354 protein-coding genes, 5 tRNA genes and 5 pseudogenes are annotated in these 420,623 nt (G+C 35.3%); 152 read left to right on the top strand and 212 right to left on the bottom strand.

Going from position 1 to position 420,623, the window contains the following annotated elements:
- Nucleotides 1-48: 48 nt before the first annotated feature.
- The 7 genes from H033_RS0105160 to H033_RS0105130 all read right to left on the bottom strand — a co-directional run bounded on the left by H033_RS0105160 (nucleotide 49) and on the right by H033_RS0105130 (nucleotide 8,298).
- Nucleotides 49-300 (bottom strand): Arm DNA-binding domain-containing protein, encoded by a 252-nt coding sequence (locus H033_RS0105160; RefSeq protein WP_034886115.1) that lies wholly within the window; start codon nucleotides 298-300, stop codon nucleotides 49-51.
- Between the two features lie 253 nt (nucleotides 301-553).
- Nucleotides 554-627 (bottom strand) — tRNA-Asp (locus H033_RS0105155).
- An 83-nt stretch (nucleotides 628-710) separates the two neighbouring features.
- Nucleotides 711-1,640: a DUF58 domain-containing protein gene (locus tag H033_RS0105150; RefSeq protein ID WP_026837332.1), complete on the bottom strand. Its 930-nt coding sequence runs from the start codon at nucleotides 1,638-1,640 to the stop codon at nucleotides 711-713.
- A 232-nt stretch (nucleotides 1,641-1,872) separates the two neighbouring features.
- Nucleotides 1,873-2,190 carry a thioredoxin gene (gene trxA / locus H033_RS0105145; RefSeq protein WP_026837331.1) on the bottom strand — a complete coding sequence of 106 codons (318 nt, stop codon included), beginning with the start codon at nucleotides 2,188-2,190 and terminating at the stop codon, nucleotides 1,873-1,875.
- Nucleotides 2,191-2,548: 358 nt separating this feature from the next.
- Complete coding sequence (gene dnaE / locus H033_RS0105140) at nucleotides 2,549-6,937, bottom strand: DNA polymerase III subunit alpha (protein ID WP_026837330.1); 4,389 nt, start codon at nucleotides 6,935-6,937, stop codon at nucleotides 2,549-2,551.
- A 179-nt stretch (nucleotides 6,938-7,116) separates the two neighbouring features.
- Nucleotides 7,117-7,491 (bottom strand): PA2169 family four-helix-bundle protein, encoded by a 375-nt coding sequence (locus tag H033_RS19610; RefSeq protein ID WP_316928645.1) that lies wholly within the window; start codon nucleotides 7,489-7,491, stop codon nucleotides 7,117-7,119.
- Between the two features lie 360 nt (nucleotides 7,492-7,851).
- Nucleotides 7,852-8,298 carry a ferritin-like domain-containing protein gene (locus tag H033_RS0105130; RefSeq protein ID WP_026837329.1) on the bottom strand — a complete coding sequence of 149 codons (447 nt, stop codon included), beginning with the start codon at nucleotides 8,296-8,298 and terminating at the stop codon, nucleotides 7,852-7,854.
- Nucleotides 8,299-8,615: 317 nt separating this feature from the next.
- Here H033_RS0105130 and H033_RS0105125 point away from each other — a divergent pair, with 317 nt between their 5' ends.
- From H033_RS0105125 to H033_RS19605, 8 genes are all read left to right on the top strand, one after another.
- The gene (locus H033_RS0105125; RefSeq protein ID WP_026837328.1) at nucleotides 8,616-9,218 is read left to right on the top strand and encodes a 30S ribosomal protein S16; all 603 of its coding nucleotides are present in this window, start codon (nucleotides 8,616-8,618) and stop codon (nucleotides 9,216-9,218) included.
- Nucleotides 9,219-9,230: 12 nt separating this feature from the next.
- Entirely contained in the window at nucleotides 9,231-9,758 is a 528-nt protein-coding gene (gene rimM / locus H033_RS0105120) for a ribosome maturation factor RimM (protein WP_026837327.1), read from the top strand.
- Between the two features lie 60 nt (nucleotides 9,759-9,818).
- On the top strand, nucleotides 9,819-10,484 hold the full coding sequence (locus H033_RS0105115) for a tRNA1(Val) (adenine(37)-N6)-methyltransferase (RefSeq protein ID WP_051227933.1): 666 nt from the start codon (nucleotides 9,819-9,821) through the stop codon (nucleotides 10,482-10,484).
- 59 nt (nucleotides 10,485-10,543) lie between these two features.
- A complete protein-coding gene (locus H033_RS0105110; RefSeq protein ID WP_026837325.1) occupies nucleotides 10,544-11,722 on the top strand; it encodes an acyl-CoA dehydrogenase family protein in 1,179 nt (392 codons plus the stop codon).
- A 480-nt stretch (nucleotides 11,723-12,202) separates the two neighbouring features.
- A complete protein-coding gene (locus H033_RS0105100; protein WP_026837324.1) occupies nucleotides 12,203-12,979 on the top strand; it encodes a DUF3050 domain-containing protein in 777 nt (258 codons plus the stop codon).
- Between the two features lie 182 nt (nucleotides 12,980-13,161).
- The gene (locus H033_RS0105095) at nucleotides 13,162-13,479 is read left to right on the top strand and encodes a hypothetical protein (RefSeq protein WP_026837323.1); all 318 of its coding nucleotides are present in this window, start codon (nucleotides 13,162-13,164) and stop codon (nucleotides 13,477-13,479) included.
- Between the two features lie 11 nt (nucleotides 13,480-13,490).
- Nucleotides 13,491-14,426, top strand: coding sequence for a TOTE conflict system archaeo-eukaryotic primase domain-containing protein (locus H033_RS22000; RefSeq protein ID WP_410503516.1), 936 nt, complete (start codon nucleotides 13,491-13,493; stop codon nucleotides 14,424-14,426).
- Nucleotides 14,427-14,561: 135 nt separating this feature from the next.
- Nucleotides 14,562-16,454 (top strand): DEAD/DEAH box helicase, encoded by a 1,893-nt coding sequence (locus H033_RS19605; RefSeq protein ID WP_231367553.1) that lies wholly within the window; start codon nucleotides 14,562-14,564, stop codon nucleotides 16,452-16,454.
- Here the strand turns inward: H033_RS19605 and H033_RS22455 are convergent.
- The 22 genes and pseudogenes from H033_RS22455 to trmB all read right to left on the bottom strand — a co-directional run bounded on the left by H033_RS22455 (nucleotide 16,419) and on the right by trmB (nucleotide 41,241).
- The gene (locus tag H033_RS22455) at nucleotides 16,419-16,595 is read right to left on the bottom strand and encodes a sugar-binding domain-containing protein (RefSeq protein ID WP_081661858.1); all 177 of its coding nucleotides are present in this window, start codon (nucleotides 16,593-16,595) and stop codon (nucleotides 16,419-16,421) included. The two genes, H033_RS19605 and H033_RS22455, sit on opposite strands and share 36 nt — an antisense overlap.
- On the bottom strand, nucleotides 16,592-16,864 hold the full coding sequence (locus tag H033_RS0105085; RefSeq protein ID WP_026837322.1) for a hypothetical protein: 273 nt from the start codon (nucleotides 16,862-16,864) through the stop codon (nucleotides 16,592-16,594). The genes H033_RS22455 and H033_RS0105085 overlap by 4 nt, the downstream gene beginning before the upstream one ends.
- Nucleotides 16,865-16,945: 81 nt before the next feature.
- A complete protein-coding gene (locus H033_RS19600; RefSeq protein ID WP_231367552.1) occupies nucleotides 16,946-17,689 on the bottom strand; it encodes an endonuclease/exonuclease/phosphatase family protein in 744 nt (247 codons plus the stop codon).
- A 19-nt stretch (nucleotides 17,690-17,708) separates the two neighbouring features.
- Nucleotides 17,709-17,906, bottom strand: a pseudogene (locus tag H033_RS22450) (fibronectin type III domain-containing protein); the annotation flags it as partial.
- Nucleotides 17,831-18,097 carry a hypothetical protein gene (locus tag H033_RS20860; RefSeq protein ID WP_026837321.1) on the bottom strand — a complete coding sequence of 89 codons (267 nt, stop codon included), beginning with the start codon at nucleotides 18,095-18,097 and terminating at the stop codon, nucleotides 17,831-17,833. The pseudogene H033_RS22450 and the gene H033_RS20860, both read right to left, overlap by 76 nt.
- A complete protein-coding gene (locus H033_RS21555; RefSeq protein ID WP_155827725.1) occupies nucleotides 18,090-18,236 on the bottom strand; it encodes a hypothetical protein in 147 nt (48 codons plus the stop codon). Before H033_RS21555 ends, H033_RS20860 begins: the two co-directional genes overlap by 8 nt.
- A gap of 667 nt (nucleotides 18,237-18,903) precedes the next feature.
- Complete coding sequence (gene bglX / locus H033_RS0105055) at nucleotides 18,904-21,171, bottom strand: beta-glucosidase BglX (protein ID WP_026837320.1); 2,268 nt, start codon at nucleotides 21,169-21,171, stop codon at nucleotides 18,904-18,906.
- A 39-nt stretch (nucleotides 21,172-21,210) separates the two neighbouring features.
- Nucleotides 21,211-23,016, bottom strand: a complete 1,806-nt coding sequence (locus H033_RS0105050; RefSeq protein ID WP_026837319.1) for a family 43 glycosylhydrolase — start codon at nucleotides 23,014-23,016, stop codon at nucleotides 21,211-21,213.
- A gap of 49 nt (nucleotides 23,017-23,065) precedes the next feature.
- The gene (locus H033_RS0105045) at nucleotides 23,066-23,863 is read right to left on the bottom strand and encodes a prolyl oligopeptidase family serine peptidase (protein WP_026837318.1); all 798 of its coding nucleotides are present in this window, start codon (nucleotides 23,861-23,863) and stop codon (nucleotides 23,066-23,068) included.
- 219 nt (nucleotides 23,864-24,082) lie between these two features.
- Entirely contained in the window at nucleotides 24,083-25,459 is a 1,377-nt protein-coding gene (locus tag H033_RS0105040; protein WP_026837317.1) for a glucoamylase family protein, read from the bottom strand.
- Nucleotides 25,460-25,589: 130 nt separating this feature from the next.
- Nucleotides 25,590-27,566 carry a hypothetical protein gene (locus H033_RS0105035; protein ID WP_026837316.1) on the bottom strand — a complete coding sequence of 659 codons (1,977 nt, stop codon included), beginning with the start codon at nucleotides 27,564-27,566 and terminating at the stop codon, nucleotides 25,590-25,592.
- Between the two features lie 87 nt (nucleotides 27,567-27,653).
- Complete coding sequence (locus tag H033_RS0105030) at nucleotides 27,654-29,027, bottom strand: glucoamylase family protein (RefSeq protein WP_051227795.1); 1,374 nt, start codon at nucleotides 29,025-29,027, stop codon at nucleotides 27,654-27,656.
- Nucleotides 29,028-29,071: 44 nt separating this feature from the next.
- Nucleotides 29,072-30,517 carry a RagB/SusD family nutrient uptake outer membrane protein gene (locus H033_RS0105025; protein WP_026837314.1) on the bottom strand — a complete coding sequence of 482 codons (1,446 nt, stop codon included), beginning with the start codon at nucleotides 30,515-30,517 and terminating at the stop codon, nucleotides 29,072-29,074.
- Nucleotides 30,518-30,529: 12 nt separating this feature from the next.
- Nucleotides 30,530-33,505: a SusC/RagA family TonB-linked outer membrane protein gene (locus H033_RS0105020; RefSeq protein WP_026837313.1), complete on the bottom strand. Its 2,976-nt coding sequence runs from the start codon at nucleotides 33,503-33,505 to the stop codon at nucleotides 30,530-30,532.
- A 271-nt stretch (nucleotides 33,506-33,776) separates the two neighbouring features.
- Nucleotides 33,777-36,542 carry a triple tyrosine motif-containing protein gene (locus H033_RS0105015; RefSeq protein WP_231367551.1) on the bottom strand — a complete coding sequence of 922 codons (2,766 nt, stop codon included), beginning with the start codon at nucleotides 36,540-36,542 and terminating at the stop codon, nucleotides 33,777-33,779.
- 74 nt (nucleotides 36,543-36,616) lie between these two features.
- The gene (locus H033_RS0105010; RefSeq protein ID WP_026837311.1) at nucleotides 36,617-36,952 is read right to left on the bottom strand and encodes a 2Fe-2S iron-sulfur cluster-binding protein; all 336 of its coding nucleotides are present in this window, start codon (nucleotides 36,950-36,952) and stop codon (nucleotides 36,617-36,619) included.
- A 22-nt stretch (nucleotides 36,953-36,974) separates the two neighbouring features.
- The gene (locus tag H033_RS0105005) at nucleotides 36,975-38,036 is read right to left on the bottom strand and encodes an NAD(P)/FAD-dependent oxidoreductase (protein WP_026837310.1); all 1,062 of its coding nucleotides are present in this window, start codon (nucleotides 38,034-38,036) and stop codon (nucleotides 36,975-36,977) included.
- Nucleotides 38,037-38,079: 43 nt separating this feature from the next.
- Complete coding sequence (locus H033_RS0105000) at nucleotides 38,080-38,322, bottom strand: NifU family protein (protein ID WP_026837309.1); 243 nt, start codon at nucleotides 38,320-38,322, stop codon at nucleotides 38,080-38,082.
- A complete protein-coding gene (locus tag H033_RS0104995; protein WP_026837308.1) occupies nucleotides 38,323-39,453 on the bottom strand; it encodes an Mrp/NBP35 family ATP-binding protein in 1,131 nt (376 codons plus the stop codon). It abuts the gene before it with no gap.
- Between the two features lie 142 nt (nucleotides 39,454-39,595).
- On the bottom strand, nucleotides 39,596-39,937 hold the full coding sequence (locus H033_RS0104990; protein ID WP_026837307.1) for an MGMT family protein: 342 nt from the start codon (nucleotides 39,935-39,937) through the stop codon (nucleotides 39,596-39,598).
- A 1-nt stretch (nucleotide 39,938) separates the two neighbouring features.
- Entirely contained in the window at nucleotides 39,939-40,562 is a 624-nt protein-coding gene (locus H033_RS0104985) for a LysE family translocator (RefSeq protein WP_026837306.1), read from the bottom strand.
- Between the two features lie 4 nt (nucleotides 40,563-40,566).
- Nucleotides 40,567-41,241: a tRNA (guanosine(46)-N7)-methyltransferase TrmB gene (trmB, locus tag H033_RS0104980; protein ID WP_026837305.1), complete on the bottom strand. Its 675-nt coding sequence runs from the start codon at nucleotides 41,239-41,241 to the stop codon at nucleotides 40,567-40,569.
- A gap of 1,967 nt (nucleotides 41,242-43,208) precedes the next feature.
- On the opposite strand from trmB, the gene H033_RS0104970 reads away from it, so the two are divergent.
- The gene (locus H033_RS0104970; RefSeq protein WP_034886109.1) at nucleotides 43,209-44,267 is read left to right on the top strand and encodes a glycosyltransferase; all 1,059 of its coding nucleotides are present in this window, start codon (nucleotides 43,209-43,211) and stop codon (nucleotides 44,265-44,267) included.
- Here H033_RS0104970 and H033_RS0104965 read toward each other — a convergent pair.
- On the bottom strand, nucleotides 44,205-45,284 hold the full coding sequence (locus tag H033_RS0104965) for a sensor histidine kinase (RefSeq protein ID WP_026837303.1): 1,080 nt from the start codon (nucleotides 45,282-45,284) through the stop codon (nucleotides 44,205-44,207). The two genes, H033_RS0104970 and H033_RS0104965, sit on opposite strands and share 63 nt — an antisense overlap.
- Nucleotides 45,284-45,967 (bottom strand): response regulator transcription factor, encoded by a 684-nt coding sequence (locus H033_RS0104960; RefSeq protein WP_026837302.1) that lies wholly within the window; start codon nucleotides 45,965-45,967, stop codon nucleotides 45,284-45,286. The genes H033_RS0104965 and H033_RS0104960 overlap by 1 nt, the downstream gene beginning before the upstream one ends.
- A gap of 307 nt (nucleotides 45,968-46,274) precedes the next feature.
- Here H033_RS0104960 and H033_RS0104955 point away from each other — a divergent pair, with 307 nt between their 5' ends.
- The 4 genes from H033_RS0104955 to H033_RS0104940 all read left to right on the top strand — a co-directional run bounded on the left by H033_RS0104955 (nucleotide 46,275) and on the right by H033_RS0104940 (nucleotide 52,655).
- A complete protein-coding gene (locus H033_RS0104955; RefSeq protein WP_026837301.1) occupies nucleotides 46,275-49,061 on the top strand; it encodes a TonB-dependent receptor in 2,787 nt (928 codons plus the stop codon).
- 42 nt (nucleotides 49,062-49,103) lie between these two features.
- The gene (locus tag H033_RS0104950) at nucleotides 49,104-51,059 is read left to right on the top strand and encodes a hypothetical protein (RefSeq protein WP_026837300.1); all 1,956 of its coding nucleotides are present in this window, start codon (nucleotides 49,104-49,106) and stop codon (nucleotides 51,057-51,059) included.
- Nucleotides 51,060-51,253: 194 nt separating this feature from the next.
- A complete protein-coding gene (locus H033_RS0104945) occupies nucleotides 51,254-51,592 on the top strand; it encodes a T9SS type A sorting domain-containing protein (RefSeq protein ID WP_026837299.1) in 339 nt (112 codons plus the stop codon).
- 85 nt (nucleotides 51,593-51,677) lie between these two features.
- Nucleotides 51,678-52,655, top strand: a complete 978-nt coding sequence (locus H033_RS0104940) for an acyltransferase (RefSeq protein ID WP_026837298.1) — start codon at nucleotides 51,678-51,680, stop codon at nucleotides 52,653-52,655.
- Nucleotides 52,656-52,861: 206 nt separating this feature from the next.
- Here the strand turns inward: H033_RS0104940 and tyrS are convergent, their stop codons facing one another.
- A complete protein-coding gene (gene tyrS, locus H033_RS0104935) occupies nucleotides 52,862-54,151 on the bottom strand; it encodes a tyrosine--tRNA ligase (RefSeq protein WP_034886107.1) in 1,290 nt (429 codons plus the stop codon).
- 158 nt (nucleotides 54,152-54,309) lie between these two features.
- Between tyrS and H033_RS0104930 the strand changes: the two genes are divergently transcribed.
- Nucleotides 54,310-55,341, top strand: coding sequence for an NAD-dependent epimerase/dehydratase family protein (locus H033_RS0104930; RefSeq protein ID WP_026837296.1), 1,032 nt, complete (start codon nucleotides 54,310-54,312; stop codon nucleotides 55,339-55,341).
- 397 nt (nucleotides 55,342-55,738) lie between these two features.
- A complete protein-coding gene (locus H033_RS0104925; protein ID WP_026836997.1) occupies nucleotides 55,739-56,749 on the top strand; it encodes a DDE-type integrase/transposase/recombinase in 1,011 nt (336 codons plus the stop codon).
- 33 nt (nucleotides 56,750-56,782) lie between these two features.
- Here H033_RS0104925 and H033_RS0104920 read toward each other — a convergent pair whose 3' ends face one another.
- The 3 genes from H033_RS0104920 to H033_RS0104910 are packed head-to-tail and all read right to left on the bottom strand — an operon-like array spanning nucleotide 56,783 to nucleotide 59,345.
- Nucleotides 56,783-57,262 (bottom strand): DUF4296 domain-containing protein, encoded by a 480-nt coding sequence (locus H033_RS0104920; RefSeq protein ID WP_026837295.1) that lies wholly within the window; start codon nucleotides 57,260-57,262, stop codon nucleotides 56,783-56,785.
- Nucleotides 57,263-57,270: 8 nt separating this feature from the next.
- Complete coding sequence (locus H033_RS0104915) at nucleotides 57,271-58,614, bottom strand: dihydroorotase (protein ID WP_026837294.1); 1,344 nt, start codon at nucleotides 58,612-58,614, stop codon at nucleotides 57,271-57,273.
- Complete coding sequence (locus tag H033_RS0104910) at nucleotides 58,614-59,345, bottom strand: polyprenol monophosphomannose synthase (RefSeq protein ID WP_026837293.1); 732 nt, start codon at nucleotides 59,343-59,345, stop codon at nucleotides 58,614-58,616. The genes H033_RS0104915 and H033_RS0104910 overlap by 1 nt, the downstream gene beginning before the upstream one ends.
- Before the next feature lie 100 nt (nucleotides 59,346-59,445).
- On the opposite strand from H033_RS0104910, the gene H033_RS0104905 reads away from it, so the two are divergent.
- Both H033_RS0104905 and H033_RS0104900 read left to right on the top strand, forming a co-directional pair.
- Nucleotides 59,446-60,105, top strand: a complete 660-nt coding sequence (locus H033_RS0104905; RefSeq protein WP_026837292.1) for a DUF4271 domain-containing protein — start codon at nucleotides 59,446-59,448, stop codon at nucleotides 60,103-60,105.
- Between the two features lie 22 nt (nucleotides 60,106-60,127).
- Nucleotides 60,128-60,874 carry a uroporphyrinogen-III synthase gene (locus tag H033_RS0104900; protein WP_026837291.1) on the top strand — a complete coding sequence of 249 codons (747 nt, stop codon included), beginning with the start codon at nucleotides 60,128-60,130 and terminating at the stop codon, nucleotides 60,872-60,874.
- A gap of 158 nt (nucleotides 60,875-61,032) precedes the next feature.
- On the opposite strand, the gene pckA is transcribed toward H033_RS0104900, so the two are convergent.
- The gene (pckA, locus tag H033_RS0104895; RefSeq protein WP_026837290.1) at nucleotides 61,033-62,631 is read right to left on the bottom strand and encodes a phosphoenolpyruvate carboxykinase (ATP); all 1,599 of its coding nucleotides are present in this window, start codon (nucleotides 62,629-62,631) and stop codon (nucleotides 61,033-61,035) included.
- Between the two features lie 78 nt (nucleotides 62,632-62,709).
- Nucleotides 62,710-63,099: a DUF423 domain-containing protein gene (locus H033_RS0104890; RefSeq protein ID WP_026837289.1), complete on the bottom strand. Its 390-nt coding sequence runs from the start codon at nucleotides 63,097-63,099 to the stop codon at nucleotides 62,710-62,712.
- A gap of 75 nt (nucleotides 63,100-63,174) precedes the next feature.
- Here H033_RS0104890 and H033_RS0104885 point away from each other — a divergent pair, with 75 nt between their 5' ends.
- Nucleotides 63,175-64,548, top strand: coding sequence for a saccharopine dehydrogenase family protein (locus H033_RS0104885; protein ID WP_026837288.1), 1,374 nt, complete (start codon nucleotides 63,175-63,177; stop codon nucleotides 64,546-64,548).
- Between the two features lie 49 nt (nucleotides 64,549-64,597).
- Complete coding sequence (locus H033_RS0104880; RefSeq protein ID WP_026837287.1) at nucleotides 64,598-65,068, top strand: Lrp/AsnC ligand binding domain-containing protein; 471 nt, start codon at nucleotides 64,598-64,600, stop codon at nucleotides 65,066-65,068.
- Nucleotides 65,069-65,333: 265 nt separating this feature from the next.
- Here H033_RS0104880 and H033_RS0104875 read toward each other — a convergent pair whose 3' ends face one another.
- On the bottom strand, nucleotides 65,334-66,020 hold the full coding sequence (locus H033_RS0104875) for a zinc metallopeptidase (RefSeq protein ID WP_026837286.1): 687 nt from the start codon (nucleotides 66,018-66,020) through the stop codon (nucleotides 65,334-65,336).
- Nucleotides 66,021-66,249: 229 nt separating this feature from the next.
- Between H033_RS0104875 and pyrH the strand changes: the two genes are divergently transcribed.
- From pyrH to H033_RS0104835, 8 genes are all read left to right on the top strand, one after another.
- A complete protein-coding gene (gene pyrH / locus H033_RS0104870) occupies nucleotides 66,250-66,957 on the top strand; it encodes a UMP kinase (RefSeq protein ID WP_026837285.1) in 708 nt (235 codons plus the stop codon).
- Nucleotides 66,958-67,182: 225 nt separating this feature from the next.
- Nucleotides 67,183-67,737, top strand: coding sequence for a ribosome recycling factor (gene frr, locus H033_RS0104865; protein ID WP_026837284.1), 555 nt, complete (start codon nucleotides 67,183-67,185; stop codon nucleotides 67,735-67,737).
- 124 nt (nucleotides 67,738-67,861) lie between these two features.
- The gene (locus H033_RS0104860; RefSeq protein ID WP_026837283.1) at nucleotides 67,862-70,330 is read left to right on the top strand and encodes a DUF5686 family protein; all 2,469 of its coding nucleotides are present in this window, start codon (nucleotides 67,862-67,864) and stop codon (nucleotides 70,328-70,330) included.
- A 219-nt stretch (nucleotides 70,331-70,549) separates the two neighbouring features.
- Complete coding sequence (locus tag H033_RS0104855; protein WP_026837282.1) at nucleotides 70,550-72,973, top strand: efflux RND transporter permease subunit; 2,424 nt, start codon at nucleotides 70,550-70,552, stop codon at nucleotides 72,971-72,973.
- 158 nt (nucleotides 72,974-73,131) lie between these two features.
- Complete coding sequence (gene asnS, locus H033_RS0104850; protein ID WP_026837281.1) at nucleotides 73,132-74,574, top strand: asparagine--tRNA ligase; 1,443 nt, start codon at nucleotides 73,132-73,134, stop codon at nucleotides 74,572-74,574.
- A gap of 10 nt (nucleotides 74,575-74,584) precedes the next feature.
- Complete coding sequence (locus H033_RS0104845) at nucleotides 74,585-75,439, top strand: RluA family pseudouridine synthase (RefSeq protein ID WP_026837280.1); 855 nt, start codon at nucleotides 74,585-74,587, stop codon at nucleotides 75,437-75,439.
- Nucleotides 75,440-75,545: 106 nt separating this feature from the next.
- Entirely contained in the window at nucleotides 75,546-77,003 is a 1,458-nt protein-coding gene (rpoN, locus tag H033_RS0104840; RefSeq protein ID WP_026837279.1) for an RNA polymerase factor sigma-54, read from the top strand.
- 47 nt (nucleotides 77,004-77,050) lie between these two features.
- The gene (locus tag H033_RS0104835) at nucleotides 77,051-77,608 is read left to right on the top strand and encodes a hypothetical protein (protein ID WP_231367550.1); all 558 of its coding nucleotides are present in this window, start codon (nucleotides 77,051-77,053) and stop codon (nucleotides 77,606-77,608) included.
- Here H033_RS0104835 and H033_RS0104830 read toward each other — a convergent pair.
- The 9 genes from H033_RS0104830 to H033_RS0104790 form a co-directional block, all read right to left on the bottom strand.
- Nucleotides 77,603-78,307 (bottom strand): porin family protein, encoded by a 705-nt coding sequence (locus tag H033_RS0104830; protein WP_026837277.1) that lies wholly within the window; start codon nucleotides 78,305-78,307, stop codon nucleotides 77,603-77,605. The genes H033_RS0104835 and H033_RS0104830 overlap by 6 nt on opposite strands.
- Nucleotides 78,308-78,413: 106 nt before the next feature.
- Nucleotides 78,414-78,893 (bottom strand): ExbD/TolR family protein, encoded by a 480-nt coding sequence (locus H033_RS0104825; RefSeq protein ID WP_026837276.1) that lies wholly within the window; start codon nucleotides 78,891-78,893, stop codon nucleotides 78,414-78,416.
- Nucleotides 78,894-78,921: 28 nt separating this feature from the next.
- A complete protein-coding gene (locus H033_RS0104820) occupies nucleotides 78,922-79,533 on the bottom strand; it encodes an ExbD/TolR family protein (protein ID WP_026837275.1) in 612 nt (203 codons plus the stop codon).
- Nucleotides 79,534-79,536: 3 nt separating this feature from the next.
- Complete coding sequence (locus H033_RS0104815) at nucleotides 79,537-79,974, bottom strand: hypothetical protein (protein ID WP_026837274.1); 438 nt, start codon at nucleotides 79,972-79,974, stop codon at nucleotides 79,537-79,539.
- Between the two features lie 13 nt (nucleotides 79,975-79,987).
- Nucleotides 79,988-80,782, bottom strand: a complete 795-nt coding sequence (locus H033_RS0104810; protein WP_026837273.1) for a MotA/TolQ/ExbB proton channel family protein — start codon at nucleotides 80,780-80,782, stop codon at nucleotides 79,988-79,990.
- Nucleotides 80,783-80,853: 71 nt separating this feature from the next.
- Nucleotides 80,854-80,941, bottom strand: a tRNA-Ser gene (locus tag H033_RS0104805).
- A 73-nt stretch (nucleotides 80,942-81,014) separates the two neighbouring features.
- Nucleotides 81,015-82,043 carry an asparaginase gene (locus tag H033_RS0104800; RefSeq protein ID WP_026837272.1) on the bottom strand — a complete coding sequence of 343 codons (1,029 nt, stop codon included), beginning with the start codon at nucleotides 82,041-82,043 and terminating at the stop codon, nucleotides 81,015-81,017.
- The gene (locus H033_RS0104795; RefSeq protein ID WP_026837271.1) at nucleotides 82,027-83,169 is read right to left on the bottom strand and encodes a 1-acyl-sn-glycerol-3-phosphate acyltransferase; all 1,143 of its coding nucleotides are present in this window, start codon (nucleotides 83,167-83,169) and stop codon (nucleotides 82,027-82,029) included. Before H033_RS0104795 ends, H033_RS0104800 begins: the two co-directional genes overlap by 17 nt.
- A gap of 55 nt (nucleotides 83,170-83,224) precedes the next feature.
- Entirely contained in the window at nucleotides 83,225-83,992 is a 768-nt protein-coding gene (locus H033_RS0104790) for a TatD family hydrolase (protein ID WP_026837270.1), read from the bottom strand.
- A 51-nt stretch (nucleotides 83,993-84,043) separates the two neighbouring features.
- Here H033_RS0104790 and H033_RS0104785 point away from each other — a divergent pair, with 51 nt between their 5' ends.
- Nucleotides 84,044-84,481: a TIGR02281 family clan AA aspartic protease gene (locus tag H033_RS0104785; RefSeq protein ID WP_026837269.1), complete on the top strand. Its 438-nt coding sequence runs from the start codon at nucleotides 84,044-84,046 to the stop codon at nucleotides 84,479-84,481.
- A gap of 260 nt (nucleotides 84,482-84,741) precedes the next feature.
- On the opposite strand, the gene odhB is transcribed toward H033_RS0104785, so the two are convergent.
- A complete protein-coding gene (gene odhB / locus H033_RS0104775) occupies nucleotides 84,742-86,055 on the bottom strand; it encodes a 2-oxoglutarate dehydrogenase complex dihydrolipoyllysine-residue succinyltransferase (RefSeq protein ID WP_026837268.1) in 1,314 nt (437 codons plus the stop codon).
- A gap of 75 nt (nucleotides 86,056-86,130) precedes the next feature.
- Nucleotides 86,131-88,908: a 2-oxoglutarate dehydrogenase E1 component gene (locus H033_RS0104770; protein ID WP_026837267.1), complete on the bottom strand. Its 2,778-nt coding sequence runs from the start codon at nucleotides 88,906-88,908 to the stop codon at nucleotides 86,131-86,133.
- 110 nt (nucleotides 88,909-89,018) lie between these two features.
- On the opposite strand from H033_RS0104770, the gene H033_RS0104765 reads away from it, so the two are divergent.
- On the top strand, nucleotides 89,019-89,567 hold the full coding sequence (locus H033_RS0104765) for a hypothetical protein (protein ID WP_026837266.1): 549 nt from the start codon (nucleotides 89,019-89,021) through the stop codon (nucleotides 89,565-89,567).
- Here the strand turns inward: H033_RS0104765 and H033_RS0104760 are convergent.
- Nucleotides 89,564-90,538: a polyprenyl synthetase family protein gene (locus H033_RS0104760; protein WP_026837265.1), complete on the bottom strand. Its 975-nt coding sequence runs from the start codon at nucleotides 90,536-90,538 to the stop codon at nucleotides 89,564-89,566. The two genes, H033_RS0104765 and H033_RS0104760, sit on opposite strands and share 4 nt — an antisense overlap.
- A 624-nt stretch (nucleotides 90,539-91,162) precedes the next feature.
- Here H033_RS0104760 and H033_RS21995 point away from each other — a divergent pair.
- The 8 genes from H033_RS21995 (at nucleotide 91,163) to H033_RS0104720 (ending at nucleotide 103,674) form a co-directional block, all read left to right on the top strand.
- Nucleotides 91,163-93,475, top strand: a complete 2,313-nt coding sequence (locus H033_RS21995; RefSeq protein WP_231367549.1) for a spondin domain-containing protein — start codon at nucleotides 91,163-91,165, stop codon at nucleotides 93,473-93,475.
- A 621-nt stretch (nucleotides 93,476-94,096) separates the two neighbouring features.
- Nucleotides 94,097-96,526: a PQQ-dependent sugar dehydrogenase gene (locus H033_RS20855; protein WP_051227789.1), complete on the top strand. Its 2,430-nt coding sequence runs from the start codon at nucleotides 94,097-94,099 to the stop codon at nucleotides 96,524-96,526.
- A gap of 457 nt (nucleotides 96,527-96,983) precedes the next feature.
- Nucleotides 96,984-97,868: an EboA domain-containing protein gene (locus tag H033_RS0104745; RefSeq protein ID WP_034886106.1), complete on the top strand. Its 885-nt coding sequence runs from the start codon at nucleotides 96,984-96,986 to the stop codon at nucleotides 97,866-97,868.
- A 136-nt stretch (nucleotides 97,869-98,004) separates the two neighbouring features.
- The gene (locus tag H033_RS0104740; RefSeq protein ID WP_026837263.1) at nucleotides 98,005-98,916 is read left to right on the top strand and encodes a TatD family hydrolase; all 912 of its coding nucleotides are present in this window, start codon (nucleotides 98,005-98,007) and stop codon (nucleotides 98,914-98,916) included.
- Between the two features lie 16 nt (nucleotides 98,917-98,932).
- The gene (gene eboC / locus H033_RS0104735; RefSeq protein WP_026837262.1) at nucleotides 98,933-99,841 is read left to right on the top strand and encodes a UbiA-like protein EboC; all 909 of its coding nucleotides are present in this window, start codon (nucleotides 98,933-98,935) and stop codon (nucleotides 99,839-99,841) included.
- 33 nt (nucleotides 99,842-99,874) lie between these two features.
- Nucleotides 99,875-101,002 (top strand): 3-dehydroquinate synthase, encoded by a 1,128-nt coding sequence (locus H033_RS0104730; RefSeq protein WP_026837261.1) that lies wholly within the window; start codon nucleotides 99,875-99,877, stop codon nucleotides 101,000-101,002.
- Nucleotides 101,003-101,086: 84 nt separating this feature from the next.
- Nucleotides 101,087-102,292, top strand: coding sequence for a metabolite traffic protein EboE (eboE, locus tag H033_RS0104725; protein WP_026837260.1), 1,206 nt, complete (start codon nucleotides 101,087-101,089; stop codon nucleotides 102,290-102,292).
- Between the two features lie 2 nt (nucleotides 102,293-102,294).
- On the top strand, nucleotides 102,295-103,674 hold the full coding sequence (locus H033_RS0104720) for an alkaline phosphatase family protein (RefSeq protein ID WP_026837259.1): 1,380 nt from the start codon (nucleotides 102,295-102,297) through the stop codon (nucleotides 103,672-103,674).
- Nucleotides 103,675-103,773: 99 nt separating this feature from the next.
- Here the strand turns inward: H033_RS0104720 and H033_RS0104715 are convergent, their stop codons facing one another.
- Complete coding sequence (locus tag H033_RS0104715) at nucleotides 103,774-104,250, bottom strand: GAF domain-containing protein (protein WP_081661808.1); 477 nt, start codon at nucleotides 104,248-104,250, stop codon at nucleotides 103,774-103,776.
- Between the two features lie 1,177 nt (nucleotides 104,251-105,427).
- Here H033_RS0104715 and H033_RS0104710 point away from each other — a divergent pair.
- Together H033_RS0104710 and H033_RS0104705 are read left to right on the top strand one after the other, a co-directional pair.
- Nucleotides 105,428-106,948, top strand: coding sequence for a PQQ-dependent sugar dehydrogenase (locus tag H033_RS0104710; RefSeq protein ID WP_155827722.1), 1,521 nt, complete (start codon nucleotides 105,428-105,430; stop codon nucleotides 106,946-106,948).
- Between the two features lie 114 nt (nucleotides 106,949-107,062).
- Nucleotides 107,063-107,980, top strand: coding sequence for an IS1595 family transposase (locus H033_RS0104705; protein WP_026837256.1), 918 nt, complete (start codon nucleotides 107,063-107,065; stop codon nucleotides 107,978-107,980).
- A gap of 295 nt (nucleotides 107,981-108,275) precedes the next feature.
- Here H033_RS0104705 and H033_RS21990 read toward each other — a convergent pair.
- Nucleotides 108,276-108,485: pseudogene (locus tag H033_RS21990) on the bottom strand (IS1595 family transposase); the annotation flags it as partial.
- A gap of 142 nt (nucleotides 108,486-108,627) precedes the next feature.
- Between H033_RS21990 and H033_RS0104695 the strand changes: the two are divergent.
- The 8 genes from H033_RS0104695 to H033_RS0104660 all read left to right on the top strand — a co-directional run bounded on the left by H033_RS0104695 (nucleotide 108,628) and on the right by H033_RS0104660 (nucleotide 119,666).
- Nucleotides 108,628-109,239 carry a TetR/AcrR family transcriptional regulator gene (locus H033_RS0104695; RefSeq protein WP_026837254.1) on the top strand — a complete coding sequence of 204 codons (612 nt, stop codon included), beginning with the start codon at nucleotides 108,628-108,630 and terminating at the stop codon, nucleotides 109,237-109,239.
- Nucleotides 109,239-110,603: a TolC family protein gene (locus H033_RS0104690; RefSeq protein ID WP_026837253.1), complete on the top strand. Its 1,365-nt coding sequence runs from the start codon at nucleotides 109,239-109,241 to the stop codon at nucleotides 110,601-110,603. The genes H033_RS0104695 and H033_RS0104690 overlap by 1 nt, the downstream gene beginning before the upstream one ends.
- Before the next feature lie 22 nt (nucleotides 110,604-110,625).
- A complete protein-coding gene (locus tag H033_RS0104685; RefSeq protein WP_026837252.1) occupies nucleotides 110,626-111,786 on the top strand; it encodes an efflux RND transporter periplasmic adaptor subunit in 1,161 nt (386 codons plus the stop codon).
- Between the two features lie 13 nt (nucleotides 111,787-111,799).
- Nucleotides 111,800-115,291 (top strand): efflux RND transporter permease subunit, encoded by a 3,492-nt coding sequence (locus H033_RS0104680; protein ID WP_026837251.1) that lies wholly within the window; start codon nucleotides 111,800-111,802, stop codon nucleotides 115,289-115,291.
- A gap of 162 nt (nucleotides 115,292-115,453) precedes the next feature.
- The gene (gene aspS, locus H033_RS0104675; protein WP_026837250.1) at nucleotides 115,454-117,202 is read left to right on the top strand and encodes an aspartate--tRNA ligase; all 1,749 of its coding nucleotides are present in this window, start codon (nucleotides 115,454-115,456) and stop codon (nucleotides 117,200-117,202) included.
- A 133-nt stretch (nucleotides 117,203-117,335) separates the two neighbouring features.
- The gene (locus H033_RS0104670) at nucleotides 117,336-119,126 is read left to right on the top strand and encodes a chloride channel protein (RefSeq protein WP_026837249.1); all 1,791 of its coding nucleotides are present in this window, start codon (nucleotides 117,336-117,338) and stop codon (nucleotides 119,124-119,126) included.
- Nucleotides 119,127-119,129: 3 nt separating this feature from the next.
- A complete protein-coding gene (locus tag H033_RS0104665) occupies nucleotides 119,130-119,369 on the top strand; it encodes a hypothetical protein (protein ID WP_026837248.1) in 240 nt (79 codons plus the stop codon).
- A 99-nt stretch (nucleotides 119,370-119,468) separates the two neighbouring features.
- Nucleotides 119,469-119,666: a cold-shock protein gene (locus H033_RS0104660; RefSeq protein ID WP_026837247.1), complete on the top strand. Its 198-nt coding sequence runs from the start codon at nucleotides 119,469-119,471 to the stop codon at nucleotides 119,664-119,666.
- Nucleotides 119,667-119,732: 66 nt separating this feature from the next.
- Here H033_RS0104660 and H033_RS19580 read toward each other — a convergent pair whose 3' ends face one another.
- Nucleotides 119,733-120,695, bottom strand: a complete 963-nt coding sequence (locus tag H033_RS19580; protein ID WP_155827838.1) for an NAD-dependent epimerase/dehydratase family protein — start codon at nucleotides 120,693-120,695, stop codon at nucleotides 119,733-119,735.
- A gap of 147 nt (nucleotides 120,696-120,842) precedes the next feature.
- Here H033_RS19580 and H033_RS0104650 point away from each other — a divergent pair, with 147 nt between their 5' ends.
- The 3 genes from H033_RS0104650 (at nucleotide 120,843) to H033_RS0104640 (ending at nucleotide 124,312) form a co-directional block, all read left to right on the top strand.
- Nucleotides 120,843-121,448, top strand: a complete 606-nt coding sequence (locus H033_RS0104650) for a hypothetical protein (RefSeq protein WP_026837246.1) — start codon at nucleotides 120,843-120,845, stop codon at nucleotides 121,446-121,448.
- Nucleotides 121,449-121,479: 31 nt separating this feature from the next.
- On the top strand, nucleotides 121,480-122,034 hold the full coding sequence (locus tag H033_RS0104645; RefSeq protein ID WP_026837245.1) for a nuclear transport factor 2 family protein: 555 nt from the start codon (nucleotides 121,480-121,482) through the stop codon (nucleotides 122,032-122,034).
- 205 nt (nucleotides 122,035-122,239) lie between these two features.
- Nucleotides 122,240-124,312 (top strand): M13 family metallopeptidase, encoded by a 2,073-nt coding sequence (locus tag H033_RS0104640; RefSeq protein ID WP_026837244.1) that lies wholly within the window; start codon nucleotides 122,240-122,242, stop codon nucleotides 124,310-124,312.
- A gap of 1,082 nt (nucleotides 124,313-125,394) precedes the next feature.
- On the opposite strand, the gene H033_RS19575 is transcribed toward H033_RS0104640, so the two are convergent.
- The 5 genes from H033_RS19575 to H033_RS0104620 form a co-directional block, all read right to left on the bottom strand.
- Complete coding sequence (locus H033_RS19575; RefSeq protein ID WP_231367548.1) at nucleotides 125,395-126,483, bottom strand: M28 family metallopeptidase; 1,089 nt, start codon at nucleotides 126,481-126,483, stop codon at nucleotides 125,395-125,397.
- A 78-nt stretch (nucleotides 126,484-126,561) separates the two neighbouring features.
- On the bottom strand, nucleotides 126,562-127,029 hold the full coding sequence (locus tag H033_RS21985; protein ID WP_231367547.1) for a hypothetical protein: 468 nt from the start codon (nucleotides 127,027-127,029) through the stop codon (nucleotides 126,562-126,564).
- A gap of 321 nt (nucleotides 127,030-127,350) precedes the next feature.
- Nucleotides 127,351-128,394 (bottom strand): acetamidase/formamidase family protein, encoded by a 1,044-nt coding sequence (locus tag H033_RS0104630; RefSeq protein WP_034886103.1) that lies wholly within the window; start codon nucleotides 128,392-128,394, stop codon nucleotides 127,351-127,353.
- Between the two features lie 106 nt (nucleotides 128,395-128,500).
- Nucleotides 128,501-129,307 carry an epimerase gene (locus H033_RS0104625; RefSeq protein ID WP_026837242.1) on the bottom strand — a complete coding sequence of 269 codons (807 nt, stop codon included), beginning with the start codon at nucleotides 129,305-129,307 and terminating at the stop codon, nucleotides 128,501-128,503.
- 241 nt (nucleotides 129,308-129,548) lie between these two features.
- Nucleotides 129,549-131,876 (bottom strand): M28 family peptidase, encoded by a 2,328-nt coding sequence (locus H033_RS0104620; RefSeq protein WP_026837241.1) that lies wholly within the window; start codon nucleotides 131,874-131,876, stop codon nucleotides 129,549-129,551.
- A 127-nt stretch (nucleotides 131,877-132,003) separates the two neighbouring features.
- Here H033_RS0104620 and H033_RS0104615 point away from each other — a divergent pair, with 127 nt between their 5' ends.
- Entirely contained in the window at nucleotides 132,004-132,471 is a 468-nt protein-coding gene (locus tag H033_RS0104615; RefSeq protein ID WP_026837240.1) for a CBS domain-containing protein, read from the top strand.
- On the opposite strand, the gene H033_RS0104610 is transcribed toward H033_RS0104615, so the two are convergent.
- Nucleotides 132,468-132,815 carry a hypothetical protein gene (locus H033_RS0104610; protein ID WP_026837239.1) on the bottom strand — a complete coding sequence of 116 codons (348 nt, stop codon included), beginning with the start codon at nucleotides 132,813-132,815 and terminating at the stop codon, nucleotides 132,468-132,470. The two genes, H033_RS0104615 and H033_RS0104610, sit on opposite strands and share 4 nt — an antisense overlap.
- A gap of 319 nt (nucleotides 132,816-133,134) precedes the next feature.
- Between H033_RS0104610 and H033_RS20850 the strand changes: the two genes are divergently transcribed.
- Nucleotides 133,135-133,827, top strand: a complete 693-nt coding sequence (locus tag H033_RS20850) for an antibiotic biosynthesis monooxygenase (protein WP_196809420.1) — start codon at nucleotides 133,135-133,137, stop codon at nucleotides 133,825-133,827.
- Between the two features lie 369 nt (nucleotides 133,828-134,196).
- Here H033_RS20850 and H033_RS0104600 read toward each other — a convergent pair whose 3' ends face one another.
- The 5 genes from H033_RS0104600 to H033_RS19565 all read right to left on the bottom strand — a co-directional run bounded on the left by H033_RS0104600 (nucleotide 134,197) and on the right by H033_RS19565 (nucleotide 140,691).
- Nucleotides 134,197-135,078 (bottom strand): MBL fold metallo-hydrolase, encoded by an 882-nt coding sequence (locus H033_RS0104600; RefSeq protein WP_026837238.1) that lies wholly within the window; start codon nucleotides 135,076-135,078, stop codon nucleotides 134,197-134,199.
- A gap of 92 nt (nucleotides 135,079-135,170) precedes the next feature.
- A complete protein-coding gene (locus tag H033_RS0104595) occupies nucleotides 135,171-135,608 on the bottom strand; it encodes a PaaI family thioesterase (RefSeq protein WP_026837237.1) in 438 nt (145 codons plus the stop codon).
- Between the two features lie 21 nt (nucleotides 135,609-135,629).
- Nucleotides 135,630-137,810, bottom strand: a complete 2,181-nt coding sequence (locus tag H033_RS0104590) for a S9 family peptidase (RefSeq protein ID WP_026837236.1) — start codon at nucleotides 137,808-137,810, stop codon at nucleotides 135,630-135,632.
- A gap of 62 nt (nucleotides 137,811-137,872) precedes the next feature.
- Nucleotides 137,873-138,451, bottom strand: coding sequence for a pentapeptide repeat-containing protein (locus H033_RS0104585; protein ID WP_026837235.1), 579 nt, complete (start codon nucleotides 138,449-138,451; stop codon nucleotides 137,873-137,875).
- 89 nt (nucleotides 138,452-138,540) lie between these two features.
- Nucleotides 138,541-140,691 carry a cation:proton antiporter gene (locus H033_RS19565; RefSeq protein ID WP_034886102.1) on the bottom strand — a complete coding sequence of 717 codons (2,151 nt, stop codon included), beginning with the start codon at nucleotides 140,689-140,691 and terminating at the stop codon, nucleotides 138,541-138,543.
- Nucleotides 140,692-140,927: 236 nt separating this feature from the next.
- Here H033_RS19565 and H033_RS0104575 point away from each other — a divergent pair, with 236 nt between their 5' ends.
- Nucleotides 140,928-141,260 carry a single-stranded DNA-binding protein gene (locus H033_RS0104575; RefSeq protein WP_026837234.1) on the top strand — a complete coding sequence of 111 codons (333 nt, stop codon included), beginning with the start codon at nucleotides 140,928-140,930 and terminating at the stop codon, nucleotides 141,258-141,260.
- 97 nt (nucleotides 141,261-141,357) lie between these two features.
- On the opposite strand, the gene acs is transcribed toward H033_RS0104575, so the two are convergent.
- The gene (acs, locus tag H033_RS0104570) at nucleotides 141,358-143,265 is read right to left on the bottom strand and encodes an acetate--CoA ligase (protein WP_026837233.1); all 1,908 of its coding nucleotides are present in this window, start codon (nucleotides 143,263-143,265) and stop codon (nucleotides 141,358-141,360) included.
- Between the two features lie 129 nt (nucleotides 143,266-143,394).
- Nucleotides 143,395-144,297, bottom strand: coding sequence for a histone deacetylase (locus H033_RS0104565; RefSeq protein ID WP_026837232.1), 903 nt, complete (start codon nucleotides 144,295-144,297; stop codon nucleotides 143,395-143,397).
- A gap of 104 nt (nucleotides 144,298-144,401) precedes the next feature.
- Here H033_RS0104565 and H033_RS0104560 point away from each other — a divergent pair, with 104 nt between their 5' ends.
- Nucleotides 144,402-145,574 (top strand): IS4 family transposase, encoded by a 1,173-nt coding sequence (locus H033_RS0104560; RefSeq protein WP_196809446.1) that lies wholly within the window; start codon nucleotides 144,402-144,404, stop codon nucleotides 145,572-145,574.
- Between the two features lie 86 nt (nucleotides 145,575-145,660).
- Here the strand turns inward: H033_RS0104560 and H033_RS0104555 are convergent, their stop codons facing one another.
- Complete coding sequence (locus H033_RS0104555; RefSeq protein ID WP_026837230.1) at nucleotides 145,661-147,052, bottom strand: hypothetical protein; 1,392 nt, start codon at nucleotides 147,050-147,052, stop codon at nucleotides 145,661-145,663.
- A gap of 11 nt (nucleotides 147,053-147,063) precedes the next feature.
- Entirely contained in the window at nucleotides 147,064-149,133 is a 2,070-nt protein-coding gene (gene metG, locus H033_RS0104550) for a methionine--tRNA ligase (protein WP_026837229.1), read from the bottom strand.
- A gap of 121 nt (nucleotides 149,134-149,254) precedes the next feature.
- Between metG and H033_RS0104545 the strand changes: the two genes are divergently transcribed.
- From H033_RS0104545 to H033_RS0104535, 3 genes are all read left to right on the top strand, one after another.
- A complete protein-coding gene (locus tag H033_RS0104545; protein WP_026837228.1) occupies nucleotides 149,255-149,830 on the top strand; it encodes a hypothetical protein in 576 nt (191 codons plus the stop codon).
- Nucleotides 149,831-149,891: 61 nt separating this feature from the next.
- The gene (locus H033_RS0104540; RefSeq protein WP_026837227.1) at nucleotides 149,892-150,254 is read left to right on the top strand and encodes a YraN family protein; all 363 of its coding nucleotides are present in this window, start codon (nucleotides 149,892-149,894) and stop codon (nucleotides 150,252-150,254) included.
- Nucleotides 150,255-150,331: 77 nt separating this feature from the next.
- Nucleotides 150,332-150,691, top strand: coding sequence for an endonuclease domain-containing protein (locus H033_RS0104535; RefSeq protein ID WP_026837226.1), 360 nt, complete (start codon nucleotides 150,332-150,334; stop codon nucleotides 150,689-150,691).
- 174 nt (nucleotides 150,692-150,865) lie between these two features.
- Here the strand turns inward: H033_RS0104535 and mfd are convergent, their stop codons facing one another.
- The 3 genes from mfd to H033_RS0104520 all read right to left on the bottom strand — a co-directional run bounded on the left by mfd (nucleotide 150,866) and on the right by H033_RS0104520 (nucleotide 155,640).
- Entirely contained in the window at nucleotides 150,866-154,276 is a 3,411-nt protein-coding gene (mfd, locus tag H033_RS0104530; protein ID WP_026837225.1) for a transcription-repair coupling factor, read from the bottom strand.
- 378 nt (nucleotides 154,277-154,654) lie between these two features.
- Entirely contained in the window at nucleotides 154,655-155,128 is a 474-nt protein-coding gene (locus H033_RS0104525) for an RES family NAD+ phosphorylase (RefSeq protein WP_026837224.1), read from the bottom strand.
- The gene (locus H033_RS0104520; RefSeq protein WP_026837223.1) at nucleotides 155,128-155,640 is read right to left on the bottom strand and encodes an antitoxin Xre/MbcA/ParS toxin-binding domain-containing protein; all 513 of its coding nucleotides are present in this window, start codon (nucleotides 155,638-155,640) and stop codon (nucleotides 155,128-155,130) included. Before H033_RS0104520 ends, H033_RS0104525 begins: the two co-directional genes overlap by 1 nt.
- Nucleotides 155,641-155,850: 210 nt before the next feature.
- Here H033_RS0104520 and H033_RS0104515 point away from each other — a divergent pair, with 210 nt between their 5' ends.
- The gene (locus H033_RS0104515) at nucleotides 155,851-157,209 is read left to right on the top strand and encodes a dihydrolipoyl dehydrogenase family protein (RefSeq protein WP_026837222.1); all 1,359 of its coding nucleotides are present in this window, start codon (nucleotides 155,851-155,853) and stop codon (nucleotides 157,207-157,209) included.
- Here H033_RS0104515 and H033_RS0104510 read toward each other — a convergent pair.
- Genes H033_RS0104510 through H033_RS0104490 form a run of 5 tightly spaced genes read right to left on the bottom strand, consistent with a single transcriptional unit; the run spans nucleotide 157,206 to nucleotide 163,859 of the window.
- A complete protein-coding gene (locus H033_RS0104510; RefSeq protein ID WP_026837221.1) occupies nucleotides 157,206-158,000 on the bottom strand; it encodes a hypothetical protein in 795 nt (264 codons plus the stop codon). The two genes, H033_RS0104515 and H033_RS0104510, sit on opposite strands and share 4 nt — an antisense overlap.
- Nucleotides 158,001-158,012: 12 nt before the next feature.
- Nucleotides 158,013-158,648, bottom strand: coding sequence for a ligase-associated DNA damage response endonuclease PdeM (pdeM, locus tag H033_RS0104505; protein WP_026837220.1), 636 nt, complete (start codon nucleotides 158,646-158,648; stop codon nucleotides 158,013-158,015).
- A gap of 13 nt (nucleotides 158,649-158,661) precedes the next feature.
- Nucleotides 158,662-161,169 carry a ligase-associated DNA damage response DEXH box helicase gene (locus tag H033_RS0104500; RefSeq protein ID WP_231367546.1) on the bottom strand — a complete coding sequence of 836 codons (2,508 nt, stop codon included), beginning with the start codon at nucleotides 161,167-161,169 and terminating at the stop codon, nucleotides 158,662-158,664.
- A 45-nt stretch (nucleotides 161,170-161,214) separates the two neighbouring features.
- On the bottom strand, nucleotides 161,215-162,807 hold the full coding sequence (locus H033_RS0104495) for an ATP-dependent DNA ligase (RefSeq protein ID WP_026837218.1): 1,593 nt from the start codon (nucleotides 162,805-162,807) through the stop codon (nucleotides 161,215-161,217).
- Nucleotides 162,804-163,859, bottom strand: a complete 1,056-nt coding sequence (locus tag H033_RS0104490) for a ligase-associated DNA damage response exonuclease (RefSeq protein ID WP_026837217.1) — start codon at nucleotides 163,857-163,859, stop codon at nucleotides 162,804-162,806. Before H033_RS0104490 ends, H033_RS0104495 begins: the two co-directional genes overlap by 4 nt.
- 165 nt (nucleotides 163,860-164,024) lie before the next feature.
- Here H033_RS0104490 and H033_RS0104485 point away from each other — a divergent pair, with 165 nt between their 5' ends.
- On the top strand, nucleotides 164,025-164,450 hold the full coding sequence (locus H033_RS0104485) for a TerB family tellurite resistance protein (RefSeq protein WP_026837216.1): 426 nt from the start codon (nucleotides 164,025-164,027) through the stop codon (nucleotides 164,448-164,450).
- A 1-nt stretch (nucleotide 164,451) separates the two neighbouring features.
- Here the strand turns inward: H033_RS0104485 and fbp are convergent, their stop codons facing one another.
- The gene (fbp, locus tag H033_RS0104480; protein WP_026837215.1) at nucleotides 164,452-165,462 is read right to left on the bottom strand and encodes a class 1 fructose-bisphosphatase; all 1,011 of its coding nucleotides are present in this window, start codon (nucleotides 165,460-165,462) and stop codon (nucleotides 164,452-164,454) included.
- Nucleotides 165,463-165,577: 115 nt separating this feature from the next.
- On the opposite strand from fbp, the gene H033_RS0104475 reads away from it, so the two are divergent.
- The 6 genes from H033_RS0104475 to H033_RS0104450 all read left to right on the top strand — a co-directional run bounded on the left by H033_RS0104475 (nucleotide 165,578) and on the right by H033_RS0104450 (nucleotide 172,022).
- Entirely contained in the window at nucleotides 165,578-166,054 is a 477-nt protein-coding gene (locus tag H033_RS0104475; protein WP_026837214.1) for a GNAT family N-acetyltransferase, read from the top strand.
- Between the two features lie 75 nt (nucleotides 166,055-166,129).
- Nucleotides 166,130-166,603, top strand: a complete 474-nt coding sequence (locus H033_RS0104470) for a GNAT family N-acetyltransferase (protein ID WP_026837213.1) — start codon at nucleotides 166,130-166,132, stop codon at nucleotides 166,601-166,603.
- Nucleotides 166,604-166,605: 2 nt separating this feature from the next.
- Nucleotides 166,606-167,859: an aspartate kinase gene (locus H033_RS0104465; RefSeq protein ID WP_026837212.1), complete on the top strand. Its 1,254-nt coding sequence runs from the start codon at nucleotides 166,606-166,608 to the stop codon at nucleotides 167,857-167,859.
- A gap of 53 nt (nucleotides 167,860-167,912) precedes the next feature.
- A complete protein-coding gene (locus H033_RS0104460; protein ID WP_026837211.1) occupies nucleotides 167,913-169,712 on the top strand; it encodes a GNAT family N-acyltransferase in 1,800 nt (599 codons plus the stop codon).
- 102 nt (nucleotides 169,713-169,814) lie between these two features.
- On the top strand, nucleotides 169,815-170,459 hold the full coding sequence (locus tag H033_RS0104455; protein ID WP_026837210.1) for an SDR family oxidoreductase: 645 nt from the start codon (nucleotides 169,815-169,817) through the stop codon (nucleotides 170,457-170,459).
- Between the two features lie 423 nt (nucleotides 170,460-170,882).
- Nucleotides 170,883-172,022: an alpha/beta hydrolase gene (locus tag H033_RS0104450; RefSeq protein WP_231367545.1), complete on the top strand. Its 1,140-nt coding sequence runs from the start codon at nucleotides 170,883-170,885 to the stop codon at nucleotides 172,020-172,022.
- A gap of 897 nt (nucleotides 172,023-172,919) precedes the next feature.
- On the opposite strand, the gene H033_RS0104445 is transcribed toward H033_RS0104450, so the two are convergent.
- The 12 genes from H033_RS0104445 to H033_RS0104390 all read right to left on the bottom strand — a co-directional run bounded on the left by H033_RS0104445 (nucleotide 172,920) and on the right by H033_RS0104390 (nucleotide 185,379).
- Complete coding sequence (locus tag H033_RS0104445; protein ID WP_026837208.1) at nucleotides 172,920-173,867, bottom strand: NAD(P)-dependent oxidoreductase; 948 nt, start codon at nucleotides 173,865-173,867, stop codon at nucleotides 172,920-172,922.
- 5 nt (nucleotides 173,868-173,872) lie between these two features.
- On the bottom strand, nucleotides 173,873-174,238 hold the full coding sequence (locus H033_RS0104440) for a cupin domain-containing protein (RefSeq protein WP_026837207.1): 366 nt from the start codon (nucleotides 174,236-174,238) through the stop codon (nucleotides 173,873-173,875).
- A gap of 72 nt (nucleotides 174,239-174,310) precedes the next feature.
- Nucleotides 174,311-175,663 carry a magnesium transporter gene (gene mgtE, locus H033_RS0104435; protein WP_026837206.1) on the bottom strand — a complete coding sequence of 451 codons (1,353 nt, stop codon included), beginning with the start codon at nucleotides 175,661-175,663 and terminating at the stop codon, nucleotides 174,311-174,313.
- Nucleotides 175,653-176,525 (bottom strand): 16S rRNA (adenine(1518)-N(6)/adenine(1519)-N(6))-dimethyltransferase RsmA, encoded by an 873-nt coding sequence (rsmA, locus tag H033_RS0104430; protein ID WP_026837205.1) that lies wholly within the window; start codon nucleotides 176,523-176,525, stop codon nucleotides 175,653-175,655. The genes mgtE and rsmA overlap by 11 nt, the downstream gene beginning before the upstream one ends.
- A gap of 41 nt (nucleotides 176,526-176,566) precedes the next feature.
- Nucleotides 176,567-176,875 carry a DUF4286 family protein gene (locus H033_RS0104425; RefSeq protein WP_026837204.1) on the bottom strand — a complete coding sequence of 103 codons (309 nt, stop codon included), beginning with the start codon at nucleotides 176,873-176,875 and terminating at the stop codon, nucleotides 176,567-176,569.
- Nucleotides 176,876-177,200: 325 nt separating this feature from the next.
- Nucleotides 177,201-178,985 (bottom strand): tetratricopeptide repeat protein, encoded by a 1,785-nt coding sequence (locus H033_RS0104420; protein WP_026837203.1) that lies wholly within the window; start codon nucleotides 178,983-178,985, stop codon nucleotides 177,201-177,203.
- A 316-nt stretch (nucleotides 178,986-179,301) separates the two neighbouring features.
- Complete coding sequence (serS, locus tag H033_RS0104415) at nucleotides 179,302-180,573, bottom strand: serine--tRNA ligase (RefSeq protein ID WP_026837202.1); 1,272 nt, start codon at nucleotides 180,571-180,573, stop codon at nucleotides 179,302-179,304.
- 53 nt (nucleotides 180,574-180,626) lie between these two features.
- On the bottom strand, nucleotides 180,627-181,946 hold the full coding sequence (locus H033_RS0104410) for an HTTM domain-containing protein (RefSeq protein WP_026837201.1): 1,320 nt from the start codon (nucleotides 181,944-181,946) through the stop codon (nucleotides 180,627-180,629).
- A complete protein-coding gene (locus H033_RS0104405) occupies nucleotides 181,936-182,874 on the bottom strand; it encodes a bifunctional riboflavin kinase/FAD synthetase (RefSeq protein WP_026837200.1) in 939 nt (312 codons plus the stop codon). The genes H033_RS0104410 and H033_RS0104405 overlap by 11 nt, the downstream gene beginning before the upstream one ends.
- Before the next feature lie 8 nt (nucleotides 182,875-182,882).
- The gene (pth, locus tag H033_RS0104400) at nucleotides 182,883-183,509 is read right to left on the bottom strand and encodes an aminoacyl-tRNA hydrolase (protein WP_026837199.1); all 627 of its coding nucleotides are present in this window, start codon (nucleotides 183,507-183,509) and stop codon (nucleotides 182,883-182,885) included.
- A 184-nt stretch (nucleotides 183,510-183,693) separates the two neighbouring features.
- Nucleotides 183,694-184,326 (bottom strand): 50S ribosomal protein L25/general stress protein Ctc, encoded by a 633-nt coding sequence (locus H033_RS0104395; RefSeq protein ID WP_026837198.1) that lies wholly within the window; start codon nucleotides 184,324-184,326, stop codon nucleotides 183,694-183,696.
- A gap of 111 nt (nucleotides 184,327-184,437) precedes the next feature.
- Entirely contained in the window at nucleotides 184,438-185,379 is a 942-nt protein-coding gene (locus H033_RS0104390) for a ribose-phosphate pyrophosphokinase (protein WP_026837197.1), read from the bottom strand.
- Between the two features lie 529 nt (nucleotides 185,380-185,908).
- Between H033_RS0104390 and H033_RS0104385 the strand changes: the two genes are divergently transcribed.
- From H033_RS0104385 to H033_RS21175, 21 genes and pseudogenes are all read left to right on the top strand, one after another.
- The gene (locus H033_RS0104385; RefSeq protein WP_026837196.1) at nucleotides 185,909-186,709 is read left to right on the top strand and encodes a 2Fe-2S iron-sulfur cluster-binding protein; all 801 of its coding nucleotides are present in this window, start codon (nucleotides 185,909-185,911) and stop codon (nucleotides 186,707-186,709) included.
- 64 nt (nucleotides 186,710-186,773) lie between these two features.
- Complete coding sequence (locus tag H033_RS0104380; RefSeq protein WP_026837195.1) at nucleotides 186,774-187,760, top strand: FAD binding domain-containing protein; 987 nt, start codon at nucleotides 186,774-186,776, stop codon at nucleotides 187,758-187,760.
- Between the two features lie 22 nt (nucleotides 187,761-187,782).
- A complete protein-coding gene (locus H033_RS0104375; protein WP_026837194.1) occupies nucleotides 187,783-189,963 on the top strand; it encodes a xanthine dehydrogenase family protein molybdopterin-binding subunit in 2,181 nt (726 codons plus the stop codon).
- Between the two features lie 222 nt (nucleotides 189,964-190,185).
- A complete protein-coding gene (locus tag H033_RS0104370) occupies nucleotides 190,186-190,650 on the top strand; it encodes a (2Fe-2S)-binding protein (RefSeq protein WP_026837193.1) in 465 nt (154 codons plus the stop codon).
- Nucleotides 190,651-190,677: 27 nt separating this feature from the next.
- Entirely contained in the window at nucleotides 190,678-192,945 is a 2,268-nt protein-coding gene (locus tag H033_RS0104365; RefSeq protein WP_026837192.1) for a xanthine dehydrogenase family protein molybdopterin-binding subunit, read from the top strand.
- A 14-nt stretch (nucleotides 192,946-192,959) separates the two neighbouring features.
- Complete coding sequence (locus H033_RS0104360) at nucleotides 192,960-193,301, top strand: winged helix-turn-helix domain-containing protein (protein WP_026837191.1); 342 nt, start codon at nucleotides 192,960-192,962, stop codon at nucleotides 193,299-193,301.
- A gap of 182 nt (nucleotides 193,302-193,483) precedes the next feature.
- Nucleotides 193,484-194,638, top strand: a complete 1,155-nt coding sequence (locus H033_RS0104355) for a cysteine desulfurase family protein (RefSeq protein WP_026837190.1) — start codon at nucleotides 193,484-193,486, stop codon at nucleotides 194,636-194,638.
- Nucleotides 194,635-195,789, top strand: coding sequence for an XdhC family protein (locus H033_RS0104350; RefSeq protein WP_026837189.1), 1,155 nt, complete (start codon nucleotides 194,635-194,637; stop codon nucleotides 195,787-195,789). Before H033_RS0104355 ends, H033_RS0104350 begins: the two co-directional genes overlap by 4 nt.
- The gene (locus H033_RS0104345) at nucleotides 195,786-196,394 is read left to right on the top strand and encodes an NTP transferase domain-containing protein (RefSeq protein ID WP_026837188.1); all 609 of its coding nucleotides are present in this window, start codon (nucleotides 195,786-195,788) and stop codon (nucleotides 196,392-196,394) included. Before H033_RS0104350 ends, H033_RS0104345 begins: the two co-directional genes overlap by 4 nt.
- The gene (locus H033_RS0104340; RefSeq protein WP_026837187.1) at nucleotides 196,391-196,627 is read left to right on the top strand and encodes a MoaD/ThiS family protein; all 237 of its coding nucleotides are present in this window, start codon (nucleotides 196,391-196,393) and stop codon (nucleotides 196,625-196,627) included. The genes H033_RS0104345 and H033_RS0104340 overlap by 4 nt, the downstream gene beginning before the upstream one ends.
- Complete coding sequence (locus tag H033_RS0104335; RefSeq protein WP_034886099.1) at nucleotides 196,627-197,637, top strand: HesA/MoeB/ThiF family protein; 1,011 nt, start codon at nucleotides 196,627-196,629, stop codon at nucleotides 197,635-197,637. Before H033_RS0104340 ends, H033_RS0104335 begins: the two co-directional genes overlap by 1 nt.
- Complete coding sequence (locus tag H033_RS0104330) at nucleotides 197,630-198,073, top strand: molybdenum cofactor biosynthesis protein MoaE (protein WP_026837185.1); 444 nt, start codon at nucleotides 197,630-197,632, stop codon at nucleotides 198,071-198,073. The genes H033_RS0104335 and H033_RS0104330 overlap by 8 nt, the downstream gene beginning before the upstream one ends.
- Before the next feature lies 1 nt (nucleotide 198,074).
- On the top strand, nucleotides 198,075-198,971 hold the full coding sequence (moaCB, locus tag H033_RS0104325) for a bifunctional molybdenum cofactor biosynthesis protein MoaC/MoaB (RefSeq protein WP_026837184.1): 897 nt from the start codon (nucleotides 198,075-198,077) through the stop codon (nucleotides 198,969-198,971).
- Nucleotides 198,964-199,956 carry a GTP 3',8-cyclase MoaA gene (gene moaA / locus H033_RS0104320; RefSeq protein ID WP_026837183.1) on the top strand — a complete coding sequence of 331 codons (993 nt, stop codon included), beginning with the start codon at nucleotides 198,964-198,966 and terminating at the stop codon, nucleotides 199,954-199,956. Before moaCB ends, moaA begins: the two co-directional genes overlap by 8 nt.
- Nucleotides 199,956-201,122 carry a gephyrin-like molybdotransferase Glp gene (gene glp, locus H033_RS0104315; protein ID WP_026837182.1) on the top strand — a complete coding sequence of 389 codons (1,167 nt, stop codon included), beginning with the start codon at nucleotides 199,956-199,958 and terminating at the stop codon, nucleotides 201,120-201,122. Before moaA ends, glp begins: the two co-directional genes overlap by 1 nt.
- A gap of 1 nt (nucleotide 201,123) precedes the next feature.
- Nucleotides 201,124-201,879, top strand: a complete 756-nt coding sequence (locus H033_RS0104310) for a sulfite exporter TauE/SafE family protein (protein WP_026837181.1) — start codon at nucleotides 201,124-201,126, stop codon at nucleotides 201,877-201,879.
- A 729-nt stretch (nucleotides 201,880-202,608) separates the two neighbouring features.
- Nucleotides 202,609-202,773 (top strand): helix-turn-helix domain-containing protein, encoded by a 165-nt coding sequence (locus H033_RS21975; RefSeq protein WP_231367544.1) that lies wholly within the window; start codon nucleotides 202,609-202,611, stop codon nucleotides 202,771-202,773.
- Nucleotides 202,774-202,785: 12 nt separating this feature from the next.
- Nucleotides 202,786-203,016 (top strand): annotated as a pseudogene (locus H033_RS21970) (RNA-binding domain-containing protein); the annotation flags it as partial.
- A 12-nt stretch (nucleotides 203,017-203,028) separates the two neighbouring features.
- Nucleotides 203,029-204,060: an ATP-binding protein gene (locus H033_RS19560; RefSeq protein ID WP_231367543.1), complete on the top strand. Its 1,032-nt coding sequence runs from the start codon at nucleotides 203,029-203,031 to the stop codon at nucleotides 204,058-204,060.
- 423 nt (nucleotides 204,061-204,483) lie between these two features.
- Nucleotides 204,484-204,783, top strand: coding sequence for a nucleotidyltransferase family protein (locus H033_RS0104300; protein WP_026837180.1), 300 nt, complete (start codon nucleotides 204,484-204,486; stop codon nucleotides 204,781-204,783).
- Nucleotides 204,784-204,858: 75 nt separating this feature from the next.
- Nucleotides 204,859-205,113, top strand: coding sequence for a DUF86 domain-containing protein (locus H033_RS21175; protein ID WP_316928643.1), 255 nt, complete (start codon nucleotides 204,859-204,861; stop codon nucleotides 205,111-205,113).
- Between the two features lie 125 nt (nucleotides 205,114-205,238).
- On the opposite strand, the gene H033_RS0104295 is transcribed toward H033_RS21175, so the two are convergent.
- The 23 genes from H033_RS0104295 to H033_RS0104170 all read right to left on the bottom strand — a co-directional run bounded on the left by H033_RS0104295 (nucleotide 205,239) and on the right by H033_RS0104170 (nucleotide 229,783).
- The gene (locus H033_RS0104295) at nucleotides 205,239-205,628 is read right to left on the bottom strand and encodes a hypothetical protein (RefSeq protein WP_026837179.1); all 390 of its coding nucleotides are present in this window, start codon (nucleotides 205,626-205,628) and stop codon (nucleotides 205,239-205,241) included.
- 781 nt (nucleotides 205,629-206,409) lie between these two features.
- The gene (locus tag H033_RS0104285; RefSeq protein WP_026837177.1) at nucleotides 206,410-207,768 is read right to left on the bottom strand and encodes a capsule assembly Wzi family protein; all 1,359 of its coding nucleotides are present in this window, start codon (nucleotides 207,766-207,768) and stop codon (nucleotides 206,410-206,412) included.
- A gap of 233 nt (nucleotides 207,769-208,001) precedes the next feature.
- Nucleotides 208,002-210,392: a GumC family protein gene (locus H033_RS0104280; protein WP_026837176.1), complete on the bottom strand. Its 2,391-nt coding sequence runs from the start codon at nucleotides 210,390-210,392 to the stop codon at nucleotides 208,002-208,004.
- A gap of 2 nt (nucleotides 210,393-210,394) precedes the next feature.
- Nucleotides 210,395-211,186, bottom strand: a complete 792-nt coding sequence (locus tag H033_RS0104275; protein ID WP_026837175.1) for a polysaccharide biosynthesis/export family protein — start codon at nucleotides 211,184-211,186, stop codon at nucleotides 210,395-210,397.
- Nucleotides 211,187-211,582: 396 nt separating this feature from the next.
- Nucleotides 211,583-212,713, bottom strand: coding sequence for a glycosyltransferase family 4 protein (locus H033_RS19555; RefSeq protein ID WP_081661807.1), 1,131 nt, complete (start codon nucleotides 212,711-212,713; stop codon nucleotides 211,583-211,585).
- A gap of 265 nt (nucleotides 212,714-212,978) precedes the next feature.
- Entirely contained in the window at nucleotides 212,979-213,728 is a 750-nt protein-coding gene (locus H033_RS0104260; RefSeq protein WP_026837173.1) for a glycosyltransferase family 2 protein, read from the bottom strand.
- Nucleotides 213,725-214,273 (bottom strand): WcaF family extracellular polysaccharide biosynthesis acetyltransferase, encoded by a 549-nt coding sequence (locus H033_RS0104255; RefSeq protein ID WP_026837172.1) that lies wholly within the window; start codon nucleotides 214,271-214,273, stop codon nucleotides 213,725-213,727. Before H033_RS0104255 ends, H033_RS0104260 begins: the two co-directional genes overlap by 4 nt.
- Nucleotides 214,274-215,296: a hypothetical protein gene (locus H033_RS0104250; protein WP_026837171.1), complete on the bottom strand. Its 1,023-nt coding sequence runs from the start codon at nucleotides 215,294-215,296 to the stop codon at nucleotides 214,274-214,276.
- Complete coding sequence (locus H033_RS22445; RefSeq protein ID WP_410503522.1) at nucleotides 215,296-216,282, bottom strand: EpsG family protein; 987 nt, start codon at nucleotides 216,280-216,282, stop codon at nucleotides 215,296-215,298. The genes H033_RS0104250 and H033_RS22445 overlap by 1 nt, the downstream gene beginning before the upstream one ends.
- Nucleotides 216,283-216,424: 142 nt before the next feature.
- A complete protein-coding gene (locus H033_RS0104240; RefSeq protein ID WP_026837169.1) occupies nucleotides 216,425-217,591 on the bottom strand; it encodes a glycosyltransferase in 1,167 nt (388 codons plus the stop codon).
- Nucleotides 217,584-218,120, bottom strand: a complete 537-nt coding sequence (locus H033_RS0104235) for an acyltransferase (protein ID WP_196809419.1) — start codon at nucleotides 218,118-218,120, stop codon at nucleotides 217,584-217,586. The genes H033_RS0104240 and H033_RS0104235 overlap by 8 nt, the downstream gene beginning before the upstream one ends.
- Nucleotides 218,121-218,196: 76 nt before the next feature.
- Nucleotides 218,197-218,892 (bottom strand): CatB-related O-acetyltransferase, encoded by a 696-nt coding sequence (locus H033_RS19550; protein WP_051227784.1) that lies wholly within the window; start codon nucleotides 218,890-218,892, stop codon nucleotides 218,197-218,199.
- A gap of 45 nt (nucleotides 218,893-218,937) precedes the next feature.
- Nucleotides 218,938-220,092: a glycosyltransferase gene (locus H033_RS0104225; protein WP_026837167.1), complete on the bottom strand. Its 1,155-nt coding sequence runs from the start codon at nucleotides 220,090-220,092 to the stop codon at nucleotides 218,938-218,940.
- A 187-nt stretch (nucleotides 220,093-220,279) separates the two neighbouring features.
- Complete coding sequence (locus H033_RS20845; protein WP_051227782.1) at nucleotides 220,280-220,951, bottom strand: CatB-related O-acetyltransferase; 672 nt, start codon at nucleotides 220,949-220,951, stop codon at nucleotides 220,280-220,282.
- Nucleotides 220,917-222,155: an oligosaccharide flippase family protein gene (locus tag H033_RS0104215; protein WP_026837166.1), complete on the bottom strand. Its 1,239-nt coding sequence runs from the start codon at nucleotides 222,153-222,155 to the stop codon at nucleotides 220,917-220,919. Before H033_RS0104215 ends, H033_RS20845 begins: the two co-directional genes overlap by 35 nt.
- A 76-nt stretch (nucleotides 222,156-222,231) precedes the next feature.
- Nucleotides 222,232-223,806 carry a hypothetical protein gene (locus H033_RS0104210; protein WP_026837165.1) on the bottom strand — a complete coding sequence of 525 codons (1,575 nt, stop codon included), beginning with the start codon at nucleotides 223,804-223,806 and terminating at the stop codon, nucleotides 222,232-222,234.
- Nucleotides 223,807-223,978: 172 nt separating this feature from the next.
- Nucleotides 223,979-225,001 carry a UDP-N-acetylglucosamine 4,6-dehydratase (inverting) gene (gene pseB, locus H033_RS0104200; protein WP_034886098.1) on the bottom strand — a complete coding sequence of 341 codons (1,023 nt, stop codon included), beginning with the start codon at nucleotides 224,999-225,001 and terminating at the stop codon, nucleotides 223,979-223,981.
- A gap of 83 nt (nucleotides 225,002-225,084) precedes the next feature.
- Entirely contained in the window at nucleotides 225,085-226,032 is a 948-nt protein-coding gene (locus tag H033_RS0104195) for a GDP-L-fucose synthase family protein (protein ID WP_026837163.1), read from the bottom strand.
- Between the two features lie 45 nt (nucleotides 226,033-226,077).
- Nucleotides 226,078-226,464, bottom strand: a complete 387-nt coding sequence (locus H033_RS0104190) for a GxxExxY protein (protein WP_026837162.1) — start codon at nucleotides 226,462-226,464, stop codon at nucleotides 226,078-226,080.
- Nucleotides 226,465-226,503: 39 nt separating this feature from the next.
- Nucleotides 226,504-227,619 (bottom strand): GDP-mannose 4,6-dehydratase, encoded by a 1,116-nt coding sequence (gmd, locus tag H033_RS0104185; protein ID WP_026837161.1) that lies wholly within the window; start codon nucleotides 227,617-227,619, stop codon nucleotides 226,504-226,506.
- Between the two features lie 44 nt (nucleotides 227,620-227,663).
- Nucleotides 227,664-228,005, bottom strand: coding sequence for a phosphomannose isomerase type II C-terminal cupin domain (locus tag H033_RS0104180; protein ID WP_026837160.1), 342 nt, complete (start codon nucleotides 228,003-228,005; stop codon nucleotides 227,664-227,666).
- Between the two features lie 3 nt (nucleotides 228,006-228,008).
- Nucleotides 228,009-229,010, bottom strand: a complete 1,002-nt coding sequence (locus H033_RS0104175) for a mannose-1-phosphate guanylyltransferase (RefSeq protein WP_026837159.1) — start codon at nucleotides 229,008-229,010, stop codon at nucleotides 228,009-228,011.
- Nucleotides 229,011-229,309: 299 nt separating this feature from the next.
- Nucleotides 229,310-229,783: a UpxY family transcription antiterminator gene (locus tag H033_RS0104170; RefSeq protein ID WP_026837158.1), complete on the bottom strand. Its 474-nt coding sequence runs from the start codon at nucleotides 229,781-229,783 to the stop codon at nucleotides 229,310-229,312.
- A gap of 324 nt (nucleotides 229,784-230,107) precedes the next feature.
- Between H033_RS0104170 and H033_RS0104165 the strand changes: the two genes are divergently transcribed.
- Nucleotides 230,108-230,443, top strand: a complete 336-nt coding sequence (locus H033_RS0104165; protein ID WP_026837157.1) for a nucleotidyltransferase family protein — start codon at nucleotides 230,108-230,110, stop codon at nucleotides 230,441-230,443.
- A complete protein-coding gene (locus H033_RS0104160) occupies nucleotides 230,412-230,744 on the top strand; it encodes a DUF86 domain-containing protein (protein WP_026837156.1) in 333 nt (110 codons plus the stop codon). Before H033_RS0104165 ends, H033_RS0104160 begins: the two co-directional genes overlap by 32 nt.
- A 1,009-nt stretch (nucleotides 230,745-231,753) precedes the next feature.
- Here H033_RS0104160 and H033_RS0104150 read toward each other — a convergent pair.
- From H033_RS0104150 to H033_RS0104085, 12 genes are all read right to left on the bottom strand, one after another.
- Nucleotides 231,754-232,440, bottom strand: coding sequence for an outer membrane beta-barrel protein (locus H033_RS0104150; protein ID WP_196809418.1), 687 nt, complete (start codon nucleotides 232,438-232,440; stop codon nucleotides 231,754-231,756).
- Nucleotides 232,441-233,411: 971 nt separating this feature from the next.
- On the bottom strand, nucleotides 233,412-233,639 hold the full coding sequence (locus H033_RS0104140; protein ID WP_026837153.1) for a helix-turn-helix transcriptional regulator: 228 nt from the start codon (nucleotides 233,637-233,639) through the stop codon (nucleotides 233,412-233,414).
- 287 nt (nucleotides 233,640-233,926) lie between these two features.
- The gene (locus H033_RS0104135; RefSeq protein WP_026837152.1) at nucleotides 233,927-235,183 is read right to left on the bottom strand and encodes a type II toxin-antitoxin system HipA family toxin; all 1,257 of its coding nucleotides are present in this window, start codon (nucleotides 235,181-235,183) and stop codon (nucleotides 233,927-233,929) included.
- A 3-nt stretch (nucleotides 235,184-235,186) separates the two neighbouring features.
- Nucleotides 235,187-235,474 carry a helix-turn-helix domain-containing protein gene (locus H033_RS0104130; RefSeq protein ID WP_026837151.1) on the bottom strand — a complete coding sequence of 96 codons (288 nt, stop codon included), beginning with the start codon at nucleotides 235,472-235,474 and terminating at the stop codon, nucleotides 235,187-235,189.
- A 373-nt stretch (nucleotides 235,475-235,847) separates the two neighbouring features.
- A complete protein-coding gene (locus H033_RS0104125) occupies nucleotides 235,848-236,297 on the bottom strand; it encodes a DUF6730 family protein (RefSeq protein ID WP_026837150.1) in 450 nt (149 codons plus the stop codon).
- A gap of 12 nt (nucleotides 236,298-236,309) precedes the next feature.
- Nucleotides 236,310-237,176 (bottom strand): relaxase/mobilization nuclease domain-containing protein, encoded by an 867-nt coding sequence (locus H033_RS0104120; RefSeq protein ID WP_026837149.1) that lies wholly within the window; start codon nucleotides 237,174-237,176, stop codon nucleotides 236,310-236,312.
- On the bottom strand, nucleotides 237,173-237,469 hold the full coding sequence (gene mbpA / locus H033_RS0104115) for a mobilization protein MbpA (protein ID WP_026837148.1): 297 nt from the start codon (nucleotides 237,467-237,469) through the stop codon (nucleotides 237,173-237,175). Before mbpA (H033_RS0104115) ends, H033_RS0104120 begins: the two co-directional genes overlap by 4 nt.
- Before the next feature lie 113 nt (nucleotides 237,470-237,582).
- The gene (locus H033_RS19540) at nucleotides 237,583-238,473 is read right to left on the bottom strand and encodes a toprim domain-containing protein (RefSeq protein ID WP_051227780.1); all 891 of its coding nucleotides are present in this window, start codon (nucleotides 238,471-238,473) and stop codon (nucleotides 237,583-237,585) included.
- Between the two features lie 396 nt (nucleotides 238,474-238,869).
- Entirely contained in the window at nucleotides 238,870-240,072 is a 1,203-nt protein-coding gene (locus H033_RS0104100; protein WP_026837147.1) for a primase-helicase family protein, read from the bottom strand.
- A gap of 421 nt (nucleotides 240,073-240,493) precedes the next feature.
- On the bottom strand, nucleotides 240,494-241,720 hold the full coding sequence (locus H033_RS0104095) for a site-specific integrase (RefSeq protein WP_026837146.1): 1,227 nt from the start codon (nucleotides 241,718-241,720) through the stop codon (nucleotides 240,494-240,496).
- A 239-nt stretch (nucleotides 241,721-241,959) separates the two neighbouring features.
- Nucleotides 241,960-242,041: transfer RNA gene (locus H033_RS0104090), tRNA-Leu, on the bottom strand.
- A gap of 478 nt (nucleotides 242,042-242,519) precedes the next feature.
- Nucleotides 242,520-243,530 (bottom strand): DDE-type integrase/transposase/recombinase, encoded by a 1,011-nt coding sequence (locus H033_RS0104085; protein ID WP_026836997.1) that lies wholly within the window; start codon nucleotides 243,528-243,530, stop codon nucleotides 242,520-242,522.
- 536 nt (nucleotides 243,531-244,066) lie between these two features.
- Between H033_RS0104085 and H033_RS0104080 the strand changes: the two genes are divergently transcribed.
- The 5 genes from H033_RS0104080 to H033_RS21965 all read left to right on the top strand — a co-directional run bounded on the left by H033_RS0104080 (nucleotide 244,067) and on the right by H033_RS21965 (nucleotide 247,762).
- Entirely contained in the window at nucleotides 244,067-244,531 is a 465-nt protein-coding gene (locus H033_RS0104080) for a GNAT family N-acetyltransferase (protein ID WP_026837145.1), read from the top strand.
- A 189-nt stretch (nucleotides 244,532-244,720) separates the two neighbouring features.
- Nucleotides 244,721-245,311, top strand: coding sequence for a HupE/UreJ family protein (locus tag H033_RS0104075; RefSeq protein ID WP_026837144.1), 591 nt, complete (start codon nucleotides 244,721-244,723; stop codon nucleotides 245,309-245,311).
- A gap of 105 nt (nucleotides 245,312-245,416) precedes the next feature.
- Entirely contained in the window at nucleotides 245,417-245,848 is a 432-nt protein-coding gene (locus H033_RS0104070) for a deoxycytidylate deaminase (RefSeq protein WP_026837143.1), read from the top strand.
- Nucleotides 245,845-247,434: a S41 family peptidase gene (locus H033_RS0104065; protein WP_026837142.1), complete on the top strand. Its 1,590-nt coding sequence runs from the start codon at nucleotides 245,845-245,847 to the stop codon at nucleotides 247,432-247,434. The genes H033_RS0104070 and H033_RS0104065 overlap by 4 nt, the downstream gene beginning before the upstream one ends.
- Before the next feature lie 139 nt (nucleotides 247,435-247,573).
- Nucleotides 247,574-247,762 carry a hypothetical protein gene (locus tag H033_RS21965; RefSeq protein WP_231367542.1) on the top strand — a complete coding sequence of 63 codons (189 nt, stop codon included), beginning with the start codon at nucleotides 247,574-247,576 and terminating at the stop codon, nucleotides 247,760-247,762.
- Between the two features lie 331 nt (nucleotides 247,763-248,093).
- Here H033_RS21965 and H033_RS0104055 read toward each other — a convergent pair whose 3' ends face one another.
- Nucleotides 248,094-248,297 carry a hypothetical protein gene (locus H033_RS0104055; RefSeq protein ID WP_026837140.1) on the bottom strand — a complete coding sequence of 68 codons (204 nt, stop codon included), beginning with the start codon at nucleotides 248,295-248,297 and terminating at the stop codon, nucleotides 248,094-248,096.
- Nucleotides 248,294-248,869: a MarC family protein gene (locus H033_RS0104050; protein WP_034886262.1), complete on the bottom strand. Its 576-nt coding sequence runs from the start codon at nucleotides 248,867-248,869 to the stop codon at nucleotides 248,294-248,296. Before H033_RS0104050 ends, H033_RS0104055 begins: the two co-directional genes overlap by 4 nt.
- Before the next feature lie 145 nt (nucleotides 248,870-249,014).
- On the opposite strand from H033_RS0104050, the gene H033_RS0104045 reads away from it, so the two are divergent.
- The 6 genes and pseudogenes from H033_RS0104045 to H033_RS0104015 all read left to right on the top strand — a co-directional run bounded on the left by H033_RS0104045 (nucleotide 249,015) and on the right by H033_RS0104015 (nucleotide 257,805).
- Nucleotides 249,015-249,584: a DUF3109 family protein gene (locus tag H033_RS0104045; RefSeq protein WP_026837138.1), complete on the top strand. Its 570-nt coding sequence runs from the start codon at nucleotides 249,015-249,017 to the stop codon at nucleotides 249,582-249,584.
- Between the two features lie 893 nt (nucleotides 249,585-250,477).
- The gene (locus tag H033_RS0104040) at nucleotides 250,478-251,455 is read left to right on the top strand and encodes a ribonucleotide-diphosphate reductase subunit beta (protein WP_026837137.1); all 978 of its coding nucleotides are present in this window, start codon (nucleotides 250,478-250,480) and stop codon (nucleotides 251,453-251,455) included.
- 189 nt (nucleotides 251,456-251,644) lie between these two features.
- Nucleotides 251,645-254,122 (top strand): ribonucleoside-diphosphate reductase subunit alpha, encoded by a 2,478-nt coding sequence (locus tag H033_RS0104035; RefSeq protein WP_026837136.1) that lies wholly within the window; start codon nucleotides 251,645-251,647, stop codon nucleotides 254,120-254,122.
- Nucleotides 254,123-254,876: 754 nt separating this feature from the next.
- Nucleotides 254,877-255,253 (top strand): annotated as a pseudogene (locus H033_RS19535) (GxxExxY protein).
- Nucleotides 255,254-255,291: 38 nt separating this feature from the next.
- Complete coding sequence (gene dgt / locus H033_RS0104020; protein ID WP_034886260.1) at nucleotides 255,292-256,638, top strand: dGTP triphosphohydrolase; 1,347 nt, start codon at nucleotides 255,292-255,294, stop codon at nucleotides 256,636-256,638.
- Between the two features lie 27 nt (nucleotides 256,639-256,665).
- Complete coding sequence (locus H033_RS0104015) at nucleotides 256,666-257,805, top strand: sensor histidine kinase (protein WP_026837134.1); 1,140 nt, start codon at nucleotides 256,666-256,668, stop codon at nucleotides 257,803-257,805.
- Here H033_RS0104015 and H033_RS0104010 read toward each other — a convergent pair whose 3' ends face one another.
- Nucleotides 257,806-258,822 (bottom strand): DUF3078 domain-containing protein, encoded by a 1,017-nt coding sequence (locus tag H033_RS0104010; protein WP_026837133.1) that lies wholly within the window; start codon nucleotides 258,820-258,822, stop codon nucleotides 257,806-257,808.
- A 17-nt stretch (nucleotides 258,823-258,839) separates the two neighbouring features.
- A complete protein-coding gene (gene dxs, locus H033_RS0104005) occupies nucleotides 258,840-260,615 on the bottom strand; it encodes a 1-deoxy-D-xylulose-5-phosphate synthase (protein WP_026837132.1) in 1,776 nt (591 codons plus the stop codon).
- Between the two features lie 38 nt (nucleotides 260,616-260,653).
- On the opposite strand from dxs, the gene H033_RS0104000 reads away from it, so the two are divergent.
- Nucleotides 260,654-261,103: a nucleoside deaminase gene (locus H033_RS0104000; RefSeq protein WP_026837131.1), complete on the top strand. Its 450-nt coding sequence runs from the start codon at nucleotides 260,654-260,656 to the stop codon at nucleotides 261,101-261,103.
- Nucleotides 261,104-261,818: 715 nt separating this feature from the next.
- Here H033_RS0104000 and H033_RS0103995 read toward each other — a convergent pair.
- From H033_RS0103995 to H033_RS0103960, 8 genes are all read right to left on the bottom strand, one after another.
- Nucleotides 261,819-263,222, bottom strand: coding sequence for a sugar porter family MFS transporter (locus tag H033_RS0103995; protein ID WP_026837130.1), 1,404 nt, complete (start codon nucleotides 263,220-263,222; stop codon nucleotides 261,819-261,821).
- Between the two features lie 32 nt (nucleotides 263,223-263,254).
- Complete coding sequence (locus H033_RS0103990) at nucleotides 263,255-264,010, bottom strand: family 16 glycosylhydrolase (protein WP_026837129.1); 756 nt, start codon at nucleotides 264,008-264,010, stop codon at nucleotides 263,255-263,257.
- 16 nt (nucleotides 264,011-264,026) lie between these two features.
- Nucleotides 264,027-266,306, bottom strand: a complete 2,280-nt coding sequence (gene bglX / locus H033_RS19530) for a beta-glucosidase BglX (RefSeq protein ID WP_034886095.1) — start codon at nucleotides 266,304-266,306, stop codon at nucleotides 264,027-264,029.
- A 64-nt stretch (nucleotides 266,307-266,370) separates the two neighbouring features.
- Entirely contained in the window at nucleotides 266,371-268,014 is a 1,644-nt protein-coding gene (locus H033_RS0103980; RefSeq protein WP_026837128.1) for a family 16 glycosylhydrolase, read from the bottom strand.
- Nucleotides 268,015-268,028: 14 nt separating this feature from the next.
- Entirely contained in the window at nucleotides 268,029-270,740 is a 2,712-nt protein-coding gene (locus H033_RS20840) for a PKD domain-containing protein (RefSeq protein WP_051227778.1), read from the bottom strand.
- Nucleotides 270,741-270,762: 22 nt separating this feature from the next.
- On the bottom strand, nucleotides 270,763-272,232 hold the full coding sequence (locus H033_RS0103970; RefSeq protein ID WP_034886094.1) for a RagB/SusD family nutrient uptake outer membrane protein: 1,470 nt from the start codon (nucleotides 272,230-272,232) through the stop codon (nucleotides 270,763-270,765).
- A 4-nt stretch (nucleotides 272,233-272,236) separates the two neighbouring features.
- Nucleotides 272,237-275,269, bottom strand: a complete 3,033-nt coding sequence (locus H033_RS0103965) for a SusC/RagA family TonB-linked outer membrane protein (RefSeq protein ID WP_026837126.1) — start codon at nucleotides 275,267-275,269, stop codon at nucleotides 272,237-272,239.
- Between the two features lie 241 nt (nucleotides 275,270-275,510).
- Entirely contained in the window at nucleotides 275,511-278,291 is a 2,781-nt protein-coding gene (locus tag H033_RS0103960) for a triple tyrosine motif-containing protein (RefSeq protein ID WP_026837125.1), read from the bottom strand.
- A gap of 317 nt (nucleotides 278,292-278,608) precedes the next feature.
- Between H033_RS0103960 and H033_RS0103955 the strand changes: the two genes are divergently transcribed.
- The 3 genes from H033_RS0103955 to H033_RS0103940 all read left to right on the top strand — a co-directional run bounded on the left by H033_RS0103955 (nucleotide 278,609) and on the right by H033_RS0103940 (nucleotide 284,315).
- Entirely contained in the window at nucleotides 278,609-282,217 is a 3,609-nt protein-coding gene (locus H033_RS0103955; protein WP_026837124.1) for a metallophosphatase, read from the top strand.
- A gap of 158 nt (nucleotides 282,218-282,375) precedes the next feature.
- Nucleotides 282,376-282,936, top strand: coding sequence for a peroxidase-related enzyme (locus H033_RS0103945; protein ID WP_026837123.1), 561 nt, complete (start codon nucleotides 282,376-282,378; stop codon nucleotides 282,934-282,936).
- A gap of 2 nt (nucleotides 282,937-282,938) precedes the next feature.
- Entirely contained in the window at nucleotides 282,939-284,315 is a 1,377-nt protein-coding gene (locus tag H033_RS0103940) for an FAD-containing oxidoreductase (protein ID WP_026837122.1), read from the top strand.
- 20 nt (nucleotides 284,316-284,335) lie between these two features.
- Here the strand turns inward: H033_RS0103940 and H033_RS0103935 are convergent, their stop codons facing one another.
- The 8 genes from H033_RS0103935 to H033_RS0103900 form a co-directional block, all read right to left on the bottom strand.
- Nucleotides 284,336-285,259: a DUF3179 domain-containing protein gene (locus H033_RS0103935; protein WP_026837121.1), complete on the bottom strand. Its 924-nt coding sequence runs from the start codon at nucleotides 285,257-285,259 to the stop codon at nucleotides 284,336-284,338.
- A 278-nt stretch (nucleotides 285,260-285,537) separates the two neighbouring features.
- The gene (locus H033_RS0103930) at nucleotides 285,538-286,209 is read right to left on the bottom strand and encodes a haloacid dehalogenase type II (protein WP_026837120.1); all 672 of its coding nucleotides are present in this window, start codon (nucleotides 286,207-286,209) and stop codon (nucleotides 285,538-285,540) included.
- 34 nt (nucleotides 286,210-286,243) lie between these two features.
- Nucleotides 286,244-286,918 (bottom strand): TIGR04283 family arsenosugar biosynthesis glycosyltransferase, encoded by a 675-nt coding sequence (locus H033_RS0103925; protein ID WP_026837119.1) that lies wholly within the window; start codon nucleotides 286,916-286,918, stop codon nucleotides 286,244-286,246.
- Nucleotides 286,919-286,921: 3 nt separating this feature from the next.
- Nucleotides 286,922-288,355, bottom strand: a complete 1,434-nt coding sequence (locus H033_RS0103920) for a dihydrolipoyl dehydrogenase family protein (protein ID WP_051227776.1) — start codon at nucleotides 288,353-288,355, stop codon at nucleotides 286,922-286,924.
- Between the two features lie 79 nt (nucleotides 288,356-288,434).
- Nucleotides 288,435-288,983, bottom strand: a complete 549-nt coding sequence (locus H033_RS0103915; protein WP_026837117.1) for a YSC84-related protein — start codon at nucleotides 288,981-288,983, stop codon at nucleotides 288,435-288,437.
- Nucleotides 288,984-289,139: 156 nt separating this feature from the next.
- Nucleotides 289,140-290,156, bottom strand: coding sequence for a LacI family DNA-binding transcriptional regulator (locus H033_RS0103910; RefSeq protein ID WP_026837116.1), 1,017 nt, complete (start codon nucleotides 290,154-290,156; stop codon nucleotides 289,140-289,142).
- A 157-nt stretch (nucleotides 290,157-290,313) separates the two neighbouring features.
- Nucleotides 290,314-290,910: a YSC84-related protein gene (locus H033_RS0103905; RefSeq protein ID WP_026837115.1), complete on the bottom strand. Its 597-nt coding sequence runs from the start codon at nucleotides 290,908-290,910 to the stop codon at nucleotides 290,314-290,316.
- Nucleotides 290,911-291,039: 129 nt separating this feature from the next.
- Nucleotides 291,040-291,111, bottom strand: a tRNA-Arg gene (locus tag H033_RS0103900).
- 475 nt (nucleotides 291,112-291,586) lie between these two features.
- Between H033_RS0103900 and H033_RS0103895 the strand changes: the two genes are divergently transcribed.
- Nucleotides 291,587-291,775 (top strand): hypothetical protein, encoded by a 189-nt coding sequence (locus tag H033_RS0103895; protein ID WP_026837114.1) that lies wholly within the window; start codon nucleotides 291,587-291,589, stop codon nucleotides 291,773-291,775.
- A gap of 41 nt (nucleotides 291,776-291,816) precedes the next feature.
- Here the strand turns inward: H033_RS0103895 and H033_RS0103890 are convergent, their stop codons facing one another.
- The 5 genes from H033_RS0103890 to H033_RS0103870 all read right to left on the bottom strand — a co-directional run bounded on the left by H033_RS0103890 (nucleotide 291,817) and on the right by H033_RS0103870 (nucleotide 298,447).
- Nucleotides 291,817-292,509 (bottom strand): potassium channel family protein, encoded by a 693-nt coding sequence (locus tag H033_RS0103890; protein ID WP_026837113.1) that lies wholly within the window; start codon nucleotides 292,507-292,509, stop codon nucleotides 291,817-291,819.
- A 12-nt stretch (nucleotides 292,510-292,521) separates the two neighbouring features.
- Nucleotides 292,522-294,270 carry a TrkH family potassium uptake protein gene (locus tag H033_RS0103885; protein WP_026837112.1) on the bottom strand — a complete coding sequence of 583 codons (1,749 nt, stop codon included), beginning with the start codon at nucleotides 294,268-294,270 and terminating at the stop codon, nucleotides 292,522-292,524.
- Between the two features lie 92 nt (nucleotides 294,271-294,362).
- Nucleotides 294,363-296,501: a cation:proton antiporter gene (locus H033_RS0103880; protein ID WP_231367541.1), complete on the bottom strand. Its 2,139-nt coding sequence runs from the start codon at nucleotides 296,499-296,501 to the stop codon at nucleotides 294,363-294,365.
- Between the two features lie 199 nt (nucleotides 296,502-296,700).
- Nucleotides 296,701-297,378: a response regulator gene (locus H033_RS0103875; RefSeq protein WP_026837110.1), complete on the bottom strand. Its 678-nt coding sequence runs from the start codon at nucleotides 297,376-297,378 to the stop codon at nucleotides 296,701-296,703.
- Nucleotides 297,371-298,447 (bottom strand): ATP-binding protein, encoded by a 1,077-nt coding sequence (locus H033_RS0103870; RefSeq protein WP_026837109.1) that lies wholly within the window; start codon nucleotides 298,445-298,447, stop codon nucleotides 297,371-297,373. Before H033_RS0103870 ends, H033_RS0103875 begins: the two co-directional genes overlap by 8 nt.
- Nucleotides 298,448-298,630: 183 nt before the next feature.
- Between H033_RS0103870 and H033_RS0103865 the strand changes: the two genes are divergently transcribed.
- The 4 genes from H033_RS0103865 (at nucleotide 298,631) to H033_RS0103845 (ending at nucleotide 303,579) form a co-directional block, all read left to right on the top strand.
- A complete protein-coding gene (locus H033_RS0103865) occupies nucleotides 298,631-300,397 on the top strand; it encodes an SLC13 family permease (RefSeq protein ID WP_026837108.1) in 1,767 nt (588 codons plus the stop codon).
- A 522-nt stretch (nucleotides 300,398-300,919) separates the two neighbouring features.
- Nucleotides 300,920-301,918 carry a DUF1028 domain-containing protein gene (locus tag H033_RS0103855; protein WP_026837107.1) on the top strand — a complete coding sequence of 333 codons (999 nt, stop codon included), beginning with the start codon at nucleotides 300,920-300,922 and terminating at the stop codon, nucleotides 301,916-301,918.
- A 40-nt stretch (nucleotides 301,919-301,958) separates the two neighbouring features.
- Complete coding sequence (locus H033_RS0103850; RefSeq protein ID WP_026837106.1) at nucleotides 301,959-302,324, top strand: hypothetical protein; 366 nt, start codon at nucleotides 301,959-301,961, stop codon at nucleotides 302,322-302,324.
- Between the two features lie 100 nt (nucleotides 302,325-302,424).
- A complete protein-coding gene (locus H033_RS0103845; protein ID WP_026837105.1) occupies nucleotides 302,425-303,579 on the top strand; it encodes a DUF3095 family protein in 1,155 nt (384 codons plus the stop codon).
- A 39-nt stretch (nucleotides 303,580-303,618) separates the two neighbouring features.
- On the opposite strand, the gene H033_RS0103840 is transcribed toward H033_RS0103845, so the two are convergent.
- On the bottom strand, nucleotides 303,619-305,166 hold the full coding sequence (locus H033_RS0103840; RefSeq protein ID WP_026837104.1) for a M20/M25/M40 family metallo-hydrolase: 1,548 nt from the start codon (nucleotides 305,164-305,166) through the stop codon (nucleotides 303,619-303,621).
- Between the two features lie 162 nt (nucleotides 305,167-305,328).
- Between H033_RS0103840 and H033_RS0103835 the strand changes: the two genes are divergently transcribed.
- The gene (locus H033_RS0103835; protein WP_026837103.1) at nucleotides 305,329-306,552 is read left to right on the top strand and encodes a cysteine desulfurase-like protein; all 1,224 of its coding nucleotides are present in this window, start codon (nucleotides 305,329-305,331) and stop codon (nucleotides 306,550-306,552) included.
- 92 nt (nucleotides 306,553-306,644) lie between these two features.
- Here H033_RS0103835 and pncA read toward each other — a convergent pair whose 3' ends face one another.
- Together pncA and H033_RS0103825 are read right to left on the bottom strand one after the other, a co-directional pair.
- On the bottom strand, nucleotides 306,645-307,253 hold the full coding sequence (gene pncA, locus H033_RS0103830) for a bifunctional nicotinamidase/pyrazinamidase (protein WP_026837102.1): 609 nt from the start codon (nucleotides 307,251-307,253) through the stop codon (nucleotides 306,645-306,647).
- A 1-nt stretch (nucleotide 307,254) separates the two neighbouring features.
- Nucleotides 307,255-308,658: a nicotinate phosphoribosyltransferase gene (locus tag H033_RS0103825; RefSeq protein WP_026837101.1), complete on the bottom strand. Its 1,404-nt coding sequence runs from the start codon at nucleotides 308,656-308,658 to the stop codon at nucleotides 307,255-307,257.
- Nucleotides 308,659-309,203: 545 nt separating this feature from the next.
- On the opposite strand from H033_RS0103825, the gene H033_RS19520 reads away from it, so the two are divergent.
- From H033_RS19520 to H033_RS0103805, 4 genes and pseudogenes are all read left to right on the top strand, one after another.
- Nucleotides 309,204-310,610 (top strand): reprolysin-like metallopeptidase, encoded by a 1,407-nt coding sequence (locus tag H033_RS19520; RefSeq protein ID WP_196809417.1) that lies wholly within the window; start codon nucleotides 309,204-309,206, stop codon nucleotides 310,608-310,610.
- Nucleotides 310,611-310,720: 110 nt separating this feature from the next.
- Nucleotides 310,721-311,414: pseudogene (locus tag H033_RS19515) on the top strand (VIT family protein).
- A gap of 83 nt (nucleotides 311,415-311,497) precedes the next feature.
- Nucleotides 311,498-312,079, top strand: a complete 582-nt coding sequence (locus H033_RS0103810) for a tRNA-(ms[2]io[6]A)-hydroxylase (protein WP_026837100.1) — start codon at nucleotides 311,498-311,500, stop codon at nucleotides 312,077-312,079.
- Between the two features lie 592 nt (nucleotides 312,080-312,671).
- Nucleotides 312,672-313,880, top strand: a complete 1,209-nt coding sequence (locus tag H033_RS0103805; RefSeq protein ID WP_026837099.1) for a site-specific integrase — start codon at nucleotides 312,672-312,674, stop codon at nucleotides 313,878-313,880.
- A 52-nt stretch (nucleotides 313,881-313,932) separates the two neighbouring features.
- On the opposite strand, the gene H033_RS0103800 is transcribed toward H033_RS0103805, so the two are convergent.
- Genes H033_RS0103800 through H033_RS0103790 form a run of 3 tightly spaced genes read right to left on the bottom strand, consistent with a single transcriptional unit; the run spans nucleotide 313,933 to nucleotide 315,420 of the window.
- The gene (locus H033_RS0103800) at nucleotides 313,933-314,370 is read right to left on the bottom strand and encodes a hypothetical protein (RefSeq protein WP_026837098.1); all 438 of its coding nucleotides are present in this window, start codon (nucleotides 314,368-314,370) and stop codon (nucleotides 313,933-313,935) included.
- 5 nt (nucleotides 314,371-314,375) lie between these two features.
- A complete protein-coding gene (locus H033_RS20835; protein ID WP_051227770.1) occupies nucleotides 314,376-314,849 on the bottom strand; it encodes a transcriptional regulator in 474 nt (157 codons plus the stop codon).
- A gap of 1 nt (nucleotide 314,850) precedes the next feature.
- Complete coding sequence (locus tag H033_RS0103790; RefSeq protein ID WP_026837097.1) at nucleotides 314,851-315,420, bottom strand: hypothetical protein; 570 nt, start codon at nucleotides 315,418-315,420, stop codon at nucleotides 314,851-314,853.
- 378 nt (nucleotides 315,421-315,798) lie between these two features.
- On the opposite strand from H033_RS0103790, the gene H033_RS21550 reads away from it, so the two are divergent.
- Nucleotides 315,799-315,951, top strand: coding sequence for a hypothetical protein (locus H033_RS21550; protein WP_155827713.1), 153 nt, complete (start codon nucleotides 315,799-315,801; stop codon nucleotides 315,949-315,951).
- Nucleotides 315,952-316,191: 240 nt separating this feature from the next.
- Here the strand turns inward: H033_RS21550 and H033_RS0103775 are convergent, their stop codons facing one another.
- Together H033_RS0103775 and H033_RS21170 are read right to left on the bottom strand one after the other, a co-directional pair.
- Nucleotides 316,192-317,712, bottom strand: coding sequence for a reverse transcriptase/maturase family protein (locus tag H033_RS0103775; RefSeq protein ID WP_026837095.1), 1,521 nt, complete (start codon nucleotides 317,710-317,712; stop codon nucleotides 316,192-316,194).
- A 372-nt stretch (nucleotides 317,713-318,084) separates the two neighbouring features.
- Nucleotides 318,085-318,477, bottom strand: a complete 393-nt coding sequence (locus tag H033_RS21170; protein WP_081661804.1) for an IS30 family transposase — start codon at nucleotides 318,475-318,477, stop codon at nucleotides 318,085-318,087.
- 65 nt (nucleotides 318,478-318,542) lie between these two features.
- Between H033_RS21170 and H033_RS21785 the strand changes: the two genes are divergently transcribed.
- Both H033_RS21785 and H033_RS21780 read left to right on the top strand, forming a co-directional pair.
- Nucleotides 318,543-318,884, top strand: coding sequence for a hypothetical protein (locus H033_RS21785; RefSeq protein ID WP_026837094.1), 342 nt, complete (start codon nucleotides 318,543-318,545; stop codon nucleotides 318,882-318,884).
- Between the two features lie 148 nt (nucleotides 318,885-319,032).
- Complete coding sequence (locus H033_RS21780; RefSeq protein ID WP_051227768.1) at nucleotides 319,033-319,863, top strand: transposase; 831 nt, start codon at nucleotides 319,033-319,035, stop codon at nucleotides 319,861-319,863.
- 4 nt (nucleotides 319,864-319,867) lie between these two features.
- On the opposite strand, the gene H033_RS19495 is transcribed toward H033_RS21780, so the two are convergent.
- The 17 genes from H033_RS19495 to H033_RS0103670 form a co-directional block, all read right to left on the bottom strand.
- Nucleotides 319,868-320,515 (bottom strand): IS30 family transposase, encoded by a 648-nt coding sequence (locus tag H033_RS19495; protein WP_051227766.1) that lies wholly within the window; start codon nucleotides 320,513-320,515, stop codon nucleotides 319,868-319,870.
- 133 nt (nucleotides 320,516-320,648) lie between these two features.
- Nucleotides 320,649-321,827: a PD-(D/E)XK nuclease family protein gene (locus tag H033_RS0103745; RefSeq protein ID WP_026837093.1), complete on the bottom strand. Its 1,179-nt coding sequence runs from the start codon at nucleotides 321,825-321,827 to the stop codon at nucleotides 320,649-320,651.
- 3 nt (nucleotides 321,828-321,830) lie between these two features.
- Complete coding sequence (locus H033_RS20825; protein ID WP_051227764.1) at nucleotides 321,831-323,057, bottom strand: restriction endonuclease subunit S; 1,227 nt, start codon at nucleotides 323,055-323,057, stop codon at nucleotides 321,831-321,833.
- The gene (locus tag H033_RS0103735) at nucleotides 323,050-324,549 is read right to left on the bottom strand and encodes a class I SAM-dependent DNA methyltransferase (RefSeq protein ID WP_026837091.1); all 1,500 of its coding nucleotides are present in this window, start codon (nucleotides 324,547-324,549) and stop codon (nucleotides 323,050-323,052) included. Before H033_RS0103735 ends, H033_RS20825 begins: the two co-directional genes overlap by 8 nt.
- A gap of 28 nt (nucleotides 324,550-324,577) precedes the next feature.
- Nucleotides 324,578-326,893, bottom strand: coding sequence for an EcoAI/FtnUII family type I restriction enzme subunit R (gene hsdR / locus H033_RS0103730; RefSeq protein ID WP_081661803.1), 2,316 nt, complete (start codon nucleotides 326,891-326,893; stop codon nucleotides 324,578-324,580).
- 9 nt (nucleotides 326,894-326,902) lie between these two features.
- Nucleotides 326,903-328,018: an ATP-binding protein gene (locus H033_RS0103725; protein ID WP_026837089.1), complete on the bottom strand. Its 1,116-nt coding sequence runs from the start codon at nucleotides 328,016-328,018 to the stop codon at nucleotides 326,903-326,905.
- A gap of 268 nt (nucleotides 328,019-328,286) precedes the next feature.
- Nucleotides 328,287-329,363 (bottom strand): hypothetical protein, encoded by a 1,077-nt coding sequence (locus tag H033_RS0103720; RefSeq protein ID WP_026837088.1) that lies wholly within the window; start codon nucleotides 329,361-329,363, stop codon nucleotides 328,287-328,289.
- Nucleotides 329,364-329,697: 334 nt separating this feature from the next.
- Complete coding sequence (locus H033_RS0103715; protein ID WP_026837087.1) at nucleotides 329,698-330,147, bottom strand: DUF6730 family protein; 450 nt, start codon at nucleotides 330,145-330,147, stop codon at nucleotides 329,698-329,700.
- A 13-nt stretch (nucleotides 330,148-330,160) separates the two neighbouring features.
- Complete coding sequence (locus H033_RS0103710; RefSeq protein ID WP_026837086.1) at nucleotides 330,161-331,027, bottom strand: relaxase/mobilization nuclease domain-containing protein; 867 nt, start codon at nucleotides 331,025-331,027, stop codon at nucleotides 330,161-330,163.
- On the bottom strand, nucleotides 331,024-331,320 hold the full coding sequence (gene mbpA / locus H033_RS0103705; RefSeq protein WP_026837085.1) for a mobilization protein MbpA: 297 nt from the start codon (nucleotides 331,318-331,320) through the stop codon (nucleotides 331,024-331,026). The genes H033_RS0103710 and mbpA (H033_RS0103705) overlap by 4 nt, the downstream gene beginning before the upstream one ends.
- A 47-nt stretch (nucleotides 331,321-331,367) precedes the next feature.
- Entirely contained in the window at nucleotides 331,368-332,324 is a 957-nt protein-coding gene (locus H033_RS19485; protein ID WP_081661802.1) for a toprim domain-containing protein, read from the bottom strand.
- Nucleotides 332,325-332,564: 240 nt separating this feature from the next.
- Complete coding sequence (locus H033_RS0103695) at nucleotides 332,565-333,776, bottom strand: primase-helicase family protein (protein ID WP_026837084.1); 1,212 nt, start codon at nucleotides 333,774-333,776, stop codon at nucleotides 332,565-332,567.
- Nucleotides 333,777-333,793: 17 nt separating this feature from the next.
- Entirely contained in the window at nucleotides 333,794-334,084 is a 291-nt protein-coding gene (locus H033_RS19480) for a helix-turn-helix transcriptional regulator (protein ID WP_051227763.1), read from the bottom strand.
- A 124-nt stretch (nucleotides 334,085-334,208) separates the two neighbouring features.
- The gene (locus tag H033_RS0103685) at nucleotides 334,209-334,883 is read right to left on the bottom strand and encodes a hypothetical protein (protein WP_026837083.1); all 675 of its coding nucleotides are present in this window, start codon (nucleotides 334,881-334,883) and stop codon (nucleotides 334,209-334,211) included.
- Nucleotides 334,884-335,279: 396 nt separating this feature from the next.
- Nucleotides 335,280-335,705 carry a hypothetical protein gene (locus H033_RS0103680; protein WP_026837082.1) on the bottom strand — a complete coding sequence of 142 codons (426 nt, stop codon included), beginning with the start codon at nucleotides 335,703-335,705 and terminating at the stop codon, nucleotides 335,280-335,282.
- Between the two features lie 170 nt (nucleotides 335,706-335,875).
- Nucleotides 335,876-336,145, bottom strand: coding sequence for a hypothetical protein (locus tag H033_RS0103675; RefSeq protein WP_026837081.1), 270 nt, complete (start codon nucleotides 336,143-336,145; stop codon nucleotides 335,876-335,878).
- Between the two features lie 61 nt (nucleotides 336,146-336,206).
- Nucleotides 336,207-336,464 (bottom strand): hypothetical protein, encoded by a 258-nt coding sequence (locus tag H033_RS0103670; RefSeq protein WP_026837080.1) that lies wholly within the window; start codon nucleotides 336,462-336,464, stop codon nucleotides 336,207-336,209.
- Nucleotides 336,465-336,576: 112 nt separating this feature from the next.
- Between H033_RS0103670 and H033_RS0103665 the strand changes: the two genes are divergently transcribed.
- The gene (locus H033_RS0103665; protein ID WP_026837079.1) at nucleotides 336,577-336,792 is read left to right on the top strand and encodes a helix-turn-helix domain-containing protein; all 216 of its coding nucleotides are present in this window, start codon (nucleotides 336,577-336,579) and stop codon (nucleotides 336,790-336,792) included.
- Here the strand turns inward: H033_RS0103665 and H033_RS21775 are convergent, their stop codons facing one another.
- The 3 genes from H033_RS21775 to H033_RS19475 all read right to left on the bottom strand — a co-directional run bounded on the left by H033_RS21775 (nucleotide 336,793) and on the right by H033_RS19475 (nucleotide 338,264).
- Nucleotides 336,793-337,266: a hypothetical protein gene (locus tag H033_RS21775; RefSeq protein WP_026837078.1), complete on the bottom strand. Its 474-nt coding sequence runs from the start codon at nucleotides 337,264-337,266 to the stop codon at nucleotides 336,793-336,795. It abuts the gene before it with no gap.
- Nucleotides 337,267-337,354: 88 nt separating this feature from the next.
- On the bottom strand, nucleotides 337,355-337,804 hold the full coding sequence (locus H033_RS0103655) for a RadC family protein (protein WP_026837077.1): 450 nt from the start codon (nucleotides 337,802-337,804) through the stop codon (nucleotides 337,355-337,357).
- 61 nt (nucleotides 337,805-337,865) lie between these two features.
- Nucleotides 337,866-338,264: a hypothetical protein gene (locus tag H033_RS19475; RefSeq protein ID WP_034886091.1), complete on the bottom strand. Its 399-nt coding sequence runs from the start codon at nucleotides 338,262-338,264 to the stop codon at nucleotides 337,866-337,868.
- 459 nt (nucleotides 338,265-338,723) lie between these two features.
- Here H033_RS19475 and H033_RS0103645 point away from each other — a divergent pair, with 459 nt between their 5' ends.
- The 9 genes from H033_RS0103645 (at nucleotide 338,724) to H033_RS0103600 (ending at nucleotide 351,171) form a co-directional block, all read left to right on the top strand.
- The gene (locus H033_RS0103645) at nucleotides 338,724-339,083 is read left to right on the top strand and encodes a KTSC domain-containing protein (protein WP_196809415.1); all 360 of its coding nucleotides are present in this window, start codon (nucleotides 338,724-338,726) and stop codon (nucleotides 339,081-339,083) included.
- Between the two features lie 26 nt (nucleotides 339,084-339,109).
- Nucleotides 339,110-341,431, top strand: a complete 2,322-nt coding sequence (locus H033_RS0103640) for a toxin-antitoxin system YwqK family antitoxin (protein WP_026837075.1) — start codon at nucleotides 339,110-339,112, stop codon at nucleotides 341,429-341,431.
- Nucleotides 341,432-341,440: 9 nt separating this feature from the next.
- On the top strand, nucleotides 341,441-341,947 hold the full coding sequence (locus tag H033_RS0103635; protein ID WP_026837074.1) for a hypothetical protein: 507 nt from the start codon (nucleotides 341,441-341,443) through the stop codon (nucleotides 341,945-341,947).
- A gap of 215 nt (nucleotides 341,948-342,162) precedes the next feature.
- The gene (locus tag H033_RS0103630; RefSeq protein ID WP_026837073.1) at nucleotides 342,163-345,081 is read left to right on the top strand and encodes an Eco57I restriction-modification methylase domain-containing protein; all 2,919 of its coding nucleotides are present in this window, start codon (nucleotides 342,163-342,165) and stop codon (nucleotides 345,079-345,081) included.
- Nucleotides 345,082-348,300: a helicase-related protein gene (locus H033_RS0103625; protein WP_026837072.1), complete on the top strand. Its 3,219-nt coding sequence runs from the start codon at nucleotides 345,082-345,084 to the stop codon at nucleotides 348,298-348,300.
- Between the two features lie 548 nt (nucleotides 348,301-348,848).
- The gene (locus H033_RS0103615; RefSeq protein ID WP_034886089.1) at nucleotides 348,849-349,307 is read left to right on the top strand and encodes a hypothetical protein; all 459 of its coding nucleotides are present in this window, start codon (nucleotides 348,849-348,851) and stop codon (nucleotides 349,305-349,307) included.
- A gap of 56 nt (nucleotides 349,308-349,363) precedes the next feature.
- Nucleotides 349,364-349,801: a hypothetical protein gene (locus H033_RS0103610; RefSeq protein ID WP_026837070.1), complete on the top strand. Its 438-nt coding sequence runs from the start codon at nucleotides 349,364-349,366 to the stop codon at nucleotides 349,799-349,801.
- Between the two features lie 162 nt (nucleotides 349,802-349,963).
- Complete coding sequence (locus tag H033_RS0103605) at nucleotides 349,964-350,521, top strand: hypothetical protein (RefSeq protein WP_155827709.1); 558 nt, start codon at nucleotides 349,964-349,966, stop codon at nucleotides 350,519-350,521.
- Nucleotides 350,522-350,691: 170 nt separating this feature from the next.
- Nucleotides 350,692-351,171, top strand: a complete 480-nt coding sequence (locus H033_RS0103600; protein ID WP_026837068.1) for a hypothetical protein — start codon at nucleotides 350,692-350,694, stop codon at nucleotides 351,169-351,171.
- A gap of 48 nt (nucleotides 351,172-351,219) precedes the next feature.
- On the opposite strand, the gene H033_RS0103595 is transcribed toward H033_RS0103600, so the two are convergent.
- The 9 genes from H033_RS0103595 to rseP all read right to left on the bottom strand — a co-directional run bounded on the left by H033_RS0103595 (nucleotide 351,220) and on the right by rseP (nucleotide 359,079).
- On the bottom strand, nucleotides 351,220-351,624 hold the full coding sequence (locus H033_RS0103595) for a tetratricopeptide repeat protein (protein ID WP_026837067.1): 405 nt from the start codon (nucleotides 351,622-351,624) through the stop codon (nucleotides 351,220-351,222).
- Between the two features lie 139 nt (nucleotides 351,625-351,763).
- On the bottom strand, nucleotides 351,764-352,786 hold the full coding sequence (locus H033_RS0103590; RefSeq protein WP_026837066.1) for a DUF3871 family protein: 1,023 nt from the start codon (nucleotides 352,784-352,786) through the stop codon (nucleotides 351,764-351,766).
- Nucleotides 352,764-353,624 (bottom strand): ATP-binding protein, encoded by an 861-nt coding sequence (locus H033_RS0103585; protein WP_026837065.1) that lies wholly within the window; start codon nucleotides 353,622-353,624, stop codon nucleotides 352,764-352,766. The genes H033_RS0103590 and H033_RS0103585 overlap by 23 nt, the downstream gene beginning before the upstream one ends.
- 61 nt (nucleotides 353,625-353,685) lie before the next feature.
- Nucleotides 353,686-354,879, bottom strand: a complete 1,194-nt coding sequence (locus H033_RS0103580) for a tyrosine-type recombinase/integrase (protein ID WP_026837064.1) — start codon at nucleotides 354,877-354,879, stop codon at nucleotides 353,686-353,688.
- A gap of 71 nt (nucleotides 354,880-354,950) precedes the next feature.
- Nucleotides 354,951-356,225 (bottom strand): DUF3987 domain-containing protein, encoded by a 1,275-nt coding sequence (locus H033_RS0103575; RefSeq protein ID WP_026837063.1) that lies wholly within the window; start codon nucleotides 356,223-356,225, stop codon nucleotides 354,951-354,953.
- 27 nt (nucleotides 356,226-356,252) lie between these two features.
- Entirely contained in the window at nucleotides 356,253-356,495 is a 243-nt protein-coding gene (locus H033_RS19470) for a helix-turn-helix domain-containing protein (protein WP_034886087.1), read from the bottom strand.
- A 111-nt stretch (nucleotides 356,496-356,606) separates the two neighbouring features.
- Nucleotides 356,607-357,398 (bottom strand): hypothetical protein, encoded by a 792-nt coding sequence (locus H033_RS0103565; protein WP_026837062.1) that lies wholly within the window; start codon nucleotides 357,396-357,398, stop codon nucleotides 356,607-356,609.
- A 92-nt stretch (nucleotides 357,399-357,490) separates the two neighbouring features.
- Nucleotides 357,491-357,564 (bottom strand) — tRNA-Asn (locus H033_RS0103560).
- Between the two features lie 198 nt (nucleotides 357,565-357,762).
- Nucleotides 357,763-359,079 carry an RIP metalloprotease RseP gene (rseP, locus tag H033_RS0103555; protein WP_026837061.1) on the bottom strand — a complete coding sequence of 439 codons (1,317 nt, stop codon included), beginning with the start codon at nucleotides 359,077-359,079 and terminating at the stop codon, nucleotides 357,763-357,765.
- A 155-nt stretch (nucleotides 359,080-359,234) separates the two neighbouring features.
- On the opposite strand from rseP, the gene H033_RS0103550 reads away from it, so the two are divergent.
- The 4 genes from H033_RS0103550 to H033_RS21770 all read left to right on the top strand — a co-directional run bounded on the left by H033_RS0103550 (nucleotide 359,235) and on the right by H033_RS21770 (nucleotide 362,505).
- The gene (locus tag H033_RS0103550; protein WP_026837060.1) at nucleotides 359,235-359,903 is read left to right on the top strand and encodes an SCO family protein; all 669 of its coding nucleotides are present in this window, start codon (nucleotides 359,235-359,237) and stop codon (nucleotides 359,901-359,903) included.
- Nucleotides 359,904-359,985: 82 nt separating this feature from the next.
- Entirely contained in the window at nucleotides 359,986-360,213 is a 228-nt protein-coding gene (locus H033_RS0103545; protein ID WP_026837059.1) for a ferrous iron transport protein A, read from the top strand.
- Nucleotides 360,214-360,217: 4 nt separating this feature from the next.
- Nucleotides 360,218-362,317: a ferrous iron transport protein B gene (gene feoB / locus H033_RS0103540; protein WP_026837058.1), complete on the top strand. Its 2,100-nt coding sequence runs from the start codon at nucleotides 360,218-360,220 to the stop codon at nucleotides 362,315-362,317.
- 38 nt (nucleotides 362,318-362,355) lie between these two features.
- Nucleotides 362,356-362,505: a hypothetical protein gene (locus tag H033_RS21770; RefSeq protein WP_196809414.1), complete on the top strand. Its 150-nt coding sequence runs from the start codon at nucleotides 362,356-362,358 to the stop codon at nucleotides 362,503-362,505.
- A gap of 8 nt (nucleotides 362,506-362,513) precedes the next feature.
- Here H033_RS21770 and H033_RS19465 read toward each other — a convergent pair whose 3' ends face one another.
- From H033_RS19465 to H033_RS0103525, 3 genes are read right to left on the bottom strand one after another with little or no spacing between them, the layout of a single operon-like run.
- Nucleotides 362,514-362,930 carry a hypothetical protein gene (locus H033_RS19465; RefSeq protein WP_155827706.1) on the bottom strand — a complete coding sequence of 139 codons (417 nt, stop codon included), beginning with the start codon at nucleotides 362,928-362,930 and terminating at the stop codon, nucleotides 362,514-362,516.
- A gap of 48 nt (nucleotides 362,931-362,978) precedes the next feature.
- Nucleotides 362,979-363,800 (bottom strand): ZIP family metal transporter, encoded by an 822-nt coding sequence (locus H033_RS0103530; RefSeq protein ID WP_026837057.1) that lies wholly within the window; start codon nucleotides 363,798-363,800, stop codon nucleotides 362,979-362,981.
- Nucleotides 363,801-363,806: 6 nt separating this feature from the next.
- A complete protein-coding gene (locus H033_RS0103525; RefSeq protein WP_026837056.1) occupies nucleotides 363,807-364,463 on the bottom strand; it encodes a metal-dependent transcriptional regulator in 657 nt (218 codons plus the stop codon).
- Between the two features lie 101 nt (nucleotides 364,464-364,564).
- On the opposite strand from H033_RS0103525, the gene H033_RS0103520 reads away from it, so the two are divergent.
- Together H033_RS0103520 and H033_RS0103515 are read left to right on the top strand one after the other, a co-directional pair.
- Nucleotides 364,565-366,919, top strand: a complete 2,355-nt coding sequence (locus tag H033_RS0103520; protein WP_026837055.1) for a TonB-dependent receptor — start codon at nucleotides 364,565-364,567, stop codon at nucleotides 366,917-366,919.
- Nucleotides 366,920-366,932: 13 nt separating this feature from the next.
- Nucleotides 366,933-367,406, top strand: a complete 474-nt coding sequence (locus tag H033_RS0103515; protein WP_026837054.1) for a thioredoxin family protein — start codon at nucleotides 366,933-366,935, stop codon at nucleotides 367,404-367,406.
- 17 nt (nucleotides 367,407-367,423) lie between these two features.
- Here the strand turns inward: H033_RS0103515 and H033_RS0103510 are convergent, their stop codons facing one another.
- Complete coding sequence (locus H033_RS0103510; protein ID WP_026837053.1) at nucleotides 367,424-368,155, bottom strand: TerB family tellurite resistance protein; 732 nt, start codon at nucleotides 368,153-368,155, stop codon at nucleotides 367,424-367,426.
- Between the two features lie 181 nt (nucleotides 368,156-368,336).
- On the opposite strand from H033_RS0103510, the gene H033_RS0103505 reads away from it, so the two are divergent.
- The 4 genes from H033_RS0103505 to H033_RS0103490 all read left to right on the top strand — a co-directional run bounded on the left by H033_RS0103505 (nucleotide 368,337) and on the right by H033_RS0103490 (nucleotide 370,857).
- Nucleotides 368,337-368,747, top strand: coding sequence for a BrxA/BrxB family bacilliredoxin (locus H033_RS0103505; RefSeq protein WP_026837052.1), 411 nt, complete (start codon nucleotides 368,337-368,339; stop codon nucleotides 368,745-368,747).
- Between the two features lie 254 nt (nucleotides 368,748-369,001).
- Nucleotides 369,002-369,379, top strand: a complete 378-nt coding sequence (locus tag H033_RS0103500) for a hypothetical protein (protein ID WP_026837051.1) — start codon at nucleotides 369,002-369,004, stop codon at nucleotides 369,377-369,379.
- Nucleotides 369,380-369,436: 57 nt separating this feature from the next.
- Nucleotides 369,437-370,168, top strand: a complete 732-nt coding sequence (locus H033_RS0103495; protein WP_026837050.1) for a lysophospholipid acyltransferase family protein — start codon at nucleotides 369,437-369,439, stop codon at nucleotides 370,166-370,168.
- Between the two features lie 35 nt (nucleotides 370,169-370,203).
- Nucleotides 370,204-370,857, top strand: a complete 654-nt coding sequence (locus H033_RS0103490; RefSeq protein WP_026837049.1) for an HD domain-containing protein — start codon at nucleotides 370,204-370,206, stop codon at nucleotides 370,855-370,857.
- 495 nt (nucleotides 370,858-371,352) lie between these two features.
- Here the strand turns inward: H033_RS0103490 and H033_RS0103485 are convergent, their stop codons facing one another.
- The 15 genes from H033_RS0103485 to uvrC form a co-directional block, all read right to left on the bottom strand.
- Nucleotides 371,353-371,790: a hypothetical protein gene (locus tag H033_RS0103485; RefSeq protein WP_026837048.1), complete on the bottom strand. Its 438-nt coding sequence runs from the start codon at nucleotides 371,788-371,790 to the stop codon at nucleotides 371,353-371,355.
- Between the two features lie 124 nt (nucleotides 371,791-371,914).
- The gene (locus tag H033_RS0103480; protein WP_026837047.1) at nucleotides 371,915-374,647 is read right to left on the bottom strand and encodes a TonB-dependent receptor; all 2,733 of its coding nucleotides are present in this window, start codon (nucleotides 374,645-374,647) and stop codon (nucleotides 371,915-371,917) included.
- 186 nt (nucleotides 374,648-374,833) lie between these two features.
- Nucleotides 374,834-376,468, bottom strand: coding sequence for a glucose-6-phosphate isomerase (gene pgi / locus H033_RS0103475; protein ID WP_026837046.1), 1,635 nt, complete (start codon nucleotides 376,466-376,468; stop codon nucleotides 374,834-374,836).
- Between the two features lie 2 nt (nucleotides 376,469-376,470).
- Nucleotides 376,471-377,709 (bottom strand): peptidoglycan DD-metalloendopeptidase family protein, encoded by a 1,239-nt coding sequence (locus tag H033_RS0103470; RefSeq protein WP_026837045.1) that lies wholly within the window; start codon nucleotides 377,707-377,709, stop codon nucleotides 376,471-376,473.
- 2 nt (nucleotides 377,710-377,711) lie between these two features.
- Nucleotides 377,712-378,680, bottom strand: a complete 969-nt coding sequence (locus tag H033_RS0103465) for a tryptophan 2,3-dioxygenase family protein (protein ID WP_026837044.1) — start codon at nucleotides 378,678-378,680, stop codon at nucleotides 377,712-377,714.
- 4 nt (nucleotides 378,681-378,684) lie between these two features.
- Nucleotides 378,685-379,461, bottom strand: a complete 777-nt coding sequence (locus H033_RS0103460; RefSeq protein ID WP_026837043.1) for a DUF3108 domain-containing protein — start codon at nucleotides 379,459-379,461, stop codon at nucleotides 378,685-378,687.
- A 313-nt stretch (nucleotides 379,462-379,774) separates the two neighbouring features.
- Nucleotides 379,775-380,935, bottom strand: coding sequence for a 4-hydroxyphenylpyruvate dioxygenase (gene hppD, locus H033_RS0103455; RefSeq protein WP_026837042.1), 1,161 nt, complete (start codon nucleotides 380,933-380,935; stop codon nucleotides 379,775-379,777).
- A gap of 105 nt (nucleotides 380,936-381,040) precedes the next feature.
- Nucleotides 381,041-382,201, bottom strand: a complete 1,161-nt coding sequence (locus H033_RS0103450) for a homogentisate 1,2-dioxygenase (protein ID WP_026837041.1) — start codon at nucleotides 382,199-382,201, stop codon at nucleotides 381,041-381,043.
- A gap of 198 nt (nucleotides 382,202-382,399) precedes the next feature.
- Nucleotides 382,400-384,337, bottom strand: coding sequence for a heavy metal translocating P-type ATPase (locus tag H033_RS0103440; protein ID WP_026837040.1), 1,938 nt, complete (start codon nucleotides 384,335-384,337; stop codon nucleotides 382,400-382,402).
- A 57-nt stretch (nucleotides 384,338-384,394) separates the two neighbouring features.
- A complete protein-coding gene (locus H033_RS0103435) occupies nucleotides 384,395-384,814 on the bottom strand; it encodes a Fur family transcriptional regulator (protein ID WP_051227761.1) in 420 nt (139 codons plus the stop codon).
- Nucleotides 384,815-384,960: 146 nt separating this feature from the next.
- On the bottom strand, nucleotides 384,961-386,163 hold the full coding sequence (locus H033_RS0103430; RefSeq protein ID WP_026837038.1) for an efflux RND transporter periplasmic adaptor subunit: 1,203 nt from the start codon (nucleotides 386,161-386,163) through the stop codon (nucleotides 384,961-384,963).
- Nucleotides 386,164-386,173: 10 nt separating this feature from the next.
- Nucleotides 386,174-390,553 (bottom strand): CusA/CzcA family heavy metal efflux RND transporter, encoded by a 4,380-nt coding sequence (locus H033_RS0103425; RefSeq protein ID WP_026837037.1) that lies wholly within the window; start codon nucleotides 390,551-390,553, stop codon nucleotides 386,174-386,176.
- 117 nt (nucleotides 390,554-390,670) lie between these two features.
- Complete coding sequence (locus H033_RS20820) at nucleotides 390,671-391,096, bottom strand: hypothetical protein (RefSeq protein ID WP_155827703.1); 426 nt, start codon at nucleotides 391,094-391,096, stop codon at nucleotides 390,671-390,673.
- Nucleotides 391,097-391,107: 11 nt separating this feature from the next.
- A complete protein-coding gene (locus H033_RS0103415; RefSeq protein ID WP_026837036.1) occupies nucleotides 391,108-393,333 on the bottom strand; it encodes a patatin-like phospholipase family protein in 2,226 nt (741 codons plus the stop codon).
- Nucleotides 393,334-395,127, bottom strand: coding sequence for an excinuclease ABC subunit UvrC (gene uvrC / locus H033_RS0103410; RefSeq protein WP_026837035.1), 1,794 nt, complete (start codon nucleotides 395,125-395,127; stop codon nucleotides 393,334-393,336).
- Nucleotides 395,128-395,347: 220 nt separating this feature from the next.
- On the opposite strand from uvrC, the gene H033_RS0103405 reads away from it, so the two are divergent.
- From H033_RS0103405 to H033_RS0103380, 6 genes are all read left to right on the top strand, one after another.
- On the top strand, nucleotides 395,348-395,773 hold the full coding sequence (locus H033_RS0103405; protein WP_026837034.1) for an ATP-dependent zinc protease: 426 nt from the start codon (nucleotides 395,348-395,350) through the stop codon (nucleotides 395,771-395,773).
- Nucleotides 395,770-396,642 (top strand): 30S ribosomal protein S6--L-glutamate ligase, encoded by an 873-nt coding sequence (gene rimK / locus H033_RS0103400; RefSeq protein WP_026837033.1) that lies wholly within the window; start codon nucleotides 395,770-395,772, stop codon nucleotides 396,640-396,642. Before H033_RS0103405 ends, rimK begins: the two co-directional genes overlap by 4 nt.
- A 2-nt stretch (nucleotides 396,643-396,644) precedes the next feature.
- Nucleotides 396,645-397,634 carry a succinylglutamate desuccinylase/aspartoacylase family protein gene (locus H033_RS0103395; protein ID WP_026837032.1) on the top strand — a complete coding sequence of 330 codons (990 nt, stop codon included), beginning with the start codon at nucleotides 396,645-396,647 and terminating at the stop codon, nucleotides 397,632-397,634.
- On the top strand, nucleotides 397,624-398,190 hold the full coding sequence (locus H033_RS0103390) for a 5-formyltetrahydrofolate cyclo-ligase (RefSeq protein WP_026837031.1): 567 nt from the start codon (nucleotides 397,624-397,626) through the stop codon (nucleotides 398,188-398,190). Before H033_RS0103395 ends, H033_RS0103390 begins: the two co-directional genes overlap by 11 nt.
- A 61-nt stretch (nucleotides 398,191-398,251) precedes the next feature.
- A complete protein-coding gene (locus H033_RS0103385) occupies nucleotides 398,252-399,703 on the top strand; it encodes a sensor histidine kinase (protein WP_026837030.1) in 1,452 nt (483 codons plus the stop codon).
- Nucleotides 399,704-399,709: 6 nt separating this feature from the next.
- Nucleotides 399,710-400,129: a response regulator gene (locus H033_RS0103380; RefSeq protein WP_026837029.1), complete on the top strand. Its 420-nt coding sequence runs from the start codon at nucleotides 399,710-399,712 to the stop codon at nucleotides 400,127-400,129.
- On the opposite strand, the gene H033_RS0103375 is transcribed toward H033_RS0103380, so the two are convergent.
- The 4 genes from H033_RS0103375 to ileS form a co-directional block, all read right to left on the bottom strand.
- A complete protein-coding gene (locus H033_RS0103375; protein ID WP_026837028.1) occupies nucleotides 400,126-400,755 on the bottom strand; it encodes a lipoprotein signal peptidase in 630 nt (209 codons plus the stop codon). The two genes, H033_RS0103380 and H033_RS0103375, sit on opposite strands and share 4 nt — an antisense overlap.
- Nucleotides 400,756-400,796: 41 nt before the next feature.
- A complete protein-coding gene (locus H033_RS19455; protein ID WP_231367540.1) occupies nucleotides 400,797-401,387 on the bottom strand; it encodes a hypothetical protein in 591 nt (196 codons plus the stop codon).
- Between the two features lie 110 nt (nucleotides 401,388-401,497).
- Nucleotides 401,498-401,881, bottom strand: a complete 384-nt coding sequence (locus tag H033_RS0103365; protein WP_026837027.1) for a TraR/DksA family transcriptional regulator — start codon at nucleotides 401,879-401,881, stop codon at nucleotides 401,498-401,500.
- Between the two features lie 4 nt (nucleotides 401,882-401,885).
- Nucleotides 401,886-405,314: an isoleucine--tRNA ligase gene (gene ileS / locus H033_RS0103360; RefSeq protein WP_026837026.1), complete on the bottom strand. Its 3,429-nt coding sequence runs from the start codon at nucleotides 405,312-405,314 to the stop codon at nucleotides 401,886-401,888.
- Between the two features lie 738 nt (nucleotides 405,315-406,052).
- Here ileS and H033_RS0103355 point away from each other — a divergent pair.
- The 10 genes from H033_RS0103355 to H033_RS0103310 all read left to right on the top strand — a co-directional run bounded on the left by H033_RS0103355 (nucleotide 406,053) and on the right by H033_RS0103310 (nucleotide 416,312).
- Nucleotides 406,053-406,370: a helix-turn-helix domain-containing protein gene (locus tag H033_RS0103355; RefSeq protein ID WP_026837025.1), complete on the top strand. Its 318-nt coding sequence runs from the start codon at nucleotides 406,053-406,055 to the stop codon at nucleotides 406,368-406,370.
- Nucleotides 406,370-409,084, top strand: a complete 2,715-nt coding sequence (locus H033_RS0103350) for a DEAD/DEAH box helicase family protein (protein WP_026837024.1) — start codon at nucleotides 406,370-406,372, stop codon at nucleotides 409,082-409,084. Before H033_RS0103355 ends, H033_RS0103350 begins: the two co-directional genes overlap by 1 nt.
- On the top strand, nucleotides 409,081-409,920 hold the full coding sequence (gene dinD / locus H033_RS0103345; protein ID WP_026837023.1) for a DNA damage-inducible protein D: 840 nt from the start codon (nucleotides 409,081-409,083) through the stop codon (nucleotides 409,918-409,920). The genes H033_RS0103350 and dinD overlap by 4 nt, the downstream gene beginning before the upstream one ends.
- 4 nt (nucleotides 409,921-409,924) lie before the next feature.
- Entirely contained in the window at nucleotides 409,925-411,199 is a 1,275-nt protein-coding gene (locus H033_RS19450) for a site-specific DNA-methyltransferase (protein ID WP_051227757.1), read from the top strand.
- 73 nt (nucleotides 411,200-411,272) lie between these two features.
- Nucleotides 411,273-412,283, top strand: a complete 1,011-nt coding sequence (locus H033_RS0103335; RefSeq protein WP_026836997.1) for a DDE-type integrase/transposase/recombinase — start codon at nucleotides 411,273-411,275, stop codon at nucleotides 412,281-412,283.
- A 130-nt stretch (nucleotides 412,284-412,413) separates the two neighbouring features.
- The gene (locus H033_RS0103330) at nucleotides 412,414-413,019 is read left to right on the top strand and encodes a hypothetical protein (RefSeq protein WP_026837022.1); all 606 of its coding nucleotides are present in this window, start codon (nucleotides 412,414-412,416) and stop codon (nucleotides 413,017-413,019) included.
- Nucleotides 413,020-413,028: 9 nt separating this feature from the next.
- Nucleotides 413,029-413,244 (top strand): hypothetical protein, encoded by a 216-nt coding sequence (locus tag H033_RS0103325; protein WP_026837021.1) that lies wholly within the window; start codon nucleotides 413,029-413,031, stop codon nucleotides 413,242-413,244.
- Nucleotides 413,237-413,707 carry a hypothetical protein gene (locus H033_RS0103320; RefSeq protein ID WP_026837020.1) on the top strand — a complete coding sequence of 157 codons (471 nt, stop codon included), beginning with the start codon at nucleotides 413,237-413,239 and terminating at the stop codon, nucleotides 413,705-413,707. Before H033_RS0103325 ends, H033_RS0103320 begins: the two co-directional genes overlap by 8 nt.
- A 6-nt stretch (nucleotides 413,708-413,713) precedes the next feature.
- Nucleotides 413,714-413,896 carry a hypothetical protein gene (locus tag H033_RS0103315; protein ID WP_026837019.1) on the top strand — a complete coding sequence of 61 codons (183 nt, stop codon included), beginning with the start codon at nucleotides 413,714-413,716 and terminating at the stop codon, nucleotides 413,894-413,896.
- Nucleotides 413,880-416,312: an AAA family ATPase gene (locus H033_RS0103310; RefSeq protein WP_026837018.1), complete on the top strand. Its 2,433-nt coding sequence runs from the start codon at nucleotides 413,880-413,882 to the stop codon at nucleotides 416,310-416,312. The genes H033_RS0103315 and H033_RS0103310 overlap by 17 nt, the downstream gene beginning before the upstream one ends.
- A 100-nt stretch (nucleotides 416,313-416,412) precedes the next feature.
- On the opposite strand, the gene H033_RS0103305 is transcribed toward H033_RS0103310, so the two are convergent.
- The 3 genes from H033_RS0103305 to gdhA form a co-directional block, all read right to left on the bottom strand.
- Nucleotides 416,413-418,818: a TonB-dependent receptor plug domain-containing protein gene (locus H033_RS0103305; RefSeq protein ID WP_026837017.1), complete on the bottom strand. Its 2,406-nt coding sequence runs from the start codon at nucleotides 418,816-418,818 to the stop codon at nucleotides 416,413-416,415.
- Nucleotides 418,819-419,538, bottom strand: coding sequence for a DNA repair protein RecO (recO, locus tag H033_RS0103300; protein ID WP_026837016.1), 720 nt, complete (start codon nucleotides 419,536-419,538; stop codon nucleotides 418,819-418,821).
- Between the two features lie 74 nt (nucleotides 419,539-419,612).
- Nucleotides 419,613-420,623, bottom strand: a 1,011-nt coding sequence (gdhA, locus tag H033_RS0103295; protein ID WP_026837015.1) for an NADP-specific glutamate dehydrogenase, incomplete at its 5' end; no start/stop codon positions are given.

Genomic DNA, 420,623 nt, shown 5'->3' with positions numbered 1-420,623 from the left:
TTTAGAGGTGTCAGAGATGTGAAATTCTTCCTCTATAGACTAACTAAATTATATGCATAATTTTTGAGCTCCCCAATAATATGGTTTGATCCCTAGATACCTATTTATAGACTTGGATTCATCTGAATTACCTTTGGCATTACCGCTTCCAGAACTCCATTTTCTCAACTCAATTTGTCTGCCTGTGCTAAACTCAGACCGCTTCCCGTTAATAGTAATTCGGGTGTAAATTACTGAAATGTCATCAGGTGTTGATCTTCCCCGTTTAAGGTAAAAAAGAATGTTTAGTAAAGTTGCCATAGGTGCGTCTTTTAAATTGCTCACTAGAAAGATACGAAATGATAGAGTTCAAAAGTGTTAAAGAAAACGCGTAAGCCTTTTATTAACAGTACGTTATGAGCTTCGAGGTGAGTCTTTTTAAAGTAAAAAAAGACGCACCGAATTGAGCACCAATTACTTAGGTTTATTTGATATCAAATGAGATTAATTGAATTAAAAAAGCCTCTAAATCGTTGATTTAGAGGCTTTTAGTGTTATTTTGAAGTGTAATAAGCGGTCTGGACGAGACTCGAACTCGCGACCTCCTGCGTGACAGGCAGGCATTCTAACCAACTGAACTACCAGACCGTTGCTTTATTGCGATGGCAAATATACACCTGTTTTTAGATTCCACAAACGTTTTTTAAAATAATTTTTGATTAATTTTTGCACTAGCCCGCAAATTTTTGTCTCTCAATAAGATAGGTGGTTAAAAATTTTTCAAAACTTTCTTCAATATCAGCCTGCACGTACTTTATTCGGTATTTTCCACATTGTAGTTTGAGCGTATTGAAGTATTTTTCGACTGAATTTTGATAAGATTCCTTGAAATTTTCAGCATAAAGATCCAAATGAACACCCGATTCTACATCTGTAAATCGTTTTGGAATATTATCAAAGTTGAAATTGAGCTCTTTTTTCTTATCAATGACATGAAAAAGCACCACTTCGTGTTTATTATATTTTAGATGCTTTAAAGCTTCAAATAATTCCTCCTCCTTTTTATCCTCTTGGAACATATCTGTAAAAAGGAAGACTAAAGATCTTCTTTTTAATTTTTCAGCGATCTGGTGTAGGTATGTGTAACTATCTGTTGTTCTATTTTTCACTGGATTGGCAACCATCCTATCCAATTCATTCAATAACATATGATGATGGCGCTCACTTCCCTTCTCTGGCGCATAAAATTCATATTTGTCACTATAAACACTTAAACCAACAGCGTCTCTCTGACGCTTTAAAATTTGCATTAGCGAAGCTGCTGCTAGAGCAGAAAAAGCAATTTTATTTAAAGAGACCCTATTGAAGGTTTTCATAATAGGAAAATGCATAGAAGAAGAGTTGTCTATAATCAAATGACACCTCAAATTGGTTTCTTCTTCATACCGCTTTGTATACAACTTATCGGTTTTTGCATAAAGCTTCCAATCTATATGCTTTGTGCTTTCTCCATTGTTATAGATCTTATGTTCGGCAAATTCTGCAGAAAATCCATGAAACGGACTTTTATGGATCCCAGAAATAAAACCTTCTACCACCTGCCTGGCTAATAAATCTAAGTTGATGAAACCACCCGATCTATGGACTTCCTGTTCTAACATTTTTTAATTCTAAAATTACCTAAGAAAGGTACGGAATATAATTTTTTTGTAGTCAAGAAGTTCGGGGCAAGCTCACGAGCTATGTCCCCGATGGTTGGGGAGGAAGATAATTTTAAAATTCGAGGCATCTCGATAGAGCCGTCGGGACGGGCAATAAACCCCTCATTGAGGTATAAAAAAAGCCCCGCTAATTTCAATTTAGCGAGGCTTATATCTTAAAATTTGAAGTTCTCTATAAAAGAGCATCTAATGCTTCAGCATAGGTGGCTTTTGGAGCAACTCCAACTTGACGTCCAACTACTTCTCCTCCTTTGAAAATAAGCACTGTTGGAATATTTCTCACACCATATTTAGCAGCGAATTCCTGGTTGGCATCTACATCTAGTTTTCCTACAACAGCTTTCCCGTCGTAATCTTTACTGATGTCTTCTATAATTGGTCCAACCATTCTACATGGTCCACACCAAGCTGCCCAGAAATCAACCATTACTGGTTTCTCACTTTTTAATACTGTTTCTTCAAAATTAGCATCTGTTATCTCTAAAGCCATAATTTTATTTATTTCAATTAATATGTAAAAATAGTCTATTATTTAGCTAAACCTTACTGCGCTTGTATAGGATTTGGCTATTCATATATCAGATGGTCTTATATATCTTCGTTTTACCTATGCTTATCATTATGTTTTATATAAAGTCCTCTCCTTTGGGGAGGATTTAGGAGGGGATGAGTGATTAATTTTCTCATCCCATCCCCAGCCCTTCTCAAAGGGAACTGTGAATATTTTCTTATTATTTAAGCTTCGATAAATTAACAAAAACTGTTTGCGAAGCTCTTTGTATTAAAGTCCTCCCTTCTGGGGAGGATTTAGGAGGGGATGAGTGTCTAATTAAATAAAAGCAATGCCTTTAATTCAACTTATATTTCACATGTTCCTCTTCCAAAGCATTCAATAACTCTTGTGAGATCTTCACTTTTTGCTTTCTGCTTGTCAAATTCAGTTTTATAAGCTCTTTCATTTCATAAATTATGAAATGCAAATTGTGATCTCCCTTATGAGTCCTGAAAATATCTTTTAAAGAATCTATATTTTCTTCTTTCAATTCATTTATATCCAGCTGAATAGTAAGTTTTCTTGCATAAATATCCATAATATCATGCAACAGCTGAAAATTATTGAACTGAATTCTAGGCTCACTTTTACTACCTGTTTCCTTATTGGTCCATCCTTCTTTCACAAATGCCTTAATGTACACAAATGCGTTAGGCACCAAAAAATGCTGATATTTTAAATACTCTTCTCCAAATATTCTGAATTCATAAGAATCCCAGTAATCTTCTATGGAAAATGCAGCCCAACCTTTCCCCATTTTTGAAGTTCTATGTTGCACCTCAGAGATCACTCCTCCAAAAGAAAGCTCACTGTTTACATATTTCTCCTGCTCCCTAAAGTCGGAAACCTTCGAATTACAGAAATAATGAATTTCTGCTTTGAAATCGTCTAAGGGATGACCCGAAATATAGATTCCCACTACTTCCTTCTCTCTTTTCAACTTTCCTATGCCTCCCCATTCTTCACAAGGTGGCACCACAGGTTCCGGGATCTGCACATCACTGGCTTCTCCAAATAAACTTACCTGCGAAGAGTTTTCATTCTCCTGAAATTTCACTGCATATTTAATCACTTTTTCTAAAAAAGTGATCCCGTCTCCTTCATCATAAAAATACTGTGCTCTATGATTTCCGAAGCCATCAAAACCTCCCGCTAAAGCCAAATTTTCCAAGGCTTTTTTATTTGCAGCTCGAAGATCTAAACGTTTAGCCATATCAAAAATAGACTTATAGGGTCCTTTCTCGGTTTTTCGATTTTCTACAATAGTTGCAACGGCCCCAGAACCAACTCCTTTCACAGCACCCATTCCAAATCGGACGGCGTTCTCCTTATTTACAGAGAATTTATAAAAGGATTCATTAACATCTGGCCCAAGTACATTAAGCTTCATTCGTTTACATTCTTCCATAAAGAAAGTAACCTGCTTGATATCGCTCATGTTATTAGACAATACCGCAGCCATATATTCCGCAGGATAATGCGCCTTTAAGTAAGCGGTTTGATAAGCGATCCACGCATAACAGGTAGAGTGAGATTTGTTAAAGGCGTATGCTGCGAAGGCTTCCCAATCTTTCCACACTTTTTCTAAAACCTCTCTAGGATGTCCTTTGGCTTCTCCACCATCTAGGAATTTCGGCTTCAATTGCTCCAGTAAAGCAAATATCTTTTTACCCATCGCTTTTCTCAAAACATCGGCTTCACCTTTGGTAAACCCAGCAAGTTTTTGAGAAAGCAGCATCACCTGCTCTTGGTATACTGTAATTCCGTAGGTTTCCTTAAGGTATTCATCCATACCCGGAAGGTCATAAGCTATTTCCTCATTCCCATGTTTTCTAGCAATGAAACTCGGAATATATTCCATTGGTCCTGGTCTATATAGCGCATTCATCGCAATAAGATCTCCAAACACTGTAGGCTTTAAATCCTTCATGTGTTTTTGCATTCCCGGAGATTCATATTGAAAGATCCCTACAGTTTCTCCGCGCTGGAATAATTCATAGGTCTTTTCATCATCTAACGGAAAAGCATCTGGATCCAGGATTATATCATGTCTTCCCTTTACAATTTTAACCGTGTCTTTTATTAAGGTAAGGGTCTTCAACCCCAAGAAGTCCATTTTTAGTAGACCGGCACTTTCTACCACCGAGTTATCAAACTGAGTTACATATAGATCTGAATCTTTTGCAAGGGCAACCGGAACAAAATTGGTAATATCACTTGGCGTGATGATTACTCCACATGCATGGATACCGGTATTTCTAACAGAGCCTTCTAAAATTCGCGCCTGATTTAAGGTTTGTGCTTGTAGATCGTCTCCATCTGCAATATTCAACAGCTCGTTAACTTTTTCCAGATCTTCACTTCGGAAAGATTTTTTAAGCTCCTTAGCATCCATTCCAAAGATCTTCCCCAATTTAGACATGGTAGGAATCAGTTTTGCAATTCTGTCAGATTCATGCAGCGGCAGATCCAAAACTCTGGCAGTATCGCGAATAGAAGACTTTGCAGCCATGGTACCATAGGTAATAATTTGAGCCACCTGATTAGAACCATATTTCTTGATCACATAATCCATTACCCTGCTTCGACCCTCATCATCAAAATCGATATCGATATCGGGCATACTTACACGATCCGGATTCAAAAATCTCTCAAAAAGCAGATCGTACTTAATGGGGTCTATATTGGTAATCTTTAAACAATAAGCAACAGCACTTCCCGCTGCAGATCCCCTACCCGGCCCAACCGAAACATCCATTGCTCGCGCTGCCCGTATAAAATCTTCAGTAATCAAAAAATATCCAGGATATCCTGTGTTTTGAATTACCGAGAGTTCAAAGTCTAATCTTGTTTTTATATCTTCTGAAAGATCTCCATAACGCTCCTTAGCCCCTACATAAGTTAGATGTTTTAAATAGGCATTTTCTCCACGCTTCCCGCCGTCATCCACATCTTCTGGGTTCAAAAACTCTTCGGGAATATCGAAGGCAGGTAATAATACATCTCTGGCAAGTTCAAAAGGCTCTATTTTATCTACCACTTTTTGAATATTGGAAATAGCTTCAGGAAGATCCTTGAACAAGCTTTTCATTTCAGAATCGGACTTGAAATAGAACTCGTTATTTGGCAATCCATATCTATATCCGCGCCCCCTTCCTATTGGAGTAGCCTGTTTTTCTCCCTCTTTAACACACAATAAAATATCGTGAGCATTCGCATCTTCCTTTGCGCAGTAATACGTGTTATTTGTTGCAACAGTTTTTACCTGATGCTTCTTTGCTAATTTTATCAATACATCATTCACCCGATTTTCCTCCTCGAGATCATGACGCATCAGTTCTATATAAAGGTCTTCTCCAAAAGTTTCTTTCCACCAGAGCAAAGCTTCCTCCGCTTGGTTTTCTCCAACATTAAGGATCTTTCCAGGAACTTCCCCATACAGGTTTCCAGTTAATACAATAAGGTCTTCTTTGTATTGTTCTATAACTTTTCTATCTATTCTAGGTAAATAATAAAACCCATTTACATATGCGATAGAAGCCATTTTAGCCAGATTATGATACCCATTCTTGTTCTTGGCAAGGATCACTATCTGATATCCATTATCTTTTCTTGTTTTATCTAAATGATCTTCACATACAAAGAATTCGCAACCAATGATGGCTTTTAATTCTTTTCCAGTTGCCGGTTCTCCTTTTTCTAAGGAAGCTGCATTTAGAGATTTTATAGATTTATTATAGTTCCCAACTTCTTTTACAAAATGGAAAGCTCCCATCATATTTCCATGATCTGTAAGTGCAACAGCCGGCATACTCTCCTTGGTGGCAGCTTCTATTAGATTTGGAATACTAATAGTAGATTGTAATATTGAAAATTGAGAGTGATTATGAAGATGTGAAAAACGCACTTCATCAAGTTTCTCGAGGTTTTCCTCAATCTCCTCGGTACTAACCTCATCCACTTTTTCAAGCTTCTGAAGCTCTTCCCTTATTTTAGCCGAAGCCTTTTTAAGGTTGATATGTTTTAAACCTATAAGCTTTAATGGCTCAGGGTTCTCTTCTTTATAATTTTCGAAATAGTCTTCAGAGACCTGAAGCTGTTCTTTTGTAAAATTCTCTTTTCGTATTAATTCTAGAAAACAACGCGTAGTCGCTTCTACATCGGCTGTAGCATTATGCGCTTCAGAAAAAGGTTGATCAAATAATTGCTGATGTAGCTCTGTAAGTGTTGGAAGTTTAAATCTACCATATCTACCTCCGGCAAGTTTACATAATTCTGCCGTTTTTTCTGTACAAGTATCTAAGACAGGAAATGCCTCCATAGGATTTTCCAATCCTTCTCTTAAAAACTCGGCACCCATGATATTAAGGTCGAAGCCAACATTTTGTCCCACAATAAATTTGGATCGCCCTAAGGCTGCTTGAAATTTCTCTAGTACTTCTTGAAGTGGCAAACCATCTTGCTGTGCCAGTTCAGTAGAAATCCCATGTATTTTTTCTGCATCAAAAGGAATATTGAAGCCTTCGGGCTGCACCAAGTAATCCTGATGCTCCACCAAATTACCCATCTCGTCGTGTAATTGCCAAGCTATTTGAATACAGCGCGGCCAATTGTCGAAATCTGTTAATGGGGCATCCCATTTTTTGGGTAATCCAGTAGTTTCGGTATCGAAAATTAAATACATGTATTAATTTTAGTGCTGTTAAAACTTCGCAAATGCATTTGCAAAGAAAAGGGACTTCTAATAGAAAGAAGCACTAAAATTACAGATTATTCACCCTTTTTAAAAACGAAAGTTATAAACATTTTAAACAAAAAAAACGCAAGCCTAAGGTTGCGTTTTAATATTTATCAAGCAATTTTCTAAGCTACTGCTTCTTCCATTTTTGGAACATTATTTATAACGTTCTTAATTGAATTTCTATGAGAAACCAAAACAGTCTTTATATTTTCTGGGATATCTGTTTCAGAGATTATCTCATTGTAGTCCTCTAAACTGGCTTTTTCACCTCTAATTATTTCTTCCAAAATAACTTTTTCATCATTAGACGTGAATAAAGTTTTAAATTCCATCCCGTTTCTATGCATTGTTCCAGTAAAACTACCTGATTCTTTTGGGGTTTCACCGAACCTTAGGATCTGGGTTCTCATTTGGCTGGCAAATCTACCTCTATCTTCCGAGCGTTCTGTAAAAAATGATTTTAAGCTATCGTTCTCTACATTATGAATTACCTTAATATAACCTTATTCGGCATCGTAATTCTTGATTAATAATTCATTTACCTTATTTGAAATTTTTTCAAAATTCTTCATAATATCTATCTTCATTTTAAATTTCAATAAATTCTTTTAAGATGTGTATTGTCTCACATCCAAATATAGCACAAGGCTTAAAGGCACTAATAGCAAGTATATTAACGTATTTCACATAAGTTTAACAGGAATTAACACTTATAGCATATAATCAAGAAAAATGTTTGAGTTTAGAAGGATAGCTATTTTAGTTTAAAACGTTTTTATAAAAAATCTCCCGGAATATGCTAATTGAAGCATACCCCGGGAGGAAATATTTTTTATTATTCTATGAAATTAAGCTTTCTAATGCTTATCCTCCATAGACTTCACTTTATTTAAAGATGCCGTCATAGAATCTCTCTGCTTCTTCAAAATACTTACAGTAGATGCAGGAAGGTTTGTGTCTTTTAAAACATCATTATATTCCTCTATAGCTGATTTTTCACCTCGTACGGTCTCTTCCAAAAACGCTTCTTCATTATCTGAAGAAAGACTGGTTTTTAAATTCATCCAAGTGCGGTGAGCATCACCTGCCAAACTAGATCCTTTTTCTGGAGCCTCTCCAAAATTTCTGATCTCAGACTTTAATTCATGTCCAAAATCATATCTCTCTTTTGCTCTTTCACTAAAAAATGATTGCAGTTGAGGATTCTTCACTTTTTCAGCAGCGAATTTATATCCTTTCTCTGCATCATAATTTTTCTCTAATAAGTCGTTTAATTTTTTTGCAACATCTTCAGAATACTTCATATTATGTTTTTTTTGATTAGTAAATTTATTTTCAACGGTATAAAAATACAAGATTAAAGAGCTCACTTCAAGCTCTTTAACAGGCTTTGGCATAGTTTAACTGCTTTTAACATGGGGCCATAATAATGGATAAAGATTCTTAATTATTAGCTAAACCACTTATCCATAGTCTATTTTAATTAAATGATTTTTAGCTAAATAAGCTTGGTGCTTTTATTAAAATTGTGTTGCTGAATTATGTTCAGGAAAACAAATAATATAGTATCTTTGCAGACTTATTAATAATAGAGGTCGTGAACCTCACTAATTAATTTAATATGCCTGTAAAAATAAGATTACAAAGACACGGTAAAAAAGGGAAACCATTTTACTGGATTATTGCTGCGGATAACCGTGCAAAAAGAGATGGAAAATACCTTGAGAAAATTGGTATCTACAATCCAAATACAAACCCTGCAACTATTGAGTTAGATGTAGATGGTGCTGTAAAATGGTTACAAAATGGTGCACAACCAACAGATACGGCTCGTGCAATTCTTTCTTACAAAGGAGCCCTTCTTAAAACTCACCTTGCTGGTGGTGTTAGAAAAGGAGCTTTAACTGAAGAACAAGCTGAGGAGAAATTCAAAACTTGGTTAGATGAAAAAGAAGGATCTGTTTCTTCTAAGGAAGAGTCTTTAACAAAAGCACAAGAAGATGCTAAGAATAAGGCTCTAGATGCTGAAAAAGAAGTGAATGCTAAGCGTATGGCAGCATCAGCTGAGGCTGAAACTGCAGCCACAGAAGCTTCTGAAGAAGTAAATGAGGCTGGAAAAGCTGAAGGTGAAAGTGAAAATGCAGAATTGGAAGCGCAGGCCGAAAAAGATGTAGATTCAAAAACTGCTGAAGAAGCAAAAGCACAAGAGAAAAAAGACGCCTAAAATTAAATAGCGATGCTTAAAGAAGAATGTTTCTATTTAGGAAAGATCGTTAGTAAATTCAGTTTTAAAGGCGAGGTATTAATTAAACTTGATACCGATGAACCTGAAGAATACACAGGAATGGAATCGGTTTTCGTTGAATACAACGAAAACTTGGTTCCATTTTTTATTGAAAGAAGCGGACTTCACCGAAGTACTTTACTTCGTGTAAAATTTGAAGACGTAGATACGGAAGAGGGTGCAGAAGATATTATGAAATGTGCTGTATATCTTCCACTTAATAAACTTCCAGAATTAGATGGCGACAAATTCTACTTCCACGAGATCATAGGTTTCACTGTAGAAGACGTAAATTATGGTACCGTTGGAAAGATCACTGCTATAAATGACAGTACCTCACAATCATTGTTTGAGATAGATAAGGATGGTAAACAAGTACTCATCCCCTTGAATGATGAATTCATAGAAAAACTAGACAAAAAGAATAAGATCATTTTTGTTAAAACTCCAGAAGGTCTTATAGATCTTTATTTAGACTAATCCATTTTGGAAACCCCTTTTCGTTTTAAAGAATTTAGTATAGCTCAAGACAAATGCGCCATGAAAATTGGTACAGATGCTGTCTTGCTTGGTGCTTGGACTCCGATTTCTTCTGAAGTCAATTCCATTCTAGACATTGGCACAGGAACAGGAATAATCGCATTAATGCTCGCACAACGCAGTTTTGCAGAAACCCTTGATGCTTTAGAGATTGATGAAGATGCCTATGAGCAAGCTGTAGATAATTTTGAGAACAGCCCATGGGGAGACAGATTGTTTTGTTACCATGCTGCCTTCGACGAATTTATTGAAGAAATGAAGGACGAAAAGTATGATCTAATAGTAAGCAATCCACCTTTCTTTCCTACCACCTCAACTTCAGAAATTGCAACTTCCAGAGAAACGGCAAGATCTCAAGCCTCACTTCCATTTGAAGAATTGCTTCATGGAGTTTCCCTATTACTTTCAGAAAATGGCACTTTCAGCCTTGTTGTCCCGAAAGAAGAAGAATCTACTATTTTAGAAATCGCTGCTTCAAACAAACTTTATCCAAATAAAATTACTGAAGTAAAAGGGACTAAAACCGCGAAAGTGAAACGCAGCTTGATCACTTTTCAATTTCTTCAGAAGGAAATAGAAAGAGATATATTGATCTTAGAAGAGAGCAGACACATTTACACCCCAGAATATAAAAAAATGGTCGCTCCGTTTTACCTTAAATTATAAGCTTTTTAAATTGCTTGCTACTAGCAGGTTGGTTATTTTTGTGTACAAAATCATAACCAATGAAACCAGATTTATTCCAGGCTCCAGATTATTACAATCTAGACGATCTTTTAACCGAAGAACATAAAATGGTACGTGACGCTGCTCGAGAATGGGTGAAGCGAGATGTATCTCCTATTATAGAACAAGCAGCTCAAGACGCAAAATTCCCGAAATCCATCATTAAAGGCCTTGCCGAAATTGGTGCTTTTGGTCCTTACATTCCTGAAGAATATGGTGGAGCAGGTCTAGACCAGATCGCCTACGGACTTATCATGCAAGAAATTGAACGTGGAGATAGTGGAGTGAGATCTACTGCATCTGTTCAATCTTCTTTAGTGATGTATCCTATCTACAAATACGGAAGTGAAGAGCAAAAGAAAAAATATTTACCAAAATTAGCTTCAGGAGAATTCATGGGTTGTTTTGGACTTACTGAACCAGATCATGGATCTAATCCTAGTGGAATGGTTACTAATTTTAAAGATAAAGGAGATCATTATTTATTGAACGGAGCCAAGCTTTGGATCTCCAACTCTCCTTTTGCAGATATCGCTGTAGTTTGGGCAAAAAATGAAGAAGGAAGAATCCACGGACTAATTGTAGAACGCGGAATGGAAGGCTTCTCTACGCCAGAGACACATAACAAATGGTCTCTTCGTGCAAGTGCAACTGGAGAACTAATCTTCGATAATGTGAAAATCCCTAAAGAAAACTTGCTTCCAAATAAATCTGGGTTGGGAGCGCCACTTGGTTGTTTAGATTCTGCACGATTTGGAATTGCATGGGGCGCGATTGGAGCTGCAATGGATTGTTACGATACCGCACTTAGATATTCCAAAGAGCGTGTACAGTTTGGAAAACCTATTGCAGGATTTCAGCTTCAACAAAAGAAATTAGCAGAAATGATCACAGAGATCACTAAAGCACAGTTATTAGCTTGGAGATTGGGAGTGCTTAGAAATGAAGGAAAAGCTACCTCTGCTCAAATCTCTATGGCTAAAAGGAATAATGTAGATATGGCTCTAAAAATTGCCCGTGAAGCCAGACAAGTGCTAGGTGCAATGGGAATTACCGGAGATTATAGTATTATGAGACACATGATGAACCTTGAAAGTGTGATCACTTATGAAGGGACTCATGATATCCACTTGTTAATTACTGGTATGGATATTACAGGTATCTCAGCTTTTAGTTAATCCTCATTGAGGGTTTAATTCCCCGAGGCCTGCCCGATACGTTCAGGCGGGCTTGCCTCGAGGTTCTTGATTATAAAAGAGATTTTTTGAAAAGGGCAGCTTCATTGAAGCTGCCCTTTTTTATTTATAGAATTGTCACATTGAACTTGTCGAAATGTGAACATTAAAATTTCAAAAACTATGACAAGCTACCATTGAAGAATTTTTAAAGTTACTCCGAATAAGAGACCCTGAAACTCCCGATGCTTCGGGACAGGTTGACGATACTGGTCTTAACTTCCATCATGCTGAACTCGTTTCAGCATCTTTCTTACGTCAATTTCCTCAGCTAGATAATTTTTTATAACGGGTCTCAGTTTTACAATCGAAAATTCACTTTCAACTAGCATATTATACAATCGTTAAAATTTTGAAAAAGCCTTTTAAAGGCTTTAAAATTCAAACTCTTAAGTTTATTTTTGCACAAATGTTAGCCTGAAAATGATACAAGAAATTAATGCTGCCCTTAAGCCTCAAACCGACGAATTACTAAGCCATCCACTTTATAGCAAAATAAAGACTCCAGAACATTTAAGATGTTTTATGGAACATCATGTTTTTGCAGTTTGGGATTTTATGTCTTTACTAAAAGCGCTTCAAGTAAACTTGACAAGAACCACTACTCCGTGGGTCCCCGTTGGAAACCCTGAACTACGTTACCTGATAAACGAGATCGTTCTTGCGGAAGAAACCGACTTGAATGCATTTGGAAAAAGACAAAGTCATTTTGAAATGTACCTCGATGCTATGAGTAAAAGCGGAGCGAGTAGAGTAAAAATTGAAGATTTTATATCTCAAGTTACTCATGGAACAGATATCTATTTGGTTATCGCTGCCAGTGATCTCCCAAGAAGTATCAAGCAGTTTTTAAAATTTACTTTCGAAATTATTTCTGAAGGACAACCTCATAAAATAGCCGCTGCCTTTACCTTTGGAAGAGAAGGCTTAATTCCAGCTATGTTCACTTCGATCATAAAAAACATTCAGCAGCAATTTCCAGAAGAAGATCTTAAACTATTTAAATATTATTTTGACAGGCACATAGAATTAGATGCAGATGAGCATGGACCTATGGCATTCCAAATGGTAGAAGAATTATGTGAGAAAGATCCAACTAAAATAGCCGAAGTAAGGGAAGTTGCACAAAAAGCTCTTGAAAGCAGAATTGAATTATGGAACGGGATTTTGGAGGAAATTGAAACTGGAGTTCTGGTATAATTCTGAAAAGAATAAAGGGAAAGAAGTGATTTATATCAACACAAAGTTGTATGAATTACTCAAAAAAGGGATGTAAAAACGTGAGTAAGATTTACACATGTTTTAAGAACGTGGCTATAAAAAAATAAAAATTGGACACGTTTTGATGATATGGGACATTTTGGGACATAACAATTAATACTATGGATACAGACGATTTATCAATACCCACCTATAATGGCATTCTCACGGAAGCAGAAAAATTCAATCACGATTTAACTTTGCAGTTTGGTGTGTTAGCATCTCAATGCAAGAATGATGACGATTATTTGGCCAAGGCGGAGCTTATAATCAAAGAATGGCTTAATGAGGAGGATTTTGATGACATAAAAGATGATATTTTTTATGGAGAATCTGTGGACTTTACAGAGTTCAAAAAAATATTGGCGAAAATCATAACCAACATTGCTGAAATAAGAAAAACTCCAATGGACAAGCGAGAATATGAAAATTGGGGTTAATTCAATAAACAGTGGAAAATGCTCCTAACAATATCAACCGCTTCCGCTCCCTCTTCAAAGGACGCGAAGATGTGTTTGCTCTTCGTTGGGAGAAAGGAAACAAAAGGGGATATATGCCTGCTTATTTTTATGACCCTTACCGATTTCGGGCACATAAAATGAGAGGAGGAACATTTCAGGATTTTACTGAAAAGTCTTATTTAAAACTTACTGATGAGCAAATTCAAAAGCATTTGGATGAATTTCATCAGATTGGAGTTTATCCACTTTTACAAGACAATACAACTTGGTTTCTAGCAGCAGATTTTGATAAAGCCAAATGGCAGGATGAAGCCATAAGTTTTCTTAAAGCTTGTAAGGAAAAAGGGGTTCCAGCATACTTGGAGCGTTCTCGTTCAGGGAACGGAGGACACGTTTGGATATTTTTTGACAAGCCATATCCTGCTGTAAGAAGTCGAAAAATATTCATTTCCATTTTAGAACAATCGGGTGCATTTTCAATGTTTGACAAAAGTTCCAGTTTTGACAGATTGTTTCCGAATCAGGATTTCCTCTCGGGAAAAGGTTTTGGAAACCTTATAGCTCTGCCATTTTATAAGCCAACCTTTGATAAAGGAAATAGTTGCTTTGTTGACCCCGAAACTTTTAAGCCGAAAACTGACCAATGGAAGTTTCTGAAAAATATTAAAAAGGTTTCCATAGATTATTTAGACAAACTTTATAAAGGATTAACGCCTGATGTTCAGACAATAAAATCGAAACCAACAAGTGGAAAGCTATGCATTGCTTTAAGCAATAATGTAATATTAAGCAGAATTGGATTACCTCCAACCCTTACTAATTTTTTGAAAGAAGAATTGAATTTCGCCAACTCTGAATTTTTCATCAAAAAGAAATCAGGAAGAAATACATTTGAAACAGCCCGTTATTTTAAGTTGATTGAGTAAACGGGAAGTGGAATTTTCATTCCAAGGGGATTTATCGGAAAGCTTTTACGATTTTGCAAGGAATCACAAATCGAATTTGAATTTGTTGATGAAAGAAAATTAAAGCCATTAATCCCTTTAGTGTTTATTGCAACTTTGAGAAATCATCAATTAGGAGTAATAGAAACTGTTTCTAAAAAGGATTACGGAGCAATTGTAGCCCCTCCAGGTTCAGGAAAAACAGTTATTGGGCTAAAAATAATTGCAGACAAAAGACAACCTACGCTTATCATTGTTCACCGAAAACAATTATTGGAGCAATGGACAGAACGGATAGAAGCGTTTTTGAGTATTTCGAAAAAAGATATTGGCGTTATTGGGCAAGGAAAGTCTAAAATCGGCAAACAAATTACTGTTGCAACTATTCAAAGTTTACCAAAACAAATTGAATCTGTTCAAAATCAATTTGGAACTATCATTGTGGACGAATGCCACCACGTTCCTGCCAAAACTTTCAGAAATACGATTGAAAAATTACAAGCATATTATCTGTATGGATTAACTGCTACCCCTTTTAGAAAATACAGTGATGGTAAAATGATTTTCACACATTTGGGAGAAATTATTGCCAATATTCAACCCAATGAAATTGAAAATTATAAACAAGCACAAATCATTATCCGAAACACAAAATTAGATGTCCCATACAATTCAAAAACAGACAATTTTGAAACTTTATCAAAAATTTTGGTTCACGATAGTACTCGAAATAAACTGATACTGGAAGATGTAAAAACTGAATTGAATCAAGGTAAAAAAGCGGTTATCATCACCGAACGAAAGGAGCATATTGATACACTGTGTTTGTTTTTAAAACAATTGTATGAAGTCATTACGCTAACTGGAGAAGATTCCGAAATTTCCAAAAAATATAAATGGAAAATATTACACGAAGGGAATTTTCAGGTTTTAATAACCACTGGACAATATTTTGGCGAAGGAACAGACCTACATAACATTAACTGTTTATTTTTGGTCTATCCATTTTCTTTTGAAGGAAAATTGATCCAATATATTGGCAGAGTGCAACGCTCTGAAATCAATCCAATAATTTACGATTATCGGGACTATAAAATTGATTATCTGAATAAACTTTTTCTTAAGCATAATACCTACTACCGAAAAATTTACAAGCAAGCAACTTTGTTTGATGAACCACAAGAAATTACCACTCCTCTGAATAATGTGTTTTCTTTTGAAAAGAAAATCAAGGTTCCAATTAAGAAATTAGACTTTCACTATGGAAGTGTAGCGTTCAAATATCCAGTTGTTGAGATGAACACCGAACTTCAATTTCAGGTTGAAAATATTGAAATAAGACCAGAATTTGAGGCGCTAAAAACATATTTCATTAGAACTTTAAAATCAAAGACTATTATAGTAGAATTATTTGCCGAGTTTGAAAATGGAAAATTGGTTTCTCAACAGGCTTTATCATCAGATATTGAACATATCAATAAAGAGGTGATTGAGGGAGTGAAATTTCAGTTTTTGAATAAAGGATTGCTTAAGCAATTCAGTCCAAATATTAAAAACATCCTGACCTCAGATGAATTGCAAGGACAGGATAAAATTTATCCGACCGCAGAAGAGTTGTTAAATGAAATTCTTAAGAATAAGCAATACAAGCACTCTCAGCATATTCAATATTTGGCAGAAAGGCACGAAAATCAGATGATGAAGATTCGTTTTGTGTTAAATCCATTTTCCTTTGTATTCCTTTTAGCAGGGAATAAGAAATATTATATAATTTTGGAAACATTGGACACTGAAGAAGCTACCTATATGTGGCAATCACCTAATAATAGAGTATCTCTAATTGAAGAGGTAAAACAAATTGACAACCAACTAAGCATTATTAGAGAAAAAGGAAGACTGGCTTTTTTAGCAAACACCCCTGAAAATTTCACTAGAATTATACACGATTATTCAGATAACAAAAAAGGATTTATACTATGGAAATCTACATTGGATGAAATAATATATTAAGCCAACCCACAGGTGTAAGCACATTTTTAATTCGCACACAGTGATGGTATTATTCCCCTTAATAATGTATGGCGTAATATCAACATCAAAAGCTGTATATCCTCCTTTATGTGTACCCGCTTCTCGATTGTTAACTTTTATTTAGCTACCTGATTAACCCCATTAAAGTGCAAATAATATGTTTTATTAAGGTTTGTAATCGTTGTTTGTGTAGTGTAATATCCGGTTCCTCTCCAATAGCCCGGGGTATCATCAAACGCATCCAGGAGATTCCAGGTGTGCGGGGTTTCAACAAATTGCTCAACAGTATCTTTTTCTGAATGGAATTGCCAATTTTTTAGTTCTATTTCCTGAGCATAGACTATGGCATTGCTAAAAACACCTATAATAAAGATTAATATCTTATTCATTTTTTAAGTTTAGTTCAACATACACCGGGAAATGGTCTGAAGGGTAGCGACAATCTTTTGAATCACTCAAAATACCACTTTTCAATGCTTCCAGTTTTTTGAAGTGAATACAAAATCAATCCTTCTTGTTACTGGTTTATCGAAATGAAATCCATTAAAAGTTCCTGTTGGTCCAAAGGAAGTTTTTGCCGTTAGATGGGAGTCATCAAATTGCTTCAATATATTCTGAACGCCTTGGCTATCTTGTTCTAAGTTAAAATCACCCATAATAATAACTGGGAGATTATCCCTGTTTATTTCTGCCGCTTTTTTAAGAATAAGAAGTGCGCTCTCAGCCCTTGCCTGTTCACCTATATGGTCAAAATGGGTATTGAAGACTAACAGTCGTTTTTTAGAGTTTTGAATTTCAAAAATTCCGTAGGTGCAAATTCTGTTTAACGCGGCATCCCATCCTTTAGAAGGTTTGTCAGGGGTTTCTGAAAGCCAAAAAGCACTTTCTTCTAACAGTCTTACTCTCTTAGTGTTATAGAATATGGCCGTATATTCTCCTCTTTTGTCTCCAAAGTCTCTTCCTAACCCAAAAAATTCATATTCATCCAGGCCTTTTTTTATATCGGTAAGCTGATTGTACATTCCTTCTTGAGTTCCAATAATATCCGGTTGATTATAATTGATTTGTGAAATCAGAAAATCCTTTCTGACATTCCAACTATTAATAGTGTCTGTAGGTTCGTCATACTTAATATTATATGTCATAACCGAAATTTCCTGTGCACTTATTATGAGAGTAAATAGAAGAATGAATGTTGAAACAATTTTTTTCATGACAGATTTAGTTTAATAATTACTTTGTATTTACAATGGCACCCTTAGCAGAAATTCCATTCTCATTGAGAGCTTCTACTTGGTAGAAATAATTTTGGTCTGTATTCAAAGCTCTTAATTCATAATTTGGGTGATCGTACATTAATACTGATAAATTGAGGTGCTCTTCTGAAATTCCCCAGTAAATATCATATCCGGTAGCTCCTTCAACTTTATCCCAGGAAAGCTCTGTATTTCTTCTGTCTTTTTGACGTTCTGCTTTAAAATGTGTTGGCGTAGCAGGTTTTGCTTCTTCCCCCTTACCAAAACTCTCAACTCAGAAATAGCTAAATATTCATTATAGCAATACACATGATCATATCTTATAAATCGCGCATATACTCGGTTTTCTAATTCTAGATTACGCATGTGGCATGTCCTTTTCATTTTTAGAATAATCAGCTATGATTTCCCAATTTTTCCCATCTAAAGAACCATTGAGAACAAACTTTTTTTTGATGCCATCTGGTCTTCCAAAAATGCATGCATTAAAATCTTGGAAATTCATTTAAATTTGTACATAAATAGAATCTTTATTTGCTTCTGAAACTCAATAGGAACAAATTTCTTCATCATTTGTTTTGTTAATAATCAAGAACCTCGGGGCAAGCCCACGAGGTATGAATTGGAAAATACTTTTAAAAATTCGAGGCAAGCCCGCCTGAACGTATCAGGCAGGCCTCGGGGAATTAAACCCTCAATGAGGGATTAAAGTCCTTAATTTATTCCTGTATATAGCCACCTTCACTTTCGTCGACCAAATTAATGTCTTTTTCCACCAAACCTGAATTTTATAATTACGGGCTTTTTATAAGTTAAAGACATCCAGCCTGTAAAGCGTTCTTTCTGATTTTAAAATTCAGTATCTGGCAAATATTGTGGATAATCCCCATAGGCCGCAGTATTCACATACATTTGCCCAATATCTTCAAAACTTGCTGGGTACACAACTAAACGTCTTTCAAATTTACAATAATGCGAAATCGCAATGGTCTCTGTGCTTCATGTTTTTCATCAGCCAAAAATTCTTCCTGCGCCTTATTTTCTTTACAACTAAGGACGAGGAAAGGAACAACAAGAAAAAAATCCAGGTTTTATTCATTTTCCAAAAGTATAAATGCTCCTTCAAAAAAAAATGGGTTTTGTGAGAGGAGCATACTAATGAATTTTACTATCTACTCTACGGTAAAACTTCCGATAAATTTATTGTCTGAGCTGCCACCTACAAAAAATTTAAACTCTCCGGGTTCAAAGATGAATTCCTCCTCATTGTTATAGAATTTAAGGTCTTCTGTAGTGATCTCAAATGTCACGCTTTGAGAAGCCCCTTTTTCAAGAAAGATCTTTTTAAAACCTTTTAATTCTTTCATTGGTGGAGTAATAGACCTCACTTTGTCATGCAGGTAAAGTTGCACGACTTCTTCGCCGTTATAATCTCCGGAATTGGTTACAGTTGCTGAGATGGTAATACTTCCATTTTCAGAAAGTGTAGGATTACTCACTTTTCCATTGGAATAATCAAATTCTGTATAGCTCAACCCATATCCAAAGGGAAATAGAGGGGCGTTTGGAGCGTCAAGATAATTGGACTTAAATTTCTCGAACTCCTCTGAAGTTGCAGGTCTCCCTGTGGTCCTCATTCCATAGTAGACAGGGATCTGCCCCACATTCACAGGCCAGGTAGATGTAAGTTTTCCCGAAGGATTATAATCTCCAAAAACTACATCGGCTACAGCATTTCCTGCTTCCACCCCGGGATGCCATACCTGTAATATACTCACCGGTAATTCCATTTCTTCCGGAATGGTAAGCGGGCGACCACTCATTAAGACCAGAACCACGGGCTTTCCGCTTGCGGCAAGTTCCCTTATCAGTTTCTTCTGACTTTCAGGAATAGAAATGTCAGTTCGGCTGGCGGCTTCCCCACTCATTTCTGATGCTTCCCCAACCACTGCAACAACCACATCGGCATTGGCAACCACAGCCATAGCTTCCTTCAGCAATTGTTCCGGAGATTCTTCTGAGATTTCAATACGGGGCCCAAAGACATTCACCTTTTTTGCAAAGGTGGTGTCATCGCTTATGTTGGCTCCTTTTGCATAGGTAATACTTGCATTGGGCGCCACATTTTTAAAACCTTCCAGTATTGGGATTGAAAGCTGTTGATCGCCTGTAGGTGCCCAGGTTCCCAACATATTGTTCTTGTTATTTGCCAGCGGTCCAATAAGTGCAATCTTTGCATTTTTTGAAATTGGCAGGGTGTTGTTATGTTTTTTAAGAAGCACGAAAGATTTGGTGGCTGCTTCCCTGGCTTTCGCCCGATTAGCTGCTGTAAGTATATCGGTTTCCGGCCTGCTTTCATCAGAGTACCTGTAAGGATCATCAAATAATCCAAGTTTGTGTTTAGCTTCAAGGATCCTTCTGGCGGCAGTGGTAATAGTTTCTTCAGTAACTTTTCCTTCTTCAACAGATTTTTTTAGGGTGGTAAGAAAACCTTCTCCAACCATATCCATATCCAGCCCGGCATTGATCGCCAGTGCCGAAACGGCCTGCAGGTCTCCCATGCCGTGAGCGATCATTTCGTTTACTGAAGTATAATCTGATACCACAAACCCGTCAAATCCCCAGCGCTCACGTAAAACATCGGTAAGCAGCCATTTATTTCCTGAAGCGGGAACCCCGTCTATGTCATTAAAGGAGGTCATTACACTCCATACTCCGGCATCTACTGCGGCTTTATAAGGTGGCAGGTATTCATTAAACATCTTTGCACGACTCATATCTACACGATTATAATCGCGACCACCTTCAGCAGCTCCGTAGAGCGCCATATGCTTTACAGTAGAGATCATTGTTTCTGGCTTTGAAAGATCATCTCCCTGGTAACCCTCAACCATTGCTTTAGCAACCTGCGAGCCCAGGTATGGGTCTTCTCCTGCACCTTCAGCTACCCGGCCCCAACGAGGGTCGCGCGAAATATCCACCATTGGAGAGAAATTCCAGTTAATCCCATCGGCTGTGGCTTCTTTGGCTGCTATTTGGGCGGTTTCCTTTATAAGTTTCATATCCCAGCTGGCCGAAAGTCCCAGCGGAATAGGAAACGTGGTTTTATACCCATGGATCACATCACTACCTATAAGCAGCGGAATTTTAAGTCGTGAATTTTTTACTGCAAGGTCCTGTGCCTGCCTAACCCGCTCTGGGCTGGAAACACCAAACACTCCTCCTACATTTCCCGCTTTGATCTTGGCCTCTACATCTTCACTCACCACAGATCCTGTAGCAACACCACCGCCAGGAGTTAGTAAGTTTAGCTGACCGATCTTTTCTTCCAGGGTCATCTTTGAGAGGAGTTCCTCTACTTCAGGAATTTGAGTTTGTGCCTGAAGCGCAAAGCTGCCCGCAAGAAGCAACATACTAATTGACAGATAAATTTTTCTCATTGTAAAATCTTTATTTATTAAATTAGGCTTTTGTTTCAATTATTTCACCCTGATAATCTCAGACCTTTCAGAAATTCCATTCTCATTGAATGACTCAACACTGAAGTAATATTCTGTATCACGGTCCAGGTTGCGCATAAAATGTTCATTTTCATCGTAAATCAACCAGGATTGATATAATTTATCTGAAGCAATGCCCCAGCGGATATTGTATCCCTGAGCTCCTTTCACCGGATTCCAAGTAAAGGAGGCATCTCTTCGATCTTCCTCGCGGGAAACTTCGAATCCCTTAACCTTTGCAGGCTTCTTACCTAAACCTTTACCAAATACCCTTATTTCGGATAATGCCAGGTTATTCCCCGGCACCTCGATATTATTATAGCGTACGTATTTTCCTTGTACAGGTTGATTAAGGGTGATGTAGGCATTTGGCGCATCTTTATAACTTTTACTTCTGTCTACAACCGTTTCCCAATGTTCACCATCTTCTGACACTTCCACGGTGAATCTGTGGCGCAAGCCTTCGGTACGGGTATAAATGCCCGACTCCTCATCGTGAAAATTTAACTGAAAAGCATAAATATTTCCGGGGGAAAGCATTTCGATCTTAACCCATTGCTTATCATCATTGGCTTCAGCAACCCAAAAGGATTTCGGGCTTTCATCGGTCAACAACTTCGAAATAATTTCACCCTCGTTGTTTTTTTCCACAGGCATCTCAGTGATATCGAAATCCCCGTCAGTAGAAGTACTTTTCCTCACCTGCATTTGAGAAGATGAAACTGTTGCCTTTCCTTTGAAAGAAAGCAACATCCAGTCGCTATGCTGTCCCGCCTTTGTTGGATGATTAGGCCCGAATAAGGGATAATCCCCATAGCTGGTGTTGGAATACATTAATCCTTCATCATCAAAATAGGTGGGGAACATGGATAGCCTGCGTTCCCAATGAGAATTTGAGGCCAGGGCCACAGTGGCAAAATGCCAGTATTGTCCGTTGGTTTGTTTTACCGTAATACCGTGGCCGGCACCGTTGGCAAAACCGCCTGGCTTGAAACTCATGGGATTATTTTTCATGTAAGTAAAAGGACCAAGCGGGGTTTCACCTATATAAGCAGCATCTGCATACACATTAAATTGTGTGCCCGGTGCAGCATACTGTAAATAGTATTTTCCATCGTGTTTGGTCATCGAGGCACCTTCCATATATCCTTCTTTTAAGGTTGGATGGTAATTATTTTCGCCAAAACGTTCCCAACCGTGTTCTTCTTCCACCAGGTTGAAAAGTTCTTTTTCAACCCCGGTTTCCAGAAAACGATCGTCTTTGTTCAGCATTTTCACCCGAAGCGGATGTACATTTGACGAGCCCCAATACAAATAGGTTTTCCCGTCATCGTCAATAAATAATTCCGAATCCTGAATATTTTTGGTAATTGATGCGGTTGGTGTCCACTTACCACTTTTTGGGTCATCGGTGTAAAGAATACTCCCGTAACCTGCGGGATCGCCTGCAAAATATACCAGCGAATCTTTATAATTGAATGCCGTTGGTGCATTGGAACCCTCGAAAAACCATTGTTCTGGTCTAATAAATTCCCAATTGATTAAATTGGTGGAATGCCAATAACCAAAAGAACGTGTGACAAACATGTAGTATTCGCCACGAAATTCAATAACCGCAGGATCTGCTCCGGAACGGTAGGAAATATTCTTATTTGAATTATAAACCATATAGGTATAATCAATATCCAGAGGGTTTATATAAGTTTCCGGAACTACTTCCTGTGCATATATAATAACACCAAATAATAAGGCCGTTGCTGTAAGTATGTTATTATAACTTTTCATTTCTTTCCGTCTTAAACAGTTTAATAATTGTCAAATTCTTTTCTCGTCCCTATTCAGTTCGTTTTCGTGAAAACAACCAGGGTAATAAATTAGGCTCAGCAAAAGCCGAATCCCAGCTGTTGTGATTATCTTCCGGATATAATGAAAGTTTAGCGTTTCCGCCATAATGGTTAATGGCCCTGGCCATCGCTTCAGAATATTTTGGAAGTACTACATCATCTTTTTTTCCGTGGAAAAGCCAAATATTGAAGCCTTGCGGATATTCCTTAGCAATTTCTGGATTTGCCCCACCGCAAATAGCGAAAGCTGCGGCAAACATTTCGGGTTTTTTGTAAATGAGGTCGAAAGTTCCCATTCCTCCCATCGATAGTCCGCCCACGTAAATTCGTTCTTTATTTACAAAGTTTTTCGCAGCCATTTCATCCATCAAATCCATCACCAACTCCAATGAAGTAGTGGCGGGCTGCTCATTTTTAAAATCGAACTGAAAAGGAATAGTGTCCCGATTAACCTCCACTTTTGCCCAATAGTCATCTTCTGGTGCCTGCGGAAAGATAACAATAGCAGGAAAATTTTCTCTGTTCTCAAGAAAAAGAGAGCTGCCGTGGTTTAGTTGAGATTCATTATCATTTCCTCTCTCCCCGGCTCCATGTAGGAACAGGACTACCGGATATTTTTTGTCTTCTGAAAAATCTTCTGGAAAAAGGATTCTATAATTCAGTGTATCACCATTTTTTATAAAATGTTCTTTTCTAAAGTCCATTTTAGATTGTGCATCTGCTGAGCTAAAAGGTGCTATTAGAAAAGATACAATCAAAATTCCTATATATAAAACGCTGTTTTTCATAAGTAGATAGTTATTGTTTTTTAATCCCTCATTGAGGGATTAATTCCCCGCCCCGATACCAATTGGGTCATACCTCATGGGCCTGAACGAACCCCGAGGTTCTCGATTTGGTTTCCCGAGCTATCGGGAGTAATTCGCTTATCTTCATCTGTGTTAGTATCGTATTCGCTTTACGCGCATTTCATAATTCAATAATCAAAAACTATAAACCTTAAGTTATTACTGAATACTGAATCCTAATTTATCCAATCCTTGTTTCACTTCTTCTGCTCCCATAAAAAGATCCCAAATCAATCCAGATCTATAATTTTCTATCATAACAACCATAGGTCCTTGATCTATAGCTAAATATTTTGCTGCTACCCAATCTTCATCTTCTAAACTAAAAGCATCATAAAAACCAGCAGGTCCCCAGGTTAGGTCATGAAGATCATTATAGAAATAAGACATCGCCCTTAGAGATTCTTCAGGAGTATATGGAATAGAACTTATTGCAGCAGTAGGAGAGATTACACCGGTATCATTCGTAGGGGAATGAGCGGTGTAACCAATACTACCATCATTGTTCTTAGTATAACTGGCAGTTAAGCCCCATACATTTTTACCATAACCTTCAAAATCTTTAGGATTTTTTACGCAGTACAAATAGTCTATTTTCGAATGATTCACATTTAAATCCCAATAATTTGCATATTGATCGGAGAGGCCTTTGGGATTTAATCCTAAATAAGAATAATGGGCCCAAAATAAGGGACCTCCAAATTCTTCTGCGCCATTGTGCTTTAGAATAAGTGGCAGATCATATTTTGTATTAGAGCTTTTAATATTTCCATTACGGGCCCAACCTTTATGATATGCCTCCGCAGATATGCTGTGTGTAGGAGATGCAGCAGCCATTATGTAAGTGATCAAGGTTTCGTTGTAACCTTCCAATGGGAAATTTATTTCCCAATTATAATCTGGAGACCAATGCCAATACAACACCTCTTTATTGTTGGTATACCATTTCCAATCTATACCTTTCCAAAGTTCATCGTACTTTGCTGCCAGAGCTTTTTCTTCTTCGTTCCCATTTTTGAGATATTCTCTTACCACAATAAAACCTTGAGCTAAAAAAGATGTCTCCACAAGATCGCCTCCATTGTCCTTTTTTCCAAAAGGCTGAGTTTTGCCGGTTTCACCATTTATCCAATGCGACCAAACTCCGTGATATCTATCGGCCTTAGCGAGAAAATCTGCAATTTTTTCTAATCGTTTAACCCCTTCCTCTCTAGGAATAAAGTTTCTGTCGATTCCCGCAATTAAAGCCATCAATCCAAATCCAGATCCACCTGTAGTGACAATATGTTTGTCATTTTGAGGATATTCCCCATCTGGATGATAACGTTCTCTGGCCATTCCCGAATTCGGTTCGGCATAATCCCAGAAATATTTTAAAGTTTGACTTTGAACAGTATCCAATAATGCTTCGCCTTCTAATCTTTCAATTTTCTCATTTTCATCATTTACGGCCAAATCAACATTATCTTTCTCATTGTTTTTACAAGAGATGCTAAGGATTATTGTTGCCGTTAAAAAGAGTTTGTAAATTTTCATGGATCTGGTTTATTTCAATTAGTTTAAAATATGTTGCCCTTCCAATTTGGAAGTGCAACATATTTAACTAATTCAAAAAAGTGTTATTAATCTAGTGATGTAAGAAATTGGTATTTCCAGAAGAATCTGTTTATTCCCATTTTATATCATCTATGAAATAAATATCTGCAGCGGTACCATCATTTTCCCCAGCATTGAAGAATAACACCAGTTTTTGATGGTTGGCATCAGCCTGATCACTAAAATCGACCGTATATTCTGTCCATTCGCCCACTACATCTATACTAATGAAAATCTCTTTTACAGGAGAAGTACCCCCTTCAAGTTTTACCAATAAAGGCACTGCTCTACTTGAAAGAATCTTGATCTTCAATTGATTTTTAGTTGAAAGACCAATAACTCCACCTCTGTCAAAAACTAAGGCATCAAAAGCTTCTAATCCGTTGTCTGTTACTTTTAACACCTTACTGCTAGTGTTTATTCCACTGGCATCAGGATTATCTACTATTTCTGTTGTCACGCAACAAGTTATCTCATAATTCTGTTGACATTCAAAATCATTCACTATATCCATATTTGCAGCAACACCATCACAAGGATCAAAAGCTGCGAATCTTAGATCGTCTATATAATATTTATCGGTGGGAGTTCCATCACTTTGAGCTCCGTTAAAGAACACTACCAGTTTTTTATGATCTGCACCAGCCTGATCTGTAAAGTCGACAGTGTATTCTGCCCATTCCCCTACTACATCTAAATCTATAAATACTTCTTTTGCTGGAGAAGTACCACCTTCAAGTTTCACTAATAAAGGCACCGCTCTTTCAGCAAGTATCTTGATCTTAAAGAAATTTTTAGTTGAAAGATCAAAAGATCGAGAAGATTCAAAGATTAATGCATCAAATGCTTGAGTTCCATCATCTATTACCTCAAGAACCATATCGCTTGGGTTTGCATCTCCTGTCATAGGATTTTCAACTATAGAATTAGGAATGAATCCTGGAATAGTAGTGTTTTGCTGACAGTTAAAATCGTTTATAACACTTAGATCTGGAGTTACACCGTTACAAGTATCAGAAAGTTCTTCAAACTTAATATCATCTATAAAGTATACCTGAGTCCCATCGGTTTCTACTCCCGCATTGAAAAATAAAACTATCTTGTTATGATTCTCCATGGCCTGATCGCTGAAATCATAAGAATACTCTACCCATTCTCCTGTTTTGGTTATAGATGCATCTTTTTCTATAGGTGCAGAAGTTCCTCCTTCTAATTTTACTTTTAAAATCCCTTCTACAGGAGCCAACACTTTTATTTTAAAAACATTATTTGTTGAAAGATTAATAGGCTCCCCGTAATCAATTATTACAGCATCGAATGATCCCATTTCATCTATATACTTCCCAACAAATTTACTGTTGTTAATATCAGATTTTAGAGGGTTTGCAATAAGTTCAACTTCCGGAACATCTTGATTTTTCTGACAATCGAAATCATTTACCACATTAAGGTTTGCTGCAACTCCGGCGCAAGGATCTGGGGTAGTTACCCATTTAAGATCATCTATAAAATAAACATCTGAACCATCAGTTTCCACTCCAGCATTAAAGAATAATACTAATTTGGTGTGATCCTGATTGAATTGATCGCTGAAATCAAAAGTATATTCTACCCAACTAGAAGTGTTGGTAATATTGGCATCTACCTCTTTTCCTGAAGAAGAACCGCCCTCAAGCTTTGCCTTTAAAGTTCCGGCAACATTTGTTTTAACTTTTATTTTAAATGTATTGAATGTTGAAAGATCTATGGAAGAACCATAATCTATAATTAAAGCATCAAACGGACCTGTTGGATCAATGTATTTTCCTACAAACCGGCTCGTATTTGCTCCAGATTCATCTGGGTTCAATACAGTTTCTACCCCATCAAGAGTAACATTCGCCTGACATTGAAAATCTGATATTATATTTGGGTCTGGTACCACATTAGATTGCTCGCAAGGAATAGATGTTAACGAAGGAAAAAATTGCTCTTCTTCAGTACAAGAGGAAAAAATCGTCAATAACCCTATAGATATATAACTTAGGAATAGTTTAATTGTTTTCATTATTCAACACGATTTAAGTTAGTTATATTTTATAATTCTTTATATTTTATTTGACTTCAAGGCTACTTTTACTTAGCCATAGCAGACTTAAATATTTGGACTTGTGAAACCTAGTTTTGTTAAGCCTTGTTTTACCTCAGGACAAGACATAAAAAGATCCCATAACAATCCGGTTCTATAATTTTCTATCATTACTATTATTGGACCTTGATCTATCGCCAGATATTGATCTGAATACCAACTAGTAGACTTATTAAAGGCATCATAAAATCCATATTGACCCCATAATTTTCCATCAAAATTATAATAGAAATTTCTAAGGGCTTTCAAAGATTCATCTGGGGTAAAGGGCATGGATGACAAAGCTGCTGTTGGAGTTATAGTACCATTATCGTTGGTAGGGCTATGTGCCGAATACCCCTCATGATCGTCACTGGCAGTCAATCCCCAAGAAGTTGCTCCATAACCTAAAAATCCTTTAGGGTTTCTTGTACAATACTCTCTATTAATAAGGGTATGATTCACATTTTGATCCCAGTAATTAGCATATCTATCTGCCAATCCTTCAGGATTTAATCCTAAAAAAGAATAGTGAGCAAAAAACAGTGGACCGCCAAAATCTGGTCCTAATGGAAGTTGCCATTTCTGGTAATACAATTTTCCATTTATAAAGCCGTTGCCAGAGGCCCATCCATCATGATAGACATCAGGCTCTATAGCGTGAGTTCTGGAAGATGCCGCTAACACATAGGTAATAAGCGCCTCATTTTGTCCCTTAATTTGAAGATTGATAATGAAACCATTTTCTGGAGACCAGTGCCAGGTTAGCGATTTTCTATTATTGGTATACCAATCCCATTCTACCTGATCCCAAATTAGATTAATTTTATCCCTCAATCCTTTTTCTTCTGAATTGTCCTTATCAAAATATTGTCTGGCAGTAAGTAATCCTTGTATCATAAAGGAAGTCTCCACAAGATCTCCACCATTATCTTGAGTAGAAAAAGGTATTACTTTCCCAGTATTCCCATTATACCAATGTGGTAAGGCTCCATGAAACCTGTCTCCGTTTAAAATAAAGTTGGTAATGGTGTTTAACCTCTTTATAGCTTCTTCTCTGGAAATATAGTTTCTTTCTACCCCCACAATAATCGCCATGACGCCAAATCCACTCCCTCCTGAAGTAACAATATTTGGACTTTGTCCACCATAGGCGTTTGCATCAGATCTTTCACGGGCCATTCCACTATCGGGGTGTCCAAAATCCCAAAAATATTTAAAGGTTTGTTCCTGCACCTTATCCATTAGCTCATTATCTGAGAGTTGCGGAGGCAATCCTGAATCTGGCTCTGTTGGAATTGGTTTATCTACTTTACTATCTTCATTGCTGGAACACGATAAAAATCCAGAACTTATAATTCCTATAATTAAGAGTATGTAGATAAATCGTGATTGTTTCATGAAAAAATAATTTTGAATATTGAGATGCCTCAGATTTATAATTTTTAGTAACCAGGATTTTGCATTAATTGACCTTTACTAAGGTCAATTTGAGCTTGTGGAATTGGGAATAGCTCATGCTTACCATCTACAAAATTCTTACCATGAGCGCGTAATACTACTCCTGCTCTCCCTTGACGAACTAGATCGAAATATCTGTCATGCTCAAAGGCCAGTTCCGCTCTACGTTCTCTCCAAACATCCATGAGCGTTACAGTTTCCAAACTTTCAAGTCCTGCTCTATTTCTCACCAAGTTCAATGGCGTTTTTGCATCGCCTCCTACATTTATAGCTGCTTCTGCATTCATTAAAAGCACCTCTGCATATCTTAAAATTCTAACATTCTTATTAGTTTCCCAATCCCCACCGTTGAAGGTTTCAGTAGTCCTACTTACATAAGCCTTTTGATTATACCTAGGATTAAAGACCGTTTCTGCGACTAAAAACCCATCGAAAAGAGTTTCTCCCCTAAATATGATGGTAGCATCTCTTCTTTCATCCCCTTCTTCATAAAAATTAGTAAGATCTTCTGTTGGGGTATTAAAACCCCAACCCCAACCTCCGGCACCTCTGGCACCTTGGACAACGAAATACCCTTGTACACCTTTATTTGGAGTTTCTCCTCTGGCTTGGATTTCAAAGATAGATTCAGAATTATTTTCTCCAATTTCTCTCCAAATATCTTCATATTCTGGAGTTAAACTGTAACCCAGACCCATCACCTCATTAGTAAGGCTTAAAACTTCTTGCCAGTTGCCCTGATACATATTTACTTTTGCCAATAATGTTAAGGCGGCCCCTTTGGTTGCTCTTCCTAGATCAATACCGGTATAAGAAACGGGTAGACCCGCTATAGCATCATTTAAATCTGAAGTTATGAATGCGTAGATACCTTCTTTTGAAACCCTTGTATTTGCTGCATTGATATCATCTTGATTTTGAATATTAGGCACCCCTTCTATTAATGGAACACCTCCAAACATTCTAACCAATCTAAAATAAAATTCAGCTCTCAAAAACTTGCTCTCCCCAATTAATCTTGTTCTAAGACCTTCTTCAATATCTAGATTTGGAAGATAGTTTAATGCCTGATTTGCTCTTGCAATACCCTGATAGTTGGATTCCCAAACTTCATTAAAAGAAATAGAAGTAGAAGTAAATGTGAGTTCATCCAAAAGATTTTTATCCGTTCCTGTATCACCCGGGTCACTTCCTTTATTGGCATCATCAGATGTAATACTACTTACTCCAATCCATGAAAAAGAACTTTGATTAAATTCCAAAAATTTATTGTAGATGGCATTTACCAGTTCCGTAGCAGCTGTTGGGCTGGAAAGAGCTTGTTCCGTAGTTTCTTTAGATGGTTGTACATCCAGAAATTCGTTATCATCACAGCCTGTAAATGTTAGGAACATTAAACCTGTAATAATTATGTTAAAAGTATTTTTCATAACTAGATCTTTTTAAAAATTTAAATTCACCCCTACAATATAGGACTTCACAGATGGGTATGCATTCAATTCTATCCCCGAGGAGTTACTAAGTGGGTCTCCATTTCCAGGTAATTCTGGTGTAAAGCCAGTGAATTTCTTGAAGATAAAAGGGTTTTGTGCCAAGGCATAGATCCGTATCTTTTTAACGCCCACAATTACATCTGGCAGCGTATATCCTACCGTGACGTTATTTATTCTGAAGTAATCTCCACTTTCTAAAAAGTAAGTAGATGATAATAGAACTTCGTTGGAGGGTGCAGGGTTCATGTTAGACGCATTATCAAAATTGAAGATATTATTAGCAACGCTTGCCTCTACATTCTCCCCACCAAAACGTTGGGCCTTTTTACCATTGTATACCATGCTTCCCGCACTTCCATAACCTTGGATGTTAAAATCCCAGCTTTTATATTCAAAGCCTCCATTTATACCAAAATAGAAATCCGGCTGAATTGAACCGAAGAACTGACGGTCATCATTATCAATTTCCCCATCATTGTTCAAATCTCTATAAACAAAATCTCCTCTTTCATCAAATCCTTCTACTTCCTGTAAAAAGAAACTTCCCAAAGGCTGACCTTCTCTTAAAATCTTTGTTACTTGTCCATTATCTATGCTTCCTCCCTGTTGTTCAAAAGCAAAGGGATTGGTGATCTCTTCCAAATTATTATCATTTGTAGTAATGTTTCCACTGATATTATATTTGAAATCGTCGTTGATTTGATCATTCCAATTCAATGCAAATTCTAAACCTTTGTTTCTAATCTTACCAGCATGAGTTAAAGTAATTCCCGAAGCTCCAAATGCATCTGGTAAGCTAATTGGCAAGATCGCATTCCTGTTCAATCTATTGTAGTAATCAAATTCTCCTGAAAGTCTGTTGTTAAGAAAGGCAAATTCTAGCCCAATGTCATATTCTTCGGTAACTTCCCATCCCACGTTCTCATCTATGATGGCAGTAATTGTAGAACCAGGCACTAATACCTGATCGGGCCCAAAAACATAACCTAAATCTGAGTTAAAGGTTAGTACATTCAAAGGAATATTTTGATTCCCTAATTCCCCATAACTTGCTCTTATCTTAAGAGTATTTACAAAATTAGATTCTTTAAGGAAATCTTCGTTGGAAATTAACCACCCTATACCAACAGAGGGGAAATAACCCCATTGATCTGCATTGTTTGCAAACACACTGGATCCATCACGTCTTATAGTAGCCGTTAATAAGTATTTACTATCAAAATCGTAATTAAGTCTTGCAAAATAAGAACGCAACCTTCTTTTATCTGAAAATCCACCACTAACTACATCTGATCCTACTTCCCCGTTATTTAATGAGAAAAGGCTTGAATCATCAGGTACGTTATTTCTTATACCCTCTAAAAATTCATTTTGTTCCTCTTCTGCAGTGGTACCTAAAGTTAACTTGACAGCGTGTTTTTCAGCAAAGGTTTTATCATAATTTAGAAAAGCATCAAATACCCAGTGATAAAAATCATCCTTTCTAACTCTTAAGGTATTTCTATTGGGTGAATCAAAATCTGAAATTTCTCTTGTAGGATCACCTGCAAGGAATTGTTCTAAATTTGGATTAAATGCGTAAGATTTTCCATAACCACTCTCAATCCCGAATCTTGTCGTGGCCGATAAATAATCTGTAATATCATAGGTTGCTGAAACGTTTCCTTGCAAAATTAAGTTTTTCCTTTTTTCGTCATTTAAAGCAAGGTCGGCAACCGGGTTACCTACATTGTTGAAGCGGGCTCCTGAACTATCAAATGGAACTCCAAATCTTCCATTAAAAGTGCCGCCTATATATCTGGCTGGTACAATTGGAGCTTGTTTATAGGCATTTGTAAATGCCGAAAATGGTTTTGGAACCGAGCGGTTAAGAGACAAGGAGATATTATGATCGAATTTTAATTTTGAAGTTAAATTATAACTGGCTTTGCCTCTTAAATTAAGCCTACGATAATCATTACCAATTAAGATCCCTTCTTCCTCAAAGTAGTTGGCACTAAAATAAGAAGTCATTTTTTCGCTACCCCCACTTATAGATACATAGTGATTGGTAACTGTACCTGTTCGGGTTATCTCATCAAAAAAATCTGTGTCGTATTGTTGATCCAGTTCAAATCTCTGATTTCCAAATGCCAGATTAGAATAATTAACAAAACCGCGAGCATTTGCCATATCTACTTTACTCAGAACCTCTTTTATTCCAAAATAAGAAGATACATCAATCTGCATCTTCCCAATCTTCCCAGATTTAGTAGTTACAATAATAACTCCATTAGCAGCTCTAGTACCATAAATTGCCAACGAAGAAGCATCTTTAAGAATATCTATAGTGGTAATATCTTCACTACTAATATTGTCTATCCTATCAGTAATAATACCATCCACTACATAAATAGGTTCTCTCCCGGCTTGCACCGTACCTGTACCACGAATACGAACTATAGGCGAACTACCTGGTGCACCAGAACTAATAATTTGAACTCCGGCGGCCTTACCTTGTATAGATTGTGTGGGAGTTAAGGCTGGTTGTTTTACTAATTCTTCTGCTTTTATTCTAGTAATGGACCCTGTAACATCCTGCTTTCTTGAACTACCGTACCCCACAAGTACAACTTCTCCTAAAGCAGAAGCACTCTCCTTCATTAGTATATTAATAATATTTTGATTAGCAACACTAACTTCGTTGGTTTCAAAACCTAAAAAACTGAACACCAAGATGTCATCGTTGTTAGCACTAATGGAGTATTTACCGTCAAAATCGGTTATAGTTCCGGTCGAAGTACCTTTAACAACAACATTTACACCAGGGAGAGTAATCCCATCTGGCTCCGATGTTACCGTACCAGTAATTATTCGGTCCTGAGCTTGTAATTGAAAATAAAACATATTGAGCAGCACAAATAATAAAGTGAATTTTGTTTTCATAAGCACAACTATTTTTGGAAGAATTAATGTTTTCAGATTTATATATCATAGCACATTAAAATGCACCGAGATTATTTCAAAGCTAACACTAGGAAAGGAGCTGTTAATGTTTACATAATATAAGTAAACACATCAAGTTTAAAGATAAACCTAAATCTTTGTTTTACAAGGAATTAGGAATATAAAATAAAGTAGTTAAAGATTCAAAGATTAATTTTGATGTGGAAAAGATGAGGTGATTAAGCCAAAACTATAACGTTTTCGAAAGAAATTACACTACTCTATGCAAAAACTTAACAAGGTTTTGGTTTTTGGGAATATTAAATTTCTTCCTTAATCTATATCGATGTAATTCTACACTTCTATAGGTAATTCCAACTAGGGGTGCTATTTCTTTAGAACTCAAATTCATTATAAGATAGGCACACATTTTTAAATCTTTTGGGGTAAGATCAATGTATTTTACCTGTAATTTTTTAAAGAAATCATCATGTACTTCATTGAAATTTCTGTCGAAAAGCGCCCAATCATTTTGAGAATTTGATTGTTGCTCCTTAATATTCATTAGTTTTGAATAGAGTGCTTTATTCTCCTTTTTTATATTCGATTTTACTATTTCCTTTTCCATTTCATTCAACATGTCCTCTTTTTTTGCCATTAAGGCCGCATAGGAGGCCAGCTCTTTACTTTTAGACTTCAGTTGGGTTTTTAATTTTTCTTGTTCTAATAGGGTTATTTTGTTATTGGTCTCGAAATTTTGCTTTTGTAATATGAGTTTTTGCTTATAATGGAGTTCCCTTTCCAATAAGTTTTTCTTTCTTTTAAATTTATTTTTATTGTAATAATGGACTAAAAAAAGAATCAAAATTAATAGGAGGGTATAGGCAAACCAAGCCCAAATATTAAAATACCAAGGCTGAAGGACACTAAACGAAAAAAGCGTCTTTTCTGAATTAGTATCTAAATTGCTTTTTCTCACTTTAAATTCATAATCTCCAGGTTGTAGATTTTGATAAGCCACATGTGAGGTGATATTAGGTATAGACCATTTTTTATCATAACCCTCCAACTTGTAGGAATAAAGAGGTAAAGACAAAGCTCCTGGAGCATGGCTGGAAAACTTTAAACTAAGGGTATTCTTCTTGAATGGAATATCTATAGAAGCATTAAGTGGTACCGAATTACCATTTACTTTAACCATTTCCAAAGACACGTTTGTTGAGTCTATGTTATTCTGAGATATAGAAGGCTTAACTTTTAAAAAACCATCATCCAAAAATAAAAACAACGACTTATCTATTTTTTTAGCGCTAGGAGCACTCTTAACGATCCTACTATTAATTAGTTCCTCATTAAAATTATATAAATTATCACCTGCTTGGGAAGTAATTCTGAGCGAATTTGCGTTTTTAATTACCAGTAATTCTTTATTAATACCTGATATACTTGTAAATGGGTATATTCTTTTTTCTAATATGGAATCCCTAACTAAAATATCATGAATTGGATCATACCTATAGATTTCATTCTTTCTTGTCAGAAATATTTGTGAGCCTAGCGCAAACATTTCGTAAGGGACATTAGAACCATTAAAACTTTTTTGAAGTTTTAATTCCTTAAAGTCATCAGAAATTTTATATTTAAACACCCCTTTATGTGCAGCATCAACCCACAAATTTTGGTCTTGATCAAAATATATACCTCTAACGGGGAAGTCTAATTCTTTAAATCTAAATGATTCCCAGACTCCTTTTATTTTATGATATCTGGTAATACCATTATAGTTGGGTTGCAAATAATATTTTGTCCCAGAAATATTAACGAAATCCATACCACCGGTTGCAGTGCTTATAAGTTTAAATTCCTTATTTTTAATACTGTAGGTGCCATTGTTATGTCCACAGATAACTTCATTACCTACTTTAGTTAGATTCCATACCTGTCCATTGGATGCTTCTAAAAACTCCAATTGAGTTCCTTTTAACGTGAATACCCCATGATTAGAGCCAACTAAAATATCTTCACCTTGGTCAACTATACTATATACAGTTCCTAATAAGCCCGATTTATCATTATAAGCATACACGTTTTTAGTAAGGAATATCTTAGACAAGCCGTTATCCAGTGCAAGCCATAAATTATTTTGTCTATCTAAAAACTGCCTTAATATGGTATTGTTGGCTAGTCCATTTTTCTTATTATAAACATATTTAAGCAAACCTTCAGAGTTATAGACCATGAGTCCATTGTTAATGGTGCCCACACATACAAGGTTGTTCACTATTTTTAAATTATTGATTTCAGGATATTTTATTTCATCAAAAGAAGAAAAAGACCATTTCTTTAATACAAAATCATTGTAATAATAAAGACCATTAATTTGGGTCGCTATCAATAATCCACCTTTATAATCAACAATACTTTGGATGGTATAATTATTTAGCGGTTTACTCCAATTTAATTGGGAAACACTATCATTTTCTATTTGGTAAATCCCATTATTTTTGGTGCCTACATATAATTTATTATGAATTAGGTAAGTATATACCGCTGAAATATTTCCAAAAGGAAGTACTTTAATTTTCTTGGTTTTTGTACTAAACCTGTAAACCTTATTGAAGGACTGAAACAAAATTTCCTCACCAAACGAAATTATTTTCCAGATTTCATCATTATTGAAATTTTTTTGGTCGATGGAATCACTTATGGAATTGTATTCTAATTCATTCTTATCATTTTTAATCCAATAGCCAAATTGATGATAAGAACCCGAATATAAAGTATCGTTTATAACGCTTACAGATCTTATTATTCCTTTGGAAGGCAAAGTATACTTAGCCCAAAAATCTCCGTTAAAAGCTAGGAGATTTTTATTATTAGCAACATATACTGTCCCATCTGTGTGTTGAGTAATATCCCAATTAGAATTCTCCCCTTTATAATCGGTTTTTAAATAATTGGTGAAGTAGGGAGCTATTTCTTGCCCCTGTAGAGTAAAACAAGCAGTTAGAAGCAAGCCAATTAAAACTACTCTCATTTCGTTTATTATATCCATTAACTGCAAGATATAATAAAATTAGAATTAGTGCTTAGCGTAAAACATTAAGATATTTACGTAGACTGCGGTGCTAGTTTAACTTCTAGTCCTTCTAGTTCTTGAGTTATATGTATCTGGCAACCTAATCTACTATTGTCTTTTACAAAAAATGCCTGATCTAACATGTCTTCTTCTTCATAACTTTTTTCTGGCATTAAATGTTCATGACTTAAAACATAACATTGACAAGAAGCACACATAGCCATTCCGCCACATATACCAATAGTACCTTCTGGAGCCAATTCATGCATCCGCACTATCTCCATCAGGTTCATATTCATATCTGTGGGAGCATCAACATTATGAGCTTCACCTTCTCTATCTATTATGGTAATTTTAATATCAGACATATCTCAGAAAAAAATGGAATCCTTAATTTATACTTTTAACGACTTCTCGTTTAGCTTCTTTTTTTGAACCATCAAAACCGTTTACTCCACTTACAGTAGTATATTTCATAACATACTTCTTATCTGGGTTAATTCTTTGGTACGCACTTTGACACATTATAGCAGCTTCATGAAAGCCACAAAGTATCAGTTTTAATTTTCCCGGATAGGTATTTACATCTCCAATGGCGTAAACTCCAGGTATATTGGTTTGATAATCGTACGTATTATCAACCTTGATAGCATTTTTTTCAATTTCTAATCCCCAATCGCCTATTGGACCTAATTTTGGAGAAAGACCGAATAATGGAATGAAATGATCTGTAGGTTTTACTTCTTCCTCTTCCACATTATCCTTGTGTCTAATCACTACAGCCTCTAGGTGGTTTTCTCCTTTAAGATCTACAACTTCAGCATCGGTGATCAAGTTGATCTTCCCGATCTTAGATAATTCTTCTACTTTTTCTACGGAATCCAAAGCTCCTCTAAAATCTTTCCTTCTATGAACTAATGAAACTTCCTTTGCAATATTGGAAAGAAAAATGGACCAGTCCAAAGCTGAATCTCCTCCACCGGCAATTACTACAGATTTATCTCTATAAACTTCAGGATCTCTAATGATATAGGAAACTCCTTTGTCTTCAAAATTAGATATTGAAGGGATAGGCGGTTTTCTAGGTTCGAAACTTCCTAAGCCACCTGCAATTACAACAACAGGTGCGTTGTGTTTAACCCCTCTGGAAGTAGTAACCAAAAATGTTCCGTCTTCTAATTTATTTAAAGTTTCTGCCCGATCTCCTAGAGTGAACCCAGGGCTAAAAGGCTTTATTTGTTCCAGAAGATTAGTTACCAGATCACCAGCTAATACTTCTGGAAATCCAGGAATATCATAAATTGGTTTTTTTGGATAGATCTCGGCACATTGCCCTCCTGGAATTGGTAGTGCATCTATCAAATGACATTTAAGTTTAAGCAATCCGGCCTCAAACACGGTAAACAAACCTGTGGGTCCGGCACCGATTATAATAATATCTGTTTTGATCATTCTTTTTCAATTTGCAATAAAAGATAAGTAGCTAAAAACCAGCTTACCTTTCAATATTTACCACTTCCTCTATTTGTGGTGCATATTTTTTGATGGTCATTTCTACACCAGATTTCAATGTCATCTGGTTAACGTGACAACCTACACAAGCCCCTTCTAACTGAACCTTTACTAGGCGATCATCTTCAATTGATACTAAAGAAATATCTCCCCCGTCGCTTTGCAAAAAAGGTCTAATTTCTTGCAAGGCTTTTTCTACATTAATTCTAATTTCTTCAGTCGTCATTTATTTTCCTTTAACAGCACTACATCCAGCCATGGTAGTTATTTTAATAGCTTCGGTTGGAGGCAAGCTTGTATTTCTATTCACAGTTTCCTGAACTATATTTCTGGTTAATTCTTCAAAAGAATTTTCCAATGCTGTTCCGGTTTGTAAAGCTGCAGGTCTACCTAAATCTCCCGCTTCACGAATGCTTTGCACCAATGGAATCTCACCTAAAAACGGAACTCCAAGATCGGTTGCAAGATTTCTTGCTCCTTCTTTGCCGAAAATATAATATTTATTCTCTGGCAACTCATCTGGAGTGAAATAAGCCATGTTTTCTATAATTCCTAATACTGGAACGTTGATGCTTTCTTGTTGAAACATTGCCACTCCTTTTTTAGCATCGGCAAGTGCCACATTTTGTGGGGTACTTACTATAACTGCTCCTGTAATTGGAAGCGATTGCATGATAGATAAGTGAATATCACCAGTTCCTGGTGGAAGATCTATCAGCATAAAATCCAATTCTCCCCAAGCTGCATCAAAAATCATTTGGTTTAACGCTTTTGCTGCCATAGGGCCTCTCCAAACTACCGCCTGATCTGGTTTTGTAAAGAAACCTATCGATAATAATTTAACTCCGTAGCTCTCCACTGGTTTCATTTTAGACTTTCCATCTACATTTGTAGATAAAGGTCTTTCAGCTTCTACATCTAGCATGATAGGCATAGAAGGCCCATAAATATCGGCATCTAATAACCCTACTTTAAATCCCATTTTAGCCAACGAAACCGCTAAGTTAGCAGTGACTGTAGATTTCCCAACTCCACCTTTTCCAGAGGCAACAGCAATAATATTTTTAATTCCAGGAATAGCCTTTCCTTTGATGGTAGGTTTTTCCGGAGCTTCAACCTTAATATTGACCTTTACGATAGCTTTATCGAAGACCTTTTCTTGAATAACTTTAATTATATCTGCTTCTGCCCTCTTTTTAATATGCATTGCAGGAGTAGTCATTAATAAATCTACCACTACCTCATCTCCAAAGGTCATTACGTTTTTTATAGCACCACTTTCTACCATATTACTTCCCTCACCAGAAAGAGAAATGGTTTCAAGAGCTGCTAGTATATCTTTTCTTTCTAATTTCATCTGAATTTATTTCATTTTCAACCTCTTATATAGATTGATTCTAAAATGCAAATATAAAGGCTTTCCCCAAGAAAACGAAGTATTCCGCTATAATTGATTGATTATAGAATAAGCGAAAATTATAGATACTGTTTTAAGTGTTTTAAAGCGGTCTTTCCAATTCCTTATTTGGATCCCAAAACACTTTTTCGAAATTTTGAATTTGGTTACCTTTAATAATTACGCCTTCACTTTCCAACAATTGCTGCATCGCATTGGTGCCTCCAAAATGATGTTTTCCTGTGAGTAATCCCAATCTATTTACCACTCTTTGAGCAGGCACTTCTTCCAGATCATGTGCCTTGTTCATTGCCCAACCTACCATTCTGGCACTTCTAGCAGCTCCTAAATATCTGGCTATAGCGCCATAGGATGAAACTCTACCTAAAGGGATAAGTTTCACAACTTCATAAACTCGCTCAAAAAAGTTGGGTTCTTCGGCCATGTTAATAACAGAAAATCCTGATTAATGTTATAATTATCAGAACAAGCATTAAAGCTGCCATAAAATAATTTGAATATTTGGCAAAGACTTCGGTCTTATCTTCAATTTTCCAGAAAGAAAAAACATAGAAATATAAGGTAGTAAAGCTTCCTAAGGAAGCAGCAAGAACAAAAACCAGTATATATGACCAATGATAATTAACCTCTCCACTAACATTTAAAGCGGCGGCAATGGCAACAAAGAAGGGAATTGGAAAAACATTTAGAACCGCCACCAACATTCCTTTAAAAAAACTATTGGAGTTCGCCTTTTTAGAATGCTTTTTCAAATGTGAATCACTTCTTGCTTTCAAATAGAAATAAATCATTAAAAATATGAATATAACAAGCCCAGTTCTAAGAAGAATATTGCGAACAAAAGGATTATCGAAAATATACTTAGCTAAAAGAATAGCAACCAAGGCCTGAAAAAAGACAATTATAGATGCCCCAATTGCAACATAAATTCCATTTTTCTTACCATACTCTACGCAAGTTTTGGCAACTGTCATGTTTACTAATCCCGGGGGCACTACTCCTAATAGAGCTGCAAAATATGTGATCAGGAAAATTTTTGTTTCCTCCAAATTGCTATTTTATCTTAAATTGAATATAGGTAATTGGCTTTCCTTGCTCAAGGTACTGTTTTTCATAGAAAGTTTGTATCCCTACAACTTCTTTTGGGGAATATACATTTTTATAGACATCATGGTTGGCATGCAAAATTTCATGACCCTCGCCATGTAGCAAGCCCAATGTATATCCATGCATAAATTCGCTATCGGTCTTTATGTTTACCAAGCCCGCTGGCTTTAAGATGTGCTTGTATTTTTTAAGGAAGTCTGAATTTGTTAATCTATGCTTGGTACGCTTGTATTTTATCTGAGGATCTGGAAAGGTGATCCAGATCTCATCTACTTCATTTTCTGCAAAAATAAGATCTATCAATTCGATTTGGGTTCTCATGAAGCCAACATTAAGCATCTCCTCTTCTATGGCTGTCTTGGCGCCTCTCCAAAATCTTGCTCCCTTAATATCTATCCCAATAAAATTTTTATCTGGATTTGCTTGAGCCATTGCAACGCTATACTCTCCTTTTCCGCATCCTAGCTCTAGAACGATCGGGTTGTTGTTTTTAAAGAATTGCTCGTTCCAGTTCCCTTTAAGAGCATATTGAGTGTCTACAATTTCCTCTCTGGAAGGCTGAACTACATTATCAAAACTTTCGTTTTCCCTAAATCTCTTGAGTTTATTCTTACTGCCCACGTGCTGTTAAATATTTTGGCAAAATTAGCTAAAATAGCTTAGACAGTCATTATCTGGATCTAAGGCATTTTCTAAATTTTCAGTATTTAAATTCTGGTTGTTCATTTTTGTTCCAGTGAGTAGTTTTCAATTTATTCATACAAGGTGGTTTTTGTGATTCTGTTCCAATTGCCATTCTATGTTTATACCAAACTTCGACAAGCTACCATTGACGTATTTTCTGAGTTGCCCAAAATAAGAGACCCTGAACTCCCGAAGTATCGGGACAGGGTGACGATACTATTTTAATTGCCGTCATGCTGAACTCGTTTCAGCATCTTTCATACGTCAATATCCTACGCTAGATATTTTTTTTATCACGGGTCTCAGCCTTACAATTACTTTCACTTGTCATTCTGAAAGTAGCGTAGCGGATTGAAGAATCTCAATGAAATAGGATTAAGGTTCAAAAGAGATCCCTCCTCACGTCGGGATGACAATACGTTGAGACTTAGCTTGCCGAAGTATGATATAATATCTTAGAGGCTTCGACCTCAGCCTTACAATTACTTTCACTTGTCATTCTGAAAGTAGCGTAGCGGATTGAAGAATCTCAATAAAATAGGATTAAGGTTCAAAAGAGATCCCTCCTCACGTCGGGATGACAATACGTTGAGACTTAGCTTACCGAAGTATGATATAATACCTAAAAGGCTTCGACCTCAGCCTTACAATTACTTTCACTTGTCATTCTGAAAGTAGCGTAGCGGATTGAAGAATCTCAATGAAATAGGATCAAGGTTTAAAAGATATCCCCCCACACGTTGGGATGACAATACGTTGAGACTAAGCTTACCGAAATATGATAAAATACCTAAGAGGCTTAGACCTCAGCCTGACAATTACTTTCACTTGTCAGGCTGAAAGTAGCGTAGCGGATTGAAGAATCTCAATGAAATAGGATTAAGGTTCAAAAGAGATCCCTCCTCACTGCGGGATGACAATACGTTGAGACTTAGCTTGCCGAAGTATGATATAATACCTTATAGGCTTCGACCTCAGCCTGACAATTACTTTCACTTGTCATTCTGAAAGCAGCGTAGCGGATTGAAGAATCTCAATAAAGTAGGATTAAGGTTCGAAAGAGATCCCTCCTATCGTCAGGATGACAAGACGTTGAGACTAAGCTTGCCGAAATATGATATAAAACCTAAGAGGTTTCGACATGCTACCATTGACGTATTTTCAAAGTTACTCCGAATAAGAGACCCTGAACTCCCGAAGTATCGTGACAGGGTTACGATACTGTTTTAACTGCCTTCATACTGAAATCGGTTCAGCATCTTTCATACGTCAATTTACTACGCTCGATAATTTTTTTATCACGGGTCTACCATTGACTTATTATATAAGTTACTGATTTATAGATAATTGAAGCGCCTAATTCTTTGCAAGTTTTTAATACGCTTTTTGTTATCATTGAGGTGATTTCAAGATTTTGGAAAACACTCCTTTTAGTCGGTAATGATTTGTTTAATTTTAAGATTGTTCATTTTTTTATCTGTCCAAAAAAACGAACCAAAAAAAGGACACTTTTTTGTAGGTGTTTCCAATTATGCTCCCGCATAATTGGAACCGTACTTCCCCAGCTAAATTTTCTCCTAGGCTTCGAAAATTTTACGCTGGGGAAGCACTACACTGCAAAAAAGAAGTTCTTAAAACAATAAATCTGCTGAGAACCATCATACGTCAATATCATACGCTAGATAATTTTTTTAACACGGGTCTCAGCCTTACAATTACTTTCACTTGTCATTCTGAAAGCAGTGTAGCGGATTGAAGAATCTCAATGAAATAGGATTAAGGTTCAAAAGAGATCCCTCCACACGTCGGGATGACAAATAAATATGTTATTTCTTATATCTTATAAAAATCGATAATAAATTTAATTTACAACTCTTTAATTATTGGGTTACTTATATTTGATCATGCAAAAAAAACAAATTTTAGTTGCTCCCTTAAATTGGGGTTTAGGCCATGCCACTAGATGCATCCCAATAATCAACGAACTAATTCGTCAAAATTTTGAGCCCGTAATCGCCTCAGATGGAGCTGCACTAAAATTACTTCAGAAGGAATTTCCAGATTTAGAATATTATGCTTTACCAGAATATAATATCAGTTATTCAAAGAAGGAAGTTTTTTTTAAGTGGAAGCTACTCCTTCAAACTCCAAAAATAATAGCTGCAATTAAGAAGGAAAAAGAAGCCACCCGAAAACTTGTTAGCGCTCAAAATATCTCCGGAATAATATCTGACAACAGATGGGGAGTGAGACACAAAAAAATTCCTTCTGTATTTATAACTCATCAGTTGAAGGTGCTTTCTGGTTCTTCAACCTTTTTCAGCAGTAAACTTCAGCAAAAATTGATTTCAAAATTCACAGAATGCTGGGTGCCAGATTTTGGAAACACGCCTAATTTAAGCGGTGAAATGGGCCATTTAGTTAAAACACCATTTCCAGTAAAATATATTGGCCCATTAAGCAGGTTTTCGAAACTGCAACTTCCTATTAAATACAAATATGCCATCGTACTATCCGGGCCCGAACCTCAGCGAGGAATTTTAGAAAAGTTACTACTTAAGGAATTCAAAGATCATTCTTCTCCTATTTTATTTATTAGAGGAGTATTGGAAAAGGAATCAAAAACTGAAACAATTGGGAATATTAGGATTTATAACTATCTGCTTGGAAAAGAATTGGAAGAAGCATTAAATAGTAGCGAACATATAATTTGCCGATCTGGCTATACAAGCATTATGGATATTGCAAAACTGGAGAAAAAAGCATTTTTAATTCCCACTCCAGGACAACCAGAACAGGAATACTTAGCAAAAAAACTTTCTGAAAATACTTTAGTTGGAAGTTGTACTCAAAATAAGTTCTCTCTTAAGAAATTAGAAAATCTAAAAAACACTAAAGGATTAAGATTTGATTTTCTTACGACCAGTTTTAGTTCTGTTTTTGCTCTTTTCCAGAGTGAATGAGAACTCACTACCTACCCCATACACACTTTCTACATAGACCTTCTCATTATGTGCTTCCAGAATATGCTTTACTATAGAAAGACCCAAGCCTGAACCGCCTTCTTTTCGCGATCCACTTTTATCTACTCTGAAAAAACGTTCGAAAAGACGTGGAATATTAGCTTTCTCTATTCCTTCTCCATTGTCTGAAACCCTAATTATCACTTTGTTCTTAATTAGGTTCTCGATACTAATTTCGGTAGTCCCTCCCTTTTTGCCATATTTAATAGAGTTCACAACCAAATTAGAGATTACTTGCTGCATTCTATCCATATCGGCATTTACCATTATAGGCTCCTTATAGAGTAAATCGAAGGCAAGAGAGATGTTCTTTTTAGCAGCTTTCATCTCTAAAAGATCAAAGACATTCTGGATTAATTCAACAACATCAAAATTCTCCTTATTTAAATGAAGGTCACCGGCTTCTAATTTTGTGATCATATCCAGATCCTTCACAATATAAACGAGCCGTTCTACTCCTTTACTTGCCCTTTGAAGATATTTTTTGCGCACTGCTTTATCCTTCATCGCGCCATCCAGCAAAGTAAGAATGTAGCCTTGAACAGTAAATAGCGGAGTTTTAAGTTCATGAGAAACATTGCCCATAAACTCTTTTCTATAGGTCTCTCTAACCTGTAAAGTTTCAATCTCTAACTTTTTACCTTTGGCAAATCTTTCTACTTCTTTGGTAAGCGTTGCCATATCTGTGGTGATCTGACTTGGATTTAAAGTGCTGGCATCCAAAAGTGTAACATTATCGTAAATATTCTTAATTCTCTTGTAAATAAAATGCTCTACCCTATATTGGATTATTATAAAAGAAATCAAATAACTAACAAGAAAAAAACCAATTACCGGAAAAAGCTGGAACCCTGAAGTTAATAATGAAAATATACTCACGACTAAGGTTAGAAACACTGAAATAAATAACGAAGTCTTAAGTGAAAATTTATATGATTTTCTGAAATTTTTAGCCATTAAATAACAAACTTATAACCTACTCCTTTTACAGTCTTAAAACTGTCATCCCCAATTTTCTCTCTCAGTTTCCTGATGTGGACATCTATGGTTCTACCTCCAACAACTACTTCATTCCCCCAAACACTATCTAGGATCTCTTCTCTTTTGAAGACTTTCCCAGGCTTAGATGCTAGTAGTGAAAGTAACTCAAATTCTTTTCTTGGCAATATAATTTCCTCATCGTTATTGATGATTTTATACTCGTCCCTGTTGATGATTAAATTTCCAACTTGAACTATGTTAGAAGCAGTTTCATTCTCACGAAACCTTCTTAACAAAGCATTTACTTTACTAACCAAAACCTTCGGCTTAATTGGTTTGGTTATGTAATCGTCCGCTCCGGCATCAAATCCTGCCATTTGAGAGTAATCTTCTCCCCTTGCAGTAAAAAAAGTGATCATGGTATCTTCCAATTCTGGGATCTTTCTTATTTGTTCACAGGTTTCAATCCCATCCATTTCTGGCATCATTACATCTAGAATAATAAGTTGCGGCTTTTTCTTCTTCGCAATTTTTATTGCTTCTTTCCCATCTTCGGCAGTTATAACATTATAGCCTTCCGCAGAAAGATTATAACCTACTATTTCTAGGATATCTGGCTCATCATCGACCAAAAGGATTGTAATATTCTTTTTCTTCATATAAATCAGATTAATTTATTGCAAATAAATCTATGTAAAGATAAAATTAATACTGAAGTATCTTAAAGCCTCTATACTTGGTAACACTTACTTAACACAGAAGATCCTTTGTAATCCCCGAAAAGGGCGTCAACCATAGAAAATAAAGAAAACTTGTTATCTCATTATTACCAATCTCCAAGAACCTCTAGATCCCGAAACCATTTCATAACATTAGAATAGTCCCAATTAACCTAAGCGTAAAGTTAAGTTAAGCTACTTCAAGAGTTCTCATCGTTAATTTGTCCTGTCGATAAAAAACAAAATAATGAAGAAGATTTTTTTACTATTAACGCTATTTTTTATAAGCATTTCTTACGCTCAGGAAAATACTAAAGGTACCATTGCGGGCAAGCTTATGGATAAGGAAATAAGCGGCGAAACACTGCCTTTTGCAAATGTCATTATTAAAGGCACTTCTACAGGTACTACTACAGATATTGATGGATTATATGCAATTGAAAATTTAACCGCAGGGACTTATACCGTGATTTTTAGTTTCGTGGGATACGAAACTTTGGAAGTTCCCAATGTAACAGTGGTTGCCGGAAAAGTTACAGTAATAAACACTGCATTAGGATCTAATGCTGCTTCTCTAGATGAAGTAGTTATTAAAACCGTTGCAAGAAGAGATTCTCAAGTTGCTCTTTTAATTGAACAAAAAAAGGCAATAGAGATTAAAGAAAGTATAGGTGCCCAAGAATTAGCCAAAATGGGAGTTTCTGATGCTGCTACTGCTACTACAAAGATTTCTGGAGTGAGCAGTAGTGAGGCTTCAGGAGATATTTTTGTGCGAGGCCTTGGAGATCGTTATTTAAACACCACCATGAACGGTTTGCCAGTCCCATCAGACGATGTAGAGCGCAAGAATATAGATCTGGAATTGTATTCTACCAACATTTTACAAAATGTGAGCATTAGCAAAACATATTCGGCTCAAAATTCGGCAGATCAAGCTTCGGGAACTATAGATATTAGCACTAGGGAACTACTTGGGACCCAGGAATTAGCAGCTGGCGTAAAAGTAGGTTTTAACACCAATGCTATAAGAAATGGCGTTGGAGATAATTTCAAAACATCACCAAATTCAGAAAATGTGACTTTTGGATTTTATTCCAGAGACCTTAGAACACGGGAAGCATTAACACAACAAACCTGGAATACGCAACAGGCAGAACTTCCTCTTGATTATAAATACACCTTAACTGCAGGGAAGAAATTTGGTGAAAAGCTTAAAGTATTATTTACTGGTTCACAGGATATTTCTTTTGAACATAGACAAGGAGAGTTTAGAGAATTTAGAGCAAATTTTATAAATGACTCTATTACAGATGTTGAAACGTTTTCGAAATCTATCAATACTACCGGCTTACTTAGTTCCTCTTATAATTTCAATGAGAATAACGAAGTTAAATTTACCAGCCTTTTCATCAATAAATTAACCGATGAAGTTTTTGAAGGTGGAAGAAATGGAGAAGCTACCATTTTTGAAGAAACCGAACCAGTAGAAGATCTCTCTCAGTTTATTAGAGATCAAAATATCAAACAAACCCAATTATGGGTGAATCAGCTAACAGGGAATCATCAACTAAATAAAAAAAACGAATTGGATTGGGCCATTGGTTATAATACTGTAGATGCAGATGAACCAAACAGAATTCGGAATGAAGTTAATTTTAGAGATGGCTTTGTACAACTGGGGAGAACCGGTGGGTTTCAACAAAGAAAATCTGCTCAAATAATCAATGACCAGGAATTCAATGGACTTATCAAAGATGAATTAACATTAATAGATTCTGAAGAAAAAAGTTTGAGACTGAGCTTCGGTGCTAATTATAGAAATAAAGAACGTGATTTTGGATCTCAATTTTTGGGCTTAGAGGAAAGCACTATAAATACACTTAATCCAACGTCTATAAACAACTTATCTAGAGTCTTTACTCCAGAAAATCTTCAGAACGGTTTACTTACTTTAAATATTCTCGCTCCAGACAGGTATTTGGCAACATTGGAATCTACTGCAGGCTTTGTTTCTGCAAACTACAATTTAAATAAATTCAATTTTAATCTTGGGCTGCGTTATCAAAAAGATGATCTAAATGTAAAATATGATGTTGGAAACATCCCGGGAAGGTTTGGTGTTTCAGACAAATCTTACAACAATTTTTATCCAAGCATCAACTTAAAATATGCTGCCAATGAGCGCAATAATTTTAGAGTTGCAGCTAGTAAAACCATCACCTTACCTGAATTTAAAGAAATAGCACCTTTCGAGTATGTGTCTCCAGTTGGGCAAGTAACTCGTGGAAACCCCGATTTAGAAGCCTCTACCAATTATAATTTTGATGTTAAATGGGAATTCTTTCCAACTGCAAATCAGCTAGTGTCACTTACTGGATTTTTCAAAAAAATAGAAGACCCTATAAATAAAGTCCAAGATCGAGGTTCTGCGGGAGTTTTCTCTTTCTTCAATTCTGCTGAAAAAGCTGAAATATACGGATTGGAAATTGAAACCAAACTAAACCTGATTAAAGCAGAAGACGAATCAGGGATCAATTTAGATCTCAACTTGAATGCTTCAAGAATGTGGCACTCTCAGGACTTAAAAGAACTAAGAGATGCTCAAGGAGTCTTTCTAAAAACCTTTAGATATAAAGGTTTAACAGAAACAGATCTTCAAGGAGCTTCTGATTGGATCTTTAATGGTTCGCTTAATTTTTCAACAAATTCTCCAAACCCATTTTTGGCTACTGTAACTGCCAATTATGCTTCAGACAAGATCTTTGCTTTAGGCGCACCAGAAATCCAGACTCAAAGTGAAACTTTTTACAACGATGCTATTATAGAAAAGGGATTTGTAACGCTAAATACTGTAATAAGTAAAGATTTTGGCAAACACTGGGGAGTCCAACTATCAGGAAAAAACTTATTAAACCCCGAAATAAAAAGAACCCAAAATGTTAGACCAAGCACCACTGGAATAGAATCCACAGAGACCGTGAGATCTTACACACGTGGGGCAACAATAAGCCTAGGCTTAAATTATAATTTTTAAATAATGAAAACTACGAATAAACCAATTTTAAAATCTAAAAAAATGAAAACAAGCTTTAAAAGTATTGCAGTATTAGTAACACTTCTTTCTTCTCTTTTCTTGGGAAGTTGTAGTAGTGATGATGGCTTTTTCGACAACGGAGAACAAGGTGAAACACCGGTAACACCAATAGACAATAATCTAAATGGAACATTAACTTCTAATTTAACTTTAGACCCAAATGTATCTTACCAATTAACAGGTTCATTTAGTGTAGAACCAGGGGTTAAATTAACGATACCTGCTGGAACAAATATCACTGCGAGTGTTGGTCAGGAAGTGTATATCGTAGTAAAAAAAGGAGCACAAATTGATGTTCAGGGAACTCAAAGCAACCCTGTGAGAATGTCCTCTGAAAATTCAAGTCCAGGAGAATGGGGAGGTTTGGTGATCTTAGGAGATGCTAAAACTACTGAAGGTGTAAATGCAACTGCTGAAGTTGGTGGATTTATCTACGGAGGAAATAACGATCAGGATGATTCAGGGTCTATTAGATACATGATCATTGAAGGAGCCGGGGCACAGATACAGGCAAATTCTCAATACAACGGATTAACTTTATATTCTGTTGGTTCTGGAACTACCATAGAGAACATCGCTTTAATTAATGGAGCAGATGATGGAGTTGAGTTTTTTGGAGGAACTGTTTCTATTAAGAACATCTATTTAGAAAATAATGAAGATGATGCTATCGACTGGACAGAAGGCTGGAACGGAACTGTTACCAACGCATACGTATTACATACTAAAGCTGGTTTTTCTACAGCTGTAGAGGCAGATGGTTTAAACAACAATCCTAAGATTATCAACTTAACGGCCGTGTCTTCTAAAGGTGGAACTGCATTACAGTTCAAAAAAGAATCTGGAGCTACTATTTCTGGATTGTCATTAACAGGATACGATACATCTATAGACATGAAAGATAATGGGCCAATTGCAAATATTCTTATTGAAGATGTGGTAGCCGATCCGGGAAAATCTTATACAGATGTTGCAAGCGTAGATATTGCTCTTTTTAACTGGATAAATAATAGAGGGTCAGTTGAAGCTACAGTATTACAAGGTATTGTTGAGGGTGAACTTAGTTTAAATGCATCTGTATCTTATGAGCTAACTTCTTCCTTGATCGTGAAAGATGGAGGAAAATTAACCATCCCAGCAGGAACAAAAATCAGTGCTAGAAATGGAGGAACAGGTGTATACATTGCCGTTCTACAAGGTGGGGAAATAGATATTCAGGGAACTCCGACTAACCCAGTGGTGATTTCTTCTGAAGATGCACAACCAGGAGATTGGGGCGGATTAACCCTAGTTGGAAAAGCAACTACTACAGAGGGTGTAAATGCAACCGCAGAAGTTGGCGGATTTGTATACGGAGGTAATGAAGATGCAGACAGTTCTGGAAGTATTAAAAACTTAGTGATCCTTGGAACTGGAGCGCAAATTAATGCTGAATCTCAATATAATGGAGTTTCATTTTACTCGGTTGGATCGGGAACAGTTATAGAAAATATAGCTGTAATAAATGGAGCAGATGATGGAGTAGAGTTCTTTGGAGGAACTGTTTCTGCAACCAACATTTACTTAGAAAATAACGAAGATGATGCTCTAGACTGGACAGAAGGCTGGAATGGAACGGTAACAAATACTTACGTTTCTCATACTGTTTCAGGATTTTCTACCGCCTTAGAAGCAGATGGGTTGAACAAGAATCCGAAGCTTGTTAACTTCACTGCGATCTCCACAACTGGAGGGACAGCTCTACAGTTTAAGAAAGAATCTGGGGCAACTATCAACAACATTTATTTAGAGGGTTACCAAACTAATCTGGACATGAAAGATATTGGACCGGTAGCTAACATAAAGGTGGATGGAGCAAATGCTAGTTTAACAGGCACTTATAATGCAGGAACTAAAGTAGATGTTTCTGGTTGGTCTTGGAGAAATGCAAGATTATAAAATTAAATTTCAATTTGGTATACCCTTTATTAGTTAAGGTTAGCATTGGAGTTGAAAAATAGATGAGGTGTAACTACCTCATCTATTTTGTTTTAGGAGTAAAATAATAATAATTAATTATATCTTTAAGCATGAATTAATGGTATCATTTTTGAATTATTTATTGTAGATTTACAATTACCAACGTAACAAATATGAAAAAATTCTACATCTTAAGTTTATTATTGGTTAGTTTTCTGCTGTTCACCCCTCGGGCTATAGCTCAAAACACAGCGATTCCTGCGTTTGCTACAGAAAAACCAATAGAAGGTCTCTCTATTTACCCTAACCCTGTGGTTGGTAGTAAAGTGTATATTACCTCCAATAAAAATCAAACTAAAGAAGTAGAAATTTATAATGTATTAGGTAAAAAAATTCTAAACGCCCGAATTACAGGTAAAGAATTAGATGTTTCAGAACTTACTCCTGGAATATATATCTTAAAAATTAAAGAAGGAACTACTCAAGCTACCAGAAAATTGGTGGTCAGGTAATTTTAAAACACATAAATAAAAAGCTTCTATTCTTAGAAGCTTTTTTTATTTCTACCTTTACTTTCATTTTCTTCAAAACACATAAATGAATCCTGAAAAGATTTTTTCTATTTCTTCTGAACAAGATTTCAATGAAGCTGCACTAGAAATTTTCAGATTTCAATATGCTAACAATTCGGTATACCGAAAGTTTTCGGATTTATTAAAAAAAGATCCGAAGCAGATAAATAAGATTGAAAACATTCCCTTTTTACCAATAGATCTTTTTAAGTCTCATACTATATTATCTTCTGAAGAAAATATTCAGAAAATATTCACAAGCAGTGGCACTAACGGTAGTAAAACCAGCAAACATCACGTAACAGATCTTGCTATTTACGAACATAGTTTTAATCTGGGTTTTAAACAGTTTTATGGAAAAATCGAAGATTACGTTATCCTAGCGCTCTTACCTTCTTATCTGGAACGGGATGGTTCTTCTTTAATTTACATGGCGCAGCAGTTAATTGAAAAAAGTAAGCATCCAGATAGCGGATTCTACCTTAATAATCTTTCTGAATTAAAAGAGACATTAATCTCTTTGGATAGCAAGGGCCAAAAAGTCTTACTTATTGGTGTGTCCTTTGCCTTATTAGATCTTGTAGAAGACTTTCAGTTTAAACTGAAGAATACCATAGTTATGGAAACTGGCGGCATGAAAGGGAGACGTAAAGAGATGATCCGGGAAGAACTGCATAGTATCCTTAAAAAAGGTTTTGGGGTAGCTGCCATCCATAGCGAATACGGAATGACCGAGTTGTTATCTCAAGCATATTCGTCAGGAAATGGAGTTTTTGATTGCCCACCTTGGATGAAGATCTTAATTCGGGATCCGGAAGATGCACAGTCCTACCTCCAAAATAATAGTACCGGCGGAATTAATGTAATAGACCTTGCCAATATAAATTCCTGCTCTTTTATCGCCACTCAAGATCTTGGAAAAAAGAGCGAAAAAAATTCTATAGAAATTATGGGTAGGTTTGATAACAGTGATATTCGCGGCTGTAATTTAATGGTGCTTTAGCACACACACTTATCTTCAATCTTGCCGAAAAAATCAAAAAATTTTTTTATAAAACTGTAATGAACTAGTTTTTTTTCGAACTAATACTTGTAAACATAATTTTTGGTTAGGTTTTTGTTTACAATAAGCTATATGAGTTTTTTCATATTAGATTGGTTAGTTAGTTGCAAAGCCCTTAAACAGTATAATGTTTAGGGGCTTTTGCATTATACCACTCTTAAAATATAGGTGTTTCTTTTCCCTTTATTTAGAATAACAAATTTGTTATTTATAAGATCCGATTCAGAAATTAGATAATCCTCCCCTACTCTTTCTTTATTCACAGAGATCGAGTTTTCTTTTAAAGCTCTTCTTGCCTCTCCATTAGAATTTAAAAATCCTGTTTTTGCGGCTAAAGCAGCAATCATATCTAAACCAGCATCAACATCTGCACGCTCAATTTCTGCCTGAGGAACTCCTTCAAAAATATCTAAAAATGTAGCTTCATTTAAACTTCTAAAATCACTTGCAGTACTTTTTCCGAAGAGCACATTAGAAGCTTTCACTGCATTCTCAAAATCTTCTTTTCCATGTACAGTTATTGTAACCTCTTCAGCTAAACGTTTTTGAAGCAACCTTAAATGCGGCTCTTTTCCATGTTCTGTAATAAGTTCTTCAATAGTTTTTTGATCTAAAAACGTAAAGATCTTAATATATTTTTCGGCATCCTCATCACTGGTATTTAACCAATACTGGTAGAATTTATAAGGAGAGGTTCTATTTGGATCCAACCAAATATTACCGCCTTCACTCTTCCCGAACTTACTACCATCACTTTTGGTGATTAAAGGACAGGTAAGTGCATAACCTTTCCCATTCCCAATTCTTCTAATAAGCTCTGTCCCGGTAGTGATATTTCCCCACTGGTCACTTCCTCCCATTTGTAAGGTACAAGCTTGATTTCTATATAAATGAACAAAGTCATATCCCTGCACTAACTGATAGGTAAATTCAGTAAAAGACATTCCTTCGGTATCTTCTCCAGAAATTCTATTTTTCACAGAATCCTTAGACATCATATAGTTTACCGTAATATGCTTACCAACGTCTCTTATAAAATCCAGAAAAGAAAATTCTTTCATCCAATCGTAGTTATTCACAAGAATAGCATCATTCTTTTCTCCTGAAGAAAAATCCAGAAATTGAGAAAGTTGTTTTCGTACACATTCCTGATTATGTCTTAAAGTAGCTTCATCTAAAAGATTTCTTTCGCTAGATTTTCCTGAAGGATCTCCAATCATCCCCGTTGCTCCACCTACTAATGCCACCGGCTTATGACCACTGCGCTGAAAATGTGCTAAGAGCATAATAGGCACCAAATTTCCAATATGCAAGGAGTCTGCAGTAGGGTCGAAACCAATATAAGCAGCACGCATTTCTTCCATTAAGTGCTCTTCAGTTCCAGGCATCACATCGTGCATCATGCCTCTCCAGGTAATTTCCTTAACAAAATTCATAGGTATCTTATTTTCAATATTAATGCTTCAAACTTCTTTGTTTTTGTCCTATTCTAAATTCATTGGTTTACTAATGAACTCTAATATCTAATAGAAAACAGCGGTAAAGATACCAATAACTGCCATTTTTCCTAAGTTGAAATAGCTATATTTACCTTATGATATTAGTTACAGGAGGCACAGGACTAGTGGGCTCACATTTACTTTTAGATTTAGTTAGATCTGGAAAAAAAGTTAGGGCGATCTATAGATCAGAAGGCAAACTTTCTGAGGTGAAAAAGGTGTTTTTATATTATGTTTCAGCTAAAGAAACCGCATTTTTATTCGATTCTATAGATTGGGTTCAAGCAGATATCTTAGACATCCCTTCTCTCAATGAAGTATTCACGGATATTGATTATGTATATCACTGCGCTGCAATAGTATCTTTTGATGCTAAAAACGCCGAAAACCTTAGGGCTACAAATATTGAAGGAACTGCCAATATTGTAAACTCTTGTATAATATTCAAGGTTAAAAAACTTTGCCATATCAGCTCTATAGCTACTATGGATATCGCTTTGGGAGATGAATACATTTCTGAAAATTTTACTTGGCATCCCGAAAAAGCACATAGCGATTATGCCATTTCGAAACATGGAGCTGAAATTGAAGTTTGGAGAGGCACTCAGGAAGGTCTTTCAGCAGTAATTGTAAATCCCGGAGTAATCATTGGGCCTGGATTTTGGGATTCTGGCAGTGGGCAGTTATTCAAAAAAATAGATGAAGGTTTAAAGTTTCATTTCCCGAAGACAACAGGTTTTGTCGGGGTGCAAGATGTATCTAAAGCATCTATACTTCTAATGGATTCTTCCATAGAAAATGAACAATATATAGTTGTGTCAGAAAACTTGAGTTTTAAAACCATCTTGGAGTGGGTTGCGGAGAGCCTTCAGAAAAAAGGACCACATACCCCTTTAAAACCTTGGATGGTCTTTATTGGTTGGATCTATCAAAGTATTGCCAATATATTATGGGGAGCAAAGAAAGAACTTTCAAGAAACGATTATAGGTCCCTTTTTGAACATTCTTATTATAGCAATGAAAAAATTAGGGAGAAAACAAGTTTTTCTTTTACTCCAGTAAAAAGTGTGGTAATGGAAACAGGAGTGTTATTTAGAAAAGAAAAAGATAATATCGCGTCATCCTGAGACCTGTGATAAAAAATTATCTAGCGTAGGTTTTTGACGTATGAAAGATGCTGAAACGAGTTCAGCATGACGAAAGTTAAAACCAGTATCGTCAACCTATCCCGATACTTCGGGAGTTCAGGGTCGCTTATTTGGAGTAACTTTGGAATTACGTCAATGGTAATTTATTTCAGGGTTTTCTCACTATATTCTGAGATGCTAAATCTCCCGAAGTTTCGGGATAGAATAACGTCCATTTTCTGTTTATGATAGTTTCTATGTGTAAAGTTTCACTACAATGTTGATGGCATTTCATCCCTTTCGGGGTTTTCTTTGAAGGCGTAGCCGAAAAAGAAAACCCCGAAAGGGTCAGATAAAAAAGTTGATTATTTTTGTTTTACCACAAATAAAAATAATTATGCAACAAATCTATCATTTCAATGCCACTACGAATATAAATATTCGTACCCAAATTCAAACCAATTCTGCTACAAATTCCGAATTGGCATCAAGGTTCAACGTTTCCAAACAAACTATTTCAAAATGGAAAAACAGGGATTTCGTCCAAGATGTTTCCTGTGCGCCCCATAACATTATATATGCTTTGACCGATTTGGAAAAAGCGCTTGCCATAAGTTTGAGGAGTTCCACGTGGCTACCCATTGATGAGGTCTGGGAATCTTTGTTGGAGGGTAACCCGGCAATTTCAAGAAGTTCTGTCTACCGTTGTTTTGTGAAGGAAAACATCAATAAAGTACCTCAGGAAAAGAGGGATATTGCCAAAAAATTCAAAGCCTACAAACCAGGGTACCTACACATAGATGTAACCTATTTGCCCAAATTCGAGGGGCAGTCATATTATTTATTTGTGGCAATAGATAGGGCCACCAGGACTATGTTCTATGAGGTCTATGAAAACAAAAAGGCTGAGAGCACAGAAGATTTCATGGACAAATGCCTGGATTTCTTTCCGGTCCATATCAGTCATATCTTAACCGACAATGGACTTGAATTCACCAACAGGCTTATTATGTCCAAAAAAGGAAAACTTTGTGACAAGCCTTCTAAAATGGATGTGAAATGCATGAAGAACAACATTGAACATAGGCTTACAAAACCAGCAACACCAAAAACGAACGGTATGGTGGAAAGAGCCAACGGAACGATTAAAAACAATACCATCCTAAAAATAAAATATCAAAACAAACAGCAGATGGGGAAGGATATGATGGAGTTCCTGTGCTACTATAATTTGTACAGGAGGCATGGTTCTTTGAGAAAAGAACTTAATGTGAAAACTCCTTTTCAAGCAGTTGAAAAATGGTACAAAATAGAACCTGAATTATTTAAAACAACACCCAATGAATTTAAAAATAAAATCCTAAGTTTACAATCTGATCTTAATCAACTTCCATCAACAACCTTGTGAAACTCGACATCTATGTATTAAGAAGAAAAAAAATTAATTAGAGATATTTTTACTTTGAGGTTTCGAACCAAGACTATCAATTAAAATAGCTTTTGGAATCTTAAGGCTGTCTATATCCAAGGTGTCCTTGGTATCCAATGCTCTTATAGAATCTTCAATTCGTTGTTCTTCGTCACGAATCACTTCAAACTTCGCCTTCATCACTTCCAGGTTTTGCTTCACTTTCTGGTAGATGCCATCGAATTTATCATACTTTTTAGCATAATAAGTCGTGCTTTCTGCCAATTGCAAACTGTCTATCTTATATTTTGAGTATAAATAAGTGTCCGGCTGAAGACCTGTTTCTTCAAGAGTTCGTTTATTTTTGTTCTTCGCAGAATTTAATAAGGACAATTCTGTAAGAACATCTACCATCTTATCTTCAGATATTAAATTATCGGGCTTCTTGACCTCCTCTATATTTTGGCAAGAACTCAAGAAACAAGCAATTATAAATACCTTTAAAAATCTCATACAATTTATTATCTATCGAATGTTAACTGCTCTGCCACCTGAGTAAAAGGCATGAATTTGAAGTTTTTATAAACCAATTGGCCATTTACAAAGGTATGTGTAACTCTAGATTTAAAAGTAACTCCATCAAACGGAGACCAACCACATTTGTAGACTGTATTACTTGGCTGTACAGCCCATGGAGCATTAAGATCTATTAGAACAAGATCTGCTTTGTAACCCACTCTAATGAATCCTCGTTTTTCAATTTGAAATAGAATCGCAGGATTATGGCACATTTTTTCTACAATCTGCTCAAGACTTATCTTTTCCTGGTGATGCATTTGTAACATTGCAGGAAGCGCATGTTGTACCAAAGGACCTCCGCTAGGAGCTTTAGTGTACACGTTTTTCTTTTCCTCTTTTGTATGAGGTGCATGATCTGTAGCAATTACATCTATACGTCCATCTAACAATGCTTTCAACAAAGCATCTTGATCTTTCTTGGTTTTAATTGCAGGATTCCATTTTATAAAAGTTCCTTTCTTTTGATAATCTGAATCGTTGAACCACAGGTGATGTACACAAACCTCAGCAGTGATCTTCTTATCTTTTAAAGGCAATTTATTGTCGAATAATTTTAATTCCTTTTCCGTAGAAATATGAAAAACATGCAATCTTGCTCCGGTCTTTTTTGCTAGCGCAACCGCTCTTGAAGAGGATATATAACATGCTTCTTCACTTCGGATTTTTGAATGTAATTCAATAGGAATATCATCCCCATAACGTTCAACACATTCAGCTAAATTCTTCTGAATAGTAGCTTCATCTTCACAATGCACCGCGATCATTAAAGGAGATTTCAAAAAGATCTGCTCCAAAACTTTTGCATCATCTACCAACATATCCCCTGTAGAAGAACCTAAGAATAATTTTAGGGCAGCGGTAGTTTTAGGATCTACCTTTAAAATTTCATCCAGATTATCATTGGTACCACCAAACATAAAAGAGTAGTTGGCATAAGAGGAATTCTTTGCCAAATCAAATTTCTCCTGCAATTTTTCTATAGTTGTGGTCTGCGGATTGGTATTTGGCATTTCTATAAAAGAAGTGATCCCTCCCGCAATAGCGGCACGAGAACCTGTTTCTATAGTATCTTTATGAGTTAAACCTGGTTCCCTAAAATGCACCTGATCGTCTATTATTCCAGGAATAAGATAATTCCCTTCCGCATCGATCATCGTTAGGTCTGGAGATTTTGCACTTATACTATCGGCTATTTCAACAATAATTCCATTTTCGATAAATACATCTCCCTCCATAATTGTCCCTTCATTGACAATTCGTGCGTTTTTGATTAAAACCTTCTTCATTATTTTGATGTCTTATTAAAAAGACTTTTTAATTTCATATTAATTACTCCAAAAACTGCTTCAGAAATAATCCCTCCACTCATTTTAGAACTTCCCTTTGTTCTGTCGGTAAAAATTACCGGAATTTCTTTAATGTCGAACTTTTGTAGATATGCTTTAAATTTCATCTCTATCTGAAATGCATAACCCACAAACCGTATCTTATCTAAGTTTATATTTTCTAAAACCGTTCTCTTATAACAAACAAAACCTGCAGTTGTATCATGAATATCCATTCCTGTGACAAATCGAACATATTTTGAAGCAAGCCACGAAAGCAACACTCTACTCATAGGCCAGTTAATCACATTTACTCCTGTTACATATCTGGAACCAATAGCCAGATCGGCCCCGTTTTTCTCACAAGTATTGTACAACCGGATAAGATCATTAGGATTATGAGAAAAATCGGCATCCATTTCAAAAACATATTCATATTTATGAGCTAATGCCCATCTAAAACCGTGAATATATGCTGTCCCTAAACCCAACTTCCCTTTTCGTTCCTCTATAAATAACGAACCAAAATACTCTGCCTGAAGTTCTTTTACCTTAGCAGCAGTCTGGTCTGGAGAATTATCATCTACCACCAAGATATGAAATTTACGCTGCAAGGAAAATATGTTCCTAATCAAGCGTTCAATATTTTCAATTTCGTTAAAGGTGGGTATAATAATTATCCCATTCGACATGCTAGAAATTTTGGGCAAATGTAACCATTTTTGTCCTTTTCAGGTTTAATTTTACTTTCATCTTTCCCGCTAATAATTATACATTTGTAAAAATTTATAATTGGAAGCAATAGAACGATATATAACCTCAAACGACCTACTTACCATTATTATTCTATTGGTACTATTGTTATTAGCCGTTGCCAAGACTCTATTTAGTAATCGGTTCGAAGATTTCATCTCTCTAGCTGCATCAGGAAAATACTTAATTATAAAATCTAAAGAGTATAAACTCCTATTTGGTTTTAACGTTTTAATGCTCACTGCACATATTTTAATTGTCTCTTTATTCGTTTTTTTAACATTTAGGCTTTTAACAACACAAACTTTAGACAGTTCTGGAAATTTATTATTGAGAATAATTACAGCTTATAGTTTTATTGCTTTACTGAAGATTACCGTAGAAAAAATTATTGCTAACGTTTTTGACATAGATGAAATTATGGATACTTATATTTTTCAAAAACAAACCTATCTTAATTTTATATCTCTGATTATCTTTGGATTATCATTGTTTCTGGTATATAGTGATATCCCGAGTTTACCTCTTTTCTATCTGATTATTGCGCTTATACTTATCGCACTTTTATATATCCTGTATGCAATTGTCAAAAAGAACCTTAGATTAATCTCTCGCTTTTGGTTCTATTTTATTTTGTATCTTTGCGCACTCGAAATCGCCCCCTATGTTGTTTTGTATAAGTTAATTACTAAATACTAAAAATTCAAATAACTACAACTATATGAAAGTGAAAACAATTTTAATATCTCAACCAGAGCCTAAAATAGAAAATTCACCCTATTTTGAGTTGGAAGAAAAGCAACGAGTAAAAATTGATTTCATACCATTTATTCACGTTGAAGGAGTTAACTCCAAGGATATTAGGCAACAAAAAATAGATCTTACTAATTATACTGCTATTATTCTAACAAGTAGAAATGCAGTAGATCACTTTTTTAGAATAGCCGAGGAAATGCGATATAAAGTGCCAGACACACTTAAATATTTCTGCTTAAGTGAAGCTGTCGCGTATTATTTGCAAAAGTATGTAGTCTACAGAAAACGAAAGATATATGTTGGGAAACGCACATTCTCAGAATTATCTCCATTTATCAAAAAATATAAGAACGAAAAATTTCTTTTGCCAGCTTCAGACATGCTAAAACCAGATGTGCCTAAAATACTTAACAAATTAGGTGTAGAATGGAAAGAAGCAGTGTTTTATAAAACAGTGGTAAGTGATCTTTCACATTTAAGAAATGTCACTTATGATATTCTTGTGTTCTTTAGCCCAAGTGGAATAAAATCCCTGTTTGAAAACTTCCCAGATTTCGAACAAAAAGAAACAAAAATAGCCGTTTTTGGAAACACCACCATAAAGGCAGCAAAAGAACATGGATTGGTATGTAATATAAAAGCACCAACTCCAGAAACTCCATCTATGACGATGGCGCTTCAGAAATATATAAAAGAAGTTAACAAGAAATAGTTAGTTTTTTTTACAACTAATAAAGCCAGATAAATTTAAATTTATCTGGCTTTTGTTTTTCAAATTACCCGCTATTGCACTTGCCTTATAATCTATAAATAAAAAACCCGATAAACTCTTAGGATTTATCGGGTTTCTGACTTGTTATATACTATTAACTACACAATGGGTCCTCCAGAAAGGATCTCCTTATTAGAATTATCTTCATATTTTTTGAAGTTATTTTTGAATGAATTAGCAAGTTCCATTGCCTTCTCATCGTAAGATTTTTTATCACTCCAAGTTTCTTTTGGATTCAAGATCCCACTAGGAACATTATCGCATTCTACTGGCATATTAAGACCAAATATAGGATGCTGTGTAAATTCTACTTCTTCTAATTTACCATCTAAAGCAGCTTCTATCATTGCTCTGGTATATTTCAATTTCATTCTGTTTCCTGTACCGTATGCTCCACCAGTCCAACCGGTGTTTACCAACCATACATTAACATTAGCATCTTTCATCTTCTTACTTAACATTTCAGCATATTCTGCAGGATGTAATGGCATGAAAGGCGCTCCAAAACACGCAGAGAAGTTTGGTTGTGGCTCATCTACTCCAGCTTCCGTTCCTGCTACTTTTGCAGTATATCCGCTCATAAAGTGATATGCAGCTTGCGCAGGAGTAAGTTTGCTTATGGGAGGCAATACCCCAAAGGCATCTGCAGTTAAGAAGAATATGTTCTTAGGATTTTCACCTATTGAAGGCATTGCAATATTGTTAATATGATCTAAAGGATAACTCACACGGGTGTTTGGAGTAATAGAAGTATTTTCAAAATCTATACTCCCATCATCATTCAATATCACATTTTCCAAGATCGCTCCTGGCTTAATAGCATTAAATATGTCTGGTTCATTTTCTTCTGAAAGGTTGATCACTTTCGCGTAACATCCTCCTTCAAAATTGAAAATAGTGTTTTCATTAGTCCATCCGTGCTCATCGTCTCCAATAAGTTTACGTTTAGGATCTGCAGATAAAGTTGTTTTTCCAGTTCCCGAAAGTCCGAAGAAAACAGCAGTATCTCCTTCTTCTCCTATGTTTGCTGAACAATGCATAGGAAGTGCATTTTTATGTACCGGAAGTATAAAATTTAATGCTGAAAAAATTCCTTTTTTGATCTCTCCTGTATAGCCACTACCACCTATTAAGGCGATTTTCTTCGAAAAATTTAAAATAGAAAAGTTTGCTTGACGAGTTCCATCTACAGAAGGATCTGCTTTAAAACCAGGAGCATTAACTACGATCCAGTCTTCTTTAAAATTTTCAAGCTCAGACTCCTCTGGTCTTAAAAACATGTTATAAGCAAATAGATTAGACCAAGGATATTCGTTGATCACACGGATGTTTAGACGATAATTATCATCTGCACAAGCATAAGAATCACGAACGTAAATTTCTTTCTCTGAAAGGTAATCTACTACCTTGTCGTATAGCTTATCAAATTTATCAGTATCAAATGGAATATTGATATCTCCCCACCAAACTTTGTCTTTGGTCTCTTCATCTTTTACCAAAAAGCGATCTTTAGGAGATCTTCCGGTAAATTCTCCTGTGTTAACGGCTAAAGCGCCAGTCGCTGACTCAACCCCTTGGTTGTTATCCAAAGTTATCTGGTGTAATTTTTCAGGAGATAGTTGATAGTGAGCAGTAGCCTTATTAATTCCGTATTTTTCTAACGATAACGATTTCGTAATTTGCTTATTTGCCAACATAAAAGTTTAAGTTGTGTGTTTGTTTAGGCTGGCAAAAGTAAAGAAACTTATTTTGATACTTAATAAAAAGGTTCTACTTTATTTCTTTTTTAACTTTATAAAATGAACCAATAACCAGGCCCAGCCTATAATTAATAAACTGCCTCCCAAAGGGGTAGCCAAGGCAATTACTTTAAAATCAATGCTTGTTAAATCATTTGTCGCCAGTAAATAAATAGATCCGCTAAACAAAATCACTCCAAAAATCAGTAAATAAAAGATTCCTTTGCAAAGCTTATACCCAGATGTTATTATTAATCCTAATATTAGTAATAATAAAGAATGATAGATCTGGTATTTTATTCCTGTTTCCATTGAAATAAAAGCGTCTGGAGATAATACTGGTTTTAATCCGTGAGTTCCAAAGGCGCCAATTACAATTCCTAAAAGTCCAAACACAAAGCCTGCGATATAATATTTTCTCTCCATCCTATAATTTTATTAGTCTAAACATTTAAGTACATTCGTCCTTTAACTTTACAAAACTAATTAAGAAAATTTAATATGCGACAAATATTAATAATTGGTGCCGGTAAGTCTACCTCGGTATTAATTTCCTATTTACTTGATAAATCTGAAACCGAAAATTTATTCCTAACCATTGGGGATCTAGATATAGAAAATGCAAAAAAACTTAGCCAGAATCATGAAAGATGCAAGGCTATTGTGTTAGATGTTTTTAATAAAGAAAGTCGGGAATCAGCAATCAAAGATGCCGATATCGTTATTTCTATGTTGCCTGCAAGATTTCATATAGAGGCAGCTAAAGATTGTATTAAATATAAAAAATCACTTGTTACAGCTTCGTATGTGAGCAAGGAGATGAAAGCCTTAGATCAAGAAGTCAAAGAAAACGGATTGGTCTTTATGAATGAGATTGGCGTAGATCCTGGAATAGATCATATGAGTGCCATGAAGGTGATAGACAACATTCGTGAAAAAGGTGGAAAAATGATCCTCTTTGAATCTTTCACCGGCGGACTTGTAGCTCCAGAAAGCGATACAAATCTTTGGAACTATAAATTTACTTGGAACCCAAGAAATGTTGTTGTAGCAGGTCAAGGTGGTGTAGCTGAATTCATCCAGGAAGGAAAATATAAATATATCCCTTACCACCGCTTATTCCGAAGAACAGAATTCTTAGAAATAGAAGGTCATGGCAGATTTGAAGGATATGCCAATAGAAACTCGTTAGATTACCGAAGTATTTATGGCTTGGAAGATATTCTTACTTTATATAGAGGAACTATAAGACGGGTAGGTTTTAGTAAGGCTTGGAATATGTTTGTTCAGCTAGGTTTAACAGATGACACTTATACTATGCAGGATACTATGAATATGAGCTATAGGGATTTCATCAATTCATTTCTACCTTATTCTCCAACGAATACTGTAGAGCTAAAACTTAGACATAATCTTAAAATAGACCAGGATGATATTATGTGGAATAAGCTGGAAGAATTAGATCTTTTCAATAAAGACAAGAAAATTGGATTAGAGAATGCCACTCCAGCACAAGCACTTCAAAAAATATTATCAGATAAATGGACACTTGCAGAAGATGATAAGGATATGATCGTGATGTATCATAAATTTGGATATGAGCTTAATGGAGAGAAAAAGCAAATAGATTCTACCATGGTACTAATTGGGGAAGATCAAACCCGAACTGCGATGGCTAAAACTGTAGGCTTACCAGTTGCCATAGCAACCTTAGCTATTTTAAATAAAAAGATAACTACTCCTGGGGTTCAAGTTCCAATCACAAAAGAAGTTTACACCCCTATACTAGAGGAGTTAGAATCTCATGGAATTTTATTTAAGGAGCAGGAAAATAAATATTTAGGTTATAATCCGTCTGGAGGAGTAGGGAATTGATTAAAATAACAGTAATTTTTAAGCCCCAAACTTAACAACCTATAACCAAATGAAATTTGTAGATGACCAAGTAACTATTGATGGTATTGATAAAACCATCCTTAATTATCTTATGGAAGATGCGCGAAAGCCTATACTAGAAATAGCCAGAAGTATTGGCATAAGTGGTGCTGCAATCCATCAAAGATTGAGAAAACTAGAAAAAGCTGGATTAATTGAAGGCTCGAAACTCATGATCAACCCAAGGGTTTTAGGTTATAAAACTTTAGCCTTTGTGGGTGTTTATTTGGATAAAGCGGTGAGCAATCCTCAAGCTGTAAAAAGATTAAGTGAAATTCCGGAAGTATTGGAATGCCATTACACAACAGGGAACTGGTCTATATTTTTAAAAATCCTCTGCAGAGATAATGAGCATCTTATGAAAGTCCTTAATAAGAACATTCAAGCCATTGATGGCGTTTCAAGAACAGAAACCTTTATTTCTCTGGATCAGCAAATAAAAAGACAGATTAAAGTATAGTTCCTTGTTCTAGGAATTAGTATCATACAAATGAACTTGTATCCCTGAGCCCTTTGACTAGCGCTCAGGATAGACCAAAGGCGAAGGTCCTATAAACATCTCGAATACTACGCTTCATTTGAAATTTTATAATATCTAGTTAGAAAACAGAAATATCCAAAAATAAAAGGAGGCGTTGTAATTTACAACGCCTCCTTTTATTTATAAATTTCGACTAGTCCTGTAGTTATTGGAATGATTCAGGATTTTATTCTATCCTAATATTTTAATCTCTTCCTAAGTAAATACTCACAAAATAAAGCAAGGTTGCTAAAGAACCTATTGCCGCAACTACATAAGTTCTAGCGGCCCATTTCAAAGAATCTTCTGCTGCATCGTGTTCTACTGCGGTTAACATATTTTCTGTTTCCAACCACACCAAAGCTCTTTTACTTGCATCGTATTCTACAGGTAAGGTTACAAAACTAAATAAGGTTCCCATCCCAAAAAGAATGATTCCAATTAACAACACAGTACTTCCTAAAGAAGTCATTGCCATTAACACCAGTCCGCCCATGATCACCCACGTAGAAAGTTTAGACGCTACACTTACAATTGGCACAAGCTGGCTACGCATTCCTAACCAGCTATATGCCTGCGCGTGCTGTATCGCGTGTCCACATTCGTGAGCTGCAACTGCTGCGGCCGCTGCATTTCTTTGCGTATATACGCCTTCACTTAAATTGACGGTTTTTTTCTGGGGATTGTAATGATCTGATAACATTCCAGGAGTAGAAATTACTTTCACATCGGTTATTCCATTATCAGAAAGCATTTTTTCAGCGATCTCTTTTCCACTCATCCCGTTTTGAAGATGAACCTTCGAGTACTTTTTAAATTTGCTTTTTAATTTGTTGCTCACATACCAACTCACGGCAAATATGAGTCCTGCAATTATATAATATCCTATCATTTCTTTTTAATTTGTTGTTTTTTACAAAACAAATATAACAAAAACCCGGCCATTTTCAAGTGTGTCAGTTCTTAAGGAGAAATGGCTCGAAGCCCAATATTATAGACTTCAGCAAGATTACAAACTTAAAATTACACTAAATATTAAAGCTTAATTACAATAGGGCGCCAGAGATTCTTTGCAATTTAAGATATTGTCTATATTTGCATCATTCATCTATAAACAGGATATGCACTACAAAAGAATTCTTCTTAAACTATCAGGCGAATCATTAATGGGCGAAAGACAGTATGGGATAGATCCTGACCGTTTGGCCGAATATGCACAGGAAATAAAAACTGTGATAGATAAAGGTGTTGAGATTGCCATTGTTATAGGAGGTGGGAATATTTTTAGAGGTGTTGCCGGCGCAAGTAAAGGAATGGACAGAGTACAAGGAGACCATATGGGAATGCTTGCAACTGTTATTAATGGACTTGCATTACAAGGATCCTTGGAAGATGCAGGAATACAAACAAGATTACAATCTGCCATTCAAATAAATGAAGTTGCAGAACCATTTATAAGAAGAAGAGCAATTCGTCACCTAGAAAAAGGGCGTGTTGTGATTTTTGGTGGAGGTACAGGAAATCCATATTTCACTACAGATTCTGCTGCTGTTCTTAGAGCTATCGAGATCCATGCAGATGTTATATTGAAAGGAACCAGAGTAGATGGTATTTATACCGCAGACCCTGAAAAAGATAAAGAAGCTACAAAATTCGATTTTATCACTTTCGATGACGTAATTCGCAAAGGTTTAAAAGTGATGGATACAACAGCATTTACACTTAGCCAAGAGAATGAATTACCAATAATTGTATTCGATATGAATACCAAGGGAAACCTGTTAAAAGTGGTTACAGGTGAGACTATTGGAACCAAAGTAAATTTATAGGTAAAATCAATAACCTCGAGGCAAGTCCGCCTGAATGTTTCGGGCAGGCCTCAGGGAATTAAACCCTCAATGAGGGATTAAAAAATACAAACTTTTTTAAGTGAAGTATTGTTGCCAAGTGCACAAGACAAGAAGTTTGAAAACTAATTTTTAAAAATCGAGTCATCCCGATAACTATCGGGTTGGAGAATTAAACACTTATTGAGGTATTAAAGTTTAAATAATATGAACGAAGATTTAAAATTTATTCTAGAGAGTACAGAAGAGAACATGCACAATGCTATTAAGCATTTAGAGAAACAGTTTCTTAATATTCGTGCTGGAAAAGCAACTCCTGCCATGCTTGGAAGTGTAATGGTAGAATATTATGGTAGCATGACTCCTTTAGCACAAGTTGCAAACATCAACACGCCAGATGCGAGAACACTTACTATCCAGCCATACGAGAAAAGCTCGATAACTGCCATTGAAAAAGGGATCATGTTCGCTAATCTTGGCTTTAATCCTATGAACAATGGTGAAAGTGTTATCATTAGCGTTCCGCCTTTAACTGAAGAAAGACGTAAAGAACTGGTTAAGCAAGCAAAAGCTGAAGCTGAAGAAGCTAAGATCGGGATTAGAAATGACAGGAAAGTTGCTAATAACGATATCAAGAAATTAGAGATCTCTGAAGATGAAACTAAAATTGCTGAAGAAAATATTCAGACTTTAACAGACACTCATATTAAAAAAGTAGATGCTAGTTTAGATGTTAAAGAAAAAGAAATCATGACGATCTAAACCTAAGATCCTCTTAAAATATATCAAAATCGGCTTTAGAATATTATATTTGGTTTAACCTAAGTATTATAAATATTTTAAAGCCGATTTTTTTAGGTCAACTAGCCTGAGGAATGATAAATCTATGCGAACACTACTTACCCTAGCTTTATTTATTATTTCATATTCTAGCCTTATCGGTCAAAACACTATTAATGGCCAGGTAATAAATTCTGTAAATGGTGATCCTCTAGCCTACGCTACCATAAAGATTTCAGAAAAAAAACAAACTCTTACCAATATAGACGGAAGCTTTAGTTTACAATTAACTGCACAAGACTCTATTTTGAAAGTTTCTTACATTGGTTTTTCCAGTAAAGAAATTGAAGTCACTAAGTTTTCAGATTTCTACATTATAAAACTGCAGCCATTTACTGAAGACCTTTCGGCTGTGATGTTGTATTCTGAAGAAAGCCCTACAGATAAAATTATTCGTAAAGCGATAGAAAGAAAAGATGACAATGACCCGGAGAAGGCTTTGAATAGCTTTCAATATAAAAGCTACAACAAATTTATTATAGATAATGATGCTTCAGGTATTAGTACCCAAACTGATACTTCTAATATCGAAATTAGGACGATCATCAATCAAGGTCGAGCCTATCTTTCAGAAAAAACTGCAACTCACTTATTTATTAAACCCAATAAGAGAAAAGAATTAGTAGAAGGCATTAAGACGGCAGGTTTTAACAAGCCAGTTTACGATGTATTGGCTTTAAAAGCAGAACCTCTTTCTCTTTACAAGAACAACTATCAATTATTTGATACAGATTATGCAGGCCCTCTTGCAAATGGGGCATTCAATAATTATTCTTATAAAATATTAGACACTACAAGCGTAGAAGGAAGACCTTCTTATATGATCTACTTTAAACCGAAAAGGGAAAAGAAAGTCGCAGGATTAGAAGGTGTTTTATACATAGACACCACGAGCTATGCTATTCAAAAAGCAACCGCACAACTGCTTGGTGCGGTAAATTTAGTGATAGATCATAACTATAATTATTATGATGACCAAGATTTGTGGTTCCCCAGCGGTCAAACCATCACATTAAAACCTGGTACAGGAGGTAAAGATATTTCTGTATTTGGCGGAAGTATTTCTTTAGGAACAGTGCAGCGTAAAAAATCTATTTTAAATACGGTTATTGGATCTGGAGAAGTGGAATCGGGTTTGTTTTTGGAATCCACTACAGTGAATTACGATGTTCAGTTCAACCAAGAAGTTTCCTTTCCAAAATATGCAGCCACTATAAATGTATTAAAAGATGCAAATGAAAAGTCTGTTAATTACTGGGAAGCCAATCGACAAATTCCATTTTCTATAAAAGATGAGCTTACTTCTCAAAAAGTAGACAGTATAATAAGAACTCGAAACATAGAGTCTAAGATCAGATTTAAAAAAGCGATTTCCAATGGTAGTTTACCTGCCGGAGTGTGGGATTTTGATATCAGTAAATTTTTTAAATTCAACAATTACGAAGGGATTCGGCTAGGAGCTGGAGGAACAACAAATGCTGATTTTTCTGAAAAAATAAGGCTACATGGCTATCTAGTTTATGGTTTTAAAGATGCAAAGTTCAAATATGGAATTGGTGCAGGAAAGTTGCTAAGAAAACGCAGCGACACTTGGTTAGATATTGAATATAGCGATGATATTAGTGAAGTAGGAGCCTATAAATATTTGAAAAGTGTCAATGATTTCTCCATCTTAGAACCCCGATTTGCAAACATTACTTTTTACTACAAATATAAAGCACTACAAGCTGGACTCACCCATAGGTTCACTCCAAAACTAGCGACAGAATGGGTGATTAATAAAAGTGATATCTCACAAATAGGAGATTATGGTTTTGTAAATAGTAATCAACTATATACAGATTACACCATTACAGAAGCCACACTCGGTTTCTTATATCGTCCTTTTAGTACATTTTTGAATACCCCAGAAAGCAACCAGGTAATTAACAAAGGATATCCACAGTTCACAGGGCAGGTATCAAAAAGTTTTTCGAATATTTTAGGGGGAGATTTTGATTTCACCAAAGTTGGATTAAAAGTAGAATATCAAATAAATAGGCTGGATCTTTCTAACACTCAATTTACATTAGAGGGAAATTATGCTTTTGGAGATATCCCGCTTACACATGCATTTCACGCCTTCCCGAACAATCCTAATAAAGCAGAAATCTTAAATAGATTCTCCATAGCAGGAAAGATCAGTTTTGAAACGATGTACTTTAATGAGTTTTTTAGTGATCGCCAAGCTGCGCTGCACATTAGACATCAGTTTCGTCCAATAAGAATTACCGATACTTACAAACCCGAACTGGCTCTTCTTAATAGATTTATAATTGGAAACTTTAATAATATTGAGGCGCATCAAAATATCGAATTCAATTCCTTAAAGCACGGTTATTCTGAAGCCGGCTTAGAACTCAACAAATTGCTTGGTGGTTTTGGGCTTAGTTTCGCCTATAGGTACGGCGCCTATCACCTACCAACCTTCAAAGAAAATTTCTCCTTTAAGTTTACCCTGAACCTAAAAATTTAGAAAGAAGATTACTTTACTCAAAACCAAATCAAGAACCGCAGGACAAGCCAGTCCGAAGGTTGAGGTAAGGCTCATAAGCGATATCTTGATAATTATCAGGATGGAAAATTCTATTGAAAATTAGAGGCTTCACCACAGCTATCTGGACGAGAATTAAACCCTCAATAAGTGTTTAATACCAAGGCTTTTCTTAACTTTGCCCGCGCTCAAAAAACAGGCATGTCAAAAATTTTTAGTTTTGGATTTTGGAATTCCATCGCTCGGGTTATTCTTAGGAATAGGCTCGTTATTATTGCTATTATTATTGGTATTACCATATTTCTTGCCTTACAATGGCAAAATATGCGATTTTCTTATACCGAGGCAAATCTTTTGCCAGACGATCACGAGATCAACATTACCTATAATAGTTTTCTAGACAAATTTGGGGAAGAAGGGAACATTATAGTTCTTGCGGTAAACGATTCCACCCTTTTTACTCCTGAAAAATTCAATGCCTGGAATAAACTTTCAGAAAAATTACAAACTTATCCCGAATTAGAAAGTGTAATTTCTCTTGGCAACTTAAAGAAATTACAAAAATTCGATGACCCTAAGAGGTTGGAGATGGTTCCGTTACTCAAAAAGGGGAAATTGGATAGTACTCAAGTTGCTGGGTATAAAGATGAGATTTTTAATAAACTGCCTTTCTACGACAATCTGGTTTATAGCAATAATACCAATACCGTACAAACAGCACTTTATATTAAAGAAGAAATAGTTAACTCCAAAGAACGAAAGATCTTTGTTATAGAGGAGTTGGGGCCGCTTATTAAGCAATTCGAGCTAGATAATGACATCAATGTATACGTGTCTGGGATGCCATACATAAGAACATTGAACTCACAAAACATCATAGACGAAATAGGTTTATTTATTGGGGGAGCATTACTTGTAACCTCTTTGATCTTCTTCTTTTTCTTCAGATCTGTTAGAGCAACCTTAATCTCAATGGTTACCGTTCTTATTGGCGTAATGTGGGCCTTTGGAGTAATTGGTTTATTGCATTATGAGATCACTGTACTTACGGCGCTTATACCTCCTCTTATCATTGTAATTGGAGTCCCCAATTGTATTTTCCTGATCAATAAATATCAGCTGGAGATCAAAAACCACGGAAATAAGGCAAAGTCCTTACAACGAGTTATCACCAAGGTCGGAAATGCAACCTTACTTACCAATCTAACAACTGCCTCTGGCTTTGCAACCTTTATCCTTACAGACAGTAAGCTATTAAAGGAATTTGGTATTGTCGCCTCCATTAACATTATTGCCATTTTTATTTTAAGCTTGGTGATCATCCCGATTATCTATAGCTATATGTCTTTACCAAAAGACAAGCACCTAAAGCATCTCAACAAAAAATGGATCGGCGGATTTGTAGATTGGGTGGAACGTATGGTTCGTGATCATAGGATTGCTATCTATATTGCTTCCATTTCGTTATTAGTATTAAGCATTATAGGTATTTATACCATTAAGACCTCAGGAAGTTTGTTGGAGGATATGCCACAGGATGCAGCTTTTTTCAAAGATATCGAATTTTTTGAAGAAGAATTCAACGGAGTAATGCCATTGGAGATCTTAATAGACACTAAGAAGCCTAAAGGTGCACTAAAACTTTCCACTTTAAAGAAAATGGAAAGATTGGAGAATACTATAGATGAGGTTCCAGAATTATCTTCTCCCCTATCCCTGGTAAGACTCGCTAAATATTCTAAGCAGGCTTATTATAATGGGAATCCAAAGTATTACCAATTACCCACTTCTCAGGAACAAAACTTCATCGCTCCTTATTTAAAAGGAATTTCTTCTGAAGGTAATCTGTTAAATTCATATGTAGACACCACAGGGCGGTATGCCAGAATGACTACATTTATGAAGGATATTGGCACAGAAGAAATGGAGCGAATTGAAGCCGGTTTATGGCCTCAGATCAATAAAATATTTCCTCCAGATAGATATGATATCTCCCTTACCGGGAAAGCACTGATTTTCCAAAAAGGAACCACCTATTTAGTGAAAAACCTTATCATTTCACTTTCACTTGCTATATTATTGATTGCATTGTTAATGGCATGGATGTTCAGATCTTTTAGAATGATCCTCATCTCGCTAATACCTAACTTGTTACCATTAATTATAACCGCAGGAATGATGGGCTTCTTAGGAATACCTATTAAACCGTCTACAATTCTAGTATTTAGTATTGCTTTCGGAATCTCGGTTGACGACACCATACATTTTCTGGCAAAATATAGGCAGGAATTAAAAGCAAACAACTGGAAGATCAAAAGATCTGTGTATGCTTCTTTAAGAGAAACTACAGTAAGTATGTTTTATACTTCTATAGTCTTGTTCTTCGGATTTTCAGTATTTATGATCAGTAGTTTCGGAGGTACCGTAGCATTAGGAGGATTGGTTTCAGCAACTCTTTTATTTGCCATGTTATCTAATTTGTTGTTATTGCCATCGCTGTTGCTTTCTTTAGAAAAGAGTATTGCCAATAAAGAGATCTTAAAGGAACCTTCTATGCAGATTATCGAGAATGAGGACGATGATTTATCAGATGACGAAAATGATGATCAGATACCTCGAGCTTAGCTTAAGAATCAATGTTCGAAACATAATTAAAATTTCGAGTCATCCCGATAGCTATTTGGATGGAGAATAAAACCCTCAATGAGGGAAAATAAATATGGGGTTCTTGTTAAGCTAGCTAGGAAAAATTATCTTTGAATCCCTATAAAAATATATGTAAAATGATAAAAGCAAAAATTGCTGATTTATTAAACAGCGATCAATTCTTACAGGAAGTTGAAGTAAAAGGATGGGTACGATCTTTTAGAAGTAATAGATTTATAGCCGTAAATGATGGTTCTACCATAAATAACTTACAATGTGTTATTGATTTTGAAAACACTCCAGAAGATGTTTTAAAACGAATTACTGTAGGAGCTGCTTTAATGATCAAAGGGACTTTAAAAGAAAGTTTGGGGAGCCAGCAAAGTGTTGAAGTAGAGGTAACTTCTTTAGAGATTCTTGGTGATGCCAATCCAGAAGAGGTGAAATTAACGATCTTGTCTCCAAAAAAACATAGCCTTGAAAAATTACGGGAACAAGCACATTTAAGGATTCGTACCAATACCTTTGGAGCGGTGATGCGTGTTCGTAGCAAGCTGTCTTTTGCGGTACATAGTTATTTTCAGCAGAATAATTTCCATTACGTGAACACCCCAATAATTACAGGTAGTGATGCCGAAGGTGCTGGAGAGATGTTCAAGGTAACTGGAATGGACTTGAATAATCCTGAAAGAGACGAAAAAGGGAATATAAATTATAAAGAAGATTTCTTCGGAAAAGAAACAAATCTTACGGTTTCTGGTCAATTAGAAGCTGAAACTTATGCAATGGGACTTGGCCAGGTATATACTTTTGGACCAACTTTTAGAGCAGAAAATTCTAATACTTCCAGGCATTTAGCAGAATTTTGGATGATAGAGCCAGAAGTTGCTTTTTGTGACCTGGATGGAAACATGGATCTTGCAGAAGATTTTATAAAATATGTGGTTTCTTACGTTCTGGAGAATTGTAAAGATGATCTTGAATTTCTTGAAAACAGATTGAAGGACGATGAAAAGACAAAACCAGCTGCAGAGCGAAGTGAACTAGATCTACTAGAGAAATTAAAATTCGTAACAGAGAATAATTTCAAAAGAGTAAGTTATACTGAAGCGATAGATATCTTAAAAAATTCTAAGCCGAACAAAAAGAAAAAATTCCAATACCCAATCGAAGAATGGGGAGCAGATCTTCAAAGTGAGCATGAACGCTTTTTAGTTGAAAAACACTTTAAATGCCCTGTGATCCTTTTTGATTATCCTGCAAATATCAAGGCTTTTTATATGCGTCTTAATGAAGATGGAAAAACAGTAAGAGCCATGGACATCTTGTTTCCTGGGATTGGAGAGATTGTTGGAGGCTCTCAAAGAGAAGAACGTTTAGATGTTCTTAAAGAGAAAATGAAAGCCCTGGATATCGACGAGAAAGAACTTTGGTGGTATTTAGATACCCGTAAATTTGGAACTTGTGTTCACAGTGGTTTCGGACTTGGTTTCGAAAGGTTAGTTCTATTTGTAACAGGAATGACAAACATAAGAGATGTCATCCCTTTCCCTAGAACACCTCAAAATGCAGAATTTTAAAATTATATAATTGAAAATTATCGAATCGCATATTGTTCCTGCAGTCGCTTCCAAAATACGACTGCAGGAATACGCGGTTGGAATATTTAGAATGCTACCTTCCAAAAGCGGACTTAAAAAAGCCATCAAAAAAGAAGAAATTCTTTTAAATGGAAAGATTGCTCAAACTTCAGATTGGATAGAGGAGCACCAGCAAATAGATTATATTCAGAAAGAAGAAAAACAACTTAAAATCTTCCAACTTAAATTGGAAGTGGTTTTTGAAGATGAGTATTTGGCAATTATCAATAAGCCATCCGGATATCCAACAAGCGGAAATTATTTTAAAACAATAGAACACGCTCTCCCCTTCAACCTAAAACTCTCATCTCTTCCTGATGCTTTGCCCTACCCCGTTCCTGTTCACAGACTCGATAATCCCACAAGTGGCCTATTGATCATTGCAAAAACAAAGTCGGCGCAACTGCAGTTGCATCAGGATTTCGAGGAAAAGAAGATCCATAAGACATATTTAGCATTGGTTACTGGCGAAACTCCTATACAAGCATCTATTCAAACCAGTATAGAGGGAAAAGAGGCTTTTACTACTTATAAAACGCTGAAATCCTTTCAACATCAAGAGCGTATTTATTCCTTACTAGAAGTTGCTCCAAAAACAGGGAGAACCCATCAAATAAGAATTCATCTCTCCACTTCTGGCTTTCCTATAGTAGACGATAAATTATACGGTTCTGGCGAGAATCCCTTCAGAAAAAAAGGACTTTATCTTGCGGCAATAGGTTTAGAACTCGAACATCCTATATACAAAACTCCTCTAAAATTAGAATTAGAGTTTCCTTCAAAATTCAGCAAGGCAGTTAGTTAGCTTCTCGAGAGCCATTCTTAACAAAATTTTACGAAAGCAATATGGATGCCAAAGCTACAATAGCATGCTTTTTGCTTATTTTTGTGTAAAGCGCAATTTATCACCTATGCTAAAGCAGCAATTAAATTTTAAATTATCTCAAAAGCTCTCCCCTCAGCAAATACAGTTGATGAAGCTTATCCAGTTGCCTACGCAGGCTTTCGAGCAGCGTATCAAGGAGGAACTAGAGGAAAATCCTGCGCTGGAAGATGGGAAAGAAGACTTAGATGCAGAATTCGATGATGAGTTTTCCAACGACGAATATGATAATGATGATAGCGACACTATAGATACCGATATTAATGTAGACGATTATCTAAGTGATGATGAGACACCAAATTACAGGCTTCAGGCAAATAACTATAGTGCAGATGATGAAGAAAAAAATGTGCCTTATGCTTCTGGCACTTCCTTCGCACAACATTTAAAGAGTCAATTAAGCACTTTCAGACTAACGGACCTCGAAAGAGAGATCTCAGATTTTCTTGTGGGTAGTGTAGATGAAAGTGGCTATATAAGAAGGACCTTACAAGATATAGTAGATGATCTTGCCTTTACCCAGAACGTTTATACCGATGAAGAATCGGTTGAAAAAGTTTTAAAGAAAGTTCAGGAATTAGATCCTGCAGGGGTTGGAGCACGTTCGCTTCAGGAGTGTTTACTAATACAATTGAAGCGCAAGCAAGCAACTAAAGAGGTTTCATTGGCGACAGACCTGCTTGATAAATCTTTCGATCACTTCAGCAAAAAGCATTATAACAAATTACTTGCAAAGCATGATATTTCTGAAGATGAACTTAGAGATGCGATAGATGTAATCGAGCATTTGAATCCGAAGCCGGGTGGTGCTTTTTCTGGTAACTTAAGAATGGTGGAGCATGTTATTCCAGATTTTGCCATTAAAATTATTGATGGAGAATTGGAATTGACCTTGAATGGTAGAAATGCTCCAGAAATGCATATTTCTAATGATTACAGCAATATGCTTAAAGGTTATAAAGAGTCTAAAGAAAAAACAAAATCGCAAAAGGACGCGGTAATGTTTATAAAACAGAAGCTGGATTCTGCAAAGTGGTTTATAGATGCAATTAAGCAGCGCCAGCAGACTCTGATGGTTACAATGAGTTCTATCATGAATTATCAAAAAGAATTCTTCCTGAGTGGAGATGAGCGTAATTTACGCCCTATGATCTTAAAGGATATTGCAGATGAGATTGGAATGGATGTTTCCACTGTATCTCGGGTTGCAAACAGTAAGTATGTAGACACTCCTTACGGAACCAAGCTTATTAAGGAATTCTTTTCTGAATCTATGACGAACGACCAAGGAGAAGAGGTTTCTACCAGAGAGATCAAAAAGATCTTGGAAATATCTATTGATGAAGAAGATAAGCGCAAGCCTTTAACCGATGATAAACTTGCAAAGTTATTGCTAGAAAAAGGATACCCTATTGCAAGGAGAACAGTTGCAAAATATAGAGAACAACTGGATATTCCGGTAGCTCGAATGAGAAAAGAGATTTAATGAAGTTCCTGATTAAAAGCGCTTCCTATATTTTTCATCCATTATGGATGCCTTTTGCTGGAAGTTTATTTTACTTTGTAGTTACTCCAAGATTTTTTCCTTTTTCACTGATTCAAGCCAAATTATTGGCTATTGCAATTACCACTCTGTTCATTCCAGTTGTCTTTTACTTTCTTCTGAAAAATTTAGGCAAGGCAGAGTCTGTTTTTCTCAAAGATGTTAGACAACGCCGTTGGCCCCTATTTTTTTATAGTTTACTTATTGGCCTAAACCTCTATCAGATCTTAAACATTTACAATTACCCAGCATTATATTATTTTTTTGTGGGTATCTTGTTTTCAATAATAACAGCATTTATTTTGGCATGGCTCAAATTAAAAATAAGCCTACATATGTTAGGCCTCTCGGGGATTTTTATGTTCGTATTAGCTCTTAGTATTTACTATAGACTAAATCTAATATACGTTATAGCCTTTTTAATAGCTGCCTTGGGGCTAACCGCAACTTCCAGATTACATTATAAAGCCCATACTTGGTTAGAATTATTACTTGGGTTTTTTATTGGCTTTTTACCTCAATTAATAGTACTTAATTATTGGTTATAAAATATAGAACATCAAGCCAAGTTTAAAAGTAGTTATTCCCACTGGCGTGTTATTGAGTTGAGCATCCTTAAAGAAGGGATTTAAGCTATAATACACGTGAAAATTGAAGGTATTGTAACCAAAGGTAAAAGTAGTTCCTAACCGCAATCTATCCAGTTCCGGGACATCGGTTTGAATGACTTGATTAGAGTCTTGTCTATAATTAGACTTAAAATAATAAATATACCCCAATCTAAATCCTGTATATATTCTCCAGAACTTATAAGAGTCTGGAGTAGAAGTTCGCCATCTAAATTCTAGGGGTACCTCCAAAAGTTGAGTAGAAAATCTATTAAAGTCATAATTTACTTCTGGATCACTTAGATTTCTGAAGATCGTATTATTATTTTCATCTTCCCCAATAAACATTTCTTGGCCATAGGAATTTAAGGACCAACCCAATCCAGCACCTAAAGCTATATTCCGGCGTTTATTGAGAGGAAAATCCCTAATAAAACCAAGATGAACCCCCCCAGAAAATCCAGACTGGGCAACAGATTCTGGAAGATCTGTCAAAAGGTGAAAAGTTAACCCCACATACAATTGATCTTCTCTATATAGACTATCTATAGGTTTCAAAAGCGTATCTACTGCAGTAGCCTGGGAAAATGTAGGGAACATTGTAAAAAGACCAAATGCAAAAAATAGAAGTTTTTTCATTTTCAAAGGGTTAATTCCTGTGCACATTCAGAAAGTTAAATATAAAAAAAACATCCCATCTGGTAGATCCAGATGGGATGTTTTATAAACAGTAATGTAACAGATCTTAATTATTCTTAGCTACTTCTCCTATTCGGGTTGTGTAGTTAATTTTAAGCGCTTCTGCCTTTCTTAATTCTTGTTTGATATCTGATACCAACCCCATATTAGTGTCAACATCTACCTTTAAAGCTGTTGTTAAATAAGGAATCAACTCTTCACGTTTAGTCTCTCTTTCTGCATAAATAAATTTTTGGACATCACTTACCGACGCAAATTTATCGTTTAACTGAATTCGAGCTTCACTACCAAATTTCTGAGTATATCTAGAACTTGGTTTTCCTGCATAAATATACATCACCAATTCCTTTCTATCCAACTTTTCCACTTGATCTGCGAAGGGTAACTTATTTTCAATCATCAAAGTGTTTTGACGCATTACCGTAGCCACCATAAAAAAGAAAAGCAACATAAAAACGATATCTGGCAACGATGCCGTATTTACCGCTGGTAATTCACCACTCTTTTTCTTTTTAAATTTAGACATAACTAGATTGAATTAAATTTTTTTAAATCTAAGAGCTTTTTGGCTCTGCTTCAGACAATAACTGAGGGTACATTTCTTTTACTTGATCTATCTGCTCTTCCATCTTATCCTTATTACCTTTAAAATTAGGATCGTTGTATTTAGCTTCCATTTCAGTAAAATCCATACTGTAAAGTCTTTGCGATTCCCTGTTTCTTAGTTCATTGTAAGCAGCAACCAATTCGTTTTGTACAGAGATATAAGTTCTATACTCAGTTTGACGGTCATTTACCAATGAGATAATAGCTTTTTTAGGATTATCTGATGCTTGTGGATCTCTAGCTCCTTTACAGTAAGTACATCCATCTTCACCAACTCCTCCTCCATTATCAAGAAAATCTTTCGCAGCTTGACGTAGTTCACTCAGTTGCATTACTTGATCTTCAACTAATAAATCGTTATTTCTATTAACGATTACAGTAAAGATGTTTTTCTGCTTAATTACTGGCGGCACAACGTCCTCATCTTGAATAGGGGGCAATTTACGGCTGATTCCCCTATCGGTCTCAATTGTTGTAGTTACCAAGAAGAAAATTAATAGCAAAAATGCTATATCGGCCATAGAGCCCGCATTAACCTCTGGTGCTGATCTTTTAGCCATAATTTATTTTATTAATTTTCTTACTCCGGAAAGTACCATCGCTCCCACTGCTATTGCAGCTAGAATGTAAAACATTACCAAGCCGGCACCAACCCAATGATCTGCACTTGCAGATAAAGTATCACCGTCTTTAAGTTGAACTTCTGTACCATCAGTTAATACGTAAGCTATAACTATAACTAATAAAAATGCTCCTACTGAAATAAGTGTGTTCTTCACATTACCAGAGAACAATCCTTTAATTACAAAGAAACATACTATTAATATACAAATAGCTAATACAATATAGCCAACCCACATCATAGGTTCAAGTAAACTATTTTGATCTGCCGCTGAGGCGGAAATAGCATCATCACCAGCTATAATAATTCTACCCAGAAGGATAAGACCTATTACACCAATAACAAGTGCTAAATATTTTAAAACTTTGTGTATGGTCATGATTTATTATTTCTTAGATTCTTTTTTTGTTTTTGTAATCAACCAACATGTCGATTAATAGGATAGAAGCATCTTCCATATCATTTACAATACTATCAATCTTAGCGATGATATAATTATAAAAAATTTGAAGAATAATCGCTACGATCAAACCAAATACAGTTGTAAGAAGTGCTACTTTAATACCACCCGCTACCAATGAAGGTTGCATATCTCCAGCTGCTTCAATTTTATCGAAGGCTTGAATCATCCCAATTACCGTTCCCATGAATCCTAACATCGGAGCCAAAGCGATAAATAAAGATACCCAAGAAACATTCTTCTCAAGTTGTCCCATTTGCACACCACCGTAAGCAACAACAGCTTTCTCAGCAGCTTCAATACTTTCGTCTGCACGATCTAAACCTTGGTAATAGATAGAGGCAACTGGTCCGCTTGTGTTTCTACAAATTTCTTTAGCAGCTTCTACTCCGCCATTATTCAATGCATCTTCAACATCTTGAGCTAATTTCTTAGTATTTGTTGTAGATAAATTTAAAAAGATAATTCTCTCAATGGCTATGGCCAAACCAAGAATTAAACATAAAAGTACGATACCCATAAATCCGGCACCACCTTCTATAAAACGCTTTTTAAGTTCTTGGTGAAAACCTAAATCTTCCTCTTCTGTGTCGAGGCTTGCTTCGTCATCCTGAACAATCGTCTGGATATTATCAGGTAAGATGTTTACATTAATTGTCGCATTAGCTTGTGCTGCTCCAAATAACATAATCGAAGCGATTACCAAAGTTGAAAATAATCTTTTCATTACTGTTTGTCTTAAATTAATTAGTTAAAGGGTTAAAGATATAAAAATAAACTTTTAATAAAAATAAATTGCAGAGAGGAAGGGATTCGAACCCTCGATACGCTTTTGGCGTATACACGCTTTCCAGGCGTGCGCCTTCGACCACTCGGCCACCTCTCTAATTTGTTTATTTTAATTAGTGTGCCAAATAACAAAAAAAAAAAATTACCATCAAAATAAGAATCGTTAATATTTATAACATTTCCCCACGTAAGGAAGTCTCATAGATGGTTTTGAATACTTTAGGTGATAATTTTTTTCCTAAAAGGTACATTAATTTTGCTATTGCGGCTTCTGTAGTAATGTCTTTACCAGACACCACTCCTATTTTCTTTAATTGCGTACTTGTCTCGTAATTGCCCATGGCCACACTGCCCGCAACACACTGAGTGACATTAATGACCACTAAACCTTTAGAAATATGCTTTTTTAGTAAATTAATAAACCACGCATCTGTTGGTGCATTTCCGCTACCAAATGTCTCTAATATGACGCCTCGCAGATTTTTCTTCGCCAAAATATGCGCAACTGTACTTTCCGTTATTCCCGGAAATATCTTTAAAATAAGCACATCTGAGTTGAAATCTTTATGCAATTTCACCCTTTTTCTTCTATTTGTTGACCAAAGAGCCGAATGATTTACAGATAAATATACTCCAGACTCTGCTAAAGGTGGATAATTTGAAGATGAAAATGCCTGAAAATGTTCTGCATTTATCTTCGTAGTTCTATTGGCTCTATATAATTTATATTCAAAATAAAGACAAACTTCGGAAATAACAGGCCTTCCTTGTTTTTGCAATCCTGCAATTTGAATACTTGTAATTAGATTTTCTTTGGCATCTGTTCTTAAATCACCAATAGGTAATTGAGAACCCGTAAAAACAACTGGTTTTGTAAGATTCTCAAACATGAAGCTTAAGGCAGAAGCAGTATAAGACATGGTATCGCTCCCATGTAGGACCACAAATCCGTCATAATCCTCGTATCTCTCTTCAATGATCTCTGCAATTCGAATCCAATTCCCTGGGTTCATATTAGAAGAGTCTATGGGCTCCTTAAAACTCACGGTATCTATGGAATGTTCCAGTAGCTTTAACTCAGGAATATTTTGAAGCAATTCACTAAAATTAAAGGCCTTTAGAGCCCCGGTTTCAAAATCTTTAATCATACCAATGGTTCCACCGGTATAGATCAATAAAATATTAGATTTTGTTTTCATTCAGGGCTTCATGATTTATCACAGGATTAGCATACATTAAAAGGTAACTATTAACTTCAAGTGCATTTTTAACGTCCACCCGGCGAGATAACCTTCTCTCGAACTGCCTTTTCTCCTTGTCTGTATATCTGCTGGCGTGAACTTCAGAATTATTTAGAAGGTCGCAGGCTACATAATTTGCAGGCCAAAGTTTGTAATTTTTATAGATCTTAGAATCAATAGCTCCAGCAATAGTTTTTAGTTGATCATTAACAGAGTTTTCTGTTTTCTCTAATTCATTAAACCAATTTTCATCTAGGATTTCTCCCGCAGTAATATGGATCCTTCCCTTATTACCCAAAGCACCCTTCAGAATAGAGTTGAAATCCTCGTGCTCAGATTTTTTATAAATCACTTCATTTCTTTTAGCCATCAATTCTGGCATTTTAAGAACATCTGTAGGGTCAAACTCGTATGAGATGGAAACTGGAACAATTTTAATTTTTGAAAAATATTCAGAAATACTCATATCGCCTTTAGCCATAGCAATCATTTTAAGAACTCCTTGTTGAGTAACATCATTGCCGTCTTTGGTACGACCTTCTCGTTGTGCCATCCAAACAGATCTATTCTCTTCTAGCAATAAATGCCGAATATACTCTGAAAGGTTCAATGAACTGCGAAGCATCTCCCTAGGAGTAAGTCCACGTTGAACAAGAAAATTTCTATTGAGTCTGGATAATAATAATAAAAATGGTTTTTGCACTAGATTATCTCCAATCGCTGAAGCAGTCATCACTAAATCTTGCTCATATAAAGCATAATTAATTAGGCTGGTATCTAATATGATATCCCTATGATTAGAAATAAACATATAAGATTCATCTTTTTTTAGATTTTCAAAGCCACTATAAGAAAGCCCCTCAGAGCTTTTTTCTAATACTTTTCTTACGGAATGATAAATGACTTTTCCTTGAAAATCTCGGATAGAATGGCAATCGTCTAAGATTTGTTTAATCTCCTCGAATGACATTTCAGGAAATGTAAATTGTAACAAGGTTTTAACCATTGGGTGATTAGCATACTTATTTAGAGCAGCTTGCACCTCATTATCATTATAAAATCTTATTTCTTCGAAGTTGGACACGTACAATATTTGGTTAGCTTCACAAAAGAACAAAATAATATGTTAATTCCCCACATTACACACCGAATATATCTTTGGAGTTTTTCGTGGTAATAGCAGCAACCTCCTCTAGATCGAGCTCGTAAAGAGCTGCGATTTTTTCTGCTATTATCTGAATGTAAGCACTTTCATTTCTTTTCCCTCTGTGTGGCGCAGGAGCTAAATAGGGTGAATCTGTCTCTAAAACTATATACTCAATAGGTATTTCAGCTAAAAATTTATCTAAACCCCCATTTTTAAACGTGACAACACCACCTATTCCCAGTTTCATATTATAAGAAAGCGCTTTTAAAGCCTGTTCTTTATTACCGGTAAAACAATGAAAAATCCCAAAAAGATCATTTCCTTTTTCAGACTCCAACACTTCAAAAACCTCATCGAATGCATCCCTACAATGAATTACAATTGGCAGATTCTTAGATTTGGCCAATTGAATTTGGCGCTTAAAGGCAATTTGCTGTTCTTTAAGCAGTGTTCTATCCCAGTAAAGATCTATCCCTATTTCACCTACAGCATAAAAACTCCTTTTTTTAAATTGCTCTTCAATATGTTGTAATTCCTTTTCAAAATCGCCTTTAACAGAGGTTGGGTGTAATCCCATCATTAGAAAAACATTGTCTGGAAATTGATTTTCTAGAGCATACATGCTTATTGTATGAGAAGAATCTATAGCCGGGATAAAAAAGCGGCTGATTCCCTTTTCAATAGCCTTATTGATAGCTTCTTCCCTATCGGAATCAAAATCCTTACTATATAAATGCGTGTGAGTATCTGTTAAAATCATAATTGCAAAAATAATTTATTTTGAAGACCTATCTTTGTCAAAACATAACGAATGTCATCCCTTAGGAAATTATTAGAACGCAAAGGCTATTATCGCATTAAATTAAAATATACTGAAACCAATCACTTTGAATTGGTGGCAAAAATAAATGAAGTTCAGGGTAATTTTATTCTAGACACTGGTGCTTCTAGCACCTGTGTTGGTTTTGATGCTGCCGCTCATTTTAAGTTGTTGGGCGAAGAAAGTAAGATTAGAGCCGCAGGAGCTGGCGGTACCAATATGTTAACCCAGATCGCTTTAAAGAATAGTATTGAAATTGAGGGCTGGAAAACCAAAAAACTGGACCTCGTTCTTTTTGATCTTACCCATGTAAATGAAGCCTTAGTAAACCATAAAGCTGAAAAAGTACATGGAATTATTGGTGCAGATATATTAAAAAAAGGAAAAGCAGTTATAGATTATAAAAATAAAGCCCTGTATTTAAAATAATTTATGAAAATGGGGAAAAACCCCCATTAAATTATCCATTGTTTCCTGCTAAATTTGAATATGAAAATAGATATCATAGAAAGTTTAGCAAAAAGAAAAGGTTTTACTAATGCGGCATTTGTTTTGCTTGCAATAGCAACTATTGCAATACTTCTTTTGAATATACTAACATTGATAGCATTATTTTGATTGAAATAAGCCAAAAAAAAGCTCGCAACTTCTAAAGTTGCGAGCTTTTTTTATTTAATAATCTTGTTGAACTATAGTTCCAAGGCTCTTTTCACATCGTTATCCATCAATAATTCCTCTGGACTTTCTAATGCTTCTTTTACCGCAACCAAGAAACCAACAGATTCTCTACCATCTATCACCCTATGATCGTAAGATAAAGCAACAAACATAATAGGTCTTATCTCTACATGTCCATCTATTGCTACTGGTCTTTCAACAATGTTATGCATTCCTAAAATCGCACTTTGAGGTGGGTTGATAATAGGAGTAGATAACATAGATCCAAATACACCACCATTGGTAATTGTAAAAGTACCACCCGTCATTTCATCTACGGTAATATTTCCATCTCTAGCTTTTAGAGCTAGACGTTTTACATCATCTTCTACAGCTCTAAAGCCCATATTTTCAACATTTCGCATTACAGGCACCATAAGTCCTTTAGGACCAGATACCGCAATACTTATATCCTTATAATCGAATTTTATTTGGTAATCCCCATCTATCATAGAGTTTACATCTGGGTATAATTCCAAGGCGCGAACTACTGCTAAGGTAAAGAAGGACATAAATCCAAGTCCAACTCCATGCTTTTCCTTAAACTCCTCTTTATATTGTTTACGCAAAGAGAAAATTGCCGACATATCCACTTCGTTAAAAGTAGTAAGCATGGCAGTTTCATTTTTAACATTTACTAAACGCTCCGCAACCTTTCTACGAAGCATAGACATTTTCTTACGCTCTTCGCCTCGTTTTCCAGGCCCTGGAGTTCCCATAGAAGCTTTAGCCTGAACGGCATCTTCTTTGGTAATTCTCCCGTCACGACCAGATCCGGAAACAGATTTAGAATCAATTCCTTTTTCATCCATAATCTTCTTGGCAGAAGGAGATGGAGTTCCGGTAGCATAAGTTTTATCTTGTACTTGGGAAGGAGTTGAAGGCTTAGAAGGTGTTTGTGTTAAAGCCTCTCCTTTATCGCTATTAGCTTTTGTAGAGGTTTCTTCCCTTTGCTCTTTAACTTCCTCTTCTACAGATTCATCCTTAGAGTCGTCTTTAGATTCCGTTTTTTCTTTAGTTTTTTCTTTAGTGTCCCCGCCTGGTTTTGGAGCATCTGTATCTATTAAACAAACTACGGCACCAACAGCAACAGCATCACCTTCTTCAGCTTTTAATGTGATAATTCCACTAGCTTCAGCAGGAAGTTCTAAGGTTGCTTTGTCGCTATCCACTTCAGCAATTGGCTGATCTTTTTCTACATAATCTCCATCTTCTACAAGCCATTGAGCAATTTCAACCTCTGTAATAGATTCTCCCGGAGAAGGAACTTTCATTTCTAAAGCCATGATCTTTTATTTTATGTTTTTGAATCTTCCTTATTACTAAGAAAGGATGTTTTATTTATTAGTATTGGAATTTGATTAAACCATAGTTTTATCAAACACACTTGCAATTACTTTTTCGTGTCGCTTTTTGAATCTTACTGAACTACCCGCTGCCGGAGATCCATAGAATTTTCTACTACATACTCTGAAGCTTTTTGCTTCTTCAAAATGTAATAATAAGTAACTATATGCTCCCATATTTCTTGGTTCTTCCTGAGCCCAAACAATATCGTCTGCATTCTTATATTTAGCCATTACTTCTTTTATCTTCTTTTCCGGTAAAGGAAATAATTGCTCTACTCTAACTAGCGCTATATCATCTCGCTTATTCTCTTCTTGATACTCTAAAAGATCATAGTAAAATTTCCCAGTACAAAATACTAAGGATTTTACTTTATCAACTTTAGCTGAAGCATCATCTATCACCGTCTGGAAAGTTCCTGTTGCGAATTCCTCTTTAGTAGAGATCACCTTAGGGTGTCTTAGTAAACTTTTAGGTGTAAATATAATAAGTGGTTTTCTGTAATTCACCTTCATTTGTCTTCTCAACAAATGAAACATATTTGCAGGGGTTGTAACATCGGCCACAAACATATTGTCTGTTGCACAAAGCTGTAAGAAACGTTCCATTCTACCAGATGAATGTTCTGCTCCTTGCCCTTCATATCCGTGTGGCAATAACATTACCAATCCGTTTTGAAGTTTCCATTTATCTTCTGCAGCCGAAAGATATTGATCCATTATAATCTGGGCTCCGTTTACAAAATCTCCAAATTGTGCTTCCCAAATAGTTAAAGTATCTGGACTTGCCATGGCATATCCGTAATCGAAACCAACGACACCATATTCCGATAATAGAGAATTATAAATAGAGAATCTACCCTTCCTATCTGGAATATTATTGTGAAGTATGATCTCTTCTTCACTGTCTTCTACTTTTACAATAGCATGACGATGAGAAAAAGTCCCTCTTTCTACATCCTGTCCACTCATTCGCACACTATATCCTTCAGTCATCAACGTACCATAAGCAAGCAATTCTGCCATCGCCCAGTCTAACTTGTTGGTTTCAAAATACATAGTCTCTCTTGCTTCTATAAGTTTTGCAATCTTTCTAAGGAATTTTTTGTCCTTAGGAAGCTTAGAGATCACTTTTGCAACCTTATCGAGCGTCTTTATATCTATTGTAGTATCTACAGGAGCCATCATGGTGTCTTCCCGTACATTCTCAAATCCTTCCCATTCATCTTGCATGAAAGGAGTGATTCTTGTAGTATCTTCTTTTCTGGAATCTTCCAGTTCTTCTTCTAAGTTAGCCTTATATTCTTCTTCCAGCTTTTTAACATAGCCTTCTTCAATTACGCCACTTTTTATCAGTTTTTCTGCATAAATATCCCTAGGGTTTTCATGCTTTGCAATTGCTTTATAAAGTTTGGGTTGTGTAAATCTAGGTTCATCCCCTTCATTATGCCCGTATTTTCTATAGCCTAAAAGATCTATAAAAACATCTCTTTTAAATTTCATTCTGAAGTCCAACGCAAATAAAACAGCGTGAACTACAGCCTCTGCATCATCTGCATTTACATGAAGCACCGGAGAAAGTGTCACTTTTCCAACATCTGTACAATATGTAGAAGAACGACCGTCTAAATAGTTCGTAGTAAAACCAATTTGATTGTTCACTACGATATGGATAGTACCGCCAGTTTTATAACCTTCCAATTGTGCCATTTGCACCAACTCGTAAACCACACCTTGACCAGCAATGGCCGCATCCCCATGCACTATAATTGGGAGCACTTTAGAAAAATCATCTTTATAATGCCTGTCCTGTTTTGCTCTGGAAATTCCTTCTACAACCGCTCCCACAGTCTCTAAGTGAGATGGGTTTGGCGCAATATTTATATTTATTTCTTTACCATTTGTAGTAGTTCTACAACTTGTCCATCCTAAGTGATATTTTACATCTCCATCAAAAATGTCCTGTTCGTAGTCCTTGCCATCAAATTCGCTAAAAATATCTTTTGCGCTTTTTCCAAAGATATTGGTAAGCGCATTCAATCTACCGCGGTGAGACATTCCCATTACAAAATCTTTCACTCCAAGATCTGCCGCTTTTTCTATAATGGTATCCAATGCAGGGATCAAACTTTCGTTTCCTTCCAGAGAGAATCGTTTTTGTCCTACGTATTTGGTGTGCAAAAAGCTTTCAAAAGAAACTGCATTGTTTAATTTTGAAAGTATATTTTTTTTCTCAGCGTCAGTAAACTTAGGCTGATTATCGTTTATATTTAATTTTTTCTGAATCCAATCTATTTCCTCAGGCTTTCGGATATACATATATTCTACTCCAATAGACTGGCAATAAATGGTCTCTAAATGAGACACAATATCTTTTAAAGTTGTGGTTCCAATACCAATAATTTCTCCGGCACTAAAAGTTTTATCCAGGTCTTCTGAAGAAAGACCGAAATTCTCTAATGCTAAAGTTGGTACATATTGTCTACGTTCTCTTACAGGGTTTGTTTTAGTAAACAAATGTCCGCGAGTTCTATATCCGTCTATTAACTTAATTACCTGAAACTCTTTTCTTATGTTTTCCGGGACTTCCGCTAATGTAAACTCCTGTTTTGCAGCACCATTTTCTTGGTGCGTTTCTTTAGAAAGCTCTCCATTTTGCTCCATTCCGAAGTCGAAACCTTGAAAGAAAGCTCTCCAGCTAGGTTCTATATTATCCGGGTTTTGTAAATACTGATCGTAAAGATTGGCGAAATAGGCTGAAGGTGCAGCGTTAAGAAATGAAAATTTATCCATATTTGGAAACTAATGTTTCTTTTGTATTAAACAAAGCAAAAATACAATTTTTAGAATTTATAGCTTATAGAAATTCTTATATTTATCCTCTATCTTATAAGAATTTTAACATGTTTAGCTATACAAACCGCACCTCAAATATATTTTTGTTAGTTTTTATTATCTCTTTTTGTAGTTCTGGGAATCTTATTGCCCAAGATTCAAAGACCACTCAAGTCAAGGGAAAAGATTTTTGGCAATCTGTACGTTTTGGAGGAAGTTTGGGTTTAAATTTTGGCAACAATAGGTTTACCGGAATAATTGCACCTTCGGCCATTTATGATTTTAATGAGATAGTTTCTGCAGGTGTAGGTTTAAATGCTGCATACGCCAAACAAGATGAATTCAGGACAACGAGCCTTGGAGGAAGTGTTATTGCTTTGATAAATCCAGTAAGATTTCTACAGGTATCTGTAGAATTTCAGGAACTAAATATTCATAGAAAATATGAGCTTATTGGCCTAGATCTGGAAGAGAAATATTGGGTTCCCGCCCTGTTTGCTGGAATTGGATATAACACAGGAAATGTTACTGCAGGAATAAGATACGATCTGCTCTATGATGATGAAAAAAGTTTTTACAGCAGTGCGCTCATGCCTTTTGTAAGCATCTATTTTTAAACCTCTCGCTCCATTAAAGAAGATCCAAAACTACGTAGCAAAGATTTCTTGTCTTCAGGAATTTCTATGTTATCAAGGATCGCAAAAGCCTCTTTCGTGTATTTTTTAATTTCCGCTCTGGTAAGTTCTGCTGCGCCACTTTGTTCAAAAATAAGCTTCACTGCTTCAATTTTACCTGTTGCATCTACCGGGCTTATTGAGTAAAGATGTTCTAAATTACTAGCTTCATTCCTTTCAGAATTCTCTAATGCTTTTAAATATAAAAAGGTCTTTTTATTCTCTATAATATCACCCCCAACTTGTTTCCCAAAAGTATCTGGATTACCAAAGGCATCCAAGTAATCATCTTGTAACTGAAATGCAATTCCTAACAATCTTCCGTATTGATAAACAGAACGCTTACAATCTTCTGGAGCACCCGCAACTATAGCACCCATTTGCAGGGAAGCTCCCACAAGAACAGCGGTCTTATATTCTATCATTTTCAGGTAATCTTCTATTTCCACATCTTCCCTACTCTCAAAATCTATATCGTACTGTTGACCTTCACAAACCTGAATTGCAGTTTTAGTGAATAATTGTGCCAGTTCTTTAAAAATTGCACCTTCATAATTCTCAAAAAGTTGATAGGCAGTAATAAGCATAGTATCGCCAGAAAGTATCCCTGTGTTTAAATCCCATTTTTCATGTACCGTTGCTTTCCCTCTTCTCAATGGAGCATCGTCCATAATATCGTCGTGCACTAAGGAGAAATTATGGAAAATTTCCATAGCCAAGGCAGCATCCATAGCTTTTTCAAAAGGAGTCTCAAAAATTTCGGCGCTCATAAGCACAAGAACTGGGCGCAATCTCTTTCCGCCAAGATTTAATATATAAGTAATTGGTTCATAAAGATTTTTAGGCTCTTTAGTTTCCACTTTCTTATTTAAATACTCTCTAAGAGCTTCCCTATATTCAGAAATAGTATGCATTTGGCAAAATTTTCGGCTAAAATACCATAATTGTTATGAATAATTAATTTAACTGAATATTTATTGAGATCTAGGAAAACTTTTTTTGTTTAAAGTTTCCGAAATTTACTTTGGCTCAAAATTTTATAATGAGATACATATTTTTTTATTAAAAGCTATAGTAATTATTTAACAGAGATTTTAGATGTGTTAAAATTCTTTTTCTTATAGTGTATATAAATTTATTTTAGGACATCTTATTTCTTATAGCTTTTCTCAACATTTGCCACCCCTATCACTAGGCAATCTTGAACAAATGTTTGACGGTTTTTTTTTGTTAAGAAAATGCCAGATAACTTAAGCCTACGAACTTTCGGGTCACCCAGACAAAAGACATTGTTATCTTATAGATTAATCGACTGTGTTTTTCTCCAAAAATTAAAAGCTCTAAGGTTTAAAGTAAAATTCTTTCAAATAATTATAGATAATACAAAATATGGGGAAAATCCCGTATCTCATCTCTTTCAGTGTTTGTTTAATTTTATATACATTAAATTTCTCCATTTCTATCCTACTGAAAAACCACTGTTACGCTGATATTATTGCTAGGCACAATTAATATTTATTAATTAAAACTATTTGATTATGAAAAAGCTGACAACTTACCTTTGGCTATTAATTAGCCTTACGACCTTATTTTCCTGTAGCCAGGATGAAGTTAAAATCGACAATTTAGACGAAGAAAAAGCAATTTTATCCTTTGGATCATTATTAAACGATCTTTCAGGGAATAGGGCTATGCAAAAAGAACATTTGGATGATTTACCGGAATGTACAGATGGTATACCTGCTTATGTTGAAGTGGCACTTTCTCAGGGAGGAAGTTGGGTTGTGGGAAGCGATACTGATCCGTTACGAGTAGAGTTAAGCCCCGACGCAGCAGATTTTGATGGGGATGGGTTGGATAATTATTTTACTAAATACTCTTCCGATTTAGAATTGGTACCAGGCACTTATACCCTGGAATATTTTAGTGTTTTCGATGCAACTGGTACCCAACTCTGGATAGCCCCCAGAAGTGGATTATTTGAAAATATGGTGGGTTCAGTTCTTCCTATGGATATTCCATTGGGCGCGGGAGTCAAAAAATATGTTAGCGTGGATGTAGTATGTTATGACCGCCGAATGGTAAATGAATATGGTTATTTATTTTTTGATATTAATCAATCCGAAATTATAAATTTCTGCATATTCGGTAACTTATGTGATGAAAACGGCAGACACTCCCTTGCTGAATATGTAGTGGATGTTTGGTATGGTACCGATGATAGCGGCCAGCTTTTATATGCTGACTTGGGCAATACCATTGAAGTTAATAATGATGGTGATGAATCTTCTGAACCAGTTTGTTTAGCGCTTCCGGATAAGGAAGGGGAAGATAATTATTATATTGAAATTTCCATGAATGGAGTAGTAGTTCGATCTGGGATTATTACAGATACCGATGTAAAAGATTTATATACCGGGGACAATAATGTAGATTATTTCCACTTCTTTGAAGGAAACTGTAATTCTATTGACAGTCCTGATCTTTTTAATGAAGGAGACGGGGAGCAAAATACTTCAGAATTTACTGTTACAATTACAAATGTAGTAATTCCAAAACCTATATTCCAGAGTGGTGTTTTTAGCATACCGGAAGGTGAAACTGCTAAGGGGCCGTTATTTCCAGGAGATGCATATGAATTTGAGATAAATGCCGGTCCTGTGGTTCTACCGATGGATGGAGGTACAAGATTGTCCTTTGTCACGATGTTCGTACAGTCTAATGATCTCTTCTTTGCCCCGGACGAAGGAGGAATTCCTTTATATGACGGGAGTGATAACCCTATTGGTTCCAGTGGTCCTGTAGATGTCACAGACCAAGTATTTATATGGGATTCAGGAACCGAAGTGAATGAAGCTACCGGAGGCCCTAACCAGAAACCTCAACAAGCACCAACAGCCGAAGATCAGGGAATAGATGAAAATGGCGTAGTAACTAAAATTATAGGCAATACAGATTCTTTTGGAAATATTATTCCCGATGCAGACGAGGTTATAAAAGTAACTATAGAATATATTGGAGATGCGCAATTTAGAGTGCGTATTATAAATGTATCTACAGCAACAACCATTGCCACTCCTGCTTTAGGCGAGGGTACAAGAGCAGCTGTGCCAATTTCTCCAGGAGTTTATGCAGTGCATACCAAGCTTGCTCCATTCTTTAAAGTAGGAGAACCTGCCGCTAATGCCGGCCTGGTTTCTAGCCAAGAAGGAGTTGAAAACATAGCTGAAGACGGATTCCCGGCAGCTTTGGCCGCAGATACTTTTGCAGCCACCGGATTGATTGTTCCATTGTCTCCTGGAGCTTGGGCTGTTCATGAGGAAGGAACCATGCATATCTATGCTCTTGGTGTTCCTGTATTTGGCAATGGTCTGGAAGCTGTAGCAGAAGATGGAACGTCTATGGCTCTCGCTAATTATTTAAGTACATTGGCCACAGTTAGTGCCTCTGCTGCTTTCAATACGCCTGTAGGTGCATCCAGTCCAGGACCAATTGGCCCAGGTCAAAGTTATAAGTTTTCTTTTACGGCTTCGGAAGGGATGAATTTATCTCTGGCAACGATGTTTATCCAAAGTAATGACTGGTTCTATAGTTTTGATGAAACTGGAATTCCATTATTCAATAATGGGGTTGCGATAGATGGTAATATTACTTCACAAGTATTTTTATATGATGCTGGGACAGAAATCGATGAATATCCGGGTGCGGGATTGTTTCAGGTAATTAGGCAACCGGCCCCGAACACCGGTGCGCCAGATCCCAATAATTTAGTACGCTTGGTGGGTGATTCCGAATTTAATAATGTTCCACCTACATCACAGGTAATTATGATTACAATAGAATCAAATTAATTCTGTTATTAATTCTGATATAGTAAACAGCCCCTTTTGAGGGCTGTTTCTTTTTTTGTTTGAGTTGAGATTTTCCGCTATTTTCACAAGGGTTCAGACCATAATATTTCCACTTATTTATTTTAGCCAGCCCATTGATCTCTCATTAAGAAATTAATTCCCCGCCCGATAAGAATCTATCGGGATGCCTAGAATTTTTAAAAATATTTTTCTCGAGACAGCTCGGGACATAGCTTGTGGGTATGAAATTAAGGTTCAAGAGGACTTAACTCGAGATTCTTTAAATACAAATGCTCTATAAATACAGATAAGAATAGGTCATTTCAACCATGACCACATTTTTTAAAAATTCAATTAAAAAAAAGCTCTAAGAAATAGATTCCTAGGCACCCATTTATATTTTTAAAATGGATAAATAATAGTAATCCATTAAACGCAAAAAAAAAATTTGAAATGTTAAAAATTAGGGCAAAACCCCCATATAAAATTTTCATTATCCTTTTTAACTTTAAGCAATTAGGGTAATGATTTTTTTAAAATTGAAACTTCCCTTTAAAATACAGCTCCCCTTTTTTATAAAAAGTAAACCTTTCTAAACATTTATTGAATAAAACTCTTATTATGAAAAAACTATCCAAGTACCTGTCGCTATTAATCTGTTTAGCGACCTTATTTTCCTGTAGTCAGGATGATATTAAAAACAACAATTCAGATCAAGAGAAGGCTACTCTGTCTTTTGGGTCTTTATTAAATGACATGGCAGGTAACCGATCTGCTATTAAAGAACATCTGGATGATTTACCGGAATGTACAGATGGCACTCCCGCTTACGTTGAAGTAGCACTTTCCCAAGATGGAAGTTGGGTTGTGGGAAGCAATACTAATCCGTTAAGGGTAGAGCTAAGCCCTAACGCAGCAGATTTTGATGGGGATGGAGTCGATAATTTTTTTACCAAATATTCTCCTGATCTTGAATTGGTACCAGGCACTTATACCTTAGAATATTTTAGTGTTTTTGATGCAACTGGGACCCAACTCTGGATAGCCCCCAGAAGCGGATTATTTGAAAATATGGTGGGAACAGCGCTGCCCATGGATATTCCTTTGGGCGCGGGAGTCAAAAAATACGTAAGCGTAGATGTTGTATGCTATGACCGCCGTATGGTAAATGAATATGGTTATTTATTTTTCGATATCACCCAAAATGAAGTTATAAATTTTTGTATTTTCGGTAACTTTTGTGATGAAAACGGAAGGCATTTTCCCGTACATTTTAGTGCCAGTGCCTGGATCTATACTGGAGATCCTCAAAATCCTAGAGGGAGAAGCATCAGTTTGAATACGGAAAACGAGATAGGTGTGAATTCCAATGGAGATGCTTTTGCAAAACCTCTTTGTATTGCTTTGGTAGATAAAAGTGGTACGGATGAATATTATGTAGAAATTACTTTATTAGACTCAGATGCCTATGATGCACAACCAAAACTCATTAGAAGTGGAGTGATTACAGACACAGATGTAAGGTCTCTTTATAGCGCTGATAACAACACCGAATATTTCCATTTTATGGAGGGAAATTGCGATGCAGAAGACACGCCTGATCTTTTTAGTAATGATTTAATGGCTGATAATATAATTAAAGTCCCTGCCGGATTCAAGGCGGTGAAATTAGCCGATGGTTTACACCTTCCAACCAGTGTAACCTGGGATGACGACGGAAACCTTTTTGTTGCGGAAGCTGGCGGTGGATTATTCCCTAAGGAATTGGCACCTATTCGTATATTACAAATAATGCCAAACGGCACTAAGGTGGAAGTGGCTAATTTAAGCAACAGAGTAGAACCTTCTTTAGTGGCAATGATATGGCATAATGGTTGGTTTTATATAACTCATCGAGCGGACGATTTAACAGGTGCTGTTTCCAGGGTAAGTAAAACTGGCCAGGTAGAATTGGTTTTCAAAGGCATTATAGACAACCAGGCAGAACACCAGATCAATGACATCAGGGTAGGGCCTGATGGCATGATGTACGTGGCTGTGGGTGCTGCAGGGAATGCAGGGGTAGTAGATATGTCTATAGCCCCATGGGTAAAGTTAAGCCCTAATTTAAAAGCAAGGCCTTGCCAAGACATCGTATTGATCGGGAGAAACTTTGAAACTCCTAATTTCATGACACCAGAGGAAGGTGATAAGGTGAGGACAGGTGCTTTTGTTCCTTTTGGGGAAGCAACTACTCCCGGCCAGGTAATACAAGGGGTAACCTTGTGCGGTGGTTCCATTCTAAAATTTAATCCTGAAAATGCAATAGGTACTATAACCACCCATGCCTGGGGATTCAGAAATCTAATAGGCCTGACTTGGGATAGTAATGGGAATATGTATGCCGCAGAAAACGGATACGACAACCGAGGTGCGCGGCCGGTGAACGATGAGATAGATGCCTCACTTCGTATTAATGAAGGAATGTGGTATGGTGTTCCGGACTTTTCCGCGGGAAGAGAGCCCTTAACCGATGCGAAATTTGAAGTTCCCGACAGTCTTCAGGCACCAGTGTATATCAATGATGTGTTTATTGGAAAAGATCTGGGCTTTGTAATTGACCATCAGGCCAGTGGATTGACCCCTCCTGATCCTTCAGTAGTATTGGGTAGGCATGAGTTTAACTCTTCTCCGAGTTTGATGGATGTTGCACCTGCCTCTTGGAATGAAAGGGCCGGTCATGTATTCATAGCAGAATGGGGCGATCTTGCACCACCAACCAATCCGCTACGTGGTGCTAATAATCCGGCAGGATCACAGGTAGTAAGTATTAACCCGGCGACAGGACAACTTGAAACATTTGTCTCCAATACACCGGGAAAAGGTCCCGCCTCTCGTTTCGGATTGGCAGGAAAAGGAATTGACCGTCCATTTGATGTTAAATTCGGCCCAGATGGTGCGATGTATATAGTGGATTACGGAGTGGTAACAATCGATCTTTCGAAAGCACCTCCTTATTCGTACGATGTAAATTCCGGATCTATTTGGAAAATTACCAAAATAGAAGAATAATTTTTCTTCTATTGGAAAATTAGAGGACTTTAATAAAATTTTTAATTCGTCATCCCTAACCCGTCTGTTCATTCAGACAGGTTAGGGATGACTTAATTAATAAAAAAAGCAAATAATATTGAATAAAAATGATATAGAAAATTGGATTGGCGGAAATAATTTTTTGCTTATGTCCTTTTTTATGAAAGCGTCATTCCATGCGGATAGATTAATTAATCATTTCATCCTTGGACTTACAAAACATTTATTATTATTCATAGGTCCAAAAATTTGAAAAAAGCCTGAAGATTTCTTTTAATATTATTACATAAAAAAGAACTGCATTTAATGATAGAAGCTATCCCATTGCCAAAATATTCTTAATTCAGGACTTTTGTTTTTTAAATTTTCTATATTTAATATAGGAACTGCCCCAAGCTCAGTTTAATTTAATAATTTATTATATTTAAAAAAGCTTATGGCCCATCAGGCAGATATTTCTGAAACCATTGAATTTCTTCAAGATTTAATTAATAAAAAGGCTAGTGAAGCTGAGCAGGAATGGTTAAGGCAACAGGAGGAAAAATTTAAAACTGACTTCCAGTTACGATCTTTTTATTTCGCGTTTAGCTCTGCGCCCCGCTTTGTTAGAAAAGAGTCTTTACATCTTTCACAGCACGAAATAGCACAGGCAGAAAAATTCAAGAAAGGATTTCAACCGCAATATTGGAACTTGTTGCAACTGGTTCGCACTTATTTATTGCTTCTATTACCGAACAGCGATGCTAAAAACTACGAAACTAATCTTATCAGGCTTTATGAGACAGCCGATTTTGAAGAACAAGTAACATTGTACTGTGCTCTCCCTCTTCTTCCTTATCCAAATACTATGGCTAAACGAGCTGTTGAAGGTATTCGAACTAACATTACAGATGTTTTTGATGCTATTGCGTTGCATAACCCTTTTCCCAAAGAATTTCTAGACCAAAAAGCATGGAACCAAATGATCCTTAAAGCAGTTTTCATGCAAAGACCATTACATAAGATTTACGGAGCAGATGAACGTGCGAATATAGATTTAGCTAAGATGCTTGTTGATTTTGCTCATGAGCGTTGGGCAGCCAATCGGGAAGTGATGCCCCAACTCTGGCGCTTTGTAGGTCCATTCCTGAATGAAAATTATATATCGGATATCGAAAAAGTTGTTCAAGGAGATCTGCTTGAAAAAAAGGCGGGCTTACTGGCATGTGCTTCCAGTAACTATCCAAAAGCACTTGAGTTACTTAAAAAGTTTCCTGATATCAAAGAAGATATAGAAACAGGTAGGTTGACTTGGGATTCCATTGAAGTAGAAAAATTTTAACGAGCTTAGTAACAACAAAAAGATATTAATCTTCGAAAACGATATAAATCTAAATGAACGTTTAGATTAAATTTTATTACTGGGTTATTCCGAAGCAAATACTTACAATTAAATATTAATTACTAAACAATTAAATATGTACATAGATCCTCATATTCACGTCACTTCACGTACCACAGATGATTATCAAGCTATGCAGAAAGCTGGCATTCGTGCCATTATAGAACCTGCTTTCTGGTTGGGGCAGCCCCGAACAAAGATTGGTAGCTTTCAGGATTATTTTAATAGTCTAATTGGCTGGGAGCGTTTTAGAGCTAGCCAGTTCGGAATCAAACATTATTGTACTATCGGTTTGAATTCCAAAGAAGCCAACAATGAGGCCTTAGCCGAGGAAGTAATGGAATTATTACCCTTATACGTATGTAAAGAAGGAGTCGTAGCCATTGGAGAAATAGGTTATGATGACCAAACAAAGGCAGAGGATAAATATTACCGTTTACAACTGGATCTGGCAAAAGAAGTGAACCAACCAGTGATGATTCACACTCCGCACAGGGATAAGAAAAGAGGTACCACAAAAAGCATGGATGTAAGCGAAGAGCATGGACTGGATCCTTCTATGGTTGTAGTTGATCATAATAATGAAGAAACGGTCAAGGAAGTGTTGGACAGGGGTTATTGGGCTGCTTTCACCATTTATCCGCATACAAAAATGGGAAGCGAACGTATGGTTGAAATAATACGGCAATATGGGGCTGAAAGAATTATCGTGGATAGTGCCGCAGATTGGGGAATAAGCGATCCACTTGCGGTTCCAAAAACGGCAAAATTAATGAAAGAAAAAGGAATAAGTGAGGAACTCATCCACCTTGCTTGTTACCAAAATGCACTTTCAGCATACGGTCAGAGCGGCCAAATGAAAGAGACAGACTGGCTAAATCCCGAACCTATAGACCAAAGAAAAAAACTTTCCGGCAATACCATTCTCCGGGGAGGCCAAACCCCACAAATAGATGGAGACTCCTCTTCGGATATAGTGGAAAATTAAATTTTTAAGTTTTTCAATGAAAACCATCCTTGCCCATATACAGCTAATGCGTCCTGCTAATATAATTACAGCAATTGCAGATGTTTTAGCTGGTTTTGCTGTTTCCGGGGCAGCCGTACAATTATTCTCAGCTGAAAATCCTGAGTCGGGTGCGCTATTCTACCAATTGCTTTGGTTGATTTTGGCAACAATTGGACTTTACGGAGGCGGGATAGTCTTTAATGATGTTTTTGATGCAGAACTAGATAAGAAAGAAAGACCTGAACGGCCAATCCCTAGCGGAGGAGCCTCAGTTTTAAGTGCCAGCATACTGGCAAGTTTATTATTGATTGTGGGAATTGCGGCTGCTTTTCAAGCATCCCTGTTTAGCGGAATAATTGCCATTATAATAGCTATACTGGCAATATTATACGATTCGTGGGGGAAACACCAGCTAATATTTGGGCCTATTAATATGGGCTTATGTAGGGGAGGGAATCTTTTACTTGGGGTAAGTGCTATTCCATCTGTAATCCAGGACTTTTGGTTTTTAGCACTAATTCCTGTTATATATATTGCTGCTATTACCATGATTAGCCGGGGTGAAGTTCACGGTGGTAACAAAAAAGCATTGTTGGGTGGAGCTGCAATGTACGTAATAATTATTCTGGCCCTTACCTTCCTGGGATTTGTATCTAAAATTCCGTGGTGGCAGGTAATACCCTTTGTGCTGCTACTTACTTATTTTATTTTCCCACCTCTATCCAGGGCTATAACCAAGCAAGAGCCTCAGTTGATAGGGAAAGCAGTAAAAGCGGGGGTGATTTCCCTCATAGTCCTTAACGCCGCACTTTCATCCGCATTTGCTGGCTGGATATATGGAATTATTGTACTATTATTACTTCCAGTTTCCATGGGAATAGCCAAAAAATTTGCAGTTACTTGAGAAAGTAGAGCCAATATTCTAATTTTTATAAAAATGAAAAAATCTATAGAACAAAAGTTTTCCGTTCCATTTAAGTATGATGTTCATTTCACGGAAAATATTTTCAATATATCAAATCCACTATTTGCTGAAGTATTAGGTAAAGACAAGACTTCGAAGGCATTTTTTGTTGTAGACCAGGGAATTGTAGATTTACATCCGGACCTATTTAATAATATTAATAACTATGCTGCAGCATACCCAGAAAAATTTAGTTTATGTGCAGATTTTTTAGTCGTTCCCGGAGGGGAGGACGTTAAAAACCAAATGCGATTTGTTGAGCAAATCCTGGAAGCAAGCAGTAAATATGGCATCGATAGACATTCTTTTATTGTTGCCATAGGTGGCGGTGCTGTTCTCGATATGGCAGGATTTGCTACGGCCATTGCTCACAGAGGCATCCGGCATATTCGTATTCCAACTACTGTACTTGCCCAGAACGATTCAGGTATTGGGGTTAAAAACAGCGTAAATGCCTTTGGTAAAAAAAATTTCCTTGGAACTTTCGCTCCGCCCTATGCTGTAATCAACGATAAATCATATTTACAAACCCTAAATGACCGGGATTGGCGCTCCGGTATTTCTGAAGCGATCAAGGTCGCACTTATAAAGGATCTCACTTTTTTTGAATGGATAGAAGAAAATGCCGCAGATTTGGCATCTAGAAAAATGGCTGCAATGGAAGAGCTTATTTTTCGCTGTGCAGAATTGCATATGGAACATATAGCCGGAGGGGACCCATTTGAATCGGGTTCCTCCCGCCCCCTTGATTTTGGCCATTGGGCCGCTCATAAACTTGAACATCTAACAAACTACGAGCTAAGGCACGGTGAAGCTGTTGCGATGGGGGTTGCACTAGATTCTACCTATTCCTCCCTCAAGGGAATGCTTCCCAGGCAAGAACTTAATAGGATCATTTCACTTTTCAAAAAGTTAGGTTTTAGCCTTCACACACCCGAATTATCCGGAAAGAACCTTTTACAGGGTCTTGAAGAATTTAGAGAGCATTTGGGCGGAGAACTAACAATTATGTTGCTTGATAAAATAGGTAAAGGCATTGAAGTTCATGAGATAGATGAAAAGTTAATTTCTGATGCTGCAAAAGAATTAAAGCTGTTGTAGAAAGAAAATTACGCTATGTGAATAAATGGCTTCAGCGTTATTATTAAATTAACTTTTGCAATTCGTCAAAAATATACGGTTTTTATGTTACACAAAGGTTATCACTTAAGCTATTGTACAAATATTCATCCTGGTGAAAGCTGGAAAGAAACTTTTCAAAGCATTAAAGATTATATACCACAAATAAAAAAAGAGGTTTCTCCTGAAACCTCTTTTGGGATTGGCCTTCGTTTATCCAATGCTGCAAGTTCGGAACTTCTGCAAGGAAATAAACTAATGATTTTCCAAAAATGGCTGGAGGATAATTCCTGCTATGTTTTTACAATTAATGGCTTTCCTTTTGGAAGTTTTCACCATCAATCGGTAAAAGACAAAGTACACCAGCCGGACTGGACGAACCAGGAGCGCTTGAACTACACCCTCCGCTTATTTGATATTCTAAAAACGTTGATTCCAGAAGGCGTGGAAGGAGGGATTTCAACATCTCCCCTCTCCTACAAATATTGGCCAGGCTCCCTGAAAGATAAAAAGAAGGTTTTTAAACAGGCAACTTTAAATATTGTGAAAGTAGCCGAAAAACTTTACAAGATCAGTAAGGAGAGTAATCAGCTTTTACACCTGGATATTGAACCAGAACCGGATGGACTGCTTGAAAATACTTACGAGCTAATAGAATGGTACAAACAATGGCTTATTCCGGAAGGAACAATTTATTTGAAAGAACAGCTAGGGTTATCTGAAGAAGAAGCAGGGATATGCTTAAAAAAACATATCCGGGTTTGTTATGATGTTTGTCACTTTGCCATTGTGTATGAAAAGCCGGAAGAAGTTTTTCCATTGCTGAGTGCAGAAGGAATCAAGATTGGAAAAATTCAAATAAGTGCAGCGTTAAAGGTTGGCCTGCCTGAAAAAGTAGAAGACAGAAAATGGGTTAAAGAGGCATTGACGCCTTTTGTAGAGTCCACTTACCTCCATCAGGTGGTGGAAAGGGATTCAGGAGATAGACTTACCCATTACCGAGATTTGCCACAGGCTTTAGAAATGTTAAACAATCCTGCCGCAAGAGAATGGCGTACACATTTTCATGTACCTGTTTTTCTGGGTAAGTATGGGAAACTAGAATCAACACAGGAAGATATATTGAAGGTACTTGAATACTTAAAGAAGGAAAAAATAACTGATCATTTGGAGGTTGAAACTTATACTTGGGAAGTTTTACCGGAAGATATCAGGCTCAAAATTGTAGACTCAATTGTTCGGGAACTCGAATGGGTACAGAAAAATATTTAAATATGAAAAAAACGGTTGTTCTTAATGTAGTAGCTTTATCTTCTCGTCTTATAGGAGAGCATACGCCTTTTCTAAAAAAATGGTCGGAGAAAGGTAAAAATATTAACATTAAACCACTTCTTCCTGCAGTTACCTGCTCTTCGCAGGCAACGTATTTCACAGGGAAATGGCCAGCGGAAAATGGTATTGTAGGAAATGGCTGGTGCTTTAAGGATGAATATGAAATAAAATTTTGGCGACAGTCGAATAAACTGGTACAGGCTCCAAAAATATGGGAAGAAATAAAAAAGAAGGATCCTAGTTTTACATGTGCCAACATGTTTTGGTGGTTTAACATGAATTCCTCGGTAGACTTTGCGATCACCCCACGTCCCTTGTATCCAGCCAATGGTTTAAAGCTTCCCGATATTCACAGTCAACCTATGGATCTCCGTGGAAAACTGCAAAAGGAGCTGGGACAATTCCCTCTTTTTTCCTTTTGGGGCCCAAATGCAAATATCGAATCTACCCGTTGGATAGCCGATGCTTCCATGTTAGTCGATAAATGGCATGATCCTACACTTACTTTAATTTACCTCCCACACTTAGATTACAACCTTCAGAGGCGGGGCATCGATTTTTCTGAAATAGGGAAAGACCTGCAAGAGATTGATAAAGTCTGTGAAGATCTTATTACTTATTATGAAAAGCAAGGAGCAGAGGTGGTGATAGTTTCAGAATATGGAATATCCGATGTCAATAATCCTGTACATATAAATAGAGTATTGAGGAACAATGGATATATATCGGTTAAAGATGAGCTAGGACTGGAAACACTAGACACCTGGGCCAGCAAAGCTTTCGCTGTGGCAGATCATCAAATCGCACATATTTACATAAAAGACCCAGTTGATATTCCTTTAGTAAAAGAACTTCTAGAAAGCACTCCGGGGGTAGAGCTTGTTCTGGGTGAAACGGGCAAGAAAGAGCATCACATTAACCATGAACGGGCAGGGGACCTTGTAGTGATGGCTGATAAAGATTCTTGGTTCACCTACTATTTCTGGCTGGATGATAAAAAAGCACCCGATTATGCCCGTACAGTAGATATTCACCGCAAGCCCGGTTATGATCCCGTAGAAACCTTTGCCGATCCAAAGATCAAGTTTTTGAAAGGTAAAATAGGATTAAAATTACTAAAGAAAAAATTGGGATTCCGTTACCTTATGGATGTGATTCCACTTGACGCAACTTTGGTGAAAGGCTCTCACGGAAGGATCCACGATTCAGAAGAAGACTGGCCATTATTTATCACTCAAAATACTGATTTAATTGATACTACCACTATTGACCCCATAGATGTCTATGAGTTAATATGGAAGCATGTGTTTTTGCAAAACTAATTTTTGAGGTTGGCGATAAAACATATACCTAATTGATAACTATTCAATTACCTATTACAACAGTTAAAACGTCTTCCCTATAAGTTGATATTGCAAAGATTAAACTGAATTGGACTGAATTAAACCACTAATTTCTGCTCCAATCTCCATTAGGTCATTTATTTCCTCTTCTCTAAAATCATAAGGAACAGGTTTTGCGATACCTAGGGTGCCATATAATTTTCCATCGAGTAGCATAGGTACTGCAATAGAACCTTCAACCTTGGTTTCTTTAGCCGCTGGGCGTGCTACTCCAGAATTATCCGTCTGTAGATTACACATCTCAACCGGCTGGCGACGTTCGGCGGCAATACCGGCCATGCCTTTTCCAATAGGGATTTCTGACATTTTAGGAATTAAAAAATCCGGCAGCCCCTGTCGAGCCTGCAACTTTAAAAGGTTCGTTCTTTCATCCAGAATATGTATGGTACCAGTTGTGCAATCAAAGGCTGCTATAATATCGGTAAGGCATTGTTGCCAATTTTTAACAGGTTGACTGAGGGAAGCAGTTATGACGGAGGTAATTGAAGAAGGCATATTTAAAATTTTTTCTGTTATGGATATACTTATGTGAAGCTGTAGGGATATTTTCTTTATTCTTACAGCTTAGTAAATTAGTGATTTAATTTTTATTGCTTACCAAATACTACTTGGATTTCTATCAAACATATTGGGAAATGGCCATCAGGTAAGTGTGGAAGGTTGGTGCAATGCGAATTAAATTAATATTTTACATATTTTCATACTGTTCGAACTTTGCATTGTAGTGGCAATCGCTTGTCACAGTATCATTGCTCCATGCAGGACCTGATTTAAAGGTCTCAAGAAAGGCTACAAATACTTTTCCACATTGCCGTCTGTGCTTTTTCTGCTTTGGTCCTTCTTTGCTTATGTTTCAACTAATATAAAACAAGTTTATAATTTGTCAAACGAATTCATAATATTTTATAAACGGTAACTGGTAATGTGGGTCAAATTAATTATTATTGATTCTCATGTCCTAATGCACCTAAAGATAAATAGGTGGAAATTGAGATGTCCGGTATAATTATGGGTACCTCTAATAATTCACTTTGGCATGCTAACGTATGAATTTTTTTACAGCAACGAGGCGTCAAAATACCTTGATAATTAAATAATTTGTAGAAGCATCGGTTACAATTAATTCCACTTTCAAGTTTCTAATCATACTAGAGTTAAGAGTACATTTCAATCTAACCTTGCCTAATAGCTATAGCCTGAATATAAGTATGTCTAAAGATATTAAATTCAGTATCTCATCTCGATGTTTAATAATACCAGGGTTCTATTTATCAAAATGTGAAAGTATAACTTGAGTCCAGATGCTTTTTGTATTCAAAGCAAAACAATTTTCTCCTGACCTATGGATCTGCATTAGGTATGATATCTTTCAAACTCAAAAAAACTCGCCATTTTCTAATTAGTCTAATAATCAATCCACTAGGTGGTTCTACAGATAAAATATTTTTAATTGCAAACTTACAGAGTCAAGGAATTCTACAGTTTTGCTATAGCAGGTTGTGGAAAGTGTTTTTTTTTATAATTATTTCTCATTTCTCAGGCATTTTATTGGCAAGTTTCGTTAAATAACTCTCAAAAAAGAGATATCCCTCTCCCCTCCTAGCTTTTATTTCCTAAATTTACTTTAATCAGGTCTCCTTAACCAAGTACTAACAACCATTAAACAATTATTATGAAAAAAATGACAAAGATTTTTGCGTTAATGCTTTTACTGGGAACCTTTTTTTCCTGCGCTAATTATAAAGCTCAAAATAAACAGGATCCCGAAAATGATATTATAATTAAAGTCCCTGCCGGATTCAAGGCGGTGAAACTGGCCGAGGGTTTACACCTCCCAACTAGTGTGACTTGGGATGATCAAGGGAATCTCTTTGTAGCGGAAGCTGGCGGAGGGTTGTTCCCTAAACTATTGGCACCTATGCGTATTGTTCAAATAATGCCTAATGGCACTAAGATGGAAGTGGCTAATTTAGGCGAAAGTGGTTTAGAACCTTCTTTAGTGGGAATTACCTGGCATAATGGCTGGTTTTATATAACTCATCGAGCAGAAGATTTAACAGGTGCTGTATCCAGGGTAAACAAAGCTGGCAAGGTAGAACTGCTTTTTAAAGGAATTATAGACAATCAGGACGAACACCAAATAAATGATATCCAGGTAGGGCCAGACAATATGATGTATGTATCTGTGGGTGCTGCAGGAAACTCAGGAGTAGTAGATAAATCTATCGCCCCATGGGTAAAGAAAAGCCCTGGTTTGCACCCTAGACCTTGTCAAGACATCGTATTGATTGGAAGAAACTTTGAAACTCCTAATTTCATGACACCAGAGGAAGGTGATAAGGTGAGAACAGGTGCTTTTGTTCCTTTTGGGGAAGCAACTACCCCTGGCCAAGTAATTAAAGGGGTAACCTTGTGCGGTGGTTCCATTCTAAAATTTAACCCTGAAAATCCAATGGGTACTCTAACCACTCATGCTTGGGGATTCAGGAACCTTATAGGCCTGGCCTGGGATAGTAAAGGGAATATGTATGGCGGCGAAAACGGATACGACATTAGAGGTTCTCGACCAGTTAACGATGTGATCGATGCCTCTCTTCGAATTAAGGAAGGGATGTGGTATGGCGCCCCAGACTTTTCCGCTGGAAGGGAGCCTTTAACCAATCCAAAATTTAAAGTTCCGGACAGTCTTCAGGTTCCAATATATATTAATGATGAGATGATTGGAAAAAATCTAGGTTTTGTAATTGACCATAAGGCCAGCGGATTAACTCCACCCGATCCTTCAGTAGTACTGGGTAAGCATGAGATTAATTCTTCCCCAAGTAAGCTTGATGTTGCACCTGCCTCTTGGGGTAAAATGGCCGGTCATGTATTCGTAGCAGAATGGGGCGATCTTGCACCGCCAACCAATCCGCTAAGGAAAACCCCGGCAGGATCTCAGGTAGTAAGTATCAACCCAGCTAATGGGCAGCTTGAAACATTTGTCTCCAATACAAAGGGAAAAGGTCCAGCCTCCAATTTCGGGATGGCAGGAAAAGGACTGGATCGTCCATTTGATGTTAAATTCGGCCCTGATGGATCGATGTATATAGTGGATTATGGGGTTATGACTGTGGATCTTTCAAAAGTACCTCCCTTTTCATACGATGTAAATTCAGGAGTTATTTGGAAAATTACCAAAACAGATAAATAATTTTTTTCTCTACTAGAAAATTAGAGGACTTTAATAAAATTTTACTGTATGTCCGTAAACATTCCTAATTAGTGGAAATATTCCTATATTTGATTGAATTTAAATTGATTGGATATGGATATATTTTCTTTCGGAGTTCATTTTACCGATGAGGAGTGCTGCCGCCTACATTTCAAAGAGCAACGTGATAAGGAAGGAGTTGTCTGTCATAGCTGTGGATCAATAGATCATTATTGGCTCAAAAACAAATGGAGTTACCAGTGCAAATCCTGTAAGGCGAGGATGTCCTTGCGAAGTGGAACAATTATGGAAAGCTCCAAATTATCTTTTATGAGTTGGTATAAGACCATCTTTCTTTTGAGCACGACAAAGAAAGGTTTTTCCAGCAAGGAAATACAGCGGCAGCTGGGCCTAAAGCGCTATGAGCCGGTTTGGGCAATGGTGCACAAACTACGCAAAGCCATGGGGCAGCGAGATGACCGCTATACGTTGGAGGGAATGATCGAGATGGATGAAGGTTATTTCACCATTGAGGCGAGCCAAAACGATCACCAAACCCAAAAGGCCGGTCGTGGCAGCAAGACCAAATCCAACGTTATGGTTCTGGCCGAGAGCACTGTCTTGGAAGATATAAAAACAGGGAAAGTGGAGCGTCATTGCAGGTATTTTAAGGCAAAAGTCCTTGTTAACCACGAGGCCGATGAAATCAACAATACTCTAAAAAGCGCAATTGGTGATGAACACATTATCATCTTTTCCGACCAAAGCACATCCTACGTTGATATAGCAGATTACGTAGAGCTACATATTACTGAAAAATCAAGTGAAAAGACCACCAAAGAAACCCTAAAATGGGTACATATAGCTATAAGCAATGCCAAAAGGAATTTTGTGGGCACCTATCATAAGATTAAGAAAAAATATCTGCAATTATACCTCAATGAGTTTGTATACAAGCTTAATCGGAGGTATTTTGGAGATAAGTTGTTCGATAGGTTAGTAATAGCAAGCATTACAGCGAGTGGACATTAAACGGATATACAGAAATTTTATTTCGTCATCCCTAATTTGTTTGGTCAATCAAACAAGTTAGGGGTGACTTTTTTTATTTAAAAGATGAACCACCTTTGCATAAATAATTTAGGTGCAAGGGATCAATTGTTTGAGATAGGCTTAAAAGTCATCTATTATTTGAAAATATTTCTGGTTATGAATTGGGAGTGTTTGGCCTGCACCCGGAGCCTTTTTATATTAAAATCCAAAAATTATATCTTTCAAATACTTATCCAGAATATAAATTTCCTTCAAATGGCTTTATTCTAAGTAAAAAAAGTGTGTTCGCAGTTGTCGATTCATGTTGGGAGCATATATTGCATGTAAGTGAGAAATCTTTCCTGATCTAGGATTTCTTATGAGAACATTTGAGGCATTTGAAACCATCTTGCCACTTAATCCAAGTAAGATATATCTTGCAATCCTCATCGGATTTGAACCGACCAGAGAAATCTATAAGATTTTGACCCTTATAAAAATCCATCCTACTTTATTGTCTATAAGAATATTTCAATACTAACCCCAAAATATAAATTTCAACGACCTATTAATTTATTGTGATTATTTTGGAAACTTTTATGGTTTCTAAAGTTTCCTGCTTACATTTGCAAAAAAAATTATACGTATTGAAAGATCAAATAATTCATACCGCCGCAGAGCTTTTTCTCAATCTTGGATTTAAGAGCGTAACTATGGATGATATTTCCAGTGAATTAGGAATATCCAAGAAAACAATTTATTCTCATTTTTCTACCAAGACTAAGTTAGTTGAAGCTAGCACGCTTCACATCTTATCACAAATATCTTGTGGAATAGAGACCATTATAAGTCAGGAAAAGAATGCTATTGTAGAGCTCTTCGATATAAAGAACTTTGCAATGAAACATTTAAAAGACAATAAGACTTCACCTCAATTTCAACTTAAAAAATATTATCCAAAGGTATTTATCCTTGTTCAGAAAAATCACCTTCAGATTATGGAAGGTTGTGTGGTAAATAATCTTGAAAAAGGAATTAAAAATGGATTATATCGTGATAACATTTCTTTAGAATTTATAAGCAAAATCTATTTTATAGGGATGATGGGTATAAAAGACGAATACTATTTCCCCCTAGAAAAATTCTCTCCAAATGGATTATTAGAAAATTTTCTAGAATACCACCTCAGAGCAATCGTTACGGAAAAAGGCTTAATAACCTTAAACACTGTATTAAACCAATCACATTTGAACAACTAATGAAAAGGATCTTTTTAATATTCTTTCTTCAACTAACTGCAATTGTTAGCGCACAGGAATCAACCACTAGTGCTCCTCAAACCTTCACTTTAGAAGAAGCAATTGCCTATGGGTTAAAGAACAGTTATAATGCTGAAATTGCCAGTAAAGATATTGCCATCGCTCTTAAACAAAAATGGGAAATTATTTCGCAGGGTTTGCCCCAAATAAGTGGTAATGCAGAATACATAAACAACCTAAAACAACCAGTTATTTTATTGCCTGGAGAAATTGCAGGGGGAGATCCTGGAACTTTTGTGCCCGTAACCTTTGGTACCCAACAAAATTTAACAGCAACTGGCACCTGGAACCAATTGATTTTTGATGGGTCTTATATAGTAGGTGTGCAATCTGCCAAAACTTTGCTTCAAATTTCGGAGAATGCAAAAGTGAAAACAGATTTGGAGGTAAAACTGGCTATTACCAATGCTTATAGCAATGTTTTATTAGCTCGGGAAAGCGTAGAAATCTCTAAAAGGAACTTGGAGACAATTCAGAAAAACCTGAACGATACTAGAAAAACTTATGAAAATGGACTCATAGAAGAGGAAGCTGTAGAACAACTGGAAATTACTTTGTTAGGTTTGGAAACGAGTTTAAATAATGCAGAGAGAATGGAGGTAATTGCTTATGATATGCTGAAACTTAGCATGGGTATTCCTGTTAACAACTATATTGAAGCATTAGATAATTTAGAAGAATTAAGTACAGAGAATTTTGATCTTCAATTACTTAACAAAGAAATTCAAATCGAGGAAAATATAGATTTCAGGCTAGCCCAAGATCAAAGCAATCAGGCTGAAATTTTAGTTAAACTGGAAAAAAGCAAGTCTTTACCTACGCTTACCGGATTTGTGAATTACGGGGCTCAGGGGAATAGTGACAGCTTCAGTTTTTTTACAAATAATCAGGTTTATTTCGATCAATCTATTTTAGGCTTAAGTTTAAATGTCCCAATTTTTAGCAGCGGAATGCGAAGTGCAAGAACTGCACAAAAAAGAATTCAATATGAGCAATCCCTTATTCAATTAGAGTTCACTAAGAATCAGGTTGAACTTAATATAGAATCGGCTAAAAACGATTATAGGTTTAGTTTAGAAAATTATGCCAATAAGCAAAAGAGTTTGGACTTAGCAGAACGAATAGAAAATAAAAATCAGGTGAAATTTTTGGAAGGACTTTCTTCTAGTTTCGATCTAAACGATGCGCAACAACAATTATATAGAGCACAACAAGATTATTTACAAGCTATGTTGAATGTTGTAACCAATAAAACCGAATTAGAAAATCTCCTTGACACTAGTAAATATTCAAAAGAAAATTAGGAATCCCTTCAATTTTAAAAACATGAAAAAGCTATTATATATTTTAAGCATTACTCTTTTAGTTATTTCCTGCGGAGGGAAAACAGACTCTGTAGAGTCTTTATTAGAAGGGGGAGATCTTAAAGCAATCAAGGCCAAAAAAGGCGAATTAAACCATCAGCAAAAACTTCTTAGAGAAGATATAGATAAATTGAATGCCTATATCCAAAGCGAAGAAAAAGATGATAAAGCAGTTCTGGTTACTACCCAGGTTGTGAAAGACACCACTTTTAAGCACTTTGTAGAAGTGCAAGGAAATGTAGAAACAGATCAGAACATTATTTTATATCCTGAATACTCCGGAGTTTTAACTAGGGTTTATGTAAAACAAGGCCAAAAAGTAACTAAGGGGCAGCGTTTAGCACTTATAGACGACGGTGGTTTATCCAGCCAAGTTGCTCAACAAGAAACTCAAATGGCGCTTGCAAAAACTACTTTTGAGAGACAAGAACGTTTGTGGGATCAAAAGATTGGATCGGAAATACAGTATTTAGAAGCAAAAGCGAATTATGAAGCTACTAAAAATGCAACAAACCAGTTAAGATCACAATTATCTAAAACAGTTATTACTGCACCTTTTTCCGGAGTTGTAGATAATATCATTGCAGATCAAGGGCAAGTTGTTAATCAAGGTCAAACCGAAGTTATTCGACTAGTGAATTTAGACAACATGTACGTTAAAGCATCTGTTCCTGAAAATTATACCAAAACTGTAGAAAAAGGAACTGCTGTGAATGTAAATTTAGCTTCAATAGGGCAAACCTACAAAGGAATCGTGCGCCAAGTTGGTAACTACATTAATCCAGACAACAGGACTTTTGATGTTGAAATAGAAATCCCCAACAAAGATGGTTTTGTAAAGCCTAACTTGATAGCTACTGTTCAATTAAATGATTATTCCAACGCAAATGCTGTAACCATTCCTGCAAACATACTTCAGGAAAACTCTAAAGGAGAGACCATTGTTTTTTTATATGAGGCTGAAAATGATTCGATTGGAATTGCTAAAAAAGTGATTTTAGAAATAGGTTATACCTATGAAAACGAAATTGAGGTTAAAAGTGGTCTAAAACCTGGGGAGACTATTATTATTGAAGGTGCAAAAAGCATAAGGAACGGGCAACGTGTAACTACTAATAACTAAGAAATAATTCAAGATGAGTAAAAATCCCTTTAAAGAATTTGGAATATCCTCTTGGGCCATAGACAATAAAATGACTGTGTATGTTATTATTGCTATTATCCTGTTTCTTGGTATTTTTTCCTATTACAGCATGCCCAGAGAGGCTTTTCCTGAAATAGTTGAAACCAAAATCTATGTAAGTTCCATCAACCCTGGAAACTCTGCAGAAGATGTTGAAAAATTTATTACCGAACCCTTAGAACAAGAATTTAACAATGTAGGTGGAGTAAAAGAAATTAGTTCTACAACGCTTCAGGACTATTCTATTGTAATTGTAGAATTTGAAGAAGATGTAGAAATTCCTGTTGCAAAACAGCTTATTAAAGATAAAGTAGATCAGGTAAAATCTGCTACTACTTGGCCAACCTTAGATAATGGTGCTAAGGTAGAGCCAAATGTGTTCGACCTTAATATTTCTGAAGAACAACCCATCCTAAACATCAATTTAACAGGAGATTATCCAGTACAAACGCTTAAGGATTATGCTGAATATCTTCAAGATAAAATTGAACTACTACCTCAAATTAAAGAAGCTAGTATTCGTGGTGCCGAAGAAATGGAGGTTGAAATCGCTGTAGATGTATATAAAATGTCTGCATCTGTAGTAAGCTTTAATGACATTATTAATGCAGTAAGAGGTGAAAACAATACTATTTCTGGAGGTAACATAACCAGTAATGGTGTAGAAAAAAATATAAGGATCATTGGTGAAATAGACGATCCTAAAGAGCTTGAAAATGTTGTCGTTAAGAGAGACGGGGGCTTAATTTTCTTAAAAGATATTGCAACTATTAAATTTAAGGAAAAAGAACCTACTACTTACGCCAGAGAATATGGGGAACCTGTAGTAATGCTTGATGTAAAAAAGCGTGCAGGGAAAAATATGATTGAAGCCGTAGAGCAAATCAAAGAAATAATTAAAAAAGAACAAGACACTTATTTACCTCAGCAATTAAATGTTTCGTTAACCAACGATCAGTCTATTAAAACTCAAAACCAAGTAGATGACCTTGTGAACAATATTATATTTGGGGTTATCCTGGTAGTCTTGGTTTTAATGTTTTTCCTTGGGTTTAGGAATGCCCTTTTCGTAGGATTTGCCATTCCGCTCTCTATGCTTCTGTCACTCTTTATCCTATCATCTTTAGGATTCACACTTAACACCATGGTGTTATTTGGATTGGTTATGGGACTTGGAATGTTAGTAGATAATGGAATTGTAGTGGTAGAGAATGTTTATTCTCTTATGGCTCAAGGTATGCCAAGGATAAAAGCTGCAAAACAAGGGATGGGTGAAATAGCCTGGCCCATCATTGCCTCTACCGCAACCACCTTAGCAGCCTTTTTCCCATTGGGATTATGGCCAGGAACAATTGGAAAATTCATGATCTATTTCCCTATTACCCTTTCTGTAGTTCTTGGGTCTTCCTTATTTGTAGCATTGATTATTAACGCTATGCTTACTTCTAAATTCATGAAAACTGAAGAAGAATCCTTAACTAAAAAGAAACTTATTAGATGGAGTTTAATTATAGGAGGAATTGGTCTTTTAATGCTTATCGCTGGATTTGTTATAGATTCTGGAGCGCTACGCGGAATAGGGAACTTAAGTATTCTGGCGGCAATTATGTTATGGGTTTACAAATATTTCCTAGCGGGCGCGGTAGATTATTTTCAATTCAAAGCATTAAAAAAACTCGAAAATTTTTATGAAGGAATTTTAAAATTCGCACTAAGGGGAAAAAAGGCTTATTATTTCTTCTTCGGAACTTTCATCCTACTTATTTTATCTTTTGTCCTTGTTGGGTTGGTACAGCCTAAGGTACTCTTCTTTCCTGAAAATGAACCAAATCAGATAATCACATATATTGAATATCCTGAAGGAACAGATATAGAAAAGACCAACGAACTTACCAAGAAAGTAGAAAATAGAATTTTTGATGCCATTAAAAAATATGAAGATGAGGATGGCTACAACTATATGGTAGAATCTGCTATCTCTCAAGTCGGTCAAGGAGCTGGTAATCCCCAAACAGATGCAGGCCAGGCAAATGAAATGCCGCAAAAAGGAAAGGTCACCCTTTCTATGCGCGACTTTAAATTAAGAAGAGGGGTGAAAAGTAGCACCGTACTTTCTGAAGTAAGATCTGCCGTTAAAGGATTTCCTGGAGCTTCTATAATTGTTGAAAAAGATGCTGCCGGCCCTCCGTCTGGATACCCTATAAATATTGAATTGAAGGGAAAAAACTACGATGAGATGCTCAAAGAAGCGGAAAAGATGAGAGCACACATAGAAGGTCTAAACGTCGCAGGTATAGAAGAACTTAAAATAGATGTAAATAAAGCGAAGCCAGAAATGGAAATAAAAGTTGATCGTGAAAAAGCGGGACAACTTGGGGTTTCTACAGCAAACGTTGGCCAAACATTAAGAAGAGCTATTTATGGGGAAGAAATATCTACCTATAAAGAAGGGGACGATGATTACGAGATAAACGTGAGATTTGCAGATAAATATAGACATGATGAGAGTGCCTTGTTCAATCAGCCGGTTACTTTTAGAAATAATCAAGGAACCCTAATCCAGGTGCCAATTTCCTCTTTAATTTCCAAAAACAATACCGCTTCATTTAGTTCTATAAAACGTAGAGATTTAAAACGCGTAATTACAGTTTACTCTAACGTCTTAGGAGGTTATAATCCTACAGAACTTGTTGGAGAATTAAAATCGGAATTAGAAGGTTATGAAACTCCACCAGAGATCACTTATGCTTTCACAGGAGAACAAGAGAAGCAAGAAGAAAATATGAATTTCCTTTTAATGGCTTTATTCTATGCCATGGGAGGAATTTTATTAATTCTGGTAGGACAATTTAATTCTATATCTAAACCAATAATAATCTTAATGGCTATTATACTAAGTTTAGCTGGGGTATTTATAGGTCTAGTAGTTTTCCAAATGGATTTTGTAGTTATCATGACGATGATGGGAATAATATCTCTCGCAGGTATTGTAGTAAACAACGCTATTGTATTAATAGATTACACCCAAATTTTAATAGATAGAAGAAAACTGGAACTTGAAGTGGAGGAAGAAGAACTTTTAACGAGAGAACAATATTTCAATTTAATAGTTGCTGGCGGTAAGTCTCGTTTGCGCCCAGTATTGTTAACAGCAATTACAACTGTTCTAGGACTTATTCCATTAGCAGTTGGATTCAACATAGATTTCTTTGGCTTATTTACAGATTATGATCCGGCAATATATATAGGTGGGGACAACGTGATTTTCTGGGGGCCATTGGCATGGACAGTAATCTTCGGACTTATTTTCGCCACTTTCTTAACCCTTATTGTAGTTCCTGTAATGTTCTATCTGGTAAATAGAGCTAAAGTTAGATTTTCAGATAAAAGAAAACAACGGGCTGAAAGAAAAGCGAGAGAAAAAGAAGAACTTGCCACAACTTAATTAATAAAATAAATAATTATAAAAACCCGAGACCAAGAGTTTCGGGTTTTTAGTTTTTAAAAGAATACCCACAAATTTTAAACACTGCTAATTTTACACTTAAATCCAAAAAGAAACCACCATATCTTCTTACTTTTGCAAACCAAAATTCAATAGTGCGTTATGTATAGAAGTCATACTTGTGGAGAATTAAGAGAAGCTCATATCAATAAAGAGGTTACGCTATCTGGTTGGGTTCAAAAGACCCGAAATAAAGGTTTTATGATCTGGGTAGATCTTAGAGATCGCTATGGGATGACACAACTTATCTTTGATGAGGAGCGCACTTCTTCAGAAATGATGGAAAAAGCAGCTCAATTAGGTCGTGAATTTGTGATCCAAGTTACCGGAAAAGTGATCGAACGTGAATCTAAGAACCCGCAACTTCCAACTGGAGATATTGAAATTTTGGTTGCTGAACTTAAAATATTGAATCCTTCTTTAACACCTCCTTTTACTATTGAAAATGAAACCGATGGTGGAGAAGAACTTCGAATGAAATATCGCTATTTGGACATCAGGAGAAATCCTGTGAAAGAAAATTTAATGTTTCGTCATAAAGTGGGAATGAAGGTGAGAAACTACCTTTCTGAAGAAGGGTTTATTGAAGTGGAAACTCCATATCTTATAAAATCTACTCCAGAAGGAGCTCGTGATTTTGTAGTACCAAGTAGAATGAATGGAGGACAATTCTACGCTTTACCACAATCTCCTCAAACCTTCAAGCAATTGCTTATGGTTGGTGGAATGGACAAATATTTCCAGATCGTAAAATGTTTTAGAGATGAAGATCTTAGAGCAGATAGACAACCGGAATTCACACAAATAGATTGTGAAATGGCATTTGTGGAGCAGGAAGATATCTTGAATATCTTCGAAGGATTAACTCGTCATTTACTTACAGAAATTAAAGGTGTTGAAATAGGTGAATTCCCAAGAATGACCTATGCCGATGCTATGAAGAAATATGGAAACGACAAACCAGACATTCGTTTTGGGATGGAGTTTGCAGAATTGAATGATCTTGCAAAGAACAAAGGTTTTAATGTTTTTGATCAACAAGAACTTATTGTTGGAATTGCAGTTCCCGGAGCCGCTTCTTATACAAGAAAACAAATAGATAAACTTATTGAGTGGGTTAAACGTCCACAAGTTGGCGCCAACGGAATGGTTTGGGCAAAATACAATGAAGACGGAACTTTAAAATCTTCAGTAGATAAATTCTATTCTGAAGAAGACTTAAAAGCTTGGGCGCAAGAAACAGGAGCGAACGCAGGAGACCTTATTTTAGTAATGTCTGGAGATGCTAACAGCACTAGAGCACAATTAAGTGCTTTAAGAATGCATTTAGCTACTGAACTTGGATTGAGAAATTCTAAAGAATTTGCACCGCTATGGGTCGTAGATTTCCCTCTTCTAGAATGGGATGAAGAAACCAATAGATATCACGCAATGCACCACCCGTTTACTTCTCCAAAACCAGAAGACATCAAATTACTAGAAACAGATCCTGGAACAGTAAGAGCAAATGCTTATGATCTGGTGATGAATGGAAATGAAATAGGTGGAGGTTCTATTCGTATTCACGATAAAGAAACTCAAGCTAAAATGTTCGATTATTTAGGCTTTACTCCAGAAGAAGCTAAAGCGCAATTCGGATTTTTAATGGATGCCTTCCAATTTGGAGCACCACCACACGGAGGGATCGCTTTTGGATTTGACAGACTGGTTGCAATCTTAGGAGGCCACGAAACTATAAGAGATTATATAGCATTCCCAAAGAACAATTCTGGAAGAGATATTATGATAGATGCTCCGTCAAAACTTGATGATGCACAGCTTTCAGAATTGCATTTAAAAGTTACGGAATAGCGCAAAATTCATTTTAAAATAAGTACAAAAACGAATCAGGAGTTTTATTGACAAAGAATAGAACTCCTAAATCGTTTTAACTTAATATATTAGCACTAATTTTTTTCACTGTTCAATAATTTTAGCATCCTTGATTTTCGCACGAGCCAAACCCGGTTTTCAAAAATTTTTACTTTGGAAGACCAATAATCTTACTCAACATCAATTCATTTTGATTCTTAGTGCCCTCATCGGTCTTGCCAGTGGATTAGGGGCAGTATTGATTAAAAACCTTACACACTTTATTCAGGAATTGCTAGAAGGGAAATTAATTGCGAATGCACATCATGCATTTTACTTCATTTTCCCTATAATTGGTCTTGCCCTAACGCTTCTTATCCTCAAATACGGACTCAACAAAAAAATTGGTCACGGGATACCTTCTACGCTTTATGCTATTTCCAAGCGAAAAGGCATTATGAAACCTTTCCAGATGTACGCCTCTTTATTAACAGCACCCATCACTGTAGGTTTTGGGGGATCTGTGGGACTGGAAGGACCAACCGTTGCAACTGGAGCTTCTCTGGGCTCTAATATTGCACGAGTATTTCAGATGAATCAGACTCACCGTACACTGCTAATTGGTTGTGCCGCTGCAGGAGCTATGTCATCTATCTTTAAAGCACCAATTGCTGCAATAATTTTTGCTATTGAAGTTTTTAGTTTAGATCTCACTTTGGTTTCTATGCTTCCCTTACTTATCGCATCAGTTTCAGCAATACTTACCTCCTATTTTTTCTTTGGATCAGACATTATTTTACCTTTTCAGCTACAAGATAAATTCCTTATTTCTGAAGTGCCTTTCTATATTATTCTTGGAATTCTAGCTGCTTTTATTTCGATGTATTTTACCAGTGTCTATTTTAAAATGAATGAATTATTCAAAAAAATAGGCTCTCCATTGAAAAGACTTTTAATTGGGGGCATTGGGCTTGGAGTGCTAGTATATATGATTCCTCCACTTTATGGGGAAGGTTATAATGTAATAAATAACTTATTGACTGAAAACTATATAAAAGCCTTGGGCACCAATTTATTTAACGACTATCTTGACAACATCTGGATAGTGATCGCACTTTTAGCAGGCTTGGTCATCTTTAAAATAATTGCAACCTCGCTGACTTTTGGAGCTGGCGGGGTTGGAGGAATCTTTGCACCGGTGCTTTTTATGGGTAGCGCTATGGGACATGGATTTGCGCTAATTGTAAATAATTTAGGGATCTTAAAAAACCCGATTTCGGTAAGTAGCTTTACCTTAGTAGGTATGGCAGGCCTCATGGCGGGTGTTTTACATGCACCACTTACCGCCATTTTCTTGATCGCAGAACTTACAGGTGGGTATGGCCTTTTTGTGCCTTTAATGATCACCGCTACCATTTCTTTTATGATCACCAATCAATTTCAACCACATTCGGTTTATACCATGGAACTGGCAATGAAAGGTGAACTTCTGACTCATGACAAGGATAAAGCAGTGCTTACCTTAATGAATATTAGAAATCTTGTAGAAACCAATTTTATAAAACTGCAAATGGATATGACTTTAGGTGATGTAATCCATAAAGGAGTTACAAAATCTTCGAGAAATTTATATCCGGTATTGGATGATAAAGGTCGTTTTACAGGTATTATATTATTAGATGACATTAGGCCCATTATGTTTGACAGGGATTTATATGATAAGGTTACCGTTCAGGAACTTATGCAGCGAGCCCCGGAAATTATTGATATTAGAAAAGATGGAATGCAGGATATTATGAGGAAATTTCAGGAAAGCGATGCTTGGAATTTACCGGTAATAGAAAATGATAAGTATATAGGCTTTGTATCCAAATCTAAATTGCTCACCGCTTATAGACAGAAATTAATTGAGGTAACAGTTTAAACAATGAAATTAGTAATTAAAATACTGGCAATCTCTATTCTTATTGCCGTTGGAATTGGTTTTTATTTTAGAATGAACGACGACGTGATCTTGGGGGATAGAATTATAGGAATTGCCGTTCTTGCAAGTGCTTTTGTCCTGATGCCCATCTTCTTATACGTTCGTTGGAAAGGAAAGAAATTAAGCGACTATACCCTTACAAAAGAAAACATGGATAAAATGCGTGGTAATCGCAGGGAGTAAAGGGATATAATTAAAAATGGTAAAAAATATTCTTAATTGAGCAAAAATGATAAATTATATTATGTAAGTTTGTTCTTTATTAATTTTTATTTTATTACAATGGAAGGTACAGTTAAATTTTTCAATGAGTCTAAAGGTTACGGATTCATTACTAACGACGATACAGGAAGAGACATCTTCGTGCACGTTACAGGTCTTAATGGAGAGTCTTTAAATGAAGGCGACAAAGTTGAGTACGTTGAAGAAGAAGGAAGAAAAGGACTAACGGCTGCTCAAGTACGTTTGATCCACGATTAATATATTTTTATATTTAATTCGAAGGTATAAAAACCCGTCTAAATTAATTTAGACGGGTTTTTTTTGTTACTTATTTTCTAAGGAAAAGGACTCTTTTAATCCCTCTAACATTGCTTGAGTAAGCTTTTTAAGGTCGTATTCGTGTTCCCAATTCCAATCTGCTCTCGCAGCACTATCATCTATACTACTTGGCCAAGAATCGGCAATTGCCTGTCTAAAATCTGGCTTGTAATCTATTTCAAATTCAGGTATTTCCTTTTTAATCGCTTCTGCTAATTCTTTAGGAGTAAAACTCATAGCAGATAAATTATAAGAAGATCTTACTTTAACATTCTCTGCCGGTTCATTCATGATATCTACAGTTGCTTTGATAGCATCTTTCATGAACATCATTGGCAAAGCAGTTTCTTCATTTAGGAATGATGTATATTTTCCAGATCTTAATGCTTCATGAAATATTTCTATGGCATAATCTGTAGTTCCGCCGCCAGGCAAAGTCTTATAACTAATTATTCCAGGGTATCTCATACTTCTAACATCTACTCCAAACTTATTGAAGAAATACTCGCACCAGCGTTCCCCGGTTTGCTTACTAATTCCATACACCGTGGTTGGTTCCATGATGGTGGTTTGTGGAGTATCTAGTCTTGGGGTGCTTGGTCCAAAAACAGCAATACTGGAAGGCCAGAACACTTTTTTAATCTTTTTCTCCTTCGCAAGGTTTAGAATTATGAATAGAGAATCCATATTTAAATTCCATGCTTTCATTGGCATTTTCTCAGCAGTAGCACTTAACATTGCAGCCATTAAATAAACATCTGTAATACTATATTTTTCAATAAGATTTGCAATTCCGTCTCCATCTGTAGCATCCATTATTTCGAATGGGCCACTAGTCATAAGCTCTTCACTACCTTCTTTTATATCACTTGCAATCACATTTTCATTTCCATGCAGTTCACGCAGTCTTAATGCAAGCTCACTTCCAATTTGACCGGAAGCTCCAATAATCAATATTTTATCTGAAATCATTCTGTAAATTTTACTGCGCAAATATATCCATTTCAGAGATGATGCTATAACATTCTATCTAAAAAAGGGAGTTAATCCCTACATCTTTAATGCGTCCTTTTTTGGCAATGCTTTTTCATTAACTTTGCTATACAAGATTAGCTTATGAAAACCTCCTTTTGGATTCTATTTATATTTATAATGGTTGGATGTAACCAAAAAAGCACTGAAAATAATGAGTCAGACAGAAAGGATATTCAGTTGGCTCTCACTCAAAAATTAGAAGCTTCTAAAGTAGAGGTCATTCTTTTGCCCGAGGCTCAAGAGATCACTAATGAGTGGTTGGCTTATATCACTGCCCAAAGTGAGATTGAAAACTTAAAGAATTATACACTAAATGATGTGATCGCTAATACCACTCCAATAACAGAGATCATGAAGTCATTGCAAGAAACGGTGCCAGTAAGATTACAATCCAATGCCGTTAAAGCCAGACTAGGAGTACTTGTGACCAAATCTAAGATCTTGCAGCAACTTGCGGAAAAAAGAGAGGTTGATCCTGAAAAAATTTCTAAAACAGCTAAAGAGTTGCCTCTCGAGTGGAACAATTTTAAAATTCAGATAAATGAACTTTTCCTAAAAACCTTAGAGGAATTTGAAGAAGAATTGGATGAAATTGAAAATGAAGAAGAGCAATCCCCAAAAAGAGTATTACCTGCATCACGAAAAAGAACGGTAGGCAATAATAGATCACGCGACTCTATATTTTAGATACAATTTAAAATTTAACCATTTCAGACATATGAAAAAACTAATCCTTCTTCTTTTAATTTCAACTTTTGCCTGTAATAATAAAAACTCTCAAAAAGATGAAACATCTTCAGAAAAATTAGATACTGAAAAGATGGCTTCAGAAGTAAATTCACAAGAAAAAATAAATACTGCTTTAGAGAATTGGCATAAAGCAGCAGCTACCGCGAACTTTGATGAGTATTTTGGATTAATGACAAAAGACGGGGTTTTTATAGGAACTGATGCTACCGAAAACTGGCAAAATAAGGAGTTTCGTAAATTCTCTAAACCTTATTTCGACAAAGGTAAAGCATGGAGTTTTACAACTTTGGAACGCAACATCTACACAGAAAAAGATAACAGTCTAGCCTGGTTTGATGAACTTTTGAGTACACAAATGGGAATATGTAGAGGATCTGGCGTGATGGAAAAGGTAGACGGAGCTTGGAAAGTGAAACATTATGTGCTTTCTATCGCTATTCCAAATGATGATGTTGCAGAGATCACCGCATTAAAAAAACAGACTGATAATCTTTTAATTACAAAGCTTCAATCTAAGAAGTAAGAATTTCAATTAATAAATCTAATTCAAGAGAGCCTAAAATTTAATTTGATCGCTCAATTCATTTTATCCAAGTTCAGATTTCAGCTCCTTTTAAATCTGCAAATATTCCCTGCTTCGAAGCATTATATACGCTTATAGTAATAATCATTTATAATCTGTTACTTTTTAGTATTTTAGCGTGAAATTTTTAAACTTATACTTTTAGATGAAAAAAATAACAAATGCGTTTATTTTATCTGCCCTTGCAGCAACGGTAGTAACCGGATGTAAAAGCGACGATAAAAAAATGGATGCTAAAGAAGAATCCCATGGGATCAATTTAGCTTTTATGGACACTACAGTGAGTCCTAGAGAAGATTTCTTTAGATATGTAAACGGTACATGGGCAGATTCTACAGAGATCCCAGATGAATACACAACTTGGGGTAGTTTTAATGAACTAAGAAAAAATACCGATGAGGATGCACTTGCTTTACTAGAAAAAGCGTCAAATAATAAGGATTTAGATGCCAAGAGCGACCAGGCAAAAGCGGTATTCTTATACCAAAGCATCATGGACACTGTTGCTAGAAATAAAAAAGGAGTAACACCTTTAACACCATATCTAGACAAAATAGCAGCGATCCAAAACAAAGAAGACTTACAGGCATTCTTAACCGAAATGCAACAATACGGGGGAGCCGGATTTTTCGGATTCACAGTGCGTGCAGATGCTAAGGATAGTAATTCCAATGCTGCATATATCTATCCTTCTGGATTAGGACTGCCAGATAGAGATTATTATGTAATGGACGATTCCAACTCTCAGGAAACCCGAGAGAAATACAAGAAGCATATCACCAGAATGTTGCAATATTTAGGAGATTCTGAAGAGGAAGCTTCTAAAAGTGCAGAAACAATTCTGGCTTTCGAAACAAGTTTGGCAACACCACAAATGGATAAGGTAGATCGTAGAGATGCGAGAAAAACTTACAATCCAATGGCTGTAGCACAATTGCAAAATCAAGTTTCTGCAATCAACTGGAAAAAATATTTCGATGAAATTGGAGCTTCTAAAATAGATACGGTAATTGTATCTCAGCCTAAATACATGGATGCTTTGCAAAAAACATTTATGGCTAACAAGGTTGCGGACTGGAAAACATATTTACGTTGGAATTTATTGAATGATGCTTCTTCTGTTTTAAGCATGGAAATAGAACAAACCAACTGGGATTTTTACAGCAAAACGCTTCAAGGAGCTAAAGAGCAACGTGCACTTAAAGAACGTGCCTTACAAACTGTAAACGGGACTCTAGGAGAGGCTCTAGGAAAGTTATATGTAGAAGAGAACTTTCCGCCAGAAGCTAAGAAAAAGGCTCAGGAAATGATCGCTAACATCATTAAAGCTTACGAAGGAAGAATAGACAATCTTACTTGGATGAGCGACAGCACTAAAACAAAAGCTAATGAAAAATTAGCATCTACTACCATTAAAGTTGGATATCCAGATGAGTGGAAAGATTATAGCGAGTTGGAGATCTCTTCTCCTAAAGATTCTAATGGATCTTATTTCCAAAATATGATGAATGCCTCTAAATGGAATGTAAAAGAAGACATGGCAAAATTAGGAGAGCCAGTAGATAAGACCGAATGGTTTATGGCACCTCAAATTGTAAATGCTTACTACAATCCAAGCTACAACGAGATCGTATTTCCTGCAGCGATTCTACAACCACCTTTCTACGATTACAAAGCAGATGCCGCTGTAAATTATGGTGGAATTGGTGCGGTGATAGGTCATGAGATCTCTCACGGATTCGATGATAGCGGTTCTCGTTTTGATGCTGAAGGAAACTTAAACAACTGGTGGAGCGATAAAGACCTAGAGTCTTTTGAAGGTCTTGGTGGAGCTTTAGCAGAGCAATACAGTGCTATTGAAGTTTTAGACAGTGTATACATAAACGGAAAGTTCACTTTAGGTGAAAATATTGGAGATCTAGGTGGTGTAAATGCCGCTTACGATGGACTTCAATTACATTTAAAAGAACATGGAAATCCTGGAGAAATAGATGGATTCTCACCAGAGCAACGTTTCTTCCTATCTTGGGCAACCGTATGGCGTACCAAAATGAGAGAAGAAGCCTTAAGAAACAGGATTAAAACCGATCCTCATTCTCCAGGAATGTATCGTGCTTATGTGCCATTACAAAATATAGATGCATTTTACGAGGCTTTCGAAATTACCGAAGGGGATAAAATGTATGTAAAACCAGAGAATAGAGTTAAGATCTGGTAAGATTTTAAGTTGATATTAGAAAAGGGCCGCAGTGATGTTGGCCCTTTTTTTTTGGCTGCGTCCGCCAAGCCAAAAAGCGTGGCGGTCGGGCTATTCGCTAAAGTCCCAATTGCAAAAGCAATTAGGAGCTACCGCTGCTATCCCTCGCAGAATTTCTAATATTATTATAAATGTCTTTTCGAAGGAGCTGTTTCGCGACTGAGAAATCTCTGCGTTACTTTTTGCATCCAGTTTCATTGAGATCTCTCCCCATGGTCGAGATGACAAACTAGAAATATCTCGCTAAACAAATTGTCATTTCGAAAGAGCATTTTCGCGATTGAGAAATCTCTACTTTATATAAACATCCAATTCCTTTGAGATCTCTCCCCATGGTCGAGATGACAAACTGGAAATATCATGCTCAAAAAAAATGTCATTTCGAAGGAGCATTTTCGCGACTGAGAAATCTCTACTTTATATAAACATCCAATTCCGTTTAAATCTCTCCCTGCGATCGAGATGACAAACTGGAAATATCATGCTCAAAAAAAATGTCATTTCGAAGGAGCAGTTTCGCGACTGAGAAATCTCTGCATTACTTTTTGCATCCAGTTTCATTGAGATCTCTCCCCATGGTCGAGATGACAAACTAGAAATATCTCGCTAAACAAATTGTCATTTCGAAAGAGCATTTTCGCGATTGAGAAATCTCTACTTTATATAAACATCCAATTCCTTTGAGATCTCTCCCCATGGTCGAGATGACAAATTAGAAAAATCTGCCTCAAACAACTGTCATTTCAAAAAAGCAGTTTCGCGACTGAGAAATCTCTACTTTATATAAACATCCAATTCCTTTGAGATCTCTCCCGAGGGTCGAGATGACAAACTAGAAATATCAAGCTCAAAAAAAATGTCATTTCGAAGGAGCATTTTCGCGACTGAGAAATCTCTACTTTATATAAACATCCAATTCCGTTTAGATCTCTCCCGATGGTCAAGATGACAAACTGGAAATATCATGCTAAACAAAAATGTCATTTCGAAGGAGCACTTTCGCGATTGAGAAATCTATTCTCTGCAATAAACATGTAGATCAATCAATTTTTACCTTGTTGTCTTGCGGCTTTAAACTCACTATCATCATACCACTTTGGGAAATAATCTTCATTTGACAATCTTTTCCCAATTGTGTACAAAAGTTGCGCATCGAACTGCATTCCGCTTAAAACAAAAGTATCGGCATCATATTCATCTGAAGGTTGATGATACTTATTCTGTTCATAATCTTCATTTCTCTTTTTTACGAAATCTTTACCGTGATCAAAATCTTCATAAGCACCGCTGGCATAAAGTGCAGGAATGCCGATTTTCGCAAAGCTAAAATGATCTGATCTGAAGAAATATCCTTTTTCAGGAACAGGATCAGGAATTATATATCTACCCTGTTTATCGGCGGCATCTTTAGCATATTCGTCCAATTCAGATTGACCATAACCGGTAACAGTAAGATCCTTCATCGGGCCGGGGCTTGATAACGCGTCTATATTAATATTGGCTACTGTTTTCTCAGGTGGATAAATTGGATTAGAAGCATAATATTCGGATCCCAACAATCCTTGCTCCTCCGCAGTTACCGCAAGAAAAACAACAGATCTTTCAGGTTTTTTATCTTTTGTAAAAGCTTCGGCAATTGCTAACATACCTGCAATCCCGGATGCATTATCTACTGCTCCATTGTATATAGAATCACCATCTACGGGTCTTCCAATCCCAAGATGATCCCAATGCGCCGAATAAATTATATATTCATCTTTTCTGTTGGTTCCTGGTAGCAGCGCTACTACATTTTTGGAAACATCTTTTTTCACTTTATTTTGAATACTTACCGATACGTTTAAACCAAGAGATACTGGTTTAAAGTCTTTGTTCATGGCCATTTCTTTATAATTTTTATCGCCCATACCAGCAGCTTCAAAAATCTTTTCCGTTGCTTCTTGGGTAATCCACCCTCTAACATCTATTTTGGGGGCATCACTTAATAAGGATAATTTAGACCCGCTCCAACTGGATTGCACCACATTCCACCCGTACGAAGCTGGTTTGGTATCGTGAATTATGAGAAGACCTGCGGCACCTTGCCGGGCGGCCTCTTCGTATTTATAAGTCCAACGACCATAATAGGTCATAGTGTTCCCTTTAAACACAGTAGAATCCTGAGATTCAAATCCGGGATCGTTTACTAAGACTACTGCAGTTTTACCTTTCTAGTCAATTCCCTTGTAATCGTTCCAGCCATATTCGGGAGCCACAATCCCATACCCTGCAAATACCAGTTCTGAATTATTTAAATCTACAACACTATCGGTTTTTCGTGTTACCGCAACAAAATCTTCAAAATATTGTAGCTCTATGTTCTTACTATTTCCAGAGATCTTCATTTTTTCTGAAGGGGTGCCGGTAATTGCAACCATAGGAACTTCCTGAAAATAGCTATCGCCATTGCCGGGTTGCAGCCCAAGTTTTGAAAATTGTTCTTTCAAATAAGCGGTTGTTTTTTCTTCACCTTCGGTAAATGGTTTTCTTCCTTGAAAATCGTCTGAAGCCAGTATTTTAATAGAATTCCCAATTGTCATTGAATCTACTTGAATCGTAGAAGTATCCTTGCCTTTAGAATTAGAATTACAACCAACGAATAGAAGAAATAATAGTAAAAGAGGTATAAGATTTTTCATAAAAATAAATTTTAATAAATGTAAAGTTTTTAAATGAAAGCCCACAATTATAGTGAATCGAAAGATCGAAGTGCATTCTGTTATTTTAATCCTAAAAAAAAAAGACATCTCGATTCCGCTCTATGGAACCAAATTCTGGGTTTGTCACCTTGAGCGGAGTAGGAAAGTAAATTCTTTATTGGTATTTACAATTGAATAACAAGACATCAAATATGGTATTCTGTTATTTTAATCCTAAAAAAAAGACATCTCCACTCCGCTCGATTTATCCAAATTCTTGGTTTGTCACCTTGAACGGAGTCGAAAGATTTCTTCTGAAAACTATTTTTTCCCCACGAAAATATTATTAGGAAGCATGGCATGCACTCCCACGTTTCCATCAACTAATTGGGTTATAGCCATATCTACGGCTATACTACAAAGCATATAGGCATCTTCTCGAGTCATGCTTTTTTCCTCCATTAAATATTTTATCATTTCCCTTAAGGCTATATGAGTTGCTTCGGTTAAATCACGGTCAAATCCCATTGTAATAATATGGGTATCGGTTTCCGCCATTGGCCAATCCAGTTTTTTGTCTTTGTGTACTATAAATTGAAGTTTCCCTTTTAAGGAAGTTTCAATAGCTGTAATATCAACTTCCCCATTTCCCTGTGCCGCGTGCCCATCGCCTACTTCGAATAATGCGCCTTTCACGAATACCGGAATAAAAAGGGAACTGCCTTCAGTAAGTTCTTTATTATCCATGTTCCCACCATGCACCCAGGGTGGGGCACTGTTCCATCGTCCTGCTTCTTTTGGAGGAGCAACCCCCATACTTCCGAAAAATGGATACAAGGGAATTTCTATTCCCTCCGAAAAATGACCAATCATTTTAACAGTATCCAGCCTTATAATTCGCATTTTCCGTTCGAAGATTTCATCAGATAAAAATCCGTTTTGGCCAATGGCGTTATAGCCGTATGGAATAGCAAGGCTGATAGATTTTATTTTAACTTCCAAAACATCGCCGGGTTCGGCCCCTTCAATATAAATTGGCCCATTTAAAACATGCCCCCCCGGTCCTCGCTCGGTAACTTTTTGCACCTGCCGCAATTCCTCTTCCACCTCATCTAAAGGTACTCCTGCCTCTTCCAGACGCTCGGGATTGGATGTTAAAAGCGTATGTACTTTTACATAATCGCCGGATTTTATTTTGAGAACAGGTTCATTTTCACTCCAATAATTGCCCCAGATAACCGTAGAATCTGTCGCATTCAAAATATAAGGATTCGCTACAGTTCCTTTTTGCTGAGCTACAAGTAATGCAGGAAGTAAAAGTAAGCCTCCCAAAATCAAGGATTTTAAACTAAGTTGATTGTTCATTATACATGATTATTAAAATTAAATTTTTGTACCACCGCTTCACTCTTTCACTTCTTCACTACTTCACTCTTTCACTTCTTCACTTCTTCACTCCTTCACCTTAGCACTACCAAATATTTTGAACAAATTCATACTTAAGTTCTTTTTGCAACAAATTGGAAGATATAACTTTTCCTTTTGAAACCAAATTCTCATTAAAACTCATGCTTGCCAATCCTTTTTCTATGGCGATGCTACAATAATAATCTTTGCGTGTTGGATGATCTGGATATACTCCGTGAAAAGTTTCTCCCCAAGATTCTTTGTTTAGAACAGCTCCAATTATCCCAATACAATCTTCCAAATGAATAAGATTTACTGGTCCGTTTGGGTCTTTTAAATTAGATTTTCCAGAAAGATAATTTACAGGATGTCTCCCTGGGCCAATCAATCCACCAAATCTAATTATGCTAGTAACATATCTTTCTGAATCCTTTAAAAGTTCCTCTGCTCCTTTTAGCTGAATAGCATTTTCAGCAGTACCATTTGCAGAATCTTCTTCTGTGTACACTGGGAAATCATTCCCATCTTCATACACTGAAGTGGAACTCACAAAAACGACTTTTTTGATATCAGATTTTTCGATAAATGAATTAAGTCGGCCTATTTTTCCAACAAAATTAACTTCTGGATCCTTTCGTAATCCTGGCGGGATATCTATGATAAGCACTTCAGAATCCTTTAAAAAAGAAGTCATATCTCCTTGCACTCCTTCCTCAAAAAGTTGAATTTTATAAGGAATAATTCCTTCCGAAGAGAGCAAATTAATATTATCTCTATTCGTAGTAGAACCCTTAACTATATGACCGGCTTCAATTAATTTCTTTGCAAGTGGCAGTCCCAACCAACCACATCCTAATATTGAAATTTTCATGTTTTATTTTTCGATTATAATTTACGCTTCGACATCCCGATAGCTATCAGGACAGCGTGGCAATTTTTACCTAATTTAAAGAATATTTCGTTTAGAAATGCTCTATTAGAATTTATTGCTTTTTTAAAACAAATCAGATTTTACACTTTGCCAAACCCAGCGAGACGCCATTTTTCTTAATTAGAAACCGAGCTAAATATAATTCACACTCGTTTGTCAGACTGAGCCGCCTGTCAGAGTCTTAATATTCAAACTTAATTGTCTTTTTAAGGATTACAGCATCGTTCAGCACAAAAGGTTTCGGCATCTTCGTTTTATCTCTCTTCCTTACTTTCAAGTCTGTATTGTCCAACAAATCATAACTGCTTTCATATAGAACAATTTCCGGCGCAGTCTTTTCCTTAGTTGTGAAATTAATACGTAATGTGTCGGAATTGGCAGCATGATAAGTAAGTAATCTGTCACTCCATCTATTTTTAAATACATGAAACTTTTCTTTGCCAGACTTGATAGCATCTGCTTCCAAACCATTCACGGTGAAATTCTCAAAATTATAAGAGCTATTTAAGAATAATTCCATCCTGTTCACCTTTCTATTTGGAACGATCTTTAAAATATAACTACTGGAATTGCTCTGCGAATCTTGGTTATTTATTTTTTTATAAATAAATCCCGGCGAAGAAAACTTTACTACCGGCGCTGGTGCTTTGTATTTAAAACCTGAACCATATTTACTTTCAAAATCATTATCTGTGATTTCAGATTTGCTCGAGTCTTCTCCAAAATACTCTTTATTCCAATCGTCTAATTTAAGATCGTAAGAATTCCAACTTGCAGTATTGTTATCTCCATCTAAAACATATACCAAACTATCTGGTCTTGGTCGCTCTTCATTAAAATCTGAATTAAAATGAGCAATAATAAGCATCGTGATCGCACCTAAACCTAATAAGGCAGCCAATGTCTTTTTAAATTCAAAATATCCAAAAACAGGAAGAAACAAGCTGAATAACAAGACGGCTAATATTCCTGACACAAATAAGATCTTAAGCCCCAAGGCGACTGGAAAACTAGATACAAAAGGGAGAATTAAAACCAAAGCAGGCAGACTTAAAAGCAGCATTAAAAACAAATTCGGCCTTTTCTGACGGATCATAACCCAGAGTTGTACAACTCCAAAAAATCCCGGAATAATAAAATAAGCTGCCCCTTTTAAATAGAAAGCCGTAAGCCCACATATTAGCAGCCAGAAGAAAAGCGGAAAAACAAAAACACTTGCCTGATCCTCCTTCTTGTTCATATAATGATACATATAAAAACTTATCGCCAAGCTCAAAAATATTCCAAAAGCTATATAATAATAGCCATTATAGGTGAAGCCATTCAACATTTCTCCATATTCTGGATAGATAATCATGCAGAACTTCCAAACCAGAAACACTAAAATTCCTGAGCCTATTAAGCTTATTAGAAAAGGTATCGTTGCTTTTAGAATTATTTTTGGCAGCAGTTTTCTTTTGTAAATTCCAAATACTACAACTCCAAAAAACAATAAAAAACCTATAATTAACATTGGTAAAATCCAATTAAAAGGGTAGCTCACCATCTCTCCCATTGGTAAATTGAAATAGATGAGATCTTCTTTAGAATCAAAACTTACTAGATCTGCATCTTTAAAAAACGTAAGTAAAGGCATAAGATAACTACCTTGATGAGCCAGTGTTTCCTTATCCAAATTCGCTGGAATATCATTAGCAGAATGATAATCGAAATGATCGTCTATAAATGCAAAATTAAAACCGTTGATATTTCCTTGTTCTCGTAAAACGGTAAGATCAGTGTCGTTTGGCAGCATTTTATAAATACTATATGCCAAGGAATTGGTAACTGGAAATTTAGGGTTTGCCTTTATAAAATCTTGAATAAGCTTCGAGTTTCCACTATTTGTTTCCAATAACATAAAAGAATTCCCTCCACTCCCCCGGGCTTCAAAATTAAGTGCAAGTCCTACTTCTTTTGCCCAAGGATGTTCATTTACAAACAACTCAGCGCCATTGAGTCCAAGTTCTTCAGCATCGGTAAATAGAATAATAATATCATTTTTAGGTGAGCTTCCTTCAGCTAAAAAAGCACGAACACCTTCCAAAATAGTTGCTACCCCGCTGCCTGCATCACTGGCTCCAAAAGAAGAATGTCCAGCAGAATCGTAATGAGACATTAATAAAAGGGCTTTTCCATCTTCACTTCCTTTAATTCTGGCCAAAATATTTTGTGGTCTGGTAAGCATCCCTTTATTGGTTAGGCTATAACCCTCCTGAGTTTGCACTTCCAATTCCAGATCTTGTAAGGTTCTCACAATATAATTTCTTACCAAACTATGTTCAGGGCTTCCAACAAAATGAGGCTTTTTGGAAATTTCCTCCACATGCTTGAATGCACGAATGGTAGAAAATTCTGTGACTGGCAGTTCTGCTTCAGAAATGGTTCTAGGCATACTGAAATAAAAAAGAAACCAGATGATTGCAGGTAAAAGAATGAGTATTAAAAGCGGAGACAGTTTTTTCAGCATAATAGAAAGACGTATTGGCGGTTTAAATATAAATAAGATAAGCTGAATAAAATAAATATATGTCTCTGGTTTCAAAAGGCGAAGAAATTGACTATATTAAAGTCTTAATAATCAAAAACTTAGGACTATGGGGATTAAAAGTTTTCAAGGAAAAAGGGCGGAACCCGAAAAATTACAGAGTGCACCAATTTTGGTGGAAGACTATATGTGTCATTCATTAATAACCTTCAAAAAAGAAGATCCACTAAGAATGGTAATTGAAACACTTATGAAATTTAAGATCTCCGGGGCTCCTGTGGTTAATGATCAAAACGAGCTTATTGGGGTGATCTCTGATGGCGATTGTATGAAACAAATTTCTGAAAGCAGATACTACAACATGCCAATTGGCGATAAAAGAGTGGAAGAATTTATGGAAACCAATGTACCAACCATAGATAAAAATGTAAATATTTTTGATTGCGCTTCTCTTTTCTATAAACATGATTGTAGAAGATTTCCTATTATTGAAAACGGAAAGTTGATTGGGCAGATTAGCAGAAAAGATATCTTATGTGCCGCAATGAAATTAAGAGCACAAAATTGGCATTGCTAGTTTCGTTTTACCAAAGCGTAATAATCACTCTCTAAAGGCAAATATCCCAGATCGTATACAAAATAATATACGGTTCCAGTCTTTGTGGTGTAAATACTAGTAAAATATTCAAAATTAAATCCTTTAGCTAATAATTTTGATTTAGTGGTTTTGGTTTTATCTGTGGGATTTAGTTCCTGTAATATCCTATAATTTTTACGCAGAAGGTTATTTACATTTCTAACAAGATTGGTAGAGTCCTTATTTATCTTATTATTATAGGCATTCCTACAATAGTCGCTACAGAATTTCTTATCTATTCTCCCAACTATTTTCTCTCCACATTCTGGACAAGCTTTTTGCATGAAATAAATATAGGGAAAAGACTTAGAAAGACCTATTAGCGCTAAATAATAAACAAATTCAGACCTCAATTCTGTTTTGTGAAAATACAGAGGGAAAATATTCAACAAGCTCCCCATTGTTATTAAGCATGCCTAAATTCAAAAGTTTTAAAAGGTTTCAGATAAATTTTAACTGTTTGATATTCAAATACTTTTGTTTTTTTTGTATTTTAGATGTTCACTTTTTTACCATCCTCCCTTATTTCCTCCTCCCCCTAAAAAGATTTTTTTGTATTATAATTTCAAAAAGATCTAGTTTTAAAATTTAGAAATTATGGGAATGAAAATACCCACTTTATCGGTACTTACTTTAATATTTTCAATGGTTCTAATAGCTTGGAAGAATCCCAACATAAAAGGGGCCTCAAATAGTGAGTTTGAAAATGCTGTTTTAACGGAGGACACAGCCAAGTCTTTGATCTATCATAAGGTGAATGATTATGATCTATGGAAAAAAGCCTTCGATGAATTTCAACCAGTACGGGAATCAAATGGAGAATTAAGCTATGAGGTCGGACTTTTGGATGATAAGCCCAACACAGTATATGTACTTAGTACCTGGAAATCTAAAGATCACTATAATAGATTCAAGGAAACTCGTGTCTTAAAAGATAAAATGAATGAAGCGGGAGTTAGCGAGGCTCCAACCTTCCTTTATTTGAATAAATTAGAAGGAAGCAAATATCTAGAGAATAAGATCACTGGTATAATTTATCATGAAGTAGAAGATTATGATAAATGGAAAAGAGTTTTTAATGACTTTGAACGCACTCGAAAGGAATTTAAAGAAGTGAGTTATGAAGTAGGGACCATTAACGAAGATTCTAAATGGATCTATGTAATGAATCAATGGGACTCTGTAAAAGATTATAAAACTTTTGTAGAAGATGCCAAATTAAAGGAGGCAATGAATAGAGCAGGAGTAATTGGAAAACCCGTATTTCTGGTCTTTAATCCAAAAGAAAAAGGATGAAGAATTAGTTTGTGGCTGTCTAAAATAAATATTTCTAAATGAAAGATAAGATAGAGGTTAGTTTATAATTATAGGAGGTATTGATTTCTAAGCATATAACCTTCCTTAATCTCTAAATTTTATCTTTTAAATCATTGAAATCACTATATTTTAGACAGCCTTTTTTTTGTAAAATATCCAATTGAATCAGGCTATTTATTTCGAAAAAATCAAGAACCTTGGGGCAAGCCCACGGAGTATGTCCCGATGGTTCGGGAGGAAAATCCTTTTAAAAGTTCGAGGTAAGCCCGCCTGAATGTTTCGGGCAGGCCTCGGGGAACCTGCCCAGCCGGTCAGGCGGGTTAAACCCTCAATGAGGGATTAAAGTATTTAGTCTTCACTTTTTAAGCTGTCATAAAAAGTACCGCGAATTTTAGGCCCGTTTATAAATGATTTTTCGGCAGCAGCGTCAGTCATATAGTTTTTAGTTAAGCTTTCATCAGCTAAAATAGCTTCTCTGCTTTTTCCTGCTTCTATGGCAGCCAAAACATTCGCCTTAATTCCTTCCAACATATTCACATAATTCTTATAATCTGAATAAGTTGCTAAAGATCCATGCCCCGGAATAATTTTTGTTTCAGCATTTATAAGCATTAAGCCTGTTTTTGCAGCTTCTATATCGCCAGAAACACTGCCTCCACTCTTTAAATCTATATATGGAAACATCCCGTTAAAAAAAGTATCTCCGGTATGTAACACATTGCTTTTTGGAAAATAAATAAGCGCATCCCCATCTGTATGTGCGTTGTGCACATGCACCACCATAATATCGTCCCCATTTAAATGCAGTTGCATTTTATTATCGAAAGTAATTATTGGTAAACCAGATTGGTCTGTATTTTTTTCATCTTCTTTTAAGCGTTTTCTAACATTCTCATGGGCAACAATTAAAGCTCCTTCTTTTTCAAAATTTGCATTTCCTCCCGCATGGTCGCCATGATAATGGGTGTTCACTAAAAACTTTACCGGCTTATCACTTATAGTTTTCACTGCCTCGATAATCTTTGGAGTTAGTGCCGCAAATTGATCGTCTATCATGAAAACTCCGTCCTTTCCTACGGAAACACCAATATTACCACCACGCCCTAATAACATGTAAATATTTTCGTTTACAGGAACTACTTCAATTTTCACATCATCCATATCTTGAAATGCAAAAACAGAAGAACTAAGTATAAAACTGAAGGCAATTAATAATGTTGACTTTATCATAATTTCTTTTTTTAATTATTAGAATAGTACAATCCAAGAACCATGATTTATAAGAATTGTACTTTATTTAATAAGTGTTCAATTGAACTTTCTTATACCTTTTTCACTTGAATAAGAGTTGCTTGGGATGCGGCACACAATTTCTCAACACCATCCTTCACAGTAAAAACATCTGCTCTACAAATTGTAAGTGTTCTTCCCGATTTTAAAACGTTGGCGCGAGCTATCAGTTTTTCACCAATTCCTGGCGAGATCAAGTTCAGTTTAAATTCTACTGCAAGAACAGATGCTTCTTCTTCCATTAGCGAAAAAGCGGCATATCCCGCAGCATTATCTGCCAGGGTGCTTATAATGCCTGCATGTAAATATCCGTTTTGCTGAGTGAGGTTTTCATTGAAAGGCAAATGTATCTCACAAAAACCAGGCTCTACTTTCATTAATTTAGCACCTATAAAATCCATGAATTTCTGAAGCTTAAAACTATCTTCAACATTCTCTTTATAATTTTTAGTTTTAGGTTCAAACTGCATTTTTAGAGATTATATCACTAATTAATTCTTACTGAAATCAAATTCTTTTGGGGGAGTTGCTCCCATCAAGTGAGTTACAAAATAATCCCATCTTTTTCTCATCATATAATTACTGTCCTCCCCATAACCATGTCTGGCGTTTGGAAAGATCACAAGATCAAAATCTTTATTTGCCTTTATCAAGGCATCAACTACCAAATAGGTGTTGTAAGGGGGCACGTTATCGTCTAAACCACCATGAGCAAGCATCAGCTTCCCTTGAAGATTTTCGGCTAATACAGCATTCGCCTGATCATCGTAATTAGAATTACCTTCCTCATCTACCTTCATAAGTCCTATATAACGTTCTCCCCAATCATCTTCATAATTCCGGCTATCATGATTTCCAGATTCAGAAATACCAACTTTATAGAATTCAGGATAGTTAAACATTGCAGATGCTGTAGCAAAACCACCACCAGAATGTCCCCAAATTCCTACGCGTTCCAGATCCAGATATCCGTATTTTTCAGCCAATTGTTTGATCCCTGAAATTTGGTCTTTCAAGGTGTTATCTGCCATATTTCCATAACAGGCATCATGAAAAGATTTAGACCTATCTGGGTTACAAGTTCCATCAATTACCACCACAATAAATCCTAATTCTGCCAAAGCTTGATGATCTCTTCTTACTGGCGCAAAAGATCTGCTTCCTACTCCACCGGCTTGCGGACCTGGATAAATATAATTTACAACTGGATATTTTTTTGATGGATCCAGATCTGTTGGAGTAAACATAAGTCCGTAAAGGTCCCATTTGTCATTGCTTGATCTTACTTTTATTGGTGTTGGAGGATTCCATCCAATTGCTTCCAATCTTGACAGATCTGAACTTTCAAGCTCCGCGATCAATTTTCCATTAAGATCTCTTAATACTGAAACCGGAGCAACATTAGGTTGGGAGTAAGTATCTACAAAATAGTTGCTATCAGGACCAATTGAAACATTATGATTTCCATTTTCTGGAGTTAATAATTTCAGGTCCTTTCCGCTGAAATCTATACTATAAAAATGTGTGAAATAAGGATCTCTTTCTTTCTCTTTCCCATTTGCAAGAAAGTATAATTTCCTGTTCTTCTCATCCATTTTTAAAAGCTGAGTAACTACAAAATCTCCTTTGGTAATCTGATTCTTTAGTTTTCTTGTTTCAAGGTCATATAAATATAAATGTCCCCAATCGTCTCTTTCAGAATACCAAATCACTTCATTGCTTTTAGGTAAATAACGCCAGTTAATGGCACCCTGACCAGATTCGTATTGAGTTTCAACTTCTTCAGCAAAAACATTCCGTACCTCTCCGGTATTTGCATCGGCAATGCGCAAACCCGCAATCTTATGATCTCGGGAAGTAGATACAAACATTAACTTAGAAGCATCACTATTCCACTGGTTATCATCAAAACCGCCAGAACAGGAAATATCATCACACAAAGTTCCTCTTCGTGCATCTGCTGGCAATTGCAAACGAATTACTTTAGGAGTATCTACTTCTATAATAACTCGATTAATAAGAATAATATCTTCATCCTGTGGTAAAGGATATTTCCAACTTTGCAATTTAGGTGCACCAATATTGGTAGACACTAAATACATATCGCTTACATGTCGTTGATCTTGCTGATAGGTAGCTATCTTTTTAGAATCTGGAGACCAAAGTAAGATTGGACGATCACTTTTTCTCCAACCCGCGTTGTCTGTAGCATATCCAAAATTTTCAATGCCGTCTGTGGTAAGTTGGGTTTCCTTTTCAGTTTCGAGATTCTTCATCCATAAATTCCAATCTTTAATGAAAGCAGCCTTTTTGCCGTCTGGAGAAATAACCGCATTTCGGGGTTCATTCTTCATCTCTTTTTCTCCGTTTTCATTAGAATTTGAAACTAAAGAGTCTAAGGTGTTTGCTGATTTTCGCTTTCCCGATTTTGCATCTACAAGAACATATTTCCTTTCAGAATTCTCTGTAGTTGTATACCAGAATTTTTCATTTTCCAGCCAATTGGGCCTAACATTAGCCAGATCTCCTAACGGATAAACATTAGAAGGTAAAAATTTTGCTGCTTGCTGATAATCTTCTGCGGTGAGTACTTTTTCCTTAGTATCCTGAGCATTCATACTAAAGCAAAGCAGTGTAATTAGAAAAAAATTGAAGGATGATTTAATATTCATATAATTTATTCTTGAAGGGTTCTACGTAAATTAAGTTTATTAATGGTTTAAGATACTTATAATTACTGATTAGCTATTTTAAGTTTGTATTTATCTAACAAACCAGTAACTGCAGGGATCGAAAAGGAGGCTCCTTTCACCTTATTGTTTTCAGGATTTATAGAATAATTAATCGCGGTGCTGAAATTTGCTTTTTCCAGATTACTACGTTCAAAAATAGCGCCTGAAAGATCACAATTATCTAAAGTCACTTTAGTCAGATCTGCTTCGGTGAGATCTATATCTTTCAGCTTGCAATTTAAAAAGCTGGAGTTTATCAGTATTACCTGATAAAAAGAAGAATGGTCTAATTGGCAATTAGTAAAATCTAATGCTAATCCGAAGCCATCACAAAGATCGAATCTAATCCCTAACATTTTACAATCTTCAAATTTCATTTCCTGAAATGAAGCACCAAAAATATTTACGGAACTTAAATTACAGCCAACAAATTCACATTCCATGAATTTGATCTTTGACAATTCTGAATTCGTGAAATTACACCCATTAAATGTACACAATTCATACTCTCCTTTTGGGAGCGCTGTTTCTGTATAATCTATTTTATTGAACTCTTGTTCTTCGATGATTTGATATTGCATTAAAGCTGGTTTGTTGTTTAGGGATTTTAGATTCACAAGTTAAAAAGAAAGCGTTCCCTTTTCAAGATTTCTAAACAAATGATCCTATTCTATGAACTTCGCTTAAAGTAATTGAATATATCCTTAGCCACTTTATCCAACTTTTCTATGGGCGGTAATAATGATGGATTGTTTAAACCCATTAAAACCTCTTCAGAAATACCTGTCTGTCTGGGATAGATCAAAATAAAACTATTGACGGGGAAATAGGTGCCTATAAGATCTGGAGTCTTTTTCATATCCTTATCATAGGAAGTTTTGTTCTCTCTGCTCAGTACAAGGATAATATTATCGTTAACAGATACCTCAGCAGCTATTTCCGAAAAATTACTCCATGTATTATAGCTTTTAAACTCCGCTTCTATCTGATGTTTTTTTTGAATTTCCAATAGAATTTCCAAGGTTCTGTTAGGTGCATAGAACAGAAGTTTTGCTCCAGAATTCCGGGAAATGTTCCAAACCTTTAATAGCCAAAACGGAAAACCAATTTCATTCTCAGCAAAAGCAGAAATTACTATAACGTGCCTTTTTATGGTTGCCATTGGCTGCACCGATTTATAAACAAAGGTGGTAGCATCACTATTTGATAAAATTCCATCGGTTAGTTTTCCTAAGAAATTTTCTGAAATAGCTTTTTCCGAATGAAACCCTAGAACTAAATCTGTAATATTGTTTTCTTTAACCACTCCCGTAATTCCGTTTACAATATTTAAATCGTATCTCAATAACCGCTGTAAAAAGATATCTGTTGAGGCTGCCATATCTACTGCCTTTTCCAATATCTTTTTTGCCCTTTGATTCTCAACTGCAGTAGACGTGTTATTTAAAACTATGTTTAAGGCATATAAACCATGCTTGTTGTTTTTGGACTTTATGAGTGTGCTAAAATTAATAAGTTCTTCTACGGTATCTGGGTTGCTTATTGGAATCAGGATTCTTTCTTCAGTTTCATTTTCTTCTCTTTCAAGATATTGAGATTCGGACAAGGAGATATTTTGTGCTCCCTTTTGTGCAACAAAAGTGGCAATGGTACAAGTGATCAGGATCATAATAATTGCTCCGTTCAAAATACTTTCTCCTAAAAGCCGAATAGGTTCTCCGTCTGGGGTTTCACCAAGAATTACATTATATCCTATAAGCACCGCCGCTAAGGTAGCTGCAGCCTGTGCGTTACTTAGACCAAAGATCAATCTACGCTCGTCAATGCTGAAATTAAGCGATTTTTGTGTGAGCCAAGCCGCGATATATTTACAGGAAGTGGCAGTAATGGTCATAACGGCTGCCACTTTAATAGTCTCGAAATCTGAAATAAATGCCTTGTAATTAACAAGCATTCCCACCCCAATCAGAAAAAAGGGAATAAAAATAGCATTCCCCACAAATTCTATTCTATTCATTAATGGCGAAGTAGAAGGGATCAATCTATTTAACGCAAGGCCTGTCAGGAAAGCGCCAATAATTGCCTCTACTCCTGCTACTTCTGCCAGAAAAGAACCTAAGAATACCATCGCTAATACAAAAATGTATTGAGAAACTTTGTCTTGATACCTTTTAAGGAACCATCTCCCAATTATGGGAAACAAATAGAGGACTATAAAGCCAAAAATTAGAATGGATATAGTAAGTTTTATCCAGAACTGCGTGTTGACTTCTCCATTATGCATACCTATAATTACCGCCAGCACCAAAAGGGCAAGGATATCGGTAATCATAGTTCCGCCCACCGCTATATTTACAGCCCTGTTCTTTGTAACTCCAAATTTGCCTAACATTGGATATGCTATCAAGGTATGAGATGCAAACATACTTGCAAGCAGCACGGAGGTGATCATTGAAAAATCCAGAATATACAAACTCACCAAAATCCCAATGATCATTGGAATAAGAAAGGTGTACATCCCGAAAAGAAAACTTTTCGAACTGTTCCTTTTAAATTCGGCCATATCTATTTCTAAGCCTGCTAAAAACATAATATACAGAAGCCCCGCAGTTCCTGAAAGAATGATACCACTATCCCTTAACAACAAATTAAACCCATTAGGGCCTATGATAGCTCCGGCTATAATAAGACCTAGTATATGTGGGATCTTTAATTTTCCCAGAAGAATAGGTGCGGCAAGAATAATAATAAGTATAACGAGAAATTTCAAAACCGGGTTGGTTAGTGGAAGTGAAGTCTCTATAATGTTAAGAAATACCATAAATATCTATTAGTATTAGGCTAAAAACATATAATTTCTGAAAAGAAAGTAGCCGCATTCCGTAGTAATATTACGAAAAAAAACACCTTAGACTATTTAATTATCCGACAACAAACACTTACAAACGAAAGTAAACGAAAACAAATCTTTCCCAACCGAATACCGCTGAAGTGCACATATACATTTGTCCTGTTGAAATGAACTAATGATTTTCAACTGCAATAAATTCTATAGTTATGAGCACTTTAAGAAACAAAGTTCAATTGATCGGGAACGTAGGTAACGACCCTGAAATTCTTCACATGGAGTCAGGAAAGATTCTGGCAAAATTTTCAATCGCCACCAATGAATCCTATAAAAACGCCAAAGGTGAAAAGATCACAGATACCCAATGGCACAATATCGTGGCTTGGGGAAAGACAGCCGAAATAGTAGAAAATTATGTTCCAAAGGGAAAAGAAGTGGGAATAGAAGGAAAACTGACTTCCCGAAGCTATGAAGATAAAGAAGGAGTGAAACGATATATAACAGAGATCGTTTGTAGTGAATTGCTTCTTTTAGGAAAATAGTTCCAGAGTAAAAAAATTACAAGTTTATATAATAGAAAGCGCCAAGAGAGTTTAATTTCTTGGCGCTTTTCTTTTTAGGTTATTTCAGAAATAGCAATTACAGTTTATTATCTATGATCTCTTGTACCACTTCCGGATTTAACAAAGTACTTGTATCTCCCAAACTATCAGTTTCATTACAGGCAATTTTTCTTAAAATTCTTCTCATTATTTTTCCGGATCTTGTTTTTGGCAAACCTTCAGTAAACTGAATTTTATCCAATTTTGCGATCGGTCCAATATGTTCGGTAATGATCTGATTGATCTCTTTTCGCAAATTATCATGCATTCTAGACTCCCCTGTTTCCTTCAGAATCACATAACCATAAAGCGCATTTCCCTTCACATCATGCGGAAATCCTACAATAGCAGATTCTGCAACTGCTGGATGCTCATTAATAGCATCTTCAATAGGCGCTGTTCCTAAATTATGCCCGGAAACAATGATCACATCATCAACTCTTCCCGTAATTCTATAATAACCCACTGTATCTCTTAATGCTCCGTCTCCGGTAAAATATTTGTTTTCGAAAGCAGAGAAATAAGTTTCTTTATATCTTTTGTGGTCTCCCCAAATAGTTCTTGCCATTCCCGGCCACGGAAACTTGATGCACAACCTCCCATCTACCTGATTCCCCTTCAGCTCTTTTCCTTGCTCATCCATTAATGCTGGCTGAATTCCGGGTAAAGGCAAAGTTGCATAGGTGGGAATGGTTGGAGTGCAATATGGAATTGGAGAGATCATGATCCCTCCTGTTTCAGTTTGCCACCAGGTATCTACAATTGGGCTTTTCTTTTTACCAACATTGTCATTATACCAATGCCACGCCTCTTCATTAATTGGTTCTCCGACGGTACCAAGAACTTTGAGAGATGAAAGATCATGATTTTCCACATAATCCAACTTTTCCTTAGCCAAAGCACGAATTGCAGTTGGTGCAGTATAGAACTGATTTACTTTATGTTTTTCTATGATCTCCCAGAATCTGGAAAAATCGGGAAAATTAGGAACTCCTTCAAACATCAAGGTGGTGGCACCATTTGCTAGCGGCCCATAAACTATATAACTATGACCCGTGATCCAGCCGATGTCTGCTGTACACCAATATACGTCACCAACTTTATATTGAAATACATTTTTAAAGGTGTAGGCGCTATATACCATATATCCTGCCGTAGTATGCATCATTCCCTTTGGTTTTCCTGTAGAACCAGAGGTGTATAATATGAAAAGCGGATCTTCAGCATTCATTATTTCAATTGGGCAGTCCATACTTGCTTTATCCAAAAGCGGCTGCACCCAATGATCTCTTCCCTCTTTCATGTTGATAGGAACTTCAGTTCGCTTCACAACCAAAACCGACTTTATTGTTGGTGTGCTTTCCAAGGCTTCATCTACAATTCCTTTTAGATCTATTTTCTTAGTTCCACGGAAAGAACCATCTGAAGTAATTACCATATTACATTCACAATCATTAATTCTGCTGGCTATGGCAGTAGATGAAAATCCTGCAAATACCACCGAATGAATGGCTCCAATTCGGGCACATGCCAAAATAGAAACTGCCAATTCCGGGATCATGGGTAAATAGATACAAACACGATCTCCTTTTTTAATTCCCTGGTCTTTTAGAACATTTGCAAAAGCACACACCTTATCGTGCAACTGCTGGTAAGATATGTGTTGAGCCTTTTCCTTTGGGTCATTTGGCTCAAAAATGATCGCAGTCTTATCTGCCTGTGTCGCCAAATGCCTATCTATACAATTTTCAGTGATATTTAATTGCGCTCCTTCAAACCATTTTACTTCAGGTTTAGAAAAATCCCAATCCAATACCTTATTCCATGGTTTTCTCCATACAAAATGTTCTTCGGCGATCTCTGCCCAAAAATTTTCCGGATCTCGTACAGACTTTCTATATACTTGGTAATATTCTTCTAAGTTCTTAATTTGGTAACTGCTCATACTAAATTTAAAATTTTAATCTGCTTCTAAGATATAGAATTTAAAAGAGTATCAACAAAAGGAACTGCAATTATGAGAGGATAAGCTTATTTTTTTTGAAAGAATTGTTATATGTAACTGCTGAGGAATTTAAAAATATATCTTCTGTGCCATTCGAAAAGTGTTTGCATGTGCCTCCAATATAGTTTTGATATCTGGAGAATAGCCACCGCCCATACTTACTTGCACCGGGATTTTAAGGTCGTGGCAAGTTTGTAAAACAAATCGATCCCGCTCTTTACAACCTTCTATGCTGCAACCCAGTTTCCCTAATTTGTCTGTTGAGAGGATATCCACGCCACTTAGATAGAAAATGAAATCAGGATTTTGCTCTTTTATTAGCTTCGGAAGAGTTTCTTTTAAAACTTCTAGATATTCTTTATCCCCAGTTTGGTCTGCCAATTCGATATCCAGATCGGAGGTTTCCTTTCTGAAGGGGTAATTGTTCTTTCCATGCATCGAAAAAGTAAAAACTGAATCATCATGCTGAAAAATCTCAGCTGTACCATTTCCTTGATGCACATCCAGATCTACAATCAAGATCTTTTTAATCCCTTTAAACTTCTGAAGATATCTCGCAGCAATAGCTTGATCGTTTAATAAACAAAAAGCTTCTCCATGGTTAGTGTAGGCATGATGAGTTCCTCCCGCAATATTCATAGCAATTCCATGTTCCAAAGCATATTCACAGCCTTTCATAGTTCCGCCTGCAATAATGAGTTCTCGTTGGACAAGCTCCTTGGACAGAGGGAAACCTATTTTTCTTGCAGCTCGTTTTTCAATAGAAATATTTACCAGATTTTCTACATAATCTTGATCATGCACCGCCAGTATCCTTGTAATTTCAGGAAGCTCCGGTTCAAAGAAGTTCTCTTTTGTACAAGTTCCTTCATGCAGTAATTGCTTTGGCAAAAGATCATATTTTTCCATAGGAAACCTATGTCCGCTTGGCAAGGGGTGTTTGTAAATGGGATGATTTGCTATTTTGAGCAATAGAATAAATGTTTTTTAACAATAGCGTCCTAAACGTTTAAAAAAGAGAAAGGAAATTTTGTTCCACAAAGTTATCTTTATGGTGCAACACAAAAAACCTTTCTCTGATGATAAATATAACCCTGTTTTCTCAAATTATCTCAAAATTAGACACATCAAAATTCAAGAAATTAGTAAAATCACATCAAAGTGATAAGCATCAAAAAGGATTCGATAGTTGGTCCCACTTAGTTTCAATGCTATTCTGTCAATTTGCCAAGAGCCAATCTGTACGCGATATCAGCAATGGACTTCGCTCTGCCACAGGCAACCTGAACCATTTAGGGATGCTGAAAGCACCCTCGAAATCTACAGTCAGCTATCAAAATAAAAACCGTAGCTGGGAGCTTTTTAGGGATTATTATTACGTGTTGTTGGAGAGTCTGGGACAGCAAGCGCAAATGAAGCGAACCAAGTTCAAAATAAAGTCAAAAATATTCTTATTGGATGCTACCACCATAAGTCTTTGTCTAAGCCTTTTTGATTGGGCAAAATACAAGACTAAAAAGGGAGCGGTAAAAATGCACACCCTTCTTGATTATGATGGTCATCTACCTGCCTATGTAAATATTACAGATGGCAAGACAGCGGATAACAAAGGGGCTTACGATGTTCCGCTTTTAAAAGGAAGTGTTATTGTTGCCGATAGATTTTACAATGATTTAGCCTTGCTGAATGTTTGGGACAGCAACGGGGTTTATTTTGTGGTCAGGCATAAGGACAACATAAAGTTCAAAACCTTCAAAGAGCTGGAATTGCCAGAGAACAAACACCAGCACCTTCTAAAAGATGAGATCATTGAACTGACAGGCGCCAAAACAAAAGGGAAATATCCTAAAAGATTGCGCAGGGTTGCCCTATGGGACGAAAAAAACCAACAGGCCATTGAGGTTATTACCAATCAAACGTCTTGGACAGCAAACACCATAACCGAACTCTATAAGGCCAGATGGGAAGTGGAAATCTTTTTTAGGGACATAAAACAGCAACTGCACATAAAGTCCTTCATTGGAACTAGCCAAAATGCGGTCATGATACAGATTTGGACTGCGCTGATTACCATTCTAATCCTGAAAGCACTTAAAACACATGCAAAACACCCTTGGTACTTATCAAATTTGGTAGCCTTTATTAGACTTAACCTTTTTGTGAAAGTGGATTTATACCAATGGCTCGATAATCCTTTTGCGAAGGAACAACCGCCTCCAAATAAATGCATACAAGGGGTTCTTTTTTGAAAATCTATAAAAACAGCGGTGAAGACCAGTAAAATGATTAATTTTTAGGTGGTTAAAATTTATTTAGGACAGGATTGGTTTTTTAACTAAAATTCAATCAGTCTAAATTCTTCTGAAGGATAATTATAATAACCTAGAAAAACGGATTCTTGATTTGAATGGACATAAGAAGAAATTTTATATCTCTTATTCATTTGATAATCGCTAAGTAAATCAAAATTAGTAGGCTCGATTTCTCCAGATAAGTGCTGATAATCTTTATCCAATAACACACTAATTTGGGTAGACCATTGAGACGGAGTTGTAAAATTGGGATAAGAACTAGCTTCTCTATCATCACTACTTCCGATTTGGATAATAAAATTATTATTCTTTTCTATAACATTTATGCCCATATCACTCTTCATCAATTTTCTTAGGAACTTTTTAGGTTCTTCCAATTCTCTATTATACCTGTAATAGCCATAACCCTCTACCATAATTGGCGTGTTGGAAAACTCGATTTTTTTCTGCCCTTCATGTAAAGTAAATTGATTTAATACCTGCCCTTGCATATTTTTAATTTGTAAAATCATTGCATCATTAGAGGCGCTAATTTGATATAAGGTGTTTTTATATAAATAAGAATTATGATCATTATACCTTCCGTACTCATCTTTAATATATGGAATTATATTTTTCTCCATTGTTAAGGATATCAGATCTATAGTGCCTATAGCTGTAAACTCATCTTCAATTTCCATTACAAGGTGAATTATAGACTCATCTTGATAAATTTTTGTTTTTTGGGAAGTAACAGATAAAGAAGTAGGCATCCTGTAATTTATAGTCTGAAGATTTTCTCCGTTAAAGCCTGTAAAAAGATTAAAATCCTGAGTCCTCAATAAATCTGGAGTATATAATTTTTTTAAACTTATTTGTGTACCAGAATTGTCAAATTCATCAAGTTTAAACTTCTTTAATAATTCAAATTCACCATCCTCATCTAATTTTCTAATAAAAAGAGTGCTTTCTTTATCAGAACTTAAAAGAAAAAAAGAGTTTCCTACTTGGAAGGAGTTTAAATATTTCTCCTTCTTGGAAAACTTAAAATCAGCCTCTTTTTTTATCAGACTTCTATCATCAATATTAAAGCTGAGAATTTCAAACTTCTTCATTGAGCTATTTGGCGCTATTAAGTCGAAACTATTTCCACGAACTTGATATCCTATAACTTTTTCATAAATCCCGTGAAAATTATTGTCTAGTTTAAAATCTAAAACTTTCTTATAATTTTTGTCATACTTATAAACCCAAAGATCCTTTTGATCCCCAAGTAAAAAAATAAGGTTTTCAGTTTCAGAATTAGGAACTGTATAAATATCCATACTAAGCAGTTGGCTTATATCCTCATTTTTAAAAGACATTCGTCCAGATTGAGCTTTGGAAATTGACAATCCAAACAAAATAATTAGAACGGTAATTAGGTATTTTTTCATTTAGTGTTTGTCTAACTAATTATAGTCCCATTTTTCACGTCTTCTTCATCTGGATTCAAGAAAACCAGTTTCCCTTCCGCATTCTCGGTCATTAAGATCATTCCTTGGCTTTCTACACCACGTAGTTTTCTTGGAGCAAGATTTACCATTACAGTTACCTTTTTACCAATGATATCTTCAGGCTTAAAACTTTTTGAAATTCCAGAAACAATGGTTCTCACATCAATCCCAGTATCCACCTTTAGCACCATTAATTTATCTGCTTTTGGCATTTTTTTAGCTTCTACTATAGTTCCAACACGCAGGTCCATCTTAGTGAAATCTTCGAAGGTAGACTCTTCTTTTTGTGGTTCTGCTATTTTAGTATCAGCTTCATTAGCTGCTTTTGTTGCTTCCAATTTATCTAATTGTTGTTGAATTTGTTCATCTTCAATTTTACTGAAAAGCAATTCTGCTTTTCCGATTTTATGCCCTGCAGGATTTAAAGTGTCTTTTTCTGATACTTCTTCCCATTTAAGAGCACTTTCACCTGAAGGAACATTTAGGATGCTTTTCAACTTCTCTGAAGTGAAAGGCAAGAATGGCTCACTCAATGTTGCTAAAGCCGCAGAGATCTGAAGCGCTACAAACATAACCGTTTTTACTCGTTCGGGATCTGTTTTTACCACTTTCCATGGTTCCTCATCTGCCAAATATTTATTACCTAATCTAGCCAAATTCATCAATTCCCCTTGGGCTTCTCTAAATCTATATCTCTCTATAGAGCTCGCAATTACTGCTGGATATGCTTTTACCGCAGCTAAGGTTTGCTCATCTACTTCTGTAAAATCTCCCGATACTGGAACTACTCCTTCATAATACTTATCGGTAAGCACAACCGCACGGTTTATAAAATTCCCGAAGATCGCAACCAACTCATTGTTATTTCTTGACTGAAAATCTTTCCAGGTAAAATCGTTATCCTTTGTTTCAGGAGCATTGGCGGTAAGGGTATACCTCAACACATCTTGCTGATTCGGAAAATCTTCCAAATATTCATGCAACCAAACTGCCCAGTTCTTAGAAGTGGAAAGTTTTTTCCCTTCCAAATTTAAAAATTCGTTAGCAGGTACATTTTCAGGAAGAATGTAACTTCCTTCTGCTTTCAGCATAATTGGAAATATAATACAGTGGAACACGATATTATCCTTTCCTATAAAATGCACCATTTTGGTATCGTCTTTCTTCCAGTAATCTTCCCAATTCTTTCCTTCGCGGGCTGCCCATTCTTTGGTAGACGAGATATATCCAATTGGAGCATCAAACCATACATATAGCACTTTTCCTTCGCCTCCTTCAACAGGAACAGGAATTCCCCAATCAAGATCACGGGTTACAGCACGAGCTCTCAAGCCTTCATCTACCCAAGATTTTACTTGCCCATACACATTGGCCTTCCAATCTTTTTTGTGTCCTTTCAGGATCCATTCTCTCAAAAACTCTTCATATTGATCTAAAGGCAAAAACCAGTGCCTGGTCTCCTTCATACTTGGCACAGCGCCTGTAATTGCCGATTTAGGATTAATGAGATCTGTAGCGTTTAAAGAACTTCCACAGCTTTCACATTGATCGCCATAAGCTTCGGGGTGGCCACATTTTGGGCAAGTTCCAGTAACAAATCGATCTGCTAAAAATTGATTTGCTTCTTTATCGTATAATTGTTCGGTAGTTTCTTCAATAAATTTTCCGCCTGCATATAACTTCTTAAAGAACTCGGAAGCTGTTTCATGATGAATCTCATTCGATGTTCTAGAATAATTATCGAAGGTCACCCCAAAATCCAAAAAGGATTGTTTGATGATGCCGTGATATTTATCTATTAACTGTTGCGGAGTAATTCCTTCTTTCTTAGCCTTCATCGGGATTGCCGCACCATGCTCATCACTTCCGCATACAAAAGCTACATCTTTCCCCTGCATTCTTAAATATCGGGCATAAATATCTGCTGGTACGTAAACGCCTGCTAAATGCCCAATATGTATAGGGCCATTGGTATAAGGTAATGCTGCCGTAATTGTATAACGTTGTGGTGAATTGCTCATGTATTCCTTTGTTTATTTAAGGCTGCAAAGGTAAGCAACTGTGAAATACTATGCGTTAAATTATTGCAAAAGACAATGCCTATGTCATGTTAGAACTAGATTTTAGCTGAAAATATAAGTTATGCGCAAGTTTTTCTATTTATCGGCCATTTTACTAATAGTTTCCTGTAATTCTTCAAAAAATACAGCAACGCCCAGTTCAAAACAATTATTTGTTGAAGATCTATTAGAGATGAATGATACTACTCTTAAAAACACCTTTATAAATGAAGTGATAGCTGAAGATGTCGGTTTGTTTGAAGAAGGCACTGAAGAACGCGCCTATACGGTGATCTCTCCAAATACTCCAGATGAATTACATATAACTTGGAAAGACAAGAACAGAACTCAAATAGAGGATATTAGAATGGATTCCAATGGGAAATGGAAAAGTAAGACCTCCATAAAAATAGGATCTACCTATGATGAACTGACCAAAATGAATCAGAAACCAATTTCTTTTTATGGCTTTGGATGGGATTACAGTGGGGCGGTAGCATGGAATGATGGAAAACTGGAGAAATCCAATGTTCATGTGTTTCTTGCGCCAGAAAAGGAGCCAAAAAACAAATTCTACGGAGATCATATCATAACGGCTACTGCTGAAGAAATTAAAGAAATGGATCTTAAAGTGAAAGCCATCTTGTTTAGGGGGTAACCAAAAATCCTGTAATCAGCTGAAATAGTGTACATTTAAATCACATTTTAGAAATCAGTAAATGGCATCTCATAACGAGCTTGGTAAAAAAGGGGAAGAATTAGCAGTTGCTTATTTACTTAAACATGGCTACAAAATAGTTGCAAGAAACTTCAGACATCAAAAAGCAGAAGTGGATATTATTGCTAGAAAGAAGGATGTTTTGGCCATAATAGAAGTCAAAACCCGAAGCACTCCCGACTTTGGGAATCCTCAGGATTTTGTAAAAGGAAAACAAATTCAGAATCTGGTAAAAGCTGTTGACTTTTTTGTGAACGAACATAATCTTGACGTAGAAGTTAGGTTTGATATTATAGCTATCATTAAGAATAAGTCTGGCACCAAAATAGAGCATTTAGAAAATGCTTTTTTGTATTTTGGATAGCAATTTATATTGCTCCTTCCCTATTTTCTAGGGAAGGTGGAATTCCGCAGGAATGCCGGAAGGGTAAAACCACAATCATGAATAAAAAAATTCATAATAAAAAGTATCTGGAACCCTATAGAAAAGAACTTAGAAAAAATCTTACATCAGCTGAAGCTTTCCTTTGGAAACAACTAAAACAACGTAAACTAGATGGGAAAAAATTTAGGAGACAACATAGCATAGAAAATTATATACCCGATTTTTATTGTCCTGAAGAAAAGCTGATTATTGAACTCGATGGGCAAGTACATTTCAACCCAACCGCTCAGGAAAAGGATGAAAAGCGAACCAAAAGATTAGAAGAACTAGGGTTTAAGGTAATTAGATTTGAAAATAAAATGGTATTTGAGAACCTACAATCTGTTTTAAAAGAAATTAAGGATAATTTTAAATAACTGACCTCCCCCGCTCTTCGGGCACCCCTCCTAAAAATAGGCGGGGAGCAATGAAATACTTAAACAATGCTTTTCTGTAGCTTGAAAAGGTCTCTCCCGATTTCTCGGGACGCTCGACCTGACAATTTTTATAAGGGAAGGAGGCATTCCAGGGGAATGACGGAAGGCTAAAAATTAAACCTTCGCCTCTTCCTCCACTTTCACTCTAAAATCTAAAGGCTCCAAAACTTTTAAAGCTCTTTCAATAGAAGAAATTTTTTCAAAGGTCAATAACAATCGTAAACCTGCTCTTGTTTTCTTTTCTTTCATGGTGCAGGAATGCGAATGTGTTTGCACATACTGTAACACCTTGGTGAAAATTGGAGTCTGATAGAATTTGGATTGCTGATCTGCAATAAAATATCCGATCAGTTTTCCTTGCTTCATAATTACTTTCTCTAAACCAATGTGAGAGGCGATCCATTTAATTCGAACACTATTCAACAAATCTATCGCCTGAGTTGGCAATTCTCCAAAACGATCTTCCAGATCGGCTTCAAATTTCTGAAGCTCTTCTTCGGTCTTTAAATTATTCAGCTTCGTGTAAAGACTCAGTCTCTCTGAGATATTATTGATATAATCGTCTGGGAACAACAACTCGAAATCGGTATCTATCTGGGTGTCTTTTACAAACACTTTATCCTCGGCAGCAGTGGTGTCCTCATAAAGATCTTTGAATTCATTCTCTTTCAGCTCTTGAATAGCTTCATTCAATATTTTCTGATAGGTATCAAAACCAATATCATTTATAAATCCACTTTGCTCTCCTCCCAGAAGATCTCCTGCTCCACGAATTTCCAAATCTTTCATAGCTATATTTATTCCGCTTCCCAGATCAGAAAATTGCTCTAAAGCCGTAATTCGTTTTCTGGCATCGTCTGTCATTGCAGAATATGGTGGTGTAATGAAATAACAAAATGCTTTTTTATTGCTTCGTCCTACTCTACCGCGCATTTGGTGCAGATCTGAAAGCCCGAAGTTATTGGCGTTATTAATAAATATGGTATTTGCATTGGTAACGTCCAGTCCACTTTCAACAATGGTAGTAGAAACCAAAACATCAAATTCACTGTTCATAAAACTCAACATCAGTTTTTCCAACTTTTTCCCTTCCATTTGTCCGTGTCCTACCCCAACTTTAGCATCTGGCACCAGGCGCTGGATCATCCCGGCAACTTCCTTGATGTTCTCGATCCTATTATGAATAAAGAAAACCTGTCCTCCACGTTGCATCTCATAAGAAATGGCATCACGAATGGTTTCTTCTGAAAAACGAATCACATTGGTTTCAATAGGATATCTGTTGGGCGGCGGTGTTGTAATGGTAGAAAGATCTCTCGCTGCCATTAAACTAAACTGAAGCGTACGCGGAATTGGCGTTGCAGTTAGAGTAAGTGTATCTACATTTTCCTTGATGGTTTTCAGTTTATCCTTTACAGCTACCCCAAATTTTTGTTCTTCATCTACCACCAACAATCCAAGATCTTTGAATTTTACTGCCTTGCTGACTAACTGATGAGTTCCAATAATAATATCCACCCTTCCGCTTTCAAGATCTTCAAGGGTTTGCTTGCGTTCTTTTGCAGTTCTAAAACGATTTAAATAATCTACGGTAACTGGGAAATCTTTAAGCCTTTCAGTAAAGGTTTTATGATGCTGAAAAGCAAGAATGGTAGTAGGAACTAGAATAGCTACTTGTTTTCCGTTATCTACGGCTTTAAAAGCTGCACGAATAGCGACTTCGGTTTTACCAAATCCAACATCCCCACAAACCAAGCGGTCCATAGGTCTTGGGCTCTCCATATCTTCCTTTACTGCTGCTGTAGCTGTGCTTTGGTCTGGAGTATCTTCATATAAAAACGAAGCTTCGAGTTCTAACTGCAAATACGAATCTGGCCCATATTGAAAACCTTCCTGCGTTCGTCGTTTTGCATATAATTCGATTAGATTATAAGCGATATGCTTAACACGGGCTTTGGTCTTCTGCTTTAAATTTTTCCAGGCATTACTACCTAATTTATATATTTTTGGTGGTTTCCCATCCTTTCCGTTGAATTTTGAGATCTTATGAAGCGAGTGAATGCTCAAATATAAAATATCACGCTCCCCATAAAATAGCTTAATGGCTTCCTGCATCTTCCCTTCCACATCGATCTTTTGAAGTCCACCAAACTTCCCGATTCCGTGATCTATATGCGTAACATAATCTCCTACTTCTAAATTCGTAAGCTCCTGTAAAGTAATGGCCTGCTTTTTAGCATACCCATTCTTTAAATGGAATTTATGATAACGCTCGAAGATCTGATGGTCTGTATAACAAACCATTTTAGAATCTTCATCTATAAAACCTTGATACATGGAAAGCACCAGAGTTTTGTATTTCACTTCGCGTTCTTGATCTTCGAATATATCATGGAATCTCTTGGCTTGCTGCTCGCTCACACAAAAAATATAATTCTTATAACCGGCATCCTGATTCTCTATCAAGTTATCTATCAGTAGATCAAACTGCTTATTAAATGATGGCTGCGGCTTGGTTTGGAATTCTATAATCTCCCCTGCATCTACTACTGCAGTGCTCGATTTCTTGCGTAGATTGGTAAGGTTACCAAGATTTACAACTTTGAATTCTTCTAACTGAGTGGTTAAAAGTCCTGAAGAGCAAAATAATTCTTCCGGTTTATTATGTTTAATATCATCCCCTAATTTGGCAAATGCTTCTTGGGCCTTTCCAAATAATTTATCCATTTCTCCAGAAAGCAATTCCGGATTCTTGATAAAGACAATGGTTTTTTCTGAAATATATTTTAAAAAACTCTCTCTAACCTCATCCAAACGTTTATGTTCCACATTTGGCATTACAGAGATCTTCTTTACTTTTTCTGTTGAAAGCTGAGTTTCTACATCGAAACTTCTGATGCTATCCACTTCATTTCCGAAGAATTCTATTCTATATGGCTCATCATTACTGAAGGAAAAGACATCAATAATTCCACCACGCACAGAAAATTCTCCCGGTTCGGTTACAAAATCTACTCGAGTAAATTTATATTCAAACAGAACTTCATTTACAAAATCTAAAGAAAGCTGATCCCCAACAGCGATCTTCAAAGTGCTCTTTTCTAATTCTTTTCTGGTAACGACTTTTTCGAATAAAGCATCTGGATAGGTAACTATTAGTGCTGGTTTTTTTCGAGAATTAATACGGTTTAGAACCTCTGCCCTTAAAAGCACGTTCGCATTATCTGTTTCCTCCAACTCGTATGGCCTACGATAACTACCCGGATAAAAAAGTACGTTTTTATCCCCCATTAATTGTTCTAGATCGTTCAAATAATAGGCAGCTTCTTCTTTATCATTAAATATCAATAGAAATGGTCGCTCTGCAGTGCCAAAAGCATTGGAAAGCACATAGGATAATGAAGATCCTACCAGTCCTTTTAATTGAATTTTTGTGAGATTATTTTGGGAAGAGACAATAAAATTCTCAAGTTTCTGCTGTTGCAGAGACTTTGCAAATGTTTGGGCAATAGTTGCGTTACTCATTGCGGCAAAGATAATCGCTGAAGCTATCCCTCCCAAAATATTAATAATTATTTGTAGAATTTTATTTTTTAAATTTCCGTGCTGCTGAACTCGATTCAGCATCCCATTTAGTTAGAAAGCTAACCGCGAAACAAGTTCCCATTGACATGTTTTCTCTTTTGCTTCTTATAATAGATCCTAGAACAGGTTAACGGTAACATAAATAATTATTTGAGAGAGTTTATCGTTTATGTTTACGAATAGTTGCGTGTACAAGAGACTAACTTACTAAAAATGGAACGAACCAAAGGAAAATCCTAGGACTTTCCAAGTAGGCAAGAACCTAGCAATTATTTTGACACGGTACTAGCACTTGCTTTTTTGATTATTGGAATTATTTTATTTGACCTGTTTAAATCTTTTGTCAAAAGCTAGTTGCTTTTTTGAAACAATAGTAATTCTTGTTGCGTCGGGATGATTAGGATTAATCAAGTAATTGTATTCAGGAGGAACAATACTACTAGGGACCTTTAGAACTGCTGCGTCATTATCATTTACAAAATCATCTCCGATGTATTGTGTTTCAAGAGATGGAGGCTGTATGTCCCAATTATCTGGTAAGTCTTCGATTCTTAATTCTAAAATTTCAACTTCATCAGGAATATCAATCTCGACATAATATCTGTCGATTGGCAAATCCTCACTTAAATCTAAATGGACTGAAACTTCTAGAGTTGAAAGTGCTCGTGATTCAGCAGTATAAACTAAATTTGTGTTTAGACTGTTCCAACGATATCCCTCAGTTAATGCTGCTCCAAATCCTTTTAATGTAGTTTTTAAATATTTCTCTCTCTCAATTCTGTATACTCTCATCAGGCCATATTTCCATATTCAAGTCTATTTAAACTATTTCTAACTTCTTGAATTCCCGTTAATGAATCGAATAGGCTTTCTGGTGAGACATCTCCTAGAGAAATATTTGGTTTTTTTAGCCAGCGTTGAAATTTCTCTTTTTCATTATTGAAAACCTCTAACCCAAAATCAAGTAATTCTGTAAGAACGAGAACTACTTCACTATCTCTACCAGTAAGTAAATCTTTATCTCTCTTTTTTTTATTATAAGTGGTTTGAGCAACACCTAGTAGGTGTAAAACTTGTTTTACAGGTAAATTTGTTCTAGTACTTATTACTTCAATTGATTCATAAGGCAAGCCATTTCTAATAATACTTACCCTATCCATCCTTGTAGTCCAAGCATATTTATCTTCTGCAACCACTATACTCCATTTAGGGCTTTCAGCCCTTCTTGTTCTTGCTCTATGGACACTTTTTTTAGGGTCTATTGCTTTGATTCTAGATGGTATTTTACTCTTATTTACATTCATAACAGTATATTTGTTGTGAATATACAGCAATTTTGCTACAATTCCAAAATTTTGCTTTAATAAGTGCTAACAGATTTTATACAAAGATATAAACTAGTAATAATTAAAATCCTTGGATTGCTATATGTGTTAATTTAAGCCCAAAAACATGGCTTTCACAGTAGAACCAAAGCTTTTTAATTAATTTCAACTCGATTTAAGAGATTAGTTATGTCAAAATTTGAAGAATACGATGTTTTTGTAATTGGGACGGGTACCGCTGGTAAAAAAGTAGCTACCGCCTGTGTAAAAGAAGGCTGGAAAGTTGCAATTGCAGACAATCGTGAATTTGGAGGAACTTGTTCTAACAGAGGTTGCGATCCCAAAAAAGTTTTATTAGGCCTTACAGAAATCATAGATCGTGCTCATAAAATGAAAGGTTTTGGAATTACCAAAATGCCTGAATTCAGCTGGGAAGATCTTATGGCTTTCAAAGAAACTTTTGTAGATGCAGTTCCAGCAGCGACAGAAAAAGATTTTGAAAAACTGGGGGTTACTATGTTTCATCAATCCCCGAAATTCTTAGATAAAAATACGCTATCGGTAGAAGGGAAAACAATTATAGCTAAAAAAATAGTAATTGCAACTGGGCAAAGGCCAATGGAATTAAAGATTCCGGGAAGGGAACATGCTATTGTAAGTGACGCCTTTTTAAATTTAAAGCATTTACCCGAAAGTATGCTCTTTGTTGGAGCTGGTTATATTGGGATGGAGTTCGCCCATATGGCAGCACGCCTTGGAGTAAAAGTAACCATGATGGACATCGCTTCCAGACCTCTCACTAACTTTGATGAGGACATGGTGGGTTATCTTGTCACTGCTTCAGAAAAACTAGGAATAAAATTTATTTTTAATGCTGAAGTTTCAGAAATAGAAAAACTAAGAAAAAATTACCGAGTTACTGCAAAACAAGATGGAAAGGAAATTTCAGAAAAAGCAGAACTCGTTATTAATACCGCTGGAAGAGTTCCATCTATAGAAGAGCTAGATCTTGAAAAAGGGAAGGTTTCTTTTAGCAAAAAAGGAGTTTCTGTAAATAAATATCTTCAGAATCCAACTAATGAAAATGTTTATGCTTGTGGAGATGTATCAGACAGTGAAGGCCTGCCTTTAACTCCGCTTTCCTCTCAAGAAGCTCTAATTGTGATTGCCAATCTATTAAATCCAAACAAACCTGAAGAAGTGAATTTCCCTCCACAACCTTCCGTAGTTTTTACACTTCCAAACATCGCTTCCGTAGGACTTTCAGAAAAAGAAGCTAAAGAAAAAGGATATGATTATAGGCTAGAGCATAAGTTGGTTCCAGGTTGGTTTAATGCAAAAAGAGTGAATACAGAGGAATATGCTTACAAGACTCTAGTAGATAAAAAAACCGATCTTGTTTTAGGCGCTCATTTAATAGGCCCGGAAGCTTCTGAGATCATAAATATGTTTGTAATGGCAATGTGCGGAAAATTAACATGCAAGGAATTAAAGACTATGATCTATGCGTATCCAACCTGGGGAAATGACATTAAAGGTATGGTCTAAGAATTTCCAGACATCATCTTATGCATTGGATTGCTCTTCCTGTTAACATAACCATGATAAGCTATATTAAGAAAAATTAGCACTGCGGCAATTAAACCTACATAGGCTAAAGTGGTATTTTCATCAAGCTGTTTTACATAGATCGCTACCAATGCCCACACCCCGACCAAAGCAAATTCTCTCATGTTTCTGGTATGGATAATTGTAATATTAATTACGGTTGCAGCGGCAATCATGATCATAGTCCATTGAACCTCGGTAAATAAACCACCATCCCATCCTAATTTAGCTAAATATGCAGTTATATTGGCTATAGTAGCTACTGTAATCCATCCGGAATACAAACATATTGGCCACCAGTAAAAACCAATGATCCTAATTGGTGCATCCCAACGCTCCATGTTATTTTTTATAATAATAGCGATTAGGCTGACTAACATGATAAGCATCAAAATTACCGAAATCAAAGTATACTCATAAAGCCACGCGAATACCCATGAAGCATTTGCGAAATTTGCAATATAAAACCAAGGCCCGGTCTTGAACTCATTTCCATCCTTAGGCTTATCTGAATAACAAATGTAAACCTGATAAATTGAAAATATTAGCAGCGCTATGTAAATAGGTCCCCAAATAGCAAAAGCATAACCTGCAGGAGTGAAAAGATTTTCATATTCGGCACTTAAACTACCTATTGTATTCCCATTAATTCCAACTAGCTGAGAAAAATAACTGGCAAGAATGGCGGTTATTACCGATAACAAATTGACAATAGCTAATCTTTTGTTCATAATTTCTCAAGTTTAAAAAACTGAAATAACTTCTGTTTTGGTTATTGCAAAGATACGGTCTCCCTCATTTGGTGAGATCCAGAAATTTCCTGTAAACTCCCCAAATGCGGGTAATATTAGCTGCTCTTTATTTTGATAAAAACAACGTAACTGAAGCGTTTGCCTTCCGTTCCCTCTTAATTTGAATCCTGGATGAAGGTGTCCGCAAATATTAAAGAAGCCTTCTCTTTCTTCAGGATGGTGCGTTAGCAAGAATTTTCCCAATATCATTTCAGAATAGATCTTCACTCCTAAAGCTTCATATTTCAATTCAGAGATAATATCATGATTTCCCGCAACCAGGATTACAGGAATTTCGATAGTTTCCATCCATTGTGTAAATAGATCCCATTCCATATTCAAGGAACTATGAAAAAGATCTCCCATAAAAACAATGCTTCTTGGTGAAAAGAATTCCACCACTTGATCCATTTTTCTGAAATTTTCTGAAATAGCAGCCTGCGGAACAGCGCTTCCATATTTTCTGAAATGCGAGATCTTTCCAAGATGCACATCGCTAATAAGCAGCATTTCCTGCTCCTCCCAATACATAGTGCCGGAAGGATGCAAAATAAATGTTTGATTTGATAAGTATATCTTTTCTATCACCTCGTAAATTTAATCACTTTTCTAATTGTTTCAGCATTTTGCGGATACGGTCTTCCACTTTTTCTGAAGTCAATTTCTCCCGAAGCCTATCTGTAATTATTGGAAATGAAAAGGGAGTCGCTTTCTCACAGGCTTTCCAGACTATTTCCTGATGCGAGATGCGCTCTAAAGCTTGCCGTAATCTACCCTCCTCTAGTTGATGCTCAAAAGTTTCTCGAAAAGCCTGAAGAAATAAAAGATTATCAGGCTCATAATCTCTAAAAACACTAAAAAGCAATTGCGAATTAGACTGAAGGTGTTTTGTTTTTATAAGTTTATTGGGATAACCCGTAAAAACCATACCGGCAATAACTGCCACATCCCGAAACTTTCTTCGTGCCATTTCAGTAGCATTTAAACTTTTATAAAGATCGTCCATCAGGAATTCTGCTGAAAAAAGATTATTATCGAGAACCTGTTCCATATTTATCTCTTGATCTGAAAGCAACTCAAATCCATAATCGTTAAATGCGAGGGTAAAACTTATCGGCAATAATAAACTTATCCTATATGCCAGTAAACTTCCAAGAGCTTCATGCACAAATCTACCTTCAAAAGGATAAAAAATGGCGTGATAGCCTTCTCTTGTCTTAAAAGTTTCAATTAAAAACTCATCGCTTTTCGGGATTATAGATTCTCGTAATTGCCTTTCAAAAATGGGTTTTAGGGCTTTTAATTCTTCTGAAGTTTTCTTAGCTTTTCCTTCAGTATCTTTTTCCATTGAAGCGGCAGCTTCGTACATTTCCTCTCGCAGTAATTCACTCATCTGTGCAGAAAATGCCATTCTTCCTCCTTGCCAGCTGGGAACTTTGGAAGTTTTACTTTTTGATGACCTAACAATCACTTGCATATTCTTTATATGCACCAATTCTAAGTTTCTTCCTGCAAATGTAAACACATCACCAGGCTTTAATTTGGAAATGAACCATTCTTCTATACTTCCAATAAAACCACCTTTCATATATTTCACGGTGAGAACGGCATCGCTCACAATAGTTCCAATTTGCAACCTATGCCTCATGGCAACTCCCTTATCATTCACTTTAAATTTACCGTCTTCCTCTATTTCCACCTTTTTATATTCGTCATAAGCCTGCAAACTCTGACTTCCCTTGGTAATAAAATTCAGCACCCATTCCCATTGATCTTCGGTAATTGCTTGAAAACAAAAAGTAGATTTGATCTCTGGATAGATATCGGCAGGGAAAAACCCACCTGAAACTGCAAGTGTTGTAAGGTATTGTACCAAAACATCGAAACTCAGTAAATACGGAATTCTATCTTCCACGACAGTTTTATTCACTGCTTTTTGCAAAGCGGAAGCTTCAATAAGCTCTATGGCGTGTGTAGGTAAAAAGTAGATCACACTTTGTTTTCCTGGCTGGTGCCCACTTCTTCCGGCCCGCTGAATAAATCGTGCGACTCCTTTTGGACCACCAATTTGAATGATAGTTTCCACTGGCGCAAAATCAACTCCAAGATCTAAACTAGAAGTACACACCACCGCTTTTAAAGATTCGTTTCTAATGGCTTGCTCTACCCAAAGTCTGGTTTCCTTATTGATGCTTCCGTGGTGCATTGCTACATCCCCCGCGAATTCCGGATATTTCTCCATTAATTTCTGAAACCAGAGTTCGCATTGAGACCGCGTGTTGGTAAATATTAACGTCGTCTTTGAATTGTTGATAATTGGGACCACCTCAGCAATTAAATGCAAACCCAAATGTCCTCTCCACGGAAACTTTTCCATTTTCTTCGGAATAATAGAGCGAACATCTATTTTCTTCTTGAGGTCTGCTTTTATCATTACCGAGTTTTTATAAGCAACAGATTCTGGACCCAATAAGACCTCTCTTGCTTCCTGAAGATTTCCAATTGTTGCAGAAATCCCCCAGATCTTTAATTTTTTTGAAATCGATTTTAATCGGGATAAACTTAATTCAACTTGAACACCGCGTTTAGTTCCCAATACTTCATGCCATTCATCGATTACAATGGCATTAAGATCTTTGAAAGTTTTGTCGTAGCCTTTGGATGACAATAATAATTGAAGGCTCTCAGGTGTAGTGATAAGTAGATCCGGCATCATTCGCTTTTGTGCTGCACGTTCTTTTTGCGAAGTATCTCCAGTTCTAATCCCAACAGTTAATTGAGTGCCCATTTCCTCTGCAAATCTCTTGGCAGATTGTTCTATTTCTACTGAAAGCGCTCGTAACGGGGTAATCCAGATTGCTTTAAGTCCTTTTTTTTGTTTAGTTTTATAGTCTGGATTATTCTTGATGTATTCTAAAACAATAGGAACCCACAAAGCATAGGTCTTTCCGCTTCCTGTAGGAGCGTTTAATAGTCCATTTTTATTCTGCAAATAAGCTCTCCAGGTTTCTGTCTGAAATGTGAAAGGCTTCCAACCTTGCACCTTGAACCAATCTTTTCCAAGATCGTAAAGTTCAGTTCTTTTCAATTTCACCTCCTTGCTTTTCATGCTTACTTTATCTATTTATAAGAATATATTTTGATCTTATTATACTTAGGGAATTAGCGCCTTAAGATCTTCCAAAGTGTTAGCATCCTCTATTTTCTTATCCTGTCTCCATCTCAGAATTCTTGGGAATCTGGTAGCTAATCCACTTTTATGCCTTTTAGATTCTGCAATTCCCTCGAAAGCAATTTCAAAAACATGATGTGGAGTTACACTTCTAACCGGCCCGAATCTTTCTAGTGTATTTTTCTTGATCCAGGCATCCACTTTTCTAAATTCCGCATCGGTGAGGCCGGAATAAGCTTTGGCAAAAGTTACCAATTCATTTTTTTCCTCATCCCACAATCCAAATGTATAATCTGTAAATAAATTAGAGCGTCGCCCGTGACCGCGCATCGCATAGGTTAGCACAGCATCAATTGTCAAAGGGTCCACCTTCCATTTCCACCAGTCTCCTTTTTTTCTACCTACCAAATATGGAGAGTCTAGCTTTTTCAGCATTAAACCCTCAGATCGTTCTTCCCTGGCACGTCGACGTTCTTCTGCAACTTCCTCCCAACTATTAAAAGCAAGACTTTCTGATAAGTATAAAGGAGTTTCAAAAATATCTACATCTTGAACCAAGCTTTTCAGCGACTCTCGTCTTTCTTTATATGAGCTATTCCGTATATCTTTTCCGTTCCATTCCAAAAGATCATACACCTTTAAGATCACCGGTGTTTTTTCCAGCAAGGCTTTGGAAACTGTCTTTCTCCCAATTCTGGTTTGCAAGTCGTTAAAAGTTCCTATTTCACCTTTAGGAAAAGGCAAGATCTCTCCGTCCATAACTGTACCGTTAGGAACGGCATTTATAAAAGCCTGAAATTCTGGATATTTATCGGTTACCAACTCTTCACCACGGCTCCATACAAAAAGTTCATTATTTCTAATGATCACCTGAGATCGTATTCCGTCCCATTTATGTTCAACACTCCACTCGCTCACATCACCCAATTCCTTTACTTCATTTTCCAAAGCATAAGCCAGATAGAATGGATATGGTTTTGAGAGATAATCTTCTTCATTTTCTTCTAAAATAAGCTGTGTATAGGAGATCTTAGAAGGCTCCCAATTTCCCATCAATTTATAAGCGAGTATATCTTCATCTATATTGGTAGCCTTAGAAAGCGCTCGAGTCATTAACTTCTGACTCACACCTATTCTAAAACTTCCTGTAATTAATTTACTAAAAACGAAACGTTCATAATAATTGAGCTCCAGCCAATTCTCGTGCAAATATTCTTTTTTCTCCATGTCAGTCAGCTTCTTCAACTCAATAATTTCCTGAAGAAATTGATTCAGACTTTTATCAGAGGTAGCATCGGATGCAGGAATGATCAGGGCAATGGTTTCTGCCAGATCTCCAACAATATGATAGGATTCTTCAAACAACCAAAGAGGAATATTGGCAAGTTCTGTAGCCCATTCTCTTAACAAGGTGGTATTTATAGGTCTTGGCGGCCGTCTATGAGAAAGAATAGCAATGGCCCAAACCTTATCCTTATCTGGAGCAATTTCAAAATAATGGGTTAAGGCTTCTACTTTTAAAGTAGTCTTATTAGTGCTATCTAGGGTTCGTATTAATTCGGCGAAAAGTTTCATAGGCTCTCAGGTGCTTTTTTTACAATTTCCAGATCCTTTTCTATTTCACTCTTCGCTTCTAATTCTCCTATCTCCCCTTCGTATTGAGTTTCCTCGGTTTTGGCATCATATCCTTTTTCTCTTAAGAATCTTGAAAAGATCTCGGTATAACCATGAGTACAGATCACTTTTTCACAACCTGTTCCTTCAATTGCCTGTAACAAGCCTTGCCAATCACAATGATCTGAAAGCACAAAACCTTTATCGATAGCTCTTCGTCTTCTGGCTCCCCTAAAGGTCATCCAACCACTTGCCGACGCTGTTACAAATGGAACCATTTTTCTAATCCACGGAGTACCTTGCGCGCTTGGCGGTGCTAGCACCATACTCCCTTTTAATTCTTCTTTTTTGGTGTCTCTGGTAATTCTAATTGTTTCGGGCATGCTCAACTGTGGTCTCAATACCTCCGTCATGTTTTCAATAGCTCCATGGGTATAGATCTTTCCTATACTCGGATCTAAATATTTCAACAAACGTTGTGCTTTTCCCAAAGAATATCCAAATAGGACTGAAGTTCTTCCATCTTCTCTGTTTTGCTGCCACCAATTATTTACATCTGTCATTACCTGATCTTGAGGCACCCACTTAAAAGCAGGCAATCCAAAAGTACATTCAGTAATAAAAGAATGACATTTTACAGTCTCATATGGTACTGCAACTCCATCATCCTCCATTTTATAATCTCCAGTGAATACCCAAACTTCCCCTTTATATTCCACTCGAATTTGAGAGGAACCAATAATATGTCCCGCCGGGTGAAGTGAGAACTTAACACCATTTATGGTAAAAGTTTCGTTCCACTCCTTCCCTGTAACTACTATTTCACCTAATCTGTGTTTAATAATTGGGACATTAGAATGGTGGGTAATATATTTTTTGTGTCCCCATCTGGAATGATCTGCATGCCCATGTGATATGATGGCGTGGTCTACCGGCTTCCAGGGGTCTAAATAAACCTTGGCTTGTTCGCAGTAGATGCCTTTTTCATTGAATATCAACAAAGGATTGCTCATAATAATTCTTTTCTTTTAGCTTAAGAAAGTTAGGGTTTTTGCTTTTTTTGCAAAAGCGATTAAGAAAAGATTAGCTAATGTAGAGTCCTAAATTAATAATGATATAAATTGATTTCACATCCGTAGAGGTTTATCTATATTTGTATCAATAAATATATTTAATATATGTCATTTTTAGATTTGTTTGGCTCGGGAGAGCATTTACGCAATTTAGGTCACTTTGCAGCTATTGTCAATCTTGCTGCTATAGATGGTGCTATTAACGCTGAGGAAGAAACTCAGCTTCAACGTTTTGCGAGAAAACTAGATATCGGTGAATCAGAATATAGCAAGGTATTGGAAAACCCAACAGCCTTTCCTATTCAGCCGCCTAATACTGTAGAAAGAAGATTAGAAAGATTACATGATCTTTTTACCATCATCTTTTCAGATCACGACATAGATGATGAAGAAGCAGAGCTTATCAAAAAATATGCAATTGGACTTGGTTTTTCTGAAGAATCCTCCAAAGCAATCATAAAGAGATCTATAGATATCTTTAGTGGACATTTAAGTTTTGATGATTACCGATATTTATTAAATAAAGAATAGACTAGCGGTCTTTCGCAGTCATAAATTCTTCAGCTTTTTCTACCATTTTTGTACTTCCACAAAAGAAAGGAACTCGCTGGTGCAGTTCTGTTGGCTTTATATCTAAAATTCTCTCAAAACCATCACTGGCTTTTCCATTTGCTTGTTCAGTAATAAATGCCATTGGGTTACATTCGTATAACAAACGTAATTTCCCAGAGGAATTCTGTGAGCTTTTAGGATAGATAAAAATCCCCCCTTTTATCATATTTCTATGAATATCACTTACCATAGATCCTATATATCTTGAAGTATAAGGTCCTTCAGGTTTTTCTTGTTGGCAGTACTTAATATAGTCTTTTACACCCTGTGGAAAATGAATATAGTTCCCTTCGTTTATAGAATAGATAGTCCCAGTTTCAGGAAATTGCATTTGCGGATGTGATAAATACCAAGAACCTAAGGCGGGATTCAATGTAAATCCGTTCACTCCATTTCCTGTGGTATAAACCAGCATTGTTGATGTACCATAAATAATATATCCAGCAGCCACTTGTTTATTCCCTGCTTGTAAAAAATCCTCTTTTGTAACCGGAGTTCCCACTGGAGTAACCCTTCTATAAATAGAAAAAATGGTTCCTACAGAAACATTCACATCTATATTAGAACTCCCATCCAAAGGATCCATGAGCACCACATATTTATTTTTGTGATCTTTCTTATGCCCTTCGATGGTTATAAAATTATCATTTTCTTCGGAAGCGATTCCACAAACAATTTCCCTATTAGTAAGGGTCTTTATAAAAGTTTCGTTTGCATAAACATCCATTTTTTGCTGATCTTCTCCCTGAATATTGGTCTCTCCATATGCCCCAATAATATCCACCAAGCCAGCTTTATTCACTTCATGATTTACCACTTTTGCGGCAAGCCGAATAGAATTGATCAATCTGGACAGCTCTCCTGAAGAGTATGCGAAATCCGCTTGATTTTCTATTATGAATTCACCTAAAGTCTGATTTTTCTTGGACATTTTAATGGGATAAGATTAATTTGCGGCAAAAATATTCAAAATATATAAGGTACTATAACGTTTTCGTATTTTAAATATTTGTAAGTTCCTTCTTTTTACAATAATTAACATGATTATGAAATTTACAATTCGAAAAGCTGAAACGAAAGATCTTCCACAAATTCTAGAATTAATTCAGGAACTGGCAACTTTCGAGAAAGAACCTGATGCAGTAGAAATAAATGTAAAAGACCTTGAAAAAGCAGGTTTTGGTGCTGATGCATTTTATACTTGTTTTGTTGCTGAAGCAAATAACAAAATTGAAGGAATGGCTCTGGTCTATTTTAGATTCTCCACCTGGAAAGGAAAAACCGTTCATTTAGAAGATCTTGTAGTTCGAAAAGGAACGCGTGGTATGGGCATGGGAAGCGCCTTATACAAAAAGGTGATCGCTTATTCTTTAGAGCAAGGCGTAAAACGAACAGAATGGGTGGTTTTAGATTGGAACACTCCTGCGGTAGAATTTTATGAGCGCAGCGGCGCAAATGTTTTAAGGGATTGGGACACAGTACAAATGGATGAAAATGCCATGAAATCTTATTTAGAAAGGTAATTATTGCAGTATTCTACTTTAACATTTCTACCATATATAAGAATGGTTTGCTAAATTTGTGGAAAAGCACCAATTATGGAATATACAATTAGAGAAGCAAAAAAAAATGATATGCCACAAGTCCTTGAACTCATAAAAGAACTTGCTGCTCATGAAAACGCATCTAATCAAGTAGAAATAGAAGTTGCAGATCTGGAACAAGAAGGTTTCGAAAACGGAAATTTTAAATGTTTTGTGGCCGATGTAGACGGACAACTACAAGGAATGGCATTGGTATATTTCAGATTTTCCACTTGGAAAGGCCGCACTGTGCATTTGGAAGATCTAATTGTAAGAAAAGAGATGCGAGGAACGGGACTTGGAGGTGCTTTGTACAAAAGAGTTGTGCAATACGGCCATGACAATGGAGTAAAACGTGTAGAATGGGTAGTTTCTGAAGGAAATAAAAACGCAATCGAGTTTTACGAAAACTCCGGAGCCGACATCAAGAAAAACTGGTACACTGTGCATATGGACGAAACTGGTATTCAAAAAAACATTGAAAAATAAGAATGGATATATACAAGTTTGGTGGTGCCTCTGTTAAAGATGCTTCTTCTGTCCGGAACGTTTTAAAGGTGCTCAAACTAACAGGTGCTAAAGATAAAGTCATCGTTATTTCGGCAATGGGAAAAATGACCAATGCTTTTGAAGTGGTCATCAAAGACTACTTAAGTAATTCAAAAGTAATTCCCGAAAGTCTTTCAGAAATTAGATCTTATCATCTTGAAATTATTAATGGTTTATTCCATTCTAAACAAGCTTCTATTTATAAAAAATTAGAAACGCTTTTTGAGGAGATCCAGAATTTCATGGTACATAACAAATCTAATAAGTATGATTTTGTTTATGACCAACTGGTTTGTTTTGGAGAATTGATCTCCTCTACGATTGTAAGCGAATATTTTACTCAAGAAGGAATCAACCATACTTGGGTTGATGCCCGTACCCTTATAAAAACCGATAATATTTATCGAGATGCTTCCGTAAATTGGGAAGAAACGCAAAATAGAATTGCGAAAAATATTAACAAGGAACATCTCTATCTCACACAAGGATTCATTGCCGGAGACACCAACAATTTCACCACGACTTTAGGTAGAGAGGGAAGTGATTATACTGCCGCCATTTTTGCTTATTGTTTGAATGCTGAAAAAGTTGTGATCTGGAAAGATGTTGCCGGTGTACTTAATGCCGATCCTCGTGTTTTTGAAAATCCACAGCTTTTACATCAAATCTCTTATGAAGAAGCGATAGAACTGGCATTTTATGGAGCCTCTGTAATACATCCTAAAACGCTTCAGCCATTACAGCGAAAGGAAATACCCTTATTCGTTAAATCTTTTATAGACCCTTCAGGAAGTGGCACAGCCGTAAGTAAAGGGCAAACTCTAGTTCCAGCGATTCCTTGTTTTATAGTTAAAAAAGACCAAGTGCTTATTTCTCTATCTTCTTTAGATTTCTCCTTTATGGTAGAAGAAAACATAAGTGAGGTCTTCAGGCTGTTTCATTTGTATCAGATAAAAGTAGACCTTATTCAGAATTCTGCTATAAGCTTTGCGGTATGCGTAGATAATAAATTCAATAATCTCGAGAAACTTATTCAGCATTTAAAAGCGAGATATAAGGTGAGTTATACAACAGGTGTTTCCCTTTATACTATCAGACATTTTGATGAAGGAGCTATAAAATCTTTAGAAAAAGATAAAGAGGTGCTCTTAAAACAAGTCATGCAAAACACCGTTCAAATAGTAACAAAGGCTTAAACTTAGGCGAAAGTCCAATTCGCTATCTTTGTTAATAACCTAAACCACGTTTAATGGGAATTGTTACCGCGCAGGAAGTAGCCAAAGTTATGAACCTCCAAAAATTAGGGCTAATAGGAACCGCAATTGGCTGGATCGTTCTACGAAGCACAAAGCTTTCTACCTTAAACAAAGAATACGATTCCAGAAAAGATTTAAACGGGGTTGACTTTATAAATTCAGTTCTGGAAGGATTTGAGATCGATTTTGAGATTCCGGAAAAAGACTTAAAAAGAATTCCAAAAACAGGTGCATTCATAAGCATTGCAAATCATCCCTTAGGAGGAATAGATGGAATGATCCTTTTGAAGATATTATTAGAAAAACGTAGTGATTTTAAAGTGATCGCCAACTTCCTTCTTCATCGTTTAGACCCTTTAAAACCTTATATAATGCCGGTAAATCCTTTTGAAGATCACAAGGATGCAAAATCCAGTTTAGGCGGGATCAAGCAATCTATTGCGCATTTAAAAGAAGGTGGTGCCTTAGGGATCTTTCCGGCAGGAGAAGTTTCTACTTATAAAGATGAAAAACATATTGTAGATAAACCTTGGGAGCCTGCTGCTATGAAGCTTATTCAAAAAGCTAAGGTTCCCGTAGTTCCTATTTATTTTCATGCTAAGAATAGCACCTTTTTTTACCGTTTAGCTAGTATGAGCGATATTTTAAGGACCGCTAAGTTACCTAGTGAAATGCTTTCCCAAAAGAAAAGGAAGATCGTGGTGCGTATTGGTAACCCAATCTCTGTGGAAGACCAAACGGCAAATCCAAATCTCGAAGCTTTTACCGCATTTTTGCGTAGAAAAACTTATATGTTGGCCAATTCTTTTGAGAAGAAAAGTCTTTTTGATAATATTCCCAAAAGCCTAAAGTTACCAAGAAGCCCAAAAAAGATTGCAATGCAAGCAAATCAATCTTTAATGGAAGAGGAAATAGAGACTTGCAGAAGATTAGATAAGCGCCTTTTGGAGAGTAAAAATTATGAGGTCTTCTTAGCCAAAAAAGAAGTGATTCCAAATATTCTTAATGAAATTGGAAGGTTACGAGAAATTACTTTTAGAGAAGTTGGAGAGGGAAGTAATAATTCTATAGATCTGGATCCTTTTGATGAATATTACTATCACTTATTTCTTTGGGATAAGGATACCAAAAAAATAGCAGGAGCATATAGAATGGGAATGGGAACAGAAATATTTAAAGCCTATGGAATAAATGGATTTTACCTTCAGGACCTTTTTAGGTTTGAACCAGAATTGTACGATATGATGAGTCAATCTATAGAAATGGGAAGGGCTTTTATTATAAAGGAATATCAATTACGGCCAATGCCTTTATTTTTGTTATGGAAAGGAATCGTGCATTGCACATTGCGCTTCTCTGAACATAAATATCTTATTGGCGGAGTGAGCATCAGCAATAAATTCTCAAATTTCTCTAAATCCCTGATGATAGAGTTTATGAAATCCAATTATTATGATCCTTTTGTGGCACAATATATAAGACCGAAAAAAGAATTTAAGGTGAAATTGAACGATGCCGATAAGGATATTGTTTTCGACGAAAGTGAAGCTGATCTAAATAAATTCGATAAAATAATTGATGAACTGGAACCGGAAAGCTTAAGACTTCCCGTTTTAATTAAAAAATATATAAAACAAAATGCACGCGTGGTAGCCTTTAATGTAGATCCGTTATTCAATGATGCCATTGACGGCCTTATGTATATTAAAATAGCAGATCTTCCTGAAAGCACCGTAAAACCGGTGATGGAAGAGTTTCAGAAAGAACTGGAGCAGAAGCATTCGCATATCTAGATCTATACTTTCTGCAAGTTGTTAATTTCCTGTTATACCATCAGTATAATTCGGAATTGAACAATTTCATAAGTATATTAAAATTTATTAAAAAGAAATAAAATGGAAAGAGTATTAGTAGTGGGAGCTACAGGACAGACAGGAAAAAGGATTATAGAGATATTGAACAGCTCTAGTACCTTCGAGCCATATGCGATGATCAGAAAAGAAGATCAGAGACAAATGTTTGAAGATATGGATGTAGAGACTGTAATGGGCGACCTTGAAAAGGATGTAGACCAAACAGTTCAAGGAATGGACAAAGTGATCTTTGCTGCAGGTTCTGGCGGAGAGACAGGAGAAGAAAAAACCATCGCTATAGATCAAAATGGAGCGATAAAAATGATAGATGCATCTATAAAGGCGAAGGTTAAAAAATTCGTGATGTTAAGTTCTATGGGGGCAGATAACCCTGAATCTAATAAGGATCTAAAAGTGTATCTGGAAGCTAAACAAAATGCAGATGAGCATTTAAAAAACAGCGGACTCGCTTATACCATTGTACGTCCCGGAGCATTGAATGATGATCTTGGATTGGCAAAAGTGAAACTTGCTGAAAAATTAGACGAGAGTGGAGAGATCTCCAGAGATGATGTTGCCTTTTTATTGGTAATGAGCCTTGCAGATCCTTTGGTGAAAAATAAAACTTTTGAAGCCTTGGAAGGAAAAGAGTCTATAAAGAATGCTATTATAGATTTGAGTAGATAATATTTCTGTATGTCCGCTTTTGTTCCAGTAAATAGTTTTTTATTAATTAATTACAGGTTGTTACCGTCATGCTGAACTTGTTTCAGCATCTCAAATATGTGGTATAAGACCCTGAAACTCCCGATCGTTCGGGACAGGGTGACGCGACCATTTCAGATAGGATAATTTGGTCACTGGACTCTAAACGGATATACAATTAATATTTTTTATTTATAATCACTACATGACCTAGTTAAGAGCTAGGTCTTTTTTTTGAGAAATTTTGAAATTATAAAAATTTGTTATAGTTCTCACAAAAACAGTTAAGCAGTCTAGTAACGAGTGTTTTAGAAAGTAATTTTGTTGCTAATATTAATGACTAACGACTTTTTTGACATGAATAATTCTAAACAAAACCAAAGTTTATTTTCTTCCAAAAATGCAATGAGAAAGATTCTATTTGCATCTGGACTTGCTCTTTTTTTAATTGCTCCTACTGTCTATTCTCAAGATAAGGACGATAAAAAAGAAATGAAAATGAAAGAAATGAAAATGAAAGATCCGAAAGTGAAAACCGGAGATCCCATGAAAATTATGCCGAATGGTCCTCAGCCAGATTGGGCCCCAAACATAGATCCTCAAATGTTAGCTGTAATTGAACAGTTTCAATCCTATGAAAACCCATCGTTTAAAGGAGCTACTGGTTTTCAGTATCGTAATATTAAATTACCTGCAAATGCCGTAATGGACATTTTACATCAAACCGGAGTAAAACCGACGGAAAGTAAAGTGGATATTAGCCACAAAATTCTTCCCGTTGGTGAAGAAGGTGTACTTGTTAGAATGTACAAACCAAAAAACACAGAAAACGAAAGCTTACCTGTGATCGTTTATTATCATGGAGGTGGATGGGTAATTGCAGATTTAGATACTTATGAAGCTTCCCCTATGGCGCTAGCAGAAAAAGCAAATGCAATAGTTATTTCTGTAGCCTATAGACAGGGACCAGAAAACAAATTTCCAACTGCCCACGAAGATTCATTTAATGCCTATAAATGGGTAGTAGAAAACACTGCCGAAATTGGTGGAAATCCTAATATGATAGCAACTGCCGGAGAAAGTGCTGGTGGAAACTTAGCAGTAGCTGTGGCAATGATGGCCAGGGATCGCGGAGTTAAATTACCAGTTCATATTGTATCTGTATATCCAATTGCAGATGGGGATATAGAATCTCCGAGTTATGAGAAGTATGCGAGTGCTGTTCCATTAAATAAAGGTTTTATGAAATGGTTTTTTGATCATTATGTACCAGATTGGAGTACTAATAATGATCCTTTAATCAACTTAATAGATGCAGATTTATCTGGTCTTCCAGCTACCACAATTATCAATGCCGAAATAGATCCTTTAGAAAATGAAGGGAAAGTTCTTGCTGAAAAAATGAAGGCTGCTGGTATTGATGTAGAGCGTAAAATGTATGAAGGAGTAACCCATGAATTCTTTGGAATGTCTGCGGTATTAGATCAAGCAGGAGATGCTCAAAAGTTTGCAGCAGATAGATTAATGAAAACTTTTAAAAAATAATAATTTTACATTTCGACAAGTTCAATGTGACACGTTTAACAATGTCATCCTGAGACCTGTGATAAAAAAATTAACTAGCGTAGGTTTTTGACGTATGATGGTTTCTAGCTGATTTATCTTATTAAGAAACTTCTTTTTTGCAAGTGTAGTACTTCGACGGCGTAAAATTTTCGAAGCCCTGCCCGTTCCGTTCAGGCGGGCTTGGAGAAAATTTAGCCGTGGAAGTACGGTTCAAATTATGCGGTAGCATAATTGGAAACACCTACAAAAAAGTTTCCTTTTTTTGGTTCGTTTTTTTGGACACGCAAGAAAATGAACAATCTTAAAAATTAAACAGATCATTACCGACTAAAAGGAGTGTTTTCCAAATTCTTGAAATCACCTAAATGATAACAAAAAGCGTATTAAAAACTTGCAAAGAATTAGGTGTGTCAATTATCTATAAATCAAAAATTTATATAATACGTCAATGGTAGCCTGTCGAAGGATCAATGGAGTTTAAATTGTTCCACATTTCGACAAGCTCAATGTGAAAAACTAAATATGACAAGTTCTTGAATGTCATCCTGAGCTTGTCGAAGGATCTCTAGTAAAATAATTTTGCATTAGAAGAGATTCCTCAATGCTTCGGAATGACATTTATTTAGATTATTTTGATGGAATGCTCAAAATAGTCGGTATCATCTTTAAAAGGACTCAATTGTGTAGAACAGTCTTTGCCTTCATTATCCTTCCACCAAAAAGTAGAGCCCAATTGGTCAGTATTTAATCCTAGATGATCACGATACCAATCTTTTACTGCTCTTGGATCTTTAGTTTTAGAGAATATACCGCCAATACTGTAACTCGTTTTTTCATTGTCTTTATATTCAGAATAAGTGCGCTTTTTAATTTTTGCTATACCCCTACTCCAAATTTATCTATGATCTTATAGGCAATGGTAGAGGCCAATTTTTTATGTGATTCCTCTGTCCAGCCTGCAATATGGGGACTTAACAACACATTTTCGAAAAACATAAGTTCCTTCAGGTCTTCAGGAATTTGATGATCCTGAAATAAATGCTCGAAGGAATCTTTTTCATATTCTAGAACATCTAAACCAGCTCCTAGAATTTTTCCTTCAATAAGTCCTAAAACGAGATCGGCCGTTACCACACTTTTTCCACGGGCAGTATTAATAAACCAAAAGGGTTTTTTAAACCTATTTATAAAATTGGTAGTTATCATCTTATTGGTTTCTGGTGTCCAAGGAGTGTGTAAGCTCAATACTTCAGCATTATCTTGAAGCTCTTCTAAACTTACTTGAGTAGCATTTTCATCTCCTACTCCCTTTAAAAGATCATAACAAAGCACTTTAACATCAAAACCCTTCAGTTTTTTAGCAAAGGCTTTACCCATATTCCCATATCCAATAATTCCTACTGTTTTTCCATCTAACTCTATTCCGCGGTTATCTTCTCTATGCCAATATCCTTGGTGCACTTCCCTATTTGCTTTGTTTAATTTATTTAGAAGTGATAACAGCATCCCTAAGGTATGTTCTCCTACTGCATTACTATTTCCTTCTGGTGCCGCAAAAAGCTCAATCCCTCTTTGCTTTGCATACTCCACATCTATACTTTCCAAACCCGCACCAACTCTCGCAATAAACTTTAAGTTGGGAGCTGAATCTATAAAATCCTTATCAATTTTAAATCTGCTTCTTATTATAATTCCGTCATACAGATGCTGATTAGCAAGTATTTCCTCTTTACAAACATCATAGGCTTCAATATTATGATAGCCTACTTTTTGTAATTCTTTAATCAATAAAGGGTTATTACTGTCGGCATGTAGAACAATCATGATTTCTAAATTTTAGGATATGTATTCACCGTTAACTCACTTTCAACATTACCAGTATGTTTTACAGATAATTTTTCGAAAAGCATCACATGAACTTCTTCATCTTTCTTAGTAAAAGGGCGATGCTCTACTCCTTTGGGAACTACAATTAATTCACCTTCTTTTATCTCTACCGTTTTATCTCTAAATTCTATAAACAAAGTACCTTTTACTATTTGAAATAATTCATCTTCTTCCTCATGGCTATGCCAGATAAATTCGCCTTTAAGCTTAGCAAGAAGAACTTGCATATCATCTACCACGGCAATTTGATGGGGATTCCAATTTTTACTGAATTTTTCAAATTTTGATTGAATATTAATACTTTCCATAGAAATAAATATACAGGTAAGGTGAAAAAGAAAACGTTCTGGTGGGAGGGGTTGAAAATTGCTTCTACTAAGTTAGAAACCTAAAATGAGTTTTGCAATACTAAAATATATTAATATTCCACAAATATCATTACTGGTTGTAATAAATGGACCCGTTGCCATTGCTGGATCTATTCCTTGTTTGTCTAAAATAATAGGAACGAATGTTCCTATTAGAGACGCAATTACTATTACGGAGATCAAGGAAATTCCAATTGTTAATCCAAAAGTAAGATCGAATCCTAACAAAAATATTCCTCCCACAATCAATAAAATTGCTAAAACCACGCCATTAAAAAGACTTAAAACGATCTCTTTTAAAAGCCTTTTAATTAAAGATCCCTTTAAGCTTTTATTTGCTAAACCTTGCAATACGATCGCTGAGGACTGTACTCCAACATTTCCTGCCATTGCAGCAATTAGCGGTACAAAAAAGAAAAGCGCTGCATGTTCTTGCATAGCACCATCGAATGTTCCTAGAACAGACACACTAATAAATCCTCCAAAAAGAGCTAAAATAAGCCATGGAAGTCGTGCTCTGGTAAGTAACCAGATACTATCATCTGCCTCTACATCTTCAGAAATACCCGCTGCCATCTGGTAATCTTTCTCCGCTTCATCTTTAACAAAATCCAAAATATCATCAATTGTAATTCGGCCAACTAGTCTTCCCATTTCATCAACCACAGGAATTGCTTCCAAATCGTATTTCTGCATGATCCTAGCTACTTCCTCTCCGGGCGTATGTACATTTACATAATCTACCTGCGGTATATATACATCGCTTATGTGCGCATTACTCGGCGCAGTTAGCAGATCTTTCAGAGATAACCTCCCTTTTAACTTATTCTTATCGTCCACCACATAAATGGAGTGAACTCTGGTAACATTCTCAGCCTGATTACGCATTTCGCTCATGCAACCCGTAACGTTCCAGTTTTCATTTACTTTAACCAATTCTTTCGCCATAAGACCACCGGCAGAATCTTCATCATATCGAAGTAATTCCACGATATTATCTGCATGCTCTTCATCTAAGATCTGGGCAATAACCTTTTGTTGTCGCTCTTCGGAAAGTTCAGAAATAATATCCGCGGCATCATCGGTATCCATTTCTTCCAGCTCCTCTGCAATTTCTTTTGGAGATAAACTGTCTAAAATACGCTCCCTAACCCCTTCTTCCAGCTCCATTAAAGCTTCAGAAGTTTTTTCGCTATCCAGTAATTTTACAATATAAGTAGCCTCCTCAATATCTATTTCCGAAAGAATCTCGGCGATATCTGCAGGGTGAACTTCTTCTAAATGCAATAGCAGTTCCGCATCGTTCTTTTGCTCGATGAGGTATTCAATCTTTTCAATTAATTCTTCGGTTAATTCAAATTGCATCCTGCTGAATTTTTTCTGTAAGTTCTATAAACTCTTGTACACTTAACTGCTCTGGTCGTTGTCCAAAGATAGCATCTTCCCTTAAATTATCAGACAAATCAAGGGTTTTTAGACTATTCCTTAAGGTTTTCCTTCGTTGCTGAAAAGCTGTTTTTACTACTCTGAATAATAATGCTTCGTCACATTGAAGCGTGAAATTTTCTTTTCGTTTTAATCGAATCACCCCACTTTCCACTTTAGGCGGAGGATTAAAAACTGTTGGTGGCACGGTAAACAAATATTCCACCTCAAAAAATGCCTGTGTCAAAACAGAAAGAATTCCATAGGTTTTATTGCCATGTGGTGCTGCAATTCGCATGGCCACTTCTTTTTGGAACATCCCCGAAAACTCCGGGATAAGCTCCCTATTCTCTAGGGTTTTAAAAACGATTTGAGTGGAAATATTATAAGGAAAATTACCAATGATCGCATAAGGTTCTTTCTCAAAGATCTCGGTGATATCGGCCTTTAGAAAATCCTTCTCAAGGATCTTACCTTCCAATTGGGGGTAATTTTCACCCAAATAAGCCACACTATCCCTATCTATTTCTATAACGTGAAGGTTTACGTCTTTTTTCAGCAAATACTTGGTGAGCACACCCATTCCCGGACCTATTTCCAGCACATTCTTATATCCCTCATACCCTAAAGTATCAGCAATTTTACTTGCTATTCCCTCATCGGTAAGAAAGTGTTGCCCTAAGTGTTTTTTTGCTCTAACAACGTCACCATCTGCATTAAAAGCAGCCTTCCCGGGAGCATATTTACTTTGCTTAAATTTATTATCCTTTGAATTGAAAGGATTCTTCTTCTTCTTTTTCATGCAGGGGTTTTTTACTGCTAACTATAATTTGAAAGTACAGCTTATTGCTCACTTACAATTTCCATCTCGGTTCTAAATGCTACAAATTTGCCTTCAAAAGGTTTAGATTTTGCTCTTAATGAAGGAGCATCCTCTTGAAGATATTTTTGTAACATCTCTTTATTCTCAGTGGTATATTGAACAGAATAGGTGATCCCGCCCATTTCTTCATTTACCATCACTCTACTCATCAATGCTTTTTTAAACTTTCCTGTATTCAACATCTCAGGAATATGCTCGGTTTTCATCCAGTTGAGCCATTCTTCATGGATCTCTTCCTGAACGTTTATAGTTACGTTATATATGTACATTTTATAAAATTTATAATTACAATTAGTATTGTCCGGTTAGAGACAAAAGATCGCTGCGCTGAAAGAAACAAGACTTGAAACTTGAAATTAACTTATTCATTAACAGTAAAAAATTAATCTTCGACAAGCTACCATTGACGTATTTTCAAAGTTTCTCCGAATAAGAGACCCTGAAACTCCCGAAGAATCGGGACAGGGTGACGATACTGGTTTTAACTTCTGTCATGCTGAACTCGTTTCAGCATCTTTCATACGTCAATTTACTCCGCTAGATAATTTTTTTAGCATGGATCTCAGGGAGATAAAATAATATTCTTTTCTTTTATTACTCCAATTCATCGCCCCTTAAGAAACGATATTTTTTACGAGCATCTACAAAATAGATACTATCTGGAAAATTAAATATGATCTGTTCGTAATATTGTTTCGCTTTTTCAGCATTCTCTAACTGATCATCATATAATTCTGCCAACAAAAAAGTAGCGTTATCTGCCAAAATATCTTTCCCGTAAAACTCCAAGATCTTCAGATAATTTTCTTCAGCCTTTTGCCAGTTTTCAGAAAGTTTAAACAATTCTGCTTGTTTTAGCAAAGCTTCATCTTCAATTTTTTCGCCTTTATGATTCTGCAAAATATCATCTAACACGGCAATAGCTGTCTCGGTTTTATTCTGAAAAGCTAATAAATCGGCCTTTGCATATAACTTTAGAGCAGTTTGGGTGGAATCTTCCAAGCTGTTTTCTTTAATTAAAAGACTCAACTCCATAGCATCATTTGCTATTAATTGTGTGGTAGAAGCTTTTAATACATTTAACTGTGTAAGTGCCCATTCGAAATCTCCTTTAAAATAACTGGTTTTAGCTACTTTGAACCGAGCATTTTGAGCAATTTCATTATTCTTCACTAAAGTCTGAATCTGGGAATAATAGATTAGCGCCTGATTGAATTTTTGATCCAAAACCAAAATATCTGCTAATGTCATCTTAATGGCAGCTTGTTGAAAATTATTTAATGGACTCTCAGAAAGCGTATTCAATAATTGTTTAGCTTCTTCAATTTCAGTCATTTTAAAGGCTAGGAAATTGGCATAATCTATTTGAATAGCCATCGTTTCCAATCCAGTTCCAAACTCGGAAAGCACCTTTTCAAAATCTTTTTTAATAACTGTAAAATCTGAAGCTTTTGCAGTGCTCAACTTCATATCCAGTAATAACTGATTCGCTTGAATAAGTATGTTTGGCGAGGTAGTTTCAGCAATAATAAATGAAACTATTTCCTTTGCTGTTTCAATATCACCTTCAGACTTAGCCAATACCGTAAGTTGAATAATACGTTGTAGATCTTTATCGCTTCTTCTAAAAATTGCTTTTTCCTGAAGAAAAGCTTTGTCAAAATCTTTCTGCTGAATAAAAAGCCAAGACAATAATTCGCTATAAGTAAGCTCCTGAGTTTTTTGAATCTTTTGAAGCAACTGTTTTCTAAGAGCGATATTTGCCAAATTGGAAGCATCTTCCAAAATATAGCGATCAAATTCCCGCATGAGATTAATAGCCATCTCAGGCTGCTTAGTAATTAGCTCTAAATAGGCGGCAAACATCTCGTCCAATTTTCCTTGCTCGCCATAAATTCTGGCAAGTGGCAGGTCAAAATTCATTTCAGGGTTTAGCTGCATTCCCAAAACATAGGCTTGCTCTGCATAATCCAATAAACTATATTTTTCGAAATTACGGGCGATCGAATAAGCGTAATTCGCTTTTTCATTTAATGCACTCAGAGCTTCTGAATAGTGTTTTTTAGCTAATTCTTGTTTATTTTGAAGCTCATAATTATGACCTAATTCAATTAAAATACTTGGATTGTTATTGGTGTTTTTGAGCCGCTCTTGCAATAAACTTTCTGCCATTTCAAAATCCTCTAACTGCTGATAAGAGGTAACTAAGCCCATAAAATAATTAGAATTCCCGGGAGCTTCTTTTACCAGGTTTTGATACACACTAAGCGCTTTGGCATACTCCCCTTGATCCAGATATTTTTGCGCCAATTGATCTGACTGGCAAAAACCGCTCTGAATACCTATAATGAATAAGGCTATATAAAGAAAACACCGCATTTTGTAAAGATAACAAAATGCGGTGTTTGGAAATAACTATATAAGATTAAAAGCAAGCACTGCTTGCCTTTTTAAAAATTAATTGTTAATTTATATAACGCCTGAATTACAAAGGAACCCGCTTGTCATTCTGAAAGAAACGCAGTGGATTGAAGAATCTCAAAGGAGCAAGACGTAGGATAGAAGTTTGCAAGAGATTCCTCCTAACGTCGGAATGACAAAAGGTTAAACTTGTCATCCTGACGAAGGAAGGATTTCAAAGAGTTACAATCTTCACTTTTGAGAGATTCCTCCTTCGTCGGAATGACAAAGTAAACTAATCGATCATTTTAAATCCTGTATACTTCACCAATACTTCCGGTACTTTAATCCCTTCCGGAGTTTGATAATTTTCAAGGATTCCGGCCAGTACTCTTGGTAACGCCAAAGCACTTCCATTTAAAGTATGCACCAGTTCCTTTTTACCGTCTTTATCCTTGTACCTTAACTTCAATCTATTTGCTTGAAAAGTCTCGAAGTTAGAAACAGAACTTATTTCTAACCAACGATCCTGAGCAGTAGAAAACACCTCAAAGTCGTAAGTAACTGCAGCTGTAAATCCAAGATCTCCACCACACAGTCTTAAAATTCTGTATGGCAACTTTAAATCTTGCAATAGATCTTTAATATGATCTACCATTCCATCTAATGCCGCATAAGAATTCTCAGGCTTTTCGATGCGTACAATTTCCACTTTATCAAATTGATGCAGTCTATTCAAACCTCGAACATGTGCTCCATAAGACCCAGCTTCCCTTCTAAAACAAGGAGTGTGGCCAGTACAAGAAATAGGTAAATCTGCTTCAGTAAGCATTCTATCTCTAAAAAGATTGGTCATTGGCACTTCTGCGGTAGGAATTAAATAAAGATCATCTTCAGTAACATGATACATCTGCCCTTCTTTATCTGGTAATTGTCCAGTTCCAAATCCTGAAGTTTCATTTACCAATAATGGTAATTGAAATTCTGTATAACCAGCATCTACAGCTTTATCTAGAAAATATGTGATCAAGGCTCGCTGTAGCCTTGCACCTTTACCTTTATAAACAGGAAATCCGGCACCAGTAATTTTATTACCTAACTCAAAATCTATAATATCATATTTCTTCGCCAATTCCCAGTGAGGCAAAGAACCTTCCGCCAATACAGGAATATCTCCTTCATTAAAGATCTCTTCATTATCAGCTTCGGTAGTACCCGCAGGAACCAGATCGTTGGGAATGTTGGGAACTGTATAAAGAAGGTGCTCTAATTTCTCAACTGTTTCACTAAAGATATCTGAAAGCTCTTTAGACTTATCTTTTAATTGAGAAGTTTTCTCTTTTAAAATATTCGCTTTTTGCTGCTCCCCAGATTTAAACAACATTCCAATTTCCTTGGAAAGCTGATTGGATTCGGCCAAAGTTTCATCTAATTGCGTTTGTGTGGAGCGGCGGGATTCATCTAATGTTAAGATCTCTTCAAAGACATCTTCAGCATTAAAATTTCTCTTTTTAAGGGCTTGAATATATCCCTCTTTATGCGCTCTAATATTGCTAACTTGTAACATAAGGCCAACTAATTTTTAATAAGCAGCAAATGTAACAAAAGCAAGTAAAAATATCAGTCTAATTTAGAAGGTAAAATCCAGTCGTGGTGCTTAAAGTGATGCCACTTCTCATTTGCAAGATCCACCTTAGGATCTATGAATTGTTGATAGGGTCTTCCGTTAACACTTACTTTAGAGTCCACAAATATCTGCACGTCTTGACCTTTCTTAGCATACTCACGTTTTAAACGCTGTGAAAATTGCCAGATCATGTCTGGCTTAGAGCTTATAGCTCCTAATTGTTTGTTGGATAAAAATTTCGCTTTATCTATATACTCGACTTTTTTAGTGTCTTTATCTACCACCCTAAAAGCACTTCTCCCACTTTTACTGCGCAACATCATTCTCCAGGAAAGACGGTGCCCCTCCTCTGTCCATAAAACATCATCTTCATAAAACCAATGTCTTAATGGCAATCCCAATTGAAAAATAAACCAAATAGAGATCACTGCTAAAAACGCATTTCTATACTTCGGAAGAATGATTTTCTTCTCATCATAATATTTCTTTTTCCCTCTTAGAAACCATTTGTTTATTTTTTCTGAAGGGAAAAAGAACAAGGTAAATGCGAGTGAGAGATATGGAAAGATCCCAATATGAAAAATGAAGCTATTAAATAAGTGGAAGAAAATGGCTGCAATAAATACTGGAACTCTGGTTTTTCTATAAAGTAATAAGGGAATTATTAAAAGATCGAATAAAAACCCAAACCAAGAAATACTCATATGTGCCCATCCCTGCTGAAGCAAATCTCCCACCAGCCAATAATCTGCTTTAGATTTCATCAAGATCCTCGGAAACTCACCATTAAACCAATCTGGATATAGTTTTGCCACTGATGCGTAGGTGTAAACGATCCACATTTGAAATACAATAAAAAGCCAAACCCACCGAGGCATTGAAATTTCCCGAAGCGATGCATTTCTCCATGCATCTATAGAAGCATTTTTATGTGCCGGCAAAAAGAACATGATACCGCACAAGAGCATCAATAAATAATAATGATTGTTATAAGAGGATTTTTGCATCAGGTAAACCGATGCCCACATGATGGTATAACAAAATATACTGAATCTATATTTGTAACCTACCATAACCAATAAGCCGAACAGGCCCATTACTCCATAGTAGTATAGCATCCCATTTCCGGGAAGCGGTTGTAAAAATTCGAAACCAATAAAATTGAAAGTTTCCTGCGGCTCTATGAGGGTACGCTTTATCCAACCTGTAGCTATACTCCCAAAAGCTTCCAATGCTATTAACAGCCCAAAAAACACGCGAAAAACTACCAATGCAGAATTATCTATCCGGGTAAAAAGGAACCTATTCAGCATAGTTGTCTTTGATAAACTGCGAACTAAAAGCTTCATCTTGTTTCATCGCTCTTTTTAAAGAGTCTATAGAATCGAAACTCTTCTCGTCTCGAATTCTGGTAAGCAACTCGATCTCTAACTTTTGTCCGTAAAGATCCTTATCCAACATAAAGAAATAGGTCTCTATAGTTTGCTCGGTGCCACCCACGGTAGGATTAGTTCCTATATTCATCATTCCAAAATAAGGAATTTCATCTATTACTGCACGTGCTATATAAACCCCATTTTTCGGAATCAATTTGTAATTTTCTTCAATATTTAAATTAGCCGTTGGGTATCCAAAATTTTTTCCCAGTCCTTTTCCTTTTACCACAGTTCCTGTTAGCATAAAGGGTTGCTGAAGGTAGCGATTCGCTTTTTCTACCTTTCCTTCCATCAGTGCTTTTCTGATCTTTGTAGAACTTACTGCGACATCTTCTATCTCTTGTTTACCAATTTCCTCTACCTCAAAATTATATTCCTTCCCAAATTCCTTTAAGGTATTGATATCTGCAGTTCTATTTCTTCCAAATCTATGATCGTAACCAATTATTATTTTTTTTGCCTTTAATTTTTGCACCAGAATATCACGTACAAATTCCCGAGCTGAAAGTCTCGAAAATTGATGTGTAAAAGGATGAATTATTAGATGATCTATCCCGGAATTGGCAAGGATTTTTTTGCGCTCCTCTATGGTGTTTATCAGTTTAATATCACTCTCTTTTTGTAACACCATCCTTGGGTGAGGAAAAAAAGTGAGTATCGCCGATTCCATATTGCTGATCTTCGCTGTATTTACCAGCTTTTCTATAATCTTTTGATGGCCAGCATGCACCCCATCGAAAGTGCCAATGGTTATTACCGTTGGACATTCACTTTTAAAAGTATATGCTCCTAGATGTTCTTTCAAGTGACTTTTTATTTACCGTTAAAAGTATTCATTGTGATATTTATTCCTGCCGTTGCGAAGGATTTTATAAGTTCAGCAGCTTTTTCTAAGCGTTCGGGAAGATTTTTCTCTTCTTCTAAAGACCAATCTGCCAACACATAATCTACCTGACGCCCTTTAGAAAATTCATCACTTATCCCAAACCTAAACCTGTTATAAGTTGATGTATTAAGCTGAAGTTGAATATCTTTTAATCCATTATGCCCGCCATCACTTCCTTTGGTCTTAACCCGAATAGCTCCAAAATTGAGATTGAGATCATCTGTTACTACAAGCAAATTTTCCAAAGGGATTTTTTCCTTGGTAAGCCAATAGTTTACCGCTTTCCCACTAAGATTCATATAAGTGCTAGGTTTTAATAGAATAAAAGTTCTTCCCTTAAATCTGAAGCTTGCAATATCTCCAAGCTTATCGGTTGCAAAGGAAACCCCTTCTTTTTCGGCTAAGTAATCTACCACTTTAAAACCAATATTATGTCTGGTATTGTGGTACTTGGGACCTATATTTCCAAGCCCAGCAATCAAAAATTTCTTCATAGGGTCTACTTGTTCCTCTGATGGTTTTTTGCTAAATATTCTTCCGAAGAATGCCAACATGGAATTTGTTTTGGTAAATATAAAATTAATAATATTCTTAGCCTTACCAATTTTAGATGACACTTTTAATAGCATCAGAAATAATATAACGCGTATAGTGAACTATTTATAAATGAAAAAGCATTCCGAATCCCGAACAAATCGGAATAGGAATGCTTTTAAATTTTATGCTCTATATGTAAGATTACTCTTTTACAGCAGCATCATCTACCTGAGTAGATTCTACCTCATCTGCAGCAACTTCATCTTCTTCTTCAAGATCTTCAGTAACGTTACGTGAAGCCTTAACTTGACATATCACAGTATTATCTGGATGTTGAATTATAAAATTATCACTTGCTAAAGCAGTTACATACAATTTGTTTCCAATCTTAAGTGGGGTGACATTGGCTTCAACAAAATCTGGAAGATTTCCTGGAAGACCTTTAACTTTTAAACGACGTAAGTTGTAACGTAAAACTCCACCATTTTTAACCCCACGTGGCACACCTTTAGTGTGCACAGGAATTTGCATAGTGATTTCCTTGTCGTCAAATATTTGATAGAAATCCATGTGTAGGATAGCATCGGTTACTGGGTGAAATTGGATGTCCTGAAGAACAGCGTCAATTTTCTCTCCACCTTCCAAAGTAATTATCACTGTATGCACATCTGCTGTGTATACAAGGGGTTTGAAGGCAGTTTCATCTGCTGAAAAATGTAATGGTTCGCCTCCTCCGTATACTACGCAAGGTACCTGTCCAGCATTACGTAAGGCTTTAGTTTCTTTCTTGCCTACGCTTTCTCTTTTAGATCCGTTGATCGTGATTGATTTCATTATAAAAAATTTTAGTGTGCAAAGGTGCGACTTTTTTCGGTAGTATAAAATACTGAAATGGAAATAATTAAACGTCTTTTGCTTTATTAAGTGTTTTAGCTAAAAATAAGATTACATTATAAATTTAGAGCTGATAGATTTATTGTTGTGTACGCGAGACATAACATCAGCAAAAAGATCAGCACAGCTTACTACTCTAATTTTATCGCATTTTTGTTTTAAAGGGATAGAATCGGTTACAATTAACTCCAATAGTTGCGAGTTTTCAATTCTCTTATATGCATCTCCGGAAAGCACCGGATGAGTACAAATAGCTCTTACACTAATAGCGCCTTTTGCCATCATTACATCTGCTGCTTTGGTAAGTGTCCCGGCAGTATCTACCATATCATCTACCAAAACCACATTCTTACCAGTAACGTCGCCAATAAGTTCCATGTGAGATATTACATTGGCTTTAGCGCGTTGCTTATAACAAATTACCACATCACTTTCCATAGCTTTAGAATAGGCATAAGCTCTCTTGGAACCACCCATATCTGGAGAAGCTATAGTTAGATTATCTAATTTCAAACTCCTTAAATAAGGCAAGAAAACTGTAGAAGCAAATAAATGATCTACTGGTTTTTCAAAGAACCCCTGAATTTGATCTGCGTGAAGATCCATTGTTATAATTCTGGTAGCTCCGGCAGTCTCTAGGATACTCGCTACCATTTTTGCAGCAATAGGAACTCTAGGCTTATCTTTTCTGTCCTGTCTAGCCCATCCAAAATAAGGCATCACAGCTGTAATATGTCTTGCTGAAGCCCTTTTTGCTGCATCCAACATCAATAACATTTCCATAAGGTGATCTGCTCCAGGATGTGTTGAGCCAATAATGAATACACGAGAACCCCTAACAGATTCTTCGAAAGAAGGCTGAAACTCACCATCGCTATAGGTACTGGTTATAACTTTTCCCAGTGGTGCTCCGTAGGCTGCAGCTATTTTTTCTGCAAGTTCTCTACTTTGGGTGCAATTAAAAATTTTTGCTTCGGGAATTAAATTTGGCATTTCGTGGTATGTTTTTAAGTTGAAAACTGTGGTTTTTGTTGTGTGCCCCAAATTTAGAAATTTATTCCCTGCCATTGCTTAAGGAAAGCTTAGAATGTTCTTAATTTTTAAAAATTCTAAATACCTAGGCATGAAGCCTGTAAAGTTTTTAGATCAGAAGAATTAATTAAAAGCGTTGAATAATAAAAACACTTTTATATTAAATTTCAGAAAATACTGGAGAGAAAATCAGAATTGAAATTAAGGTTTCAATTTTAGTAAAGATTATATGAGCAACTACTTTTGAAGCAGGTTAAAACATATTTAAAATTTCTGCTTAATTTATGTACCAACAAGCTTCTTCTTTCAATATTTACACCTGAGGATTAATGCACTATTCTTAAAAATAATTCCGAATCATTTATTTTTTTATCGTTAGACACTTCTTAAATTTTATAAATTAAGAAATGTTTTAACATATAGATAACTTTTCAAAAGTTAAATTTCTTTACTTTTAAAAATACTGAATATCCTCCCTAAAACATTGTTTATGAAAGATATAGATAAGTGGAATGAAGCTGCAGATCCAGATAATTTGAGTGATGACGAGAATATGATTCTCGATGCTATGGGACTTAATGGAAGTTCAAGAAGAAAATTCTTAAAACAAGTTTCCGCAGCAAGCTTGAGTATTTATGCTTCTTCTTTTTTTACTTCAGAATTATTTGCCAGCACTATGAAAGATTTGCCAGAGAAAACAACAGCACTTTTAAATGAGGTTAAAGTGAATCTCAGGGTGAATGATATGGTAAAGCCATTAACACTAGACTCCCGAACTTCCTTGCTAGATGCACTTAGAGAAAGACTTGGACTAACCGGCACCAAAAAAGGCTGTGATCATGGACAATGTGGCGCCTGCACTGTAATTATAGAGGGAAAACGCAATCTTTCTTGCCTTACTCTTGCAGCCACCTGTGAAGGAAAGGAAATCACAACGGTGGAAGGATTAGCGAAAAATGGCGAAATGCATCCAATGCAACAGGCATTCCTAAAACATGATGGCTTCCAATGTGGATACTGTACTCCCGGACAAATATGTTCTTCTGTAGCACTATTAGAAGAAGCCAAAAATGGAGAAGCTAGCTATGTAACAGAAGATCTCAAGAAAATTCAATCTGGTTTGATACTTTCAGAAGAAGAAATTAGAGAAAGAATGTCTGGAAATATTTGTCGATGCGGTGCTTACAATAATATTGTACAGGCCTTTAAAGAAGTCCATACCGGAAATGATGAAATGCCAACTTGGGAATTTGCTACACAGGAACAAATGGATAAGGCTAAGAATTCCTAAACAGGTAAGATTATCTTTAAAACCAATGAATTTGAACATTTCAAGACTTTAAAATTAATCAACCATGAGACCATTCACATATACCAGTGCAGAAAATAAAGAACAGGCGCTTCAAGCTTTCACAGCAACTTCGCATTATCTCGGGGGTGGGACAAATCTGGTGGATTTGATGAAGGAAAATGTGGAGCGGCCAGATCAACTTATCGATGTTAATAATCTCGATTATAAAAAAATAACTTCTAATGAAAATGGCGGATTAACACTTGGCGCAATGCTTAGTAATTCTGAAACTGCCAATAACAAGCAAGTAAGAACCAATTACCCCTTACTATCCATGGCTATGTTGTCTGCTGCCACAGCACAAATAAGGAATATGGCTAGCAACGGAGGAAATTTGTTGCAGCGCACACGTTGTCCTTATTTCTTTGAAGTTTCTATGCCATGTAATAAGCGAGAACCAGGTTCCGGATGCGGAGCGCTGAACGGAATGAATGCATTACATGCTATTTTTGGATATAGTGATAGCTGTATTGCAACAAATCCATCAGATATGTGTGTGGCTCTTGCGGCCATTGGAGCAACTGTTGAAGTTCAAAAACCTGACGGGACCTCCAGAATGATAGAATTCACAGATCTTCATCGTTTGCCGGGAGATCAGCCTGAAAAAGATACTACTCTTATACCAGGTGAATTGATCACGGCGATTCATTTACCAAAACCAGAATTTTCAGATCATTATTACTACTTAAAGATTCGCGAACGTTCCAGTTATGCTTTTGCATTGCTATCGGTTGCTGCCGGATTACAAGTAGAAAGCGGAGTGATCAACAAGGTTGGACTTGCCATGGGCGGTGTTGCTCATATCCCATGGAAGCTTACAAAAGCTGAAGAATTCCTTGTAGGGAAGAAACCAAATCAATCTAATTTTGAAGCGGCTGCAGCACTGGAGATGAAGGATGCTAAACCATTTGAAGCGAATAAATGGAAAGTAGATATGGGTAAAAACGCAATTGTAAGAGCGCTTACCCAAGCATATGAAAGAGAAGTATAAGCCAATCTCAAAAAATAAAATTATGACGAAGTCAATAAATACATCCGGAGTTGGAAATGCTATAAATAGAGTGGAAGGTCATCTAAAGGTGATGGGAAAGGCTAAATATGCATCTGAATTTCCAGTAGAAAATAAAGTTTATGGACAAGGAATCAACTCTACAATTGCTAAGGGAGAGATTGTTTCCATAGATACTTCTGAAGCCGAAAAGCTTGAAGGGGTGTTAAAAGTGATTACTTATAAGAATGCAGAAAAGCTTAAGACCTTAGAAGGAGTACGGCCGGCAATTGCAACAGATAGTATTGCTCCGGTTTTACAAAGTAATAAAGTACATTATTATGGAGAATATGTTGGTCTTGTGGTGGCAGAAACATTCGAACAAGCACAATATGCTGCTAGCTTAGTAAAGTTTGAATATAAAAAAGATCCCACTGCTGTTATCGACTTTGAGAAGTCGAAATCCAAAGCCTATACTCCAGATAATGGTTCAAATTATTCAAGAGGAAATATGGAACAAGGGCTTTCTGAAGCTGATACGGTAGTGGAGCAGACCTATAATACACCAATTGAACATCACCATCCAATGGAACTTCACGCTGCAATAGCTAGTTGGGATAATGGAAAGGTAATGGTTTATGCAAGTCAGCAAATAGTTGAAGATGCTAAAATAGCTATCTCAGGTACATTCCAGATTCCAAAGAAAGATGTGCGTGTAATATCTGCTTTTGTAGGTGGTGGATTTGGCTCAAAACTAAACCTAGATCGTCATGTGATTTTGGCGGTAATGGCATCTAAAATGGTTGCAAGACCCGTGCAGGTTACTGTAACGAGAACCCAAATGTTTACCAATACGAACATGCGTCAACAGAATGAGCAAAAATTGCGTCTAGGTGCTAAAAAGGATGGTACGCTCACAGCGCTTTCTCATGAAACGCTTTCTCATACTTCTACTACCCAGGAATATCAGGAACCTTGCGGGATGCTTTCCAAGATGTTGTACAATGTGGCCAACAATGAGGTAACCTATAAGTTGATCCCGATGAATATGCAAACTCCGTTTGCCATGAGAGCACCAGGAGAAGCGACGGGAAGCTTTGCATTAGAATCTGCTATGGATGAAATGGCTTGGAAGTTAAAAATGGATCCTCTAGAATTCCGAATAAAAAACGATATTCAAACAGATCTTCATGAAGAAAAACCATTTTCTTCTAGGTTGTTGGTGGAATGTTTGAGAATTGGCGCTGAAAAATTTGGCTGGAAAGACCGAAAACCAGAACCACGTACTAATAAAAAAGGTAACTGGCTTATAGGTTACGGTGTAAGTTCCGCATCCAGAAATTCTCCATACCTGAAAACGCATTCGAAAGTAATTCTGGAATTGGACGAAGATAAAGTTTTTGCTACTATTCAAATGGATGCAACCGACATAGGTACTGGTAGTTATACCATTATAGCACAAACCGCTTCAGAATATTTAAAGATCCCGGTAGAACAAGTAAATGTTGAGTTAGGTGATTCCGATTTTCCCATAACACCCGGCTCCGGAGGTTCTTGGGGAGCAGCTTCTTTTTGTAATGGAACCCGTGCTGCTTGTGAAAATGCTATAAAAACACTTAAGAATAATAGAAATATAGCAGAAGATGAAGAAGTTGCTGTTTCTGAACTTCTAAAAAAGAATCAACTTACCAAATTCGAAGCTGAGGGAATGGCTGAACCATCTGCGGAATTCGGAAAATACTCAGTATTCTCTTTTGGAGCTAACTTTTCTGAAGTTTGGGTTGATAAGGATACGGGAATGTACCGAATTAAGAGAATGGTGAATGTAGCTTCTGCAGGAAAAATATTAAATCCGAAGACTGCTTACGGGCAGATTATAGGTGGGTTAACAATGGGTGTAGGCATGGTGATGGCTGAACAGACTAGGGTAGAACCTAATTTTGGAAATTTTATCACCCGTTCTTTTGCAGATTATCACGTACCAGTAAATCTGGATTTGGCTAATATAGATGTGGTATTTCTTCCAGAAGAAGATAAGATCGCCAATAAAATGGGTATTAAAGGAATAGGCGAACTTGGAATAACCAGTGTTGCTGCTTCCATATCCAATGCCATATTTAATGCAACAGGAAAACGAATGCGAAGCCTACCTATAACTCCAGAAAAGCTGATTGAGGCTGGTCTTGAAGAAGGTGTTACAGCTTAAAAATAACTGAAAGAGATTGTCTGTAAAGATATAAAAGCGTCATTCTGGATTTATTTCAGAATCTTAACAATCTGATTTTCAAACAAAGTTAGAACCTGAAACAAGTTCAGGTTGACGAAAAGAATCTTTTCAGATAGCCTCTTTTCATTTAATAAATAATAAGTATTCTAAGGTTAGGATTATTAGCAATTAATTTCTTAATTTTTAAAAAAATTTAAGATCATGGCAGAATTCAGTATTACCATCAACGGCAAGAACCTTTCGGTAGATGTAGATCCTACTACTCCCCTACTTTGGGTTTTAAGAGACCATTTAAAATTGGTTGGAACTAAATACGGTTGTGGTATAGCCCAATGTGGTGCGTGTACTGTACATTTTAACGGAACTGCCGTGAGATCTTGCCAGCTTCCTATTTCTGCTGCTGCAGACAATAAGATCACAACAATAGAAGGACTTTCAGAAAATGGAGATCATCCTGTTCAAAAAGCGTGGTTGGAGCATGATGTGCCACAATGTGGTTATTGCCAGGCAGGGCAGATCATGTCTGCTTCAGCTTTATTAAAACGTAATCCAAACCCAAGCGATAAAGATATTGAAAATGCCATGAGCGGAAATATTTGCCGTTGTGGTACATACACCAGAATTAAAGCAGCCATTAAAACAGCTTCAGATTCTCAAATAGCCTAATTATCAGTTTAATTCAAAAACATAAAAATGACTAAAGTAAAAACATCATTAGGCAGAAGATCCTTTATTAAAAGTGTTTCTTTAGCTGGAGGCGGACTGATAATAGGATTTAATTGGCTAGCGTGTAAAGGACCTACGGAAGAAGGAAGTGAAGAACTGGCGATGCAAATGCCAGATGAATGGTTTGAACTAAATGGATATCTAAAAATTGGAGATAATGGAATTGTAACTATTTATTCTCCAAACCCAGAAATTGGTCAGAATGTAAAAACTTCAATGCCAATGATCGTTGCTGAGGAGCTGGATGTAGACTGGAATAATGTAGTGGTAGAACAGGCTCCTCTTAATACTGAAGTTTTCACCCGACAGCTTGCAGGTGGAAGTCAGTCTATACGTCAAGGCTGGCAATCATTAAGAACAGCCGGAGCAACAGCAAGACAGATGTTGCTAACTGCTGCAGCGAATCAATGGGAAGTTCCTTTTTCTGAACTTTCTGTTGAGAATGGAGTTATAAAACATGAAGGTAGCGATAAAACCATCGGATATGGTGAGATCGCCAAAGCCGCAGTGAATGTAGAAATTCCCGAAGAAGTGGAATTAAAAAATATCGATAACTTTAAAATTATAGGAACATCTCGAAAGAATGTAGATGCAAAGAAAATAGTTACAGGTCAACCCCTGTTCGGAATAGACACTTTTAAAGACGGAATGCTGATCGCAATGATCGTGCAACCTCCAGCCTTCGGTATGGAATTCAAAACTATGGATGCAGAGAAAGCGAAAGGAATGCCAGGCATCAAAGATGTTTTTACCATAGACACCTATCCTGAAGATATGGAGAAAGAATGGAGCGATGTCGCAGCGTTTTCCAAACTTGTTGTAGTAGTTGGCGAAAGTACATGGCAGGTTATGCAAGCTAAGAAAGAAGTAAAGGTGGAATGGGATTTAAGCCCGGAACTCACTAAACAAATTGAGATCCTGGAGAAATCTGCAGGAATGGATGGTGTCAGCGGATTGGAAAGCACTTCGATACATGCTTCCCTTATGGCAGATGTAGGTTCTAAAAAATCTGAAATTGTTAGACGAGATGGGAATCCTGAAAAGGCATTTAAAAATGCAGCTCGGGTGATAGAACGTTCTTATACCTGCCCGTTTCTTGCTCACAACTGTATGGAGCCAATGAACTTTTTTGCAGATGTTAGCGGAGATAAAGCAGAATTATTGGGACCAATCCAAACACCAGAATATGCTGAAAAAAGTGTAAATAAACGTTTAGGATTTGACCTTGAAAATATAGATATTCAAATGACCCGAATGGGTGGTGGCTTTGGTCGTAGACTTTACGGTCATTTCCTTGTGGAAGCTGCTGTGATATCCCAAAAAATGGGAACACCTATTAAACTTGTTTATAGCCGAGAGGATGATATGACCAACGGGGTGTACCGTCCGGCTTACCATGTAACTTATCGCGCGGCTCTTGATGCCAATAATAAACTGACCGCTTTTCATGTAAACGCAGGGGGAATCCCTGAAAGTCCGCTTTTTGCGAATCGTTTTCCGGGAGGAGCTATAGATAACTATTTAGCTGAAAGTTGGAGTATGGAGTCGAATATTTCAACTGGAGCATTTAGAGCTCCGCGATCTAATTTTATAGCTGGCGCAGAACAGTCTTTCTTAGATGAATTATCCGAAGAAATGGGTCAAGACCCTATTCAATTTCGTTTAGATATGTTGGAGCGTGCAGGAAAGGATCCTGTGGGTGAAGAAAATGATTATGATGCAGCTCGTTATGCTGGGGTTTTAAAGCTAGCTAGAGATAAATCTGGTTGGAATAATGGCAACTCTAGCTTAAACCGAGGAGTTTCCGCTTATTATTGTCACAATTCTTATGTGGCGCAGATTTTAGACCTATCGGTAGTAAATAATCAGCCATTGGTAGATAAAGTGACCTGTGCTCTAGACTGCGGAATTGTGGTAAACCCAGATGCTGCTAAAAATATGGTTGAAGGTGGAACCATCGACGGAATTGGCCATGCGCTATATAGCGAGATGACCTTTAAAGATGGAGTTCCACAACAAAGTAATTTTGATACTTACAGACTTATAAGACATAAAGAAGCACCGAAAACTATAGATGTTCATTTTATAGAGAATGGAATAGATCCTACAGGTTTGGGAGAACCGCCATTTCCGCCAATTCAGGGAGCTTTAGCAAACGCTCTTTATAAAGCAACCGGAAAGCGATTTTATGATCAGCCATTTATTTCCCATATGCAGGATGATCTAAAGACCTAGAAGATTTCACTTGAATGAAGCAATTAAAGATCAAGTGCTGGATAGAAGAGGATGGAGAAAAGTTTTATGGACCGGGACCTCATGAACTCCTTAAACAGATTCAAAAGGAAGGTTCTCTTTCCAAAGCCGTAGAGCAAATGCACATGTCGTACAAAAAAGCTTGGGCAATGGTTCAAAGACTGAATCAATTTTCTGAGGAGGCTTTGGTAATTTTGAAAAAAGGAGGCCAACATGGTGGAGGAGCTGAAGTAAGTCTTTATGGATTAGGAATAATGAAAGAATATGATGATCTTCAATTGAAAGTACGGCAACTGATAGCTCAAGAGGAAAAATTACTGAAGGTCTTAAAAAAATAATCAATAATCTCGGGGCAAGCGCACGAGATATGTCTAGATGGTTCGGGAGAAAAATACTTTTAAAATTCGATGCAACCCGATGGCTCGGAACTAGGAACCTGCCCAGCCGGTCAGGCGGGTTAAACCCTCAATGAGGGATTAAATTTATTAATCGATATGTTTTTAAATACATAACGCTTTTTATGAACACTAAAAAGAAGATATATCTGGATTATAATGCTACTACTCCTGTTGATAAAAGAGTGGTAGAAGAGATGTTGCCTTACTTTACTGAAATGTTCGGTAATGCTAGTAGCGATCATTTTTTTGGATGGGATGCCGAGGAAGGTGTTAAATTCGCAAGGGAACAGGTTTCCAATCTGGTATATTGTAAACCTACAGAGATCACTTTTACTTCTGGAGCTACCGAAGCTGCAAATCTTGCTCTTTTTGGCTTTTGTAAAAAGAATAGCTCGAAGGGGAAGCATATTATAACCTGTAAAACAGAACATAATGCTATTTTAGATACCATGCAGGCTTTAGAAAATGAAGGTTTTCAGATCACTTATCTTGATGTGGATGCTGAAGGAAATATCGACCTTAAAGAATTAGAGAATGACATTACTGCGAAAACTATCTTGGTTTGTTTGATGCTAGCTAATAATGAAACCGGACTTATACATCCAATGAAGCAGATTGAAAAAATTGTTCATTCTAAGGGTGTTAAGTTGATGAGTGATATTACTCAGGCCGTTGGTAAAATTCCTGTAGATCTGAAAGAACTGAATTTAGATCTTGCCATTTTCTCTTCTCATAAACTCTACGGGCCTAAAGGCGTAGGTGCTTTATATATCAATAAAAAGAATAAAGTAGAGGTTGATCAAAGCGTTTTTGGTGGAGGTCAGGAAAAAGGAATACGTCCGGGAACTCTGAACGTAACCGGAATTGTGGGTTTTGGAAAAGCTGCGGAAATCGTTTTTTCGGAAATGAAAGAGGAATCAATCAGATTATCAGAATTGAGAGATAAGCTCGAAGCGCTTTTGGAAGAAATTGAAGATATAGCAATAAACTCAAAGAATAGCGATCGACTTCCAAATACAACGAACGTCTCTTTTGAAAATATTGATGGCAATCAATTATTAAGAAAACTGAATAATCTTGCTGTTTCCCGTGGTTCGGCTTGTACTTCAAATTTGATAAATCCATCACACGTATTAAAAGCCATGGGATTAAGTGATGAGCTAGCACTATCTTCTATAAGAATTAGTTTAGGTAGAAATACTACGCTGGCTGATATCAAATTTGCTGCGGAAGAAATAAAGAATACAGTTCACCAACTAAAAAAAGCGATGGTATGAGAGAGTTAGAATTCATCATATCGCAATACGAAAATTTAAGTTCTCAGGAAATTGGTTGTGTGATTGCGACGGTGGTTCATGTGGAAGGTTCTGCCTATAGACGTGCCGGAGCGAGAATGCTGGTAGATGAATTCGGAAATATAACTGGAGCCATCAGTGGTGGTTGCCTGGAAGGCGATGCGCTTAGAAAAGCTTTACACGCCTTGCATCAGCAGAAAAATAAACTGATCACGTATGACACCAGTGATGACGATGACGCGGTAATCGGCGCTCAGTTAGGCTGCAATGGGATTATTCAAGTGTTGTTTGAACCACTGGATTATGAGGATAGCTTAAATCCATGCGAAATGCTTAAATCTGTTGTTGCTCAGAAAAATTCTTTAGCGATCGCAGTGCAGTTCAACTTAGATAGATCTAAAGAGCAAGCGGGAACAATTATGTTGATCGATGAAAATTTGAAATATAACGGGAAGCAACCAGAAAACGAAGTATTAGATCTGATTCTGGAACAGGCTCAATTAACTCTTCAAAATAGGAGATCTCATTTCGCCGAATTTTCAATTGACGGAGAAACACAGCATTTATTCATTCAGAATTATCAGCCGCCAATAAAATTGATCATTGTTGGAGCCGGGAATGATGCTCAGATCTTAGCACAACAGGCTGAACTACTTGGTTGGGAAGTCATCGTCACTGATGGCAGACCAACGCATGCGAATAAGCAACGTTTTACCAGTTCTTGTCAGGTGATCGTAACAAAACCTGAACAAACGCTGGAAAACATAGAGATAGATCAACATAGTTGCTTTGTGCTGATGAGTCATAATTATAATTATGATCTAGCGGTGTTGAAACTGTTGCTGACTGAAGACCAAATTCCATATATCGGAATTTTGGGTCCGATGAAGAAATATCAACGAATGCAAAACGACTTGAATACTGATGGGTTTTATATATCTGAAGAATTTGAAAAAAGAATACATGCTCCAATAGGTTTGGAAATTGGCGCGGAAACACCTGCAGAAATAGGACTTTCAATTTTAGCTGAAATCCAATCTTTATTGACGCAAACCAGTGCAAGACCATTAAGAGAGAAGTCGGAACCTATACATGAGAAAAAGAATAATCAATTTAAAGAAATAAAGGTTTGATACAGAATGCTAAAATAGGAGTTGTGATTCTAGCGGCAGGTTCTTCTAGCCGACTTGGATATGCCAAACAACTAGTGGAATTCAAAGGCAAATCTTTATTGCAACATGCGATAGATGTTTCAGAAGTGATGGGTTTTGACAGCAAAGTTTTAGTGTTAGGAGCTAGGAAAGATAAGATAGAAAGTGAACTGGATCTAAAGGAATTTGAGGTCGTAATGAATGGGGATTGGGAAGAAGGAATGTCTACCAGTATAAAGAAAGGCGTATTGCGGTCTCAGGAATTAGAAAATGAGTTGGACCATATATTGATCTTGCTATCAGATCAACCCTTTGTAAGTAAAGAAAGAATTGAGGAATTGATACAGGTTCAATTGGACAATAACAGTCAAGCTACCTATTCAGAATACGCGGGAGATATTGGAGTTCCTGCAATTTTTTCCGCAGAAGTTTTTTATGATTTGAAAGAATTGAAAGGAGATCAGGGAGCGAAAAAACTCATTCATGATCAGAATCTAGATTTCGAGATCGTGAAATTTGAAATGGGAAATTTTGATGTGGATACTGCGGAAGATGTAGAGTTATTAAAACAGATGGAAGAAGAATGAAAGTGACCTTAAAATATTTTGGAGTGATCGCTGAATCAGCCGGGAAAAGCGAAGAAGTTTTAGAACTACAGCAGGGATTATCTGTTAGAGATCTAAAGAATCAGCAGATCAAAAAATATCAGATTCAGGATGCGGAATCGGTACAAATTGCCGTGAATCAGAATTTAAATAGCGAAGTAGAATTAAAAGAAGGCGATGAGGTGGCATTTTTACCACCATTTGCAGGAGGGTGATGAGATACGACAGACAAATAAAATTAGATGAAGTTGGAGTTTCCGGACAGGAAAAACTCCGCAGTGCCAGTGTACTCATAGTTGGCGTGGGCGGACTTGGATGTCCTGCAGCCCAATATCTCGCAGGTGCTGGTGTAGGAACGATTGGGTTGATTGATCACGATAAAATTTCCATTACTAATCTCCACAGACAGGTTTTGTATGATGAAAATGATATTGGAAATTCAAAAGCATTAGTTGCTAAGGAAAAGCTACAGCGATTGAATAGTGAAATCGAACTTGTTGCGATTGAAGAGGCCTTAACAATTGAAAATGCGGAAAAGCTTTTTAGTCAGTATGATCTTATACTTGATGGAACCGATAATTTCGAAACGAAGTATTTGATCAACGATGCCTGCATTTTAACAGGGAAACCATGGGTATATGCATCGATCTATAAAAATGAAGCACAGCTTTCGGTTTTTAATTATAAAAATGGGCCTAGTTACAGATGTCTTTTTCCGAAAACGACTAGGCAAAATGTAAGTTGTGAAGCAACCGGAGTTTTAGGAGTTGTTCCGGGAATTTTCGGAATGCTTCAGGCGATGGAAGCGCTCAAGATAATTTTAGGTATTGGTGAAGTTCTTTCAGGAAAACTGAAGCTATCGAATCTGCTTTCAGGTTCAGAACAAATTCTGAATATTCAGAAAAAGCAGGAAGAGATCGATAAGATCAAGAAAAATGGAATTATTCCGGTGAAAATTGAATGCAAGATAAGTGATGAATCCAGGCTATATTTAGATATTCGTGAGATTTTTGAACAGCCCAGAATTAATTCAGAAAAGGTCATTCAAATTCCACTGAGCGATCTTGATGAACGTATATGGGAAATTCCGAAGGAGGAAGAAATATTAGTCTTTTGCCAGTCGGGTAAACGAAGCAAAAAAGTTGTGGATCTGTTGAAAGCTGAATACGGCTTCCAGAATCTTAGAAATGTTGAAGGAGGAATAGAAACAATAATTAATGGATAAGAAGAAACCAAAGAAAGTATTCGTACAGGGCGCCATTCCGCCGGAAAAGATAGCCGATTCTATAGCGAATCATCAGTCTAAGACCAATATTGGTGCACACAGCATCTTTCTGGGACAAATTCGTGCCGATGAAATTGACGGTAAAACGGTAAGCGCAATTGATTATTCGGCTTACGAAGAAATGGCAGAAAGTGTTTTCAACGAGATCAGGGAAGCGGCATTTTCGAAATTCGATATTACCTGTGCTCATATTTATCATAGTCTGGGCCCGGTGAAAACAGGAGAACTATGCCTATTTGTATTTACGTCTTCGGCACACCGAAAGATTGCGATAGAAGCTTGTAATTATTTTGTAGAAGAGATCAAGGCCAATGTGCCCATTTTTGGAAAAGAGATTTTCGAAGATGAAACCCACCAATGGAAAGTGAATACATAGTATGGTTGATATTACCCATAAATTAAATACGTTGAGGGAAGCTACTGCAATTTCGATAGTAAGGACTTCCAGCGAAGAAACGATAAAGGCGTTACAGGAAAATAGAGTTCCGAAAGGGAATGTTTTTGAAATGGCGAAAGCTGCAGGATTGCTCGGTGTAAAGAAAACTCCAGATCTGTTGCCAGATTGTCATCCGCTACCTATCGAATATACGGGAATAGAATATGAGATAAACGGATTGGAAATCCAGATTTCAGTTAAAGTAAAAACCATTTATAAGACAGGTGTTGAGGTGGAAGCCATGCATGGAGCAAGTATTGTAGCACTTACTATGTATGACATGCTGAAACCTATAGACAAGAATGTAGAGATCGGGACGATAAAACTTCAGAATAAAAAAGGTGGGAAATCTTCTTATAAAATTGATGCTGAAGGATTGACTGCAAAGGTCATTGTTTGTTCAGATACTATTTCGAAAGGAAAAGGAGAAGATAAAGCAGGAAAGGCCATTGTCTCAAAACTTGAAGAATTGGGAATTAAATCTGAACGGATTATTATTCCAGACGAGCCTGAAGAAATAAGATTAGCTTTAAATTCTGCAGATGCAGATATTGTGATTTTTACGGGTGGAACTGGCGTTAGTCCGCGAGACATAACTCCTGAAACTATAGAACCTATGCTGGATCTGAAACTGAAAGGCGTTGAGGAGCAAATGAGAAATTACGGTCAGCAGCGCATGCCTTATGCGATGCTTTCCAGATCTGTAGCCGGAATAAAAGACGGAAAAGTAGTCTTGGCATTACCAGGATCTACCAAAGGAGCTGCAGAATGTATGAATGCAATATTTCCGCATGTATTGCACGTTTTTAAAGTGATAGAAGGAAAAAGACATGATTGAAGAGAAAAAGAAAATAGTAGATAATTTTGGAAGAGCGCATACGTATCTCAGGATCTCCCTGACAGATCGATGTAACCTGCGTTGTTTCTATTGCATGCCAGAAGAAGGAATTGAATTGATGGAGAAATCCAATATCATGACCATTGAAGAGATCATTGCACTTGCTACAACATTTCGTGATCTGGGAGTGGATACTATTCGCCTTACCGGTGGTGAACCCTTGGTGAGAAAGAACTTTGGTTATCTGGTAGAGGAACTTGCAAAACTGGGAGTGACCCTAAAAATCACTACTAATGGAATTATGCTGGATAAATATCTGGATCTATTTCAGAAGATAGGTTTAAAAAAGATCAATCTGAGTCTGGACACTTTGGATAAGGCAAAGTCGGTTTTCATCACGAAACGGGATTATTTTGAGCGCATTTTAAAGAATATCGAAATGGCGCTGGAAATGGATATGGAAGTGAAGTTGAATATCGTGCTGATCAAAGGTGTGAATGACAATGAGATCAATGATTTTATTGAGCTTACCAGACATAAGAATCTTACTATAAAATTTATAGAATTCATGCCTTTTAAGGGCAATAAATGGGACTGGAGCAAAGGTGTTGGTAAACAAGAGATTCTGGATATCGTTTCTAAACGTTTTGGAAATATAGAAGAGTTAAAGAATCCAAAGCACAGCACTTCCTCGAATTTCAAGGTAAAAGGTCACACGGGAAGTTTTGCAATTGTAAGCACTATTACGAATCCCTTCTGCGCAGATTGTAACCGAATTCGAGTAACTGCCGATGGAAAAATGATGAATTGTCTTTTTGCAAATTCTGAAACTGATCTTCTTACTCCTATGCGTAATGGCGAAGAAATGAATGATCTTATTATAAATGCGATCAAGACCAAGAAGTTTTCTCGTGACGGTATGGATGTAAAAATGGATGCCGATCATTACGAGCAGAACAGATCTATGATCTCAATAGGAGGATAATGGTAACAATTGAAGAAGCACATAAGATTATCAAAGCTCAGAAGGTTAAGCTGAAAACAGAAACAAGGGAACTTAGTGACTGTCTTGGTTTTTCAATTTCAGAAGACATTAATGCTCGCTTTGATATGCCTTCTTTTGACAATTCTGCTATGGATGGTTATGCATTGTGCGGAATTTCTCTGGAATACACCATTGTAGGAGAAGTTGCAGCCGGTGATAAAAAGGAGTTTGAATTGAAGGAGGGTGAAGCGGTACGCATTTTTACAGGAGCAAAAGTTCCTGAAAATATTTCCGCAGTGATGATGCAGGAGAAAACTAATGTAGATGGAAGTAAACTTTCTCTGGAACAAATGCCGAAGGAAGGGTTGAATATCCGTAAGAAAGGAGAAGAGTTAACCCAAGGCCAGCTTGTTTTCAAAAAAGGAACTACGATCACTCCAGCAGGAATTGGATTGATCGGAAGTCTGGGAATCCAGAAAGTTGAGGTTTTTAGAAAGCCACTTATTAATTTGATCACTACCGGAAATGAATTGATCGCGCCCGGAAAACCAAAGGCGGAAGGACAGATCTATGAATCTAATAGTTATGCTTTGGCTGCCGCCTGTGAGCAATTCGGATTTCATTGTCACGACAAGAAGCAGATCGAAGATGATTTTGAAGCAATTAAATCGGGAATTAAAGATTCTCTGGAAACCTCGGATGTATTGATCCTATCCGGCGGAATTTCAGTTGGAGATTATGATTTTGTAAAGCAGGCACTGGAAGAGAACGGAGTGGAAGAGCAGTTCTATAAAGTCTTTCAAAAGCCTGGAAAACCGCTCTATTTTGGAAGAAAAGAAGATAAATTTGTATTCGCTTTACCAGGAAATCCTGCATCTTCCTTAAGTTGTTTCTACGTTTATGTAATGCCTTTTCTTTATCAGCTTAGCGGATCGGAAAAAAACGGATTGCAGCGATATTCTTTCCCAATTTCTCATGCTTTTGAAAACAAAGGCGATCGCCCTTCATTTTTAAAAGCAAAGATCAATAATGGAATAGTCGAGATCCTGGACGGGCAAGGTTCATCCATGATATTATCGATGGCACATGGAAACGCTATGGCTTTTATCGATGCTGAAACTTCGCTTAAAAAAGGGGAAAAGGTAGAATGTCTTCTAATCTCATAGTATGCCTATAGAATATTTGCCATTTATCTTTTTCTTTATCGCTTTATTCTACAGTTCGGTTGGTTTTGGAGGAGGCTCCAGCTATTTGGCAATCTTGAGTCTGGTAATTACCGACTTTTATGAGATACGTTCTACAGCATTGATATTGAATATCTGTGTAGTTACTATAGGAACCACGATTTATATCAAAAACGGTGTCCTAAAGCCGAAATTGCTTTGGCCATTTTTTGTACTAAGTATCCCAATGGCATATTTAGGAGCGCTGGTAAAGCTTTCGCAAAATGCATTTTTCTTGTTGTTAGGTGTTGCATTGTTATTAGCGGGAATTTTTATGCTGCTGAAACTTGTTCAAAGTAGATTAGAATCTGTAGAATTTTCTAATCCGAAGAAGCTTTTATTAGGAGGAAGTATCGGATTGCTTTCTGGTATCTCTGGAATTGGGGGAGGGATATTTTTGTCTCCTATACTAAACCTTTTAAAATGGGCAGATCCAAGAATTATCGCTTCACTGGCTTCAGTTTTTATATTGGTGAATTCTCTCGCCGGGCTTGTTGGCTTAAACGTAGCAGGAACTTTCCGCTTGGACTACGATCTTGTTTTTAAACTTATTATTGCAGTTGTACTTGGTGGAAGTCTTGGATCTTATCTTTCCAATAAAAAATTCAACTTAAAGATTTTAGGTATTCTTACAGCGGTATTAGTGTTTTATGTAGGTCTAAAACTTATTCTTGATCATGGATTTGGGATCAGGATCTGATTCTTATTTCCATTAATTTTTCTCCTCTTATCCAAAAACTATAACATGTTTTCTCTTCATTGTATTGCACTGGGAATTTTTCTGCTTTGACTTTCCAGCAATTCTTATAATTAATCTAAAGTTTTATGAAGACATAAAATAATCAAATGATGTTGTTATTTATAGGGTAAGCTATTGTTTATGAAATAATTCTATAGAATCCAGATTAAATGCAAATATTATCCTAGAAATTTTCTTTAAAAAAATCTAAAAAAATATAAGCAGTTCAAATTTACCATAACCCCACACCCTTTTTAAATCATTAGTTTTCTTGAACATTCTTCTCCCGAGATATAAGAGCCTCAAGATTAAAACTCTACATTATTTATTGATTTTTCCAGCCTGATATCTTTTTCTTCATATTAGAATCTTAATCATTTTACTATATTTGGTCAACTCGCTACGAAGAAGCTGTTGGAAACGCAGTTGTGAAATATTGCTAATCCGATCAGAGAACAATCTAAAATAGTTATCTTACTTTCCTCTCTTAATAATAAGATAGTATCATTAGCTAAGCAGATAGAAGAAAAAGGCAGTTGAAAAAACTTTAAGTCAGATGCTTCTTTAACAAGCACCGAAAGTTATTAACAATTTACAGGTCTTATTTGATGGTTATTTGACAAAACGACTACTTCAGATCTCAGAAGCCTTTAAAATCAAGGGATTCTTATTTGATGGTTATTTGATTTTATGAACAAAAAACAACTTATCTCCTTAGTAAAGGAACTGATTAAACAACCCAAAGAAAGTGAATGGGTTGAATTCAAGTTGAATTATCATTCAGCAGAAGAAATAGGCGAACGTATTTCTGCACTTGCAAATAGCGCATGTTTACTGAATTTACCATATGGATAGCTCGTTTTCGGTATTGAAGATGGCACTCATACAATTAAAGGAACCAACTTTAATGTAAAACAGAAGAAGAAAGGCAAGGAAGAACTTGAACATTGGTTAATTAACAGATTAGATCCCAAAATAGATATTTCACTTCATAATTTTGAATATTCAGAAGGAGTATTTCTTTCATTAATAATAGTTCCAGCTACAACATCCCAGCCAGTTGAATTTCTTCATAAGTCCTATATCAGAATTGGCAGTTATACACGAAGTTTGGGAGGTTTTCCTGAAAAGGAGGGTAAAATATGGAGAAAGGAAGCAATTGAGCCTCTAAATAAACATATAGCAAAAGAAAATGTTTCGGCTTCTGAAGTAATCGAATTATTAAGTAGTCAAGCATATTATGAGCTTCTTAAGTTACCGTATCCTAGCACTCGTGAAGGTGTTATCGAAAAATTTTTAACAGAAGGGTTTATTACAATAGGACAGAGCCAATTTAGCGTTACAAAGTTAGGAGCAATTTTGCTAGCTAAGAATCTTGAAGATTTTGGAGAAATAGGTAGGAAAGCCGTTAGAGTAATTGTGTATAAAGGAAAAAATAAAATAGAAACCATAAGAGAACAACATGGTAAAAGAGGTTATGCATTAGGTTTTGAAGGCCTAATTGATTGGATAAATAGTCAGCTTCCTGCAAATGAAGAGATTGGAAAAGCTTTACGACAAGAAAGTAGAATGTATCCTGAAATCGCAGTTAGAGAACTTGTAGCGAATGCATTGATCCATCAGGACTTTGAAGAAAAAGGATTTCCTATGATTGAAGTGTTTTCAGACAGAATAGAGATCTCAAATCCTGGACTTCCTTTAATTACACCTGAAAGGTTTATTGATGAGTATATTTCAAGAAATGAAAAACTAGCAGATATCATGCGGCGAATGGGAATTTGCGAAGAAAAGGGTAGCGGAATTGATAAAGTTATATTTTTTAATGAAATATATCAACTACCTGCCGTTAACTTCATAGTCTCTGAAAAAAGAACTAGAGTCACATTATATTCCTATAAGGAACTAAATAATCTTGATAAGAAAGATAAAGTAAGAGCTTGTTATCAGCATGCTTGTCTGAAATATGTTTCAAATGATAAAATGACCAATCAATCTTTAAGAGAAAGGTTTCAGATTGAGGAGAAGAATGCTGCTATAGCTTCAAGAATTTTAAAAGAAACATTGCGAGAAAAACTTATTAAGGATGATGATCCTTCTAGCAAATCAAGAAAGTATAAAAAATACATCCCATTCTGGGCTTAAATTTTTAATTCAACTGTCGTATAAACAGGAGAATAATGTTGCTACGCTTGAAGAAAGGTTGTTTTGAGATAAATAAAGTGGGGATTTTTTAAAACAAAAAACCCCATCAAAATATGAAAGGGCTTTTTAAGTACTCGAGGCGGGAGTGCTGTAAATTTCGCTTATACCATTAAATATGGGCTTCCCAGAAGGTCACTTGTGGAGTGTCACCGAATTAGACACCTTTAACTAAGATTTAACATTACTAAATTAAGTTGAATAATTCTAGATGTCAATTAACAATCAACTAAGCCAACAATACAGATGTATGTTGAGACAGTTTTCTACTCCACTTTATTTGCGAACCAGAACTGTTCTACGCATCCCTAGAAAAACTTCGGCAAATATTTTTAATTACATTTAAAAAGTTTGTATTTTCGATATATGAAAATAATCGATCAAAATAGAGATAAGATAAAGGCTTTGTGCAATAAACACAAAGTGTCGAGATTATTTGTGTTCGGTTCGGTATTCACGGAAAGATTTAAAAGAACAAGTGATGTAGACTTTATAGTCGATTTCGAGGGAATTGAATTGTATGACTACGCAGACAATTATTTTGATTTAAAAACATCGCTTGAAAAACTTTTGAAAAGACAAGTTGATTTGCTTGAAGATAAAGCAATTAAAAATCCATATTTAAGACAGTCCATCGACTCTTCAAAACAAATTATCTATGGATGAGGATTTAAAAACTTGGCTTTATGATATTTTGCAATCGATTAATGAGATTGAAGTTATTACGAGGACAGACCAAAAATTTTCGAAGATTATGTTTCGGATATAAAAACGAAAAGAGCCACTGAGCGAGATTTAGAAATTATTGGCGAAGCTGTTAATCGAATATTTAAAAAAGATAAAAACTTCAAACTTGAAAATGCTCAAAAAATTATTGGGACCCGAAATAGAATTATCCACGGATATGATATGATTTCTGATGATTTAATATGGAGTATTGTTATAAATCATCTACCAAAACTAAAAAAAGAAGTAGAATTTTTATTAAATAAATAGTGCTGTCAGCCAAGTAAGTATTATCGTAAATATCGGGAAATTATTTAAAAAGTGCCCAAAGTTCATTACCTATAGTTCTTCTATCTTCTAACAAGTCTCTTGAAAAGTTTTTGAGACCGATTCGGCTAAAACACTACACCCGAATTCATCAGAAACCAGAGCAGGGCGACACCTAGAATGCTTCCGTTAATAAGCAGGATCCAAAAATTATTAAATAGCCAGGTCTTTTCTTCTGTCCTTGCATCTACATTGGTGCTTTTATTTATTTTGAGCCTTTTGTTGTAATACAAAAAACTATCCTGTTGGATCACTTCCCGGCCTTCTTCAGAAATGGTATAAAGATCCTCCTGCAGCTTTATAAAACCAGCCTGTAAAAGATCCCTTAACACCTCTTCTTTCCAAGCTTCATATCGCCTGTTTTTGGAGATCCCTTTTTCATCTCGGATCTCATAAAGAACATTATCCATTTTGTAGTAAGAAGAAAGAATAGAAGATTTATAGGCTACTGCTGTCATATGTTAGAATATTAGGGTTCATACGTTTTTCATTAAAAATTAAATTAACAAAATTTTAAGACCAAAAGCAAACGATTAAGTGTTAAAATTATCCGCAAAGTGAAATTCGTAATCAACGCACATTATAAGTTCAATAACACAATACTAGACCAATACTTAAATTATTTGTTCAAATTCAGGATTAAAAACCAAAATTATCACTTAAAGTGAAAAATATTTTTAACATAAAGTTTTGATCTAAAACTTGAAACCAATAGGAAATTTCTTACAAATTTAAACTGGCTTTCTTAGCTTTAGAACGGCTCCATACACAGGAGCATACAGTGCCAAAAGATCGGGATGTCGAAAAAATTGAGGCCTATTAGTCTAAACTTCTACAAGTTGAGTTTGACAATAAGACTCTATATACGTGACCTACTTAGACCCTATAATAAATTAGGGTGACGAAACTTTATAATCGTCCTGCTCTACCAAAGCATTGCGAGATTCAGCATCTATTTAAATTGTAGTGAAGCGGAGGAGAATCCCATTTAAATTCTAAACTTGCCACCAATTCACAAATGCTTTTCTATCGGGAGGCGACTGAGAAAGCTCCGTCATTAAATATAACTCTCTACTCCATTGAGATCCCTCAATCGCTCTTAAAAGTAGCTCATGTCGGGATGACAATTAAATTCGTTTGTCATTTCGAAGGAGACTTTTCTCGACTGAGAAATTTCAATTTAATTGAGATCTCTCTTAAGGACGGGATAACAACTAAAGAATTAAATAAATTACTTATCTAAAAACGTTTTGAAATACTTATTCCTCCAGCATAAATAGGTTCTTTATAAGAATTAAATTCTAGGCCTAAAACCGCATCTACTTTTATAGGCAAATTTAATAACCTCCATTTTGAGTAAAAATTAAGCACATCTTCATTTAAGTCTTCGGTATTTAAAGTTGATCTATAGGTACCTTCATTATGAGCGTAACTCAGCAATATCCTATATGGAAAAGACTGAAAATAAGAAGAAAATTGACCCCCAATTCCTATATGGTGAGCAATGAATTTATTATTTATTACAAGTTGTGTTTCCTTATCGTAAGTAAAAAGGGGCAAACCTATTACTTTGTTCTTAAAAGCCCAACCTTTTGAATACGTACCATTATTAAAATAATTATCTGCTCCCCACCTGTTAACATTATGACTTTGGTGTCGTGTATAGTAAAATTCATAGATAATAGAGTTAATCAATTTATCCTCATTATTATGTTCCCAAAAAATACCATATCTACCGTCTGGCGCATTTGCAAGACGAGATCCCGAACCATCTTCAAAAATAGAATTATAGATAAGTTGCACCGAAGATTGTTTAAATTTTCTTATAACGAATAGCTCCCATGACCCTAAGTGATTTCCTAATACATTTTCCTGATCCCCAGCTCCTGCATCCTCACCACCTTGATATCCGGCAACCACTCTTAAATAATCTTCAAAACCATCTGGCTGATTTCCGAATCTTGGAGAATTCCCTCCCCATTGTGCAAAATGTTGCAATCCGGCACGAATAGAATATTTCTGATTAAAATTATAAATAAGATGGAAGTTTTTATGATGTAGAAATGCAAAATCATCTGTATGATCCGATTGATAATAATCTTCCCATGCGAAGTCGAAGCCTAGTTTCTCAGAGCTGTTAAAATAGATTGTCTCACTACTAATTTGAATACCCGTTAAAGGTCTGGCATTTAAAGACCATAAGATATTCTCATTTGTCGCACTTAAGCCATTATATAGCTCTTCCTTTTGTTTTCTACCAGCTATTACCTGAAGCCATTTATATTTAAAATCGGCATAAAGCTCATCAATAAAAACCTCATCTTTAAATGCATCTTGGTATAATACCCCTGCTCCAATTTCTAGGCTGGCATCATTCGAAATATCATATTTCATTTTTCCATTAATCCAACCTGCGATACTTGTTTCACTAGATACTCTGCCCCGCTGATTAGAATAAAACCAGAAAGGTAGATCTTCTTTGGAACTAAGCATGCCTTGTAAATTTGCTTCTCCCGAGAATTCAATTTGGGCAGACCCAGACCAGGTAACTAAAACAAGAAGTATTAGAATCTGTAAACTCTTAATAGTGTTATTCATCTAAAAAATGTTTGAGGACTTGCTGGAACTCAGTATTTAATGTGGCTCTAGTTTAGAGCAGTGTGTATGAAAAAAATATTTGCTCCCTTCCCTTGGGGAAGGGCTGGGGTTGGGATGAATCATCAAAATGACCCTCTGCTCCATTGAGATCTCTCCCTCTGGTCGAGATGACAATATCATACCAATTTCCTGTCATTTCGAAGGAGACTTTTCTCGACTGAGAAATCTCGGCTTTAAAACCTAGCCTTTAACTTTTCCCAAAATCCTTGCTTCTCAACTCCATAGGAATACCCATACTTATTCCCATATCCAAAATTGGCGATCTTCACATCATTCAACACAAAACTTACATCGTGCAGTTTTCCGTCTTTCTTAGCATCTAATGCGAAATTCAACAATTTTTTCTCTGTGTAGCCCGCTCTCGTAACATACAAGGTAAGATCTGCATACTTATTGATGAGGAAAGTATCGGTAACCAACATCACTGGTGCCGTATCTACCACGATATAATCGTAATCTTCTTTTAAGCTCTCAAACAAACTTTCTGTTCTAGATGTTCTCCATAATTCTGAAGGATTTGGGGGAACACTTCCTGAAGCCAGAAGATCAAGATCATTATGAATTTCCGATGTTTTTATAAGTGATTTTAGTTCTAATTCGGAATTCACCAAATAATCACTTATTCCCTTAAAATCTCTGGAATCCATCTCATAGCGCTGTAATTGTGGATTTCTAAGATCGGCGCCCATTATTAACACCTTATTCCCGGAATTCGCTAAGGTCAAGGCTAAATTAAATGCGGTAAAGGTTTTACCCTCCCCTTTAACCGAAGAAGTTACAAACAGTACATTGGCTCCTTTGCTAACTCCGGCATTCACCAATAAGTACTGTAAATTGGTATGCAGGATCCTAAAGGACTCGGAAAGTACAGACCTGTCATTTTTTGTGATCACCTCACTTTCTCCTCTTCCGATTCTTGGTACCTCCCCAACTAATGGGATGGCTTTTATAGCTGCCTGCATATCCTGCTGACTATGGATCTTATTATTAAGAAGTTGCTGAAGGTAAATAATAAGGAATGGAATCAAAATACCTAATATAAGCGCAGCCAGAAAAATAATCTTCTTTTTAGGGGAAACAGGTGCGTCCATACTATAGGCCCTATCCACTATTTTAGCTTTAGGAGCAGTTACCGCTAGTGATAAACTTGTCTCCTCTCTTTTTTGCAATAAGAACAAATACAAAGCTTCTTTGATATTTTGTTGACGTAATATCCCTCTAAATTGTTTCTCTTTCCCTGGTACCGATGCAATCTGGGAACCAATTACCCCAGCCTGTTTGTCAAGATCTTCTTTGGCGATTTTTAAATTCGCACGCATTTGCAATAGACTTTGCAGCACATTTCCTTTAATTTGAGAGATCTGAGAATTTAGATCTATGATCACAGGGTTTTTTGGAGTAGAACCTCTTAAGATTCTATTGCGCTCCAAGACAATATTATTATATTCTGAAATAACAGAATTCACACCAGTTTCCGAGATTCCTAAATTAGAAGGTAACAGATCTGATTCTGAATCTTTTGAGACATAGTCGATCATCGCATTGCTCAGCTCCAATTGCGTGTTTACATCCTGACGCTTTTTATTGAAATCGCTAGCGTTCTCAATGAACATCTCAGATTCGGCTTCGATATCTGTTAGTTGATTTGATTCTTTAAATTCTTCTTTTCCCGTTTCTACCGAATCTAATTCCCCGGTAATTATAGATAACCTATCCTCAATAAATTTTGCAGTATTTATAGCAACCAGATTTTTATCTTCAATGGCTTGTCTATTATATTCAAAAATTAACTGATCTAAAATTGCACGAGCCTTTGACTTAACCGGATCATTTAAATTCAGTTCTATTAAACTGGAATTTTTTTCGGTTAAGTTCAATTGAATCTTTTTTCGGTAGTTGGAAGCAGTAGCATCTATAGTTGAAAAAGAAATCGAGATCTCATCATCTGTCTCTTCCTTTTCAATAAAATCAGGATTTTTATTTATAATGATGGTTGCAAATTTCAGATCTATGGGTGTTCCATATTTCCCGGTTATATCTTTTTCTGAAAATCCATCTTGAATTGTAAAGCTCTCCTCTCCCACTTCGGTAAAATCGAATTCCAAAGCTTCTTTTTCTTGATTGTCTTTCAATTTATTTTCATCCAGATTAAGGACAAGGATCTCTATAGGTTTATTCTCATAAATTTCAGAAGTAAGCACATCTCCTTCAACAAATACACGAACATTCAATTGCAATTGTTTGGTGACATCGGTAATAAGTTGCTTAGAACGTAAAATTCCCATTTCGTTTTCTATACCGCTTCCGCCCATTCCCCTTAATAAGCCAAGGCCCTCAAAGGCTTCAAGACCAGGGACATTCCCTCCTTTTTCTTCATCTTTTACAATAATTGTGGCTGTAGATTGAAATATAGGTGCTGTATAACGCAAATACACGAATGCAATTATTAAACATAGAAAAACACTTATAAGGAACCAAGGCCAGTATCTAAGATACTTTTCTAATTCTTCGCGCAGGTTGATTTCTTCTTCCTGCTGATTGTGGGGTGTAGGTTGTTGGGACATAATTATCTTGCTATCAAAACTATTAGGGAAATTAAAACGGAGGCAACAGAAATATAAACCGAGGAATTCCTGTTATAGCCAGCGCCTTGTTTTTGTGCATTATTAGGCTCTATATATACTACATCATTCTGTTTTAAATAATAGAACGGGGAATTTATAACGTTTGCATCTGTCATATCTAAATAGGCATGAATTTTAGAACCATTCTCTTCCCGCATCACTAATACATTTTCACGCTGTCCATAAATACTCATATCTCCTGCAAGTCCTAAAGCTTTAGGAAGGCTCAAATACTCATCTTGCACACTAAAAGTACCGGGCCTGTTCACCTCTCCAAGAATACTGACCTGAAAATTCACTATGCGAACAATTACTATGGGTTCCTTTACATATTCTGAAATCTGCATTTTCAACTTTGCCGCAAGTTCTTGTCTATTTAAACCTTCAACTTGCACTGTCCCTAACTGCGGAAACACTATGCTCCCATCGCTATCTACCAGAAAAGGCTGAAGTTGTGGAGTACCACCTACTCTTAATCCGGCATCACCGCCACCTGATGCAACTCCAATAACCGGAAGATTAAAAGGCTGAGCAGCCACCATATTATAAGCAGAAACAGAAATGGTAAGCAGATCATTTGGTTTGATCTTCAGGCTGTTTTTAGAGGTATCAACTTGTTGTTGCACTTCATCCAGACCTTGAAAATAGGTGATCTTTTTTCCGGAAACACAGGAAGAAAATACTATTAGAAGTAAGCCAACAAATAGAAATTTTATTTTGATTAGGGAATTCATTTTATTTTAATTTTTGCGAATATAAGGTTTATGTTTAATCTTGTAGGCTGTAATCAGTGAGTAGTGAGGAGTAGGTTCTATTGTTTATTGTTTATTCGTTGCACTCAGGAATATAAAAACTCCCAAGCTTGTCATTCTGAACGCAGTGAAGAAACCCGCGTAATCTTAGGACAAATCATGTTTTAAAGTCGATAAAAGTTTCACTACTCATCTCTCTTTCCCCCGTCTCCACTTCAATGTTCATGCTTCCGTTTACCCCGGCCCTAAAGCCCGCCTGACCATTCTTTCGGGCAGGGGAGAACAAAGATTTTTCATCTCCGTTTCCCCTTGTCTCCCAGTCTCCTCTCCATTTTTTCACTCCTCACTCTTCACTCTTTCATGCCTCACTCTTCACGCTTAACCCTTCACTTCCTTCCAAACAACCAAACTTTTCTTCTTGAATAAATAGAACATTAAGAACATAGCGCCATACATCGCGACCACCAGGAAGCTGAGCCATAAATTGGAAAGCAAATTTGAAAAGAACCAGAAGATGCTTATTACCAATATGTTTAAAGAAGCTAGAAAAAATCCTGCTTTTTTATGGGAAAGCCCCAGATCCAGCAAAATATGATGAGAGTGTTCCCTATCGGCAGAAAAAGGACTATCTCCTTTTAAAAGCCGGAGAAGAATTACCCTTAGGGTATCAAATACAGGGATAAACAGGATACAGGCGACAAATAAAGGGCGGTTTGAAGGGCTAAATTCGTTCCCAATTAAAGGGAGAGTAGGTGTCATCACGAGAAGTTTAATGGTCAAAAAAGCGAGCACCAGGCCTACGATAAGAGAGCCGGAATCTCCCATAAAAATTTTCCGCTGTCCCCTGGAGTAGTTAAATCTCAAGAAGGCGCATAAGATCCCTCCAAGACTCACGCTGATCAAGACAAAATAAGGATTTTTTGAAATATAGAATACTGCGGAATAGGCCGTGCAAATCACGATCCCTACAAGAGCGGCCAGGCCGTCAATCCCATCGATTAAATTATAGGCATTGATAAGCGCTATTATTAAAAAGCCAGTCAGAAAAAAACATAGGATCCAGGGAATTTCGTAGATTCCCAAAAAGCCATACAGACTGCTAAGATGCATTTCGGGTGAGAAAACAAGAAAACAGGCAGCGGCTATTTGCCCAAAGAACTTTACCCGTGCGGTAGAGATCACCAGGTCGTCTTTTAAGCCAACCATAAACAAAATAGTGATCGCGCCAATAAGGTGGCTACCCACATAGTTGAGCCTGAGGCTCTGTAAAAGAGCCAGCACCATAATAAGTGTGATATAAAAAGCAACACCACCAAAGGAAGGCGTCTCAGTGGAATGAGCAGAGCGCCCAATTACCTCAGCCATCAGGTTTTTTTCCTTACTCACCCACAACACCTTGGGAATAAGGAAAAAAGTCAGGGCAAATGCGCCTAAAAAAATGCACACCACAAACAGTAAATAATAAGCACGGAAAAGCTCGAGGATCACCTCGTGATCGAGTAAATTCATGAAATATAAATTATGGGATTAGTAATAAAATACCAATCGGTAGGGCGATAGTTTATTCGTTGATTTGTTGAATCGGGATTCGTTACTTCGTCACTTCATTACTTCGTTAAAAACGTCATTGCGAGGGAGTTTTTTTTTGCGACTGTGGCAATCTGTTGTAAGTTAATTCGGGATTCGTTAATTCGTGACTTTTTTACTCCGTTGCTTCATTACTTCATTATTTAGTCACTCCGTTACTTCATCACTTCATCACTTCATCACTACGCTAATTCCCAACAAACTGCCCCAACTTGCTAAAATTCTTATACGCCAAAACTTTTAGCGGATTCTTAATACGATTCGAGCGTAATGCTTTCAAATCTTCCTGGGATTTAAGTTTTATATTTTTAAGGCTCCTGTTACTTGCACCACCAACTCTCATTTTGGTAAAAACCATTGGCAGGTATTTAAAATTTAAGTCAGGGTCAGAAAAAATACGCAGCATAAAATCGTAATCTGCTGCGATCTTGTAATTTAAATTGAAATTGCCATGCTTTTCATAGACTTCTTTTCTGAGAAACAAAGTAGGGTGAGCAGGCATCCAACCTTTCTTCAATAGATCTGGAGTAAATTGCTCACTTTTCCAATAGCGAACGAGTTTAGAAGTATCCTCCTTATTCACATATTGGAGATCGCCATAAACTCCATTTATTTTAGAGTCTTCAAAAGCAAGAGCAACTTTTGATAAAACATTAGGCTTAGCAAGAAAATCATCTGAATGTACAAAGCCTATCACAACACCTGTAGCCATCCTGATTCCTTTGTTCAGTGCATCATAAATACCATTATCTTTCTCAGAAACTATTTTAAGTTCTCCCGAAAAATCTTTTTTGATTATAGAAAGCGTAGCGTCTTTCGAAGCTCCATCAATAATAATCCATTCTACATTTGCAAAAACCTGTTGATTTATACTTTCAATAGCACCAGTAATTGTGGCTTCGCTATTGTAAGTAGCTGTTATTAATGAGATATTCATAAATCAAATTTCCTTTCTCGGACTACTGTTGCTGGATTTCCTTGATATATTGTATATGCTTTTAACTCCTGAGTGGCAATAGAGCCAACTGATAGAACTGAATGAGAATTCATAGTAACCCCAGGACAAACAATGGATTTGGCACCTACCCAACAACCCTCCTTTAAATTTATTTCTGCTAAAATTAAATCAAAAGAAGCTTTTTTGTAATTATGATTTCCAGTTAGGAGCATAGCCCCTTGAGAAATACAAACATTATTACCAATATTTACTTTCTGGAGATTATCGATCCATACATTTTCGCCGATCCAAACTTCATTTCCAATTAATAAAAGCCATGGATATTTAATATTAACTTTTGGCTTTATTAAAACTCGTTTCCCCACTTTAGCACCAAAAATTTTTAATAATTTTGTTTTAAGTACCGAAGGAAACGGCAATGCCGTATTAAAGATTGAGCTGTTAATGAAATACCACAGCAAAATTTTAGATCGTGAGGCTGGTTTGTACCATTTATTATTGAATGATCGTAAATCAGTTGGCATTTATTTATTATTAATTAGTAGATCGAAAAGGAATTTATACCAGTTGTTTTCTGGTTGAACAATAACTTCTTTTTGATCGATTAAAGTTTTAGAATAGCCCTCAAAACCATAAGGGGATGAAATAAAACGAATATTGTTCTCAATATATGTTTTGATTTTTATTTTTACTCCTCCACCAATAATATCGGGATTAATATAAATGGAGTTTTCCTTGAATGGAAAACCATTTCCATGATAAATTCCATGACCAAAAATTTCTTCTTTTTCTTTGGTGAAATTAACAGTATTCTTTCCGAAAAGATGAAACTCTAGATTAGGGAACTTCGTACGAAGTGGCAAAAACACTTGTTTAATAAACCAATCAATGGAATCTTTCTTATGTGATTCAATACCTCCGAACCAAACGATCTTGTTAATAGATTTAAGACTAACCCTCCCACTTTTAGGAAGATTTAATTTTACAGCAGATAGCATGGCATTTTCCTTAGATACTACACTTTTATAAAAGCTAAGATCTTCCTGGCTTAAAAATATGATAAAGACATTGGGATCTCTAAAAATCTCTTGTTCGACTTTTGATATAGACCTTAAATTGTATAAGAAGGGCAACCCAACCTTCAAATTCATCATTCTTTTTCTAACCAATATTCTTGAAAAACAATTGTGTAGTCGAACGGTGATTTGTTTCTCAGGAAATAACTTTCTTAAAGCTTGATAAAAAATAACATCTCCACAAAATATTTTAGCTATTTCGGAAGATGGAATTGACTCAAGAAATTTCAATTGAGAATGATGAATGTTAGAAGTTGGTTCAAAATTCAAAAGATTGATTATTCTCTTAGTTCCAAGAATATTTTGCCTTTTAATAAAAATGGATGGATATTCTAATTCCAAATCACTGCTTGAATAGTATATTTGAATGTCACTTTCTTTAACTTTTGATTCTTCAAAATCTTGTTTAACAACTAGGCTATAGCCGTTATCCTCTGCAACCCGTTCGGGAAAAAGCCAAATATTTTTCATTAGTCCTGAAAGTAAAAACGATACGGCAATAAAGGATCTTTACTTGTGAGACCCCGCGTATATGCAGATGTTGATATGTAAATATTGGTAAAGAAAACCAAACATAAAGTCAATAATATGAAGTCTTTCAATACAGTTTGAATCCTTTCTCCTTTTAATAAATAGACATAGGATGGTACAACTAGGATAATGTAAATTAAAAAGTAAATAGATAACCTAGCACCCCCAATACCAAATGGTAACAAGCTATTATAGATTATTATACCAGTCGTAAATAATTTCACATAAAATTCATTGTGGTCATTGATTTGAAGAAGTTTTTTATAAAAAAAAATATTTATAAAAGCTAATCCAATCATTAAGTAGATAATTAAACCAAAGCCAGAAAAATCATTTTTACTCGTGTAAAAAGCTATTAATCCCGATAATCCGAATGGGAGAATAGGAAGATTTAAAAGAAAATAGGTTATTATGGGAGAAGTTATAAAGGAGCCCAATAATAACAGAGATTGAAGTTTCCTAGATAATTTTAATTTAAAAATCGGAATAAAAAGCAAAGCAAAAATTGAGCTTATATGAATAAGACTCGAGAAAATTATTAAAGAAAAGAAATATATATATTTCTTTTCTTGTAAAAAGTATAGAGTTCCGTAAAAAACAATAGATACAGCCAAGATTTGTCTTATGATAGTCAAACTTTGGAAGAAAAAAAGGGGCAAGCAAACAAATGCCAAAATTGATAACTTCGGTAGAATTGACCTTAGAATAACTCCTTTATAAACGAAATACATCACAAAAAATGAGGTGACAATAAAAAATAATTGGAGAAATTGTAAGTCATGTGAAAAAGAAATCAATTTACGGGGCAAGTACTCGATGCGCATAAAGTTATGCCCATAAGGATATTTTAATAAGTCATAGTAGTTTTCGAAATCCCATCCTATATTAAACCTTAAACCCGAAAACAAAAATATTACAGTAGACATCAAAAGTACATTTCCTTTAATTTTAATAGGCAAGCCTGCCATGATTATTAAAAGAAGAATAAATAAAATATAAGGAAAAATTTGAGTAAACAAAGTTGGATTTATTTAAAGGGAAATTAGTTTTCGATCATCATCATTAACACTAGTTTATCAATATTTTGGCGAAAATTGAAGGGGTGTGTTCGGAAAGGAAATTTTTGTTGCTGTATTTAGGGGTGTAAACCATTAATGATTTAATACTCTTTGCTATTTCAGATGGAGAAACTTCGCTTAATAAAAGACCCAAATCATTACTTTCCACAAGTTCCTTCAGTAATCCTTGGCCAGTACAAAGAACAGGTTTATTACTAGCTATAGCATGACCTAAAATCCCGCTGGATGATTCAGGGTTCTTGTATGGGAGAATTACGGCATCACATTGTTGGAAAAGGCTCTTCATCATTCTATTTGAAATGAAATTATTTTCCCAAACTATTTTCGTTTTTCTTGACTCCGCATTTGTTTTTATTAAATTTTTGATGGTGCTTTCGGCAAAGTTTGATTCTGGTTTTCCAACTAATAATAAACAAATTTTTTGCTGAATAGAACTTTCTAAAAAATCCAGTGATTCTATTAACTCAAATGTGCCCTTTCGATTTCCTAAAGATCCAATATGGAGAAATATTTTTCGTGTTTTCTCAATGTTATAAAATTTATTAATATTAAAGTCATTTAAAGGTTCATATTGCGGAATGGGATCAGGAAGAACTTCAAATTTTTTTGTTGTAAAATGGTTATTTAGGAAATGCTTACTTTGTATGTCATTTAAGATAAAAATTTTTTTTATTCTAGGATTATTAAGGTACAGTTTTGTAATAAAATATTTCCGATAATATTTAAGCTTGCTTTTTAAACTATCACGATTAATTCTCGTAAACTGTAGAAATAAAATTCCACTCAAATCATAGTTAGAACGATAAAAAATCAGGGGAATTTGAAAGATATTAAAATCTAACAAATAAGCATGATCCACCCTAAACCTTTTGGCATAAAGATTCATAATTCTATAATAAACAAAAGACTTTATTAAAATATTTTGATTTTCTACTTCCTCTTTTTGTTCTTCAGGAGAAATTGGAAACAATTTAATATTTTGTATGCCTTTTGATTTTTCAGTTATTTCGGGAAAATGCTTAAAAAAATTTGTGTTAACCACAAATATAAACTCGTCATCACAATTTTGGACGTCATCTACAATAAAATTTATTATGTGACTAAGATACTCGGAATGATGCCCAGAAACCTGTATATCAAAAAATAATTTAACCATTTTTCATTTTAAGTTTTTTTATAAATCTTGCAGGATTACCGCCCCAGATTTCATTTTCTGGAATTAGTTTCGTCACTACACTCCCTGCGGCTACTATTGAATTATTCCCAATACTAACCCCTTTTAAAATTATTGAGCCACCTCCAATAAATACATAATCCCCAATCTTGATAGGAGCAGTATAAACGTAGCGGTCACCATTGTGCCTTCGTTCATGCGGATGTAAACTATGAAAATCTGTATCCCATATTTTACAATTTCCTCCAATAAAAACAAAGTTTCCGATTTCAATTTTATCCCAACAAACAATAGTTGAATTAGAAATTCCGACATTTTCACCTATGTTTAATTGTCCTTTCTCAGAAACAATTAATCTCAAATGGGTGTCTCCTCCAATTGGGTTTTTCATTTTTCCTGCATTACCTTCGAAATTATCTCCGATAGTTAATTTCCCTTTATTTTTAACAAGTATAGGCCCCATAACTTTATAAGAGGAAATATTCACTTTATTAAGTTTGAAAGTGATCAAATTCCTCAATTTATTGGGTAGACTAATAAAAAGGAATACTGTTTTTTTTATAAATTTTCTCATAAAATATCACACACTAAATTTGAAACTTAGTAATTGGTTCATATAAGGGGTGTTTTTTTTTTAATTTTTCAATATCATTCATTAACTCGATATTTTTTTTAAACCATATGTTAGAATTTTCCCACCATTTTAGTTTTAGGAGATAATTTATAGTTTCTGGGTCATAACGGTAAGATTTAACTTTAGCTGGAACACCGCCTACTATGGCGTAGGAAGGTACATTTTTAGTTATTACTGCTCGAGCCATAATTATGGCTCCATCCCCAATTTCTATGCCGCCTAGAATTAAGGCTCCCTCCCCAATCCAACAATCGTTCCCTATACTCACGGGTGTTTTTGTTTCTTTATTGAAATATTCGAATTCATCATACCTTTGGACATCTGTAAATGTTGATCCGTTCTGCATCATTAAAGAATAAAAGGCCGGGCTTGTAGAAACATAAGGATAAGAAAAGGGATGTTTCCCATATACTATTTTTACATTTGGAGCAACAGAACAGAATCTTCCAATATCTCCGAATATTTCCGAATTAGGACCTATATATGATCCATAACCAAGTTTCCCCGAGAAACTGGAATTTGAATATAATTTATTCATTCCTTCAAAGATGGAATTTGATCCAATTTTTACAGAGAGCCCGAACTTAACTTTTTTAGCATATTTAAGTTTAGTATAAATCCACCATATAATTTTTTTTAAATACCTCATAAAGAATGTTAATTACACAAAAAATTATATCTCTGTCCTACCATTTTATAGACTAAATTTTTGTTTGATCTTAATTTTTAATAAGTCTATTAATACCTTTCCAGAAACAGGATAATCAAAAGTTAAAATCTTCTTTTTATTGTTACTTTCCGGCATAGCATCTGCAAAGGAGGTGTCGTATAGAAAGATGTCTTTTCCTTGGGTTACCAGTTCAATATTTAATTCATGAGGCTTTACATCAAGACCATAGAATTGTATTATTTTATAATTTAATAAGCGTGTTGATAACCAGTATCGCTTTTTATTAAAATTAGTCTTGGTTGCATAAAGGTCAATACATATATCCCTATTGTTTACCGCTAATCTATTGGTAAACATTGAATCTGCTCTTTCAAAAAAAACATCATAGATAACAGCTTCGGTAATTGTAGGAAATAAATATGGAGTCTTTTTAGATGTGCATAATTCTACCTGAAATGAACTATCTGCCTCATTCGTATTATGAGTACCCACCTCATTAAAATTTGTTGACCTAGAAAAGTACGGGTAAACGAAAAATTTATCTTTATCCACCAAATATTTTATAAAATATTTCAACCAAGAAGATTCCGGCCAACTATTAACAAATTCTGGCAGTTGAGGATAATATATTTCCCATGTTTCATTTTTTTCGTACCAATGAAAAAAGTCAGACCACATCCTTTTTGACCAACATTGCCCCCAAGATTGGGCGAATTGAAGAAAATATATATCATATCCATTAAATCCCGCATTAAATGGACGCCAATTGTTAGGGTTTTTCTTATGATTATACAAAGAAATACCCGCTATGTTTAGATCATTATCATAGTTCTCAAGCATTTTTTTGCTATACAAATAAAAATCTGGAGAAACGTACAAATCGTCCTCCAACATTATTATGGATCCATATTTATTGGTTAAATCACCACAGGATAAAACATGATTCCTTAAACCTAAATTTGAGGAATGTTTAATAATTTCTTTCGGTCCAAAACCCCAAGAAAATTTTTTCGATATTTCTTTAACTTTCTCATTTTCTAATGTATAGCTATAGTCTATACTAATAATTAAAGTTATATCGCTAAAATTATCATAATTCGCATTTTTTAAAGATAAAAGAAGCCTTTGGAGTGAATGTGGCCTATTATAAGCAACAACGACAATAGCTGGTTGAGACATAAGTAGTATTCTATGTGTTTATTAATCTCTATTGGGTTTAATTCCCCTAGGCTTGCCTCGTACGAAGAGGAAAGTTTGAAAACCTAAGGTTTTCATTGAAAAAACTTTCTTCTGTAAAAACCTCGTATGCTTGCATCGAGGCAGTTTATTTTATAAAAAAATAGATTCAATAATCACCTATGATTCTTTATGAATTTTGACCCATGAAAAAAGATTTATTCTTTTTTAATTTGGAAATATTCCATTCCCACCATTGACTTTCTTCAATTCGCTTTATATCATCAGATTCAAATCTCATTTTAATTTTTTTTGCAGGGTTACCCGCCCAAATTTCATAAGAATTAATACTCTTTGTAACTACAGAGCCTGCTCCTATTATGGCTCCCCTTCCTATCTTTATACCTGACAATATTACAGAATTTGAACCGATCCATACATCATCTTCTATTATTATATCTCCTTTAGTAATAAAATCATGAAGAGATTGATCATGAAAAATATTTTTATTAATTAAATAGCTACTAACATTTTGAAAATTATGATAAGACTCTTGAATAGAAACATTTTGCCCAATAGAGCAATAATTACCTATTTCTATTTTCCCCAGGATTGCGCTCAATACTGTTCCTGGCCCATATATTGATACAAATCTTCCAAGGTGGATCTCACCAATACATATGCAATTATTGAGTTTACAACCATGTCCTAATGTAATTTTATTAACAATTGAATTTATTATAGAAACTGGGTACTCTTTAGAGTTTTCAATTACATTTAGCTTTAATGGCACCTCAGATTTAAAATCAATTTTATATCCCTTAAATCTATGAAGTATATATTTTACGGATTTCTTTATCATGATTACGTAATATTTTATAAGCAAAAAATGCATATATCAAATAGGTTAAGAAAAGAGAAAAGGAGAAAAGACGTAGACCTAATATAAAATCTCCCTTAACTACAGCAAAGGTAAAGGCCAATACAGATGATATCAAAAGTATTCCTTTCATATGAAATAAATATTCTTGTTTTTCAAAAACGGTATAAATACTGAATAAAGGATTGAGAATCATCAAAGCGAAGGCATAAGGAAGTAATACAATAATTACATAATAAACCTCTTGAAAACTCTCACCTAATAGCCAAATTAACAAATACTCTCCCACCAATAAAAATATTATCATACCCAATAAACTTAATGCAAATAATAGTTTTAAAATATTATGTGTAAAAGATAAACCTAAATTATTAAACTTTTTAACTGTAGAAATTTTTTGAATGAAAATTTGACTTACTGTACCTACCAATACGAGAATGGGCGTTAATACGATTCGATTGGCAATGCCATAAAACCCAGCAATTTCTTTTCCAAAATATTTTTCAAGGACAATTGTTGGACCTTTGAAAGCTAATGTGCGCATCAACTCACCGGTCATACTAAATTTCACGAATTTGATATACCTCTTAAATAGGAAAAATTGTAAATTAAACTTAAAAAAATCTATAACAAAAAACTTCAGAGAAAATAATTTAACTGTGTATAATAACATAAATATTGCAAAAAGTAAATTTCCTCCTGTAGTTATGAAAATTAATAAATTTTCCCTCGGACCATATATATGAAAAGATAAAAACAACAAGAGTGGTATTAGAGGACTAAATATTAGCTTTATAATTGATAATAAAATTATCCTATTTTGAGAAATAAAATAACTGTCAACTGTTTTTAATATCGTTGAATTAATAATATTTAAGACAATATAAATAATGTAAGAAACATTAAAAAATAACAATATTATACCAGAGATGCTACATACAACAAGTGAAATATAGCCTATCAATATTAAGAGATATTTAACATGTTGATAGTTTTTTTCAATGAAGAAGGCTTGTTCTAAATATCCTGAAGATAATATGGAAATTATTGAAGAATAAGATAGCACTACTAATAAACCTCCAAGATTTTCAGCTCCATATAAATTTGCATTTATACTGAATCCCATAACAGCTATTACTTGAGCAAGAAAATTTAATATCGATAATTTAGAAACTTTACTTAACATGTTGAATTATGAGTTTTCGAAAAATTTTCTTTCATCGAAGCATTAATATCACGATCCTTTTGAATTTTGATAAAACTTAAATCTCTACTTTCCTAGATTTTACAAGGTCTATTCCTTTTGTGAAAATCTTAATTAAGGATTTTATTTGACTCTCCCCTTTTGGTGTTATTTTCTGTTCATCAATTAATAACCTGAGACAAACATTATGCAAATAAGTGAATTCTACAGGTACTCCATATTTTTTAACTAATTTCAAATATTTTGAACAACTCAATTCATTATTCAAATCTCTAAAATTTTCAAAATGTTCTTTAATAAGTTTTGATAGGTGAGAATAATTATCACATTTTTTCACCCCTTCAATCATTTCAAATGAAACATTTCCAAGAACAATGGCAGGTTTACCTAGCATGACAGATTCAAATGCGGTGGTCCCAGTCAAGGTAATTACACCCTCCGATTTTGTTATCCATGTTTTAGGATCATTGTAGGCATCAAGCTTTATAAATTTGACATTGGATAAGCGAGAAATCTTTTTATAAAAACTAAAAGGTCTTTCCCCAATCATAGCACCATGTTCTTTTAAATATAATTTCCAATTTGCAGGCATCGATTTTGCTACTGCTGCTATAACATCTTCCTCATTCGGATAAAGTGGAGCTTTAATTAAAGTACTCGATTCAGGTATCAAATGAAGAGGAAAATAAATATATTTTTCTCCATCTACTGGATTTTCAAAAAAAACATTCAACTTAGATAGCAAGAACCTTTCTCTAATGATGGTTTTAAAGAAAAAAATACCCGTTTGCGGATAGGCTGCAATAAACGGAAATTTATAATTATACCCCAGTAATTTAACTCTTAGCAAAAAACTAAAAAATGCCTTTTTTTGATAATGGAAGAGTTTTTTAATATCCTTAATCGCTGAATTATTTTTCTTCTTTAGGGTCTTGTTATTTTCATAATCTTTAACAACAATTTCATCTTGATCTCTATAATCAAATACTGCCTGTACATTTCCAGAATCTGCTTTAGTTTCTTGAAATTCCTCAATGAAATAACTATCCACTTTTCTCCCCAAATTAAAAGTAGGCAACAGGTATCCCTTAAATCGTGAATGTTCTATATTAATATATGGTATGCCATTATATTTAGCTATTAACCATAATATGGTTCTCCCTATCTCAGAATTATCAAAATCAAAGATAAAATCAGGTTTGGAACTATTAATTAAATTTTCAAAATATTCAAATAGGAGTATTACCCATAAGTTTTTTTCACTGTCACTAATATCTTTAAAATAGAACCTATAATGATATTGGGATGTAAATATTTGTGAACTCATAAGAAGAATGCCCCAAGGAAGATCCTTACAATATTTATTTTCAAAGTTCTTTATTTTATTTTCATCAACCTTATATGATTTATCTTTTACCGTTTGAGAATATTGATTTGCAATTTCATTTAATGTATGAATTTTAAGAGAATTATTAAATTTACAAAATTTAACATATGTGTCATTACATAGTAACGATTCAGTAGGATGAACAAAAAGTGCTTCATTTTCATATTTCGAAAAATGTGGTAAGCTAAAATGAGCTAGACCAGTAAATGATTCTTTGCAAATCCATAATATTTTCTCTGTAGACATAACTCTTAATAAATTTTAAAGAAAATCCATTGTAAATCGCTGACCTTGAGTAATCGATTTTGTAGAATGCTTTCCCATTATCTTCTGATAATACTTTGGATGCATGCCAAATCCAGGTCTAATTGATCTTATATTTTTTTTGGTAATATTTTGATGTCTGTAGGGAATAGGGTTATGCATGTTGGAAAATTTCAAAGGATGGATCTATATGTTTTTTTATTAGTGAGCGTAAAGTGTCAATAGTCTCCCATTCAGTATTTTCCTCTGAATTATACTTAAACCCAACAGAAACCTTTTTGGCGTTGAAGTTCTTTATAAATTCCTTCAAATCCCATCTTGGTGTTGTTGGTAAAATCGCATAGTAAGTGCCAAGATCATAAGTATAAAAAGAATCTGATGGTGTGATCATTTCTTCATGGACTTTTTCACCCGGTCTTATCCCCACCACTTTCTTTTCACACTCGGGTCCTACAGCCTCTGCAACATCCATTATTTTGTAAGAAGGGATTTTAGGAACAAATAATTCTCCTCCCCAGGCATGCTTAAGTGCGTGCATAACCATATCTACACCTCCCTGTAATGAAATATTGAATCTTGTCATTTCAGGATCCGTAATAGGCAGAATGCCACTCTCCCTTTTGTTCATAAAGAATGGAATTACAGATCCATTCGAACCCATAACATTTCCGTATCTTACTACAGAAAATCTTATTGGATTCCAGCCTTTAATATTATTCGCAGCGATAAAAAGTTTATCTGAAGTAAGTTTTGTCGCCCCGTACAAATTGATTGGAGCACAAGCCTTATCGGTTGAAAGAGCCACTACACGTTCCACCCCTGTTTCCAGGGAAGCATGAACAACATTTTGGGCACCCCCGACATTGGTTTTTATACATTCGTCAGGATTATATTCCGCCAAATGAACATGTTTCATTGCCGCAGCATGAATAACAAAGTCTATCCCTCTAAATGCTCTAATCAATCTTTCTTTATCGCGAACATCTCCTATAAGAAAACGTATTTGTGGATATTGATCAATAGGAAATTCCTGAGCCATTTGAAACTGTTTTTGTTCATCACGTGAATAAATGACAAGCTTACTCACTTTAGGATATTTTGTAAGAATATGAGTGGTTAGAGCTTTTCCTAAAGAGCCAGTACCTCCTGTTATTAAAATTGTTTTGCCGTTGATCATAATTATTTCTCATTAAAGGTCTTGAGCCCGTAGTTCTTGTGAAATTTTCGCAAGTTGAACTTGAACTTAGGCTCTTGACGGTTTTATAACTTTATCTGCTTGTAATTCTCACTATTCTTCAAAAACCATTTATATGTAGTTTTAATTCCTTCTTCTAAATCAATAGACGCCTTCCATCCGGCAGTTTTCATCTTATCTACATTCATCAGTTTGCGGGGAGTGCCATCAGGTTTAGAATCGTCCCAAAGAATTTCACCCTTATGACCAACAACTTTTTGAATGGTTTCTGCCAGTTCTTTTATAGTTAGATCCTTACCGGTCCCTATATTATATAAGTGTTCCGGTAATTTGTTTTCCAATGCGAACACCACTGCATCTGCCATATCATCTACATGTAAAAATTCTCTCATTGGAGTTCCAGAACCCCATAGTTCGACAGGCTCACTATTCATCTTTGCCTCATGAAACTTACGAATCATCGCGGGTAATACATGGGAAGTTTTTAGATCGAAATTATCATGGATCCCATAAAGGTTAGTTGGCATCAGGCTTACATAATCTTTTCCAAATTGCTTTCTAATCGCTTCGCAAGCTTTAACTCCTGCTATCTTTGCAATTGCGTACCATTCGTTAGTTGGCTCCAAACTGCCAGTCAACAAATATTCCTCCTTCAAAGGTTGTGGAGCTAGCTTTGGGTAGATACAAGAACTTCCTAAAAAGATAAACTTTTCAACTTCTGTTTTATGAGCAGTGTCTATAAGGTTATTCTGTATCTGCAAATTCTCCATTAAGAACTGGTAAGGATATTCAGAGTTTGCAAGTATCCCTCCCACTCTGGCAGCAGCATCAATAACCACTTCAGGTTTTTCAGAATTAAAAAAATCTTTAACCGTCTGTTGGTTTTTCAAGTCTAATTCCGCACTAGTTCTACCTATTAGGTTTGTATAACCTTTAGCTGTTAATGCTCTCCAGATCGCTGAGCCTACCATGCCGCGGTGGCCGGCGATGTATATTTTCGAATTATGTTCCATAATTTTTGATTTCACGGATTTTTAAAAAGGATTCCGCGGATTGTTCTATGAGTGATGAGAGTTTATAAAGCGTTTCCACTTCAAGCTTTTCTCTCCAAAATTAACTAGCAATCCGACTTCTTTATTGGTTGCTTTGAGGTAATTAATCACCTGGCTTTCCAGGCTTTTATTTAAAAACGATACAGATTTTAATTCGACTATTATCTTATCGTAGCATAAAAAGTCAGCTTTAAAATATTTGTCCAGCTTTTCGTTTTCATAAAATAGATTCAGCTTTTTCTGTTCTTCAAAAGGGATTTCTTCCTTCGTAAATTCTTTAGCCAAAACCTCCTGATAAACAGACTCAAGAAAACCACTTCCAAGATTTTTGTGCACTCTCATACAATCACCAATTATCTTAAACGTTTCCTCTTCAAAAAGTAATTTACTCATCAGCGTAATCCGTTATAATCAGTGTAATCTATTTGCGTTTTATTCGAAATAATTTAAAACATTGTAGCCACCTTCCTGTAAATGTTGTTCTTTTTGCATCAGTTTTACATCACTCTCCATCATATCTTTTACAAGATCTGTTAGATCATATTCTGGGGTCCAGCCTAATTTCGTATTTGCTTTGGTCGCATCTCCAATTAAAAGCTCCACTTCTGTTGGTCTAAAATACTTAGGATCCACAGAAAGAACTTCTTTTCCTATTTCCAATTGGAAATCTGGATTTTTACAAGACTTCACAAAGGCCTTTTCATCTAAACCTTCACCTTTAAATCCCAGTTCTATTCCTACTTCAGCAAAACTCATTCTAACGAAATCTCTAACTGGAGTTGTTTTTCCTGTTGCGATGACCCAATCTTCAGCTTCTGGAGCCTGAAGGATCATCCACATCATCCTTACATAATCTTTTGCATGACCCCAATCTCTTTGGGCATCTAAATTCCCTAAATAGAATTTATCCTGTAATCCTAAGGCAATCCTAGAAGTTGCTCTGGTGATCTTACGGGTAACAAAGGTCTCTCCTCTAATAGGCGATTCATGGTTGAACAAGATACCATTACAAGCATACATTCCATAGGCTTCACGATAATTTACCGTGATCCAGTAAGCATACATTTTTGCAACTGCATACGGACTTCTTGGATAGAAAGGAGTAGTTTCCGATTGTGGAACTTCCTGAACTTTTCCGTATAATTCTGAAGTCGAAGCTTGATAGATCCTCGTTTTCTTCTCTAATCCTAGAATCCTAACAGCTTCTAATAATCTTAAAGTTCCCAATCCATCTGCATTCCCAGTATACTCAGGAATCTCGAAGGAAACATGTACATGGCTCATTGCTGCCAGATTATAAATTTCATCTGGTTGAATTTCCTGGATAAGTCTAATTAGATTAGTACTATCTGTCATATCACCATAATGAAGAATAAATCTTTGATCTTCCTCATGTGGATCCTGATATAAATGATCTATTCTATCGGTATTAAACTGAGAAGCACGACGTTTAAGTCCGTGAACTATATATCCTTTTTTCAATAGGAACTCACTTAAATAAGCTCCATCTTGACCAGTTACTCCGGTTATTAATGCTATTTTACTCATTCTATTCTTACATTACGCGGATTAAAGCAGATTCCGCGGATTATTTAATTTCTATTATAATCGTCTTCAATTCTAACTATGTCGTCTTCCCCAAAATAGGTTCCGTGCTGTACCTCTACAAACACTAAATTTTCCTCAAATGGGTTTTCAATTCTATGTTTTGCGCCTAAAGGAATAATTGCAACTTCCCCGGCTTTATAATCTTTTACTTCTCCATCTAAAGTGATTCTCCCAACTCCATCAACAATTGTCCAAACCTCAGCTCTCTTGTGGTGATACTGATAAGAAAGACGACCTCCCGGATTCACTTCTATTCTTTTTACCTTATGTTTTGGAGCGTCTTCCATCACCCAATATTGACCCCAGGGTCTTACATCGTGTTCCATAATTTATTTAATTAGTGGAGACTCTGATTTCTCCAGGGTTTGATAGACATCTTTTACTTTTTGCGAATCTTCTTTCATCAAAACCAAATTAGCATCTTCGGTACAAACGAGGATAGAGTTTTCCATACCTACAAAAGCTGTGAATTTTTCACTTCCTATCACCATATTGCCATACTCATCTATCGGCTGTCCATTTTCTTTTAAATGATCATACACAGCTTCAAAACTCCCCATATCACTCCATTCGAAATTTGACTTCACAACTTTTATTTTGTCGCTATTTTCCATCAGCGCATAATCTATACTGATAGATGGAATTTTTAAGGAAGCCTGAAGATCCAATACCCCATTTTTTGATTCTTTCCAAGCTTCATAAGATTTAGCATACACCTCTGGCGCATATTTCTTAAGTTCTTCCTGAAAAATTCCTGCTTTCACACAAAACATTCCGCTATTCCATAGAAAATTTCCGCTTTCAATAAATTCGCATGCATCTTCTTTATTCGGCTTTTCTCTGAAAGAAATTACATTCTCCTTATCATGCTCTATATAGCCATAACCGGTTTCAGGTTTAGATGGAGAGATACCGAAAGTTACAATAGAACCATCATTGGCAAGTTCTATTGCTCTTTTCACCGCAATATCATATTCTTCACCTTCCTTTATAATATGATCTGCAGGAGTAATTAATAGGACACTTTCCGGTGCTACAGCAAAAGCAGCAAAGGCAATTGCGGGAGCGGTGTTACGAGGGGTAGTTTCAACGATGTTGGTATAATCTGTTATTTCTAACTTTTTTAAGCTGGCTTCAGATAAAGAATTGTTTTGTTGATTCCCAACCACAACAAGTCCGTTTGAAAAAGCTGAATTTCTTTGAACAGCTAATTCAAATAAAGAAAAATTAGAAAAAAGTTGTAGATATTGTTTAGGCCGTGATTGCCTGGAAAGGGGCCATAACCTGCTTCCAACACCTCCTGTTAGGAGGACGTGTATAAACTGCTGCATTTGATAAGTAGGATAATTTATCTTTTGAAGTAGGGCTAACAAAAGAAGAAATAATTTATTTAGTTGGCTAATCTCAAGGCTACGCCGTTCTAAGTCCCATTTCCTGGGCTTAGCTATTCTATATGTTTTTTTGCCTTTTGTAACAAAATGCAAAACTATTAATATTTAAATGATGCCTATTACGGGATTCCGTAATCTCATAAAAACAATGATTTTTCAAGTCGGCAAATCTAAAAATTCTGTTAACAAAGCACTAACATAAAATGTTAATTTTATTAACATTATTTCAAGTTCGAAAATTATAAGATTTCTTTAATTTTAACATTGATGGTAAAGCCCAATAAAGGCAGGATCAACTTCATTCGTTGTTTCCCAATCTCCTTAACAACAGCTTCTTGTTCTTTAAAATTACCGTTTGCAATAATTATTTTATCGCCAGCGCTAATTGCTGAAACCCGAGCTTCATCCACCTGATCATTGCTCATCCATTCCTTTAAAACTTCAATTTCAGAATCCCTCACAACTGCAGGTTTTCTTAGCCAGAAAAGGTATCGGGAATTATTGATAAACTCGAAAACCTTCTCCCGGGAATTTTCGGCAATATTGATGAATACAAAGGAATTGAACAAGGGGGTTTTAACCCTTTTTTTTCGATCGCTCCATTGGCGCTCTCTAGTAATGCTTGGACAGTAAACCTCAAAACCATTGTTTTCTAAAGTTTCTGCCACTTTAAATTCCGATTTAAACTTCGTACATATTACAAACCACGGCATAGTATTCTATTATTCTTCACAAAATTGTGAGTTAACATTCGGCTAAAATATTTCGGAATAGGGCTTCGAAAAGAACAAGAGAAATCATACTAGTTCTCAAGCCGCGAATATATTAACATTATTTAACAATAGTTGTTTAATCCTACACCCCAATTGTTTCCGTGTTACTCAATAGCCTATAAACCAGTTATTTAATGAATAATCTTAACATTTAGCAGCAAATACAAATTTTAAAAATGTTACAATTGAAACACGTTAGCAACAAGCTAATTACACATACAGAATCAGTAATTACGTTTCATCAGAAAAGATTATATTAGCTTTATGAAAATTAAAGATAGCATACAGGCTAAACTGATTGATTTTACCACATTATGTAAATTATATAATGTGAAAAATTTATATGCATTTGGTTCTGCTACTACAGATCTATTTGATGAAAATTCAAGTGATATAGATTTATTGATTGAAATTGAGGAAAATGATCCTTTAGAAAGAGGAGAAAAACTTTTAGCTATCTGGGATAAATTAGAAGAATTCTTCCAAAGAAAAGTGGATTTGTTGACTCAGTCTTCCCTAAAAAATCCAATCCTAAGAAAAAATATTGATGCTACAAAAATTTTGATTTATGACGGAAAAAGGCAAGAAGTATCTCTCTGATATACTTATGGCTATCGACTTGATTGAAAATTTTATAGCTGACACAACAGATTTCAACTTATATCAAAAGGACTTAAAAACACAAAGTGCGGTTGAAAGACAATTAGTAATAATAGGAGAAGCCTTAAATAAATTAAAACAGACTGAATTAGATTTACCAATTAAAAACGATAAACAGATTATTGGATTTAGAAATCGACTGGTTCACGCATATGATAGTATCGATAATGCAATAGTTTGGGTAATTGTAAAAAGACATTTGCTTGAACTTAAAGAGGAGATCCGTGAATTATCAAATTAATTGATAAGTGTCAGTTGCCAAAATCGATTATCCGCAAATATCAAGTATACCAGTAAATATCGATTTTTCAGAATTCAAGTACCAAAAAAACCAAGCCAATAATTTCGGTAGCGGCTCTGGAGGAGTCTCGAAATATCTATTAAACCTTAAACTTGCCACGAATTCACGAATGCTTTTCTTTAAGCTCTATTGATCCTATTTCAGGGAATTGCCTAGGAGATCTAAAAATTGGATTGTTTTTTCCTCAAATGCTAGTGCTACTTTTTCGCCTTCTTTATCTTTAGAAAAAATCTTAAGGATTTCTAATATAGCTTTCCCACCCCTGTTGAATTCGTCTATCTTTATAGTTACAATCGCTTTTTTTATTCTGTAAATATGCAAAACCATTCTGAAAAATATTTTTCCATCTTGGGCAGTATGTGCAAATTTTGCACTAACTACTTACGTTTATTGTGGCTGTAGGCAGTGAGGAGTGAGGAGTGAGGAGTGAACTATAGGCTTCTTTTAGTTAATTGTTAATTTTCATTGTTTTTTTTCTTATTGCTTATCAACACAAATAAAACAAGTTGAGCAGCATTTCAAACAACCAATATTCAAGTTCGTTTTATGGAAGAATCCTTATTTTTATAAAAGATTAAAAACCGATATTCAAGCTGAGTAAATAGAATTAGTAATATGTCGCTGAAGACCAACAATATTTGAATTATTCAATCAATTAAATAAATCTTCAAGAAGGAAAAGTCCTGTGATTTTTTAGATAACTTAAATACTGACCGTATAGGAGAAATTTAAAAAACTTCATTAGAAATTAAGGGAGATAAAATCACTGATTATGAAACATTTATGTCGAAACATAGATAATGACTAGAAAAACAATTATTTCAAAAACGGCAGAAAAAAAATTAGCTCACTATTTGAATATTTACTTGAGAATAAGTCTGCAACAGTTAAATCTAATTTGATTGAAAAACTAGAACGCCACTATGACTTTATAGCTAAAAGAGGATTTTTAAAAATAACAACTCGTTTTGCTTTTCCCCGGATTTTCACTGTCAAATAATTTAAAGCTCAGGCTGAGCAAAAGGCGGTTGAGACGTCCATCATCCATCAGGGCATTTGGTACGTTGGGAGGAGTTGCTGCCAGACTCGGAATCCTTAGAGCCTGGTTTTTAGATGAATCTAGGGTAAAGTCATAACGCAAATCGATTTCTATCTTTTTGTATGCGTATTTGATTCCCAGCTGGCCAGCCAAAGAGCCTTGCAAACTCTCCAGCGGTCCATTATAGTTTTCAAGTTTATTACTCAAAATATTTTGATAGGCTGGTCCGGCATAAATATCAAGGGGTCCCCAAATATTATAACCCAGTAATAGAGGTACACTTATCTTATTAATTGTGTATTTAAAACTGGAAGGAAAATTAAATTGACCTGAAGAGGTGCTGTACACGACTTCAGGTCGGACAAAAAATTTATTAAAAGAGAGTTCGAAAAACACTCCCCCTTGAAAACCTACTCCAGGTTCTACGTATTCTATAATGCCAGTCGGCAACTCCACGATTTCAGCTGAATTCTTATCTACGCTGTAATTCATTCCTCCTTTTAAACCAAAACTGTATTCCTGAGCCTGCAAAGCAAAACCAGAACCCAAAAATACTATGATGAGACTAAAAACTAATTTAGTTTTAAAATTTTGCAAAAAAATATTGTTTTCTATTAATACTTTGTAGAGAATTTTGATATAATCTAGGGGTTATTCCGATAGATGAAAATTCAAAATTACGTTAAAAAGTTAAAAACTCTACTGCATTCTGAGTATTTTATTAGCGATAACAGAATATTTGTTTTCTCTTCCTTTGTAACTCAATATTCAGATAATTAGATACAAATAGTTATATTATAACAGAGTAAAGGTTAATTTCGAATATTAATGTAACAGAATAAGAGCAAATAGAAAGTAGAAAATCTTTTATACCCTAGTATTTATACGATAATTTAATTTTTCAGGTTCACATCGACCATAGCTAGCCTTGCGTGTAATTCCTGTGCTTTTTTTTATAGCGTACGGGAAGTTAAGTACAAATTAAAACAGCATAGGGCGCAAAGTAATTATGATCTCTATGTCACAGTAAGAAATTATCAGTTTAAAGGAAGATTGTAGAGTTGCTTATCGAAAGCTAGCTCAAACTCTTTCCTTTTAATAGATAGAAATTCAAGTCATTTCTGGTTTGAGATTTGACGCAAATAATGATGGTTTTATAGGGATTTTCGGGGCATTTGACGCAAATAGTGGATATTTTGCGGCAAAGTCAAGTGTGATGACAAATCTTGCTTTAAACAAATAAATTTTGGTTAAAAAGACACTTAATCGCAACTTTTAATTTTACGAAGCTAGGGAATGAGACCGCAGTTAATTAAGCAAAAGTTTCTCAAAACAATTCAAGACAATATGCTTTCTACTTGAGAAATTAGATTTAATTTTATTTTTTAAAATCTCAGATTTAAGTTTTATCAATGCAATAAATGCTGTTTTTTGATTTGGAGATAAAAAGCTATTGTAACAGAATAAGGGTGAATTTTGGCTAGAAATGTAATAGAATAAGGGCAAATAAAAAAACAGCCTCATCGTTCTCTGTGAGTTTTCTAGCTAATTATTTATCTATTAAAATTTTAGTTTGTCTCATTGGTTATAGGTTGTGGTTTTAATGTAGTTCCAAAAAATAGCAATACCTGATTTACCTTATTAGTCATCAAATTGGGCTTTCCTTGTTCCATATCGCGAACAAATCGCAGCCCTACACCAGTTAAATCGGAGAGCTCTATTTGGGTCATTTTACTAGCTTTCCGCTGCTTTCGCACATATTCACTTATAGGGTTATTACGATTCCAATCTTCCATAATTATACCTTTAAGGGTGTAATATAGGAAAATTTGATTTTTATACCTGAAAAGGTATATTTTGTAATTTCCGAACGATATTATACCCGAATAGGTATATAAGAAAATTAGAATTTGCAGCCCCCATAATTAGCCTTGCGCGTGAAAAATATTCGGGAAAACAAATTCAGTTACAAGAAAACTTAATATATATTTAGAAAAAGTGGTTATTAAAGCTGAGACTAGGAAAAACTTATCATGCATTTCGCCAGACATAGTTTTGCCAAAAATGGGAGTTGACACATATCTTATACAGTAAGCTTAAATGCGTTCTCCATTAATTGTTGCTCCTTATTTGATATCCCGATTTGCTTTGCGATAATTCCCCAATCCTTTACTACCCTTAAAACCTCATCAATGATTTGGTCCATTTCGATTTCGTTTAAGCGGAAAAACTCACCTACACTCTTTGCTAGATTGTAATCCAGCGCATTATCATCCATATCAATATTTAGGGCAAGACCATCTTTTTCTGTAGACGGATTGAGATCGTAAGCAGGGGAAAGCACCCATCCTTTTTCTTTTAATATAAATCCGTGATTGCGCAAATGGTCATCTGTGTTTGAAATTGCTATATTAAAAATAATTCTACGCCACAGTTGATGTAAGTTTTCCTGTACATTAGTTCCATAAGTTTCTATGACATCAATTAGTTCCAGATAACTAGGCGTTACTGTTTTGAGTGTTTCTTCGGTATTGCCAGTCATTGTCATTGCAGATGCAAAATGAATACGACTGCCATTATCACGGTCAAAGCGTTTAGTCAAAAATGTATGGTATTGCCCAGAAATACGTTCAATCTTTGATTCTGCCATATCAATACCGCAAGAAATAGCTAGTTTATAGGCTAAAAACTCCCAAGCAGCCTTATCTACAGTGTCTGTTTTCGATGGAAATTTTGCAATCCAAAGCTCCTTATTCATTCCTAAAATATTTGCTTTGGGCCTAGCGCCACCTAAAGAAGATCCTGGCGCAATAAGCACTGCTATCCATTGTCTGATAGTATCACTTTGTGTATCATTTTCTAAGTGGTTTACAGCTTCCTGCAAATCACCTATGGATGACCAAGGTGGTGTTGGGCTTAGATCATCGTCGTCTAAAAACGCAGCGTCTGGATTTGTTTTAAATCGTAATGCACCCATTCGGGTTTCATCATAGACACCTAATAAATAATCCAATTCATAAAGTGTTTTTGCTTTTTCTCCCCGTGCTCTAGCATTTTGTGCTTCTCTGCGCTTCATTAAGGTTTTACCCCAAGTATCTGGCATACTATCCAAAAAGATTCCGAAATTTTCCTTTTCTGTAGGATATTGTGGCCCGGAATAGAATTCAATATCTGGATCGAGTAAATGATATAAGTCTTTTTCTAACCAATCTTTATTGTATTCAAAACTGAATGCTTTTTTTGCTTTTGCAAAATGAGCAGAAAGTATTCCTATAAGTATAGGTCCGTCTAATCCTATCCAATCAGCATATACATATATGTCAAATTTTCCTCCTCCCATAGCTTATAGTAAATCAAGGTCTTGAAGTTTTCGACCAAAAGCATCATCCCCGGCTAACTTTGCAAAGTCACCTTCTAGATTAAGCACTTTTAAAACATTGAAATAAATACCTATAGAAACCGCTGGGTCACCTTTTTCAACACGATGTAGGGTTGCTCTGTGTATGCCCGCACGTTCTGAAACTTGTTCGGCAGTTAGCTTTCTACGTTTACGTGCTAGTTTGATATTCTCCCCAATTTTATCGAATACTTTTTGATATTTAGGTAACAGAATAGCTTTTTTTGAATTCATTAAGTCGCTTATTTACGACAAATATAACTATTCCGCCAGTAATAAGCGACATGTATGCTGCTTTTAATATTACATCGATATTTTTTGCTCATAAATGGAATAACGGTAAATAGAGAAGGCAATATTTTATATCCGATAGATATTTTAATATTTCAAATTTTCAGCCCCATATCTACCATAACTAACCTGCGCATGGATCCTGTGCTGTTTTTATAGCGTACGGGAAGTTAAGCGTTAAATAAAAACAGCATAGGGCGCATTCTACTTATGATGTATAGGTTACAGTAAAAAATCACCATTTTATGGGGGGTTACGGAATCATTTACTGTAAATTTAGTAAAATTTGCGGCAAGGTCAATTGTCATGACAAATCCTACTTTTTTCCTTCCAGCCACTCGCAATAATCATCTTTAATTTCAGGATTTATAGAAAGATATTGCTGATAACTATCATTCTCTGATTCCAAGATTATTCGGTAAATTTCAAACTTCTCTTTCTCTAATGCTCTGGCGGTATATCCAAAATAACCCAATAAACTTAATGCAATTATTCCAAGTGTTCCGAATAGGATCAACAGGTAATTCGGAATTATTCTGGCGTGTTTTAGCTTCTTCTCTATTTCTTTGAGAACTTCATCTTTCAACCTATTTTCTTCTTCCTGTTTTTCCAAGAAAATGTTCAGGTTCTTTTCGAGTGCTTCTGTTGTAATCGGAATACTTATTTTTAAGAGTTGTTTTGAAAGCAGTTCGAGTTCCAAAATTGCTACTTTAAAGTCGGCCATCTCATCGGCCATGAGTTCCATAATTTCGTCTAGCTTTTTCATTCCTTTAATTTTTTAAAATCCTATTCCAGTATCTAAGCTTCGTTTTATTACTTGTTTCACTAAGCTTTTAGCTATACTTGTTGCCATATTAGCGCTGACTTGAACTGTTTTATCCATCAGTTTCAAACTGTTGGGTACTTCTTTCATTCTTGTGTATGCTGAATTTCTAGTAATTTCTCCAATGAGTTTACCACCAGTCATAGATCTATGAACATCACTTCCTTTTAAGTTGATCCCTTTATATTCAAATCGGAAGCCTTGCAACTGATTTGATTTATTGATACTTGGAATTACTGTTACCTGATTCTCCTTCATTTTATTAATATATTCATCCAATGATTTAGGCCTGGTTTCCAAAACCCTGTCATTGATTTGTTTAATTGCCAGTCGCTGAGGATTTAATTCCTGTAATTTTTCTTGTTGCACTTCTCTGACTCTGGTAAGGCCTAGCTCTTTTGCTACATTATCTGCGGCTAGCTGACTTCTTTTTCCAATAAAGCTGTCGTTGTACGCCTTTCCATCAAAACCGATTCGGTTGGTATAGATATGAACATGGGTATGTTCTTTATCCCGGTGAACAAACCCAATGGACTGGTTGTTTTGTAAATTCATCTCCTTTAAAAACTTTTTAGAGAGTTCTTCCAAGTCTTTTACGCTTAGGTCCTTTCCATCTTCTATGGTCGGGCTAAGTATAAAGCTCAAGGTATTATTAATGCATCGTTCATTTTGCGATTGGATGATTTTGAACTCCTCGGTAATTTCCTGGGGAGTATCCCCGGCCAGGTATTCCTTTAGGACAACTTCGGCATCCTTTTCCTGGTTCCATCCATAATCTATAGATGCTCCCGTTCTTGCTATGGAATGTCCCTTGCCGATCATTTTTTGAAATTATTTAAATGTGTTCTTATCTCTTCCGACAACTGTTTTACTTCTTTAGCCAGCTGAGGATTCCCTTTTTTAAACATATTGCTGATCCGGCTAAAGTTGTTTTTGTATTGCACGAGTAGCTGATAACATTCCAACTGCTCTTGAGTGATACGCTCTACAATATTTTTCTGAAATGCAGTAGAACGCAGATATTCTGAAAGGGAAATGCCTGCTTTGGCCGCTCTGTTTTTGAGTAGCTTCTTCTCGTAGATCGAGCAGCGTATCTGGATGTATTCCCTTTTCATTTTTTCTTTTCCTTTTTTAAAAAATACTTTGCAACCTCCGGGAGCAAAGCAAGATTGTCATGACAATGACACATCTTGCTTTGCTATCCCAAATGAAATCTCCCTTGTGGCTTTTACATTTTCAATTGTATTTTAGAATTCACTCTATTTATACTTCTGACTGAAATCAACTTTTCATTGAGGTCTTTATAACCTCCAAAGAGGTTACTTTTATCTTTAATGTTTTTATAGTATTGAATCAGTTCTTTCGAAAATTTAATTCCGGCTGTATCATTATCCAAATACAGATCAACTTCCTTATAATTTTCAAACAAATTGGAAACTGGTTTTAAAAAAGAGAGTGAGTTTAAAACGATCACATCTGAATTTATAAACTCATCAGGAGATAATTCAGCCAGTGATAACAAGTCAAACATTCCTTCTAAGAGAATTAATTGATCTGAATCGTTCTTTAAATAAGTATAAGCTTTTGGAGAAGTAGATGTTTTGAAGAATTTATTCCGAAGTTCCCATCCCCCCAGATGGTTTTTTAGTCCTAGGGCGAAATACTTTTTCACTTTGAAGCTGTACTCAATTTCTTTACAGTATAGTTGCGCTGTTTTTATTGAAATTTTCCTGGAACCCAAATACTGAATCAAAGCCTGATGTTGTATTGGTTTCACTTCGATAAGTTCAATTTTTAGAGGGTTTTCCTTTTTTAAAATTGGCTGCTGAAAAGAAAAAAGATCTCTTTCCTTGTTTAGAAATTCTAAAGCTTGTTTAACCGAACACTTTCTCATGGCTACAATCAAATCCAGCCCATTTCCGCCCTTTCCTATACCATGGTCATACCATCTGTTCAAAATCAAAGAAACCTTGAAAGAGGCCTGCGTTTCTGACCGAAGGGGACTCAGAAACCAGGCTTCTTTCTCCATTGTCCTGTTTGGAAAGTGCCCGAATCTTGCCAGCGTTTTTACGATGGAAAGATTTCGAGCTCTTTCGCAGGTTATTCTTCTTAAGTTCATTTCTCTTTGCTTTAATTATTTATTTACTTGATTTGAATTACTTAATAGAAAATCCTATTTATTTTTTTTTCAATAGCATTTTTTTTATTTAAAAATGTGCTCCTTTGATGGTGCACCTATTTTCACCTTTTCATCATCTTTTTGTCATCACTTTTTTTTTGATGACAGTTTGATGACAAAACGATGACAGCCTTAAGCCTTACTATTACTAGTCTAAAAAGATTCTGTCATCGTTTCATCAAAAAAAGAGAAAATTTAAAAAGTGTTTACCAGAAAAATCAGCTTCCTTTTGATGAAACGATGACAACCTCTGAAATCCCTTCTGAAATCGAGGGTTTCACTGTCATCGTTTTGTCATCAATTCATCATTTCTCTTTTTATTTCTATAATTCAGTCTTAATCTTGATCTTCAAAATTCTCTAAGAGGAAAATTTTATTTGTAGTGAAATAGCGTCCTTTAGCATCTGAAAGATTCGTACTGCCATCTGACCAAAGTGTGAACTTTTGATAGCGATTCGAATTGGCAATATTTTCAAGTTTCCAGTCTTTCTTTAGAATTTTCCTTATCTGTGTCAAATCTGTTCTGATCCTTGTTTTGCTCAAAGCATTTAATATATCCATCGGGCAGAATTTAATTTCTTCGAGATCGTGATTTTCCATCACCATAAGTAAAATGCTGGCTAGCTCCTTCTCTACCCTGTTTCGATTGTTCTGAACCAGTTTAGTTAGGGCGGGAGTTTCAATTTGTTTGGGTGTGAACCACATGCGCGTTTGATGCGGACTATGTAGCGATCTATTCTGAAGTAAATATAAAAACGCGGGAATTTCCTTTTCCAATGCCTCTAAAAAACCAGTAATTTCCTTTTTAACCGTAGGAATTTTTAAAACCCAGAACCGGGTTTCATGATGATCTATTTTTATAAAGTTTTCTTCGTTGTTACTGCAGAGGATAAACTTGCCAAAGAATTCTACTTCCCGCCTGTCTATTCCCTTTTTTTCAAGTTTATTATAATTGGTGGTGCTTAAATATTTGATCCGCTCTGTTAGTTCTTCTTTATTGAACAAGACTTCATCGATACAGATCAGTAACTTGTTTGCCCAATCGGAATTGAATTGACTGCTGAAACTTTCATTGGTGAGATAGGTCAGGTTATTTTCAAAGATCTGTTTGAGCCATTTTAGAAAAGTGCTTTTCCCCGTGGATCGTTCCCGGGAAACCAGACAAAGAATGGGAAGTATTTGAATTGGTTTCGTATATAAAAGTTGCAGGTAATCCAGTCCCAATTCATAGTGATCACCAAAAATATGTTTTACGAATTCAAGAGATTTAGGACAGTCTCCACTTAGGATATTGTGACTCAGCGGAGAGTACGTATTGTAGAAGTTATTATAGGTAGATTGGAAATTTAAATGATCTGGGATACAAGTAAAGCCATCAAATTTCGGAATACTTGCCAAAAATGTTTTTCCGTGATCCTGCCTAATAGTTTCGATGTTCCAAGAAACTAGTATTTCATTTACCTGTCCTGCAATTGTTGGTGCTTCAACTATTTTATAATAACTGACCCCCACCCGTATATATGTGCTTTCAATTTTCATCTAAATCTGGAATCTCATCAACTTAAAACAGTTCTTTCAAATCGCATTTAAAAATAATGAGATATAAAAAATGTACTGACAAATCATCGATTAAAGATAAATAAAATCTATATTCATTGAATAATATTTATAGATAATTAAATTTGATTGAGAATAGTGCAATTTGATATTAAATGAGATCATTCATAACGTTTGTGCATATTAGATGTTGCTAATTGTTTGATTTTGAGTTCTTGATGTTTTTGAAGAAATTCGGAAAAACAACAAAAAAAGTCTAATGCAGGAAAAAATTCTGATGGTTTTCAAATAAACTGGTAATCATATTATTAAAAAAGAAAATATTTTTGATTGTCTCATCTAATTATCTAAAATTAAATCTAATGGAGTTGTATTCATCCAATAGTCATTAAAATTAACAGCTTTAGATATCTCCATTTTCTTGCATAGAAATTCTTTTCTTTAATAAATCCATATCCTCACTCAATTTCTCATCAAGGATTTTAGCGTATTGTTGAGTTACTTTTAAGGAGCGATGTCCAAGCATTTTACTTACTGATTCTATAGGTACACCATTCGATAAAGTTACTGTAGTTGCAAAAGTATGTCTGGCCATATGAAATGTCAGGTTTTTTTTGATGCCACAACTATCAGCTATTTCTTTTAAATAACTATTCATTTTTTGGTTCGAATATACTGGTAGTAGTTTTCCGTTTGGGCTTTCTAAGTCCTTATATTTTTCTATTAGTCTTTCTGCAACTGGGAGAATAGGGATGCTACTTAATGATTTCGTTTTGGTTCTTTTTATTTTAATCCATTGATTTCCATCATTGCCTTTAACAATATCATCGGCAGTTAGCTTAAAAACATCAGAATACGCCAGGCCGGTATAACAGGAAAACAGAAAAATATCTCTCACGTTTTCAATTCGTTGAATAGTGAATTTCTTTTCCATTATTTTAATAATTTCATCTTTAGTTAAGAACTCGCGATCTATTATTTTTAGTTTTAATTTGAAATTATAAAACGGATCTTTCTCTAGCCAACCATTAGCATATGCTACTCTCACAATTTTTTTTAGGTATGCAAGATATTTGACGGCTGTATTATGAGACTGGTTAAGAGCCGTTTTTAAATAATATATAAAGCTATTAATGAATTTAGTATCAATATCCTTCACTGGATAATCCTTCATTTTCAAATCGGAAGAAATAAAAGCGGCGAGATGCTTTTGCGTTGTTTTATATCTTTGAAGAGTTCGGAAAGAGTATTCCTTTCCAACCAGTTGTTCCATCTTCACATTATGATCTTCGAACATTTCAAGGATGAATTTACTATCTTCATTATTACCTAAGAACTCATTTTTTATTTTTATAGCAGATATATCCTCCCCTTTATCCAAAAATTTCTGATAGATTTCATGAATTCTATTTCTGATTATATCAAGATTCCGATTCACTTGTTTTGCTTCTGCGGAGGATCCACTCACTTTATTAGCTTTTGAATTCCACTTTAGGAGAGAAACTTTTCTCAATGTACTTAACTCGACTCTTCTGCCCTCGTAGGTGATTCGCAGATATACTGTGGCCTGATCAGCATTTTTTTCTTTGCTCTTTCTTATAAAAAATAATATAGATAGTAAATTTTGCATCTTTTCTAGCTTTAGATTTGGATTAAATTTAGCTAAAAATAAACAACAAAAAACACGTAAGGCTTTCTTTAACAGTCACTTAAAGGTAATTCGGGGACACCTAGAAGATAATTAAAAGTGTCCCCGAATTAGACACCTTTTAGTTGTATTCAAACGGTATCAAATGATATCAAGAAAAAAGAAAAACCCTATAAACATTGAGGTTTATAGGGTTTTGGTGTAATTTGATATGTTAAAAGTACTCGAGGCGGGACTTGAACCCGCACATCCGAAAATACTGGATTTTGAATCCAGCGCGTCTACCGATTCCGCCACTCGAGCAAGTGGACGGCAAAATTATAAAAAAATTATCATTCACAACATAAAACCAGACATTTTTATCTTAAAATTCTGGAAGTTCTAACTAGATGTCAAAAATGAGGGATTTCCCCCCATACCTTAATTAAAATTTTCGATCCAACTTTAATTGTAGACTTAATTAGTCTTCCCAAATTTTTATTCTACCCTGCCTTAAAAAATCATAATATGAAAGGATAGTTTAATACGCACCTCAGAATTTTTGTTCTTAATTATCAGCATAGGTTTGGTCGTGTTTATTATGTTAAAGGTTACAGCATAATCACAGATATTTTCCTTACCATTGCTTCCAATTCCCGAGAAATTTCCTCTTAAGGATCCTTTCGTTTGCTATTATTATTTAATTTATAATTAAAGTGGTTTCTGAATATGGAATGATCGGGTCTTCAGTTTCGATTTCTGAAAAAATTCTTTTAGAACTTTAATGACTACTTGTCGAGTTTCACAAGGTTGTTGATGGAAGTTGATTAAGATCAGATTGTAAACTTAGGATTTTATTTTTAAATTCATTGGGTGTTGTTTTAAATAATTCAGGTTCTATTTTGTACCATTTTTCAACTGCTTGAAAAGGAGTTTTCACATTAAGTTCTTTTCTCAAAGAACCATGCCTCCTGTACAAATTATAGTAGCACAGGAACTCCATCATATCCTTCCCCATCTGCTGTTTGTTTTGATATTTTATTTTTAGGATGGTATTGTTTTTAATCGTTCCGTTGGCTCTTTCCACCATACCGTTCGTTTTTGGTGTTGCTGGTTTTGTAAGCCTATGTTCAATGTTGTTCTTCATGCATTTCACATCCATTTTAGAAGGCTTGTCACAAAGTTTTCCTTTTTTGGACATAATAAGCCTGTTGGTGAATTCAAGTCCATTATCGGTTAAGATATGACTGATATGGACCGGAAAGAAATCCAGGCATTTGTCCATGAAATCTTCTGTGCTCTCAGCCTTTTTGTTTTCATAGACCTCATAGAACATAGTCCTGGTGGCCCTATCTATTGCCACAAATAAATAATATGACTGCCCTTCGAATTTGGGCAAATAGGTTACATCTATATGTAGGTACCCTGGTTTGTAGGCTTTGAATTTTTTGGCAATATCCCTCTTTTCCTGAGGTACTTTATTGATGTTTTCCTTCACAAAACAACGGTAGACAGAACTTCTTGAAATTGCCGGGTTACCCTCCAACAAAGATTCCCAGACCTCATCAATGGGTAGCCACGTGGAACTCCTCAAACTTATGGCAAGCGCTTTTTCCAAATCGGTCAAAGCATATATAATGTTATGGGGCGCACAGGAAACATCTTGGACGAAATCCCTGTTTTTCCATTTTGAAATAGTTTGTTTGGAAACGTTGAACCTTGATGCCAATTCGGAATTTGTAGCAGAATTGGTTTGAATTTGGGTACGAATATTTATATTCGTAGTGGCATTGAAATGATAGATTTGTTGCATAATTATTTTTATTTGTGGTAAAACAAAAATAATCAACTTTTTTATCTGACCCTTTCGGGGTTTTCTTTTTCGGCTACGCCTTCAAAGAAAACCCCGAAAGGGATGAAATGCCATCAACATTGTAGTGAAACTTTACAACTACTTGTTAAGTTTTGATATTGCATAAATGCTTTAAGCAAGGCTCCCTAAAAACGCATAAATTTCTACTAGCACATCTCTAATCTCTGGGGCTAGCTCCAAATGATGTTTATTTTAGTTGAACTTAGAATTTACCTCTATTGGAGGATAATAAAAAAGTGCCGGTATTTTCTGGAAATCACGCTTCCCTACAAGTATAATCTCTTTCCAAAACCAGCACTATTAAATATGTCCCTTTTAATAGAAGCTTAATCAAAATTAAGATTCTTTGGATTGGGTTCCTTACGGATTTCCGTAAAACAATATAATTAAATAAGTTAACTCCCAATTATATCAATCCCCTTAACCTCTTGCCTTTTATTTGTGTTATATTTATAAGTATTTATCTTTCTACATCCATGAAGTTTATAGAAACTAAAAATCTTTCCGTAATAGAAAAACAAGCAATTTTTAAACTTTGGAATCAAGAATATCCAAAAAGTTTAGCTTATTCAAAAATGGAAGAATTTGAAGCCTATCTCAATAAGCTATCGGAATCATACCATGTCTTAGTTAAAGATGAGTTAGACACTATTTTAGGATGGTATTCAGACTTCAAAAGGGATAATGAAATTTGGTTTGCCATGATCTTGGATGATTCTATTCAGAAAAAAGGAATTGGAACTATTCTCCTTAATACTGCTAAAAAGAGGAATGAAAATTTAAATGGTTGGGTTATAGATCATAAGCACAACCCTAAAACAAATGGATCCATTTACAAATCTCCTTTAAAATTTTATATGAAGAATGAATTTCAACTACTTCCAGAAGTTAGGCTTGAATTGCCAATTATCTCTGCAGTTAAAATTTATTGGAGCAAATAACTCTGGTTTTTGAGGTTAGTTATTATAATTTTTAAAAGGAATTTATAAACTGAAAGCTCCAGATTAAAATAAAATTTACTTTATAGAATACCCGTTTAAAGTTGGTTATTCCTATTCCATTTTAAGAGAGTCCATTCATTTGACAAGTGAAGAAATAATTGTAATTTCGGATCTTATCACCCCCACTATATGTCTGAATTTTGGTTATATTTTAGATTAGGTCTAGAACATGTTTTAGATTGGTTGGCCTACGATCATATTTTATTTATTGTCGTTTTGGTTGCAGCCTACTCATTAAGCAGCTGGAAACGAGTTTTATGGCTAGTAAGCATTTTCACTCTTGGGCACACGCTCTCTCTGTTTTTGGCAGTGTATGACGTGGTAAGAGTAACTGCCTCTTGGGTGGAGCTATTAATAGCCTTAACGATCCTCTTTACAGCATTTTATAATATACTTTCTGCCAAGAAAAGAGAGCATCAAAGAAATATTAATGTTCTCTATTTTAGCACCGCTTTCTTCGGAATAATACACGGGTTAGGCTTTTCGAGATATTTTAAAATGATCTTCCCAGATTCTTCTAGTAAGTTTTTTCCGCTTTTAGAATTCGCTCTTGGGATTGAAGCAGCGCAAATTATCGTGGTGATCGCTGTCTTAATAGCATCTTTTATTCTTCAAAATGTGTTTCGTGTAACCAGAAGAGACTGGATTTTAGTAATTTCAGCAATTGTAATTGGTGTTTTATTACCTATTTTAAAAGATACTATTCTAGCCGTTTGGTAAAAATTTAACGCCTATAAATTGTTTTAATCCTTGTCTTACAATATTTTAGCAAGCTTTTTGTTTTGATGCTTAACTATAATATTGAGAAAGAATTTATTTAAAAAAATGCAGAAAGAAAAGCAGTTAAAATTTGATAAAGCTTATTTAAGAATAGCAAATGAATGGGGAAAACTTTCACATTGTAAACGCAAACAAGTTGGTGCGCTTATTGTGAAAGATAGAATGATTATTTCCGACGGATATAACGGTACTCCTTCAGGTTTTGAAAATTACTGTGAAGATGATGAAGGCTATACAAAGTGGTATGTGCTGCATGCGGAAGCTAATGCGATTTTAAAGGTTGCCTCCTCTACACAATCTTGTCAAGGCGCAACACTTTACATAACCATGTCCCCTTGTAAGGAATGCAGTAAATTGATTCATCAAGCGGGTATTACCAGAATTGTGTACGAAATTGGATATAAAGACAACACCGGATTAGAGTTTTTAGAAAAAGCCGGAATAGAATTAAACCAGGTAACAGAACTAGACAATTGAAGAAAAAACACAAAATATATCTCCCTTTATTACTAGGACTAGCTTGTGCCGTAGGAGTTCTACTTGGCTCCAAGTTAGATTTTACCCCAGACCAAAAAGGGCTTTTTTCTTCTAATGCCAAAAAAGAAAAACTCAATAGGCTTATAGATTATATAGACTACGAGTATGTAGATGATGTAAATACAGATAGTATTGTAGATGTCACTGTAAATAGAATTTTGGAAAATCTAGATCCGCATTCTGTATATATCCCCAAAAATGAATATGCCGGAGTAACCGAAAATATGCAAGGGGATTTTGTGGGGATTGGGGTGAGTTTTTACAATGTACAAGACACCATCGTTGTAATCCAGGCAATGACGGGTGGGCCTAGCGAGAAGTTAGGAATTAAAGGAGGAGATAGGATTCTATACGCTAACGACAAACAACTTTATAGCAAGCAAATAAGCAACGATTCTATTATTGCTCAATTAAAAGGCACAGAGGATTCCAGGGTTACACTTACTGTTTTACGCAAAGGCTTAAAAAAGCTTTTAAAATTTAATGTAACCAGGTCTAGAGTTCCATTAAAAAGTGTGGACGCTGCTTACATGCTGAATTCTGATTTGGGATATATAAAGGTAAATCGTTTCTCTGAAACCACTTACCAAGAATTTAAAACAGGTCTTAATAAATTAAAAAAACAGGGCGCTACTCAAATTGCTATTGATCTTAGGGATAATCCAGGAGGATACCTTTCAGAAGCTATTAATATTGTTGATGAATTTTTAGAAGACGGGCAGTTAATTTTATTTACCAAGAATAAGAAAGGTGATATCGAAGAAACTTTTTCTAATAAAAAAGGAGCTTTTGAGAAGAATAAGCTTTTCGTTCTCATTAATGAAAACTCAGCTTCTGCAAGTGAAATTGTTGCGGGTGCTTTTCAAGATAACGACCGCGGGACTATTATTGGAAGACGCTCTTATGGAAAAGGCCTTGTGCAAAGAGAGATGGAATTAGGAGATGGAAGCGCAGTGAGATTAACTATTGCAAGATATTACACTCCAACAGGAAGATCGATTCAGAAATCTTATGAAATGGGAAATGAAGCCTATTTTAACGACTATATCCGAAGATATAAAAACGGGGAAATGGCAACTGCAGATAGTATTCATGTAACCGACTCCTTACGTTACGTAACACCTGGCGGCAAAATCGTGTATGGTGGAGGAGGAATAATTCCAGATATCTTCGTAGCCAAAAACACCGACATGGAGCGAGAAAATATTACCTATGCTCTTAGAATGGGCCTTTTTAGTCGATTTGTTTTTGAAGAATTAGATAAAAAACGAGCATTTTACAACGCTCTTTCATGGAATGAGTTTTACACTGACGAAGTAGTTACAGATGAGACTGCAGAGAACTTTTTAGCGTACCTGAAAAGTCAGAATGTACCAATGAAGATCAATAATTATCAACCACTTTTAAAGAAATATATAAAAGCAGTTATGGCAGAACAACTTTTTGGAACGAATGAATTTCAACGTATTATTAATGAAAATGACCGAATTATTGATAAAGTCATTGAATTATCATTAACAAACTAGTATATTCGTAGACACTGTGGATGCTTACAACGACTATACGGCCATCTTTCTTTTACTCTCTCCTTTGTTCTTTTACATTGTAGCGGTGAGCTTTCGTCTATTGGATAACAGTGCGCTATTATTCTTACAAAAAGAAATTTTGGTAGATTCCTCAAATGTTTCATTAGGGGCGATTAAAAGTCAAATAGATTCTTCAGCAGATATTGAATTCAAATCTAAACTTAAAAAAGCCTTAATATACAGAAAGCTTCATAGGGTATTTATTATCTTAATGATCGCTTCTCTTCCTGTTACAGTGGTTACTTATTTCACCTTATTTTACTCCTAAGAAATTTTAAAAGGACATTTAATTCCATGTAATACTCTCTCAAAAATATTTTCTAAGGTCTTTACAGTTATTTGAATTTCAATGATTTAAAGCTATATTAAACAAGCCTTTTTTATATTATGCTATTATAAAACAGCAATTTCAGGAGATAAATAGATTAGGTCTTAGGTCTTTTTATTTTTAGAAACCTAGAGTTAAATGGAATAAATTATGCTGGCCAATTAAAAATCAAAACTGTAAGATAATTCTTTCTCAACTAGTTTAAAGCGTGGGTTTTATCTTACGCTTTAAATGATCTCTTTTAGAAAAAAAACAATAACCAATAATAGCCCTAATTCTTGTCTTTAACTTTATGTTCAATCGCTTTAGATGTCAACAAAATTGAAAGCAAAACGATCACACATGCTGCACATACAATTCCAATAAGTGCGATTGCACTATCTTCACTTAGTATATCACTAAAATTTAAAACTGTTACATTATAGGCAATAACAGCAACAGATAGCGCTATTAGTATGTAGATAAATATTTTCATTTAAATAAATTCTGAATGTTAGCAGCAAATAATTTTACCGCGATAGCTAGTAAAATTACACCAAATATTTTTCGGATTACGTTGATTCCTTGTTTTCCTAAAAAACCCTCGATCTTACCCGAAGATTTTAAAACTAAGTAAACAAAGACGATATTAATTACAATTGCAACAATAATGTTGACCGTTTCATATTCCGCCCTTAAAGACAATAAGGTAGTCATAGTCCCGGCACCTGCAATAAGAGGGAAGGCTAAAGGAACCACTGCAGAGGTTTCTGGCGTCTCATCTTTATAGAGTGTTATTCCAAGAATCATTTCTAGCGCTAGAAAAAACAGGATAAAAGAACCTGCAACTGCAAAAGAGTTGACATCTATTCCTATAAGTTTTAAGATCTCTGCTCCTACGAAAAGAAACATCACCATTAGGATACCCGCTACAATAGATGCTTTTTCACTTTGAATATGCCCTGCTTTTTTCTTTAGATCTATAACTATTGGGATGCTTCCAACGATATCTATTACAGCAAATAAGATCATGCTGGCAGTACCAATTTCTCGAATATCAAGTTTCATAACAACAAACATTAAAATAGTCGCAAAATTACGCTTAAAATACAGAAAGCAAATAAATTCCTGAAGAAATTTACAAAAGCATCAATCCCTAAAAAAGCCATCCTAAAGAGGTTATAAATTCAGTTTATATAATATCTTTGCGGCTATGTTCCAAATAGGTAAAACAATCGTTTCTGAAGATATAATCCAAAAGGATTTTGTGTGCAATCTTGCTGCTTGCAAAGGAGCCTGTTGTATAGACGGCGATGCCGGAGCACCTTTAGATGCGGCCGAAACCAAAATTCTACAGGATATTTATCCGAAGGTAAAACCATTCCTAAGAAAAGAAGGTATAGAAGCTATAGAGCGTCAAGGAACTTTTGTAACCACGGAAGATGGGGAGTTAGAAACGCCACTTATAAATGGAGCAGATTGCGCTTACGTAACCTTTGACAATAGAGGGACTGCTTTATGCGGAATTGAAGAAGCGTATAATCAAGGGGAGATAGACTGGAAAAAGCCTGTTTCCTGTCATTTATATCCGGTTAGAGTTCAAGATTATTCTGAATTTGCCGCAGTAAACTATCACCACTGGCATATTTGCGATGATGCTTGTACTCTAGGAAAAGAACTTCAAGTACCTGTTTACAAATTTGTTAAACAAGCTTTAATTAGAAAATTTGGAGAAGACTGGTATGGCGAACTTGAAGAAACTGCGCAGAAATTAAATAAATAAAACCTTCTCTTTTCAAAATCAAGAACCTCGGGGCAAGCCCGCCCGAACGTTACGGGCGGGCCCATGATGTATGTCCCGATGCTTCGGGAGGAAAATACTTTTAAAAATTCGAGGCAAGCTCGCCTGAACGTATCGGGCAGGCCTCGGGGAACCTGCCCAGCCGATCAGGAGGGTTAAATCCTCAATGAGGGATTAAAACGTTTTCAATTGCTGTCACTATTTAGAATTGTACACCATATTCATAGTTTAAAATTAATTTCTTGTTAAAGGAAAATATCATTACTTATAATTCTAAGTTAATTATAATTGATAGTTATAACTAAGGCTGTATTTTAGCAATAGTATACTACCCTACACTATTTTAGTATTCCCTCCTTCCCCCTTTTTTATTTAATAATATTTTGTTTTAATCATCTTTGGATTTTTTTAGTGGCCCTTCCTTTTTGATGACCTAACACCTTACTATTTCTGGCGAAGTTTTAAAATTTAAAAAATCTAGCGGTTTTTAATTTAGGCTATTTTGCACTTCTAGCAAATAACCCCTTTGCTACTTCTTTTTGATTTCTTCAAAATTCATTTCCATATATTGTTAAAATTTAGGCCAAAAAAACGCAATTGTTAATAGCTTCAAAAGAAGCTTGTATCGGTCTGTTTTAAAGGGATTACCATGTATTTACCCCCTATCGGTTCGTTTTTACCTACAGCATTTAATTAACTGATTTTCAGTTATTTACTTTTGCTTTTTAGCGCTATTTTAAGAACTTAAAAATAGACCTCTGTTAAAAACTTTGTTGAAAACGTTTGCTCATTTTCCTTTCAAAATCTAATAGATTTTTCAATATTTGTTTGAACGAGTATTTCACGTTAGATCACAATTAAAAAACCACTATTCTATGTCACAACTTGAACCCATTTTACAAGAGAACAAAGATCGATTTGTAATTTTCCCAATTAAACATCACGATATTTGGGATTGGTATAAAAAAATGGAAGCTAGTTTTTGGACTGCTGAAGAGATTGATCTTCATCAAGATCTTTCAGACTGGAATAATAAGTTGAATGCAGATGAGCGATATTTTATAAAACATATTCTTGCCTTTTTTGCTGCTTCAGATGGGATTGTAAACGAAAATCTTGCTGAAAACTTCGTGAATGAAGTTCAATATGCCGAGGCTAAATTCTTTTATGGTTTTCAGATCATGATGGAAAATATTCATTCTGAAACTTACTCCTTACTTATAGACACGTATGTGAAGGATGAAAAAGAAAAAGATCAATTATTTAATGCGATTGAGGTTTTCCCGGCTATTAAGAAAAAAGCAGATTGGGCTTTACAATGGATAGAATCTGATTCCTTTGCTGAAAGATTGATCGCATTTGCTGCTGTAGAAGGAATATTCTTCTCTGGTGCATTCTGCTCTATCTTCTGGTTAAAGAAACGTGGATTGATGCCTGGATTAACTTTCTCTAACGAATTAATATCTCGTGACGAAGGTGTTCACTGTGACTTTGCAGTGCATTTACACCAACATCACATCGTGAATAAAGTTCCAAAAGAACGTATTCGCGAAATACTTACCGATGCTTTAACTATCGAGCGTGAGTTTATCACTGAATCTTTACCTGCAAGTCTTATTGGTATGAATGCCAAATTGATGACAGAATATCTGGAATTTGTTGCAGATAGATTGTTAGTAGAATTTGGATGCGAAAAAGAATACGGTAGTGCAAATCCATTCGACTTTATGGATATGATTAACCTACAAGGAAAAACAAACTTCTTTGAAAAACGCGTAGGGGAATATCAAAAAGCTGGTGTAATGAATAAAGACAAAGACACAGACAAAATAAGTTTTGACGCCGATTTTTAATCAAGCGTTATTTTCCGGATTCAATCGTGCCCCCCAACACGGTTGTAGCCGGTAATTGAATAAACCCATTAAGTTATTCGAATTCCTAAATCTGAGAACTTACTTCTCTCTAGGACCATTCGGTTTCATTATAAATTTCTGTTTGCTTTAAGTTTCTTCTTATAGCAGACCCATTAAAAACATAAGCCTATGTATGTACAAAAAAGAGACGGCCATAAGGAGCCCGTTATGTTCGACAAAATTACTGCCAGAATTAAAAAACTTTGTTATGGTTTAAATGAACTGGTGGATCCGCTTAAGGTTGCAATGCGTGTTATTGAAGGTTTATATGATGGTGTTACCACAAGTGAATTAGATAATTTGGCCGCAGAAGTTTCTGCAACCATGACTACTTCTCACCCGGATTACGCCAAACTTGCTGCAAGAATTTCTGTATCTAACTTGCACAAGAATACCAAGAAAACATTTTCTGAGGTGATGACAGATCTTCATGAATATGTGAATCCTAGAACAGGGAAAGATGCCCCTCTTTTAGCAGATGATGTACAAAAAGTGATTCAGGAAAACAAAGAATTACTGGATTCTACCATTATATACAATCGCGATTTCAATTACGATTACTTCGGATTTAAAACATTAGAGCGTTCCTATTTATTAAAATTGAACGGAAAAATAGCAGAACGTCCACAGCATATGTTAATGCGTGTTTCTGTGGGTATTCATATAGATGATATTGATGCAGCTATTGAAACTTACGACTTGATGTCTAAAAAGTTCTTTACTCATGCAACGCCAACCTTATTCAACTCTGGAACGCCAAAACCACAAATGTCATCTTGCTTTCTACTCACAATGAAAGATGATAGTATAGATGGTATTTACGATACATTGAAGCAAACCGCTAAGATCTCACAATCTGCCGGTGGAATTGGATTATCTATCCATAATGTTCGTGCAACAGGATCTTATATTTCTGGAACAAATGGAACTTCCAACGGGATCGTACCTATGCTTAGAGTATTTAACGATACTGCAAGATATGTAGATCAAGGTGGAGGAAAACGTAAAGGTTCCTTTGCAATGTATGTAGAACCATGGCATGCAGATATCTTCGATTTCCTAGATCTTAAAAAGAATCACGGGAAGGAAGAAATGCGTGCAAGAGATCTTTTTTATGCGATGTGGATCCCAGATCTTTTCATGCAACGTGTAGAAAAAGATGGAAACTGGACACTTATGTGCCCTAATGAATGTCCTGGACTTTTCGATATCTATGGAGATGAATTCGAGGCATTATATCATAAATACGAAGCAGAAGGAAAAGGTAGAAAATCTATCAAGGCTCGTGAGTTATGGGAGAAGATCCTAGAATCTCAAATTGAGACTGGAACTCCTTACATGTTGTACAAAGATGCAGCAAATAGAAAATCCAATCAGAAGAACCTTGGAACTATAAGATCTTCCAACCTCTGTACAGAGATCATGGAATATACGAGCCCGGATGAAGTTGCGGTTTGCAACCTGGCTTCTATCGCTCTACCAATGTTTATAAAGGGCAATGAATTTGATCATAAAGAACTTTATAAGATCACTAAACGTGTGATCAAGAATTTAAACAAGGTAATAGACAGAAACTACTACCCTGTTAAAGAAGCAGAAAACTCTAATGTCCGTCACCGTCCTGTTGGATTAGGTGTTCAAGGATTAGCAGATGCTTTTATAAAATTAAGAATGCCATTTACCAGTGACGAGGCTAAAGCTTTAAACCAAGAAATATTCGAAACACTTTATTTCGCATCGGTTACAGCTTCTATGGAACTGGCTATTGAAGAAGGACCATATTCTACATATGAAGGGTCTCCAATGAGTAAAGGAGAATTCCAATACAATATGTGGGGAATTAAGGATGAAGATCTAAGCGGACGTTGGGATTGGAAAAAACTGCGCAAGCAAGTGCTTAAAAATGGAGTAAGAAACTCTCTTTTAATGGCGCCAATGCCTACAGCTTCTACCTCTCAGATCCTTGGAAACAATGAAGCTTTTGAGCCTTATACTTCTAACATCTATACCAGAAGAGTTCTATCAGGGGAATTTATAGTAGTGAACAAACACTTATTAGAAGATCTTGTAGAGCGTAATCTTTGGACAGAAGATGTGAAAAATGCCATTTTGCGTGCTAATGGATCTGTACAAGGAATAGACATTATCCCTCAAGACCTTAAGGAACTTTACAAAACTGTATGGGAATTAAGTATGAAGGATATAATAGATATGTCCAGACAACGTGGGTATTTCATAGATCAGTCTCAATCGCTTAATTTGTTCATGGAAAATGCAAACAACAGTAAGTTAACCTCCATGCACTTTTACGCATGGAAGAGCGGACTTAAAACTGGAATGTATTACCTAAGAACTAAGAGTGCGGTAGATGCTATTAAGTTCACCTTAGAAAAAGAGACTAAGAAAGAACCTGTATTAGAATCATATTCAGAATTGTCTCAACCAGAAGAAGTTGTGCAGGTAAAAGCAAAAGTAGAACCACAAACCACACCGAAACCTGCAGCAGTTGTTGCAGAAGGAGACGCACTTTCTCCAGATGAACTTCGCGATTTAATTGCTCAAGCCAAAGAAGGCGAAGATGATGATTGCTTGATGTGTGGATCTTAAACACAAATTAAACCAATAAAAAAATCCGATTTCATAATTAGAAATCGGATCTTAAAAATTTTAGAAACTAGATAATAGAAATGAGATTCTATTCTAGAGCCTTTTATTTTATTTGTTTGTGAGAATTCAAATATATGCAAAAAAGGTACAAAAGGATCTCTAAAAACATTAAACTTTAAAATTTTGTACTATGGCTAATAAAGCTAATTCAAAATCTTATCGTAGCGCGATTACTGGAAAGTATGTAAAGCCCTCTTATGCAAAGAGTCATCCGAAAACTACAGTAGGAGAAAAAAGAAAATAACAATCCTTAACTAAAGGGAAGTATTCGAAAGTTTACTTCCCTTTTTTACTACTTTTGAAATCAGTAGATTGGGCGTTACCCTTTCGGGTCGGGCTTTCGCTACTCGCTTCCCGAATAAAAATCGGGAGAGCTCAAACAAATAGCTCAATCCCTAACGCAACCTTTTAAACATGATGAATTGGGAACAACTTCTGAATGATTTCAAATAACAAATAAAATGATTTGAAAAAATCTGCGGTTTTCTGCGAAATCTGCGGGAAAAACCATAAATAATCATGATTTAGGAACAATTCCTTTCCTTAAAACGATATGAAATACAAATAAAAGCTTGAGCAAAGAACAAAGTAAAACCCGTATAGGTTTTTAAATAGATCAAGGCTTGGAAGACATTATAATAAAAAAATAAGCCCGCAGATTTCGCTGATATACGCAGAAAAGTAAACTAATAATATGGATGAAAATGAAATTTCTTATAAAATCAGAGGTGCCATTTTTAATGTTTATAATAATTTGGGGCCTGGCCTTTTAGAATCTGTTTATGTGGCAGCCATAAATTTGAACTTAGAAAAGAAGGTCTGAAAGTCAACAGAGAAGTTCCTGTTCCAGTTTACTATGAGGGTGAAAAATTAGAAGTAGGATTTAGGTTAGATTTGTTAATTGAGGACAAAGTTATCATTGAAGTGAAATCAGTAGAAAATTTAGCTGAGGTTCATCACAAACAAACGATCACCTATTTAAAGCTCACAAAATTAAAATTAGCTATTTTAGTGAATTTTAACGTAGAAAATATAACTCCAGGTATTTATAGAAAAGTAAATGGGTTGTAAATATCTGCGAAATCCGCGGGAAATAATTATATAACATGATGAATTGGGAACAACTCCTATCTTTAAAACGATATGGAGATACTAATAAAAGACTACGTAAAGAACAAAATGAAACCCGTCTTGGTTTCGAGGTAGATTACGATCGTATTATTTTCTCTTCAGCATTTAGAAGTCTTCAAGACAAAACGCAGGTAATCCCACTTTCTAAAACAGATTTTATTCATACCCGTTTAACCCATAGTTTAGAAGTATCTGTAGTTGGACGTTCCTTAGGAAGACTTGCCGGACAAAAGATCTTGGAAAAACATCCACAGCTAAAGGAAACTCATGCTTACCAAATGAACGATTTTGGAGCTATCGTAGCAGCGGCTTGTTTAGCTCATGATATTGGTAATCCACCTTTTGGTCACTCTGGAGAAAAAGCAATAGGCGAATACTTCAGTCTAGGAAACGGAAAACGCTACAAAGAGCAACTTACAGAAAAGGAATATCAAGATCTTATGAAGTTTGAAGGGAATGCCAACGGCTTTAAGATCCTTACCGAAAATAGACCAGGAATAGAAGGCGGACTTCGTTTATCCTATGCCACTTTAGGTGCATTTATAAAATACCCAAAGGAATCCCTTCCGCATAAACCCACAAAAAATATAGGTGATAAGAAGTTTGGGGTTTTTCAAACAGAACAAAAAATATTTGAAGAGATTGCAGAAGAATTAGGTCTAAAAACAGTTAGAAAAGGAGAATTTACAGCATACTCAAGACATCCTCTTGCTTTTTTAGTAGAAGCTGCAGATGATATTTGTTACACCATCATCGATTTTGAAGATGGAATAAATCTTGGATTGATCGATGAGGAATACGCATTAGAGTATCTCATTAAATTAGTAAAAAACAGCATTAACACATCTAAGTATAATTCGCTTACAAATACCGCAGATAGATTAAGCTATTTACGGGCTTTGGCAATTAACACCTTGATCACTGAGGCTGTAGCTATATTCCTGAAGAATGAAGAAACTATTTTAAATGGTGAATTTCATGAATCTCTTTTCGATAAAAGCAGTTATGAAGCCCAGATCAAGGATATCATAAAGATCTCTGTGGAACGAATTTATCAAAGTGAAGATGTAATAAATAAGGAAATTGCGGGTTACAAGATGTTATCGTACCTTTTAGATACTTATACTGGAGCATTTTTACCAGAATCCATTGCATTAGATGACTCCAATTATAATAATTTAGTAAGGAAATCGGTTCCGAAATTAAAAATACAAGAAGGGCAATCGGTTTATGAAACTTTATTGCAACTTTGCACCTACACCGCATCTTTAACCGATGGAATCACCGTTGCTTCCTTCAATAAATACAAAGGTAATAGCATATAAATTGCTTACACCTTGCATAAACAATTCATGAAAAAAACTGCCAGATTATTAAAAAGTAAGCGTGATGAGGTCATAGATCTATGGGAAAAAGAAGTTTTGCAACAAGTGAAAGCCGCTCCAAGCACGAATAAAATTGCACTTCATGATCATGTCCCAAACATTCTGGATGATATCATAGAAATATTGAATCGTCATGAAAATACCGATGATTACCTCAATGATGAAAAAATCCATCATATAGAAGAAAATAGTCTTGAGCATGGGAGGCATCGGGCTACTTCTCCTAATTATACCGTAGACCAGATAATTCATGAGTACATGATCTTTCACAATGTGATTATTAAGGTGCTTCACAAGAACGATATTACTGAGGAATCCTTATTTCATCTTATAAAATGTTCCATAGACAAGGCAATGCTGAATTCTGTAACCTCATTTACTGAATCTATTCAGGAAATGCAGAGTAAATTGATAGGAACCCTAGCACATGACATTAGAAACCCATTAGCCGCTGCAAGAATGGCAATTGAAATGATGAATTTTGAATCTGGCAAGGAAAGACTGGAAAAGGTTAAAAAGATGTCTTACAATAGCGTAAATAAAGCCATAGACCTTATTGAAGGTCTTTTAGATTCCATTACTGTAAAGGCAGGGGAAGGAATTATGCTTTCCTTTTCTGAAATGGATATAAATGAAAATATCCAGACGGTTTACGAGGAAGCCTGTGAAGTTTTTTCAGAAGAAATAATTTTAGATAAAACAGATGAGCCTATAAATGGCACTTTTGATGGGACTGCCGTTAGACGTTTACTGGAAAATCTAATTACCAATGCTATAAAATATGGGCATTCTGAAAAGCCGGTAGTTATTAAAATAAAGAACGAGGAAGAATGGCTGAATATCTCTGTACACAATCATGGAGAACCAATTCCCGTAGAAAAACAAGAAGGTATTTTCACCTTTTTACATCATGGAAAACAACAAAGGGAGAAAAAACTGAAAAGTTATGGAATTGGCCTAACACTAGTAAAAATGGTTGCTGAAGCCCATGGGGGGACGGTAGCCTTACGAAGTGAAGTAGGTTTTGGAACCGAGTTTCACGTAAAATTGAACAAACACAGCAATGTGCCAGGGAAAACAAGGACACTATTAAATACGGAGGCGTAATTAGAATTCATACATTACACCTACTCCTAATAATTGTTTAAACTGAATTTTGGGTCCTAAAGTTTCTAAAGTACCATCATCATTTGTGTCTTCTTTAAACTTCACATCATCGTCATAAATAAGATGCGAGCCAATATTGGCTTTTACAAATTCATTTACTACCAAATTCAATTTTAGTTCCCAGTCTACATCTATATTTCCGAATTTATTAAGGTAGTCTGTATAAAAACTGACCTGATTATCCAGATTCACATTGTTAAAAACCTCTTTACTAAAACTACTGGTTAGCAAAACCCCAACCTCTGTTCTCACATTTTCTCCTTTTACAAGTACATTCCCAATACTATCGCGAACAGCCGGAGTTACACCAAACATACCTTCGTTTGCCAATCGCTGATCCAACACAAAAGTAGATTTATCTGTTAAAGGAGAGAGATACACTGTGAGATCTTCATTAGGGGCAGAATACTCGGCACCTACACCTAAAAAGATATATCCTGGAGCCATAAAACTGGAGATCGACTTATCTCTTTGTGGATATTTATAACCATCGGCAAACTGCGTTTTAAAATTGAATTTTGCAGAATACCGGAAATTTGAAGTGGAGTCCCTTCTATATCCATAGGTTGAATTCAACGAGATCTCATCATCTGTTTTTCTAACCTTTCTCCCTTCTTGAGCATTTAATCCGTAACGAATAGTTGCAGATGTTTTCCAGAGCAAAAGATTCTTTTGTAATTTCCTCTCGAAATTCCCATAAAACAAGGCCGAAATAGAATTGTTCCCTCCAGCGTTCCAGTTCACAAAAGCAACTTCACTCATATTTACCCCGAGAGAATTCTTTTTAGACCACATCATCAACATGTCTTGACTCTCTTCCTTAATAGAGTCATTCTTTGTACTATCTACAGAGGTTGTGTCTGAAATTGTTTTTGACAAACGGCTAGCAAAGGAGCTAGAAACCGAAAAAATTAAAACTAATAAAATGGGTAGAAGTGGGGCAAACTTAAATTTCATTATAAATAAGGATACTATTATTTTAAAAAGACATTAATGGTATGAGCTATACTTGTAACGTCCAATTTTACTATTTCATATAATTCTTTCATATTTCCTTGTTCAATAAATTGATCTGGAATTCCCAAACATTTTATCTTGCTGGAATAATTGTGTTTAGCAGCGAACTCTAATATCGCACTTCCAAATCCTCCAGAAATAGCTCCTTCTTCCACAGTAATCACCTTTTTGAATTTGGAAAATAATTCATGAAGCAATGCTTCGTCTAAAGGTTTTACAAATCCTGCATCATAATGGGCTACTTTATCTTTTGCTTCAATAGATGCTATTGCCAGCTTAACATTTTCAGCAATGGTTCCTAAACTAATTACAGCTACTTCTGTTCCTTCGAGCAGCAACTCTCCCTTACCTATCTCCAACTCTTTAAATTCCTGTTTCCAATCTAATCTAACTCCTCTTCCTCGAGGATACCGAATTGCTATAGGATGTTTTAAGTCTATTTGTGCCGTATACAATAAATTCCGTAATTCCACCTCATCTCTGGGTGCAGCAATTATTAAATTCGGGACACATCTTAAATAAGCGATATCAAAAATTCCATGATGCGTAGCGCCATCTTCTCCAACCAAGCCGGCTCTATCCAAGCAAAAGATCACCGGAAGATTCTGTATTGCTACATCATGTATCACCTGATCGTAGGCGCGTTGTAGAAAAGTGGAATAAATAGCACAATACACTATAAATCCTTGAGTAGCCATTCCAGCTGACAAGGTAACCGCGTGTTGCTCTGCTATCCCAACATCGAAAGCTCTTTCGGGGTAAGCATCCATCATATATTTTAAGGAGCTACCCGTTGGCATTGCCGGAGTTATCCCAATAATTTTTTCATTCTTTCTGGCTAAGTCAACTAAAGTCAATCCAAAAACATCTTGATATTTTAAAGGCAAGCCTTCAGAATTAGAAGGTAATAGCTCACCTGTTTCTGGAGTGAATTTCCCTGGGGCATGATATTTTACCTGATCTTCTTCGGCCTTTTGCAAACCTTTCCCTTTAGTGGTAATCACATGAAGGAATTTTGGACCTTGAATTTTCTTCAATTCTTCAAAAGCCTTTAGTAAGCCTTCAATATCATGACCGTCTACCGGACCAAAATAGTTAAAATTCAAGGCTTCAATAATATTGTCCTGTTGCGGCTTATGGCCCACTTTGGCTTTGGTAAGATATTGTTTCAAAGCTCCAACACTAGGATCTATCCCAATGGCATTGTCATTTAGAATAACCAGTAAATTTGCCTTGCTCACTCCGGCATGATTCAAACCCTCAAAAGCCATCCCGCTAGCAATAGATGCATCACCAACTACGGCAATATGTTGTTTTGAGTACTCTCCTTTTAAATTAGAAGCAATTGCCATTCCCAGTGCAGCAGAGATCGAGGTAGAGGAATGTCCAACTCCAAAAGTATCATATTCACTTTCAGATCTTTTAGGGAATCCGCTTAAACCATGTAATTGTCTGTTGGTATCAAATATATCTCGCCTTCCGGTAAGTATCTTATGCCCATAAGCTTGATGACCAACATCCCAAACCAAGAGATCATCCGGAGTATTAAATGCATAGTGCAGAGCAATAGTCAATTCTACAACTCCTAAACTAGCACCTAGATGCCCCTCTTTAGTGGCCACGATATCTATTATGAATTTCCGAAGTTCCTTTGCCAGAACAGGTAATTCTTCCGTAGAAAGTTTGCGTAGATCTAATGGGGAATCAATATTATTTAAAATACTTTTTTCCATGAAAAGCAAAGGTACATTTTGAATTTGTATTTTTGGATATGCAATTGATTTTTGACGACGAGTATTTTATGCGTAAAGCCTTAGATGAGGCTTCGTATGCTTACGAAAAAGGAGAAATTCCTGTTGGAGTAGTGGTTGTGATCAATCAGCAGATCATCGCCCGAGGTCATAACCTTACGGAAATGCTGAATGATGTAACGGCACATGCTGAAATGCAAGCGATCACCGCTGCAGCTAATTTTTTAGGCGGAAAATATCTGAAGGATTGCACCATGTATGTTACCCTGGAACCTTGCCAGATGTGCGCAGGTGCTCTGTACTGGAGTCAGCTTTCTAATTTAGTCTTTGCTGCTACAGATCATGAACGTGGCTATAGAAAATTGGGTGGGCAATTACATCCAAAAACCACTGTGAAAAGTGGGGTGATGGAAGAAGAAGCTTCCAAACTTCTTAAACGTTTTTTTATTGAACGCAGAAATTTGAATTAGATCTGTCGTTTTGCTCAGGATGACAAGCTCACTCAATTGTCATTCCGACGAAGGAGGAATCTCTTAAAAACTGAAATCTTGCTTCATTGAGATGCTGAAATAAATTACCATTGACGTATTTTCAAAGTTAATCCTAATAAGAGACCCTGAAACAAGTTCAGGGTGACGATACTGGTTTTAACTTCCGTCATGCTGAACTCGTTTCAGCATCTTTCATACGTCAATTTCCTCAGCTAGATAATTTTTTTATCACGGGTCTCAGCATGACGCGATCATCCTTGGACAGGCAAAGGCAGACAAGCTCGCTTAATTGTCATTCCGACGTAGGAGGAATCTCTTATAAATAAACATTCTGCTTCGTTGAGATCCATCGCTTTGCTCAGGATGACGATACTGGTTTTAACTTCCGTCATGCTGAACTCGTTTCAGCATCTTTCATACGCCAATTTCCTCCGCTAGATAATTTTTTTATCACGGGTCTCAGCATGACGCGATCATCCTTGGACAGGCAAAGGCAGACAGACTAACTAAATTGTCATTCCGACGAAGGAGGAATCTCTTATAAATAAACATTCTGCTTCGTTGAGATCCATCGCTTTGCTCAGGATGACAGACTAACTTATTTGTCGTTCTGACGCAGGAGGAATCTTTTATAAACTGAAATCATACTTCGTTGAGATCCTTCCTGCGTCACACGGACACTCTATAAAAAAAGTTAAACTACCTTTTTGGCAACTTCAGGAATATCCCACATATCTTCCAATTCCTCCAAAGTCTTTCCTTTGGTCTCTGGGATATATTTATAGGTAAAGAATACAATGCCTAGTATGAATACTGAAAAGATAAAGTAAGGTAAGGATCCATTCCAGAAATCACCTCCGTTAATTTTACTTTCAGCAACCATCGGGAAAGATTGGGTTACCAAATAATTTGCTGCCCATTGTGCGGCTACAGCTATAGACATTGCTGTACTTCTTATACTGTTTGGGAACATCTCTGAAAGGATTACCCAAACCACAGGTCCCATAGACATAGCAAAAGAAGCTATAAACATAAGTACACCAATAAGAGAAAGTATTCCTACAGAGTCTGTCATTAGGGTAAAACCTAATAATAGAAATCCTGCTAACATACCTAAAGACCCTATGTATAATAGAGGTTTTCTACCAAATCTATCTACGGTTGCCATAGCAACAAAAGTGAAAAGTAAGTTTATACCAGCCAGCAATACTTGTTGTAGCAACACGTCGTCTTTTCCAAAGCCTAAGGCTCTTTCAAAGATATCGGCTCCATAATAAAGCACCGCGTTAATTCCTGTGAACTGTTGTAAAACAGACAATACAGTACCTATTACAATAATTCCGAAGATCCCTTTTGCGAAAATATTGAGTTTTAATTTGTTCTGATCTTTATGAAGAGATTTCTCGATCTCCAAAATCTCATTTTCGGCGACATCTGCACCATGAATTCTCGTCAACACTCTTAGAGCATCCTCTCTTAATCCTTTCATAGCAAGCCATCGCGGACTTTTAGGCACAAAGAACAATAAGAACAGAAATGATAAACTTGGAATAAGTTCAGACCAAAACATCGTTCTCCATCCATACTGTATGTTTTCTGCTTCTGTAGCACTATTCCCAATAAAATAGGTTGCTAAGAAAACCACAAAAAACCCAACTACAATTGCCAGTTGGTAATATGTAACTAGAGTTCCTCTAATTTTTGCAGGCGCAATTTCAGCAATATAAGTAGGTGCATTCATTGACGCTATTCCAATTCCTAAACCTCCAATAATTCTAAATACCACCAATAGTGAAACCGATTCTGGTAAAAATGCTGGCAATCCAGATCCCCATGCAGAAATTGAAAATAATATTGCCGAAATTATAAGAGAATACTTTCTACCTATACTTTTACTAATCGGACCAGACAAAATTGCTCCTACAAAACAGCCTATTAAAGCACTTCCAACGACCCAACCTTTCATTCCAGCATCCAAATCGAAATACTGACTGAAATAATACTGAGATCCATTAATTACTCCGGTGTCATACCCAAAGAGTAAACCTCCTAAGGCAGAAACGATGGTGATTAAAATTAGAAATGTTTGGTTTTTCATTTTTTATAGGAATTAGGTAGTATAATGAGTGTTTATAATTTGGTAACTTTGATGTAATCTACGTAAAGTTTTTGAGGTAAGGTGGTATCATCCACAACTGCACCCCCTAAATTCCCTCCAACGGCTAGATTGACCAAGAAATAAAAGGGTTTTCTAAAAGGATAGTGCTTGTCATCATAATCTTTAGGGACAAAAGTGTACAATAATACATCATCTACATAAAATTTGATGTTGTCTTTACTCCAATCTGTTTTAAAAATATGAAAACCATCTTCTATACCCTCTATTGCTGTCTTTTTGGTGTTGATAGTATTACCATGACTTGCGGGGGTATGAAGAGAAGTGAAAACGATTCCTGGTTCTTTCCCAACATATTCCATAATATCTATTTCACCGGAAGCAGGCCATCCTACCTCATCAATATCTGCTCCCAACATCCATAAGGCAGGCCAAAATCCTTTTCCCGTTGCAAGCTTGGCTCTTACCTCAATGCTTCCGTATTGAAATTCTATTTTATCTTTTGTATTGATTTTTCCTGAAAAATATTGATCTCCCTTTTTTATTGCTGTAATAACAAGGTTTCCATCTTCAACTTTCACATAATCTCTATTGTAGATCTGGAGCTCGTTATTTCCCCATCCACAAAGATCTGGGCAACCATCCCCTTCCTCATAACTCCAATGATCCATGTTCAGGGAATCACCGTCAAAATTATCCTGAAATATCTTTGGTGCACAAGATGTAAACGGCAACAAGCTTATTAGAAGAATTGCTACTTTGTAATTCATGAAATGATGTTATTAATTAATTCTTAAACGTAAATTCAGAAGACTTTAGATCTCTGGAATTACCTCCCACAAATATATTAAAATCTCCATCTTCCGCTTCCCAAACTCTATTTGCAGTATAGAATTCCAACATTTTTTTAGTGATCGGGAATGTTACGGTTTTGCTTTCTCCTGGTTCAAGCTCTACTAACTGAAAGCCCTTCAATTCCTTTACTGGTCTTGTTCTGCTTCCAATAATGTCCTGAAGATACAATTGTACCACTTCTTTCCCTTTTACTTTTCCAGTATTTTTTATAGTGATCTGCGCTTCTATGTTTTTTTCTGAATTAATCTCAGAACCAGAAAGCTGTACTTCACCATATTCAAATTGTGTATAGCTCAACCCATATCCAAAAGGATAAAGGGCATCTTTTTTCACATCGGTATAATGAGAATAAGTTACATGCTGATCATTCGAAGGTCTTCCTGTATTTTTCTGATTGTAGTATAAAGGCTCCTGCCCTACTAACCTGGGAAATGAAACCGGTAATTTTCCTGAAGGATTGTATTTTCCTAATAACACATCTGCAATGGCATTTCCGCTTTCTGTTCCTAATTGCCAAGCTACAACTATTGCAGGAATATTCTCTGAAGCCCAGGATATCTCCAATGGCCGTCCGTTAATAAGCACTAAAACTATATTGCTATTAACTTTTTTAATTTCTTCTAAAAGTTCTTGCTGAAGACCTGCCAAACTAATCTTTGCCTGACTTCTACCTTCTCCTGCCTGAAAAGCATCTTCACCTAAGACCATTACAACCATTTCTGAATTCTTAGCTAACTCGATAGCGTCTTTAAATCCAGACCTGTCAGTTTTATTGATCTCCAAAGGCAATAGGAATCCGCGATCGCTTGTTCCTAAAGCGGTTCCTAAGGAATATTTCACCTTGACATCTTTCCCCACTGCATTTTTAATTCCTTCTACTACAGAGACAGCAGAGTTTGCTTCTCCCTGTGCTCTCCAGTTTCCTATTGGCGCATCCTTATCATTTGCCAAAGGACCTATTACCGCAATAGATTTTACCGTAGGCTTAATTGGTAACAGTTCTTTTTCATTCTTAAGAAGTACTATCGATTTTGCAGCAATTGTTCTTGCTACTTTTCTATGATCTTCATAAGATATATTTTTTTTGACCTCTGGGTTGGAGTATTTATAAGGATCATCAAAAAGTCCTAATTTAAACTTTACTCGAAGCACCCGTCTAACAGCATCGTCAACTAAAGCAAGATCAACAGTTCCTTCATTAACTAATTCAACAAGACTGGACTCGTAAGCACCACCCTCCATATCCATATCGCTTCCAGCATTAATGGCAATCTGCGAAGCCTGTTTTTTATCTTTAGCAAATCCATGATAGATCATTTCAGGAATAGAACCCCAATCTGAAACCATGAAACCTTTCCAGTCCCAATCACCTTTCAAAATGTCTCTTTGTAGATATTTGTTACCCGTAGATGGAATTCCGTCTATCTCATTAAAAGAGTTCATAAAAGTAGCTACACCTGCTTCAGCCGCAGCTTTAAACGGAGGAAGTACTGTATTATGGAGTTCATTCTCCCCTAAATGTACCGTATTATAATCTCTTCCCGCTTCTGCAAATCCGTATCCCGCAAAATGTTTAGCGGTGGCAGCAATGGTAAGATCTCCTGCGAGATCATCTCCCTGATATCCTTTAATTTTGGCAACCCCTACTTGAGAAGTTAGGTAGGTATCTTCACCTGAACCTTCCATAATACGGCCCCATCGGGCATCTCTGGAAACATCTATCATTGGTGAGAAAGTCCAGTTAATTCCTTCAGCTACAGATTCTCTAGCTGCAATTCTAGCAGACAATTCCATAGCATCCAGATCCCAACTGGCCGTTTCGCCAAGTGGTACAGGAAAAATAGTTTTATAGCCATGAATTACATCATATCCAAAGATCAACGGGATCTTCATTCTGGAGTTTTCCATGATTAGCTTTTGCGCCTCACGAGTAGCTTCTACAGAAAGCACATTTAACATAGAACCTACCAGACCATTTTTGAGATTATCTTCCTTTTGTTTACTGCCAAGTTCTGATGCAGGTCCTGTTAGATCCCAACTTCCGTTGTATTGCACCAACTGTCCAACTTTTTCTTCCAAAGTCATTAAAGACAGTACAGAGTCTATTTTCACTTCTATATTTTCAACAGAACTAGGAATTTTAGAATTCTGGCTAAATGCCGATAGGCAACTTAGTAGAAGGATGATACTATATAGGTTTTGTTTTCTCATGTTTTTTAAATAAATGTCTGGAGGAACTAAATTCCTCCAGACAATATTGGCTAATCATATAAAATTATTGGTAAACCTTCACATAATCTATTTCCATAAATGATTCCTGAAAATCATCTGCTATAGTTCCTCCAAGAGTTCCACCCATAGCAATATTCAGAAGTAAATAAAAATCTTCTTGAAAAGGAGTAGAAGCATCGTTATCAAATTCTAAATGGATTTCTCCGTCCATAAGGAAGCTAATTTTTTCGGCAGTCCATTCAACTTCATAAATATGAAATTCAGTAGTCGCATTTTCAACATCGGTAACATCTCCTACAATTGAATTCCCTCCAGAATTTCCAGGCAAGTGTAAAGCAGATGAAACACGATTTGGCTCATTTCCAACCCACTCCATAATATCCATTTCTCCTACGCCAGGCCAGGCCTCTTCTGGCCATGCTTCTCCTAACATCCATATTGCTGGCCATGTTCCCTTTCCTTCTGGAAGTTTAGCACGTACCTCTACACGACCATAGGTAAATTCAAATTTATCTTTGGTGGTAATCCTTGCTGAAGTGAAATCAAATTCACCTTCAGATTCTCTTTTAGCAGTAATAACAAGATTACCGTCCTGAACCTTCACGTTATCTTGAGAATCAGTATAATACTGAGCTTCACCATTACCCCAACCATTGGATCCGTTACCAATCTCATAATTCCAATTATCGGTATCCAAGGCATCACCGTCAAATTCATCTGACCAGAAGATATCTTGGAACTGAGACACAAAACCCTGCTCTTCGCCTTCACCACCATCGGTCACTACTGTACCATCTGCAGAAGTGGTAAGTATAAGATACCATGCTAGGAAATTATCGTTACCCTGTACAGCACGGAGAACCATTTTATTTTCTGTGATTGACAACACTTCGTATTGGCTTTGACCAATATAATAGCTTATAAATCCATCACTAGCAATATTAAGAACTGTTCCGGTTGAACGCTGCTCATCTATTCCTGAAGTAGCAGGCACTAAAGATAACGGCACTGTCTCTGTTGATGTGAAGTCTAAACATTGATCTTCTTCTCCATTACCCCCGAACTGTGAAGTAAACACCCTGTTGAAAAAGGTTACTCCAAAATTTTCGTATTCATATAATATATCATCGTTTTCATTGAGACTAAAAGTCATTTTATCATCATAAAAACAATCAGGACCAAAACTAGGTGGGCCAGAGAAGAAACCACCTCCGTCAACTATTGGTCCGTCATCATTTACATTCTGTCCAACTCCTAAATGACCTGGAACTGCTGAAGCTATGTACCAGGTTTTGGAACTGCCTCCTGTAAGTAATTGCTTAGTTTCAGGATCATTAAAATCACTTCTAACTTCCACTTCTAGGGATTTTGAGCTACTTACACCACCTTTTCCATAAGCTACTACGGTAACCAAATAAGTGTTCAAACCTACACTTGTAAAACGCTTGGTAATTTCGCCTCCTAAAGAAACTGCGGAGGTCCCGTCGCTATAAATATACTTATAGCTTAGTGCATTATTTGCTGTAGCTTGAAAACTGACTTCTCCAGAACCATCATCACTAATTTCAGTGTTTACAACAATATTAGTAGGCACCAATATTGTATCTAATCCAAGATCATCATCTTGACAGCTTGTATACAGCAAGCCAATTACCAATAAGCTAAATATTATTTTAAAATATTTCATAGTTTGTTTTTTTTCTAATTCTGTTCGATATCATCTATATAGAAAATTCCCGCAGTGGTTCCTGCAAAATCCAAGAAAATAGATACTGTATCGTATTGTCCAGTTGGCACAAATGCATCTCCACCTGAATCAGCATTACTGATGAAACTAGTTTTAGCGTCTGTAGCAAAATTGAAACTTAATTCTTCCCAACCCGATCCTGTATGGTCAGTTTGAACTTGATTAGCTCTTTCTCCATTTACACCAGTTTCTAACTTAAATAAAACTGGATAAGCAGTTTCCGAATACACTTTCATGGTAATAGTTTTATTGGATCCAGAAAAGTCTATAACTTCATCAAGTTTTAAGGTTAATGCCTCAAATTGCTGGCCTGTATTGGTTAATGAACCTACTTTCGTATCAGTAGAATTAATACCTGATTGCTCAGGATTAGTTACAACTTCAAAATCAACTCCAGAGGAAGCATCCTCGTAATCTTCGGATCCATCAAAATCTATTGGAAGACCAAAAGTTCCGCTAGAGCTTCCTCCATCTGTACCACCACCTGCTGATGCAGCATTCAATGTTATATTATCAAAATAATTAACTGTTTCGGCAGTTCTTGCATTAAAATCTGGGAATACAACCAGACCTGTTATATCTGTATTATTAGGATCACCTACAACACCTGAAAAATCAAAAGTTAGTTCTTCCCACTCATTTATTTTTGTATTTGCAACTTTTATCACTGCTGTAGAGCCACCGGCAGCATTTTCGAATTTGATACCAACATCGCTAATTACCGATTTCCATACTAATATCTTAACGGTACTATTAGATGAGTTTAAGGTAAAAGGAGTTTGCAATTGTGTTATTGTACCTGCAAAAGGTTCCCCTCCTTGTCTTGCAATAAATTTAGCTACAGTGGCAGAAGTATTGGCTCCGCTTGCGTTTGGATTCGAAAGTATTTCCAATGGTGGGTTATCTGCATTTTCAAAAACAGACCAGTTTGCATTGGCTCCGCCATTTGCAGGAGTTTCAAGATTTACAGGAAAGCTTGTTTTTGTGCTTGCTGTTCCACCACCACCTGCTACTCCATCTGTTTGTTTAAGATCATCGAAATAATAAACATCTCCATCACAAGCTGCGCCTCTTTCGAAATAAAGTATGATACTTTTGAAGGTTTTGTCATTTACATCTGAGAAATCAAATGTTAGTTCCTGCCATACTCCAACTTCAGTAACCTGAGCTACCCTTTCTTCAGCTGGATCTACATTAGGATGAGGTTCAAATTCTAATCTTAAGGTCACATCTGTAGCCTGATTTTCGGCAAGAACTTTCAATGTGAAAACCTTTTTATCGGTGGTAGCGAAATCCATAGATGTCTGGAGTCCTTTACCTAATCCAGCCCAAGATTCACATGGATTGTTTTTAACCACTTTTCCTACGTTACAGCTGGCGTTAATTCCATCTGTTACCGGGTTACTGGCTATAGAAGCCTCAACATTTCCAAATCCTTCGAAAGCATATGCCGGATCATCTGTCTTGAATGTCCAGTTAATAGGACCATTTGCAGGATCTATATTTTCTTCTGTTTCTGCAACACAATCTGCTGTTGCGGCTTCCTGCATAATATCATCTAAATAGAAAGTACCTGCGGTGGTTTCACCAATTTCAACAAATAAAACTAAAGTGCTATATTTTCCAGTTGGTACAAAAGCTTGACCATTATCATCAGCTCCTTCTAAGAAACTCTTAACAGCATCTGAACCGAAATCGAAAGTTAAAACTTCCCAGCCTGTTCCACCATGATCGGCCGAAACTTCGTTAGGTCGATCGTCGTTAGTACCTCCTTCAAATTTCACAAGTACCGATACTGGCGTTTCTGAATAAAACTTCATTGATATAGTTTTATTATCACCGCTGAAATCTACAGGCTCTCCCAAATTGTAAGCTCCACCTTCAAAGTTAGCACCCGAATTCGTGATTGCTCCTACCATTGACTCCTCAGGATTTGCTCCTGATAAAAATGGATTAGTAACAACTTCAAATGAAGCACCATTAAAAGTTCCAAGTGCATAATTAACAGTTGGTATATCATAGGTGATCGGTAATTTTACCGGATCGTTCGCCTCAGGAATAACAACTTCTACAGTAGTTTCAGTGGTAGCAACTCCAGCACCTTTAGCAACAACACGAATTGTGTAAGTACCCGGACTGGCATATGTGTGTTCTATAGATGCATCAGGCATTAATTGAGTAGGTTCTTCATCCTCTGTATCTCCAAAGAAAACATCGAAAGAAGCAGCAAAATCTGCAGATGCACTAACAGTTACCATCGCAGGATTAGTAACAGACTGAACTACATTTACTACCAAATTTTCAGGTGCTTTAAATGAGATTAATAACCTCTGGTTAAATTCACTAGTTAGACCAGTGGAACCAACAGCTATTACCCTTACCAAGTATTCCCCTTCTCCATAAGTATAAGAAACTGTCTCTCCTGGAGCAACCTCTACTGGCGTATCATTACCATCTCCAAAATAAACCTGGAAAACCTGTGCTCCTTCACCGCTTGGTGTTATTGAGACATCTCCTGAATCGTCTTGAGCCACATCAAAATTGGCTGTTACACTTGTAGGTGCAGAGATTTCTTGAAATGCATAATTCGTGATCTCTTCTTTCTCACATCCTGTAAATAAAAGGACTGAGATTGTAAGCATTGCTAAGAATTGGAATATTTTCATCTTTATTCGTTTAGTTTAGTTTTTAATAATTTGGATTTTGCTCCCAGTTATTACCGGCTAGTTCAATTTCTATTGCCGGAATTGGAAATAATTCGTGTTTCCCTGCAACAAAGCCATCAATTTCACTGGCAGCTCTTCCGGTACGTACAAGATCAAAGAATCGATGACCTTCACCAACTAACTCTAACCTTCGGTCTATATATATTTGATCTAATAATATACTTCCTACAAAATCAACCGGATCTAATTGAGCTCTCACTCTAACTCGGTTTAAATACTCCCTAGCCTTTCCTTCATCTGGCGGCGATTTCTTAAAGTTGGCTTCTGCAGCCATTAATAACACGTCTGCAAAACGAATAGATCTATAATTATTAGGATTGGTAAGGTTAGCATCCCCAGTATTAAGATCGCCCTGTCTAGCAAGATATTTACGGTTGTAATACCCTGTATGTTCAAAACCTTCAATGAATGTTGCACCAGTAGCATTTGCAAAAGCATCTATATCTAAAATGGCAACATCCTTTCTAATATCATTTTCAGAAAAAGCATCTACCACATCCTGAACAGGAAGATTGAAACTGAATCCAGAACCAAATATTGGCCCGGTGAAATTTCTAATTCCGTTGAATCCAACAGCAACATTTCCTTCGCTACACTGAAGACAACCAAAACCAGCACCTTCTTTGTCTGTATATTGAATTTCAAAAACAGACCCTGGTCCGTTCTCTCCTTCTGGTTCAAATATACTCTCATAGTCTTGCACCAACATATAAGGTCCACTAATCACTTTTTCAAATGATGCAGCTGCTTCTGTAAATTGTTCTTGGTATAAATAAGCTTTTCCTAACAGTGCATTTGCAGCACCAGAAGTAATACGTCCTGTCTGTGCTTGGGTCGCAGGTAAGTTTTCTGCAGCAAAAATAAGATCTGCTTCAATTTGGTCATAAACCTCAGCTCGTGGAGTACGTACTATATCAAACTGTTCTCCAAATTCCAAAGGTTTATCTATAAACAACGGCACATCTCCGAAGAATTTAACCAGTTCAAAATAATAATATGCTCTTAAAAATCTTGCTTGAGCTATCACTTCGTTTCTTCCTTCAAAATCTGTCTTATCCTGAAATTGAAGAATATAATTTGCACGATTCACTCCTGCAAACATCCAATTCCACACATCCCGCAACTGTTGATTTACAGGAGTGTGGCTCATCTTATCAATTTGTTGAAATCCAATTACATCATTGGCACTTTCCCCTCCAGCTAAGGTATTATCTGACGCAATTTCCCCTATCAATACGTTTAAGTAGGTTGCTTGTAAAAGATCGTAAGCTCCAATTAATGCTTGTTGGTACTCCTCTTCAGAGTTGAAATAGTTATCTGCACTTTCATTTTCAGAAGTTACATCCACGAAATCGTCACTACAAGAAATAGCGATAAAAGCTACTAAAGTGAAGATAATTCGTTTTTTGAGTGTGTTTATATTCATCTTCATTTTTTTAAAATTTAAAGTTTAAACCTGCTGAATAAACTCTAGGTACGGGGTAAAATCCTTGATCTATTCCACCTCCAATTGGGTCTCCTGTAGAAGCAGAAGGGTCGTAACCAGTATATTCTGTCAAGGTGAATGCGTTGTTCACAGATACGTAGAACCTCAGTTTTCTAATCCCCAGCTGATCTGTGGTGGCGTTATTTAAGCTATACCCTACTTGTACATTTTGCAATCTCACATAAGAAGCATCTTCTACATAGAAATCTGAGAATTGGTTATTGGAATTAGGCCCAATATTCACTCTAGGATATATATCTGTAGTACCTGGTCCTGTCCATCTGTCCAAGACAAAAGAAGTTTTATTGGTACGTATTTCATTTCTATCGTATGCTCTTACCATATCGTTTCCTACTGAAGCAAATGCATAAGCAATGAAATCGAAATTCTTGTAGTTCAATCCAATGTTAAGACCCATTGTAAGATCTGGAATTGGATCTCCAATATTAACACGATCGTCTGAATTGATAAGTCCATCTCCGTTCTGATCTACATAGCGAAGATCACCTACATTTGCATTAGATTGAGTAGCAGCAGAAGCTATGTCTGAAGCATTTTGAAAGATGCCATCTGTTTTCAATCCATAAAAATACCCGATTGGTTGGCCAGCTTCCATCCTCGATGGTGCTTCTCCTTGTCCCACGGCAAAAAATCCTCCTGGAACAAACCCATTTTCGTTAGCTACAGAAAGTACTTCGTTTTCTAAAGTGGTAAGGTTGTAGCTTACATTAAAATCAAAATCGTCTGTTACTAATTGTTTGTAGGTAAAAGAAAATTCCCATCCCTTATTTTCTACAGAACCTGCATTTACAATTGGGGCACCAGCCCCAGGAGCTCCAACTCCTAGAATTCCCGAAACCTGAGGCATCAGCAATAGTTCGTCTGTTCTTCTCTGGAAATAATCTACCGTAAGGTCCAATTTAGATCCAAACAATCTTGCATCTATACCAATATCGAAAGCTGTTTGCTCTTCCCATTGTAATTCTGGATTAGAAAGTCTACCAGCAGCAACTCCAAAGAATAATTCGTTGTCAAAAACATAAGTTCCTTCCCCATCTAAAAGAGAGGTGTAACCAAAAGCACCAATACGGTCATTACCTAAAATCCCGAAACTAGTTCTGATTTTAAAGAAGTTTACAATATTATTTTCAAAAAACTTTTCCTCACTCATCACCCAACCAGCTGATGCCGATGGGAAATAACCGAATTTATTCTTTGGTCCAAAATTGGAAGAACCATCACGCCTTATAACTGCAGATATTAAATATTTCTGATCATAGTTATATTGAAGTCTAGCAAAATATGATAATAATCTAGAGTCAAAAACTCTATTGCTTAAATTTAAATAAGTATCTACTACACCTGAAGCATTTGCTATACTTGCATTTTCAAACGAGTTGCCTTGAATATTAAAACCTGTGAACTCGTAAAAATCTCCTGTGGATTTGAAAACAGAAGTTCCTAATAGCGCAGTTACATTATGAACATCATTAAAGGAATTTGTATAAGACAAAAAAGCATCAAACGTATAATCCCTAAAAAAGTCTGTTCTTTCATTTACAACATTCCTTCCCTCACTGATATTAAAAACCTTTCCTGAACCATAGAAAGCTTCCGGAAAGAAACCTATTCCCCTTACTTCAGAATAATTGAACTGGTATCTTGCTTCCGCCTTGAAATGATCAAAAAATTCATAAGCAAGACCAGCCGTTCCAGTGATCTTATCTACTTGTGTATTATTAAAAGTGTTAGCTACTTGTGCGACCGGGTTGATTACCTCATTCCCTAAACCTTCTGCTAAACTAAATTCCCCATTTGCATCAAAAACAGGGATTGTTGGAGCCATATTAATGGCATTAAACAAAACAGATCCCAATGAATTCTCAGGAAGCGTGCCTCTATTAGAGTGTGTATAAATGGCTGTTGTAGATAATTTTAAATTATCAAGAATATCATAATTAAAACTTCCTCTTCCTGTAATACGTTCAAAATTAGACTTAGAACCACCAACAATACCGTCTTGATCTAGATAACCAGCCCCTGCGGAATACGTGGATTTTTCTCCCCCACCATAAACGCTCACATTAACATCTGATACAAAAGCTTCTCTAAATATCTCATCTTGGTAATCTGTTCCCTCACCTAGAACACTAAAGTCATTAAACGGTGGATTATCACCACCTGCTGCAAAAGCTTCATTAATTATTACAGCGTATTCAGTAGCATTCAGGACAGGTAACTTTCTACTCGTTTCCTGAATTCCAGTATAAGTATCCAGTTCCACTCGAAGGTCTGTGTTTTTCTTACCTCCTTTGGTGGTAATTAAAATAACCCCATTTGCTGCTCTTACTCCATATATACCAGCAGTAGCATCCTTAAGAACACTAATACTTTCTATATCATTTGGGTTAATTACACTTAGATCTTCTATAACTGCTCCATCAACCAAGATTAAAGGTCTAGAATCCCCATTGGTAGAAATACCTCTTATACTTATAGTAGAAGCACTACCCGGAGAACCAGAAGTAGAAGTAATATTTACTCCAGCAACTCTACCTTGAAGCGCCTGTTCCACCCTAACAGGATTAAGATCTTCAATAGTTTTGGAATCAACAACGCTAACAGCTCCTGTTATTTCCTTTTTTTGTTGAGTACCATATCCAATTACAACTACCTCGTCTAATGATTCAGAATCAGTTTGTAAAACGATATTTAAAGTTTGGTTAGAAGAGACCGTTATCTCTTTTGGTAAAAATCCTATATAAGAGAACTGAAGCACATCGCCTACATTTACATTCTCTATTGTAAAATTACCATCAAAATCGGTGGTTGTTCCACGCGATTCATTCTTCACTAAAACATTTACCCCTAATAGCGGAACATTATTCTCATCTAAAACGGTCCCCTGGACCGAAATCGATTGCGAATACATAGAAATAACTCCCCCAAAAAGGACAATTAATAAACATGTAAATCTCTTCATTTGTAAGTTTGTTTAAATTGCATTGGCAATATATTAATAGAGTGTTAAGAAGCAAGGAAATTTACCTTTACAAAATATATACAAGGCCAATATTAAATGTAGGGGAAAGCCAAAAGTCTTTATTACATTGGTATTATAATGCAATAAGCTAATTAAAAGATGGTTACAATCTTTGGAAAATAAGTGTCAAAACTACTACATGTAGAGTTTATGTATAGTTTTTAAAACCAATTGTATAGGTTCAAATAGCAAGAATATACTCTGTAAGATTCACTTCTCTTGGTAAAAGCATTTTTTTACGCAAACGATATCGCTTAATTTCGACGCTTTTTACCGAAATGTTAAGAAGAGGAGCGATCTCTTTTGATGAAAGATTTAACCTTAAATAAGCACAAAGCTTAAGATCATTGGAGGTAAGATCAGGATGCTTCGATTTTATCTTTTTAAAGAATTCCTTATCTGCATTATTAAATGCATCCTTAAATAAATTCCAGTTGTATTCTTCATTTATATCTTTATCAATCGTCTTGATAACTGATTTAACTTTGGAAGATTCAGATTCTTTTAATTGGTCCTTGATGTTGTTAAGGAATTCATTCTTTTTAATTAAACTCATTGTAGAAGCGGCAAGTTCTTTATTCTTACTTGTCATATCTTTCCCCAACTGTTCATTCTGTAGCTTTATAATCTTTTGTTCTGCTTCAAGATTCTTCATTTTAAGTTCCTTCTCTTTTTCCTCGTTGATCTTCCCGTGATGTCTCAAATTGGTTCTGTGAATTAGCAGCAGAATACTCAAAAACAATAAGACATAGCATGCAATCGCAATCCAGCTTAAATACCAAGGTCTTGAAATTCTGAAAAGGTAGGAAAGCGTTTCTGTAGTGTTGGTTCCAATTTTTCCTTTTACCTGAAACTCATAATCACCAAAAGACAGGTTTTTGAAAGAAGCTATTGGGACTTTGCTCCAATTACTCCACTTGGAATTTAATCCTATAAGTCTATAGCTGTACTCCGGAGAAATAAATTTTTCATATTCAGCGACACTATAATTTATATTGATGTTATTCGATTTATAAGCAAATACCGACTCCTCATTTAGGGGCACCAAAATGGCATTATTCTCTACTGTTGCACTGGTTATCTTATTTATTTTTATCTGATGCTTAAGATCTACTATTTCCATTTGGTTATAGATCAAATAACCATCAGAAACTCCAATTATGTATTTACTATTACCTAGCGCAGTAATATTCTCATGTCCAATAGTAATATTCCTAACCTCTTTGGGCAAGTAAATAGGGGTCAAATTATAGCCCGAGCTCAATTGGGAAAGATCCACATTAAAAATAGAATTTTCAGTAAAACCCCAGATCTTTTCTGAGGCGTCATTTACAACAGTCCCTGAAATTCTTTTAAAATTAGCTGTGATCTCAGATAACTCATTTTTCGAACTGAATTTATTTGAACTTGGTAAATATTGGAAGAAATCTGATTTTGTAGCATAATATAAAGTGTCATTGAACTTAAAAATACTTGAAGTTATTCCAGAAACATCTTTAAATGGATAATTTTTAGTGGTACTTATATTAGTTAAGGAATCATCCAATCTTATTTTGAAAACACCTTTATGCTCGTTCCCAATCCAGATATCTCCATTTTTATTAGACACTATGGACTTGGATGAATGAGGAAAGTCTTTAAGCATTGGATAAGCCTCAATTTCTTCTCCATTTCGTTTTAACACACTTAAACCGTTATAATGCCCTTGTAGATAAAAACCGGGATGATGCTCAAGTTTTATAACTTTCCAGGTACCCGACCTGTCTGCAATTTTCTGGGCTATACCATCTTTAATTATAAAAGTTCCCATATTATGACCACAGAAGAGAATATCATCTATTTTCTGCAAACTCCATACTTGCCCGTTGGTGCCGGGGATAAGGGTATATGCCTTTTCTCCATCTTTTTTGTAGTACAAACCTTGATTAGTTCCCAGATATAAATACTCCTTCTCTTTAACTGAAGTATAAACCGAACCAATTTTACCATTCTTATCTTGAAATATTTCAAATGCAGAATTAAGATTGATAACCCCAATGCCATTATCTAGTCCTGCCCAAAGATTATTATCCACATCTTCAAACAAACTTAGAACGGTATTGTTTAAAAGTCCATTAGTCTGATTGAAATTTTCTAATATCTCTCCTTTAGAGTTCACATGATAAACACCATTTTCAACGGTACCCAAGACGAAAGAATTATCTGCTAAATCCAGTGCATAAAAAATACTGAAACCATTGATTATTTGGGTTAATTCTTGATTAAAAACCTCTAATTCTGTACCATTCCACGTATAGAAATCTCCAGATTTACAAATTATCTGAAGCTGCTTGTCTTTTATAGAAAGATGAATAAATTCTAAGTCATTAATAACCTCAGCAGGTATCAATAATTCTGGTTTCCCATTCTTAATCAAGAAAACGCCCTGACCTTCTTGCTGATAATAAATATTTTCTTCAACCTTGAAAAGATTAGTAATTGCAGATGAAGCTATGGTTTTAACATTCGTAATCTTATTAGTGCCCAGATTATATAAATATAATTTTTCAAAACTTTGAAAGATCACAATGTCTTCGCTGCTCTCTATATGCCAGAATTGTTCCCCATCTTTTACCGCTTCTGGAAATTTATCTAATAAACTGGTATAATCTAAAGTTCCATATTTATTTTTCTCCCAATAACCAACTTCCATATATGCCCCAGTGAAGATCTTTTTACCTACTGCTTTTACAGATCTCACAATTGTATTGTTGGGTATTGGATATAAATTCCATGCTGCCCCATTAAATTCTAGTAGTCCTGTCCCGTTTGCTATATACATGTTTTTATTGTCTGCCTGTGAGATCATCCAATTTTGGTTTCCGGCATCGTAGGTTATAGGGCTATAATTAATTACTGGTGGTAGTTCCTGTGAAAATCCAGAAAATGAAAACAAAAAAGCTAGAAAGAAGAATAATCTCAAGAATATAGTTTTGAAGCTAATTTAAATTTTATTCCACAATAATGTAGAGGAAATTAGAAAAGCTATACAGAAAATTTGAGCTTATTTCCTGGAACAGATCTTTTTTATGTATAACAAGAAAGATCTTTAATAATTATTGGATTGTTTCCCTTTAAAATTAAGTTCAAAAGAGGTGACAGTTCTATAGAAGATCTAAAAAATGTTATAGTACGTTAAAATTCATTAGTAAATCTTATTTTTTTTGAATCTTGCCACGTATTTCGTTAATTTTAAAAGATACATCAACCTATAATAAAGACCTTAATAATCATTTTAATATGATAAAAACTACGTCCACCCTAGACTACCGACGAATCTCAAACTCATCTAACTTTAGTTTTCTACTGTTTTTTGTTGCTTTTGCAACAGGATTTGCACAAGATAAAAACTTAACTCAAGACAAAGAAGTATCTCACACTTTTTACATAACGGCGAACACAGGTAATGATGAAACAAATAAGGTTTCTCAAGAATTGCTAAACCAGATTAATATTGCTTCTCAGCAAGATGATAACGCCACCTTGCTTATAATTGGTAATATTACCAATGAAAAAGGGTATCCCTCTAAGGATAAAGCTCAAGAACAAACAGAAGCTTTTTTAACCAAAAACCTTCTAACGCCAATTGATAAATTTAACGGAAATGTAATTTTTACTCCCGGTAAAAACGAGTGGAACAAAAAAGGACATAAAAGCATAGACGATCTAGAATCTTTTCTTCAAGATAACAGTAAAGCCGAATTTTGGCCAAACGATGGTTGCCCTATCGAAAGTGAAGAAATTAATGACGATGTTGCGCTTATCATGATAGATTCTCAATGGTATTTAGAAAACTGGGATAAACATACTTACATCAACAATAAATGTGATATTAAAACCAGAGATCAGTTCTTTGAAGAATTTAGAGACGAATTAAAAGACAACTTTGGAAAAACTATAATTGTCGCGGTACACCACCCAGTATTGAGCAGCACAAAATATGGTTTTATTAAAAAAGTTACAGGATTTTCAGACCAAACTTATCAAAATCCTGAACAGAGCAAACTTCATAATATTTTGGAGGCTACCGCTCGTCAATTCGATGATGTGATCTTTGTGTCTGGTAACGATCAAAACCTACAATATTTAGATCATCATGAGGTACCACAAATTATAAGTGGAGCAGCAGCTAAAACTCAAAAAGCGAGAGTTGAGAAGAAAGGCCATTTTGCTTCAGATAAAAATGGATATGCAAAACTTATCTTGTTTAAAGATGGTAGTTCTTTGGTTCGGTTTTATGAAACTACAGCTACAGATTCCAAATTTCTATTCGAAAAGGAGATACAGAGAAAACGAACTTCTCTGGATGAAGTTTCTTATAAGCCTAAAGAAACTTATGGCAAAACTGCAGTTTCATCTATCTACACCTCAGAAGAAACAGATAAAAGCGGATTGTATAAGTGGGCTTGGGGAGATCACTACAGAGATATTTACAGCAAAAAAATAAACGCTCCCGTTTTATTTCTTGATAATCTATCTGGAAATGTAAAACCTATTACTGAAGGTGGAGGACAACAATCCAGATCTTTGAGGTTGATTAATGATGACGAAAATGAATATACCTTAAGAGTTTTAAAAAAAAGCGCAATTCGTTTTATTCAGGATAATATGAAAGAGCATTACGTGGCAGATATCGTAGATAATACTGTTGCCGAAAGGATTGTATTGGATTATTATACCACTGCCCATCCTTATGCTCCTTTTGCTTTAAACGATTTAATGGATGATGTTGATATTTTACATGTAAGTCCAAAAATTTATTTTGTGCCTAAACAAGAAGCCTTAGGTGTTTTTAACGATAAATATGGGGATGAGCTTTATATGTTGGAAGAGCATGTAGGAGATGAGAATAAAGACATGGAGATATTTGGTTCTCCAGATGATATTTTAAGTTCAACTGATCTTAGAGAAGAATTACTTGAATCTAAAGACGCAAGTGTTGACGAAGGAGAATATATTAAAGCACGAATTTTTGATATGCTGGTTGGAGATTGGGATAGGCACGATGACCAGTGGAGATGGGCAGAATTTAAAGAAGCCGACGATAAAAAGGTTTACAAACCAATTCCAAGAGATAGAGACCAGGCATTTTCCAAATTTGATGGCCCTATAATTTCCCTTTTAAAATTAGGATTCCCTCCACTTAGAGCCATGCAATCCTATAATTCTAATATTAAGAATGTAAAATGGTTTAATACCGCTGGGTATGCAATGGATAAAATGGCTATTCAAACTTCAACCTGGGAAGACTGGGAAAAACAGGTAAAATTCATTCAATCAAATCTTACCGATGCTAAGATTGAAAAAGCTTTTGCAAATCTTCCTGAAGATGTAAAGGATGAAAGCATTAGTAATATTCAGAAGAATTTAAAAATTCGTCGAGATAATTTAATGGCAGTAACTCGTGATTATTATGAGTATTTAAACAAATTTCATGTAGTAACAGGAACCGATAAAGATGATAAATTCTTGATCACCCGTAAAAAAGATGGGGTTACAGACATTCAAATTTCAAGAAAAGATACCATTGTATTTGAAAATAGCTATAACGCTGAAGACACTAAGGAAATTTGGATCTATGGCTTAGATGGAGATGATGAATTTAAAATTGAAGGAAAAGGAAATAACCTTATTAAATTGAAGGTGCTAGGTGGGGAAGAAAATGATATTTACAATTTCGAAAACCCTAGAAGAGCCAAATTATATGATTATAAGAGCAAGGAAAACACCATTGTAAAAGCGGGTAAAAAATGGCTGGTAGATTCCTACGACATTAATAATTTCGATTATTTAAAAAGAAAAACTTCCAATAATATCTTATTCCCAGCAATAGGATTTAGCTCGGATGCCGGATTTAATGTAGGTCTCTCTGATACTTATACCACTTATGGATTAGCAAAAAACCCATTCACTACGCAACATACAGTAGGTGCAAATTACTATTTTGATACAGAAGGTATAGAGCTTAGTTATTTTGGAGAATTTGCGCACATCTTTTATAACTGGAATTTAGGTATAGATGCGTATTATACGAGTCCTAATTTCACGTTGAACTACTTCGGAAAAGGAAATGAAACAGTATACGATAATGATATAGATTTAGATTTTAACCGGGTAAATATTGAGCAGTGGCGTTTTGCGCCATCTTTAATTTGGAATAATGCCAGAGGAAGTGAATTTCAATTTAAATTATTAGTAGAATCTTTGGAAGTGTCTAGAGATGTAGATCGTTTTATTGGAGATACTTTCCAAGCAAGTAATGATGTTTTTGATTCTCAGCTATATGGTGGAGCGGAAGTGATCTACCAATACTTGAATAAAAGAAAAAACCCTGCCTTTCCAAACTTAGGAATACAGTTAGATCTTACTGCTGGATATAAGACAAATATAGACGATCATGATAATGAGCTAGGGTATTTGAAGCCTTCTATCTCTATAGATTATCCTTTGCACGATAGCGAAGTAATTGTACTGGCCACTAAAATTGGGGGTGAGGTTATTATTAGTGATAAATACGAATTTTACCATGGAGCCATGTTGGGTGGAAACGAAAGTTTAAGAGCTTTTAGAAATCAGCGTTTTAATGGAAAAAACAGTTTTTACCATAGTACAGATCTTAGGATTGGGTGTGGAAAAGTTGAGACCAGTTTTATGCCTTTGCGCTTTGGGGTAACAGGTGGGTTTGATTATGGTAGAGTTTGGGTAAACAATGATGATTCCAACAAATGGCATACTAATTATGGAGGTTCTGTTTTTATAAATGGATTTAGTGCATTTACAGCAAATGTTGGTTATTATACCAGTGAAGAAGATAATCGAGTGGTATTTACTTTTGGATTCAAGTTCTAAAACTTAGTGTTTCAAAATTAAAAAGCGAAGCCAGATCTCCTAGATCTGGCTTCGCTTTTTTTTGATAAGCCTACTGTATTTTTTAGACTACCTAAGCCTGAAATAGTTTTAGATATTGTCTTATCTTCACTATTGTAATAAATTTTGGAAGATAAACCATGAGCAGAATTAAAGTGATTCAGCATGAAGTTGCTGAAGGTAGATTAAAGGAAATTTATGATGGTATCGTCGAAAGTCGTGGTCAGTTGGCCGAAGTTTTAAAAATTCAAAGTTTGCGTCCGGAAAGCATCGTAAAGCATGCAGATCTCTATATGGAGATCATGTTTACGAAATCTGAATTGTCCAGAGCTCAAAGGGAAATGATTGCCGTAATAGTATCTGTTGCTAATAATTGTGCTTATTGCGCTACTCATCATGGAAGCGCATTACAGCACTATTGGAAAGATGAAGAAAAACTAAAGCTATTAAAAACCGATTACCCTGTATTAGACCTTCCTGAAAAAGAAATGGCATTGTGTGATTTTGCTTCTCTTATAACCTTAAATCCAGAAGCTAACAATAAGAGCGATCTTACCGAGAATTTAAGAAAACTTGGCTGGAATGATACTGCAGTTTTAGATGCAACACTCGTTGTTTCTTATTTCAATTTTGTAAACCGAATGGTACTTACTTTAGGCGTAGAGCTGGAAAAAGATGAAGGAAAAAACTATAAATATTAATTATGGCTACTAAAAATTTCGATGTAATAATTATTGGAACCGGACAGGCAGGTCCTCCGTTGGCGGCAAGCCTTGCTAAAAATGGAATTAAAACTGCAATTATAGAAAAAGGCGATTTAGGAGGAACCTGCGTTAATGTAGGTTGTACTCCAACTAAGGCCTATGTTGCAAGTGCCAGACGTGCTTTTATCGCTAAAAACAGCAAGTCTCTTGGAGTAGAAGTTAAAGGCGAAATAGTGGTCAATCTTAAAACTATAAAGGTTAGAAAGGATAAAATTATTCAGGATTCCAGGGACGGACTTCATAAAATGCTTACTGAAACAGAAAACATAAGCCTGATAAAAGGAACTGCAAAATTTGTAGATGAGCGTACTATTAGTGTAAATGGCGAAAATTATTCCGCAGAAAAAATTTATATTAATGTTGGTGGGAGAGCACGGATTCCTGAGGGGTTTTCATCTGTTCCGTTTTTAACAAATACAAGTATTCTAGAACTCGAAGAAATTCCAGAACATCTAATTATTGTAGGTGGAGGGTATATAGGTCTTGAATTTGGACAGATGTTCCGCCGATTTGGAAGCAAGGTCACAATTCTTGAAAGTGGGGATAAATTGCTAAAACGTGAAGATGATGAATTTGCCGAAGAAATAGCAGCGATCTTTAAGAATGAAGGAGTTAATATTAGATTAAATTCAAAATGCATAAGTGCTAAGAAAAAGGGAGATCAAATAGAAGTAAAGATTGAATGTACTAAAGGAGCTCCAACCTTAACAGGTTCCCATATTTTGATTGCCGCAGGAAGAACCCCAAATACAGATGATCTTGGTCTGGATAAAACAAAAGTGAAATTAGATAAAAGAGGGTACATTAAGGTAAATGATGAGCTTCAAACAAACCTTGATCATATATGGGCATTAGGAGATTGTAACGGCGAAGGTGCATTTACTCATACTGCTTACAACGATTTTCAAATAGTGAATTCTCAATTATTTCAAGATAAAAAGAGAAAACTCTCCGATAGATTTTTGTGCTATGCTGCTTTTATAGACCCTCCAATCGCAAGAGTTGGAATGAATGAAAAGGAAATAAGAGAAAAAGGAATAAAAGCCAAAATAGCGACTCGCCCAATGTCTAAAGTTGCAAGAGCTAAGGAAATGGGGGAAACGCAAGGTATGCTTAAAATTTTAATCGACGATAAAACCGATAAAGTTTTAGGTGCTACTTTTCTAGGAACTGGAGCAGATGAGTATATACATACCATTATAGACCTAATGTATGCCGATGCAACATATACAGTAATTAGAGATGCTGTTCATATTCACCCAACAGTGAGTGAATTGATTCCAACTATGTTGGAGAATCCTAAACTTCTAGAATAAATTTTTGAAGTGAGAAGTTATTAGTTATTAAAATAGACTTCCGCTTTTGGGTGAAAAGCAACCCAAGCAAACCAAAAATTGGTAACAGCAGGAATTATATTTCCTTCTTTATCCATAATTTCTGCGCTATCACTTTTGGGATCATATTTTATGATCATTTTTTTGTCCTGAAAAGTGTCGTTTAAAACGCTGGATTTCAATTTTTTAAGTTCAGAAAAAGGATACGCTTTAAATTTACCGAGTATCTCTAAACCGATAACCATCTCTTTGGGATGAAACCGATCATCATTACCAGAAGCAGGGAAATATAATTTAGAAGATTTGGAATAATCCGGGTATGGATTTCTGGAATAGTCCCTATTAAAACCAGTCTCTTCAGAAAGCACCAAGCTTTCCGGATGCTTTTTGAGCCAACTTCCCCATGTAGTATTTGCTGTTGCCAAAATCTCCAGTTCTGTGTTAACCAAGGGGCCAGATACTGCTTTAAATAGTAATTGAGACCAAACGGATTCAGTTTCACGATCGTACAATAAAACATCACTATTGTACAACAGTCCGCTTACACCAAACGAAGTGGGTTTTCCTTTAATTTCAGCATTAAAAGCAATGCCACTTCCGCAAAGTGGGCAAAAAGTAATCACCACTGGTTTGTTGCCAAAATAGTCGTTTACTATTTCATGATAATTTAATATCTCAATTGGATATGCTTTTGCGATACCGTTTTCAAAAACTCCTAAAATTCGATCTTCGTCATCCAGTTTTGTTTCGTAAACTTTTACGAATTTTGGATTATCTATAGAAGGAATCCCATCCTTTGGTGGTCCCCCATCCATAATTTCAGAAATTGGAATAATGCTATTCTCTAAATTGAATCCTTTTTTGGTTTGGGCAATGCAGCTCTGTAATACCAGAACAAGCATAAAAAAAATAAAATTTGTTTTCATAATCCTTCTTTTTCAATTTCTATACACTTATAAAATGGGCTGTTGTTCTTTGCAAATTGATAGCCTTGTTCCCACTAAATCTCCATTTTTGCAGGATCAAATATCAGAGAGTTTTTGATTAATAATTCGGGAGGACGCTAAAAATTAAGATCTACATGACTATGCGAGCTGTGGAGTTTTCCAATTGAAATATCAGTATAACATGCTGATTTATTGAGGGTTAATTTATATTGAATACAATTATTTAGACGATAAGGTTTGCTTGAGATTACTAGTATTTAAGATTTTAGCAAAGATTCGGTTATCTCTGCCAAAGAAAAACCAATAATTTCTGGTTCTATGGCCAATGGGTAAAGAGATTTTCCAGGTCTATTTATAAATGCAGCTTGAATACCCGCTCTTTTCGCTCCTGCAATGTCCCAACCATGAGCTGCAATTAGCATAGTGTCCTCTGCTAAGACATTCATTACTGAATAGGCGTAATGATAAGTAGAAACATGCGGCTTATAATTTTTCACCTCTTCTATGCTCAATACTTTATCAAAAAAGTGATGGATCTTGGCATATTTTAATTGATCGTTTACCACCTGTGGTTTCCCATTGGAAAGTGCAACAAGTTTAAATCCGTTTTGTTTCAAAACTTCTAGGGAATTTGAAACTTCTGGATAAGCAAATAATTTAGTAATAGGACTTAAAACACTCTTTATCTGCACTTCTGTAAGATCTATATCCAATTTGTGAGCTGTCATTTTTAGGGTAGCATCAGCGATTTCTGAAAAATCTTTATAATTTTTAGTCAGGGTTTCTACTAATGAATACTGAAGCAATGTAGGGAACCATATGTCAAAGGCTCTTGCATCTTTTAGGGCTTCATTTATGGACTTCTTTAATGGTTCCATGTCCAATAATGTTTCATTAACATCGAATATTAGTAATTCAGGCTTTATCATTTATATTAATTTTAGACTTGTATTATGAAGGCGTTTATGAATGATCCGGATAATATCGCTTCAATTTTTCTGGATCTACTCCCAGTTTAAATAAAATTGCAATTAACATGTCTTGAAAAAATTGTTTAGAAAACCCATGTTTTTCAAATCTTCTAGTAGAGGTTTTAACTCCTAAATTCAGTTTTAAAAATTTTCCTTTTTTTCTTGCGGACTTCTGGATCTCTGCATCTTCCATAAAACTAACGTTTTTGAAGCCTCCAATTTCAGAAAACACTTGTTTACTGATGAAAATTCCGTGATCTCCATAAGTAAAAAAAGAATGATTTATCTTACTTAGCATACTATAAAGGAATAACAAAACATGATATTTATCAAACTCTAAATAAAAACTTCCTCCAACCACTTGCTCATTTTTAAATGCTTTAGAAATTGAAACGATGGCTTTTGGAGGCAATAAAGTATCTGCATGTAGAAAAAGAAGAATGCTACCTTTTGAAGTTTCTGCGCCCTTATTTAACTGATTTGAACGACCTTTAATTGAAGAAATAAGCACGACCGATGGATAATTCTCCACAATTTTGGTTGTATAATCTGTACTACCTCCATCTACCACAATAATCTCCAAATCCCCGATTTGTGAAAAACATTGTTTTAGTGTGGCTTCAATATAATTCGCTTCGTTATAACAAGGAATAATAATGGACACCATATTCTAAATATTATATAATAACTGCGCTACTTTCTTCATCCAAGGTTTCAAATCCTTCACCATCCTATCCCTAATTATTTTTTTGTGGAGATCTGCAGCAGTGGGATATGGATAAGTCTTGTTCATGATTTTTTTAATTCCAATCCCCGCGCTGTTTACTAGAATAAGTTCTTGCGCAATTTCCCCTGCGTTAGGAGCCACTAGGCTTCCTCCTAAAATCTTTGCTGAACCCGTTAAGAACATTTTTTTTTCAATAAACAGCAGCAGTTTTCCGTATTCAAAATCATCTGTGGTGCCACGATCGTTCTCGGAAAAATCTATTTCTAAACGCTCATAATTTATGCTTTTGTTTATGAGTTGAATTTCTCCCAACCCAAAAGTTGCCACTTCTGGGTTTGTAAACGTAACCCAAGGGAATTTATCTTTTTCCAACTTCTTTTTAAAAGGAGATAGAAAATTATTGAGAAGTAACATATTATGCATTTCTGCCGCATGAGAAAATTTAAAATTATCGGCGGCATCGCCACTTACAAAAACATTTTTATTGCTGGTTTGTAACTTATTATTCAACACAATTTTTCCGTCAACTGTTTTAATTGCGGCTTTATCTAGTTGCAGGCTTTCAAAATTCAATTCCCGACCAATACCCATAAAAACAGCATCTATAGGTTGCCTAACCACCTCTCCTTGTTTGTTTTTTATTTCAGCAAAACCTTCATTAGTGATTTTTTTAACTTCAGCATTTAAATAAAAAGTGATGTTCTCTTCTTCTAGTTTTTTAAATAAAACTTCAGAAATAACGGGGTCTTCTTTCTTAAGGATTCTTTCTCCTCTGTCTACTATAAAGACTTTAGAGCCTAGCCTTGAAAAAGCTTGTCCTAACTCCATGCTAACTGGCCCTGCGCCGATGAATATAAAATTCTTCGGAATAAAATCGATCTCAAAAATACTTTCATTGGTAAAAGTGATCTCAGGTTTTAAACCTTCAATTTCAATTTGTCTTGGCTTTGACCCGGTAGCAATGATTATGTTTTTTGCTGAATACTCTCCGTTATTAATTTCTAAACTGTTTTTAGAAGAAAACTGAGCCTTCCCAATAACTACATCTAGTCCCTTTTCTCTGAAATAGTCAACATTTTCATGCCTGCGAATACTATTTTGCTTGCTTTCTATATATTTTTTTACTTTATGAATATTAGGAGTTCCTGAAGATTTTATTCCAAAATCTGATGCCTTAGTAGATTGATGGATGATATTAGCCACATGGATTAAAGCTTTGCTTGGTACGCATCCGGTATTAAGACACTCTCCTCCTATTTTTTCTTCAGATTTATCCACCATGAGCACTTTAAAACCCATTTCTAACATGCCTAGTGCAATTCCCAAACCTCCAGATCCTGCACCAATAACAATTAGATCGTATTTATTTTTAATCATCTATTGAAGATAATATTGATAACAAAAAAAAGCCGATTTCTAGCAATAAGAAACCGGCATTAGTATGTATTAAAAAATTCTACTGAATAGCATTAAACTCAAATTTTTGACCTCCAACAGAAATTCCTGCCATGGCTCCTGCCTTTGGTTTTGTAACTACTCCTACTCCATCTCTAAACTCCACGTCTCTAGAAACTCCTTCTTCTAAAAGAACTGCAGATACATTTCCGGATAATTCATAGCTACCACTTTTAAAACGGTTCAAAGCATCTTGTGTTTGAAAAAAGATCACTTCTATATATGCTTTTCCACCTACCTGTAAACCTACATCTACCTGTTTAAGACTTGAATATCCTATTAAAGTTCCATTTTCATAAACAGTCCCGTTTCCTGAAGCCGCACCAATTATATAGGCTCCTTTCCCAACATTAGGAAAAATAGCATAACCTACAGAATTGTCAAAAAGCTCTGCAATATTTGGATGATTTTTAGTTATAGTTGCCTTAGCATCGCGTGAATCGGCCATAATATCTCCAGATGTGTTCTGACTTGATCCACAACTTACCAACAATAAAACCATAATAGACATTAGCATTGGAATTAAAACTTTTTTATTAATCGTTTTCATCTAAACTTATTTTTTTGGTTAATCCCATAAAATTAAACGAAGCATAAAACTATTAATGTTAAGCGCTTGTTATTTCACTAAATATTAGCACAAAAATATTAATATTGTTAATTTTTTAAGGTAAAATTCAGATGAATTTTACAAATTGGCTGTATATTAAATTAGCGTAGAATCTAAATGCACGATCTTAGTGTTTAAAATCTGAGTGTCAAATTCTTTCGGTTGCATTTTTTTGATCCTTTCTATAAGTAATTGGGTGGCAGATTCTCCGATACTCAAAGGATGCTGATCTATATATGAAATTGAAGGCCAAAGAAATGGTGCGAAATCTTCATTTACATATCCTATGATCTTTATGTCTTCAGGAATATTTAGTTTTTTTTCCTGAACAACTCTGGAAGTTAACAGTGTACTTAAATAATCCAAGGTCACAAATGCTTCCATCTCATAGGTATCCAAAACAAGACCAAGCTGTTTTCTTAATACCTCAGGATCATTAGATACAATCAAGAATTCCTTTTGAAATGTTGTGTTTTGGTCGTTCATTGCCGCTTTATATCCATCTATTCTAGCTTGTGCCAGTCCAAGATCTCCGATACTACAAACCAATCCTATTCTATTAAGTCCTTTAGACTTCAGATAGCGAACAGCATTATAAATACTTTGCATATCATCTACCCCAACTTTATCCAATTTTACATCTACATTGATTCGATCAAATAAAACCACAGGGATCTCATACTCGGTAAATCTATAAATATGATCGTAGTTCTTAGTAGTTTGAGTTTCTGCCGAAACAGACATTAATACCCCATCTGCCAATCCATTAGAGATCAAATCCATTATCTGTTTTTCAACAGTTAAGGACTCATTAGAAATATATGTGATTAATTGATATCCATTTTTTCTAGCCTCATTCTCAATTCCTCCTAGTACTTTTGCGAAAAAAGTGTTGGAAATATTGGGAACTATCACTGCGATATTTCCTGTACTCTTACGCTTTAAATTAACTGCGGTAAGATTTGGGCTATAATTATGTAATTCTGCTAATTCCTTTACCCTTTTCACCGTATTCTTGCTTATCTCCGGGCTTCCATTCAATGATTTTGAGACCGTGGAAACGGAAACATTCAATAATTTAGCCAATTCTTTTAGTGTGATCTTGGATCTCATAAGCCTAATAAATTACTTGAAATTTAAATTTAGAGAAGTTATGTTAATTAAACCCTGTTTAAGCTGTAAATTATTCTGATTTTTCAGTTTCAGACATAAAAAATCCGAGTTCTAGATAAGAACTCGGATCATCTTTTATTTTATTAATGTTTAATAACTAGGGAATAGCTTCATATTCAAATTTTTGGCCTCCTACTGCTATTTCAATCATCGCTCCCGCTTTAGGCATTGTTACCACTGCTAAACCATTTGTGAAATCGATGCTTTTGGCTTTTCCTTCTTCCAAAACTACTGCTGAAACATTTCCAGAGAGTTCGAAATTTCCTTTTTTAAATTCATTCAATTGCTTTTCTGTTTCAAAAAAGATCACTTGTCTAAAGGCTTGTCCTCCAAGTTGCAATCCAATATCAATTTGCTTCAACTTAGCCATACCAACAATTTCACCTTTTTCATAAACCACTCCATTTCCTGCAGCCCCTCCAACTATATATGCTCCTTTTCCCACATTTGGGAAAACAACATATCCAGCAGAGGAATTAAATAAAGCTTTCGCTTCTGCATTAGTGTTCATGAAAATTGTTATTGCTTCTTTGGCATCATTTATCAAGCTCTCTTGATCTTGCATCTCCTCCATATGCCCTTCACTTTCCATGTCCATATTGTCATCATCAGATTGAGCCATGATACTACCAAATGATAGTATTAAAAAAAGCATTAACAATCCATGGTAGATTTTTTTTTCAATAGCTTCCATAAAATAATTTTTAATTGGTTAATACAGTATAAAATTAAATAATGAAAAATTTAAACCCTGTTAATTCAATGTTATTTTACTGATAAACAGATGATTAAAAACAATACGTATAGGGAATGTATTTAAAAGTGACCTCGCCAAGAATCGAACTTGGATCTAAAGTTTAGGAAACTTCTATTCTATCCGTTGAACTACGAGGCCCTTAATTAAAGATCATAAATTTATAACTTCTAAGAGGTTTTGCTATAACATATTCCAATTCATTCTGAATTATGTAAAAGGAAGTACAATAGTAAATAGCTAGAATTTTCCTATTCCAAATGGCGAACAAATCGAAGACCTAAGAACGTTTCGAGGCTAGGAGAGTTTAAATATCGTACTAATTAAAAAATTTAAATAATCTATAAGAATGTTCGTTAATATAAACTTCTGATTAATAAAACTTCGCGTTTTTTAAAAAGTTAATTTAAACTTCACACTTAATCTAAGCTTTAGAAAAAGATAATTAAAGCAATAGGTTAACCTAACCTACTTTGAGAGCTAGCCTATTACTTTTGATTTCAAATACTAACTAAAAAAAATTTAAAAAATGAAGAATCTAAAAACCGGAGTTTGCAAATAGCTACTCTTTGCGCTGCTGACCTCCGTAATTATTAGTTGTGCGCCAGAGGACATTGTGGACGAATCAAAAGGCAAGCAAGGGGAACCGGGTTTTCAAGGATCGGCTGGTGAAAACGGAGAAGAATTTACACCAGAACCAATCATTTTTGCCACCAAATCTGCTTTAGAGCATCTTTTACTAATTAACCAATCTTTTGGACAGGTAAAGGCTTATTCTCTTTTAAGTACTACCGATTATATATGAAAGTAGAACTACAGATAATATAACGCTTAGAATTTTACTTTTCATCTCAATTTTTGTTTAAGAAAGACTTGCAAATCTTTGTTTGAGCCATACAAAACTAAAATATTGTCTTTTTCAAGTTTGTTGTCAGCAGATGCGACACCTTGGATTTGCCTTTCGGTTTTTGTTTTTCCTAAGATACTTTTTACTTCCACTTTTTTGATGATTGTTAGTACCAATAAATTAAACTTACTGCGAAAACCTACTTCTAGAACAGTCTTACCTATATAATCATTAGGCACTTTGGCTTCAATTATACTGTAATGGTCATTTAATACAAAAGAGTCCACAACGTTATTGAAATACAGTTTTTTAGCCCAGCGCTCTGCAGTTTCTTCCTCGGGATGAACAATTTCATCCACTCCAAGTGCTTGCAGTACTTTTTCGTGTAATGGATTTATAGCACGGCTTATTAAACGTTTTACTTCTAAATTTTTCAAAAGGGCGGTGGTCATAATATTTGCACCCTGATCCTCTCCAATTGCAACAAGTACTATATCAGTATCTCTTAATGGAAGTCCGGCGACGGTAAACTCGTCTGTCGCATCCATAGCAATGGTGTGTGAAATCTTCTCTTTGTTGGCTTCCACCTTAGTCATATCAATGTCTATCCCAATAACTTCGTTGCCCTGCTCTGTGAGCTTTTGGGCGAGGGATGCGCCAAAGTTTCCAAGGCCTATAACTATATATTTCATTATCAACTATTTTTAATTTATGGTAATTTCTTCTTTCGGGTAACGGTAATTTTTATGTTTCACTTTTTTAAATAATGCAATTACCATGGAAAGCATACTGATACGTCCAACAAACATTACTATTATGATTATGAATTTACTGGCGCTACTTAAAGTGCCTGTAATTCCTAGGCTTAACCCAACTGTGCTATATGCCGAAAAACACTCAAATGCAATGTCCATGAGTTCCTTGTCGGGGTCAAACAATGAAATGAACATGATGGCAAAACCAACAACTACAAAGGATAACGATATAATGGCAAATGCCCTTCGTACTGAAATATCTGCGATTTCCCTTCTAAAAATTTCTATTCTTGATTTCCCTTTTGCTAAACTCAAAATATTGAGCGTTGCAATGGCAAAGGTGCTTGTTTTAATACCACCACCTGTAGATTGTGGTGAAGCTCCAATCCACATTAAAAGTAAAACCATCATCAGGGTAGGAAACTCCATTGCTGCGGTATCTATGGTATTAAATCCAGCTGTTCTGGGGGTTGTTGCTCCAAAAAGCGCAGTAACCATTTTTCCGAATCCATTGTGTTCGGCTAAGGTATTGTTGTATTCCAGAAAATAGAAAATAACAAAAGCTGCCAGGGAAAGGGACAATGTTGTAACCAAGGTGATTCTACTATTAATGTTTAATACCCAGGGTTTGTATTTGATCTTTCTTGATGATAAAGAAAATAGGGTGGAGATTTTATATTTTAAATATTTCAGAATGTTTACGACAATAGGAAAGCCCAATCCGCCAAACACAAAGGTGAAAATAATGATCAACTGAAGATAGTAATTAAACCTGAACCCAGTTTCGTACAAACTGTTGGTTAATGTTGAAAACCCTGCATTACAAAATGCAGAAATAGCGTGAAAAGCAGAAAAGAATATTTGTTCTGATTGTGAATTAAAGTCACTCGAATCTATACTCGTATAGATTAAAATTCCAGCAAATAATTCTATACCGAAGGTGATGAGAATGATGCATTTTAAGGTTGAAAAAACTTCTCCAAGTTTATTGGAATTTGTCATATCACTTAACACCAATTGATTTTCGTAGGTCGTACCCCCTTTAAAAAAATAACTGAAATAACTCGCAAAAGTCAGAATACCCAGCCCACCAATTTGGATTAGCACCATAATAATTGTTTGGCCAAATAAGGTAAAATACGTAGCTGTGTCAACAACGATCAAACCTGTTACACAAACGGCACTAGTTGAAGTAAACAAAGCATCTAAGAAGGAAATATTGGTATACGTTGCATTAGGTAGCATCAATAAGAAAGAACCAATAATAATGATTCCCAGGAAACTCAGTATAAAAAGTTGGGCAGGATTTAGCACCGTCCTTTTAAAGTTAATCATAAGTTCGGAAAACTCACGGATAAAGGTAAAAATCACAGCAATTTTTAACCAAATGGGGTTTTCAAGCAGTAAATCAGTTTCAAAGGGTACCCCAATAAAAAGATACATATAAAATATCCATAGCGTAAAAGCAACAGATAGCACATCAAAATAAACTACCTTCCTTTTAAATAATCCTGCGTTCTGAATGTATCGGGCAAAAGTCGAGATAATACCGATACCAAGCACAAAGAAGAAAAACCCATCTAAGATTTGCTGGGTAGTTTCAGTTTGGGAAAATCCAAAGTTTGAAATAAAGGCAAATATTCCAATAATACTTGTCCATAAGGCAATTTTGTATAAGAGTTTCAAGTTTAATTTCATGTTCGAGAAGTCTTCATTTTATCTGATTCATTTAATATTTGCACGTTCATTTTTTGAGCTTGCATATTATCTCTTCATCTTAGCGGAAAGCTTTATTTACGTTTAAATATTTTCGCAATGGTTTTTCCAATTTCATCAAGTTTTTCAAGCGGTTCAATGAAGGTTGGATTTGTCAGGTCTATTTTCGAAGAAACCGTGACTCCTTCTTGCATAGGATATATCAAAATGTAACTCGTTTCTTTAAAATATTTATTTAAATAAGAAGGAATATTGGCCATTCTGTTATTATATGAAGGCTTATCCTTTCGGCTTAAAATAATAATGAGATTATCGTTAGATTGAAAGTTTCTTGAAAGTATTAAAAAGTCATCCCATTGACTAAATTCTTCAAACTCACATTCTATTGGATGTTTAGATTGAATTTCCTTTATGAATTTTAGCGTGTCTTGGTCTGCGTAAAAGACAAGTTTAGCGCCTGAATTTCTTGCGATGTTCCAAACTTTAAATAACCAAAACGGAAATCCAATTTCCTTCTCTGCATTTTCTGGAACGATAATAATATGCCTTTTTATTGTTCCAAAAGGCTGTGCAGGTTTATAGATTAAAGTTGTGGTGTTGCATTTTGTCAAAATACCTTCGGTTAGATTTCCTAAGAATGAGTCTGAAATACCTTTTTTAATATGAAGTCCTAAAATCAAATCAGTGATTTTATGTTCTTTGACTACACTTGTAATTCCGTTCACTAAATTGAGATCGTAACGTAATAATTGGTGCGTAAAATTATCTGTCGCTGAAGCGGTTATAGCTGCTTGGGTCAACATCTTTTTGGCGCGCTTATCTGCCGATCCATCAGCATTATTATTGTTAATGATGCTTAGCGCATATAAACCATCTCTATTTTTCTTTGATTTAATGGTCACTCCCAGATTAATAAGTTCATCTATCGTCTCACTATTGCTTATTGGTATCAATATTTTTTCCTGAGTTTCTTCATCCTCTTCTGTTCCATCTGCACTTTCCATAAGTGCAATGTTTTTAGCTCCTTTTTGAGCAACAAAGGAAGCAATAGTACAAGTGAATAGTATCATTAATATGGTACCGTTTAAAATGCTTTCGCTTAGTAAGCGTATTGGCTCTCCGGTCGCGGTTTCCCCGATTATGATATTATACCCTACCAATACTGCAGCTAAAGTGGCGGCTGCCTGTGCATTACTAAGTCCAAAAATCAATCTTCGTTCGTCAACTGAAAATTTATAAGTTTTTTGGGTTAACCAGGCTGCACTAAACTTAGATGATGTTGCAATTACTATCATAACCCCTGCAACTTTAATAGTTTCCAAGTCTTTGAAAAATACCTGATAATCAATAAGCATTCCCACACCAATTAGAAAGAATGGAATGAAAATCGCATTTCCCACAAATTCAATCCGGTTCATTAAGGGAGAGGTATGAGGGATCAATCTGTTCAATGACAAACCTGCCAGGAAGGCACCAATAATGGCTTCTATCCCAGCAAGTTCTGCAAGAACTGCACCCAGAAAGACCATTACTAGAACAAAAATGTATTGAGAAACATTATCCTCAAACCGCTTGAAAAACCATCTCCCGATAATTGGGAAAAGCAGCGTTACAATAAGTCCGAAAACGAGAATGGAGATGGATAACCGTACCCAAAACTCCGTATTAACTTCCCCTGTGTTCATCCCAACAATTATGGCAAGTACCAGCAGTGCCAAAGTATCGGTTATCATGGTCCCGCCCACCGTTATATTTACCGCTTTGTTTTTGGCCACTCCTAATTTACTGACCAATGGATAGGCTATAAGGGTATGGGACGCGAACATACTTGCTAATAGAACAGAGGTTGGCAATGAAAAGCCCAAGATGTAAATTCCTCCTAATGTTCCAAAACACATTGGAATGAGAAAAGTGTACAAGCCGAAGACCAGGCTTTTTTTACTGTTTTTTTTAAAATCACCTAGGTCAATTTCAAGACCAGCGAGAAACATAATATATAAAAGCCCTGCGGTACCCGAAAGTATTATACTGCTGTCCCTTACAATGAGGTTAAACCCATTTGGGCCAATTATTGCACCTGCAATGATTAGTCCCAGCAGATGAGGGATTTTTATTTTGTTCAGGATAATGGGAGCAAAAAGAATGATCACCAATATCAAAAGGAATTTTAACACAGGATTTCCCAGAGGCAAAGTTGTGTCGTATATGCTCATTAAAATCATTCTTTCTCTTTTTTGCAGTTAATTTCTCAGATTCTTTACCTTGAACTAAAAATTCAGGTATAAGCATAGTGTGGTTTCTCCAAGTAGTCAACTTTTTTTACATTAAAAATTTTTAATATTGCAAAGGTGGCGTGGAAGATATATCCAAGACATCAAGGTTTAATCGGTTTGTATAAAGATTTTATAAAAACTATTGAAAACGATACCCAACACCACTTTCTGTAATGATGTATTGTGGATTGTTGGGGTTTTCTTCAAGTTTTTTACGAAGATTTCCTACAAAAACACGTAAATATTGTGTTTCGGTTTGATAGCTGTAACCCCAAATATTTTTTAATATAAACTGATGCGTTAATACCTTGCCTTCGTTTTTTGCAAACAATGCCAATAAGTTATATTCAGTAGAAGTTAGCTTTACTGTTTCTGCTTTCTTCTTTACAACCCTGGCAACTAAGTCAATTTCAATATATCCACAAATTATGGTCGAGTTGTTTTCAGTATTTTGACTACTTCTAATCGCAGATCGGATTCTTGCCAACAATTCGCCCGTGCGAAAAGGTTTAGTTAAATAGTCAGTTGCACCATTATCTAAGGCTGAAACAATATCAGTTTCACTGTCTTGAACCGAAAGCATAATAATAGGCTTGTTATACCATTCTCTAAGTTCCTGTAAAACTTGGTGTCCGCTTATGTCGGGCAGTCCAATGTCAAGTAATATCAAGTCTGGAGGATGATTAGCAGATAAAATCAAACCTTCTTTTCCAGTAGCTGCCTGATTAACTTTATAATCGTTACTCTCCAAATTAATTTGAATTAACTTTCTTATTTGTGGTTCATCATCTATGATGAGTATCTCTGTCTTATTCATTTTCCAAAATGGTGCTTTGTGAAAATTCACTGGGAATTTCAATGGTGAATTTTGCACCCACTTGCGGTAAGTTTTCTAACTGTACGGTTCCGTACATTGCTTCAGTATAACCTTTTACTATAGAAAGTCCAAGGCCTGTTCCGCCAGTTGATGTTCTGTTTAATCGGTAAAATTTGTCAAAAACAAAATCCATTTCGTTTTCAGGAAATCCGTTTCCATTATCGGAAAAATGGATAATACAATTTTTTTCGCTGTGAGTTACTTCAATATTAATGATTGAATATTCGGGGGTGTATTGAATAGCGTTATGGATAAGATTTTGAAGAATTTGCTCTACCAAACCGCCATCTAATTTGAACAAAGGCAAATTTTCAAGGGGCGTGAATTTAATTTGATGATTTTTCGTTTCATCACTACTGTTCTTAATTGCGGTAAAAACGAGTTCATTAAAATCGCACCAGTCTTTTTTAGGTTGAATAAATCCAGCTTCAAGTCTGCTCATATTCAATAGATTTTCCACCTGCCTGTTGAGTCGTAAACTAGCAATTTCAATTTCTGAATAAAGTTCTAAACGGTTCCTTTCCGAAAGTTTATTTTGATTATCTTTTATGGTATCAATCGCCCCGATTATTGTTGAAATTGGAGTTCTCAATTCGTGAGAAAGTGAGTTGAGTAAGGTATTATAAAGTTTGATGGCTTTAGCCCTTTCTACTTCGTCTCTTTCTTTTCTTTCTACTTCCCGTATTTTATAAGTTAAAACCGCATTGATTGTAGCAATTACAAAATACATCATGAAAACTAGTGCATCTTCGGCTGTGCCTATATGTAAAGTGAACGTTGGCTTTATAAAAAAGAAATTCCATATCAATGCACTCAATAAGGCAGAAAGTATTACTGGAAAAATGTCAAATAAAATAGCATTCACTGAAACTACCAGTAACAAAATTAGTGCTACGGCTCTGTAACCGATAAAACCTACCGAGAAATAACATAAAACAGCAGTCAACACAATAAGTAAAACACTTATCAGGTATTGATTTTTCTTACTGAAATTTCTAGTTATAAGCAATTTATTTTTCTTTGTGGCAAAGGTAGTTGTTGAGATATAAAGATTTTATAAAGATGTAAGCCATCTTAGTGCTAGTTTTACTCCCCGGTTATATATTAACCGGACATTAATGTTCTTAAAATGGAAAAGAAACAGATATTAGCTCAAACATTGACTTTTCTTTACTTAATAGCCTAATAAAATATGGATCAAAGTATTGTATTTATTACCCTTGCTCTAGCCCTAATCCTTTTTATTTGGGATAAGGTTCGTTATGATATAGTTGCTTTTCTTACACTTTTTACATTAGTTGTTTTTGGAATAATTCCATCGAGTGAAGCTTTTAAAGGTTTAAGTCATCCTGCAGTTATTACGGTAGCAGCTGTGCTTATAATCAGTAAGGCTCTTCAATATTCCGGACTTGTAGATGTTATTGTTGACTGGATAAGCAGGATATCTGAGAAATTATGGATACAGATTATATTACTTTGTGGTATTGTTGCCTTAGCTTCTGGTTTCATCAACAACATTGGTGCTCTAGCCATTATAATGCCCGTGGCAATTCACCTTTCACGAAAAAATAAATTTTCACCTTCAATTCTTCTTATGCCCCTGGCATTTGCTTCAATCCTTGGCGGGATGATTACACTTATAGGAACCCCTCCCAATATTATAATATCCACTTTCAGGGAAGAAGCTTTAGGTAGTAGATTTGAGATGTTTGATTTTGCTCCGGTTGGTCTTGCCTTAACCGTGGTCGGACTTCTTTTTATCACCCTGCTGGGTTGGCGGTTCTTACCCAAAAGGCAGTCAGCCGAGAGTCCCGATATATTTGAGATAGAAAATTATATTACAGAAGTGATCATTCTGCCAAATTCAGATCTAATTGGAGTGACCATTTTCAAAGTAAATGAATTGCTGAAGACGGAAGTTATTATCTTGGGGATCATTAGGAACAATGTGCGCATACACGCACCTTCGCCCTGGGAAGAATTACTGGAAGGCGATATACTTATCCTTGAGGCCGATACCGAGGATCTCAAAAAATTTACCGACTCCAAAAGATCTACTCTTGCAGAGGGTAAACTTCTAAGAGATAGCGCAAGGGGATCTGATATAATCCAGACCGCTGAAGCTGTAGTAATGGCTAATTCCCTGTGTGTGGGAAGCAGCGTAACAGAGATAAGAATGCGGTCACAATACAATATAAATGTGCTGGCAATTGCCCGTGAAAACAAGAAAATAAAAAAGCGAATTGCCCAAACTATAATAAAACAAGGGGATGTGCTGCTTTTACAGGGCCGTCCAGAGAACCTTAAGGAAGCCATGAAATCCTTGAACTTCCTCCCTCTGGCTGAAAGGGAATTGCATCTTGGAAGACCTACCCGGGTCATTGGTGCGCTTAGTATTTTTGCAGCAGCAATCATCCTAGTGATAACAGGACTCTTGAGGGTAGAAATAGCTTTTTCTTTCGCTGCTGTAATCCTGGTGATAAGTAAAATTCTACCCTTGAAGGAAGTTTACCTAAGTGTTGACTGGCCAGTGATCATCCTCTTGGCTGCAATGATCCCGGTGGGAGAGGCTTTTGAATCCAGCGGAGGAGCCGCGACGGTTACCAGTTTGATATTGACACTAGACAACGATTATCCTGTTTGGATCTTTCTGGGTTTACTTATGACCATAACTCTGGTTCTCTCCAATATTATTAATAACGCCGCCACAGTGGTATTAATGGCTCCCATTGCCATAAAAGTTGCTGAAAGTCTGGGATTAGCCACAGACCCTTTTCTTATGACTATTGCTGTGGGGGCCTCCTGTGCCTTTCTTACTCCAATTGGGCACCAATCCAATACCCTGGTTATGGGACCGGGAGGATATAAATTCAGCGATTACTGGAAAATGGGACTACCTGTAACCATACTAATATTGTTATTCGGCATTCCACTTATCCTCTATGTGTGGCCTGTTTAACGTTGGGCTATTTTCTTGAATTGCATTTATATTTTCCTTTTGCGACTAAAAATGTCCAAAATAATCTGAAGCAATATGGTTTTTTTCGATATCACCACCACCAGTTTTTAAAAGGTGATTTGACATCATAATTGAAATTAAAGTATTAATATTTTATTGCCCCATAGCTACCATAACTAATCTGCGGTTGGATCCTATGCTGTTTTTATGATGTACGGGAAGCTATGCGTAAAATAAAAACAGCATAGGGAGCGAAAATATGATTTTGTTTGATTGGTATTATTACTGTAAAAGTGACCTCGCCAACCCCGAGCCGTCGGGGGAACTTGGATCTAAAGTTTAGGACCCCGACGCTTCGGGGCTATTCTATCCGTTGAACTACGAGACCATTAATTAAAGATCATAAATTTATAACCTCTAAGAGGTTTTGCTATAACTTATTCCAATTCATTAAAAATTATGTAAAAGGAGGTACAGTAGTAAATAGCTAGAATTTCCCTATTTTTAAGTAAAATTCGAAATATGAACATAAATTATAAACACACAATTATATTCCTAATAGGCTTGATGTTTTCAGGGACTATAATTGCCCAAACCCATCCTATTATGAAAGACCCCTTTGCACATACCTTTTCTATAGTTGCCCGAGATTCTGTAACTGGAGAAATGGCGGTGGGAGTTCAAAGTCATTGGTTTTCTGTAGGACCATTGGTGGCTTGGGGAAAATCTGGAGTTGGGGTGGTAGCAACTCAATCTTTTGTTAACCCAGCTTATGGCCCTAACGGGTTAAAATTAATGGAAGAAGGAAAATCTGCCTCTCAGGCTTTAGAAAAATTAATAGCTGAAGATGATGGTGAAGAGTATAGACAGGTTGCTTTTTTAGATTCTTCTGGAAGAACAGCTGCACATACTGGTAGTAGTTGTGTAGAATCTGCTTTTCATTATACAGGGAAGAATTACTCTGTACAAGCAAATATGATGCTTAATGATAAGGTGGTACCCGCAATGAAAGATGCGTTTTACGAGCATTCTGATCTTCCTTTGGCAGAAAGAGTTGTTAAAGTTTTACAAGCGGCACAAAATGCTGGCGGAGATATTCGCGGGAAGCAATCTGCTGCATTGATCGTGGTAGGCGCTAACAAGGTAAAGAACTCCTGGGAGGATAAAAAGATAGATCTTAGAGTAGATGATAATGCGGAACCTTTAGTAGAGCTGGAGAGACTTCTGACTGTAGCTAGGGCTTATGAATTTATGAATAAAGGAGATCTTGCAATGGAAGCAGAAGATATAGACGAAGCTTTAAAGCAGTATGGCAGCGCAGAAAAACTATTTCCCGATAACTTAGAAATGAGATATTGGAAAGCGGTAGCACTTGCAAATAGCAAGAGATTTGAAGAAGCGATCCCTATATTTAAAGCTATATTTGAGGCAGAAGATAATTGGAGAACGATGACCTTGAGATTACCAGCTTCTGGGCTTTTAAATGTAACGGAAGCCGAATTAGATAAGATTGTGAATTAAATATCAAAATTGATTTTTACTGAATTTAAAAAAAAATATTATGAAAAAGAGACTCTTAAATAGTACCATCATTGCCTTAAGTTTAATTGTGATGATCGCATGTAAAGAAGAAAAGAAAGAAACTGAAGCATCTCCGGCTAATTTAGAAGTGGAAACTACAGATAATCCAAAAACTACTGCTGCCTTGAATCCGGTACATGGACAGCCTGGACATCGTTGTGATCTTCCCGTGGGAGCTCCTCTAGACCAAGCTGCTAGCACAAGTCTTCAACAAACCAATACCACTACTCTAAATCCAAATGTTTCTCCAGTGAGAGTTGACGGAGGTGTTACACCTACCAAAAACCCTGCTCATGGGCAACCAGGGCACGATTGCTCTAAACCCGTTGGAGCAGATCTAAATTAGACTGAGGAAAGTTTATTAAACCCCTTTTATATTCGTTCAATAAAAATATTGAAGGGGAAATTTTTTAGTTACACGGTCGACTAAAATTCTAAAATTAAATATGGCGAATTCAACCAGTCTTAACTTTTATTCTAGCCTCGTATTGCAAACTATTCCTATTAGTGATCTGGTTGCTAATAAATCCCTTTTCTCTAAAGTCCCAGAAGACTGGCATGCAGTTGCCGCAGATATCAAAAATTCTACCGAAGCTGTTAGAAACGGAAATCATGACCAGGTTAATTTAGTGGCAACTGGAAGTGTAATTGCCATTTTAAACTTAGCCTATTCAAAAAAAATGACTATCCCTTTTTTCTTTGGAGGAGATGGTGCAACTATGCTAATTCCTTCAGAATTACTTGATGCCGCAATGGCAGCTTTAAATCAGCATAGAATAAATACGTTAGAAAATTTTGGGCTCGAACTTAAAATAGGTTCTCTTTCCATTAAAGAGATCTATGAGAAAGAGATCTCGTTGGAAATCTCAAAAGTTAAAATAAGTGATATCCTAACTATACCAGTAGTTCTTGGTGAGGGTCTACAATATGCAGAAAACCAAATAAAGGCCAACTTTGAGGACTCGCATAAAGGGAGCACCAAAATTCCAGATCTCTTAAATTTAGAAGGTATGGAATGCAAATGGGACAAAATAAGTCCGCCAGAAGCAAATCAAGAAGTTGTAAGCCTAATAGTAATTGCATGTAAAGAAGAAGATCCTTCAGAAATATTTTCTAAGGTCCTACAGAATATTGATACTATTTATGGTTCCTTAAACAGTAGAAAACCTATTTCAGTAAAACGATTAAAATTGAAGGCAAACCTTAAAAAACTAAATGATGAAATGCGGACAAAACTGGGGAAGTACGATGGGTTTTATCTCCTAAAAAATTGGTTTACTACAACTTTTGGCAAATACTATTTAAAGAATACCACTTCAGGGAAAAATTATCTTCAGAAATTGGTAGAGTTGACAGACACCCTAACCATTGACGGTCGTATAAATACCGTAATTACAGGCACAACGCCACAACGAGAGTCATTAAAATCTTATTTGGATCATTTGGAAAAAAATGGACAAATTAAATACGGGTTGCATGTTAGTAAACAAAGTGTGATGTCCTGTTACGTTAGAGATATGAAAAAAGATGACCATATTCACTTTGTAGATGGCGCAGGCGGTGGTTACACAAAAGCAGCAAACCAATTAAAAAACAAATAGTCTTCTAATTGGCTTGCAATATATTTTGAAATTTATTTTCTAATCTAGACCTCCACTTCTGTTGGCATCTCTTGCCTCTGGCCATGTCATTTGCTCTCCAGATCTTTTGTCTAAAGGTAAAGCTCTTTTTTCTCTTGAAGTTATTTCCGGATCTTCACTCGCCATATAGGCCATAATCGCTGTAAGTATCACGTTACTACGAACATCATCAAACACAATCTTATCATAAGTATCCAAGTTGGTATGCCAAGTATAATTCCAGTAAGACCAGCTTATAGAACTTAAACTGAAAGCTGGAACTCCTGCCGCTAGAAAAGAAGCATAATCCGATCCACCACCACCTGGTATTCCAGGGAAAGTAGTTTCAATTTCATCTGTAATTTCTTCTGGAACTGCTTCCAGCCATCTACCTAAATAATCGTAAGAGTTCAAGAATCCTCCACCTGAAAGATTTACCACTCTGCCGGTTCCATTATCCTGATTAAATAATGCCTGAACATTGTCTACGATTTCCGGATGATCCTTCACAAATGCTCTAGACCCATTTAATCCTTGCTCCTCACTACCCCAATGGCCTGCAATTATAGTACGCTTTGGATTTGGATACATTTTTTTGAGAATTCTCATAGCTTCCATCATCACCATAGTACCAGTTCCATTATCTGTGGCTCCTGTTGCTCCATCCCATGAATCGAAATGCGCTGAAAGGATTACATATTCCTCAGGTTTTTCTGTTCCTTTAATGGTTGCTATGGTATTAAAAGTAGGAACTACACCCAATTCTTCAGATTCTGCAACCAGTCTTAATTTAGGTTTATCTCCATACTCAGCCATTCTATAAACCATTCCATAATCCTCTAAAGAAAGCTCTATAGTTGGAATTTTTTTAGTGGAAGCAGAAAATATCTTGTTTGCTCCAAATCCTCTGGACCAGTTTAAGGTAATAATTCCGACAGCTCCTGCTTTTTCCAAAGCTTCAGTAATGTTTCTGTTGGTATATCCTGTTTTGGTCATTCTATCTGACCATGCATCAGATTGTGCTTTTCTCTCCTCTTTCATTTTAGCGAAAGAAGAATCGGTAGCAAATTCTTCCCAATTCTCATCTGGTCTCCCAGTCATTTGAGGCATAGAAATCATTACTAATTTCCCTTTAACTCCAAATAATAATTTTGCAAAATTGGTAGAATCTTTGGCTTCTGGTAAAATAACAACTTCAGCAACAATAGGTTTTCTACCCGAGCTTGGGCTCCAAGCCAATTGCATTCCAGAAAGAGTTCTTACTCTAGGTTCTATTAGGTCTATATGGGTAATTCCTCGTTTCCAGCCTCGCCATTCTCCCCATTGCTGATTTTCTGCAGGAATATCCCATTCTTTATATTTATTCACCGCCCAATCGTGCGCTTGCTTCATTTCTGGAGTTCCCACTAATCTTGGGCCAACCACATCTAAAAGTTCGTGCCCCAATACCTCAAGTTGTGAGTTTTCTGAAGCTTCCTTTACAATATTTTGAATAACAACATCCTGATCCTGAGCAAAAAGAATGCTCGAGAAACAAAAGGATGCAATGAATAAAAATTTGCTTTTCATAAAAAGTGAGTTTAATTAATTCTAAGTTGTTCAAATATATCTTTTTTTGTCTTAATAATTTTCAAGGTGACATTTTTGGTATAATACGCAAGAAAACACAAATCACATTTTTAAACTTCCTATTTTTGATTTATAGGAAACTGTAACCAAGAAAACTTTATTATGGATTTAAAATTTATACGTGAACAATTTCCGGCTCTTAAAAAAGGCTACACATTTATGGATAATGCAGGAGGCTCGCAAATTTTGGGGAGTAGCATCAACTTTATTTCTGAATATTATTTAAACTATAATGTGCAATTAGGTGCCTCTTATGAAGTTTCAGCTAATGCGGGTAAAGCACTGTCAAATTCTACGGAGAAGGTTGCAGAATATCTAAATGTTTCCAATCCTAAAGAAGTAATTATTGGGCCTACCTCTACAATGCTGTTAAGGATCCTGAGTATTTGTATTAGCGATAGCTGGAAAGCAGGGGACGAGGTTATTATAACCAATACAGATCATGAAGCCAATGTTTCGTGCTGGAAAGAATTAGAAAGAAAAGGTATTAAGATTAAGGTATGGAAAGTGAATCCAAGTTCTTTTGAATTGGAATTAAATGAACTTTCTAAGTTACTTTCCAATAAGACAAAATTAGTGGCAGTAACACATTGCTCGAATGTTTTGGGAAGCATTAACCCCATTAAAGAGATTTCCAGAATTGTACATGAGGCCGGAGCACTTATTTGTGTAGATGGCGTTGCTTTTGCTCCCCATAGAAGAGTAGATGTGCAAGAGCTGGATGTAGATTTTTACGTATTTAGCTGGTATAAAGTTTTTGGTCCGCATCTGGCAGTGATGTATGGAAAGTTGCCTTTGCTTTTTGGTATGCCTGGAATTAATCACCAATTTTTCAAACCCGAAGATGTGCCCTATAAATTTCAGCCGGGGAATTATAATTTTGAACTTACCTATAGTTTAAAAGCTATTCCTGAATATATGATCGGGATATATGATCATCACTTTTCTGATAATAAATTTAGCAGAAACGAAAAGCTGGAAGCTAGTTTTGAGCTGATAGCTAATTATGAGGCTCAATTGGCACAGGAGCTTTTAGGCTATTTGAGATCTGTTGAAGACATTAAAATTATTGGCGCCTCGAGTGCCGATGCCACTCTTCGTGTACCAACCATTTCTTTTATTCATCCCAAATTTAAAAGTTCAGAAATTGTGGATTTCATAGATAAAAAGCACATTGGGGTTAGGTATGGAGATTTTTATGCGAAACAGCTAATTAAAGATCTGGATCTGGAACAATATGAGGGTGTGGTTAGAGTGAGTTTGGCACATTATAACACAATGGAGGAGGTTCAGAATCTAATAGAGGCCTTTAAAGAGGTCTTTTAATTCCTCACTGAAGGTTTATTTCCCTGAGGCCTGCCAGAATCAGTTAGGCGAGCTTGCCCGAATCAGTCACGCGGGCTTGCCCCAAAAGTTCTTTATTTTATTTCTGATGTAGCAATAATTTTTCCTCCAGCGTGAAGGATGGCCTTTTTTGCTTTTTCAAAATCATCCTGAGAAATAGCTTTGGTGGCATCTTCAATCAAAATGGCTTCAAAACCTTCTTTTAGAGCATCTATAATGGAGAAATAGACACAGTATTCTGCTGCAAGGCCACAAAAATATAAAGTACTAACTTCTTTTTCTTTGAAATACCCAGAAAGTCCTGTAGATTTTAAATGCGCATTATCATAAAATCCGCTGTAACTATCTATTTCCTTATTGGTTCCCTTTCTGAAAATAGCTTCAATTTTTTTTAAATTTAATTCAGAATAAAACTCTGCTCCTTTTGAATTTTGCACACAATGAACTGGCCATAAGGTTTGATCCATTTCATTCAATTTGATGATTTCGAACTCTTTCTTACCAGAATGATTTTCAGCAAAACTGGAATGATTTAAAGGATGCCAATCCTGGGTTGCTATTACCAAATCAAATTTTTCTTGTAAGTTGTTTATTATGGGAACAATTTTATCTCCTTCGGGAACTGCAAGCGAACCTCCGGGGATAAAGTCGTTTTGCATATCTATAATTATCAATGCTTTCATCCTACTTCTTGTATTTCTTTAATAATTGCTCACGCTCTTTCTTTAGCGTTTTGCTTATTCCCACTTTATATATGTGAGGGTTATCAAAGCGTTTATATTCCATAGGAAGACTCGCCAAACGCATTTTAGAATATGCCGCAATTTCTATCAAGGTTCTGGAATTTGCAGTTCTTTTTCCATTTTCCATCACTAAATGAAGTAAGGCTTCAGACTTATTATTTTTTACAGACAAAGATTTCAATATTTCCTGAGGATCATAAATTCTTGAAACCTCTTCCTCTTTTCTCATTGTAATGGCATCGGCACCTATAAGTTCTCCTTTTGCATTCATCAATCTATAAACCTGCTTTTTATGGGGAATGGTTACTTTGGAAAGACTTTCAGAAATCTTCAATCTTGGAATACCGTTAGAAACGGATAGTTTATAAACGCCATCTAATGCACCGTCTGGATCACCGGTCACCAAATTAGTACCAACTCCAAATATATCTATCGGAGCTTTTTGCTCTAACAAACTCTTGATCACATATTCATCTAACTGATTTGATGCCGCTATTTTCACATAATCCAGACCTGCCTTATCAAGCATTTTTCTACTTTCTTGCGCCAAATAAGCCAAATCTCCACTGTCTAGTCTAATTCCGGATAATTGTTCTCCTCGCTCTTCCATTTCCTTTCCTATCTTAATAGCATTTGGAAGACCGCTCTTAAGCGTATCGTAAGTATCTACAAGAAGCACACAGTCTTTTGGTCGGCTTTGGGAAAAGGCTCTGAAAGCTGTTATTTCGTCGTCATAACTTTGAATAAAGGAGTGTGCCATAGTCCCAGAAACTGGGATATCAAAATCCTTACCTGCAATCACATTGCTTGTGCCATCAAATCCTCCTACTATTGCCGCTCTACTGGCATAATATCCACCAGGACCATGGGCTCTTCGCAAACCGAATTCAAGTAATATCTTATCTTTTGCAACCAATCTCATTCTACTAGCCTTAGTGGCAATCAAAGTTTGAAAATTTAAAAGATTCAAGAGGATAGTTTCTATAAGTTGAGCTTCTATAATATTGGCTTCTACTTGAAGTATCGGCCTGTTGGGAAATAAAATATCACCCTCTCTAGCAGCCATGATAGTACCGGAAAATTTAAAGTTTTTTAAGTAGTCTAAAAACTCTTCAGAATAATTCTGATCTTTTAAATAAGTTAGGTCATCTTCACTAAATTTAAGCTCTTCAAGAATTTCCAAGAGGTCTTCTAAACCCGAAAAAATAGCATATCCCCCATCAAAAGGAAGCTTTCTAAAGTAGTAGTCGAAAACTGCAGAGTGTTCTTTTTGTCCATTTTCAAAATAGACTTGTGCCATAGCAAGTTGATATTGATCTGTATAAGTAGAAGTGAAATCGAGCATTTAATTAATTTTGGTGAAGCGGGCTATCCCTGTATCACCTTCAATTTTTTAAGATAATAATCGAGATCCTGCTCACTATGTAATACAAATTTAATCTTTTGGATTTTGGATTTCTCATTCAGCTTCTCTAAAATTGTTTTGAGGACAATATTATCCCCCTTATCCCCTCCTAAATCCTCCCCAAAGGGGAGGACTTTCAGAATTTTGCTGAAGAAAATCTTGCTGAGTTATCCCAATCCTGTTTCGTTCAGAAGTTTTAGGCTTAGAACACTACTTTTTCTATAGCAGTAGTTAATTTATTTTCCTAATTTAGAAAGATTTCGCAATTCCTTGGTATTAACACAAAATCTAAAAAGCTCCTGAAATTGAGAGAGAACCGAAAACGATACAGAATCTTTTTTAAGCTTGAGGAACATCTTGAAGTCCCAATGTTTCTTCTGGCGATTGGGTGGTTAATTCTTTTTATTATAGAAATTTTTAGAGGACTCAGCCCATTTCAAGAAAAGCTCATATACCTTATATGGATTCTCTTTATACTCGAATTTTTGATTAAAATAATAATAGCACCCCGAAGAAGTCAGTTCATAAAGCAGAATTGGATCACCGTAATATCACTAATAATACCTCCGCTTCGGGTTTTTAGTATGTTGAATGCTTTAAGAATACTGCGTACGCTAAGGGTTATAAATTCTACAAAGATCATCCGGGCTATCACTTCAGGAAAAAGGTTTTTTGGTGCATTAGATAAAGCACAGGGTCCACAGCCAAATGCAGAGATGGATGTAGGATTCCTGATCGCAGTTAAGAATCTGAAAGAAAAAAAAGAAATGATTGCGTATGCAAATCAACTTGCTGAAGACGTAAAACCGGAGCTGGAAGAAAGTACAGGAATAAAATGGAATTTTGTTATTTCAGAAACTTTTAAACTTGACAATGACCGCTCCAGAAATCCGTCTTTTTTCCTTGACAGAGCCAGTATGAGTATGGCTGAGGGCAATTATGACCTTGTTTGTGTACTAACAGATATTGGACTGATGTCTAGGAGAAATGTCCAGGTTTCTGCCCTTAGTTCATCCATTGCACGCATTGTGGCCCTTTCCACAAGACAAACTACGTCCACAGGAAAGAACCGGGAAAGACTTGATTTAAATAGCACATTCGTCCGGTACAACTCTGCTTCTCTTCTCCTTCATCAAATAGGGCATATATTGGGCCTGAACCACAGCCCTGCAACAGAACCGGGAATTATGAGTTCCACAAAATTCGACAGGTCTTTATCAAAAGTTCCCTCTTTTTCTTCAAAAGAAAAACAAGTACTTAAGAAAAAAGCAAAGAAGGCTCCAGACAGAGAGTTGAGAAATGGAAATGATCTTGAAACCTTCATTTTTCATATCCTTATGACCTTTAGGCATCTTGGTAAATTCTTTTGGCCACTGATAAGGAATAAAGCATTATTACTGCCGCTTTCCTTGCCGGGTTTAGCTACTGCCGCGGTAGCGCCCGCAATAATTTTAATTTTCAACGCAGAGATCTGGGATGTGGGTTTAGGAATGACCAATGGAACTGCTGCATTTTTTGCGATTATAAGCATCATGTTAGCAAGCTTTTATCTGGTGCGGGTACAATCTCTGTTTCTTCCGAAAAGAGAAAAAAGAATTATTACTGAACATCTTGCCGTGGCCAACACAGTTATCTATTTCAGCATTTTCCTTGCTTGCATTGGACTTTTCCTCATGGTAGGGGCATTGATGATGGTAATAGAATTGTACGTATTCCCAGAAGATCTTATGCGCACTTGGCCAACTTTAAGCAAACCGGAAATTTTATTGGAAGATAAGATCAGGATCGCAGTTTTTATAAGCACAGTTGGAGTAACCACGGGTGCCTTGGCAGGGGGATTAGAAAGCAGAACTATTATTCAACATCTGGCCTTGTTCAGAAAAAACGAATAGGAGAAATAAAAAAAACTCTATAGTCCCCACCATGTCCATAACTTCTGAAAATGATGCATGAATCCTTCAAAAAATAGGAGAAAAATATTATAAACAAAAAAGCCCAACAGATGAGCGATCAACCAGATGAATACTTAGATAATCATTATATCCATAGAAGTAATTGGTTACGAGCAGCAGTGCTTGGTGCTAACGATGGGATTTTATCTACTGCAAGTCTTGCCATTGGTGTCGCAGCCGCAAGCGATATGAGAGAACCCATTATTTTGGCTACTCTGGCTGGTTTGGTAGCCGGTGCCTTATCTATGGCTGCTGGAGAATACGTCTCAGTAAGTTCTCAAACCGATGTTGAAAGAGCCGATATTGAAAGAGAAAAAATAGAACTAGAAGAATCCCCAGAAATTGAATTGCAGCGCCTAGCTGAGATTTATGAGAATAGAGGTTTAAAGAAAGAAACTGCCTTAATTGTGGCAAAAGAATTAACCGAGCACGATGTTCTTGCTGCTCATGTAAGAGATGAGTTAGGAATCAATGAAATGAGTCAGGCCAATCCAATCCAAGCCGCATTGGCTTCAGGAGCCTCCTTTATCGTTGGAGGGATACTTCCTCTTTTGGTTGTGTTATTTCTACCTCTTTTATTTATACGGATTTGCAACTTTATTTTTAATAATATTAGGTGCCTTAGCTGCTAAAACCGGAGGTTCCAATATTGGAATTGCCATTCTAAGAATTACATTTTGGGGAACAGTAGCGATGGGGTTAACCGCTTTCGTCGGGTATTTATTTAGTGTCAACGTGGGATAAAAATTTAAAATGTTTTTATGGGAATCACAAATCTATTTTTATAAATACAATCCTATCTTTAAGTATCTTTAAAAAAACAAAAAATGCTTCATCTCAAGTTAGAAACAGATCCTCGTTGGGTAAACATAGTTGAATCCAATATAGAAGAAATCCTTACTGACCATGCTTGGTGTGAGCAGAAAGCAGCTACAAATGCTATCACCATTATCACGTTAAATTCGGAATATCCAGATCTGGTAACCGAATTATTGGAGCTGGCAAAAGAGGAGTTAGAGCATTTTGAAATGGTTCACGAGATCATCAAAAAAAGAGGGTTTAAACTGGGGCGAGAACGCAAAGACAGCTATGTTAATGAACTTTATAAATTCATGAACAAAGGCGGCAGTAGATTGAATTCTATGGTAGACAGGCTCCTGTTTTCTGCAATGATTGAGGCGAGAAGTTGTGAGCGCTTTAAACTACTTTCCAAAGAAATAAACGATCCTGAATTATCTAAATTTTATCACGACTTAATGATAAGTGAAGCTGGCCACTATACCACTTTTATAAGCTTTGCACGTAAATACGGGAAAGATATCGATGTTGATTTGCGTTGGAAAGAACTTGTTGAATTTGAAGGCGAGTTAATAAAAAGCTATGGTAAACATGAAACTATTCATGGTTAAAAAAACTGAAATACCGATCATCTTCAAGTACAAGTACTAACATTTATTGATCTAACCTTGAGAACAAATAGAACATTCGCTTACAATGACCCTTTTTAGCCCAACCACGTTTAAACTTTCTACTTATAATCCCTAGAATATTGAAATTCAGCTGGTTTATAATTATGAATACTGCAATACCTGATACTATCTAAGACTGTAATTGTTATCTCATTGCTTATTTCTTTTTAGATTCTTTATAACGTAACAATTTCCACTTGTTTATATTCTAAAGGCGTTTTCTAAAGACAAATTTAACTTTATGGTCTTTTGAGCATAGTTCAAGATAGTCACAATATTAAGAATTTCAGTAATTCTTAAACACAAAAAAGCCCGACAATGACGTCAGGCTTATTTTTGCTCCTCCTCTTGGGCTCGAACCAAGGACCCTCTGATTAACAGAAGGAGAAAATAGTTTTCATTTAATGATTTATATTTTCTTTTCACCTGTATATCAATAAGTTATGATTTTATAGTTTATATTTGTTAACATATATTGCTCTAATAAAAGCATGAATGTTGTACCTATGTTGTACCCGTTAAATTAATGGACATGATTAATATTAAAATCGTAATTCGAAAAAAAATACTTTCTAATGGACAATATCCTATTTTTTTGAGAGTCACAAAAGATAGAAGATCTAAATATTTTAAAACAATTTTTAATGTTCTAGAAAAGGAATGGGATACCTCAAAGGGAAGATTTAAAAAATCAAATTCCAACTATATTCAAAATAATCGTTTACTTATAAAAATTCAGGAGAGAGCTTATAAAGTGTTAACTGAAATTGAAATTGAAAAAGAAGATTTTTCTTTAGAAGACTTTGAGAAAAAATTCCGTATTGAAAAAAATCCTTTTAAAAGTAATTTCTTTGCATTTTGGCAAGAGGTGATATACGAAATGGAAGAATCTGGTAGAGCAGGCAACGCTAGAGCTAATAGAGATTCCTTTCGCTCCTTAAAACTATTTAATAAATCTTCTAATTTAAAATTTCACGAAGTTACATCGGCTTACTTAACCAAATATGAGATCTTTTTAAGAGCTAGGGGTGGCAGTGATGGTGGCATAGGCGTTCGAATGAGGGCGATTAGAGCAATTTTTAATCGTGCTATTGAACGAAACTTGGTGAAGTCTACTTTTTACCCTTTTCGCTCTTATAAAATATCGCGGCTAAAAGGTAAGGAACAAAAAAGAGCATTAACAATTGAACAGGTTCAAAGTATAATCAAAATGGATATCGAATCCTATCCTCATTTAATTAATAGTCGAAACTATTTTGTTTTTAGTTTTTATACAAGAGGTATGAATTTCGCCGATATCATGAAACTTGAGTGGAATAATATTAAAGAGGATCGTATCTATTATACACGTTCTAAAACAAAAGGGAATTTTATCGTTAAAATCCTACCTCCCGTTGCAGAAATTTTAACTCATTATCAAATTAAAAATAACGGAACAAAATATATTTTTCCAGTTTTACTCAGAGAAAATCTTTCCACCCAGCAAATCGAAGAAAGAAAATCTAAAATCTTAAAACGATTCAATAAGGACCTTAAGGAAATTGCTGAAATCTGTAATATTGATAGAACAATTACGAGTTATGTAGCACGCCATAGTTATGCCAATTGCTTAAAGCAAAAAGGGGTGGCAACCGATGTGATTAGTGAGTCTATGGGACATAAAAACTTGGCTGTTACCCAAGCTTATCTCAAAGAACTTGACAATTCTGTTCTGGATGAAGCTAGTGAGTTGTTATTATAATAGTTAGCATTAGGTTCGTAAAAATGAATTCTGTATTAGATAATTTAAGGATTTATTTATTGTTCAAAATGATGTCATCTTGAACCATTACTTTGATGTCAATAGTAGGAAGTAAATATTGATTGTAGACGGTTCCTTCTGTCTTAGCGTGTAAAATTCCTCTTGCTGAACCCACTGTAAGAACCGCAAAGTGAGTTGCCAATCCTTGAGTAACAAGATAAGAACCATCATCTTGTTTCATTTTATTCATAAAATCATTTTTATCTATTTCAAAAAGACCTTGAACTTTTAAAATTAAGAAAGGTTGATCTTTCTTTTTTTCAAAAGAAAATTCTGTTGTACACGTTACTGTATGATCATCGATATCTAGACCAAAACTTAAACCAGTAATTAAATTTATCTCGCCTGTTTTCTTATGGGCAGCATCAATTTTGGCAAAAGAAATAGTTCTTAGTCCAGTAAACGCAAAACCAAGTTGATTATAGGTCATAACCGTTAGATTTGTTCAGCAGTGTATTTATAACTATTCATTGACTCAATAGTTGTTTCTAACAACGGATTTATAGAAGTCTTAACTTGAGTACTTATATTTTCTTCAATTACTTTAGGTTTTCTATAAACTAACTTCATTGTATTTTGTATAACGGGCGAATTAGCAGACCTATATTGTTTAATTTTTGCAGGAGTAATGGTTATATTAAGAGCATCCTCAATTTTGTCTAATGTTTCAAAAGTCAAATTAGACTTAGCTCTGAGGATTTTATTTACTTGTTGTGAGGTAACACCCATTCTCTTAGCAAGCTGATTTTGTTTAATCCCATGAATACTCATATAGTCCATAAGCTCTAAAGCGAAGGCTTGAGCTCTAGATATTTTACGTCTATTACTTCTGTCTTGCTTTGCACGTGTTTTCCACTTTGAAGCAGTCTTAGAAACAATTTGATTTAAATTTTCTCCTTTATTTGTCATATCAAAAATCTGAACAATCTGTTATATTATTTTTTTCTAACCAGTCTATCAAATAATCCATTTTATCCAATTCTAGTTGTAATGCATCGCTGTCTTTCATCGCCCCAACTAATTTAATTCCAGCCCCAGTAATGATTATACAATTGTTGCTTAGTAGTACACCATAAAGTCTTAATAATGAATCATGTTCATATGTATACATTTTACGTCTGCCTGGATCATTGTAGTTTTCCTTTGAGGATAATCCTTTAAAATTGTCGAATAAGAGATCAAAGCAATTACCGTCTTGGCTACTCTCAATTATTTCATCCAATCTATCAAAGAGATCTGCTGTTTCTTCAAGTGTATTTAATGCTAAAAAGTTTAAAGGGTCGTTTTTAAATTTACCTTTCTTCCAACCTGATTGAGGGGATTTGATAAAATTACGCACATAAAGAGGATCTTGGAATAGCTCTTGTATTTTATCAAGCTCGGTTTCATATTCTTCAGGTGTTTCATATATGGAACAATCTATAAAGCGTGCGAGATACACACCCTGATATTGTTCGTCAAATGTACGTAATATTTCCATAAAATCAACCTGTAGGTTTATTTTTGAGGTAAAATTAACATAATACGTGATTTAGTAGAGTCTATAATCCAGTTACTTATCAACATTGTTTTCAATTTAAGTATATCTATTATAACAACTTCTTAAATAAAATTTTAGATTATCAATATGATATCTATAATATAACCCTATGGCTTTTGGGAGGCTCATCTTTTGTAAGTAACAGTCCTATATTCAAAAATGCCCTAAAATTAACTATCGCTAATGCTTTTAACCGACTAAGCTTCTGCTTATAAGTCAAGTTTTTTGACAGAGGGACATAAGTGTCCCTCTGTGAATTATCTTCCATGGGAAATAGGAATCTTGAAGTCATTGACATTTATCTAAATTGACAATTACATGTTTGAAAGGCTTTCTGCAAGACATCCATTAAAATTATGCTTGTTAAAAGAAATAAGAAAAGGTATAAAAGCAAAAGACACACCCTGGGACGCTGTGCAAATGGGTAGCGTGGTGTGTACTGTTATAGCAAAACTACAACCTTTATTCTAATTAAAATTACTCGTATTCTAAAATCTATTTTAAAACCTTTATATCATAAATGTTTACGATTATAATTGTCATTCTTTACTTTAAAAATTGAATTCTTCTCCCTCATTTGCCACTGAAAAGGCCAATTATTCTAGTGTTTACTTGTTAACCGCTTTTTGGGTATCTAATTAGGTGTTGTTAGTAGAGATTCTGAAAGTTCTAACATATTTAAACATGCAATAGAATTACATTGCAATGTTTTTATAATCTCCTTTCTTGAAATTTCATTAATAAGTGGAATTTTCGCCAAAACCTTCTCCCTTGTTTTTTAATAACATCGGATTCATTAATTGACTTCATAGTATCATTAGCCTTATACACATAACTTAAATAATTGCCCCAATAGTATTTTTTGGTAACTTCATATTTGGTAGGATCTAATTTTGATGGATGATATATTTGCTTTCGTTTTGCACCTTTATGTGTAAATCGTTTATATAGCCTGCGCTTAAATATTTTATCGTTAGGATTTTTACTGTAAAGTGCTAACGAAGCAGATTTTTTCAATGAGCGCTTCATTGATCTGTAATATTTAGAAAACCCTGCATCCTTTATAAGAACACGTTTACCATCAAAAGAAAATCCCAAATATTCTAATGATTTATTATAATTATGTTTTTTAGAGTCTTCATTTATCTCAAAACCTTGAAACTCACCATCAACTTCTTGAAATCGATATACTGCTGTTTTTGATGGTTGTATTTGCAGTTTTGCCAAATTCTTTATCCGATCTCGGATAAATTTTAATATATCTTCTTCATATTTTTGTTCGCATACAATGATTAAATCGTCACTATATCTTTGATAATAACCATCTATCGAATCGACCATATCATAAACTTCTTGATCGAAGTCTAACATATACACGTTTGCCAATGTTGCACTTATTGGACTACCTTGAGGAATGCCAATCTTATTATTAGCAGATATTACTAAATTTAAGTTGTTATCTAAGAAATCATCCTTCGTACAGTATGCAACAGCATTTTTCTCTTTAAAATAAGTATTGGATTTAATTTCTATACGCTTTAACTCCTTTTTTTTCGAAGAATTAGGAACACCTCTTTCCACTAACATTGTTCCTCCGTAAGCATTAAATAATTGATCTCCCTCAACGTAGCGTAAATTTGTCAGAGCTTTAAAAACATTATAGTGAGCATCAGGTAGAGTGGTTTCTCCTAAAACTCTACTCCATTGTTTTTTTAAAATTTTGTGATCTAAATTGTCAAAAAATGCAGTGACATCTGCAACAATTGCAGTTAGTTTTTTGTTTTTGTTATTTGAAATAAATTCGAAGGTGCTTTTCGCAAAATCAATATTACACTTATTCTTTTCTGATCCCTTTTGAAGAGGAATTTTCCGATAGGCTACTACGCAATCATTAAAATTTTTTTTCTCTATTAGTTTGTTATATTCTTCGCTAATTAAATAATTATAATAGGAGAAAACTACAGAATCTAAATGAGACGCATAGTAAATATGTCTGACTTTTGGTGTACTTATAAATCGCTTACGCTCACCTTTTTTAGTCCTATGAACCTTTGTGAGATCCGCTCTATATTTACGGGTTACTATACATTTATGAATGAGTGGTAAGAAACTATGTTTTTTAATCAATTTTGGATTCTCTACATAGTCTTTGACCCATTTGTATTCTTTTAGGGATAGTGGTTCACCTATATGAGGATAGCGTTTTAATTTAAACCAATCTTCCGTTTCCATATTTTAAAATAGGGCCAGATTTTGATAGTAGCAGGTTAAGAATGTACATGCCTTTCGAAGCTTTCACCCTCTCGAGCTATTGCGACGCTACTCTTTTCAGGTATAGAAATTGTTATCTTTGTAGAAACACTCATAAACATCTTTACAATGCTTAGAACACTTTACGCACAATGCAACTTCAGGAAGCTAACAGTTGTTACACTGTTATCAACCATCTCCAATTCTCTCTCATTTCTGGGAAATCATTTGGAAAATGGTATCATCCTTCCCAACTAACGTATATCTTAGAAGGTTTTACTGAGTAAAACGTAACATTCCGACCACTGGCCCATTTTATTAATTTATAATATTCTTTTTTTATAAATGCCATGTTCAAGTGATAAATGCAACTGGCCAAGTTGATTTTAATTTTTCTATTGGACTAATGTAGCCAAACTTTCTTATTCTTCGATTATTGATTAATTTTTCTATTTCCCTGATTCTAGTCTCGCTGATCAAATTCAAGTCTGTTTTCTTTGGCAAAAACCTTCTGATGAGTCCAATCCTATTTTCTACCGTCCCTTTGTCCTGTGATGTATAAGGTCTTGTGAAATAAGTTTTGACATTGTGTTTTTTAGCAATTTTCCCGTGCCCTGCAAACTCTTTTCCATTGTCAAAGGTCATTGTTTTTATCCAACTGTTTCCTATCCTTGAAATACGGTCACTTATTTTCTTTTGGACAACCTTGGAATCTTTGCCTTCCAAAAAGTCCAGAGTCGTGATCAAGGTGGATCTGGATCAAGATAAAAACTTGGGGAGAAATGTATCTTTGCAAGCAAAACACTTAGAACTTGGATATAGAATTAGCCCGCTATTTATTGCCCGAAGGCATATTAGAATATTTTGAGATCATCAGTCATAAATCATCAACAGACAAGGTTCATTTCTATTTAGAAGAGAAGAACATTCTACCCAAAGAATATCAATTAGAAATAGCACAATCCAAAGGCTTCTTACCAGAAATAACGGTTGAAGATTTTCCACTAAGGGGTAAATCCGTATTGCTCCATATAAAACGTAGGCGTTGGACCTTGGTCAATACAGGAGAGATAGTAAAAAGAGATTGGAACTTAATAGCTAAAGGCACTCGGATAACTAACGAGTTTGCCTCTTTTTTAAAAGGTATCGCTTGATACCCACGCTGTAAGTGCTAAACGGTTTGGTGACTATTATAAGACCAATGGCAAAACGCTTCAGTACCACTACAAAAACCATCTCAGCGACTTCAAGGATTGGGCGCAAAAAGAGCATTCACAAGATTGGCTGCTCTATGGAAAGAACTTGGGCAAATATTTGAGTTTAGATGAAACCTCTTTATCCAACGGTGAGCTTTACACTATTCTAACAAACAAAGCAGCCAAGGGAAAGAAAGGCAGCATCGTAGCAATTGTTAAAGGAACTAAAGCAGATGATGTCATTAAAGTACTTAAGAAAATCTCCGTAGAAAGGCGCAATATGGTAAAAGAAGTTACTGTAGATATGGCTGGGAGCATGAATTTAATCGCTAAAAAATGTTTCCCTAAAACCGAAATAGTTACAGATAGGTTTCATGTTCAAAAATTAGCCTCAGAAGCAGTGCAAGAAGAACGTATCCGGTTAAGATGGGAAATTATAGAAGTAGAAAACAAAGCTATTGAAGAAGCCAGGAAAAATGAAAAAACATATAAACCAGAGCTTCTCGGTAATGGGGACACGCACAGGCAGCTGCTCGCTAGAGGCCGATATCTATTGTTCAAATCCAAAACCAAATGGACAGCAAGACAAATAGAAAGGGCTGAAATATTATTTGATCTATACCCAACTATTGAAGAAGCATATAACTTCTCTCAAGGGCTAAGCCATGTTTTTAGAGACAATACGAACAAAGATGTAGCTAGGCTAAAATTGGCACACTGGTACAACAAAGTCGAAAATTCCGAATTTAAGTCTTTCAATACCATTGCAAGATCTGTACAAATGCACTACGAGACCATACTAAACTATTTTAACAACAGAAGCACCAATGCTTCCGCAGAATCTTTTAATGCCAAAATAAAAGAATTCAGAGCTTCGTTTAGAGGTGTCAGGGATGTGAAATTCTTCCTCTATAGACTAACTAAATTATATGCATAATTCTCTAGCTCCCCAATAATATGGTTTGATCCGTGGATCTCTCTGTCATCACCAATAAGGCAGATCCGTGGTCTTTCCCCATCATCAGGTCCACCTCCACATCGCCCAAGCGTTCCCGATTATCGACCACATCGGGACGATTCTCTATTGATACCCGGTTCTGTATGGTTCCTCTGGTGTTTTTATAGTTGCCACGTTTAAATCTTCTCCTACCGTGCCTTAAATAGAGATAGAGGTCTTTATAGGGCAAATTCTCCTTTCGGTTGCTTTTCTTGCAATCCCATATCCATTGATAAATACATTCAAGCGAGACGCCTTCTATGCCCATAAATTTCCACTCAACCGCAATTAATTCTGGGCTAAATTGCTCTTTTCTAAGCCAACCAGCAGCCTGCTTTTTGAGAGTGTCGGTCAACTTGACGAATTTATTTTTGGCCTTATGCCGATGCGCTGTTCTATTCTGGGCTAGACGAGGAACATACTCACCAGCAAACTGGCCTCGTTTTCCCACATTTCTTTTCAGCTCACGACCTATTGTACATTTATGAACGCCAATGATATCGGCTATCTCATATTTTTTCTTTCCTGCTTCCAACAAAGCACCAATTTGGTATCTTTGTTCTTGACTAAGTTGTTTGAATTTTTTCTTCACAAATCAAATTTAGCACTTGGCCAATCATTGGGGGCTAGCCCCCAATGATTTTAATTTGAGTTGCATTTATGTGTTGAACTTAGAAATGCTTGATTTAACAAATCTAATCTTTATAGCATACAAACCTTTAAATCTATATTAAAAAAACATAATACGTTTCCACAAAAGCTTTCGTTTGGATTGTGATTTCATTTACCATTTCTTCAAAATACTCATTATCAGTACTTAATTTTTCTAAAATTATTGTGCTCGCTAGATTTAAAGAATTTTTATCTGGAGTTTTAATATCGTTAATTAAAGGCCAATAGATACTTAATCTGTAGTCACCATCTCTTTTAGCATCATAATTATTCTTCCTATCAAAAATCCCAATAAAGACACGTCCATAATTATTGCCTTTTCCAGAAAATGATTCTAATCCAAATTGGACTCCTTTTTTATGAAGCGCCTCTGAACTTAGCCATATTTGAGAATAGTTGTGGTTAATAGCATTACCTAGACGCGCTTTTACTTCCAATGGCATAATATTTAATTTTTCTAAAACAGCAAGCCTTAATTTTTCCCTAATACTATCTACTGCTTTTAGATAATGAGAATGTATGTATTTTGCCTCTTCAAGATTATTTACAATAAGTTCAATTAAATTATTTTCTAATGGTTTTTCCATAGTATTCGTGAGCTTTTTTATCAAAATCTGATATTGTTTAATGGCATTTTCTACAATCGATCCTTCTCTAGTACATGAAAGGCATCGACCTATCCATTTTAAAATATGATCATTATAAGCTATAACCAAATAATCTTTATTTGTTAAAGTAAAGAGACTATCTTTTGTTGGTGGCTCACCTGTTTTGTTTAAATAGAATAATGTGCATGCTCCACCTTTAAACAGACTATATCTATACATTTGATTTCGTTGATCTCCAGCATTAATTTTATTTTCAATTGCGATGGCCTTTCCTGAAGGAAATGTGATTAGAATATCTATATAACCACCGCTACTGTGATCTTGGGGAATCTTACCTAAATGATATTCTGCAACTACATTAACAAGCATCAAATCTTCATCTTGATAATCTTTATATCCAATTTCCTCTAAAAATAACTTTAAAAACTGCGCTTTGTAATAATGATTACCCTTAGGATCTAATAATGCAACCAACATTGCAGAATGCGTTTTGGTTTCATTAGTCTCCATACCTAATATTGAAAAAACATTAAAGTCTTCACCTTTTTCCCGAATATCATCTAGATGTACTTTTACAATAGCTCCAGAACTATTGAGCAGGGTTTTTAGTTTTGCGTATTCCATAAGCTACAACTCCCCCTTAAAAGCCTGATCCAACAAACTACTTTTTAAAGATTTTAAATGACTCATTTTTTGAGTTTCTGTTTTGGTTAATTCATCACATAATCTAAAAGATTCTTTGATTTTATCAACTAAATGTTGTTGGATTTCTATAGATACAATAGGCAATTCTATAAATTCTATCATAGATTTTGTAATTGCTTCCCTGGTAGCATTTCCAGCTGAATCATATAAAAGCTTAGACTTCATTTTAGGACTAACCAGGAAATAAAGCATAAACTCAGGTAAAATACTTTCATCAGTTCTGATAATACTAACGTGCTGATTGACACGAGCAGGTAAATAGCTTGAATCTACAATGCAACATCTTGCAACGGATGCTCCTGTAATGTTTAATAATACATCGTTTTCTTGAATTTCAACATTTTTCAATTTATCAGCTTGTTCATCGTCAATAAAAGCTAAATTTTTATCCTTGAAAAAACAATCGTGAACATTCATACTTCGTATTAGACTAATACCACTTGATTTATAAGATTTTTGACCTCCTCTTGGTGTTGAACCACTACCAATTTTTGTAGTTATGTTTTTTAGTTTTTCCTTTTTTGAAGAAAGCTTTTCTAACTTCCCAAACTCCTCATCCAACACAGAACCCATCAAAGCTCGGGTATGCGCTATGTTTTCTTTTAACAAACAAATAGCATCATCTATTTCAACAAACAAAGCATCTAATTTTGCAACGATGCGTTGTTGTTCAGCTATTGGTGGGAACTTAAGCATTATGTCTTTAAGTGACTTATAGTAAATTGCCGCTACGTTAGTTGTTCCACTTTTTATTTTTTCCAGTCTTTCTTTAAATTCAGATGATTGAAACTGATAATTAATAAAATAAGGGTTGAAATCTTTTTTAAACCTAGATCTCATTATATTATTATTGAATAGCATTGGCTTAGGTGATCTAACATCGTATACAGCTGTTTTCCCTACTAATTCAACACTATTTCGAGTATTGAATAGAAAATCACCTTTTTTTAAAGTATATTTTTTAAGCTCATCTTTTGAAGCGTTAACTTTTACTATTGAATTTAAATATAATTCACCATCATTGGTAATGTTATTCATCTTCAAATAATCAAATTCAAATTCAAAAGACTGTTGTTTTGTATTTCTAACTAATCCAATTAAATTGGATTCTTTTAAATCGTCAAATATTCTTTCTTCCCACTTACCCATCAATCAAGCTTTCAATTTGGTTCATCAAATTCGATATCTCTGTATCATTTTGCTTAATCGCAGTCAACAACTCCTTTGGACTTAAGTGAACCACTTCCACAACTTTGTGTGGGTTTTTTGCACTTAGGTCATAGTCTTTTATGTCTGCTACATTTATAGTCCAATCGTTGCAAGGTTTATCCGTCTTTTTGCTAGATGCATTGCGTTTTTTGGGGTAGTGGAATAAATGAACAAACTCTTCTATATGTTCGTAAAGAATGGGTTTGTTTTTGGTCAGTTTATAAGGTGGCGTTACATCGTAATACCAAATATCATTAGTTGCTCCTTTTCTGTCAAAATACAGTAGATTGGTTTTTACACCGCTATATGGCAAGAATACTCCAGCTGGTAAACTTACTATAGTATGCACATTAAAGTTTTCTAACAAAGTTTGTTTCACCTTGGTAAAGGCATTGTTTGTTTGAAATAACACACCTTCCGGAACAATAATCGAAGCACGACCTTTTAACTTCAACATTTTCATAAAATGCTGTAAAAACAGTATTTCAGTCGCATTGCTCTCTACTGGAAAGTTTTGTTGAATTTGCTTCTTTTCCTTTCCTCCGAAAGGTGGATTTGCTAAAATCACATTGTGCCTATCTTTTTCTTGATAATCACGTATATTTTGGGTTAGCGTGTTTCCTTTAAATACGTTTGGACTTTCAATGCCGTGCAGAATCATATTCATCATTCCCATTACATAACCCAAACTGGTTTTCTCTTGTCCAAAGAAGGTGTCATTCTGTATTGTTTTCCATTCTTTAGCCGACAATTTTTCTTTCTTTTCCCCTGCGGTTAAAAAGTCGAAAGCTTCTACTAAAAAACCGCCACTTCCTGCAGCACCATCGTAAATTGTATCGCCTACTTTAATATCAGTAGTTTCAACCATAGCTTTAATAATAGCTCTAGGTGTATAAAATTCACCCGAGTTACCACCATCGTTCCCCATACTTTTTAGAAGTGTTTCGTACACTTGTGAAAGCTCAAACAGCTCATCACTACTTTGAAAATCTAGACCATCAATTATATCTAAAACCTCTCTTAGAGTATGTCCACTCGCAATTCGATTATCGAGATATTCAAAGATGGCACCTATTTTATAGCTTAAAGCTTTAGGATTATTCGTTGTGCTTTTAAATGCCTTTAAGTAAGGAAAGAAAGTGTTGTTGACAAACTCAATGAGGTCGTCTCCCGTTAAGGCACGTTTAACATCTAATTTTCCATTTTCATCTTTTGGGCACGCCCATTGGTTCCAGCGCAGATCTTTACGAAGTACATAATTATAATCTTTTCCTTCTAAAAAGGCTTCGTCTGCGTTATTGTCTTCGTAGTCATTCAGAAATTTTAAAAATAAAATCCAAGAAATTTGTTCGGTGTAGTGCATTGCGCCAGATATACCGTCGTCACGACGTAAAATATCTGTAATCCTATCTATGCTGTTTTGTATGCTCATTTATGCTTGTTAGTTATTATAAGGATAATTATCCTGCTCTGTATATGTTTTCTTGTAATTTATAATATGCTCCTAAAAGTGTGTTCATATCGCCAAATGCAGTTTTAGCATCTTTTGGCGTTCCGAGTTTTAGCTTGACCAAATCTCCTAAACTATTGCGTTCTAAACCTTCGATGCCATAATCTTCATAATGTTTTAAAACGAACTCCAAAAAGTCTTTGGCTTCAAGGTTTTTATAAACTTCAAAGAATTGTACATCGTCTTTTACAAATTTCACCCGCTGTTTACGAGTCATTAATTCTGAAGAAAAAGAAATGTGCGACAACACATCGAAAATATCACAATCGGGGGAAGCGATCATATTTCGCAAATCATTAAGTTGTTGGCTATCGAAACCTAACTCACCGAGTTTATTCAATAAATCGGTTCGAGTATCTGGATTAGACCAAATTTTACGCAAATGTGCTTCATCTTTATAGATAGCAGGTAATTCTCCTACTAATTTCTCCAAAAACTCTCTTACGGTAAGTGGTTTTCCATTTTCGTCTATATAACGAATATCTATATCTGTTACTTTTAATTGCCGTCCGTTTGATAAATCAACAATCAGCTTTTCCTTACGCTCGTATTCTACTTCGTCTTCTTTAGCTTCTAATTCGGCTCGTTTCTTAGTAGGTTTCTTATCCTCACCAAATCCCTCAGTTTCCTCAGAAATATCTTCTGCTTCACCATCCCAATTGGCATCATAAAACAAATTGGTTGCGCCCACAAAATCAATGATGGTAAAGAAATCTTTTCCATCATAAACACGTGTTCCTCGCCCTATAATTTGTTTAAACTCTACCATAGAACCAATAGGGGCAGTTAGCACTACATTACGCACATTTCGTGCATCTACTCCTGTTGTCAACATTTTAGAGGAAGTTAATATAACTGGTATATCCTGATCGTTATCCTGAAAAGCTTCCAAAAATTCACGTCCATTTTTACCTTCATCACTGGTTACACGCACGCAGTAATAAGGATCTGCAACTGTTTTATGTTTATTTATATAATCTCTTAAATCTAAAGCGTGATCTTGATTGGAGCAAAACACAATGGTTTTTTCCATTTCACCAATTTGTTTTAGAATCGTTTTTGCTTCCAATTCTATACGTTGATTTATGGTGATGCTTTTATTAAAATCGCTAATCTCATAACGATCTTTGGTCACCTCACCTTGAATGATTTTGCTATCACTGGTGTGAATATATTCATCGATATTCGTTGTAATACGTTTTACTTTATAAGGCGTTAAAAACCCATCTTGAATGCCTTCTTTAAGAGAGTATTCATAAACGGGCTTTCCGAAATATTTATAGGTATCTATATTGTCATCACGTTTGGGTGTGGCGGTTAGTCCTAAATGAACAGCAGGACTAAAATGATCTAGGATTGCACGCCAAGAACCTTCTTCATTTGCGCTTCCACGATGGCACTCATCAATTACAACTAAATCAAAAAAGTCACTAGGATATTCTTTGTAATAACCACCAATATCCTCACGCTCTGCAATGGCTTGATAAATGGCGAAGAATATAAAAGCATTGGTAGGAACGATGCCATTCCTTTTTCTGACTTCTTCTCCATCAATTTTTATAACATCATTTTCATAAGGGTTGAATGTATTTATCGCTTGATCAGCGAGTACATTCCTGTCAGCCAAAAATAAAACTCGTGGTCTTCTTTCTTCTCCTTCTATGTTCCATTTTGCTTGTAAAAGTTTATGTACAATTTGGAAGGCAATAAACGTTTTACCGGTACCGGTGGCCATCGTCAATAAGATGCGCTTGTCTCCATCAGCAATACTTTCCATTACTTTATTTACTGCAATTTCTTGATAATAACGAGGGCCGAAATTTCCAGTAAGTAAAAATGGAATGTTGTGGAGTTTCTTTTTGAGTTGATTCTTATCTCCAAATTGTCTTTCGTATAATTCTTGGGGAGTGGGAAAATTATCTACGTAATCTCCTTTTCCTAAAAGTCTATCAAATTCGTATATACTTTGACCATTGGTGGCATACACAAAATTAATTTTCAGCTTTTCGGCATACCCTAGGGCTTGCTGTAATCCTTTAGTAGGATGATCATCGAACTTTTTTGCTTCTATGATCGCTAGATTTGTGTTGTTGAATTTTAGAAGGTAATCTAGGAAAAGCCGTTTCCCTCTTTTATTCCCAAGTAATTTTCGACCATCAGTAAAATAATATTCTCTTACAATATGAATTGATTCCCATTGGCTATCAACCAATTCAGGGTCAATAAAATTCGCCCTTGTATCTGATTCTGAAATTATTTTTCCCATCGATTTATTTTACTTTAAAAACTCTCTAAAATTTTCATTCGTAATTACTTTTACTTCTGTATTATAAGTCTCTACAAACGTTTTAGGGATTTTTACTTTGCTTTTTGCGTTCCATTTTATTTCAAAACCAATTACTTTTCCGGCTTCTTCCTCTACATAATCAATTTCCTGTTGCTGCACAGTTCTCCAAAAATAGCCTTTGGATAATGAACCATTATAAGCATTATACTTTAGACGTTCTGCTATCAAAAAGTTTTCCCAGAGGTTGCCCTTATCCTGGCGCATTTCTAATGGATTTAAATCGCCAATAATCATATTTCTAACACCTGTATCGTAGAAATATATTTTTTGATTGGTCTTGATCTCGTTGCGTAAATTTTTGCTGAAACTTGGAAGTTTAAAAACCACAAATGCCTGGCATAGTAAGTCTATATAATTAGAGACAGTTTTTTTATCTATACCTAATAACTGTGCTAATTCATTATAACTTACTTCGCTTCCTATTTGGAAAGCCAAAGCACGTAATAATTTTTCAAGAATTTCAGGTTTACGTATTCCTCCATAACTTAATAGATCCTTATATAAGTAGCTATCTGTTAATTGCTTTAGAATATCCTTTTCTTCTCCAAAATTATTGATGACATCTGGATACATCCCATATACAATACGCAATTCTAGTTGTTGTTGAGCTTTTAGATAACCAACGTTATTTTCGAATTCATCCCAAGAAATAGGGTAAAGCTGATATTCCCATTTTCTGCCTGTGAGCGGTTCTTGGGTCTGGTTATTGAGTTCGAAGGCAGATGAGCCACTCACAAGTAATTGAACAGATTTTAGTTGATCTGTAATTAATTTTAGTGTAAGTCCTATATTATCTATACGCTGTGCTTCATCTATAAACACAATTTTATAGTTCCCAATAATATTTTTAAGTTGTTCTAAATTCGGATTGGAAATTAATTTTCTCACGGTTGGATCATCACCATTCAAAAAGAGATATTCTTTTCCTTCCAGTAACTTATTGAAAAGTGTAGTTTTACCAACTTGTCGTGGACCAATTAATAGAATCGCCTTGCCGGTTCCAAAACGATTTTTAATCTTCTTTTCTAAATCTCTTTTAATCATATTTAGGGAGTGTAATCCCCAAATATACCATTTTTTAAGGATTGTAATCCCCAAATTAAAAATTAAATCAGACTACATTTTTGGAGATTGATAAACTGATCTAACTCTGAAATAGCTTCGTAACTAAAGTTATTGTTACCGAAAATAATCTCATCTTTTCATTGTTTTACAATGTTCAGTGACAATGAACACTAAAATATAATGAACGCTTTTGAGTTAGTGATACCATTATTTCTTAAGAGAATATGAATAAATGAAAAGTCCTTCTTCAGAGACTTCTTAAAAGTTTATAGGGATCAAAATCTTTAAAGAGCTCATCATTCTTTTGGATTAGAGGATCCAACCAGTCAACTTTTCTCAAACCAAATGATATTTGTTCTTTTATTTCATCTGATAGATTAACTTTCTTTTTATACTCAATCAAAAATGTACGCAGCTTATTTGCTTCATGCCACAGTTCGGACTTTTGCTTTATCAAAGAAAGCATTGCGATTTCTTCTTGTTTTTTCTTTTCAATGGCTTCTTTTTTTAATCGAATTTCATTTTCCATATGCCATTCCCGTTTTTCTTTCGCTATACCTTCCAAATATTTAATAATGAGTGGTAATTTTTCCGCAAGAGTTTTATTAGTAGTCTCCTGCCATTCTTTTCCAGAAAATTCTCCAGCTAAAAAGCTAAGTAGACCAATAGGTTCTAGTGTACTGGATCTGTATCCCGATTTTTCGATCTCGTAAACTCTTTTTGATCTTTCCCTCATTCGAATAGAAATTTCTACCCCTTCAATAACTATATAAGAACGTTCATAACAAAATAGAAAATAATGCCCTCTGGACTTCATCACGATAATAAAAGTATTCAGAAAACATAAAGCTCTTTTATATGGCTTTCCAGTAGCATTAACTGAAATTCTTCCGTAGTTATATCTTTTAGTATAATCCCAGCAATTATTCACAATTGGATGAGTTTTGGGATTATCCGAAAGCATTTCCCTAATAATTGGATCAGGTATTTTAGGTAGTCTTTTGGGAACTTCTAAATCAGAGACCTTATGATTATCATTTATAATACTGAATTTTTCTGCAGGTTTAGAATTCTTCGAATTTTCCTTAGTTCGAATCAGCAACTCTATATCAAGCTCATTTGACATCTTTGGCAATATTGGTTTGCTAATCTCTTTACCATATTTTCGTTTCATCCAGTAGCCATTAGGTGGCAGGGGAATATTATATTTTTCACAAATACTTTTAAATTCCTGGTAGGATACGATATAGCTCTTACAAAACCATACAATACTCTTCTTCCAACATAGATCAAAGAACTCTTCTCTTGAAAACTTATCTCTCATAATATTGATGATTTATTCATGTCCAAAATATTCTAAATCAACATGGCTTTTTTCGCTATCATCATCACCAATCTTTAGGAGGTGAATTTGATATCAGAATTGAAATGAAAATATTAATTTTTAGTGCCCCATATCTACCATAACTAACTTGCGCGTGGATCCTGTGCTGTTTTTATAGCGTACGGGAAGTTAAGCGTAAAATAAAAACAGCATAGGGCGCATTCTACTTATCTCGATTGGGTTACAGTAAAAAATGACGATTTTAAAGGGGTTAACAAGCCATTTACAGTAAATTTAGTAAAATTTGCGTCAAGCTCAATTGTCATGACAACTCCTACTTTTTTCCTTCCAACCACTGGCAATAATCATCTTTAATTTCAGGATTTATAGAAAGATATTGCTGATATCGATCATTCTCTGATTCCAAAATTATTCGGTACATTTCAAACTTATCTTTCTCTACTGTTTTTGCTGTGTATCCAAAATAACCCAATAGACTTAATGCCATTATTCCCAGTGTTCCGAATAGGATCAACAGGTAATTCGGAATTATTCTGGCGTGCTTTAGCTTCTTTTCTATCTCATTGAGAACTTCATCTTTTAGCCTGTTTTCTTCTTCCTGTTTCTCCAAGAAAATGTTCAGGTTCTTTTCTAGTGCCTCGGTGCTAATAGGAATACTCAAATTAAAGAGTTGTTTTGAAAGCAGTTCAAGTTCTAAAATTGCTGCTTTAAAGTCGGCCATCTCATCGGTCATGAGTTCCATAATTTCGTCTAGCTTTTTCATCCTTTTAATTATTTTAAAATCCTATTCCAGTATCCAAGCTTCTTTTTATTACTTGTTTCACAAAACCTTTGGCTATACTTGCTGCCATATTAGCACTGACTTGAACTGTTTTATCCATCAATTTTAAGCTGCTCGGCAGTTCTTTCATTCTTGTGTATTCTGAATTCCTTGTAATTTCTCCAATGAGTTTGCCTCCAGTCATAGACCTATGAACATCACTTCCTTTTAAATTCATCCCTTTATATTCAAATCGAAAACCCTGCAACTGATTTGATTTATTGATGCAAGGAATCACTTTTACCTGTTGCTCCTTCATTTTATTAATATATTCATCAAGTGATTTAGGCCTGAATTCCAATACCCTGTCATTGATCTGTTTTATTGCTAGTCGCTGCGGTTGTAGTTCCTGTAATTTTTCTTGTTGCACTTCCCGTACCCTGGTTAGGCCTAACTCTTTTGCTACATTGTCTGCGGCTAGCTGACTTCGTTTTCCAATAAAACTGTCATTGTACGCCTTTCCATCAAAACCAATTCGGTTGGTATAGATATGGACGTGAGTATGTTCTTTATCCCTGTGAACAAACCCTATGGACTGGTTGTTTTGTAAATTCATCTCCTTTAAAAACTTTTTAGAAATTTCTTCCAAGTCTTTTACGCTTAAATCTTTTCCATCTTCTATGGTTGGGCTTAGTATAAAACTCAAGGTATTATTTATACACCGCTCATTTTGCGACTGGATGATCTTAAACTCCTCGGTAATTTCCTGCGGAGTATCTCCGGCCAGAAATTCTTTAAGGACTACTTCGGCATCCTTTTCCTGATTCCATCCATAATCTATAGATGCTCCTGTTCTTGCTATGGAATGTCCCTTGCCGATCATTTTTTGAAATTATTTAAATTTGATCTGATTTCTTCCGACAACTGTTTTACTTCTTTAGCTAGTTGAGGATTCCCTTTTTTAAACATATTGCTGATTCGACTAAAGTTGTTTTTGTATTGAACCAGGAGCTGATAACATTCTAACTGCTCTTGTGTAATCCTTTCTACTATATTTTTCTGAAAAGCAGTAGATCGCAGATATTCGGAAAGGGAAATTCCCGCTTTGGCCGCTCTGTTTTTGAGTAGCTTTTTCTCGTAGATCGAGCAGCGTATCTGGATATATTCCCTTTTCATTTTTTCTTTTTAAAATCTTTGCAACCTCCGGGAGCAAAGCAAGATTGTCATGACAATGACACATCTTGCTTTGCTATCCCAAATGAAATCTCCCTTGTGGCTTTTACATTTTTAATTGTGCTTTTATAATTCACTTTATTTTTACTTTTAACTGAAATCAGCTTTTCATTGATGTCTTTATAACCTTTATAAGAATCACTTTTATCAATCATGTTCTTATGATTTTGGATCAGCTCTTCCGAATATTTAATTCCGGCTGTATCATTATCCAAATACAGATCAACTTCCTTATAATTTTTAAACAAATGGGAAACTGATTTTAAAAAAGAGAGTGAGTTTAAAACGATCACATCTGAATTTATAAGTTCATCAGGAGATAATTCTGCGAGGGACAACAAGTCAAACATCCCCTCTAAAATTATCAGACGATCCGAATGGCTGTTCAAATAGGTATAGGCTTTTGGGGAGCTAGAGCTTTTAAAGAATTTATTTCGAAGTTCCCATCCTCCAAGATGGTTTTTAAGTCCCAGAGCAAAGTAGTTTCTTCCCTTAAAGCTGTACTCAATTTCTATACAGTATAGTTGCGCTGTTTTTGACCTAATTTTCCTGGTACCCAAATACTGAATCAAAGCTTGATGTTGAATTGGCTTCACTTCGAGAAGTTGGATTTTTGAAGAGTCTTCCTTTTTTAAAACTGGCTGCTGAAAAGAAAAAAGATTTCCTTCTTTGTTCAGATACTCTAAGGCTTGTTTAACCGAACATCTTTTCATGGCCACAATCAAATCCAGCACGTTTCCGCCCCTTCCTATTCCATGGTCATACCATCTGTTCAAAATCAAAGAAACCTTGAAAGAGGCCTGCGTTTCTGACCGAAGGGGACTCAGAAACCAGGCTTCTTTCTCCGTTGTCCTGTTTGGAAAGTGCCCAAATCTGGCCAGCGTTTTTACGATGGAAAGATTTCGGGCTCTTTCGCAGGTTACGAATGAATATTTTTCTTTTTTCATTAGCCTTTATTTAAACTATTAAATCAACTTGATATCATTCATCATTATTTTTTTGATGAGAAAACGATGAGCAAGAAAACCCTTGATATCACTAGCCTTATTCCTTATCTCTCATCATTCATCAAAAAAAAGAATACATTAGTAGCATTTTCTTCAGTAGTTTGCTGAATTGTTAGAAATGATGAGCGTTTTAAGGCAACATCCGCAAATACTAAGGTTCTCAGTGTCATCAATATCTCATCACGCTTTGTTTTGTACCTCCTCACCAAAATTCTTTGATAAAAAGGATTTGCCTACCGTATAATATCGCCCTATAGAATCTGTCAATCCTAGTCCTCCATCTTGCCAGATTATCATTTTTTTGTAGGTTAGTGAATTGTCTTGATTGGTTAGTTTCCAATCTTTTTTAAGAATTTGCCGTAGTTGTGTAAGATCGGTTTTGACCCGGGTACGGTTTAATACTTGGAGCGCATCTAAAGGACAAAGGTCTATTTCATCCACATCAAAAGTTTCCATCGCACTCAAGATCATGCTAGCAAGTTCTTTTTCCACCCTACTGCGATTATTTTGCATTAGATTTTCCAAAGCATCGGTTTTAATTTCTTCAGTAGAAAACCACATTCTTGTTTTATGCCGAGTAGATAACTGACGATTCTGTAAATAATTTAAAAATGCCGGTATTTCAGTTTCTAGATGATCTAAAAAATGAGTTTCTTCATTTTTAAGTGAAGGAATTTTCAAAACCCAAAAACGAGTTTCGTCGCTGTCGATCTTGATAAAATTATCTTCATTGTTGCTGCAGAGAATAAACTTCCCAAAGAATTCTGCTTCCCGCTTATCCTTTCCTTTTGCCTCAATTTTATTGAAATTGGTTGTGCTCAAATATTTAATTCGTTCGGTAAGTTCTTCTTTATTAAACAGGACTTCATCTATACAAATAAGTAATTTATTGGTCCAATCTGAATTAAACTGACTGCTAAAATCATCATTGATCACATACGTAAAATTGTTTTCGAAAATAGTTTTTAACCATTTTAAGAAAGTCGTTTTGCCAGTGACCCGTTCTTTGGAAACCAAACATAAAATGGGCAGTACTTGAGTAGGCTTGGAATATAATAGTTGTAAGTAATCTAGTCCTAGTTCCAATTGATTTCCAAAAATATGTTTTACCAATCGCAATGAAAAATCGACCTTTCCCTCCTGGGGATAATAAGGCAAAGGACTATAAGTATTGTAAAATCCATAGAGTTCTTGTTTGAAATTCTGATGGCTTGGAATACAGGTGAAGCCATCATATTTGTTAATATTACCTATAAAATCTTTACCATGGTCAGTCCTAAGGGTTTCGATCTTCCAAGGCACTATGATTTTATTGAAATTTCCAGAAATAGTTGGCACATTTACTGATTTATAATAGCAAGTGCCCACGCGGATGTAAGAAGTCTTCTTCATCTGATAGTGTATTTGAGTTATTTTCTGTTTGACAGAAGTTTTTTATTAAACTGCTGTTCAAGAAACTCGTCGGAAAGATCAGGATCGCCAAGAAGCCAGGCATCAATCCTTTCTTTGTCAAAAAACTTCTGCCGGATGTTTGGATTGTTTCCCGTTGGGATAAGCTTTAAGTGAGTAAGCTTATAAATTTTGCTTTTTGAAAGTCCGGTATATAGTACCAGATCTTCAACGTTCATTACTTTTTTTCTGTGGGATAGTAGTCCTTTGATATCCTCTAATAATCCCAATAATTCATTTTGCTCATTCATAACAATTAAGTTAAATTTAGAAATGAGTAAAAGGCCTTTTACATTTTTGTACAGGACAAACTTATGAAAACAAATATCTGTAAATCAATACGATAACTCACGTAAGAAAGAAATTATGCTATAATTATTGTTTACCAAGCATGCGTTTGACTAATTCTCGCTGATTTTTAGAATTTATTTTTTCCTGATCATTTTTCCAAGAGGAAAAACTTGACTTTAAGGTGTTTCCTTTTAGCGATTCACCGTTCATTAGAAAAGAATTAATGAGCAATTGGAAGAAGAGTTTTTTTCGATCTCCACTAAACTCTTGAATACCTCCTGCCAGTACTTCATCAAACAATACAAAAAGAATTCTATGATTGGCAGACTCCCCGCTTTTATTACCAATTGTGAAATTGATCGGAGTTTGGACATTTCTCCCTTGCAGCAGTTTATTAAATTCTTTTTGTGAATCTTCATCAAGATCGAGAAGATCGTACCGAATTTTAGAATTCTTAATCGGTGCTATGTTAAAAGGGTGTCTATCTTTTTGAAGATGTTTATCTGACTCATGGCGTATGGCAAGCCACAATAAAATGATAGCCAAAAGCAGAACCATTACCATAAAGGCCAAAGCGTTTTCTATTAAAACAGTGAATCCGAAGACTGCAGAAATCAATAAAATATAAAGGATGAAAAGTGCCATCAAAAAATAAAAAATATGGCTCGGATTGCCTTGCAATTTATCTTCCAGGAAATAGTTGATGCTGGATCGTATCCTAGCCAAGACCTTTCCGGCATTTAGAATGAATTTTTCCATGGCAGTATTTACTTGAATCTAATAAATATAACCAAAAGAAAAACAAAGAAAAAGTAAGAAAGTGTTGTACCTATGTTGTACCTATAGTAAAAAAGAAAGCCACTCAATTTCTTGAATGGCTTGTCTTCATTGAGCTCCTCCTCTTGGGCTCGAACCAAGGACCCTCTGATTAACAGTCAGAAATTGAATTCTTATAGATACCTTTTGTTACCTATATATTATTAATAATCAGCAAATTAAATATTAGTTCAAAAACTAATAGTAATGGATAACTGGATTTAACTGAAAATATGTTGCACTAAAAAGACACTATAATACCTACTAGCATTATTTGCATTTTCTTCATTTTCAGAAACTAATGTAGTAAAGTTCAAAATTGATTTAACCTATCATTGTTCAATCTGGATATTTTATACTTTCTCTTAATTCGATTACTTCATCATAGATAGCATCAAAATCATCTCTGTATTCAAGGATAGTATTATCATAGATTATTTTGCTAACGCTAGAATTAGATAAACCAGATTTGTGAGCAATTTCAGGAATTAAAATATTTAAGTTCAATTCCGAATTCATTTTTCTCTCATACTCTTCTATATTAAAACTTTTACTAGTTATAACCTGATACTGACTATTATGTATCTCTTTCATATATTCTAAAAGTACAATTTGAACTTTACTATTTTCTATATTGTTCATGAAGCTTAATAAAGATGTTCTATTGTCTAAATCCCTTTGATAGCTTTCTTGTCTTATTATTTGAAGTTCCTCTACAGAGTATTTAGGCTTTTCTTTATTCTGACAGCTAATTAGGCTAATCATTATTAGTATACATATAATCTTGAATTTCATATCATATAATTTTTTGTTAGAATAAGAAAATTATCACCTATTATAATGCAACAGGTCAAAGAATAAGTTTCCTAATGATTAGAACTGTGAATAAAATTTAAAGCTTTTCTCCATTTTTGAGGTTAATTGCATTAGTTAAACTAACCGATTTTTGAGTTTTTAATTTTGTTAATTACACTTTTTATTCTGTTATCATCTATAAATAGAAACAAAAAAATTCCGATACATAAAATAATAATTAAAAATAATAATGTATGAGCGTAATTAGCTGTAAAGAGAATAAAATCCACAAATTTATATATGGGATCATTATTAGAATTTGGATAGTAAGATGTAGCTGTAAAAATTGAAAATATTATAAATAATAAAGCAGTTAATATTACAAAAAATGCAATCTTTTTATCTTTCATATCTAAAATGTTGATTTTGTTATCATAAATAATAACTAGTTATTATAATAAAGTAAAATGATTAATCACGAGTTAAGATATATGGTATGTAAAGAATTAGAATGGTAACTACTGTCCAAGAGTAAAGATTATTCACTCCAAATAATTTTACCATCCAATAAAGTTGGGAAATAACTGGTAAAAACATAGATACAATAAATGCTATAAAACTAACCTCATAAGCTATAATTAGAGTCCAAATATAAAGACCAATGGCTAATATTGGATAAATTGAAAACAGTAGTGATAATAGATCGTAGGCTGTCGAGTTTTCTTTCATAGATTAGAAGATTGAACACACAAATAATAAAATTAAAATTATAGTTATCATATATGATAACCGCTTAAACCAAATATATAACAATTTTTGAGTTGTCATTTAAGACAACTAAATGAGAGATGAAATCTTACAAAAAAAAGTAGGTTCCCGTATTAGGGAAATCAGACTTAATAAGAATATCTCTCAACAAGATTTAGCTGCAAAATGCAACTTTGAAAAATCAAATTTATCTAGGATGGAAGCAGGTAGGGTTAATTCCACACTTGCAACGTTAAATGTTGTTGCTAATGCATTAGAAATAAATATAGTGGAACTTTTTAAATTTTAGCTATTTATAAGGAACTCTATATGTATATAGTTGTTCAGGGTCTCTATATTCATAAAACTTTGAAACCATATTAGAATCTATAAAACTTGACTCACACATTATTAAAATATCAAGAAATAAGTCTGGATAAGTTTTTTCCATAGACATATTGTTATTTAACCTTTCTGCATTTACGATGCAATATCTTTCTTCACAAAAGTCCGCTTTCCTAAAGCACTTGCACATTGGAAGTTCAATTTTTTCTGGGAATAGAATACCCAAAGTTAAAGCATTAAATACAGCTTTATTAGAATCCAGATTTTCCCAGACCCATTTACTTTCAAAAGTTTTGATTACATGAAAGTCCCACTTGATACAATTGTTACAAGATAAATAGTAGAAGTTTATATTATTTCGGTGCTCAAAAATCTGAGCTGGAGTAAATGAATATACTTCACTTAAAATATTATTAACTACTTCAAACGAATATTTCATATTACAAATAAAGCTATTTATATTATTGTTTAAAAATGTACACTTCCTATTTTATTACTAAAAACATGAAATGTACATTCTCCTATATCTATGCATTTAATATACCTTCATCTGCGAAGCTAAAAAAACCACTGCTTGTTAATATTATATGATCCAGTATTTTAATGTCTAAAAACTTTCCAGCACTAATTAATTTTTGCGTTAATGCTTTATCACATTCACTTGGGTTTAGATTACCACTTGGATGGTTATGTGCCAATATAATAGAAGATGCATTGCATTTTAAACTTACACTAAAAACCAATTTAGGATCTACAAGAGTTCCAGAGACTCCACCTTTACTTAATGGATAAATACCTAATACTCTATTTGCCCTATTAAGAAGCAAAATTTTAAACTCCTCCTGTAATTCTATTGTCCCTTTATTCCAATTTGACAATAGTAATTTATAGGAAGTTTGACTATTATGAATTGAGGTCTTTTCATTATTCTTATTAGAGTAGGAAATCTTTATTTCAGATATACAATTGTCTTTCATCTTTAAATGTTTTAATTAAAAAGGCCAGCTGATTTTAACAGCTGGCCCAAAATTCTATTTACTACTCAACACCATTACGGGAAAATTCAAATTTTTCATCTTCTTTAATGAAATCCTTTAGAGTACTATTGCTTAATTCACTTGTAGGTACTTTAGGTTCCTCATCTTCAGGTGAATATTCATATCTATGAGATAGTTCAATAATTTCCCCTGTTTCCTGAATTGTATATTCATACGGATCAGTATCAACCTTTGTGATTAAACCTGGCATTTCAGTTCCAATCAAACCTTTGCAGGTAGCTTCATCAAATGTTGAGGGAATAGATGCTCTTTTAGCTGTCGCATAAAACCTTTGGGTATTTTGTGATTTAATCATCTCTATCCCACCTTGTAGTATAAGCACATAGAAAATCTCACCCTCCTGTGCTTCTCTTTCTTTATAATTAATAATTCTTACCATGATTCTAAAATTTTTGAGTTGAAAAAACCATCTCTTAACTTAATCTGCATCAGTTGAATTCAGCTATCACCTTGAATTAATTACTTGACATGAATTTTGAGTTGCTAGGAAATGGTATGGGGGGGTTCCCCATCCGCTAATTAATGAGGGTCTTGACTGTGAGGGTAATTTATGTTTTTATAAGGGTGACAAAATTTTTAAAAAAAATTAAAATATTATAGAGAACCAATATTCATCATTGCTTAAAAAAATCAGATAAAATTTTGTTTTAGTAAGATGGAAGCCTGTATATACTATCTTGCAGAAATTGGAGAATAATATTCACCTATATTATATAGAGCAGAAGCATTTTCTTTAAAAAAAATTGAGTTTCTTAAAAATTGTTAACTTTAATTTTTGAAACACATGTTCAAAACCCTCCCTATAGGCCTTCAGAACATAAAATTACGTAAGGTCGCAATGAAAAAAATTACCATCTCTGTTTTTTTATGCTTAATATTCACTTTTTGTGATGGACAAAATTGTAAAAACTTACCTGAAAGATTCGAAAATTTCAATTCTGCCAAATTACAGATCCATCAAACGGAATTTTTTTTAGAAGATGATTTTGATACTTCAAGAAGCTCCTGGATTCAAAATGCCAAGTATTATTCTTGCGATAAGCAAGAAGGATTTCTTATAATTTCAACTAGTTCAAGCTACTATATACATAGTAATGTTCCAATAGAAGTATGGGAGAAATTCAAGCATTCTTCTTCATTAGGCAGGTTTTACAACTCGAGCTTAAAGAATAAATATCAATTACAACTTAACAACTAATAAACTACTTCAATATTTAGTATCCCATGAAAATAAAATTTCCAATTGCGATCTTTCTTTTAATTACTTCCTTGAATGTCAACAGTCAAAACTTAAGTTTGAGCGACCTACATAATATAACATCAGTTAAAAATTGGGAGAATGCAAATCAGTATTTATTAAATAAAGGATGGGAATATTATGAATCCTCTAAAGGAGATTCAAACCGTTACAATACTATCACTTGGTCTTTCAATAGGTCCTATGAGGATAAAGCTTCTGGGTGGTTTTATGTTTATACATTTGATAGGGAACCCAACAAAATAACCTACACCACTTTTAATAAATCTTCCTACTCAGCTATTCAAAAGGCACTTAAAAATTATAACTATAAACTCTTAGATAGTAAAATAAAAAATAATGAAATCACATCTGAATATAGTAATCAAAACTATATCCTAAAAATTAATACCGATAAGCGTGAGGGCAGCTCCAGACTTGACGAATCCATTACAGGCTACAGATTTGAATTAATTAAAAAGTACGGAACATTTGATTCAAATAACGGAGAAAAAATAGAGTACGATGATTACGGAAATATTTCAATGATATATAATTTAAAAGATGGTGTTTTTCATGGAGATTTAAAGGTTTATCACCCCAACGGAAAGTTAAAAAAAACAGGGTCTCATTATTTAGGTGATACGAATGGTGACTTTGTAGAATATGATGAGGAAGGAAATACAATAGCAGAGTACACAATTCTAAAAGGAATGAGAAACGGTCCAGCCACTGTTTATGCCAATGGTCGAAAATCTTATACCACCCATTACATAAAAGATGAAGTTTCTGGAGAGCACATCAATTATATATATACGGATGAAGGTAAATTATTCTTTAAAGAATATGGACAATATTTAGATGGTAAGAAAATTGGATTGTGGAAAACTATATCCTTAGCCGAGGACGAAAAGGTACTATTCAAAACTACTTTCAAAAACGGTATTAAAGAAGGTGTTTTTCAATTACCCCATGGTGATAGTTTAACTATTGGTAATTATAAAAACGATAAACTACATGGAAGTTATAAAGTTTATTTAGATGTTAAAAGAATTCTTATGGGTGGATTGATTAGTACTGATACCACTAAACTTCAAATCCTTACAGAGGGGAATTATGATTATGGTAACAAAACAGGTAAATGGAATTACTATGATTTCACTAAGACTTTGAGAGAAGAAGGATTTTATGCAAAAGATCTTAAACAGGGTCAATGGAAATATTACTATACTAAGTATATGACGGATGACAAAACTGAGCCATATTCAGGAAAACTTTATTTGATTGAAAACTATAAGTATGGTAAGCTAGACGGTAAAAGTCAGCGTTTATCCTATCTAAATAAGGTTGAAACACCTTGCCCTGAAGAGGCTGAAAGATCAAAGGATTGTTGGAAGTTTTCTTTTGTAAAGGTGGATGAGATGTCCAATTACGAAGGCGGAGAATTACATGGAGAATATTCATATAAGGATACAAATTCCAGTTTTACTTTGCAAGGAAGTTATGAATATGGCGAAGAGGAGGGTGAATGGATCAAAAAAACTTTATATAATGAAGACTCAGACCCAACTTACGTTACTGAAGTTGGACATTATACAAATGCAAAGAAAAATGGTAAATGGAAAGAATATATTGGAGATTATTTGTGGAGGGAAATTAGTTACAAACTAGGTGTTCTTGATGGAGATTATACTGTTTTTTCAAAAAGTATACCTACTGAAAAAAGGATCTATAATATTGGAAAATTAAAACAGTTCACTGTTCTTGATAGCACTGGAATAAATTTTATTGATAGGCTAGATTATATTCACACTACAAATAAAGGCTCTTTATGGAATCGGACAAATCCAATAGGTGATTTGACCATGACTCAAGAATACACAGTAAATGCTGATGAAGCGATTCACGAATTCTCATTTGAATTTATATTGAGAAATCAATCGAATTCAGATTCAAATGATTACAACACATATCGTGATGGTAAATTTCAACTACTCGAGAATAATATTCCGCAAATTGTAGGATATTTTATTAATGAATTAAAAGCAGGTGAATGGACCTATTACTATTACGATCAGGGTGTTAAAATTCAATCCGATTTTATAGATGATGAAAAACAAAATGAAAAATATCTGACTTTGCAGAATGAACTTTTTGATGGTACTTTTATTTACACCAACTCAGAAGAAAATATCAGAGAAGAACGGAGGGTTAGAGATGGGTTGAGAGATGGTACAACAAAATATATCGATTTGTTAACAGACAAAACTATAGAAAAAGAAAAATACAAAGAAGGTGTAATTAAATAAAATCTAAACATGAACTATCTATCTAAACTTTTGGTTTTCGCTATATTTTTTACAATTGCTATTATTCCAGGTGTAGCACAGAGCCTAGATCAACCTGTTACTTATGGTGGAATTCATTTTAAAATTCCTGCGGACTGGTTTTACAACACAAAAAGTTTCCCAAACGGTAACAAGACTATTAATAGTGGAAAAAGTGGGGAGCCAAATAGCTTTACTGTCAATAAAGTGAATGCTGATCTCAGCATTCAACAAGGTATAGATCTAATTAACGACCAGTTATCACAAATTGAATTCTTTAAAAATGCAGTTTTTTCAAAACCAGTAGTAAATACTTTCAATGAATATAACTCAAAAGTGTCTAATTTCTCCATATCCTACAATGGAACAAATTTTAAAGGAAAATTAATTTCCTTTAAGATAAATAATAAACTATATATAGTAATGCTTATGGGAACTGAAGATTATTATAATGGAAAATTAGTCCAGAACATTATGTCTACTGTAGAAATTATATAAATTTCAAATTCTAAAGGAGTTGATTTTAGTTATTTTGCTCTGGATAAATCAAAGTACATCAAAGCTTTTTAGAACAAAAATTTCATGTAGATTTGGATTTATGTTGTCTGCTTCAGCTGCATAAAATTGAATTCCATTCTATAGACAATTTTAAAATTGAATAAGTTTCTTAATCAATGACTTGAATTAATAATTCAAATCTTTTTAACAATCATATGAGCAAATACCAAGACCTACTTGATGAATCTTTTATTGAACAATTAAATTATGAATATATAGGTGATGATCTACCTACTCCGGAGATTGAAGGTAAACACAACATACTTAATTATTCAAAAGAATATCAAGGAAATGGTATCGAAATTATAGTGGTGGAGTGTGAGGATAGACTTGTAGAATTTCAGAAGAAGCTAATTAAAAATCAAAAAAGTTTTTTCCCAAATGCCCACTTTTTATTTGTTTCTAATAACGGAAAAGTATTTGATCTTTATAATAATGCAACTTCCTCTAAGCTAAAAAAAATAACCTATGATGAGATAGGTAAAAACACAAGACTCTTCAAAGAAAAGCTTCAATTATTTGATGTTACTAAAAGTAGTGATGGAACTGAATTGCAAATTAATGCTGAAAAAGCATTTGATACCAGTGATAAAATAACCAAAAAGTTTTTTGACAAGTTTAAAAAAATTCACGCAAAACTTCAAAAAGCTATAACTGGTATTGAAGATGAAAAAGATAGGTCTTGGTATGCTTCAGTAATGATGAACAGGATAATGTTTATCTATTTTTTGCAAAAGCATAAAGTGATCCAGGGCAATACAGATTTTCTGCTTCAAAAATTTGATGAGGTTAAAGCTAATGGAAAAGATTATTATTCTGATTTTCTATTACCCTTATTCTTCTATGGTTTCGCAAGAAAAGATGATAATCCAGAAAAAGTAAAATTTACAAAAAAGTATGGTCCTATTAGATATCTTAATGGAGGTTTATTTTATCCTCATCACTTAGAAAAAAAGTATAGCATTTTTTTAAAATCTACAGATGTTTATGAGGAAAAAGCGCTTAACACTCAAATAGGGATTAACCCTAAGCTCATTAAAGAAATATTGGTTTTCTTAAATGGATATACTTGGTATCTTGATAATAGACCAATGAAAGAGGATACAGATATTAATCCTGATGTTCTTGGATATATCTTCGAAAAATACATCAATCAAAAGGAGTTAGGTGCATATTACACTAAAGAGGATATCACTGAATATATTTCTAAGAACACTATTATCCCTTTCATTTTTGATAAAATGAATGCTAATGGCTTTAATGCACCAGACCCAAATCCATTAATTACAAACAATGAAGATATAATTGGTGCTGTAGGTAATTATATTGATGAGATTGATAATTATGATGAACTCAAATTTTTATATAGGGAAGTATTACTTGAATTATCTGTACTAGATCCTTCAGTAGGTTCTGGAGCTTTTCTTTTTGCAGCATTGAACATTTTATTACCCATAAATCAGAAAGTGGTTTTTAGACTTAAAGAACTAGCTAAAACTGAAAATGATCAATGGCTTACAACAACTATTGAGATTATTAATAAACACCCTGAAGAATATTTTTTAACCAAACAAATAATTCTAAACAACCTCTACGGAGTTGACATTGTAGATGAAGCTACTGAAATTTGTAAGCTAAGATTGTTTCTTCAACTTGCTTCACATTTGCCAGACATAACTAGTATTGAGCCACTACCAGACATAGATTTCAATATTTATGCTGGCAATTCCTTAGTTGGAGGTCTAAGTTGGGAGGATCTTGAGGCTAATTACACAATGGATTTGTTCACCTCATCCAACAGAGAAAATATCAAAAAAGATATTAAAATTCTCTCCAAGTTAAAAACAGAGTATAGAGCCATTCAACAAAATGATGATAGTTTAGATGCCTTAAATCATTTGAAAAATGAAATTGAAACTCAAGAATATAGGGTAAACAGTGATATCAATATTGGAATAGATAACCCTTTTCATTGGTTTATAGACTTTAATAAAATTTTAGATAATGGTGGTTTTGATGTGATTATTGGAAATCCACCATATGTTAGATATAGTACAGTTAATAAATACTATCAAGTTCAAGGATTCGAGTCCTTAAGCTGTGGAGATTTATATGGATTTTTTATTGAACGTAGCTTTAAAATAACTAATCCATTTTCTAAAATTGGGCTGATAGTACCTATATCATTAGTAAGCTCTGATGGTTTTGGTGTATTGCGAAACTTTATTTTTAATAATTCTAACGCCAATTGGTTTAGTTCATACTCAATGAGACCAGGAAAATTGTTTGATTTAGTTGATAAACATTTAAATATTATAATATCCAGTAAAACAGCTAAAAGTAAAGACACCTATATAAATTCTACTAAATATAATAGATGGAAATCTGAAGACAGGGATTCTCTTTTTGAAAACTTATCATACATAGAAACAGATATTGATGTTCATTATAATGGTTCAATACCTAAGATTGGTTCTAAAACTGAGTTGAACATACTGAAAAAACTTGCTGATTTTAAATCTATAGAGAATGACTATTTTAAAGGAGGTAAATTTAAAGTTTTACATACTCGAAAATTGAGATATTTTGTTCAATTCCTTGATGTCCCGCCAAAAATAATTCACGAAAATGGAGAATTAATACCAACTTCTGAATTAAAATCATTAACATTTAGCAATGAAATTGATAGAAATGTTGCCCTTTCCGTTTATTGTTCATCACTTTTTTTCTGGTATTATATAACATTTTCTGATTGCAGAAATGTCAATAAAAGAGAAGTAGCATCATTTCCTTTTGAACTTTCAAAAATGGATGAAATTATAAAACAAAAACTGTCTGAATTATCCATAAAATTGATGAAAAACCTCCAAGATAATTCTACAATGAATATAATGAATTATAAAAAACATGGAACATTAAATGTTCAATCGTTTAAGCCCAGATTATCAAAACCCATTATTGATAAAATAGATAAATTACTGGCTGACTACTACAAATTTAGCCGAAAAGAACTGGATTTTATCATTAATTATGACTTGCCTTTTAGAATGGGTATTAATGACAATGAAGATTAAATGAAGAGTATAATAGACAATAAAAAAGACAACCTATTAGTCACAGAGGTGAATAAAATGCTAGATGTAGCTGAATTTAGCTCTATGGCTGTTGGTTATTTTTACTTGAGTGGTTTTGAGGCAATAAGGGAAAAGCTCCACAAGGTTCAGCAACTCAAACTAGTAATAGGAACTAGAACTAATACTGAAACTGTTGAGCAATTAGTAAAAGGTCATAGTTCTGAAGAATATATAAAACATAAATTAAGAAAAGAGAATAGAAAAAATAAAACTCAGAAGCAAGATGAGGTTAATCTAACCAAATATGAGTATGCAAAGGACTTAACCTATATGGAGCAGAATGAAGATAATCAGGTTGGATTATCTGCATTGTGGGAGCTTATAAAAGAAAATAGGATAGATATAAGGGTTTATACAAAAGGTTTTCTGCATAGTAAGGCATATATTTTTGATGCTAAAAAAGGAGGAATGGTTGATGGGGTAGCAATTGTAGGTAGTTCTAATTTATCTATTAGTGGACTATCTAATAATACAGAATTAAATGTAAAGATTACTAATCAAAATGATTTTGATGATGTAAAAAAGTGGTTTGATGATATATGGAATAATTCAGAACCTTTTAGTGACGATTTAATGGATATGGTGGAGCAGTCTTGGGTACAGCAACAAGCTACACCGTATGAGATTTATATTAAAACTTTGTATAATCTTATAAAGGAAAGAGTACAGATTAAAGAACACCATATTAGTGATAACAGTGCTTTTAATTTTAATGATCTCTATCTTTTTCAAAAAGACGCCGTAAATATGGCTCTCAACAAACTTGAAAATGAAAACACATCTCAAAATGGAGTTTTTATATCTGATGTAGTAGGGCTGGGTAAATCTTATATAGCATTAGCTATTATTAGCTGGTATTGGTCACAAAAAAGAAAAAGCACCCTTATAGTTTGTCCAGCTTCCTTAAAACAAATGTGGTTAGACTACAAAGAACAGTATCAGCTTAATTTTCATATTCTTTCTTCCAGTGAGTTATTATATAAAGATGAAGACCAAAGTTATAATTTAAATGATGAGCCTCAATATGACGGTTATGAGGTAGTGATTATAGATGAAGCCCACCATTTTAGAAATCCACAAACTCAAAAATATCAAATACTTGCCCCATACTTAAATGGCAAAAAAGTGATTCTTTTAACAGCAACGCCACAAAACAAGACAGTGTGGGATATCTATCATCAAATTAAATTATTTCATCAAAGTGATATAACAGACTTAAACATCGCTCCTAACAATTTGAAAACCTACTTTGAAACCTTTGAAGCAGAACCTCAAAAGATTGCAGAATTACTTCAGAATTTCGTTATTAGAAGAACTAGAAACGATTTAAAAAATAACCCAAAATATGCTTCTTTAAATTTAACATTTCCTAAAAGAAATTTAAAAACAATTGAATATGAAATTGATGCAAGCTATGCACTGAATGGGAAGACCTCTATATATGCAAGTTTGATTGAGAAGTTATTTCAAACAAGCAAGTCAGACAGATATCAATATTCAATTTACGCGCTAACTAGTTTCTTGAAAAAAGGAAAAATTAACGAACCAACGTATCAAGGACTTAGCCACTTTGGAGATTTGGTTAGAGGTCTTTTAAAAATGCTTTTATTTAAGAGGCTTGAAAGCTCTGCTGTATCTTTTTTGGCATCACTTGAAAGAATGATAAAAAGGAATGAATTTATACTAAGATCAGTGAATGAAAAAGGATTAGTTATTACAGGTAGAGCAGACCAATTAGCTCTGTTTCTTGATGATGACATTACAAACTCCAATTTAAGGGTAAATGAATATCCTATTGAGGATTTTAGAAAAGATGATTTAGTCGCCGCCATAATGTATGACATAAGCATCTTGAAAGAGGTCAGAGAGCTCATTAAACCTATAGTTAATAATGTATCTCAAGATGCAAAATTCAATCAGTTTATTAAAACTGTAATTGAACCCCATAGGAAGGAAAAGATTTTAATTTTTTCTGAATTCACTGAGACTGTTGAGTATTTATATAAAAGAACAAAAAATCTCTATCCCCACTTAGAAATTGAAAGAATATCTTCATCAAAATCAAAAAGAGAGGCGAAGGATGACATAGTAAGACGGTTTTCTCCAATATCTCAAACTAATGGATTAGGACTAAATGATATAGAAAAGGAAATACAAATTTTGTTTACATCAGATGTTCTAAGTGAGGGTCAAAATTTGCAAGATGCTCACATAGTAGTTAATTATGATTTCCACTGGAATCCTGTGAGGCTTATTCAGAGAATAGGAAGAATTGATAGAATCGGAAGTACGGCAAAGGAAATTAAAGTATTTAATTTTTTACCTGATGACAACATAGAACAGCAGTTAGATTTAAGAGGGAGAGTCCATCGAAGAATTAACGAAATACATCAAATCTTTGGTTCTGACAGTGCTATTCTTTCGGATGAAGAACAGTTGAATGAGGATAGTGTGTTTTCTATATATAGCGATATGAGTGAAGACATATTGGATGTGGACGGAGGTATTTCAACCATATTTGATGAAGCAGAGAAAATATTAAATCAGTTAGAAATAGATGACAAAAAAGAATATAACAGAATAATCAATTTAGAAGATGGAATAAGGACAGCCCAAAGCTCTAAGCAAAAGGGAACTTTTGCATTCTTAAAAGCTGGTAACTTAAATAGACTTTATTTTGAAAATGGAGCTGAAGGAAATGAGGCATTAGGCGAAATCTTAAAGCGAATAAAGGCTGAGCCAAGTAATTCGAATATGCAATCGCTTCCAATTGAAAAGCACACTCAGAACCTGAAGCCTATTTATAAGAAGTTCAAAGAAGAAATTAAGAAAAGGCAGCTACATTTTTCTAGTACTCAAATAACTTCAGAACAAAAGCATTTTCAACAGCGGTTAAGAGATGCTTATAATCTATTTAACGTGAAAAATGATGAGCTGAAACCTAGAATTGATAAGTTAAATACCATCTTTCAAAAAGAAATACCAGACTACTCAAAATCTGATTTGCGCTCCTTAAAAAAACAAAAACTATCTGATGAGTTAATGATTGAGGCCCTAGAACAGCTAGTTCATAAGTCTCAGATAGAAAAATTCCAAAAGCAAGCTGTTGAGATGGATGCACAATCCATAAAGACTATTTGTAGTGAAAGTTTTATTTAGATAAAAAATTTATGAAAGATATTTTCGAAAATTGGCTAATTGAGGAAGATTATAAGACTAATAATACAGCTTATAATTATAAAAATGCTATCTCCAAATTATCAATACACTACTCAAAGCTAATAAGCAAGACTATTGACCTTTTCTATTCAGACTTAAATACCTTAAAAAAAGCTGAGGGGAGTTAAAATAATTGGGGAGTTCAAGTAAAAGTATTGCCTGATGCAGGCTATGAATAAGCAGTCTAGTACTTAGTTATTTAAATTTTTAAATAATGACAATAACAGCTATCTGCATATTCAACTGTTTAATTGAAATTAATTTTAAAACAAAAGAATTTGAAATTCGAAAAATGTTTTGGAATGAAGGATTCATGTAGAGGAAAAGAGACTTTATATCAAGCGAATAAATTAGCTGATAGTGAATAATGAGTTGTGGGGCAATTTTATGGAAAACCGTAACAAAGTATAAGTAATTTATTTAATTTTCAACTCCTCATTATTATCTATTTAAATAATTTAATTAAACTTTAAAATCAACCAACCATTATGAAAACATTACAAACTTTAATTACTCTTATAATTATAACTATAGGAACGCAAGCCTATTCTCAAAATACTACTCAAAAATTTAATAGTTATTTAGATAGGACTGAATTTTTTAATTCAAATGGGACAATGATTGGTTATGCTAAAACAAATAGCTACTTAAATAGAATAGAATATTATGATTCGAAAGGTAATATGATCAAATATGAAAAACAAAACGATTACCTGAATAGAACAGAAACGTATAGTCAAAATGGTCAACAACAAGGTTACGAAAAAAATAACTCCTATTTAAATCAGAATGAAACTTATGATCAAAATGGAAATCAAAAACTGACAAAAAAATGGAATGAATATTTGAAAAGATATGAAGTATTCAATTCCAACGGAATTATGGTCGGATATTACACGTATAATAGCTATTTAGATCAATGGGAATTTCATAAGAACGGATATTAATAAAAAATTAAATTCAAGTTTTAACCTATCTAAATTAGATAAAAGAAAGATCGACTATGAAATTAGCATTAATCTTAACTTTTTGTATTTCTCTATGTAATCCAATATTTGGGCAATCGAAAAAAACTTCTGATTTTAGGAGTTATAGCTTATGTGATATTGACTTAGCGAATGGTAATGAAATTAATACAGTAAATTGCCAAAAACAAAATGGCACAACTATATTTGAAAAAATCGAAATTATTCCAAATGAATCGATCACTCTATACTTCAAAGATGATGATAGAAATATTTCGAAATCTTGGGATTCAAATGATTTTTTATTGAATAACACCAATGATTTGTTCATTTATAAATTAATTAAGACTGATTTGAGAGAAAATGGAGCGTTATCAATTCATGTAATTATGAGGTTAGATTATTCAGTTCAATCATTAGTTTGTATTAGGAATACAAATGGCGAATTACGTGAAATCAAATTGTTTGACAAATAAAACTGCACAATATCAGTTAACTGTAAATAGCGGGCATATGATTGAAAAGTGATATTTTAGAGACCAAGTAACAAACAGCTAACCCAACAACTTCGTTTACTTACTCCACGCTAATTGCCTTAATCAAGACCGTTATATGGCATTAAAAAAAAATAACACACGATGAAGAAAATTTTACTAATTATTTTTATGCCTTTCTTTTCTTTAATTGGTCATTCACAGACTAAATCAAGCACTATTCTTGACGAAAAAAACGGGTTTAAGGAATTCAAACTGGACGACCAATATTCCAAATGGAGCGCCGAAATAAAATTCACAAACAGCGAAGATGAAGGAAAAAAATATTATGATTATACTGGAAACTGTTGTCAAAAATTATTTAATTCTGAATTAAGAAAAATACGTCTTGGTTTTAAGTACAATGTGCTTAATCTTATATATTTAGTAACACCGACTGAAAAACAAGTAGGAGAAGATTATTTGTCAGCCGAGTACAAATATTTGAAATCAAGTTTTGATTTACTTTTTCAGCAAAAAGGCTACGAAGCTATGCCAGATGACAATTCTGGAGATGTACAATCCATTTGGATGGGAAATAAGATTCAATTAATACTAACCTACGAATATATGGGAATTAAAGATTTTGACGGGAAATATATAGCAACCTCACGATGTAATGTCTTAATTTCGAAAATATCAAATCTTAATGATGGATTCTAACGATTAAAACACTAATATCTACACCGTATAGAAGACATTGTTAGCTTCTTGATTATTTTTAAAATTCTTGGGAATTTTAAAGCAGTGTTTTGTATTTTTAATAGTTCGTGCCCTTGCATGCAAGGGCTCTACACAAAACATTATATGACATCAAACGATAATTTTGCTAATTGAAAGATTTTCTGAAAAACATATTAATTGAATATTTTTGGGAACTTCAAAAAGAGAATTGGCCTGGTAAAGAACGAGAATTGGTTAGCCGATTTGCATTCTCTAAATTGGTTAAAAATATAAACAGATGCCCTGAATTCTATGATCCCTCTCAGATTGGGTTAGAAGTTAGAGTTAAACAAAATCAAGGAGATAATAGAAAAGAATTTGTGTGTAAAGACCTTATTATCTGGAAAAAGCCCAATTCAAATGTTTGGACAAAGCAAAATATTCCAATTCTGATAATGGAATGGAAGCATAACAATTTTAAACCATCAGAATATGATATTAAATGGTTACAAGAATATACACTTCAAAACCAATCATGTATAGGAATTGCGATTAATATTGATAATAAGAAAAATTACAAATTAAGTTCATCTCTAATTGAAAACGGAGAAATTAATGAAGCAAATTGGTTGGTTCTTAACGCCACTTAACATCAAAATAAGAAACGCTATTGATTATCAAATTAAATAGAACTACTCTTAATCTTTACAATGAACTAAAATAAGATCAGAAACTCCTTTATGACCAAGTTCACTCGCTCTATTAAAATCCGCACAAGCCCTGTTTTTATCTTTAAGTAGAAGATAGGTTGCTCCTCTGTGAAAATACGCTTTAGAGGAAGTTGGATCAAGTTTAATAGCCTTATCGAGGTCCAATATCGACCCTTTATAATCATCAATAAGTGTCTTAGAAACACCTCTCCAAAATAAAGCTTCTTTGTAATTTGAATCTAATTCAATGACGATGTTTAAATCGGAAATTACCCCATCATAATCTCTGCTGAGATATTTATCAAGAGAATTATTATATAACACTTCCTTTGTTTGGCAAAAAACAATTGCAGAAGAGAATAATAAAGAAAATGCTAGTAGAAGTAATTTCATTCTTTAAAGATTTGGATTTTTCAAATATAAATTATAGAAGCTTAATCTAAAGCTAATCTTTAAATATTAAACAATCACATTTTAAAATAGCTCGTGCTAATTAAAGAAATAAAGACCCAGGAATATCCTGGGCCCTTCTTCAACTCAAAAACCAACGATATTGAGAATCACCATTGATTGCCTTTGAGATGCCCTGAGTAAATTCAAACGCATTTACTCCCCTATCAAGAAATGTGTCAATATAAGAGCTCTTATTAGCTCCTGTGAGAAGATTATATACTTTCCAAAGATTGATGTCTCCAGAATTGGATTTGCAGAAACTCTCGTCTCTATAGTAATCCTTTGCAACAGCACTAAAATGGTTATCATTAAGCATTAACTCTGGAAGAACTTTCTTTTCTATTGAAGGGAGATATTGGTATAATTTTACCTTTCCCATTAATTGAGCAAATTGTTTTTCTGACATTGAAACTTCTTCAAATGATTCAAGTATTTTTAATTGCTCGTCAATTTGAAAACCATTGATCACTTCTGTCATCCCCTCCAACAATTCAGGTCCTGATAAAGCTTTTAATTCTCTTTTAAATCCATCTGTACTAATACATAGATTACAACATACTAAGTTTTCGAACCCAATAAAGAATTTAAATTTTTGCATGCTTTTTTTGCCATATAGATTTTCATGATTATATGCTCTAACTCCACCAATTGTTAGCTTAAGTTCATTTCCATTTACCATTTGCGTAATACCTTCTAAAGAAAGAACAAAAGCCATGCGCTCATAGTAGATAGTTTTATGCTGCTCCTGTAGTGCTTTAACTGCTACGCCCATTCCATCTGGAGTTCTTCCTTTTATCATATGTGAAACCCTTATTTGTGGAGCACTAATAACTTCCTTAGGAAACAACTGCTCAACTACACTGTAGGCTAATTCAATAAATTCGCTGTGACTTATGGTTTGCTCATTATCTTTAGCAAATACAGGAATTATACAGTCATGTTTTAAATGTGAAAGGCTAACTTCTAATGAGTTAGCCTTTATAAATTGACTGGGTTGAGGTACTGGGTGCAAACCATCATCTATTTCTGATGAATTATGGAGCATTAAACTTCCACTATCTGCCTGGTCTATTGGATAATTATTTAGTGTTACTAATTCCATTTTTACTTGTGTTTTTAATGTTAATAATTTGATTTGTTTGGATAAGGTTTTGCTGTTCAGCAAAATATTTATTCAAATCAGCATTGTGATCTGACAGTTCACTGTATAGACTATTCAATTCTTGGTGAGTAGAACATTTGTGTATTCTTTTAATCATTTGGTCTAAATCGACTCCACTGTTACACCATTCTTTAATCTTTCTTCCTACTCCACTTGTTATAACAAACTCTGGTTTATCCATAAAAAGTCCTGTTCTATCCTTGCTTGAATTTGCAAAATGTTTAATATTAAGATCCAATATAATTGTGAATTCATACTCAACACCATCCCTCTGCACTGCTTTCAGGCCTACCTTTTCAGGAATAAACTTTCCATCTTTTTGCTGTAATACATAATCTTGTTTGGTTCTCATAGTAGCAATAATATGACTAGAACTGCTCAAGATTTTTTCCATGAAAGATTTCTGCCTTGGTGTAATTTTATTCCAATTCGTAAATGAATTTCCTGAAAGGGATGAATGAAAATTCAACAAGAACTCCCAAGCTTGGGTTATAGAGTCTATAATTATAACTTCTATTCCTTCCCTTTCGCACAATTCTATTGCTTTGATATATTCCTCTGGGCTATACCCTTCCAGTTTAACAACATAATAATCCCCTAAATGAGAGTATAAATTTGAACTGCCATTTTCAGAATCTATAACAGCTACCTTAGAAAAATCTCCTGATGTTAAACCTTTTGCAATTAATAGGGAGCTGTATGTTTTTCCAGATCCTGAAGGGCCTTGCAAGGCCATCTTAATTTTACTTTGTCTTCTGTTTGATTTAGTTAGTTTCATATATTAAAAATTAAAGGCAAGAAATTACTCTTGCCTTATAGGTTAAAACGAAAATAAGTTTTTAAATATCTAAGAGTTTTTCATGTTCCTTATCAAGAATATCATCTCCAAACTCTTTCAAATAACTTTGGGTAACTTTTGGGTCAGAATGCCCCATTGCTTCACAAATAACATCACTTGAGGCTCCCTTGTTATGTAATAAAGTCGCATAAGTGTGCCTAATAGCATAACTCGTTATATGTTTATCAATATTTGCTATTTTCGCAATACTTTTTATATCAGAATTAAAATTACTAAGACTCCTATGTCTTAGATTCTCAAATTGTTGCTCGCTTAAATCTTCCTTTTTTATATATGGAAATACATAAGTGTTAACCTGAAATTTTCGAAAGTATTGTAAAATATCTAAAGCCGGACTGAGAATTGTGAATATGTATATTTTTCCAGTTTTAGATCGACGGTAGGTTATTCTATTACCCGAAATATCTGACCATTTTAATCTGATTATATCCACGAAATTTATTCCACGACAGTAAAACGAAAATTTGGCTATATAAAAAGACTTAATTAAATCAGGTCTTTCAGTCAAGTCAACATTTAAAAATGAACTCATTTCTTTCGCAGTAAGAGCCTTCTTAATTGGTTTACCATTATACCTAGAAATATTAACTTCTAGAAAGGGATTAGAGACTACAAAAGGTTTTTTTCTTTCAATAGCAATTCTTACAATTACTTTAAGATGTCTTATGAAAAATCTAATTCCTCCATCGTTGCTGTTTCTCCTTTTTAAATGGTTTATATACGATTGAATGAAACTTGGGTTGATATGCTCTAACAAAAGCAATCCTTCGCGAAACTTTTGTAAAGATGATTTTGTGTCTCTGTAAGCTTTTGATGTTTTAGGTTTTATTTCATTCGATGCAATTTTATGATCAAACAAATCCCAAATTGTTAGCTCTTCATTATTTGTTTCGAAAACCTTATCAACTAAATCGGATAGTGTATATCTGATATTCTGAAGATCAAATTGATTATTGATCTCGTCTACCCTATTTTCTAAGTCCTGTAAATATTTATTAATTTTTTTAGAATGTTTATGGGCCTTTAAAAGGCGACCTTCAAAAAAATTATCTGGGTTACAGCTATATTTTAGGGATATTACCTTTTTTTTTCTATTTCTAATCAATCTCATTGCAATTCTAAAGGTGCCATCTGCTAAAGGATTTTGTTTAAGTATGTATTGAAAATGTAGCATACATTTATTTTTTAAGTTTTATTAATTTATATTTGAAAATGCATAAACTGCATAAAATGAAGGTTATATTATTAGTTATTAGCTTTTCTATATTTCCCATGCGTCATTTTTATAATTAGTTTTTGCCTTCTCCACTTATTCAACTTATCATATATAGTTCTTTCACTAATATTTTTAGATAAACCTGCATTTACAGCTTCCTCTGAAGTGAATACTAAAGAAAGATCGTTTAAAACATCTTGTTCAATTGAAGGAAGTAAAAACTTCTTGTCTAAGGTGAAAACACTATATGCATGACCAATAAGAGTTCTAATAATTTCTAAACTATTCTTGAAATCTATTTCTGTACATATTAACTTTTCATTTGTATTGAGGTCCGGTTGTTGCCTTGTAACATTTAAAATCATTGCTATTCGAAACATTATTAAACCATGTCTTTTTACTGACGCAATAAAATCTATCTCTTTTGTATGAGTTATTTTATCATAAATTATCCTCATCTCTGAAACAAAATTTAATTCTTGCTCAATTGTGAATTTAAATTGTAATGAAAATTCATTATTCAATAGCTTATAATACATAGAGTGAATCTCATCTCCTGTCTTTAAAAAGAGATCTTTGATATTAATTTCTCTTTCAGCAAAAACATCTTTAAATTCAGTTATTTCATTAAAAAAATAGTAAGCTATTCTACTAAAAAGACCATTTTTTGTGCTTTTAATAAAAGGTCCTAATTGATCTGGAGTTCCTGATAGTACCAGTGAAAGTCGAGGCTTCTCTATAATATCGAATTGCTTTTCAACTTTTCTACTTATTGATAAATCTTCATGGTGAAATGCCTTTCTTAAAACATCTGAAAAATCACCAAAATCCTGTTTCATTATTGCATTTAATGTATCTGTTTCAGATTCTATAATTATTGCTCCATGATGGGCGTTTTTAATTTTATCATATAGATCTGCTGAACTTATATTTCCAGGAATGATTTTTACTTTAAACGGAGGATAATCCGCTCCTCCGCCATTTCTGTTTTTTTCTTTACCCCATTCTTTTTGCTTCTTAAAGCTTTCCTTTAAAATTTCTTTATTAATTTTAATTATTAAATTCTTTGAAAAACTTAAGACACCTTTCCCTGATGCTGGTGGTGCTAACACCATTAAATAAAAATTAGCACTAACCTTGTTACCGTCATAAATACCATGAACATTTGGAAGTACACTGCTTATTACTCCCAATGTTGAAAGTAGAACTACATCTTTTTCTCTGCCTTCAAAAGGATCTGTGAGATTTTTAATTAAAGGAGGTAAATTTTCATAAACCTCACTCTGAATTTTTTTAAAATTCATTTTTAATGATTTAATAATATTTTATATTTAAAAACTTCGCAATTCTCCAATCTTATTCTTCAAGAGAAATGCGTCTAAATCCTGCTTTTTGAAGTAAATAAGTTTTCCTGTAGGCTTGTAATGGGTAAGTTTACCTGTTGAAGTTAATTGATATAGGCTATTAAGGCTTATACCTAAATAGTATGATGCCTCCTTTGAATTCAAGATCTCTTTTGAATTCAATTGTTGATTTAACAAGATCTTCTTAATTTCAACTAATAACTCTTTCATAATTGCATGATTTAGTACACGTAAGTGTAATTATTCTCTACAAAGATGTTTGGTTAAAATTGAACCGTTCGAAACAGAATTTTATCCGTTTTGGAGAAAATTTGTTTTAAGTTACTTTATTGTGAAGCTGTATTTGCGGTTCAGAATATTTCTTATATACTGGTAACCATCTATTTCAGATAGATTTTCTTTGAATTTTGGACTTATTGTATAATCTGTATTACTTATACGTGGAATTTGAGCACAGTTCAAGAAAACTGCAATAATCTCAAATAATTCATTATTTGTAGGTGCTATTGAATTAAATAGGTTTTTTAGTGCTGTACAGGTAAGATATCTGCAAAAACCAGTGAATTTATCGTAATTGATTTGATTCGTCTCACTCAATAATTCGTTTTTCCTGTTTTCAAATTCTTCACGACTCTCAATATTCAATTCGTAATGTTGGATTAATGCATCACATATATCTTTAATAGTGAAAAAATTTTGAATTCTTAATCTCTTTTCATTTTTGAAAACAACTTCTTTCACAAAGTCCTTTTCCTCGAAGTGATATTTCTCTAGTAGTTCTAAAAGTGCCCTTCTATCCTTTTTTTCATGTTGAAAGTCAGAAAATAGATTAACATTAGTATCAGCATCTTTTAGTCTTCGATAAAGATTTTGTGAACCAGCTATTATATTAACTAAGGAATTTTTTAATTCAAGATTACCATATAAACTAAAAAAATCGTCAATTAAGTCATTTATAATTTTAGGTAGAGCAATTTGAGAGTATTTTGGATGGAGCTGCAAATCTACAAACTCATTTTCGAGCTTAATGGTTTCAAAATTTGAGTAGTCTTCCTTAAAAGGAATAAAGTTGCCATCAACTAATTTATGAAGATAAAAGGGCTCTTGAGTCATAATATCCTAAATATAGGAAATGTTCCACTCAAATGACACCATTGGAAAAGTATAAAAAACAAAAAAGCCCGACATCTCTGTCAGGCTTTGTGCTCCTCCTCTTGGGCTCGAACCAAGGACCCTCTGATTAACAGTCAGATGCTCTAACCAACTGAGCTAAGGAGGAAACTGTACTTTATAATTCTTTAAGAACGTTTTTCTTTTTAAAGATCCTGACTCTTAATCTGGACCTGCCATAGAGACTTAAATATTTCTCTTTAGCGGTTGCAAATATAAATCAATTTTTAAATGCCTACAAAACAAAAAACCACTTTTTTTTCTAATTTTTGATAAAAATTTTTGCTGCTGAATTAGTTAAATTCTATTAGTCAAATAACCAGCGATATAAATCGTTTCCATTAGCAAACAATACCAATGCGATCAATAAAAAGAATCCAAACATTTGAGCATATTCCATGAATTTCTCGTTAGGAGTTTTCCCTGAAATGATTTCGTAAAGCAAAAACACCACATGTCCACCATCTAATGCCGGAATTGGCAAGATATTCATGAAAGCTAGTATGATAGAAATTAAAGCCGTTGCCAACCAGAAGCCTTTCCAGTCCCAAGCATCCGGGAATAGGCCTCCAATTGCCCCAAAACCACCAACCTGGGTTGCCCCTTTAGCAGTAAATACATATTTAAATTGTGCAACATAGTCATGAAGTGTCCAATACCCATAGTTAAAGCCTGCTTCAATACTTTCACCAAGACCATAATCTTTAGTTTGCACGTTAAAATCTCTTTTACTATATACACCTAGCAATCCATCGGCATCTGGAGCCACCATAACACTCATGATATCTCCATCTCTTTTAAAGACCACTTCTACCTCTTTTTCCTTATTTTCAGAAGTTATTGGTTCTATCTCATGCCAATATCCGATTTCTTGCTTGTTAACGGAGATCAAACTATCTCCTTTTCTTAAACCTGCTTTATAAGCTGAAAGATCTGCAATTACAGAATCTAAAACCGCATTCTGAATAGGTACAAAGGGTTGCATAACTCCTTCTTGGAACATTTGAGAACCTATACCTTCCGGAACAGAAATTGTTTCTTCTTCACCATTTTGATGGATCACTGTAATTTCTTTTATGTCCCTCATAAAAAGAAAACGGTTAATATCCACACTATTTTCAAATTCTTCGCCATTCACTGTTAAGATCCTATCTCCATCTTCAAAACCAAATGTTTTAAACTTTTCTGCAACTGCAAATCCACGTGGCATATCTTCTGGACCTACATAAGAACTTCCCCAAACAAATAATACCATCATATAAATAAGGAAACCAAGAACCAAGTTCACGGTAACTCCACCCAACATAATAATTAAACGTTGCCAAGCCGGTTTACTTCTAAATTCCCAAGGTTTTGGAGGAAGCGCCATTTGCTCCTTGTCCATACTCTCATCTATCATTCCGGATATTTTTACATATCCACCAAGTGGTAACCAACCTAATCCATATTCGGTTCCACCTATTTTTTTCTTGAAAAGCGCAAACTTTACATCGAAAAACAAGTAGAATTTCTCTACTCGGGTTTTAAATAACTTGGCTGGTATAAAGTGTCCAAACTCGTGTAAAACGATTAATAAGGATAAACTAAGAAGTAACTGTATTGCTTTTATTAAAAATGGATCCATTCTCTCTGCTTCAAATTTTAAATCGCACAAAAGTAACCTTTTAATAGCTCCTAAAAAAGTATAAAGATCTCCCGAAATGCTCCCTTCAAAAATTTTAGTACTTCCCTTGCACGTATTTAGTTAGAAGGCTTTAATTTTGCATTAAATCATTTATAATGCTTCAGTTTTTCTCTAAATACAAGCCCCTTGCCATAGTGATGGCAATTCTTTCAATTATAATTATTTCTAGCATTTATACTTTGCTGAAACCGGAGAAAAAATTACCTGTCTTTCAACCCGATATGGTGAATTCAGAATTAGTAGATACTACGGTTCAGTTTGTGAGGAAATATCACAAGATTGCCGACTTCAATCTACAGAATCAGAATGGAGAAACAATCACCCAAGACACTTATAAGGACAAAATTTACGTAGCAGATTTCTTCTTTACAACCTGCCTTACAATTTGCCCAATCATGACTGGGCATATGCTGGATATCCAGGAACGTTTAAAAGACGATCCAGAGGTGCTATTGCTTTCTCACACCGTTATTCCGGTGGCAGACAGTGTGCCTCAGCTTAAAAAGTATGCCTTGGAAAAAGGAGTGAATGATGCTAAATGGAATTTAGTTACGGGGGATAAAAAGCAAATCTATGAATTGGCGAGGATGTCTTATCTAGCCACTAAAAGTGATGGTGATGGCGGCCCTTATGATATGATACATACCGAAAACTTTATCTTGGTAGACAAAGAGAAAAGAATACGTGGTTTTTATGATGGCACCAATGCAGAAGCTATAGATGATCTCTTGGATGATATTGAAATTTTAAAAGCTGAATACTAGCGATTATACTTTTTCTTCCTAAACTTTTCTAAGACTTTTTTTTAAGTTATTTTTGCCTTGTTTAAAATCAATCTAAATAATAATGAAGCTAACTGTTGCTCATTTACAGCGTGGTCAACGAGGGATCATCAAAGAATTTATCGTAGATAAAATTCCTTTGAAACTCTTAGAAATGGGCTGCTTACCAGGAAATTTAGTAGAGTTGGTGCAAACCGCCCCTTTTAGAGATCCTATGTATTTGAACATTAACGGGAGCCATTTGGCAATTCGCAAAGAGACTGCGTTGCTTATAGAAATAGAATTAATATAATACTATGGGGAAACAGATTAATGTTTCGTTAATTGGAAACCCAAATACTGGTAAAACTTCTGTTTTCAATCAACTTACTGGCTTAAACCAGCAAGTTGGGAATTACCCGGGAATTACGGTAGAGAAAAAATCGGGAGTCTGTAAACTTCCCCGAGGCCTAAAAGCACATATTTTAGATCTCCCCGGAACCTACAGTTTAAATGCATCTTCCTTAGATGAGAATGTGGTTATAGAACTTTTACTGAATAAAAACGATAGGGACTTCCCAGACGTTGCAGTCGTAATAAGCGATGTAGAAAACCTGAAAAGAAATCTACTTCTATTTACCCAAATAAAAGACCTTGAAATACCTACCATTCTCGTTATCAATATGGCAGATAGAATGGTGCGTAAAGGAATATCATTGGATATTGGCCTTTTAGAAGAAAAATTAAACACAAAGATCGCACTGGTAAGTGCCAGAAAAAACACCGGAATAGAGGAACTAAAGGAAATGATCCTTAATTACCGCCAAATTTCTACTGAACCTTGCTTGCATGCCTCCATTATGGACCCTGAGTATTTTGGAAGATTAAGAAAGGCATTTCCAAATCAGTCTTTATACAAACTCTGGTTAGTTATCACACAAGATGTAAATTTTGGGAATGTAAACAGGCATTCTTTAGATAATGGTAATAGCTTTCACACTAAAAGCAATAGTGACCTTAAAAGGCTTCAGCAAAAAGAAACCATTTTAAGGTATCAGTTTATAAATGGATTATTGAAAGAAGGTTTAAAAGTAGATCTAAAATCTGCAACGGACCTTAGAATCAGATTAGATAGGATCTTAACCCACCGAGTTTGGGGATATGTGATCTTTTTTATGGTCTTGTTACTCATTTTTCAGGCTATCTATAATTGGTCCAGCTACCCTATGGATTTTATAGATTCCACATTTGCATCATTAAGCGAATGGACAAAAAACATGATGCCCGCGGGACCTTTTACCAATCTTATTTCTGAAGGAATTATTCCGGGACTAGGCGGAATTGTAATTTTTATTCCGCAGATCGCGTTTTTATTCTTCTTTATATCCTTACTAGAAGAAAGCGGCTATATGAGCCGAGTGGTTTTCTTGATGGATAGAATTATGCGAAGGTTTGGACTTAGCGGCAAAAGTGTAGTGCCTTTAGTATCTGGTACCGCATGTGCAATACCAGCTGTTATGGCTGCAAGGAACATCGAAAATTGGAAAGAGCGACTTATCACCATTCTGGTGGTTCCTTTTACAACATGCTCCGCTCGGCTACCTGTTTATTTAATTATAATTGCTTTGGTAATCCCAGACGAAAGCTTCCTAGGTTTTAATTTACAAGGCTTAACATTAATGCTCTTGTACCTACTTGGTTTTGGAACGGCCCTTGTTTCCGCTTGGATTCTTAACAAGATTTTGAAGATAAAGAGTAAGAGTTATTTTGTGATAGAAATGCCTAACTATAAGCTGCCAATGGTCAAAAATGTAGCGATCAATGTGGTAGAGAAAACAAAGTCCTTTGTACTTGGTGCGGGGAAAATAATACTTGCTATCTCCATTATATTATGGGTTTTAGCAAGTTATGGACCTGGAGATTCTTTTAATAATGCTGAAGAAATTGTAACTTCTACCTATAATGCTGAAGCTGATCTCGATTCTGATTTAGAAGAAGAAATAGCCTCTTATAAATTGGAGCATTCTTATATAGGAATTCTCGGAAGAGGGATTGAGCCTGCTGTAACACCTTTAGGTTACGACTGGAAAATAGGGATTGCTATTGTGAGTTCTTTTGCAGCTCGTGAGGTTTTTGTTGGAACCTTAGCAACTATTTATAGCGTGGGGAGCGATGAGGAAGAAACCATTAAGAATAGGATGGCTGCAGAAGTGAATCCCATTTTAGGTGGCCCATTATTCACTTTTGCCAGCGGAATAAGTTTATTATTATTCTATGCCTTTGCCATGCAGTGCATGAGCACCTTAGCAATTGTGAAAAAAGAAACAAACAGCTGGAAATGGCCCATTTTACAACTGGTAATTATGAGCGCATTTGCCTACGTAGTGGCATTAATTGCTTTTCAGCTTTTAAAATAGTGTAAGAATTTAAATGTAAACCGACTTAAATAAGTATCATGGACGTATTACAAAACATACTAGTATTTATCACCTTTTTGATCTCTGTTGGATATGTGATCACAAAATTTGTGTGGAAGCCAGCCTTTTTAAAAAGTAAAAAGGAATCTGAGAAAGACTGTGGCGTTTCAGGTTGTGGTTGCAGCTAATTCCTGATTTATTTTTCTACCTTTTTATTTAATTGAATTTTTAGACAGTATTCTGAATCTTTAATTTTATGACTAGAAACTGGATAAGGAATTAGATCTAGCGCTTTTAAAGAATAGATATCTTCCAGACCTAAAAAGCTAAAATCCAATGGATTTTGTCCATTTAATGTGACTATTTTCTCTTCAATTAGTTTTCCGTTTTCTAGAATAGCGAGCATTACTTTCGCTTCTCCGGCCCAAACACAGGTAACATCCTTAGGACATCTAGAATCCGAGATTACTTTTTTGAACTGAATAGATTTGTTTTCAAAAGAGAACAGCTCACCAGCATTTATTTCAGCATAAAATTGTACAATAGAATCGTTTTCTTGAGCATATGAAGAACCCATTATCAAAGAAAACACAAGTACCAAACAATATTTCATAACCAATTTTATTTTAAAGACTGTAATTAAAACTGGTTGTTGCAAATTTTAGCCCAAACCAACATCTAAAGTCATCATAACTATAAAACCTCCTATAAATCCCATAGTTGCAATGTCGGTAAATCTTTCCTGCTGAGATTCAGGAATCACTTCCTCCACCACTACAAAAATCATAGCCCCGGCTGCAAATGATAAAGCATAAGGTAAAATTGGTTCAAAAGTTAATACTGCCCAAGCCCCAAGCACTGCGGCTATAGGCTCTACCGCCGCTGAAAGTTGTCCGAAATTAAAACTTTTCCATTTGCTAAGGCCCTGCCGGCGTAAGGGCATTGCTACTGCAAAACCTTCTGGGAAATTCTGTAGTCCAATCCCTATAGCGAGTGCCACAGCACCTCCAATACTAGCACCTTCAATACCGGCTGCAGCAGCTCCAAACAGCACTCCCACGGCTAATCCTTCAGGAATATTATGCAATGTAATGGCTAGGGTTAATAAAGTAGATTTATGCCAAGGGGTTTTAATACCTTCCTTTTCATCCATTTTAAAATTTACATGCAAATGGGGAAGAACTTTATCGAGACCAAAAAGAAAAAAAGCTCCCAGGGTAAAACCCACAACAGCAGGAATAACTTTAACAAAACCTTCTCCGGGACTCATTTCAATTCCCGGAGCCAGCAAACTCCAAAAACTGGCCGCAACCATAACTCCACCAGTAAAACCAAGCATTCCATCAAAAAAAGCTCTATTCATCTTATTAAAGAAAAATACTAAAGAAGCGCCAAGTGCAGTAACCCCCCAAGTAAAAAGTGTTGCATAAAGTGCCGCTAAAATTGGATCTAAACTTTCCATGTAAGCAATAATAGTTTCCATCATAATCTAAGAGGTTTTAATATATAAATTACTCGAGATCACATTAGAGATCTTAAGTTCATTCCCATTTAATTTGATAAGCATGGATTGATCGAAAGATTCTTTTTCCAAAATGTTGATTTCTTTTCCCAACGCAATTCCATTTTTATCCAGATATTGAAGAAATTCTGGAGAGGAATCTTTTACTCCAATGCAAATTCCTGACTCTCCTTTCTTTAATTCGGCTAACAATACCTTATTGGAGGTTACAAAATTTCCTTTTGAATCCGGAATAGGATCCCCGTGAGGATCCCGTTTCGGAAAATCTAGAAATCTATCGAGTTCTTTTATTAATTTATCAGATTTAATATGCTCCAGTTGTTCTGCTACTTCATGTACTTCATCCCAGGCAAATCCCAGTTTATCAACCAAGAACACTTCCCACAGACGGTGTTTTCTAATTACGTCTACAGCAGTTTGCCTACCAAACTCACTAAGCATAACACCTTGATATTTTTTATAAGCCACCAATTTTTTCTCAGATAGTCGCTTGATCATATCTGTTACCGAGGAAGCTTTCGTGCTCATTTCTTCTGCCAAGGCATTGGTACTAACCCCTGTAGGATAAGTACGTTCAAGATGAAAAATCGCTTTTAAATAATTTTCTTCAGAGAGACTGAACATAAACCTGATTTTGAGCTTGCTAAACTACATTTTTTATTTCGATAAAACAATTTTTAGACTAATCTAAAAATAAATTATACCTTTGTTAAAAATTAAAGTTGATGAAACATTTATTACTACCCTTTTTTCTAAGTTGTTCTTTTGCATTTGCGCAAAATAACCAGACCAGTGTTTCTGGTACGATTACTTCTAATGACAATCCAGTTCCCTTTGCCACTATTTATATAAATGGAGGAACCGCTGGAACTGATGCAGATGTTGATGGAAATTATTCATTAAACGTGCCCGAAGGAGAAGTTACGCTCGTTGTGCAATTTCAGGACTTTCGTACTCAAAGAAAAAAAATTAGTATTATAGCAGGCGAAAATCTAACCATGAATTTTTCTTTAACCGTAGACACCTTTGGGCTGGATGAGGTAGTGGTAAGTGCAACCCGTAACCGGATAAGCAAAAAAGAAGCTCCTGTTATTGTAAAAGTGCTTAGCCCAAAACTTTTTAATGCCACACAATCCCTATCCTTAGCCGATGGTTTGAATTACCAACCGGGGGTGCGGGTGGAGACCAACTGCCAGAACTGCGGGTTTACCCAAGTGCGACTCAATGGTCTAGGAGGGCAATATACCCAGGTGCTCGTTAATAGTCGTCCTGTTTTTAGTGCCCTAAATGGCGTTTATGGCCTGGAGCAAATACCTGTTAGTATTATAGACCGTGTTGAGGTTGTGCGCAGTGGTGGCTCTGCACTGTTCGGTTCGAATGCGATTGCCGGCACCGTAAATGTAATTACCAAAGAACCCATTAACGACAGTTGGGAGGTAAAAACAGATTTGGGACTTATTGATGGAAAATCGGCAGATCGAAATGTGAATCTCAATGGATCTATTGTAAGTGAAGATTTATCGAGTGGTGTTACGGTATATGGAATTTTTCGAGATCGAGACGCATATGATGCCAATGGAGATGGCTTTAGTGAAATCACGAAGCTTACCAACAATTCCCTTGGTGCCAAAACTTTTTTACGACCTAATGACAATAGCCGTATAGGATTCGATTTTACAGGAATAAGAGAATACAGGCGTGGAGGTGATCGCATAGAATTAGCTCCACAATTTACCGATATTACTGAAGAATTAGACCATACAACAGTATTCTCAGGACTGGATTACGAACTTTGGGATGATACAAGAAAAAATTCAGGTTCGGTTTATATCTCCGTACAACATACAGATAGAGACAGTTATTATGGCGGTCTTGGGGGCGGACGTACCAGAGCTGATTCTACAGCTGCAAACAACGCTTTTGGAAAGACAACAGATTTGGCTCTTGTTGCTGGAACTAAATACACTCATAATTTCAACAATGAAGATGTTATCACCGCTGGGATAGAATATCAGCTTAACGATACAGATGATGCTATCCCGGGATATAACCGCTTAGTGGATCAAAAAGTGAATAGTCTGGGACTTTATGCCCAATACGAGTGGAAACCTGTAGAGGCTTTTACTGCGTTGCTAGGCGCACGCATAGATCACGTAAACGTAGATGGTTTCTACACCATTCAAAATGTGGAACGTTCTTCAGATGTTTCAGAAACAGTATTGAGTCCACGACTAACGATTTTATACAATATTACAAACGAGTTACAGTTTAGAGGTGGCTATGCCAGAGGCTTCCGGGCTCCACAAGCCTTTAACGAGGACTTGCATATTTCATCGGTAGGAGGTGAACAACGCTTTGTAATTCTTTCCGATGATCTAGAAAGTGAATTTTCCAATGCCTATACCGCTTCACTCAACTTTACCAAAGATTACAATAAAACACAGACCAATTTATTAGTGGAAGGCTTTTATACTACTCTAAAAAACCCGTTTACCATTGTTAGTACTGGAAATTCACTTCCTAACGGTTCTATTTTACAAGAATCCCGTAATGGTTCTGGTGCTTATGTTGCAGGTGCCAATTTAGAACTTAGCGTATCGCCAAACCCAGATTTAATGTTTCAGGCAGGTGCCACCATTCAGCGCTCTATATACCAAGAAGACCAACTTCTTTTTGAAGCAGACGGAAGCGTTCCTGGGGAACAGGATGTGGTGTTGGACGAGTTTGTTCGTTCTCCTAATGTCTATGGGTTCATTACGGCTAACTGGGCTATAAATGAAGCTTTAAATTTAGACGTTACTGGTAGTTATACTGGCTCCATGATCGCGCCGAGAGTTGTAAGCGAATCTGGCTTTTTAGATCTTGTGGATACTGAAGACTTTTTAGATATGACCACAAAAATCACTTACCATTTCGATCCCATAGAAAATTTTCACGTGGAGTTAAGTGGTGGTATTCAAAACATTTTTGATAGTTATCAAGACGATTTTGATAAAGGTGCGCTTCGTGATTCAGATTATATCTATGGTCCCAACAGGCCAAGAACCTTCTTTATAGGCTTAAAATTTGGCGACTTCTAAAAAAGCGAATATTATGAAAAAACAATTCTATTTTCTATACATTTTTATGTTAGGGTTTTCCATTACAACCGCGCAAAACAAGGATAAAATAAATTGGAAAACCTGGACTGAACTTGAGCAGGCATTACAAATAGAGCCTAAGCCTGTATTCATATTTTTTCACGCGAAATGGTGCGCATATTGCAAAAAAATTGAACGGGAAATATTCACTAAGGAAGAAGTGATAAAGAAGATAAATTCAGATTATTATGCCGTAGAGATGGATGTGGAAATCACTGATACTATAAGCTTTGATAAAATTAAATTTGTAAATAAACTGTCGCTTACCCAACGAAATGGAATTCACGAACTCCCTCTTTTATTGGCCTCTCGTAAGAATGCACCTTTTTCCTTACCGGCAACAATTATCCTAGATGAACGATTTACCGTACAAACCCGGGTTTTTGAATATTATACCTCAAAACAATTGCTTGATATCTTAAGATAAAATCTAGTAGTGAAAATCTAAATTCCTCTTTCTTTTTGGATCTGCTCGTAGGCTTCTTGGACTTTCGTGAATTTGTCTTGAGCTCCATTTCTATAAGCTTCGTCCATATGCTGAAGTTTGTCTGGATGATACTTCTTTGCCATGGTTCTAAATGCCTTTTTGACTTCTGCATCTGTAGCCGACTTTTCGATCTCTAAAATCTTATAGGCATTATCGGCACTTTTAAAGAACATTGCTTTAATACTCTCAAAATCTCTATTGTTCAGCGCTAAAAAGCCTGCAATAGATTGTAATTCTGAAACTTCAGCGCTTGAAATTGATCCATCTGCTTGTGCAATACTAAAAAGAAAATGCAAGATCTGTAACCGCACTTCGTATTTGGTGCGCTGCTGCAGGTAGAGTCCAATTCTTTGAGCAGAGATCTCCCTGTCCTTTATAATTTCATTAAAGGTGCGAAAAGTAGCATTTGCACGCTCTTTTCCATAAGCACGCACAAAATAAGTTCGCACATAATCCATTTCAGACTGAGATACTTGCCCGTCTGCCTTTATTACCAAGGAGGCTAAAGAAAGGAGGTTCAATTCAAAATCGCCAGGAGACACCGTTTTGCTTTCGGTTTTAAAAACCGATGTAAATCCTCCTGAAGAACGATTCCAATTATCTATTACAGTTCCTAATATAAACCCCAGTACTGCTCCCGGGTATCTGAAAAACATATAGCCTACAAAGGCTAATATCCATTTAAACATAAATTTCAACTTGATAAGTGGCAAATATACTATTTTGAATAGGTATTAAAGAGACCATATCCCATAAACTTGTCTTTGATATCTATAAATAGAGCCTATTAGTATATAGGAAATTGAGATATGAAGAGCTAAAGTTAATTTGTATCTTTACCCTTTATAAATTATAATAAAAACTCTATATATGTATCCAGCAGATTTAGTTAAACCGATGAGAGAAGACCTTACGAATATAGGTTTTCAAGAATTACATACCGTTGCAGATGTTGATGCTGCTATGGAAAAAAAAGGGACTACTTTGGTAGTAGTAAATTCAGTTTGTGGATGTGCCGCTGCTAATGCACGCCCAGGAGCTCGTGTCTCTTTACAAAATGGCAAAACTCCAGATAATCTGGTAACCGTATTTGCAGGTGTAGATTCTGAGGCTACAGATAAGGCTCGTGGCTACATGATCCCTTTCCCTCCTTCTTCCCCTTGTATGGCATTATTTAAAGATGGAGAATTAGTTCATATGTTAGAACGTCACCATATTGAAGGACGTCCTGCAGAGATGATCGCAGAAAACTTAACTAGTGCTTTCAACGAGTTTTGTTAATCCCTCATTGGGGATTTGATTGTCGTTCCGATAGCTATCGGGATGCCTGAATTCTTTGAAAGTATTTTCCTCACGAATCATCGGAACAGACCTTATAGGTTTGCCCTGAGATTCTTGATATCTAAATATACTAAGCCGATCTAATTAAGATCGGCTTTTTTTTATGCTCTTATTTATTTAGATATTTTAGCACAGCTATCTGGAAGTTGGTTTTTTAGTATCTTTCCTTTTTAACCAGAAAAATTCAAACAGAAATGAAAATCCTAATTCTTCTTTTACTATTGATAGGAACAACAGGAAGTTGCCAAAATTCAGAAGAGATTCAAGAAGTAAGCACACTGGATTTGGATTTGCAATTTAAAGAGATCACCAATTTAGTAGCCTCAAAAAATTGTACTGAAAATTCACAATGCAGCTATATGGCCTACGGAAGTAAAGCTTGTGGCGGTCCACAAGGCTATCTGGTGTTTTCTTCTGAAGTTAATCTGGACAAACTAAAGGAATTAGTTGAAAATTATACTGCTGCTGAAGCTGCCTACAATAAACAAAACGGAATAATGAGTGACTGCAGTATAGTTTCTCCACCACAAACAATTGGCTGTGTAGATGGCGACTGCATTAAAATGGATTAAAGAAAGCATTTCTCATTATTCCATAAAAATGTATTTTTGCTGCAATCACAATTTAAGATGAAGAAAATACTAGCTTATCCCCTTTCAATTATATCTTACTTTTTTTTCTTTTTAACCTTAGTGGTATTTCATGGAATCCAATGGTTCTGTTTTACCTTTATTGGAAAAGAGGCACATAAAACTTCTGTAGATGTTTTTAATTTTACCCTTATGCGATGCCTTAATATTTTGGGAACTACTTTTACAGTAGATAATCCGCATAACATCCCAACAGATGTGCCTTGTATCTTTGTTTCTAATCATCAAGGACTTTACGATATTCCGCCAATCATCTGGTATCTTAGGAAACATTATCCAAAGTTTATCAGTAAAAAAGAACTGGGAAAAGGAATTCCCGGAATTTCCTACAATCTTCGAAATGGAGGGTCTGCATTAATAGATAGAAAGAACCCCAAACAAGCTATAGTAATTATTTCAAAATTTGCGAATTATCTAAATAAAACTCATCATTCTGCTGTTATTTTTCCAGAAGGCACACGAAGCAGAGATGGAAGACCCAAGAAATTTGCAGGAACTGGTTTACAGATCTTGTTAAAAAAAATGCCACATGCTTTAGTTGTGCCGATCACCATCAATAATTCCTGGAAATTGTTCGAATACGGAAGCTTCCCCTTAGGAATTGGCCATGGTATTAAAATGAAGATACATAAACCAATTTTGGCAAATTCAGACGATGTAACTAGCATTATTGCAAAGGTGGAACGAACCATTATTGCAGATATTCTGTAGAAAATTTTATTCCCATAAATTCAATTTCCATTAGTATGACTTCAGAAAAAATTATAGAGAACACGATTCTTTTTGTTCAGGAAACTTTGAAAGATGCTGAAGGAGGACATGATTGGTTTCATATTCTTAGAGTTTTAAATAATTCAAAATTAATTGCTGCAACAGAAGAGGTAGACCTTTTAACTGTGGAGTTGGGTGCCTTGCTTCATGATATTGCCGATTCTAAATTCCATAATGGAGATGAAACTGTTGGGCCAAAAGTAGCTAGAGCCTTTTTAAGCACTCAGAATGTTACAGAAGATGTAATTGTTCATGTTGTTAATATCATCGAAAACATCTCATTTAAAGGAGGAAACAACAAGCAATCTTTCTACTCTAAGGAACTTGCAGTTGTTCAGGATGCAGATAGACTAGATGCACTTGGCGCAATAGGAATAGCAAGAACCTTTAATTATGGTGGATTTAAAGGAAGAACTTTGTATGATCCGGAGATTCAACCAAATCTTAAAATGAGCAAAGAGGAATACAAAGCTTCTATGGCACCTACTATCAATCATTTTTACGAAAAGCTTTTGTTGCTGAAAGATCGAATGAATACCGAAACCGGGAAGGCTATTGCAGAACAGCGGCATCTATATATGAAACAATTCTTAGATCAGTTCTATGCTGAATGGAACGGAAAAGCTTAGCATAAAAAAAGCCTTACTTTCTAGTAAGGCTTTTTATTTATTTTTTATAAAAATATTCTTGAAGTGTCATTCTGAACGCAATGAAATGAAGAATCTATCTACAACTATGAGATTCCTCTCCTGATACCTATCGAATCGGAATATTTTAAAATTCACTAAAATTATCGTTTTCGAGAAGCTCAACCTGACAATTCTAATATTTGTCATTCTGAACGCAATGAAATGAAGTGAAGAATCTCTCGACAACTATGAGATTACTCTCCCGATACCTATCGAATCGGAATATTTTAAAATTCACTAAAATTATAGGTTTCGAGAAGCTCAACCTGACAATTCTAATATTTGTCATTCTGAACGCAATGAAATGAAGTGAAGAATCTCTCGACAACTATGAGATTACTCTCCCGATACCTATCGAGACGGAATGTTTTAAAAATCACTAAAATTATAGGTTTCGAGAAGCTCAACCTGAAATCTCACTATATTATAACTTCACTACAACCAAGAACTCCAAGGAATTCTTGAAAGCATTAAGATTAAAGCCAGCGTATAAAAAATAGCCAGGATCTTGAATTTTGGCTTAGAGGTAAGTTTTTTCTTGTGTTTTGAGTATCCCATTGTAATAAGAACAATGGCTAAGATCATAACTAATGGATGTTCTACATTATACAATCTAAGAACCGAATCCTTCATTACTCCGCCCATTCCAACTTCACCCCACATTTTGAAATAAGGAGTGGTAAAATACAGCACTAAACCAATAAGCAATTGTAAATGCGAAACAATAAGGGTGAATAATGCAATTCTAAAATTGGTTGCGCCATATTCTTTATTGGTAGCATAACCAATAATTGAGTTTACTGATGCTACAACAAGAACAATAAGCACTAAATATGCCCAATAAGAGTGTATAAATTGAATAGTTTCGTACATAGTTGTTATTTTGGGTAAATATAGTTTTTTTAATCCCTCATTGAGGGTTTAATTCCCCGAGGTTCTTGATTAAAAAAATCGCCTCGGTTTCCCGAGGCGATTTTAAATATATTGTTATAAGATATTAGAATTTATAACTAACTGCAGCATTCCAAGTTCTTCCCCATCCAAAGAAAACATTATTTCTAACATTTATCCCATCGTAAGTTGTATCATCAGGACCAGCTAGTCTATTAGTATTTGATTCAGAGATATAAATATTATCTGTAACATTATTTACATTTACTCTAAAACCTAATCTATTTTCTCGAAGATCTAAACCGTATGAAACTCCTAAATCTAATAAACCAAATGATGGCAATTCAAACACATCAAAATTTTCATTATTTAATGCATCTGGAGCATCATAATCTGCATATAAGTTATCTGCAAATCTATAGGTAGCATCTACTTTAAGATTGTCGATAATTGTATAATCTACACCTGCACTTGCAGTAAGCTGAGCCGCATTACCAACTTTCACTCCATCTAAGTTAAGAATACCTGCATCTACACCTTGAATTGGATTTTGAGCGTCATCAAAGAAATTAGCTTCTACATTGTCTTTATACTCCCAATCCCCTACAGAAAGCATTGCGTTCCATTTAAATTTATTTCCTACTCTTCCGTAGAAATCAAATTCTATACCTTGGTGTACTTGAGTAATTCCTCGCAAATTTGCAGTTCCTCTAATCTCATCATCCGTATCTCTGAAGAATGTAGCTCCAGCTGTTTCAAATCTATCTGCCCATGAAGTTCTATAAAGGTTCACATTAGCATTGAAATATTGAGAACGGAATCCATATCCTAACTCAACTCCAAATACTTGTTCGTTTTTCAGGTCTTCATTTAAATCATTACTGTTACCAGGGTAAACAGCATCAAACAATGGTTGCTTAGAGTAGTATCCAATATTTCCAAAAACATTATGGTTCTCATCTATGTTATAGTTAAGACCCCCTTTTATGTTTCCTCCAAGAATGTTTTCCCAATCTGTTTCCTGATTTGCTGGAGTTTCATTAAAATAATCAATTCTCTTAAATCCTTGATTAGAAACAGATCCTTGTACGAAAGCAGAAACCTTTCCTTTAATATATTCTAACTGACCAAATACCCCTGCCCATCTTACTAAGCCTTCATTGTTATAGTCGATTTTTTCTTCATCATCGATACTTTTGAATACATTTAAAGTATTCCCAATTGTAGGCTCATAAGTTTCAGTCAAAAAGCGATTAGGGTTGTTTCTGTCTGCATTAGAAACATATACATCGCCACCCATAAGATCTACTAACCTTCTGTAATGAAATCCTTTATAAGATCTTAAATCTGCTCCAAAATCTAAAGTTAAATTTTCGTTTAATTCAGTTTCAAAATTTGAAATAATCCCAAACCAGTTATGAGAATTTACAGAAGAACGCTGAGACATTCCATTTTCTGCACTACGATCCCTGTTACCAGTATTTACATATTGTCCTTGATAAACTCCTTCACCTGAATAAGTTTCTCTAGGATCTCCTAAGGAAGGAACGTCTTGACCAGAATTCCATGCGAATATATCGTCTATAGGAAGCAAACCTTCTTCTGTTGTTGGTAATCTAAAAGATTGATTCCCATTAATTCTACCTATAGAACCTATAGATCCACCACGACCAAATGAAGCATATGCAGAAGTAGAAAGCTTGGATTTATCTGAGATTTTATATTCCCAGTTTAATGAAGTTACTGGTTTGTGATAGAAGTTTCCAGCAAAAGTAAATTCTTCACCATTTCTATATCCAAAATCAGGGTTAAACTTTTCATTTGGCTCCCCGTCTTTACCATATTCAAGATAACTAGACAAAGGTGTAAAGAAACTTCTTTGGTTGTGTTGTTGAGGTGCACCTGTCAACATGAAGTTGAATTCATGGTTTTCGTTAGCTTTATAACCAACACCTATATAATAGTTATAGCCTTCAAATTCTGTCCCGTTTACATAACCATCTCCAGAAGTACGACTTAAAAGGAAAGATGCAGATAAACCATTATCTCCTAAACCTGTATTATAGGAAGCTAAAGTTTTTAAATATCCATCGTTCCCAGCAGATACTTTTACCATTCCACCTTCTACTTTATCAGCAGATCTGGTTACTATGTTAATTGTTCCACCCACAGAAGAAACTGCTAGTTTAGAAGAACCCAAACCACGTTGTACTTGTATTGCAGTAGTAACATCGCTAAGACCAGCCCAGTTACTCCAATATACAGCACCATTCTCCATATCGTTAACAGGAATACCGTTAATCATTACCGCCGAGTTTTGCGTATCGAATCCACGAATTGTAATACGTGAATCTCCAAATCCACCACCTTGCTTAGTAGCATAGATTGAAGGAGTAGTACTCAAAATTTCAGGAAATTCTTGATTTCCTAATTTTTCTTGAATTTCTTCAGCTCTAATAGTAGAAACAGCTACTGGAGTTTGACGGTCTTTTGCCAAATCTGCAATTCCTGTTACAATAACCTCAGAAAGCGCATTGGAATCAGTTCCCAAAGCAATATTGCCTAAATTTTTTGTTTCACCATTTGACAAGGTAAATTTCAATCTTTTTCTTTCGAAACCAATAAAACTAATCTCAACAGTTCCTGTAGAAGCTTCAACATTTATCGAAAACTTACCATCAAAATCTGTAGTGACACCGTTGTTGGTTCCAACGATCATTACGGTTGCTCCTGGTAACGGGGCGTTCATTTCAGAATCCATTACCGTACCGGTAAGGGTTCCTTGAGCAAAAATTGTAGCAGTTGTTAAAAACAATGCTAGGACTAATAATTTCCTCATGCTTTAATTGTTTGTGTGTTTAGTTTATAATTCGCGGCAAAAGAAGTCAATTTCTTAAAATCTAACTTTAACTTAATGTTAAGATTTCAGAATTTAACATTTAACCACAGCAAACATAACATTTTCACACAAACCATTCTCACTGAAGCGCTTAAATCTATTAAGAATTTATTAACAATAAGGAACCTATTGCTTTAAATAAAAATTTAACAGTTCTTTTGTAGAATCATCATGACTAGAGACCTTAGAGGTCTCAATTTCGGTAAGAATTTTAGAAGCTAATTGTTTCCCTAATTCCACTCCCCATTGATCGTAACTAAATATATTCCAGATTACTCCCTGAACAAATATTTTATGTTCATACATCGCAATCAATTTGCCTAAACTCTCAGGAGTTAACTTATCAATTAAAAGTGAAGTGGTGGGTTTATTCCCTTCAAAGACTTTGAATGGAATTAATTTCTCAATCTCCTCTGACTTCAGCCCCTGAGTGGTTAATTCTTTTTTTACTACGTCTTCAGATTTACCCTTTAAGAGGGCCTCTGTTTGAGCAAAATAATTGGCCATCAATTTATCATGATGATCTTTATCCTCAAATAAAGATTTCTTAAAGCCAATGAAATCTGCAGGGATCAATTTGGTGCCTTGATGTATTAACTGAAAAAAAGCATGTTGGGAATTAGTGCCCGGTTCTCCCCAAATAATATTACCTGTTTCGTAGGATACAGGATTTCCATTTCTATCTATACTCTTCCCGTTGCTTTCCATTATTGCCTGCTGAAGATAACTTGGCAATTTTTGAAGATATTGAGAATACGGAATAACCGCTTCGCTTTCAGCTTTAAAGAAATTATTATACCAAACACTCAATAAAGCCAATTGCACAGGAATATTCTTAATAAAAGGCTCACTTTTAAAATGCAGATCCATTTTATTTGCACCTTCCAGAAGCTCATTGAATTTCTGAAATCCTACTGCGAGACTTACAGATAAGCCTACAGCGCTCCATAACGAGAATCTCCCTCCAACCCATTCCCACATTGGAAATATATTATCTTTCAAAATTCCGAAATCTTCGACCTTTTGAACATTCGAGGAAACTGCAACAAAATGCTTTTGAACATCTTCCTGTGAAGCGGTCTCTAAAAACCACTTTCTAGAGGTGATCGCGTTGCTTAATGTTTCCTGAGTTGTAAAAGTTTTAGACGCAATTACAAATAAAGTAGTTTCTGGGTTTAAAGGCTTTAAAGTTTCATGAACATGGTCTCCATCTACATTGGAAATATAATGTACATTAAGATGATTTTTATAAAATTTTAGAGCTTCAGTAACCATTGCGGGTCCAAGATCTGAACCTCCAATTCCAATATTAACTACATCTGTAAATGCTAATCCAGAATATCCCTTTGTGCTCCCAGAAATAATAGCATCAGAAAATGCTTGCATCTTAGCTTTTACCTCAAAAATTTCAGGAATTATATTCTCACCATCAACAAGTACGCTATCTGAATTCTTCGCTCTCAAAGCAGTATGTAATACTGGTCTGTTTTCGGTTCTATTGATGCTTTCCCCTCCAAAATAAGACTTGATCGCTTCTTCCAAGCCACATTCTTCTGCAAGATCCAGCAAAAGTTGTTGTGTTTCTTTAGTTATTCTATTCTTACTGAAGTCGACTAAAAAATCCTCCCAATGAATACTAAAATCATTAAATCTTTCAGTCTCTTCAGAAAAAAGCTGGCTCATTTCCACCTCTTTTATCTTTTCAAAATGTTCCTGCAATTTTGTCCAAGCAAGTGTGGTGGTAGGCTCTATATTCAGCATTATTAAATTTCTTTGAATGGAATTTTATCTAATTTTGTTTTTGTCAATTTTATAGAAGCAAAATAATCTTCTTTTAAATTATCTGCGATAGGCTCTGCTGCCGGTAAGTTTTGGCGAAAAGGATCTACTTGTTTTCCTCGCAACCAAAATCTATAACATACATGAGGTCCAGTTGCAAGCCCTGTACTTCCAACATACCCAATAACATCTCCTTGTTTTACTCGTTGCCCAACCCTCACATTTCGTTTGGACATATGAAGATATTGTGTCGTATAAGTATCATTATGTTTCACTTTTACATAATTTCCATTTCCACCTGTATAACTAGACGCAATAACGGTCCCATTCGCAGTAGACCAGATTGGCGTTCCATGTGGCGCCGCATAATCTGTTCCCTTATGGGCTTTCCATCTTTTCTGAACCGGGTGATATCTATTCCCTGAAAATCTAGAGGAAATTCTACTAAAATTTAATGGTGCTTTTAAAAAGAAACTCTGTAAAGGTCTAGCTTCCTCATCATAAAAATCTGAGTCCCCCTTTTCAGGATCTGCCACATAACTAAATGCATAATAAGGTTTTTCCTGATGTACAAATACGGCTCCTTCAATACTTTCTATTCCGGCATAAATGCTATCATTAATGAAACGCTCATTATAAACCATTTTAAACTGATCCCCTTTTTGCAGCTTCCAAAAATCGATACTCCATTGGTAGATGCTACTTAATTCATGTGATAAAAGCACGCTTAGGCCTTGATTGGATATCGCTTCAGAAAGACTACTAACAATAACCCCAGAAACGGTTTTCCTTTTTATGGTAACTGGTTTCTGAGATTTAAAGGCTGCAATATTTTCTCCGATATTTACAACGGTATAATCAATTTTATCGTTCTCATAAATAAAGTACTCTGGAGTACCTATAGAATCCTTAGCTTTCAGAATTACATAAGGCTTACCAACCACTAATCTTTTAGGATTGAAAGTTTTATTGCTTACCTGCTCTGTGATTTCATAGACCTTGGACCTACTAACACCTTGGTTATCTAAAAGTTCTCCAAAACTGTCCCCAGATCGTATGGTATCTCTAATAACATCATAGTCATTAAGCACAAAACCATATTCCTCTATTACAGGAACTATTTCTTCAATCTTAACCTCGCTTATTTTCTTTTTACTATTATCTTCCTTCTTGCATGCAGTAAATGCAACAACTATTAAAAGCAAATATTTTAAATTCTTCAACTTCAATCTTGTTTTTGTGAATTAAACATATGTGTTACCCATTCTTTTCCCCAGTTATTAAATTCCTCATCGCTCCATAAGTTCGGGAAAAAACTGTTTTTCTGAAAACTTGGCGGTAAATACTCCTTCCAATTTGTTCCACCCGTGGCAGAAATGGTTTTATTATCCTTATTAAGGTATCTATGTGCCGCCCCCATGTGCATTAACAACCAATTAATATTAATGTTTGTGTCAAAGTTTCGTAAGCCTTCAATTAATATTGGATTGTTTTTTTCTTCCTCTGGAAGTTGCAGGTATTTATGATACAGTGTTTTTCCTTTTACCTGATTTGCAATTCTCAAGAACCTTGGAGTATATCGAAGTTCAAATTGCTTGAGGGTGAGTGTTTTTTCACCCGTAGAAAGATCTATCCCGCCCTTTTTCCAATAAATATTCTCATAAAGCTCTTCAATATTATTTTCTGAAGAAAAATTATGACGCTCCTTAAAAGGAATTAAATGCTGTAGTGGCGTTGCATTAATTTCAATCATTCGAAATTGTGCCGATTGAAATCCGCTAGCTGGCAATAAAGCCATTCTAAACTTTAAAAACTGCTCTCTTTCCATCCCTTTAATCATCACATCAAAAGAATTGATCAAAATTCTTACATATCTATTTAGCCGGATCAATTTTTCTGTAAAAAAAGCGGCCGTTAAATTCTCTGAAGCAATTATTTGCTTTTGCTCATGTAAAATCAGCTTAAAATAAAGCTCTGTGATTTGATGATAGGTGACAAATATTTCCTCATCCGGGAAATGAGTTTTTGGATTTTGTAAACTTAACAAGGTATCTAAACTAATATAATCCCAATAGGTAAGGTATTTATCATACAAAAGCCCATCTAGATAAGAACCCATATCCTGACCAGAATTCTTGAATTTTTCTTCAAGTAATAAAATTCTTTCAGCAATTTCGGGTTTAATTTCATTCATTCTTTTAATTCATTATAATTTTTAACTGATGTTTCAAACCTTTGAATTCTTCCAGATCTGCTGCAAGTGATCCAACCGCCAGATCTGCTTGGATTTTTACTGGGATCTTATTTTTATCATCACTTATCCAAAAAGTAAGACTCTCCTGCTCCTTAAAAACCCTTCCCGCCATTACATATGGCCTAAATTTTAAAGTGGCAATTTTACCAAATTTTGTGCTCAAAACTTCCTTTCCAAGGAACTTTAATTTAAAATCATGGTTTTCTTTATCGAAAAACATATTTAAATGGAGCTCATCCCCTACACTTAGGTTACTTGGATTGATATCATTTCGAACAAAATAAAATGCAGATAACATGTCATGTACATTTTTCTCTGTAGTATAGGTTTTCTTTTCGTTGTGTTTCTTATCAAACACTTCAGCCTTATTATTGTCTTGATCAAACTCAATTTGCAGGTCTTTAGTATGCCCTCCTTCATCTATTTTCCGAATGAATCTATATGGTAATCCTGTTCTCTTATCCACATAAGATTCATAATTATCATCTACTTTAAAAAACAAATGCAGCAAACCTGTAGATTTCCCCTTACCTACTATATGGTATACTTTTTTATTATTAAGACTGGTCTCCTTTACGCCAATTGTAGCATAGCTAGCATTAAAAGGACCGTAGTGAATTCTGAATTTAAACCATTCCCCATCTTGAAAAGCTTTCTGAGAAAACGAACTTAATGGCAACACTAATAGGAGAAGACAGAGAATTGTAAATCTATTTTTCATGTATTGGAGCTTTAATTTACACCTAATGAACTTTTTAAAGTTTTATTGATAAGAAAGAATTACAATTTCCATTCCAAATGTATAAAACTAAAAAACCCCATCAAATTAATGATGGGATTTTTATCTTATTAACCAACTAAAACTTAAATTATGAAAAATTTAATTCAATTTTGGTAACCACTCCAGAATTGCGGTGCAAAAGTCTGGAGATTTACTCTGTTTTACAAGCTCAAAATAAACTTTAACTCAAAATTTATCAAGTCGGCAATTATTTGGTTCTTATACAACTAAGTCTACAAATAATTAAATATTTCTACAATGTTCCTCGTAATTCCTGCTCTCTCTCAATCGACTCAAACAAGGCTTTAAAGTTCCCTGCACCAAAACCTTTTGCTCCCATTCGCTGAATGATCTCAAAAAACATCGTTGGTCTGTCTTGTAATGGCTTGGTAAAAATTTGTAAAAGGTAGCCTTCTTCATCTGCATCTACCATAATCCCTAAACCCTTTAATCTTTTAAGATCTTCATGGAGCTCATGACTAAATTCTTCCAACCTTCCAGGGATTGCGTTGTAATATTCATCTGGAGGTGTAGATAAAAATTCTATTCCTCTAGATCTTAGATCTGTAACTGCTTTGATGATATCATCTGTAGCCATCGCAATATGCTGAACTCCCGGTCCTTCATAGAAATCCAAATACTCTTCAATTTGAGATTTTTTCTTCCCTTCAGCAGGTTCGTTAATAGGAAACTTAATTCTTCCGTTTCCATTACTCATCACCTTGCTCATTAAAGCTGAATACTCGGTATGAATTTGTTTGTCATCAAAAGAAAGGAAGTTAACAAAGCCCATAACATCTTCGTACCATTTTACCCAAATGTTCATTTCATTCCAGCCTACATTTCCAACCATGTGGTCAATATATTTTAACCCGACAGGCTCTGGATTATAATCTGACTCCCACTTCACATAACCTGGTAAAAATGTTCCATTAAAGTTTTTACGCTCTATAAACATATGTACGGTTTCCCCGTAAGTATAAATTCCAGCTTTTACAATCTCTCCATTCTCATCTTTTTCTACCGTTGGCTCTAAAAAAGATTTAGCGCCACGCTTAGTAGTTTCTTCGTAAGCAGATCTCGCATCTTCTACCCAAAGCGCTACTACTTTAACTCCGTCACCATGCTTTACAACATGTTTATTAATCTCTTGTTTAGAATTTAATGGCGAAGTAAGAACTAGTCTAATCTTATCTTGTTTTAACACATAAGAAACGGTATCTCTACTTCCAGTCTCTAGTCCTTTATAAGCTAGTGATTGAAAACCGAATGCCGTCTTATAAAAATGCGCTGCTTGTTTAGCATTTCCAACATACAACTCTACATAGTCTGTTCCTAAGAGTGGCAAAAAATCTTGCGCTCCTTCAAATATTTTATCTAATCCGTAATTTACTGATTCTATCTTTTTGCTCATTGTTTTAATTTTTGAATCCATTCAATCTCTTTCTCGCAATCTGGTGGATCTAATTTACCACATCGCTCTAGCCTGAACTGAAATATTTTCCATTTTATCCATCAATTAATGATCTAACCATGATTTATGATATGTGTCATCAGCAATTTTCATAGCCTCCTCTGTAACCATTAAAGGTTTGAATGTATCTACCATTACTGCTAGCTCTTCAGTTTCAGTCTGGCCGATACTGCGTTCTACTGCTCCTGGGTGTGGCCCATGTGGTATGCCCGCTGGATGTAACGAAATATGCCCAGCTTCAATATCATTCCTGCTCATAAAATCTCCATCTACATAATACAATACCTCATCGCTATCTATATTACTATGGTTATATGGCGCCGGAATACTTTCTGGATGGTAATCATACTTTCTTGGGCAAAAACTACAAACCACAAAAGCATCGGTCTCGAAAGTTTGATGTACTGGTGGTGGCTGATGTATTCTTCCTGTTATCGGTTCAAAATCATGTATTGAAAAAGCGTACGGGTAATTATATCCGTCGTAACCAACTACATCAAAAGGATGGCTAGCATAGATCATGTCGAAGATCTCGCCCTGTTTTTTAACCTTGATCAGAAAATCTCCTTTTTCGTCATTCGTTTCCAATTCATATGGCTGTCTAAGATCACGCTCACAAAATGGAGAATGTTCCAGTAATTGCCCGAAGTAGTTTCTATATCTTTTAGGAGTATAAATAGGTCTTCTGGATTCTACTATAAACAAACGGTTGTTTTCGTCATCAAAATCCAATTTATAAATTACACCACGAGGAATTAATAAATAATCCCCATATTTAAAATCCAAATTCCCTAGATGGGTTCTTAATTTTCCGCTTCCTTTATGAATAAAAAGAAGCTCATCTGCATCAGTGTTTTTATAAAAATAGTCATCTGTAGATTTCTGTGGAGATGACAATATAATATCTACATCACTATTGGTAAGCATCACTTTTCTACTTTCCAAATAATCTGGATGTGGAATAACTTGAAAGCCTCTAAATCTATAAGATTTTATATTGTTTTCCGTAGCAATTTTAGGCTTAACACTATAGCTACCTCTAATTTCCTTAACCTGTGTGGGTCTATGCTCGTGATACGAATTGGAAGACATCCCATCGAAACCAATGGTTCCGAAAAGCTGTTCTGAATACAAACTGCCATCTGGCTTTTTAAAAACCGTGTGGCGTTTATGTGGAATTTTCCCCAACTTATGATAAAATGGCATGAGATCTCATTTTTAGGTTAAAAACTTCAGTAAATAAAATTAGTTACTTACTTAAGTGAAGTTTGCTATCAATTCTAACAAATATCGCTATTTTTTATCAAAAATATACTAAAGAAGCCTTAAAAGTAGGAAGAGTGCATCCAGGATATATTACTTTAATTATGCTTAAATCTTGGTTTAGGTGATTAAAAACAGCAATTAATCCCATTTCATTTTCTGAAGTCTTATCGCATTTAAAATAGCTAAAAATGCTACCCCAACATCTGCAAAAACTGCTTCCCACATAGTTGCCATTCCTATTGCACCTAAAGTTAGGACTATAGCTTTTACTCCAAAGGCTAGCCCAATATTTTGCCACACCACATTTCTGGTGGATTTCCCAATTTTAATTCCAGTTAAGATCTTAGAAAGCTGATCTGTTTGTATCACTACATCTGCAGTTTCAATAGCAACATCGCTACCTAAACCACCCATAGCAATTCCAACATCACTTACAGCTAGAACCGGAGCATCATTTATCCCATCTCCTACAAAAGCTACTTTTCTTCCTAGTTGTTTCTTAAGTTCTTCAACTTCTTTCAGTTTATCTTCTGGTAATAGACCTCCTTTAGCTATATCAATCCCCAATTCTTTAGCAACTTTTTGGGTTATAGAATCCTTATCCCCAGACAACATCACGATTTTATTAATCCCGTATTTCCTCAGTTGTAAAATGCTCTCTTTAGCGTCTTCCTTTAATTCATCTGCGACGGTTACATAACCCGCATATTTTTCATCTATAGCCACTATAACAACAGTATCTACAATACTAAGAATTGAGACTGGAAAATCAACCTTATATTGTTTAAACAAACTGGCATTTCCAACAAGCAGGTTTTTACTATTTACCTTACCAACCAATCCCTTCCCAGAAATTTCTTGAACCTCTCCAACAGAAAAATTTTGAGTGCTCGTCGTTCCTTCTACTATAGCGCGAGCTATAGGGTGTGTCGATTTATTCTCTATTGCAACTAGATAATTTAGAAATTCTTCTTTTTCAATTCCATTAGTTTCAATCTCTTGTACAGTAAAAACCCCTTTGGTAACCGTTCCGGTTTTATCCATCACCAGGGTATTGATCTTAGTGATTGTGTCTAAGTAAGAAGCGCCTTTAAATAAAATCCCTTTTTTTGAAGCTGCTCCCAATCCTCCAAAATATCCGAGAGGCACAGATATCACTAAAGCGCAAGGACAAGAAACTACAAGAAATATAAGCGCTCTATAAAGCCAGTCTGAAAAAATATAATTATCTACTATAAAATAAGGCAGTACTGTGAGTAAGATTGCACATATCACTACAATAGGAGTATACACTTTGGCGAACTTTCTGATAAACAGCTCTGTTTTGGCCTTTCTGGAACTTGCATTTTGCACTAATTCTATAATTCTCGCAACCGCACTTTCATTAAATATTTTTGTGGTTTCAGCATCAATCACTCCATTTAAATTGATAGAACCACTTAAAACAGTTTCTCCTTTTCTAACAATTAATGGTTTACTTTCCCCGGTAAGTGCTGCGGAATTTAATTCAGCTTTTTCTGACAACAACTTTCCGTCCAACGGAATTTTCTCTCCAGATTTAATCTGAATTTTCTCTCCAACCTTTACTTTTTCTGGATGTACTTGTATATAATGATCGTCTCTCCAAACTGAAGCTATATTTGGTTTAACATCCAATAGTGCTTTAATATTAGATTTTGCGTTTTTAACTGCCGAGCCTTGGAACAACTCACCAATCGCATAGAATAACATAACTGCAACCCCTTCCGGATATTCACCAATGGCAAAAGCACCAATTGTGGCGATAGACATCAGGAAGAATTCAGTAAAAAAATTACCTTTTAGAATGTTTTTAATCCCAAGCATCAATACTGGATAACCTACAGGGAGGTAGGCTAAAAAGTACCAACCAATTCTAAGCCAGCCATCAAAAAAACTAGTGTTTAAAAAGTTATCTATAATTAAGCCAACTACCAGCATTAGAAAGCTGAACAAGGCTGGAGAATAAAGTTTGAATTTTGACCTTTCAGAGGGGGATTCACACGATCCACAACAATCTGGGGTTGCATCTTCTAAAACAATCTTTTCATTTGACATGTAGGCTGAATTTATTCTCTACAAAAATACAGCTCATTAGACTGCAATTGTAGTGCATTAAAGCCTGTTACACTTCTCGCAAATGCCTTTTACTACCAAATTAACATCTTCGGCCAAATAGCCTTCAGGTAAATTAATATGTGGGATCTTATGATTGGTTAAGCAAACCGTTTCTCCGCAATTGTTGCAATGAAAATGCAAATGAAGATCTGTGTCTACCTCGCAATTACAGTTCTCTTCACAAAGTGCAAATTTATTAATTCCCGATCCATCATCTATAGTATGTACAATCCCGTGCTCTTCAAAAGTTTTAAGGGTTCTGTATAAAGTGGTACGTTCAGACTTATCAAAAGCATTTTCAATATCTGTAAGGCTTGTAGCCACATTTTGACCTTCTAAGAATTTAAAAATAAGGATACGCATGGCCGTGGGCCTTATTTTCTTTTGCTCCAAAAAATTATCGATGTTTTTTATCATTTTAGCTTATCTAATCGAAAACCTCGGTGGCATCCCCGGAGATATATCCCTATAATTATCCAAGAGGTACTGTTATTAAAAATTCAAAGCAGGCCAGCCTGAATGTTTCGGGCAGGCCTCTCGGGAATTAAAACCTCTATGAGGGATTAATGCCCATGTCCACCGCCATCATCACTGTTCTTAGCGGTCGCTAACAAGGTATTTGCGTCTTTTATTACTATAGAGGCGCTCTTAATATCAAACCCTTCTTCCACCTGGTCTATTTGTATTATTCCCGCTTCAGAGGAGCCTGTTATTACCTCTACCATTTCAAAGTTATGCTTTTCAACACCATTCTCCTTATTGGATTCCTTGCTAATAAAAATATAGTTTTTAGAGTTGAATCTCACCACAGCATCCTCTGGCAGTGTATAACTATCTGAAGTTCCCGTCTCAATCCTCGCATTTACAAACATTCCAGGCCATAAATCTTCATACTCTTTTAATAAGTGACCGTGCACTGTAATACTTCTATCGTCACGAACGCCACTTCCAATTAGATATACCTCAGCTTCTTTCCAGCTTTCTGGTTTATTAGCTAGGCTAAATCTTATTTTTTGACCTGTTTGAACTTTTGTAATATCACTTTCGTAAACGGTAAGTTCTACATGTAGATCCTTAGCATCTGTAACATCCATGATAATATCTTCCGGGCCAACAAATTTCCCGATATTGCTAAAAACCTCACGTACCTGCCCAGTAACGGGAGAATAAATATTCACTGCAGAACTAACTTTACCTGCTTTCAGACTTTTTAAATTTATTCCTATCAATCGCAATTTTTCTTCCATTGCATTAATTTGAGCTCTATTGGTATTATACATACTCTTAGCTTGTTGATACACTTTTGCCGAAGAAACCTCCTCATTATATAAGATTTCTTGTCGCTCAAAATCTGTTTTCAGGTATTCTCCTTTTGCTAATGTTTCCAAATAATTTTGCTGAATATCTATAAACATTGGGTTTTCTATAACCGCTAACAATTGTCCTTTTTTCACCTTTGTTCCAGGTAACATTTCTGTATACTTTAAAAATCCACCGTAAGGGATATTAATGGAGATATTTCCTTGTGGCGGAACATCTATAAATCCGTTCACACTAATTTCGTTTCCTAGAGAACGCATTTCGGCTTTACCTAATTCTATATTGGTATTCTTAAGCTGCTCGTTTGTAAGTTCAATTTGGTTTTCATTCTCTTCTGAATGTTCTTCGGCTTTTTCCTCTATTTTTTCTTCTGAAGTAGATTCCCCACAACTCTGCATAGAGATGAAAAGAATTGCTAAGGCTATTTTTGATACTATATTTTTCATTTCTATGCTTTTAGTTTTGATTTCCGGTAATGAATTCTAAATCTGTTTTGGTATGGTAGAATTGATTGATGATCTCTAAATAATCCAACTCTATTTTTGCAGCTCTATCCAAACTCTGAATATATTCTACATATCCTATTTCTCCTTCTTTAAAGCCTCTTTGAGCCTGCTTAAAGATCAATTTGGCCTGGGGAAGGGCATATTCATTATAAGATTCAAGGTTTGTCTGAAGCTGGGCTAATTTTTCCAGAAGGAGTACATATTGTGCAGCTATCCTATTATTTACAGCTTGATAGGTTGCTTCCCTTTCCATAGTTTTAAATCTTTCTGCTTTAATTTTAGAAAGTTGAGGTTTTGCCCAGATAGGAAGTGAAATCCCAAATAGTACTCCAGAAAATCTATCAGAAGAATCATACATAACATTTTCTCCCGCTAGATTTTGTCCAAGGCCATTAAAAGATTGATTATAATACCCAATGCTTAGATCTGGTAAAAGCTTCGCGCGTTCCACTTTCCTTTCTAATTGAGAGACTTCTATTTGTTGTGCAAAATAAGCAAGCCTTGGATTGTTTATAGAATCTTTTTGAGGCATAGCTTTTTCTAGCTCTCCCAAAAATTGAATTGCTATTAAAGGAACATCTATCAGTTCGTCTGAATTCAGCAACGTCTTTAATTCTCTTTGATGTCTTCTAATTGCAACTCGATTTTCTTCTTGTTGCACTTCAATTTCTGCAACTCTGGAACTCGCAGTAGCACGTTCAAGAACATTACTCTCTCCGGTTTTATACCTTATCTCTGCGGCTCTATTAAAATTAGAATAAATACTGTCTTGTTTAAGAAAGATCTCTCGCCTTCCTTTTTCAACCAAAAGGCTATAATACTCAGCCTTTACCTGTGCTATTAATTCATTTTTTGACTGAGCTTCCAAAATCTCACTGCTTTTTACTTCAGCATTATTCAGTTTAGATCTATTTATATAAACTGAAGGAAACTCAAAACGCTGACTTACGGTTAACCGAAGATCATCATCATAAATACTATTATTTTGGCCATATTCTCCATTGAATTCGGTTTTAGGAAGATTCCAGGAATTGCCTGCTAAGGCTTCCACTTGTTTTGTTTTAAATTTAGCTGCCTCTATTTCTGGATTATTTTGAATCGCTGTAGTTATTAATTCCTCTAAAGTTGAATATGTTTTTAGGGGATCTTTTTCTTGAGCAAAGCCAACATTTCCGAAGCCTAATCCAAAAATCACTATTAAGATCGCTGCTTTAGGAGTTTTTCTCCATCCTTTTTCAAAATAATAATACAATACAGGAAGCACTATTAAAGTAAGCAAAGTAGCCGAAATTAAACCTCCAATTACTACCGTTGCCAATGGTCGCTGTACTTCTGCCCCTGCGGAACCCGAGAGTGCCATTGGAAGAAATCCAAAAGATGCTACAGAAGCAGTCATAATTACAGGTCGTAATCTGGTGGCTGTACCTTGATACACTCTTTGGAAAACATCTGTTACCCCATCTTTTTTAAGTCGGTTAAATTCAGCTATAAGGACAATTCCATTTAGCACAGCAACTCCAAAAAGTGCAATAAAACCAACACCTGCAGAGATACTAAAAGGCATGTCTCGAGCATAGAGCGCAAACACACCGCCAATCGCAGAAAGCGGGATCGCGGTAAAAATTAAAATCCCTTGTTTTATAGATCCAAAAGTGAAATACAATAAAATAAATATGAGCAATAAAGCTAATGGCACTGCGTAACTCAGTCTTTTTGTTGCTTCCTGAAGGTTTTCAAATTGTCCCCCATACCCAACGGTATAACCTGGAGCAAAGCTTATTTGCTCTTCTATCTTTGCACCTATTTCTTCTACTACACTTTCTACATCTCTATTACGAACATTAAAAGCTACTACAATCCTTCTCTGGGTATCGTCTCGCTGAATCTGGTAAGGGCCATCTTCTATATTTACCTCTGCCACCTGATTCAAGGGAATTTCCCTCCCATCGGGAGCAGTTAAGTATAAATTCTGAACGCTTTCAAGATTGTTCCTATTTTGTTTGTCCAATCTCACAACCATATCAAATCTTCTATCACCTTCATAAACCAATCCGGCAGAAGCTCCGGCAAAAGCTGTTTGAATACTTTGATTTATATCCCTGATATTTAATCCGTATTTAGCTATCTGATCTCTTTTAAATTTAATCGCTATTTGTGCTACTCCGGTAACTTCCTCAATATAAATATCGGTAGCCCCATCAACATTTTCGGCTATATTTCCAATTTGGCGGGCGTAATCGGATAATTCATTCAAATCTTCGCCATAGATCTTGATAGCAACATCCTGCCGCACTCCAGTCATCAATTCATTAAACCTCATTTGAATTGGTTGCTGAAAACCAAAGGTCACCCCAGGAATCACTTCCAAAGCTTCGTTCATTTTATCTGCAAGTTCCTCTCTGGAAGAAGCCGAGGTCCAATCGCCTTTGTCTTTTAAGATTATCATAAGATCGGCAGCTTCAATAGGCATTGGGTCTGTAGGGATTTCCCCAGATCCAATTTTGGAAACCACTTGCTCTACTTCAGGAAAGTTGTCTAATAATATCTTTTCAGCCTTAGTGGTTGCTGCAATAGTATTATTTAACGAACTCCCTGTAATAACACGAGTTTCTACAGCAAAATCCCCTTCTTCTAAGGTTGGAATAAATTCACCTCCCATATTCAGAAAAACAAACAAGGAAACTATGAGCAATCCTAAAGTGATTAATAAAACCCCTTTTCTCAAATTCATTGCCCGCTTTATCATAGGAGAATAAATTCTATTGAAAAAAGCCATGATCTTGTCTGAAATATTTGGTTTGTGCTTAACATTCTTGTTTAAAACCAAAGCAGACATCATGGGCACATAGGTCAATGATAAAATGAACGCCCCTAAAATGGCAAAACTCACAGTTTGTGCCATAGGACCAAACATCTTTCCTTCGGTTCCTACTAAAGCCAAAATAGGTAGGTAAACAATAAGGATAATTATTTCGCCAAATGCGGCGGAGTTCCTGATCTTACTAGCCGATTGAAACACTTCCTCATCCATTTCCTGCTGAGTAAGCTTTCTGGTAATTTTTAGGGCTCCTAAATGAAAGAGTGTCGCTTCTACAATGATCACAGCTCCATCTACGATCAATCCAAAATCTATAGCTCCCAAACTCATAAGATTTGCTGAAACACCAAAGACATGCATCATTCCAAAGGCAAAAAGCAAAGCTAGCGGGATAACAGAGGCAGTAACGAGTCCCGCTCTTAGATTTCCCAGCAAAAGCAGTAAAACGAAAATAACAATTAGAGCTCCCTCTACCAGGTTTGTAGTTACCGTACCGATTGCCTTATCTACTAATTTTGTTCGATCTAAAAAGGGCTCTATTATTACCCCTTCTGGAAGCGTTTTCCTAATCTCCTCCATCTTAAGCTTAACGCTTTTTATAACCTCAGCAGAATTTGCTCCTTTAAGCATCATTACAATGGCACTTACCACTTCCCCTTCTCCATTTCGGGTAGTGGCACCATATCTTACTGCACTTCCAATTTGGACTTTAGCTACATCTTTAATTAAAATTGGACTTCCACTAGGATTGTTTTTTACTACAATATTTCCAATATCTTCCAAAGAGCTAACCAAACCTTCACTTCTAATGAACAATGCGTTATTGCCTTTTTCAATATAAGCTCCTCCAGTGTTTTCATTATTAGATTCTAAAGCCTTAAAGATCTCGCCTATGGAAACATCCATGGCATTTAAACGTTCTGGTGCAATTGCAATTTCATACTGCTTAAGATGGCCTCCAAAACTACTAACATCTGCAACTCCCGGGGTGCCCAATAATTGGCGCCTAATAATCCAATCTTGAATTGTTCTCAGTTCTCTATCGTCATACCTATCTTCATAACCTTCTTTAGTAGTGATTACGTATTGATATATTTCTCCAAGTCCTGTAGACAATGGAGCAATCCCGGGTTTTCCTGCAGAAGGCGGAATCTGAGCTTGGGCTTCAGTCAGCCGTTCATTCACTTGTTGTCTGGCCCAATAGATGTCTGTTTTTTCTTTAAAAACTATGGTAACCACAGATAGTCCAAATCTTGAAAAAGAACGTATTTCCTCAATTTCAGGAATTGTTGCCATAGTAATTTCTACAGGAAAAGTAATGAGTCTTTCTACTTCTACGGCAGCTAAATTTGGAGAGGTAGTAATTACCTGTACTTGATTATTGGTGATATCCGGCACGGCATCTACCGGCAACTGATTTAAAGAATAAACACCCCAGATCATCAATCCAAAAGTGAGTAAGCCAATCACCAGTTTATTGGTGATGGAAAATTTTATAATACTTTTAAGCATAATTAAGCTGAATATTAATTGAAAAAAATAATTAAAGAATCAGGTTTAATAAGACTACTAAATTAAACACCAAAAAATTGGCTGCTTAAAAACAGTATTACTAAAACCCTTGCTGAATTATACTTTTGGGGGCTGAAAAGGGGAGTCTAAAAATTCTGAATAGAGCTCAGAATTATAAAATGAATATTGCGGTTTTAACTCTACAATTTCAGGAGATATCACATATTCTGTATCTAAAGAATAAAAAACCAGAGAATGGGCACAACAATGATGACTCCCTTGGAATGGTAAGTCTTCATGATCTGAATTTTCGTGATGACTTTGTGCACCATCAAAACTAAAATAATCTTCTTCTAAGAATTCCAAAAAAGAGTCTCCAAAAGCCTCATTATGTTCTTCGTAGTGTGCTAAAAGATTGGAGATTTTCGGCAATTCACAACACAAATCCAACGTAAGTCCAAATCCCTGAAGGAGGAATAGGAAAGTAAGTGATATGGAAGTGATAAAATTCATTAGCACAAAAATACTTTTTTTTGCTTGCAATGCCAATGCATTTAAAACCAAAATCCGAAGCTAATAAACCATTCATTTTGTTTGATCTCAGGAGAGTAAGAATATTTCACTTCCACGGGTCCTAAAAAAGTTTCCAAACCGTAGCCTATTGCATATCCTGTATAATCTGGCGTAGAGAGCCAGTTCCCTGAAGAATATAAGTCGTTCTCTACATTCGCAAAATTGGCACTTAGATTGATGTGGTTTTTATTAAAAATCTCATAGTCCAGTTCTAGCATGCTTTTTATATAGCTATCTCCAGAAATACTTATAAAATCGTACCCGTAAAAGGGAATGAAATTATTTATAAAATCGTTCCCGTAGCCCCCAAGAAAGAAATCTAAAGAATTTGGCCCCGCTTGTCCTATTCTAAATCCTACTTCTGAAGATATTTTGGTTGTAAATTTATTAAAAGGACTAAAAACATAACCCACTGCTCCTTTAGCTATGGAGAATTCATTAAAGTCATTATTATAATCTGAAGAGAATAGATAAAGGTGAAAGTCACCTTTAAAGTAAACCCCTTTGGTAGGAAAATATTTATTATCAAAACTGTCCAGTTTTAAATAGCCAAAGCTGCTATAATAATTGCTTTTTTCAAAAGTCCCATTTGGATTACCGGTCATAGAAAAATCTCCTAAAGTCTCTGAAGTAACTTTAAGATATTTATGCTCGAGCCCCACACCAAAAGATAATACTTGTTGAAACTGGGTTTCTATGTAAAGTTGATTTGTGTAATCCTGATAATCTACCTCGATCTTATTAATTCCAATACCATCTACATTGGCATTCGCATCAACAAAATCGAAAGGGACTCCTTTATTAAAGCTGTTATATCTGGACTTTACTCCAAAACTCCAGTAATATCCTTTATCTATATAATATTGAAAATTATATCTGAAATTATCTCCTAAAACAACATCCAGTGAGGTTACATCATTTGTAACTAAAGAACTCTTTCTGGTTAAATTTATTAAAGCACCACTTTTATAAAGATTATCGTAGTGTAAAGCGAGCCTTAAAAATGTCTTGTTCTGGCTTTCCTCCAACTGCAAATTCAGGTTATAGGAATCTGCTTTTGTATTTATATTATAATTTATTGTATTAAAATTACCGGTGGCAGAAAGCTTATTTATTCCATCGTACAAATCGGCTATCGTATATTTGGAATCGTATTTTAAATTCAGTTTCCCCAAAATATAAGCTCGAGGATAACTGTTGTTGCCTTTAATACTAAGAGAGCTAATATTAATACTATCTAAAGGTTTGATTTTTATTCTAGAAACTTTTTCAGATTTGTGTTTAGTAGCTATCAGTTTTAATTCTTTCAATTTATTTCTTGCAGCTACTTCTCCAGAATCTATAATCGCAGCTCCTTTTTCAAAAGAGAGCACACTAAATGCTTTTATATTTGGCTTGATATAGACATCTGTCAATGCTCTATTTTCCTCCATATGAGCGATAGTTCTAAAATTATTTATTTGGGTAAGGATTTCAAATACACTCTTTAACTCTTCCTTATCTGCCAAACTATCCTGCACATCTACACCAATTATTATATCTGCGCCCCGTTTTCTTAATTCGGCCACCGGATAATTATTAACTACCCCTCCATCTGTCAAAATTTTACCATCAATATTCACCGGACTAAATACAGAAGGAATTGCACCACTTGCTGAAACTGCTTTTGCCAGTGATCCACTTTCCAATATCACTTGCTCTCCGGTTTCCATATCTGCCGCAACGCAAAAAAATGGTATAGGTAATTTGCTGAAATCCCTTACATCTCCTAAATGAAGCGTAAGTTTAGATATTAAATTATAAATGTTTTGCCCTTTTGATAAGCCCGAAGGAAAACCAATCTTAAAATTATTGAATGGTAAGGTCAATGCATATTTCTCGGTATCTTCTTTTTCGTAAAAAGTTTTTGAACTACGTGGAATATCATCTTGGATTAAGATATTGAAATTGATCTCATGAAAAATGGAATCTAGTTGATTAGCTGTATATCCTGAGGCATACAATGCGCCAACTATGGCACCCATACTGCTTCCTCCAATATAATCTATTTTGATTCCTGCCTCCTCAATTACCTTTAAAGCTCCAATATGTGCCAAGCCTTTGGCTCCTCCCCCACTTAATACCAATCCTACTTTTGCCTCCTCCTTTTCCTGCCCAAATCCAGAAAAGGCAAGTAAAAGAATGATAAGCAATAGGAAATTTTTCATTTATTCGGGATGATATTTATTATAGATGATACTCGCCTTGGAAAGTCCAATTACGGGTGCTAATTCCTCTAAGGTAGCTTCTTTTACTCTTTTTAGCGACCTAAAATGTTTCAATAATTCTACAACGGTCTTATCTCCAATCCCAATTATAGATTCTAACTCTGTGTTTAAAGCCTCACTACTTCGCTTATTTCTATGAAAAGTAATTCCAAATCTATGCGCTTCATTTCGTAATTGCTGAATTATTTTTAAAGTTTCAGATTTTTTATCTAGATATAGCGGAATAGAATCTCCTGGATAATATAATTCTTCCAGTCTCTTTGCAATCCCAATGATCGCTATTTTTCCTCTTAATCCTAAATCATCTAAAGCCTTTAAGCCTGAAGAAAGTTGCCCTTTTCCTCCATCTACAATTATTAATTGCGGCAAAGGTTCTTCTTCATTAAGCAAACGTTTATATCTTCGGAATACAACTTCTTCCATAGAGGCAAAATCATCGGGACCTTCTACAGTCTTTATATTGAATTTGCGATAATCTTTTTTGCTTGGTTTTCCATTCTTAAAAACTACACAGGCTGCCACTGGATTGGTTCCCTGAATATTGGAATTGTCGAAACATTCTATATGTCTAGGCTCTACACTTAGGCGCAAATCCTCTTTCATTTGTGCCATGATCCTGTTTACATGCCTGTCTGGATCTACAATTTTCATTTGTTTGAATTGCTCCTGCCTGTAATACCTTGCATTTCTATTAGAAAGGTCTATGATGCTCTTTTTATCCCCTAATTTTGGGACTGTGATCTTTATCTCTTCCCCAACATCTACTTTAAATGGCACATATATTTCTCTGGACATAGAGCTGAAGCGTTGTCTTATTTCAATTATTCCAAGTTCCAGTAATTCTTTATCTGTCTCATCCAGTTTTTTCTTCATCTCTATTGTATGAGAACGAATGATAGAACCATGGGAGATCTGTAAGAAATTGACATACCCATATCCTTCATCACTCACAATAGAGAACACATCTACATTATTGATCTTAGGATTTACAACGGTAGATTTAGACTGATAATTCTCTAAAATATGGATCTTTTCCTTGATCCTTTGGGCATCTTCAAATTCCATCTTTTCAGCATGCTCTTTCATTTGAATATGAAATAGCTGTAATGAATCTTTAAAATTACCTTTTACGATATTCCGGATCGCTTCTATATTTTCGTTGTATTTCTTTTCTTCCTGCAGACCTTCGCAAGGGCCTTTACAATTCCCTAAATGAAATTCTAAACAGACTTTGTATTTTTCGTTTCTTATTTTTTCTTCAGCCAGGTCATAATTACAGGTTCTTAACTGGTATAAGCCTTTAATAAGATCTAACAGCGTATTTACCGTTTTAAAACTCGTGAAAGGGCCATAATATTCGCTGCCATCTTTTATTAACCTTCTTGTGGGAAACACTCGAGGAAATCGCTCATTTTTAATACAGATCCAAGGATAGGTCTTACCGTCTTTCAGCATTACATTAAATCGAGGCTGATATTTCTTTATAAGATTGTTCTCCAACAACAGCGCATCGGTTTCAGAGTTCACCACAATATGTTTAATATCATGGATCTTCTTTACCATCACATCTATCCTATGGCTATCATGAGATTTTGTGAAGTAAGAGGAAACCCTTTTTTTGAGGTTCTTAGCTTTCCCTACATAAAGAATCCTGCCATTCTTATCATAATATTGATAAACCCCCGGACTGTCGGGGAGCGTTTGTATTTGTATTTTTAAAGGAGGTGTTTCCATTTTTTCAAATATATTACATATTCCCGGGAGCATTAAACTTTAGGCTCCCGTAAATTTTAAATTTTTCTGGGTATTTAATATAATTAAGAAACTCGGGGAATTAAACCCTCAATGAGGGATTCAAATTCAAATCGCCTTACTTCATGAAGCTTCTTTTTTTTTACAAATAGATATTGAGAACCTTAAAAAATCCCATTAATCAATTTAGTAACTTGCAGCCATGGAGAAAAGACTAATAGGAAAATTTGATAAAGCCGATTTTCCAATGTTGAAAATGGAAAATATCGCGATAAAAATTGATACAGGAGCATACACTTCCTCTATCCATTGTAACAATATTGTGGAACAAGAAGATGCACTACACTGTACTTTTTTAGATGAAGAACATCCGCTTTATAATGGAACAGAGATCATTTTTAAGGATTATGATATCGTTTTTGTAAAAAGTAGTAACGGCATCATTCAGAAGCGGTTCCAAGTACAATCCACTATTAAAATTTTTGATAAGCTTTATAAAATTTCGCTTTCTTTGTCTGCTCGGCAAGAAATGCGTTATCCCGTATTGATAGGCAGAAAATTCCTTACTAAAAAATTTATTGTTGACCCAGAATTAACAGATGTCTCTTATAATTTGAAAATTAAATGAACATAAAAATACTGTCAAGAAATAGCAGTCTTTATTCTACTAGGCGACTTGTTGAAGCTGCCAAAAAAAGAGGGCATCATGTAGAGGTTATAGATCCTCTTAAATGCGATCTCATTATTGAGAAAAAGAAACCTTCTATTTTTTATAAGGGAAAAATCTTAGGAGAAACAGATGCTGTGATTCCTAGGATTGGTGCGTCTATTACTTTTTATGGCACTGCAGTAGTTCGCCAGTTTGAAATGAATGGTGTTTTTACAACTACCTCGGGTCAATCTTTAATGCGCAGCAGAGATAAGTTAAGAAGTCTACAAATTCTATCCCGAGCCAGATTGGGATTGCCAAAAACAATTTTCACCAACTACTCTAAAGATGTGGGAGAAGTGATCGCTCATGTAGGAGGCGCTCCCTTAATTATAAAGTTATTGGAAGGAACCCAAGGTTTGGGAGTAGTTTTAGCAGAAACCCAAAATGCAGCAGAATCTGTGATAGAAGCATTTAATGGTTTACAGGCAAGAGTAATTGTTCAGGAATTTATTAAGGAAGCAGGCGGCGCAGACATTAGAGCCTTTATAGTAGATGGGCAAGTTGTAGGCGCCATTAAACGTCAGGGAAAAGAAGGAGAATTTAGATCTAACCTTCATAGGGGAGGAATCGCAAGCCTTATAGAACTTAGCGATGAGGAAGAGGCTGCTGCCATAAAAGCAGCAAAAGCAATGGGTTTGGGAGTTGCGGGAGTAGATATGTTGCAAAGTTCTAGAGGACCACTTATATTAGAAGTAAATTCGTCTCCGGGATTGGAAGGGATAGAAGCTGCTACAGGGAAAGATATTGCAAAATCCATTATTAGATATATAGAAAGACATTCGTAAATATGGCTCATATAGATAAAAACAATGTTTTAGAGATCTTGGGTAAGAAAATGTTACCTGGTCAAGGTGCTGTCATCAACCTAAATATGGCTAAATTATATACCACTACTTCCGTAGAGGTTCCCGTAATAATAGAACGTTCTAAAAAATCAGGTCCTGTTATATTAATTACCGCAGGTATCCATGGAGATGAGATAAATGGAGTGGAAATTGTGCGCCAGCTAATTTCTAAAGGGATAAATAAACCGGTTATTGGTACTATTATTTGTATTCCTATTGTAAACGTATTTGGATTTTTAAATCTTTCACGTGAATTCCCCGATGGAAGAGACCTTAACAGAGTTTTTCCAGGAACCAAAAATGGCTCTTTGGCAAGTAGATTTGCATATCAGTTCGTGCAAAAAATACTTCCGGTAGCTGATTTCTGTATGGATTTTCATACCGGAGGGGCAAGTAGATTTAATGTGGCACAAATAAGAATTCAAAAAGACGACGAAGAAGGAAAGAAATTTGCTAAAATTTTCAATGCGCCTTTCACCTATTACTCCAAGACTATTGGGAAATCATATAGAGAAACGTGTAAACGATTAGGCAAAACCGTGTTGTTATTTGAAGGTGGAAAATCCCTGGATAGCAATAAGGATATTGCAAAGTTCGGAGTAGATGGAACTATGAGAGTTCTTAAACATATGGGAATGCTAAAACCTCGTTTTGTTTGTGAGGATCCGCCTTTGGACAGTATTATTATTGAAAATAGCACATGGATGCGTGCAAAATATAGCGGTTTAATTCATATAAAGATAGCATGTGGTAAACATGTAGAAAAAGGAGAATATATAGCTACTATTACAGATCCTTATGGAAAATTCAGGCATAAAGTAATTGCTTCTTATACAGGCTATGTCATTAATGTGAACGAATCTCCAATTGTATATCAGGGAGATGCTATATTTCATTTATCCATCCCATCTAAATTAGCCCATGAAGAATAATCTGCGTAAAAAATATGTGCTGAAGAGGGATGAATTGACGCCAGATCAAATTGAGGAGTTTAGTCTTGAGGTCGCTAACAAATTGCTTGAATTACCTATCTGGGATCTGGAATATTATCATTTATTTCTAAGTATTACTGAAAAAAAAGAAATTAATACCGAATTCATTCTTCATATTTTACAGGGAAAAGATAAAAATATAATTCTTTCGAAAAGCATTTTTAACACAAGAAAACTCCACAATTTTTTACTAACAGATACGACAGTTATAAGGAAGAATAAATGGAATATTCCTGAACCTGTTGATGGAATAGAGATCTCTTCAGAAAAAATAGATGTGGTTTTTGTACCATTATTGGCTTTCGACCTAAATGGGCATAGATTGGGTTACGGGAAAGGCTTTTACGATATTTTTCTTGCTTCATGCAAACCTGATGTTATAAAAGTTGGGGTTTCATTTTTTGAAGCTGAAAATAGGATCCCAGAGCTAGAAATTAGCGATATTGCATTAGATTACTGTGTTACACCAAAAAAAACATATAGATTTAAAAAATAACCAACTATATTTGGTAAATTTTTAACATTAGCTTACATTTAAATTCCCCAACTAACAATTGATGCTCAACGACCTTCAGTTAAATAATATTTTAGAAGATTTTGACATTGCCTATTGGAAGATTAATCTCCTTACAAAAGAAATTAGCTGGTCCGATCATTTTGAAACTTTGGTTGGCACTCCTCCCACTGATTATTCCATATTTGAACATTTTATGAACAACGTCCTTCACAAGGATTACCGGTATGATTATCGGGTTGCTTTTGAAAATCTAACTTTAGGCTCTGAAGATCTAAATCAGGAAATTAGATTGAAGCTCAAGAATGATAAATTTAGATGGTTTGAGTGTCGAAATTTGAAAAGAAAAGACAGCAACAATATAGAAACTGCGGTGTTGCTATTTGTAAATATCCATCAATCCAAAAGAGACCAATATACTATAGAGGAGAATTTCTTCTATTATCGGGAAACGGCTGAAATGACCACGACCGGCGGATGGTATATAGATATTACCACAAAATCTATTTACTGGGACGATGTCACCAAAAAGATCTTGGACTGCCCAAAGGATTTTAATCCAGACTACGATAAAAGATTACAATTTTATGCTCCCGAGCATCAAGAACAGGCAAATTATATTTTCGAAAAATGTGAGAAATACGGGATTCCCTTTAAGACAGAGCTCAAAATGGTAACCCTGTATGGACGCGAATTCTGGGTGCAAGCTACCGGGAAACCTGTTTATAATGAGGAGCAACAAATTATTGGGATTCGAGGAGTATTACAAAATATAGATGAAAATAAAAGCAATGAGCTTAATTTGCAGAATTCCTTAGATATCATTGCTGCACAAAACTCCAGATTGTTCAATTTCGCGCACGTGGTATCTCATAATTTAAGATCACATAGCAGTAATTTAAGTTTGGTGGTGCAATTGCTGAATGAAGCAAAAAACACACAAGATAAAATTGATCTTATTGAAAACGTTGAGGATATTTCAGAAAATCTAGATGTTGCTATTTCAAGGTTAAATGATATGGTTTCGCATCAAAATCTTTTGAAGAAAGAGCGCACTCTTGTTTCTTTCAAGCAATCTTTGGACATTGTTATTTCTTCTGTTTCTTCATTAATTAATAGAGAAAGCGCCAAAATAATAGCCGAATTTAAGGCTCTAAAAGAAATTTCGTATATTCCTGAATACTTGGAAAGTATTTTACTAAATTTAATAACTAATGCTATTCGATATAAACAACCTGGAAGAGTCCCTGTTATTTTTATACAGACCTACTCTGTTAACGACCAGAATTTTATAGAGATAAGCGATAATGGGGTTGGTATAGATCTGGACCAATATGGCGATAAAATGTTTGGTATGTATAAAACATTTCATCGTAATCCAGATGCTAAAGGTATAGGCTTGTTTATCACCAAAAATCAGGTGGAAACGATGGGAGGGTCTATTTCTGTTACCAGTACTGTGAATATTGGAACAACGTTTAAAATTAAATTCTAGATCTTAATGGGGCAAAAAATGGAGCTAGCGTGTATTATTGATGATGATAAAATATACGTGAACTTGGTACGCAAAATCATCGAAATTAAAAAATTATCGGAAAATTTATTGATTTTCAAAAATGGATTGGAAGCCTTAGATTACTTCAAGATAATTCTAACCAATATGACAGAAGAAAAGTTACCAGATATCATTTTCTTAGACCTAAACATGCCTGTAATGGATGGATGGGAGTTCTTAGGAGAATTTATCAAGATCAAAAACCAATTCGACAAAAAGATTGTTCTTTATGTCGTATCCTCTTCTATAGATCCAAGAGATCTTGAGAGAGCAAAATCATTTAATCTGGTTACAGATTATTTGATTAAGCCAATTGAACTAAAGAAGTTTGAAAAAATATTCGACAGAGTTGCTAGTGTTGCTTAAGAAGAATACCCTACTTCTTCAGTTTCCTTTTTATTAGGAAATGCTTTCTTGTTGAATACCAATAATAACCCCACTCCAACACTTATTGCTGTATCTGCAATATTAAATACCGGATCAAAGAAAGAAAAATTTTCTCCACCCCAGAACGGAATCCAATTTGGCAATACCCCGTCATATAACGGGAAATAAAGCATATCTACAACCTTTCCGTGAAATAATGTGCCATAACCACCGTTTTCAGGCAAAAATTGCGCTACATGGCCGTAACTATCGTCGAAGATAAGGCCATAAAAGACAGAATCTATTATATTCCCAAAAGCACCTGCAAAGATACATGCGATAGCAGTGATCAAAATACGGGAACCATTATTTCTAACTGAATCCCATAACCAATACCCAATCCCAACTATAGCTCCTAATCTAAAAAGCGTAAGCAATAATTTACCATATTCTCCTGGGATCTTGGCTCCCCAAGCCATACCTTCATTTTCTACAAATAGGATACTAAACCAGTCCAGCACCTTAACTTCTTCTCCTAAAACGAAGCTAGTTTTAATATATATTTTAGAGATCTGATCTATTAAGAGGAGCAAAATTATAATTAGCGAAGCTTTTTTTAAAGACATGTATGGATTGAGTTAAATCGGGTCAAAAATACTAATATTATTTAGTTTTCTACTATTCTAATATCTCCATTGATGGAGGTGGCTTTTATTACATGCTTTCCACTATCAACTGAAGGTAGAATAACTTTTCCATTTCTAGAAGAAGCGGTTACGGTTGCATCTCTAGTTTGTATCGTTATTGCTCCATTATAAGTGTTAACTAGGGCGTTCCCAGTAAAATTAGAAAGATTACAATATCCCGAGTTTAATTGAACTTGAATTGAGTCATATACTCCTTCGGCTTCTACCGATGCTATATTAGATTTTACAAAAACCTCCAATTCTTCAGGGATCTCTAAGGTAATCTCTAATGAAAACACTTTATGCGCGCTCAACTTATCAAAACCACTTTTTAAGATCTCACGAAATTTGGTAGTTAGATAAATAGCGTTTTCTCTCACTTCAGTATTTAAGGCAATATCATTAAAATATTCTCCTTCAGAATGAGTTGAAATAGAAATCAGATCGCTATTTGTTGAAGTTTTTATAATGATCTTAAAAACCTCATCGGTATCTATATATATACTTTTAATCTCCTTTGCACCTAATTGTTTAGAAGTGTCTTTTTGAGCGGAAGCGAAAAGGCTAAGCAAGAAAATTAAAAAAGTTAGTCAAAATTTCATGACGAGTTCAATGCAAAAAACGCTCCAAGCTAATGTAAAACATTAACTGGAGCGTTTTATTTTATTTAGAAATCTGTAGCCTAGGCCTGTAGGTTTTTGGCTTCAATACTTAAAGTAGCATGTGGAACCAATTTAAGACGTTCCTTTGCGATCAATTTACCGGTAACTCTACAAATTCCATAGGTTTTACTTTCAATACGCACTAAAGCGTTTTTAAGATCTCTTAGGAATTTTTCTTGTCTAATAGCCAACTGTGAATTCGCTTCCTTGCTTAATGTTTCACTTCCTTCTTCAAAAGCTTTGAAAGTAGGAGATGTGTCATCGGTACCATTGTTACCGTTGTTCATATATGCACTTTTGTAAAGATCTAGTTGCTCTTGTGCCTTATAGATCTTTCCCAAAATCAGGGTCTTGAATTCTGCCAGATCGGCATCGTTGTAACGTTCTTTAATCTCTGTTGACATGGGCTTAATGTTTTTTAATACTCAGCTTTGTAACAATATTGTCGAATTCTATTTCCGTTCCGACTTCAATTACATCTGCAAACTCGAGATTTGCAGTGAGTGTCTCGTTTTTAATATACTTTATATTTTGTTGTACAGCATCCTCGACAATGCCATCTCTAAGTAGGGTCACATCTATGGTATCGGTAACTTCCAAGCCGGAATCTTTTCTTAAATTCTGAATTCTATTTACCAATTCCCGGGCAATTCCTTCTTTTTTCAATTCTTCAGATATGCTCACGTCTAACGCCACTGTAATATCTCCGCTACTAGCAACTAACCAGCCTTCAATATCCTGTGATGTTATAATAACATCCTTGGATGCCAAATTAATCATTTTTCCGTTAATTTCAACAGTTATTTCACCATCTCTATCAACAGTTTCTATATCTCTTACAGTAAAATTGTTAATAACCTCAACTACTGCTTTCATATCCTTACCATATCTAGGCCCAAGCACTTTAAAATTAGGTTTAGCTTGTTTTATTAATAAACCGGAAGCATCATCTATTAGTTCTATAGATTTTACATTTACTTCAGATTTAATAAGGTCTTCAACGGCTAATATCTCTTCTTTTTCTTTTGGGTCTAGTATTGGGATCATGATGCGTTGCAATGGCTGACGAACTTTGATCATTTCTTTTTTACGTAATGAAAGTACCAAAGATGAAATTGTTTGCGCTTTTTGCATTTTATGCTCTAATGATTCATCGATAATCGATTTATCAAAAACAGGAAAGTCTGCTAAATGCACCGAAGAGAATTGCTCTTTTCCGGAAACTTCATTTAGATCTTTGTAAAGCTTATCCATAAAAAATGGTGCTACTGGCGATCCTAATTTAGCAACTGTTAACAAACAAGTATAAAGGGTTTGATATGCTGAAATTTTATCTTGCTCGTAATCTCCCCCGCCAGAATGTCCTCGTCGGGCTGGTTTCCAAAATCTTCTTCTACTTAGCCTAACATACCAGTTGCTCAAATTTTCCTGAACAAATTCTGAAATTGCTCTCGTAGCTCTAGTTGGCTCATACTCTTCATAGAATTTGTCAACTTTTTCAATAAGCGTATGCAATTCTGAAAGTACCCAACGGTCAATTTCCGGGCGGTCTTTCATTGGCACATCTTCCTCTTTATAACTAAAGCTATCCAAATTGGCATATAAAACGAAGAAAGAATAGGTATTGTAAAGAGTCCCGAAGAATTTCCTGCTTACTTCTGCAATTCCTTCAATATCAAATTTTAAGTTATCCCATGGGTTTGCATTAGAGATCATGTACCATCTTGTAGCATCTGGTCCAAAAGCGGCTAATGTTTCAAAGGGATCTACAGCATTTCCAAGCCGTTTAGACATTTTTTGTCCGTTCTTATCCAACACCAATCCGTTAGAAACAACATTCTTATAGGCTACGTCATCAAAGATCATAGTGGCAATAGCGTGCAGGGTATAGAACCAACCACGAGTTTGATCTACTCCTTCAGCAATGAAATCTGCTTTTCGCTCGCCGTTCTCTACCATTTCCTTGTTCTCGAAAGGATAATGCCATTGTGCATAAGGCATAGAACCAGAATCGAACCATACATCGATAAGATCTGCTTCTCGTTTCATGGGCTTTCCAGAAGCTGAAACCAAAGTAATAGTATCTACAACATTCTTATGAAGATCTACCAAGTCATAATTCTCATCGGAGAAATTATCTACTTCAAATTCAGCAAAAATATCTTTGGTCATAAGGCCAGCTTCAACAGCTTTGCTCATTTCCTCTTTTAGTTCTTTAATAGAACCAATCATTATCTCTTCTTTTCTATCTTCTGTTCTCCAGATAGGCAATGGCACACCCCAATACCTACTTCTAGATAAATTCCAGTCGTTTGCATTGGCTAACCAATTTCCAAACCTTCCTTCTCCAGTAGCTTTTGGCTTCCAGTTAATAGTCTGGTTTAATTCAAACATTCTATCCTTAAATTCGGTCACTTTAATGAACCAAGAATCTAATGGATAGTATAAAATAGGTTTATCAGTTCTCCAGCAATTAGGATAACTGTGCACATATTTTTCAACTTTAAAAGCACGATTGTCTTCTTTTAATTGAATTGCGATTTCTACATCTACAGATCTTTCCGGGGCTTCTCCATCATCATAGTATTCATTCTTCACATATTTCCCGGCAAGCTCGCCTAATTCTTCTCTAAATTTCCCTTGAAGATCTACAAGAGGAACCAAATTATCGTTTTTATCTTTTACCAATAATGGCGGAACTTCTGGCACTGCCTGTTTTGCAACCATAGCATCATCTGCTCCAAAAGTTGGGGAGGTATGTACGATTCCGGTACCATCCTCTGTAGTCACAAAATCTCCAGCGATCACTCTAAAAGCATTCTCAGGATTATTATAAGGTTGAGCATAAGGCATTAATTGCTCATATCTTATCCCAACCAAATCTGCTCCATTAAAAGTCTTTTCTACAAAATAAGGAATTGTATCTCCTTGTTTATAAGATTTCAGTGCTTCTTTATTTTCAATTTTATGGAATTTCTTGTCGAATTGTTTTTCCACAAGATTTTTAGCCATCACGACGTAATTGGGCAGAAAAGTGTACTGATTAAAAGTAGAAACCAGCGCATATTCTATTTTTAATCCCACCGTTAATGCGGTATTAGATGGCAAAGTCCACGGAGTAGTTGTCCAAGCTGTAAGGTAGATTTCGTTAGAAACTTCTGAAAGGAAATCTGGTAAACTTTCTGGTTTCACCTTGAACATTGCAGTTACCGTAGTATCTGTGACATCTTGATAGGTGCCCGGCTGATTCAATTCGTGTGAACTCAATCCTGTTCCCGCTTTTGGGGAATATGGCTGAATGGTATATCCTTTATAGATAAGGCCTTTCTTATATATTTCTGAAAGCAACCACCAGACAGTTTCCATGTATTTGGATTTGTAGGTGATATATGGATCTTCCATATCTACCCAATAGCCCATTTTTTCTGTAAGATCGTTCCAAATTCCTGTATAACGCATTACTGCACTCTTACAAGCATCATTATACTTTTCTACACTGATCTTAGTTCCTATATCTTCTTTGGTAATTCCAAGCTCTTTCTCTACACCAAGCTCTATAGGCAAGCCATGAGTATCCCAACCTGCTTTTCTTTTAACCTGAAATCCTTTTTGAGTTTTATATCGGCAAAAAATATCTTTAATAGAACGCGCCATCACGTGATGAATTCCCGGAAGGCCATTAGCCGAAGGCGGTCCTTCAAAAAACACAAATGGCTGTGCACCATCGCGTGCACTCATACTTTTTTCAAAAATCTCATCCTCTTTCCAGTAGTTAAGAATTTCTTCAGCAACTTTTGGTAAGTCAAGTCCTTTATACTCAGGGAACTTTGCGCTCATTATATCGTAATTTCTTTTGAATTGCGAAAATAACGATTTTTGAGAAAAGAGAAGGCTGTTATTGGTTAAAAAGCGACCATCATAAATGGCAACAATATTTTGGAAAATTTGTGGTTTTTATATATCCTTTTAGTCCCCAATGAGCTATCGGATCTTCTCGTCACCCGGAGACCCGTGATAAAAAAATTTATCTAGCGTAGGAAATTGACGCATGATGGTTCCTAATCGATTTTTTTTAGAACTTCTTTTTTACAAGTGTAGTGCTTCCCCGGCGAAAAATTTTCGAAGCCTTGGAGAAAATTTAGCTGGGGAAGTACGGTTCTAATTATGCGGTAGCATAATTGGAAACACCTACAAAAAAGTGTCCTTTTTTTGGTTCGTTTTCTTGGACAAGCAAAAAAATGAACAATCCTAAAAATTAAGCAAATCTTTATCGATTAAAAGGAGCGTTTTCCAGATTCTTAGAAAATACATCAATGGTAACTTGTTTCAGGGTCTCCTCCATATTTTACTGGGATACTAAAACAAGTTTTACAAAAGCTGAAAGCCAACCGCACAAATAGCACATTTGGTTTTTCCCTACACATAATCCAACACCTTAAAAACCAAAAGAGTTATTTTTTCCCACCGCTCACCGACTGTTAATAAGTTCGGAACACAAATTCATTGAATATAGAAAAAGGCTGATTACATTTGACATTAATTGTCAAGTGTAATTAATCAATTGATATTTCACAAATGAAAAATAACAAATCTACAGGCGAAATTCTTAGAGAAAAAAGGGAAGAAAAAGGGTTGCTCCTGCGACACGTTTCTGCTGAACTCGATATTGATACAGCTATACTCAGTAAAATCGAAAGAAGCGAACGAAAAGCAACAAAAGAACAAATCCTAAAACTTGCCGAAATACTGAATTTAGACAAAGACAATCTAATTATTCAATATCTGAGCGAAAAAATACTGTACGAAATAAAAGATGAAAAGCTTGGGAGCAAAGCATTAAAAGTAGCTGAGCAAAAAATGAAGTACATAAGCAAAAATAAAAGCGGAAATTGATGGAATTAAAATTAGAACTATTAGAATATCAAGAAACCGCAATCAAATCTGTTGTAAATGTTTTTGAAGGCAATGACAAAAACACATTTGATAATGCTTGTACGGATGGTATTCGTGCAAATATCTGTACGCTTTCAAATGAGCAGTTGACAGAAAACATCAAATCTATTTTACTTGAAAATGGAATTGATGAAGCCATTGCGAAACTTGAAGAAATGCGTGAATTGACCATTGAAATGGAAACAGGAACAGGAAAAACGCTTGTTTACATTAAGTCCATTTACGAAATGTTTAAACACTACGGATTTACAAAATTCATCATTCTTGTTCCTTCAGTTGCTATTAGACAAGGAGTTTTAAGTACACTTTCGATTTTTGAAGAACAACTGGAAGAAATTTATGGGTTTACACCTAAAGCATTTGAATACAGCAGTAAACGACTGAACAAAGTTACCAATTTTGTTGAGGAACAGCATCCGCAAATAATGGTAATGACTTTAGCTTCTTTCAATTCAGAAGACAAAATTTTGAACCAAGCCAAAAGAGAAGACCTTTTTGCAAACATCCCATTTATTGAAGCTATTGGACGAACCAATCCAATTATCATAATGGATGAACCTCAAGAGGGAATGGACACACCGAATTCTATCAATCAAATAGCTAAATTAAATCCTTTATTTAAAATCAGATATTCTGCAACACATAAAGTTTCAAAAAACAAATTGTATCGTTTAACACCTTACGACAGTTACAAACAAGGTTTAGTAAAAAAGATTGAAGTTTTAACTGTTACCGAAAAGAATGATGAAGCCACTTTAAAACTTGAACTTTCGGAAACCAAAAACGGAAAAAATCCGATTCAAGCAAAAATTAAAGCTTGGCATCAATCGACAAGTGGAAAGATTGAATTTAAGGATTCTAAATGGCTGAAAGATGGAGATAACTTAGGAAAAGTAACGAACAACCCAAGTTATTTAAAATACACAATTAGCAGAATTAATAAAAGTCTAAGAACTGGAAAATGGTCTGTTAGTTTTCATAATGGAGTTGAGATTTTTGAAAAACAAGCTTCTGGAAATGTGCAAAGTATTTGGGCTTTACAATTAGAATGGCTAATACTTCGTCACTTTACAAAAAAACAAAAACTACAAGAAAAAGGCATAAAATGCCTTTCGCTTATTTTTATTGATAAAGTTGCCAATTATGTAAGTGATGATCCAATAATCAAGAACCTTTTCATTGAAAAGTATAAAGAAATATACCCAGAGTTTCACGACAACAAAGAACCAACAGCAGAACATATTGAAATGATTCAAGGTTCATATTTTGCCAAAACCACAAAAAATGAGTTTACAGATAATGAAACATCAATGCGGAAAAATAAAGACGTTTTTGATGCCATTCTAAAAGATAAAAAAGGTTTGTTAAGCTTTGGTGTTTCCATTTCAAATAAAATTGAGTTCATATTTTCACACTCTGCTTTAGGTGTTGGTTGGGATAACCCTAACATTTTTAATATTGCAACATTAAGCAACTCTTTTTCTGAAATCAAAAAACGTCAAGAAATTGGTAGAGGGTTAAGAATATGTGTAGATACTAACGGACAGCGTATTTATGACAAATTAAATGTAGATGAAGCTGACCGAATTAATCAACTAACAGTAATTCCAAACGAAACCTACGAAACTTTTGTAACGCAATATCAAGAGGAAATAAAAGAGGTTTACGGAACACCAGATGCAGGTGCTGGAATGACCCATACACACAAAGGAGAAAAACAAAATGAAGTTTTATTTAAGCGTAGCGAAAATGACACTATAAATAAAGCATTTAAACGATTCTGGAATGCTTTAGCTAAGAAAACAAATTACACCGTAAGTTTTGATGAAGCAACATTGATTAAAAGAAGTAAAGATGCTTTACATACTATTGAAATTGCTGATTATGTAGCGGAAGTAAGTAGCAGAACCATAGGTTCAATTTCGGAAGAGGGCATTGAAGATGAATATGGAGGAAAACAAAATTACAAGCTAAAGGCTCATTTCTCAGCTTTAGACCTAATAGAAGAAATAAGTGAAAACACAGGTTTAAGTTACATCACAACCTTCAAAATAATAGGAGAAACAAATCACGAAAATTTTGCTAAAAATCCTCCGCAATTTATTCACCAGGCATCTGCTTTAATTAAGAATATTGAACTAGAAGAAATGATTAGAGGTTTAAACTATCATTTAACAGACGAAACCTTTCCTTTTGAATTTAACGATTTTGTAAAACAAGTAGATTACGGAGATTATAGAGATACGCCAAATAGAGGTTTTTACAACCGTATGCTTACTGATAGTGACATAGAAAGAAGTTTTGCATTGGGAGCAGATAATGATGATGAAATCATTTGCTTTATGAAACTGCCTGCATACTACAAAATCCCTACTCCTATTGGAAACTACAATCCCGACTTTGGTATTGTAATGAAACGTAAAAGTTTGAGAGATGGAAAAGAAAGTGAGTTTTACTTTGTAATTGAAACCAAAGGAACAAACGACATTAACGATAAAAAATCACTAAAAGAAAGTGAGATTTATAAAATAGAATGTGCCCTTAAGCATTTTGCCACATTAGGAGTAGAAGTACAATACAAAGCACCTGTTAAAGATTATCAATATTTTAAAACAGAAGCTTCAAAAGACATTAATAAACATATTGAACAATGAAATCAGACGAAATAAAACAACTTTTTACTCAATTTGAATCTGCATCTTCAGATTTAGAAGGCATTGAATGTTGGAGTGCAAGAGAGCTTCAATCCCTTTTGGGTTATAGCAAATGGGAAAATTTTGAAAAAGTAATTCAGAAAGGAAAAAATGCTTGTACTAATGCTGGAGAAGAAGTTTCTAATCATTTTCCTGACGTCAGGAAAACGATACCAATGCCCAAAGGTGCACAAAAAGAAATTGACGATATTCTTTTAACACGCTATGCTTGTTATTTAATAGCCCAAAATGGAGACAGCAGAAAAGAAGAAATATCTTTTGCACAAAATTATTTTGCAATTCAGACCAGAAGGTCTGAACTTATCGAACAACGATTACTTGAAAATGAACGGGTGAAAGCCCGTGAGAAACTAGGCCAAACCGAAAAAAAATTATCAGGCGTATTATACGAAAGAGGTATTGACGGAAAAGGGTTTGCCATTATTCGTTCTAAAGGAGACCAAGCACTTTTTCGTTTAAACACACAATCACTTAAAAAGAAAATGGGTGTTCCAACAACTCGTCCAGTTGCAGATTTTTTGCCTACCATAAGTATAAAAGCAAAAGACCTTGCAGCAGAAATGACAGGTTTAAATGTACAGAGTAAAGATTTGAATGGGCAAAACCCTATAGAAAAAGAACATATTGACAATAATCTTGCGGTAAGAAATATGCTTACTAAAAGAGGTATTGTTCCAGAAAACTTAGCTCCCGCAGAAGATGTGAAAAAATTACAACGAAAGCTAAATGCAGATGAAAAAAAGGTTTTAAAAGAGTCAAAAACTAAAAAGAAATAGGCTGATGGAAAATATAGAAGACACAAGCAACCCAATGGAAAACGTACAATCTCACGATTGGAACAAAGAAAGACTGGAACAATTAAAACAGTTGATGCCAGACCTTTTTACCAATGATGGCAAGCTGAACGTTAGCGAACTCAAAAAAGTAATTGACCCTAAAAGCGTAAACGAAACCGAACGTTACGAATTTAGATGGTTTGGCAAAAGCAATGCCAAGCGTGAAGCTTTTACACCTACTGATGCTACGCTTGTTTATGATGAAAATAGAAGTGTAAACCCTGCCGAAAGTGACAACTTAATAATTGAAGGAGAAAATTTAGCGGTATTGAAATTACTAAGCAATAGTTACCGTGAACAAGTAAAGTGCATTTACATAGACCCACCATACAATACAGGAAAAGACTTTGTGTATTCTGATAAATTTAACCAAGACAAAAAGGAATATTGGGAAGATGCTGAAATAACCGAAAATGGTTTTAAAATAGACACCAACGCAGAAACTGATGGGCGTTTTCATAGCAATTGGCTCAATATGATGTATAGCCGATTACTCATTTCTAAACAACTATTAAAAAAAGATGGAATAATTCTAATGTCTATTGATGATAATGAAGTACATCATTTACGTAAATTATGTGATGAAGTATTTGGGGAGGAAAATTTTGTTGGAATATTTTGCTGGAAAAATAAGTATGGTGCAGGAGCAAAAACGAAAGGATTCATTGAAGTTCACGAGTATATCCTATGTTATTCAAAAGAAATCATCAAAAATATTGAAGCTGATTTAACTAAAGAGCAAATTGCAGAGTATGACAAAAGGAAAGATGAGAAATACTCTACAAGAGGTGGTTATGTTACACAACCATTGATGACAAAAAGTATGGATGACCGTGAAAACTTAAAATATACTGTTGAATATAATAATGAAATTATTAAGCCACGCAAACAATGGGTGTGGGAAGAATCAAGGCTACTTGAAGCTATCAAAAATTATGAAGTTGTTTTTAAAAAGAAAAAAGACGGAGAATATAGTGTAAGGAATAAAGTGTATTTAAAAGATGAGAATGGAAATATTAGAAAAGGGAAACCCATAACTGTTCTAAATGGACCATTTAATCAAGATGGTACTAAAGAAGTTGAATCTTTAATTGGTGCAGGGATTTTTAGTTTTCCTAAACCAACAGCACTTTTAGAATATTTATTATCATTTACTGTAAAGTTTCACTACAATGTTGATGGCATTTCATCCCTTTCGGGGTTTTCTTTGAAGGCGTAGCCGAAAAAGAAAACCCCGAAAGGGTCAGATAAAAAAGTTGATTATTTTTGTTTTACCACAAATAAAAATAATTATGCAACAAATCTATCATTTCAATGCCACTACGAATATAAATATTCGTACCCAAATTCAAACCAATTCTGCTACAAATTCCGAATTGGCATCAAGGTTCAACGTTTCCAAACAAACTATTTCAAAATGGAAAAACAGGGATTTCGTCCAAGATGTTTCCTGTGCGCCCCATAACATTATATATGCTTTGACCGATTTGGAAAAAGCGCTTGCCATAAGTTTGAGGAGTTCCACGTGGCTACCCATTGATGAGGTCTGGGAATCTTTGTTGGAGGGTAACCCGGCAATTTCAAGAAGTTCTGTCTACCGTTGTTTTGTGAAGGAAAACATCAATAAAGTACCTCAGGAAAAGAGGGATATTGCCAAAAAATTCAAAGCCTACAAACCAGGGTACCTACATATAGATGTAACCTATTTGCCCAAATTCGAAGGGCAGTCATATTATTTATTTGTGGCAATAGATAGGGCCACCAGGACTATGTTCTATGAGGTCTATGAAAACAAAAAGGCTGAGAGCACAGAAGATTTCATGGACAAATGCCTGGATTTCTTTCCGGTCCATATCAGTCATATCTTAACCGATAATGGACTTGAATTCACCAACAGGCTTATTATGTCCAAAAAAGGAAAACTTTGTGACAAGCCTTCTAAAATGGATGTGAAATGCATGAAGAACAACATTGAACATAGGCTTACAAAACCAGCAACACCAAAAACGAACGGTATGGTGGAAAGAGCCAACGGAACGATTAAAAACAATACCATCCTAAAAATAAAATATCAAAACAAACAGCAGATGGGGAAGGATATGATGGAGTTCCTGTGCTACTATAATTTGTACAGGAGGCATGGTTCTTTGAGAAAAGAACTTAATGTGAAAACTCCTTTTCAAGCAGTTGAAAAATGGTACAAAATAGAACCTGAATTATTTAAAACAACACCCAATGAATTTAAAAATAAAATCCTAAGTTTACAATCTGATCTTAATCAACTTCCATCAACAACCTTGTGAAACTCGACAATTTACAATTAATGAACAAGAAAATAATGATGATATTTTTCTTGATTTTTTTGCAGGTTCAGGAGCTTTAGGGCAGGCAATATCATCCATAAATAAAGATGGTAAAAATCGTAAATATATTTTGGTTCAATTACCTGAACAAACAGATGAAAAAAGTAAAGCCTTCAAAGCCGGTTACAAAAAAATAAGCGACATCACTATTGAGCGTAACAAACGAGTAGTTGAAAAAATCATTAAAGCAAAGAAAGAAGCAACACCTGACTTGTTTAAAAAAGAGGAAAGCGAACAAGAGCAATTGAAAGGTTTAGGATTTAAAGTATTCAAACTTCAAAAATCGAATTTCCCAAGAGTAGAATACGCTCCAAATCCTGAATTGTCTGATGTAGAAAATATTGAACTGCTCAAAAAATACATCAAAGACAAAGAAGCTCAATTGGTTAATGCGTTTAACAAAGATGAATTAATAACCGAAATACTAATCAAAAACGGTTTCAAACTCAATTACACCCTAACTAAACAAGAGGAATTTAAGAAAAATGAAATTCTATTTGCCACAGATGGCGATAAAGAAACTCTAATCTGTTTAGATGTAATTATTGCAGACGAAACTGTAGTCCATTTTAAAACCCAAACAGATAAAAAACTAATTGTACTGGAACGTGCCTTAGACACCACCAAAAAATGGAATTTAAAACACGCTATGGGCGATAAGTTTAATGCTTTTTAAAAACCACGAATGGAAAAATATTCAAATAAAAGAGGGAATTCACCTATAACTTATTTTCAAATCGAAAATGATAGAATTATTGTATGGTTCAAAGAAGGAAAATCATATACCTATAGCCATTTGAAAGCTGGAAGACATCACGTTGAGCAGATGAAAACTTTAGCAAGAACTGGTAGCGGACTATCTGCCTATATCACTCAAAATGTAAGGTTTAAATATGACTAATCAATTAAACGAAAATATTATTACAATATATTTTGACAGTCCAAAACCATTTGAGGCATCCAATATAAAACCATTAAATGGTATTGCAGGTTTGTACTTTATTTTTACACAATCTATTGATATTCAATATCCTTTTGACAAGTCAAAGTTGTTGTATATCGGTATGAGTGAAAGGAAAACCAATAGTATAGGCAATCGTTTGTTGGGACATTTTGGTGGTAAATCAAAAAATTTAGGATTAACCAATTACCGAAAAGTTGAACCTCTATTATTTACCTACATCAATTTTGAAATGCTCAAAAATTCATGGCAGTTCCGAATTGAAGATTTGGAAAGTTATTTCATTTTGGATTTTGTGGAACAATATGGTGTTTACCCAATTTGCAATAACAAATCTGGTTTTGAAATTCAAAACAAAACACTCACTTCCAGTTTTAAAATTGATTGGAAATATTTTAAATAAACGATTATGGCAGAAAAAGTGAAATCTGGTAAAGAAATATTAGATGATTTTTTCAACGAAATTGACGAAATTGAAAATGTAGATGTCGATATAGCAAAAATGCTATCGGAACTATATCAAAATGATAAGTTGACAGATACTAATGTTAAAAATGAACTTCAAAAACTGAGAGATGAAGACAAGGATTAATAACATAACCATCAAAGGGATTAGAGGTGCGAAAGACAGTTTAGAATTACCGCTAAATGGAAAATCTATTTTGCTTTATGGCGACAATGGAACAGGTAAAAGCAGTATCTCTGATTCTATTGAATGGTTTTATACAAACCGAGTTTCACATTTATCAAGCAACAGCGAAATAGATTTAAAAGATGCTTTAAGAAATTCAACTCTTAATGCTGATGATATTTCTAAAGTAAACATCTCATTTGTTAAAGAACCTGATTTAGATTGCTCCAAAACGCTGTTCAATAAACGAGATAAATTAACTACAGATTTTTCAAATGCTTCTGATATTTTCAAGCAATATTTAGACAGCTCAAAAGAAGAAAACCTTTTATTGCGTTATCAATATCTTACAGACTTCATTGATACCACAAAAGGGGACAAATTAAAATATTTGTCTGATATAATAGGTTTTTCAGAGGTAACAAAGAAAAAAGAAGTCCTTAGAAAAAGTTACAGTTCCATAAAGACAGAAATCAAGAATCAAAATTTTGAAACGCTAATAAACAATGAAAAACAAAAACTAATTGAAAAATTAGGTGCTTCCATTAGTCAAGAAGAAAATCTAATTGAAAAGATAAATGAGAAAATAAAACCTCTCAAAACTGGTATTGAGGTTAAGGAAATGGAGGATATTAATAAAATTCTTGGTCACTTAAAAAATTCCACCAACAATAATTTAAATAAAGAATTAGCATTTTTAGAAAAAGCAAATACCGTTTTAAATACACTTAAAGCGGAGATTGATTTTATTGGTTCTGAATATGTGCAATATTATGATGAATTTGAAGTGATTGCCAATGATGTTGAGAGCATTATGCAAACCTTTTTAGGAGAATTACTAAAAACAGGAGATACCGTTTTATCAAAAAAGTATCATAAAGAAGCAAGTTGTCCGCTTTGTTTACAACCAAAAAATGTAGAAGAACTCCGTACAGAAATTGCAAGTAGGTTAAAAGCCATTGAAGAATCTTCTAAGAAAAAAGCATCTTTTGATAAAGCTAAGCAGTTAGTAAACACAATAACCGTAGAGCGAATAAAAAGACTTGATACGGTTCTTTCGGAAAGCTTAATTACAGCAGATGAAAGCAAACTAATTAAAACGGGATTTGTAGGTTTAAAAGGAAAAATTGCTGAATATCAAAAATCGAGTTTAGAGCGAGTAACTTCAGGAAACAAAATACCTAAAGCTGAAACAATTAAATTATCAGCAACCGATTTTGACTTTCAAAATGGAATAGCAACAAGAATTAAGCAAATACAAGAAATTTTTAAAAAGGATAATTCCGCAGTTCTTTACTCAAATATTTCTGCTTCCAAAGACGCATTTCTAAAAATAAAGCAATTTGAAAAGCAGAAAGTGAAACTTGAAAAACAACGTAAGACTTTAGAGATTATTTACAATGAATTTGTAAAAAGGCAAAAGGAAGGACTTGAAAATTTCATATCAGCTTTCTCTGGTAAAATAAATGAATATTACCAAGATATGAATCCTGATGAGCCTTTTCAAGACATTGCAATTGAAACTATTGGAGAAGAAGACGAATTAATAGGAATAACAATAAAATACAAATACAATGGAAATTGGGTTTCTCCTCCTCAAAAATATTTTAGTGAATCACATTTGAACTGTTTTGGATTATCATTCTTCTTGGCTTCTGTAAATGCCTTTAACAAAAAGAATGAATTTATTGTTCTTGATGATGTTATTTCAAGTTTTGATTCGAACCACAGAAAAAGATTTGCAGAACTTATTTTTGAAAAATTCTCAAAATATCAAATCATATTACTTACTCACGAAGAAGATTGGTTCACAAATATTGTTAGCCCTTTAGCAAAAAATAAAAATTGGCTAATAAACGAGATTAAATGGACGGAAGATAAAGGAACATACCTTGAAGAAGAACCAAGCGAATTAAAAGAAAGAATTGAAAAGAATTTAGCAGAAAGCAATGTCGCAGATTTGGGAAACCCTATTCGTAGATACTTAGAATTTTCACTAAAAGAAATAGCATTTAACATTGAAGCTAAAGTATCTTTTAATTACAATGGAACAAATGAGCATAGAATGCCACACGAGTTAATAATTCGTATCAAATCTGAAATAAAAGTATGTAGCCCTGAGTTAAAAAATCAATTCACTTTGATTGACAAGATATTAGCTTCTCCCATCTTGAATAGCTTATCACACGCAAGTACATTCAATCCAAAAGCTGGTGATTTAAAAGCTTTCTGGGCTGATATACTTGAATTAGAAAAAATATTTATCTGCGAACAATCGGATTGTAAAAGACCAATGGTTTCTTTAAAGAATTATGATACTGTTGCGAAAAAAATAAGATGTGGTTGCGACCATACAAAATATGACTGGAAAAAATAAATGCCAACGCTAAAAGCCATTTCTATATTCAATTGTTTTAAAAGAAGTCTAGAATTAGTCGAATAAAATATTTGCTATAATTTGTTTTTAAACAAGTAATCTACAAACTGTATCTCACTGCTATTATAAAATTTATGCCCGCAGATGATATCCCGGAGGAATAGGTTCTATATAACTGATCTGTTATGTTTTCTATAGATGCTGTAGTGCTCCAATGGTCAGAAAACCGATAATTCGCAGTGATATTTAAAGTATACCAATCTGCAAAATATGGATTACCGTTATTATCTACTGCATATAAATAAGCTTTTCCCTGTTCCGAAGGAGCCAGCTCATCAAAATCCAAGCGTCCGTTATATTCTGAAAAAAGATCCAATTTCAACTTATCTTTTGTCCAAACCAAATGTGTATTTCCATAAATTGGAGCCGCATGTCTAAGCGGTGCTTTACTTCCATCATCCTGTTCCTCTTTTCCTTTGGTAATTGTAAGCTGAGAACGTAGTTTTAAATTGGTTGAAAGTCTTGCTTCCAATCCGCCCTCAAAACCATAAACATACGCACTTGCAGCATTTTGCATTGCTTGTACTCTACTTGGTTCTCCTTGATATTCTACAGTGGTTGTACCCTCAAGATCATAATCCCTACGCACTAAAGCATCATCCAAGTACGTATAAAAGCCAGCCAAGTCTAAAGTGATAATTTTAAACACTTTCCATTTCACTCCAAGCTCTCCATTATAGGCATATTCCGGTTTTAAGTGCGGATTAGGAATTACCACTGCACCGGGTTCAGAATCGAAAATTTTTCCAATATCATCTATATTGGGAGCTCGAAAACCAGTAGAGAAATTTAATTTCCATTCTGTATTTCCATTTTGGCGCCAGCTTAGACCCGCGCTTCCTGTTAGCGCACCCGTATTAATATTTGCGTTATCAAATGGAAAATCATGCACTAAAGCTGGAAAATCTGCTTTAATAATTATATGATTATAACGCAAACCAGATTGAATATTTAAATCTTCATTTAGCTTCCAATTATAACTGGAATATGCCGCCAGCGATTGCCATGTTGAACCATCTGGATATCTGGATGGATTGCCACCTTCAGCATTAGTAAGAATATTTCTGGTTTTTCCTGTGGAATTAACCTCATCTAGAACATACTCTACCCCATAAAAGAGTTTATTATCACCAAAATTCTTTTCAAAATCTAAATTAGCGGAATAGGCATCGACATTTTCGGTATTTATGTAAAGCGTTTCATCATCAAATTTCCTGTCGAATCTGCTTTCTTCAAAATTCTGATAAGCAGCAGTAAATTGAAGCTTATCATACACTTTTCCATTTCCCTTTTTATTGATACTGAAGTTCCCCGAAAACCACTTTTGAGGACCATAATACCATTCTCCATATCTTAAATTTCCATCTCTCTTTTGCACCAAACGATCGTATCTGGAATAATTAGAAGTTTCAGAATAAATTAATCCTAAACTAAAATCCCAAGTTTTATTAGGCATAAAAGCTACTTTTTGAAGCAGATTGATCTGATCGTATCCAGTGGGAACCTGAACTTTTGGGTCTTTATTTACTACAATTCTATCTTCTCCATTAATTCGGGTCACATATTCAGGTCTTAAAAATTCTTCAGGGCCGTTACTTCCTATTTTAAGATTTCCAAAATCTGAATAAGAAACACTGCTTAAAAAAGCCCATTTTTCAAGACCTATATTAAAGTCGGCATGAGCGGTTTTTTCGTCATTTGCAGTAGCGTATCTGGTGTACGCATTCGCATTAAAAGAAGTGCCGCCATTTAAGGAATAAGAAGGTTTCAAGGTGTAAAAATTCATCACCCCTCCAATAGCATCGCTTCCATAGACCACCGATCCCGGGCCTAATATAACCTCAGCTCTTTCCACAGCAAGTGGATCTATAGAAATAATATTTTGAACATTACCACTTCTAAAAATAGCAGTATTCATTCGAACTCCGTCTACGGCAATTAATAAGCGATTGGTAGAAAACCCTCTAATCATGGGGCTTCCACCGCCAAGCTGGCTTTTTTGAACATACACACTCCCAGTACTTTCTAAAAGATCTGCGGAAGTTTGTGAATTTGAAAAAGCTATTTCTTCTGAAGTTATACTTACAATTCGTTGCGGAATATCTTTTTTGTCCTGCTCAAATTTAGCTACTGAAAGCACCACTTCTTGTAACATATTTTCATCTTCCACTAAAAAAACCTCATAATTCCTACCTATTTCCGACTTTAACATTCGCTTCTCCAAATGTGAAATATGCTGAAAGATCAACTTTTCATCTATAGAAAATAAAGAGATATTAGCCTCTCCTTTCAAATTGGAAAGTACACTTTTGGACTTATTGAGATTATAGATAGCAACATTTCCAATTGGATTCTTGGTTACTTGATCTAAAATTGTGATCTCTTGGGCTTGAAATGATAATGTAAAAAATAGCAGCGAAAATAAGCTAGTATAAATTGATCGCATTTAATTGAAGATTTCGTGTAGGATAGTAAGCGACTTCGGCTTTTTAAAGGATTCTATATGTAACATATAATAGTTAAGCAATAATTCTAAAAGCTCAGCTCGGTTAGATTTTGTTAGCTTTATTTCATTTAATGCCTCAAAATTTGTGCCCAATAGCAACTTTAAGTTTTCTAAAACTGCGCCACTTACACAATATCCATTTATTTTAGAATGCTGAAAAACACCGTCCATTAAGTTAAAATATGGAAGTTCTATTTCTGAATCTTCAGGGTAAAAACCTAGATATTGGGTTAACTTGAGAAGAAATAAAAGATGGAAATTTGCTATGTCTGAATGGGTATCCAGCCAATTTATAGCTCCTTCTAAATAATCATACAATTCTTCATTTTCTTCTTCTTCATGAATTGTATTCTTAAGCATTTCAGAAAGGAACATCACCATAGTAGATTTAACCACCTCGGTATGTAGCGTTTGATAATGAACCAGGATCTTGGCGTCCTGCAAATATTCCAGACTACCTTTATTCTTATGGTTTGCTACCAAATCTAACTGAGTTAATGGCTGAAATAAGGAGGTTTTGAATTTCCCTTTTCGGGATTTTAAGATCCCCCGCAACATATATGTTTTAAGTCCCGATTTTTGCGTGTAACATTTCACGATCAAATCGGCCTCTGCATATTTTAAGGCACTTATTACAATTGCGTTGGTATTAACTACCATGACTGAAATTTTGCGGAAAGATAATTAAAAAAGCCGCTAATAGCGGCTTTCGTAATTCTATAATATAAATGAAATTATACTACTCCCTGCGCAAGCATAGCATCTGCTACCTTTACGAAACCAGCGATATTTGCTCCTTTCACGTAGTCTACATTTCCTGTACCATCACTTCCATACTCTACACAGGCATCATGAATATCTTTCATAATTGCATGAAGCTTTTTATCTACTTCTTCTGCAGTCCAGTTATATCTCATAGAGTTTTGAGACATTTCAAGACCAGATGTTGCTACACCACCTGCATTAGATGCTTTTCCTGGAGAAAATAAAATGTTCGCTTTCTGGAATACCTCTATAGCTTCAGGAGTTGTTGGCATGTTAGCACCTTCTCCAACCAGTTTACAGCCGTTTTTCACCAATTGCTTAGCATCATCTTCGTGTAACTCATTTTGAGTAGCGCATGGCAATGCAATATCACATTTTGTACCCCAAGGAGTTTGTCCTTCAAAATATTTAGAGCTTTTAAACTTATCAGCATATTCAGAAATTCTTCCACGCCTTTCGTTTTTAAGCTCCATTATAAATGCTAATTTTTCAGCATCTATACCAGCTTCATCTAGGATATATCCTCCAGAATCAGACATAGTGATCACTTTTGCTCCAAGTTGTGTTGCTTTCTCTGCAGCGTACTGCGCAACATTACCAGAACCTGATACCACTACCGTTTTCCCTTCTAACTTATCTCCTTTTAATGCCAACATGTTTTGTGCGAAATAAACATTCCCGTAACCTGTTGCTTCTGGACGAATCAAAGATCCACCGTAAGAACGACCTTTCCCGGTAAGTATACCAGTAAATTCATTTCTAATACGCTTATATTGTCCAAACAAGAATCCAATCTCACGACCACCAACTCCTATATCTCCAGCAGGTACATCTGTATCTGCTCCAATATGGCGTTGTAATTCGGTCATAAAGCTTTGGCAGAACTTCATTACTTCATTGTCAGACTTCCCTTTTGGGTCAAAATCTGATCCTCCTTTACCACCACCCATAGGCAATGTGGTTAAGCTATTTTTGAATAC

This window comes from Gillisia sp. JM1, assembly GCF_000424645.1.
In the GTDB taxonomy this organism is placed as follows: domain Bacteria; phylum Bacteroidota; class Bacteroidia; order Flavobacteriales; family Flavobacteriaceae; genus Gillisia.
This window is presented reverse-complemented; position numbering and strand designations above follow the sequence as displayed.

What these genes read in the sequence shown, in the direction of transcription:
- H033_RS0105160 (WP_034886115.1), bottom strand. Translation starts at nt 300, where the DNA reads ATGGCAACTTTACTAAACATTCTTTTTTACCTTAAACGGGGAAGATCA.
- H033_RS0105150 (WP_026837332.1), bottom strand. Translation starts at nt 1,640, where the DNA reads ATGTTAGAACAGGAAGTCCATAGATCGGGTGGTTTCATCAACTTAGAT.
- trxA (WP_026837331.1), bottom strand. Translation starts at nt 2,190, where the DNA reads ATGGCTTTAGAGATAACAGATGCTAATTTTGAAGAAACAGTATTAAAA.
- dnaE (WP_026837330.1), bottom strand. Translation starts at nt 6,937, where the DNA reads ATGTATTTAATTTTCGATACCGAAACTACTGGATTACCCAAAAAATGG.
- H033_RS0105130 (WP_026837329.1), bottom strand. Translation starts at nt 8,298, where the DNA reads ATGAAGTATTCTGAAGATGTTGCAAAAAAATTAAACGACTTATTAGAG.
- H033_RS0105125 (WP_026837328.1), top strand. Translation starts at nt 8,616, where the DNA reads ATGCCTGTAAAAATAAGATTACAAAGACACGGTAAAAAAGGGAAACCA.
- rimM (WP_026837327.1), top strand. Translation starts at nt 9,231, where the DNA reads ATGCTTAAAGAAGAATGTTTCTATTTAGGAAAGATCGTTAGTAAATTC.
- H033_RS0105115 (WP_051227933.1), top strand. Translation starts at nt 9,819, where the DNA reads ATGAAAATTGGTACAGATGCTGTCTTGCTTGGTGCTTGGACTCCGATT.
- H033_RS0105110 (WP_026837325.1), top strand. Translation starts at nt 10,544, where the DNA reads ATGAAACCAGATTTATTCCAGGCTCCAGATTATTACAATCTAGACGAT.
- H033_RS0105100 (WP_026837324.1), top strand. Translation starts at nt 12,203, where the DNA reads ATGATACAAGAAATTAATGCTGCCCTTAAGCCTCAAACCGACGAATTA.
- H033_RS0105095 (WP_026837323.1), top strand. Translation starts at nt 13,162, where the DNA reads ATGGATACAGACGATTTATCAATACCCACCTATAATGGCATTCTCACG.
- H033_RS0105085 (WP_026837322.1), bottom strand. Translation starts at nt 16,864, where the DNA reads ATGAATAAGATATTAATCTTTATTATAGGTGTTTTTAGCAATGCCATA.
- H033_RS19600 (WP_231367552.1), bottom strand. Translation starts at nt 17,689, where the DNA reads ATGAAAAAAATTGTTTCAACATTCATTCTTCTATTTACTCTCATAATA.
- H033_RS20860 (WP_026837321.1), bottom strand. Translation starts at nt 18,097, where the DNA reads ATGCGTAATCTAGAATTAGAAAACCGAGTATATGCGCGATTTATAAGA.
- H033_RS21555 (WP_155827725.1), bottom strand. Translation starts at nt 18,236, where the DNA reads ATGAATTTCCAAGATTTTAATGCATGCATTTTTGGAAGACCAGATGGC.
- bglX (WP_026837320.1), bottom strand. Translation starts at nt 21,171, where the DNA reads ATGAGAAAAATTTATCTGTCAATTAGTATGTTGCTTCTTGCGGGCAGC.
- H033_RS0105050 (WP_026837319.1), bottom strand. Translation starts at nt 23,016, where the DNA reads ATGAAAAGTTATAATAACATACTTACAGCAACGGCCTTATTATTTGGT.
- H033_RS0105045 (WP_026837318.1), bottom strand. Translation starts at nt 23,863, where the DNA reads ATGAAAAACAGCGTTTTATATATAGGAATTTTGATTGTATCTTTTCTA.
- H033_RS0105040 (WP_026837317.1), bottom strand. Translation starts at nt 25,459, where the DNA reads ATGAAAATTTACAAACTCTTTTTAACGGCAACAATAATCCTTAGCATC.
- H033_RS0105035 (WP_026837316.1), bottom strand. Translation starts at nt 27,566, where the DNA reads ATGAAAACAATTAAACTATTCCTAAGTTATATATCTATAGGGTTATTG.
- H033_RS0105030 (WP_051227795.1), bottom strand. Translation starts at nt 29,027, where the DNA reads ATGAAACAATCACGATTTATCTACATACTCTTAATTATAGGAATTATA.
- H033_RS0105025 (WP_026837314.1), bottom strand. Translation starts at nt 30,517, where the DNA reads ATGAAAAATACTTTTAACATAATTATTACAGGTTTAATGTTCCTAACA.
- H033_RS0105020 (WP_026837313.1), bottom strand. Translation starts at nt 33,505, where the DNA reads ATGAAAACAAAATTCACTTTATTATTTGTGCTGCTCAATATGTTTTAT.
- H033_RS0105015 (WP_231367551.1), bottom strand. Translation starts at nt 36,542, where the DNA reads ATGAGAGTAGTTTTAATTGGCTTGCTTCTAACTGCTTGTTTTACTCTA.
- H033_RS0105010 (WP_026837311.1), bottom strand. Translation starts at nt 36,952, where the DNA reads ATGTCTGATATTAAAATTACCATAATAGATAGAGAAGGTGAAGCTCAT.
- H033_RS0105005 (WP_026837310.1), bottom strand. Translation starts at nt 38,036, where the DNA reads ATGATCAAAACAGATATTATTATAATCGGTGCCGGACCCACAGGTTTG.
- H033_RS0105000 (WP_026837309.1), bottom strand. Translation starts at nt 38,322, where the DNA reads ATGACGACTGAAGAAATTAGAATTAATGTAGAAAAAGCCTTGCAAGAA.
- H033_RS0104995 (WP_026837308.1), bottom strand. Translation starts at nt 39,453, where the DNA reads ATGAAATTAGAAAGAAAAGATATACTAGCAGCTCTTGAAACCATTTCT.
- H033_RS0104990 (WP_026837307.1), bottom strand. Translation starts at nt 39,937, where the DNA reads ATGGCCGAAGAACCCAACTTTTTTGAGCGAGTTTATGAAGTTGTGAAA.
- H033_RS0104970 (WP_034886109.1), top strand. Translation starts at nt 43,209, where the DNA reads ATGCAAAAAAAACAAATTTTAGTTGCTCCCTTAAATTGGGGTTTAGGC.
- H033_RS0104965 (WP_026837303.1), bottom strand. Translation starts at nt 45,284, where the DNA reads ATGGCTAAAAATTTCAGAAAATCATATAAATTTTCACTTAAGACTTCG.
- H033_RS0104960 (WP_026837302.1), bottom strand. Translation starts at nt 45,967, where the DNA reads ATGAAGAAAAAGAATATTACAATCCTTTTGGTCGATGATGAGCCAGAT.
- H033_RS0104955 (WP_026837301.1), top strand. Translation starts at nt 46,275, where the DNA reads ATGAAGAAGATTTTTTTACTATTAACGCTATTTTTTATAAGCATTTCT.
- H033_RS0104950 (WP_026837300.1), top strand. Translation starts at nt 49,104, where the DNA reads ATGAAAACAAGCTTTAAAAGTATTGCAGTATTAGTAACACTTCTTTCT.
- H033_RS0104945 (WP_026837299.1), top strand. Translation starts at nt 51,254, where the DNA reads ATGAAAAAATTCTACATCTTAAGTTTATTATTGGTTAGTTTTCTGCTG.
- H033_RS0104940 (WP_026837298.1), top strand. Translation starts at nt 51,678, where the DNA reads ATGAATCCTGAAAAGATTTTTTCTATTTCTTCTGAACAAGATTTCAAT.
- tyrS (WP_034886107.1), bottom strand. Translation starts at nt 54,151, where the DNA reads ATGAATTTTGTTAAGGAAATTACCTGGAGAGGCATGATGCACGATGTG.
- H033_RS0104930 (WP_026837296.1), top strand. Translation starts at nt 54,310, where the DNA reads ATGATATTAGTTACAGGAGGCACAGGACTAGTGGGCTCACATTTACTT.
- H033_RS0104925 (WP_026836997.1), top strand. Translation starts at nt 55,739, where the DNA reads ATGCAACAAATCTATCATTTCAATGCCACTACGAATATAAATATTCGT.
- H033_RS0104920 (WP_026837295.1), bottom strand. Translation starts at nt 57,262, where the DNA reads ATGAGATTTTTAAAGGTATTTATAATTGCTTGTTTCTTGAGTTCTTGC.
- H033_RS0104915 (WP_026837294.1), bottom strand. Translation starts at nt 58,614, where the DNA reads ATGAAGAAGGTTTTAATCAAAAACGCACGAATTGTCAATGAAGGGACA.
- H033_RS0104910 (WP_026837293.1), bottom strand. Translation starts at nt 59,345, where the DNA reads ATGTCGAATGGGATAATTATTATACCCACCTTTAACGAAATTGAAAAT.
- H033_RS0104900 (WP_026837291.1), top strand. Translation starts at nt 60,128, where the DNA reads ATGAAAGTGAAAACAATTTTAATATCTCAACCAGAGCCTAAAATAGAA.
- pckA (WP_026837290.1), bottom strand. Translation starts at nt 62,631, where the DNA reads ATGTTGGCAAATAAGCAAATTACGAAATCGTTATCGTTAGAAAAATAC.
- H033_RS0104890 (WP_026837289.1), bottom strand. Translation starts at nt 63,099, where the DNA reads ATGGAGAGAAAATATTATATCGCAGGCTTTGTGTTTGGACTTTTAGGA.
- H033_RS0104885 (WP_026837288.1), top strand. Translation starts at nt 63,175, where the DNA reads ATGCGACAAATATTAATAATTGGTGCCGGTAAGTCTACCTCGGTATTA.
- H033_RS0104880 (WP_026837287.1), top strand. Translation starts at nt 64,598, where the DNA reads ATGAAATTTGTAGATGACCAAGTAACTATTGATGGTATTGATAAAACC.
- H033_RS0104875 (WP_026837286.1), bottom strand. Translation starts at nt 66,020, where the DNA reads ATGATAGGATATTATATAATTGCAGGACTCATATTTGCCGTGAGTTGG.
- pyrH (WP_026837285.1), top strand. Translation starts at nt 66,250, where the DNA reads ATGCACTACAAAAGAATTCTTCTTAAACTATCAGGCGAATCATTAATG.
- frr (WP_026837284.1), top strand. Translation starts at nt 67,183, where the DNA reads ATGAACGAAGATTTAAAATTTATTCTAGAGAGTACAGAAGAGAACATG.
- H033_RS0104860 (WP_026837283.1), top strand. Translation starts at nt 67,862, where the DNA reads ATGCGAACACTACTTACCCTAGCTTTATTTATTATTTCATATTCTAGC.
- H033_RS0104855 (WP_026837282.1), top strand. Translation starts at nt 70,550, where the DNA reads ATGTCAAAAATTTTTAGTTTTGGATTTTGGAATTCCATCGCTCGGGTT.
- asnS (WP_026837281.1), top strand. Translation starts at nt 73,132, where the DNA reads ATGATAAAAGCAAAAATTGCTGATTTATTAAACAGCGATCAATTCTTA.
- rpoN (WP_026837279.1), top strand. Translation starts at nt 75,546, where the DNA reads ATGCTAAAGCAGCAATTAAATTTTAAATTATCTCAAAAGCTCTCCCCT.
- H033_RS0104835 (WP_231367550.1), top strand. Translation starts at nt 77,051, where the DNA reads ATGCCTTTTGCTGGAAGTTTATTTTACTTTGTAGTTACTCCAAGATTT.
- H033_RS0104830 (WP_026837277.1), bottom strand. Translation starts at nt 78,307, where the DNA reads ATGAAAAAACTTCTATTTTTTGCATTTGGTCTTTTTACAATGTTCCCT.
- H033_RS0104825 (WP_026837276.1), bottom strand. Translation starts at nt 78,893, where the DNA reads ATGTCTAAATTTAAAAAGAAAAAGAGTGGTGAATTACCAGCGGTAAAT.
- H033_RS0104820 (WP_026837275.1), bottom strand. Translation starts at nt 79,533, where the DNA reads ATGGCTAAAAGATCAGCACCAGAGGTTAATGCGGGCTCTATGGCCGAT.
- H033_RS0104815 (WP_026837274.1), bottom strand. Translation starts at nt 79,974, where the DNA reads ATGACCATACACAAAGTTTTAAAATATTTAGCACTTGTTATTGGTGTA.
- H033_RS0104810 (WP_026837273.1), bottom strand. Translation starts at nt 80,782, where the DNA reads ATGAAAAGATTATTTTCAACTTTGGTAATCGCTTCGATTATGTTATTT.
- H033_RS0104800 (WP_026837272.1), bottom strand. Translation starts at nt 82,043, where the DNA reads ATGAAAACAAAATCTAATATTTTATTGATCTATACCGGTGGAACCATT.
- H033_RS0104790 (WP_026837270.1), bottom strand. Translation starts at nt 83,992, where the DNA reads ATGATTTTAACAGATACTCACACGCATTTATATAGTAAGGATTTTGAT.
- H033_RS0104785 (WP_026837269.1), top strand. Translation starts at nt 84,044, where the DNA reads ATGTCATCCCTTAGGAAATTATTAGAACGCAAAGGCTATTATCGCATT.
- odhB (WP_026837268.1), bottom strand. Translation starts at nt 86,055, where the DNA reads ATGGCTTTAGAAATGAAAGTTCCTTCTCCGGGAGAATCTATTACAGAG.
- H033_RS0104770 (WP_026837267.1), bottom strand. Translation starts at nt 88,908, where the DNA reads ATGGATAAATTTTCATTTCTTAACGCTGCACCTTCAGCCTATTTCGCC.
- H033_RS0104765 (WP_026837266.1), top strand. Translation starts at nt 89,019, where the DNA reads ATGTTTAGCTATACAAACCGCACCTCAAATATATTTTTGTTAGTTTTT.
- H033_RS0104760 (WP_026837265.1), bottom strand. Translation starts at nt 90,538, where the DNA reads ATGCATACTATTTCTGAATATAGGGAAGCTCTTAGAGAGTATTTAAAT.
- H033_RS21995 (WP_231367549.1), top strand. Translation starts at nt 91,163, where the DNA reads ATGAAAAAGCTGACAACTTACCTTTGGCTATTAATTAGCCTTACGACC.
- H033_RS20855 (WP_051227789.1), top strand. Translation starts at nt 94,097, where the DNA reads ATGAAAAAACTATCCAAGTACCTGTCGCTATTAATCTGTTTAGCGACC.
- H033_RS0104745 (WP_034886106.1), top strand. Translation starts at nt 96,984, where the DNA reads ATGGCCCATCAGGCAGATATTTCTGAAACCATTGAATTTCTTCAAGAT.
- H033_RS0104740 (WP_026837263.1), top strand. Translation starts at nt 98,005, where the DNA reads ATGTACATAGATCCTCATATTCACGTCACTTCACGTACCACAGATGAT.
- eboC (WP_026837262.1), top strand. Translation starts at nt 98,933, where the DNA reads ATGAAAACCATCCTTGCCCATATACAGCTAATGCGTCCTGCTAATATA.
- H033_RS0104730 (WP_026837261.1), top strand. Translation starts at nt 99,875, where the DNA reads ATGAAAAAATCTATAGAACAAAAGTTTTCCGTTCCATTTAAGTATGAT.
- eboE (WP_026837260.1), top strand. Translation starts at nt 101,087, where the DNA reads ATGTTACACAAAGGTTATCACTTAAGCTATTGTACAAATATTCATCCT.
- H033_RS0104720 (WP_026837259.1), top strand. Translation starts at nt 102,295, where the DNA reads ATGAAAAAAACGGTTGTTCTTAATGTAGTAGCTTTATCTTCTCGTCTT.
- H033_RS0104715 (WP_081661808.1), bottom strand. Translation starts at nt 104,250, where the DNA reads ATGCCTTCTTCAATTACCTCCGTCATAACTGCTTCCCTCAGTCAACCT.
- H033_RS0104710 (WP_155827722.1), top strand. Translation starts at nt 105,428, where the DNA reads ATGAAAAAAATGACAAAGATTTTTGCGTTAATGCTTTTACTGGGAACC.
- H033_RS0104705 (WP_026837256.1), top strand. Translation starts at nt 107,063, where the DNA reads ATGGATATATTTTCTTTCGGAGTTCATTTTACCGATGAGGAGTGCTGC.
- H033_RS0104690 (WP_026837253.1), top strand. Translation starts at nt 109,239, where the DNA reads ATGAAAAGGATCTTTTTAATATTCTTTCTTCAACTAACTGCAATTGTT.
- H033_RS0104685 (WP_026837252.1), top strand. Translation starts at nt 110,626, where the DNA reads ATGAAAAAGCTATTATATATTTTAAGCATTACTCTTTTAGTTATTTCC.
- H033_RS0104680 (WP_026837251.1), top strand. Translation starts at nt 111,800, where the DNA reads ATGAGTAAAAATCCCTTTAAAGAATTTGGAATATCCTCTTGGGCCATA.
- aspS (WP_026837250.1), top strand. Translation starts at nt 115,454, where the DNA reads ATGTATAGAAGTCATACTTGTGGAGAATTAAGAGAAGCTCATATCAAT.
- H033_RS0104665 (WP_026837248.1), top strand. Translation starts at nt 119,130, where the DNA reads ATGAAATTAGTAATTAAAATACTGGCAATCTCTATTCTTATTGCCGTT.
- H033_RS0104660 (WP_026837247.1), top strand. Translation starts at nt 119,469, where the DNA reads ATGGAAGGTACAGTTAAATTTTTCAATGAGTCTAAAGGTTACGGATTC.
- H033_RS0104650 (WP_026837246.1), top strand. Translation starts at nt 120,843, where the DNA reads ATGAAAACCTCCTTTTGGATTCTATTTATATTTATAATGGTTGGATGT.
- H033_RS0104645 (WP_026837245.1), top strand. Translation starts at nt 121,480, where the DNA reads ATGAAAAAACTAATCCTTCTTCTTTTAATTTCAACTTTTGCCTGTAAT.
- H033_RS0104640 (WP_026837244.1), top strand. Translation starts at nt 122,240, where the DNA reads ATGAAAAAAATAACAAATGCGTTTATTTTATCTGCCCTTGCAGCAACG.
- H033_RS19575 (WP_231367548.1), bottom strand. Translation starts at nt 126,483, where the DNA reads ATGACCTATTATGGTCGTTGGACTTATAAATACGAAGAGGCCGCCCGG.
- H033_RS21985 (WP_231367547.1), bottom strand. Translation starts at nt 127,029, where the DNA reads ATGAAAAATCTTATACCTCTTTTACTATTATTTCTTCTATTCGTTGGT.
- H033_RS0104630 (WP_034886103.1), bottom strand. Translation starts at nt 128,394, where the DNA reads ATGAACAATCAACTTAGTTTAAAATCCTTGATTTTGGGAGGCTTACTT.
- H033_RS0104625 (WP_026837242.1), bottom strand. Translation starts at nt 129,307, where the DNA reads ATGAAAATTTCAATATTAGGATGTGGTTGGTTGGGACTGCCACTTGCA.
- H033_RS0104620 (WP_026837241.1), bottom strand. Translation starts at nt 131,876, where the DNA reads ATGCTGAAAAAACTGTCTCCGCTTTTAATACTCATTCTTTTACCTGCA.
- H033_RS0104615 (WP_026837240.1), top strand. Translation starts at nt 132,004, where the DNA reads ATGGGGATTAAAAGTTTTCAAGGAAAAAGGGCGGAACCCGAAAAATTA.
- H033_RS0104610 (WP_026837239.1), bottom strand. Translation starts at nt 132,815, where the DNA reads ATGCAAAAAGCTTGTCCAGAATGTGGAGAGAAAATAGTTGGGAGAATA.
- H033_RS20850 (WP_196809420.1), top strand. Translation starts at nt 133,135, where the DNA reads ATGAAAATACCCACTTTATCGGTACTTACTTTAATATTTTCAATGGTT.
- H033_RS0104600 (WP_026837238.1), bottom strand. Translation starts at nt 135,078, where the DNA reads ATGATAAAGTCAACATTATTAATTGCCTTCAGTTTTATACTTAGTTCT.
- H033_RS0104595 (WP_026837237.1), bottom strand. Translation starts at nt 135,608, where the DNA reads ATGCAGTTTGAACCTAAAACTAAAAATTATAAAGAGAATGTTGAAGAT.
- H033_RS0104590 (WP_026837236.1), bottom strand. Translation starts at nt 137,810, where the DNA reads ATGAATATTAAATCATCCTTCAATTTTTTTCTAATTACACTGCTTTGC.
- H033_RS0104585 (WP_026837235.1), bottom strand. Translation starts at nt 138,451, where the DNA reads ATGCAATATCAAATCATCGAAGAACAAGAGTTCAATAAAATAGATTAT.
- H033_RS19565 (WP_034886102.1), bottom strand. Translation starts at nt 140,691, where the DNA reads ATGGTATTTCTTAACATTATAGAGACTTCACTTCCACTAACCAACCCG.
- H033_RS0104575 (WP_026837234.1), top strand. Translation starts at nt 140,928, where the DNA reads ATGAGCACTTTAAGAAACAAAGTTCAATTGATCGGGAACGTAGGTAAC.
- acs (WP_026837233.1), bottom strand. Translation starts at nt 143,265, where the DNA reads ATGAGCAGTTACCAAATTAAGAACTTAGAAGAATATTACCAAGTATAT.
- H033_RS0104555 (WP_026837230.1), bottom strand. Translation starts at nt 147,052, where the DNA reads ATGAAAAAATACCTAATTACCGTTCTAATTATTTTGTTTGGATTGTCA.
- metG (WP_026837229.1), bottom strand. Translation starts at nt 149,133, where the DNA reads ATGAGCAATTCACCACAACGTTATACAATTACGGCAGCATTACCTTAT.
- H033_RS0104545 (WP_026837228.1), top strand. Translation starts at nt 149,255, where the DNA reads ATGCGCAAGTTTTTCTATTTATCGGCCATTTTACTAATAGTTTCCTGT.
- H033_RS0104540 (WP_026837227.1), top strand. Translation starts at nt 149,892, where the DNA reads ATGGCATCTCATAACGAGCTTGGTAAAAAAGGGGAAGAATTAGCAGTT.
- H033_RS0104535 (WP_026837226.1), top strand. Translation starts at nt 150,332, where the DNA reads ATGAATAAAAAAATTCATAATAAAAAGTATCTGGAACCCTATAGAAAA.
- mfd (WP_026837225.1), bottom strand. Translation starts at nt 154,276, where the DNA reads ATGAGTAACGCAACTATTGCCCAAACATTTGCAAAGTCTCTGCAACAG.
- H033_RS0104525 (WP_026837224.1), bottom strand. Translation starts at nt 155,128, where the DNA reads ATGAGAGTATACAGAATTGAGAGAGAGAAATATTTAAAAACTACATTA.
- H033_RS0104520 (WP_026837223.1), bottom strand. Translation starts at nt 155,640, where the DNA reads ATGAATGTAAATAAGAGTAAAATACCATCTAGAATCAAAGCAATAGAC.
- H033_RS0104515 (WP_026837222.1), top strand. Translation starts at nt 155,851, where the DNA reads ATGTCAAAATTTGAAGAATACGATGTTTTTGTAATTGGGACGGGTACC.
- H033_RS0104510 (WP_026837221.1), bottom strand. Translation starts at nt 158,000, where the DNA reads ATGAACAAAAGATTAGCTATTGTCAATTTGTTATCGGTAATAACCGCC.
- H033_RS0104500 (WP_231367546.1), bottom strand. Translation starts at nt 161,169, where the DNA reads ATGAAAAGCAAGGAGGTGAAATTGAAAAGAACTGAACTTTACGATCTT.
- H033_RS0104495 (WP_026837218.1), bottom strand. Translation starts at nt 162,807, where the DNA reads ATGAAACTTTTCGCCGAATTAATACGAACCCTAGATAGCACTAATAAG.
- H033_RS0104490 (WP_026837217.1), bottom strand. Translation starts at nt 163,859, where the DNA reads ATGAGCAATCCTTTGTTGATATTCAATGAAAAAGGCATCTACTGCGAA.
- H033_RS0104485 (WP_026837216.1), top strand. Translation starts at nt 164,025, where the DNA reads ATGTCATTTTTAGATTTGTTTGGCTCGGGAGAGCATTTACGCAATTTA.
- fbp (WP_026837215.1), bottom strand. Translation starts at nt 165,462, where the DNA reads ATGTCCAAGAAAAATCAGACTTTAGGTGAATTCATAATAGAAAATCAA.
- H033_RS0104475 (WP_026837214.1), top strand. Translation starts at nt 165,578, where the DNA reads ATGAAATTTACAATTCGAAAAGCTGAAACGAAAGATCTTCCACAAATT.
- H033_RS0104470 (WP_026837213.1), top strand. Translation starts at nt 166,130, where the DNA reads ATGGAATATACAATTAGAGAAGCAAAAAAAAATGATATGCCACAAGTC.
- H033_RS0104465 (WP_026837212.1), top strand. Translation starts at nt 166,606, where the DNA reads ATGGATATATACAAGTTTGGTGGTGCCTCTGTTAAAGATGCTTCTTCT.
- H033_RS0104460 (WP_026837211.1), top strand. Translation starts at nt 167,913, where the DNA reads ATGGGAATTGTTACCGCGCAGGAAGTAGCCAAAGTTATGAACCTCCAA.
- H033_RS0104455 (WP_026837210.1), top strand. Translation starts at nt 169,815, where the DNA reads ATGGAAAGAGTATTAGTAGTGGGAGCTACAGGACAGACAGGAAAAAGG.
- H033_RS0104450 (WP_231367545.1), top strand. Translation starts at nt 170,883, where the DNA reads ATGAGAAAGATTCTATTTGCATCTGGACTTGCTCTTTTTTTAATTGCT.
- H033_RS0104445 (WP_026837208.1), bottom strand. Translation starts at nt 173,867, where the DNA reads ATGATTGTTCTACATGCCGACAGTAATAACCCTTTATTGATTAAAGAA.
- H033_RS0104440 (WP_026837207.1), bottom strand. Translation starts at nt 174,238, where the DNA reads ATGGAAAGTATTAATATTCAATCAAAATTTGAAAAATTCAGTAAAAAT.
- mgtE (WP_026837206.1), bottom strand. Translation starts at nt 175,663, where the DNA reads ATGCAATTTGAATTAACCGAAGAATTAATTGAAAAGATTGAATACCTC.
- rsmA (WP_026837205.1), bottom strand. Translation starts at nt 176,525, where the DNA reads ATGAAAAAGAAGAAGAAGAATCCTTTCAATTCAAAGGATAATAAATTT.
- H033_RS0104425 (WP_026837204.1), bottom strand. Translation starts at nt 176,875, where the DNA reads ATGTACATATATAACGTAACTATAAACGTTCAGGAAGAGATCCATGAA.
- H033_RS0104420 (WP_026837203.1), bottom strand. Translation starts at nt 178,985, where the DNA reads ATGCGGTGTTTTCTTTATATAGCCTTATTCATTATAGGTATTCAGAGC.
- serS (WP_026837202.1), bottom strand. Translation starts at nt 180,573, where the DNA reads ATGTTACAAGTTAGCAATATTAGAGCGCATAAAGAGGGATATATTCAA.
- H033_RS0104410 (WP_026837201.1), bottom strand. Translation starts at nt 181,946, where the DNA reads ATGCTGAATAGGTTCCTTTTTACCCGGATAGATAATTCTGCATTGGTA.
- pth (WP_026837199.1), bottom strand. Translation starts at nt 183,509, where the DNA reads ATGTTGGCATTCTTCGGAAGAATATTTAGCAAAAAACCATCAGAGGAA.
- H033_RS0104395 (WP_026837198.1), bottom strand. Translation starts at nt 184,326, where the DNA reads ATGAAATCAATCACGATCAACGGATCTAAAAGAGAAAGCGTAGGCAAG.
- H033_RS0104390 (WP_026837197.1), bottom strand. Translation starts at nt 185,379, where the DNA reads ATGCCAAATTTAATTCCCGAAGCAAAAATTTTTAATTGCACCCAAAGT.
- H033_RS0104385 (WP_026837196.1), top strand. Translation starts at nt 185,909, where the DNA reads ATGAAAGATATAGATAAGTGGAATGAAGCTGCAGATCCAGATAATTTG.
- H033_RS0104380 (WP_026837195.1), top strand. Translation starts at nt 186,774, where the DNA reads ATGAGACCATTCACATATACCAGTGCAGAAAATAAAGAACAGGCGCTT.
- H033_RS0104375 (WP_026837194.1), top strand. Translation starts at nt 187,783, where the DNA reads ATGACGAAGTCAATAAATACATCCGGAGTTGGAAATGCTATAAATAGA.
- H033_RS0104370 (WP_026837193.1), top strand. Translation starts at nt 190,186, where the DNA reads ATGGCAGAATTCAGTATTACCATCAACGGCAAGAACCTTTCGGTAGAT.
- H033_RS0104365 (WP_026837192.1), top strand. Translation starts at nt 190,678, where the DNA reads ATGACTAAAGTAAAAACATCATTAGGCAGAAGATCCTTTATTAAAAGT.
- H033_RS0104360 (WP_026837191.1), top strand. Translation starts at nt 192,960, where the DNA reads ATGAAGCAATTAAAGATCAAGTGCTGGATAGAAGAGGATGGAGAAAAG.
- H033_RS0104355 (WP_026837190.1), top strand. Translation starts at nt 193,484, where the DNA reads ATGAACACTAAAAAGAAGATATATCTGGATTATAATGCTACTACTCCT.
- H033_RS0104350 (WP_026837189.1), top strand. Translation starts at nt 194,635, where the DNA reads ATGAGAGAGTTAGAATTCATCATATCGCAATACGAAAATTTAAGTTCT.
- H033_RS0104340 (WP_026837187.1), top strand. Translation starts at nt 196,391, where the DNA reads ATGAAAGTGACCTTAAAATATTTTGGAGTGATCGCTGAATCAGCCGGG.
- H033_RS0104335 (WP_034886099.1), top strand. Translation starts at nt 196,627, where the DNA reads ATGAGATACGACAGACAAATAAAATTAGATGAAGTTGGAGTTTCCGGA.
- H033_RS0104330 (WP_026837185.1), top strand. Translation starts at nt 197,630, where the DNA reads ATGGATAAGAAGAAACCAAAGAAAGTATTCGTACAGGGCGCCATTCCG.
- moaCB (WP_026837184.1), top strand. Translation starts at nt 198,075, where the DNA reads ATGGTTGATATTACCCATAAATTAAATACGTTGAGGGAAGCTACTGCA.
- moaA (WP_026837183.1), top strand. Translation starts at nt 198,964, where the DNA reads ATGATTGAAGAGAAAAAGAAAATAGTAGATAATTTTGGAAGAGCGCAT.
- glp (WP_026837182.1), top strand. Translation starts at nt 199,956, where the DNA reads ATGGTAACAATTGAAGAAGCACATAAGATTATCAAAGCTCAGAAGGTT.
- H033_RS0104310 (WP_026837181.1), top strand. Translation starts at nt 201,124, where the DNA reads ATGCCTATAGAATATTTGCCATTTATCTTTTTCTTTATCGCTTTATTC.
- H033_RS21975 (WP_231367544.1), top strand. Translation starts at nt 202,609, where the DNA reads ATGAACAAAAAACAACTTATCTCCTTAGTAAAGGAACTGATTAAACAA.
- H033_RS0104300 (WP_026837180.1), top strand. Translation starts at nt 204,484, where the DNA reads ATGAAAATAATCGATCAAAATAGAGATAAGATAAAGGCTTTGTGCAAT.
- H033_RS0104295 (WP_026837179.1), bottom strand. Translation starts at nt 205,628, where the DNA reads ATGACAGCAGTAGCCTATAAATCTTCTATTCTTTCTTCTTACTACAAA.
- H033_RS0104285 (WP_026837177.1), bottom strand. Translation starts at nt 207,768, where the DNA reads ATGAATAACACTATTAAGAGTTTACAGATTCTAATACTTCTTGTTTTA.
- H033_RS0104280 (WP_026837176.1), bottom strand. Translation starts at nt 210,392, where the DNA reads ATGTCCCAACAACCTACACCCCACAATCAGCAGGAAGAAGAAATCAAC.
- H033_RS0104275 (WP_026837175.1), bottom strand. Translation starts at nt 211,186, where the DNA reads ATGAATTCCCTAATCAAAATAAAATTTCTATTTGTTGGCTTACTTCTA.
- H033_RS19555 (WP_081661807.1), bottom strand. Translation starts at nt 212,713, where the DNA reads ATGAATTTACTCGATCACGAGGTGATCCTCGAGCTTTTCCGTGCTTAT.
- H033_RS0104260 (WP_026837173.1), bottom strand. Translation starts at nt 213,728, where the DNA reads ATGAATATCTCATTAATAACAGCTACTTACAATAGCGAAGCCACAATT.
- H033_RS0104255 (WP_026837172.1), bottom strand. Translation starts at nt 214,273, where the DNA reads ATGCCAACTGATTTACGATCATTCAATAATAAATGGTACAAACCAGCC.
- H033_RS0104250 (WP_026837171.1), bottom strand. Translation starts at nt 215,296, where the DNA reads ATGAAAAATATTTGGCTTTTTCCCGAACGGGTTGCAGAGGATAACGGC.
- H033_RS22445 (WP_410503522.1), bottom strand. Translation starts at nt 216,282, where the DNA reads ATGTCTACTGTAATATTTTTGTTTTCGGGTTTAAGGTTTAATATAGGA.
- H033_RS0104240 (WP_026837169.1), bottom strand. Translation starts at nt 217,591, where the DNA reads ATGGTTAAATTATTTTTTGATATACAGGTTTCTGGGCATCATTCCGAG.
- H033_RS19550 (WP_051227784.1), bottom strand. Translation starts at nt 218,892, where the DNA reads ATGAGGTATTTAAAAAAAATTATATGGTGGATTTATACTAAACTTAAA.
- H033_RS0104225 (WP_026837167.1), bottom strand. Translation starts at nt 220,092, where the DNA reads ATGTCTCAACCAGCTATTGTCGTTGTTGCTTATAATAGGCCACATTCA.
- H033_RS20845 (WP_051227782.1), bottom strand. Translation starts at nt 220,951, where the DNA reads ATGATAAAGAAATCCGTAAAATATATACTTCATAGATTTAAGGGATAT.
- H033_RS0104215 (WP_026837166.1), bottom strand. Translation starts at nt 222,155, where the DNA reads ATGTTAAGTAAAGTTTCTAAATTATCGATATTAAATTTTCTTGCTCAA.
- H033_RS0104210 (WP_026837165.1), bottom strand. Translation starts at nt 223,806, where the DNA reads ATGTCTACAGAGAAAATATTATGGATTTGCAAAGAATCATTTACTGGT.
- pseB (WP_034886098.1), bottom strand. Translation starts at nt 225,001, where the DNA reads ATGATCAACGGCAAAACAATTTTAATAACAGGAGGTACTGGCTCTTTA.
- H033_RS0104195 (WP_026837163.1), bottom strand. Translation starts at nt 226,032, where the DNA reads ATGGAACATAATTCGAAAATATACATCGCCGGCCACCGCGGCATGGTA.
- H033_RS0104190 (WP_026837162.1), bottom strand. Translation starts at nt 226,464, where the DNA reads ATGAGTAAATTACTTTTTGAAGAGGAAACGTTTAAGATAATTGGTGAT.
- gmd (WP_026837161.1), bottom strand. Translation starts at nt 227,619, where the DNA reads ATGAGTAAAATAGCATTAATAACCGGAGTAACTGGTCAAGATGGAGCT.
- H033_RS0104180 (WP_026837160.1), bottom strand. Translation starts at nt 228,005, where the DNA reads ATGGAACACGATGTAAGACCCTGGGGTCAATATTGGGTGATGGAAGAC.
- H033_RS0104175 (WP_026837159.1), bottom strand. Translation starts at nt 229,010, where the DNA reads ATGCAGCAGTTTATACACGTCCTCCTAACAGGAGGTGTTGGAAGCAGG.
- H033_RS0104170 (WP_026837158.1), bottom strand. Translation starts at nt 229,783, where the DNA reads ATGCCGTGGTTTGTAATATGTACGAAGTTTAAATCGGAATTTAAAGTG.
- H033_RS0104165 (WP_026837157.1), top strand. Translation starts at nt 230,108, where the DNA reads ATGAAAATTAAAGATAGCATACAGGCTAAACTGATTGATTTTACCACA.
- H033_RS0104160 (WP_026837156.1), top strand. Translation starts at nt 230,412, where the DNA reads ATGACGGAAAAAGGCAAGAAGTATCTCTCTGATATACTTATGGCTATC.
- H033_RS0104140 (WP_026837153.1), bottom strand. Translation starts at nt 233,639, where the DNA reads ATGGAAGATTGGAATCGTAATAACCCTATAAGTGAATATGTGCGAAAG.
- H033_RS0104135 (WP_026837152.1), bottom strand. Translation starts at nt 235,183, where the DNA reads ATGGGAGGAGGAAAATTTGACATATATGTATATGCTGATTGGATAGGA.
- H033_RS0104130 (WP_026837151.1), bottom strand. Translation starts at nt 235,474, where the DNA reads ATGAATTCAAAAAAAGCTATTCTGTTACCTAAATATCAAAAAGTATTC.
- H033_RS0104125 (WP_026837150.1), bottom strand. Translation starts at nt 236,297, where the DNA reads ATGAAAAAGCTAGACGAAATTATGGAACTCATGGCCGATGAGATGGCC.
- H033_RS0104120 (WP_026837149.1), bottom strand. Translation starts at nt 237,176, where the DNA reads ATGATCGGCAAGGGACATTCCATAGCAAGAACGGGAGCATCTATAGAT.
- mbpA (WP_026837148.1), bottom strand. Translation starts at nt 237,469, where the DNA reads ATGAAAAGGGAATACATCCAGATACGCTGCTCGATCTACGAGAAGAAG.
- H033_RS19540 (WP_051227780.1), bottom strand. Translation starts at nt 238,473, where the DNA reads ATGAACTTAAGAAGAATAACCTGCGAAAGAGCTCGAAATCTTTCCATC.
- H033_RS0104100 (WP_026837147.1), bottom strand. Translation starts at nt 240,072, where the DNA reads ATGAAAATTGAAAGCACATATATACGGGTGGGGGTCAGTTATTATAAA.
- H033_RS0104095 (WP_026837146.1), bottom strand. Translation starts at nt 241,720, where the DNA reads ATGCAAAATTTACTATCTATATTATTTTTTATAAGAAAGAGCAAAGAA.
- H033_RS0104085 (WP_026836997.1), bottom strand. Translation starts at nt 243,530, where the DNA reads ATGCAACAAATCTATCATTTCAATGCCACTACGAATATAAATATTCGT.
- H033_RS0104080 (WP_026837145.1), top strand. Translation starts at nt 244,067, where the DNA reads ATGAAGTTTATAGAAACTAAAAATCTTTCCGTAATAGAAAAACAAGCA.
- H033_RS0104075 (WP_026837144.1), top strand. Translation starts at nt 244,721, where the DNA reads ATGTCTGAATTTTGGTTATATTTTAGATTAGGTCTAGAACATGTTTTA.
- H033_RS0104070 (WP_026837143.1), top strand. Translation starts at nt 245,417, where the DNA reads ATGCAGAAAGAAAAGCAGTTAAAATTTGATAAAGCTTATTTAAGAATA.
- H033_RS0104055 (WP_026837140.1), bottom strand. Translation starts at nt 248,297, where the DNA reads ATGAAAATATTTATCTACATACTAATAGCGCTATCTGTTGCTGTTATT.
- H033_RS0104050 (WP_034886262.1), bottom strand. Translation starts at nt 248,869, where the DNA reads ATGAAACTTGATATTCGAGAAATTGGTACTGCCAGCATGATCTTATTT.
- H033_RS0104045 (WP_026837138.1), top strand. Translation starts at nt 249,015, where the DNA reads ATGTTCCAAATAGGTAAAACAATCGTTTCTGAAGATATAATCCAAAAG.
- H033_RS0104040 (WP_026837137.1), top strand. Translation starts at nt 250,478, where the DNA reads ATGTCACAACTTGAACCCATTTTACAAGAGAACAAAGATCGATTTGTA.
- H033_RS0104035 (WP_026837136.1), top strand. Translation starts at nt 251,645, where the DNA reads ATGTATGTACAAAAAAGAGACGGCCATAAGGAGCCCGTTATGTTCGAC.
- dgt (WP_034886260.1), top strand. Translation starts at nt 255,292, where the DNA reads ATGAATTGGGAACAACTCCTATCTTTAAAACGATATGGAGATACTAAT.
- H033_RS0104015 (WP_026837134.1), top strand. Translation starts at nt 256,666, where the DNA reads ATGAAAAAAACTGCCAGATTATTAAAAAGTAAGCGTGATGAGGTCATA.
- H033_RS0104010 (WP_026837133.1), bottom strand. Translation starts at nt 258,822, where the DNA reads ATGAAATTTAAGTTTGCCCCACTTCTACCCATTTTATTAGTTTTAATT.
- dxs (WP_026837132.1), bottom strand. Translation starts at nt 260,615, where the DNA reads ATGGAAAAAAGTATTTTAAATAATATTGATTCCCCATTAGATCTACGC.
- H033_RS0104000 (WP_026837131.1), top strand. Translation starts at nt 260,654, where the DNA reads ATGCAATTGATTTTTGACGACGAGTATTTTATGCGTAAAGCCTTAGAT.
- H033_RS0103995 (WP_026837130.1), bottom strand. Translation starts at nt 263,222, where the DNA reads ATGAAAAACCAAACATTTCTAATTTTAATCACCATCGTTTCTGCCTTA.
- H033_RS0103990 (WP_026837129.1), bottom strand. Translation starts at nt 264,010, where the DNA reads ATGAATTACAAAGTAGCAATTCTTCTAATAAGCTTGTTGCCGTTTACA.
- bglX (WP_034886095.1), bottom strand. Translation starts at nt 266,306, where the DNA reads ATGAGAAAACAAAACCTATATAGTATCATCCTTCTACTAAGTTGCCTA.
- H033_RS0103980 (WP_026837128.1), bottom strand. Translation starts at nt 268,014, where the DNA reads ATGAAATATTTTAAAATAATATTTAGCTTATTGGTAATTGGCTTGCTG.
- H033_RS20840 (WP_051227778.1), bottom strand. Translation starts at nt 270,740, where the DNA reads ATGAAAATATTCCAATTCTTAGCAATGCTTACAATCTCAGTCCTTTTA.
- H033_RS0103970 (WP_034886094.1), bottom strand. Translation starts at nt 272,232, where the DNA reads ATGAAGATGAATATAAACACACTCAAAAAACGAATTATCTTCACTTTA.
- H033_RS0103965 (WP_026837126.1), bottom strand. Translation starts at nt 275,269, where the DNA reads ATGAAGAGATTTACATGTTTATTAATTGTCCTTTTTGGGGGAGTTATT.
- H033_RS0103955 (WP_026837124.1), top strand. Translation starts at nt 278,609, where the DNA reads ATGATAAAAACTACGTCCACCCTAGACTACCGACGAATCTCAAACTCA.
- H033_RS0103945 (WP_026837123.1), top strand. Translation starts at nt 282,376, where the DNA reads ATGAGCAGAATTAAAGTGATTCAGCATGAAGTTGCTGAAGGTAGATTA.
- H033_RS0103940 (WP_026837122.1), top strand. Translation starts at nt 282,939, where the DNA reads ATGGCTACTAAAAATTTCGATGTAATAATTATTGGAACCGGACAGGCA.
- H033_RS0103935 (WP_026837121.1), bottom strand. Translation starts at nt 285,259, where the DNA reads ATGAAAACAAATTTTATTTTTTTTATGCTTGTTCTGGTATTACAGAGC.
- H033_RS0103930 (WP_026837120.1), bottom strand. Translation starts at nt 286,209, where the DNA reads ATGATAAAGCCTGAATTACTAATATTCGATGTTAATGAAACATTATTG.
- H033_RS0103925 (WP_026837119.1), bottom strand. Translation starts at nt 286,918, where the DNA reads ATGGTGTCCATTATTATTCCTTGTTATAACGAAGCGAATTATATTGAA.
- H033_RS0103920 (WP_051227776.1), bottom strand. Translation starts at nt 288,355, where the DNA reads ATGATTAAAAATAAATACGATCTAATTGTTATTGGTGCAGGATCTGGA.
- H033_RS0103915 (WP_026837117.1), bottom strand. Translation starts at nt 288,983, where the DNA reads ATGAAAACGATTAATAAAAAAGTTTTAATTCCAATGCTAATGTCTATT.
- H033_RS0103910 (WP_026837116.1), bottom strand. Translation starts at nt 290,156, where the DNA reads ATGAGATCCAAGATCACACTAAAAGAATTGGCTAAATTATTGAATGTT.
- H033_RS0103905 (WP_026837115.1), bottom strand. Translation starts at nt 290,910, where the DNA reads ATGGAAGCTATTGAAAAAAAAATCTACCATGGATTGTTAATGCTTTTT.
- H033_RS0103890 (WP_026837113.1), bottom strand. Translation starts at nt 292,509, where the DNA reads ATGAAATATATAGTTATAGGCCTTGGAAACTTTGGCGCATCCCTCGCC.
- H033_RS0103885 (WP_026837112.1), bottom strand. Translation starts at nt 294,270, where the DNA reads ATGAAATTAAACTTGAAACTCTTATACAAAATTGCCTTATGGACAAGT.
- H033_RS0103880 (WP_231367541.1), bottom strand. Translation starts at nt 296,501, where the DNA reads ATGAGCATATACGACACAACTTTGCCTCTGGGAAATCCTGTGTTAAAA.
- H033_RS0103875 (WP_026837110.1), bottom strand. Translation starts at nt 297,378, where the DNA reads ATGAATAAGACAGAGATACTCATCATAGATGATGAACCACAAATAAGA.
- H033_RS0103865 (WP_026837108.1), top strand. Translation starts at nt 298,631, where the DNA reads ATGGATCAAAGTATTGTATTTATTACCCTTGCTCTAGCCCTAATCCTT.
- H033_RS0103855 (WP_026837107.1), top strand. Translation starts at nt 300,920, where the DNA reads ATGAACATAAATTATAAACACACAATTATATTCCTAATAGGCTTGATG.
- H033_RS0103850 (WP_026837106.1), top strand. Translation starts at nt 301,959, where the DNA reads ATGAAAAAGAGACTCTTAAATAGTACCATCATTGCCTTAAGTTTAATT.
- H033_RS0103845 (WP_026837105.1), top strand. Translation starts at nt 302,425, where the DNA reads ATGGCGAATTCAACCAGTCTTAACTTTTATTCTAGCCTCGTATTGCAA.
- H033_RS0103840 (WP_026837104.1), bottom strand. Translation starts at nt 305,166, where the DNA reads ATGAAAAGCAAATTTTTATTCATTGCATCCTTTTGTTTCTCGAGCATT.
- H033_RS0103835 (WP_026837103.1), top strand. Translation starts at nt 305,329, where the DNA reads ATGGATTTAAAATTTATACGTGAACAATTTCCGGCTCTTAAAAAAGGC.
- pncA (WP_026837102.1), bottom strand. Translation starts at nt 307,253, where the DNA reads ATGAAAGCATTGATAATTATAGATATGCAAAACGACTTTATCCCCGGA.
- H033_RS0103825 (WP_026837101.1), bottom strand. Translation starts at nt 308,658, where the DNA reads ATGCTCGATTTCACTTCTACTTATACAGATCAATATCAACTTGCTATG.
- H033_RS0103810 (WP_026837100.1), top strand. Translation starts at nt 311,498, where the DNA reads ATGCTTCATCTCAAGTTAGAAACAGATCCTCGTTGGGTAAACATAGTT.
- H033_RS0103805 (WP_026837099.1), top strand. Translation starts at nt 312,672, where the DNA reads ATGATTAATATTAAAATCGTAATTCGAAAAAAAATACTTTCTAATGGA.
- H033_RS0103800 (WP_026837098.1), bottom strand. Translation starts at nt 314,370, where the DNA reads ATGACCTATAATCAACTTGGTTTTGCGTTTACTGGACTAAGAACTATT.
- H033_RS20835 (WP_051227770.1), bottom strand. Translation starts at nt 314,849, where the DNA reads ATGACAAATAAAGGAGAAAATTTAAATCAAATTGTTTCTAAGACTGCT.
- H033_RS0103790 (WP_026837097.1), bottom strand. Translation starts at nt 315,420, where the DNA reads ATGGAAATATTACGTACATTTGACGAACAATATCAGGGTGTGTATCTC.
- H033_RS21550 (WP_155827713.1), top strand. Translation starts at nt 315,799, where the DNA reads ATGTTTGAAAGGCTTTCTGCAAGACATCCATTAAAATTATGCTTGTTA.
- H033_RS0103775 (WP_026837095.1), bottom strand. Translation starts at nt 317,712, where the DNA reads ATGGAAACGGAAGATTGGTTTAAATTAAAACGCTATCCTCATATAGGT.
- H033_RS0103745 (WP_026837093.1), bottom strand. Translation starts at nt 321,827, where the DNA reads ATGGAATACGCAAAACTAAAAACCCTGCTCAATAGTTCTGGAGCTATT.
- H033_RS20825 (WP_051227764.1), bottom strand. Translation starts at nt 323,057, where the DNA reads ATGGGTAAGTGGGAAGAAAGAATATTTGACGATTTAAAAGAATCCAAT.
- H033_RS0103735 (WP_026837091.1), bottom strand. Translation starts at nt 324,549, where the DNA reads ATGAGCATACAAAACAGCATAGATAGGATTACAGATATTTTACGTCGT.
- hsdR (WP_081661803.1), bottom strand. Translation starts at nt 326,893, where the DNA reads ATGGGAAAAATAATTTCAGAATCAGATACAAGGGCGAATTTTATTGAC.
- H033_RS0103725 (WP_026837089.1), bottom strand. Translation starts at nt 328,018, where the DNA reads ATGATTAAAAGAGATTTAGAAAAGAAGATTAAAAATCGTTTTGGAACC.
- H033_RS0103720 (WP_026837088.1), bottom strand. Translation starts at nt 329,363, where the DNA reads ATGAGAGATAAGTTTTCAAGAGAAGAGTTCTTTGATCTATGTTGGAAG.
- H033_RS0103715 (WP_026837087.1), bottom strand. Translation starts at nt 330,147, where the DNA reads ATGAAAAAGCTAGACGAAATTATGGAACTCATGACCGATGAGATGGCC.
- H033_RS0103710 (WP_026837086.1), bottom strand. Translation starts at nt 331,027, where the DNA reads ATGATCGGCAAGGGACATTCCATAGCAAGAACAGGAGCATCTATAGAT.
- mbpA (WP_026837085.1), bottom strand. Translation starts at nt 331,320, where the DNA reads ATGAAAAGGGAATATATCCAGATACGCTGCTCGATCTACGAGAAAAAG.
- H033_RS19485 (WP_081661802.1), bottom strand. Translation starts at nt 332,324, where the DNA reads ATGAAAAAAGAAAAATATTCATTCGTAACCTGCGAAAGAGCCCGAAAT.
- H033_RS0103695 (WP_026837084.1), bottom strand. Translation starts at nt 333,776, where the DNA reads ATGAAGAAGACTTCTTACATCCGCGTGGGCACTTGCTATTATAAATCA.
- H033_RS19480 (WP_051227763.1), bottom strand. Translation starts at nt 334,084, where the DNA reads ATGAATGAGCAAAATGAATTATTGGGATTATTAGAGGATATCAAAGGA.
- H033_RS0103685 (WP_026837083.1), bottom strand. Translation starts at nt 334,883, where the DNA reads ATGGAAAAATTCATTCTAAATGCCGGAAAGGTCTTGGCTAGGATACGA.
- H033_RS0103680 (WP_026837082.1), bottom strand. Translation starts at nt 335,705, where the DNA reads ATGATTAGCCTAATTAGCTGTCAGAATAAAGAAAAGCCTAAATACTCT.
- H033_RS0103675 (WP_026837081.1), bottom strand. Translation starts at nt 336,145, where the DNA reads ATGAAAGATAAAAAGATTGCATTTTTTGTAATATTAACTGCTTTATTA.
- H033_RS0103670 (WP_026837080.1), bottom strand. Translation starts at nt 336,464, where the DNA reads ATGAAAGAAAACTCGACAGCCTACGATCTATTATCACTACTGTTTTCA.
- H033_RS0103665 (WP_026837079.1), top strand. Translation starts at nt 336,577, where the DNA reads ATGAGAGATGAAATCTTACAAAAAAAAGTAGGTTCCCGTATTAGGGAA.
- H033_RS21775 (WP_026837078.1), bottom strand. Translation starts at nt 337,266, where the DNA reads ATGAAATATTCGTTTGAAGTAGTTAATAATATTTTAAGTGAAGTATAT.
- H033_RS0103655 (WP_026837077.1), bottom strand. Translation starts at nt 337,804, where the DNA reads ATGAAAGACAATTGTATATCTGAAATAAAGATTTCCTACTCTAATAAG.
- H033_RS19475 (WP_034886091.1), bottom strand. Translation starts at nt 338,264, where the DNA reads ATGGTAAGAATTATTAATTATAAAGAAAGAGAAGCACAGGAGGGTGAG.
- H033_RS0103645 (WP_196809415.1), top strand. Translation starts at nt 338,724, where the DNA reads ATGAAAAAAATTACCATCTCTGTTTTTTTATGCTTAATATTCACTTTT.
- H033_RS0103640 (WP_026837075.1), top strand. Translation starts at nt 339,110, where the DNA reads ATGAAAATAAAATTTCCAATTGCGATCTTTCTTTTAATTACTTCCTTG.
- H033_RS0103635 (WP_026837074.1), top strand. Translation starts at nt 341,441, where the DNA reads ATGAACTATCTATCTAAACTTTTGGTTTTCGCTATATTTTTTACAATT.
- H033_RS0103630 (WP_026837073.1), top strand. Translation starts at nt 342,163, where the DNA reads ATGAGCAAATACCAAGACCTACTTGATGAATCTTTTATTGAACAATTA.
- H033_RS0103625 (WP_026837072.1), top strand. Translation starts at nt 345,082, where the DNA reads ATGAAGAGTATAATAGACAATAAAAAAGACAACCTATTAGTCACAGAG.
- H033_RS0103615 (WP_034886089.1), top strand. Translation starts at nt 348,849, where the DNA reads ATGAAAACATTACAAACTTTAATTACTCTTATAATTATAACTATAGGA.
- H033_RS0103610 (WP_026837070.1), top strand. Translation starts at nt 349,364, where the DNA reads ATGAAATTAGCATTAATCTTAACTTTTTGTATTTCTCTATGTAATCCA.
- H033_RS0103605 (WP_155827709.1), top strand. Translation starts at nt 349,964, where the DNA reads ATGAAGAAAATTTTACTAATTATTTTTATGCCTTTCTTTTCTTTAATT.
- H033_RS0103595 (WP_026837067.1), bottom strand. Translation starts at nt 351,624, where the DNA reads ATGAAATTACTTCTACTAGCATTTTCTTTATTATTCTCTTCTGCAATT.
- H033_RS0103590 (WP_026837066.1), bottom strand. Translation starts at nt 352,786, where the DNA reads ATGGAATTAGTAACACTAAATAATTATCCAATAGACCAGGCAGATAGT.
- H033_RS0103585 (WP_026837065.1), bottom strand. Translation starts at nt 353,624, where the DNA reads ATGAAACTAACTAAATCAAACAGAAGACAAAGTAAAATTAAGATGGCC.
- H033_RS0103580 (WP_026837064.1), bottom strand. Translation starts at nt 354,879, where the DNA reads ATGCTACATTTTCAATACATACTTAAACAAAATCCTTTAGCAGATGGC.
- H033_RS0103575 (WP_026837063.1), bottom strand. Translation starts at nt 356,225, where the DNA reads ATGAATTTTAAAAAAATTCAGAGTGAGGTTTATGAAAATTTACCTCCT.
- H033_RS19470 (WP_034886087.1), bottom strand. Translation starts at nt 356,495, where the DNA reads ATGAAAGAGTTATTAGTTGAAATTAAGAAGATCTTGTTAAATCAACAA.
- H033_RS0103565 (WP_026837062.1), bottom strand. Translation starts at nt 357,398, where the DNA reads ATGACTCAAGAGCCCTTTTATCTTCATAAATTAGTTGATGGCAACTTT.
- rseP (WP_026837061.1), bottom strand. Translation starts at nt 359,079, where the DNA reads ATGGATCCATTTTTAATAAAAGCAATACAGTTACTTCTTAGTTTATCC.
- H033_RS0103550 (WP_026837060.1), top strand. Translation starts at nt 359,235, where the DNA reads ATGCTTCAGTTTTTCTCTAAATACAAGCCCCTTGCCATAGTGATGGCA.
- H033_RS0103545 (WP_026837059.1), top strand. Translation starts at nt 359,986, where the DNA reads ATGAAGCTAACTGTTGCTCATTTACAGCGTGGTCAACGAGGGATCATC.
- feoB (WP_026837058.1), top strand. Translation starts at nt 360,218, where the DNA reads ATGGGGAAACAGATTAATGTTTCGTTAATTGGAAACCCAAATACTGGT.
- H033_RS21770 (WP_196809414.1), top strand. Translation starts at nt 362,356, where the DNA reads ATGGACGTATTACAAAACATACTAGTATTTATCACCTTTTTGATCTCT.
- H033_RS19465 (WP_155827706.1), bottom strand. Translation starts at nt 362,930, where the DNA reads ATGAAATATTGTTTGGTACTTGTGTTTTCTTTGATAATGGGTTCTTCA.
- H033_RS0103530 (WP_026837057.1), bottom strand. Translation starts at nt 363,800, where the DNA reads ATGGAAACTATTATTGCTTACATGGAAAGTTTAGATCCAATTTTAGCG.
- H033_RS0103525 (WP_026837056.1), bottom strand. Translation starts at nt 364,463, where the DNA reads ATGTTCAGTCTCTCTGAAGAAAATTATTTAAAAGCGATTTTTCATCTT.
- H033_RS0103520 (WP_026837055.1), top strand. Translation starts at nt 364,565, where the DNA reads ATGAAACATTTATTACTACCCTTTTTTCTAAGTTGTTCTTTTGCATTT.
- H033_RS0103515 (WP_026837054.1), top strand. Translation starts at nt 366,933, where the DNA reads ATGAAAAAACAATTCTATTTTCTATACATTTTTATGTTAGGGTTTTCC.
- H033_RS0103510 (WP_026837053.1), bottom strand. Translation starts at nt 368,155, where the DNA reads ATGTTTAAATGGATATTAGCCTTTGTAGGCTATATGTTTTTCAGATAC.
- H033_RS0103505 (WP_026837052.1), top strand. Translation starts at nt 368,337, where the DNA reads ATGTATCCAGCAGATTTAGTTAAACCGATGAGAGAAGACCTTACGAAT.
- H033_RS0103500 (WP_026837051.1), top strand. Translation starts at nt 369,002, where the DNA reads ATGAAAATCCTAATTCTTCTTTTACTATTGATAGGAACAACAGGAAGT.
- H033_RS0103495 (WP_026837050.1), top strand. Translation starts at nt 369,437, where the DNA reads ATGAAGAAAATACTAGCTTATCCCCTTTCAATTATATCTTACTTTTTT.
- H033_RS0103490 (WP_026837049.1), top strand. Translation starts at nt 370,204, where the DNA reads ATGACTTCAGAAAAAATTATAGAGAACACGATTCTTTTTGTTCAGGAA.
- H033_RS0103485 (WP_026837048.1), bottom strand. Translation starts at nt 371,790, where the DNA reads ATGTACGAAACTATTCAATTTATACACTCTTATTGGGCATATTTAGTG.
- H033_RS0103480 (WP_026837047.1), bottom strand. Translation starts at nt 374,647, where the DNA reads ATGAGGAAATTATTAGTCCTAGCATTGTTTTTAACAACTGCTACAATT.
- pgi (WP_026837046.1), bottom strand. Translation starts at nt 376,468, where the DNA reads ATGCTGAATATAGAGCCTACCACCACACTTGCTTGGACAAAATTGCAG.
- H033_RS0103465 (WP_026837044.1), bottom strand. Translation starts at nt 378,680, where the DNA reads ATGAATGAAATTAAACCCGAAATTGCTGAAAGAATTTTATTACTTGAA.
- H033_RS0103460 (WP_026837043.1), bottom strand. Translation starts at nt 379,461, where the DNA reads ATGAAAAATAGATTTACAATTCTCTGTCTTCTCCTATTAGTGTTGCCA.
- hppD (WP_026837042.1), bottom strand. Translation starts at nt 380,935, where the DNA reads ATGAGCAAAAAGATAGAATCAGTAAATTACGGATTAGATAAAATATTT.
- H033_RS0103450 (WP_026837041.1), bottom strand. Translation starts at nt 382,201, where the DNA reads ATGCCATTTTATCATAAGTTGGGGAAAATTCCACATAAACGCCACACG.
- H033_RS0103440 (WP_026837040.1), bottom strand. Translation starts at nt 384,337, where the DNA reads ATGTCAAATGAAAAGATTGTTTTAGAAGATGCAACCCCAGATTGTTGT.
- H033_RS0103435 (WP_051227761.1), bottom strand. Translation starts at nt 384,814, where the DNA reads ATGATAAAAAACATCGATAATTTTTTGGAGCAAAAGAAAATAAGGCCC.
- H033_RS0103430 (WP_026837038.1), bottom strand. Translation starts at nt 386,163, where the DNA reads ATGAAAAATATAGTATCAAAAATAGCCTTAGCAATTCTTTTCATCTCT.
- H033_RS0103425 (WP_026837037.1), bottom strand. Translation starts at nt 390,553, where the DNA reads ATGCTTAAAAGTATTATAAAATTTTCCATCACCAATAAACTGGTGATT.
- H033_RS0103415 (WP_026837036.1), bottom strand. Translation starts at nt 393,333, where the DNA reads ATGAAAAATTTCCTATTGCTTATCATTCTTTTACTTGCCTTTTCTGGA.
- uvrC (WP_026837035.1), bottom strand. Translation starts at nt 395,127, where the DNA reads ATGGAAACACCTCCTTTAAAAATACAAATACAAACGCTCCCCGACAGT.
- H033_RS0103405 (WP_026837034.1), top strand. Translation starts at nt 395,348, where the DNA reads ATGGAGAAAAGACTAATAGGAAAATTTGATAAAGCCGATTTTCCAATG.
- rimK (WP_026837033.1), top strand. Translation starts at nt 395,770, where the DNA reads ATGAACATAAAAATACTGTCAAGAAATAGCAGTCTTTATTCTACTAGG.
- H033_RS0103395 (WP_026837032.1), top strand. Translation starts at nt 396,645, where the DNA reads ATGGCTCATATAGATAAAAACAATGTTTTAGAGATCTTGGGTAAGAAA.
- H033_RS0103390 (WP_026837031.1), top strand. Translation starts at nt 397,624, where the DNA reads ATGAAGAATAATCTGCGTAAAAAATATGTGCTGAAGAGGGATGAATTG.
- H033_RS0103385 (WP_026837030.1), top strand. Translation starts at nt 398,252, where the DNA reads ATGCTCAACGACCTTCAGTTAAATAATATTTTAGAAGATTTTGACATT.
- H033_RS0103380 (WP_026837029.1), top strand. Translation starts at nt 399,710, where the DNA reads ATGGGGCAAAAAATGGAGCTAGCGTGTATTATTGATGATGATAAAATA.
- H033_RS0103375 (WP_026837028.1), bottom strand. Translation starts at nt 400,755, where the DNA reads ATGTCTTTAAAAAAAGCTTCGCTAATTATAATTTTGCTCCTCTTAATA.
- H033_RS0103365 (WP_026837027.1), bottom strand. Translation starts at nt 401,881, where the DNA reads ATGTCAACAGAGATTAAAGAACGTTACAACGATGCCGATCTGGCAGAA.
- ileS (WP_026837026.1), bottom strand. Translation starts at nt 405,314, where the DNA reads ATGAGCGCAAAGTTCCCTGAGTATAAAGGACTTGACTTACCAAAAGTT.
- H033_RS0103355 (WP_026837025.1), top strand. Translation starts at nt 406,053, where the DNA reads ATGAAAAATAACAAATCTACAGGCGAAATTCTTAGAGAAAAAAGGGAA.
- H033_RS0103350 (WP_026837024.1), top strand. Translation starts at nt 406,370, where the DNA reads ATGGAATTAAAATTAGAACTATTAGAATATCAAGAAACCGCAATCAAA.
- dinD (WP_026837023.1), top strand. Translation starts at nt 409,081, where the DNA reads ATGAAATCAGACGAAATAAAACAACTTTTTACTCAATTTGAATCTGCA.
- H033_RS19450 (WP_051227757.1), top strand. Translation starts at nt 409,925, where the DNA reads ATGGAAAATATAGAAGACACAAGCAACCCAATGGAAAACGTACAATCT.
- H033_RS0103335 (WP_026836997.1), top strand. Translation starts at nt 411,273, where the DNA reads ATGCAACAAATCTATCATTTCAATGCCACTACGAATATAAATATTCGT.
- H033_RS0103325 (WP_026837021.1), top strand. Translation starts at nt 413,029, where the DNA reads ATGGAAAAATATTCAAATAAAAGAGGGAATTCACCTATAACTTATTTT.
- H033_RS0103320 (WP_026837020.1), top strand. Translation starts at nt 413,237, where the DNA reads ATGACTAATCAATTAAACGAAAATATTATTACAATATATTTTGACAGT.
- H033_RS0103315 (WP_026837019.1), top strand. Translation starts at nt 413,714, where the DNA reads ATGGCAGAAAAAGTGAAATCTGGTAAAGAAATATTAGATGATTTTTTC.
- H033_RS0103310 (WP_026837018.1), top strand. Translation starts at nt 413,880, where the DNA reads ATGAAGACAAGGATTAATAACATAACCATCAAAGGGATTAGAGGTGCG.
- H033_RS0103305 (WP_026837017.1), bottom strand. Translation starts at nt 418,818, where the DNA reads ATGCGATCAATTTATACTAGCTTATTTTCGCTGCTATTTTTTACATTA.
- recO (WP_026837016.1), bottom strand. Translation starts at nt 419,538, where the DNA reads ATGGTAGTTAATACCAACGCAATTGTAATAAGTGCCTTAAAATATGCA.